Source organism: Rothia amarae (assembly GCF_014705945.2).
Classification (GTDB): domain Bacteria; phylum Actinomycetota; class Actinomycetes; order Actinomycetales; family Micrococcaceae; genus Rothia; species Rothia amarae.
The window spans coordinates 976,277-1,437,649 of the sequence record NZ_CP061538.1; the positions used below are offsets into that span (position 1 = coordinate 976,277).

Consider the following 461,373-nt stretch of genomic DNA (forward strand, 5'->3'; position numbering starts at 1 on the left):
ATGGATACAACCGGCGCCCAATTTAATGATGTCCTTAAAGAAGCTCAGCGGCTTGGATATGCCGAAGCAGATCCGACCGCCGATATTGAGGGGTATGATGCGGCGTCCAAAGCTGCCATAGTTGCTTCTTTGGCATTCCATTCGGAATTTACGATTGATGACGTTCACTGCGAAGGTATTACCTCCATTACTGCCCACGACGTGCAGGCGGCTAAAGATGACGGATTCGTCATCAAGCTTCTCGCCATTTGCGAGCTGGATGGTGACGGCGTCAATATCCGGGTCAATCCCACTTTGGTTCCTCAGGAACATCCCTTGGCATCGGTACATGATGCCTATAACGCTGTTTTTGTGGAAGCAGAGAATGCCGGCGAATTGATGTTCTACGGTCCAGGAGCAGGCGGTGCTCCGACAGCCTCTGCCGTGATGGGCGATTTCGTTTCATTGGCCCGCCGCATGGTTTTGGGCGGTGCGGGTGTCCCTGAATCCAACCATGCTGCTTTGCAGTCGACACCGATGGCGGCAGTGGTCTCTCGCTATTCAGTCGGACTTATCGTCGAAGATAAGTTAGGTGTGCTTGCCAATATCGCTCGGATTTTTGCTGAACACGGTGTTTCTATTCAAACGATGCGCCAGACCAAGTTTGAAAAAGATGGTCAGTTCTCTGCAGCTTTGCGCATCGTGACGCATCAGGCAGCTGATTCAAATTTGAGAAAGACGATGGCTGTCGTGGATTCTTTGGACGCCGTGCGCTCGATTGCTTCGGTCATTCGAGTTGAGGGTAAATAATCCCCTTACCTGTTCAAAATTATCCCTTCATGACGACGAAAGGTTGTTCCTTGCTGACTGCCGATTCCATCCCGGTGGGTACCACCGTTCGCGTTAAAGTACCCGCATCGAGCGCTAACCTGGGTCCCGGTTATGACTCAATGGGGCTGAGCTTAGCTTTCTACGATGAAATTGAGGTCACACGCATCGCGCGGGGGCTAGAATTTGAACTTTCAGGGCAGGGGAGTGAAGAAATAGCCCGCGATGCCAATCATCTGGTGATTCGTGCGATGAACCGCTGCTTTCAATACGCCGGGCTGCAAGACTTTCCGGGTATCCGGTTGAAAGCGCACAACCAGATTCCTCATTCGCGAGGGATGGGCTCTTCGGCTTCTGCCATTGTGGCAGGAGTCGTCGCAGCCAACGAACTTCTCCCGAAGACGGCGCGGTTGAGCTTTGCTGAGATACTGCAAATTTGCTCGGATATGGAAGGTCACCCAGATAACGTAGCGCCGTCTTTGCTCGGTCACCTCACGGTTTCCTGGGGGACCACCTCTGCATGGGAAACCCTGCCCATTGCTGTAAACCCCCGCATTCTGCCCGTCGTAGCAATTCCTGACTATGAGGTGCCCACCAAGCAGGCGAGGGCATTACTGCCAGAGAACGTGCCGCACGCTGATGCTGCCCGAAATTCCGCTCGTTCGGCATTGCTTACTCAAGCGCTTTCCCAAGCCCCAGAACATTTGCTGGCTGCTACTGAAGACTACCTACACCAGTCTTACCGAGTTAACGCAATGGCGCCTTCAGCCGTCTTGGTGAGAACCCTGAGAGAACGCGGATACCCTGCAGTAATTTCAGGGGCAGGGCCGACCGTCATCATTTTTGCCCGAGGTGAGGAAGAACGCACAGAAATAATAAGCGCTATCGATGCCGCTCAAAATGACCCACAGGTAGACTCATTTGCCGGCGAAAAGCTTTCCTGGCGCGTACTACCCGTGAACATCGATACAGAAGGTGTTATAGTTTTACGTGTTGACTCAGCAAATTAATTTTTGCAGAGCGTAACTCACAGAGTTCAAATTACCGCTTCCAGGTAGTGTGAATCGTGATGATTTAATTTTTTTTATTTGAGGTTCTCTTAAGTACCTCTCATGAAATCACGTAATGCGTTCTAGAGCGGGCATAGCCGTGCAGACTCTTCGCATTACTTCAAGTAGCTATTCGTATGTTTGAGGCATTAGCCTCAGATACCCATGCGGATGCCTGCACCGTGTGCCAGCTGATCTGATGCTGAGCACGGCACGTATCTGATGTGCCAAACCGAAAGATTTTTCGAACTTTTCGAGGGGAAGGGACCTTCGTGGCAGAATCCACCGACCGCACTGCGGCTCCGGAAGAAACCAAATCACCATCATTGAGCAGCCTCAAACTTGCTCAGCTACAGTCTTTAGCATCCCAGCTTGGCATTACTGGCGCTCGCCGTATGCGTAAATCCGACCTGGTAGACGCTATTACTAACCATCAGCGCGGAGCTTCAGCAGAACGCGTAGAACAGCAGAATGCTCAAGAAGCTTCATCTTCTGATTCTGAAAATGCGCAGAGCGCTGAGAAGCCGAAGCGTAAACGTGCACCCCGCAAAAAAGCGGAGAGCATTGAGCAGGTAGAGACCGCCTCAGAGCAGAACACTCACAGTGCTCAGACGGAAAACGCTTCGCGAACTGAAGAAGAGTCTAAGAAGGCTCCGGCGCGTCGTAATCGCCGTGCAACTTCAGCCGGTGTTCAGAATACTGAGCATAAAGCCGATGAAAACGAATCGGTAGATGCCTCTTCTGAGCAGGGCGAAGGTTCGGAAGACAACTCTGAACGCACTAACCGTCGTTCACGAACCCGCTCTGATCGTCGTCGTCGCAATTCTTCTTCTGAGAAGCAGAACGACGAAAACAACTCAGCAGATTCTTCAGCGCAGTCTGAATCGACTCCTGTTCAGCAGAACAACCAGCAGTCGGACTCCGAGAAGAACGATGAGTCCGATTCTGAGCGGTCAAACTCCCGCAAGCGCACTCGCACCAAGCGTAACGGTGAGAAAAACGATCGCGGCGACCGCAATGAACGCAACGATCGTTCTGAGCGCAATGAGCGAAACGATCGCTCCGATCGCAACAACCGTTCAAACGACCGCGAAAACTTTGGCAACGGTCCTGACGACGACAGCCGCAACAACCGCAAACGTAACCGCCGCGACCGCCAAAACGAGCGTCGTAACCGCAACCGCCGTAATACTAATGAGTACGATGAGCCTGAGATCACCGAAGACGACGTCCTCGTACCTGTAGCCGGGATCCTTGATGTTCTGGATAACTATGCGTTCGTCCGTACGTCCGGTTACCTACCCGGTGCATCCGATGTGTACGTTTCCCTCAACCAGGTGAAGCGTTACGGTTTGCGCAAGGGCGACGCCGTAGTGGGCGCAATCCGCGCACCGCGTGAAAACGATAACAAGAACAACCAGCGCCAGAAATTCAATGCGCTAGTTCAGCTGACTTCTATCAATGGTCTTGCGCCTGAAGAGTCAAAGAACCGCCGTGATTTCTCCAAGCTGACTCCTCTGTATCCCCAGGAACGCTTGCGACTGGAAACAGAGCCGAAGAAGATGGGCACCCGCGTGGTCGACCTCATCGCTCCCATCGGTAAGGGTCAGCGCGGTCTGATTGTCTCGCCTCCTAAAGCTGGTAAGACTTTGATGCTGCAGTCGATTGCAAATGCGATTACCACCAACAATCCTGAGGTTCACCTCATGATGGTCTTAGTCGACGAGCGTCCTGAAGAAGTGACCGATATGCAGCGTACCGTCAAGGGCGAAGTTATTGCTTCGACCTTCGATCGCCCTGCAGACGATCACACGACTGTTGCTGAACTTGCCATCGAGCGTGCTAAGCGCCTCGTAGAGCAGGGGTTGGACGTCGTCGTATTGTTGGATTCGATGACTCGTTTGGGTCGTGCCTACAACCTGAGTGCTCCTGCTTCAGGTCGTATCCTCTCCGGCGGTGTCGATTCTGCTGCGCTGTACCCACCGAAGAAATTTTTTGGTGCTGCCCGCAACATTGAAGAAGGTGGCTCGCTGACCATTCTGGCGACTGCTCTGGTAGAAACCGGATCCAAGATGGATGAGGTTATCTTCGAAGAATTCAAGGGAACCGGCAACATGGAGTTGCGTCTGTCCCGTCAGCTGGCGGACAAGCGTATTTTCCCCGCCGTTGATGTCAATTCATCCGGCACCCGCCGTGAAGAAAACCTGCTGTCCTCTGAGGAAATCAAGATTATGTGGCGTTTGCGCCGCGTACTTGCAGGGCTGGATCAGGAGCAGGCTTTGGGCGTTCTGACCTCCAAACTGCGTGAGACTCAGTCCAATGTAGAGTTCTTGCTGACCGTTCAGAAGTCCGGTTTGGGAACCTCCTCTAACGACTAACACTTAAAAAGTGCACTGTCTGCTCTATTTCGATGCTGGGCAGTGCACTTTCGCACCCGCGCGGTTCAGCCGCGTTTTTGATGTGATGACATTCGGGAACTAAGTCCCGTTGATCTAAAAGAAGGCATATTTTGTACGAAATTCAGTCTTTGCTTGATGAGCATGCTGATTTGCAGAAGCAGTTGGCTGACCCCGCTGTGCACGCAGACCAGGGTAAGGCTCGTAAACTAGGGCGTCGCTATTCGGAGCTGAACGGCATCGTTGAAGCCTACAAGCGCGTAGGTGCGCTCACCGATGACTTGGAAGCAGCTCGTGAGATGGCTTTAGAAGACCCCGAGTTTGCTGCAGAAGTTCCCGAGCTGGAAAAGCAGTTGACCGAGGCTAACGAGCGTTTACGTCACCTGCTTATTCCCCGCGATCCTGATGACGGTCGTAACGTCATTCTTGAGGTCAAGGGTGGTGAAGGCGGCGACGAAGCAAGCCTTTTCGCAGCTGATCTATTGCGTATGTATACTCGCTACGCAGAGTCTAAGGGCTGGAAGACAGAAATGATTTCTTCCAATATGACTGACGTGGGCGGCTATAAAGACGTTCAGGTTGCTATCAAGACCTCTTCTACCGATCCTGCAGATGGCGTGTGGGCGCATTTCAAGTATGAAGGTGGCGTTCACCGCGTACAGCGTGTGCCGGCTACAGAATCTCAAGGGCGTATCCACACTTCCGCCGCTGGTGTTTTGGTCTTTCCCGAGGTCGATGAGCCTGAGGAAATTGAGATTTCCCAGAATGACTTGAAGATTGACGTGTACCGCTCATCTGGTCCCGGTGGTCAGTCCGTGAATACCACTGACTCCGCTGTGCGTATTACTCACTTGCCGACCGGTATTGTGGTTGCTATGCAGAACGAAAAGTCTCAGATTCAGAACCGTGAAGCCGCTATGCGCGTGTTGCGGGCTCGTCTGTTGGCGTGGCAGCAGGAACAGATTGACGCGGAAAACGCTGAAAAGCGCCATTCTCAGGTGAAAACGATGGATCGCTCCGAGCGTATCCGTACTTATAACTTCCCGGAAAACCGAATTGCCGACCACCGTACCGGTTACAAGGCTTACAATCTGGATGCGGTTCTCAACGGTGACCTTGAGGCAGTCATCCAGTCTGCTATTGATGTGGATGAGAAACACCGTCTTGAGCAGCTGGGACAGGAAGAAAACTAAGTCTTGGCAGAATCATTTGAGCAGTTGCCCGGCGAAGAACTTAAAGAAGTTCTTCGCCGGGCTTCGGCGTATCTTGCAGAAGCCGGGGTAGAGAATCCTAGGGTCGACGCCGAGCTTTTGGCGGCATACTGCATGAGTAAGGCGAGCGGGGAAAGTATTTCACGGGGTCGGGTACAGAGTCTGGAGCTCATTGGAGCACCTGCACCCGAAGGGTTTACCGACCTTATTGCTGAGAGGGCTCAAAGAATTCCTCTTCAGCATTTGACCGGCGTCGCGTATTTCAGGCAACTAGAGCTGGCTGTGGGGCCGGGAGTTTTTATCCCTCGCCCTGAGACAGAAGAGCTGGTAAGCCGGGTTCTGACAGAAGTGGATTCCCAGCAGACATCACCGCTGAAAATTGTAGATTTGTGTACCGGTTCGGGGGCGATCGCCGCCAGCATCGACGTCGAGCGCCCGGGGCATTCCGTTTTTGCGGTGGAACTGAGTGAGCTTGCGATAGCGTGGACCACCCGCAATATTGTGGGCACCGCGGTGAAACTCATCCATGAAGATGCAACTCGTGCTCTAGCAGGACACGAATCCACCTTCGATATTGTTGCTTCGAACCCGCCCTACATTCCGAACGGTGCTGTTCCTCAAGATACCGAGGTACGCGAGTACGATCCACAGATGGCTCTGTACGGTGGTAGCGAAGATGGGCTCAAGATTCCTCGCACTATTTGCCAGCGAGCAGCTGAGCTCCTCAAACCCGGAGGTTTTCTTATCATGGAGCATGCAGAGACCCAACGTGATGGCATGCGAACCATCTTGGCAGAGTCTGGGTTTGAAAGAATTGAATCTATCGATGATTTAACCGGCAGGCCCCGCCACACCGCAGGGTATCTTGGTTAAGTCTTCCGACTCTTTTCGATATCACAGAACCACTTATCTATTGTGTCCGCTCTGAACGTGAGAGAATGGCAGCGTGAAAGCAACCGTATATTCAACAGAAACTACCGAAGCTCGCAATGAAGCTATCGAGGCTGCTCGAGTAGCTTTACGCGAGAACAAAGCCATTGTGCTACCCACTGATACCGTGTACGGTATCGCGGCTGATGCGTTCTCGCATGCCGGCGTCAGTACGCTGCTGGCAGCGAAGGGTCGGTCACGCACTATGCCGCCTCCGGTTTTGATTTTTGATGAAGCTGTTCTGCCCGGTCTTGCCGATGAAGTTTCTGACGATGCCACTGCGCTTGCTCGTAAATTCTGGCCGGGTGCTTTGACTCTCATTCTTTATTCACAGCCATCTTTGAGCTGGGATTTGGGAGAGACCCAGGGAACAGTAGCGTTGCGTGTGCCTAACGATTCTTTGACAATCCAGCTTCTGAGGGAAATTGGGCCGTTAGCGGTTTCTTCTGCCAATAAGACCGGGCAACAGGCTGCAACCACCGCTGAGGCAGCCGCTGAACAATTGGGCGAAGACGTCGAAGTTATTATTGATGGCGGACGCCGCCCCATTGGAGCCCATGAAGATGCCCTTCCTGCAGAAGCGCTTCCTTCCACTATCGTTGACTGCACTGCAGACCGACTCGTAGTGGTTCGTGAAGGTGCTATTAGCATGGAAGAGCTACGGCAGGTTGTGCCCTCTATCATTACTAAAGAAGAGCTAGAAGCCGAGAATCGACAGTCCACTGCTGAGCGCGCGGAAGAGCGCCGGGCAGCTAGTTCATTGGTTGAAGAAGCAGAGAGTCCTACAGCTTCTGCCCCAGTGGGATTGGGCGATGGGCCGCGTGCTTCTGCCCCTGCAGCCGGATCTTTCAATGCCCATCTTGTTGAAGGTGGGCAGGGTACTGCACGCGTAGATCAAATGCGCACCAAGGAAAGTATTCGCCAGGAAATCGCACGAAGGGAAGCAGCCGTTAAACCACTTTCTCAAAGTGATGCCCGCAAACTTCTCTTTGATGATGCTGATTCCCATAAATCTAACGAGTAGCCTAAGGCCCCACAAATATATCGGGTGCATCTGAACTGATGCACCCGATATATTTATGTTCTATTTGTCTTTTTTGAATTTTCGATCATATTTTTTGCCTAACCCTAAATGGGCTGATCGTAGGACTTCTTGTACACGGTGTTGGGGGAGCAGACCATTCTCTCGTGCCCAGGAATCGTCGACGTCCTGACCAAACCACATGACCTCTGCCCTGCGTACTGAGCCCTGCAATCTATCATTCAAAAGTCCGGATAGAGCATACCCGGCTTTCACTGCCACGGTGCAGAGTGGGGCAGGGATGTGGAGGGGGCGACGCCGTCCGGCGTCAACAATGACAGATTCACAGGTGGTTCCTTCCCACGGCTGAACCACAATCCTCGGCAACTCGCCGGAAAACTGACCGAGCATCGAAACGAATTCTGCCAGAGCGTAGGAGGACGAAACAGGGGATTTATGACTGCCGGATCCGGCTACTGAAGCCAAAGGAGATGAAGAAAATTTAGCAAAAGATTCGGTGGTGCGCCGTCCCGCCCCTTGCACGCTGGTTGCACGAACGACGCACGTCTCTAACGCGTGGTGAGCCGAAACTGAAGCGGGAGAAAACGAGGGGGCAGCGGGGAACGAGGAATTGGCAGAGCCTGGAGCTACGCCGGCGGCGGCTTTTTCTTCTACGTAATCTGCGATGCGTAAGAGAACATCTTCACCCAGTGCCTTGGAATAAGAATATGCAGAAAATGGCTCGGTGCGTGGAGAATCATCGAGAACGGGGCGGGGCCCCTGAACAGCGGCAGAGGAAAGATGAATGAGTCTTTTCACTCCGGTACGCTGAGCAGCAATAGCAATGACGGCGGGAAGCAATGCGTTTGCACCCAGCAAGGGAGCTATGTCCTGCTGGTTCGGAGCTGCCAAACCGGAAGCATTTATGACTACTTCGGCACCTGCAAAAGAATCCGCAAGAGAATCGATAATGTCTTCGAGCTTGCGAGCATCGCGAATAATTTGATTTGCATCACGTTGGCTGGTTGCCAGGCGAGGGGCCTCGATGGGATCTGCTTCGATACCATCAATTTTAAGACGGGTCAGAATCGAAGACCCAACAAATCCGCTTGCACCGATTACTTTCCATGCAGATACCGACATATCGATCCTTTCAAAGGGAAGAAGAGTTTATATAAACTTTCATGACTAACTTTCGCACATATCTGCAGAGAATTTGTACTAAACACAGCAGACTTTTAGCGAGTGAACAGGCAATCAGAGTGAACACAGAGCACCGATTCAGTAAACTAAATGAGTTGAACTATCGTAGGTTCTTTGAACTCAAATATTTTTTCTGATGTATTTGCTGCGATAGTTTGAGTTTCTCCCGCATCTGCCCCGGATGCAGGCTACCGAAAGGAATCGGTCTCCTCGTTATGACTTCACCTAAGATACAGAGCGAAATGGCTCATGAAGCGAGCCCTCGGGTTGTTGCGGTAGTGGTGACGTATAACCGGCAGGAATTGTTACCGGTGACCTTGAAAGGTATTGCATCTGGAGATCAACTACCTGCCGCAGTAGTAATTATCAATAATGCTTCAACCGACGGTACCGCAGAATATCTAGAGAACTTGGAATATTCGTTACCTGTCGACATCGTCAATCTTTCCAAAAATCTTGGGGGAGCTGGCGGGTTCACGGTTGGTATTGATCGTGCTTTGGTGCGGCATAAAGCTGATTTGATCTGGGTCATGGACGACGACACAGAACCCACCGAGAGTACTCTGAGTGAAGCTGTCAAAGCCTGGTCTAACTACCGAGGGGCACATGGGGAGCATCCCGCATTTGTAGCATCAAAGGTAGAGTGGACAGATGGCCGCGATCATCCGATGAATACGATGCGTACTAAATTCGGTGCTTCAGCTGCTGAATTTTCCCGGGCAAGAGTCGTGGGCGCACGCCCAATTCGATCGGCATCTTTCGTGTCAGTGATGATGGATGCGACAGTCATGCGCCGCGAAGGCTTACCTATCGCAGATTTCTTCATTTGGAATGATGACTTCGAATATACGACACGGTTAGCGCATGGCAGAGATGCTATCGCGACTTCTCAATCTGTGGTTATCCACCACACCAAGAGCGCGGGCAATACTGATTTCAATCCGGGACCGCGATTCTATAATGATGTACGCAATAAGTTGTGGCTTTTTTGTCGACGACGTACCCTCACTCCGCTGGAAAAATTTCTGTATGGGGGTTCTACCCTTCGTCTGTGGATTACTACGGTGTTGCGTACCGATGATAAGAAGACCTATCTGACTTACCTTGCTCGGGGTATCAAAGATGCGCTGGTTCCTTTCCGGTCTAACGATGAAGTGTTGCGGGGGATCTATGAATTGGAGTTTCCACGCTTCGCTCAGCAATGGAGGGAACAAAACAGCCAGCAAGAGGAAAATCCTCCGTTTTCCGTGCTGATGAGCACTTATGCCCAGGACAATCCCCTGTATTTGGACCAAGCGATTGCCTCAAATCTTCGAGATCAGACAGTGCGGCCACATCAGTTTGTTGTGGTAGCCGATGGTCCGTTAACTCCTGAGCTCAACGCCATTCTTGAAAAATGGGAATCTCTTGCTGTCTCGGAGAAACTCACAGATTTCACTATCGTCCGCCAACCTGAAAACAGTGGTTTAGCCTCAGCGCTCAATCTTGGACTGCAGGCTTGTAAGTTTGAACTTGTGGCTCGAGCAGATTCCGACGATATATCCCTCCCCGAGCGTTTTGAGGAACAGCTTGAGGCGATGGCAGGAACCAATCTTGCCGTCCTGGGAAGTGCTCTGTATGAAGTAGATGCCTCAGGACAAAAAGAGCTGGCTGTGCGGAAAGCAACCTGTACGTCTTTGGAAATAGCCCGTGTGCTTCCTCAACGAAATCCAATCTTTCATCCGACTGTGATGTTCAGGAAGTCAGCAGTGCTATCGGTAGGTAGCTATGAAGAAGTACCTGGTGCAGAAGATTACTGGCTATGGGCAAGGCTAAACCAAGCAGGGTATGGTTTGAAGAACCTACCCCAACCATTGGTGAAGTACCGCACTGAAGTGGGTGCATATACAAAGCGCGGGGGAGTGCAGGCACTTAAACAGGATATTCAGGTGCAAAAACGACTCTATCGTGGTCATGTTGTTTCCGCACCGCGCGTCGCACAAAATCTCTTGGTACGTTCGGCATATCGGTTTATCCCACTGAGCTTGAGGCAGAAATTGTTCCGTCGATTCTTCACCGAATCCTCAGTGGCTTCCAACCCTGAGCAACCTCAAAGTAAGGAGAAATAGTCTATGGCTTCTCCTACGACTCAATCTATTCCAGTCGTCGAACAGCCTAATACGGATCGTAAACCCTGGTGGCGGTTTGTGCAGATGTTCTTGGACGCACTGGCTTGGCTGATTGCTCTTCCTATTGGTTTCTTTTTGCGCTATGGCGATGCTGATCTCATCAATCCCTCTGGGCTGGTGATAGTAGCTGCTCTGGCCGTACTTATTCAGCTGGGTTTGGGATATGCGCTGGGGCTCTACCGCAACCGTTTCTCCTACGGTAGTTTTTCGGAGGCAATGCTGCTCTACCCAGTAGTGGTAGTGGACATAATCGTCATTCAGATTGTGCTTCTGCTTTTTGCCTGGCATATTGATGTACCTCGGTCAGTGGTCATTATTGCTTTCCCTTTTGCCATCATGGCGATGATGATTATGCGTTATGCCAAGCGCATTGTTGAAGACATTATGAATCGTCCAGATTCGGAAAAAAGTGAACCGGTTATCGTCTATGGCGGCGGCTTTGTAGGGCGGTCGTTGGTCGCTTCTCTCATGTCGGATCCTGAAAGCCAGTACATGCCGGTTGGGATTGTGGACGACGATCCTGCGCTGCGTAACGCTCGTATTCATTCGGTGAATGTTATTGGACGGGGAACCGACCTTCCCACGCTAGTCAAACGCTATGGCGTCAGCAAAGTTTTCTATGCGATGAGTGACCCCCACGAAAAATCTTTTGAGCGTCTTGCTTTGAAGATGCGGGAACTCGACGTGCAGGTACACAAAATCACCGGCATGATATCTGAACTCACTGCAGGATCTGACGGCGAGCCTGAAGATGCAAACCGCATGATTATCGAAGGTGTCCGCGGCAAAATTGATTACGACATCAACGACGAGGATATTAGCTCCTACATCACGGGGAAAAGGGTGCTTGTCACAGGAGCCGGTGGCTCAATTGGATCAGAATTGTGCCGGCAAATTATCAAGTACAATCCCGAAGAACTGATGTTGCTCGATCATGATGAAACTTTGCTGATGGAAAGCAAATATTCTTTGCTGGGTAGTACTGCCCTGGATGATAATTGCATCATCTTGGCAGACATTCGTGATGCAGAGGCTATCGACGCGGTATTTGAAGAGCGGAGACCTCACGTAGTTTTCCATGCCGCAGCACTTAAACATGTATCTGCACTTGAGGCTTACCCCAAGGAAGCCTGGAAAACTAATACTTTGGGTACGAAAAATGTGCTTGAAGCTGCAGCTTCAGTTGAAGTTGAAGTATTTGTGAATGTTTCAACCGATAAAGCCGCCGATCCTACGACAGCTCTAGGGCAGTCAAAGCGTACTGCAGAAAAGCTCACCAGCTGGTTCGGGCAACAGACCGGACGACGGTATGTGTCGGTTCGCTTCGGCAATGTGTTTGGGTCGCGAGGTTCAGTCAAGCCCATCTTTACTCAGCAGATTAAAGACGGCGGACCCATTACTGTGACCCACCGAGATGCGACTCGATTCTTTATGCTTATCCCCGATGCTTGCATGCTCGTCATGCTCGCAGGATCCATTGGGAATTCTGGGGATGTCATGGTGCTCGATATGGGCAAGCCCGTACGCATCTACGACGTGGCGGAAAACCTTCGCCGCCTTTACGAGCGGTACGACGTCGATATTGAAATTACTCAGATGCGCCCGGGTGAAAAGCTTGAAGAAGTTCTCTTTGGCAAAGACGAAAAGATGGAACAGAGCGAGAAAAATCCTTATATTTCTCACGCGCAAACGCCGCCACTTTCGCCGGAAGAACTGGATTATTCTACGTGGCACACCAACTATCTAGCATCGCGCGGTTATCAGCGAGATGAGCATCGGGGGCAACAATAGTGCCGGGATTATCCATACAAGCACCCGTGATGGTGGTTCCTGCCCTGGTCGCTCTAGTGTTGGGCCTGTTGTTACCGTTTTTTGTTAAACCTCTCTTGCACCGCTGGAATCTAGTGGATATTCCAACTGCGCGTTCTTCTCACGTCGAACCGGTTTTCCGAGGCATGGGTCTGGCAACTGCCGTGGCCGCTATGGCGGGTTTTCTAGTAGCACTTGTTTCCGGGCTCATTCCCAGCGATCGATCCGTAGCATTAGCCGTTTTATTCGGCATGGTGACCTCGGGTTTCCTAGGCTGGATGGAGGATTTTCGCGGGGTTTCCATTCGCGTACGCTTCCTGGTGCAATTGCTCATTGGGCTCGTAGTCAGTGTTGCTATCACTTTTGCCCTCCATACCTCCATTTGGTGGATACCTCTGGGGGTTTTTGCGGTCGCCGCGTATATCAACGTGGTGAACTTTATGGACGGGGTTAACGGAATCTCTGGTCTACATGGATTGGTTGTTGGCGGATTTTATTCCTATGCAGGCTGGATTAGCGGATTGCCCTGGCTCGTTGCTGCGGGAGCCGCTGTAGCTTTCGCATATGTGGCTTTTCTGCCTTGGAATATTCGAACCGGGAAAAACGTCTTTTTGGGGGACGCCGGTAGTTACTTCCTGGGAGGTGCTATTGCCTCCATGGCAGTGGGTGCTTTCCTCTCTGGGGTCTATGTTGAATATATTCTTTCGCCGGTCATGATTTATTTGGCAGATACTGGCTTCACACTTTTGCGCAGAATGGCACGGGGGGAGCAGTGGTATAAACCGCATCGCACCCACGTCTACCAGCGGCTGACCGACGTCGGTCTAAGCCATGTGGGGTCTTCTGTGGTGGTCGCGTGCTTCACTGTTCTGATTTCTCTCATTGCTGTCGTGGCACTGCCTTATGAAACCCAGGACGCTCTCGGAGCAGGGCTCCTGGTCCTAGCTTTGGTTGCTCTCTATCTGAGCCTTCCTGCTCTTATTCGACGCTTTTCGAAGAAAAATTCATGAGCGCACATAGCACACCAACTCAGTGGAAAAATATTCTCCGATTTGTCACAAAACTATGTATTCCGCTAGTTCTGGCAGGTACTATGGTTGGTGCAATCATCGATGGCTGGGCAGGTATGCTAGGTCTGCTATCGGGGTTCGCACTAGTCTATCTTTGGTTCGCCATCGATATCCTGGTAGCTCAGCGTGCTGAAAAGAAAGCACTTTCTGAAGTTGCTAGAGCACTGATGGCTACCTACATCATCAAAGTTCTTATTGGTTTTGGTCTGTTGCTTCTGGTTCCTCTTCCGCGGTTAATCCTGAACGGATGGTTTTTGACAGGGGCGATTCTTACGGTTCTACTCTGGCTTGGGGGGAGCATGCGGATCATCATGAAAATGAGAATTTTGTACTTCGATGCTCATGACTAAATACAAATTTCAGGGGATTCAGTGAACCAAAGCCAAAAGAAATGGTGGGACGGCGACAAAGAGCTCCGTAGTGCCGGTGAACTGGTTTCTGGTGGAGGAATTTCTGGCGCTTTCATGACCTTACTCTATGTCGTAATCGGCATAGCGTTCTGGAGTTTGGTAGGCTATGGGCTGGACCTTCTTTTTGGCACGCGATGGATAGTTTGGCTTGGAGCGTTGATAGGAGCCGCAGGCGGTTTCTACCTGGTTTACTACCACATGCAACATCGCAAAACTTCTTAAATTTTTCATCGAATCACACACAACTTAACTTGATGAAGACAGCTGCAAACAGCGGTTGGCACACAAAGCAAGAAAGGACTTGCCTTGATTGAAAACGGGCTCGTAACAGCCGCCGGATATGTTCCTCCATCGGTGGAGGAAATGCATCTTCCGGATCTTTTCACCGTCGGTTCATTCGGCTTTGGCAAGCAGATGCTTCTTGTTCTGCTGTCCGTCGTTATCGTTGCGGGTTATTTCCTCTGGGCAGGTCGCAAGCGTGCGATGGTTCCCGGTAAGAATCAGTTTGTTGCCGAAATGGGTTACGGCTTTGTCCGTAACTCCTTAGGTAAAGAACTTATTGGGGCTCACCACTTCAAGCCATTCGTTCCTTTGCTTTTCACCGCTTTCTTCTTCATTCTGGTGAACAATCTTTACGGTTCAATTCCCTTCTTCCAGCTTCCCACTCTTAGCCACGCTGGTTCTGCCTATGTTCTCGCAGCTGTTGGTTACTTTGTATGGGTCGGGGTAGGCATTAAGCGAAAGGGATTGGGTGGCTTCTTCCGCGATCTCACCATGCCTCCTGGCGTCCCTCCCGTTCTATACATCATTTTGATTCCCATCGAGTTCCTTTCGAACCTCATCATCCGCCCCGTTACTCACGCTCTGCGTTTGTTCGCAACCATGTTCGGTGGTCACCTTGCGATGATGGTGGCAGCATCTCTCACCCAGTTCCTCATCATTGAGGTAGGGGGTATCGCTGCGGTTGGTTCGGTAGCTTCGATTGCTCTGGGTATCTTCCTCTACTTCCTCGAATTCCTCATCCAGTGCATCCAGGCATACATCTTTGCGTTGCTACTGGCTGTGTACATCCAGGGATCGGTCTCCGAAGGCCACTAAAAGTTTTCTCGAGTGAATCCACACTCGATGAATTAAAACGACCCGCACCCGCGGGTAGTATTTGCATAAATCAAAACTCTGCTCATTACACACATCCTATTTTGTGAGCACTGTTGAAAGGAAACAACATGGAACTTACCGGCTCCTTGAACGCAATTGGTTACGGCCTCGCTTCTATTGGTGGCGGTATCGGCGTGGGTCTGATCTTCGCTGCATACATGACTTCTGTTGCTCGCCAGCCTGAATCCCAGCGCACCCTGCAGCCTATGCTGTTCATGGGCTTCGCAGTGGTTGAAGCTTTGGCAATTCTTGGTCTGGTTCTGGCCTTCATCGTCTAATCGACGAGAGTCCTAACTGACCAATCTATAGAACAGGAATTTTCCCTATGTCATATTTGATGGCTGCCGAGGGTGCAACAAACCCTCTTATCCCAAATGTTTGGGAAATGGTCATTACGCTCATTGGGTTCCTGATCCTCTTCTTCATCGTTGCCAAATACGTTTTCCCGATGTTCGAAAAGATCTATCAGGATCGTAAGGAAGCGATTGAGGGCGGTCTTGCAAAGGCTGAAAAAGCTCAGGCTGAAGCCGCAGCAGCACGCGAAGAGTACAACCAGCAGCTCGAAAGCGCTCGTCTGGAAGCTCAGAAAATTCGTGAAGAAGCACGCGCCGAAGGTGATGCAATTATTGCTGAATCCAAGGAACGCGCCACTGTTGAAGCGCAGCGCATTACCGAAAATGCACACAAATCAATCGAGGCAGAACGCGCAGCAGCTACCGTTTCACTCCGTTCGGAAGTTGGAACTTTGGCAACTGCACTGGCTGGAAAGATTGTGGGCGAATCCCTTAATGATGATGAGCGATCGGCTCGTGTGGTAGATCGTTTTCTTGCTGACCTAGAAACCGAAAAGCAGAATGCAGGTGCTACTCGGTAATGGCAGGAGTATCTACTGAATCATTGAAGAAAGTTGAACAGGTACTAGCCGCCAATATTGGTGCAAACCCTGATCATCTCGCTCAAGAACTATTTGCTGTAGTCGATGTTCTGGATGAAAACGGTGGTTTGCGCCGTGGACTAACAGACCCTTCCCGTTCGGCAGACAGTCGCGCAAGCATTTGCTCCACCATTTTCGGTGGCAAGATTTCAGAATCGGCAATCAAGGTAGTACAGGCAGCAGCTTCGGCACGCTGGTCTAACGAACGCGATCTTGCAGATTCTCTTGAACAAGCAGCAGTTGAAGCTTCAGCTTATTCAGCAGAAGCGAACAACGGCGTTCAGGGTCTTGAAAACGTTATCAACGAATTGTTGACCTTTATCAATTCTGTGGACGATTTAGCAGAAGCGCAGACCGCACTGACTGAAGAACGTGCATCTAACGACGCTAAACAGAAGCTGGCTTTGGTCCTGGGCGGTAACCCCCAATCTGCTGAGGGTAAGTTGCTCATTGAACGCGTCGCAAAGGCGCCTCGCGGGGCAACACCTGCGCGATTGGCCGAGAAGTTTGTCGATATTATCGTCAAACAACAGAACCGTTCCATTGCACGTGTTTCAACAGCACGACCCTTGTCAGAAGCCCAGATCGAGAAACTTCGTTCTGGTCTTTCCAAGGCTTATGGCAAAGAACTGAAGCTAGATATTTCTGTTGACCCATCGCTTATTGGTGGGCTGCGAGTGCAGGTAGGAGACGACATGATGGACGGCACCGTTCAGACTCGACTTTCCGATCTCAATCGAGCACTCACCCAGCGATAGTCAACACACTGATTTAGCAGATACACGTGTACGGCCCCGTTCCCGTACACAGCAAATTGTGGACGGGAACGTAACTGTATAAAGCAAGTTTTCGATTTTCACCTCTCGAAGCAGAGTTGGAAATCATGTATAAGGAGAGCAGGGACACAGATGGCCGATTTGACCATCAATGCCGATGAAGTCCGTAATGCGCTAAATGAATTCGCGGCGTCTTACGAACCCGGCAATGTAGAACGAGTAGAGGTGGGTCGCGTATCGTCAGCATCTGACGGTATTGCCCGCGTCGAGGGTCTTCCTTCTGCAATGGCTAACGAGTTGCTCCGTTTTGAAGACGGCACTCTTGGTCTTGCACTAAACCTCGACACCCGCGAAATTGGTGTTATCGTCTTGGGCGACTTCACCGGTATTGAAGAAGGCCAGGAAGTCCACCGCACTGGTGAAGTGCTTTCTGTACCCGTTGGTGAAGGCTACCTCGGTCGCGTCGTTGATCCACTGGGTCAGCCTATCGACGACCTAGGCGAAATCCAGAGCGAAAGCCGCCGTGCGTTGGAGCTTCAGGCACCGGGCGTTACCATGCGTAAGTCCGTACACGAGCCCCTTCAGACCGGTATGAAGGCAATTGACGCGATGATCCCGATTGGTCGTGGTCAGCGTCAGCTCATTATTGGTGACCGCCAGACCGGTAAGACCGCTATTGCAGTGGACACTATCATCAACCAGAAGGCTAACTGGGCAACTGGTGATCCATCCAAGCAGGTTCGTTGCATCTACGTTGCTGTGGGGCAGAAGGCTTCCACTATCGCAGCTGTTCGCCAGACTCTTGAAACTCACGGCGCTCTTGAATACACCACCATCGTTGCAGCTCCTGCATCTGATGCAGCAGGCTTCAAGTACCTTGCTCCCTACACCGGTTCTGCCATTGGCCAGCACTGGATGTACGGCGGCAAGCACGTACTGATTATCTTTGATGATCTGTCCAAGCAAGCTGAAGCTTACCGCTCCGTTTCACTTCTTCTTCGCCGTCCTCCAGGACGCGAAGCATACCCCGGCGACGTCTTCTACCTACACTCTCGTTTGCTCGAGCGTTGTGCAAAGCTCTCTGATGAGCTGGGCGCAGGATCAATGACCGGCTTCCCGATTATTGAAACCAAGGCTAACGACGTTTCCGCCTTTATTCCGACCAACGTTATTTCCATTACCGACGGTCAGATCTTCCTCCAGTCCGATTTGTTCAACGCCAACCAGCGTCCCGCTGTTGACGTAGGTATCTCGGTTTCCCGCGTCGGTGGCGCAGCACAGACTAAGGCAATGAAGAAGGTTTCAGGTACCCTGAAACTCGATTTGGCTCAGTACCGTGCGATGGAAGCATTCGCAATGTTCGCTTCTGACTTGGACGACGCTTCCAAGCAGCAGCTCACCCGCGGTGCTCGCCTGACCGAACTTTTGCGCCAGCCCCAGTACTCGCCTTACTCCGTTGAGGATCAGGTGGCTTCCATCTGGGCAGGTACTAACGGCTACCTGGACGACATTGAGGTTTCAGATGTTCTTCGCTTCGAGAAGGAATACATCAACTACCTCCGTCGTCACGGGAACGCGTTGAAGAACATTGCTGAAACCGGAAAGCTCGAAGACGACACCGTCGCCGAGCTGAAGGCAAGCGTTGAAGCTGTCAAGCGTGATTTCCGTTCACAGGGCTCAAGCCACCTTGTAGAAGCTGGCCATGAAGAGCACAAGCCTGTTTCTGACTCGGAAGTCTCTCAGGAAACCATCGGTTAGCGATTACTCCGCAGTAGCGTTGTCTTCTCCAGTGAAGGAGAAGACAACGCCCACTGAGGAAGAAAGGAAGCTCTATGGGAGCCCAGATTAGGGTTTACCGCCAAAAGATTGCTTCGACGTCGTCCATGAAGAAAATCTTCAAGGCGATGGAGATGATCGCGACCTCTCGTATTAACAAGGCACGCCAGAGCGCGGATGCGGCTAGCCCCTATGCTGCTGCTTTGACTAAGGCTGTTACTGCTATTGCTGCCCAGGGTTCTATCAAGCACCCCTTGATTAGCGATAAAAATGCTCAGCACCGCCGCTCTGCAGTTCTGGTCTTGACCAGCGATCGCGGTCTCGCAGGCTCTTACTCTTCTTCAGTCCTGAAAAAGACTGAAGGTCTGATTGAGAAGCTTCGTAGCGAAGGGCGCGAAGTACAGCTGTTCCTCGTAGGACGTAAAGCGAAGTCTTACTTCGAATTCCGTGAGCGCGACTATGAGCGCTCATGGGAAGGAAATACCGATAGCCCCAACGTAGAGATGGCTGTTGAAATGCGTGAAGCTCTGCTTGACGCTTTCGCTCGCCCTTACGAAGAGGGCGGCGTGGATGACCTTCATATCGTCTACACAGAGTTCATCTCGATGGTGACTCAGGAAACCAAGATTCTGCGTATGTTGCCTTTGGCAGTTGCAGATACCAAGCGTATCGGTGACGAAATTGTGCCCGGCGAAGAGATTGAGGATGCTCTGGTAGATCAGAACGCAGCTTTCAACTTTGAACCGAGCCCGCAGGAAGTTCTTGATGAGCTGTTGCCCCGTTACATTGCCTCACGACTTTACGCTTGCTTGCTCGAAGCAGCAGCAAGTGAGCTGGCATCTCGCCAGCGCGCTATGAAGTCTGCCGGCGATAACGCGGACGAACTGGTGAAGAAATACACCCGACTTATGAACAACGCACGTCAGGCAGAAATCACCAACGAGATTTCCGAGATCGTGGGCGGCGCAGACGCCCTCGCCGCCTCCTAATATCGAAGATACTTATTCAACTTTCTCTATACAGGTAAGTGAGAACAATGACCTCCACTCTGAATGAATCGGCAACCACGCCGACTCAGGGCGCTACTGGCCGCATCGCGCGCGTCATCGGCCCTGTGGTCGACGTTGAGTTCCCTGCCGGTCAGGTACCGGACATTTACAACGCTCTTACCGCTGAAATTACTATCGGCGGCGAAACCCAGAGCATCACCTTTGAAACTGCACAGCACCTCGGCGACTCACTCGTGCGCGCAATCTCCCTCAAGGCTACCGACGGACTTGTCCGCGGTCAGTCTGTTCAGGACACCGGCGCTCCGATTTCTGTTCCCGTGGGCGACGGCGTCAAGGGTCACATCTTCAACGTTTTGGGCGATGCTCTTGACGTTGACAACTCAGAAATTCATGCCGACGAGCGCTGGGGAATTCACCGTAAGGCTCCCAGCTTTGCACAGCTCGAAGGCTCCACCGAAATGCTGGAAACTGGCATCAAGTCAATCGACCTTCTGACCCCCTACATCAAGGGCGGTAAAATTGGTCTGTTCGGTGGCGCTGGCGTGGGCAAGACCGTTCTGATTCAGGAAATGATTACCCGTGTTGCTCGTAACTTCGGTGGTACCTCGGTATTCGCTGGTGTTGGTGAGCGTACCCGTGAAGGTAACGACCTCTGGGTTGAAATGGAAGAAGCAGGTGTTCTCAAAGACACCGCACTCGTTTTCGGTCAGATGGATGAGCCCCCAGGAACTCGTCTGCGCGTAGCTTTGACCGGTCTGACCATGGCGGAATACTTCCGCGATGTAAAGAACCAGGACGTTTTGTTGTTCATTGACAACATCTTCCGCTTCACTCAGGCTGGTTCAGAAGTTTCTACCCTTCTCGGTCGTATGCCTTCAGCTGTGGGTTACCAGCCCAACTTGGCTGATGAAATGGGCCTTTTGCAGGAGCGCATTACTTCAACCCGTGGTCACTCCATTACCTCTATGCAGGCAATTTACGTTCCAGCGGATGACTATACCGACCCCGCTCCGGCAACTACCTTCGCTCACCTCGATGCAACCACCGAGTTGAACCGTGCGATTGCAGCTCGTGGTCTGTACCCCGCAATCGATCCGCTGACTTCCACTTCACGTATTTTGGATCCTCAGTACATCGGTCAGGAACACTACGACACCGCAATCCAGGTGAAGGCAATTCTTCAGGAAAACAAGGAACTCCAGGACATCATCGCGATCCTTGGTGTGGACGAACTTTCCGAAGAACAGAAGGTCGTTGTTTCTCGTGCACGTCGCATCGAGCAGTTCCTCTCCCAGAACACCTACACTGCTAAGCAGTTCACCGGTGTTGAGGGTTCAACTGTTCCCATTAAGGACACCATTGAATCATTCCAGATGATTTGCCGCGGCGATGTAGACCACATTCCCGAGCAGGCGTTCTACAACATTGGTGGCATGGACGACGTCATGCGTCAGTACGAAGAACTCAAGGCACAGACTGGAGCCAAGTAATCATGGCACTCAACGTCGAAGTAGTCTCTCGTGAGAAAAAAGTGTGGACGGGAGAAGCGAAGTACGTTCGTGCTCGTACTCTTGACGGTGATATCGGAATTATGCCCGGGCATATTCCGACCATGGCTTTGCTTGCTGAAGACGGCGAACTCATCATTGAACCGGTTTCCGGTGAAAAGATTGTGACTCGTCTTCATGAAGGCTTCTTGACCGTGTCTAACAACAAGGTCATTATCGCTGCAAAGCACGCTAATATCTAGCGCGAGTCCACCAGCAAAAGAACCCCTCCTAACAGGAGGGGTTCTTTTTTATGTGGTGTCTATGGATGAAGATTACATATGCGCATCAACGACGATGGCGGAAGTTTTAGAAGAGCCTAGAATCGACGTCGTCGACTCCGCGCATGGCATCGTAATCTAAGCTGACGCACCGGATACCACGGTCTTCTGCGAGTACCCGTGCCTGAGGCTTGATTTTCTGAGCGGCGAAAATACCTTTGACGGGGGAGAGCAGGGGATCTCGATTGAGCAATTCAAGATAGCGGGTCAACTGCTCGACACCGTCGATGTCGCCCACGCGCTTGAGTTCCACAGCTATAGCTGCACCCTGAGAATCCCGCGCGAGAATATCGACTGGCCCAATAGCAGTTGGATATTCGCGGCGTACAAGCCGGTACCCACTACCTAAGACTTCGATTTGTTCAGCGAGTAGGCGTTGCAAATCGGCTTCAACACCGTCCTTGATTAAACCGGGATCAACACCTAAATCATGAGAGAGCTCTCCCACCACGCCATAGACGCGAATCAGCAGATAATCATCGGATTTAGCTGCCTGAACGCGCCAGAGCTCCTGGATATCAGGGTCATCTTCCAAATCAAAAGTAGTTGATCTCGCTAGTTCTTCTCGGTCAGCAACGTGCATAGTTGCAGGAGGACTCATCCAGTTCAACGGTTTATAAGAGCCACCGTCTGAGTGAATCAGAACGGAACCATCATTTTTTACCATGAGCAAGCGGGTAGCTCGGGGGAGGTGGGCTTTGAGCCGACCTACATAATCTACGGAACATTCAGCTATTACAAGACGCACTCCATAACTCTAACAGCTCAGCAGAGTTGGAAGCAGCCCGAATGAAGCTCATCAACTATGCCACAATATGTACTATGCCTAAACGTTCAGGATCCCGCGGTCGTTCTTCAAATTCTGGTCAGAAGCCCTCTAAATGGCAGAAAACCATGCCGCAGGGCAGAGATATTTCTAGAATTCTGGACCCCGCACCCTATGTAGAACACAGTTTCGATGGCGACTGGTTTATTCAGTTTATGCCGGCGGTCAACGCGCTCAAAACCTATATCTGCCCTGAGTGCGGGCGGAAGATACCTCCACGTACCGCGCACCTCGTCATTTGGCGCGAAGACCACATGTTTGGCAAAGATCGAGCTATTGAGGAGCGGCGTCACTGGCATAGCAAATGCTGGCAGACACGCAGCAAATGGTAGGTGCCTGCGCTGGGTTCTAATGTTCGTCCTGCCGGGGTACAAGAACTTCTTTGACCAAGATGAGCAAAGAAGCAGCCACAGGGATAGCGATGAGCGCACCAAGCACACCCCACAGTGCGCCCCCGGCAGCAACTGCGATGATGGCAATACCACCGGGTACAGCCACCGCCTTTGACATAATGCGGGGCGAGATGAAGTAAGCCTCCACCTGAAGATAAATAAAGTAAGGAATCGCAAAAGCAAGCGCGGTTTGCCAGCTATCCAACAGACATACCAGCGAGACCAGTACCCCAGCGGAGACGCCACCGATGAGCGGAATGAAAGCCAGTATGACCACAAAGAGCGTGAGAAGCTGGGGGAACGGTGCGCCGATGATGAGCATGACGATAAAGGCGAACGTACCGTTGAGCAGCGCGACAATAGCCTGACCAGCCACGTAGTGCCCGACAGCGCCGGTAATACTTTCTGTCAAGGCGCTGACACGGGTGCGTCGTGAAGCGGGGGTGAGCCGCACGAACCATGCTTTCATCAGAGGCAAAGAGGAGAGGAAGTAGAGGGAAAGAATCAGCACGATAATGGTGCCGGTGATGATGTTCGCAAGCATTGAGCCTGCGTCGACGAGATTATTCAGAAAACTGCCTACCGCATTTGAATCGGCAGTAAACTCTCCGGTTGCCTGCGTCACTGCCTCATCGACTATGTGGCGTACCCCCCACTGGCGATCAATCGAAGAGAAAAAATCTGAATTCAGAAATTGATCGAACTCATGGGGAAAGTCGCTAATAAACTGCACAGTTTGGTTGGCGATTTTAGGAACAACCCAAGAAACTAAGCCCACGACGGCCAGGGCAAATATCGAAACGACGAGAGCAACACCGGCAATGCGAGGTAAGCCCATTTTTTCCAGACGTCGCACCGCCGGATCAAGACCCAGAGCAATGAAAAGTGCGCCAACAATCCATCCGGAGAGAGCCCCCACATTGGTCAGAATATACCAACCCAGCAGAGCAAGACCCACACCGACCGTCAGCATAAAACCTGCAAGAACCGGGTTGCTGAGAGAATAATGTTGAACCGGCTGAGCAGAGAGACGAGCTTCGTGCTCGGCAGAGTTGCCAGAGAAAGCAAAGTCAGATTCTGCACGTACCGAAGAGTTGGTCGGTGGATCAAACCGCGGCCTAGGCTGGGCACCGGGAATCTGCGGTAGCTTTTGATATTTCTTACGCTGCGCTGCCGCAAGGTGTCTCAGATGGCTCATAAAATTTGAAGCATCAGTTTTTAGCTGGGGCATGGGGCTCATCTCATCGAAAAATATTAGTCTGACATCTACTGTAGCTTTTGAGATTCAGCCCATCGCAAGAATTGATTCTTTTAGCCCATAAAAGAGGGCGGATTTGGCAGGATAACTGAAGAAAGCTCATTCTAAGAGCTCAGATAAGATAGATGAGTTCGTGAGAACTGTAAGGAGAATATGATGTCTGAATCACCGCACGAAGCTAACCAAAATATTGACCTCCCCGCCTCTGTACGAAACGCCCCGGATCTCTCAGAATTTTCAACCGCACCAGCAGTTGGAGAAACATCTCAATCTGCAGGCGATGAACCTACCTGGCGATTTGAAGTTGAATCCGGTGAGGATTTTCAAAAATTTGTCCAGCTATCATCGCAGGGCGCAGTAGTCTTCGCGATGTATGCCGAGCATTCTCCGGCGTCGTTAGAGACCGTAGAAAACATGGAAAAGTTGGTGAACTCGGCGCAGGGCAATTTGTTGCTTGCAACCGTTGATATCACCAAGCAACCGGAAATCGGTCAAGCATTTCAGATTCAGGGCGTGCCCGCTGCTGTCGCTGTCATTGCCGGGCAGCCTGCCCCGATGTTTAACTCGCAAGTCACCCTAGAACAACTCACCGACGTCATGCAGCAGCTCTTGCAGATTGCCGCACAACAACAGCTTCCCGGCGGATTTGAACCCAACGTTTCCCAAGAGCAAGAAAAACCGCTTCCTCCCTTGCACCAAGAAGCAGTAGAGGCGATTGACCGGGGAGATTTTTCTGCGGCTGAAACCGCCTACCAAAAAGCTCTCAACGAAAATCCCGGCGATACGGATGCAAAGATTGGGCTAGCACAGGTGGGGTTGCTGTCACGTGTTGCCCACCTTAACCTTCAGGAGGAACGCGAGCGCGCCGCTGAAAACCCCCAGGATGTTCAAGCATCCCTCAACGTTGCTGACCTTGATGTAGCGGGTGGGCATGTGGAGGACGCCTTTAGCCGATTGATTACTTTGTTCAAGGCAGTGGACGCCGAACAGAAGAACGTGGTGCGCGAACGTCTGTTAGAACTGTTTGAAGTAGTGGGCTCTCATGATCCTCGCGTGACTAAGGCGCGCGCCGATTTGATGATGGCTCTGTTCTAAGAAGTACTCCTAGGGGAGGATGCAGTATTCTGCTCAAACTTATACGGTAGAAATATGAGTGAGAACACGCATCTTCCCCGACCATCCATCAGCATGGATGATTCCACTGAACAATCTCTATCCACACCAGTTTCAACCGCTGAGGCGGTGGCTGCTGAAGTTCCTGCAGAAGCCTTACACCGACCCGCACTTGAAATTCAGAATCTGGTGAAGGCTTTCAAAGACAAGATAGCCGTAGACGGTATTAACCTCACTATTCCGAGGGGTTCTTTCTTTGGTCTGGTAGGGCGCAATGGTGCCGGTAAGACGACGTCGTTGTCGATGGCTACTGGCATGCTTCGCCCTACCGCAGGGACGGTGCTCATCGATGGCATCAATGTGTGGGAGAACCCTCAGAGCGCTAAGAGCAAAATTGGTGTATTACCTGATGGCGTATTTCTTTTTGACAAGCTCACGGGGGAGCAGCTGATTACCTATGCTGGGTTGTTGCACGGACTGGATCGGGCGACTGTAGCTCAGCGCACCGCCGATTTGCTGGCTGCTCTTGATTTGACGGAGGCTGCAGGACGGCGCGTCCGCGACTATTCGGCGGGGATGACTAAAAAGGTGGCTTTGGCTGCCGCTATGATTCATGCCCCATCCTTGTTGGTTCTCGATGAACCGTTCGAGGCGGTGGATCCGGTTTCTGCCTCGAATATCCAGGATATTCTCAGAGCCTACGTACAGGGTGGAGGCACCGTCATATTGTCCTCCCACGTCATGGATCTGGTGCAAAGACTCTGCGACCATGTGGCAATTATGAGCGATGGTCACATTTTGGCTGCTGGGACAACCGACGAAGTACGCGGTGACTCATCTTTGGAAGACCGGTTCGTCGAACTGGTAGGTGGTCGAAAAATTTCGGAGGGTATTTCATGGTTAAAGTCCTCTTAAATCTGAAATGGCGGTATTTTCTCGCTTCCTTTAAAGGGAATGCCTGGGTGATTGTCGGGACTATTTTCGGTTCTTTGTATCTGCTGGGTGCTCTCGTGGGATGGGGAGTTTTTGCCGCGACCCAAGGGGCACAGGAAGGTATTGACCCGCAAACAGCTATGTTGCTCGTGGGAGCAGGAGTTCTGCTGGCACTGCTATGGTGGATTCTTCCGATTTTTGCTTCGGGTACCGATGCCACCTTAGATCCCGACCATCTTGCGCCATATCCGCTGAAAACTAAAGATATTCAGCTGGGGCAGTTGCTGGGCGGCTTGATTGGTCTACCCGGTCTTGCGACGGTGCTTTTTAGTGCTGTGACTGCTCTCTTACTCTGGCGGCACCCGGTGTCGCTTGTTGTCTATGTGCTGATGATTCCTCTCGGACTGGCGCTTGTCCTGACTATTTCGCGTATTATTAGCCTTCTCGCCATAGAAATCAGCTCCATTCCAGGGGTAAAACAAGGGCTGATTATCGTAGGGTTCCTACTGATGATGGGCGCTGGTCCCCTGGTCGCTGGGTTAGCTCTGGGGCTAGGCGAAGCCTGGGATGCGCTCCCTTCAGCTATGAAAGTGCTGTCCTGGACCCCACTGGGCGCGCCTTTTGCCGTAGCTAGCGCGGTCTATATGGGGCACTGGGGTAAAGCCCTGCTTTTCCTGGTTCTGAGCCTGATATACCTTGCTCTGTCCTGGGTTATCTGGGCGAAACTTCTTAACCGTGCGATGAGCCGCATCGGCGAAATCGGTGGAACCACGGCATCGAAACAAGTTGAGGCCGGAAACACCGGCATCTTCAAACATTTCCCTGCCAGCACCCGAGGAGCTCTTGCCGCTCGAACCGTGCATATGTTGGTAAAGGATCCGCGCTGTAACCTCAATATCATTATGATTCCAGCGTTCTATGTACTTTTTACTCTCTTTGGACGAGTCTCCATAGGAGAGGAATCAACGGGCAATCCAGTCTTACTCGCGATGGCTGCGGTATTTGTCCCTGCCCTGGCGGGTTACGTGTATTCCTACCTCATTTCTTACGAGAACTCGGCATTTTCCATGAACGTGCTAGCTCCTGTAAGCGGTAAGGACGATCGTTGGGGAAGAGCATGGGGCTTGCTGGTGCTGATGGGGCCGTTAATTATTTTCGGTTCCCTTTTCCTGAGCTGGCGGCTTGATAATTTTGCCTCACTTCCGGCAATTCTGGGGTTGGGCGTAGGGCAACTCTTATGCGGTGTCGGGCTGTCTGCCTTTGTCGATATGCTCATCTCAGTTCCCGTACCTCCACCTGGCGGAAGTCCTTTCAAGACCCCCAAACAATCGGATGGCTTTTCTAAAGGTCTGATTCGAGGGTTGATCATGCTGGTGCTCATGGCATTTGCAATTCCCGGCGGAATCCTCTGGATTGTTTATTCTTCAACCTCCAGCCCGTTGTGGATGTGGTTGAGCGGTGCGGTTTCTCTGCTGATTGGCGCCATCGTTTTCTTTATCGGTCTAACCGTGGGAGCTGCACGGTATGACGCTCACTCCGCCGAGACCCTCCAACGCGTGAGCCAATTTCGCTAAGTGAACGTTGTGCCGCGCAGATATTGACCGGCAAGATACAATAGCACCAAAACAAACTGAAACCCGTGCGGAAAGAGTTTGCACGGATGACCAGGAGGTCAGCACATGTCATCCATTCCCGGAGTTGAAGATCCGTTCGCTCACGAAACTCAAGGGGGCACCGCCCTCCTTGAACGCGAGGAAACTCAGAACGTGGAACCTGGCGACCACGAACGGTTTAGCCACTACGTTCGCAAAGAAAAAATCATGGAATCCGCGCTGACAGGAAACCCAGTGCGTGCGCTCTGCGGCAAAGTATGGACTCCCGGCCGCGATCCCGAGAAGTTCCCCGTGTGCCCGCAGTGCAAGGAAGTTTACGACGGGCTCCGCCCGGGCAAAGACAACGAGGACGATCAATAAACCCTCAGCAGAAACCACCCGAGAATGATGTTATTAATCTTTCATTCTAGGGTGGTTTTTCGTGTATTTGCGCCAGTCGACCGTAACGCCTGTGATGTTTCCGACCTCTGAGCAAAGGAGAAAGTATTAGAATCATCTCTGGTGCGTGGGCAGGAAACGAGTGGCTCACTAGCAAAATCAGAAGGTAGACGACTAAAGGGGAAATGAATGAGTGATTCCGAGCAGCCATCGCTTTTTGACGCAGCGCCAGCGCCCTCTCCCGACCTTTCTCCTGCCTTCCCCAACCGTGCAGCCTGGGGCACAGCAACCAAACTCCGTGCCTGGCAGGCAGAGGCAATGCACCTCTATTTCACCCAGCGCCCGCGGGACTTTATGGCTGTAGCTACCCCCGGCGCAGGTAAAACCACCTTTGCCCTTACCATAGCTAAAGAACTTTTTGACCGGGGAGAAGTAAACCGTCTGACGGTTGTCGCCCCTACTGACCACCTGAAGAAGCAGTGGGCAGACGCCGCCGCGCGCGTCGGGCTTTCGATTGACCCTAACTTCAAGAATGCTGACGGTACCCACGGTCGCGAATATCAGGGTGTTGCCCTTACCTACGCCCAGGTAGCGAATAAGCCCATGTTGCACCGTGCTCGCACCGAGAACGCGCGCACCCTGGTGATTATGGACGAAATTCACCACGCTGGTGATGCCCTGTCTTGGGGTGATGGTCTCCGTGAGGCATTTGAACCAGCCCATAAACGTCTGTCTCTGACCGGAACACCGTTTCGTTCAGATGATTCACCGATCCCCTTTGTGACCTATGAGGAGGGTAAAGACGGTATTCGCCGTTCAAAGTCTGACTACTCCTATGGATATGGTCCGGCGCTTAAAGACCATGTGGTGCGCCCGGTTATTTTTATGGCGTACTCCGGGCAGATGCGCTGGCGCACCTCTGCCGGTGAAGAAATGGCGGCAAACCTAGGGGAGGGTTTTACCAAGGACATCACTGCCCAGGCGTGGCGAACTGCTCTTGATCCCAACGGCGAGTGGATTCCCACGGTTCTTTCGGCAGCCGATAAGAGACTCACCGAAGTGCGCCGTACAGTGCCCGACGCCGGTGCGTTGGTCATTGCCACCGACCACCAGGATGCACGTGCCTATGCGGCTCAGCTCGAAAAAATCACGGGGGAAAAACCCACCGTGGTGCTCTCCGATGACAAAACCGCCTCCCGCAAAATTGATGCTTTCTCCGAAGGGGAGCAGCGCTGGATGGTAGCGGTTCGTATGGTGTCTGAAGGCGTGGACGTGCCCCGTCTTGCTGTGGGCGTGTACGCAACATCTACTTCCACACCCCTATTTTTTGCCCAGGCAGTCGGTCGCTTCGTGCGTGCCCGTAAACGAGGAGAAACCGCCTCTGTATTCTTGCCCTCGGTACCGCAGCTCATGCTCCTGGCAAATGAGATGGAAGCCGAACGCGACCATGCCCTCGACCGCAAAGCACCTGGTGATGACATTCCTCAGGATCCCCTTAACGAGGGCCTGGACGATCACCTCATTGAAGAAGCAAACCGTGAGGACCGCGCCTCTGAGGAGCTGACTAAGGGCAAATTTGAGGCGATTGGTTCCCAGGCGTCCTTCCACGGTGTTCTCTTTGATGGCTCAGAATTCGGTGCCGGCGCAGTAGGCATTGGCTCGGAGGAAGAACAAGATTTTTTGGGCATCCCCGGTTTGCTTGATGCCGATCAAGTAGGTACACTATTGCGCGCTCATCAGCAAGAACATGCCTCTCGGCGTCCTACCGGTTCCACCCCTCAAGTTGTCGACCACCGCCAACTCAAAGATCTGCGCAATAAATTAGCCAAAAATGTGTCTGCCTACGCGGTGCGCTCGGGCAAACCTCACGGTTCCATCCATAACGAATTGCGGCGAGTATGCGGCGGACCGCCGGTGGCGCAAGCCTCCGCTGAGCAAATTCAAGCCCGACTGGATAAACTCGCGGACTGGTTCGTCGGTCGTAAATAAAAAGAAAGAGGGCGGAAGCTACCGTAGCTTCCGCCCTCACCTGCATTCCCGCGTTATCTGACGACGGTGACGCCGCCGTCCTCCAGTTCCTCCAGAGCGTCTTCGAATCCCTCATCGGAAACAGGCGCGGTGAGCTCTGCCAATACCTGGGTTTCATACCCGGCATCTACAGCATCTAGAGCGGTCGCTTTGACACAGAAATCTGTAGCGATTCCCACGACATCGACTTCGGTGATACTCCGCTCCTGCAACCAATCGTCCAAAGACAGCTTGGGGGTATTGTCTTCAGGATTTTCATGGGCATCGCGCTCGCCGGTCATGACAGTATCCTCCGGCGCCAAAATACCTTCAAAGCCTGAATAAGCGGCCTCGAATTCACCCTTACGGAAGAAAGCCTCGATGTAGTCGGTATCGAGATTCGGGTGAGTTTCCGCCCCGTTCGTCTCTGCTTTGCAGTGTACCGGCCAGGAATTTTTATAGTCAGGGGTTTCTGAGAAGTGAGAACCGGGATCTTTATGCCAATCCTGGGTTGCAACAATTGCATCGTAATCAGTGTGGTGCACTTCTACATACTCACTAATTGCTGCGGCGACGTCGGCACCGTTTTCCGTTGCCAGGCTACCGCCGGGGCAAAAGTCGTTTTGAACATCGACAATAATCAAAGCTTTAGACATGGTTTTCCTCTACTTTACAGAGAATCGAATTAGATGAATTGGGAGGGGATGACAGGCTCGCCTTCAGACAGTCGAGACGCCGCTCGGGGGAGTTCAGCAATCGAACGAGCGTGACGCTCGGCAGCGCGCCGCACACCTTCAGCCCCGGTGAACCCTTCGAGAATTTTTCCGTCTTTGACGAAATCGACCATCAAGTCGCGATCGTTTGAATCGGAAGGCGCTTTCGCGTCAACCCCAATAACCTCAGCGGTTGCTCTACCCTGTTCATTGATTTTGCGCACCGCATACTTACGACCGCCATAGGACACTTTACCCGTGGATGCTTTTGCCACAGGTTCCATGACACCCTCATCGTTTTCGCGGGCTACTACTTTGTAGACCATGGACGACGTCGGGGCGCCCGAACCGGTCACCAATTTGGTACCCACACCGTAGGAGTTAACGGGAGCTGCGGCGAGCGAAGCGATAGCATATTCGTCCAGGTCAGAGGTCACAGTAATCTTGGTTTTGGTGTTTCCCAGCTCATCGAGAAGCCGGCGAACCCAGGTAGCCTGAGCAACCAAGTCTCCGGAATCCAAGCGGACGCCCCCTAGCTCGGGACCAGCCAACTCCACCGCGAGGCGCACTGCTTTTTCGACGTCGTAGGTATCCACTAACAAAGTAGTATCCACGCCCAAAGAATCGAGCTGCGCCTGGAAAGCATCGCGCTCAGTATCGTGCAGGAGGGTAAAAGCGTGGGCAGAGGTTCCAATAGTATTCAAACCGTAGCGGCGACCAGCTTCTAGGTTAGAGGTGCCGGTAAAGCCACAAATGATTGCTGCACGTGCTGCCGCTACAGCAGCTTCCTCGTGGGCGCGGCGGCTACCCATCTCTAAACAGGGGCGATTGCCCGCCGCTAGAGACATGCGCGAAGCGGCAGAAGCTACAGCGGAATCGTAATTCAAGATAGAAAGAATGAAAGTTTCAAGTACGCACGCTTCGGCAAAGGTGCTCTCCACCTGCAAGACGGGGGAGTGCGGGAAATAAACTTCACCCTCGGCATACCCAAAAATGTTGCCGCTGAACGAGAAATTACTCAGATATTCCAGAGTCTCATCGTTCACCACGTGAGTGTTCGCTAAGAAATCTAGTTCTTCTTTTTCGAACTTAAAATTCTTGAGTCCTTCCAGAAACCTGCCGGTTCCGGCTAACACTCCGTACCGGCGTCCGGCAGGGAGCCGACGCGTAAATACTTCAAAGAAGCTATGGCGGTGAGCGGCACCAGACTTCAAAGCGGCCTGGAGCATGGTGAGCTCATAATGATCAGTCAATAATGCTGTTGAGTTAGACACAGGCTATATTTTACGGGTAAAACGCTTAGAGGAATATGTTCAGTGCTTCGTGTGTTGAGAACAGCAGAATAAACTAAACCCTGGCTCAACCGGCAGATGAACAAATAGTGAAAAATAGCTGAGTAAATTCAAGGCAGATTTAGGATAGGCTGAGGGAAAGAGACAGGGTGTGGTCAAAGATGACCCGCTGAACCAAAGGCTCACGCAAGGGAAAATAAGGAGATTGTTACATGTCAGCTGCACCCCAGGAAGCTCTTGAAGCGGCATTCGCTCAAGAGACAGAATTTGAGGTTGCACCGGGCGTGCCCTGGCAAGTCATTGTTTGGAACGATCCCGTAAATCTGATGAGCTACGTAACCTATGTATTTCGCTCCTATTTTGGATTCAGCAAAGACCAAGCACACCGCCTCATGATGCAGGTTCACGAGCAAGGAAAAACCGTCGTTTTCACCGGTTCCCGCGAAGAAGCTGAAAAACACACACAAGCAATGCACGGCTGGGGACTCTGGGCAACTTTTGAAAGGGTGAGCGAATAAATGGCGCAAGGATTCAAGAGCGGCCGCAAAGGGCTGACTGCCCGCTTTAATGCAGAAGAAGCATCTCTGCTCCAAAAGCTGTTTACCGATGTCGCCACCACCCTCGAACCCGATACTGACGAAGGACAAGACCCGCTAGCGGCGTTGGTAGGTATTTCAGAAAACGTTTCAGCACCCACTGACCCGGCGCTCGCACGAATGCTCCCGGTAGCGAGCGACGACCCAGAAGTTGCCGACGAATACCGTCGTTATACAGAGATTTCACTGCGCCAGGAAAAAATTGGCTACTTGCAACTAGCCGCGATGGATTTAGAAAAACTCGATGTCGTTCTCGACGCCGAGCATGCCCGCGCATGGGCAGCTGCACTCAATGATGTTCGGCTGACGCTCGCAGCCCGCCTCAACATCCAGAACGAAAACGATGCTCAGCTCATTGCAGAAAAAACCGACTGGAATGCTGTTGAAGACATCGAAGACTATATGTCGCTAATTTATAACTTTGTCTCTTGGCTTCTCGATACCCTCATGGAAGCCATGTTGGATTCACTGAACTAAATGAATAACACCGTGATATTCGCCCTGAAACATGGGCAAGTAATGCAAATTCCACTGTCTTAGAAATTCTCGCTGTATTCTCAGAGATAGCATGTCATACGAAGAAACCGCCACAGTAATGACCCCTTGGGGCTCTCACATTTCCGCGCAGCCTACACCTGCAGCGCCCATCGGCGTTTTTGACTCGGGTGTAGGAGGATTGACCGTAGCTCGCGCAGTGATGGATCAGCTGCCGCACGAAAACATTATTTATGTAGGTGACACTGCCCACGGCCCTTACGGGCCTCTCCCGATAGCTTCGGTGCGCGCTAACGCTCTGCGCATTATGGACGAATTGGTAGATGCCGGAGTGAAAATGCTGGTGATTGCCTGCAATACTGCCTCGGCTGCTGTACTTCGAGACGCCCGAGAACGATACACTCGTGTTTATGGGATTCCCGTCGTCGAGGTAATTCAACCTGCTGCACGCCGGGCAGTATCTGCTACGCGCAATGGAAAAATCGGTGTGATTGCTACCGAAGCAACGGTGACATCACGAGCCTATGAAGACACCTTTACCGTCAGCGGTTATGATATTTTTTCAGTGGCGTGCCCACGCTTTGTGGAATTCGTAGAACGGGGTATTACCTCCGGCCCAGAGCTTCTAGCCACCGCTGAAGAATATCTGCGTCCCCTCAAAGAGGCTGGAGTAGACACACTGGTGCTCGGGTGTACTCACTACCCGCTTCTCACCGGCGTTATTTCATACATTATGGGTGAATCGGTCACGCTTGTTTCTTCGTCGGAAGAATCTGCAAAAGACGTTTACCGTGCGCTCGTTGCCCATAACATGGAACGCACCGATAACACCCCCACCCATTACGATTTTCTTGCCACCGGGGAAACAGAATCGTTCGAGAAATTAGCACGCCGCTTCTTAGGACCCGAAGTGGCTACCGTGCGTCAAACCGATTCAGTGGCCCAGCAATTCCCCACCGGTTCTTTGGCGACCCTCACCCCAGAGATGTTGAGCAACGCCCAAAAAACCATCGCGCCCGAACTATTTGGCGCACCTGACAATGCCTTGGAACAGGACAAAACATGAGATTGACGGTTATCGGATGCTCGGGTTCTTTTCCCAGCTCTATTTCCCCGGCGTCTTGCTATATGATTGCCGCCACGGACGAGTTTGGTCGAACGTGGCGAGTACTAGTTGATATGGGCAATGGTGCCCTCGGCGTACTGCAACGGCATGTTGATCTTTCAGAGATTGATGCCATCTTGATTTCCCATCTTCACCCCGATCACTGCATTGATTTATCTGGTGTACACGTGGCAGTGAAGTGGGATCCACGTGGATGGCCCAAAGGCCCTATCCCGTTGTATGGTCCCACGGATATTCACCAGTACCTTCTTAACACTCATGGGCTGACGATGGAAACCGGTATGCACACCGAGTTTGATTTCCATTCCTGGACCCCCCAGCAAGCCATCAAGATTGGCCCTTTTACGGTAACCCCTTATGAGGTACAGCATCCTGTTAAAGAGCCCTATGCTCTGCGGATTGAATGCGATTCGGAAGAAGGTCACACCGTTCTGACGTATTCGGGCGACACGGATTCCTGCCAGGGGCTGGTGGATGCTGCACGAAACGCAGACCTCTTTCTTTGCGAAGCCGCTTATCAGGAAGGTCGAGATGATCACCTGCGTGGCATCCACCTCAGCGGTAAACGTGCAGGTCTTGCTGCCCAAGAGGCGAACGTCCGCAACCTGTTGCTGACTCACTTACCCATCTGGAATGACCCTGCAGAAATTCTTGCAGAAGCCCAAGAAATGTTCGACGGCGGCATTGGGGTAGCAGAAACCAGCGCCACCTATCAGGTACATCCTCGCCCCGATGACTCGCCGACACAGACCACAACCCTGCAAGTCATCAACAAAACACTTCCCTAAACTTTTCCCGCTTCAATCATTCACAGGAGAATAACCTACTATGGCTCAAGAAAACACCACCGTTCAGCGAGCAGACGGACGCGCCACCAATGAACTGCGCCCCATCACCATTACCCGCGGCTGGTCAAAGAACGCCGAGGGGTCGGCGCTCATTGAATTCGGAAACACCCGAGTATTGTGCACCGCTTCCTTCACCGAAGGAGTGCCACGCTGGCTCAAAGGCGAAGGCAAAGGTTGGGTCACCGCTGAATACGCGATGCTTCCTCGGGCAACGAACACCCGCTCCTCCCGAGAATCTGTCAAAGGAAAGATTGGTGGGCGCACTCACGAAATTTCTCGCCTCATCGGCCGCTCGTTGCGCGCCGTCATCGATACCAAAGCGCTTGGTGAGAACACGGTTGTGTTGGATTGCGACGTTCTGCAAGCAGATGGAGGAACGCGCACTGCATCCATCACCGGTGCTTATGTAGCGCTTTCGGAAGCAATTCAGTGGGCTAAGAGTCAGGGTATTCTTCGTGCCAAAGCTCAGCCTCTGACCGGCTCAGTTTCCGCCATCTCAGTGGGGATTATCGACGGCGTGCCCATGCTTGATTTGCCCTACGTTGAAGATGTTCGTGCTGAGACCGACATGAACGTGGTGGTGACAGGCGACGGCAAATTCGTGGAGGTGCAGGGAACTGCTGAAGGTGCTCCCTTCGACCGCGATGAGCTTAACGCGCTCCTCGATCTTGCGCTTGAAGGCACCGCTGAACTCGCTGCCATCCAGCGCCAGGTTCTGGGGGAGTCCTAATGCCTGCCAAAGTTGTTCTTGCCTCGCATAACCAGGGTAAGCTGCGCGAGCTCCGTGACATTTTACGCGGACAAATTCCAGGTCTGAACGTAGATACTGACGTGGTCGATGCCACTGCGGTCAACGCCCCCGACGTAGTGGAGGACGGCGTTACCTTTGCCGAAAACTCCTTCAAAAAGGCGAGGGCAGTATCTGCTGCTACCGGGTTGATTGCTATTGCCGATGATTCTGGGCTTGCAGTTGATGTGCTCGGAGGAGCTCCGGGGATTTTCTCCGCTCGCTGGGCTGGGAACCACGGTGATGATGCGGCAAATATTAATTTGCTCCTGGCACAGCTTTCAGACATTGACGACAGCCACCGCCGGGCAAAATTCTGCTGCGCAGCAACAATGGTGACCCCAGACGGAACCGAAGCTGTGGAATACGGGGAGTTGCCCGGCCGACTCTTGCGCCAGCCCGCCGGCAAAGGCGGCTTCGGTTATGACCCCATTTTGGCTCCATCGGAGCTCACGGAGGAGTATGCTGGAAAATCATGTGCTGAAATACCGGCAGAAGTGAAGAATTCTATGAGCCACCGCGCTCGTGCGTTCACCGCTTTAATCCCGCATCTTCGCCAGGCACTTGAATCGTAAACCGCAAGGTGGCGCCTGACCGGTGCTGCCTGTGGGACTTTCCACAACGTCGTGAGAGTTCTTATTATTTGGGGTTGAGAAAACCATGCATCGAGCTCACCTAGACCAAGCCAATTTTGCGCCTGTGGTGGATGCCGTTATGCGTCAAGCGGGTCTCAACGTTGCCCGCGACCGATGGGACGTGCGCCGAGGAGGGTCAGCCCACTTCGTCATTAACATGGAGGGGCGACTGAGCGTCCGCGTTGCTAAGACTCCTGACTCTGGGGCTAAAGTGGCCAGGCGTACGGAAACACTTCGTCGATTACCCACAGGTCTTTCTTTTGCTGTGCCTCGTCCGATTACTCGAACCATTACGCGCAATGGAATGACGGCGGTGGGGCTGCACTGGATCAAGGGTGAACCAAAGAATCCGGGCCCGGCTTCGCCAAAAGCTCTATCGCATATGCTTCGAGATTTACACTCGATTGATTACACCGGTATGGAGCCTTACCTGGATCAGCCGCATTGTCACTGGGGCGGTCAGGATTGGGTCGGGACACTCCAAGATGAGGTGGTTCCTCAGCTGTTGCGGAGCAACCGCCCATACGCTCACAAGATTATTGAGAACGTTTTAGAGCTGGAGCCAATGAAACCTCGGCTGATTCACAATGATTTAGCCGGTCACAATATCCTGTGGAACGGTGACCGGTTGGTGGGCTTGATTGATTGGGATCACGCATGCATAGCTGATCCCGCTTATGACTGGGCTTCGCTGGGAAACTGGTATGGCTGGGATTCGCTCAAGAAATCATTGAGTTCTGTTGAGCTAGAGAGAGCCAAAACTATCTCGCGCAAATTAGCCTTAGAAGCTGTCGCTTATTCTATGCATAATGGCATGGGCGGGGCGATTGTGCGGTTGGCTGTGGAACGAGCCGATAACTGGCTGATGGATCACCGCGAAGAAATCTAAGCTGCTAAGGAACTGGCTCCCACTTGAGTGAAGAAATTCTCCAGTACACTGTGAATTGCTGGATGGTTGGGCTCTACCTGTTCTGAAGCTGAGAAGGCTTGATGTGGGCGGGCGATGCTGGCGAAGAAAGTCGCCAGCAGACGAGCGCGCACAGTACCAGTGGGAATAGCTTGAGTGGATTGCTTCGAATCCGGTATTTCAGAGGTACTCAACATAGAAAAAGCCAGGATGATGGATTCCTTCAGTATCGCACCGGCAGTATTGACTGGGGCTGAGCTATCTTGAATCCGAACCTCCGAGGGAGAATTGAGAGCATCTCGCAGAATCTTCTCAATCTCTTCTCCACGGCCAGGGAGCTGGGGAAGCGGCAACCGGACGAACCAATCCGCGGCTGCCTCCAACGCCTGGCTTAGAAGTCCATCTTCGGAGCGCTGCTGACCATCAGTGACGCCCGCCAGGAGCGAGCGCACCAGAAGAGCGACTGCAACTGCACTGAATATTTCTTGCTCATGACCGTGGGTCAAGGCCGCTGCGCGAGCGGTCAATACCGCTACGGTGGTGGGATCCTCCACCGGTAGAAAGCCCATCATGGCTGAGCGAACGAGCGATCCGCCGTCCTGTGCCTCAGCATTGATGTTCTTCTCCAGGAGCTGCATGTCGTTCTGGTTCAGTGCTTTCATGATGGTCGCATCGATGTGGCCGCTACAGCTGTGCGGAGTCAGGGAGTCGATTGCCCGATCTAAGGCAAAAGGTGCGCCGTCGGGGGAGATACTGTGAACCGTGCGAATCATGCGCAAAAGCGCAAGCCAGATACACGCGGTTTCATCGGCGGCTACACCCTCGTTGTTCCATTCTAAGACTTCGTTGAGCCCATCTAGCTGATACAGCGCAAACCAGGTTTCATCGGAGGGGATTTTGCTCTGATGCAGCGCCGCATCCGCGCTCGCTAGTGCATCAAGCGACGCCGAGCAAGCCTGGGCGAAAGCGGGGTGGGTGATTTGAGGTGCGGGCTGAAAAGTCGAAGTCATGCACCTATCTTATCTTTTTGGCATAGATTAGAACTATGCGTATTTTGCACACCTCTGATTGGCACCTGGGCAGATCTTTTCATGGGCTGTCTCTGCATGACATCAGCGAGAAGTTCTTGATGGAGTTAGTAGAAACCGTGAAAGAGAAAAATATCGATGCGGTCTTGGTGAGCGGTGATGTTTATGATCAGGCGCAACCGCGTACCGAAACCATTGAATTGCTTTCCGCAACCCTTGAAGAATTGAGCGAGCTGGGGTGCGCGGTGGTGCTCAGTAGCGGCAACCATGATTCGGCTGCGCGGCTAGGCTTTGCCTCTAAACTCCTGGCGCGGCAGCGGGTATTTTTTCAAACAGAGGTGGAGCAAAGTAACGAGCCCGTGCTTCTCGAAAAAGGCGGGGTAAGCGTTGCAATTTTTGCCGCTCCCTATCTTGAACCGCGGTCAATGGGCAGACGGCTTGGCGTCGCCCCTACTCACCGCGATGTCCTAGAACATACCTTCAACGCTGCCCGGCAGCGCAAGGAAGAGTTGCCGCAGGATACCGTTAGCATCGCTATGGCTCATTGCTTTGCCAGCGGATCTCAACCGACCGAATCGGAACGAAATATCGCCGTCGGAGGTATTGAGACCGTAGATTTTCAGGTGTTCAGGGATTTTGACTACGTTGCTCTAGGCCATATTCATGGTAAGCAAAAGCTAACCGATACTATCCGTTACTCCGGCTCACCTTTGGCTTTCTCTTTCTCTGAGGAAAACCACCGCAAGGGCGCTTGGCTACTCGATATTGAGACCGAGGGCATCGTAGAGATTTCTGAAGTTATCTGGAAAAACAAGCTTTCTCTGAAAACGCTGCGGGGTACGTTGGCTGAGCTATGCACGGAGAAGACCTACACCCCCTTTGAGCAATCCATTTGTCGGATTTATATCACTGACGACGTGCGACCTTTAGGTGCTCTCGAAAAACTTCGGGAACGGTTTGAGACGGTAGCGGAACTATATTTTGATCCGGCGCATCCAGCACAGAGAGATACCCGCGCCTATGCGCAGCGAGTTTCGCAGACCATGAATATCGAAGAAGTCTGTACTGACTTTTTCGGACACGTTCGCGGTAGCGAACTCACACCCGATGAAGTGTCCTATGTGCACGACGTGTGCACGGCTGTAGAAGCAGAGGAAGTTTCCGCATGAGAATCCACCACCTGAGGTTGACCGCTTATGGTCCCTTTCCCCATACCGTCGATATTGATTTCGAAGAACTCAATCAGGCTGGAATTTTCTTGCTTAATGGCCCTACCGGTTCGGGAAAATCCTCCATTTTGGATGCCATTTGTTTCGCTCTTTATGGCACTACTTCGCTAGCTCGCCCAGAGCTCAAGAGCCACTTTGCTGCAGATGGTGTGGAACCGCGCGTCGAACTTGAATGCACCATCGGTTCAGCTCACCTGCGTATTGAGCGCTCGCCCAAGTGGGAGCGCCCCAAAAAGCGGGGTACAGGAACGCTTACCCAACAGGCCAAAGTGCTTGTGGAGCGTGAAAACCCCGAGCAGCCCGGGCAGTGGGAAACAAAGGCAGAGCGAAACGATGAGGCAGGGAAATACATCACTGAACTCATCGGGTTGAATCGTGAGCAATTTACTCAGGTTATGCTGTTACCCCAAGGCGAATTTGCCCGGTTCCTGACCAGTAAATCGGCTGATCGAGAAGAACTACTCAAACGGTTGTTCCCCACTGCTACCTTTGAGCGGGTACAGCAGGAACTTATTCGGCGAGCAAAAGAGAGCGGGTTGAAGGCGGAGAGGGCTCTGCACGATGTAGAGAAAATTGCTGATCGCTCGGAGCAAACCTTAGAAAGCTCTGCCTTAGATGATGTGAAAGAGCGGTTCGAAAGCCAACTGGCGCCGGTAGCGCAGGAACAAGACAAAGCGCGTTTGACAGACTTGCTGTTGGAGGAAATTTCCACAGAGTACTCTGACCAGGGGCAGAACCCGACGTTGGGGGAGGAGCTGGCTGCATCTGAACACCGAATTGAACAGGCGCTAGATGTGGTGCGCACGGCCCATGGGCTCTCTATAGAAAAGGTGAACACACTTCGCACTGAAGTGCAACGACTCAACGAATCCAAGAGACAGTGGGAAATTTTCGAAGAACTCAGCGCTTCACTCAAACGTCTCAAGAGCCAGGAGGAAGGTTTCAAGCAGAAGCGCCATAAGGTGAAACGCGCGCACGCTGCAGTGCAGATTTTGCCGCTCTTTGATGCAGCAAACCAAGCAGAGAAGAAGAGAATTCAGGCGGAAAATCATTTCGCACAAGCTCAAGCACCCCTTCTCCACGAAATGCAGCTTAACCCCTGGCTCAAAACGCTTCCCGCGCAGTCAACAGGAGAAAAGCTGCACTCGGTAGCAAATGAGGTTTTCACTCCGGATACTTCTGCCGAACTCGAAACGCTCTATGACGATATCAAACAGCGAGCGGGGTTCACCGAACAGCTGATAGAACGGGAAAAGAAGCTTCAACAGGGTGAAGAGCAAGTTCTTCAACTGCAAGCGCGCCGGAACGACCATGAAAAGCAAGTTCAAGTATTAGAGCAACAAGCAGAACAATCAGCGCAAAAACTTGCCACGTTCGAAAAAGAGCAAGAGAGTCTCCATCGGGCAGAAATTGAACTCGCCGAATTCACCGGAGCCTTCGACCGCACTCAAAAAGTAGTAGAACTTTCACGGCAGCTAGACGAGCATCTCAAAAAGCTAGAGCGCAAAGTTGTACAAGCCCAAGTCGCCGAACAAAACAGGCAAAAGCTGGCGCACCACGCGGAAGCGCTTCAAAATCTTCGCTACGCACAAGCAGCTCAATCCTTAGCAAACCAACTCGAAGACAACCAACCATGCCCCGTCTGTGGTTCTTGCCAGCACCCACGTCCTGCTGCAGGAGAGGTCACACAAGAACTGGTCGAAGAATCAGAGGTCAAGAATGCCCGAGTCGCGCGAAATGCTGCAGAAGTAGAAGCCCAAGAAACCCAAACTCAACTCACCGCCGCCCGGGCCACAGCAGAAAATCTCCAAGAGGTGGGTGCTATCGACGTCGAACAAGCCCTCGACAACTTCAATAAGGCACAAGCACGTTTAGAAGAACTAAAGCACCGTGTCCACCGTGCTACCGAACTCAAAAACGCAGCAACAAAGCTGAAGGACCAACAAGAGTCCACCGCCCAACAGATGCGACAGAAGACACTTGAAATTTCCCGTCTCGAATCAGAAATAAAGGTACTCCAAGAACAACATCAGTTAGAACGAACCCACCTTGAAACTCATCGCACCGAATTATCTTGGGCAAACACTCTGCGCAGCCTTCAACGGCTACTGCCTCTGCTCAAAAACTTCCAAAAAACAGGAAATGACTATGTGCACGCTCACCAGGTAGAAGTCGATCAACAAACGCTTTCCCAGGCAAAATTACAGGACTCAATCTTCACAGGGGAGTCAGAAATCCGGGAAAGCGCCCTGTCCGCGGCAACTCTGACCCAGCTCGAAGAAGAAATCACCACCTATAGCAACACACTCAGTGGTATCCAAGCACGACTAGATACCCCAGCACAACAAGACATCAAAGAAAACAAAGAAATGGGGATGCAGCCCCCCACCGCTGAAGAATGCGAGCTCCTCACCGAACAACTCGAAAAAACCCAGCACATCGGCGAACAATTCATCCGCTGGGAAACGCAACTCGCCAGTGCCCACCATAGTTTTCAGCAACTGCGGGCAGAACATACGCGTATCACGGCCCGCAACGAAAAGCTCATTGAGACCGCTCAGATGCACCGCCGTCTTGCCGATATTGCAGCAGGCAATACAACCGATAACCGTCTTGCTATGTCTCTCACCACCTTTGTGCTGGCAGCGCAACTGGAGGAGGTAGCGCTCGCAGCCACCTTGCATCTGGAAAGCATGACGCATGGCCGCTTCAAGCTGCGCCACACCGATGCCAAAACAGGGCGGGGCAAATCTGGTCTAGAAATCGCCGTTTTCGATAGCTGGCTTGCGAGAGAACGCACTCCCGCTACCCTCTCCGGTGGCGAGACTTTCATGGCCTCATTGGCGCTCGCACTGGGGCTGGCGGACGTCGTCCAACAGCGCAACGGCGGTATCGAAATTGATACGCTATTTGTAGACGAAGGATTCGGTACGCTCGATGAATCCACACTGGAAGAAGTGATGGGTACACTCGATAATTTGCGAGAAGGTGGCCGCGTGATTGGTCTCATTTCGCACGTGGCTGAGATGAAGAATCGAATTCCCTTGCATATTACGCTCAGTACCTCACCGGAAGGATCAACCCTTGAAACACCTCGCCCGTGAGATGACCTCAGATACTCGGCCTGCAGAATCCCCAGCTAATTCCGGCAGAAAAAGACGACGCAGTGAGAAGATTTGGCAAAAGACTCGGGCTATGCGGGAGCAACTGAGGGAGAGCTACCGCCCCGTTGATCGTCAACTTTTGGTCTTTTCTATTTTGATGCGTCTGCCGTCTTTCATGATTGCTCTGTCGGTGCTCCTGGTGATGGCACATCAAACGGGAGAAGTTTCACTGGGTGCCTATGCTGCAGGTCTGGTGGCGCTGAGCTCCGCAGCAACGCAACGAACCTACCGCAATCTCTCTCGCAGGGTCGGGTACCGCCGAGTTCTGATGGTTGCAGCAACACTAAATATTCCAGCCGTGGCTTTCTTGATGATTCAGACCGGCAGGTTTACGACGTCAGGTGCTGGTGGATCAATTATTTTGTTGCTTCTGGCTGCCCTTCTTGCTGGTCTCACGACCGCCCCTCTAGGTTCGATTATGCGTTTGTTTTGGGGTGGTCAGTATAAGGAAGTCAAGTATCGCAACAACCTCATTTATGCTTCAGCGTTTGAATCAATCCTTGACGTGATAGCCCTACCGGTCGCTGCTGCGATTGTGGGTTTGGTGTCCATTTTAGGTGGCGTTCAATCCTCCCTGTTCGCCGTCATCGTCATCAACGTGGTGGGCATGATGTTCGTGTTATGGAAGCCATCAGCGCTGAACCCCCAATCATTAGGTTCTGAAACTTCCGAACCGCGCGTGGAAGATTTAGGAAAAGACAGCCAGCAACTGGGCTGGTTGCCGATGTTGGGGGCAACTTTTCTAGGTATCGCCATCGGGGCAACGCAGTCCGCATTAGTGATTCGGGCAGTACAAACTGAAACCCTAGAAACCGTAGGTATCTATCTGGGGATTATGGGAGTTGCAGGGGCTGTGACCTGCCTTTTCCTGGTGGGAAACCTTCAACGGTTTGCCACATGGGAAGGCTGGTTACTGATTTCCGGCTTATTGGTGATGGCAACTCTGACACTCTCGTTACCGCGTGCGGTTTTCTGGACGATTTTCGTGCTCATCTTCTTTGGCTGCGCTATCGGTGCTGCCCTGATGTGTATGGACACGATTATTACCAGGCTCTCTGCCCGGGGAAACATCGTCTTGGCCCATTCCAGCACTCAATCCACATACATCGGTGGACTAGCTCTGGGGTACGTATGGGCAGTGCCGATGAGCAATATGACAGGTCAATCGGCGTCTCTACTGGTTCCACTTGTTGCTGCCACTCTGTTCTTTTGCACCGGGCAACTCTTTGGCTTCCAATGGAGGCGGCGTTATGAAGAGAGACTGCATCTTCTCCAGCTGGAGAGGCCTAAGAATAAATAAGAATAAGCAAGGAGCTCAGCACCATCGTGCTGAGCTCCTTGCTTATTCTCAAAGAAAACGCTGACGGTTAGTGACCGCGCTTGGTCCATTCTTCGACATCGCCGGCTTCTAGCCCGATTCCTGTTTCCTCACCATGACCGGTGAGAACCGCAGTGGAATCAGGCAACACCAGCAATTTTCCCGTAATCGAATTGAGGATAGTGGGGAAATCACTGAACGAGCGACCGGTTGCTCCGGGACCGCCCTGGAACAGCGTGTCTCCGCTGAAGACGACACCGTCAGAGTTCTCCCAGCTCAAATCTGGCGCGTAAAAACATACCGAGCCAGGGGAGTGACCGGGTGTCTCAAGCACTCGAAGTTCAGTATCACCAATGCTCAGAAGAGTTCCTTCGGCGAGATCTTCGTCAAAATCCCAGCTGGGGTACACCATTTCCCAGAGTTGCCGATCTGCTGAATTGAGGTAGACCGGTGCTTCAAAACGGTCTGCGGCTTCTTTGGCTGAACCAATGTGGTCATCATGGGCGTGGGTAAGCAGAATCTTTTCAACGTTTCGACCGTCCACTGCTTTCGAAATTTTATCGACGTCGTGAGCGGGATCTATGATAATCACCGATTTCTCGTTGCCTATAATCCAGACGTTATTTTCAACGTCCCAGGTTCCGCCATCGAGTGAAAAGGTTCCCGTCGTTACAACTTTTTCAATTTTTTCACTCATTGTTGTCTCCTAAAGTTCCACAACCGAACGAAGCACCTTGCCGGTCTTCATGGTCTCAAAGGCATCATTGACATCCTCGAGAGAAATTCGCTCGGTCACGAACTGATCGAGGGGCAAACGACCTAGTTGGTACTGGTCGACGAACATGGGGAAATCACGCGAAGGCAGAGTATCCCCATACCATGCTGATTTGATGGATCCCCCACGGCCGAAGACGTCGTCGAGGGGAATATCCCAGGAGGTACCGGGGGAGGGAACGCCCACCAGTACGACTCGTCCGGCGAGGTCACGGGCATAGAACGCCTGCTGGAAGGTCTCTTTGATGCCGACGGCGTCAATGACCAAGTCAGCGCCATAGCCATCGGTCAGTTCACGAATTTTCTCTACCGGATCGGTTGAGGTTGAGTTGATGGTATGGGTGGCGCCGAGATCCTTGGCGCGGGTGAGCTTAGTGTCGTCCACATCCACAGCGATGATGGTGGTAGCGCCCCCTAGTTTGGCACCGGCAATAGCTGCAACACCGACGCCGCCACAACCAATTACAGCAACCGATTCACCGCGTTTGAGCTCGCCGGTGTTGAGTACCGCCCCCACACCGGCGGTAATACCGCAACCTAGAAGACCAATTGCCGCATAATCTTTTTCGTCAATATCGGCATCAATCTTGGTGCACTGTCCACCAGCAACCAGGGTTTTCTCCGCAAAGGACCCAATTCCTAGAGCTGCTTCTAGTTCAGTGCCATCTTCAAGAGTCATTTTTTGAGTAGCATTATGGGTATTGAAGCAGTACTGCAACTGCCCTTTCTTACAGGCGCGGCATTCGCCGCATACCGCACGCCAGTTGAGGATGACGAGGTCACCGGGTTCTACGTGGGTGACACCTTCGCCCACTGACTCTACAACAGCGGTTGATTCATGGCCCAGCAGGTAGGGGAAGTTGTCTCCTACGCCGCCTTCGATGTAGTGGTGGTCCGTTTGGCAGACGCCGCAGGATTTGACCTGAACGAGTACTTCACCGGGGCCGGGATCTGGAACATTGATTGTGGTAACGGTGGCAGGTTCATTCTTTGCCATAACGACTACTGCTTTAACCTGATGCATTAATCATCCTTTCATGGAGCAAACATAAAAATTGTTTTTCAATCGTATCTAATCCTCAGCATTCTGATAAGTTCAGTTCACGCGAAGAGGAATGATTTACGGCTCAAATTCTTGAATCCACTGCATCACGGCTTTCTTGAATATGCCGCTGGTGAGCGCATTAATGTGATCCCGTCCGGAGAGAATTTCTCTGCGGTGGGGGACATCAGTTATCTCTAGTGCCTCATACAGCCAATCTCCGTTTCCAGAGACTGTATCTGCTGTGCCACCCACAACAAGGGTCGGGACTTTGGGGTGATGCTGGGCAGGGTCAAATTCGCCTTCGTGGGGTGCTGAGACGAACTGCAATAGCCCCTCGGTGGTGATGGGCGATTGGTCAATGAGTTGGCGAAAAACGGTGTCAATCGCTTCATGCTGACGTCCGCTGAGGTAATTCTTTAAGTCCTCGATATGGTTTTTTTGGGGGAACCCAGCCACGGTGACAGTTCTGACGTTCTCGGGGTGATTAATGGCAAATTCCCAAGCGATACGAGCCCCTGCTGAGAACCCCACCACATGCAGGGGATGCCCGACTTGTTGACTCAACCGAAAAAGAGCACCTTCAACTGCGGCTGTATACGTTTTACCTTTGGCGGGGAGCGCAGACTTTTCGAAGCCCTGCGCGGTGCTGGCTGACCGCGCGTCGTCCCGCAAAAAGTCCTGCCCATGGTACGGCAAACCCACGGTGATGCAGTGCAAACCCTGAGCTTGTAACTTGCGAATCCAACCGGTCTTGATCCAGACCTGCTCGGCGGTTGCGGCAAATCCGTGAATCAGGACGACAATCGGAGCGCCCTGCTGGGGCGAAGGATAGCTGGTGTACTCCACAGGAGGAAACGTAGTCATGTTCCCAACTCTAATAGAAAAGGTGGGCTCCCCGGCTAGGGGGAACCCACCTCATCTGGTTAAAGACCTGATAGAAAAGAACTGTTTACTTTTCAGAATCTTCTAAATCTTTTGCCTTTTGCTCAAAGTCAACACCGTTATTCTTCAAGCGGATGGCGCGTGCTTCTTCAACCAGCTTGTCCTGCTTTTCGATGTTCTTCAAAGCCATGGTGTCTGAGCGAGGCTCTAAGGTAAGAGTTTCTTCAGCACGGATACCTGCGCGAAGTTCACGGATACGCTCAATTTCGGCATCAATCTGTGCACCGAAGAGCAAGACATTGTTCATAATCCAGAGGAAGAGTAACAGAACGATGACGCCGCCGATCATTCCGTAGGTGGCATTGTATTTGCCAAAGTTGGTCACGTAGAAAGTGAAGCCAACTCCTGCAATACCCATGGTAATCAAAGCAATAAGTGCGCCGGGGGAGAGCCAGTGGAACTTAGGCTGCTTGATATTAGGAGTGCCGTAGTAGAGCAACGCGATGAGCGCTACCGCGATGACGAAGATAACGGGCCAGCGAACCCACAGCCATACCGCTGTAAAGCCCGAAAGATCGACGCCGGGAATGATGTTGTTGAGGAAATCAAGGGCTGATCCGCTGAGTAGCAGAACAAGCATCATCAGAACAACCAGCAGAACTAACCCTGCGGTGATCAGTAAATTCCAAGGGCGAAGTACCCAAATGGGGCGTCCTTCGGTGACTCGGTAGATCTTATTCATCGCACGACCAAAGGCACCCACGTAACCTGACGCGGTCCAGAGGGCACCCACGATACCGATAATTAGAGCAAGCCCTGCACCGCTACTGGAGGAGAGGTTTCGAATAGGTTCTTCCACCAGAGGCATGATGTCCTTGGGTGCAAAATCGCCGAGGAACTTAAGAATTGCGTTAGCGGTGGCGTCGCCCTGCCCAAACACACCTAAGGTTGAAACAATAGCCAGCAGCGCAGGGAAAATGGAGAGCACTGCAAAGTAGGTGAGGGCTGCAGCTAGGTCGGTGGAGCCGTCCGCCAAGAACTTATTAAAAGATCGTTTAAAAATGTAGCCCCAGTTTGAAGCTGAGACGCTGGAGAGCTTGTCTGATTTGCTCTGGGTAGATTCGTGATCCGTTTGAGCTCTCTTGACAGTTTGCTCATCAAGGGTTGCCATAAAATCCTCTTCATTAAGTACAGGAGCTGGTGAGTACTAAGTTAGCTTACCCTATGTATTCACCGTGAATTCTGAAGCGCGGGTAGAAGAATATCAATGATTTTATTTGGGAAAGAACAGGTCCGAAACGCTTCAGTGTTTCGGACCTGTCATGATGGGCTCTCAATGGAGTAGGTTCTCCAGCGCTTAGTTGTTGATTCCAAGTACACGAGCAGTGTGGCTCATGATTTCATCGGCAAGCTGGGGGTTATCGTTGAGCTTGGTTCCGAAGGCAGGGACCAATTCTTTAATACGGGGTTCCCAGGTGCTAAAGCGATCAGGGAAGCATTGCTGTACCAAGCGGAGCATGATGGGAACAGCAGTTGAAGCACCGGGGGAAGCACCCAAGAGAGCTGCAATAGAACCATCCGCAGAAGAGATGAGCTCAGTGCCGAACTGGAGCACACCGCCCTTTTGGGCGTCTTTCTTCATGACCTGCACGCGCTGACCGGCGGTGATGAGCTCCCAATCTCCGCCCACTGCCTCGGGGTAATATTCGCGCAGAGAACGCACCCGTGACTCTTGATTCTTCAACAACTCACCGATGAGGTACTTGGTGAGGTCCATGTTGTCCAAGCCAGCCTTCATCATGGGGTAGAGGTTGTCCAGGCGTAGCGAGCGGGGTAGGTCAAGCAAGGAACCCTGCTTGAGGAAGTTCGTTTTGAAACCGGCGTAGGGGCCGAACAATAGGGAGCGCTTGCCGTTAACGTAGCGGGTGTCGAGGTGCGGTACGGACATGGGAGGTGCGCCCACAGATGCCTGACCGTAGACCTTGGCGTTGTGCAGATCTGCCGTTGCTTCGTTGGTGTTGCGTAGGAAAAGACCGGATACAGGGAACCCGCCAAATCCTTTTCCCTCTTTGATGCCTGACTTCTGAAGTAGATGGAGAGCGCCACCACCGGCACCGAGGAAGAGGAACTTCGCACGAATCTTGGAAGAATCACCTTTACGCAAACGGTTCTGTACGTTGATAGTCCAGGACTTATCGCTTTCCTGGGTGACGTTGGTGACTTCCTGACCGTAGCGCACCTCGATGCCCTGCGATACAAGGTAGTTCACGAGATTCTGGGTAAGTGCACCGAAATCCACGTCGGTACCCTCGGGCGACCAGCTGGCAGCTACAGGAACTGAAGGGTCGCGACCTTCCATCGTCAGTGGAGCCCACTGGCGAATTTGCTCAGGGTCGGTGGAAAACTGCATACGCTCAAATAACTTTTCTGCTTTAAACGCTTCATTGCGTGCAGCGAGGTACTTTGAGTGCGCATCGCCAAATACTAAGGACATATGCGGAACGGGGTTAATCCACTGTGCGTCTTTGAGTTTTTTCTCTTCAACCAAAGTTGCCCAAAATTGGCGGGATACCTGGAACTGCTCGTTAATGCCCAAGGCTTTGGATGTGCTGACAGTGCCATCTGTTGCGGCAGGAGCATAGTTCAGCTCGCACAGAGCGGAGTGTCCGGTACCGGCGTTGTTCCAGGGATTAGACGATTCCTGGGCGACCTGATCGAGGCGTTCCAGGAGCACAATATTCCAGGAAGGTTCTAGTTCTTTGAGCAACACACCCAGTGTCGCGCTCATGATGCCGCCACCTACAAGGACGACGTCGGTGGTTTCGTAGTTAGCCACGCTAAACTCCCATAATTTCGTCTGCGGCGCCATCAGGCACCGATGTTGCGTGATTCAGCACGCCTTTATTTTTAGACTAACTCGTTCTGTGGCGTGGAGGAAATAACAGGCAGACTTATGAAGCTCGATTTTTGGATATCGCTTAGGGTTTGACGTTTGCTAAGGCAAATTCTGAGACCGCGGTAGCACTCAGCGGGTAGTAGTTAACGCGCTGGCCCAAAGCTACTGCGGATACGGGATAGCACAGCGGAAAAGCGGGCATGAGCTGGGCAACCTTCAGATTGATGGCTGTGTAAGCTTCTTTCCGTTCCTGGTCATCAATCAACTGGTCAGCGTTGCGAATCGCTTCGAGTATTTCGCGGTAGCTCACTACCAGCTCTTCCCGGTCTTTTTCTGCTGCTGAGGGTGTGGGTACAGGCAAGGGGCTAGCTTCAACATCGACATCGGGTGCCACTGCTTTAGTCTTCTCTGCCTGAGAAATAATTTCCGACGTCGGAGCCAGTACGCGCGAGAGGAAGGCATTGGGGTCGCGGTAGGAGCCAACAAACCCAGTCAGTGCTAAACCTCGTGTTTCGCTGGGTTTGCTGATGATATCGAGATACCCATCGGTCCACGACACCGGTTTAGGCGTAATATTGATGCCTGCTTTGACAAGGTCAGCTGAGATGGATGCAAAAATAACTTCGGGTGAAATCATCCACGGCAGAGAAACATCGGTGGGGTAGTAGAACTCAATGGCCTCGCCCTTGTAGCCTGCCTCTTTCAGGCGGTCTGCAGTGATATCGGTTTTATGCGTGTAATACGCCGAGGTGTCTTCGTTCTTCATCATGAACAAGGACGGCAGAAAATCTACTGCAACGTTTGTACCCTGGGGGAAATACTTCTTGACCAAGAAATTTCGGTCGACGGCGTGAGCGATGGCTGAGCGCATTTCCCGGCTAGAGAGAATCTTGTTTTGCAGGTTAAAGCTGATGTAGCAGATGGAGTAGGGGTCTCTTGGCTGGGTGAGTTTGCCGTGGCGGGCTAGTTCTACGTAGTTATCTCCACCTACCAGGTCGTAGCCGTCTACTTCGTCGTTCAGCATTGCCACAAAACGTTTTTCCGCATCGGGGATGGCGGTGAAGATAATACGTTCTACGGTGGGTTTGTCGCCCCTAAATCCGGTGTAGTAGTCGAGCTGGGCGGCGCGGCCATCCCACGAGGTCATGGTATAAGCGCCGGTGCCCACAGGAAATTTTTTGAGCGAGAGATTTTTGGTGAGGGCAGATGGCGCGCAGATGCCGAATGCTGGCTGAGTGAGTGCACGGAGGAAAGAAGCCGATGGGCGGGAGAGAGTGAAGATTACTTTCCCCTCGTGTTCCTGGCAATCGGTGACTAGCGGTGTTTTGCCATCCTTGGAATTGAGAGAGCTCAGTATTTGCAGATATTCGATGTGGGAGTTTGATGCGGTGTCCTGGGAGACAGAGACCCATCGCTGGTAATTTTTGACGACTGCAGCGGCATTGAAATCTGTGCCGTCCTGAAACTTCACTCCAGAGACCAGCGTGAAAGTGTAGGTGCGGTAATCGTCTGAAACAGACCAGTCAGAGGCAAGTGAAGCTTCGGGTTCACCGGTGTTGATGTTCGCACGCACGAGCGGTTCTAAAATTTGCGCGGAAATTCGCGCTGTTTCTAAGGTGCCCGAGGTTCCGACGTCCAGACTGGATGTTTCTGCGGCATTAGCAAAACGGAAGGTTACCGGATGGGCAGATGTAGGGCTATCGGCGGAGGAATTTTCGGAGGAGCAGGCGCTCAAACTGATTCCTGCGGTGAGGAGACCGCTTAGCTGCAACATACGACGCCGCGTAAAATGCTGACCCAATTTTTTCACCTTTCAGGCATGATCGGCTTGGTGCACTGTTCCACCGATGATGAGAGCGGAAAAATCTGCATACTTCATTGTATATAAAGCAAAAGAGCCCATCCGCTCTGGATGGGCTCTTCAAAACTTGGTGCGCAAGGAGGGACTTGAACCCTCACGCCGTAAGGCACAGGAACCTAAATCCTGCGTGTCTGCCAATTTCACCACTCGCGCATTTCTTCGGGCGAAACCGAAGTACCTAAGAGATACTACAGCATAGCTAGAGACTCTTCAAACCCGAAGACGAGATAGTTTGCACATGGTCGAAGAACTGAATCTAGCGTGGATCAATTGCTAAATCTTTGCGCAGCTTAGATACATGACCTTTGGCGCGCACATTGTACTGAGCTAGTTCTATATCACTGTTTTCATCGATGACGAATGTGGATCGGATAAGCCCCACATAAGTCTTACCGTAGTTCTTTTTCTCGCCCCACGCGCCGTATGCTTCGGCAACGCTGTGATCTTCATCGGAAAGTAGCGGGAAATTGAGGTCATTCTCTGTTCGAAATTTTTCCAGGGCTGCGGGGGCATCTGGTGATATGCCTAAAATTTGATAGCCGTGGGATGCTAACGAGGCAATATTATCTCGGAAATCACAGGCTTGAGTGGTGCAGCCGGGAGTGGAAGCTTTGGGGTAAAAATAAAGAATTACCTTCTGTCCCTTGAACTGACTGAGGGTATGAAGTTTGTTTTCGGCATCATAGAGGGAAAAATCGGGGGCGGGAGTGCCTGGGGTTAGGTGCGTCATTAACATTTCTCCATCGAGAACAGGTTGCATATCGAGACTTATTTTATCGATTGATTTCTCGCGCGCCCATATATTTTTTCTCCAGAGCCCCTCTGATTGTCGTGAAAAACATAAATTTTGAATAAAAAAGCTCCGCTTGCTTACTATTTTTAGTTGTGTGTCCTTATAATGTTGCCATGCCTGATATTGGTAATTGGTCAATAAATCGTTTGTTATCTACTGCAGCACGAATGCTGGAGCATAGCTGGAATAACCAGCTGAAAGAACTCGGTCTCACACATGCGGGTGTCACCGCTTTGGGAGTTATTTCCAAGGCAGGGACCATTTCGCAGGTGAATGTGGCGTCTATTGTGGGCGTTCAAGCACAGACAATGGGCAAAACTCTTGCCCGGTTGGAATCTTACGGTCACATTTATCGAACCCGCAATACCGTAGATCGACGGAGTTATCTCTTGGGGATTACTCCCCAAGGTAAGGAGGTCTTGGAGCGAGCGGAGAATATCGACACCACGCTGGCGGGGACGGCAGGGCTTGCCGACCCTAAGTTTCGCGAGATGTTGCTCAATATTGTGCACGAGCTGTCGAGGCAGGAAGGCGCGAATGCCATTTTGCGAGACGAGCGCAATACTGCTTTAAAGTCAACCGGTCTTGATTCTGAGGGATCTGAAGTCCAGATGGAACCTAAGGATGGTCCCATCACTGCAGTTCTTGATGTGATTACCCCAGAGATGCTAGCGTCGGCTCGGGCAAGCAACTTTGAAGAATAAACCCGGAAACCTGTGGCCTTGGCAACATAGAATGATTCTGAGTTGCCAAGACTAAAATACCTGTGTAGAGTATCTATTCGTTGCAAGACAACAGGCAAGCGCCTCTAGCTCAATTGGCAGAGCAATTGACTCTTAATCAATGGGTTCTCGGTTCAAGTCCGAGGGGGCGCACCACATAAAAAACCGGTTCGAAAGAACCGGTTTTTTTGTATTTTCTACTCTTTGATGAAGTTAATTCATGTGATGCATCTTGCATGAATTCAATTTGCGCTGTAGCGCATGTTCTCTGTATAGTTTTTATTCGTTGCAAGGCAACAGGTAAGCGCCTCTAGCTCAATTGGCAGAGCAATTGACTCTTAATCAATGGGTTCTCGGTTCAAGTCCGAGGGGGCGCACCACATAAAAAAGACCGGTTCGAAAGAACCGGTCTTTTTTATGCAAATTTTCTTTACCCTATGACCGCATTAGTCTTCAAACGGTTCTAGCCATGAAGTTTCGAGAAATTTGAAGAAATCTTCAAGATCTAGGCGCTGGTCGAGGATGCCCGAACCCGCCGGCGTCGTAACCTCCATTTTTTCTTGAAAGCGAAGAAAGAACGATGTGCCGTTGGTCGATTCCAAACCTAAGCTGCGGGGCCCAACTGCATAGGCTCGCAACGCATTGGTGTTATCAATCGACGTGGGGGAGCCTGCGGCAGAGACGGCTGGAAGTTCAACCGGGGCAACAATAACTTCTTGGGGAAGTTCCCGGTAGCCAATGAGGAAATGGTTTTGCTCGGGCTTCTGCCCGGCGGCGATATCTGGATTTCGATAGATAGCCGACCCTGTGGCAAAGACGAGGTTGTAGGCGCCGTAATTGATAATTTGGGTGTCAAAAACGGGGTGGAGGGACTTCCCGACCTCTTCGCTAGTGAGTAATGGCTCGTTCATGGGTGCCAGTCTACCTTTTGGAATAAGAAGCCCAACGACTATTACGCCGCGAGAACATATGACGTCACCTCGTCCTCATATCCTGGCTGCAAAATAAAGTTTGCGCAGATCAGAGCAATGACTTTCTGAAAAATGAACATCGGGTGTACTACACCTGGTCAATCTTGAACTGTGAGACACCTTTGACACTTGTGGCGTGCCCCACCAGTATTAAAACTATGAAAATGCTAGTTGCTACTCACCAAATCATTAACCTTCTAGTGATTGCCTAGGGGCGCCTAGAGGTCATTTTTGATGCCAACTTGCGCACCCCTTCGCTCCCCAGAGTAAAGGGGTTTTTTATTATCTAAATAACCGAAGACCCGAGAAACAGTAGAAGAAAACCAAACCTTTGCTATGGGTTCAACGCTCATGGCCAACCCCAGAGGAACGTGTATGACCACGGGAAACTCCACTTCTCCCCACGAATCAAGTTCGTCGCAGCCTAGCAACCAGCAGGAAACCATTACAGCAGGTTCAGCAGAACCCATCCGAATGACAGGTTCGCAGGCGATTGTGCGCTCGCTGGAGCTGTTGGGCGTCACCGATATTTTTGGTCTACCGGGCGGGGCGATTCTTCCTACCTATGATCCACTGTTTGATTCGGAAAAATTGAACCATATTCTCGTACGCCATGAGCAAGGAGCGGGTCACGCCGCCCAGGGATACGCTATTGCAACGGGCAACGTCGGCGTTTGCATAGCGACATCGGGTCCCGGTGCTACAAACCTGTTGACTCCCTTGGCAGATGCCAACATGGACTCTGTTCCGATGGTTGCGATTACGGGACAGGTTGCATCTTCAGTCATCGGTACCGATGCTTTCCAGGAAGCTGACATTGTGGGTATGACTATGCCCATCACCAAACATTCTTTTATGGTGCGCGATGCACAAGAAATCCCACGTTGCATAGCAACTGCCTTCCATATTGCGCGCACCGGACGCCCCGGTCCCGTCTTGGTCGATATCACCAAGGATGCGCAGCAGGGCATGATGGATTTCACCTGGCCGCCGAAGACTGAAGTACGAGGGTATAAGCCCGTTACCCAGGGACATATCAAGCAGATTCGTGAGGCCGCACGTCTGATTGCAGAAGCGCAACGTCCGGTTTTCTACGTGGGCGGCGGTCTGACTAAGGCAAATGCTTCTGAAGAATTGATGAGCTTGGCAGAAACGATTAAGGCTCCAGTCGTTACTACCTTGACGGCCCGAGGTGCTTTCCCCGACTCCCACGAACAAAATCTTGGCATGCCAGGCATGCACGGCACCGTACCTGCAGTAACAGCCCTACAGAAATCAGATTTGCTGATTACTCTGGGAGCCCGATTTGATGACCGTGTGACCGGCGTCCTAGATTCGTTTGCGCCCGGCGCCAAGGTCATCCACATCGATATTGACCCTGCGGAAATATCCAAGAACCGCTATGCGGACGTGCCCATCGTGGGGGACTTGAAAAACGTCCTGCCAGATTTGGCTGAAATCCTAGCCAAAGATTACAGCAACTCCTTACCCGATCTTTCCGGTTGGTGGACCTATCTCAATAAGATTCGAACGGACTACCCACTGGGCTATGTGAAAACCGAAGATGGGCTGGGTTCACCGCAATACGTTCTGGAAAGAATCTCTGCGTTAACCGGACCGGATGCCATTTATGTCTCCGGCGTGGGGCAGCACCAAATGTGGAGCGCGCACTTCATCAAACATGAGAAGCCCCGCCACTTCATCAACTCCGCAGGCCTTGGAACCATGGGGTATTCGGTACCTGCAGCAATGGGAGCCCAGGTAGGAGAACCAGAAAAAGTTGTATGGGCAATTGACGGTGATGGCTGCTTCCAGATGACCAACCAGGAGCTAGCAACCTGCGTACAAAACAACATCCCCATCAAGGTAGCGATTATCAATAACTCCTCGCTTGGAATGGTGCGCCAGTGGCAAAACCTGTTTTATGACGGACGGTACTCCAACACCCACCTGAAAACCGGGCACGGGACCGAACGAATCCCTGATTTCGTCAAACTTGCCGAAGCTTATGGCTGCGCGGCGTTACGTTGCGAATCGGACGACGACGTCGATGACACCATCCGCCAGGCGCTTGAGATCAATGACCGCCCGGTGGTTGTGGACTTCACCGTAAGCCCCGATGCGATGGTATGGCCAATGGTTCCCGCCGGTGTTTCAAACGACCTTATTCAAATTGCCAAGAACACCTCACCCGATTTTGGAGACGCCGCATAATGAACCGACACACTCTTTCAGTTCTGGTAGAAGATAAACCAGGTGTTCTCGCCCGCGTATCTGGTTTGTTCGCACGGCGTATGTTCAACATCGATTCGTTGGCGGTAGGTCCCACTGAAATTTCGGGTATCTCGCGCATCACCATCGTGTTGGACGCCGAGAAGCAGGTTCTTGAGCAGGTCACCAAACAGCTCAACAAGCTAATTCATGTGCTCAAAATAGTCGAACTCCCGGCAGAGACATCAGTTCAACGTGATCACATCATGATTAAGGTGCGAGCCGACGCTCAGGCGCGTTTGCAGGTGACTCAAGCGGCTGATTTGTTCCGCGCGTCCATCGTTGATGTTTCCCCCGAATCGGTGGTGATTGAAGCAACCGGTTCGGCAGAGAAGCTTGGTGCTCTGCTCGATGTACTGGCGCCCTTTGGCATCCGCGAAATTGTGCGTGCGGGAACCCTTGGGCTGTCCCGCGGCCCGCGGTCGATGAGCGAAAAGGCAACCCGCCACTAAAAAGTTTTGAGTGGGTAGAATACTTCACTCGATAAGATCTTCACCTTAAACAGAGGTGAACCGCTTTTCCACAAAAGAAGGAGTAACTGCATCATGGCAGCAACTATTTATTACAACGACGACGCCGATTTGGGCTTGCTCTCCGATCAGACAGTTGCAATCATCGGCTACGGCTCTCAGGGCCACGCCCACGCACTGAACTTGCGCGATTCTGGTATTGATGTTGTTGTAGGTCTCTCTGAAGGCTCAAAGTCCCGTGAAAAGGCCGAAGCCCAGGGTCTGCGCGTTGCAAGTGTTGCTGAAGCAGCTGAAGAAGCAGACATCATCATGATTCTGACACCTGACCAGGTTCAGGCAGAAGTCTTCAAGAATGAGATTGAGCCCCACCTGACCGAAGGTAACGCTCTGTTCTTCGCCCACGGTTTCAATATTCGTTTTGGTTACATCACAGCTCCTTCCGGCGTTGACGTAGCTATGGTTGCCCCCAAGGGCCCCGGCCATACCGTACGCCGTGAATTTGAAGCAGGACGCGGCGTGCCCGCCCTCGTTGCTGTTGAAGTAGACGCTTCGGGCAACGCCAAGAACCGTGCGCTCGCCTACGCAAAGGGCTTGGGCGCTACCCGCGCTGGCGTCATCGAAACCACCTTCACTGAGGAAACCGAATCGGATCTCTTCGGTGAGCAGGCTGTGCTATGCGGGGGTACCTCCCAACTGGTTCAGTACGGCTTTGAAACTCTTACTGAAGCGGGCTACCAGCCTGAAATCGCTTACTTTGAAGTTCTGCACGAGCTGAAGTTAATTGTTGATTTGATGATTGAAGGCGGCATTGCCAAGCAGCGCTGGTCTATTTCAGATACAGCAGAGTTCGGCGACTATGTATCCGGTCCCCGCGTGATTTCCCCAGAGGTCAAGGAGAACATGAAGGCTGTTCTCTCTGATATTCAGGATGGCACTTTTGCTAAGCGATTTATGGAAGATCAGGCTGCAGGTGGCACCGAATTCAAGAAATTGCGTGCCAAGGGCGAAGCTCATCCAATTGAAAAGACCGGTCGTGAACTGCGCAAGCTCTTCTCCTGGAACAAAGCTGAAGATGATTACACCGAAGGCAATGTTGCTCGCTAAATGTGCGTGCGCATAACTGCCGCTCAGCGGTGAGAAAACCGCCTTCGCGCGCATAGCCGAGGGCGGTTTTCATCCTCGCATCCTATTTCAAGACCCCCACCATCTAAGGAAACGTGTCACCGTGACGAACAAGCCTGTAGTACTCATCGCAGAAGAACTCTCACCCGCCACCGTCGAAGCTTTGGGGTCTGATTTCGAGATTAGACACTGCGACGGCGCCAACCGCTCCGAACTACTTTCCGCTTTGGCTGAGGCGGACGCCGTCATGATTCGTTCTGCCACCCAGCTCAATGGAGAAGCCATTGCCGCAGGCACTCGCCTGAAAGTCATTGCTCGCGCTGGGGTAGGGCTAGATAATGTTGATATTAAAGCTGCCACTGCAGCCGGCGTCATGGTGGTCAACGCTCCCACCTCAAACGTTATTTCGGCCGCTGAACTCACGGTAGCCCATATTTTGGGAATCGCTCGCAATGTAGCTCCTGCAGATGCCTCTATGAAACAGGGAGAGTGGAAGCGTTCAAGCTTTACCGGGGTGGAGCTCTATGAAAAGAAAATCGGCATTATCGGCTTGGGCAGAATCGGTGGATTGGTTGCCGAACGCCTCAAAGCCTTTGGCACAGAAATCATTGCTTATGATCCCTTTGTGACTTCCTCTCGTGCGGCATCCTTAGGAGCGAAACTAGTCGAGCTCGATGAGCTGATTTCTGAAGCAGATTTCATAACCATCCACATGCCGCGTACCCCTGAGACCGTGGGGATGATTAACGCCAAATCGTTCAAGAAGATGAAGAACAGTGCCTTTGTAGTGAACGTGGCGCGCGGTGGGTTGATTGATGAAGCTGATTTGGACGCGGCGCTACGCAGCGGCGAGATCGCAGGGGCGGCAATCGACGTCTTCGTCAAAGAGCCAGCAGAGAACGTGCCCTTTATCGAATTACCCAACGTGATCACCACCCCCCATCTGGGTGCATCCACAGCTGAGGCACAGGAAAAGGCCGGTATTTCGGTAGCCAAATCGGTGCGTTTGGCGTTGAGCGGGGATCTGGTTCCCGATGCCGTGAACGTCGCGGGCGGTGCTATCGATAAGGACGTACGACCTGGCGTTCCGTTAGCAGAAAATCTCGGTCGTATTCTGACCGCAATGACTCAGGGCGAGGCCATGACCCGCATCGAAGTCAAAGTGGTCGGTGAGATAGCTGATAAGGATATTTGGGCACTCAAACTTTCTGCGCTCAAAGGTGTGTTCACCGATATTGTTTCCGATAAGGTTTCCTACGTGAACGCTCCGGTTTTGGCTGAGCAGCGGGGCATCGACGTCGATTTGGCGACCAGCAGCGAAACGGAATATTTCCGTAACGAGACGATTCTTTCAGCCACGCTCAATAGCGGCAACACGATTTCAGTTGCGGGCACTGTAACCGGCCCCAAGCATATCCAAAAAATTACGAATGTGACTGGGTACGACCTCGAAATCCCCATCACGGACCATCTGCTGATTCTTGAGTACAAAGACAAACCCGGCATGATTGCGGCAATGTCCACGGTACTGGGAACCTCCTCCATCAACATTGCTGGAATGCAGGTATCCCGCCGGGACGATAAGAGCGCAGCCGTCGCCGTCTACGCCCTCGATTCGGCACCGAATGCCGAAGTGGTCGAATCGGTCAAACAAATTGTTGCAGCCGATCGCGCAGCCAGCGTGGATCTCTCTGAATAAACCAATCTGATCCCTCAGCTGAAATCCAGCATCGTCCCTGGCAAAATTCCCCAAAATCCCGCTACCGCGCTAAGGTTATACGTATGACATCAACCCCGTTTTACATCACTACTGCTATCGCGTACCCCAACGGCGACCCCCATATCGGTCACGCCTATGAACACATCGCAACCGATGTTATGGCGCGTTTCAAACGACTAGACGGCTATGACGTACGTTTTATGACCGGTACTGATGAACACGGGCAGAAAATGCAGACCACAGCAGAAAAGCTGGGCATGACGGCGAAGGAACTGGCAGATAAGAACGCTGCCCGATTTCGTGCCATGGACGATGCGCTGGATATCTCTTACGACCGCTACATTCGCACGACCGATGAAGATCATTACGCGGCTTCGCAGGCTATCTGGAAGCGCATGGAAGCTAACGGCGATATCTACCTCGATAAGTACGCCGGTTGGTACTCAGTGCGCGATGAAGCCTACTACGCAGAAGACGAGACCGAAGTTCGAGACGGTCAACGCTTTGCGATTTCCACCGGTACTGAAGTGACCTGGACCGAAGAAGAATCCTACTTCTTCCGCCTCTCTAAATACCAGGATCGCCTGCTTGCCCTCTACGAGCAGGAAGGCTTCCTCTTCCCCGAATCCCGCCGCAACGAAATCGCCTCTTTTGTGCGCGGGGGACTTAACGACCTCTCGATTTCTCGCACCACCTTTGACTGGGGTGTTCCCGTTCCCGGCAATGAGAAGCACGTGATGTACGTGTGGGTGGATGCCCTCACCAACTACATCACCGGTCTAGGTTTCCCCGACACCGACAGCGAGCTGTTCCAGAAGTACTGGCCCGTAGATGTACACATGATCGGTAAAGATATTTCTCGATTCCATGCTATCTACTGGCCCGCTTTCCTCTGGTCAGCAGGTTTGGAATTACCTCAGCGAATCTTTGCCCACGGTTTCCTCCTGGTCGACGGCGAAAAGATGTCCAAGTCGGTAGGCAACGTTGTCGACCCCGAAGATTTGGTGAGCTCCTTCGGACTGGATCCGCTACGTTTCTTCTTGCTTCGTGAAGTCTCTTTCGGGCAGGACGGCTCTTACTCCGCCGAAGGCATCAAAAACCGCATCAATTCAGATTTGGCGAACGACTTGGGCAACCTGGCGCAGCGCTCGCTATCTATGATTGCCAAGAATTGCGGGGGAGTAGTGCCCGAGCACGGCGAATTCACCGCTGAAGATCAAAAGATGCTTGACGACGCCGCAGCTCTGCTGGAACCCGTCCGCGTAGATTTCGATCAGCAAGCATTCCATAAAGCATTAGAGCGCATTTGGCATGTGATTGCAGATTGCAACCGCTACTTCACTGCCCAGGAACCGTGGAAGCTGAAAAAGACTGATGAAGAGCGAATGAAGACCGTTCTCTTTGTGACTGCTGAGACTATCCGTCAGGTGGCGCTGCTGGTTCAGCCGGTGATGCCTTCTTCAATGGGTAAGATGCTCGATTTGCTTGCTGTTGCAGACGATGACCGTCAGTTCTCATCCATGGATAAGACACTGACTCCCGGCACTGAATTACCGCAGCCGACGCCCGTATTCCCTCGCTATGAAGAGCCAAAAACGGATTCCTAAAATGTGTAAGGTATAGCCCGGTGGCTTTTCGCTTTGAACAGGCTACAAAGAAGTGCTCCCTCGACAGAGGGAGCACTTCTTTGTATTAAACGCCGCGGTATTCTTAAACGAACCAGCTTAGTTCGTTAATTTTTGCTTCTAACATGCGGGAGAGCGCTAAATATCCCCAGCCGTTGAGGTGGATGCCGTCTGATGCGTACAGTGTGCGTGGAATCTTGCCATTTTTAGCGTCTTCGGCATCGGTCTTTTTATCCCACACACCGGAACCGGATAAATCGCCATACCTCAGCCAGGTCTGCTGAGTATTTTCAATAATCCACTTCTCAGGATCAATGAATTTATCCCCAAAAGTTTTGGCAGCCCAGGCGTTATAGGAGATGACCTGCTTCGCTCGATTGGAATCAGATGCGTCGTCTTTATATCTAAAGTGGCCCATGACCAGTGATTTCTTCGGAGCCATGTCAAAACACTGTTGCGTGTTCTTACGAATGAGATCCTGCAAATTCAGATTATTTCGACCAATTTGAATAACGTGGTGGGAGGATTTGCTCACCAGATATTGTTGGGAAACAAAATCGGCGGCGCCCGTTTCATGCGGGGCATAGCGTGCTTTGCCCTCTTGGGAGCGTGTGAAAGTGTAGTATCCCTCTGAATTCCCCAGGGAGCTAATCACACCGGGAATATCCTGGATAAAACCGGGAAAATAGGTGGCGTTATTCCACGCAATTTTGGGGTTGGTGAGTTTCACCGTGATGGGTTCAGACGAGGCAGGAATAAGGTTCTTGGAAAACCCCAGAACCGTCTCATACCCTGCTACACCTCGACGCGCGGCGATATTGGTGGAGGATTCTCCACCGCGACCGAATTTGAGGACGGGTACCCCCAGATAGGCATTGAGGCGAACATCTAGGCGTGCATCCAAACCAGAGGGAACGTTTTCAGTCACCCGTGCGTCGTCAAAGGAAGAACTGCCCCAAAGCGCCAAGGAAGGTCCGGTAACTTCTGGGTAAGAAAAGTCTGCGGGGAATAGGGAAGCTGATTCTGCTTGGGCAGAGGTAACAGCTATGGCGCTGAGCCCTGCCGCCGCCGATCCAACTGCCGCCATGCGCATGAGGGAACGACGAGACGTACCGGTGAGAGGGTGTGGTTCTGGCATTCTCATCTTTCACGGTATGGGTTTGTCCACAGTTATGTAGATTATTTTCCTCCCACTATAGTTGAGACAAACCCTTCAGAGAACCACCGGAGCGTTAGTGTGAACCACACCCACCTTAGATCCCTATGTTTGGGGAGCAGTCTCTTGCTGTTATTGGGGGTGACAGCGTGCGCCCCCGCAGAAAATTTCGATAATCTTGAGCCCGAAAAAGCGTCCTCAAAACATCTTGACCAGCTTCAATCGTGGGCTCTACCCTCAACCGAAGCTGAGGACGCTCGTCGTGCCTTTGTGAGCCGCTGTGTGAGCGCACGAGGCGGCAAATATAGCGAAGCGCAGAAGGACTATTCGCTTCAAACATCGTTGCGCAACGGGGTAGATACAGACCAGCTCAAAGAACATGGTTATCTTCCTGCTCCCACCAAGGAGAAAAAGACCCCTACCTATGATGCTCGCGGTCTCAAAGCGTACACGGGGAATCCTGCCCACGGTACAAAATCTGTGCATTTTATGGAACTTGAGTCGGGTGAAATAGCAGTCGATGGTTGCTTTGCTGAAAGCCTGCAATATATCTACGGTTCGGTGGAAGACGGACTCAAAGTGGCAGTGTTAGCACCCCAAATACTGCAGTCGGTGGGTGAAAATGTTCGAGAAGACCCGGCATACAAAGAGGTAGAGAATTCTTGGGGCACCTGCATGAAAGACCACCTAGATACCGACTTCACCACTTTCGAATCGGCGTCTGATTACGCGCTTACCCTTCCGCAATCGCAAAGAGTAAAGGTTGCTCAAACCGACGCTGAATGCCGCGAATCTAATAATGTTGATTCACGCGTGCATGATATTGAAAACACCTATTTCGAGGCTGTTTATCAAAGAGTCAAGCGTTTTGCAGATGACTTTGAGAAGATTCAACAGCGATCTCAAGAAAACGTGGTGAAAGATCGCGAAAATCCACAAAAATCATCCCCTGTGGAACAAGCTCAGCCGACAGATGCCACATCGACTTCTTAGGTGCTGGCAGAGGGATAAAGCCCACATGGTGGGCGCAGATGCCCCTTCACCCCGACACAGGATAACCTAGGACTATGCAATACATCTCCACGCGCGATTCCTCGCAAACTCCGTTTTCTTTCTGCGATATTCTTCTTGCTGGTCTAGCTGCGGACGGCGGACTTTACCTGCCCGTTGAATACCCGGTGCTCAATGATGCACAACTGACGAAGTGGCGTTCTGTTCTGGAGCAGGAGGGCTATCACGCTCTTGCCGCTGAGGTATTGGAATTGTTCGTGGATGATATTCCCAAGAACGATCTCAAGGGTATTTGTGCGCGAGCCTATAACACGCCCAAATTTGCGCATGAAGATATTGTTCCGGTGAGCCAGTTGGAAGAGGGTATCTTTATTGCTCATCTTTCGGAAGGCCCCACCGCTGCGTTCAAAGATATGGCGATGCAGCTTTTGGGCGAGCTTTTTGAATATGAGCTTGAACGCCGCCAAGACACGCTGACCATTGTGGGCGCGACATCGGGTGATACGGGATCCTCTGCCGAATACGCGATGCGCGGTCGCGACGGAATTCGGGTGTTTATGCTGACTCCAAAAGACCGCATGACTCCTTTCCAGCAAGCTCAGATGTTTGGTCTGGACGATCCCAACATTTTCAATATTGCGCTCGATGGTATGTTCGATGATTGCCAGGACGTCGTCAAAGCGATTTCAGCAGATGCAGACTTCAAACGGGAGCACCGCATTGGTGCCGTTAACTCCATCAACTGGGCGAGACTGATGGCGCAGGTGGTCTACTACATTTCAACTTGGATTCGTACGACTGACTCGAACGATGAAAAAGTATCTTTCTGCGTTCCGACCGGCAATTTTGGCGATATCTGTGCAGGACATATTGCCCGGCAAATGGGTCTCCCGATTGACCGGCTGATTGTGGCAACCAATGAGAATGACGTGTTGGACGAATTCTTCAAGACGGGCGATTACCGAGTACGTAGCTCGGCGGATACCTTCGTGACGTCCAGCCCGTCGATGGATATTTCCCGCGCGTCCAACTTTGAACGCTTTGTTTTCGATGCACTGGGTCGCGACGCCGACCGCGTAAGCGAACTCTTTGGAGAGAAAGTCAAAACCGGTGGCTTTGACCTATCAGCGGACGACGTTTTCCCCACTCTGGCAGATCGCTACGGTTTCATGTCTGGAAAGTCGACTCACGCGGATCGCGTTCAGACAATTCGCGATTGCTCAGAAAAGAACGGGGTGCTGATTGACCCTCATACTGCTGATGGCGTGAAGGTAGCCCGCGATGTGCGTCACCAGGTGGATACGCCCATAGTGTGTTTGGAAACCGCTCTGCCGGTGAAATTCGCTGAGACCATCAACGAAGCTATCGGGAAAGACCCCGAGATTCCCTCTCGTTTTGCAGAGATTATGGATGCCGACCGTTTTGTGGTCGATATGCCCAATGATGCCGAAGCGGTAAAGAAATACATCGCTGAAAACGCAACCGTATAAACAATCAAGAGCCGGCCCCACGCAAGTGTGAGGACCGGCTCTTTGGTGTTTAGCGGGTATGCTGTAGGGCTTCTATGGGTGAAATTTTTGCGGCTTGTTGTGCGGGCGTAAGGGCTGCCAACCAGCTCAGCAAAATTGCAGTACATATCATTGCAAGAATCTCTATCCAGGGGAAAGAATACTTCACCGCTAAATCTTCAACCGCTAAGATTTGCAATCCCATCGCACAGATAGAGACCCCCACCAGCGATCCAAGTACTGCCGCAACAAGAGAAATCATCAGGATTTCTGTTGAGATGAGTTGTTGAAGTCTTTGACTGGGCATTCCAATGGTTCGGAACAGAGCGTTATCTTGGGATCTTTGAATGGTGCTGAGAGTGGTTGAGTTTGCTACTCCTGCGCAGGAGATAAGAATGGTTGCAGCGAGCAAGATAAAGCATGCCATCAAGACTTTATTGAGGTTTTCTTCCATAGAATTCCTTTCAAGTGCACCACCGCTGAGGGCTTGAAAAGGAATCCCCAACGTCTGGGCGATGACATTCATATCTTCCTGAATCGCAGAGAAACCTGCACCGGGTGTTGTCTTGAAGAAAACCGTAGGATAAACATTATTCTTTGAAAATAATTCTTGTGTGGGCTGACCTAGCTCCTGCTGGGTTTTCGAAGAAATGAGTGGAAATGGGATGTTTGCAGAGGTAAACCTCACTGTGAAATTTGCATTCGATTCTGTTCCTTGCACCGAGATCTTTTCGCCATCGTGAACGTTATTTGCCTCAGCAAAATCCTTATTAATGACGATTGTATGAGTGTCTTGAAGTAACTCACTGACAACCGGTACGGTTTGTTGCAATTGAGTCCAGTCAGCCGCGTACGCCACTGGTAAGAAACCAGGTTGAGCTGGGGAATCTAATAGTAATGTACCTGCGGGGCTAACGACCTGGGCTGATTCAACCGTGGGAAGATTCTCTAACTGAATCACCTTTTGGGAAAGGTTTTGTACTTCCTTGCTGACTGAAGAGTAGGTGAGTGAGGGGGTTGTTCTATCTGGGCTCATGGTGGCTGTTAGCGAAACAGGTGACCATTCATCCAGCGCAGTGAAAATTGTAGTTTTCATGGAGGAATACCCCATCAGCACCGCTCCTATCAGCACTGTGGATAAAAATATCATGCGCCCGGTAGCTGCAGTGCGTGTTGCCGAATGCACGGCGTTCTGAGAAGCCAAAGCACGATTTGAAAAGGGAGATGCTCCCCACCGGAAAATCTGAATAATCCAGCGAAGGATGAGGGGGAAGAGCAACACCCATCCCAGCATCAGGGAAAAACAACCTGCGAGAATCAATAGTGTTTGGTCGCTGATATTTCCACCTACAAATACCCCGGTTCCTAATATGCTGAGTAGTAATCCCAAGAGTGCCACGCGAGGCGAGATAGCTCGTTCAGAACCGCGAGCACTCACAGAAGTAAACATCGCCAAGGGAGAGATCTTGAAGACTTTCCAGGTGGGCAGCAAATTTGCTAGAAGTGTCATCGAAACCCCTACCAAAAACCCGATGAGTCCAGCACTGGTGGAGAAATCAATGGTGAAATCTTGAAAAACCTTGCTGAGGCAAAATGCTAAAACATAGGCCAGTGAAACCCCTACTGCTGAGAACACTGCACCTAATATCAGACTTTCGAGCATAAGAAGCCAAAATACAGTGATGCTGGATGCCCCCAACGTACGGAGTAGAGCTAGCTGAGGAACTCGTTGAGCTACCAAAGCATGAAAAGTATTGGCAATTACAAAGGCAGACATCAATAAAGCTAATCCACCAAAGACGAGCAACACATACAGTTGGACGTTGACGCCCTGGCTCTGGTTGCGTACTGCTTGTTGGATTTGAGCCTCAACTGATGAAAGTACCGGACGTTGCTTAGACTCAATATTTGCCCATAAGGAGTTAAGTACTTCGGCAGATTTATCGTGTGGATCCTGTAGCTCAAGAAGAACCTGACGCGCTCCAGAGACATTTCTTGACCCAGCGCTATCAAGGGCCAAATCATCTAGATTCTTTTGGAGAGCTGAACCGCCTTCGAATACTGACCGAGCTGCAGAGGAATTAGGTTGCTTTACCTGAAAGATACCCACGATTGTTCGTTCGGAATCTTTCACTTCCCCTGTTTCAGAATTGAGCGCAAGGTCAGTCATTGGAAAATGATTGCCTACCATCAGCCCGTATTCTTCAGCGGTTTGGGAGGAAACCAAAACCTCATTGGAAGCAGTAGGCGCACGTCCATCAATAGACCAGGGAAATATTGAGGAATCTTCAGGAAAATTGGAACGCGTCATGATTGCAGTCTTATTTTCTACCAGTTGCAGGCTTTCTTCTCGTTTATAGAGAGGCCAACTTGATTTCACCACTGGTGAATCAGCAATATCTCGGAGTACTTGCTCCGACAGAAAATCCTCGCCTTTATCAGTGTCCCCATAAAAACTTCCCGGCGCTTGAGCTACATAATCGGAATTTTTATAGAGAGAAGTTGCATCTTCTTCAAGAGCTGCAGTTGTAGATTGATTGACAATAAAAATCCCCGTCAGAAAAAGAACAGCCAGAGTAATGCCTAACGCGGTCAAAGATAGTTTCGAGCGCTCGCTGACGAGCTGCGATACAGCTACGGTTCTCAATGAAGTAACTTGTGATTTCACTGTTCTTCTCCCAACTCGGTAAGAGCGTCCAGCACGGATTCTCGGGTGGGATTATCAACCTGGTTGACCAGCGCGCCGTCCTTCATCAGCACTACACAATCTGCGTAGGAGGCAGCTTGAGGGTCATGGGTCACCATAAGAATGGTTTGCCCATATTTCTGACTAGCCTCTCGGAGAAGTTCAAGAACTTCTCGGCTTGAATGAGTATCAAGATTTCCTGTGGGTTCGTCTGCAAAGACAACGGCAGGGCGGGTAAGTAGTGCTCTGCAGATAGCAACGCGCTGCTGTTGCCCACCTGATAATTCTGCAGGTTTATGGGCGAGTCGCTCACTGAGCCCCAGCGAACGAATGAGTTGATTCTTCCAGAGAGTGTCAACGCTTTGTCCAGATAATCCTGCTGGCAACTCGATATTCTGCTCAGCGGTCAGAGTGGGAATGAGATTGAATGCCTGAAAAATGAAGCCAATCTTTTCGCTACGAAACCGGGACAGTTCCGCATCTTTCTTACCGTACAGTTCGTTGCCATCAATCATTATTGATGTTTTGGTATCTTCATCAGCAGTATCAAGGGTGGAAAGCACATGAAGGAGGGTAGATTTACCTGAACCAGAAGCTCCCATGATGGCGGTAAATTGCCCTTGTGGGAAGGCAACATCGAGATTGTTGAGAACCCGAACGTTATTTCCGCTAGCTCCATAGGTTTTACTGAGATTCTTTGCCACCACGGAATATTCAACGGACTGAGGAATTGAACTAGGGGGACGAGAGGAGAAGTCTGAAGATGAGTGAGCTGTCATACTTTTAATAATGAACTAGCTGGTCAGGGAACACATCGCACTCTAGTCTGAAGCTTAAGGTTTAAATATTTTTTGAAAGTCATTCTCTAGTATGATGACGGCCTCTCTCTGGCTAGTTTTTCATCAGCCCAGCTTCATACGCCATAACCACAGCTTGTACTCTGTCCCGAGCTCCCAGCTTGGCAAGGATATGTGAAACATGTGTTTTAACGGTTGCTTCACTCAGAAACAGAAATTCACAGAGCTCCTTATTTGTCATGCCCCGTGCCATGAGTAGCAGAAGCTCATGTTCTCGACCGGTGAGTGAAGCAATACGCTCCAAATGAGGGGTCGTGGTGCTATCTGACGGCTTGGTTATTAGGGGTACCATTTTCTCCATGAGCCGTTTGGTTGCGGATGGGGCAATGACGCCGTCGCCCCGGTGAACTGTGCGTATAGCGGTGAGTAGTTCTTCCGGTGGAGCATCCTTGAGGAGAAAACCACTTGCTCCCAGACGGATCGCCTCAAAGACATAGTCGTCTATATCAAAAGTAGTCAGCATAATAATTCTGGCGCGGGTTGAGCTCCGGAGAATATGCGCGGTAGCTTCCAGCCCATTCATCTGGGGCATTCGAACGTCCATCATTACAATGTGGGGCTCACGATTCTCCTGCTGTAATTGGAGAAACTGAGAAAGGGCATCCTCGCCGTCGGAAGCTTCAGCTACAACGTGGAAATCCGGTTGAGAATTAATGAGCATGCTAAGCCCATTTCGTACCAAGAACTGGTCATCAACGAGCATAATTTTCAAGGAATCATTCATGGGTGAACCTCTTTGCCTTTAATAAAATCAGTTTCTTCATTACCGAATGAGAGTTGGAATAGTTGCCTCCAAGACGAATCCGCCGTCTGCGAGCTCACCGTAATGCAGGGTGCCCTGATACAAATTGATTCTCTCTCGCATGCCCAAGAGACCCCGGCGGGATCCTGGTAGCGATTCATCGGTTTGGGCTGGAGGTGAATTTTTAATACGTATTGTCAACGACTCATGGTAAGCGGAGAGCGTCACCTCAACTTTGTCTGCTGATGCCGCATGTTTTCTGATATTCGTCAATGATTCTTGAACCACTCGGTAGGCAACCAATTCGGCTCCTGAGGGGAGAAGGTCAGCAATTTCTGATTCACTGATGGTATCGCTAAATGCCACGTTGAATCCGGCAGCTCGCATCTGTTCTATTAATTGGGGAATATTTCTCAGGGCTGGCAATGGCTCCAATCTCGTTCCCTCAGTGGTTCTCAGAACTCCAAGAAGTTGACGCATTTGCCCCAATGATTCTCGAGCCGTGGAAGAAATCGTTTCAAGGGCGCGGATCTCTACGGATTCGGTCGGCGGATAGGATGAAATCTTCTGAGTTTCTTCTGAGTTGGAAGAAGTCGTGGATTCAGCCTGAGCTGCGTATCGTGCTCCATCTGCCTGGGTAATAATGCTCGATAACGAGTGCGCTACGATATCGTGCATTTCGCGTGCGATGCGAGCACGTTCGTCTTGCGCTGCCAACTGTCTTTCTTGTTCTCGCTCGTACTCCAGCTGTCTGGTTCTTTCTTCTAGCTGCAGTTGCCGTATTTCGCTCAGTCGCAAAGTATTTCCTACCAGCCAGGGTATGAGTACTAATGCCAGACAAACAAAAGTTCCTACTGCGGTAAAGAGAATGTGCTCTAGCGGCGTCCATCCATAGCCGTTGACGAGTTTCAAGAGGGTTAGACCGCCCAGGAATGAAGCAAGAATTGCTCCCGCTAAAATAAGACGGCGTTGCTTGAGTCGACCATGTCTGGCGAAATGGTAGACCATGACGGGCGCTGGCCACCAGGTCGTAAAAACGGGATAGGCGAGAAACATCGAGAATGCCATGGAAAACACCACTGCTATGAGCGCGAGTTTAGCCCTGCTGTACCGGAAATATAAGGCAGTAGTTGCAACGAAAAATAGGGCAACGCCCCACACCGTTTGGTTGGTAGAAGCGACGATGGCAAATGCCGGGGGCATGGTAAGACACTGCATGACAGCGATGAACACTGCATTCAGGGCAGTACGATGGCGGTAGAAAAAATCAGAGCGAAGGGCAGGACTCGACACCTCTCTAGTCTAGGAAAACGCTTAAGGTGAAAAGACGGGACACTACGCCAAATACAAAAAGTTCATACTCGGGTATGAATATTCATATGGTGAGACGCCTCTGCTCGGAAGTGTCAACGCTAATCGACCGCGTATTAATGTGGAAACATGACTGACTCTCGAACACTCAATCTTGCGATTATTCCCGGTGATGGTATTGGTCCCGAAGTTGTGGCTGAAGCCGTCAAGGTGCTGGACGCCGTCGCCTCTCGGCAGGGATTCAGCATCCAGAAAAAACACTATGCCTTGGGGGCAGAACACTGGCTGGAAACGGGGGAGACCCTCAGCGACGAAGTGCTCAATCAACTGAAAGACCACGATGCAATCCTCTTTGGTGCGGTAGGAGCTGACCCTCGCTCATCCACCATTCCTTCTGGTTTGATTGAGCGTGAAATTTTGCTGAAGCTTCGTTTTGCTTTCGATCACTTCATCAATCTACGCCCCTCCCGGCTTTTCCCCGGCGCTGTTTCTCCTCTAAGCAACCCCGGTGATATCGATTTCGTGGTCGTCCGTGAAGGCACTGAAGGCCCCTATGCAGGTAACGGGGGAGCGCTGCGCCAGGGCACGGAAGCAGAAATCGCCACCGAAGTTTCGGTCAACACCGCTTATGGCGTGGAGCGTCTCATCCGCTACGCCTTCGAACTGGCGAATTCGCGGGCGCGAAAGAAGCTCACCCTGATTCATAAGACCAATGTGTTGACCAATTCAGGTCAGCTTTATACCCGCATCTTCGATCGGGTGGCCGCAGAGTATCCCGAGGTCAGCACCGATTATTGCCATATTGATGCGGCGACCATCTACCTGACTACCGAGCCTTCCCGCTTTGACGTTATCGTGACCGATAATCTGTTTGGGGACATCCTGACCGATCAGGCAGGTGCTGTCACCGGAGGAATAGGTCTCGCTGCCTGCGGCAATATCAATGCCAGCCGCCAATTTCCCTCCATGTTTGAGCCGGTTCACGGGTCAGCACCCGATATCGCGGGTCAAGAGAAAGCGAACCCCATTGCCTCCATCCTTGCCTCTGCCATGTTGTTGCGCCATGTTGGTGAAGAAGAGAGCGCGCAGATAATTGAAGCTGCCGTGGAAAAAGATCTGAAAGAAAACGCTACTCACGAGCGAACCACCGGCGATATCGGCTCAAGCATCGTTACATTGGTAGAGAACGCCTAAGAGGAGATTGAATATGACTCACGAATTTACTATCACCAAAAATCCCAATCCGGCATCAGAAGAGAAGCTGGCAGAAGTTTTTGCGAATCCAGGTTTCGGCAACCACTTTACTGACCACATGATTACTATCGAGTGGAATGGCAATTATGAGGACGGCGGCGAATGGTCGAACGCTCAGGTAGTGCCCTATGGACCGCTTTCGCTGGATCCAGCTGCCGCAGTTTTCCATTACGGCCAGGAAATTTTTGAGGGTATCAAAGCGTACCGTCACAGCGACGGGAGCGTCTATACCTTCCGTGCCGAGGAGAACGCACGACGTCTAAACCAGTCCGCTCGTCGTCTGGCTCTGCCTGAACTACCTGAAGAACTCTTTGTGGAGGCACTCAAACAGCTGGTATCTATTGACGAGCGTTGGGTTCCTAACGGGGAGGGCGAGGCACTCTACCTTCGCCCCTTTATGATCGCTACCGAAGCGTACCTGGGTGTGCGCCCGGCGCATCAGGTAAAGTTCCTCGTTATTGCTTCACCTGCGGGTAACTATTTTGGTTCCCCCGAGCCAGTTGATATTTGGCTCTCCACCAAGTATGCGCGTGCTGGCGTGGGCGGAACCGGTTTCGCAAAGTGCGGTGGTAACTATGCCGCTGCGATGATGGGTCAAATTGAAGCTGAAGAACACGGTTGCAAGCAAGTAATCTTCAAAGATCCCAACCGCGACGACGCCATTGAGGAGCTGGGCGGAATGAACGTTTTCTTTGTCTTCGGCAAAGAAAACAAGATTGTGACTCCTGAGCTCACCGGTACGATTCTCAGCGGCATCACCCGTAAGTCTCTGTTGCAGCTGGCTAAGGATCGCGGGCTCACCGTGGAGGAGCGTAAATTTACGCTGGCGGAGTGGAAGGACGCCGCAGCATCCGGTGATCTGACCGAAGTTGCCGCGTGCGGTACTGCCGCAGTGGTGGCGCCTTTTGGCACTTTGAAGGCTGAAGATTTCGAGATTCCCGCTGTGTCCGAGGGCTTCGGTGAGATTTCTAAATCTCTCCGTGACGAGTTGGTGGGAATCCAGACCGGTGCGGTGGAAGATCCGCACGGATGGCTGACTAAGCTGGTCTAATTTTTCTCGAAAACGGGGGAGGGGCGCGTGTGCCTTCTTCCCCGTTTTTTGCACTGTGGCATCATGGGAGGAAAAACCAGCGTGTGAATTTGCATCGATTCGGGGAGCTGTTGAGCATTCCACGGTGCACCCTCACGCTTCACGCGGTAGCCTAGTGGTATGCGAATTGCTCGATTTACTGTAGAAGATCAACTTCATTTTGGCCTGGTTGAAGGCGGGGACGGCGAAGAGACGCTGACCGTTCTTGCTGGGGACCCTTTTTATATGGGGGTTCAACAGACTGAAAAAACATATAAGTTGGACGAAGTCCGTTTGCTTTCACCGATTATTCCTCGCTCCAAGGTGATTGGTGTAGCCCGCAACTGGAACGATCACGCTTCTGAGCTGGGCAATGAGGCCCCGACTAGCCCGCAGTACTTTATCAAGCCCAACACCTCGGTGGTTGGTCCCGGCGATCCGATTAGCTTGCCTGAATGGTCCGAGGAAGTTTCCTTCGAGGGCGAGCTCGCGGTAGTGATTGGTCGGATTGCTAAGTCTGTGCCTGTTGAGCGCGTGGATGAAATCATCTTCGGCTACACGGTGGCCAACGATTTGACTGCCCGCGACGCGCAGAGAACCGACTTGCAGTGGACTCGCGCCAAGGGCTTTGACGGTGCGTGCCCGCTGGGTCCGTGGATTCAGACTGAACTGGATACCGATGATTTGGAAATCAAAACCTGGGTGGACGGTGACCTCAAGCAAGATGGCACTACCTCAGACATGATTTTCTCTGTAGCTGAGCTGGTAGCGGCAATCTCCGAAGGCTTCACCCTGCTGCCCGGCGACGTCATTCTGACCGGCACTCCCGCAGGCGTTGGGCTGCTCAAACCCGGTAACGAGGTGGAGATTGAGGTCGAGGGAATCGGCGCTCTGGTCAACACCATTCGCGGCTAAGTCCGCCCCTTCAAATTTTTATTCAACCTAAAGAAAGAGTCGTGATTTTTCGGTATGACCGATAAGACTGTAGAGCTCACTGATCCGAGCCAGACCCGCGTTCGTTTCTGCCCCTCACCGACCGGTACCCCTCACGTGGGTATGGTGCGTACCGCCCTGTTTAACTGGGCTTACGCTCGTCACACCGGTGGCAAACTGATTTTCCGTATCGAGGATACCGACGCTGCTCGTGACTCCGAAGAGTCCTTCCAGCAGGTTTTGGATTCTTTGCATTGGTTGGGCATTGAGTGGGACGAAGGCGTGGGCGTTGGTGGCCCTCATGAGCCTTACCGCCAGTCGCAGCGCGGCGATAAATACCAGGACGTTATCGAAAAGCTGGTTGCCGGCGGCTATGTGTATGAAGATTTCTCTACCCCCGCTGAGGTGGAGGAGCGTCATAAGGCTAAGGGCGAGGACCCCAAGCTGGGTTATGACAACTTCGACCGCGATCTCACTGAGGAGCAGAAAGAAGCGTTCCGCGCTGAGGGGCGTGAGCCTGTTCTTCGTTTGCGTATGCCTGATGAAGACATCACTTTTACCGACCTGGTACGTGGGGAAATCACGTTCAAGGCTGGTAGTGTTCCTGACTTCGTCGTCGTTCGTGCCAACGGTAAGCCGCTGTACACGCTGGTTAACCCTGTAGACGATGCTCTCATGGGCATTACCCATGTTTTGCGCGGTGAGGACTTGCTGTCTTCAACTCCTCGCCAAATCGCGCTGTACCGAGCCCTGGTTGAGGTGGGCGTGGCTGAGTTTATTCCACAGTTCGGCCACCTGCCGTACGTGATGGGCCAGGGTAATAAGAAGCTTTCGAAGCGTGACCCTGAGTCGAATCTCTTTCTGCTTCAAGAAGCTGGGTTCATCAAGGAAGGTTTGCTCAACTATCTTTCCTTGCTCGGTTGGTCGCTGTCCCATGACCAGGATATTTTCTCCATTGATGATTTGGTGGAGCACTTTGATGTCAAGGACGTTCTGGCGAACCCTGCGCGTTTTGACGTGAAGAAGGCTGAGGCTATCAACGGCACTCATATCCGTATGTTGGAGGCTGAGGATTTCCGCAACCGCCTGGTTCACTATTTGAAGGCTGCTGAGCTGGTTTCTGCTGAGTCATTTGACGAGTTGACCGCGCGTGAGCAGGAGATTCTGACCGAAGCTGCCCCCTTGGTGCAAGAACGTATGCAGTTGCTGGGCGAAGCCCCGGGACTATTGGGATTCTTGTTCAAGGAAGATTCAGAGATCGTCATTGCCGACGACGCGCGGAAGCAGCTCAAGGAGTCTGCCCCGCAGGTTCTGCAGGCAGCTCTTGATGTTCTTGAGCCCTTGGATGATTTCACCGCTGAGCTGATTCAGAATGCGCTTCGCGAGGCAATCGTTGAGGGTCTTGAAATCAAGCCCCGCCTGGCGTTTGGTCCGATTCGTACGGCGATGTCCGGTGCTAAGGTGAGCCCGCCGCTCTTTGAGTCCATGGAGATTCTGGGCAAGGAGTCTTCACTCAACCGGTTGAAGAGCCTTCTGGCTGATTTACAGAGCTAATCGGTAGGGGAGAGGCGCGCCGCTTGCATGAAGAGCCGGTGCGCCTTTCCGCTCTCTTTTACCCACTGTGATGCACCTCTACCTCTTTCGATTTGCACACTACTCAATCCTCGTATAGAGTTATTACTCGTTGCACAGGTCAAAGAAGAAAAATCTGAAGCCTAAACAACACATTGGGATATGGTGTAATTGGCAACACTACGGTTTCTGGTACCGTCATTCTAGGTTCGAGTCCTGGTATCCCAGCGAACATCTTTTGAAGATGTTTATGGCCCCATCGTATAGCGGCCTAGTACTCCGCCCTCTCACGGCGGCAACACCGGTTCAAATCCGGTTGGGGTCACAGGCTAAAATCCCTCGCAGAAATGCGGGGGATTTTTTTGTTTAATGACGTTGGATGAAAACATCAAATACTTGAGTTTAAACCCCGTAACTTTGGTGGGTGGAGATTCTGGCGACACGCCGACACTACCTGTGATAAGTCTTGCGCTGCGCTCCACTATGGAAAACTGAAAGAAAAGTGATTCATTTTACAGTTGATGAGAAATGGCGATGGACGTGAAATTGAGTTTGCGGGTGGAAGGCAATTCGAGGCCGAATACTTTCACCGCCGTGTTCCGCAAATGAGTACCTATTGCGGGGAAAAAGAAGATGGTACAGAGCTGTGCAACAAAGATTTGCGCCTTGAAGCAGAGCATCGCTTCACAAAGGAACATTATCTCAAGAAGAGTAGTGAGATGCGGGCGTATTGGGAGCCTCAGGGGTTCAAACCTTTTGTGGTGGGTGCAGATGCCCAATCCAAGAAAATTGCTTATAAGACTGACGGCGGTGCTCTGATTCAGTTTGATGCTGGTGAGAATGGGCTGATGATTTTTGCGGATTCTGTTTGTGTGTTGCCCGGTGAGCCTGATCTGTTGACATCTTAAATTGCACTTATATGAAAGGTCTGATTATGCGGAAATTAGTAATTGGGTGGTTAGTCCTGGGCACGATGGTTTGTTCTGGGTGCTCTATGCAGTTCGAGGATGGTCCGGGGAGTTCTGTGTCGGAGTCTGGTTCGAAGGTTGAAGCTGTGCAGGATGATTTTCGGGTAGCGGTGCAAGAGACGGTGAAAGCTACTGGTTTAGCAGACAATCAGTTCAAGTATCAAAGTGGGCAGGTCTATAACGCTTCGGAGTTAGAGGGGGATTTAGAAGGGTTCTTGGGTGCATGTGGTGATAACGGGGCCGGATATAAATACGATTATTCCGCTCCGATAGAAGGAGACAAAAAGTATTCAGCTGATGAGTGGGAGCCTCAGTCTGAGAAGATTCGAGCTAAATGGGAATCTTTGGGTTGGGAAGTGAAGAATGTTGCTCCGGGAACGAAGGACGCTCCGGAGATTACGATTGGGGCTTCGACTCCTGCTGGAGTGACGGTTCTGTATACGGTAAGCGATGGCGGAGTAGATTATATTCGGGTATCTTCACCGTGTTCTGCTGAGATCCCTGCGCCGTCGTCCTCTGCTTCAGCCTCATAGTCATTCGTTTTTCTGGGTTTTCGGGGAAGGTTTTTTGATGTTCATCTCTTCTGGGTTCCGTCGTTTGTTGAGTGTCCGCTTGGCTGTGGTTATGGCGGTGTTGGTGCTGTCAGGATGTGGTTCTGGTGAGCCGAGCGCTAATGAGGTTTTTAAGAATTATTATTCTGCGTTGACGGGTACGATGTCTGCTAGCGTGCATCGGGACGATTTTCAGTGGAAAAATGGCACCGAACCGTTTCCATATCTAGATAAAGCCAAATGGACTGATATGAAGAATAATTTACGTTCTTGCGATAATGAGGACGTCGCACGGCTGAATGGTATGTATGACACCTATAAGCTGAACTTGGGATACAAGAATCCTCAGGAAGCAACCGATAAAGTTGCAGCGTATTGGAAGTCTCAGGGCTGGGAAGTAAAAGATATTACTAGTGAGAAAGAGCCTGATATGCGTCAAATTCTTACGGTGACTGATACCGATGTCAATTTGTTGTATACCGCAAGTTCTCGTGGTGAGGATATTGAGGCTACTTCTCAGTGTATTTCTGAGTTCTATCACGAGGATTCTCCTGCGGAGGATCCGAAAATTTATTCAGCTCAAAAATAGTTCCGATGTTTCATTCCTTCTTTTTGATGTTTTTCTCGGTGCTCCATCGTTTTTTCAATATCTCTATGGCATTAGCAATGGGTATGCTCGTGCTTACAGGATGCGGTTCTGTGGATCAGAAGAATGAGGCTGTTGAGCCTGGTGCTAATGAGATTTTTAAAGAGATGTACTCTGCGGTGACTGTTGCTACTAGTGCTAATGGGAATGACAAATAGCTAATGAATCATAAGATTTAGGGCGACAAATACCGGTCCCAATGTACTGCTCGCGAGCAAATCTTGGATGCGAAATTATTCTGGTTCCTTTAAGTAGTGCTTTTGTTCCTGCAAGCATTCTTAGATGAGAGCTTCAAAAATAAAGCCCAGGATGTAGATGATAAAGGGCAGAAAAAATACCAGATCAAGGAAGATGACCACTATCGCCATGTCACCTCCTAAGCGGTTATATACCGTCGTCGACTTCCGTTCAGCTCTACTGAGTTTATAAGCCTTAAAAGCCAAGAATAAACTTGTTACCCATAAGAGAGGAGCAGCAACCCCAAAGAGAGTTATCAGTAAAATAGAAAAACTCGCAGTACTATTTGAAGCAAAACCCCCTATGAACAGTACTGGAGTAGCAATTATCATAATGAGAGCAATTGCTGGGCCACATAACGCTGCTTTGTTAGCCAAATCCTTAGACGGGGCATTCTCAATCATTTTATCTTCCATAGTTAGATGATAAACACAGCCCACTCATAAAACCGGTGTTCAAAAACACAAGCCCCCACCTTGTTCGGGCATATAAACCTGGGGTAAGCTATATCTCGTTGTCTTCGCGGCAATAGTGACGGCCCCATCGTATAGCGGCCTAGTACTCCGCCCTCTCACGGCGGCAACACCGGTTCAAATCCGGTTGGGGTCACAACCCAAAAATGCTCTTCACAATGAAGAGCATTTTTTGTTTAAAAATAGATTGCGCCGCAGGGATAAAACCCATAGATATGCAAGAATACAGACTGTGGACGAACAAACAACACCTCTGGCACCCCAACCCATCGAAATTGACGCTGAACTGCGCACCGTGCAAACAGCTCGCTCAACCATCAACGCGGTTACTCTCCCTCTAGAAACAGCAGAGGTCGAAGAGTCACGGATCACGGTTGCTCGCACGCTCACGCAGCTCGATGACTACGTGCTACCCCGCCTTGCCTCGCTCGACGCGCCGCTCACCGTCGTCGTCGGCGGCTCCACCGGCGCCGGTAAATCAACCCTGGTCAACACCTTATTGGGGGAGCCCATTACCCGCTCGGGCGCGATTCGCCCCACCACCCGGCAGCCCGTACTTTTGCACCGCCCAGAAGACATTGATGCGTTATCACCTGCGCGCATTCTGCCTCACTTAGAACGCATCAAGCACGAAGGTAAAGGTCCGCTCGTCGGTGCCGAATATGGCTCAACCGACCAACTCATTACAGTAGCTACTGACTCCATTCCCGCAGGCATTGCACTTATTGATGCCCCAGACGTCGACTCGGTCAGCGAAGATAACCGCCGCCTCGCCAAACAACTGCTCGAAGCCGCTGATCTCTGGCTCTTCGTCACCACCGCAAACCGCTATGCCGATGCCGTGCCGTGGGAACTCCTGCACCAAGCTGCCCGACGCGACATCACAGTAGCCGTGGTTCTCAACCGTGTACCAGAGGGCTCAGAAGACGAAATCGAAGGCGATTTACGCCGTATGCTCCACGAGGCAGGAATTGACCCCGCCATGCTACTCACCGTCACCGAACAAGAGACCGACGAGCGCGGAATGCTGCCCTCGGTTGCTCTTGTCCCCCTCGTTTTTTGGCTCAGAGAACTGGGTGCTAACACCGACGAACGCTCGCGCATCGCCCGCCAAACACTAGAAGGTTCAATTCGTTCCGTTGCAGACAGAATTGAGCAAATCTCACGGGCACAAGAAACCCAGTATGCGACCTTCGACCGGTTGGCATCGGCAGTTGATAGTTCCTACAACCGCGCTGCCCACAACATCATCGACTCTACCCAAGACGGCTCCTTGCTTCGCGGCGAAGTTCTCTCCCGCTGGCAGGATTTCGTGGGAACTGGCGAATTTTTCCGCTCCATTGAAACGGGCATTGGCCGCCTTCGCGACCGTGTAGCCGGTTTCTTCAAGGGGCAACCATCGCAGGCAGTCGAAGTCGAACAGGCGCTGGAAGTCGGTTTACACTCGGTCATCGTTGAAGAAGCCGCTAAAGCTGCTGAAAGCACTCAGCGCCAGTGGCTCGACGAACGAGCCGGGCGCACCCTGCTAGCTGGCTTTGATGCCGGTCGTCTCGATGAAGATTTCCCCGCCCGTGTTGCCGAAGGTATCCGTGCCTGGCAAGAAGACGTAATGGATATGATTCGTGAAGAAGGCGCCGATAAGCGCCAGCGCGCTCGTTTCATGTCGCTGGGCGTGAACGCCGCCGCCGTCATCTTGATGGTCGCAGTGTTCTCCATGACAGGCGGTCTCACCGGACTAGAAGTTGGCATTGCCGGTGGTTCCGGAGTAGTAGGCACCAAACTCCTCGAAGCGGTCTTTGGTGAAGACGCCGTTCGCCGCATGGCTCTCGGTGCACGAACCAACCTAGAAACCCGCATCAAAGAAATGCTAGAAGACCACTCCGCCCTGTTCTACGAGCGTCTGGACGCGATTGATAAAGGCCCTGCACCCGAACTCATTGCCCGCAATGCCCACGAAGTTTCCGCAATCGCCAGCGCCCTCAAAGGAGGTCACCAGTAATGTCACCAGCTCACCGAAACGCTGAACAGTCGCTGACCCACCTGGCGCAGCGCGTTGACTCCCTCAATACTGCAGTAGAGCTAGGGGAAGGGCGTGTAGATGCTGACTCCATGGACCACGTGCAGAAAATTCTAGAGCGCACCTCCCGCCGGCGGGAACTCTCCGCCGAGCACACCGTCATTGGCTTCTTTGGCGCAACAGGTTCAGGAAAGTCCTCACTGTTCAACGCGGTCATAGGGCAAAAAGTTGCCCAAAGTGCCGCCCGCCGTCCTACCACCTCCAAAGCGCAAGCTGCGGTCTGGGGCAGAGAAGGCAGCGAAGAACTCCTTGACTGGCTCGATGTTGAAAATCGCGTCTATTTTGACGACGACGGCGAAAACGCAGCGCAGTCGCTCAACCGCGCAGAAGTTCCGCAAACCGACGGCATGTGGAACCGCATGAAGAAAATGATGGGGCGCGCCAACCTCCAGACCCATAGCGGCGGATTGATTCTGCTGGACCTCCCTGATTTTGACTCCATCGAAAAATCAAACCGCGCCATCGTCGAGCGGATGGCTGGGTACGTTGACGTTTTGGTGTGGGTATTTGATCCGCAGAAATACGCCGACGCCGTGATTCACGACGAGTTCATCACCCCCTTGGCAGAGCATGGAGCTGTGACCATGGCGGTGCTTAACCAGGCAGACCGCATTCGCGAGAGCGAAATGCCTGGCGTTCTTGATTCACTGCAGCGACTCTTGGCCGAAGACGGACTCAGCGATAACCTGCTGGCACCGCCGGTAGCTGTCTCCGCTAAAACGGGGGACGGTATCGACAGGCTTCGCGCCGTTCTGGGCAAAGTAGCGGTTGAAAAATCCGCAGCTTTGGTGCGAATTGAAGCTGACCTCGATTCGGCAGTAGCTACCCTCAATGAATTCGATGGCAACGGAATCCCCGATGGAATTACCGGAACCGGCATACGGGAACTAGAACACGGACTCTATCAAGCGTCCAACGCGCCCGCTGTGGTCAGTGCCGCTGCGGCGTCCTACCAACTCCATGCTGTATCAAATACCGGTTGGATTGCTACCCGCTGGCTCCTGAAATTCAGAAAAGACCCGCTGAAGAGACTTAACCTGCACCGGGAAAACCAGGAAACATCTATTTCTCGTTCGTCTTTGCCACCGCTGAGCGCCGGACAGAAGTCGCAGATTAGCTCATCCATTCGACGTTTTTCGCGCGACTGCGCCGAAGGCGTGGGGGAGCCGTGGAGTCATTCCATTCGCGATGCCGCCCGCTCACAGGAGCAGAATCTTCTCACTGCCCTAGAACGAGCAGTGGGCAGAGTGGACTATCAGGGGCAGAAAAAACAGTGGTGGTGGATTCTGCTCAACATCATCCAGTGGATTGGAATCATCGGTGCTTTAGCAGGGCTTCTGTGGCTCACCGCTATGGCCGCCGCTGGTTACTTCCAACTGCAGTTGCCGCCCCCGCCGGTTATCGAGGGAACAATCTTCCCCCTCCCCACCTTGCTGGTGATAACAGGGCTTCTGCTCGGTATTGTCACCGCCGTCATCGGCAGAGTGATTGCCGCCGCAGGTAAGAGAATGTATGCCCGTAAGATTGAGCGCCAGATACGATCCAATATCGAGGAAGTCTCCGAGCATTATGTGGTGGAGCCGGTTCGGAGTGAACTTGACCGCCACCAAGCATTTGGCGAAGCCCTAGCAAACGCTCGGTAGCTTGACCCCGAAGAGGACATAGGAGTACAACCTTGGAGCACACAGATCCCCCCATCCGGGTGCGCAATTACAGGGAATCAGATGAGACAGCATGGGTTCGAACGCGCGTCTTAGCATTTCTGGATACCAGCTACCGCGATGACGTGCAGATGTACCGTGAGCGCTATGAGAATCCCTCGGTACGTTTAGTGGCCGAAGATACCTCAAGCCGCCAGCTTGTGGGACTGATGGATATTGAATATGAAAACAAACCGGGGGAGGTCTGCAATTTTACCGGTGAACGCGGCGGAATCATCTGGCACCTGGCAGTTCTTCCCGAATACCGCAACGTAGGCATTGCCCAGAAACTCTGGGAAGAGGCGCTCGTTCAGCTTGAAGGTGCAGGTATTCACCGGCTCCAGGTGTGGACCCAGGACGATGAACCCGCCAACCACTGGTATGTTGCGCGGGGCTTTGAGCTCAAGCACTCCTACCTCAACGTGTTTGCCCGTGGGTTTATCGATAAGGGCCCCCTGAACGAGTTATTGGTGGGCGCCGATAAGACCTGGGAATTTGGGCACATCCGCAATCTGAATTTTGAGGCAGATAGCAGCCAGCGGGAGCGTTTAGAAGCCTTGAGCTACCGAATTCACGAGGTGCGCGGTTATGAGCTTGATTTGAAGAAAGTCTTACCTAGCTCGTAGTGCGTCGGTGAGCTGGTGCGCTGCTTTGCACACCACTTCTGCATGAAGTCTGCCCGGCTGGCGGGTAAGGCGTTCAATGGGGCCGGAAATTGAAACCGCCGCAATGACCTTGCCGGATGCGTTGCGCACCGGAGCTGATACGGACGCCGTGCCCCGCTCGCGTTCGCCCACCGACTGGGCCCATCCTCGACGTCGAACCGCCGCCAACATGGTTGCTGAGAAGCGAGAATTACGCAGACCTTCAACCAAGCGTGCTTGATCTTCCCACGCAGTCAAAACCTGGGCAGCAGAACCAGCTCGCATAGACAGCTGAGTGCCCACAGGAATCGTGTCCCGCAATCCAATGGGGCGTTCTGCTGAGGCAATGCAGACGCGCCAATCGCCCTGACGGCGATACACCTGGGCGGATTCGCCGGTGATATTACGCAATTGGTTGAGAACAGGGCCCGAAGCTGAAATGAGTCGGTCTTCACCGGCTGCAGATGCCAGCTCGGACATACGCGGCCCCAGCATAAAACGCCCCTGAATATCTCGGGCCACTAGGCGGTGGTGCGCTAGTGCTACGGCGAGACGGTGGGCAGTGGGGCGAGCAAGACCAGTAGCTTCAACGAGCTGAGAGAGTGAAGCGGGGCCAGCTTCTAGGCAGTCCAAAATGTAGGCAGCTTTGTCGAGAACTCCGACTCCCGAGGAAGTTCTTTGCGGGGTGCTGGATTCTTCGCTCACTGAATTCCTTTCAAAATATGCACATATTCGCGTAGAGGGATGGGTTTCTACGCTACTGACATATATATTTATGCAAAATCTAGTAAAAGTATGCCATTCTCAATATTTGATATGCAAGCTCATTTAATGGAAACTTTGTAAAATCCTAGCCATACTGGTGGGAGATCAATTTTCATACGGAGGAATAAATGGCTGAAGGAATCGCTTCGAAACCCCGAACCCTGGCAGAAAAAGTCTGGGATGCCCACACCGTCGTCAAAGGTGACGGCGGTAAGCCAGATCTTCTCTACATCGACCTTCACCTGGTTCACGAAGTCACCTCACCCCAAGCCTTCGAGGGTCTGCGGTTAGAAAACCGCCCGCTGCGTCGTCTTGATTTGACCATTGCCACCGAAGACCACAACACCCCCACCGAGGATATTTTCAGCACCATCGCGGATATTACCTCGCGTACTCAGATTGAAACCCTGCGAAAAAATGCAGCAGAATTTGGGGTAAGAATCCACTCGTTGGGCGACATGGAACAGGGAATTGTGCACGTGATGGGGCCACAACTGGGGCTGACCATGCCGGGCATGACGGTCGTTTGCGGGGACTCCCACACCTCCACCCACGGAGCTTTCGGAGCCTTGGCATTTGGCATCGGCACATCTGAAGTTGAGCACGTGATGGCAACACAGACCCTGCCGCTGGCTCCCTTCAAAACCATGGCAATCACCGTTGATGGCACACTCAAACCCGGTGTCACCGCAAAAGACATCATCTTGGCGGTCATCGCAGAAATCGGCACCGGCGGTGGGCAGGGCTATGTCTTGGAGTACCGTGGCTCCGCTATCCGTTCGCTGTCCATGGAAGGTCGGATGACCATCTGCAATATGTCCATCGAAGCGGGCGCTCGCGCCGGTATGGTCGCTCCCGATGAAACTACTTTCGAGTACGTCAAAGGCCGCGAACACGCACCCACCTGTGAATTGTGGGATCAGGCGGTGGAGTACTGGAAAACCCTGCCCACCGACGAGGGCGCCCAGTTCGACCGCGAAATATTCATTGATGCCAACGAACTCGAACCGTTCGTCACCTGGGGCACGAACCCCGGCCAGGGTATTCCTCTTTCGCAGGCAGTGCCCTTCCCCGAAGATTTTCAAAGCGAAAGCGACACCGCAGCAGCGCAGAAAGCACTGGATTACATGGGGCTCACTGCAGGAACCCCTATGAAAGATATCCCCGTGGACGTGGTCTTTTTAGGGTCCTGCACTAACTCGCGCATCGAAGATCTACGTGCGGCCGCTGACATCGTCAAAGACCACAAAGTTGCAGAAAATGTACGCATGATGGTGGTTCCTGGATCGCAGAAAGTGCGAGCTCAGGCAGAAGCCGAAGGTCTAGATCAAATTTTCAAAGACTTTGGTGCCGACTGGCGCTTTGCCGGGTGCTCAATGTGCCTGGGGATGAATCCTGACCAACTTGCGCCGGGGGAGCGTTGCGCATCTACATCGAATCGCAACTTTGAAGGTCGCCAGGGTAAAGGTGGACGAACGCATCTGGTCTCGCCCCTCGTCGCAGCGGCAACCGCAATTCGTGGCACGCTGAGCTCCCCGTCCGATCTTGAACCTGCTACCGCCTAAGGAAATCTTTTATGGAACCAATTAAAAAGCACACAGGTATTGGCGTGCCCCTGCGCGCCTCAAACGTTGATACAGACCAAATCATTCCTGCGGTGTACCTCAAGCGAGTCACCAAAACGGGTTTTGACGACGCCCTTTTTGCTAACTGGCGGAAGGACGAAAAATTTATCCTCAACCGCGAGCCGTATTCCCAAGGCACCGTGCTGGTTGCAGGGCCTGATTTTGGTACCGGATCATCTCGTGAACACGCAGTATGGGCGCTCAAAGATTATGGTTTCCGCGTGGTAATTTCTGACCGGTTTGCCGATATTTTCCGTGGAAATTCAGGCAAACAGGGGTTAGTTGCCGCTCAGGTGACACAAGATAATGTGGAATTGCTCTGGAAAATCCTGGAAAACGAACCGGGGACTGAAGTGACCGTCGATTTAGAAAATAAAACCGTGCTGTGCGGTTCGGTAGAAGTGCCGTTTGAGATTGACGATTACGTACGCTGGCGACTCATGGAAGGGCTGGACGATATTGGGCTCACCCTTCAGCAGGAAGGAAAAATTTCCGAGTTTGAAAAGAGCCGCCCCGCCTGGTTGCCCAAGACGCAATAAAGAAACATTGCCCAGTGCCATCGCCTGAGCCGTCACATGTGTTTTCCACCTCGAGGTGCTGTTCCCAACAGTAAGTGGACAGACTTTTTTGATACGGGCGGTGTACTCTTATCCTTATTATTTGCTTTATTGTTAGTAGATAATTGTTTGTTAGAAACTGCGGTGTATAAACAATCTGCAGATATAACACCTAGAGAACCCCTTGCTCGTACGTTTCTGCAGTGAAACTGCGTGCTGAGACAACATGATTGGAAACATATGACCAGCGCACTACGAATCGAAGGTGGCAACCCGCTCACCGGTGAAGTTAAAGTTCGCGGAGCCAAAAACCTTGTTCCCAAGGCGATGGTTGCTGCGCTACTGGGCTCTACCCCTTCTACGTTGCGCAATGTTCCCGAGATTAAAGACGTTCAGGTAGTCACCTCTTTGGTGGAGCTTCACGGCGTAGCGGTTCACAATGATCCCAAAACCGGTGAACTCACCATGGACCCCACCAATGTTTCTTTGGCTAACCACGCTGATATTGACGCTCACGCTGGCGATTCACGTATCCCTATTTTGCTCTGCGGTCCTCTTTTGCACACTTTGGGCGAAGCGTTTATTCCTGACTTGGGTGGCTGCCGTATTGGTGATCGTCCGATTAACTACCACCTGCGTGTTCTTGAAGAATTCGGCGCCAAGGTAGAGAAGCTTCCCACCGGTATCTCCATGCGAGCTCCTTCAGACGGTTTGAAGGGTGCAAAGATTCACCTGGAATACCCCTCGGTTGGCGCAACTGAGCAGGTACTTCTGGCTGCAACTCGTGCAGAAGGTAAGACTGAACTGACCGGTGCAGCTATCGAACCTGAAATCATGGACTTGATTGCTATCTTGCAAAAGATGGGCGCAATCATCACTGTGGAAACCGATCGTCAGATTATCATTGAGGGCGTGGATGAGCTCAAGGGCTATACCCACACCGCTCTTCCTGACCGCAACGAATCTGCTTCTTGGGGTTCTGCGGCTCTTGCGACCGGCGGCGATATCTTTGTTCGCGGCGCAGATCAGAAGGACATGAGCACCTTCCTCAACGTCTTTCGCAAGATGGGCGGCGGCCTCGATATTCAAGACGACGGCATCCGCTTCTACCACCCCGGAACCGACCTGAACCCCTTGTTCGTTGAAACGAACGTACACCCCGGCTTTATGACTGACTGGCAGCAGCCACTGGTTGTTGCTATGACGCAGGCACAGGGCGTATCAGTAGTTCACGAAACCGTGTACGAAAACCGCTTTGGTTTTACCGATGCTTTGGTTCGCATGGGTGCTACCGTGCAGATTCACAAAGACTGCTTGGGTCCCACCGTGTGCCGTTTCGGTCATCAGAACTTCAAGCACTCCGCCATCATTACCGGCAAGACTCCTTTGCACGGTGCAGACATCAACGTACCTGACCTACGTGGTGGCTTCTCCCACATCATTGCCGCTTTGACCGCTGAAGGCACTTCGAATGTCACTGGCGTATCTGTGATTTCCCGCGGCTATGAGCACTTTGTGGACAAGCTGCAGGGCTTGGGAGCTCAGTTCGAGGTTTTGAGCTAATGAAAGGCTCGGCTACCTCCCAGCAGCCATTGCCAGAGCTCAAGCCCACGGCATTCGGTGATTCGATGTACCGGGTCTTGGGAACCGCCGCGCGCGGTGTATATCGCTCGCTTCTTTCCCTCCAGCTAGAGGGCAAAGAAAAGCTACCTCGAGACCGCGGGTACATCGTGATTTCTAATCACCTCACCGAGCTCGATCCGGTAACCGTGGCCTACCCGGTCTTCGTGACAGGTACTTTACCCCGGTTCCTTGCCAAAGAATCTCTCTTCCGGGCACCTGGCCTTGGATGGATTTTGCGGACACTCGCTCATATCCCCGTAGCACGCGGCTCGGTCGATGCCCGCAAGTCCCTTGAGACCGCACAGAACGTGGTGGACGGTGGGGGAGCGGTCATTATTTATCCAGAGGGCACTTTATCGAAGGACCCCGATGGATGGCCGATGGCTGGACGGACGGGCGCCGCGCGTCTTGCCCTGGCTACAGGTGCACCGGTCATTCCTATTGCTCACTGGGGGGACCAAGATTTCCTCCCCCCGCATAGCAAGCCCAGCATTTTGCCCCGCAAAAAGGTGCGCGTGAAAGTGGGGACTCCGCTGGATTTCTCGCACATTGTGCAGTCTGAACCAGGCAAAAAGTACACGCGCTCAGAGCTCGTGGAACTCACTGACTTTATGTTGGACGCCGTCACCGAACTCCTCGAAGATATTCGAGGTGAAAAAGCCCCAGAGGGTAGATTTAATCCTGCCACTGGTCAGCGAGAAATAAGGGGTTAGTAGTGACTGCATCGGTACAAAAAGTAGCGGTTCTTGGAGCCGGTAGCTGGGGAACCGCATTCGCCAAAATTGTAGCGGATACGGCCGCTGAACAGCAGACTTCAGTTGAAACGGTACTGTGGGGGCGAAACCCTCAATCGATGCAACAGTGTCAACAAACTCGGGTGAACGAGAAGTATTTTCCCGGCATAGTGCTGCCCGAAAAGCTTCAGTTCACCGCAGACCTGCAAGAAGCTCTCTCAGGCGCCGATATTGTGGTCTTAGCTATCCCTGCTCAGTCTTTGCGAGCTCAGCTTGAAGTGGCAATTCCGCTGAGTGAGCCGCACGCCGTCTTCGTTTCTTTGGCGAAGGGGCTGGAACAGGGCACGCGTTTGCGCATGTCGGAAGTCATTGCAGATGTGCTGTCAAAAGTACATCCGCAGCTGAGTGAGTCCGAGACACAGTCGCGCATTGCGGTCTTATCCGGGCCCAATCTCGCGAAAGAAATCGTGGCAGAGCAACCGACCGCATCGGTGATTGCCGCGCATACTGATGAAATCGCCCAAGCGATTGCCAAGGTGTGCGCAAGCTCTTATTTCCGCCCTTACACCGGTACAGATATTGTGGGGGTTGAAATTGGCGGGCTGGTCAAAAACGTTATTGCTCTTTGTGTAGGAATGTGCGATGGGCTGGGCTACGGTGATAACTCCAAAGCTTCGGTTATGACCCGCGGATTGGCAGAAATTACCCGTCTTGCACTGGCTCTAGGTGGAGAACCCGCCACCATGAGCGGTCTGGCAGGCATGGGCGATTTGGTTGCAACCTGCTCTTCTCCGCTGTCTCGCAATCACACTGCCGGTCGCCACCTAGCTGCAGGAGTTTCATCCCGCGAGCTGGGCACTGTCATGACGCAGACTGCCGAATCAGTGAAGACCGCGCCCGTCGTCGTCGAACTAGCATCCCAACACGGTATTGAAATGCCCATCTGCGAGGCAGTGACCGCCGTCCTTGCTGACCAACTCAACATCAAAGATTTAGCCCCGCAGCTTCTAGGCAGAAGTCTGAAGAACGAAAACAGCACTCGTTCGCTCTAAACAACCTAAGAATTGAGAAAATACAAGAGATGTCACACCCCACTTCAGATGCTCACTCCAAAAAGGCAACTGTTGCCCTACTCGCTGGGGGACGTTCCTCAGAGCATCCCATTTCTCTGATTACTGCATGCGGTGTACTTGGTTCTATCGACACCGATAAGTTCAACGTGGTGATGATTGGTATTACCGAGGACGGTCGCTGGTATCTCACCAATCTCGAAGAACTGTCGGCATTGACCGCGCAGGGTCCTTCAGCTCGCTTTACCGCCGGCAATCAGCAGGTCTTCTTGCCCTTAGGTGGCGGCGATTCGCGCCTTCGCCTGGTGGATGAAAACAACGAGATGCAGTACAGCGAACCCATCGACGTCGTATTCCCACTTTTGCACGGACCCTTTGGAGAAGACGGCACTGTGCAAGGTCTGCTGGAAATGGCAGATTTGAAGTATGTGGGCTGTGGCGTGGCAGCTTCTGCCATCGGCATGGATAAGCATTTCATGAAGGTAGCTTTTGAATCAGCAGGGCTAGAAGTTGGTCCCTACGAAGTGGTGTCCAAACGGCAGTGGGATAAAGATCCGCAGACAGTCAAAGAACGCATTGCAAATCTGGGCTTCCCCCTGTTCGTCAAGCCTGCGCGCGCTGGTTCTTCCTTCGGCATTACTAAAGTTGATGCAGCAGAGGAATTGGACGCCGCCATTGAAGAAGCTCACAGATTTGACCCCAAACTGGTCATCGAAGCTGGTATTGAAGGCCGCGAAATCGAATGCGCAGTGCTGGATACTTCTGCCGGGGGCGTACCGAGAGCTTCCTATCCTGGCGAAATCGTGATTACCGATCAGGATCACGGTTTCTACGACTTCGACGCCAAGTATGTTTCGAAGAATTCAGCACGGACGCAATGCCCGGCAGATTTGCCAGAGGACGTACAAAAAACCATTCGCGAACTAGCCGTAGAAGCTTTCCTCGCGCTCGATGGTGAAGGGCTTTCTCGGGCAGATTTCTTCTATACTCCCGATGGAAAAATTATCATCAATGAAGTCAATACCATGCCCGGGTTCACCCCCATCAGCATGTATAAGACCATGTGGGAGAACTCAGGTATTGATTATCCCTCTCTTATTGAAGAACTCATTCAGCTAGCTCTGGAACGCCCGCTGGGTCTGCGCTAATCCCTATAAAATTTGCCCCGCACTGTATCAGCGCGGGGCAAATTTTTTACAGTGGCTTTAGCCGGCTGATTTAAGTTCTCTCAAGTGCTGCTTACTAGCCTTGGGTACTGAGCGAATCATCGATGTTGCTACATTTTTCGGTCTGTTTTAGCTGGGCTACGGGTGAACCTAGCTCTACGAGCAAGGTAGAACTGCTGACTTTATCGGCGTCGAAAGTGACCTGTACATTAGGGGAGCGGCCGAAAGTGGTGGCTGTCCAGGTGCCGGTCGCGGTCTGGGTGGAAGAAGTGGAGCCGTCCTTTTCTTCGGACGGCTTGATAATCCAATCCACGCCATTGACCGAAGCACACGGATCAGATACAGGACCGGGAACCTCCACTCCGCATTTGAGAATAATCGACGCGGGATCTCCCCAGGCAGTAGTAGCCTGAGCGGTCGTTTCCCTCTGCGCCAATCCGCCCAGCTCTTCCGGCATGGCAACTAAGGCTTTGGCGCACTCGGGATTAGTGGCATCCGGTGCGGGCTCTAAATGGACCGGCCCTGCCCCGCACGCCGTCATCAGCAAGCTCAGCGGAAGCAAGAAAGCCAGCGCCGCGCGTCTTACTATTTGGGGTGACGTTGAAGAAAACACCATTCCATCCTACCCAAGGCGGGGGCGGGAGAGTGTGGCAGGTTCATCATTTTCTTCGCTCACACTCACTGCTAGGCTGAGGGAGATAGAAAATGCAGAAGGGGGCAAGCATGAGAGAACGCTCATGGCAGGGTGGACTGAAAACCGCAGGTGCAGTAGGTCTGCTCACAGGCGTATCCATTATTTCAGTCACAGTTGCCCAGGCTGAATCACCTGTTGCCCCCGCTACTTCAGCCGCCGCGCCCACTGCCCTCACCACCGGTGCGAGCGCAGAACCAGCCCCCCCTGGCATGGAGGTGGCTCAGAGCTCACCCGCTGCAGTTCCTGCAGAACCTACTGCTCCAACAACGAGCCCTACTCCTGAGTCCACAGACCAGCCAATGAGCGCACCGAGTCTTACCGCTCAGCCGACGGATGCCCCGACGACAGAGCTTATTGAGGCACCTCCAGCAGAGCCAACTGCTACCCCTTCGGCGGAACCAACAACTCAGCCGACTGCTGAGCCAACGAACGAACCTACCACTGAACCCACGGTAGAACCGACAACCCCACCAACAGTTGCCCCTCCTGTTGAGCCAACTACCGAGCCAACTGTTGAGCCGACTGCCGTACCTACCGCGCAGCCCTCCGTTGCCCCGGTTCCGCTTCCCACCGAGGCTCCAACTCTTCCGCCCACTGCAGCGCCTAGCCTTGCTCCGACGTCGATACCGACGGTGGCGCCCTCTAACGCTCCCGTGCCTACGAATGTTCCTGAACCTTCGGTAGCACCCTCTGCTGCCCCCGCCCAAAGCGGTCAGCCGCAGGTGCCGGTTCCGCCAGCGGTTCCGGGCACTCCTTCACCCGTGGTGCCCACAACTCGGACTACTGTCCCGGTGCCTCAGGCTGCTCCGAGCCCTCAGGCGCCCTCTCAATCTTCTGCCGTTCCAACCCCGAGCCCTCAGGCGCCCAGTACCTTGGAACAGTGGGCTCAGAATCGTTCTCAGCCAGCGCCGCAGCCCCTCCCACAGCGATCCAAGTTAGAAAATATTGCTGGAATTGCCCGGGATCCGCAAAACAATACTGCCTTGCGTGATAGCGACCAGGCACATTCGCCCCAGGGCGCAGCCGCTTGGGTAGAGAATTTCTTCAAGTCTGATAATCACACAGGCTCCTCAGGAGACGGCACTACTGCCGGGGTCACAGGAGCTTCTGATCAGGAACAGTCTTCATCGTCAGTGCTCACCAACGAGGCTCTAACCCGTGGGCAGGCAATTATCAAGGGGTATGGTTCAGCTTTGCTCTTTTCTCTAGTGGGACTCGGTACGATTTTTTATGTCACCCGCGAATTCTCGCGCTCTACTCGTGGTGACCGCTAAAAGCTATGAAATCTTCAGCGCACAGTGCAGCAACATTCGCATCCCCGGTAGGGAAGTTTTCAGAATCGGAGATTTTGCAGGCTTTTGTGCCGTTGCTCGAAGAACACAATCGATGGGCGGGGGCTCAACCAGGAAATCTTGTCGAAATGACGGTGGGGCCCGGCGACGATTGCTCGGTACTTTCCATGCCGGCTTCCCAGTTGGTATTCACTACCGATACGCAGACCGAGGGGCAGGATTTCAGAAGGCAGTGGAATTCCGGGGATACCACCACTGGCTATGATGTTGGCTGGAAAGCAGCCACCCAGAACCTTGCCGATGTGGTGTCCATGGGTGCAGAACCGATCACTTTGCTGGTTTCGCTTTCCACTCCGCCGGATATTCCTTTGCAATGGCTCAAAGATTTTGCCAGGGGGCTCACTGACTCGTGTCGGAAGAATGGTGCTGAACGCTGCTCTATTTCCGGTGGAGACTTAGGTGCGAGTACTGAGATTTCTGTGACGGTGACGGCGGTGGGTCGGTGTGCAGGTGCGCCACTTCTCCGTTCGGGCGCTCAGGTTGGCGACGTCGTCGCTATCGCTGGTGAGCTAGGCACGGCAGCCGCTGGCTTTGCGGTGATGGAGTACTCTCAAGGATTCAGCATCGATGATTTAGAGAATCGCCCCGGGCATATTTTGCGAGCGGTTCAAGCACAACAACGACCGCAGACGCCGATGAGAAATGCGCTTCAGGCGGTCGGGGTAGCCCACGCCATGATGGACATTTCAGATGGTCCAGTGCGAGATGCTCAGCGTATCGCCCAAGCGTCCAAGGTTTCCATCCATCTTGAAACTGAACTGTTCAGAGCGGATATTGCCCAGCTTGAACCCGTGGCGGACTGGCTCACTGCCCGTTCTCAGACCCAAGAATTTTCCCTTTCAACTGCCACCCGCTGGGTTCTCTCCGGCGGCGAAAACCACGGCATGTTAGCGTGTTTTCCTGCAGATACTCCATTGCCGAAAGGGTTTCGGGCAGTAGGAAGATGCGAGAGGACCCACCCCGATAGCGTTTTCGTTGATGGCAAAGTGCCCAGCGATAAAGGGTGGGATCACTTTCTCGCAGAGTAAAATTTTCATCAAAGGTATTTCGGACAGACTCGTGCGCTGAGAGCCGCGCGATTCGATGAAAGAAGAGGCAAAGCCATGAAGCAGTGGACTATGCAAGAACTGTGGAAACCTTGGATGAGCCTGTCCATTGAATCGCTGGCTCTTCAGGAGCAGACGCTGAATTCGATGAATGTTTTTCCCGTAGCTGATGCCGATACGGGATCGAATATGCTGGCCACGCTATGCGGTACTTTAGCCCCGTCGGCGTTGGAGGGCGCTCGCTGTGCCCTTGATTCTTCTCGAGGGAATTCGGGAACGCTTTTGTCTGTGTGGCTAAAGACTCTCGTGGAATCACTCGGTGAAACCGGTATACTCACTCCAGAGGCTCTGCACTATGCTTTGTTCCGGGCGTGGGAGGTTGCTCAAACTGCGGTGAGTGCTCCCGCAGAAGGAACTATGCTCACCGTCATGCACACTCTCGCTCAGGCTCCGGTTCGAGGGGAACTAGAAGAACATTTTCCTTTCTTGATATCTGAAGCTGCAGAGGCTGCGTTTGCTACGCAAAAGCTACAGCAACAAGCGCGTGAGGCGCACACCTTTGACGCCGGCGCTGTGGGTCTCGCGCTGGTGGTGAAGGCATGGGGCCAAGCAATGGGGCTGGAATTACCGCAGAATAAAACGATGGGCTCTATTCTTACACCGGGACCCGCTGCTGATGCGGGGCAAACACGCCCGGCGTCGTCCGGCGATGCAGGGGTACAGACATCTTCTACGAGTGTTGAAATCGTATGTACGGTACAGCTCTCCCCGTTGGATATGGCACATTTGCGCAGTAGTTTAGATGCCCTGGGCGATTCAGTAGTGATAGCACCGGTGGATCAGGGGAGCGGAACCACGCCCTCATGGCGGGTTCACGTGCATGTACCTCAGCAAGATAAAGCGCTACAGGCGATTCGTGCACTCGCCGAACCTGAGAACCTTCAGGTGACCTCGCTGGAGGCACACTAGTGGAAAGTGCTTCAGCTGACGGCGCTCTCTTTGACGAGAAAGCACTGAAGAACCCCCAGCCTAAACCTAAGGCTAAGACTACGGTGAAGAAATCCTCTCAGGCTTCCCCTCGAAAGAAACGCGTAAGCACTGCTCCTCAACCGCCGATTTCGCCTGAGAAAGCCAAAGCGCAAAAGAAATACGCGCAAGAAAACCGTCTAGAAAACGAAAAACTTGCAGACTATCTGGGTGCGGCGCAGGCAAAATCGCTCAAATCCAGCATCGGCGTGGAGACCGTGGGTGATTTTCTTGAGTTCTACCCCCGCAAATACTTACCGCGGGGGGAATTGAGTTCTTTTGCGGATCTGCAAGAAGGTAGCGATGCCACTCTGATAGCCAAGGTTCTCAAAGTGACAACTCGGTCGATGAAAGCTCGCCGTGGTTCTATCACCGAAATTTTGATAACGGATCAGCTCGGCGAGCAACCCGATCCATCATTTGGTGCAGAGACCGGACGGACGCCGGTACAGCCTGCCCGTGCAGATTACCGTTTTGCTTCGGGCGGTAGTGGTGCTCCCAATGTAGCTAATCCGCGAATTCATGGTTCGGCATCTGGCTACTCCGATGGATATGGCACACCCCTGCCCCCTGAATATGATATGGGTAGTGTTTTTGGGGAATATGCACCTGATTCTTATGCCATGGTGGGCAGCACCTCGACCATGACTCTCTCCTTTTTCAACGCATGGACCGCCGCCCGGGAAATTTCTGCAGGCGATCACGTGATGTTCTCTGGCAAAGTCGGTTCCTACCGGGGCGAGCTGACACTAACTAACCCCCACTACGCCGTCCTCGCTGAAAACCAAGACCACGGCGGTGACATCGAGGCGATAGAACGGGCGAAAACACGGGCCAACGCGCCGATTCCTGTCTACAAAGCAACCTCGAAACTTCCCACTGACCGAATCGCTCTGGCCATGGAACAACTCCTTGACCGCGCACCTCTCAAAGATTTAGAAGATCCCATCCCGCCCGCTATCAGGCGGCAGCGAAAAATACCCAGTCTTGCCTGGACCTACCGAGGGATTCATACTCCCGATAGCGAGGAAACCTGGCGAGCAGCCCAACATTTCTTACGGTACCGCGAGGCATTCGTCCTTCAATCAGCTCTGGCACGTATCCGCGCTGCCCGCGCCGCACACATCACCGTGGCACGTCCTTTTATTCCCGGCGGCTTTGCCGACCGACTTCTTGAGCTTCTGCCCTATGAGCTGACCGAAGGACAGCGGAAAGTAGGAGAAGACATTTCCCGAGACTTGGCGTCACAAGTTCCCATGAACCGGCTACTTCAGGGCGATGTCGGCTCAGGCAAGACCGTGGTGGCATTACGTGCCATGTTACAAGTTGCAGATAACGGTGCCCAGGCAGCTATGCTCGCGCCCACCGAGGTGCTCGCCGAACAGCATTATCGTTCCGTTGTGGATATTCTGGGAGACCTCGCGCAAACAGATTCAGCCTTGGAAACCCCCGTTAGCGCTCCTACCCAGCGTTTGATTAGGGTAGTGCTTTTGAAAGCGTCCATGCCCACTCGCCAGAAGAAACAAACCCTTCTCGAAATTGCCGCAGGAACAGCAGACATCGTGATCGGCACCCACGCTCTGCTGGCCGACGCCGTTTCTTTCGCTGACTTGGGCATGGTCGTCGTCGATGAACAGCACCGCTTCGGAGTCGAACAACGCGATGCCCTGCGTGGGGCACAGGGAGAACTACCTCACCGCTTGGTAATGACAGCAACCCCGATTCCCCGTACCGTTGCCATGACCGTTTTCGGGGACCTCGATACCTCTGTTCTCGACCAGCTACCAGCCGGGCGTCAAAAAATTCAGACAGTCGTCGTTTCGCTTACCGAGCACCCCACTTGGGAAAAAAGAATGTGGGAAAGAGCCCGCGAAGAAGTCGACGCCGGCCACCAGGTCTACGTGGTGGTTCCCAAAATTGGGGCGGGGGAGAACATCTCCACCGTGGAAGAGGGCGAACTACTCTTTGGATCGACCCAGGCGCAAGAATCCAGCGCTCGCGGAGGAGAGCTCAACTCGGTGGCATCAATGATTGAGGAACTAGCCGAAAAACCGGTTTTGAAAGGCATCAGAATCGCCGCCCTGCACGGCAAAATGGAGACGGCCGAAAAAGCCGCAACCATGCAAGAATTCAGCGATGGGGAAATAGATCTTTTGGTCTGCACCACGGTGATTGAAGTGGGTGTCAACGTTCCCAACGCTACCTTGATGATTATTATGGACGCCGATCGATTTGGTATCTCGGGATTACACCAGCTGCGCGGTCGCATCGGGCGTGGACAGTTGCCCGGAATCTGCCTGTTGGTGACTTCCCAGGATTCAGAGGGAGTCTCCCGCCAGCGGTTGGACGCAGTTGCTTCCACCACCGACGGTTTCGAACTATCTCGGATTGACTTGGAACAACGCCGTGAAGGCGACATCTTGGGTGCGGCACAATCGGGTAACAAATCTACGCTCAAATTATTGCGTGCGCTGACCGATGCCAAACTGATTGAAAAAGCGAGAGAAGATGCTTTTGGGATTGTTGAAAAAGATCCCACTTTAGCCCAGCACCCTGATTTAGCGCGCACGATAGACCGGGCACTCGATGCTGACCGCGAAGCTTTCCTCGGCAGAGGCTAAGCTAGAGTGATTAGCAAACTGCCTCTGACTGAAAGGTGCCCCCTCGTGAGCCGAATTATTGCCGGAGTTGCCGGCGGTCTGCGTTTGGAAAACGTACCTGGCAGCAATACTCGACCAACCACTGACCGTGTGAAAGAGGCTCTCTTTTCTCGTCTGGAAACCTACGATATTTTGAACGGTTCACGGGTGCTTGATCTCTTTGCAGGTTCAGGGGCATTGGGCTGCGAGTCCATGAGCCGCGGGGCAGCTCACGTCGATTTCTGCGAAACGTATGCCAAAGCGCAGAGCGTGGTGGAGAAGAACGTCGCTGCCGTCGTGAAAGCAAATCCTGCCTCAACAAGCCGGGTACATCGCATGAGCGCCCGTGCTTTTCTCGCTAATTATTCGTCGGCACCGTGGGACCTAGTTTTTATTGATCCGCCTTATTCTTTAGAAAACGACGAACTCGAAGAACTGTTGGAGGCCTTGGGAAATCACCTAGCAGACGGCGCTGTGGCAGTTGTCGAGCGTTCATCCCGCACAGCCGAACCGCAGTGGCCCGACACGATGGAGAAATTCGCCGATCGAAAATATGGCGAAACGGTGCTCTATTTTGCAGAGCCTTCAGCGTAAACCCCAGCTCTGGAACCGTTCCACCGCTTCCTGAAGAATCTCGGGTTTCTTGCAAAAAGCAAAGCGAATCCAATTCTGCATATGGGGTGCAAACTCTGCGGTCACAAAAGCGCTCATCGGAACGATCGTGACGCCTGCTTGTTCGGGTAGAATCCGCGCTAATTCTTCGGCGTCCTGAAGTCCCTTGTCTGCAATTAGCTCACCGGCATCCGCCGCGATAAAGAACGTACCAGCCGGTTGCATCAACTTCAGTCCTACTCCCTGCAGTCCGTCCAGCAAAATGTCCCGTTGGGCGGCATACTGCCTTACCAGCGAAGCGTAAAAGGAGCCGGGAAGATTGAGTCCTGCAGCAGCTCCTACTTGTAAGGGCGCGGCAGCACTGTGCGAATAATAGCCCTTGACCAGTTTGATGGGCGCTATTAGATCCGCCGAACCGACCACCCAGCCCACACGCCAGCCCGTCAGCGAATGAGTTTTAGAAATTGCCGAGACAAAAAGCGTCCGTTCGGATGCCCCGGGGAGCGCAAATAACGGTTCAAACGAATCCTCAAAGACGAGATGCTCATAGACAGCATCTTGAATCATGACCGCATCAAACTGGCAGGCAAGCTCAACGATTCGCTTCTTCACCTCAGACGAGAAGACGGCGCCGGTGGGGTTATGCGGGTCATTCACAATAACCAGGGCGGTGCGCTCGCTGAATGCTGTTTCTAGTTGCTCTACGTTTGGTTCAAAGGTAGGAGGCATCAACGGAACGGTCTTGAGGTTACCCCCTGCCAGCGCAACTGCAGCGGGATAAATATCGTAGTAGGGCTCAAAGATAATGACTTCGTCGCCGGGATTGATGAGCGCGGCGATAGATGCAGAAAGAGCCTCTGAGGCTCCTGCGGTAACCAATACCTGCGTTTCAGAATCAACGTGCTGATGGTAGAACCGGCGCTGGTGCTCAGCAATGGCTGCTCGTAATTGGGGGTGTCCCGAGATAGGGGCATACTGATTGAAGCCCGCATGCATCGCCGAAATAGCGGCATCGAAAAGCTCAGAGGGACCGTCTGTATCGGGGAACCCTTGCCCCAGGTTGATGGCTTCATGCTGATTGTTGAGCAGACTCATTTCCTCAAAAATGGTGGAAGAAAAGCCCTGCTTAGTCAGCAAACCGGTAGCCTGCCCTACTCGCTGATAGGGCAAGAGCGGCGGGGGAAACGGCTGATTCATGGCCCATCCTTAGAAATTGTAAGCTAACTCTCTTTTCACTAGCCTACAATTTTTGGTGATCCCTCTGCATATATTTCACTGTTACCCTAAATGTATGCAACTTGTAGTGTGCCCTGGCTCTTACGATCCCATCCACAATGGACACGTCGATATCATCACTCGCGCCGCCAAAATTTACGGTAGCGTGATTGTGGCGATTGCTCATAATTCAGCCAAAAAATATACATTTTCGCTGGAAGAACGGCTTGCGATGGCAAGTGAGACATTTGGGCAGCTCGACGGCGTCTCCGTGGAGGTAATGCCTAATGTGTTGCTCGCTGATTTCGTAAAATCCAAGGGCGCTGCGTTGATGGTCAAAGGGGTGCGCAATCCATTGGACTGGCAGTACGAGGCGCAGATGGCGACGATGAATCGTCACCTCAACGGCGTCGAAACGTCGTTTCTTACCTCCGATCCAAAGTATTCGCAGCTTTCTTCCACTTTGATTCGTGATGTCACGAGCTATGGGGGAGACGTCAGTACGTTTGTGCCTCGCGCCGTGCAGAAAAGGCTCGAAGCGCGCTAATTTCTGAGGCTAATCCCACAAAAATTGCGCTTGAACCGATTCCTCCCTCGTGGAATAGTTGCTTAGTAACCAAACTGCAACTAAAATTGTTAGTTGGTCAAAACTTTTCATAAGGGAGTTCGTCATTACACGAAAAGATTCATCACCCCTGAAGATTTCAGTGAGAGATCTGAGTCATCGACCGGGGAGTATGGAAACCCTGGATGAAGTAGTACCGGCGCCAAAAGATTTTGGCAACGCTCTGATTGGAGCGGAGGAGGGTTCGGATATCGAACTTAACCTTCGGCTTGAATCCGTTGTAGATGGTATTCTGGTTTCCGGCACTGCAGCCGTTGAAGTTAACGGTGAATGTAGCTTGTGTCTTGATCCGGTTGCAGAAACCGTTTCAGCAGATATCCAAGAGCTCTTCGTTTTTCAAAAGGCTCCTCAGGGAGGTCCGAATGACGAAGAAGACGAGCAGTATGCCGTTGAAGGCGATGTTATCGACCTTGAACCGGTTCTGCGGGACGCAGTGATTTTGAAGCTGCCGTTCCAGCCCCTTTGTAAGGACTCTTGCCAAGGATTGTGTTCTGAATGCGGAATACGACTGGAAGAAGATCCGGGGCATCACCACGAGGTGCTTGATCCCCGTTGGAAGGCTTTAGAAGGTCTGCTCAACGAGGAGAAATAAACTTAATAATCGTAATTTCTAGAGAAGAGAGATAGCTGTGGCTGTTCCCAAGCGGAAAATGTCCCGTGCTAACACCCGCGCACGCCGTTCCCAGTGGAAGGCGTCCGTACCTCAGCTGGTTAAGACCGTTGAAAACGGTCGCGTAACCTACTCGCTGCCTCACCAGGCAAAGCTGGTTACTGACTCTGCAGGCAACGACTTGTTCTACGAGTACAAGGGCCGCAAGGTAGCTGACGCATAATAGTTAGCATGAAAAACTCTGATTCATCAGATTTGTTGAAACGTCTCGGTGTCGATCTCGACACCGAGACGTTTCAGCATGCGCTGACCCACAGTTCCTATTCATTTGAGCACCCCGGCGCTCCCAATAACGAACGCCTGGAATTCCTTGGAGATTCTGTGCTTTCGCTGGCGATTGCCGAAGAAGTGTACCGACTTTTTCCTGAGCTGCCTGAAGGCGAATTGGTCAAGAAACACCATGTGGTTGTTTCGTCGTGGGCGCTGGCTAAGATTGCTCGTTCACTCGACGTCGGCCCTCATATTCGGTTGGGCAAAGGCGAGAGAAAAACAGGTGGGCAAGATAAAGATTCCATTTTGGCGGACACTATGGAAGCAATTTTTGGTGCCTGCTATCTTCAATGCGGCCGGGAAACTGCCCGCGATTTAGTACTCCGCCTGGTGGCGCCCCTGCTGTGTGATGAAGAAATTCTTGACGCTGGCCGCGACTGGAAAACCGAGTTACAGGAAATTGTTCAGAACCGAAAATTGGGTAGCCTGGTGTACACCATTGAGCGCAGTGGCGCTGAACACTCACCAATTTATACCGCTACTGCCGTGATTGATGGAGAGCGATTTGAACAGAGCACCGGTTCTGCCTCCAACAAGAAAGAGGCAGAACGGCAGGCTGCTCGGGCAACCTGCAAAGTTCTTGTCTAACGAATCTTAAACTCAGAGAACTTGAGCCAGCACCAAAGAGGTGACTGGCTTTAGTTTTATCATTATGTAGCTACAACTCCAAGGAGAATCATGCCTGAACTGCCCGAAGTCGAAGTGGTAAGGCGCGGACTCGCCCATCATTGTATAGGTTCCCGTATAGCAGATGTACGGGTGTTAGACGCGCGGTCTCTCCGCCGATTTGCGCCCGGAGTTTCAGAGTTTATACGACAACTAGAGGGACTGATGATTGTCGATTGTGCCCGGCGTGGCAAGTACATGTGGTTGGTTTTGGCCGATGAGATGGGCAATTTGCTCGATGATGCACTGGTAATTCATTTGGGTATGAGTGGACAGGTGTTGCTCAAGGACGCCGCGATGCCCGTTGAAAAACACCTGAAAATCGTCATGGAACTATACCGAGAAGACCAGAAGCCGCTACAACTGCGGTTTGTTGATCAGCGTATTTTTGGGGGAATGTTCCTTGACCAGCTGGTTCCAACGCTGGGCGAGGGTGGAGAGCCCGTGCCGGCGGCGTCGTCCTCTAAACTTAGTCTCTCGCTCATTCCTCGAAGCGTGGCGCATATTGCCAGGGATCCGTTGGATTCGCTGTTCGACATCAAGTTATTGCGTAAGAAGCTACTCAAGACAAGTTCAGGTATCAAACGACTGTTACTAGATCAGTCCGTTATTTCGGGAGTGGGAAATATCTATGCCGATGAGGCGCTGTGGCGAGCGAAGCTTCACTATGCGAAACCCGCCCGCTCGTTAAGCTTGACCCAGACTAAAGAACTGGTCAACGCCGCCCAAGACGTCATGCACACTGCATTGGATGCTGGCGGAACGAGTTTTGATGCGTTGTATGTGAACGTCAACGGCGAATCGGGGTACTTTGACCGTTCCCTCAACGCCTACGGGCAAGCGGGTAAGCCGTGTTCGCGTTGCCTGGATAACGGTAAGTCGTCCCTGATTGTCCGTGAACCCTTTATGAACCGTAGTTCCTATCGCTGTCCGGTCTGCCAAAAAACACCCAAGTTTTCGCACCGGTAAAGTCTTAGATTGAAGCACTCTAGCAAGAGAAGAGAAGATTTTTTAATTCTCGAGCCACACTAGTTCTGCGCCAGTGTGTCCAGCAATAAAAGTGAAAATAAGCGTGGCAACACTACAGATAATGAAGGCTAAGCAAATCCATAGCAGCGGTTGCAACTGCAAAGAGAGGCAACAAGAAGTTTGACCATCTTCTGATAGCGGGAGAGATAACTACTGCTAGGCAAAAGAGCGCGAATACGCAGAGGAAAGTGACGCCGAAATAAACGAATAAAGGATGCAGGGGTATATCGCATGACATTGATACGCATTTCTCACGATGAAGAGTTGAATCGTAGTAGCTACAGAAAGCGTACTCACGCGCTCTCCCTCTGTCATCGAAGTGCAACATAAGAGCAGGGCAAGCCTAGGCTAACCGTGCTGGGCAGAGAGCCTTTACTCACTTCACACAAAAGCCCTGGAAGAACCTCTCGATTCTTCCAGGGCTTTGAAATATCTCAACCGAACATTACTTATTCTTAGTCAGGTACACCTGAACTACGGACGGGCGAGGCTGAGCTACGGTACCGTGCGCCTTAGCCACTGCCGAGGGGCGCGAACCAACGCTGGAGTTAGCGTAGTCGGGAAAGTACGAGCGAGGCTCTTCGAAGCTACCGTCTTCACCTGGGTGCTGTACCGCTACATAAACCATATTTTCCTGATCGTGAATCACAGGACCACAGGTTTCAGCGTCTTGGGGAACCGCAAGGAACTGCTCCACATGCCCTCGTTCTGCTCCTTCAAGACCCACACGGAACAGGCCATCGTTGAACTGGATGGTGCCGGGCTGACCATCGGTGGAGATCCATAGATTACCCTGAGAATCGAAAGCCACGTTATCGGGGCAGGAAATAGGCGAAACCTCGGTGGGATCGAAACCTGCGAAGTAGGTTGCCTCATTCACTGCAGGGTCGCCGCAGACGAGCAGAAGATCCCAGGTGAAGGTCTTGGAACTGACGCGGTTGCGGTCCTCGGTAATTTCGATGATGTGACCGTCACGGTTGTTGTTGCGAGGGTTGGGCTCGGTAGCAGATTCTAGCTGCTTGCCGTCCTTGACAGTACCGCGGTCGGTGTTATTAGTGAGAGCCGCGTAAATCTTACCGGTGAAGGGTGAGGGCTCGACGTCCTCGGGGCGGTCCATCTTGGTGGGGTTCATCTTATCCGCTGCAATACGGGTGTATACCAAAACTTCGTCAATGCTCATACCGGGCACAAGGGACTTGTTGCCGTCGGTGAGCTGAATCCACTGACCGGTACCATCAAAAGCGCCATCGGAAGGCAACTTGCCGGAACCATCGATTTCGGCAGCGGGGGAATCCCCGGTGAAGCGTGCAACGTAGAGAGAACCATTCTCCAACAGACGCATGTTGTGCTTGCGGTTGCCCTCGATGTAGCGGTCACGAGCTACGAACTTGTACATGTATTCAAAACGAGTGTCATCGCCCATGTATGCGGCTACTTCGCCGGTCTTGGGATCAACATGGATGTTCGCGCCCTCGTGCTTGAAACGGCCCAAAGCGGTGTGCTTACGTGGGGGAGCGGTAGGATCTTCGGGATCCAGCTCGACGATGTAACCGAAACGGTTGGATTCGTTTTCATAACCGGGGTTGTTAGCGTTCCAGCGAGGCTCGACGTCCTCCCAGCCGTGTACTGAAGGCTTGTTCTTGATGGTGTAGCGCTTGAACTCTGCGGTATCTTTGCCCACAAAGTAGGAGTCAAAGTTTTCCTCACCGGAAAGAACGGTGCCCCAGGGGGTCAACCCGCCGGAGCAGTTGTTGTTGGTACCTAAGACGACGGAGCCGGTGGGATCTGCTGCAGTCTTGAGCAACTTGGAACCGCGTGCGGGACCGGTAATGGAGAAGGGTGTTGAAGTGGTAATACGGCGGTTACGCTTGCCACCGACGATGTACTCCCACGGGGAACCTACAGCCTTACGCTTGAGTTCAACGACACTCAAGCCCTGAGCCGCCATGGCAACGCGGCGGAGTTCGCCCTTGTCTGCAGCCCAGTCCTTTTCAGAGAACATAAGGTTCTCATTGACGTATTCGTGGTTGCACACCAGAACGCCACGCTTGGGGTTATTGGGGTTGGGGATAATAGTGAGGTAATCGTTGTTGTAACCGAACTGAAGCGCCTGTGCTTCAGCAGTCTGATGATCGATATCGAACTGGGGAGAGTTCTTGAAGAGGGGGTCACCCCAGCGAATGATGGGTGCCCACTCAAATCCTTCGGGCACGGTGAGGTCATCGACGTCGGCAGGAACCGGCGCAATGGGGTTAAAAGAGAATGAGCTCTGTGCTTTCTTAGCGTGTCCGAGAGCCTTACCCTGAGCCTGAATGGGTAGAGCTTGTGCGGAGGGAGCATTCGAAGCTGCCGCACCAACGACGACGGCTGCTCCAGCCAAACCGAGAGCCGAGCGTCGGGAAATCGCAGCTTCAACAATATCTTTGAAGTAGTGGTTATCTGAGCAGTTTGCGTCTGGTTCGAGGCAGGCGTTATTGCACTTGAGTGCACAGGTAACTGCCGAACGCTTACCCTTGACGTGGCTCCACATGGGGAGGTAGCGGCGGGTAGGTGTAGTCAGAGGAGTCTTTTCAGTCATGAGAGCATCCTTTTCGCAAAGAAGTTGAGGTGGGAATTCCTGTGTGGGACCCACAAGAATGGGCTTCTATTAACCTCTCAGAAACAAGTAAAAGGAACAGCTGAGAAGGGTAAACAGAAGTTTACTTTTGCACAAAAAGAATCTAAGTTCTGAATAAACAACTACCCGCCGGTAGGTTACAAACCGCTAAATGGGGGACGGCTAGGATTTGTACCGATTACCGTAATATTCTCCGAGCCGGGCATAACCTTCCTCAATGGAAACAGCCGGTGACCAGTCTAAAAGCTCACGAGTTTGTTTTTGATCGAACCAGTGAGAGGTAGAGAGTTGCTCTGCGAGAAACTTCGTCATCGGCGGTTCATCTTTCCCGGGGCGCACAGACCATACCTTTTCGATAACGGCGCCGGCAGCACGGGCTACAGAGGCAGGTACCGAACGCGAGGGCGCAGGAATACCGACTGCTTCACACATGCCACCGAGTAACTCAGCGACCTCCCGCGGTTGACCGTTCGTGACGACCAAGGGGGTTCCATGAATGTTTTCCAGGCGCTGATAACCTGCCACAATGGCATCGACCGCATTATCGATATAGGTGGTATCAATGAGGGCGGTACCGTTATTGAGTAACGGCAAAGTACCCCGCGCCGAACGGTCCAATACTCGTTCAACCAACTGTGTATCACCGGGACCCCACACAATATGGGGGCGAAGAACGCCGACCCAAAAGTCATCACTATCTGATTCCAATGCGAGGTTCTCCGCCAGAGCTTTGGACCGTGCATAGTGTCCGCGTGCCAATTCGGGCGTAGCGGGGCCATTACCCTCGCCCATAAAAGCTGTACCCGTATGAGCTACCGAAGGAGAAGAAATGAACAAGAAACGAGAAATACCCGCCTCTTTTGCCATTTCTAGAACCACCCGTGTACCGCGCACATTGGTTTCAACGAATTCATCCCACTGCCCGGCAAAGGATACCTTTGCCGCCAAATGAATGACGCCGTGAGCGCCTTCGAGCCCCTCTTGTACCGCCTTCATATCGGTGACGGCGCCGCGAACCTGCCGGAAACGCTCGCGCACTGATTCTGGTAGCAGCTCGCCCACGCCGGAATCGGAACGCTGAAAAACAGTGACGTCAAAACCTTGGCGCAATAGTTCTAGGGAGACTTCCCGCCCCAACATGCCAGAGGCGCCTGTCACAAAAACACGTTCATCTCGGCGAGGGGCGAAGTCTTCTTCGGCCACAGGGCGCTGGGAAAAAGCACCGGTAACTTCAATTACTTCAACGGCTGAGGTCATTTTTTCAACTTTGCTTTCTGACCGCTGAGCAGCTTTTGCGCCCAACGAGCCAACAGAGGTCGATCAATTTTAGAGTTATGGCGAATGTCGGTGGGGTGCTCTCGCACCTGCAAAACAGCGGAAACTTCGATTCCCGTATCTTGCAGAACGCGCTGACGTACCTGAGCTGTGAGCGCTGAGTTTGCCCGTCCGTCCTGAGGCGCGCGGGGGTCAGTCTCGACAATCACCACCGGGGTAGCAGAGCCAGCAGGGCCAACCGCAACTGCTGCCGCGCGTCGAACAACCGGCACTTCCTCAGCAGCTTGTTCCATGGCAACCGGGGTCAGTACTCCCTGCGAGGTATTGAGCACATGAGCCAGGCGACCCTCTACCCAGAGGCGACCGGCTTCGTCAAAGTGCCCAACGTCGCCGGTATGGTGCCATCCGGGTGTAGCGGTTGAGAGCCGTTCGGTCACCCACAACGTGTCATAGCGGTCTTTAACATGCGGTGCGCTCACCACAATTTCACCGGTAATGCCGGGTTCTGTGGTGGTTTCTTCCAGTGGTTCCCCCTCATTATCTAAGGGAGCAATCTGAATTTCTGCACCGTGAACAGCTCGACCGACGCAGACGCCGTCGCGAGCACCGGTGAGACCGCGTTCGGTGCCGTCGGCTAGAGCAGATTTGATTTCTTCAAAAGAGATATCGGTGATGGGAAGCGCCTCTGTCATGCCGTAAGGCGTGTGGATTGAAGCCTGAGGAACGATGGACTGTACCGCTTCAAGGAGCGGAACCGCCAGGGGAGCGCCGGCAGAGAGCAAAAGATCCACTGATTTCAGTGCATTTCGCTGATCCTCACTGAGATTGTTGGCGGTTCTCACTACGTTCATCAGCGCTGCTGGGGATGCGAATATAGTGGTGGCGTCGATGGCTGCAGCAGCTGCCGATAGTGCAGACGCCGTCAGGGTCTTGGGGCGGGTTACATCCATGGTGGGAGTTACCGACGTCGCACCCAAAGCAGGGCCCAACAACGCAAACGGAGCGAACCCTGCGACCAAACCGGTACCTGCAGAAAGCCCGTAGGTGTGGCGAATGGCATCGCGCATTCCAGAAATTTGACGTTGGGTGTACACCACTCCCTTAGCGGGCCCGGTGGAGCCGGAGGTGTAGAGAACCGCAGCGTCGTCTTCGGGGGATACGCTATAGGAGGTGTTCTCAGATATATCGGAAAAATCTGCCACGGACGCGATGACGCCGAGTCCCTTTCTGGCAACTGCCGGCAGGGGATCTGCAGCAATTTTCTGCCCGGGCCATCCCATCGCGCGCGCAGCAACGAGTGCAGGGCGAATACCCACCAGGAAGTCAGGGCGTGCACCCTTGAGAGCTCGCGTAAGACCCTTGGCACCCAAACCGGTATCAGCTACTACAATAACCGCACCAATTTTGAGGCAGGCATAAATCAAAGTGGTGAGTTTCGCACCGGGGGGAACCATGAGATTGACTCGGTCGCCAGCTCGAACGCCGGTGGCTTCTAAACCATTTGCTACACGGTTAATATCCTGTGCCAGTTCAGCCCAGCTCAAGGTTGAAGCGATTTGAGTTTCATTGCGGGAATCCATATCCACTACAGCCAGCGAAGAATCTGAGGCGCGTTGTAACACCTCCGAAATCATGGGCTCAAAGTCAGTGTGGAGTTGTTGTTCTTCTCGCGCTAGTTGATGCGCTTGGCGTCCGGTGTGGTTCCACAAGAACTGTTCTTCTAACCAGTGGAACAAAGGCGTGGCGATGTCTTCATCTTCTGCTACCAAGTGGGATGCATTCTCATACCGGTGAACATCTGCCTGAGGCATACGTTCTTGTAAATCTGCCATATAACGCCGCTGGAAAACGGGATCCTTGGTGCCCCACTGGAAGAACGCCGGCACATGCAAATCTCGAATTCCTTCAGCGATTCGCACCATGTCGGTGTAGGAAGCGGTTGCTTCGCCGGCGGGGATATCAGCTACAAAGTTACGGATACCCGCGCGTAGTTCTGCGGTGCGGTAGGGAGCCGCATACGTCTTATAGACGACAGAATCTAACCCACCGTTTTGCGCCAGGTGGAGTGTGACATCCAAAAATGCGGTGGACTTTTGCGTACCCCACCCATGAATTGCAGGATTCAGGGCAAGCTGAAGAGCCGCAGGAATTTTTTCTATCTGGTCATGGAAGACGGCGGTGTTAGTCAACGCGACCGCTTCGACCACATCCCGGTGCTCCAGCGCCCATCCTAAAGAAATAAGGCCACCCCAATCGTGGGCTAGGATGACCACCGGTAAATCGGTGTTATCCAGCCCGACATGCTGGGTGAAATCTCCTAAATCACGCACGCGATCAGCCAATCGACGAACAGTCCCCGTACGTTCTGAAAAACCCATGTCCAGCTGGTCTACTGCAATAACTCGCCAAGGGTTCTCAGCATTGATACCTGCGGCAAGCACCGAACGCCATAAATAGGACCAGGTGGGATTACCGTGCACAGCCAGGATGATGCCTACAGGTTCTAAGCCTTCTTCGCGGAGCACCTGCTGATTATCCAGGTAGTGCCAGGTACGTGTGTGCCCGGCGTCGACGCCGGCGCTAGAAATAACCTGAGCCATGCACGACCAGCGCGGATCAACTCCGGGCCAATTCTGGGGATCTGGGGTGAGCTGTTCAAGCATATGGTTTCTCCTTAGGGGCCTGGCCATCAAGACCGAAAGTTCACATCTAAAGTATTCAAGCAAAAAGTATTTAAAGAAGTCAGCCCATCTGCGGCGCTAACCGGAGATGGGCAGAAAAGTGTTTACCAGATGATTTCCATAAGCGCCGTATTCAAGCCTGAACCCACACCCATGCAGAGAATACGATCGCCCTTGGAATATTCCACGGCTTCTTTCGCCAAAGTCATCGGAAGAGCTGCCGCCGCTACATTGCCCCAGTAAGGAAAGGTCATCGGAATCTTCTTCTCATCAATTCCGACTGCCTCAATAATGGCATTGGTGTGGGAATTTGAAATCTGATGGGTGACGTAGGAATCCATGGAATTCCAATCCCAGCCCTGCTCGTGGGCTTCTTCCCACGCCTCGGCTACCAAGGTTAGTCCGTGCTTGAGCAAGCCTGCGGCGTCGGTATTCATACCCTGATCTGCCTCGCCACCAATGCACAAGTATCGGTGTTCAGTGCCCGCGCGAGAAACCGATCCTAGAATCTTATGCCCCTCAGGATGGCGATCAGAACGCCCCAACACAGCAGCAGCTGCACCAGAACCTAACGTCAAAGTAGCGAACTGGGCGAGGACTTCATCGCGAGTGGTGGTGGGCTGATCCAAGATACGCAGTGCTGTTCGGTGCCAGGGGGAAGGATCCTCACCAGCAACGATCAACGCATAGTCAATAGCGCCGGCATCAATCATCGACGACGCCACGGTCATAGCATTTACAAAGCCCAGGCATGCATTGGTGATATCAAATTCAAGGACGTGGCGCGGCAAATCCAACCGGTCGTGGATGCCCACAGCCACAGCAGGCTCAAAATTATCGCGTGTTACCGACGCATTAATCATCAGACCAATCTGATCTTTAGAAACCCCGGCAGCGGCAATCGCTTTCTCAGCAGCCGCCACAGCGCCGTCCTCGAAAGTCATAGAATCTCCCCATGAACGGCGCTCGGAAATTCCCGCCAATCGTTCCAGCAGACCCTTAGGCATTCTCAGCCGCTTATAGGTGCTCGCCAGCTTCTCATCAAAGTAAGAAGACGTCACGGTGTCAGGCGGCAACTCCAACTCAATCGAAAGAAGCGAAGCGTTGGAGTGGCGAATATCAGAATTAGCAGTCAAGGAAGTCTAGCTTTCGGTAGGAATCGTGAGCTCACTGAAGAGAATTGCGCGGGCGTCAGAACTCTCCTGAATGAAATAAGTCTAATTACTTATAATAATCCTCTCTGCTGAATCTTGGATGATTTCACTTTTGGGGCAATCTCACATGCAAAAGATGGCATAAAATGTAGAGCTCTGCGCCGAATAGTTAAGAGAGCGCAAGAATTGAACCGTGCGGAAGGACTTTTGTGCATATCAAATCGCTGACTCTTCGAGGGTTCAAATCATTCGCCTCTGCCACTGAATGTTCTTTCTCACCCGCCATCAACGTGATAGTTGGCCCAAATGGGTCGGGTAAATCAAACATTGTGGACGCGCTCGCCTGGGTCATGGGCCAACAAGGGGCGAAGTCTTTACGCGGTGAAAAAATGCAGGACGTCGTATTTGCAGGAACCAGCACCCATGCTGCACTGGGTCGGGCGAAAGTTACGCTGACCCTTGATAATTCCGAGGGTTTATTGGGGATTCCCTCCGAAGAAGTCACGATTGAACGCACCATGTTTCGCAGCGGGGGATCGGAGTACGCCCTCAACGGACAAGCGGTTCGGCTCAGTGACATTCAAGATTTACTGGCAGATGCTGGGGTAGCCCAAGAGGATCATGCTCTGGTGAGGCAGGGACGAGTCGATGAAATCTTGACTGCCAATGCTGAACAGCGCCGCGACATCTTGGAAGAGGCATTCGGTATTCACCGTTTTCGCCAACGCGCTTCGAAAAGTGAGCGCAAACTTGAATCGATGAAGCAGAATCTGCACCGGTTGGAGGATCTCAACGCGGAGCTTACCTCCCAGCTAGAACCGTTGCGTTTACAGGCCGAGTCGGCTCGAGCCGCCGGCAGCATCCAACAGCAGATTCACCAGGTGTCGGGGCAGCTCTTCCGGAGAGAAACAAAACAGATGGCTGAACAGATTCGCCACATTCAGCTACGAGTAGACCAAGCCCAAAAACAAAAAGCCGATGCCGAGAAGCACCAGTTAGCAATCCAGCAGCGCCTCGACCAGCTCATCAACCAGGATCAATCCGTCAGAGAAGAGCAGGAGCAACTACAGCAACGCGAATACCGTATCCATACCGTGCTGGCGTCGGTTCAAGCATCGCTGACCCTCATTGAGGAAAAACAGCGAGCACTCAAAACAGAAACTCCTGTGCGAGTGGAAGAAGTCCAGGATGTCATTCAGCAGATAGCTGGGGAAACAGAAGTCATATCTAGCTGGAAAGAAAAAATTTCTAGCTTAACAGAGCACCAGAAAAACCTCATGACCCGGCGGTCACAACTGGCTGAGCAGCTTCAGCAGATTCGCTCGGAGCAACAACGCCAGCAAGAAATCAGCGAATTGGCGCGTGAGCAGCGTTCGACACTACTCAGCCAACTTGCTGCCCAGCGCGCCCGTGTGGAAAAGATCGAATCAGATCTCGAAAATTTTGTACAAGAAGAGCAGGAGGCTCACGAGTACCTGCAAGGAATTCAAGAACGCCTTTCACAGCTGGAGAGCGATCTGACTGAGCAGAGCGCACAACGAGATGAATTACAATCTCTTCTGACCAAAAAACAAAAGAAACGACGCTCGCTAGCCCAGGAGATTGAGAATGCCACCCAGACTCTGCACGATGTAGAGAGCCGGGCGGCTGCCCTGTGCTCCCAACGAGCTATTTTCGAAGAAGCATTAGCTCATCTCGATAGCTCAACCGACGAAGCTGGCAGCCACCAGAGTTCTTCTCCACAATATCTTGCAGATTCTTTGACCGTAGAGAAAGACTGGCAGCTTGCTGTTTCCGCAGCTCTGCACAATATAACCAGCGCAAAAGTACTCGATCACTCAGCGGATCTTGAAGTTGCCACCGAAGAGCACTCTCGACCACGCCCCCAGGTATTCCCACCCGTGAACACCTCGGAAAAGAACTTAGCCAGCACCTCGGCTCTACCTCACGGGGCGGTTCGAGCTGAGAGCGTTATCAAGACCGCCACGGACATCACACAAACCATCGTGCAGCAGGCACTGCGCGACGTCGTCCTACTTGAAAAATTAGATAACACTCAGGAACTCCTCGCCCAGTACCCCACGCTCACTTTCTATGACCGGGCAGGAAACGCACTCAATTCCTATGGATATGTGCCCCATCAAGCGTCTCTTTCCAATCCCCTTGAGCTCACCGCAAAAATAGAGGCTCTCACCGCTCAGATCGAACAAACGCGGGAAGAAAATACCAGCGCCACCCGCACCTTGAAAACGCTCAGTGCAACCCTGGAAGAGAATAGACAAAGCGAGAAAGAGCTAGCACGAGAAATTGGTGTACTGAGCGCTCAAAGCGCCGATATCGAATCGCAAAAAATTGCCGCTCTTACTACTGCGGAGGTAGCACAAAAGAACACAGTGCGGCGCCGCACTCAGATGGCTCAAGCCCGACAGCAACGGGATAAGCTACGGGAACTCTGGAAGGCCACCGAAGATGCTCTCGACAGGGCAGAAAATCAACCGAACGAAAAGAGCGATCTTTCAGAGCAGGCGAGTGAACTCGAGAAGGATCTCCAAGAAATAGCCATTGAACTCTCCGTGGCAGATACAGAACTTCACCATGCCCAAGAACGGCGTGAACTTGCCGAGGGGAAACACACTCAGCTCCAAGCGCACCTCCAGTCCTTAGAGAAAGCTCAGCAACGTGCGCAACAGCTGCACGACGTGGCAACTCGCCACAGCAAAAAACTCAGCCTTCTCACAACCCAGTTTTCCATGCTCGCCAGAACGCTAGAAAATGAACTGGCAACTGCTCAGCCCCGCAGGCAGGAACTGGAACAGAAACGTGAATCCTTGCGTATCGAGCGGGGCAACCTGTCCGAAAACCTTGGCCACAAACAGAAAGCCCTACTGGAAGTTCAGACAGAGGTAGACCGTGCCACCCGGGACCTTCTCAAAGCAGAGCTAACCCAGCAAAATCTGCAAGAAAAAATTGAACAGGAATTGAAAATAGATTCCTCACTTCTGAGCGAAAAATTCGACATATCAGAAAAATCTAAAGAAGAACTGTTGCAGAGCCGCTCTCGCTTGCTAACTCAGCAAGAAAAATTAGGAGTAGTAAACCCCCTGGCAGTAGAAGAATTTGATGCCCTCCAAGAACGCCAAACCTATCTGGAGCAGCAAATCCAAGATCTCAAGAAGTCTCGAGCCGATATGCGCTCGCTCCTCAAAGACCTTAACAACCACATCAAAGAGCAGTTCCTCGAATCCTTTGAACTAGCATCCGAACAGTTTGCAGAAATTTTTGCCGAGCTCTTTGATGGGGGAGAGGGCGCCCTCGTTCTCACCAATCCTCAGGATGTTCTCTCCAGCGGTATTGAGATCCAAGCTCGACCCGCCGATAAAAAGATCAAGCGACTATCTCTTCTCTCTGGTGGTGAACGAACCCTGGCTTCGCTGGCATTTCTCGCAGCGCTCTTTGCCGTGCGTCCGGCACCGTTCTATGTGCTGGACGAGGTAGAAGCCGCCCTGGACGACCGCAATCTCACCCGGGTCCACCGTCTCTTTGAGCGGTTGGCTCAACAGAGTCAGCTAATTATTGTGACCCACAAACCTCGTACGGTGGAACTGGGAGACTCGCTGGTTGGGATTTCGATGCAAGACGGCGTCAGCCTGGTGCTCTCTCAAGATGCCGAACAGATCCGCGCCCTGATCTAATCTGAGGCCGGATTTTTGAGTGAACGCCTGACTTGGTTTTACTTGCCGCTGTAGCTCTTATCTGCCCACTGCGCGGGGAAACGGGGCCGATGACCTGGGCGCCATGCAAGAGAGCACAGAATGAGCAGAGCACCGGATATACCAAAAGCTGCCCCGTATCCCCACTGGTCTACTACAAAGCCCGCCAAAAGAGGACCCACAATCTGACCTAAATCAGAGAGCATCTGGAAAGTAGACAGCACGGTACCGCCGGAGCGGTTGCTTCCAATAACATCAGCAACTGATGCCTGCAAAGAAGGTCCCAATAATCCGGTACCAATTCCTGTGAGTACAGAGAAAACGCAGAAAATAACCGGAGTAGTGGAAAAACCTACGGCAATGGTGGATGCCCCGCTGAGGAGGAGACCTACAAAAATGAGGGTGCGGCGTCCACTCTTGTCTGAGAGCGAGCCAGAAATATTTTGTGTCACCGCATTGCCCGCTGCATAGAGGGCGAGGGCAACACCGGCAAGTACTGTTCCTCCAGCTTCGGCATCGTAGAGCTCACCGGAGTGGTACTGCGCAAGAAGAGCTACCGCTGCCAGCGGCATGAGTGAAATGCGGATGCCCAGCGCTGCCCAGCCCATGGCAAAGTTGGTGACCAAAGCACCGCGGTAATTTTCAAAGCCTAACGCCTGCTTAAAAGTAAGCGCAGGTTGCATCGTCTGAGCGCCAGCGTTTTTGTCTTCTACCTCTTTGAGATAAACAAATACCACGGTTGCGGCAATAAAAAGCATCACGGCATAGATGGTAAAAGGCAGGCGCATTCCTAAGCCTGCCATGGTTGCGCCCATTACCGGACCCAAGATATTACCCAGAAGAAATGACGTCGCGTAGTACCCCGAAATACGGCCGCGCAGAGATTGAGGTGCGTAGCGAACGATTAGACCCATAGCGGAGACTGTAAACATCACCGACCCCACACCGCCTAAAGCGCGGAAGAGAAGGAGTGAGTAGAAATCCCAGGAGAAGGCAACGCCGAGTGAGGAGAGAGCAACTATTAACAGACCCGCAATATAGGTGGGTCGTTCGCCGAGGAGCGTAATGATTTTTCCCGACGCCGGTGCGAAAGCCAATCGCATCACAGCGAACATGCTCACGACCAGTGCGGCGGCCATTGCACCAACGTTGAAACTGGCTGCAAATCGGGGTAATACCGGTGCAATCAGACCAAAGCCAAGGGCGATTGCAAAGGCTGCCACAATCAGAACCTTGAGCTGAGGTGGAATCTTCTGTGGCGGCGCAACACTGCCCGTTACATTAGAATCTTTAGTTGAGCTTGAGGCTTGAATATATTGATCAGCATTCTTCGCGGTAGGTACTACCAGAGGAATTTCGCCGGTGTGTGGTGGAATTGGGGAATCTTTCTCAGCCATAATCGCCCATTCTAGACTCATTCTGCAGCCTGGGGTGGTTAAACCTTGGGGATGAAAGAAGTGGTATGAGAAGCTAGAGGGGTGAATGATACCCTGACTCTAATTTTGTACATCGTACTGGGTGTGCTCATTCTTGGCGGTGTTCTTGCGGTTCTTCTGAGGGGACCGAAAGCGCCTAAGGACGGGTACCCCTCCACCCGAGACGCTGATGACGTCAGATCCGGTGAGGACGAAGCGGTTACCACCGTTGAGCGTCCCCCCTCCGCCGCAGGGCGTTTGGTACGCCTGCGTGAGCGTCTTTCTCGCTCCAACAATCTCTTGGGTAAGGGTCTCTTGGCTCTTCTCTCTCGCGATAAGCTCGATCAAGATGTGTGGGATGAAGTCGAAGAAACCCTCCTCATGGCAGATCTTGGCTCTGGTCCTTCCGAACGCCTCGTTGAAGCTCTTCAGCGTCGTGTTCGTGTAGAGGGTACCGAGAACCCCGCGCACGTCAAGCAGATGCTCCACGAGGAACTCCTTGCGATTGTTGGCCCCGACACTGACCGATCCTTGCACCTCGAGGGCGAGAACGGAAACCCCGGTGTAGTGCTGGTAGTTGGTGTAAACGGCGTCGGCAAAACTACCACCGTGGGTAAGCTTGCCCGCGTTATGGTTGCCGAAGATAAGAAACTACTCCTTGGAGCTGCCGATACCTTCCGCGCAGCTGCTGCCGATCAGCTTCAGACCTGGGGCGATCGAGTAGGCGTGCAGACGGTGCGGTCGGAGAAAGACGGCGCAGACCCCGCATCGGTCGCTTTTGAAGCGATTAAGGAAGGCAAAGCACAGGCCGTCGATACCGTGATGATTGATACTGCAGGTCGCCTGCAGAATAAGGCTGGTCTGATGGATCAGCTCGGCAAGATTAAGCGCGTAGTTGAAAAAGAAGCGCCGGTGACCGAGGTTCTGCTGGTGATTGATGCAACGACCGGTCAGAACGGCATGATTCAGGCGAAGGTTTTCTCTGAAGTTGTCAACATCACCGGCATTGTGCTCACTAAGCTGGACGGTTCAGCTAAGGGCGGCATCGTCGTCGCTATCCAGGAAGAACTGGGCGTGCCCGTCAAACTGGTTGGGCTGGGCGAAGGTCCAGATGATTTGGCGCCGTTTGATGCCAAGGGATTCGTGGACGCTATCCTCGACTAACCGAGATAGCTTTAAGTGCAAGGGCGAGACTTCAACAAAGGTCTCGCCCTCTTGCCGTTTTAGAGCACCCGTAGAATAGATGTTATGAAACTTATTTCCTGGAATATTGACTCATTGAATGCGGCGCTCACTAGCGACTCTGCTCGTGCGTTGCTCTCCCGCGACGTCCTTGCCACGCTTTCTGAACATGCCCCCGACGTCTTGGCATTGCAGGAGACAAAGCTGCCTCTCGCCGGCCCCAGTAAGAAACACCTTGAAGTTCTTCACGGTTATTTTCCTGGCTATCAGGTGCAGTGGGTAACCTCCGAAGAACCGGCACGCAAGGGTTATGCAGGCACGATGTTCCTCATCAAAGAGGGTCTGAACCCACAAGTGACCTTCCCTAAGATTGAAGGGCCGGGCACTATGGATTCAGAAGGGCGCATGATTACCCTCGAATTCGAGCACTGCTTTGTCACTCAGGTTTATACCCCCAACGCATCCGATGGGCTCAAACGCCTAGCCGATCGTCAGGTATGGGACAGAAATTATGCAGATTATTTGGCAAAGCTTGATGAAATTAAACCTGTTCTGGCCACCGGCGATTTTAATGTGGCCCACACTGAGATTGATTTGGCGAATCCCACATCTAATCTTCGTTCCCCCGGCTTTACCCAGGAAGAGCGCGATGGATTTACTCATCTTCTCTCGCGGGGATTTACCGACACTTTCCGCCACCTTCATGGCAACGTGACGGGGGCTTATACCTGGTGGGCTCAGCGTTCCAGGACTTCAAAAATCAATAACAGCGGCTGGCGCATTGACTATTGGCTGGTCTCTGACCGGGTAGCGGATCAGGTGACTATCTCAGACATGATTAATTCCGGCCCCCGACAAGATCACACTCCGATCTTGCTTGAAATCGACCTCTAAGCCCAGGGCACATAGCTCCTTCAAGAGCGAACACAGCACCTGAGCATGGTAGATGCGATATTCTTAGATGCTGATGTAGAAATTATGGGTCATACCCATCCTCCAAGATGAAAGTGGTTCACGGCTCGTGTTCAATTCACTCTCCGATCGCCTGACTAATACCTTCAAAAACCTTCGCGGTAAAGGTCGTCTCACTGAGGCTGATATCGACGCTACGGTTCGCGAGATTCGTCGTGCGCTTCTGGACGCCGACGTCGCTGTTCCGGTGGTGCGTGAATTCGCAGCTGCCGTGAAAGAAAGGGCGTTGGGGCAGGAAGTTTCTGAGGCTCTGAACCCGAGCCAGCAAATCGTCAAGATTGTCAATGAAGAGCTCAAGGGTATTTTGGGTGGCGAGACTCGCCGTATCAGGATGTCTAAGACCGGTCCAACCATTATTATGTTGGCTGGTTTGCAGGGTGCCGGTAAGACTACCTTGGCGGGCAAGCTTTCTTACTGGCTGAAGAGCCAGGGGCATACTCCTTTGCTGGTGGCGTCGGACCTGCAGCGCCCTAACGCTGTGAACCAGCTCAAGGTTGTGGGTGAGCGTGCGGGTGTACGCGTTTTTGCACCGCATCCCGGTGTGACTTCTGAGTTTGATACTCCTACAGGCAACCCCGTTCAGGTAGCTCAAGACGGTGTCAATGAGGCACGTGCTAAGTTGCACGACGTGGTCATTGTCGATACCGCTGGTCGTTTGGGCGTGGACGCTGAGCTTATGCAGCAGGCGCGTGATATCCGCGATGCTATCGAACCGAACGAAGTTCTCTTCGTGATTGATGCCATGATTGGTCAGGATGCTGTTAACACCGCCCTGGCATTCAACGAGGGTGTAGATTTCACCGGCGTCGTGCTTTCAAAGCTCGACGGCGACGCCCGAGGTGGCGCGGCGCTTTCTGTTGCTTCGGTGACAGGCAAGCCTATTATGTTTGCATCCACCGGTGAAGGTGTGAAGGACTTTGAACAGTTCCACCCTGACCGTATGGCTTCGCGCATCCTGGATATGGGCGATGTTCTGACTCTTATTGAGCAGGCAGAAGCTAGCTGGGATAAGACTGAAGCTGATCGCATGGCGAAGAAGTTCATGGATCAGGAAGAATTCACTTTTGATGACTTCCTTGCCCAGATGCAGCAGATTCGCAAAATGGGTTCAATGAAGAAGCTGCTGATGATGATGCCTGGAGCGGCTCAGATTCGCCAGCAACTTGACAACTTTGACGATAAAGAAATCGATCGCGTAGAAGCGATTGTGCGTTCGATGACGCCGCATGAGCGCGTTGCTCCTAAGATTATCAATGGTTCTCGCCGTGCCCGTATTGCCAAAGGCTCGGGCGTTACGGTTTCTGAAGTTAATCAGCTGATGGAACGTTTTGCGCAAGCACAGAAGATGATGAAGAAGCTGGCTGCGGGCAACATGGCAGGTATGCCCGGTGGCATGCAGATGCCCGGTATGGCTGCAGCAGGTGGGGCTAAGAAGAAGAACAAGGGTAAGAACAATAATAAGAAAGCTCGTTCAGGCAATCCTGCTAAGCGAGCTCAGCAGGAGAAGGCTGCTAGCCAAAAGCAGGCTACTACTGGTTCAGCATTTGGTCAGCAGTCCCAGCAAGATTTCAATATGGATGATTTGAACTTGCCTAAGGGCTTTGAAAAATTCCTGGGTGGAGACAAGTAAGAAGTTTTCTCTCAATAGGTGCTCTGCGATATTTATTTTCGCAGAGCACTTTTTGTAGAGGCAAAATAATTGCGCTGAGAGAGTGCAAAGGCAAACTTCAGCTGTGCCTCTGGAAAAAATTGGTTATTCTATTTCTGCTGGAATCAATCAACATTCACCATCTAAACGGGTACTTTGAAGGGCAGGCGACACCATGGCAGATACCTATCTTTCGCACGATGAACTGGTGAAGTTTATTGCAACCCTTCCCACCCGCCGTCTAGCAGCTGGTGCTCTCATCCGCGACGAACAGAATCGTCTTTTGGCGGTAGAACCTAATTATCGTGATGGATGGGCGCTTCCAGGAGGCACTGTAGAAGCAGGCGAAGCTCCTCAGCAGGGGTGTTTCCGCGAAGTACAAGAAGAAGTAGGACTGGATCTTGCCCTCGGTCGTGTTCTTCTCATTTTCCATGGGCTATCCCGCGGGGTGTGGGGAGATTCAACGTACTACATCTATGATGGTGGGCAAATACCCTCCGATGCGGTCATTACCCTTCAGGAGGATGAACTCTTAAGCTACCGCTGGCTTGAACCTGCAGCATTTGAAAACCACTTCGGTGAAAGCTTTGCTGCTCGTTTGAAAGCTTGCTATCGCGCTTTGGAAACAGGAGAGACCGTAGAGCTTTCTTCTCACGATTCATAAGTGACGTGCTGGGTAGCTGAGGGCACGGTTCCCTCGGCTGAATCCCATACTTTCTATTTTTACTTTTTAGTATCCTTGAGGACTTTTATTGAGAATGTCAGATAATTCTTCACTCCACGAAAATCCTAGCGACGAACAGCTGATAACTTCCTGGGCTAGAATTTCGCTGGATTTCGGTGCAACCGGCATCGAAGTAGCAGAGGCGGATGAGGCTGATACGCATGAGCCTACGGCTCAATTGCGCCAGGAAATCCAAGACATGATTGGTGTCATTCGTCAGGCTGCTCAGGCGAATTCTTCTGAGAAATCGACGGATGCTGTTATGCCCAGCGATGAAGAGCTCACTGAAGAGATTTTTCAAAAGATGCTGGCTGATGCGGAAAATAATCTTGATATTCCCGATGCTGAAAAATCTACTGGAGGCGAAGAGGGCGAAAAGCAGCTTGAAGTATCAGAAGATTTAGTGTCGGTGACTGATGAGCCTAGCAAGCAGGACGACGCTTCGGCTGAGCTCTTGGACCCGGAGATTGAGCGGGAAATCCTTGAAGCGACATCTGATGATGTAGTGAAGGCTTTGCTTCTTGCTTCTGTGGATCGCCCGGAGATTTTGGTCTATGAAGCCGATGAAAAGCATGTTGATGTTTTTGTGCTCACCGTTGAGGTTGAAGATGATGAATTTGTTACCGCTCAACTGGGTGAAGATGGTGTGCTTAGACCGGGAACTAACTTTGAAGAATTCGCTGCCGAGCTGATGGAAGAATTGCCGACGCGCGGAGGGTTATGTGCCACTCAGGATTCCTACTCCTATTCGGTGCCCGTGACAACTTTGGGGGAGGAACTCACTTTAGATGCTGATTCTGAAGTAGCTGCGCTCATAGAGCTAGAGATGCCGGATGTACCGGCGTTAGTTGCTCAATCTCTGATCGTTGGTCCGGTTGACGTTGTACCTGCAGATAATGGCTGGTCATTGATTTCCTGTGACCCAGTTTCTATGCTGCATATCCTGCAAAATTTGGGAAAGCCCGCGATTGTGGCTGAATCCACTGAGCATTCCCAGCATTTAGCTTTTGTGGTGCCCGGGGATAATGGACGGAACGAAGAGCCCACGGGCGACTGGTCTGAATGGATGAACACGGTGGTAGGAACACCCGTTTCCCACGACGTCGATGCCGGAGCAGTCATTAATTTGGTGTGGGGACCGGCTAAGAAGCAGACTCGGTATCTTCCTCGGGAATCATTTGCTTTAGATACGCTGTGGTTGTTGCCCGGTATTTTGCCAGAGCCTCTGAATTTTGTGCAGATGAACGATGAGATTGAAAATCTCACGTGGTTCTATGGGCTCGATGAGACCGCGTCCAAGCGTTTGCGTAACTATGTGGAGAGCTCTGATTCGGAGCTGGGCATGGAATCTGTCCTTCAGCTTTTGGGCTTACCGCTGGAGCTATCCAAAGTAGCTCAGGGCAGAGTTGATATGGAAAGTATCCCTGGGCACCGCTCATTGGCACCGCATATGTCGGTGGCTAAAGTAGTGAGTGAATCCGTCTCTGCTTTTCCTAATGGGACGGACGCCGTCTCTCAGATGCAACGCGTCTTGCGCGGTCGTCCCTGGATTTTTACCGCCGATGGCGTCGCTCAGTTGGGTGCATCAGGATTGTTGGCGTTAGCGGCAACCCGCAAGCTGTCCAGAGGCGAATCGGCACGTGTTCAAGCGGCTTTGGCAATCCTTTTGGCAGGCTCCGGTGTTTCTGAAATTGCTATTGGGCGGGTCTACTCCAAACTAAAAACTTCAGATAACCGTGCATTGGGGGTCGAGAAAAAAGTTGTTTCTGATGTTCCCTCACTGGTTGAAGAGTTAGATACCGAATCTGAAAAATCTCCTCAAGGCGGGAAATCGAAGATTGCCAGGAACCTACGGAACCTGCGTCATAAAACAAAAGAACAGACTCGGCAGCAGCTTAGAAAATTCTTTGGTGAGGGTAAATAAACTTCACTTCATATTATTCGGTGATGCGCAACACTTTTGAGGTATGCCGTATCTCATAGAACTTGGTGCGGGTTTCGGCATCTTGAATGTACCGGTCATTATTATTCTTAGAGTTAACTTTGAGATTTCGCCCCTGGGGCGCCCTATCTCACACACAGTTTTCTTGAAAGGATGAAGCCTCATGGCTTTGAATGATTCGGTTCAGGGGGCGGTCAATAAGAAGGTCGAACTCCTCACAAAAGATTTTGGGCGCTTCGCTGTGCGCGGCACCCTTGCCGGTGTTTACTTGACGCTCGCCACAGGTTTTGCTGGTGTCGCAGGCCAGGCTGTTGAAGCTCATGCTAAGGGTATGGGTTCACTTGTTTTTGCTTTTACCTTTGGGATTGGTCTGTTTGCGATTGTTATTCTGAACTCTGAATTGGCAACGGGCAATATGATGTTTGGCTCCTACGGTGCTACCACTGGTCAAATTAGGTGGGGAAAGGCTCTCTGGCTCGTCGTCATCACCACTTTGCTGAACCTGGTGGGTTGCGTGCTGGTGGCGTTGTTGCTGAGCCAGTCTGCCAAATTTGCCACCATGGATAACACCCATTTCATTTCTGTATTGACCGAGGCTAAACTCCACAAATCTGCTTGGGGTGCTTTCATTGAAGGCATCGGCGCTAACTTTGTGGTCAATATGGCACTTGTTGGGGCGATGTTTGCTCAGGAATTCATTTCAAAGTTCGTAACCGTGATTTCTATTCTCGCGGTTTTCGTGGGACTGGGTCTGGAACACGTTATCGCTAATTTTTCCCTGATGACCATTGCAATGTTCTCTTCCGATCCTCTGCCTGCATCCATGAGCTTTTCTGCTGTGGCCCTGAACTGGGTCATGGTATGGCTAGGGAACTTCGTTGGTGGTGGTTTGCTGATGGGTGCAACTTATGCGTGGCTGAATAAGACTAGGTACGTTTACAAGGACTAAAAACCTAGAAATAGGCGTAAAACACACTTCGATTCCGGCTTAACATCTGGATTAAGAGGCTAACCTCTGGCATACTTTTTCAGGTACTCGATGAGTGCGGTCCCTCTCACCCGCACTTCATGGTGTTCATAGAGATTTGAGGACGGCTGGCCCCACCAGCGCAGAATCAATATCTCGCAGAATTATAGAAACAGGAGAGTCCACAAAAGTGGCTGTTAAAATTCGTCTAAAGCGTATGGGCAAAATCCGCGATCCTCGCTACCGCGTAGTAGTAATGGATTCACGCAAGAAGCGTGACGGTCGTGCGATTGAAGAAATCGGCATCTACCAGCCGACTGAACAGCCTTCACTCGTTCAGATTGATTCAGAGCGTGCACAGTACTGGCTGTCAGTAGGCGCTCAGCCTTCTGATCAGGTTCGCGCGTTGCTGAAGCTGACCGGCGATTGGGCAAAGTTCAAGGGCGAAAAGTCAGAATCCACTCTGAAGCCTGTTGAAGCTAAGCCCGAATTCGTAACCCCTGATAAGGGTTCGGTTATTCTTCCTGAAGCTATCACCCCTAAGGGTGAAGAGAAGACAGAAGAACCAGCAGAAGCTGAGGCTCCCAAAGCAGCTGAAGAAGCTGCAGAGGAAGCAGCTGAATAATCATGTTGGCTGATGCACTCGAGCACCTCGTTCGAGGAATTGTCAATCATCCTGATGACGTTGAGGTTCGTTCGCGAGCTGGACGCCGGGGCGAGACTTTAGAGGTACGGGTCAATCCCGAAGATCTCGGTCGAGTTATCGGGCGCCAGGGAAGAACTGCCAACAGTGTTCGTACGGTGATTGACGCTATCAACGACGGAGAACATACACGTATTGACGTGGTTGATACCGATCGCAAACGCTAAATGATTTTTGGTCTACGCTGAAATCATTGAGCCCCGCATCTTGTATACAAGATGCGGGGCTCGTTTCATTGAGGCCCTGTGCGATGAAGCTGTAAACTTAACCCTACGATGAGCGCAATTCGCGCTCGTGTTTGCCCATTCAAGGAGATTTCTGTGCAGGTATTGGTAGCTAGAATCGGTAAGCCCCACGGCATTAGGGGTGAGGTTACCCTCCAGATCTTTACCGACGCTCCCGATATCCGCTTTGCACAGGGGGAGAGACTGAGCATTGAAGAATTTTCTCCCTCTGCTCCTATAGCGCGTCTGGCGCCGGCAGGAGAGCTCACTGTGGCTCATTCTCGCTGGAACAAGAAAATTCTGGTGGTGAAGTTTGAAGAAATTACCACACGTAATGATGCCGAACTTTTCCGAGATTGGCGTTTGACCTTTAACTCTGAAGAAGCCGCTGAGGATGAAGGTATTTATGAGCACGACGTCCTGGATTTGCCGGTTTACCTCCTCAGCGATGTGCCAGTAGGGGAGCTGCCTTCGGCAGATCCTGTAGCCACAGTTATCGGGTTGCAGACACTTCCTACGCAAGATTTGCTCATTGTGAAGCTCGCCAACGGCTCTGAAGCCATGATTCCTTTTGTGGAAGAAATTGTTCCGGAGATTGACCTGGATGAAAGTTTTATTTTGATTGATCCTCCCGCTGGTTTGTTGGAATTGGGGCAGGACGACTCTGCTGCAGAAGGCGGGGCGTAATTGCGTTTAGACGTTATTACTATTTTTCCCGAGTACTTAGCCCCCCTTGAGCTTTCCTTACTGGGCAAAGCGCGTACAGAGGGACTAGTAGACCTACAGGTTCATAATCTGCGGGATTTTACCTCAGACCGTCATAAAACCGTGGATGATACTCCCTACGGCGGAGGCGCAGGAATGGTGATGAAACCTGAGCCATGGGGTAGTGCTCTGGATCAGGTTTTGGAGGATTCGCCTTTTTTAACTTCCTCTGCAGGAGAAAATGAGAAACCACTTTTGATTATTCCCTCCCCAGCGGGGCGGGTCTTTAATCAGGCCATGGCCTATGAGCTCTCTACTGAGCAACATATTGTGTTCGCCCCTGCACGCTATGAAGGTATCGACGAGCGGGTCTACGAATGGGCTGAAGATTCATTCCGTGTTATGCCTGTCTCCCTGGGAGATTATGTGCTCTACGGGGGAGAAGTAGCGGTCATGGCAATGATTGAAGCAATCTGCCGTCTGATTCCGGGGGCAATGGGGAACCCTGAGTCGCTCAGCGAAGAATCCCATACGGGCGGTCTCTTGGAATACCCTGTCTACACGAAACCCGCTGTCTGGAGAGATCGAGCGGTACCCGGCGTCCTGCTATCAGGCAATCACGGCGCAATCGCCAGATGGCGGCGAGATGAGCAGATAAAGCGAACCTTCGAACGACGTTTCGATATGCTCAGCGACTACCCAGAGGAGCACTGGGACAAAAAAGATCGCGCTTTGCTCAACCAACTCCGGGCACAAAGAAACCGTTTGAAGAAAGATAAGGCACAAAGGGATGGGTCATAAGACCCATAAGCGTTAACTCTCACACCGCAAAATGCTTCTGAGATGTGGTGAAGTCAACCTTAAAGTGTCATAATTATTCTTTGTGTCCACAGTGGGTACGCCCCTGCCGCAGGGGGATGAGCGACCTCAACATTGTGAACCTTAGCTAGGTACCATTATCTAGCTATGTAAAACCTTTCTTCGTGGCAGCAACAGTCTGGACTTTCAGACACTGTGCGCGAAAGTAAAAACGAGAGTATTAGACCTGCGGCTGGTACCTCAGGAGAAATCAATGCAGACTCTTGACTTCATTGACAATAAGTCACTCCGTTCAGATATTCCTGAATTCGGTCCTGGCGACACCCTCAACGTTCACGTCAACATTGTCGAAGGCAACCGTTCACGTGTCCAGGTCTTCAAAGGCTTCGTTGTAGGTCGTCAGGGTGCAGGCGTTCGCGAAACCTTCACCATTCGTAAGGTTTCTTTCGGCGTTGGCGTAGAGCGTACCTTCCCGGTTCACTCTCCTGTCATCGACAAGATTGAACTTCTGACCCGCGGTGACGTTCGTCGTGCAAAGTTGTACTACATGCGTGACCGTCACGGTAAGGCTGCTCGTATCCGCGAAAAGCGCGATAACGTTAAGTAAGTCTGAGACTTATATGGAACAGACCGTAAGGTCGAACTCCACAGACAGGCGTCTCTCCCGAGTTCGGGGGTGGCGCCTGTTTGCTGTGGCATTCTTTATAGCAGCTGTCATCCTAGTGGTAGTACGTCACTTCTTTTTTGATATCTTCTTTATTCCTTCAGAATCTATGGAACCCACATTAGAATCCGGAGACCGGATTGTGGTGGAGAAATCTTATGACGATATCGCGCGGGGAGACATCGTGGTCTTCGACGGCACCGGATCTTTTGACCCTTATCAAAGTGCATCCCCTTGGGCGACCGACCCCGTCAGGACGGCGGGGCAATGGCTTGGAATCGTGGGCTCAGACACGATTTATGTTAAACGGGTGATAGGTGTTGGAGGAGATAAGGTCAGCTGTTGCGGCCCTGCAGGAAAAATTTCTGTGAATGGCCAAGAAATCGACGAACCCTACCTTGCTACAGGCATGAAGGCATCCGAACAAAAATTCACTGTTCAGGTTCCAGAGGGTCGCCTCTGGGTGATGGGGGATAACCGGAATAACTCCCGTGATTCCCGTGCATTACTTGGATCTGCTGGGGGCGGTATGATTCGGCAGGAGAAAGTTTTGGGTGAGTCTCGGTGGATTATCTGGCCATTTTCTCGCTGGCAAACGATAGAGCATGATTCAGGTAGCTCCTAGCTTTTGTGCAGACACACAGTGTTCTTGCGATCCGAGAACCGCAGGTCATAACCTTATTCCCAGTACACTGTCATACGTTCCCCACATTTGAAAGAGGTATTTTGCGTGACTGATGAAATCAATAACGAGCGCCTGAACGAAAGCTCGAACCACGACGTCGAAACATCAGATCAGGTAGCTGCCATGCGTCATCGCGCGGTTCCTGCGAAAGAAGAGAATTCATCCGGTCTTGGTGGACAGATTAAAGAGTTTTTCATGGTCCTCCTCTACGCACTTCTTATCGCGTTTATTCTGAAGACCTTTGTACTGAGAGGCTTTTATATCCCCTCTGGTTCCATGGAAAATACTCTCCAAGTCAATGACCGGGTTTTCGTCAATGTTGCGGGTTCGATGTTTGGCGAAGCCGAACGTGGCGACATCATTGTTTTTAAAGACGCGCACGGTTGGGTTGATCAAAGCGCTCCAGTTGCTACAAACCCCATTCGAACTGCTCTTTCATTTGTGGGTATCCTTCCAGATACATCCAATAATTACTTGGTCAAGCGTGTCATCGGCGTAGGTGGAGACCACGTTGTATGCTGCTCGGCTGACGGCAAAATTACGGTTAACGGTGAAGAAATCACCGAGCCCTACTTGTATCCCGGTGCGAATCCCTCGGATATTCCTTTTGACGTGATTGTTCCTGAGAACAATTACTTTGTATTGGGCGATCATCGCAATAACTCTGCAGATTCCCGCTATCACATTGAAGATGGAACCGAATTCATCAGTGATGGTGATGTTGAAGGCGAAGTGTTCGTTGTAGCCTGGCCCTTGAGCCACTTCACGTTCATCGGCGGAGCCTCGGACGTCTTTACTAACGTGCCGGAGAATACCAACGAGTAAGAAAGTTGTGAAGAACATTAAGACAGCTACATTGGACACCGAAAGAGAATATTTCTCTTCCGGTGTCCAACTTATTGCAGGCATGGATGAAGTCGGGCGTGGCTCGCTTTCCGGACCGGTGAGCGTGGGAGTATCGTTGGTCTCCGCTTCCGATGAACTCCAAATAGACGGTCTCATCGATTCCAAAGCACTTACTGAGAAAAAACGCACGGAGATGGTTCCTCTCATCAATAAGTGGATTCCTACGGCAGTGGGTCATACTCAGCCAGAGGAGATTGATGCTTTGGGCATGACGCGCTCCTTACGTCTGGCGGGTCAACGTGCTTTAGCTCAGGTCGTGAGCCCTGAAATCAAGCCCGATTTGGTTCTTTTAGATGGCAAGCACGATTGGCTCACTGCATCTGAGCCTGATTTATTGATTTCTTTGGACCCAGCTGAAGAACTCTATCAGCGGTTGACCCAGGAAGCCTGGGGGAGTTCTTCCTCCCTTGTACAGCCGTGGGAGGGCCTCGTCGTCACCATCATCAAAGGTGACTATAAATGCGCGTCCATTGCTGCAGCTTCTGTGGTTGCCAAAGTTGAGCGGGATGCGCTCATGAATCAACTAGCGCAGCGCTTTCCTGCTTATGGTTGGCACAAAAATAAAGGGTATGGATCTGCGAGTCACCGGCAGGCACTTGCCGAGATAGGTCCTTCCACCCAGCATCGCTTGAGCTGGAATCTAGGCGTGAGCGCAGAGCAAGTCAAAACAACCTATATAGAAAGGGCGGTGAAAAATAATGAGCGGTGAGGATCTAGAGAGTTTTGAATCTGATGCGCAAATGGCTCTGTACGAAGAATATAAAAACGTATTTGGGTTATTCACCTATGTGGTGGAAACAGACAAACGTTTTTACCTGTGTAATTCAGTAGATGTACAACCCCGTGCGGATAACGGAACGCTCTTTTTCGAAGTAGCGATGGCAGATGTATGGGTGTGGGATATTTTCCGACCTTCACGCTTTATGAAGAATGTGAAAATCTTTTCCGTCAAAGATATCAACGTGGAAGAACGCTCTACCGAGGGTGAATTGATTATCCCTGAGATGCCTGATTTTGATGAATAAGGGCTCGTTCTCAGCCCTACCTGTGGAATATCGCCCTGTGGATTTTGGATAAAGAGGGTAGTTATCCACAATCTACGATTCGGTGAAATCCGTTTTGCTTCTCCATGGTGCAGAGTAAACAACAACAAATGTTGTTCATTGAAAGGCACCACATGAAAACGCATCTTGAAGTAGGGCAGTGGGGTGAAGATATTGCTGTAGCTATATTGCAGTTATCGGCGTATCAGCTGCTCACGAGAAACTGGAGACCGCGCCTCGAACGGGGAGATAAACGTGTCAGAGGCGAAATAGATGCTGTTATGCTCGACCCCGAAGGCGATCTCGTCTTTGTAGAGGTAAAGACGCGATCAACGCTCAATTTTGGTTCTCCTTTCGATGCGATTCAGCAGGAAAAAGTCCAGCGCATCAAAAGACTTGCCTATGCATGGTGCTCTGAAAACCCTGACTATCGGGCTAGGTCTTTACGTATGGATGCCGTCTCTATTTGCGGAACCCCTACAAATTTCACCTATGAGCACCTCAAGGCTGTGAACTAGATGGGTTTTGCTCGCACATATTCGGTGGCTTTGGTCGGTATCCAAGGGCATATTGTAGAAGTTGAAGCCGATATAACTGCTGCACTTCCCGGCTTTGTATTGCTGGGACTACCGGATGCTTCCTTATCGGAGGCCAAGGATCGGGTGAAGTCGGCTGCTAAGAACGCAGGTATTCCTTTGCCCCAGCGTAAAATCACGATAAATTTGACTCCACCCACTCTTGCCAAAAGAGGCTCTGGCTTCGATCTTGCGCTGGTGATGGCGGCTTTACAAGCGGCAGGTGAACTCAAGATTCCCGAAAAAATAATCTATTTGGGTGAACTAGGGTTAGATGGATCTCTACGAAGGATTCCCGGAATTCTGCCAGCTGTCCAAGCCGCGGTGGACACTGGTTTTGAATATTTCGTCGTTCCAAAAGAAAACCTTGAAGAGGCAATACTGGTCCCCGGTGCGCAGGTGCGCGGATTTTCATCGTTGGCAGAGCTACTAGTTGCCAGCGGAATTGACGAAAAAAATATTAAGTATCCACCGGTAAGAAAAGAGTTCGCAGGGAGCTCAGAAGAACAAAAATCGAAACGATTTTTGGATATGGCAGAAGTCAGCGGTCAAAGTGAGGGGCGATTTGCCTTAGAGATTGCTGCCGCCGGTGCACACCATCTACTCTTCAAAGGACCTCCTGGATCGGGTAAAACAATGTTGGCCGAAAGGCTGCCAGGCATTCTACCGCCGTTAGATGACTCCTCTGCAATGGACGTCACCGCCATCCATTCTCTGTGCGGAACAGGCACACCTCGACATGAACTCATCAGAGAACCTCCTTTTGAAGCTCCCCATCATTCTGCCTCGGCACCAGCCATTTTGGGAGGTGGAAGCGGCATACCTAAACCGGGAGCCATCTCCAAAGCGCATCGAGGTGTTCTATTTCTCGACGAAGCACCTGAATTCAAACGCACTGTGCTCGATTCTTTGAGGCAACCACTAGAATCTGGGCAAATAACGCTGGATCGCTCCATAGCTTCGGCTGTATACCCTGCCCGTTTCCAGCTTGTCCTCGCAGCTAATCCTTGCCCGTGCGGAATGAACACAGGCCGAGGTCTGGAATGTACTTGTTCTTCCAAAGAGCGCAGAAACTATTTTGGACGGCTCTCCGGTCCACTGCTCGACCGTGTTGATCTGCACATCACCGTCCCACGGGTGCAATCTCACGAGTTAGCTCTCACAGAGCACAATGAATCGAGCGAATCCATTCGGACACGAGTTATTCAAGCCAGAGCAGCTCAACGAGAAAGACTCGCACCGTATGGTCTTTCTACCAACGCAGAAACCAATGGCAGGCTGCTGCGAGGAGACCTCAAGCTAGATGCCGCCCTACTTTCGCCCCTGCTACGTGCCATGGACAGAGGAACAATTACTGCTCGCGGCTTTGACCGAGTGCTACGTACAGCTTGGACTATCGCAGATTTGGAGGGAAAATCCTCTCCTGCAGCCGAGCACCTGGATCTTGCCATGTATTTTCGTAATCTCCACAGCACCTCTCCTTCATAGACCATTTAAGCTCAAGAGAAAACCATGATGACACCTGAACACAGCGCGCGGGCAGAGATTGTTCGTATCGCTGAACCTGAAGATCCCTATATTAACCTCTGCATTGAGATGTTAGGACCGCTCCTCACCGCTGATCTCTTAACTCAGCGGCAAGAATTCACTCCTGGTATTTGGGAGCAGAGAACAGAGACTGATGCCATGCGGAGCATTCCAGTCTCAGATCTCCAAAAGGTTCATGAGGCATTGGGGAACCGTATCGAAAGATGGTCTTTACGTTCAGGAAAAGTGAACACTGACCAAGAATTTCGCATGGCCGGGACTTTAGATTCCTGGTTCTGCATACCCGAAGATTCTGATTGGCCACGTGCCTTGGATGACCTTGGCGAGAAAAAGCCCTATGGTATTTGGGGCAGGGGAGACCGGAGCAAACTGAACCATCTGACTCTTCCGAGTTCAGTGGCGGTGGTAGGTTCGCGCGACATCACCAGTTATGGCACCTCCGCCACTGCCCATATTGTCGGTGACCTTGTTGAACGAGAGTACTGTATTGTTTCCGGTGGCGCTTTTGGCATCGATGCCGTTGCTCATCGAACTGCTTTGTCTGTTACGTCGGGCAAATTACCTTCTGTTGCATTGATGGCATGTGGTGTAGACCGACCTTACCCTAAGCAAAACGAAAATCTTCTTCGAGAACTCATCAATGAAGGTCTATTGCTTAGCGAAGTCGCGCTGGGAAATTCCCCCACTCGCTGGCGATTTCTCCAGCGCAATCGATTAATAGCTGCCTTATCCGGCTACTCACTCATCGTTGAAGCCCGATGGCGTTCGGGGGCACTCAACACGGCGAATCATGCTCTCTCTTTGGGTCGGGAAGTAGGTATAGTTCCGGGGCATATCTTTAGCCCAAATTCTGAAGGATGCCATCGGTTAGCTAAAAAAGAACTGGCCCATGTCGTCACGGATGCGCAGGACATAGTCAGTATGATGCAGACAAAATTTACTCCCGAAGAAGAGACATTAGACATTCCGCTGGAGACCGGAAGGGGAGAGCTTCCCAAGCTATCCGAAGTTCAAAGTAGGGTGTGGGATGCTCTCCCGCTACGGCGTCCTGCCCCGCTGGAAAATATTGCGCTAATGAGTGGGCTGGATATTCGAACAACTATGCTTACCCTCTCCCAGCTGGCCGCCAAAGGAGTAGCTCTCAACCAGAATCAAGGCTGGTCAAAGTCACAGTGATACAGTGTGAGAAGAAGGGGGGGCGAGCCATGAAACAGCCAAGTCAGCATCAGACTTTATCTCCTACGCTGCCGCTAGGCGCTCAAGCACTTGACCAAGATCGAGTATTTGTCCGAGCGCTCGAGAATTTTGTGCGTTACCTCAAATATGAAAAGTTTAGGTCACCTCACACCATCGCAGCGTATCAGCAGGACATCACCGCATTCATGGCTTTTGCACTGCGCCAAGGGGCTCGAGAGCTTGAAGAAATCGATATCACCATGGTTCGTTCATGGTTAGCATCTCAACATGCTCACAACGCATCCCGAAATTCGCTGGCGCGCCACAGCTCAAGCCTTCGGGTTTTCTTTGCATGGGCAGAAGAAGATGGATTAATCACCGCAAACCCTACTCTCATATTGGCAAACCCTAAGCGCGAGAAACACCTGCCAGAAGTACTTAACGAACAGCAAATACAGCAACTCATTGACCAAGTCTCCCAACAGATAGCACATGATCCAAATGACGCGAAAAACTTGCGCTTACTCGCCGTTATCGAGATTCTATATTCCAGTGGTATCCGTATTTCTGAGCTGACTCAATTAGATTTATCTTCTATCAACCGATCTGAAAACACATTCAGAGTTATCGGTAAGGGTAACAAAGAACGCGTGGTCCCGCTGGGCAAACCAGCTCTGAGAGCACTGTCCCAGTGGGTCACCCGAGGCCGCCCACAATGGTTCAAGAACAACCCCCAGGGAAGAGTAGAGCCTGCACTCTTTATAGGTCCAAGAGGACGACGAGCGAACTCCCGGCAGATTCGTGAAGACCTGACTCGGGCACTGCATTCCATCGAAAATACAGAAGCATCAGGGGCTCACGTTTTCCGCCACAGCGCAGCTACCCACTTGGTAGACGGTGGAGCCGATATTCGAACAGTACAGGAGTTGCTGGGGCATTCTTCACTTGCAACTACGCAAATCTATACTCATGTTTCAGTGGAGCGTTTAACGAATACTTATAACAAAGCCCATCCCCGGGCATAAAAATATCCTCCCGATACTCACTTGTTGCGGGAGGATATTTTACACAAAGGGACCGTTTCTAACTTTCGTAAGAACGGAACGCCACTACAGCGTTGTGCCCACCAAAGCCAAAGGAATTGGACATAGCAACAATCTCGCCTGAAGGTAATTCACGAGCATCAGTTACGACGTCTAAATCAATTTGTTCATCTTGCTGATCCAAATTGATGGTGCAAGGAGCTTTACGCTCTTCAATCGCTTTAACGGTCAAGATTGCTTCGAGAGCGCCAGCGCCACCCAAGAGATGACCCGTCATAGATTTGGTGGCAGAAACCGCGATGTTCTTAGTGTGCTCACCGAACGTCTGATGAAGAGCCAGCGATTCCGGAATATCACCGACAGGGGTTGAAGTCGCGTGTGCATTGACATGAACCACAGTAGTGGGATCTATGTCGCCGTCCTCAAGCGCCTCTTTGAGAGCGCGTGTTGCCCCCAGCGCCTGGGGATCTGGCGCAGTGATGTGGTAACTATCGGCGGAAACTCCGGTGCCTGCAAGCTCTGCATAAATTTTCGCGCCGCGTGCCTTAGCATGCTCTTCAGACTCAAGAATTAACGCCGCTGCACCCTCACCCATTACGAAACCGTCTCGATTCACATCGTAGGGTCGGGACGCCGCCTGAGGGTCATCATTGCGAGAGGACAGTGCCTGCATCTTAGCAAACGCAGCAAGCGGCATCGGGTGAATAGCGGCTTCTGCACCGCCTGCTATCACAATGTCTGCTTTTCCCGAGCGAATTAGCTCTAAGCCGAGGTCCAAAGCCTCAGTTGAAGATGCGCAGGCAGATACAACGGTCTGAGCAGCAGCTCGGGCGTTCAGAGCCATCGAAACCGCTGCCGCACAGCTATTGGGCATCAACATGGGAACGGTCATGGGTAAAACGCGGCGAGGACCTTTTTCTCGCAACGTATCCCATGCATCAAGGAGAGTCCACACTCCGCCAATACCGGTACCGAAAGAAACTGCTGTACGCAAGGGATCTACTCCCTCGGACTCTTCAGCATTTTCTCCGGAGAAGCCGGCATCTGCCCAAGCTTCGCGCGCTGCAACAAGAGCTAGCTGACCAGACGGATCCTGACGCTTAGCTTCAACCTTGCTCAGGCGTCCTGATTCTAGAGGATCCTGGGCTACTCGACCAGCAATATAAACGGGGAGCTGATATTCCTCAACCCAGGAATCTTCGAGTTTTTTGATTCCTGACACACCCTTGAGCGCGTTGGCCCAGGTAGTAGGAACATCGCCGCCGATGGGAGTGGTCGCGCCCAGCCCGGTCACCACAACTTTATGAGACATCTTTAAGCTTTCTGAATGGGTGGCAAGAATGAATAAAGGGAGGGCGCGGACAAGAGAAACTTGCCGCGCCCTGGCACCATGAAATTAGCTAGCGTTTTCGATGAAGTTTACTGCATCGCCAACAGTCTTCAGGTTCTTGACCTCTTCGTCGGGGATAGTAACGCCGAACTTCTCTTCTGCGTTAACAACGATGGTCATCATGGAAATGGAATCGATGTCGAGGTCTTCGGTGAATGACTTGTCTAGCTGAACGTCAGCGGTTTCTACACCGGTTTCTTCGTTCACGATTTCTGCAAGACCTTCGAGGATTTCTTCTTTGTTAGCCACGTTGGCTCCTTTTCTTGTGTCCGCGATGCACAGTGCAACGCTTATCTAGATTTTCCCCGGTTGCGGGGAGCACCTGGTACAACGATAAAACGCTACAACAAGCACTTCACTGTCGATTTTATCCCGCTTTGACCTACAGAAAAATTCTTCAGCGAGTGTTTGTTGAAATTCTAGGGGTAAATCACCAAATATTTAGGGGAGAACGACGACCTGAGCGGCGAAGGCAAGACCGGCTCCGAACCCTATCTGTAGGGCGAACCTCCCAGAGAGGTCGGGGTTCTCTTGCAGGAGGCGGTGTGCAGCCAAGGGCACTGATGCTGCAGAGGTATTACCTGCATCGACAATATCGCGACCGACTTTGACAGTATCGGGAAGTTTAAGGGTCTTCACCATCTGGTCGATAATACGCTCATTCGCCTGGTGGGGAATGAGGGCACCGAGTTCATCGGCGGTAATACCTGCTTCTTCAAGGGCTTTTTGAGCAACCTTGGACATTTCCCAGACGGCCCAGCGGAAGACTGAAGGGCCTTCTTGACGAAGGGTGGGCCAAATCTTTTCGCCTTCTTGAACAGGGTTCTCAACGAAATCGCGGTTACGGATTTCAAGCATCGAATGAGTCATGCCAACGGTATCCCATCGGGAGCCGTCGGATCCCCATACCGTCGGAGCAATTCCGGGTTCTGCGGAAGCGCCAACAACTGCCGCACCTGCGCCGTCGCCTAGGAGAAATGAGATAGTGCGTTCGGTGTTATCAATAAAATCAGAGAGCTTTTCTACGCCCACCACGAGCACATTGCGTGCAACTCCAGAACGGACGAGAGCATCTGCTTGAGCAATGCCGTAGCAGAAACCAGCGCACGCGGCAGAAATATCGTAGGCAGCGCAGCGGGATCCGATGGAATCGGCAACAATGGTTGCCAAAGAGGGAGTGGCATAGGGGTGCGAAATAGTAGAGATGATGACGGTATCAATGTCTTCACCGGTAACGTGAGAGGCTTTGAGCGCATCCTGGGCTGCTTCAATCGCCATATCCGCTACAGAAATATTTTCGCTAGCCCGCTGACGGGTAACAATGCCGGTGCGCTGGCGAATCCACTCATCTGAGGAATTGATGGGACCTGCGATGTCATCATTGGTAACGGACAAATCAGGTCGAGAAGCGCCATATCCTAGGATACGGGAATACTGTTGTGGAGCAGATTGCTTGAGAGTGGTCATGAATATCCTTGAGTGAGTCTTAAATCTTTAGGAAGCGCTATAAGCGGCGGTAGCAGTCATAAGATCTTCAGGAACGTTAAGAGCAATACCTTCAGTGCCCTTGAGACCTCGTTTTGCCAGTCCAATCAAAGTTCCTGCTGGTGCCAGCTCAATGATCTTTTCGACGTCGAGAGAGCTGAGGGTTTGCATGCACAAATCCCACCGAACGGGGCGGGTTATCTGCGCTACCAGTGATTCGATGACTGCGGAACCCAATGAGATTTCTGAACCATCAAAATTGGTCAGAAGCTTTGATTGCGGATCTGAGGGGTTGAGTGTAGCGGCAAACTCTTTCAGGGGTCGCACTGCAGAGCTCATGAAGTCAGTGTGAAATGCACCGGCAACTTTCAGCGGAATGATGCGAGTTTTAGCAGGGGGATTCTCTGCAAACTGCTTGAGCGAGTCGAGAGAACCAGCGGCAACAATTTGTCCACCACCGTTGGAGTTCGCTGCGGTCAAACCTGCATCGGAGATAGCTGCGCGGACGTCGTCTTCTACGCCACCAAGGACAGCACTCATACCTGAGGATGCCGCGGAGGCTGCTTCAGCCATGCCCTTGGCTCGAACGCGAATAAATTTCATAGCATCTTCTTCGCTCAAGACGCCGGTGAGGGCGGCAGCGGTAATCTCGCCCACCGAATGTCCGGCAAAGACGGTCCTCTTCGCATCAAAAGAGTCAGAACGCTTCAGCGCTGCTCCCGCCACTATTCCCGCAGCAACAATGAGGGGCTGCGCAATAGCAGTATCCTTGATGGTGTCTTCATCAGCTTCGGTGCCGAAATGAATCAAATCTAAATCTGCTGCTGATGAGAGGGTCTGAAGATGCTCTTTGATACCTTCAACTTCCAACCAAGGCTTCAGAAAACCTGGTTTCTGCGAACCTTGTCCCGGGCAAACTACTGCAATCATGGGGTTCCCTTCACTGGAAATATCGAAGATAAGAATGCTCTTTTCTAAAATCTTACCCAATCAAAAGCAGGTGAACTGTCGAATAAGTAGTTTCAACCGTGAGAAACCGCTCGTTTGTACTTCGAATTCCCAGCAATTTACACCGGTGGTTCAAAGACAAGGTAAGCCATCAATATTGGGATGTTTGTTTTCAGCGGCGTAAGAACAAAGAAAGAGGGGGGGCAACGATTCTTCCAAAGAATCGTTGCCCCCTGTTGAAAAACCTAAAGTTTATTCTTCGCCGTTGGGCTCAACTGCTGGCTTGTTTTCGCTCAGCTTGTACTTATCCCATGCCTGAGCAGGAACATTGGAGTCGACTTCTCCACGCTTTGCAAGCATCTGCAATGCGCGAACCGCAATCGATTCTGCATCGATATTGAAGAAACGACGTGCACCTGCGCGAGTATCAGCAAAGCCGAAGCCGTCGGCACCGAGCGTTGCAAATTCGTTGGGAACGTACTGACGAATACCATCCATTAGAGCAGAATCGTAGTCGGACACAGCAACGATCGGGCCGGTTGCACCTTCGAGCTGCTGTGCTACGAAGGGCTGGCGTGAATCTTTGCCACCGTTGAGGAAGGATTCGCGTTCAGCTGCAATGCCATCGCGGCGAAGATTGGTCCATGAGGTCACGGACCAAACATCAGCAGATACGCCCCAGTCCTTCTCAAGAAGCTCAGAAGCCTTAACCGCCCAGTTTACACCGATACCCGATGCAAGTAGCTGGGTGCGGGGACCGTCTGCCTGCGATTCCTTGATGCGGTGGATACCGCGAATGATGCCATCAATATCTACATCTTCAGGCTCTGCAGGCTGAAGAATGGGCTCGTTGTACACCGTGAGGTAGTACATGACGTTGTGGTCCTCGTCCTTCTGACCGTACATCTGCTCGATACCGCGCTCCACAATGTGGGCGATTTCGTAGCCGTATGCAGGGTCATACTGAAGAACTGCAGGGTTCTGTGCCGCCAGGATGGGGGAGTGACCATCCATGTGCTGGAAGCCTTCACCGGTAAGGGTGGTGCGACCTGCAGTGCCACCCACGATGAAGCCTCGAACCATCTGGTCAGCTGCTGCCCAGAAAGCATCACCGGTGCGCTGGAATCCGAACATCGAGTAGTAGATGTAGATGGGGAGCATCGGCTCACCCTGAGTGTCGTACGATGAGCCCGCTGCGGTCATTGCCGCAACGCCACCGGCCTCATTAATACCCACGTGCTGAATCTGACCTGCAGGGGATTCCTTGTAAGCCAGCATCAACTCACGGTCCACGGCCAAGTAATTTTGACCCAGTGGGTTGTAAATCTTGGCGGTGGGGAAGAGTGAATCCATACCGAAAGTACGTGCTTCATCAGGAACGATAGGCACAATGCGCTTACCGAATTCCTTCTCACGCATGAGGTCTTTCATCAAGCGTACAAAAGCCATGGTGGTAGCAGCCATCTGCTTACCGGAGCCCTTCTTCGCACCCTTGTATGCCTTCTCGCCGGGCAGCTCAATTTCTTTTTGAACCTGACGGCGCTGGGGCAAGAAACCACCGAGCTGTTCGCGACGTTCCATCATGTACTTGATTTCAGGAGCGTCCATACCAGGGTGGTAGTACGGAGGATTGTAGAGATCCTTTTCTAGCTCTTCATCAGAGAAAGGAATTCGCAAGTGATCACGGAAAGCCTTGAGGTCTTCCATGGTCAGCTTCTTCATCTGGTGAGTAGCATTACGACCCTCGAAGTGGGTTCCCAGACCGTAGCCCTTAATGCCCTGCGCAAGAATAACGGTGGGCTGACCCTTGGTTTCCAAGGCAGCTTTGTACGCTGCATAAACCTTGTGGTAGTCGTGCGCACCGCGCTTGAGAGCCCAGATTTCGTCGTCAGTCATGTCTGCAACGAGTTCTTTGGTCTCTGGTGACTTACCGAAGAAGTGCTCACGGATGAAGCCGCCGTCTTCTGCCTTGTAAGTCTGGTAGTCACCGTCCAGGGTTTCGTTCATGATACGAACGAGTTCACCGGACTTGTCTTTCTCAAGCAGGGTGTCCCACTCGCGACCCCAAATCACCTTGATAACGTTCCAACCAGCGCCGCGGAAGAATGCTTCAAGTTCCTGAATAATCTTGCCGTTGCCGCGAACAGGACCATCGAGGCGCTGCAAGTTGCAGTTGACGACGAAAGTCAGGTTATCGAGCTTGTTGTTGGCTGCAACCTGCAGTGCACCGCGTGACTCTACCTCGTCGAGCTCGCCGTCACCCAAGAATGCCCAGACATGCTGCTGGGAAGTATCTTTGATACCGCGATCTTGGATATAGCGGTTGAATTGAGCCTGCCAAATTGCGTTGATAGGTCCGATACCGAGTGAAACGGTGGGGAACTGCCAGAATTCAGGCATGCAACGGGGGTGGGGGTAGGACGGTATGCCGTCTTCACCCTTGGTCTTTTCCTGGCGGAAACCATCGAGCTGATCTTCAGTCAGGCGACCTTCGAGGTAAGCACGTGCATAGTTACCGGGGGAGGAGTGTCCCTGCCAGAAAATCTGGTCGCCGCCACCAGGGTGCTCGGGGCCGCGGAAGAAGTTGTTCAAGCCTACTTCGTACAGAGTTGCAATACCTGCGTAGGAGGAAATGTGTCCGCCCACGCCAATAGTTGCTTTCTGGGCACGCTGCACCATCACAGCGGCGTTCCAACGGAGGTAAGCACGGTAGCGACGTTCCATTTTTTCGTCGCCAGGATACTCAGGTTCCTGGTCAACGGGAATAGTGTTGACGTAGTCGGTAGTGGTGACCATGGGCACCTGTACGCTACGGCTTCGCGCACGCTGAAGGAGGGAACGAACGATGAACTGTGCGCGTTCGGTTCCGTGAGCGTCTACGAGCTCATCGAAGGACTGAATCCATTCATTTGTCTCTTCAATATCGGCGTCCGTGAAGTCATTGGTCAATGCACTGAGGACGTGATCATTTGTTTCGGAGGGTCCCACTAGCCAACCTCTCTTGTAGATAAATCTGGTTTAAGCGGGGTGTCTGAAATAGACACCAAAATGCCATCCATGCGTCATCCCATAAATTGGATTAAACGCTTTCTCTATATGTTGTCACAATCTGAACCCAAAAAAGAATGAAGTAAGCCTCAAGAGTAAGCAAAGTCGGGTTCTTTAAGTCACACTCCGATGCAATGGTTGCTATTTCTGGTATCAGAAACGCAGTTTGGCGCTTGTAGGCGTGTGAAACGCCGATATCTTCCAGACTGTGAACGCTTGTCTGTACACTGAAACCTAAGATGCAAAGCAAATTTGCACAGAACGCAGTAAATCTACTCCAGGAGGAATTCAGTGAGCGAGACCAAGACCGTTGCTGAAAAAGCAGCAGTCCAATTTGGTTTCAAGGATGGGGATCTCATCCAAGAATTTGGATATGACGAAGATGTTGATTTTGATCTTCGCGATGCTTTGATGGACCACGTTGATTCCGATCTTTTGGACGAAGAAGACCAAGAGGTCGTAGATGGTGTGTTGCTTTGGTGGCGCGCTGAGGATGGCGATCTGGTCGATGAGCTGGTGGATGTCCTTGCAACCCTGGGTGAAGGTGGAGCTATTTGGTTGATGACGCCTAAAGCTGGTCGCGATGGGCATGTGTCGCCGTTGGATATTGAAGAAGCTGCTCCTGAAGCTGGTTTGCATGTGACGTCATCGGAGGAAGCAAGTCCTGAATGGGCTGCTACTCGATTGGTGATGAAGCAGGTTCGATGAATTGTGCCCCGCAGAAGATTTTCTGCGGGGGTTTTCATTTTTCTAAACTTAATTTTTTCGCGGATTCTCAGGGTTTTTGCGCAAAATTTGGCAGAAATTAACCTACTTGTGATGCAGGTCATGGGATTTTGGTTTGCACGGTTCAAAAAGTGTGTGTAAAGTATTTTCTTGTCGCCGCGAGATACGGAAACGGAAATCGCAAGGCAATGGGTCTTTAGCTCAGCTGGTAGAGCGCCACGTTTACACCGTGGATGTCATCGGTTCGATCCCGGTAGGACCCACCACGATAAGAAAGGCTTCACGAAAGTGAAGCCTTTCTTTGTATATCACCACTTTCTTCTGGGACGCGCATGAATAAGTTTAAGCCTCGCAATCTGACAGCTGTTGGGCTGAGCCTGACTTGGTTTCTCATCTCCCTCTTTTTTATCCTTCAGGGTAATTTCCTAGGCATCTGGATTCCTTTTGCGTCCGTGTCGTTGGTAATTGGAATTGCTGCAGTATGGGTTTTGGTGAACGATCAGGCTGAATGAGTCCAGCTATTCAATCAACGTGAAAAGCTGTTCAACGTCAGTGAAAAAAGGTCAGAGGGCATCACACCCGCGGTTCTAACACGTAAAGTTGAAGTATGACTGAAAAAAATACTTCGAAAAAGGCTCAAATTGGTGTAACCGGTCTTGCGGTGATGGGCGCAAACCTCGCGCGCAATCTAGCTCGTCATGGATACACTGTGGCGCTTCACAACCGTTCCGTTGAGAAAACTGACGCCCTGTTGGAGGCTCATGGCTCTGAGGGCGAGTTTATTCGTACTGAGACTCTTCAAGAACTCGTTGATTCACTGGAATCTCCCCGTCGTATTCTGATCATGGTCAAAGCAGGTGCTCCTGTGGACGCTGTCATCGATCAACTTGCCCCTCTCCTTGATAAAGACGACATTATTATTGACGGTGGTAACTCCCATTTCCCCGACACTATCCGCAGGGAACACGACCTGTCACAGATGGGCTTGCACTTTGTGGGAATCGGCGTCTCCGGTGGCGAAGAAGGAGCCCTGAACGGACCTTCGATTATGCCCGGTGGCTCAGAAAAGTCCTACGAATCCCTAGGCCCTCTTCTGGAAGATATTGCCGCTAAAGCTCCCGATGGTAAGCCCTGCTGTGCATGGATTTCGACCGATGGCGCCGGTCACTTTGTGAAGATGGTGCACAACGGTATTGAGTATGCTGATATGCAGGTTATTGGTGAAGCCTATGATTTGCTTCGTTCTGTTGCTGGTATCGAACCGGCTGATCAGGCTGAAATCTTTAAGAAGTGGAATACCACTGAACTCAATTCTTACTTGATTGAAATTACCTCTGAAGTTCTGTCTCAGGTAGATGCTAAAACCGGTAAGCCGTTGATCGACGTCATCGTTGATGAAGCGGGTCAGAAGGGAACTGGCCGGTGGACCGTCCAGGCAGCCCTCGATTTGGGTTCTCCCGTAACGGGCATCGCCGAGTCGGTATTTGCTCGTGCTCTCTCGTCTTCCAACCCCGCAGCGCGTCAGCAGGCACAGAAAGAGCTACCAGCCGGCGTTTTAGAGTCTTCTCAGCTTGCAGAGGAGGAAGAGTTCATTGAGGACGTCCGCAAGGCTCTATTTGCCTCTAAGCTGGTTTCATATGCGCAGGGTCTTGACCAGTTGGTTGCCGCAGGCAAAGAATACGGATGGGAGCTGAAGCTGGACGAAATTGCGGGTCTGTGGCGTGCCGGTTGCATCATCCGTGCTGAACTACTGGGCGAAATCATGGATGCCTATCAGGGGGACACTCAGCCGGTGAATATGCTGCTGGCTCCTGGCTTCAAGAAGCTTATGGAAGATCTGCTCCCTTCATGGCGCCGCGTCATTGTCAAAGCAACTGAAATGGGAATTCCCGTACCGGTCTTCGCTTCTTCTCTCTCCTACTACGATGGTCTGCGCCGTGATCGTCTGCCCGCCGCATTGATTCAGGGACAGCGAGACTTCTTTGGCGCTCATACCTATGCTCGCGTTGATAGCGAAGGCATGTGGCACACCGAATGGAGCGGTAATCGATTAGAGATTGATGCTGCAAGTTCACATACCCACTAAATTCTGGTGTATGTCAAAAGGGATTCTTCCTCGCAAGAGGAAGAATCCCTTTTTTGTAGCCATGTTTTTAGATCCACATGGCAGGATCCACGTATTCAACAGGGTCAACCAGAGGTTTCTTCTTTTCAGGAGTACGTGGCCGTGATTTTGCAGGGATGCCGGTAATGATGGAGTCGGCAGGATGATCATGCACGACGACGGCGTTGCCACCAATAGCTGATCCAGCACCGATTACTACGGGACCGAGAACTTTTGCTCCGGCGCCTATGGTCACCTGATCTTCAATGGTGGGGTGGCGCTTGGTTTTTTCTAACGAACGCCCGCCTAAAGTGACCTGGTGGTAGAGCATAACGTCATCACCAATCTCTGCCGTCTCACCAATCACAATGCCCATACCGTGGTCTATGAAAAAACGCCGACCTATGGTGGCGCCCGGATGAATTTCAACACCGGTCAGAAAACGGGAAAACTGTGAGAGTGTACGAGCAGCTAACTTGGTGGAGTCATTCTGCCAGAGCCTATGGGAAATCCGATGGATCCAGATGGCGTGCATTCCCGAATAATTGAGAAGAATTTCCATTGTGCTACGGGCAGCAGGATCGTGGGCGCGAACTGTTGCAAGGTCTTCAGAAAAACGATCAAAAAAGCTCATGTACTAACTTTCCTCAAAATGTGCAGGCATATCAGCGTACAACTTCAGCCTGTCGTAACTTCTTCGCTGAAAGCACCTTGGCTCTTAGTATCTGATACTACAAGGTGGCGAACAACTTGAGCTGTTCGCCACCTTGGGAAAATAGAGATTCTGGTGCTTAGCCGCGAATATCCTCGTACAGAAGAGTAGAGATGTAACGTTCGCCGAAATCGGGAACTATTGCCACAATGAGCTTATCTTTATTTTCTGATTTCTTGGCTTCTTCGAGCGCAGCCCATACCGCGGCACCGGAGGAAATACCGCCCAAAATGCCCTCTTCAGTTCCGAGCGCACGTGCAGTTTTGACTGAATCTTCAGCCGATACAGGAGTTACCGCATCGTAAATCTCGCGATCAAGTGTATCGGGCACAAAGTTAGCACCCAGACCCTGAATCTTGTGAGGACCAGCTGAACCACCGGAAAGCAAGGGGGAGTCAGAAGGTTCTACAGCAACAATCTTGATGTCGCTCTTCTTCTCCTTGAGGTACTTACCAGCACCTGAGACGGTACCACCCGTACCCACGCCCGCTACAAAAATATCGATTTCGCCATCGGTAGCTTCCCAAATTTCTGGGCCGGTGGTGGTGTAGTGAATTTCTGGGTTAGCCTCATTTGAGAACTGCGAAGCCAGGATTGCATTTTCTGAGTTCTCTACAATCTCGCGAGCCTTTTCCACGGCCCCGCGCATTCCATCGGCACCTGGAGTCAGAACAATCTCTGCGCCAAACGCGCGGAGCATCACCCGGCGCTCGTTGGACATGGTTTCAGGCATAGTCAGAATAACTTTGTATCCACGCGCTGCGCCAACCATCGCTAGGGCAATACCGGTATTACCAGAGGTGCCTTCGACGATAGTGCCGCCGGGCTTGAGGTCACCGGACTTTTCTGCGGCATCGATGATGGCGCGACCGATACGATCCTTTACCGAATTAGCAGGATTATAAAACTCTAGTTTGACGGCTACATTGCCGGGCAAATCAGCGTCAAGACGGTTCAGACGCACCATGGGGGTACCGCCAATAATTTCCGTGACGTTGTTGTACATCTTAGACATAGCTTTTCCTTTCGGAAGAAAATATTTTGCTTCCCTCACTACTTTACGGAGATTAAGAAGGAAGCAGTAATATTTGAGAAATGTTTTGTAATGTTTAGGGTTGTATCACAAGAGGTATTCAGCGTATTGCTGGCGTACTTTAGAAACCTTAGGGTTGACGATGGCCATGCAATACCCAGCGTAAGGATTCTTCTGGTAGAAATTCTGGTGGAGTTCTTCAGCTTCCCAGAAGGTCCCCAGCGGCTCAATCACGGTAACTACCGGTCGTTCCCACACCTGCTCGGCACGTTTCTTTGCCTCTTCGAAAAGTTGTTTTTGTTCTTCATTTTCATAGAAAAGTGCTGAACGGTATTGGGAGCCGACGTCGGCGCCTTGGCGATCCCAGCTGGTGGGATCGTGCGAAGTGAAGAAGATATCCAACATGACGTCTGCGGGTATCACCGTTTCATCGAAGGTCACTTTGTCTACTTCTACATGGCCTGTTTGACCAGAACAGACGCTATAGTAGTCCGGGTTATCGGTGGCGCCGCCTGTATATCCCACCACATTTGATTGAACGCCTCGGATATTTCGATAGACCGCATCAATGCACCAAAAACATCCTGCGCCCACTACAAAACTTTGCATTGGATTGATATTTCCCTTCAATCATTCACTGAAATTTGTTGATTTATACATTTCAACGAATACCCTGAGGTGGAAATTCCTCGTGATCTCAATTAATTTTCTGGGACAATACCTTGTATGAATACTCAGAATGTACCTTCATTAGAAAAAGTTTTAGAAGTCTTTCACGAGATGTTTCCCCTTTCGATTGCAGAGAGCTGGGATGCCAGCGGCCAGGTGACAGGGCGCCCATCCGACCCAGTCCGTACCGTGGGCTTTGCGGTTGATGCCACGGTAGCCACAGCCCATGAGGCCGTATCGCGCAATGCCCAATTGCTGATTACTCACCATCCACTTTTGCTTAAGGGAACATCATTCTTGCCGGCGAGTGACTATAAGGGCGAGGTGGTGCATACTCTGATTGAGAACCACTGCGGATTACTTGGTGCTCATACAAACGTGGATTCTGCTCCTCTGGGAACCAACGATGCGTTCATGAAGAATCTGGGGATTGCTGCAACAGAAATTCTAGATTCCCCTGAGACTGTGGAAATTGAGGGAAAACAGGTTGAAGTTGGAATCGGGCGAGTAGGTTCACTTCCTGCCCCCCTTACTCTGAAGGAACTCGCAAAGAAAATTGCGGATTTTCTGCCGGCAACAGCCGCTGGTCTGCGGGTAGCCGGAACCCCTCAGACCAAAATCCAAAAAATTGCCCTGTGTACCGGCGCGGGAGACTCCCTCTTTGACGCCGTACGAGCCCATCAAGCAGATGTATATATTACAGCTGACCTGCGCCATCATCCTGCCTCTGAAGCTCGTGAAACTGCCTTGATTTCTGGCTTAGGCACACCCTGTTTGATTGATTGTTCGCATTTTGCCAGCGAGTGGTTATGGATGACGGACGCGGCAGAAGCCCTGAAACAGCGATTAGTAAAACAGGGATTCGAAATTGAAACCTACGTATCTGAACTCAATACTGACCCGTGGGATTTCGTTGTTTCCACCAGCGTCGTAGATGGATCGGCAAGCACTGCTCTCTTGAAGTAAGAGAGTATTGGTCTAATATTTCAGGCTACCGGGGGAGCGGGCACCACCAGCGTGAGGATCCCCGCTTGCTTCGGTGTTGCGGGGGTAATCTCAACGGTCCAGTGAGAGTTAAGCTTTTCTGAAAGTTTTTCTATGGAATCGCAGGATAGAAGTTTTTCCATTATGAGATAGCGAGCCAGTAGCCCTCGATAGTGTTTAGCGAAGTGGGATACTACTTTTCTGCTGCCGTCTTTTTGCACTTGCTCGACACGGACTAAATAGGTCTGCGCCTGAGGTGGTTTCCAGGCATTGGAATACGCCGCTGATCGGCAGTCGATGATGAGGTGGCCCTGGGCGTAGTCTGCTAGGAGGGATGAAAGTTCCCCTCGCCAAAATGTTGCGAGATTACCGCATTCTCCTAATCGAATGCCCATCGATAGCCGGTAAGCGGGAATTCTGTCGGTGAGTTTCAGAGCACCCCACAGGGCAGAAATAACTAAGATGGACGAATCTGCTCTTTGTTTTTGAGCTGCGGTGAACGATGAATAGTCTAAAGCTTCATACAAGACGCCCGTATAAACTTCAGCAGCGGCAGCGGCTGGCTCCGCAAGAATCCTCTGATTACAAATAATCTCTGAGCTAAGTGTCTTGCCTACCTTGAGGAGCTGGGGAGCATCGTGGTGACTGCTAACCGTCATGAGCTCTTTCGCTACCAACTCTCTCGCTTCGGTCAACTCAGAAAAGCTGAGATTTGCGAAGTCCACCGGCTCGCCCTTTGACGCTGGAGCTTTGCCTTCTGATGGGGGTAACAAAATAAGCATGACTTCAAGTGTAGTAAAGTTTAGAGACGGACGGGACGCTCGGGCAATCGCGCGGTGAGATGTAATGTCCACCTCGAGGAAAGTCCGGGCTCCACAGCACAGGATGGTCGATAACGTCGACTCAGGGTAACCTGCAGGCTAGTGCCACAGAAAAAAGACCGCCTTTTACGAGGTAAGGGTGAAAAGGTGAGGTAAGAGCTCACCAGTATCTCAGGTGACTGAGATAGCTTGGTAAACCCCATTCGGAGCAAGGTCAAACAGAGCATGAAGTAGGCTGTGCGTCGAAATGCTCGGGTAGGCTGCTTGAGCTCTACGGCAACGTAGGGCCTAGATGGATGATTGCCACTTGTTGTACAAGTACAAAACCCGGCTCATAGAGCGTCCCGTCCCTTTTTCTGCCTGATATCTTCTTCCTTAGTGGCCAAAGGGGTCTGGGTCTACTCCTGGCGTCCATTGGTGTCCCTCATGGGTCCAATCTTCTCGCTTTGCCACTTTCTTAGCTTTTGCCCCCCACTTTTTGTTGAGGCGATTTATATAGAGTTTGCCATCAAGGTGATCAGCTTCGTGTTGCATGACGCGCGCAAACCAGCCGGTTGCCTCAAACTGTAGAGGCTTACCTTCGGCGTCCCATCCCGAAACTTTGACCCACTCAGCTCGTTTGAGAGGAAAGCTATAGCCGGGGAATGAGAGGCAGCCCTCATCTTCGGTTTCAGGCTCTGGGTCCTGCGTAGAGATTTTGCCCAGGGTGAGGAGGGGGTTGATGACTACGCCAACGGGCGGTACGCCGTCCTCATTCTCAAAGGAGTAGGTAAACAGACGCAGCCCCACTCCGATCTGGGGAGCGGCAAGTCCTACACCGTGGGAGGCTTCCTGGGTCTCATACATATCTTCAATGAGAGTCTTTAACTCAGCATCAAACTGTGTGACGGGCTGAGCAGGTCGATGAAGTACGGGGTTTCCGTGGATAACGATTGGCCGGATAGTCATTTCAACTCCTGAAAACTTCTGGTTCAGAGCGTGTATAGAGGGTATAGATAAAGCAAAAAAAGGGTCGTTATGGAAACCATAACGACCCTTTATTCTTGGGGTGATCGACGGGGGTTGAACCCGCGACCTCCTGGACCACAACCAGGCGCTCTGCCGACTGAGCTACGACCACCATGTGCTTCTACATTCAATGAATTTCTTCATCCGTGCTTGGCAACAGAGAATACTCTACTGGAATTCGCTCAAAAACCAAAATTGAACAGAGCACTTTCGCGGTGATGGTTATCACTCTGCGGTGAAAGGTTCTTAGCTTAGCTCCTGCCTGCTGTTCTGCACCTTTTGTGCGATTGCAGAGGCTGCCTTGGAATCAGGCCCTGGTGCCGGCACAAAAACGGCTTCGCGATAGTAACGAAGTTCATCAATCGAATCCCGAATATCTCCAAGGGCGCGATGGTTTCCAGTCTTGGCCGGGGCATTGTAGTGAGCTTTGGGGAACCAACGGCGGGAAAGTTCCTTAATGGTTGAAACATCAATGACGCGGTAGTGAAGGTAATCAATCAGTTCAGGCATATCCCGGCTGAGGAAAGTCTTGTCTGTGCCGATTGAATTTCCCGCAAGTTGTGCCTTGCGCGGCTCGGGTACAAACTCCTGAATATAGTCGAGCACCTGACGCTCGGCGTCTCCCATTGAGATTCCCTGTTCTAGTTCATCGAGTAGACCAGATGTCTTATGCATGTTCGTTACAAAATCATCCATGTTCTCCAGCGCAGCAGGATCAGGCTTGATAATGACATCTACACCTTGACCCAATATGTTGAGTTCTGCATCGGTCACAAGTGCTGCGACTTCAATCAGAGCATCGTTCTCCAAAGAGAGCCCTGTCATCTCGCAGTCAATCCATACAATTCGTTCATTAGAAATAGACACCCTTCTAACTTACTCCCCAGGCGAGCTCTACTCAGCATTTTCGCTCTGCAACAGAATACTTGGTGATATTTCACAGAAGTAGTGTCTACCAGGTGGTCAGTAGGGGTGTTCGGGTTCGGTAATATCAGGAGAGTTCAGTAAATCCCGTGATGCAGGAGCCCAATGTCTGCAAATAAGGTTCAGCGACCCGCTAGTAAGCGAGTAGGCAAGCGATCTAAATATATTTATGGCAACCCATTACGTACCATAGTGCTCGGTACCTTGGGATCGCTATTGATGATGGTGGGCTCATTTGGCGTGGGATGGCTTGCGGATGCTTCCCCTCTGCAACGAATCCCCTTTGTAATCTCCTTGCGTTACAACATTTCGGGGATTATTCTCTGCATTATTTTGCTTGCAGTAGGTGGCATGATTATGTGCCGTGAATGGCTCCGGCTGTCCCAAAAACTCATCGTATGGAGGGGAAATGCCAAACGGTATACCTGGTTGGCTATCGTGTGCTGGACTACCCCTCAACTTATCGCATTCCCGCTCTTTTCCCGAGATATATTTTCTTATTTTGCTCAGGGGCGAGTGATGCTCAGTGGGCAGAACCCCTATGAAGTGGGCGTCTCCTCTATCAACAATTTCTTCCAGTATGGAGCAGATCCTTTATGGGCGCAGTCGCCTCCGCCTTACGGCCCCATCTTTCTCTGGATTGAACAAGGGGTTGCATGGCTGGCGGGAACAAACGTCGATTTAGGTATCTATCTCTTCCGCGGAGTTGCAGTTTTTGGTGTAGCTCTCATTGCCTACTTTGTGCCTAAGATTGCTGCTTTGCACAATATTAACGGCGTCCGAGCGCTCTGGTTGGTCGTCGCTAACCCTCTCTTCATCGCTCAGTTTGTAACCGCAGGGCACAATGACGCTTTGATGACCGGATTTGCCGTAGCGGGAACGTATTTTGCTGCCGCTCATCGTAACTGGAAGGGTGGAATTCTCGGAATCACACTGGTTACCCTAGCGATTGCTGTCAAGCCTATAGCTCTGGTGATCTTGCCCTTCATTGGTTTACTGTGGGCAGGGCGAGGAGCATCATGGCCCCGAAAGTTTATGTTCTGGGCTTTGACATTGGCCGTATCTCTGGCGGAATTGGGCATAATGGGACTCATCAACGGTTTTGGGTTCGGCTGGGTCGGTGCGCTTTCCACGACTAGCGGTCAGCTGATTTGGTATGCACCGGTTGGTTTTATTGCCTGGATGGCGGGCATGATTTTTACCCCGCTCTTGGGCGGAGAAACCGCCGAAACTATTCGCGATGCCATTGGTTCCATGGGGAAGCTCATCGGTATGTTGGGCGCCGTCCTAGTGATGTTTGTGGGGCAAGACTCCAAACTGGTTCGACGAATTGGTATATCGCTGGGATGCATCGTCATCTTTGCACCCATGATCCAGTCCTGGTACCTGCTCTGGATTATTCCATTCCTTGCCGCATCCGGCATTAGAACTGATTGGCAATTAGACTTCTACTTCATTACCACATTGTTCTTCATGATTTACGCAGTCAGCGACCAGCTCGATGTTTCCCCCTACATTCAGGACTTCGACATGAATATGGGGCGTCTCATAGCCGTCGTCATATCACTGGCCTATGCGAGTTATCTGGTGTTCATTGACCCTGCAACGCGGAGAGTCCTTCGCCGAGGAAAACGTTCCTCCATCTACCAGGTCATCATCTAATGAGCGTTCTTTGCTCTGCCCTTGAGAAATGAGTAATATGGGGAAGGTTCACTCTGTGAACTGTCGCCTCAGTAGCTCAGTGGATAGAGCAGGAGCCTTCTAATCTCTTGGTCGGGGGTTCGACTCCCTCCTGGGGCACAACCGAATAACCCGTCTGGCGAGAAGTAACGCTAGTCAGACGGGTTATTTTTTTATTGCTGTACCAAAGGGCGATTTATGGGACGCACCGAATCTGATATGTCCTATCCTCTGCGCATGCTATTTCTGCTACGAACGCAGGTAGTGGATGCCGTCGTCCTGCGCAGAATTCTTGAATTTAAGGATATTATCTGGATCCAGCAACGATACCTGTAAACCCTCTTCCTGTAGCCGATGCAAACCATCGAGTAGCATATGCCGGCCCACCCGGTTAGCTTCACTGACCCGCGTCAAATCTATGACGACGTCGGTACAGTTGTATTCCAATTCTTCAAGCTGAGAAAGTATTTCTTCGGCGTTGGAGAACTCCAAGCGTCCCTGAAGCTCAATAATTAGTTCATCGCCCACCTGCCGGACGGCACGAACAGCATGGTAACTGTATGCCTCAGTGTCCATGATGTGCAGACCCATGCGATCAGAAAGCTCTTTGAATACGCGAATTCCTCGAACGCTATTACCCTTGGCATCCAGGCTGGGAGAGAAGACTCCGAGACCCAACTGACCGGGCAGGACACCTAGAATACCGCCTGAAACTCCAGATTTCGCAGGAATGCCGACATCCGCAAACCAGGTTCCCGAGGCATCGTACATTCCTGCAGAGACCATCACTGAAAGTACTTGGCGGGCTACCAAAGGTTCAATAACCTGTTCACCGGTATGCGGCTGGATACCCCCATTGGATAGCGTGGCGCCCATGACAGAAAGATCGCGAATATTGACTTTGACGGCGCACTGGGCGATATAGCCTTCCACCACCCCGTGAGCTGGCCCATCAAAGACGCTCAAGCCCTTCAGCATGTGCCCCATGGCAAAATTGCGCTCTGCGGTTTCGAGCTCTGAAGTGAAGACATCCTGATCAATCGTCAACTCTCGGCCAGCCAAGCGGGAGAAAAATTCGCGAAGATACTCAATGCGTTCCTGGCTCGGGGTATCCTTCTCTAACAACAATCCGTGAACGGCAATCGCCCCCACATTAATCATGGGGTTATCGGGTCGATTGCTATCTTCTTCAATTGAGAGCTCGTTGAAGGCTTCGCCCGAGGGTTCCACTCCAACTCGTTCGCTCATATACTCTTTGCCGTGCATATCTAAAGCTGCTGCATATGCAAAAGGTTTGGACATAGATTGGAGGGTGAACTCAATGTTGTCATCCCCCACGGAGTAGGTACGTCCCTCAACAGTCGTCATGGCAATCCCAAAACGATGAGGATTAGCGCGAGCCAATTCGGGGATGTAGGAGGCGCGTTCGCCACCGTCATGATTGCGGTTACGCTCGAGAAGTTCGTTGAGGTAGTCAGTTACGGGGCTCTTCATTCCTCCACAGTAGCGAAGCAGGGGAGAAGGCGCCAAATACTTTCATCACCGTCCCTACTCGTTTAAGAGGAGAAACGTTGAGGTCGCAAGCTAGTTTTCTTCAATGACTCGAATGAGACCGAGTGCTTGAGCAACTGAACAAAGCACTGTCGGCCCCCAAAATTTTATTCCGAGCCCTGTCAATTCTTTAGCTAATTCTATGGATTCTTCACAATATTGTGGCAAGGATTCGTAATCTGAGACGGTGGGATAGTTCTCAAACGTATCCATAAAAATTTGTGCCAGATTAATTTCATGCTTAACAATTATCTGCGCATTATCTCTGCACGCCCTGAATTTTTGTAGGTTTCTAATGACGGCGGGATCCATGCAGATTTTTATCAAATCTTCATCGGTGAGATTCGCAAGAGCGTCTAAGTCAAAGTTGCACAGCGCAGTAGCGATTGCTGACCGATGCTTAAGGACGGTTTCAAAGCCTAACCCCACTTGAAAAGTGAGAAGGCACAGTTGTTCAAAAATTTCTTCTTGAACGAGGGACACCTGCGACCATTCTTTACGGTAATACGTTTCGGTTAGTTCTCCGCGAACCCACCGGGGACGAGCCAGCGAAGGTGCATATTTATGAGTTTGTTGCAGGTGGATTTCAATCATGGCACCACGATAAGCCGGGAAAGGCATCGGGAGCGAGGAAAAATTCTAGCTGTGGATAACTCGCTTGTGGAAAGTCACAGACTTTTCCACAAAACCAAAAATTCAGATAAATAAGGGAAGTTATCCACAGGTTTACGACTCCTCACCCGGCACGATAACCCGCGATGAGCTCCAATGAGAGAACAAATTTTATTTTCACACTCAGGAGTAAACCATGACAGATATGATCACCATCCGCGGATTCGTAGCCACTACCCCTACGCTTAACAAACTGCCCTCAGGGCTTCCTGTTGCAAACTTTCGAGTTGCGTCAACTCCTCGATGGTACGACGCGCAGCAGCAGGTGTGGCGCGAAGGTACCACGAATTGGTACACCATCAACTCCTACCGGGCGCTCGCCCAGCACGCCAATCGAAGTATTTTCGTCGGGCAGCCAGTGATTGTCACCGGCAGACTTAACGTCAAGCAGTGGAGCAACGACGACGGACGCAAGGGCACCACGGTTGAAATCGATGCATCAGCGATTGGCCATGACTTGAATCTAGGAACATCTTCTTTCAATCGTGCCATTCAGCCTGATACACAGGGTGAAACTCAAAAGAGCTCTATCCCGGATACTTCAGAAAATGGGCAGCACAATGGTATCTCTTCAGAATCTGAAACTTTCCACCCATCAGAAAATGCTGGAGACAACGCACCAGATACACATGGTTTGGTAGAAGGAAATACCACAAATAACGAAGCAGTAACTGCCATGGTGTAATAACCCTTCACCCCCGTGGACCCACCTCGCTCGATGAGGCGGGTCCGCACTGCACAGCCAATCTCTCTTCTCACTGCATCTATTTTTGTTCTCAAGAGGAGAGCAAACTACACGGGCGTGGAATATTTGACGGAACACGGTAGCCTTATAAATATGGCTGAATTTATTTATACGATGAGCAAAGCCCGCAAAACTGTGGGCGATAAAGTCATCCTCAATGACGTATCCATGTCATTCTTCCCCGGTGCCAAGATCGGTATGGTTGGCCCTAACGGTGCTGGTAAGTCAACCATCCTTAAAATCATGGCTGGACTTGACACTCCATCAAACGGTGAAGCGCGGCTATCACCCGGTTACAGCGTGGGAATCCTCCTTCAGGAGCCCCCGCTGAACGAAGAAAAAACTGTATTGGGCAACGTCGAAGAAGGCGTAGGCGAAATCAAGGGCAAACTTGATCGATACAACGAAATCTCTGAAGAGATGGCGAACCCCGAAGCTGACTTCGACGCGCTCATGGAAGAAATGGGAAAACTTCAAGAGGCTATCGACGCCGCCAATGCATGGGATCTCGATTCTCAGCTTGAGCAGGCAATGGAAGCACTTCGTTGCCCTCCTGCCGATAGCCCCGTTTCAAACCTCTCCGGTGGCGAGCGCCGTCGTGTGGCACTGTGCAAGCTCTTGCTGGAGAAACCCGACCTTCTTCTGCTCGATGAGCCCACCAACCACCTCGACGCTGAATCCGTTCTGTGGCTTGAGCAGCACCTGAAGTCCTACGAGGGCGCAGTTATTGCTGTAACCCACGACCGTTACTTCTTGGATCACGTCGCTGAATGGATTGCTGAAGTTGACCGCGGCAACCTCTACCCCTATGAAGGTAACTACTCCACCTACTTGGAGAAGAAGCGCGCCCGTCTTGAGGTTCAGGGTAAGAAGGACGCCAAGCTCGCTAAACGCCTTTCCGACGAACTCGATTGGGTTCGTTCGAATTCCAAGGGCCGTCAGACGAAGTCCAAGGCTCGTCTGGCACGCTACGAAGAGATGGCAGCAGAGGCTGAGAAGACTCGCAAGCTGGACTTCGAGGAAATTCAGATTCCTCCAGGACCTCGCTTGGGTAACGTCGTCATTGAAGCTGAGAACTTGCAGAAAGGCTTCGACGGTCGTTCCCTCATCAACGGTCTGTCCTTCTCGCTGCCTCGAAACGGCATCGTAGGTGTTATTGGTCCTAACGGTGTCGGTAAATCGACCCTTTTCAAGACCATCGTGGGCATGGAAGAACTCGACGGCGGCGAACTCAAAATCGGCGATACCGTCAAGATTTCCTACGTGGATCAGAACCGAGCAAACATCGATTCTGAAAAGACCCTCTGGGAAGTAGTTTCTGACGGACTCGATTACATCCAGGTCGGGCAGGTAGAAATGCCCTCTCGAGCTTACGTCTCCGCCTTCGGCTTCAAAGGTCCAGATCAGCAGAAGAAGGCAGGAGTGCTCTCCGGTGGTGAGCGTAACCGCCTCAACCTAGCTCTCACTCTGAAACAGGGCGGCAACTTGTTGCTCTTGGACGAACCGACCAACGACCTCGACGTCGAAACCCTCGCATCGCTTGAAAACGCACTCCTGGAATTCCCCGGTTGTGCAGTCGTCGTATCACACGACCGCTGGTTCCTCGACCGAGTCGCCACCCATATCCTTGCGTGGGAAGGTACCGAAGAAAACCCCGATAACTGGTACTGGTACGAAGGTAACTTCGAATCCTACGAGGAAAACAAGGTAGAGCGATTGGGCCCTGAGGCAGCCAAGCCCAAGCGCGTGGTTCACCGCAAGCTCACCCGCTAATCGATTCTGAAACCACACCAAAAGCCCCATTGTTCACGCAGATCAATGGGGCTTTTGGGCATTCATTTAAGACCCGGGAAAACTTGACTAATCCTGGTAGGGAGCCGTAATATTCTCCCGGTATTCAGGCAAGCGAAGCATCGTTTCCTGCGCAACAGTAGCCACATGCACTCCTTCTGCCGTAAAAATCTTGCCTGTCGCTAACGAACGTGCATCCTGAGCACTGGGTGAATCCAGCACATACAGCAACCATTCATCAGCACGCGCCGGGCGGTGAAACCACACCGCGTGATCGAGGGAAGCAACCTTCATACCTTGCTCCAGCCAGTACTTGCCGTGCGCTCGCAGGCCAGGTTCAACAGGCACGTAATCTGAGGCGTAGGCGATTGCAGCTTGGTGGATGATGGGGTCATCACCTAGTGGAGCGAAAGCTTTGAACCAGATGGCTGTACTGGGTTTGCGCTCGGGATCTGCCGCGAGCCACAGCGGTGGCTCCACATGTCGGATGTCAAAGGGGCGTTCAAAGGCGATTGCCTGGGCAATGGGCAAAGGAACATGCCCGACGAGTTCAGCCACCGTGGGCAAAGATTCTGGATCGGGGATATTTTCAGGAGCGGGGGAGCTGTGCTCGGCACCTTGAGTATCAGTTTGATAGGAGGCAATGGCAGAAAAGATTTCTTCAGACGCCTGCGAGGCTTGAATGCGTCGGGTAGAAAATGATCTTCCGTCGTTAAGTTTCTTGACGTTAAAGGACAGTGGCTGGTCAACGTCTCCTGGCCGCACAAAGTATGCATGAATCGAGTGCATGGTGCGGTCTGCGGCAACTGACTGGGCCCCAGCAACAATTGCTTGGGCAAGGACCTGACCACCATAAATACGGCTGGATTCCCTGTTAAGCGTCATCGCTTCAAAGCTTTCGAAGCCGTCTTTAGATTCCTTTGGATTGAGTTGCAACATGCGGAGGAGGTCATCAACTGCCGGTACTCCAGCGGTCTTTTCTTCAATACGTTCTGTGCTATCGGACATGTTCTTACCTTTCTCACAACGCGGTAATCTATTGAATGTACTTACCTTCTAATCTGCAGTAGAAAGGCAACCGTGGCAGAAAATTCATCTCAGAGCGGATTCCCTGACTCCCTACATCTAGGCGATGCCAGGACAGCAAAAGACCTAGCAACTTTTATTACCCGGATAAGATCCGTAGATTCTCAAGCTGCTGTACGGCTGACCGCTTCCGGCTCAGTTCTTGCCGCATTTGTAAGTACGCTATACCCCCAAACACTTTTAGATACCACCCCCACAGTGTTGGGAATGCGCGCCATGAGGCTTCAAACTCCTGCCCATGTGGACGTCGTCGTCGAAAGTTCTGTACTTCTGGATAGATTGGCTCGCATTGTCGAAGAAAATTATTTCCTCAAAATCCCTCCTGTAATTGTTTCTGCGCCGTGGAGCGGGACCACACCGCCCTTACAGGGGTGGGAAGAAAAAGGGGTCATTGACGCAGACGACCTTTTCACCGCCGCCAGTGAGGGCATGAAAGCCGTTGACGGAGCTCTTCCTCAAAATCCCGGACATGCAGTACTCGATACTGTTCGTTCGCGCATCTGGACTTCATCTCTAGAGCTAAAAGCAGAAAGCAACACGGTGTTGCTGCAAGAGGTTGAACTCCCCAGCGCGGTGGCTTTTACCGCCGTCGTGATGGGCTTTCTACCCCCAGTATTTGAAGGTACGTTACGCGTTTTTTGCAGTGGTGAGTGGGTAAGAATAACCGCGCCTGGGGGATATATTCTTTCAAAGCGGGGTAAATAGATTTACTCGGGATGATTGTGTGGGTGCTCTGCCGAGTACGCGCGGTTTTGCATTGCGTGCGCCGATCGTTCGAGGTAATCCCACAGCTCTGCCTCGTGCAACGGGGATAGATTCAACGTATCAACCGCCTCACGCATATAGCCCAGCCAGATATCCCGCTCTTTAGGACCAATTGCAAAAGGCATGTGTCGCATACGGAGCCTAGGGTGACCTCTTTCAATTTGGTATGTTTTCGGTCCACCCCAATATTGTTCGAGGAACATCCGCAAGCGGCGCTCTGCCGGTTCTAAATCTTCTTCGGGATACATTGCCTTGAATTCAGGGTCAGCGGCAACGCGCAGATAAAATTCCCGGCATAATTTCTCAAAGACGGGGGCGCCGCCTACTTGGGCGTAAAAACTGTGAGGGTTGATATTTTCACTCATGCAACCAGTGTAGGCGCTCTGAAAAAACTGCCCAATGACATTGATAAGAGACCGGGCATCGCTTCTTCGCAAAGAAACGATGTCCGGTTATTTTTGAATACATTCTAGATATCAGCTGTCTGAACCCTCAAGGCACGTTCTGCGCCATCTCGGGCTTCTGAAATCTGACGGGCTAATGAACCCGCATCTTCAGGCAAGGATGCCAGGAAGTTTTCGGTTTTCTCCAGTAACTCAGCAGAGTAATTGCGGGGATAAAGCCCCACGATGACCTGCTGGGAAATTTCATGACTGCGGTCGCGCCAGACCTTTTCCACAGAATCGAAATACCGATCTATGTAAGCATCGGTAAGCTCATTCTTATTTCCACTAAAGAAACCTGCAATTGCCGAGCGCTGAATAATGTTAGAAAGCTTATTGCTCTCTACGACGTCGTTCCATACGTTTTCTTTTGCTTGGGCGGTAGGGATTGAAGCCTTGGCAGTTGCAGCAGCCTGCTGGCCGTTCGAAGTATTGTCTTTCTCCAGCTCGGCGTCGATATCCTGCTCAGTACGCCGTCCGCCAGCTGCAAGAGAGGTAACGAGAGTCCAGCGCAAATCGGTATCGATCTCAAGACCCTCTAAAACGGTTTCTCCGGTGAGCAAAGATTCCACCACATCTAGCTGTTCTTCGGTTTCCGCTAGGCGAGCGAAGGTGCGCACAAATTGTAGCTGGTTATCGGAGTCAGCTTTGGCCGCCTGTGTGATTTCCCAGAGTCGGTTGGCTGCCTCAATACGGGTTTTCTCAGCGGAGGCACGGGCAACGTAAGAACGTAAAGTCAGTTCCAGGTTAGCGAGTTGAACTCGAACAGCAGTGGAGTTCGTTTCTTCACCGATGTTGTTCAGCACCAAGTCGACGAAAGAGCGGGCCGGCATCTCTGCATCGCGGGTGGTATCCCAGAGCGAACCCCATACCACTCCTCGTGCTACTGGAGAATCGATCGCACCTAGATGCGATATAGCTGTTTCTCGGGATTTCTCATCCAAACGAATCTTGGCGTAGGCGAGATCTTCATCGTTAACCAGAATGAGATCAGGACGGCTCTTACCAGCTGCTTCTGTAACTTCGGTGCTTTCGCCGTCGATATCCAGCTCGAAGCGGTCGGTGCGAGTCAAAGTGCCATCTGTGAGATTATAGAAACCCACTACCAAGCGATGCGGTCGAAGCGTTTCATACCCATCGGCAAAACTCTGGCGGATCCTTAGCGAGGAAATTTTGTCCTCAGCTTCTTCGACCTCAGTGCTGAGAGTGTTGACGCCGGCTGTTTCTAGCCATTTCTTGGACCAGGTCTTGATATCTCGGCCGGATGTTGCCTCAAGCTCCACTAAGAGGTCGTCCAGAACGGTGTTTTTAAAGGCGTGTTTGGTGAAATATTCACTGAGTGCTGCCATGAAAATTTCTTGTCCGACCCAGGCCACCATTTGGCGAAGCACAGAAGCACCCTTGGCATATGTAATGCCATCAAAGTTGACCTGGACATCGTTCAAATCGCGGATTGGTGCGACGATGGGGTGGGTTGAAGAGAGCTGATCTTGGCGGTAAGCCCATGTCTTTTCAGATGCCGAGAACGTTGCCCATGCTTGAGAGGCAAAACGAGTGTTTTCTGCAGTGGCAAGCGTAGACATGAATTCTGCGAAAGATTCATTGAGCCACAAATCATTCCACCACTTCATGGTGACTAAATCGCCAAACCACATATGGGCCAGCTCGTGCAGAACGGTTACAGCGCGGCGCTCAATGAGAGCTTCTGTGGTTTTAGAGCGGAAAATATAATGTTCGAGGAAGGTCACAGCACCGGCATTTTCCATGGCGCCGGCATTAAATTCGGGAACGAAAAGTTGGTCGTATTTCTCAAAGGGATAAGGGGTTTTGAACTGTTCTTCATAGAACTCGAACCCCTGACGTGTAATGGTAAAGATTTCTTCAGAATCTAGATATTCCATGAGAGATTTGCGAGCGAAAATACCTAACGCGATGTCGCGTCCCTCTGAATTCGTCAGAGATGAGGTGACTTTTTCATATGGCCCCGCAATGAGAGCTGTGATGTAAGAGGAAATGCGGGGAGTTGGCTTGAACTTCCAGGTCTTTGAACCTTCAAGGGAATCTTGTGAAACTTCTGGTTGATTTGAGATTACTTCCCAATGGGCGGGTGCCTTGACGGTGAATTCGAATTCTGCCTTGAGGTCTGGTTGTTCGAAAACAGGGAATACGCGGCGAGAATCGGGAACCTCAAACTGTGAGTATAGGTAAACTTCGCTATCTACCGGATCAACGAATCGGTGCAAACCTTCGCCGGTATTGGTATAGAGAAAATCGGCGTCGATTTTTAGCACGTTTTTCTTGGCAAGAGCGGGTAGTTGAATCCGTACGCCGTCGGCATGGGAAGTATCCACGGACTCGCCGTTGAGTTCAATTGATCGCACTGAATCGGTAATTGCATCGATGAATGTGCTCTGACCTTCCACCGCATCAAAAGTGATGACAGCTTGAACGGGAAAGACTTTTTCATCCGCAGTGAGATCAACGGTCATTGCGTAAGAATCAACGCGTGTAATGATGGATGCGCGTTCTTCAGCTTCAGCGCGCGTAAGGTTCATGCCGGGCATAAGGCACCTTTCTTCTTGAATCCTTGAAAGAGTGATTCACAACTTTAGAAGCACCCTAGGGCTCACATAGAATGTGAATAGCCCTTTCGAGCTTACTCTTGATAGTAGTGGGCTAACTCATATATTGAGAACTTTTGTCTGATTCATAACCCTTTTGTAGTAGCTAGTCATTCACTGAAGCCAAGAGTGGCAGAAAAGAGAACTAAGGTGCGAGTACACATTGCAACTGATCATGCCGGACTTGAAATGAGCCGGTACTTCATCGATGAACTCACCAAACTAGGCTATGAGATGGTAGATCATGGTCCTGCTGAATACGATGCTCTTGATGATTATCCCAGCTTTTGCATCAATGCAGCGCTGGCGGTTAAACACGATCGGGAGTCCGGTCTCGACTCGTTGGGCATTGTGCTCGGAGGATCAGGTAACGGTGAGCAGATGGCGGCGAACAAAGTTGAGGGAATCCGCGCGGCTCTGGCATGGAACCACGACACCGCAGCACTAGCGCGTGAACATAACAACGCTCAGGTTGTCGCTATTGGCGGACGCCAACATTCTCTTGAAGAGGCCCTGGAGATTATCAAGATTTTCCTTTCCACCCCATGGGCGGATGTCGAGCGTCATCAGCGACGCATCTCTCAGATAGAAGAATTTGAAAAAACGGGAGATATCTCGGGAAAAAATATTGAAAATTTTTCAGGACAGTAATGCCTGAAGGACATTCTATTCACCGACTTGCCCGACAATTCAATGATGTTTTTGCCGGGCAAGTTCTGCAACTTTCCAGCCCGCAAGGTCGGTTCGTAGATGGCGCTCAACTTCTCGACGGTCATCGTTTAGAAGAGGCTTTTGCCCACGGAAAGCACCTTTTTCTCCGATTTGATAATGATCTTTACCTCAACGTACATCTGGGTATTTACGGTGCCTGGAATTTTGGAGGGGATCAACAGTTCCGTGGAGCTTCATCCATCGGAGCGCCTCGAAAGGTAGGGGAATTTGAGCTTACAGAGGGCGCTGAGGTGGGGGAGTACAGCAGTCCACCACCACCCAAGCCGACTGTGCGCGTCCGTATCGTTTCTGCCCATGGATGGGCGGATTTAATTGGACCGACCGTGTGCCGCACGCTAACTGCTGATGAGAAGGAGATGGTGCGCGCTCAATTAGGGGCAGATCCGCTCGATGGTGATGCGAATCCCCATCAGTTCTTCTCTGCACTTTCAAAAACTGCCCGACCCATCGGCGTCGTCCTCATGGATCAAAAAATAATTTCTGGAATCGGAAATATCTTTCGCGCTGAGGTCTTGTACCGACAGCAGATTGACCCTTTTCGCCCGGCAAAATCGTTGAGTGTGGAAGAACGGCACGCTGTATGGGAAGATGCTCAAAAACTATTGCAAGTCGGTGTAGAGCTGGGGCGGATTGTTACCACTGAAGAGGATTACCGTCCGGGTATACCCTTGGCAGAAGCGTGGCCAGAACATGCCAACTATGTCTATCAGAGGCAAGGACAAGTATGCTTTCGTTGCGGAGAAATAATCCGGGTTCAGCAAGTTGCGGCGCGGAACCTTTTTTGGTGTCCTGGCTGCCAGAACTAAGCCATATTGGACGCAATCTTCTCAAATAAAACAACAAAATTCAGCACCTGTGGTTTTTCGATTTGACAAGGTACCGGAAAATTGTGTTTACTGTATAAGTCCCATCCGGACAGATGGGGATGTAGCTTAATGGTAAAGCCTCAGTCTTCCAAACTGATTACGCGGGTTCGATTCCCGTCATCCCCTCTCAATAAAAGCTTCACCCGCGGGGAGTCGTAGGTCAGGCATTTTTATTGCCCACTCCATGAGGAATAATGAAGCGTGTTTCTGCAAGAAGCCACGCCGAATATTTTCTGATGGATCTAAAAGTGGGAAAATCCAAGAAATACCGCTAAACTTTTTAGTGCTTGCGGCATTTTGCGGGGTGTGGCGTAGCTTGGCTAACGCGCCTGCTTTGGGAGCAGGAGATCGCAGGTTCGAATCCTGTCACCCCGACATGAGTTAACAGAACCCGCCGCATATCACGGCGGGTTTTTGTTATTTCATAAGCCTAAAGATATTGAAATGCACACTCAACCGAGTTTGCGTCACCGACTATATATCAGGAGACCCACGGACGTGAAAACTGCCGTCGAGAAGCTTAATCCGACCCTCGCAAAGATTGAGGTCGAGATTCCTTTCGCAGAATTCAAGACCTACCTTGATCGCACCTACAAGTCCCTAGCTGAGCAGATCCAGGTTCCTGGCTTCCGTAAGGGTAAGACCCCTCGTGCACTCATTGAACAGCGCGCAGGCTTTGATTTCATCGTTGAGAACGCACTGAATGAAGGACTCAACGAGTTCTACCAGCAGGCTCTTGCTGAAAATGATTTGACTCCTCTTGCACAGCCCGAGCTGGATATTATCTCCAAGCCCGAAGAAGATGCTCGTGAGAACGATGTCAAGCTCACTATTGAAGTTACTGTACGCCCCGAGGTTGAGGTACCTAACTACGAAGGCATCAAGGTTGAGGTAGCAGCAACTGAAGTTTCGGCTGAAGACGAGCAGAAGCAACTGGATGCACTGCGTTCACGTTTTGCTACTTTGAAGACCGTAGATCGTCCTGCAGCTAATGATGACTTTGTCACCATTAACCTCAACGCTTCTATCGATGGCGAAGAAGTTGACGCAGCGAACGACCTTTCTTACCAGGTTGGCGCAGGCACCATGCTTGAGGGTCTTGACGAGGCGCTCACCGGTCTTTCTGCCGGTGAAGATGCTACTTTCGAAACCAAGCTTGCAGGCGGCGAGCACTCCGGTGAAGAAGCAACTGTAAAGGTTGCACTCACCGCAGTTAAGGAACGCGAACTTCCTGAAGCTGACGACGATTTTGCTCAGCTTGCCTCAGAGTTCGACACCATTGATGAACTCAAGGAAGACCTGAAGAAGCAGGCTGCTGATTCCAAGGTTGCAGAGCAAGGCGCAGAAGCACGCGATAAGGTTCTTGCAAAGCTCGTTGAGATGGCTGACATCGAAGTACCTGAGAAGGTTATCGAAGAGCAGATTAACCAGCACTTCAACAATCCCAGCGCTGAAGAAGGTCACGATACCGAAGAGCACCGCGCAGAAGTTCGTGAAAATGCTGAAACCGCATTCAAGAACGAGATGATTCTTGATGCGATTGCTGAGAAGGAAGAAATTGGTGTTGAGCAGGCTGAGCTCATCGACTACATCATCACCATGTCTTCTCAGTACGGTATGGATCCCAACCAGTTCGCACAGATGCTGGATGGCTCCGGTCAGGCTGGTTTGATGGTGGGCGAAGTACGCCGTTCCAAGGCTCTTGCAGCTGTCATCGAAAAGGCAGAGGTCAAGGATTCCGAGGGAAACATCGTGGACCTTTCAAAGTACCTGGGTGGAAACGAAGAAGCTGAAGAAGAATCAGCTGAGTAGTATCTAGCTCGAATACATCAAGGGAGGCTCCGAATGGAGTCTCCCTTTTTTGTACCCAATAAATGGTAAAATAAATAAGAAATATAAGTATGTTCTAATTGAAGTTAGGTAAGGCTTAGTTTAGTGTGGGGAGCGACAAGTTTTTGTCCACATAAAACATACACACCAAAACTCAAAGGAATTTTCATGCGCAAGCCCACCCTAGCGATTACTTCTTTGGCCGCGACTGCCCTCCTTGCACTCACGGCATGCGGTGGAAGTACAGCTTCTGAAACACAATCTGCAAGCGACTCCTCAGCAACGTCGTCCTCCGCTCAGTCAGAGCGCACTATCTCAGTTGAAGATAACTTTGGCACGCATGAACTTTCCTTACCGGTTGAAAACGTTGCTGTAACTGATAACCGTTCATTTGAACTCCTCCAGAATTGGGGAATCGAACCTGTTGCCGCACCGAAGTCTCTTATCCCTGCGACTCTTTCAGAGATGAAAAATAATGAGAACATCGTTGATATCGGCACTCACCGCGAACCTGACCTCGAGGCGCTTGCAGCAGCTGAGCCCAAACTCATTATTAATGGGCAGCGTTTCTCCCAATACTATGAAGACATCAAAGAACTGAACCCCGAAGCGACCCTCCTCGAATTTGAGCCGCGTGAGGGAGAACCTCTTGACCAAGAACTCAAGCGACAAACGAAGGCTTTGGGAGAAGTTTTTAACAAAGAAAAAGATGCCGAAAAACTTATTGCTGATTTCGATCAGGCGCTAGAGCGTGCAAAGAAGGCCTACAACCCTGAGCAGAAAGTCATGGCAATCAACGTTTCTGGCAGCGAAATTGGTTATGTTGCACCGGGCAAAGGACGTTTCTTTGGTCCCCTCTATGATTTAGTGGGCATGACGCCGGCTATGGAAGTTGAGAACACCTCGGATAATCACAAGGGCGATGACATCAGCGTTGAAGCTATTGCTCAATCCAACCCTGACGTGATGCTTGTTCTCGATCGTGACGCGGCAATTTCTTCCGGAGAATCAGCAAAACCTGCTCAAGAAGTTATTGAGGGAAGCGATGCGCTAGCCAATGTCAAGGCTGTAAAAGACAAGAAAGTTATTCTTGCGCCTTCTGATACCTACACCAACGAAAATATTATTACCTATACAGAGATGCTGAACCAGATGGCTGATACCTTTGAGCAATCAAAATAACGAAAATATTTAGTGTCCATTATTTCCTATTGCTCACAGGTCGCTCTACCGGGAGCGGCCTGTGGAGGTAAAGTTTGAATTCAACTGTAGCACTCACACCCAAGCCACGCACCAGCCGAGCGCCACTCTATACAGCAAAATTAGGGCTCGGCTGCTTGCTGGTTCTAATTCTGCTGGCGCTCTCCCTCCTCACCGGTGCCTTCGATATTTTTTCAGGGGAAGAGGGCAGAGAAATGTTTGCAATCAGCCGAGTCCCTCGAACCATTGCGCTAGTGCTTGCAGGAGCCGCGATGTCCATGTCCGGATTGGTCATGCAGCTGATTACTCAAAATCGCTTTGTGGAGCCTTCTACTACTGGTACAACTGAGTGGGCAGGTCTGGGATTGCTGACTGTCCTGTTTTTTTATCCTTCGGCGTCCATCTTGTTCAAGATGTCCGCTGCCGTGGCATTTGCTTTTATCGGTGCGATGATTTTCTTTCTCTTCTTGCGCCGAATTTCGCTCAAATCGTCCCTTATCGTCCCCATCGTAGGAATTATGTTGGGTGCAGTAGTGAGCTCTGTATCCACTTTCTTTGCTTTGCAGACAGATATGCTTCAGTCGCTGTCTGTCTGGTTCGCAGGATCATTTACCTCTATCTATCAGGGGCAATATGAAATCCTCTGGATTGTTCTGGGCGTTGTGATTGCCGTATTTATTTTGGCCGATCGTCTAACACTAGCGGGTCTGGGTGAAGAATTTTCTACCAACGTGGGGGTGAATTACCGACGAATGGTACTGATTGCAACTGCCCTCATAGCGATTGCCACCGGTGTAGTGACCGTGGTGGTGGGATCCCTTCCTTTTCTGGGATTGATTGTGCCGAATATCGTGAGCATGTTCCGCGGGGATGATCTGCGGAGTAATCTCCCATGGGTGTGCCTGGGCGGAATCGCTGTGGTAACACTGTGTGATATTCTCGCCCGCATTATCATTGCCCCCTTCGAAATGCCTGTTTCTGTGATTTTAGGTGTTTTGGGAGCTACCGTCTTTGTAGGGCTGGTTGTGAAAGGTGGAGCAAATGCGCGATGAGAGGACGGACGCTGGGCAAGTGCTGTTGATGCATGACTCCGTAGCATCAAAGTCACAGAGCAAGACTCGAATGAGCGGATCATTTCGCACGTCATCTGACCGTACGAAGTATTGGATTTTGATGGGGGTTCTCTTAGCAGGTAGTTTGCTGGCTACCTTCGGTTTACTTGCTTACGACAATCCCATGCCTTTTGGCACACGTCGTTTTTGGATTATTGCTCAGCGACGGGCCGATGCCGTTACCGCCATGGGAATTGTGGCATTATGCCAGGCTGTTTCAACTATTGCTTTTCAGACGGTGGCGAACAATAAAATCATTACCCCGGGAATCATGGGGTTTCAATCGCTCTATGCAGCCATTCATACGTCCACCATCTTTTTCTTTGGTGCCACAGGGCTCCTCAACGCACGCACCTTTGAAATGTTTCTCTTTCAGGTACTTGTCATGGTGGGATTCAGTTTTTTGCTTTATGGCTGGTTACTGCGGGGAAAGAATGCCAATATGCACTCCATGCTCCTGGTGGGAATTATTCTAGGCGGAGGACTGGGGTCGCTCTCTACTTTTATGCAGCGCATGCTGACCCCCAGCGAGTTCGATATTTTGACAGCGCGTCTTTTCGGCTCGGTCAATAATGCTGAAGCAGAATACTATCCGGTTGCGGTACCGCTGGCCGTGGGCTCTGCGCTAATTCTTTTCTTCCTTTCGAAGAAGCTGAATGTCATTTCACTGGGCAGGGAAACTGCAGAGAACTTGGGCGTAACTTTTTCTCGCGTCGCCCTTACCGTGCTGGTGCTGGTTGCCGTGCTTTCAGCAGTATCGACGGCGCTGGTGGGTCCCATGATTTTTTTGGGTTTCTTGGTGGCTATGTTGACCTATCAGAGCGCGCCTACTTACGACCATAAGTACCTTTTTCCGCTGGCAAGTTTGCTAGCCTACTTGGTGCTTACCCTCTCGTATTTTCTGATGAATCATATTTTTTCTGCCCAGGGTGTAGTCAGTATAATCATTGAATTTGTGGGGGCAGTGGTCTTCTTAACAATTATTTTGCGAAAGGGAGCATTGTGATAACTCTGAAGGATGTCAACAAAAACTACTCCTCGGAGGTGTCCATTGGTCCTGTAGATTTAGAAATTCCGCGCGGTGGGATTACAGCTTTAGTAGGACCAAATGGCGCTGGTAAATCGACGCTGCTCACTATGATGGGGCGGCTACTGGGGATTGATCAGGGTGCCATCGAAATCGCAGGAATGGATATTACGACAACGAAGTCAAAAGACCTTGCCAAGATTGTTTCGATTCTTAAGCAAGAAAATCATTTTATGACCAAGCTGACGGTGCGGCAGCTGGTGGGGTTTGGTAGGTTCCCGCATTCGAAAGGTCGGTTAACCGCTGAAGATGAGGAAATCATTTCCCGGTATATAGATTTTTTGCACCTAGCAGAACTTGAATCTCGCTATCTTGATGAACTCTCTGGCGGGCAACGTCAACGGGCTTACGTTGCTATGGTGCTTGCCCAGGAAACAGAGTATGTGTTGTTGGATGAACCTCTGAATAACCTTGATATTTCGCACTCTGTTCATATGATGCAACATCTCAAGGACGCCGCAGAACAGTTCAACCGTACGATCATTGTGGTGTTGCACGATATCAATTACGCTGCCCGCTACGCCCGGTACATGTGTGCTATGAAGAATGGAAAAGTCATTCATATGGGCCGCACCGAAGAGCTGATGAACAATCAGATTTTGACTGATATTTTTGAAACACCTATCGAAGTCATTTCAACGCCTCAGGGTCTTCTTGCGTGCTATCACTAAAAGTGCGTGCTTCTGCAAGCCAGGGCATCGGAATAGTTAAGCTCTAGGCCGGTTGCGTGTGCCAACAGCGAACTGTTTTCCTATGGCAAGCAGGTTTCGATAATCTTCTATTAACCAAAATTTTCAATGCCTCGTTGTAATAACGAGGCGTTAGAGAAAAGGAAGAAGTATTAATGACTAACATTTTGCCTTTGCCGCAGTTCTCCGCAGGCTCAGAACCCACCATGGAAACACCTATGGGCGGTCAGGACGACTACGTCTTCAACCGTTTGCTCAAAGAGCGCATCATTTGGTTGGGTTCGGAAGTACGTGATTCAAATGCTAACCGCATCTGCTCACAGATGCTTCTTCTTTCTGCTGAGGATCCAGAAGCTGATATCTACCTCTACATCAACTCACCCGGTGGTTCAGTCACTGCAGGTATGGCAATTTACGACACCATGCAGTTGATTCCTAATGACGTCGTAACCGTCGTTACCGGTATGGCAGCATCCATGGGGCAGTTCCTGCTGACCGCAGGCACCAAGGGCAAGCGCTTTGCAACTCCCAACGCACGAATTCTCATGCACCAGCCTTCCGGTGGTATCGGTGGTACCGCATCTGATATCCGCACCCAGGCTGAGCTGATTCTTGATATGAAGAAGCGTCTTTCGCAGATTACTGCTGATCGCACCGGTCAGAGCTTGGAAACAATCCTCAAAGATAACGATCGCGATAACTGGTTTACCGCTGAAGAAGGATTGGAATACGGATTCTTCGATCACATCGCAACCAGCGCCGGTTCAAAGTTTTCGGACAATAAGTAATCGCGGATCCACGTTTTTAGGAGATATAACTTATGAATTTCAATCCCTCAATGATGGCTCCTGCAGGTATGCCAGATAGCCGTTATGTTTTGCCCAGCTTTGAAGAGCGCACCCCTTACGGCTACAAACGCCAAGATCCTTACGCCAAGTTGTTTGAGGATCGCATTATTTTCTTGGGTACTCAGGTAGATGACGCCTCTGCAGACGACATTATGGCGCAGTTGCTCGTTCTTGAATCCCAGGATCCTGATCGTGATATTACGCTGTACATCAATTCACCCGGTGGTTCATTCACCGCGATGACAGCAATCTACGACACGATGCAGTACATCCGCCCTGAAATTCAGACGGTCTGTTTGGGGCAGGCGGCGTCTGCTGCAGCTACCCTGTTGGCAGCAGGAACTCCCGGTAAACGATTGGCTCTTCCAAACGCCCGCGTCCTCATTCACCAGCCTGCGCTCGGTGGTCAGCAGGGTGGACAGGCATCCGACATCGAAATCCACGCTAATGAAGTGATGCGCATGCGTGATTGGACGGCGCAGACTCTTGCTCTGCATTCGGGTAAAACCGCTGAGGAAGTTGACCGCGACATCGAGCGTGACAAGATTATGACCGCTCAGCAGGCTTTAGAATACGGTCTGGTGGATCAGGTTCTTGAATCACGCAAGGCTGTGAAGCCAAAGTTTAACCAGGCAGAAGATTTTAGCTAATCACTGCTGGTTAGAAATAGGGGGTGCTACTGGTCAAACGAACAGTAGCGCCCCTATTTTATTTCGCCGATATTGAAGGCGCTTAACACGCAGCATCGGAAACGTCATCTTGTCATTTTGAGATAAAGTGCGAGATATGTAAAAGACGAGTTTGGCTTGGCTCAAATTACAGGTAGCCTTGGATTAGATTCGGTCGTATTGAAAGGACAAACAGCATGGCGAGAATGAGCGAAGCTGCTGAACTTCTCAAATGCTCTTTCTGTGGGAAGAATCAGAAACAGGTTCGCAAGCTCATTGCCGGTCCAAATATCTATATTTGTGATGAGTGTATTGAACTCTGCAACGAAATCCTGGATGAAGAACTAGCCGACGTTAAAGATCTTTCGAGCACGCTCGAACTACCTACCCCTCGCGAGGTTTTTGCGCATCTCGAAGAGTACGTCATTGGGCAAGAACAAGCTAAACGTGCGCTCTCTGTAGCTGTTTATAATCACTATAAGCGAATTCGTGCAGCAGAGTCGGCTGTCAGCGATGCTCAAACACTTTTGGCAACCGAGGGCGAAGACGTTGAAATTGCCAAATCGAATATTCTTCTGGTGGGCCCCACCGGTTCTGGTAAAACTTACCTGGCCCAAACCCTAGCTAAAAAGTTGAATGTGCCTTTCGCCGTCGCTGATGCTACCTCTTTGACCGAAGCAGGTTATGTGGGGGAGGACGTGGAGAATATCCTCTTGAAGCTTATTCAAGCTGCAGATGGAGATATCGAAAAAGCGCAGCGTGGCATCATCTATATTGACGAAATTGATAAGATTTCCCGCAAAGCTGATAACCCCTCTATTACGCGAGATGTATCAGGGGAGGGCGTTCAACAGGCTCTCTTAAAAATTCTTGAAGGAACAGAAGCCTCAGTTCCACCGCAGGGCGGCCGCAAGCATCCGCAGCAGGACTTCATCAAAATTGATACAACGAACGTGCTTTTCATCGTTGCCGGAGCCTTCGCTGGTTTAGAAGAAATCGTGGGGAACCGGGTGGGGCAAAAAGGGATTGGTTTCGGTGCGCCCATTCAGATTGCTGATGAGAGCGACGACTTCATGCTCAAAGTCATGCCTGAAGATCTTTTGAAATTTGGTTTGATTCCCGAATTTATTGGGCGTTTACCTGTTTTGGCTGCTTTAGGAAAGCTGCGCCAGGAAGAACTTACCCGTATTTTGACCGAGCCGAAAAATGCTTTGGTGAAGCAGTACCGCCGTATGTTTGCTCTCGATAATGTTGATTTAATTTTTGAAGATCAGGCGATTGAGGCAATTGCACGGCTGGCTATTGAGCGTGAAACGGGGGCGCGAGGTTTGCGTTCAATCATGGAGGATTTGCTTCAACCGGTCATGTTCGATGTACCCTCACGGTCAGATATTTCTGCCGTTATCATTGACGCCGATGTAGTGGCGGGGAATAAAACACCCGAACTGGTGTTCTTCCCTGAAGAGACAAAAAAATCTGCCTAAAGCTTGAGCTTCTGCTCATCTAAGGTGCTATGAATTCTATCGATGGAGGAAAGAATGTCTGAAACTTCAAAAATTGATTTTTGGTTTGATCCTATCTGCCCCTGGTGCTGGATGACCTCACGCTGGATTAAAGACGTTGAAAAAGTTCGCGACGTTGAGGTTCAGTGGCATCCATTTTCTCTCGCGGTACTCAATGAAGGTCGCGATTTGCCCGAAAGCTACCAGAAGCATATGGATGAGGCATGGGGCCCTGTTCGCGTAGCTACTGCTGTTTCTGAACGCTATGGTCAGTCTGAGGTAGATGCGCTTTACACTGCCTTGGGCGAAGAGATTCACCACCGCAAGAATAATGACAACAAGTATTCTGACGCTATTGAAAAAGCACTAGCGGCAACTGGACTTCCTGCAGAGCTTGCTGAATTCGCTACTTCTGGTGAATCAGATGAGCGGATGCGAACTTCAACTAAGGAAGGTCTAGAAGCAGCCGGTGGTGACGATATCGGCGTCCCACTCATGTCCATCAACGGCGTCACCTTCTTCGGTCCGGTCATGAGCCCTGCTCCTACCGGTGAAGAAGCAGGTAAGGTGTTTGACGGCGCTCTCGCTTTGGCATCCTACCCTGGCTTCTTTGAGTTGAAGCGCCCTCGCAATGTAGGCCCAATCTTTAACACTGAACAGTAACAACTGTAGAGACAATTCTGGGCGGTCAGCTTAGCTGACCGCCCAGAATTATCTTTATTTGAGATCCGATTTGGAGAGCCATGGCGTTTTGAGCGTCTTGGCTTTTTCTGTATAACGGCGTGCTTGGTCTGAGGTGTAGGCGAGCATCGCAAAGACCAAGATAGTCATTTGACCCAGAATAGTGATGAGCTCAAGGTGCTTGCCCCAGACGTAGGTTCGAAAGAGCAAAACGAGAAAAGCAAAGGCCAACAAGTCGAGGGTGAAGAGACGAGCTCGGGAGGACCCTTTGAGCAAACGCCAAGCAAGAAACCATAGCATAGCAACGAAGAGAACGACGCCGTAGGGGAGAAAGCTCTCAAAGGTTTCGATAAACTTCTCGCCGCCTAGATAATCAACAATCTGCTGCAGTGTAGGTTCTGAAGAGACCATCTCTTGAATATCTAAGGGATTGCGTAGCCGGTAGAGGAGTTGCACACCTTGGACAAGCCCCCACAGCGCGACCATCACTGAACCTACCAAGAGGTTCATGGGAAGTTTACGGGCGATGTCACTGGCAGAGTGAAGATTGATGCGGTCATCACGCACCGACCTATGTTTAGGTTGGTTGTGAAGCTGCACAATGGGTAAGTTACCGTCGGTGACGATATTGTCGCCCCCGCCATTCCGCGAGTGATAACCGGTTGAAAAATCTTCAATCACCTGAACGTCAGTTCCAGGAGCTACATACTGGATGGTGTCCAAAATATAGTCGCGCTCGTAGTCCGTCTCGGCGTCGATACGGTGCGTGATTTGAAGAGTGAAGAAAGAAAATCCGACACCGGTGTCGTAGGTGGCGGCGGCAATCCAATCAACTTTTTGCCCACCGGGAAGAACCCACCCTTCCGGTGATTTCCAAAATCGTACGTGATGGCGTTTGAGCGGATTTCCATCTACTTCCAACTGATATGCAAAGGCTTGGATATTTCCAAAGAGTTGCAAAGGAGAAATAGGAGCTTCGGGATAGGACTTTCTGGTGAGGGTCGACTTAACGATGCCCCAGGATGACTTCAGCGTAATATCGTCGGCACGGGACCAACCTGCTTGGGTCATGACCTCATGAATTTGTTCAGCTGTTCCTCGGAAGCCAAGGTTGATGGGATCGCCCAACAGGCCGTCGTTGGTTCGGGTTCGCCCAATAAAGTATTCAGGCACATAAATGCGTGTAAAAATGGCGTGCAGACGGGGGAGCGTGAGATAGGCAGTAAAGGCCCAGAAGAGAAAGAGTAAAGCTAAATTCAGCCAGGAGTTTTGCAACCCTTGCTGAAAAATAAGGAGGGTCAGCACCGAGGCGGCGAGCCCTGCAAAGACAAAGAAGATACTGTCCGTGGCACCTGCAGTGAAACGGGTTTTGGGTATGAGGTGGTATTTGCGTCGCTTTTTGCGGGCAGTTTCCCCACGGTAGACCGGCACCTCAGGCGTGTTCATCTATATCCTCACTTAATACACAAATGGGTCGCCCGTAGAGATGACGGGCGACCCACGCTGTGACTAGCGCAAATGTTTATTCTGCATCTTCAGCAACTAGTACAACATCTGAAACAGCAAGTTCGCCATCTCCAACCTGGAGGTTGAGCTCGCGAACATTACCCGCTGCCTTCAAATCATTAATACCTGCTTTAATGCGCTGAATTGATTCAGCATCAGCGGTGATGGTAGCAACTTCAACTTCGGTGCGTTGCTTGACCTTTGCCTCTGATTTTGACTTGCGCAATCCACCGAGTGCAATGCCGATAGTGGGTAGCACGGCGGCGTCGGCATCGTCGGCAATTGCCTTGTATCCTTCGTGAGTGGGCCATGCAGCGCGGTGAACCGAACCTTCGCGCCACCAGCTCCAGACCTCGTCGGTGGCGAAGGGGAGGATTGGTGCAAAGAGGCGAAGTAACGCATCCAAAGTAGTAGCCAGGGCTGCCAGAACGGATGCCTGTTCATCATCTCCGCGAGCGCCGTAGGCACGATCCTTGATGAGCTCAACGAAATCATCGGTGAATGACCAGAAGAAGCTTTCGCACATCTGAAGTGCACGAGCGTATTCGTACTTCTCAAAACTAGCGGTGGCTTCTTCCACCACTACTGCCAGCTTGGCGAGTAGTGAACGATCCAAATCGTTGATGACGACGGCTGCCTGCTCCGCTGTGGTAAGAACCGATGCTTCAGTTGCTCCCAAATTGAGTACGAATTTGGATGCGTTGAGTAGCTTAATGGCGAGGCGTCGGCCAATTTTCATCTGCCCTTCGTCGTAGGCTGTATCGGCACCCAGGCGGGCTGAAGCTGCCCAGTAGCGAACCGCATCTGATCCGTACTTTTCTAGGACTTCGTTGGGGACGACGACGTTGCCCTTGGACTTTGACATCTTCTTGCGGTCAGGATCGAGAATCCAGCCTGAAAGTGCAGTGTGCTTCCAGGGTACGGAATTCTCCAGGGAATTCGATCGGACCACGGTGGAGAAGAGCCAGGTGCGGATGATGTCGTGGCCCTGGGGTCGCAAATCCATGGGGTAGGTGACCTTGTGCAGGTCTTCATCTACTGCCCAACCAGTTGCAATTTGAGGGGTCAGTGAAGAGGTACCCCAGGTATCTAGGACATCCGGATCTGCTTGGAAACCGCCGGGTACTCCGCGCTGTTCTTCGGTGAAGCCCGGTGCGGGTTCTGCAGCGGGATCTACGGGAAGTGAATCTTCGGCAGGGACAATGGGCTCATCATAAAGGGGCTCTCCCGCTTCATCGAGTTTGTACCAGATGGGGAAGGGCACGCCGAAGAAGCGCTGGCGCGAAATGAGCCAGTCACCGTTGAGGCCTTCTACCCAGTTCTCGTAGCGGCTTCGCATAAAGGACGGGTGCCACTCGATATCGCGACCACGGCTGATCAAATCTTCGCGGCGGCTGGCGTCGCGTCCACCGTTGCGAATGTACCACTGGCGTGAAGCTACGATTTCCAGGGGCTTATCGCCCTTTTCATAGAACTTGACGGGGTGGGTAATCTTCTTGGGCTCACCCTCCATCTCGCCTTCTTCGACCAGCATCTCAACTACTGCTTTTTGGGCAGAAAAGACTGTGGCGCCAGCGATTTTTTCGAATCGTTCCTGGCCTTCTGCTGTGGTAATCCACTCGGGCATATCACGGGCGAATCGTCCGTCGCGACCGATGAGGGCACGGGTAGGCAGCTGGAGCTCGCGCCACCAGGTGACGTCGGTGGTATCGCCAAAGGTACATACCATGGCGATACCGGCACCCTTATCTGGCTGGGCTAGGGGGTGAGCCTTAACTTCAACTTCAACGCCAAACAGAGGTGAGGTAACGGTGGTGCCGAACAGTGGCTGGTAGCGCTCGTCATCAGGGTGAGCAACCAGCGCAACACAGGAGGGAAGAAGCTCGGGGCGTGTGGTCTCGATCCAGACTTTTTCTCCGTCAGGGCGGTGGAAAGAGATGCGGTGGTAGGCGCCTTCACGTTCTTTATCTTCTAACTCAGCCTGAGCGACCGCGGTGCGGAAGGTGACATCCCACATGGTGGGTGCTTCTGCCATGTATGCATCGCCAGATTTGAGGTCATTGAGGAAAGCAAGCTGAGAGACTTTGCGCGAATGAGCGTCAATGGTGCGGTAGGAATGAGACCAGTCCACCGAAAGCCCCAACGTGGTGAAAAGCTGTTCGAAAACCTTTTCGTCTTCTGTTGCCAGTGTCTCGCACAGCTCGATGAAATTACCGCGCGAAATACGGGGCCAGTCACGCTGATTCTTTGCAGGCTTCTCGGGTGCCTGGAAGTCAGGATCATAGGGGATAGCGGGGTCACACAGTACGCCGTAGTAGTTCTGAACACGGCGTTCGGTGGGCAGGCCATTGTCGTCCCAACCCAGCGGGTAGAACACGTTCTTGCCGGTCATGCGCTGGTAGCGGGCAATGACGTCGGTCTGCGTGTAGGAGAACATATGACCCACGTGAAGGGAGCCAGATGCTGTGGGAGGAGGAGTATCGATAGAGTACACGTTCTCACGAGTTGTTTCGCGGTCAAACGCGTACGTTTGTGCGGATTCCCAGCGAGCAGAAAGTTTTTCTTCGAGTCCTTCTAGCGCGGGACGATCGGGAACGGTAATTGTGATGGGCGAGTCTGAGCCCTGATTTATTTCAGCCATACGGCTTATTCTCTCATGTATCAGTGAGAGGTGCTCCTCCTGACTGTTTTGCTTTCCTCACCTTTGCTTCCAGGAGGAGGGAATATCTATGCGAGGTTCATATTGCTTAACATTTTTCGTATTCTTCAGCATGAGCAGCGATTTGAAGAAACCTGTACAGATATCCGGGTACGGTTGGGGGATGAATCACTCCCATAGATTGCATAATCCTTTTGAATCAGATGCACAACGGGGCAAAATTGCTGTGGTATCTGGTGCTTCATCAGGAATCGGACGTGCAACGGCTCAGCAGATGCGAGCTACCGGATGGACCGTTTATGCGGTAGCGCGTCGTGCAGCGCGTTTGCACCAGCTGGCGGAAGAGACAGGTGTTATTCCTGTCGTCCTAGATATCACCGATGAATCTGCGGTAGCTCAGACTGCTTTGAGAATTATCGAAGAGAATAGCGGATCGATTGACGCGCTGGTCAACATTTCCGGGGGAGCAGTGGGCGCCGACTCTATTGCGGATGCAGATGGATCAGGATGGCGCTCTATGTTTGAGCTGAATGTACTGGGCACACTCAACATGATTCGGGCATTCCTTCCGGCTCTTCGAGCCTCTGGCGAAGGAACCATTCTCAATCTCACCTCTACCGCTGCAGAACACGGCTATGAAGGTGGCGGCGGATACAACGCCTCAAAATTTGGTGAACGGGGTATGACAGAAGCGCTTCGTCTCGAAGAAGCCGAGCACAATATCCGTGTGATTGAGGTAGCTCCTGGCATGGTTCACACCGAGGAATTTTCGCTCAATAGACTAGGGTCACCCAAGGCAGCTGAGAAAGTTTATGAAGGTGTCGAAAAGCCCCTCACCGCAGAAGACGTGGCACAAACCGTGACGTTTGCCGTCAATGTACCCCACCATATTAATCTCGATCGGATTGTGATGCGCCCGGTAGCTCAAGCTTCTCAATTCAAGGTGATTAGAAAGTAGATTCCATGCCGATTAATATTGTTGCAACTGCCCACGGAACCAATAGCCCGGACGGGCGCTCAACTATCGAATCGATTATCGAGAATTTGCGCTCGCTCCTTTCCCAACGGCTAGGGCCTGTTTATCACGTCTATGAAGCCTATGTTGATGTTCAATTTCCTACTCTCGATGAAGTTTTAGAGGGTTTACACTCTGAAGACCAGACCATCATTCTTCCTCTCTTACTTTCAACGGGGTATCATACCCAAGTTGATATGCGAGATGCAGCAAAAGAATCAGGGATTTCTGATATTGCGATAGCCGCGCCGCTGGGTCCTTCACCCCTCATGGCGCAATTGATGCATCACCGTTTGATTGAAAAAGGATGGCGACCGGGTGACACCGTCGTCATGGCCGGTGCTGGTTCATCTCGTACCGATGGTCAAGAAGCTGTCGCCCGCCAATGTGCCATGTTATCCAACGTGCTGGCACAGGAAGTTACCTTCGGTTTCATAGCTGATATTTCTCCCACCATCGAAGAGACAGTTACTGAAGCCCAGGGAAACGGGCCGATATTTGTTGCAAACTATTTGCTGGGGAGAGGTTTCTTCGATCAAAAACTGAAAAAACTCGGACACCAGCGAGGGGCTCACATTGCAGAACCATTGGTGGTACCAGGCGATCAACAATCGGTTGATGTTATCTGTCAGTGTGCTTTAGATTCTCTGGGTCAGCTGGAGTAGAGCCGACTCCCTTTCAATAAAATAATTGTTCAAAAGCCTTCACTTGTGATGAGTGAAGGCTTTTTAGTGGGCAAAGAATTCGCTAAAAATAGCGGGAGAAATCAAGCTGTAGATCTGAAAATGACAAAAGAAGACTAAAAATGACCTCCCGTTAATCAGCGTTTCTCCTTATGAATGATGGGTTGTTATCTAAAAACTTACTCCCTATGATTTCCCTATAAGTGGCACGCTTTCATACAGTAGAAAGGAAGAAGCGATGTCCAATAACTCCCACCTTTTCAAGAGCTACGGGGTCAAACCCGCAGCTCATTCTTTCACTGACCCACAAATAAGCCCTCCGGGAACCACCGAACCTGCACCACTTGATGCAAAAATTCAAGAACGCAACCAAGAACTCGTGAACGAATACGCTGATGCACTCTATGATGCAAGCGCTCAAGAAATCCTTGAATGGGCTCACGATAACGCACCTGGCAAACTCGCCGTCACTCTTTCCATGGAGAACACGGTACTTGCAGAACTAGCCTCCAAATACCTGCCCGATTCAGACTTTCTTTTCCTTGATACGGGCTACCACTTTCCCGAAACAATCGATGTAGCCGACCAAGTAGATCAGCGTTACCCTCAACCACTCATCAGAGCCAAACCCCTCCTGGGCGTTCCCCAACAAGATGACCGCTACGGAATGAGCCTCTATTCCAAAGATCCCGCAGCATGTTGCCGTATGCGCAAAGTGGAACCCCTCGCTACCTACATGCAACCCTATTCAGGATGGATTACAGGGCTTCGACGAGCAGACTCCCCAGTGAGAGCAAACACCCCTGCTTTAGATATCGATCAGAATGGTCGACTGAAAATTTCACCACTGGTTACCTGGTCACTCGAAGAAACCCAGGAATATATCACTGATCACGATTTGATTATTCACCCCCTAACACTCGCCGGATACCCCTCCATCGGATGCGCTCCCTGTACCGCACCCGTAGCTGAAGGAGAAGACCCCCGCAGCGGGCGCTGGGCACAATTTACAAAAACGGAATGCGGACTACACACATGAGAGAAACAGCCACAACGCTTTCACCCCACCTCAAAGACCTAGAAAACGAATCCCTACAGATTCTTCGCGAAGCCGCAGGGCAATTCGACAAAATCGCGCTCCTTTTCTCCGGAGGAAAAGATTCTGTGGTCGTCTTTGAACTCGCCCGCCGAGCATTTGCGCCAGCGCAAGTGCCCTTCGAACTGCTCCATGTTGATACAGGACATAACTTCTCTGAAGTCATCAAGTTCCGCGATGATTTAGTGGAACGCACCGGCGCACGACTGCGCGTAGCAAAAGTGCAGGACTGGATTGATAGGGGAGAACTCAAAGAACGCCCCGATGGCACCAGAAACCCCCTTCAAACCGTTCCGCTGGTGGAGACTATCGAAGAGCAGGGATACGACGCAGTTCTAGGCGGCGCACGTCGAGATGAAGAGCGAGCCCGCGCAAAAGAACGCATCTTCTCCGTACGAGATAACTTTGGCGGGTGGGACCCTCGTCGCCAGCGCCCTGAAATCTGGAACCTTTACAACGGCGGTCACCTACCCGGAGAGAACATCCGCGTATTCCCCATTTCAAACTGGACAGAAACAGATATCTGGGAGTATATCGGCGCTCGCGGAATTGAGTTGCCTCCCATCTACTTTGCACATGAGCGTGAAGTCTTTGAGCGAGATGGCATGTATCTCACCGCAGGGGACTGGGGCGGGCCTAAAAAGGGAGAAACCCTTGAGACTAAGAAGGTCCGTTACCGCACGGTGGGAGATATGTCCTGCACCGGAGCTGTGCTTTCTGAAGCGTCCACTATTGACGATATCCTCACCGAGATCTCAACCTCTACCTTAACCGAACGAGGCGCTACTCGCGCCGATGACCGCCTGGGCGAATCTTCGATGGAGGATCGCAAGAAGGAAGGGTATTTCTAAAATGACCGTTACATCAACCGAACCCAGCTCAGAGATTCTTCAGCAGCGCCAAACCTTACATCTGTGCACCGCAGGTAGCGTTGACGACGGTAAATCGACTTTTGTGGGTCGACTCTTGCATGACACCAAGAGCATCTTGGCTGACCAGCTCTCGGCGGTGGAACGTACATCTCGAGAGCGGGGGTTAGAGCATCCTGATCTTTCGCTACTGGTAGATGGGCTTCGAGCAGAGCGGGAGCAGGGCATCACGATTGACGTTGCCTACCGTTACTTCTCTACCGCACGTCGAACATTTATTTTGGCGGATACTCCCGGCCATGTGCAGTACACCAGAAATACGGTGACTGGTGTGTCCACCTCGGAGGTTGTGGTTCTACTCAGTGATGCTCGCCATGGCATTGTTAGTCAAACCAAACGGCACCTGGCGGTAGCGGCTCTTTTGGGAATCAAACACGTGGTGTTAGCTGTCAACAAAATTGACCTGGTAGATTATTCTGCCTCTATTTTCGAGACTATTCGAGACGAATTCGTTGAACTGGCGCGTAGCAAGGGAATTACAGATGTTCAAGTTATCCCCATCAGTGCGTTATTAGGCGATAACGTCGTCAACCCATCGGAGCATACTCCCTGGTATGACGGTCCCACTGTACTGGGATACCTCGAAGAGGTGGAAGTCCATACCCAGAATACGAACTCTGAAAACAGCACTGGTTTCCGCTTTCCCATCCAATATGTGATTCGAGAGGGCTCCCAAGATTATCGAGGATACGCCGGACGTATTACCTCCGGTGAAATTGCCGTTGGTGATTCGGTGGACTTGGGTCAAGAACGCTCGGCAACGGTCACCCATATTGATTCTAGCGACGGTGCTCTGAATATCGCTGGAGTCGATGAATCAGTGGTCCTACGCCTTTCTGCCGAGAATGATTTAGCTCGTGGAGACCTCATCGCTGCAAGCGACCGTCCGGAAGATACCACCATTTTTGAGGCAACCATCGTTGGGCTTTCCGAGCAGTCTCTTCGCGCCAAGTCAAAGCTCAAAATCCGTTACGGAACCTCCCTGCTCCAAGCGCGCTTGGTGGGGATTACCTCGGTTCTCGACATCGATACCTCAACGGAGCACGAAGCGCAAACTGTTGAGCTCAACGATATTGCGACCGTCAAAATTCAACTCGCACAACCACTACCTATAGATCTTTACAACGCCCAGGGTAGAGTCGGTTCATTTTTGCTGATAGATCCATCCGATGGAAACACATTAGCCGCCGGTATGGTCTCGGACCTCAATCCATCATAAAAATCTGGGAACCTGAAAAATTTCTGGTTCGCATAGCCCGCAGCCGCGGAAAAAGGATTAATAAAGATGCGTTCACTACTCCTTATAGCTTTAGGTGGTGCAATAGCCCAGCTCGTTGATGGAAGCCTGGGAATGGGGTTTGGAGTCACCTCCACAACCTTGCTGATGTCTTTGGCAGCAATGGCACCTGCCAGCGCCTCCGCAGTTGTACACGTAGCGGAATTGGGAACGACTGCCGCATCAGGATTGAGCCATTGGAAATTTGGCAATGTGGATTGGAAAGTAGCGCTGCGTCTTGGAATCCCCGGTGCAATGGGAGCATTTTCCGGAGCGACGATACTGAGCAATATCAGTTTGCACGCTGCCAAACCCGTGACCTCCTGCTTGCTTCTTGCAATTGGCGCCTACCTAGTTTTTCGTTTTTCTCGCGGCAGACAAGCAGCTGCGGGGCACGAGGCACCTGCCTCCCACCGATCCCTTCTGGCATTAGGACTCTTTGGGGGTTTTGTGGATGCCACCGGTGGCGGGGGATGGGGACCTGTGACAAGTTCTACACTCATGAGCATCGGGCGGACGGCTCCCCGCCGCATTGTAGGAACCGTCAACACGGCGGAGTTCTTGGTCACGCTCGCAGCTTCCGCTGGATTTGCTTTGAGCTTATGGTCTGAACTGACCACGCACTTGATTGCAGTTTTGGGGCTTCTCGCCGGTGGTGTAGTAGCAGCTCCTTTTGCGGCGTGGTTGGTGAGCAAGATTAACCCTTCGGCGCTGGGCGGATTCGTAGGAACAACCCTGGTGTTGTTGAACCTTCCTCAACTCCTTAGCTTGATTCCCGCCCTGGATGCGTGGAATCTAGCGATTTACCTTCTGGTGGGACTTATTGGTCTTGTGATGAGTATTCTCGGGGTCAAGCGTTCACGCCACACCCAGACTGAAGCTCTAAAACTGAGCGAAAGAATCCCCGCAGAGCCAGCTCTCAGCGCACCTGCCTTGAATAACTCTACGTTTTAAACTTCTAAAGGAAACCAAGATGGCAAAATCACTGACCCAGCAAGATAAAGCTGCCGCAACCAAAAAACCTACACCACGTTCGGCAAAACCGAATGGTCAATGGAAAATCGATGGCACGGAACCGCTCAATGATAATGAGCGATTTAAACTCGAAGACAACGGTCTCAACGTTCGCGAGCGCATTGAAAATGAATACTCCAAAGAGGGCTTTGACTCGATTCCCGCTGACGACTTGCGCGGACGTATGCGCTGGTGGGGAATGTACACCCAGCGTAAGCAAGGCATTGACGGCGGTCGTACCGCTAAGCTCTCTCCTGAAGAGCTCGAAGATCACTATTTCATGTTGCGTGTACGCATTGATGGCGGGCAGCTTACCACCGAGCAAGCGCGTGTGATTGGGGAAATTTCCCAGGAATTCGCTCGCGATACAGCCGATATTACAGATCGCCAAAATATTCAGTTGCACTGGATACAAATTGAAGATGCTCCAGAAATTTGGCGACGATTAGAAGCCGTGGGGCTTTCAACTACCGAGGCTTGTGGAGATGTACCGCGTGTTATTTTGGGATCTCCCGTAGCTGGAGTAGACGCCGATGAACTCATTGACCCTACGGTTTACATTGAGGAAATCAAGGAAAAGTTCATAGGAGATCCTGACCTTTCTAACCTGCCTCGAAAATTCAAGACAGCCATCACTGGAAATCCAAGCCACGACGTCGTCCATGAAATTAACGACATCTCGTTGGTTGCTGTGAACCACCCCGAGTTAGGTGTGGGATTTAGCTTCTGGGTGGGAGGGGGTCTGTCGACCAATCCTAAATTGGCAGAAAATGTCGGGGTGTTCGTCAAACCTGAGCAAGTAACCGATGTGTGGCTGGGTACTATCAAAATTTTCCGCGATTACGGCTACCGTCGATTGAGAAACCGTGCTCGTATGAAATTCCTCATCAACGACTGGGGTGTAGAGAAGTTTCGCGAGGTTCTTGAAAACGAATACCTGGGTTACTCCTTGGCAGATGGCATTGAGATGCCTGCTCCGACAAAGAGCGGGGACCATGTGGGTGTGTTTGCTCAAAAAGATGGAAGGAATTTTGTGGGCTTGAACCCCACAGTTGGTCGTATTTCTGGCACCACGTTGGTAAAACTTGCTGAGCTAGCTGAGGCCGCTGGTTCGAAGCGGGTGCGCACCACTCCCTACCAAAAGATTTTGGTGTTGGACGTTCCCGATCAAGAAATCGATGCTCTCCTGGAGGGAATTGAAGAGCTCGGGCTTACCGCCAACCCTTCAATTTTCCGCCGCAATACCATTGCGTGCACGGGTATTGAATACTGCAAGTTAGCGATTGTTGATACAAAGAAAACGGCGATTGATGCAATAGACCAGTTGGAAAAACGCCTGGAAGACGTCAAAGAAGAATTGCCTCAACAGTTCAACGTTTTCATTAACGGTTGCCCCAATGCTTGCGCGCGTACTCAGACTGCAGATATTGGGTTGAAGGGTCAAATCATTACCACTGATGAAGGAGAACAAGTTCCTGGGTTCCAGGTCCATTTAGGGGGAACGCTGGCTGATTATCTCAACGCTGGATCCGGCAACGTGGGTAAAACCGTCCGGGGACTAAAGGTTGCATCTGCTGACCTAGTGGATTATTTGGAGAGAGTATTGCGTAAGTACCTGGATACCCGCTCCACTGAGGAAGAGACTTTCGCGGTCTGGGCACAGAGTGCGGACGAAGAGCTTCTGGTCTAAGAACTCCTGCTCTCAGAGTAGCCGTGGTGTTCTGCGCGGCAAATATAAAAGGTGGAGCCTTCACTCTCAATGAGTGAAGGCTCCACCTTTTAGACTTTAATGGGTTTCAAATGCCTTTCCCATCAGTTCTTCCCTGTTTTCACCCACCGCGGCACAGACATTGCCGATGGTTGTAACAGCTGGAGGTTTAAGCTGGTCATAATTCTCCAAGCAAGTACCTACAGTGGAGAAGTACTCCCGTTGATGGGCGCGGAAACCATCTTGGACGGTCACCATCGGCATATCTGGGCGGACGCCGCGTTCCAGCAAGCCTGCGATGGTGTGGGGGAGAGTTTTCACTCCCATGAGGATGGAAACCGTACCGCCGTCCTTCAGTAACCCGGAGAGCTGATCGAGCTCAGAATCGGTGAGCTTTTGATGGGCTGAGACTACCGTAAACATATGGGAGACCCCGCGAAGGGTCAACGGAACGCCTGCCATGGCGGGAAGAGATATAGAGGAAGTTACGCCCGAGAAGACTTTCACCGGGATGCCTTCTTTTTCGCAGACATAAAGTTCCTCAGCCCCGCGTCCGAAAACATAGGGGTCTCCACCTTTGAGGCGAGCTACTTTCTTACCCTGCAGTGCGTAACGCACCATCAGCTGATCAATTTCTCGCTGGGGGACCCGATGCTTTCCGGGAATTTTACCCACATCAATGATTTCGGCATGAGGAGCCCATCGAGGTAAATCCTGGTAGGGTGCTAAATGATCGAGAAGAACTACATCTGCCTGACTGAGTACTTCCAGAGCATGGCGAGTCATCAAACCAGGATCCCCAGGGCCGGCTCCAATGAGGAACACTTCGCCCTGCGATTCGGCAGGAACCTCGGTATCAACGATGGAGGGCGCACCAATACCTGAAGAAAGTACAGCAGCTCTCCACTTTTGTGCCTCTCTCTCATCAGAAACACAAAGCACTACTAAACCCACCGGAGTCCCCGGCGCACGCATATCCTCGACGCGGTTGAAGCGTAGTACCTCCGTTGCCTGGGCAAACTTCAAAGCCACCCTTTCAGTGCGTGTAGCCTCACCGCACAGCAGCACAGAACAATTCTCAATATCTAAATCAACAAACACAAATATCCCTTAGAAACGGCTAGGTAGGTTCATCTTCTCCAAAAGACTAAACCTACCTAGCTTTTCAATTCTCAGACGACGAAGTAAAAACTACTTCTGCCCTAGCTGGGCTGACCGACGGGAATCTTTGCACCCGAAACCAGAACCGGGCCATCGCCACGTTCATGTGCAGCTATTTCTTCCGGCGTAGCCGGGCGAATCTGCTCGCGTTCCAGCACATACATGCGTGAACCTTCGTCCTGAGCATCAGGTTCATTCACAAAGGCACGGAATCGCTTGAGACGCTCGGGATCTTTCAACGTAGCAACCCATTCGTCTTCATAAGATTCAACATGGCGTTCCGCTTCTGCTTCTAGCTCAGCGCAAATACCCAAAGAATCCTCGATAATGACAGCTTTCAGATGCTCAATCGCATCACCAAACTGCTCATCCAAATCCTCAGCCCAGCGCGCTGTACGTTGTAGCCGGTCAGCGGTGCGGATGTAATACATCAGGTAACGGTCTACGTACTTGATAAGGGTCTCTTTATCAAGGTCTGTTGCAAAGAGTCGACCGTGCGCCGGGTTTGCACCACCGTTGCCGGCAAAGTACAGATTCCAACCCTTGGCGGTAGCAATCACACCGACGTCCTTATTCTGAGCCTCAGCGCACTCGCGGTTACAACCCACAACACCCATCTTGAACTTATGGGGGGAGCGCAAACCACGGTAACGGTTCTCCAGCTCAATAGCGAAAGTCGTAGAATCTTGCATACCAAAACGGCACCAGGAAGAGCCAATGCAAGATTTCACATTGCGCAAAGATTTACCGTATGCCTGACCAGACTCAAAGCCTGCGTCAACAAACTTCTGCCAAATCTCTGGCAGCTGCTCCAAACGAGCACCATAGAGACCAATACGCTGTGCACCATTGACCTTGGTGTACAAACCGTATTCCTTGGCGACATCAGCAATCACACCGAGCTTCTCGGGAGTGATTTCGCCACCGGGAATACGAGGAATGACGCCGTAGGTGCCATCTTTCTGCATATTCGCCAGATTACGGTCGTTGGTTTCCTGCAAAGTACCACGGCCACCGTCAAGCACGTAAGAGTTCTTCGTTGAAGCGAGAATAGAGGCAACAGTGGGCTTGCAGATAGCACAACCGTCTTCCCCGTGACCAAAACGCTTCAACACCGAGGGGAAATCATTGTAGTCAGTTGCCTTGACCGCTGCGAATAACTCAGCACGGGAGAAATCAAAGTGCTCACACAGCGCCTTGCTTACGGTCTTGCCCATAGCTTTCATCTGCTTGGCAAGGGTCTTCTGAATCACGGGAACGCACGAACCGCACTGAGTACCCGCAGTAGTTGCTTTCTTAATAGAGGGAACATCTTGATTACCATCCACAATGGACTGGCGAACTTCACCAAAAGTGATGTTGTTGCAGGAGCACAGCACCGCATCATCTGGCATATCAGTATCCGGAGCGCCCTCGCCACCCGCAGCAGATAGGAATGCAGCCGCTTCCGCAGGTAGCTCACGACCCACCAAAGGCTTCAGATTATCGAAAGGCGTAGCATCGCCCACGAACACACCACCGAGCAGAGTCTTCGCATCAGAAGATGTCACAATCTTCTGATAAATCTTCTGCGCCGGATCAATATACATAATCTCCAGCGCACCCTCGCTTGTAGCACGGCGATCGCCAAAACCGCCGACCTCAAGACCGGAGAACTTCAACTTGGTGGCAATATCAAACTCTTCAACGTGAGCATCATGGCCCGTCAAATTCTTAGCCACCGCATCTGCCATTAAATTGGCAGGAGCTACAAGACCCCAGGTGCGTCCCAGAACACAGGCTACTTCACCAATAGCCCAGATATTCTCATCTTCTGACTGGCAGCGATCGTTGACAACTACACCGCCGCGCTCGCCGACGGTCAGCCCAGCTTCGCGAGCTAGCTGGTCGTTGGCGCGGATACCGGCAGCCATGCATACCAAATCTGCATCCAGGTTGTGAACATCGGCTTCATCGCCCATGCCGTCTGCTACTGATACAGAAGTAACTTCGCCCTGGGCGTTCTTATTGATGGTTGAGATGAAAGCACCGGTTTCGATGTTGATACCGGCCTCTCGAATCAGAGAATTTACAAGGTGTCCGCCGCCCTGATCTACTTCAATGGAGAGAAGCCAAGAGGCGACATCCAAAATGGTGGGTTCTGCACCCAAGTCACGCAAACCTTCGGCAGCTTCGAGTCCTAGCAAACCGCCGCCGACGACGATAGCGCGAGGAGCTCTGCCGAGCTTCTCTTTGAGACGGGCTACTTCGCTGACCATGGTTTGAACGTCTTCAATGGTGCGGAAGACATGGGCGGAGTCGGAACCGGGAATAGGGATTTTAACCGCACGGGAGCCGGTGGCGAGAACAAGTTCATCGTAAGGGTAGCTCTCGCCGTTATCTGCGGAGACCATGTGGTTCTTGCGGTCTATGGCAGTAGCTGAGACACCTAACTGAAGGTTAACTCTTGAATCTTCCCAGATTTCAGGATTAGCGAGGGTGAGATCTTTTTCTGGATCTTTGAAGAGTTGCTCCAGCGCTACGCGGTCGTAGGGTACGTGGGCTTCAGCGGAGAGGACGGTAACACGATCCTCATTTTGAGATTCTTTGAGGTAAGCGCGAACAAATCGCCAGGCAGCAGGACCACCGCCGATCACTAGAATGTTTCTCAATCCGTGTGCGTGCTTATCAGTCATCTTCATACCGTTCGTCGAATTTGCGGACAGGGTGGGATACCGCGAAATAATTTGAATCAATAATGCTAATATAGCATCTGAAATACATCAGTCGGATTAATTTTTAATGCCCAAACTAATAGATTCCTAAAAATAAGGTAAAGGTATGAGCGACCAAAAATGGCAAAAGGTGTGCAAGCTGAATGATTTGGAAGAGCATTGGGGTGAGGTTGCCCTGATTAAGAACCACCAGTACGCGATTTTTCGATTGAATAATGACCGAGTGTTTGCCTCTGATCATGCAGATCCCAATAGTGGCGCCCTGGTAATTGCTCGTGGAATCACTGGTCAAAAGGGGGATATCCCTACCATTGCTTCCCCTCTGTATAAAGAAGAATATGATTTGCGTACCGGAGAAAGCCTGAATTCTGACTTCACCTTGCCGGTTTACGAGACCCGCATAGAAGATGGAGAAGTATTTCTGCGTATTGCATAATTCTTCAACTACCATCAGAGAGACGTTATGGTACGACCATAGACGTGGGCTGTGTAGTTTTTTCCCTTTTTGGTTTTAACTAAATTAGCGCGTCCCGTATCATATTCTTTTTCTCTGTGTTAAAAGTAAAGGTAAATTTATAATTAACATTTACCGCATTGGAGATTGTATGCTACCCCTTATGCTGAACGTCTACGGCAAGCCGGTGCTCGTCGTAGGCGGGGGATCTGTAGCTCGACGTCGGGTGGAAAAAGTAGTGCAAAGCGGCGGTGTCGTCTGCCTCGTTGCCCCTACGATTACGAGTGGTCTCCACGAATTGGTGGAACATGCCTCGGTAAAATGGCACCAACGTATCTTTCAACCCTCAGACGTGGAAGGTATGTGGTTATGCTTCGCCCACACTGATTCTCAACAGGTGAACCAGAATATTGCGAAGCTTTGTTCTCAGAAACAGATTTTTTGCCTACAGGGTGGAGCGCCAGATCAATCAGACTTCTGGATGATGGCACACCAAACTTCAGAATCAGGCATCACTGTTGCGGTTTCCTCGCAAAAGAATCCTCGGCGCTCACTCAACGTGGTGAAACGCTTGGTGGAGTTGGTCAACAAACAGAAACTCTAAAAACCGCCACGAATATCGAAAATTGTAATTCCCGTGAGACTGTTCGCGCTCCCGAGAGGTCTACCTCGATATTTTGGGTAGAAGCCTGACACCCAACACAACATATAGGGGTGCATCCGGTGATTTGCTCCCAGCAGGCACTCACCCCGCAGGGCTCCTCCATAAAATGCGTTAGACAGCGACGGCGAAACTGCCTAGACTTGAATCAGTTGCATTGACCCGGCCATCACCGGCGAGCAATCCGGAAGAACGAACCGTACCTGCAATACCTCATCAATTCGTTGCGACGAGGGGTGGAGCGGAATAGATACAGTTTTAGTAGAACCGGACGGGTAAGCCCGTAACAGCAGTCATGAAGCGACTGATAACGCTTGACTGTGTCATTTCCCCCGAGAAACCCCGTTTCCCGGGGGAGTGGCACGGGTAGCGCTCAGTAAGCAAGGTGGTACCGCGCCGCCGCACCGTTCTGCACCGGCAGCAATGTGTGCTGTAGCGTCCTTGCAAGTCCTATTTTTCAATGGATTACTACAAAGGGCGCGTCGCAATGAATAATCCTCTTTATCCCAAGGCAACTGCCGGCACTGAAAACACAGTTGCAGCATCACCTTCCTTCCCCCAGCTTGAAGAAGCTGTTCTCGACTACTGGAAAAAAGATAACACTTTCCAAGCATCCATCGATCAGCGATCAGCTGAAGACAACGAATTCGTTTTCTACGACGGCCCTCCCTTCGCCAACGGACTACCCCACTACGGGCACCTGCTCACCGGCTACGTCAAAGACCTCGTAGCCCGCTACCAAACGCAACGCGGACACCGCGTCGAACGTCGCTTCGGCTGGGATACCCACGGACTGCCCGCAGAGCTCGAAGCTATGAAGCAGCTAGGAATGACCGACAAACAAGAAATTCTTGAGATGGGCATCGATAACTTCAATGATGCAGCCCGCTCCTCCGTACTCAAATACACCAAAGAGTGGCAAGAATACGTTACCCGCCAAGCTCGCTGGGTCGACTTCGAAAACGATTACAAGACGCTCAACGTCGAGTACATGGAATCGGTCATATGGGCCTTCAAACAGCTTCACGAAAAAGGTCTCACCTACCAGGGATTCCGCGTCCTTCCCTACTGCTGGAAAGACGAAACACCCCTTTCCAACCACGAGTTACGCATGGACGACGATGTCTACAAAGACCGACAGGATCCATCAGTAACCGTCACCTTCACCATCACCTCGGACACCTCGCTGGTAAAGAACACCGGTGTCGTGGCAGAGCTCACCGGCGTTGAAGCCCTTGCATGGACCACCACCCCCTGGACACTGCCTACTAACCAGGCGCTCGCAGTCGGTCCTGATATCGATTATGTTGTGGTAGCCGGCGTAGGAGATTTCCAGGGGCGGAAGTTCCTGATCGCCTCTGAATTGTTGGGTGCTTATGCCAAGGATCTTGGATTTGAAGACGCCGCGGAGGCTACTGCTGCGGTCGTCAAGACTTACAAAGGTTCTGACTTGGCAGGGGTCCGTTACGAACCTCTGTGGGATTATTTCACCGACGCCGAGAAATTTGGTACGGAAAAGGCTTGGCAGATTCTTGTTGCCGATTATGTATCCACCACCGACGGCACCGGTTTGGTGCACCAAGCACCGGCCTATGGTGAGGAAGACCAGAAAGTCTGTGAAGAAAACGGTATTCCCGTTATTCTATCCATCGATGAAGGCGCTAAATTCCTCGACCTCTTCAGCGATGAATCACTAGCTGACGGTGCGCCCCTGCGAGAAATTGCAGGTGCGCAGATCTTCGAGGCTAACCGCACCATCATTAATCTGCTGAAATCTGAGGGACATCTGATTCGGGAGAAATCCTATGTTCACTCCTACCCGCATTGCTGGCGTTGCCGCACCCCGCTGGTCTACCGCGCGATTACGTCGTGGTACGTTAAGGTAACCAACTTCAAAGATCGCATGGGCGAACTCAACGAAGAAATTAATTGGATTCCTGAAAACGTAAAGCACGGTCAGTTCGGCAAATGGGTAGCTAATGCCCGCGACTGGTCTATTTCCCGTAACCGTTTCTGGGGTTCACCCATTCCTGTATGGGTTTCCGATGATCCTAACTATCCACGTATGGACGTCTACGGTTCGCTAGAAGAACTCAAGGCTGACTTCGGCCGCTACCCCGTCAATAAAGACGGCGAGCCTGATCTGCACCGACCGTACATCGACGAGCTCACCCGGCCAAACCCTGACGATCCCACAGGCAAGTCCATCATGCGCCGCGTGGAAGATATCTTGGACGTATGGTTCGACTCTGGCTCTATGCCTTACGCGCAGGTTCACTACCCCTTTGAAAACAAGGAATGGTTCGAGAACCATAATCCCGCAGATTTTATTGTGGAGTACATCGGTCAGACGCGCGGGTGGTTCTACACTATGCACATTTTGGCAACTGCGCTTTTTGACCGCCCGGCGTTTACTAACGTTATTTCTCATGGCATTGTGCTGGGTTCAGACGGGCAGAAGATGTCCAAGTCACTTCGGAACTACCCGGATGTGTCAGAGGTCCTAAATCGCGATGGATCAGATGCCATGCGCTGGTTCCTTATGTCTAGCCCGATTCTGCGCGGCGGTAATCTTATCGTGACAGAACAGGGTATCCGTGAAGGCGTGCGCCAAGTGATGCTTCCGCTGTGGAACGTTTACCATTTCTTTGCGCTCTATACTAACGCTGCTAACAACGGTGCAGGTTATGAAGCGCAGCTCCGCTATGAGTCCGAACATGTGATGGATCGATTCATTTTGGGTAAGACCCGCGAATTGGTGGAAAACGCTACCGTTCACATGGACAAATACGATGTTTGGGGCACAACGGAAGATCTCCGCAAATTCACAGACGCGCTGACCAACTGGTATGTGCGTCGTTCGCGCGAGCGCTTCTTTGATGAAGACACCGAAGCATTTGATGTTCTCTTCACGGCGTTGTCCACTGCGGTGAAAGTTGTTGCTCCGCTGCTGCCTTTGATGAGCGAGGAAATCTACCGCGGCCTTACCGGTGAGCGTTCAGTACACCTGAGCGATTGGCCAAAGCCTGAGGAATTTGCTGACGAAAGCGATCTGTTGCAGTTGATGGAAGCTACGCGTTCTATCTGCTCTGCCGGTTCTGCTTTGCGTAAGGCGAATAATTTGCGCGTACGCCAGCCTCTGCAGTCGATGACTGTTGCGGTTGCTGGAGGAAAGCAACTGGCAGGGATCTTTGAGCAGATTATTTCAGATGAGCTCAACTTGAAGTCAGTAGAGTTGCTAGATGCTTCTGAAGTTGAACCTGCCGATTTCGGTATTTCTCAGCAGCTGAAGGTTAATGCGCGTGCTGCTGGTCCTCGTTTGGGTAAGCAAGTTCAGGTTGCTATCAAGGCATCGAAGTCAGGCGATTGGACCATCCAGGACGACGGCACCGTCGTCGTCGGGTTAAAGGCGGTTGAGGGTGGTTTGGCCCTTGAATCTAGCGAATATGAACTCGATACCGTGGTGGCTGAATCGGAAGATTCTGCTGAACGTGCTGTGTCTGTTCTGCCCGGTGGTGGTTTCCTCGTGCTCAATACTAAGCTTACCGATGATTTGCTGGCTGAAGGTATTGCTCGCGATACTATCCGTTCGGTTCAGCAGGCTCGCAAGGAAGCTGATTTAAACGTTTCAGACCGTATTAAGCTCACACTTTCGGCACCTGCAAACGTCATTGAATCTGTGCAGGCACACGAAGAACTCGTGGCTGGCGAAACCTTGGCTGTCTCGGTGAACTACCGTGAAGCTCAGGAGCAGTTGGTTGAGGTAGAGAAGGCATAATTTGTCCGAGAACATGAACGAAGATTCCTTGTTCAACGAACTCGCCGCCGAAAGCAGTAGCCCGGCTGCTGCTTTCGGCGTGGAGTCCGTCTATCAGGATTTGCTTTCGCGCGCTCCTGAGAACAAGATGGCACCGCGTCTCGATGCTATGCAGCGGGCTATGGAAATTCTGGGGTCTCCTCAAGATGCCGCGCCGGTTATTCATATCACTGGGACCAATGGTAAGACGTCGACGGCCCGCATGATTGAGCGCATACTTATGGCTCATGATTTGCGCACCGGTCGCTACACCAGCCCCCATCTCACGAAAGTAACTGAACGCATCAGTATTGCGGGTGAGCCCGTGGCTGATGAGACATTTGTACGGATTTGGGAAGAGATTCAGCCTTATATCGAGATAGTGGATCAGGAGCTTATCGCAGCAGATAAACCCCGTATCACCTACTTTGAGGCATTAACTGTCCTGGCGTTTGCGATTTTCGCAGATGAGCCGGTTGACGTGATAATCCTTGAAGTCGGTATCGGCGGGTCATGGGATGCGACGAATGTGGCAACCGCCCAGGTCTCTGTCGTTACTCCGATTGGGTTGGATCATACCGACATGCTGGGGGAAACCTTGGCGGAAATTGCCGGGGAGAAACAGGGCATCATCAAAGATAATGGTTTCTTGGTGTCTGCGGTTCAGGATCCCGAAGCCGCTCAAGTTTTGTTGGATTCTGCCCGGGAGCATCAGGCGGAATTCCGGTTTGAGGGCGTTGAATTTGGAGTGTCTTCCCGGTTGCCCGGCGTCGGCGGGCAGATGATTTCTGTGCGCGGTCTAGCTGATACTTATGAGGATTTGCCAGTTCCACTTTTTGGCGCTCACCAGGCTGAAAATGCTGCGGTGGCTATTGCAGCTGTTGAGGCTTTCTTAGGCGGGGGAGAGAAGCCCCTGAACGTTGAGCTTATTCGTGCAGGCTGGGAGGATTTAACTTCGCCGGGGCGTCTAGAGATTATCCGTAGCGCACCTACCGTTTTACTGGATGCCGCCCATAACCCACACGGTATCAAAGCTGCAGCACAGGCGTTTAAAGAATCCTTCGCGGTAGATAAACTCAACCTAGTGGTTGGAATTTTGGGGGAGAAGGACGCCGTGGGCATCTTCGAAACCATCCGTGAAGAGTACTTGGATTCCACCGATTTTGAGTTATCTTTATATCTCACAGCTTCGGATTCTCCACGCGCCATCCCCGTAGAGCAATTGGAAAACATGGCTCTTGATGCGGGGTTCGATGAAGACCAACTGAGTACTTTTGAGCACTTGCACGACGCAGTAGCTCAGGCAATTACCGATGCTGGAACGGGAGAGGAGTTCAGCTCTGCTGTGCTCATTACCGGCTCCATCACGGTAATTGGTGAAGCACGTTTGATGATGGGACTCTAAGAACATGATGGCTCGAATGACTAAAAGACAGCGAGAGTGGCGCCCGGGGCAAACTAAGAAACCGGCACAGGTTAAAAAGATGTTCGCATCTACAGTGCTCACTTTGGAAGCTTTGGTTGCATTTTTTGCCACCCTTGCCACGTTTGGGCACCATTTTAATGATGGTTCGCTCATCAAAATTTCTATTTGGGTAGTGGGGCTACTCCTTGCTGCCGCTTTCATTGCTACCCCTGCTTTTTTGAGCAAATCATGGGGATATACTCTCGGATGGGTATTGCAGGTTTGCTTGATATTGACTGGTTTTGCATTGATACCAATGTTCTTTATTGGGGCTTGTTTTGCTGCTACCTACTGGTATGCGGTGCACACCGGCGAAAAACTCGATTATGAAAACGTCCAGCGTGCGAGAGCACAGCGTGAGTGGGAGCGGAAGAATCTGAGTAACTAGAATCCATTAGATCTTCGAGTTTCAGCTCAGTCGAAGAAGTCTCCGCAGACCATGAGTTGCGGAGACTTCTTCGTAATGTCTCGATGTCTTTGCTTTTAGAACATTCCGCTAGGACTTCTCGCTCATCGATGCGAAAGCCTCTTCATGTGCTTTTTCAATTTCTTGAGGATTCGCCGTTGACAGTAAATATTTATACCTGTTCAGGGCTGTGTTGCTGTTGTTTTCAGGGGTCACTTTCTGGGTCATTGTCGTTTTCCTTTCGCTCCTGTTTTCAAGGGTATGAGGTAGGGCTGTGATGGATATTGTTCCTACCTATGGCGAACCTGTGAGCAGAAAAGTAAAGGAATGAGCAATCTCCCAGAAGTTCCATGCATGCAACCAGGGCTGATATTGTGAGGTAGAACAATAGTTTCGCGAATTTTAAGGAGTACTCATGACTGAGCGCAGTCTAATTTTGGTCAAGCCCGACGGCGTCGAGCGCGGTCTCACCGGTGAGGTTTTGGCCCGCATCGAGCGGAAGGGATACCAGCTGGTGGAGCTCAAAAAGCTTCAGGCAACCGAAGAAATCCTCCAAGAACACTACGCCGAACACCAGGGCAAGCCCTTCTTTCAGCCCCTCGTGGATTTCATGCTCTCAGGTCCTGTAGTGGCAGCAATATTTGAAGGCGATCGTGTGGTTGAAGGTATTCGCAGCATCATGGGGCCATCCGAGCCGACTGTGGCTCCAGCCGGAACTATCCGCGGTGATTTGGGGCGCTCCTGGGGTGCAGGTGTCCAGAAGAATCTGGTGCACGGATCAGACTCAGCAGAATCTGCAGAACGAGAAATCGCTATCTGGTTCAAATAAGTCATAAAAATGGCCCGGTCAGTTTCAACTAACCGGGCCATTTGCTGTTTAGAAAGAATTTATTATCTGATCAAAGAAATGAATGATGATGATTCCGAAGAGGAGCACAAAAATCAAAATAACCACGAACCAGGACCACCCGGCTACTGCGCGGCGAATATGCTCTGGGGCAGGAATAACACCCGTTTGAATATTATGAGCTGTCGTCTTGGTCATCAAAATGGTCTGCATAATCCAGACAATCATGCAGAACAGGCACAGTGCGCCGATCACGAAAGTAGTGTTGAACCAGAGATAGAGAATGAAGCAAAACGCCAGTACATGCCCCACATTCATGCACAGCCAGTACCAGCGAGAAAACCGTGCCCCAGCAAGCATTGCGGTGGCGATTGTAATGGTAATTGCATACCCTACTAGCCCAATGTAGGGGTTAGGAAACCCAAATGCCTCTGCAAAAGGTGTGCGCATGACGGTGCCGCAGTTGAGAATAGCATTCATATCACACACTGATACGTGGGATGCATCTTTGGCAATTTGCAAGTGCTCATACACCAACATAGCTGAAGACGCGAAAGCGAGAATGCCTGTCAACAAAGATAGAATCGCGTATCTTGTGTCTGCTTTCATCGCTTCGTGGGTCGAGTACTCATGGATAGCGGACGCCTCGGAAATATGTGGCACTTTAACCTCTCAAGTGAACGTGGACTCTCCCCATCTTACTGATGTGTACTTCGAGATTGAAGGTCTTAGACTCGTCAGGCATCGCAAAGAATGCTGAATATCTGATTCGATGTGCGCACTTTCTGTGAGAGAATTGGGACGGTGGCCTTTTGACCCGCACTCAAAAGTAGCCATCCAACAGGTTTTTTCGATGCACCGCTGCCCCAGGTGGCAAGGTTTAGATTGAAATAAGTTCGACAAAGTTCGACTCGAAAAAATAGTTGGCCCGATTCACTGAGAAATACGACTTTAGTAATGGTCAGTCTCAGGTAGATCGCATAAGAGCTGGAGAGCAATCGGGTAGTTATAAGCTTTTGGGCGCAATGCGCCCCTGAACGCCGTAGGGGCGATATGCGGACGCTCCCTAGGGCAGGAGATAATACAGATGAGCGAGGACGTTCAGAACGTAAACTCTGCTGACGAATCCACTTCACCTGAAGTGGTTTCAATTCAGAATACCCCCCAGGAGAATCCTGATACCTCAGCAGAACGCCAGAATAATCAAGATAACCAGCAGAATGTTGAGACGCCAGAAAGTGCCGAAGACGCTGCGGAATCATCCAATACTTCTGCTGAGCAGCAGCCCAGCGAAGAAAACACCTCTTCCGAGCAAATTCAGGAGACTTCCTCGAATGCTGAAGAAACTGAAGAAGAAAAAGCAGAGAGCAAATCCCAACGGGAGAAGCTAGCTGCCGAGCTACAAAACCTCACTAAAGCAGCTGCCGCGAATAGTCTCCTATTTTTCGCGCCCAATCTCGATGAGATTGCAGAACAGGCAAAAGCAGAACGCGAAGCCCGCCGCGAAGCTCTTGAGGCTGAACGTCGCCAGCGCCGTCTAGCTGAAATTACTCACGACGAAGAAGAAGTGATTTCCCGCCGACGTCGCCGCCGCCGCCGCGGAGAAGTTGATATCGAAATTGACGGCGGAACCGATGGCGACCCCGAAAATACCGTCACCAAGGTGCGTGCGCCGCGACTGTCCGACTCCCACAGCACCAACCGCGTCACCGGTGTGCGCGGCTCAACCCGTCTCGAAGCGAAAAAAATCCGCCGCCGCGAATCCCGCCATTCGGGCCGTCGCCAGCGAGGAATTTCCGAAGCAGAGTTCCTTGCCCGCCGCGAATCAGTAGACCGGCAAATGGTAGTCCGCCAAAAAGATGACCGCATCCAAATCGGTGTCCTCGAAGATGGCGTACTCGCCGAGCACTTTGTCTCAAAAACCCAGCAGGACTCCCTGATTGGCAACGTGTACCTCGGAAAGGTGCAGAACGTTTTGCCTTCAATGGAAGCAGCATTCGTGGATATCGGACGCGGACGCAACGCCGTCCTCTATGCCGGTGAAGTGAACTGGGACGTTTCAGGTCTCGACGGCTCACCCCGCAAAATCGAAAACGCCCTAAAATCTGGGGATTCTGTCCTGGTGCAGGTCACCAAAGATCCCGTGGGTCATAAGGGCGCTCGACTGACTAGCCAGGTATCTTTGCCCGGTCGTTTCTTGGTGTACGTGCCCGGTGGCTCAATGACCGGTATTTCACGTAAATTGCCTGATACCGAGCGCACACGCTTGAAAAAGATTCTCAAGAATAAGTTGCCTGACGGTGCAGGCGTTATTGTCCGTACCGCAGCAGAGGGCGCTTCTGAGGAAGAACTGAGCCACGATATTAACCGCTTGCGCGTACAGTGGGAAGAGATTCTAAACCGCGCCTCCGCGCCGAAGACTCTTGCTCCCGAAATGCTGTACCAGGAGCCTGACCTCACCATCAAGACTGTGCGTGATGTTTTCAATGAAGACTTCACCGCCATGATGGTTCAGGGCGACGTCGCTTGGGATTCTATTGAAGCCTATGTCACCTACATGGCTCCGGACTTGGTGGATCGCTTGCAAAAGTGGGACAAGGACGAAGATCTTTTCGATCATTACCGCATTGAAGAACAGCTCTTCAAGGCTCTCGATCGAAAGGTTTACTTGCCTTCAGGCGGTTCGCTGGTCATTGATCGTACTGAAGCTATGACCGTGGTTGATGTAAACACCGGTAAGTTCACAGGCTCCGGTGGCAACTTGGAAGAGACCGTTACCAAGAACAACCTTGAAGCCGCAGAAGAGATTGTGCGCCAACTTCGGTTACGCGATATCGGTGGCATTATCGTTATTGACTTTATTGATATGGTTCTCGAATCAAATCGTGATTTGGTTCTGCGCCGTCTGGTGGAATGCCTGGGTCGAGACCGTACCAAGCATCAGGTTGCTGAAGTTACCTCGCTTGGTCTTGTTCAGATGACGCGTAAGCGCATGGGAACCGGACTTTTGGAAGTTTTCTCAGAGCCGTGCGAGGAGTGTGCGGGGCGTGGCGTCATCGTTCACGACCAGCCTCTGAAGGGTCGTTCGGGAGGCGCTTCGGATTACATCCATCGCCATGATCGGGATGACCGTCGTAAGGCACGTAAGTCTCAGCGTAATCGCGATACTCGCCACAACGATCATCAGGTGTCTTCGCATGAAGACGACAATCGTCAAAGCGAAGCACGTCGTGCAGCCCTTGCTAATATTGCTGCGGCAAGTACTCATGAGCCCGAGAAATCTGAGGCGGATGACTCCCGAGAGTCTAAGAATGCTCGCAGGCGTAAGCGTCGCAAGCAGAATCGCCGGGAGCAAACTCCCCAGGATCAGCAGAGCTCAAACGAGCAGTTCACCGGTACACCGGATTTGACGGTTACTATTGGCGGTGAAGTCATAGAGCTTCCCCAACGTGAGGAATCGAAAGAGACTGAAGACACTACTGCCGAGCAGGGGTCTTTGACTCTTGAGTCGCTCACAGAAGCATTTGACCAGAAAGAGAAGAAGGGGCGCTCTCGCAAGCGTCGTTCTGATTCTTCTGCGCAATCACAGAGTGCTAAGTCCGCAGAAGAATCTGATGTTTCTGACTCATCATCTTCTTCTGCTGACATTGATTCCCGCTTCACTCAGAACTCCAACCGCTTCGAAGCAATTCGCGCTGGTGAGGCACGGGCTCGTGCATCGCAGAAAGCAGGTCGCGACGTCGTTCGCTCGGAGAATGAGAACGGATACACCGAATCATCTACACAGCGTACAGAACGTTCACGTTCCTCTCGCGATACCGCAGAAAAACCATCGAGGAATTCTCGTGGGCGCCGCGCTAACTCTCAATCTCAGGGTGAGAATGCCCGACATAACGAGCGTCAGGCACAGAAAAAACCTCGCGTCAGCGGGGTAGCGCAGCCCGGTAGTGTGAACGGAACATCCGAGCCTTCGGTTGTTGAAACTGTAGCTCAGCAACCAGCTGAGCCCGTACAGAAAACACCTGCAAAGAAGCGCCGTTCGCGACGCGCGGTCAGCACGGGCATTGACGGTAGCGTGCAGTCCCAGGATATTCAGAAGGCAGAAGCTACAGGAACAGTTGTTTCGACTTCTATGTCTGTGGCGTCTTCAACTGAAAATGCCTCTGCGCCGGTCATGTTGGGCGTGGGCGTGTCAGCCGAAGAAATTAAGCGCGAAGGAAAGTAAGACTTTCTATGAGCAGGTAAATGCAAGAGCCTGGGGGGACCGCTATAAACGGCGGTACCCCAGGCTCTTGCTATGAGTGTTTCAACACAATGCGTCTTGTGGGCTTACTAAGAGACGAGAATTCATATATTAATGGGTAGATAAACTTGCGTTCGTTTCTACTCTTTCAGAGAACTTTGTTGTCTGATGAGGGGTGCAGAGCGTTTGCTGACATGCTTAGGGCGTGTCACTTGCCCTCTGTAGCAGAGTGTCGTAGGCTTATATGTCGGTGCTGTTTGATTTGTTTTACACGTTTCAAGTCAGACTTAAGCATCCACCGGTGAGCAATCACTGGAAAACTCGATGAGCGCGCATCCTTATATAAATGCTCTGAATCCAGCGAGAAATCTTCTCAGGGTTCAGTAAGCGATACACGTTTTTGGTACTAGGATCAGCGCTCTGTCGAAATATTGTTCAAACTAAAGACGTCGAGAGAAGTGAGTTCCCAAGTGGCATACGCGATTGTACGCGCTGGCGGCCGCCAGGAAAAGGTTTCCGTAGGAGACCTCGTTACCCTTGACCGCGTCGCTGGCGAGCCCGGTAGCACTCTAGAGCTGCCTGTACTGCTGCTGGTTGATGGGGACAAGGTCACTGCAGATGCAAAGACCCTGGCTTCTGCCAAGGTAACTGCTGAAAAGATTGAAGACCTTCGCGGTCCTAAAATCGTTATTCAGAAGTACAAGAACAAGACCGGTTACAAGAAGCGTCAGGGCTTCCGCGCAGAACTTACCACCGTCAAGATCACTGCGATCAACGCGTAAGTTCGGCAAGCTCCGGATCTTCAAACAATCTTTACCTAAGGTAGGCACAGATGGCACATAAGAAGGGCGCAAGCTCCACCCGCAACGGCCGTGACTCTAACCCCCAGTACCTCGGTGTTAAGCGCTTTGGCGGTCAGACCGTCAACGCAGGCGAAATCATCGTCCGCCAGCGCGGCACCCATTTCCACCCCGGCAACAATGTAGGCCGTGGCGGAGACGACACCCTGTTTGCACTTGCATCAGGTCAGGTCGAGTTCGGTACCCGTAAGGGCCGCAAGGTCGTTAACATTCTTGCAGCAGCTGAGTAATTAGCTCTTTAGAATGCACGGAGAGGGCAAGCACCGATGGTGCTTGCCCTCTCTGCATCTGTTCAAGATGCGTATAGTTCAGTCCCGTTAGATATGGGACAATGAGTAAAAGTTTTTATAGTCAATACAAGGAGAATCTTTCGTGGCAGAATTTGTAGACCGCGTCGTCCTGCATGTATCCGGTGGACACGGTGGGACCGGCTGTGTGTCGGTTCGCCGCGAGAAGTTCAAGCCTCTTGGCGGCCCTAACGGTGGAAACGGTGGAAATGGCGGCGACGTCATTTTGCGAGTCGATGGTCAGTCGACCACACTGCTGGAATACCATCACACCCCCCATCAGCATGCACCCAATGGTGATATTGGCCGTGGCGACCTGCACCATGGATTCAACGGTGAATCTTTGATTTTGTCGGTTCCGCAGGGAACCGTGGTCAAAGATAAAGAAGGCAATGTTCTTGCCGACCTTATTCGGGTAGGCGATGAGTTCGTGGCCGCTCAGGGTGGTCAGGGGGGCCTGGGTAATGCGGCGTTGGCTTCTGCTAAGCGCAAGGCTCCCGGTTTTGCTCTGTTGGGTATTCCCGGCGATGAACGAGATATCGTTCTTGAACTTAAGTCAATTGCTGATATCGCTCTGGTGGGTTACCCCAGTGCTGGTAAGTCTTCCTTGATTGCTGCTATTTCCGCTGCACGTCCTAAGATTGCAGACTATCCTTTCACCACCTTGGTGCCTAACCTCGGTGTGGTTCAGGCAGGGGATACCCGCTATACCGTAGCGGATGTTCCCGGTTTGATTGAGGGTGCTTCCGACGGTAAGGGGCTCGGGCATCGCTTCTTGCGTCATGTGGAGCGCTCTTCTGCGCTAGTCCATGTGATTGACTGTGCAACTCTGGAGCCTAATCGCGATCCGATTTCTGATTTCGAGGTTATCCGTGGGGAGCTAGAAAATTACGAGGTGGATCCCACTGCCGGAGTGACCATCCCGTTGAACGAGCGTCCTCAGTTGATTGTCTTGAATAAGATTGACGTACCCGATGCTCGCGAGTTGGCGGAGTTTGTGCGCGGTGACTTTGAGGCCAAGGGTTTCAAGGTTTTTGAGATTTCTACTGCCTCTCATGAAGGCTTGCGAGCGCTGACTTTCGCGATGGCAGAAATTGTTGAGGCGGATCGAAAGGCTCGGAAGAAGGCTGAATCGAAACCCGTTGAAGATAACACTGTGGTTCGCCCCAAGGGATTCCGCTCGAAGAAGCAGAAGGAATTCTTTATTCGCCGTGAAGAGCGTAATCTGGAGCCTTTGTTCCGCGTAATTGGTGAGAAGCCCGAAAAGTGGATTATGCAGACCGATTTTAATAACGATGAAGCGGTCGGCTATCTGGCGGATCGTTTTGCAAAGCTTGGTATTGAAGACGAACTGTATAAGCAGGGTGCGCGTGCTGGTGACGCCGTGGTGATTGGTGAAGCGAATGACGCCGTCGTCTTCGATTGGGAGCCTACGATGGTAGGTGGCGCCGAGATGTTGGCTTCTCCTCGCGGTACTGATGTGCGTTTGGAAGAAGTTATTCGTCCCAGCCGTTCGGAACGTAAGGCTCAGTACCACGATCGTATGGATGCTAAGGCTGAGGCTCGTGCTGAGCTTGAAGCTGAGCGTCAGGCAGGTGTGTGGACTGAATCTGTGGATGAAAAGGCGAAAGCTAAGAATTCCTCGAAGAACGAGCAAAACTCCTAATGATTAGAGATGAGTCCTAGATCTCTTTTAGACTTAACACCGTACCCGTGTCTCGGGTACGGTGTTTTGTTTTGTTGGTCGATGAAATGAGTCTTCATGAACTCCGCTTCGCAAGAATCTTTGGTTGCTAGTGCTCAGTCTCGGGCTAAGCATCGGATGAGTCCTATTTCCGAGCGCTTTGAGTTGCCTAAGGCACACCGGGTTGTGGTTAAGGTGGGTTCTTCATCGCTGACTTCCATTGAGAATTCTTTAGATGAGTTGGCTATCGCCACCATTATTGATGTTTTGGCGAAGGCTCTGCGGATGAATCCTCAGATGCAGATTATTTTGGTGTCCTCGGGGGCGATTGCTGCGGGTTTGGCGCCTTTGGGGCTTTCTCGCCGACCAAAGGATCTAGCGACTCAGCAGGCTGCGGCGTCGGTGGGGCAATCACTTCTGATGGCGCGGTATACGGAGACTTTTAGTCGCTATGGTGTGCGGGTTTCTCAGGTATTGCTGACCGCCGACGATTTGATGGCGCGGGATCGGTATCGGAATGCCCACCGGCAGTTAGAGCGCCTGTTGGAACTGGGGGTAATGCCCATTATTAATGAGAATGATGCCGTTGCGACTGCTGAAGTTAAATTTGGGGATAATGATCGCATCGCTGCGCTGGTGGCTCATACGGTGAAAGCAGATGCTCTGATTCTGCTCTCTGACGTGGATGCTTTGTATACGAAGCATCCTGCGCAGGGTGGTGAGCGCATTGTCCAGGTGCGAGGAGCAGAAGATTTAGAGGGTGTTTCAATTGGTTCAGTAGGGTCTGCAGGAGTGGGTTCTGGTGGAATGGTGACGAAGGTTCAGGCGGCTCATCTTGCTGCAGCTTCGGGTATTCCCGCTTTGGTAACTAGCGCGGCTCAGGCGCGGGCGGCTCTTGCAGGGGAGGACGTGGGAACATGGTTTTTTGCTACCGGTGTGCGGCGTTCTGTTCACGAATTGTGGTTGGAGCATCTTGCGGATATTCGCGGAGGTATTGTTCTCGATGAGGGAGCGGTAGCGGCGGTGCGCCGTCGCCGTTCCCTCTTAGCAGCGGGGATTGTGAGCGTAGAAGGCAACTTTGATGGCGCCGACCCGGTGGCACTTTGCGATAGTGGGGGAGCGGTGATTGCTCATGGGCTGTGTTCTTATAGTGCTACTGAAACTGCGGCAATAGCTGGTCTGCACTCGGCAGAAATCCGAGAAAAGCTGGGGGAGAGCTTCGACGCTATTGCGGTGCATGCCGATAATATTGCTGTCGTGGGGCAATACTGATTCTTTAGGATAAGAAACGCCCCATTCTGCGCGGTATCTGTTTAGGATAGAAGCATGACTGAGAGTTCATTGACCGTTTCCGATTCTGTCATGCGCGAAGTTCGCGATATGGCGTACGACGCGCGGATAAGCTCGCGTGCTTTAGCTCGGGCAGATACTGCGTGGAAGAACAGGGGACTACAAGCGATTGCTGAGGACTTAGTAGAGCAGTCTTCGGTAATTCTGGCGCGAAATGCTGATGACGTACATCGTGAGCGCGCCAACGGCATGAGCGAGGCGATGCTCGACCGCTTATCGCTTAACCCTCAGCGTATTCAAGAGTTGGCAGATTCATTGCATGCGCTCGTGGGGCTTGCAGACCCGGTGGGGCAGGTCATTCGAGGGGCAACCCTCGATAATGGTTTGCGCATGGTGCAGACACGGGTGCCTCTGGGGGTAGTCGGGGCTATTTATGAGGCCCGACCAAACGTGACGGTCGATATCGCAGGTCTAGCGATTAAATCAGGAAATGCTGTGATGTTGCGAGGGGGCTCTGCGGCGGCGAAGACTAATCAGACCATTAGCCGTATCATTCGTGCCGCTCTCGATCGGTGTGGTCTTCCGATGGATTGTGTTCAGTCAGTTGATGAATTCGGCAGAGAGGGCGCCAACGCACTGATGCTTGCCACCGGAGCTATTGATGTTCTGATTCCCCGGGGCGGTCACAATCTTATCCAAAGCGTAGTGAAGAACGCGCGCGTCCCCGTGATTGAGACTGGGGAGGGCAACTGCCATATTTTCGTGGATATTTCTGCATCGGAGAAAATGGCCAAGGATATCTTGGTAAACGCAAAGACCCAGCGCCCCGGTACCTGCAATACGGTGGAGACCCTTCTGCTAGCAGAGGGCTCCAATGCCGCTCCTGCAGTTCTCAAAGCACTTGCTCAGGCAGGGGTGACCTTGCACGTAGATGAGCGAACCTCCGCGCGTTTGCCTGCGGGGATTGAATATGTTCAAGCTACCGAAGAAGACTTCCATACTGAGTATGGTTCTCTTGACCTCGCGGTGGCTACGGTTGATGACGTCGATGCTGCTATCTCGCATATTCGCCGATATTCGACCGGCCACTCTGAAGCGATTGTTACGAACTCACTTGATCATGCGGAGAAATTCATTCAAGAAGTGGATTCGGCTGCCGTTTACGTCAATGCTTCTACTCGATTTACTGATGGTGGGCAATTTGGTTTGGGTGCAGAAGTAGGAATATCGACCCAAAAACTGCACGCCCGTGGGCCCATGGGATTAGAACAGCTCACCACCAGTAAGTGGATTGTGCGCGGTGACGGTCAAACCCGCCGCTAAAAGCACGACGTTTTTAGCCACTATACCCAGTTCACAATGCGAATAATCGATTAAAAGCCGGTAGCATGGTGACTAAACATCTGCATTTGCTCTCACACACACGAGCTTTTCGGAAAGGAATTTCATGAACGAGATTTTTCTAGCAGCAGCGGAAGCTGAAGCTGAGCACGGCGAACAGCTGATGCTCTTGGGGCTTCCCACCTACTGGTTCGGTATCATTGCCGCTATCATTTTTATTGCGCTTTTCCTCGTCACTATCTCTTTCAGCGGTCGAAGCATTGTACGCCCCGACCATGCTGGCAACATCATCGGCCACGATGAAGAACAGGCGATGGCAGACTACAAGGCAAAGCACCGCCACTAATTTTTTCGTGAAAGTCGGCGCATCCATACCAGGGGTGCGCCGACTTTCGTACTGTCCAGGAGTTTTATGAGCGTCCTACCTCATTTCCCCCAAGAATTTACGAATATACCTCCGCGCGTAGAAGGCCGCACCCGTTTAGGGGTCATGGGTGGAACTTTTGACCCCATCCATCACGGTCACCTCGTAGCGGCAAGTGAAGTAGCAGCCCTTCTTGATTTAGACGAGGTAGTTTTCGTACCCACCGGTCAGCCCTGGCAAAAGGCAAATAAAAGGCAGGTATCAGATGCCGAGCACCGCTATCTGATGACCGTCATCGCCACCGCGTCCAATCCCCGTTTTACAGTCAGCCGGGTTGATATTGATCGTGAAGGTCCCACCTATACCATCGACACGCTCAACGATTTGCGTGCGCTCCGACCTCAGAGTGACCTCTTCTTCATAACTGGCGCCGATGCCATGAATCAGCTCATGACCTGGAAAGACTCCGATAAACTGTGGAACCTTGCCTACTTTGTAGGCGTGACACGCCCAGGACACAAACTCGAAGTCCCGGATGTAGGACCAGAGCATTTCGCACTCATGGAAGTACCCGCTATGGCAATCTCTTCCACCGACATCAGAGAGCGCTCTGCTAACCACATGCCCGTCTGGTACTTAGTGCCAGATGGGGTGGTTCAATATATCAATAAGTACGACCTTTACCATGCAACTGCATACACAGCAGAAGACCTCCCACACTATTCGGATGGCCTCCCGCACGGTGCCCATGAGCTGCGAAGCGGCGAATAAAACCCCTGTGGGATAAAATCCCTCAAGCTCAACCCCCTTAGGCGTTGCTAGTATGGGTTTAGAGCAGACTCAGTTCTTCTGAAGCGAGGAAATCTTGACTGAAAATAAAGACGAGGCAGTAGGAAACGACGCCGAGAATAACAGTTACCTTTTTGAACCGTTCATCACCGCGGACGGTCTAGAGGTACCCCCTCCGACTCGTCCGATGGGTCCGCGTCGTCTTGCTCGATACAGAGACGACGTTGCCTCCTACCTGCGCGCCAAAAGAGACGGCAGGCCTCTGCCCGAGGAGCCCATAGCTTTTATGCCGAACTCCGCTGAGGATCAAGGAGTCACCGAAGAAACCCTGGAAGTACAGCGCAAATTTGCTGCACTCTCCGCTATGGGGGACATTAAAGGTCCCGATGCCGCTAATGACATTACTGCCGGCGGTAAGGATCAGCGTGAAGACGCCGCAGTAGTGGACGCCACGCCGGTACCACAGATGAACGAAACAACTTCATCACCCCTTGATCTGGCCGCCGTCGATCACGATGCGACAACCGACATCACCTATGGCGGTGACGTCATCGTAGATGAAGACGAAGATGCAACTGACGAATACGATGCGCTCGCCGGTGAAGACTCAGCAACTGCCCCTGAGCAAGATTTCTCTGAAAATCAGGCAGAGGCATCTGGGCGGGCACCTGCTGATTACGCTACAGAGCACATCGAAGTCCGCTTGCCTCTACCCGTCCCGGCGCTCCAGGCGCAGGGACTAGATTTGAGTACCCTGGATAGATCGGACGATGACGAAGTCGAGGCATGGGAACCCCTTCACCCGAATAACTCATCTGAGGCACCTAAACAGGATTCGGCGATGGATTCTGCTTACTCAGATATGTCCGTTCATTCTGTTGATGAGTCTGCTCCGCACTTGACACCGTGGATCACTTCAGAGCAGCCCGTCGTCTCTCAAGAAGAGTCTGCGGATGAGACTCAGAATACTGAAGATACTTCCGAACCTGAAGAAGTACCCCCCGCAGATGAGGCACCTTCACGGGATGTGCTGGCTACCCCTGATGATTCAACGGCGCCCGTAGAGGAAAATCGGAAATCTTCTGCAAAAACAGGTTTGCTGTTATTCCTGCTCATGCTTGTGGTCTTGATCGCTGTGACCCTTTTCTTTGTACTATAAGATTGATATTTTCTCCTTTACCGACCGCGGTAAATCGAGTGTCGAAAGGACACCATGACTGCATCAGCCGAATCTATTAAGGCTCTAAAAATTGCTGCTCAGGCAGCCGAAGAAATGCAGGGAACTAATTTGTTCGCTGTTGATACCTCAGAAGCTATGGGGCTTATCGATGGCTTCTTGGTCGTCTCCGCTCATAACGAGCGCTTGGTCAATGCGATTGTGGACGAAGTTGAAGACAAACTCCGTGAAGAGATGAGCTGGAAACCCGCCCGCCGTGAAGGACGTGCCGGCGGTCGTTGGGTACTGCTGGACTTCGAGGATATCGTTGTACACGTTCAGCATGAAGAAGACCGTGCATTCTATGCGTTGGATCGCCTGTGGTCGGAAGCACCCCGTATTGAACTGGGTGTGGAAGGCGAAACTGAATTTACCGAAAAGGTAGACCAGGAAGCTGACCAGCGCATCATCACTGCTGAAGACGAAGTAAAAATCGAAGACTAATTCTTCAAGTTGCACAGGTGGAGCACACTTGTGTACACTGGTTGAGTGCTTACGGGCATTCAACTAAATACGGGGATATGGCGCAGCTGGTAGCGCACTTGCATGGCATGCAAGGGGTCAGGGGTTCGAGTCCCCTTATCTCCACACTGACAAGACCCGAATCTTTCCATCATTGATGGTGAGGTTCGGGTCTTGTGGTATTTCCTCGCAAATGAAGGCTTGCATAGCGGTCTGCGACATCATCTGGGCAGGGCGCAAGGAACCAGCGGTGCATCTGTAGATAGAGAGCAGGTTGTTCGTTCCACTCGTGAGTCTTGCAACGACGTGCGCGAGGAAGAGATAGAGGAAACTGCTGAAAACCTCACTGGCAGGTTCTGAACCCGCCCAACTTAATCTTCGATGCGGCTGAAGTACTAGAGAGTAGAGAGCGATGATCTGATTGTTGCTTTTTGTGTCGGGCGTTTCTGCAGGTCATATCCCTCTTCAAAAAATGCGTTTTATGTGCGCCAGTGAGTCCCTAGGATGGATGAGAAGTTCCCCCCCAACTTCCTCCCAAGAATTAAATCCCCCGAAAGAAGTCAGATTCTCCTATGACCCCCGAAGAATTTCAGAATCATCTGCTAGAGCAGAACATCCATCAAAAGCTCAATAAATCGCCCCAGTATGCGGCTCGAAAACTCACTCAGCTGCTTTTAGAGGATCGTCCTCTCACCATCGAGCGCACTGAAGTGGCTTACACACTGTGTGAGGGTGATGCGATTGGTGCCATGATGTTCGGTCCACAAAAAGTCTGCTTGTATTTACTCCGCCGAGATCTAGTTTTTTGCTTGATGGATTACCGAGAAATTGTCTCGACGCAGATTAAGACGACGTTTTGGAGCCGTCATAGATATCTTGAAGTGATGTTGAGCGATGGGCGGACCTTACAGATTCCTTCCTTGTACATGCAGGGAACGATTGAACCGGTGCAATATGAACTCAACCGGCGCGTGATGGGCGCGAAAGCATTTAGAAAAGTTCCTGCTTTCTTCTAGAAAACAACAGGGAGTATGCTGGGTCACTCTACAGTTATTCAGAGGTAAATATATTTTTTGAAGAAAGTATTACCCATGAAAATCGAGATGTGGTCGGACATCATTTGCCCTTTCTGTACCATCGGGAAACGGCATCTAGAACTTGCCCTCGAACAGTTTGAGCATGCCGAGGACGCCGCCATCATCTGGCGCTCCTTCGAGCTAGAGCCCAACGCACCTGATGAAGTCGAAGGAAATGTAGCAGAAGGCGTCGCACAGAAATACGGCATGTCATTGGAACAGTCTATCGAGAGCCAAAAAGATGTAGCTCGCCGCGCACAAGCACCGGAGATGATTCTCGGTGCGCTGCGTTAAGTATGGGTAGAACTACACCCGCAACAGACACCGCAATTTATCGCCCTGGACGGCACTGGGAACGCACCTACTTGCGGACCCGCCGGCTGCTAACACCACCCAGAGATTAGGCCTCAATAACCTAAACTTCACACTCGGTTATCTCCGCTCCAAACCTACCGGCAGACATTACAGCTGAGTATCGTAAAGAGTGGGAGGGAAAATTACACCTCCCACTCCAAACCTCTTGAACTCAGGTGAAAATGATGAAGGCAGCACGTTTTTACGATCGCGGAGATATCCGAATCGAAGATATCCCTGAACCCACCCCAGACACCGGAGAAGTACTCATCAAAGTAGCCTGGTGCGGAATCTGCGGAACAGACCTCCACGAATACCTAGATGGCCCCATCTTCTGCCCCACCCATGACACACCGCACCCTATTTCCGGTGAAACCGCCCCAGTGACCATGGGACACGAATTTTCAGGAGTCATCGAAGCACTAGGTGGGGGAATAGATGACCTGGAAGTCGGCGACCACGTTGTCGTCGAACCCTACATCATTGACAACAGCATCGATACCGGCGAAACCTCAAAGACCTATCATCTCTCTCCACACATGAACTTCATAGGTTTAGCAGGACGCGGCGGGGGACTCTCCGAAAAAGTCGCCGTCAAACGACGCTGGGTCCACAAAATCTCACCCACCATCCCCCTCGATCAAGCAGCTCTCATCGAACCCCTCAGCGTGGGATACCACGCAGTAGAACGAGCAGGAGACATCCGCCCCGGTGACGTCGCCCTCGTAGGCGGCGCCGGCCCCATCGGACTACTCACCGCCGCAGTCCTCAAAGCCAAAGGCGCCACCGTCGTCATCTCTGAGCTTTCAACTCTACGACGACAAAAAGCCCAAGAAACCGGGGTAGCAGATTACACCTTCTCACCCCAGGAAACCGACATCGTAGAAGAAATTTCGAAGCTCACCGACGGACGGGGAGCTGACATCGCCTTCGAATGCACCTCCGTCAACGCAGTACTCGACACACTCTTTGACGCCATCAAACCTACCGGCGTCATCGTCGTCGTCTCCATCTGGGGCAAACCAGCACAACTCGACATGCAAAAACTAGTCCTCAAAGAAGTCGACCTCCGCGGCACCATCGCCTACGTCAACAGCCACCCCCAAACCATCAAACTCGTAGAATCCGGAAAAATCGACCTCGCCCCCTTCATCACCGGAAAAATCATGGTCGATGAGCTCATAGACAAAGGCTTCGACACCCTCATCCACCGCAACGAAACAGCAGTAAAAATCCTTGCCACCACAGACCCCGCCCTACTCCACCGCCCATAACACCCCACACAACAAACTGAGGGAGTCTCACCCCAACCGAGACTCCCTCACCCCACCCTAAAAAAACAAAAACTTTAACCACTAACTACACCAAACCCATGTAATAGATTTATGAAATCCCTGGGAACAAGCTATATTTTTGGTATGGGTAATAAAAAAGTTTTGGCTACACTAGCAATCGGAGCCACCGTTGTGCTCAGCGGCTGCGCACAAACCATCGTCCCAGGACTGGGACTCGAAAAAGCATCAGGTTTTGAAGACAACCGAGACTCACTGGTCATCGAAGCGGCGGTAAAAGACGCCAAAACCGGTGAACTCAAGCCCGGTAACATCACCGTAACCCAAGACCAAATGGACTTCGACGGCAACCGCAAAGACTTCGGCCCCGAAGAATCCTACTTCAAAGTCGTCACCGACGAAGGCGAATCAGTCTCCGGCCACCTCATCCGAGTCGTCGTCCAAGCAAACGACCCCGAAGCAGAAGTACACTGCGCCATCAAAGACATCACCAAAAAAGAACCAACTCACGCCACAGAATCCGAAGGCGAAGGCTCAGCAACCTGCCAAATCGACGTCAGCTAACCCTTAAACACCACCAAGACAGCGGATTTTTTCACACCCGAAAAAATCCGCTTTCTTTATGCGCTCCACCAACCCAAAACATATGGAAAACTAGAGGACATGAGTACCACAACGACCAACACAGCAACCGTTGAAATCGAAAAACACCACACCCAACCCACCAACCTGCTCTACCGCATCTCCGATCACCTGCACCAGGCTCGCGAAAACCGCGCTCGCCATCATGAAGAAGAGCCGGTGATTGTACCCTCGGTGGGTTACGGTTCTGCCAAAGACGGCTGGGTACGAGTCATTGCCCGTGCACTGTATAAGACAGAGCTTTTCGAAAAAGTCTTTAACTCACTGGATAGTTACCAGACCTCACACGAAACAATTCGTGGATGGCGTTCATTCACCGCCATCGCTATATCCTATGCACCCATCACCATTACAGTGGACGGACAACAGTTTAAAGTAAACACGGACCGCGGCGGCGTCCTGGACGTCAAGATTGCAATTGACCTAGAACCCGGTATTCATGAGGTACTGCTACACACCCCAGGAAGCACCATTGCCCGAACGACCGTATACATCGTTCCCCCCGAACAAAAAATTGGCGTAGTTTCAGATATCGACGACACCGTAATGGTGACCGCCCTCCCACGCCCAGTTCTTGCAGCGTGGAACTCCTTTGTACTCAACGAACACGCACGTACACCGACCCCCGGAATGTCCGTGCTGATGGACCGCATCCACCGTGAATACCCCGACGCCCCCTTCATGTACCTCTCCACAGGAGCATGGAACATCGCCCCAACCCTTCACCGCTTCCTAACCCGTAACGCCTACCCTAAAGGCACCTTCCTCCTCACCGATTGGGGCCCGACCACAGACCGCTGGTTCCGTTCAGGATCCGCCCATAAAGTAAACTCTTTGCGCCGACTAGCAGAAGAATTCCCCGAGATGCAGTGGATCCTCATCGGCGACGACGGACAGCGAGACCCCGACGTCTACCGTGGCTTTGCCGTACGCTACCCCCAAAACGTCGCAGCCATCCTCATTCGCAACCTGACGCTGGGAGAAAGCGTCCTCGCATCGGGCCGAGTATGGAGCGATAACCAGTCCAAAGAAATCTCCCGCGGACGACTGTGGCTAGAAGCAAACGACGGTGCCAGCTTTATCAAGAAACTCAAAGGTCTTGGTTTGCTCAAGAGCACCAAGGGCGAACACAACAAGTACTAACCCAAAATAGTACGAATGGCGGTTCACGAATCTCAAGCCGATTCGAGAACCGCCAAAACTCTTTAAGTACCCAAAATATTCCCCGTGTGCAACCCCTGAAGCCGACACCCCCGAAAAAAATTAAGGCAAAAATTTTGACTCAACAGGGGAGCGGTTTCAAGTTAAATGCGTGGTTGAAGCGAATTCCGCGAGAACACGCGGCAGTGTTCCAAACACTACCCAGAAAGGGCCCACAGATGTGAGCAAGAGCCCCACCAAGCGATAGCCCAAGCAACAATGTGGATAACCCAACCAGAAACCCGCAAACAAGCCTGAGTAGCTGTGGATTAAAAAATATTCCCACAATTTATAGTCAGAAACCACACTATATTGGGGTATGTATTTCCAGCTAACACTAGATATAGTATTAACCGTTATGAGGAGCCCCTAGAGAATCCCCTATAAAAACCGGCCACAACCCGGTTCCAAACGCTCATTCTCGTTCCTCTCCCCACCATTCACCGCAGATCTCGGACGCCCCACAACGCGCCCTCAAGGAGCTAAACAATGTCAGTTACGGTCTATACCAAACCCGCATGCGTTCAATGCAACATGACCTACCGCGCACTGGATAAAAACGGCATTGATTACACCACCGTTGATGTAACCGAAGACGCCGCAGCGCTCGCTCGCATTAAGGAGCTCGGCTACATGCAGGCGCCGGTAGTTATCGCTGGAGATGAACACTGGTCAGGTTTCCAGCCCGACCGCATCAACGCTTTGGCATCCTAGCTCCACCCGCTGCCGTGTCATCGTCGTCCTTGAAGGATTAAGAAAGAGCACGGTAGCTTAGCTAGCCGCTCACGAGGCAGCACCCGTGTTTCTTCCCAGGAGATGACGAACATGGAATCCCAAGTACTTCAGGCGCAGCCAGAAAATGAACAAACTGGCGAACCCTGCATCGTGTACTTTTCATCGGTTTCAGAAAACACCCACAAGTTCATAGTAAAAACAGGTATAGACAGTATCCGTTTGCCCCTCAAAACCTCCGGTGAAACACCGTTGGTTCACCACCCCTATGTGCTCTGCGTACCCAGTTACGGTAGACCTGGGGGAGCCGGATCCGTACCTCCTCAAGCAGTAAAATTTCTCAACCAGCCCGGCAACCGGAAACTCCTCCGAGGAGTTATCGGCGCCGGTAATACAAATTTTGGATCGCTCTTTTGCATTGCAGCTGACAAAATAGCCGCAAAGTGCGACGTCCCGGTGCTCTACAAGTTCGAACTCATGGGCACCACCGAAGATGTAGAAAACGTACAAGAAGGATTGAAAGCATTTTGGAGAAGCAACTCTCTGTACCCCGCCACACTATAGAACCCGGCCACGACGATCCCTCAACCCCCGAAAAATTTCGCGGTATGGGTTACCACGAGCTCAATGCTCTATTGAACCTCTACGATGAGCAAGGCAATATTCAATTCGACGCCGACCGTCAGGCAGCACGCCAGTACTTCCTGCAGCACATCAACAACAACACCGTTTTCTTCCACGATCTCGAAGAAAAACTGGAATACCTCGTACAGCACCAGTACTACGAGCAGGAAGTCTTTGATCAGTACAGCCTGGACTTTGTCAAAGAACTTTCTAAGTTCGCATATTCTTTCAAATTTCGTTTTCCCACCTTTCTCGGAGCTTTCAAGTTCTACACTTCCTACGCGCTGAAGACCTTCGATGGCCAGCGCTACCTCGAACGCTTCGAAGACCGCGTGGTCATGGTTGCGCTACTTCTTGCAGAAGGCAATGAAGAGCTCGCCAAGGAAATCGTAAAAGAAGTTATTTCTGGACGATTCCAGCCAGCAACCCCCACCTTCCTCAACGCTGGTAAAAAGCAACGTGGTGAACTTGTCTCCTGCTTCCTGCTCCGCATCGAAGACAATATGGAGTCCATCGGTCGCTCCATTAACTCGGCATTGCAGCTTTCCAAGCGTGGTGGCGGTGTGGCTTTCGCGCTGACCAACCTGCGTGAAGCTGGAGCTCCCATTAAGAAAATTGAAAACCAGTCTTCGGGCGTTATTCCTGTGATGAAGCTTTTGGAAGACTCCTTCTCTTACGCTAACCAGCTCGGTGCCCGCCAGGGTGCAGGTGCCGTATATCTGCATGCGCACCACCCCGATATCTACTCCTTCTTGGATACCAAGCGCGAAAATGCTGATGAGAAGATTCGCATTAAGACTCTTTCTCTTGGCGTTGTGATTCCCGATATCACTTTCGAGCTGGCAAAGCGTAACGAGGACATGTACCTCTTCTCGCCCTACGATGTCGAACGAATCTACGGTGTGCCTTTTTCAGACATTAATGTCTCTGAAAAGTACTACGAAATGGTAGACGACGCGCGCATCAAGAAGACCAAGATTAATGCTCGCGAATTCTTCACCACTCTGGCTGAAATTCAGTTCGAATCCGGTTATCCCTATGTCATGTTTGAAGACACCGTGAACAAGGCGAACCCCATCGAGGGCAAGGTTATTATGTCTAACCTGTGTTCTGAGATTCTCCAGGTGTCAGAGCCTTCGAAGTACCACCCTGATTTGGGTTATGAGACCATCGGTAAGGATATTTCGTGCAACTTGGGCTCGCTGAATATCGCACTGACCATGGACGGCGGCGATATTGGAAAGACTGTGAATGCGGCTATTCGTTCGTTGACTTCGGTATCTGATCAGTCCGATATCCGCTCGGTACCCTCTATCGAGCGCGGTAACAGCATGTCCCATGCGGTCGGTTTGGGCCAGATGAACCTCCACGGCTTTTTGGCGCGTGAACTTATCTACTACGGTTCCGAAGAAGCGTTGGATTTCACCAATATTTATTTCTACACGGTGACTTACCATGCGATTCAGGCTTCGATGGAGATTGCTCGCGAACGCGGGGAGACCTTTGCAGGGTTTGAGAATTCAGATTATGCAAATGGAGCCTACTTTACTAAGTACATTGAAAAGGAATGGAAGCCTGAGACTGCTCGCACCGCTGAGCTCTTTGAGGGGCACCATATTCCGACTCAAGAAGACTGGAAGAAGCTGGCAGCGGATGTCGCTGAACATGGTATGTACAACCAGAACCTGCAGGCTGTGCCCCCCACCGGTTCTATTTCTTACATCAATGGTTCAACCTCGTCGATTCACCCCATCGCGTCGAAGATTGAAATTCGTAAAGAAGGGAAACTGGGGCGCGTGTACTACCCGGCACCGTTTATGAACAATGAGAACCTGGATTACTACCAGGATGCCTACGAGATCGGGTACGAAAAGATTATTGATACCTATGCTGTGGCAACCCAGCACGTTGATCAGGGTCTGTCTTTGACTCTGTTCTTCAAGGACACTGCGACTACTCGTGACGTGAATAAAGCGCAGATTTACGCATGGCGCAAGGGTATTAAGACCATTTACTACTCGCGTATTCGCCAGTTGGCGCTAGAGGGTACTGAAGTTGAAGGTTGCGTATCCTGCATGCTGTAGGTTTATGCTAAATGTCCCGTCTGCTGTGTTGAGCAGGCGGGACTTTTCTTTAGCGTAAATGATTACTAGCAGTATTATGTATATAACTGATAAGTTAAACTGATTATTTTTGGATGGCGCTATGAGAAAATTTTTAGAAGATGATGCGCGCAACCTCCATTACGTGGTGTTCAGAATGCATCGACGTCTGCGCAACGAATCCCTGCACGAATCCCCGCTAACTGTTTCAGAAGAAACTGTGCTCTTGGCTCTGTCTGCACAGCCGAATCAGACGGGGGCGGAGCTGGCGCGATTTCAACGTATTACTCCACAGTCAACACATATGTTGGTTAAGAACCTAACTCGAAGGGGTTATATTTCTTCTCACAAGACCAGCCTCGATCGACGTCGCAAAGAGCTAGTTCTCACCGAACTGGGGGAGCGGCTCATCTCTGCCATTGAGCTCAAAAGACTCAAATGGATTCAAGAGAAAGTCGATGCTGAGCTAACCGCGGAGGAAGCTAACACTGTGCTTAAAGCGTTACCTCTGCTACGTCGCCTGGTTGATAGACCCCTCGAAAGTGCAGAGAAGAAACTTCTCCGCGAGCACTAGAGAATATTCTCACTTTCAATTTCAAGAGCTGTCTCGCATTGATCGAACGTGCGAGAATAGATAAAACCGATTATCACTTTTTCAAGGAGTTTCCCGCTGTTATGAGCGAAAAAGTCGAACTAGTTCACCACGTCGAAGCCATCAACTGGAACCGCATTGAGGACGAAAAAGACCTCGAGGTGTGGGATCGTTTGACCTCGAACTTCTGGCTGCCCGAGAAGGTGCCGCTGTCCAACGACGTCCAGTCGTGGAAGACTCTGACCGACGAAGAAAAGCAGCTCACCATGCGCGTCTTCACCGGTTTGACCCTGCTGGATACCATCCAGGGTACTGTGGGTGCGGTTTCGCTGCTGCCAGATGCTATTACAGCTCATGAAGAAGCGGTTTACACCAACATTGCGTTTATGGAGTCGGTGCACGCGAAGTCTTATTCTTCGATTTTCTCCACCCTGTGCTCGACCAAGGAAATCGACGAGGTTTTCCGCTGGTCCACCGAGAACGAGCATCTGCAGAAAAAGGCTAACATCGTCATGGATTACTACCAAGGTGATGATCCGCTCAAGAAAAAGGTAGCTTCAACTCTGCTGGAATCCTTCTTGTTCTACTCTGGCTTCTATCTGCCGATGTACTGGTCTTCACACGCCAAGCTGACTAACACTGCTGATTTGATTCGCTTGATTATTCGCGATGAAGCTGTACACGGCTACTACATCGGTTACAAATATCAGCGTGCTTTGGAGAAGGAAAGCCCTGAGCGCCAGCAGGAACTGAAGGACTACACCTTCGACTTACTGTACGAGCTATACGAAAACGAAGTTCAGTACACCCACTCGCTGTATGACGGCGTGGGATTGTCTGAAGATGTGAAGAAATTCTTGCACTACAACGCCAACAAGGCGCTGATGAATCTGGGTTATGAAGCGATGTTCCCTGCATCGGTAACCAACGTGTCACCTGCGATTCTTTCAGCGCTTTCCCCGAATGCCGATGAGAACCACGACTTCTTCTCCGGTTCAGGTTCATCCTACGTGATGGGTAAAGCTGTCAATACTGAAGACGAGGACTGGGACTTCTAAGCTCCTCATTCTTTAAAAGATGCCGCCGCAATCGTAAAATTGCGGCGGCATCTTTTCATATCTCCGATTAGTTTTTTCGGATTGTAGTTTTGTGGAGATATTGCCGAGCAATATCAAGGTATTGCTGACGACGCGCGGGCCGGCATCCGTCCCAGAGTACCCAGCGGATGAATTCGAAGGTGAACTTTTCGGGGCATCCGTCTGCCATCTCGGGTCTGGAGGTGCCGAGATGCTGAGCAGTTCTGCGCAAAACTCGGAAAAGTCGAATCCAGCGATTGGCCATCAGAATATAAATTTGGTCGGCTTCATCCATCCGGCGTTCAAAGTGTAGATAGGAATAGGAACCTTCAATGACCCAATCTTGATGGGTATCCATGAACTCGCCGAGAAGGGCGCGCTCTTCCTGGGGATCTCGTTCGACCCAGCCGGGTAAGAAATGTAGAGAATCGAGATGAACCACAGGCAACTGATGCTCGGCACCGAGCTGTTGAGCTAGTGTTGATTTCCCGCTACCAGAGAATCCAAGAATTGCGATTTTCATGAATGTTAGCCTACTCTGGCGAGAGATGAACGGACAAAACATGAGTGAAAGTTGGCGAGGATGGGGCGAATCGAATCCTATGCTGCGATAAAAACAATTGTGCAGCAGCAGCTTGAAGCAGATCACTGCTTGGCAGCGGGCAATTTAGCTCAAGCTCAAGCTGACAACGAGCTTCTTGTTAGTGCGCCTCGCCAAGAAATTGCGGACATGGAACCCCACCGCCGTCGGTTTGAAGATCATTTCGAGTTGCGTCTTTCCAACTATCGTGGGACGACGTTACTTTGTGCTGAGCACGAGCGAGTTCGGCAAGAAATCACTCAGCTTTTGACGGGTGACGGCGGTCAATGGATGGGAGATTATGCGAAGCTTCGCAAGATAAACGACTTCTTGACTCCTTTCGCATTGCAGAATACGGGAACCGCGCTGTACTTTACGCCCTCTCGACAGCTCGTGGAGTTCCCTCTTGACCTCCACGTACCCCAGAATTATGAGGTTAGAGAGCTCACACCCAAGCAATGGCAGATTTTCGCAGATGATGCACGATTCTCTAATGCCTTAGGATTCAACGACCTACGCCCTGATACCGCTGTTTTGGTTGCTCTCTTCCAGGGAGAAACAGTGGGAATGGCAGGTGCCAGCGAGGACTCTGACCTTATGTGGCAAATTGGTATTGACGTTGTACCTGAACACAGGCATAGCGGAGTGGGAACCCTGCTTGTTCAAAAATTGGCACGAATATCTCTGAACCGTGGCTTCGTTCCGTTCTACGGAACTTCGCCCTCACATATTGTTTCGCAGAATCTTGCTCTTCGGGCGGGATTTGAACCGGCATGGTGGGAGTTTGTGTCCAGTTCATTGTTGGACGTTCCTGTAGGGTCTCAACCTTCCAAGGTTCAGTACACCAACTAATGGGTATGCTCCTAATTAATCTTTGAGATAATCAATGCATGCAGATTATCCGAGATACTAACCCGCCCGGTTCGCACCTTTATTCTTTTGCCGAATCGGTTGATTTTCTGCGTGCTGTGGGGCGAGGGGGGCAGCCCTCAACCTTGCGAATGTATCAACCTGCCCCCAACGTCGCCTTTGGACGACGCGATGAACTTAACCCTCGATTTTCGACGGCACAGCAAGCGTGTAAAGATTATGGTTTCATACCTCAGGTGAGACCCGTGGGTGGGCATGCGGCGGCATATCACAGCGGATGTCTGATTATCGATCATTTTCAGGCAGATGCGGACGCCGTCAGCGGGAACATGAAACGGTTCACCGAATTCGGGCAAATGTTTACCGATTCGCTAAGAACTCTGGATGTACAAGCTCAGATGGGTGAGATCGAGGGGGAGTACTGCCCCGGTGAGCACTCGGTTCATATTCTCCTCCCCGACGGAACATCTACAAAGATTATCGGCACTGCCCAGCGTGTGGTGTCGGGCGCTTGGTGGTTTAGTACCGGCATCGTTGTAACGAATAGTGAGCCTCTACGGGATGTCACCACCGCCGTCTATCGGGACCTTGGATTACCGTTCAAACCATCCACCGTTGGAGCACTGACCGATGCCAACCCCCTGATTGCTATCGAGGACGTCGAAGACGCAGTCCTTGAATCACTCAACCAGCGAGGATACTGCTAATGTGCGGACGCTACGTACTTGAATTCGACCATGACCTTTATGTGGGCGGTCGCAAAGTAGGAACTGATATTTACAATTTCAACGTTGCCCCTACCACTACAGTGCCCATCTTGATTGACCGCATCAATCCAGAGAGCATAGACCAAGAATCAGGAACCTTAGATTCTGGCTCAGACACCTCAAACATCAACCGCGAATTACATGCTGCCCGATGGGGGCTCCTTCCCAGTTGGGCTAAGGACGCTAGTTTCTCTTCACGAGCTTTCAACGCACGAAGCGAAACTGTATTCGAAAAACCCACCTTTCGAAATGCTGCGGTTAACGGTCACTGCGCCATACCGGTTACCGGTTACTATGAGTGGAAAACTCAAGAGACCGCCGCAGGTAAAAAGCAGAAGAGCCCCTATTTCATTCACCGCAACGATGGCAAGCCCATTTACTTTGCCGGACTCTATGAATGGTGGAAAATTACCAAAGCGGAATCAGAGAACCCCCGCTCACCCTATACTGGTCAAGAGGGGCAGTGGCTGCTGAGTTGCTCTATTATCACCATGGACTCACCCGATGAATTCGCGATTGCTGAGCTCTCTGCGGAAGGCCTTGATGATGCTCCAGCCATGCAACTAAGCCAGCTTCACGACAGACTTCCTGTACCCCTGCATTTCGATGGTTCAGAGAACGACGCGCTCACGCAGTGGCTTCGGAGCGGAAGGATAGCAGGGGAAATGAACATTCCCTCTGCTGGAATGCTCACGGTGAGCGCACGTGAATCCCTGCACGACATTATGACGAATGCCTATCGGCAGACAACCCAATGGACCATGCATCCGGTGAGCAATGCCGTCGGGAATGTGCGCAACAACGGCCCCGAACTCATTGAACCGGTCGAAGATTTACTGAGCGGAATGCACTAGGTCTTGACCGCTCATTTGGGTAGAAAGAACCCCGGCTCCTGAGAAGATAACCGGGGTTCTGAGGCTCTATGGCTCGTCGGGTTTTAGTAAAGATCCTCATCAGCTGGCTGCCAACGATGAAAATCCAAGGTCAGGTATAGGGCAAGTGCTGGCGCGTTAGTCTCAGGTATACGAACGGTCACTTCTTCGAAACCGTTGTTCTTCATCGACGTCATTGCTTCACGAATAAGTTTTTCAGCAATACCCTGACGCCGACGAGACGCCGCAGTGACCAACTCAAAAATGGTGGGGACATCCGAGGGCTCGACGTCATCCTTACGGTTCTTCAGGCACAGCGCGGCGGCAATAACGCGTCCATTTTCATCAACCACTACAGGGGAAGCCTCGGCAAAAAAGTCGCCCTTCTCACCGGCGAAAACAGCTTCTAGCTCTTTTTGTGCATCAGCTTGTGTGGGGTAGAGGCGGCTCTCGTAGGAGGTAAAGAGCAGACGAGCCAACGCTTCACAATCGGTGGATTCTGCAGAGCGGGTGCTCAGCGCCGAATCGGGCGTGAACGTATCAGTGTGAGAAACGAGAGTAATCATGCGTTCCATCATTGCCTCCTGAGTTTCAAGTTAGGGTGGTGAAATATCTTAAGAGTAACTGCATTTCAGCCATAGCCAACAAATATTTCGGAAAATTCTTGGTAGCCAAACGATAAATATTTACCTCATCAAGATACTCTGACTAGGGTAAAAGCTCTATTTCAACGTGTTTATGAAGCGAGGGAAGAAATATGAAGTGGGCGCAAATCAGACCGGAGCATGGGACTACTACGGCTGTCTGCCTGCTGGATGAGCGCGTCTTTGCATTTAACCGCACGCTCGATGACATGGTGGCGGAGGGGGAGCTAAATGTGATTCACAGCCTTGGTGATGTTGAGAACGCAGGCGGAAAGGAGTTGCACGCTGATTGGAACGAGCTTCCTTTCACGCGACTGTTGACCCGGCCCGGCAAAATTCTCTGTGTGGGACTGAATTTTACCGACCACGCAGAAGAAGTTGGGGCACCTCTTCCTGAATATCCCACCATTTTTACCAAGTACTCCAACGCGCTCATAGGGCCCGGAGAGGATATTCAATTACCTGCTGAATCCAACAAAATCGACTGGGAAGTAGAGCTCTGCGCAGTAATCGGCGCATCCACTCGACGGGTTAGCCCGGAGGACGCTCGCGCATCCATCCTGGGATATACGATACTCAACGATATTTCGGTGCGCGACTGGCAAGGTAGAACCAGCGAATGGTTTCAGGGAAAAAACTGGGATAGAAGCACACCGTTTGGGCCAGCTATCGTCACGGCAGACTCGTTAGATCCCGCTGAAGGGCTTTCCATGCAGTGCAGCGTAGACGGAGTGCTCAGGCAAAACGGCACTACTGCCAACATGATTTTCAGTGCCGAAGAAGTCATATCCTATATCTCTACTTTTATGACGCTTGAACCCGGTGATCTGGTCGCTCTCGGCACACCGGCAGGAGTGGGGCTTTCGCTACGTCCTAGGCAGTGGCTGTCAGATGGACAAACGGTAACGTGCACTATCGAAGGGATTGGCACTCTCGCCAACACATGTAGGGCAGAGAGCTAAACTCTTTGGAGCGAACTACTTCTTGGATGTAGGGCAACCGTACGCCGATGGGTTTTTAACACACGAATCTTCAACGTTTCCCGAAGTTACCCGCCAAATCTGCACGGTCTGTGGCGCCGACGTCCTATCCGACGTACCTGCAATCACCTGCCACGGACCGCCCGGCACACGAAATTCACCGCGGAACGTTGTGGTGACTGTATAGGTGTAATCGCCAGGAGTTGAATATTGGTGGCTGGTTGGTGTCTTCACATCCCACTGCTCGGCTACGGAATGGCCGGGATTGGTCGTAGTCACCACGGTGCCGTCGCCGTAGTTGAAAGTATATGAGACAGGAATCGCTTTGATTTCTACTTGTTCGCCCATCACGTTTTGGGTGAAAGTCTGCTCACCCGACTGCGCGAAAATGTTGGTGTTGTAGTTCTTCAACGAGTGCGGTGCGTTATCCATGATCAAGGACGCCGGTTTGATGGGCTGGTTCTCAAAATCTTCGGCAGAAACCGAAATCACGATGGGTTCTACTTCGATTTTCTCACCCGTTACCTCATCGACTACCACCACGGGTTCACCTGCCGGGGCATTTGCGGGTATACACGCGAGGTTGCCTACCGCGTCCGTTTCAAATGAACCCGTACCCTCGGTTTCGCCCACCGGCAGAGGAATCGCGGTCATCCGACCGGCAGCGCCTTTGCCGCTGTTCGTCATGCACCCCTGACCTGCAAGGGTTCCACCCCGACGACCAGAACCATTCGACTGAGCATCATCGGAAGCGATGCGCGGGACGGTGGAGTCGGAGGTGTTGCGGCCAGGTTGAAGGCTTATTTTCTTGATAGCGTTACCCAATGAACTTCCGTCATACACCAAGTTTGTGGATTTTGTAGAGGTTTTCTTAAATCCGCTCTCGATTCTTCTCCAATTGTCGGAAGAATCAGAGCCTGAAATGCCAATTCCGTTGGTTGTGATATTCGCACTAGTTGGGCTATCTGCTGCGTATCCTGGCGTCATGCCACAAAGCACAAATAACTCTAGAAGGAGTATGAGGGAAGTGGACCTCTTGCATACCACTCTCATTGGTCGCCAACAATTTTTTGGTCGATAACGAACCACTCACCGGAATCGGAAAACTGTACTTTCAACTCATAGCCTGTTCCGTTATCTTCAGAAAGTTTATACGCCTTATAGCGAGGTTCGCCTTCCCCCTTATCGACAATGAGCGCATCACCAGTTTCATAATTCATGGGTACAGCGTAAAACCCATCTCCAAGGCTCACTGCTCCCGATGTACCCGCAGCTGGTTTAACGAGACCTCCAGCTATCCAACCTCCATCACGATATACTCCATCCCATACCGCAAAATTATCTACATATGTTTGAAAAGAACTTGCGGTGTGCTTACGAACTTCGGTTGTATCTCCAGTTTGAATTGCATAATTATTTAGGTCATTCCAGTAGTAAATGAACTTCTCCATCGCCTCTGGCGTCTCAACGTCCATACCCTCTGGTTTTACGGGTTTAGGAACATTTTGGGCCGGACCGTGCTCGTCGGCTGGCTTATATTTTCCGTTCGTTGCATTTGATGAAGATTTCTCTGAGCTTGAAGCGGTTGCAGATTGATCTGGGTGTGCAGAAGAGTTCTGGGACGAAGAAGGACTCGTGCTGGCGGAAGTTGAACTGGAAGATGCTGTTGCATTTGCGTCAGACGACTCGCTATTTGAGCCACACCCCACGAAGAGGAGAGACGCGAGCAGCGCCGTGCTCGTCGTCGTCAGAAATTTAGAGGTGGGGAGTGAACGAGACATCGAAATGCCTTTCAAGTAGAGCCAAACAGTATGTGTAGTTGCTCCACAGACTAGCCAATAACAAGCAAACCGAGAATCGAACAAAATCACCGATTCAGGGCTACTAGGCAATATAACGGAATGTGAAGCGCCTCTCACACAAATGGGTACAGGAAAAACTTCAAAAACTTTTGCACCTGTGGATAACTCAAACGAAGACAACACCTTGAGCCTGCAGATAAACTAAGAAAGATTCGTACCCTCGTACCGTGCGAATAAACCGACAGCGTGCCCTTCGTACGGGTGCGCACCACTACAAAAGGAGACAGATGTCTGTCGAAAATATTTCCGTAAGCGTATCCGGCGAAAACAAGAACGTTGAAGCTGGCACCACTGCAGCGGACCTTTTTGCGGAAGACCGCGAAATCGTCGTCGCTCGAGTAAACGACGTGCTGGTGGATCTATCCCACACCCTTGCGGACGGCGATACCGTAGTTCCGGTATCTATCCATGAAGAAGACGGACTCAACGTGTTGCGCCACTCAGCTGCTCACGTGATGGCGCAGGCTGTGCAGGAATACCGCAAAGACTCCAAGCTCGGCATCGGTCCTTACATCACTGACGGTTTCTACTTTGACTTCGACGTCGAAGAACCCTTCACCCCCGAGGACCTCAAAAAACTTGAGAAGTCCATGATGAAAATTATCAAGTCGGGTCAGAAATTCCAGCGTCGCGTAGTTTCCCATGAAGAAGCTGTAGCTGAAATGGCAGATGAGCCTTACAAGCTAGAACTTCTCAACCTGCAGCAGGGCCCGGGTTCTGGTGCTGAAGCCGCAGAAGGTGCGTCGCAGGAAGTCGGCGGCGGCGAAATCACCATCTATGACAACGTGAATCCTAAGACCGGCGAAATTATCTGGAAAGATCTTTGCCGCGGACCTCACCTACCCAGCACCAAAATGATTGCAAACGGCTACGCTCTGATGCGTGCCGGCGGTGCATACTGGCGCGGTTCAGAAAAGAACCCCATGCTGCAGCGCATTTACGGTACCGCTTGGCCCACCAAGGATGAATTGGTTGCCTACAAGGAGCGCATTGCTGAGGCAGAGCGTCGCGACCACCGCCGTCTGGGCGAAGAGCTCGATTTGTTCTCGTTCCCCAAGACCATTGGCCCCGGTCTTCCCGTCATTCACCCCAAGGGCGGCGTTATTCTGCGCGAAATGGAAGATTATGTGCGCGCACGCCACATTGAAGAGGGCTTTGAATATGTGAAGACCCCTCATATTTCCAAGGAAGATCTGTTCTACACTTCAGGACACTTGCCCTACTATGCTGACGGCATGTTCCCACCCATGGATCCCGATAACGGCGCTGCACTTTACCGTTTGAAGGCTATGAATTGCCCCATGCATAATGAGATTTTCCGGTCACGCGGGCGTTCATACCGCGAGTTGCCCCTGCGTCTGTTCGAATTTGGCACCGTGTACCGCGACGAAAAGTCAGGCGTACTGCAGGGTTTGACCCGCGTTCGGATGATTACTCAGGACGATTCGCACAGCTATGTCACCAAAGAACAGGCGCCGGACGAAATTCGCCACCTGCTGAAGTTCATGCTGTCCCTTCTGGAAGATTTCGGTATGACCGACTTCTACCTAGAGCTTTCGACCCGCGATACCGAGGGCGATAAGAAAGATAAGTTCATCGGTACCGATGAGCAGTGGGACGAGGCAACCAAGGTGCTTGAGGAGGTCGCGAAGTCGACCGGTCTTGAACTCGTGGCTGACCCCGGGGGAGCAGCTTTCTACGGTCCTAAGATTTCGGTTCAGGCAAAGGACGCGATTGGCCGTACCTGGCAGATGTCCACTGTGCAGTATGACTTCAACCAGCCTAAACGTTTCGGTTTGGAGTACCAGGCTTCGGACGGTTCCCGTCAGGAACCCGTGATGATTCACTCGGCTAAGTTCGGTTCGTTTGAACGATTCATGGGCGTGCTGACCGAACACTATGCGGGTGCGTTCCCAGCTTGGTTGGCTCCGGTTCAGGTGATTGGTGTTCCCGTGGCTGAGGCGTTCAACGATTACATGGCTGAGGTTGCGCAGAAACTGCGTGCTGAGGGCATTCGCGTTGAGGTCGACTACGGTACTGACCGCTTCCCCAAAAAGATTCGTAATGCTTCGAAGGAGAAGGCACCCTTCATTCTCATTGCCGGGGGAGAGGACGCCGAAAACGGCGCGGTTTCATTCCGCTTCCGTGATGGCTCCCAGGAAAACGGCGTGAAGATTGACGACGCCGTCGCACGCATCGTGGAACACGTGCGTGGGCGTGTGAATAGCGATCCAGCTACTTAAAATTTATTTATATTTGATTTTTCCTGAAAATTGTCTTAGTCAATGGTAAAATTGGCGTGATGATAACCATATGATTATCATCACGCCAATTTTTTATTTATGGAGGAATTATGTCTCAATCAAATTTTTGGAATTATTTTAATAGTCGAGATGAATTATTGAAAAATAAAAATAAACACATCCGATGGAATGCTCTTGGGCTAATAGCTGCAGAAATGCGCTCTGATGTTGATGATATATTGCAGTTCGCAAATGAGTATCTCACGGACCATAGTAACGACCATAAATGTGATTTAGTATTTTTCGATAATGACTACAATAAATTAGTTATAGTTCAAAGCTATTATTCACCTAATGGTAATGCTAACGATGAAGCAAATTCTAATAAAGCTTCCGATATGGTAGTTGCATCGAGCTGGTTGCTTGATGGAAACTTGCAAACAACTACTGATAAATTGGAAAATCTTGCTAAAGAAGCCCGAGAAAAAATCCGTAACGGTGAAATTCAAGAAATAGAGCTATGGTATGTTCATAATTTTAAAGCATCTGTAAATGTGCAACATTTTCTAGACGAAGCAAAACGCAACACTGACTCTCTACTTCGTGAAGTATATTCTAAATCCGACATTAATGTACGTGCAATTGAAATTGATCGAAGTCAGTTAGAAAAAGACTACGAACGCTTACAGTCTTCAATTCTTGTTTCGGATGAAAATGAATTTATGATTGCGGGAGGATTTGAATTAATAAATGATAGTAAGTGGAAATCCTTTATTACTGCCGTTAGTCTTGAAGAATTAAAAGCATTTTGGCAAAAATATAAATTAGATTTATTGGCTCCAAATATTAGAAATTTTTTAGGTATTAGGAAAAGTCAAAATAATATTAACTTTGGCATACAAAGAACATTGGAGCAACAACCAGAAAACTTTGCTATATATAACAATGGGATTACTGTTTTAGTAAATGACTATGAAGTTAATGAAGACAATAAGAAAATACTTATACGTGGTGCTGGTATTGTAAATGGTGGTCAGACAACGGGTTCCATCGGGTCATATGAGGATAACTTTACGGTTGACGGTAATGTCATCGTAAGATTTATCAAAAGTACGGATAATAATATATTGGATAATATTATTAAATACAACAACACTCAGAATGTTGTTAAGCCTGCTGATTTTAGAAGTAACGATGAAATACAAAAGAATTTGAGAAAACAATTCGAAGAAACTTACTCGGAGGAAAATATAATTTATAACGGCGCTCGGCGAGGTGATGCGATTCGAAGAAATAGAGAAATTGTGGAAAAAACCCTGGATGATAAACTCGTTGCTCAATCTCTCGTAAGTTTTCATGGAGATCCAAATCTGGCCTATAATCGTTATAAATTTATATGGGAAAATGAAGAAAATTATCGACGGTATTTTAAAGAAATCACAGCAAGACATATTCTCTTTACATGCGGTTTATTGAAATCAATTGAAGAAACAAAAAATGCATTGTCAAACAAGGGGGTAGAGGGGCGGACCGAGCAAGAAGAAAAAGCTTATGGATTTCTTGTCAACAGAGGTTCACAAGTTTTACTTGCAACAGCAATATCTAACAGCTTAGAATCAATACTTGGTTCAAAGATTCACGACAAAAAAGCTTTGCATTTTGATATTAACATTTGCAAAACAATTAGTGATTCGGTAGATTTATGGACTCCAATTGTTCAAAATAGTATGAATTTTTATGATTTACTTCTTATTGACAAGGCAGTTAGAATATCAAGTCGTGAAAATGTAAAAATCGCTCTTGAAAACTTTGATAGAAGTTACTCTACTTTGGTTGGTTTACGTAGAGATGATATGGTTGGAGACGACTTTATTAAAGCTGTTAAAGTGAATTAATAATGTGTTCACCCTCGATAATGGTTCGAACTATTATCGAGGGTTGCTCGGCATGTTTTAACTCTGAGTAAAAAGTTTATTTTAATTTAAAATTATTAAAAAATGCTATATATTTCATAAATGTCGATACCTTTGATACATTTGATTTTATTTTGTAATAATTTACGGATTTCAAATTAAATTCTCATGGATTTATCTGGATAAAAAGTTTACAAAATTATTTCGACTATTTTCGATTTAAATTGTATTAGTTGAATCTTGTTTATTAATTTATTCAGTGAGGCTTATTCAAAAGTAGGCACAAAATCCACACTCATCAACAAAAACAACGGTCTCACTAGTGGGACAATGAGAGTTAAATCTTCAACCAAATAACCTCAGCCGACTGGAAGAGCCTCAGCACCTCCCCCCCCCCCCGCCCCCCCCCCAAGCCTTGTAAATCTTGAAAGACGCCTACGGATTTATAGGTTGTGAATAGGTTCATTCACTCTCGCCGTGCGGTGGTGGGGGAGGGGGGATTGCTCAGGTGAAAACTTGGCGGGTGTTGTATGCGGGGATTCGACAGCCGGTTGCCTAGTAAGGGCAGGAGTTTTCTGCGGTGAGGGAGTTGCTGTTTTATCTAGCTGGAGGAACTTTTGAATAAGCCTCAGTAATATGTACTGTAAGTATTCCAAATTAATATGAAATTATTAATTTTCTAACTCGCTGGAGAGGGAGTTCGTCATAACTAAACATAAATATCCTCAGCTTGGAATCGAACGATTCAATTTCCACTCTACTGAGTCTTATTTCACTCTTTAACCAAGCCACGTAGAATATTTCTATGGAAACTCCCGAATACACCACCGATGACTTTGAACTTCCCGGCGTCCCCGATGCCTTTCAGCGACTGTGGACGCCGCATCGTCGCGCCTACACCAGCGGTGGGCAAAAGGACTATGACGAAAACAGCTGCCCTTTCTGCACAGCACCTTCGCGCTCAGACGAAGAATCACTCATCGTTCATCGTGGGGAACACGCCTTCGCTTTGCTGAACCTGTATCCCTACAACCCTGGCCACCTATTGGTAGTCCCATACCGCCATATTCCTAACTATGACGACGCAACCGTTGAAGAAGCCAACGAAATCGCTGCCATCACGCAGACCGCGATGGGAGTTCTCCGCACAACAAGCCGGGCGGCAGGGTTCAATATCGGTATGAATCAGGGAAAAATTGGGGGAGCGGGCATCGCCGACCACCTACACCAGCACATTGTGCCGAGATGGTCAGGCGATACGAACTTCCTCCCGATTGTGGCAGGCACCAAGACCGTAACCCAGACTCTCAGCGAGATTCGCGCAATGCTGGCAGATGCATGGCCAGCCGCATAAGACTAGAAAAGCGAACTTTGCACATCTGGTTGCGCTGAAACGTCCCAGTGGGGGAGCATAACGCGGTTCGTCAGATCCGCCAGATTGAGCAGGAACTTCACTTCGGGGTCACCAAAATGCGCCACGAGGAACTTGCCGGTGGCCCCCACCACGTGGAAACCATTTGCAGCATTCCACAGAGACGGGTACGCGGGGAGTGATTGCGCTGAATCGGAAAGAATTGACTCATACGCTGGCTCCATCGCAGGGGAGGGGACCCAGGGTTCGTCAATCATTTGCTCTTCGTCGATGACGGCGTCAAAGGCATCCAGCGATGCTTCCATCAGCGCCCAGTTTGCCAGCGAGACAGCTTTCTTGTGCTCTGCTTGAATGTCGGCCGTCGAACGCGGGTTAGTCCACGCCTTGTACTTAGTGGAAACCAGTTTGCCTTGAACGAGTCCTGCCTCCTTGGACACCAAATCTTCCCATGCGCGCACCTGTGCGCCGTCCTTGGCGTGTGCAACATAGGTCGCCAGTGCAACGGCTTGTTCATCTAGCCGGCGGGGCTTTGAAAAGAGCGAAGAAGTACCCACTTTCGACGTACCGTCGGGGAAGGTTGCGATATAGAGCCAGTGCTCCAAGTCTGCATATGCCTGTGCTGCTGGAGCCAACCGTGCGCCGCGGTGGATGCCGTGCATAGCTGAGAACTCATCGCGAGCCTCGCACTGTGCACATTGTTTGCCTTTTTCGATGAGTGCGTGTTCGGGACAAGGCACGGTTTCGAAACCTGTTTCTTTCTCCATTGCCCGTGCATATCCTGAGCAATATTTTGAGGTAGGAAGCCCCTCTGTTTCCAGAGCTTCGGCACGGGTGTCAATGCCGATAAAAGCACCCGGCTCCAAACGAGTGCGCTTCAATTTACCCAGCGGCACACCATCAACTACCGGTTCGATGACGGCGGTGGGCACACGGTCGACCCATTTGAGGTCGCGGAAGATAATGGGGTGCTGGTGGTTCTCGGGATAAAGCAGGTTAGACATGATGATTAGCTTATCGGAGTAGAAGAAGACGTGCATAAAGACCTCGTTTTCTTTCCAAGCGGGCGTAGAGCGCGCAGGGATGGGAAGCTGACTGGAAGCTGACAGCGTGCCTGTCGTTGAATGCGACTTGCGAGTTTTGCGAGCGAAGCGAGCAATGTTTGAGCTGGAGCATTGTGACGACAGGCGCGCAGCTATCCCATAACGTGCCTCTTGTCCCACGTCGTCTTTTAACCCGCTAAAATGAAACGCATGTCCAGACCTGTTACACGACTCATTGGCCAGGGCGTTCGTTACGCCACTAAATTGCGCGGCGGAGGTTCAGCTTTCCCCGGCCTGGTGATGGAGAAACTTCACCCAGATTTCGTTGCTGAAGAATTAGCTAAGCTCCCTCGTGGGGTGGTGGTTGTTTCCGGAACGAATGGTAAGACCACCACAACCAAGATGGTCGTGCAGCTTTTGGAATCGCAGGGGCTAAAGGTTTTCACCAACCGCACGGGTTCTAACTTTGTGCGCGGTGTTGCCGCTGCTTTGCTAGGCGAGATGAACTTGGCGGGCAAGCTGGATGCGGACATCGCCGTCCTTGAGCTGGATGAGGCGCATGCGGTTCATTTTGTGAAGCGTGTGAAGCCTCAGCGTGCTTTGCTGCTGAATGTTTTGCGTGATCAGCTTGATCGCTTTGGTGAGATTGATACTACGCGCCGCATGTTGGCACACGTTGCAGGGGCAACCACCGGTACCGTAATTCTTAACCGCGAGGACCCTCGCATTCGCTCTCTGGCGGAGAACGCTCCTGAGGGAACTGCCGTCAAATACTTTGGTCTCTCCGAAAAGTTGCGCAAGATGTTCCCTTCGGATGATGACATGCGCGCTGCTGAATCGCCCGTGAATACGGCACAGCTCGCCCCTGAGCTACCCGCAGCAGATGTACTTCTTAAAGATTTCGCGGGCACTTCAGCTACTTTCCAGCTGGGCTCGGAAGAGCTTAATGGCACCATTAACCTCTACGGTGTGTACAACATCTTCAATGCCGCTGCTGCAATGGCGCTAACTTTGGACGTCATGGGCGACGACGCCGACCGTAGCGCCCTCATGGCAGAGCTTGCGAACATCACTCCGGCTTTTGGTCGCGGTGAAGCTCTCACGGTGAATGGCCAGACCCTTCAGCTTCTTTTGGTGAAGAACCCTTCGGGTTTCCGCCTCTCCTTGGCGTCAGCAGATGCTCGTGATTACGCCACCATGATTACCATCAATGATGCTTATGCAGACGGCCGCGACGTCAGCTGGCTCTGGGACGTTGACTTCCACTCGTTGCAAACCGGGGGAGTGAATATGGTATCGGGCGTGCGTGCCTATGACATGGCCCTCCGTCTGGAACACGAAGACGTGTCCGTAGCCGCTGTTGATGAAGACCTCGATTCAGCACTTGACCAATTCATCAAGAACTCCCAGGGCAAGCCAATGCGCATTTTCTGCACCTACACTGCCATGCTCGCCATCCGCAAGAACCTCTCCAAAATTACAGACGTGGAGGAAATCTCCTAATGACTTCCAATTCAGGCAAGAGCCTCAAAATCGTACAGCTTTACCCCCGAGATATGAATATTTACGGAGACTGGGGCAATACTCTTTCCTTGTCCCGCCGAGCTAAAGCCCACGGTTTTGACGTTGAGATTGTGGATTACAACCCTGAAGATTCTTTCCCCACCGATGCCGACATTATTGTGGGTGGCGGTGGTCAGGACTCTGGGCAGAGCGTGATTGGTGATGACCTTCAAAGTATTGCTGCCACTCTGCGCGAGATGGCAGAGAAAGGTACTCCCATGCTCGTCATCTGCGGTCTGTATCAGTTGTTCGGAAACGAATTCCGAACCATCGGCGGTCAGGTGCTACCCGGCATCGGTATTTTTGATGCAGTCACTGTGGGCGGCGAAGAACGTCTCATTGGCAATATCGTTGAAGAATCTTCTGAATTCGGCACCATTATTGGCTATGAAAACCACTCAGGTTTGACAACCCTCAGCGGTACTACCGAACCGTTGGCTAAAGTGACTAAGGGTGAGGGCAACAACAAGGACGACGAATTTGAGGGCGCGCGCGTCCACAACGTTGTAGGTACCTACCTTCACGGCTCTCTTTTACCCAAGAATCCTGCCATCTCAGATTTCTTGATTCAGAAGGCGGCTGAAAATAAATACGGTGAATTCACTCCCGCCACAATTAACGATGAACTGGTAGAAAAAGCCCGCGCGTCCGCATCCCAGCGTCCCCGTTAAGGCTTCGCTCGTCCTACGGTCACCGAGCTAACAACTCAAAAAATCAGCTGAGCACTGTACGAAGTATTACAATGGAAGCCGACTTACCAGTAAAAATTTGCGCTGATGCGCCCCGATACGAAAGGCAGGCCCCATGTCAGGTCACTCCAAATGGGCAACAACCAAACACAAGAAAGCTGCTATTGACGCTAAGCGCGCAAAGGCATTCGCTAAATACATCAAGGCTATCGAAGTAGCAGCTCGCATGGGCGGCGCGGATACCTCGGGTAACCCGGCACTCGATTTGGCTGTTTCTAAGGCGAAGAAGAACTCTGTTCCTAACGACAACATCGATCGTGCGATTAAGCGCGGCGCCGGTCTCACGGGTGAATCCATTGAGTACACCGAGATTATGTATGAAGCTCGTGGTCCGCAGGGAACCGCGCTGTACATCGAATGTTTGACCGACAACCGCAACCGCGCCGCAGCTGAAGTTCGTACCGCAGTTACGCGTAACGGTGGCACGATGGCAGATGCGGGTTCTGTTGCATTCATGTTCGAACGCAAGGGCGTTGCTGAAGTAACCAAGACTGACGGCTTGACTGAAGACGACGTCCTCATGGCTGTCCTTGATGCCGGCGCTGATGAAGTTATCGACGACGGCGACGTCTTCACCGTTGTATCTGAAGCAACCGACCTTCCCGAGATTCGTAAGGCTCTTGCTGAAGCTGACTTGGATTACAACAACGATGACCCCGTATTCCGCCCCACTATGAACGTGGAATTGGACGCCGAAGGCGCACGGAAGTTCCTCAAGCTTGCAGATGCAATTGAAGAATTGGACGACGTTCAGAACGTCTACTCCAACGCGGATATCAACGAATCCGTCATGGCAGAACTCGAAGAAGACTAGGACTAGTACATAGTGCCTTCTTCAAGCACAAAGCGCCCGGAACTTTCCTCTATTGCGAGAGTTCCGGGCGCTGCCCGTATTCTAGGCGTTGACCCCGGTCTGACTCGCTGTGGTTTTGGACTGATCGATATGTTGCCTAATCGCAAGGCAAGCTTTGTGAACGTTGGCGTTGCCGGCACTATCGCGGCGGAAACCCTGGATCAGCGTATCCTCACCATCTTTCAGGTTGCTCAGGAGTGGTTGGATACCTATCAGCCGGATGCCTTAGCTATTGAACGAATCTTTGCCCAGGAGCAGGTTAATACGGTCATCGGCACCGCTCACGCGTCGGGCGTCGTTATTGCAGCTGCAGCCAGCCGCGGTATCCCCGTATATTTTCATACTCCCTCAGAGGTAAAAGCAGCGGTGACTGGCTCTGGTCGAGCGGATAAGGCATCGGTGGGGCGAATGGTCACGCGCATCTTAGGGTTGGATGTTATGCCCAAACCTGCAGATGCCGCCGATGCTCTCGCCATTGCGATTTGCCACGGCTGGCGTGGAGGAACTACCGGTGGGGCAATTGATACCAGCGCGGGCGTCCAGACACACCAAGGTTCGCGACCTGCCGCACAACAACGGTCTACCGTTATGACTCCTGCTCAGCGGGCTTGGGCGGAAGCTGCGGCTAAAACTGCTCGGAAAAATCCTCGAAAGTGGAATTAGTACATATATTCGAATAGGATAAGAGCATGATTAGCTCCCTCACTGGTAAGGTCACGCATGTTGGCCTGGATAACCTCATCATTGATGTCAACGGTTTCGGTATGTTCGTCAATGTCCCCCCGCAGACAGCTAGTTCATTACGGACGGGGGAGCAGACCACCATTCTTACCACCATGATTGTGCGCGAAGACTCTATGACACTGTACGGGTTTTCTGAGCCGGCAGAGAGAGAAGTCTTTGACCTGATGTTGACCGTTTCAGGGATCGGCCCTCGCATTGCGCTTGCAGTGGTAGCGGCGTTGACTCCTGCAGAAGTATCTAAGGCAGTGGCAACTGGGGACGACAAGGCATTTACCAAAGTTTCGGGTATTGGCCCTAAGGGTGCCCGCAGAGTCGTGCTAGAACTTGCCGGCAAGCTTATTCTCACTGACCAAGATTCAGACCAGTTGCCTCTTTCCCACGATGTTGCGTGGAAGCCACAGGTTCTTGATGCTTTGATGGGACTAGGCTGGACTGAGCGCGACGCCGTGGCTGCAGTTGATTCGTTCGTTGAAGCGAATCCGCAGTCCGAAACCATAGGCGTTGCACAAGCGCTGAAATCGGTTCTGGCAACCCTAGGTTCGCAGCACTCCAACACTCGCCACTAATCTTCATCTGAGGAATTTTTTCGTTCTATGACTTCGCAACCCTATGACTTCAATCAAGCGCCCGGTCAAGTTCCTGGTCAACGCTTGGTCGCTATGGAAGAAGAGCCAGAGGAAAAGATGATTGAGGCGGCTCTACGCCCTAAATCTCTTGATGATTTTGTGGGGCAGCAGAGGGTACGTCGTCAGCTCTCTCTGTTACTAGAGGCTTCTAAACTTCGCGGACGTAGCGCTGACCATGTGCTTTTATCTGGTCCTCCCGGCTTGGGCAAAACCACTCTTTCGATGATTATTGCCGCTGAGATGGATGCGCCCCTGCGTATCACCTCCGGCCCTGCGATTCAACACTCAGGTGATTTAGCAGCAATTCTTTCTTCACTCACCCCCGGTGAAGTTCTTTTCCTCGATGAAATTCACCGTATGTCACGCCCTGCAGAAGAAATGCTGTATATGGCGATGGAAGATTTTCGCGTAGATATCGTGGTCGGTAAGGGCGCTGGCGCTACCTCTATTCCGTTGGAATTACCTCCCTTTACCTTGGTAGGAGCGACGACGCGCGCCGGTTTGCTACCGGGACCTCTGCGCGATCGTTTTGGATTTACCGGGCATTTAGAGTTTTACTCTTCAGTAGAACTTGAAAGTGTACTGCGGCGGTCAGCAGGTCTGATGGAGATGAATATTTCCTCGGAAGGCTATTCGGAAATTGCCGGTCGATCCCGAGGAACGCCACGTATTGCTAACCGTTTGCTGCGTCGAGTACGCGACTGGGCGTTGGTTCACGGGGTTGATCGTATTGAAGCTAGAGAAGCTGCAGCGGCATTGGATATGTATGAGGTGGATGCACGAGGGCTCGATCGTTTGGACCGTGCCGTGCTTGAGGCGCTCATACATAAATTCGGCGGAGGACCCGTTGGGCTTTCAACCTTAGCTATAGCTGTAGGTGAAGAAGTAGAAACAGTGGAAACTGTGGCGGAACCTTATCTCGTACGCGAAGGGCTCATGGGTAGGACGCCACGAGGGCGAGTCGCCCTGCCCGCCGCTTGGGAACACCTGGGGCTTGAAGCTCCTGAGTTTCCCACCCTCTAGTTGCGAAAGCGCTTAAACTAACTCACCCAAAGCCAGGGATAATTCAGAATTCTCCACTACGATAGAGCCTGAAAGTATTGTCAATGCCTAGGGATATATGCTGAACTCCATCGAAAATCTGCACGCTTCATCAGTTCTCAACGCCGCTGAAGGCGGTGGAGCTGGCGGAAATAGCCTCTTCATGATTCTGCTCATGGGCATATTCGTGGTGATGCTGTTCATTCTGCCCGCGCGTCGTCAGCGAAAAGTTCAGCAGGAACTCAAACAGCGTCAAGATCAGCTGGTACCTGGTACCCGCGTGATGACTAACTTTGGGCTGTTCGGCTCTGTCGTTGAAGTAAATCGCGATGAAAACTATGTTCTCTTGAACATTGCCGCAGACACCGTGGTGAAAGTTCACCTTTCTACTGTCACCACCTTGGTCGATGAAGAAAAACAGAACGAAAGTTCTACGGGAACCTCATCAGTTATAGAGCAAGAAACTGCGGTAGAGCGCGAAGGCGGAGCCTCCTCTATTGAATTTCCGCAAGAGCGCGACAATCGTCATTAGTAAATAAATTTTTCCAAGCAGGTGTGTCCCACGCGGTGCACCTGCTTTTGTTGAAGTAAAGGGGCAGTATGGCTAAACGAAGCCCGCTGGCTAAGTCGAGAGCTGCGTTAGTTTCTATGGCAGCTCTTATTATTGTGCTCTGTGCCGGTGTTTTTGGTTCTACCTTCTCTGGCGGATCTTGGGGGACTAAGCTCGCGCTTGATCTGTCCGGTGGCACACAAATGGTTCTCTCGCCGCAGGTTGTTGGCTCAGAGTCAGATACCGTCAACAGCGATCAGCTCAACCAGGCGGTTGAAATTATTCGCCAACGTGTTGACGGCGCAGGCGTTTCGGAAGCGGAAGTTTCCACGCAGTCGAATAAGAACGTTGTGGTTTCTGTTCCCGGTAATCTCGATGCTAAAACTCGCGAGCTTATTCAGGCGTCTGCTCAGATGGATTTCCGCCCGGTGCTAGTATCGGCTGCTCCTGGAAAAGTTGCTGATGATCAGAAAACGCCTGAAAAGGAATTGCCTAAGGGCGATAAAAAGCCTGAAAATGCGTCTGACCAGAACTGGATTACTGCAGATTTGTGGCGCCAGTTTGAAAATACTGACTGTGCTGCCGCAAGTTCAGATAAAGCAGAAAACCAAGATCCCAAAAAGGCAATCGTTGCCTGTTCTGAAGACGGCTCAGAAAAGTTTATTCTCGGTCCCGTTGAGGTAAAGGGCACTGATATTCAGGATGCTTCACACTCACAGGTCTCCAACAGCAGTGGTGTATCTACTGGTCAATGGGGCGTTAATATTCAGTTCAATGAAGTTGCAAAGAAGAAGTTTGAGGAAGTTACTACACGCCTCTATTCCTTCTACGGAGCCAACCAGCAAGATGCCCGTGCGCGGTTCGCCATTATGCTCGATGGCAAGGTGCTGTCTTCTCCCGTGGCTCAGGCAGTGATTACAGACGGTAAGCCTCAAATCACCGGTAATTTTACTGAAGAAAGCGCAAGTGCGTTGGCTGAGCAGCTCAAGTACGGTGCTTTGCCCATTAACTTCACTATTCAGTCTGAACAGCAGATTTCAGCTACATTGGGTGCTGATCAGCTGAAGATGGGTCTTATCGCTGGCTTAATCGGCTTGGTTTTGGTATTTATCTATTCGCTGTTCCAGTATCGGTTGCTGGGATTTGTAACTATCGCTTCGCTAGTTGTTGCAGGGTTGATTTCGTATCTGGCGATTGTTTTGCTGGGTTGGTCTATTAACTACAGGCTTTCATTGGCAGGAATCGCCGGTCTTATTGTTGCAGTGGGCCAAACGGCTGACTCCTTCATCGTTTACTTTGAACGTATTCGAGATGAGATCCGTGAAGGTCGTACCATCCCTGCGGCGGTTGATCATGGCTGGGTCAGTGCTCGCAAGACTATTTTGGCGTCCAAGGCAGTAAACCTATTGGCTGCTGTTGTGCTGTATGTGGTTTCTGTCGGATCAGTGCGTGGATTCGCATTTACCCTCGGTTTGACAGCAATTGCCGACCTCATCGTCGTCTTCCTCTTTACACATCCCATGCTGAGCCTGCTGGCGCGTACCCGTTACTTCGGCGAAGGACGCCGCCACTCGGGTTTGTCTCCTGAATCGTTGGGTGCTGTTCCGTTGTATCGCGGTGCCGGTCGTATTCGTAAACCTGAAGACTCGGATGGATTGACCATTGCTGAACGACGGCGAGCTGCAAGAGCGCAGACACAGCAAGCATCCAGTGCAGGGTCGGTTCCCACTGAATCAACTGGCACAAAAGAAGCGGGGGAGTAATCGTGGCTAATGCACTTTCAACATTTGGTAATGATCTGCATTCAGGGAAGCGTTCCTACCCCTTCGTAGGTAAGCGAAACGTGTGGTTGCTTCTCGCAACGCTTTTGGTGGTTCTCTCTATCCTTGTGCCAGTGGCGAAGGGTGGATTTAACCTGGGTATTGATTTCCGTGGTGGGTCTGAATTTACGGTCTCCTCCGTTGAGAATGAAGACCCTTCGGTGGGTGAGAAAATTATTGCTGAGAAAGCTCCTGAAGCCCACGACGTTCGGGTCACCAATATTGCACCCAATACTATGCGTGCACAGATGAGTACTCTCACCGATAGTCAGACTCTTGATGTTAAGAAGTCTTTGCAGGACGCTTACGGTGTATCTGATCAGGACGTCACGTCGTCGTTCGTTGGCCCTACCTGGGGTGCGGACGTTACTCGCCAGGCTTTTGTCGGTCTGATTGCATTCGTGATTCTTGCGTTGATTGGTATGGCGCTCTATTTCAGAACATGGAAGATGTCGCTGTCAGCTATCGCTGGTTTGCTCTTTACTGTGGTTATCACCGTTGGTATTTATGCACTCGTGGATTTTGAGATTACACCCAGCGCGATTATCGGCTTTCTTACGATTTTGAGCTATTCGCTGTATGATTCGGTGGTAGTTTTCGATAAAATCCGTGAAAATACCGAGGGCTATTCAGAGCAGAAAAAGCGAACCTTTGGCGAACAAATCAATCTGGCGGTAAACCAGACTTTGGTGCGTTCTATTAATACGTCGGTTGTAGGTGTTCTACCCGTGGGTGCTATTTTGTTCATCGGAGCGTTCATCCTGGGTGCAGGTACGTTACGGGATCTATCCCTTGCGCTTTTCGTCGGCATTATCGTAGGTACTATCGGTACGATTCTTGTTTCCGCCCCTATGTACGCGGCATTGCGCTTGAGCGAAAAGAAAATCAAAAAACATGATCAGTACATTGAAGATATTCGTTCTGGTCGGGTTAAAGAAGAAGATGAAGGAGATCATTCCTCCGACAGCGATGGCGGTTCGGTAAGGATTGAAGTCAATCCCGTCAATTTGGGGTAATAAGACTTCTTCCTTCTCAATAGCACTTTCATGCGGTGGTCATATTTATATGGCCACCGCATGTGTGTTAGAAAGAACAGCGGAGCGGAGGTATGATTAACGCCATTAAGAGTGGGAAGGACTCGTCGATGTCGGATTCACAGCACCCCGTCGAGAAGATGGTCGATCAGAAACTATCCGAGAGCATCGGAAAGAAATCTCCCCGCGGATCACACCGGGTGATGTCTGCTGGGGAGAGGATTCCAACCCGCCATGTTTTTGGCAGAAGAATCCCCAATCAGCAGGATCAGTTGCGCCATTATTCTCCCGTTCTAGCTCCTGTTATCAGAACAGTGAAGAAGTATCATCCAGAAGAAAATCTGGAGATTCTTCAAAAGGCATTCACCGTTGCGAATAAGTACCATCAGGGTCAAAAGCGTAAGAGCGGTGACCCATACATTACCCACCCTGTAGCTGTTACAACTATTTTGGCGGAGATTGGTGCGACGGGGCCTGTGCTGGTTGCTGGCTTGTTGCACGATACGGTGGAGGACACGGATTACACCCATGAGCAGCTCACCGCCGATTTTGGCGAAGAAGTAGCCTATCTAGTCGACGGCGTCACTAAGCTTGACAAGGTAGCCTACGGCGATACAGCACCTATTGAAACCATTCGCAAGCTTGTTCTTTCCATGAGCAAAGACATTCGTGTTTTGCTCATCAAACTTGCCGATCGCCTTCACAACGCCCGTACCTGGCGGTTTGTGCCTGCCCAGTCAGCAGCAAAAAAGGCTGAGGAAACGCTTAAGATTTATGCGCCTTTGGCACACCGGCTGGGACTAAACACCATCAAATGGGAGCTCGAAGACCTTTCGTTTGCTGCGATGTCCCCGGATATCTACCGCGAAATCGTTCGCATGGTGGGGGAGCGAACCCCCAAACTGGAAAAGTACCTCGAGGAAGCCAAAACTACTATTGAAGAACGACTCTCCCGGGTTCACATCGATGCCACGGTGACTGGGCGACCCAAGCACTATTATTCGATTCACCAAAAAATGAAGTCAAAGAATAAAAGCTTTGACGAAATTAATGACATTTTGGCAGTACGTATTTTGGTGGAAGATGAAGACACCTGTTACGCGGTGCTCGGTCATGTTATGTCGCTCTGGCACTCTGTGGCGGGCAGGTTCAAGGACTACATCAAATCTCCAAAAAATAATCACTATCAGTCACTACATTTGACGGTGAATGGTCCTGGAAACCTTCCGCTCGAGATTCAAATCCGCACTTATAAGATGCATGAAGAAGCAGAGTACGGTGTAGCGGCCCACTGGCGCTATAAAGCTACTTCCCGCGGTGAAACCGTAACCAACGGGATCTCTACTAAGGATCCAAAGACGCATAATGCCGCTTTGAACGTTGGAATTCTGCAGAATATTGCAGAGATTTCGAACTCTAACCCTGAGTCTGAAAAATTCTATGAACTTTTAGCAGACACGTTGGAGACCGATGAAATTGTTGTGCTCACACCTCACGGTGAACCTATCACTCTAGCTACGGATTCCACCCCCGTTGACTTCGCCTATGCAATTCATTCCGAGGTAGGAGAGAAAACCATTGGCGCGAAGGTCAATGGACGCTTGGTGCCGCTCCATTCACGGCTGAATTCAGGCGACATGGTTGAGATTCTCACTACCCGCGATGAAAATCAAGGGCCAAGTGAGGATTGGCTTAAGTTCGTACGCACTTCTAAAGCAAGAACCAAGATTCGTCAGTACTTCGCTAAAGGTCGCCGCCTAGAAGCAATTGATAAGGGGCGAGAAACCCTGACTAAGGCTATGCGCCACCATGAGCTTCCGTTAACTAAGATGATAACTCCTCAAATGTTGATGGAAGTCGCCCACGAGTTTAACAAGAATGACGGCGCCTCCCTGTACCATGCCCTAGGTGAGAACGAGATTAAGACGCAGGACGTCATCGACGTCTTCGTCAAAATCTACTATGGGGAAACAGATGACAGTGAGATCGAAGCTTCAGAGTTCGATGAGGACATGTTCTCCTCGCATCAGCAGTCACCGGATAACGGCATTATCGTTCCAGGCGCTGACGGTGTGCTTACTAAAATTGCAAAGTGCTGTAACCCCGTACCACCAGATGACATCATTGGAATCGTGACTAAAGCTCACGGTATTTCGGTGCATCGTACAGACTGCCCCAACATGAAAAATGTTGACTCTGAACCGCGAGCCACTGAAGTGGAATGGGCGCAGAACTCGTCTGCGCTCTACCGAGTGATTATCCAGGTTGAAGGTATTGACCGGAAATCACTACTCATGGATCTGGTGCGTGTGATCGCTGAAAATCAAACAAACATTGTGGACGCGCGAGTCCTCACTAACGCCGATCGATTTGCTATCAATCGCTTTACTCTGGAACTTCGCGATCGTCACATGCTGGAGCATTTGCTCAACGTCATGCAGAACGTCGAAGGGGTTTATAAGGTATACCGGATGACGGGCGCTAAGCCTGTTCGCGAGAAAACTAATTGATATTAGAGCTCTCTGGATCTTGCTTTATCTGAGGCTGGCTCAGCTGTGTTGAACTGATTTTGTTTATCTTCAAAATCTTGAAGCCATTGCTGAGCCCTTTCTCTATTTCTGATGTATTTCGTTTCTTTCAGGACATAGAGCAGGGTGGATGTACGGCACCCATTGTGTGCACCGTCCGTAAGGATATCTTCGAGAAGCTTTTCCTCTGAACATTCTAGTGAGACTTCTCCAACTGTTAGCAGATCAAGGGCAATCTTCCGGGGTGTTGCTATATAGAGCTTATCTAGCTGTACATAGTCAAATGGAGTGAAATGTACCTGGCGAAATCTCATATGTTCTCGACCAGGTGTAGTGCGATTGATACGGCAGCTTCTCTCAAAGTCGACGTAAAGCAGAGGCGGGCGTTGATGCAGATAACCCCAAATCCAAGCTGCAGTTAGCCGTGAGATTCTCTGATTCCGCTTCGCTAAAACGGGTTCGGCGCTTTGAATTGCTTGAGCTTTCAAGAGGGGAGTGAGAGTAATGTGGGGCAGTGTATACATGTTCTTATAAATATGCTGCAGCTGATGATCTTTAATCAGCCGTTCTTGCTCACCTGTGGAGCGAGCTATTTGTTGAATATCAATGAGCTTTTCTTGAGCTTGCTGAATCACCACGTCACTAAAATTCCCCTCGGAGAATTTTGCCTGCTCAGGAGGGAGCAAATGCATACGCATGAGCTGCTCATTTCGGGAATTTGCCCGCGCCATTAAAGGGTAAGGAAGATTTTGCAGAATTGAAACAGAGTTGGTCATATCATCATTCTGCGCTGATTCGGTGTCTTGATAGACAAAGATGCGGTCACCCTGTGGATAACCGCATCTTTATGTCTTTCGCAGTTCAATTAGTCAAAGTATGACCTGTGAAGCTGTGGAAAGCTTATTTACGAGCCCAAGTTAGCTGAGGATGCCTTCAAGGTTTCTAGCCACTGACGACGAGCATCCAGTGCGTCCTGTGCCTTTTTGATGCGGCGAGCATCCCCGCTAGCTTCTGCCTTCTGCAAATCTTTTTCAAGACCGGCGATAGCGTCTTCTAGCTGGGTGAGCATTGAGTTCGCGCGTGCTTTCTTTTCAGGATCAGACTTGCTCCACTTGGCACTTTCTGCCTGGTGGATTTCGTCCTGTACCTTCTTCAGCTCGCCTTCAACACGACGCAGTGCGTTACGGGGAACTCGTCCGGCAGCATCCCAACGGTCCAATATGTCGTCAAGCTTAGTCTTCGCCTGCTTCAGATTGGTTACAGGCAAGAGAGCACGTGCTTCTTCCAGCAGAGCTTCTTTTACCGTGAGGTTCTGCTCGTATTCCTTATCCAATTCAGCATTGGCTGCGTTACGCGCGTCAAAGAACTTATCCTGTGCGGCGCGGAAGCGTGCCCAGAGGGAGTCATCTTCTTTGCGGGACGCACGGGGCGATTCCTTCCACTTGTCCATCAAGCTGCGGTACTTGGCTGAGGTGTCTGCCCAGTCAGTGGAAGTTGCAAGGCTTTCAGCTTCAGCAATAAGTGCTTCTTTGATGCGCTTTGCTTTAGCGTTTGCCTCATCCAACGAAGAGAAGTGGGCGCGGCGATGCTTGTCGAAGGTGGTGCGAGCTGCACGGAAACGTTTCCACAGCTCGTCTTCTACAGACTTTGGCAGGTGATGCTTACGCTGGGTCTCTTTCCACGCGTCAAAAAGTTCGTTCATGCGCGAGTGAGAGTTTTTCCAGTGGGTTGTAGCGGTATCTTGGGCCGCAATTGCTTCAGCTTCGGAGACAATTTCCTCGCGAGCTTTCAATGCAGTTTCCTGAGCCTGAGCTTTATGAGCTTTCTCAGCTTCTTCAAGCTCTGCAATTTTTGCGGTCAGTGCAATCAAACGCTCCTGCAGGTTTGCGTAGTCACCGACCATATTGCGGTTTGCTACCTGTGCGCCAAGCTGTTCTACAGACTTTTGTAGGTCAGCGGCAGGTGCGCCGCGTTCAACTCGTGCTTCAAGTAGTTCAACCTGTGATTCAACATTTTTAAACTTGCGAGCAAAATAGCTCAAAGCCTCTTCTTCGGTCGCTTCAGGAAGCTGACCTACGGCGTATTCTTCGCCTTCTACAATCACAAAAACGTGGCCGTCTTCTGTGACGCGTCCAAACTGACGTGCTTTTTCAAGATTAACCTGTGAGGTGTCGTCGGATTTCAAAGTCACCGCTAAAACTCTTTCACTTCGGGGCGCTGGAGCGCATTAAACAAAGAAAATCGCAAATAAAGTATGATTCACTGCGTATCAGTGAATGCGAAACTTACTTTTGCGTATCTCAAATACTACCGGTCGCTATCGAATGTGAGCAATAGATTCGGTTGGATAAAACTTGATATGCAAAAGACCCGAGAGCAAGAGGTTCGCAGCCAACTCGTTCTCGGGTCTTTATCTGAGAGATACTAGGGGATTTTCTCTCAGTGGGGGACAAAAGTCCTATAACTTTTCCAGTTATGAAAACTGGAAATCAACAACACATTTTCATTGTCCCCTATTAAGTGGTTTGACGCAAACCGAGATTCTCTCAGGGGGAAAGATAAAAATTGGATACCTCGCCATCTGGAGAAAAGCACGGGCTCTCACACTACAGCCCAGCCTGTCCGGTATCCGCCGTACGTTATTCTTATAGGGAATATAATCAAAATCTGCCAATCTACGGTTTTACATCAAGGAGTGAATATGGCTCGCAAAGCTTCACTATCAGGTTTCCCCGAACTACTTCCTGAGGAACGCTTGGTAGAGAATCATGTACTTGATACTTTGCGCGAGACCTTTGAACTTCACGGTTTTTCAAATATTGAAACCCGATCGGTAGAAACCAAAGAGCAGCTCTTGCGCAAGGGCGAGATTGATAAAGAAGTTTACGGAATTTCCCGTTTGCTTGATGAAAACTCGACGACTAAATCAGAGAAGGAGCAGCTGGCCCTCCACTTTGATCTCACCGTACCTTTTGCCCGCTATGTCGTCGAAAATGCGGGATATCTGAACTTTCCCTTTATGCGTTATCAAATGCAGAAAGTCTGGCGTGGAGAACGCCCGCAGGATGGTCGTTTCCGCGAATTCACCCAGGCAGATGTAGATGTTGTGGGGGACGGCGCTCTGCCCTTCCGCTACGACGTCGAACTGGCACTGGTTGTCATTGAATCCTTGCGAAAGCTTGAAATCGGAGATTTCAAGCTTCGTGTTAATAACCGCAAACTCTCCGAAGGTTTTTATCGTGGAATTGGATTGGACGATACCGCCGGCGTTTTGCGTTCCATTGATAAGCTCGAAAAAATTGGTCCCGACGCCGTTGCACAACTGCTGAAAGACGAATTGGGCGCCAGCGACGAGCAGGCGCAAGCGGCGCTGAATTTGGCTCAGATTTGTACTGAAGACACCAGTTTTGTCAATGAAGTAAAAAAGTTGGGCGTTGAACACGCGCTGCTTGAAGAAGGACTCCGCGAGCTTGAAGAGGTTGTAGGTCAGGCAGCGAAACGAGCTCCCGGCAATATTGTTGCAGATCTTTCTATCGCTCGCGGTTTGGATTACTACACAGGAACGGTCTATGAAACTGTATTGGTGGGACACGAGAAACTAGGGTCTATCTGCTCAGGCGGGCGTTATGAGTCTCTCGCATCAAATGGTAAGCGGAATTTCCCCGGCGTCGGTCTTTCAATCGGCGTTACTCGCCTGGTATCTCGAATCATTAGCCAAAAAATGGCTGAACCAACCCGTAAGGTGCCTTCCGCTGTTTTGATTGCTCTCACTAGCGATCAGACATGGTCAGACGCTCAGGACGTCGCTGATTCCCTGCGTCAGCGCGGGATTGCCTGTGAAGTCTCTGCTACTGCTGCAAAATTTGGTAAACAGATTAAATTCGCTGAAAAGCGCGGCATCCCATTCGTCTGGTTCGTTAGCACAAAAGAAGACGGATCCCTTAAACACGAGGTCAAAGATATTCGCTCCGGCGAGCAGATTGAAGCCGACCCCCAGCATTGGGCACCTTCAACAGAAGACCTTCACGTGCGCATTGAGGCAGCGCAATAACCAACTGCCTCTCAAGATTTTCGGTAGAATTACCACAAGATTTGAAAAGCTCCACCCAGTTGGAGTATTTGGAAAGGAAAAGAGTGCTACGCACACACACCCTTGGCGAATTAACCGCTAAGAACATTGGAGAAACAGTTACGCTGACCGGTTGGGTGGCACGACGCCGCGACCACGGCGGTGTTGCATTCGTCGATCTTCGTGATCGCGAAGGTGTTACCCAATGTGTTTTCCATAATGAAGAGGACTTCGATCACCTCCGCAATGAGTATGTGCTCAAGGTTACCGGCGTTGTTACCGAGCGCCCGGAAGGTAACGAAAACTCCAACCTCACCACCGGCGAGATTGAAGTTGAGGTCAACGAGGTTGAGGTGCTGAACACTGCAGCTCCCCTTCCCTTCCAAATTGATGAACATGTTGAAGTGGGGGAAGAAGCGCGTTTGCGATACCGCTACCTTGATTTGCGCCGCCCCGAGCCAGCTCGTTTGATGCGTTTGCGTTCAGAAGCTAACCGAGTTGCTCGCAACGTTTTGGCTGAGGACAAGTTCACCGAAGTCGAAACCCCCACCTTAACTCGCTCAACCCCCGAGGGCGCACGCGACTTCCTTGTTCCTGCTCGTTTGACTCCCGGCTCTTGGTACGCGCTTCCTCAGTCGCCTCAGCTTTTCAAGCAGTTGCTACAGGTAGGTGGCATAGAAAAGTATTACCAGATTGCTCGTTGCTACCGCGACGAAGATTTCCGCGCTGACCGTCAGCCTGAATTCACCCAGCTCGATATTGAAGCCTCATTCGTGGATCAGGAAGACATCATCGACCTCGGTGAGCGAATCGTTGAAGCTGTGTGGGGTTTGATCGATGTAAAGGTTCCTCGCCCTATTGAACGAATCACCTACAAGGACGCAATGGAGAAGTATGGCTCTGATAAGCCTGATCTTCGTTTTGGACTTGAACTCACCGAACTGACTGAATACTTCGAAAACACCACCTTCCGTGTGTTCAAAGCTCCCTATGTTGGTGCTGTTGTAATGCCCGGTGGCGCTTCTCAGGCACGTCGCACACTGGATGCATGGCAGGAGTGGGCAAAGCAGCGCGGCGCTAAGGGTCTTGCCTACGTTTTGGTTCAGGAAGACGGCGAGCTGACCGGTCCTGTAGCTAAGAACATCACTGAAGAAGAGCGCCAGGGTCTTGCAGCAGCAACGGGAGCTCAGCCAGGCGACTGCATTTTCTTTGCCGCAGGTGAGGCAAAGGCATCACGAGCTATCTTGGGTGCAGCACGAGTAGAGATTGGTCACCGTACCGGTCTCATTAAGGACGGCGACTGGTCATTCGTATGGGTTGTAGATGCACCCATGTTCGAATCGGCTGCGGACGCCACCGCTTCAGGCGACGTGGCGTTGGGCCACTCAGCATGGACCGCAGTACACCACGCTTTCACTTCACCAAAGCCTGAATTCCTTGAAACATTTGATGAGAAACCTGGCGAAGCCCTGGCATACGCTTACGACATCGTTTGTAACGGCAACGAAATTGGCGGCGGCTCTATCCGTATTCACCGCAAAGACGTTCAGGAACGCGTTTTCAAGGTGATGGGTATCGGTGAAGATGAAGCACGAGAGAAGTTCGGGTTCTTGCTAGACGCATTCTCATTCGGTGCGCCTCCCATGGGCGGCATCGCTTTTGGCTGGGATCGCGTGCTTCAGCTCATTGGCGGTACCGACTCCATCCGCGACGTCATTGCATTCCCCAAGACTGGCAACGGCTATGATCCGCTCACCGCGGCTCCTGCGCCCATTACTCAGCAGCAGCGTAAAGAAGCTGGAGTTGATTTCAAGCCAAAGAAAGACGAGAAGAAGTAGAACCAGATTTCTTTTCTAAGTTTTTTTCATCAGTAAGAATCGGGGGCGTGCCTCTGGTCCGCTTCTGGAGGTCGCATACGACCGCCAGAAAAAGGCTAGACGGAGCCCCCGATTTTTCTTGTTTCGATAATCCTTGAAACAAATTTCACAAAGTTAGTCCGCATAGGCTGAAGAATTAAGGAGAAAAGTAATGCGTGTCATTCTACAACGAGTCAGTGAAGCCTCGGTTAAGGTGGACGAGGAGACAGTGGGCTCTATCACCGAACCCGGTATTCTCGCTCTCGTAGGGATTACTCACGAAGACGACGAAGCAACTGTGGAGAAACTCGCCCAGAAGACCTGGCAATTGCGAATCTTGGAAGACGAAAAAAGCTGCTCTGATGTGAACGCACCGATTTTAGCCGTTTCTCAATTTACTTTGTATGGAGATCCCAAAAAGGGACGCCGTCCGTCGTGGTCCAAAGCGGCTCCAGGAAATATCTCAGAGCCTCTATACAACCATTACGTTGAGCATCTACGTTCCTTAGGGGCAAAGGTTGAGACGGGGGTTTTCGGGGCGGATATGAAGGTCTCGTTGGTCAATGATGGTCCTTTTACGCTGATTCTTGATAGCGAACACCTCTAAAAAAATCTGGTCTGCCCCATTAGAGTAAAAGTGTGAGTCAACCTTTATTTGATATGCCTGAACCAGAATCAGATGACGCTGAGCAGTTTGATGCCCGGAGTCGCCGTGGTCCGCTTGCCGTCCGTATGCGTCCGCGAAATCTGGATGAAGTGGTAGGGCAGAAGCACTTGCTCCATGCAGGGTCCCCACTGCGGGTCTTGGCTGGCGAATCTTCTGGTCCCGCTGGTCCGCAGTCAGTCATTCTCTGGGGTCCGCCCGGTACGGGGAAAACGACACTTGCACACGTCATCGCGCGGGGGAGCACTCGAAAATTTGTGGAACTTTCTGCAATTACTGCGGGTGTCAAAGACGTTCGTGCGGTCATGGAACAGGCACTCACTGACCGTGATTTACACGGAACCACGACAGTTCTATTTCTGGACGAAATCCACCGATTCACCAAGGCTCAACAGGATGCCCTCCTACCTGGAGTAGAAAACCGCTGGGTCTTACTTGTAGCCGCGACTACGGAAAATCCGTCGTTTTCGGTGATTTCTCCGCTTCTCTCTCGTTCCATCTTGCTCACATTACGGGGGTTAGAAGAAAGCGATATTGAGGAATTGTTGCAACGCGCGATGGAAGATTCACGAGGGTTCGGGGGCAAAATTGAGCTCAGCGACGAGGCGAAAGATCACATCGTCAAACTTTCTGCCGGCGATGCCCGTAAAGCGCTGACCAGCTTGGAAGCGGCAGTTGCTGTCGCTCACGGTGAGAACAGTGAGGATGTTCAGGCTGTAGTAAGTCTGAAACACGCCGAAGAAGCGCTGAACCAGGCATCCGTAAGGTATGACCGCAACGGGGATCAGCATTATGACGTAGTGAGCGCCTTCATCAAGTCGATTAGAGGGTCAGATGTTGATGCAGCGCTACACTATCTGGCGCGGATGATTTCAGCGGGAGAAGATCCACGGTTTATTGCTCGACGTCTGGTGGTCCATGCCAGCGAAGACATTGGGATGGCAGATCCTTCTGCACTCACCGTGGCGGTCAGCGCGGCGCAGGCGGTTCAGCTCATTGGTATGCCCGAAGCACGTATTAACCTTGCTCAGGCTACGATACATTTAGCGACCGCACCCAAATCTAACGGTGTAATTGCAGCGATTGATCAGGCGATGGCGGATGTCAAACAGGGCAATGCCGGGGTGGTTCCAGTTCATCTCCGGGACGCTCACTATGGGGGAGCAAGCCAGATGGGGCATGGAAAAGGTTACATCTACCCTCACGATGTTCCTTATTCTGTTGCGCAACAACAGTACCTTCCAGATGCTCTCGAAGGACGCCGCTACTACAGACCGACAGAAAACGGCCATGAACGATCTATAGGTGCTCGGCTAAAAAATATCTATTCTTTGCTCAAAGGGAAGTAAATCCGTGAGTCATGCCACCTGAACAAACTAGAAATTAATCTAGCTAAGTGTTGTTCTGCTCTGTAAAGTAGAACTTTGGCTGGCAAGCAATCAAAAACGCAAGAGAATTCTTGATCACTGGGTTGTTGTAGTGAGGAGTGCGGCTGCTCCGAACTCTCCGCTGCACGAAATGTGTGCAGATTCTGGAGGCCAAGCCAATACAGAATAAATGGTGTTGGGGGAGTAAGTCTCCTAATACCAACCGCTATGAAAGGTAAATTGTGGCTAATCATAACCGCACCCGCCGTACCGTGCGTCAGTCCCGTGCCCTGGGCATTGCACTGACCCCTAAGGCAGAAAAGTACTTCGAGCGCCGTCCTTACGGCCCCGGCCAGCACGGTCGTGCCCGCAAGAAGCAGGACTCGAACTACGCCGTACAGCTTCGTGAGAAGCAGCGTTTGCGCGCGCAGTACAACATCCGCGAAGCTCAGATGCGTCGTGTCTACCTCGAAGCTAAGCGCATTGAGGGTCAGACCGGTAAGAACATGATCGAGATTCTCGAGACTCGTCTTGACGCTCTTGTACTTCGTGCAGGTTTTGCTCGCACCATCGCTCAGGCTCGTCAGGCCGTTGTGCACCGTCACATCATGGTTGACGGCGTTCGTGTTGACCGTCCTTCCTTCAAGGTTAAGCCCGGTCAGCTCATTCATGTACACCCCAAGTCTGAAAAGATGACCCCCTTCCAGGTTGCAGCAACCGGTGAGCACCAGGCAGTATTGCCCGACACCCCTGCATACTTGAACGTGGAAATCGAAAAGCTTCACGCAAAGCTGGAACGTGCACCTAAGCGCGAGGAAATCCCCGTGACCTGCGAAGAGCAGCTCGTAGTTGAATACTACTCACGCCTGGCATAATCCAAGCCTCGAAAGGCCCGCATTCATTCGTGAATGGCGGGCCTTTTGTTTATCGAGTGGATAGTCGACAGTTCCTCTCTACGTGAGAGAAAGCGCATTTCGTGCGCGAAAGGTGCGTTGTTGCAACGTGGTGTCGTAGTATTGTTATCAAATCGTGTCATTTTGTCCTAGCGGCAACCGGTCTGAAGAAGGAGCCTATGAGCGGAGCAGATATCGCAGGTCTGATTGCAGCTCTTGTTTTTGCGATACTAGTGGCATTGCTGGCAAAGCCTATCCTTAAACTGACCGCAGTATTTGAGGAGCTAATCATTACAATTCGCTCGCTCAATGGCGAAGCTACTCCTTTGATCGGAGAACTCACTAAAACCGTCCAGACAACCAATTCGCAGCTTGAAAAGGTTGATGATATTACCAATAACGTTTCTGACGCTTCAGCGAATGTTTCGGCACTTTCATCGCTGGTCACCTCTACGGTAGGACAACCCCTCATTAAGGTTGCTTCTTTTTCTTATGGTTTGAAGAAAGCAATGCGTGGAGACGACGGGACTGAGCAAGCCCAGAACCCGCATACCTCAGGTGGTACTGACCAATGAGTTTTCTCAAAAATTTGTCCCTGATTGTGGGTGGAGCTGTAGCTGGCTTTGCGGTATCCAAGGTGGCTTCCACACCATTTTCTGCTGAAAATAACTCCGCACTTCTGCGAAAGAACCCCGGCACATTAGCGCAAACCACTAATTTGGAGGGAACCTTGTCACGATTCTTCGATTCACCACTGGGTCAACGCCTTCAGCCATATGCGCTGAAATCTATGGATTTTGCCGGCAAGGTAAAGCGAGGCATGGACGAGCGAGAAGCGCAGCTCAAGAATCAGTTCGCTGAACAAAAGTCTGATTCCCGACCAGGAGCGGTCGACGAATGGCAGCTTCCGTATACTCCCCAGAACTTGCAAGATTACTCGCACCCTTCTCGCGATGTCATCGACGGAGACACGCAGGTAGCACAGCAGAGTTCACTGGGCGCTGACAGCGATTCAGCCAGCGCCACCCGCGCACGAATAGCCCGCGACGAGACTCTGGGCAAAGACTTTTTTGCATAGTCCTTCGACTAATAGACTTTCAATAAACTTTTCGAAATTTTTCACAACGTAAGGAAAACCGACATGCTTTCACAGGAAATCACGAAGCGCTGGATTGATTTCTTTGAGGAACGCGGTTGCACCCCGGTGCCTTCAGCATCCCTCATTTCTCATGAACCTGGTGCGATGTTCACCATTGCAGGTATGGTTCCCTTTATTCCTTACTTCTTGGGTCGAGAAACTCCTCCTTTTAGCCGTGCAGCTTCAGTTCAGAAGTGCATCCGTACGTTGGATATTGACGAAGTCGGTAAGACAGCTCGTCACGGAACCTTCTTCCAGATGGCTGGAAATTTCTCCTTCGGCGATTACTTTAAAGAAACCGCTATTCCTTGGGCATATGAACTACTCACTTCTCCCCAAGAATCCGGTGGTTTCGGGCTTGATCCAGAGCGGCTCTGGGTCACCATCTACGAGGGTGATGAAGAAGCATTCGAGATTTGGACCAAAAAGGTTGGCTTCCCTGAATCTCGTATCCAGCGGATGGGTATGGCCGAGAACTACTGGTCAACAGGTCAGCCCGGCCCTGCTGGGCCAGACTCCGAAATTTTCTACGACCGCGGCCCCGCCTACGGTAAAGAGGGCGGCCCCGCAGCTGACGATGATCGCTATATCGAAATCTGGAACCTCGTCTTCATGCAGTACCAGCGTGGCGAAGGTACCGGTAAAGATTCATTCGAGATTCTAGGAGAGTTGCCTTCTAAGAATATTGATACTGGTTTGGGCGTTGAGCGTCTGGCTATGTTGCTTCAGGGCGTAGAGAACTTCTACGAAACCGATCAGGTTCGTCCTGTTCTAGATGCGGCATCAGAGCTTGCAGGCAAGAAATACCATGGGTCCGAGTCAGCTCAGGATGAAGGTTACGAAAATGATGTGCGGATGCGTGTGGTCGCCGATCATATTCGTTCCTCATTGATGCTGATTTCAGATGGTGTTATTCCTTCCAACGAAGGTCGCGGTTACATCCTACGTCGCTTGATGCGCCGTGCAATCCGTGCTATGCGTCTTCTGGGCGTATCTGAGCCGTGCCTTCCCGTTTTGCTCCCCGCGTCGCGCGATGCAATGAAGGGTGCCTACCCAGAGGTTGCAGAAGATTTCGAGCGTATCTCACGCATTGCATATGCTGAAGAAAAAGCTTTCTTGCGAACCATCGAATCCGGCACCGAGCGTCTTGAAGAAGCTGTTAAGCACGCCAAATCAACGGGCAAGTCCCTCGTTTCAGGTGAAGAAGCGTTTGCTCTGCATGATACTTACGGATTCCCCATTGACCTCACACTTGAAATGGCTGAAGAAGCTGGCGTGAAGGTTGATGAGACTTCATTCCGTGCGTTGATGGAAGAACAGCGCCATCGCGCTCAGGCCGATGCTAAGGCTAAGAAGGGCGCATTCGAGGATCTTTCCGCTCTTCGCCAGCTAGCTAACGAGCGTGGATCGGTCTTCACTGGTTACACAGAGCTCAAAACTGAGACTATTTTGCGTGCAATTTTGAAGGATGGCGTGAGTGTTCCCGCTGCTTCAGCGGGCGAGAAAATTGAAGTTGTATTGGACGAAACTCCGTTCTACGCAGAATCTGGCGGCCAGGCGGCGGACACAGGCGTCATTTCAGGTAACGGTTTCACCATTGATATTTCAGATGTGCAGCAGCCAGTGAAGGGTCTGTCTGTCCACCGCGGTGTAGTACGTGAAGGTGAAGTAGCCACCGGTAGCTCTGTAGTGGCGCACGTGGACGAACAACGTCGCCGTGACGGTGAAAAGGCTCACTCAGGTACTCACATTATTCACGCAGCCTTGCACCAGGTATTGGGCAATGAAGCCACCCAGCGCGGCTCTTTCAATAAAGAAGGTTACCTCCGCTTTGACTTTGCTTGGAATGAAGGGTTGAGCGATTCAGTTCAACGCGAGGTGGAAGAAGTAGCAAATACTGCTATCCGCGACAATTTCTCTACAATCACCCGTGAGATGCCTCTTGACGAAGCGAAAAAGCTAGGTGCTATGAGTCTCTTTGGTGAGAAATATGGTGATGTTGTGCGCGTAGTTGAAATGGGCGGTGACTTTTCCCGAGAACTTTGCGGTGGTACCCACGTCAACTCCTCCGCAGAAATTGGTTCTTTGACCCTGCTCACTGAACAGTCTGTAGGTTCTGGTAACCGTCGTGTGGAGGCTCTTGTTGGGCTGGACTCTTTCAACCATCTGGCGGCTGAGCGAACCTTGGTAAACCAGCTCACTGGAATGTTGAAGGTTCAGTCATCAGCCGATTTGCCTGAAAAACTGAATCAGACTCTGAATAAACTGAAAACTGCGGAAAAAGAGCTGGAGAAACTCCGTAAGGAAAAGCTTCAGAGCGAAGCCGGCAAGTTGGTGGAAAAGGCTGAGTCCATTGGGTCTGTGCGCGCACTGCTTCACAATGCAGGTGAGCTGTCTGCGAATGAGGTTCGTGGTCTAGCGCTTGACCTTCGCAACCGCCTGGGTGAAGACCCCGCAGTGGTTGCTGTTATTGGCATCAATAACAATCGCCCCGTCATCCTTGTTGCTACGAACGAGGGCGCTCGTGAAGCCGGAGTGAAAGCAGGTGCGCTAGTACGCGTAGCTGCGGGAGTTCTTGGCGGCGGAGGCGGCGGTAAAGACGACGTTGCCCAAGGCGGCGGTCAAGATGCGTCCAAGATTGACGACGCTTTTGTAGCCATCCGCTCAGCAATAGCCGATACGAAATAAAAACTGTGGCTTTTACTCGAGGTGTACGTTTGGGGGTCGATGTGGGAAATGCCCGCGTCGGCGTCGCAAAGTGCGACCCTGATGGAATTCTCGCCACCCCGCTGAAGACTCTCCGACGCGATGCTAAAAAGAATTCGGATCGTAAAGTTCTTCGTACTCTGATAAGAGTTAACGAAGTAACGGAAGTATTCGTCGGTTTACCCCGCACTATGCGTGGTGGCGAGAGCCCTTCCACCGAAATGGCAAAAACCTACGCGCAAGCCTTGGTACACGAGCTATATGAGGAGGGAATCACTATCCCTGTGTGGTTAGTAGATGAGCGTCTTACCACGGTAAGTGCCCACCGTTCGCTGCACGAAGCAGGGGTCAGCACCCGAGATTTCAAAACTATGGTAGATCAGGTTGCAGCAATCAATATTTTGCAATTTGCAGTTGATTCGCTAAAAGCTGGTCAAAATGTAGCTGGGTATAAGGTTGAGATTGACCCGAGTTTAGCTATACAAGACGCCGATTCAGCACATGTAACTGCTGGCGACGAACAGGATACGGAGAACCCGAGTTGAGCGATTCATCAAAGCGCCGCCCGCAGGAACCCGAGAACCTTAGAATGCTTCTCAATTCGAATGACGAAGACCAGCGCGAGGGTATTCTAGGGCTCTCTGTTGAGCACGATGAATACACCCAAGAGGAGCGTCGTCGCCTTAAAGCGCGCCGTCGAAATACTCTTATTACCGCAATTTTGGTTTTTTCTGTTGCACTGGTGATGATTGTGGCAATCCTTGCTCCTCAGCAGGGGTGGTTCAAACGCAAGGACTATCGCGGTGACGGCAACGGAACCACTGTTAGCTATGTTGTGCCCGACGGCGCAACGAACGTTCAGATTGCCACGGATCTAGAGGCAGACGGCGTGATTGCTGATGCGGGTCGATTCCTCGAAGAATACAATCAGATGGGCAAAGAACAGTTTATTCAGCCCGGTGAGTACCAGCTCGAAAAGGAAATGAGCTCAGAAGCTGCCTTGCATTCGTTGCTGAATCTGGATCAGGCAAATAAGAACTATGTTGCTATCAACCAGACCTGGCGTTCGAGCGAAACTTATGAGGCAATATCAAAGGCTACTGGTATTTCGGTTCAAGAGTTTAAAGATTTAGATCAGCATCCTGAAAAATTTGGGATTCCATCTAAGTTCCCGTCTCTTGAGGGCTGGTTGCACCCTGGAGAGTACTACTTTGAAAAGGATGCCTCCGCAGAGCAAATTATTCAGACGTTAGTAGATAAGACGAATGACGTTCTTAAAGAAGAAGGCGTGGAGGGCGATGATCGTATTTTCCATGTTCTGACTGTTGCATCAATCCTCGAATTCGAAGGTCTGGAGAAAGACTATCCGGCGATTGCTGGTGCCATCGAGAACCGTATGAATAATCCCGAGGGTGAAACCAGCGGTTATATTCAGTCCGATGCCACCGTTGCTTATGGCTTGGGTAAGAAGACCTTCCAGATCTCAACGGAGCAGAAGAACGATGCATCTAATAAGTACAACACCTTCTACTACAAGGGACTGCCTGTAGGCCCCATCGGTTCACCTGCGAATGCTGCTATCAAGGCTGCATCGAATCCAGAAAAGAATGATTACTACTTCTGGGTGACCGTCAATACGGTGACCGGTGAAACCAAGTTTGCTAAAACCTACGCAGAACACCTCCAAAATGTGGATGAGTATGAGAAATGGTGTTCTCACAATGAAGGTAAGTGTGCCTAGGGGAAACGAAAACATCATTCGGGGGAGAGCGTTTGTGTTGGGTCAACCGATCCAACACTCGCTCTCACCCTTATTGCATCAGGCAGCGTACAGTTTCTTGGATGTACCTATTGACTATGCGCGCTGGGAAACCGCCGAATCTGATATAGCACATCGCTTCGGCACAGTCCCAGCACAGTTAAATATCCGCGGTTACTCCGTTACCATGCCACTGAAAAAAGCAGTTTTTAACTATGTAGACAGGGTAGGAGATTTTGCTCAGGCAATTGGTGCAATCAACACGGTGTATTGGCGTGAAGAAAAGGGACAACCTATTTCATATGGTCATAACACCGATGTCGCGGGAATCCTTAATGCTTTAGATTGGGCAGGAGCACAAAGGTCCTCGCAGGTTCCTCGAGCTATTTTGGGGGGCGGAAATACCGCGGCATCAGCATTAGCCGCGTTGAGGGTGCTAGGTTCCCGGCAAGTAGATATGTATGTGCGGAATCAGGTGAAGGCTCAGTCCTTAATACCTATTGCTGATTCACTCGACATTAAATTAGATGTTTTCCCTCTGGAATACTTCCCTTGTCTGGCCTCCCAATATGCTACCGTCATTTCTACTCTGCCTGCTGGTGCAGCAGATTCGTGGGTGCCTCAATTAACGAATGTGCTTGAAGGTGATTTGTTAGATGTGTCGTATGATCCCTGGCCATCTGCACTCGCTCTTCAATGGAATGAGTTAGGGGGCTCAGTTGTATCAGGCAAAGATATGCTTCTCTATCAAGCAATTGATCAGATTAAGTTATTCATTGGTGGTACCCCCTCTCAGAAGCTTCCCCATGAACTAGAAATGATGAACGCAATGTGCGACTCAATTTCGATTCCACCCAGAGATCGGTTGAGAACCTGGGCTATTGATCCTGAGGCTTCAATATCTAGCCTCTAACTCCTCATGGATTGAACCTAAAGTTTGGTTTCTAGAGGATTCTTTGTAGGCTATTTAAAACAGTAGTGCGCTATGCACCCATTTGACGAGAAGGAATCCCACTTATGTTGCGTTGGCTGACATCTGGCGAATCCCACGGTGAGGCTTTGGTTGGCATCATCGAAGGTGTACCTGCCGGTGTTGAACTTACTTCTCAGATGGTTCGAGATGCTCTTGCTCGACGACGCCTGGGCTACGGTCGTGGGGCGCGCATGAAGTTTGAAGAGGATAAAGTTCGCATCTTGGGTGGAGTGCGTCATGGTAAAACTATGGGTGGTCCAATCGCCATAGAAATCGCGAATACCGAATGGCCCAAATGGGTGGACGTCATGAGCGCCGACCCGGTAGACCAGGAAAAACTAGAGGGCCGTGCCCGCAACGCTGCTTTGACCCGTCCTCGACCGGGACATGCAGATTTTGCTGGTATGCAAAAATACGGATTTGATGAGGCACGACCTGTTTTAGAACGGGCTTCGGCACGTGAAACTGCTACTCGCGTAGCTTTGGGTGTTGTCGCGGCACAGGTACTGAGAGAACTCGGTATCTCAACTGTCAGCCACACCACTGCGATTGCTGACGTCGAAGCGCCATCTGATGCTCCTCGCCCCCTGCCGTCTGATGTTGATTACTTAGATCAAGATCCTTTGCGTTGCTTTGATGTAACAACTTCAGAGCGGATGGTTGAAACTATTGATAAGGCGCACAAGGATGGCGAAACCCTTGGTGGTGTCGTTGAGGTTCTTGCATACGGATTGCCTCCTGGGCTGGGGTCATATGTCCATTGGGATCGTAGACTAGATGCCCGTCTAGCGGCTTCCCTGATGGGTATCCAAGCTATTAAGGGCGTCGAAGTAGGGGACGGCTTCCTCACTGCTCGTCGTCCGGGTACGGGTGCTCACGATGAAATAAGTGTTGGTCCCGACGGCGTCAAAAGAGATTCTAATCGTGCAGGTGGTATTGAAGGGGGCATGTCTATCGGCGATCTTCTCCGTGTTCGCGCAGCCATGAAGCCTATCGCTACCGTTCCCAAGGCTCTAAAAACTATCGATACCAACACTGGTGAACCTGCACGTGCCCACCATCAACGATCCGATGTTTGTGCAGTACCAGCTGCAGGGGTAGTTGCTGAAGCTATGGTTTGTCTTGTTTTGGCTGAGGCCGCTCTGGAAAAGTTTGGGGGAGATTCCATTGCTGAAACGCGACGGAATATGGATACCTACCTTCAAGCAATTCCTCAAGAACTTGCGTGGGAATCCAATGTGACTGGTTGGGATCGTTAAAACATGGAGCCCGAGATTCCCCGCGGGCAGGCTAATTTATCTTCACGAGACTTGCCTGATCCCCAGAAGGTAAGAGAAGTCCAAGAGGATTATCTAGAAAAGAAACGCCCTCTTATTATCATTGGTCCCATGGCGGCAGGTAAGTCGTATATTGGTACGCATTTTGCCCGCTTTTACGGGTTTTCCTTTGTGGACGCTGACCACCTGATTGTTGAAAAATACGGTCCTATTTCTGAAATTTTTGAGGAAAGAGGAGAAGAGTTTTTTCGGAAGGTAGAAGCCGAAGTTATCTCTGAAGTATTGACCTCGCCTCATTTTAGAAACTGTGTTTTTTCATTAGGAGGAGGCGCTCCTATGTCCGATGCAGTAGCACGTCTACTTCGCGGTGAACAGGTTGTTTATATTCAGGTAGATGCTGAAACTGTTCGTCCACGTATTGAACACAATAAGAATAGACCGCTGCTTCAACCCCATCCGGTTCAGAAGTGGTCAGAGATTTTTGAGCAACGCGCCCACCGTTATGAAGAGCTTGCAAGCTATATTCTGGATGCTCGGGGTGGGCGACCCATAACTGAGATGGCTGCGGAACTTTATGAGTTTTTGCAGAAAGAACGTTCTGAGGAAGATATCAATGAGTGAAAATTCTGCACCCACCACCATCCATGTTTCTGGTAAACAGCCATCGGAACATTACGACGTTCTCGTGGGTGATAATTTGTTGCCACAGTTACCGAGCATTCTGGGGCATCGGGTAAAAAAGATTTTGGTGATTCATCCCAGGGCTTTACGGTCTACCGGCGAACTCGTGATGGAAGATTTACGTTCTGCAGGATATGAGTCTTTTAGTGCTGAAATCCCCGACGCTGAAGAAGGTAAGCATCTTCAGGTGGCAGGTTTTTGCTGGCAGGTGCTCGGTCAGAACGATTTCACCAGAACAGACGCGGTTATTTCTGTAGGAGGTGGCGCCGTCAGCGACTTGGCAGGATTCGTAGCGTCCACGTGGATGCGAGGTGTGAAGGTTATTCATATCCCGACAACTTTGCTGGGGATGGTGGATGCTGCGGTCGGGGGAAAGACCGCTATAAATACGGCGGAGGGCAAAAACCTTGTCGGCACTTTCTATCCTCCGCTTGCTGTCCTCTGCGAACTGGGAACTTTACGAACATTGCCGGAAAATGAGTTGCTCACGGGTATGGCTGAGGTCATCAAATGTGGGTTTATCGCGGATTCTAAGATTCTTGATCTCATTGAAAATAACCCAGAAAAAGTTCGCGACTCACAATCTGAGGTAGTGCGCGAACTCATTGAGCGCTCTATTCGAGTTAAGGCTGAGGTAGTTTCAGAGGATTTGAAGGAAACCGGTCGCCGGGAGTTCCTCAATTACGGGCATACCCTCGGTCACGCCATCGAACATGCTGAACGCTACCAGTGGCGTCATGGAGCTGCAGTAGCAGTAGGTATGGTTTTTGCCGCCGAGCTCAGTCTGGCTGCGGGATATTTGAACGAGAAAACTGTAGACCGCACCCGAGAGATTTGCGCTTCATTAGGATTACCCACTACCTACCGCGCAGATAAATGGGCGCAACTTTTGGAGACCATGCGTCGAGATAAAAAAACAAGAGGCAACCTGTTGCGATTTGTTGTCTTAGAAGAAATTGGGAAACCGCGTATCTATGAAGTGCCCGATGAATCTATTCTCTTTGCTACCTTCCAAGAAATTTCAGAATAACTTGTGAATCACAGACCACAGATTATCGCTGTACTATAAAACATATTTTCTGCCTTGAGCCGGCTATTCGCGTTACAATGGCAAAGAATCTTTTGATACTTGAAAATTCCAAACATAGGAGAGTCGGTTGGCTACTACCAACGATATTAAAAACGGAACCGTCTTGAAGATTGACGGTAATCTCTGGTCAATCATCGAATTCCAGCATGTGAAGCCCGGTAAAGGTGGCGCCTTCGTTCGCACTAAGATGCGCAACGTTACCTCCGGCAAAGTAGTTGATAAGACTTTCAACGCTGGTGCAAAGATTGAGACCGCAACCGTTGATCGCTCTGACTACCAGTACCTTTACCAGGATGGCGACGACTATGTCTTCATGGACAACAAGACCTACGATCAGATTAATGTTCCCAGCACTGTTGTAGGCGATGCTGCTAACTACATGCTCGAATCACAGATGGCAACTATTGCATTGCACGAAGGATTGCCCCTCTACATTGAGCTTCCTGCTTCTGTTGTTTTGGAAATTACTTACACCGAGCCGGGACTACAGGGCGACCGCTCAACCGGTGGCACCAAGCCTGCGACTGTTGAAACCGGCGCTCAGATTCAGGTTCCTTTGTTCCTGGAAACTGGCACCAAAGTCAAAGTAGATACTCGCACCGGTGAATATCTCGGTCGCGTCAACGACTAATTAGGATACTGTGAACTCACGGACAAAAGCACGCCTTCGGGCACTTGAAGTATTGTTCGAAGCCGAACAAAGAAACGACGACATCATGGATGTACTCGTTCGCCGTCGTATGTACACCTCGGCTCAAATCTCAGCCTATTCAGAACAGATGGTGCGCGGTGTACGTGACCATGATGAAGAAATTCGCGAATATATTGAAACCTATTCGCAGGGTTGGACGATGGATCGTATGCCTAGCGTAGACCGGGTAGCTCTCCGTTTGGGAACATGGGAATTATTGTTTAACGACGATGTTCCCGATCCTGTTGCTATTTCAGAAGCAACAGGTTTAGTCAGAACTCTTTCAACAGATGATTCACCCAAGTTCGTTAATGGTTTGCTGGATCGCTTGCGCCAGGTTAAATCAACTTTGCTTGCATAGAAAAAATGGAGTAACGCATCATAGCGTTACTCCATTTTTGTCATGAGCAGGGACGCCATGTCGCACGTCGGTGGTTTCATCAGGGGTGTGGCATGGTAAATTATTGAATTGATCAAGCAACCTTTAAATCCGTCCTGTGAGGCGGGGAAGGAGGCCGGCATATGAGTAATACAGAGCAGAAGGCTCGCATCATACTCAATGAAGCCGACATCAACCGTGCGCTGACACGCATTGCCCATGAAATTCTTGAGGCAAATAAAGGCAGCGAAGACATTATTCTGATGGGTATTCTCCGCAAGGGGTACCCGCTAGCTCAGCGTTTGGCTGAAAAAATAGCCCAGGCAGATTCTTCTTTTTCTGCTTCCCAATGCCTGGGGCAGTTAGATATCACGATGTATAGAGACGACCTGCTGAAGATTCCCGGCCGTTCTCCTGAGCCCACTCAGCTTCCTGCTGTTGGAATCGATGGTAAGAAAATTGTGCTGGTGGACGACGTCTTGTATTCCGGTCGTACAATACGAGCAGCTCTAGATGCATTGAAAGACTATGGACGCCCCGATATTGTGCGTCTTGCTGTGTTAGTAGATCGTGGCCATCGTGAATTACCAATTCGAGCAGACTTCGTCGGTAAGAACCTCCCCACATCTTCAGATGAAAAAGTAAAGGTTTATCTTGGCGATACCCCCAACGCTGAAGACCGAGTTGAAATTATGCACGCTGAGAAGGCGGGGGAGTAGACCATGAAACATCTTTTAGACACCCGAGATCTTTCTCTAGAGGATGCTCTCAATATTCTTGATACTGCCGATTACATGCGGGAAGTTGGCACGAGGACCGTCAAAAAACTTCCAGCTTTGCAAGGTCGGACCGTCGTTAATCTCTTCTTTGAGGACTCAACTCGAACTCGTCTTTCCTTTGAAACGGCTGAGAAGCGTCTTTCGGCAGACATTATTAATTTTGCTGCTAAAGGGTCTTCGGTCTCTAAAGGTGAATCCCTAAAGGACACTGCGCAGACTCTAGCAGCTATCAACGCTGATGCGGTGGTAGTGCGCCATAGTGCGTCAGGAGCTCCGCAGCGTTTAGCTGAAGCAGGATGGATTGACGTTCCAATTCTTAACGCTGGCGACGGAACTCATGCTCACCCCACGCAGGCGCTCTTGGACGCAATGACTTTGCGTCAATTCAGAGAATCGGTCACTGGCATTCCGACAAGAGGATCGACGCTGGAGGGCATGCGGGTAGCAATCGTGGGAGATATTCTGCATTCGCGCGTTGCACGCTCAAACATGTGGTTGCTGCATACCTTGGGCGCTGAAGTAGTTTTCGTGGCCCCTCCAACTTTGCTACCTATCGGAGTTGAAGACTGGCCTTGCGAGGTCTTCTATAGTTTCGATGAAGCAATGGAAACAGATCTGGACGCAGTCATGTTGCTCCGCATCCAGATGGAACGCATGAATGCGGCATTCTTCCCGAGCGTTGAAGAATATTCACGTTTGTGGGGTCTTACCCCTGAACGATTCAAAACGCTGGATAAATCGAAGCAAGAGACCGCAATTTTGCATCCTGGTCCCATGAACCGTGGATTAGAAATTTCTTCGATTGCTGCTGATTCCCAGCAATCTTGGGTTCTCCGGCAGGTTAACAACGGTGTATCCGTACGAATGGCTGCCCTTTATCTCTTGATGACCGGCGGTTCTTCCGCAGATTTTCAAACCCACTAAATGCTGAAAGAGCTAATGATGACTTCAAAATACCTCATCAAAAACGTTTCAATTCTCGGTGAAAATACCTCCGATATCTTCATTGAAGACGGAAAAATCGCACGCATCGGATCCTCGTTGGAAGCACAGGATGCAACCGTCGTGGACGGCGAAGGGCTCATAGCACTTCCCGGACTAGTGGATTTACATACACATCTTCGTGAGCCTGGGCAAGAAGATGCAGAGACAGTCGAATCCGGTACACAAGCAGCGGCTTTGGGCGGTTATACCGCTGTTTTTGCTATGGCTAATTCGAAACCAGTTGCTGATACCGCAGGCGTGGTAGAGCAGGTCTTTGAGTTGGGCAAAGATTCCGGTTGGGTAAAAGTGCAGCCCATTGGCGCTGTAACCCAAGGTCTCAAGGGCGAGAAACTCTCTGAGATGGGTGCCATGGCAGAATCACGCGCTCAGGTTCGGGTCTTCTCCGATGACGGCATGTGTGTGTGGGATCCAGCCCTGATGCGTCGGGCTCTTGAATACGTGAAGACCTTCAACGGCGTGATTGCCCAGCATGCACAGGAACCTCGCCTCACTGAAAATGCTCAAATGAATGAAGGAAAAGTTTCTGCAGAACTTGGCTTAGCTGGCTGGCCTGCCGTCGCCGAAGAATCCATCATCGCACGCGACGTCCTACTCGCAGAACACGTGAATTCCCGCCTCCATATTTGCCACCTTTCAACAAAGGGCTCGGTAGAAATTGTACGTTGGGCCAAGGAACGGGGAATCAACGTCACCGCAGAAGTTACCCCGCACCATCTCCTGCTAACTGATGAACTGGTGCGTACATATGATCCGGTCTATAAGGTAAATCCTCCTCTTCGCACAGAGGAAGATGTAATGGCTCTGCGCCGGGCAGTAGCTGAGGGCATCATCGATATCATTGGCACGGATCATGCCCCGCATCCACTTGAGGCTAAGGACTGCGAATGGGCATGCGCAGCCAACGGCATGACAGGGCTCGAGCAGGCACTTTCAATCGTGCAAAAAACTCTGGTAGATACAGGGCTCATTTCATGGTCTCGAGTTGCAGAAATTATGAGTTCTAAACCAGCCGAAATCGGTTTAGCTTCCGATCAAGGGCGTCCACTTGCAGAAGGTGAACCTGCAAACATTGTGCTGATAGATCCTCATGCAGAGCGGATTATCAATCCTCAGGAACAGGCAACTAAGGGTAAAAATAATCCCTACCGGAGTATGCATGTTCCCGGTGCCGTCCGGGCAACCTTCTTTGAAGGACACCCCACAGTTCTTGACGGTGCACTAGCAACCCCGCATACCCAGCGATAGGACACAGAGTTTGGGAAGCAAACTAATACCAACCCTCATCTGCATCGCCATCATTTTCTTGGTGATTGCGCTCATGAAACGGGGATGGAGCAACCGCCAGAAAAGTCAGAAAAGCTGGGGGAAACTCTCAGAAGTTCCTCTGCAGTACGATGAGAAAAATCCTCTCGCAGTGTTTCCTGGAACCTATGTGTGTACAACTCTAGAAGGCGATTGGCTAGAACGTGTTTCTGTTGAAAGTCTCGGCGTGAAATCAGCCGGTCAACTCTTCATTTTTGATGACGGTCTCATTATTTCTCGTGATGGAGCCCAAGACATTTATCTCTCTGCCTCAGAGATTCAAGGTGTCCGAACGGAATCCGGTGTTAACGGAAAATTCGTGGAAAAAGACGGGCTCCTAGTCGTGAGCTGGTTATTTGGGAACCACCCGGTGGACTCGGCGTTTCGCACTCAATTCTCAGAAGACAAAAAAACAGCTCAGCGCATGATTCTTGATCTTGCTCCTGATGCGTTTACCGCACTTCCCCAATCTTAGACAGAACAGCTATTGCTGCTGACTTTCAGTTAGGACATTATGATGACCAACAAAACCGCTCAGCGTAACGACGCCGTCTTGGTACTTGAAGATGGCACAGCCTTTCGTGGCCGTTCCTACGGTGCTCAGGGGACTACCCTTGGTGAAGCCGTATTTTCAACGGGCATGACCGGCTACCAAGAAACATTGACGGACCCTTCGTATGCTGGGCAAATCATCGTGCAAACGGCCCCTCACATTGGTAACACTGGCGTGAACGCTGAAGATGCAGAATCTCGCAAAATTTGGGCAGCTGGTTATGTGGTGCGGGACGCCGCACGTCGTCCTTCAAACTGGCGCTCCGAACTTTCTCTCGACGACCATCTAGTAGAGCAGGGCGTTGTTGGCATCCGGGGGATTGATACACGCGCATTGACCCGCCATTTGCGTGATGTTGGTTCCCTGCGTGCAGGTATCTTCGGTGGGGAAGAGGCTAATCGCCCCATAGCTGATCTGGTAGAAAAGGTTAAGGCTTCTGAGCCCATGGCCGGGCGCAAGCTAGCGGAATCGGTTTCTATTTCACAGACCGAAGTTGTTGAACCAGCGGATTGGGGCTGGGATAAGCCTGTTGTAGCAGAACTTGCAGCTCTTGATTTGGGCATCAAAGCAATGACTCTCAAGCGATTTGCTGAACGTGGCGTGCGCGTCCATGTTTTGCCAGCTACCAGCACTATCGAAGATATTCGGGCGATTAATCCTGATGGTTTCTTCATCTCAAATGGTCCTGGTGATCCGGCTACCGCAGATGAGCAAGTAGAACTCCTTCAGGATGTTCTCAGAGAAAAACTGCCATTCTTCGGTATTTGCTTTGGCAACCAGATTCTTGGCAGAGCCTTAGGATTCGGTACATATAAGCTCAAATTTGGTCACCGTGGAATCAACCAACCGGTGATGGACCGCACCACCAATAAGGTAGAAATTACCGCTCAGAATCACGGCTTCGCAGTGGATGCTCCTTTGGATGGTCCTACAGAGGCTCCCCAGAATGAATTTGGCCGGGTGGAAGTTTCCCACATCGGGCTCAACGACAACGTGGTGGAAGGACTCCGTTGCCTCGACATTCCTGCATTTTCCGTTCAGTACCACCCAGAAGCTGCAGCGGGACCGCACGATGCGGCCTACCTTTTTGACCGCTTTGTAGACCTCATGCTCGAGCACAAGAACTAAGACGAACGAAGGAAATAATAGATTATGCCACGCAGAAAAGATCTCAATTCCGTTCTGGTAATTGGTTCCGGCCCGATTGTTATTGGACAGGCAGCAGAGTTTGATTACTCTGGTACGCAGGCACTACGCGTGTTGAAAGAAGAAGGCGTGCGCGTCATTCTCGTCAACTCGAATCCCGCGACCATCATGACTGACCCCGAGTTCGCCGATGCAACCTACATCGAACCCATCATTCCCGAGGTTATCGAGAAGATCATCGCCGAGGAAAAGCCCGACGCTATCCTGCCAACCCTCGGCGGCCAGACTGCATTGAACGCAGCCATCGAACTTGATGCCGCAGGTGTGCTGGAAAAGTACAACGTAGAGCTTATCGGAGCAAACATTGAGGCTATCAACCTCGGCGAAAACCGCGAAGCCTTCAAAGGCGTAGTAGAACGTGCCGGCGGCGAATCCGCGCGATCTGAAATTGTGCACTCGATGGAAGAGGCGTTGAAGGCTGCTGAAATCCTCGGATACCCCATGGTTGTTCGCCCATCCTTTACCATGGGTGGTCTCGGCTCAGGTCTTGCCTACAACGAAGAAGACCTTTACCGCATTGCCGGCGCGGGTATCCAGTACAGCCCCACCAGCGAGGTTCTGCTTGAGGAATCCATCCTCGGATGGAAAGAATACGAACTGGAAATGATGCGCGATAAGAACGACAACGTGGTAGTTGTCTGCTCTATCGAGAACTTCGACCCTGTGGGCGTGCATACAGGCGATTCCATCACCGTAGCACCTGCACTCACTCTGACCGATCGCGAATATCAGAAGCTACGCGATATTTCTATCAACGTTATTCGTGAAGTCGGCGTGGACACTGGTGGATGCAACATCCAGTTCGCGGTTGACCCACAGACCGGGCGCATCATTGTTATTGAAATGAACCCTCGTGTATCTCGCTCGTCCGCGCTAGCATCGAAAGCCACTGGTTTCCCGATTGCAAAAATCGCTACCAAGCTGTCTTTGGGTTACACTCTGGATGAAATTCCCAACGATATCACCCAGAAGACACCGGCGTCCTTCGAGCCAACCCTCGACTACGTCGTCGTGAAGGTTCCCCGCTTCGCTTTCGAGAAATTCCCCGCGGCTGACTCTACGTTGACTACCACTATGAAGTCTGTAGGCGAAGCGATGGCAATGGGCCGTAACTTCACTGAGGCACTTCAAAAAGCAATGCGATCGCTGGAGCAGAAGGGATCATCTTTCTCTTTCAAGAAGGAGAATCTTTCAGCGGATCAGATCAATGAGTTGCTCGAAGCGATGAAAGTCCCTACCACCGAGCGTATTCACCAGGTACAGCGCGCGTTGCTGGCGGGAGCGACTCTCGAACAAATTCATGAAGCAACAAAGATTGATCCCTGGTTTATCGATCAGCTACAGCTTCTGAACGAAGTCGCTGAAGAAATCACTCAGGGCTCTCTCGACGAAAGTTCGCTACATCTGGCTAAGCGCCACGGGTTCTCTGATGCACAAATCGGCGAGATTTGCGGACACAGCGAAGAAGTAGTCCGCGGTATTCGTCATGCACTTAATATCCGCCCAGTCTTCAAGACTGTGGATACCTGTGCAGCAGAATTCGAAGCTTTCACGCCCTATCACTACTCTTCATATGACTTAGAAGATGAAGTCGCAGAACACGAAAAGCCTTCAATCATGATTCTGGGTTCCGGTCCGAACCGCATCGGCCAGGGTATTGAATTTGATTATTCCTGTGTGCATGCCTCCATGGTGCTGCGCCAGGCAGGCTATGAAACTGTCATGGTTAACTGCAATCCCGAAACAGTTTCGACCGACTACGACATTTCAACTCGCCTGTACTTTGAGCCGCTCACCCTTGAGGATGTTCTGGAAATTGTAGAAGCTGAACGTCGAACCGGCGGTCTCCTGGGTGTCTTCGTACAGCTAGGTGGTCAGACTCCGTTGAAGCTTGCCCAGGCTTTGAAGGACGCAGGAATTCCGATTCTCGGCACCACCCCTGAAGCTATTGATCTTGCCGAAGATCGCGGTGAATTCTCCCGTGTTCTGGAAAATGCAAATCTTCTCTCGCCCAAGAACGGGACTGCCTATACTTTCGAGAACGCGAAGCGTATTGCGGATGAAATTGGCTACCCCGTACTAGTTCGCCCGTCCTATGTGTTGGGCGGTCGCGGAATGGAAATTGTGTATGAGGAAGAACAGCTCGCACGCTATTTAGAAAATGCAACCGAGGTTTCTCCCTCGCAACCTGCGCTCATCGATAAGTTCCTTGAGGACGCCATCGAAATTGACGTAGACGCACTCTACGACGGCGAAGAGATGTACCTTGGCGGCGTCATGGAGCACATCGAAGAAGCTGGCATTCACTCAGGCGACTCTGCATGTACACTGCCACCGATTACATTGGCTCCCGACGTCATCGATCGAGTCAAGGATGCTACATTCAAAATTGCTCAAGGTGTTGGCGTCAAGGGTCTCATCAATATCCAGTTTGCTCTTCAGTCGGATATTCTCTACGTAATTGAGGCGAATCCCCGTGCATCACGCACCGTTCCTTTTGTTTCGAAGGCAACGGGCGTACAAATGGCTAAGGCGGCCGCTCTCATCGGAACGGGTAAGACTATTACTGATCTGAAAAAAGAAGGCATTCTGCCCACGGCAATGGACGGCGCTTCGTTGCCTGCAGAGACCGCCATCGCGGTCAAAGAAGCTGTTCTGCCCTTCAGCCGTTTCCGCACTCCAGAAGGCATCGTTGTGGATTCCCTGCTGAGCCCAGAGATGCGTTCGACGGGCGAAGTTATGGGCTTGCACCGCAACTTCGACGCTGCTTTTGCTAAAGCGGAGGCAGCCATTGGAGCGCCCCTTCCCACCGAAGGTAAAGTATTTGTTTCGGTTGCCAACAAGGATAAGCGCAGTTCTATTATTTACGTGCGCATGCTAGAGAATCTTGGGTTTGAAATTGTTTCTACCGGGGGGACTGCCGATGTGCTGCGTCGTAATGGCATTTCTTCCACTGTTGTTCCTAAGATCCAAGAAACCCAGAACGGTGAGAAATCTATTGTAGACATGATTAATGCCGGAGAAATCGCGTTGATTCTCAATTCGCCTAGCGGAGGCGGACAGGCGCGAGGAGATGGCTATGAGATTCGAGCAGCAGCCACTTCCTTGGGTGTCCCGATTGTAACCACCGTGTCCGAATTTGGCGCAGCGGTACAGGGTATACAGGCAATGCGTGAGCCGAGCTGGGAAGTCATGAGCCTCCAGCAACATGAATCTTCCTTACTCGACGCTCAGAAGGCACGTGGCTAATTATGAACACGAATCTAGGTTTTGGGGATCGGCTAGCTCAGGCAATGAAGTCATCGGGGCAGTTATGCGTGGGCATCGATCCCCACCCTGGATTGTTGCAGCAGTGGGGGCTGGAAGATACCCCTGCAGCTCTGGCAACTTTCTCGGAAAAGATCTTGGACGCCGCTCGGGGACGGGTCGCTGCAGTCAAGCCTCAGGTAGCGCTTTTTGAACGACATGGTTCAGAGGGTTTTAAAGTCTTGGAAGAGGTGCTGGCTGAAGCGCGACAACTGAATATCTTGATGATTGCCGATGCAAAGAGGGGAGATATCGGATCTACCATGTCTGCCTATGCAGATACCTGGCTGGGGGAGAGAAGCCCTCTTTCCACTGATTCAGTGACTCTCAGCCCTTATTTGGGTTTCGAGTCTCTTCGCCCTGCATTAGACCTAGCGCAGCAGCATGATAAAGGTACTTTTGTATTAGCTCTGACTTCTAATCCCGAGGGTAAAACCATTCAGCATGTAGGGCAGACTAATTCAGTCGCCAAACAAATCATCGAAGCCGCTACGGAAGAAAACTCACGGCAAGGATTCGAAACAATGGGCTCTTGCGGATTGGTTGTAGGCGCCACGGTGGGGGAAGCCCTGCGTGAGCTGGAGATTGATTTATCTCAATTCAACGGACCTATTTTGGCACCTGGCTATGGTGCTCAAGGAGCAAGTGCGGCGTCGCTATTCGCTACTTTTCACGGTAGTGAGAGCCAGATTTTGGTCAATTCAAGCCGTGGAATCCTACGACACGGTCCATGTGTTGAAGCTCTCATTGATTCGATCGAATTAGCAAATTCGGACTTATTGAAATCTAATAGCTGACACTTCAATATGGCGTCGTCGTTTATTTGATTGAATTCTGAATTGGTTAGTACAAACAAAATAGTTACTCACAAGTAATACAAAAAACTATGTCCCCCTAAGTGTTAGATTAAAGCTAACCGATAGGCAATGTGGAACGTTCCTAAGGGTACGTTCCACATTTGTTTTCGGAAAGGTTCGCACCTATTAATCACTTCGCTTATACCTACAAAGGGGAATAAAAATGGCACTTCGCCCACTCACCGAAGAAGAACGCGCAGCAGCTCGCGAAAAAGCAAAAGTTGCACGCACTATCCGCGCAGAAGTAAAAGATTCCATCAAGAATCGTAAAATCACCATCTCTGAAGTTCTTGAGCGTTCCGATTCTGATGAAGCAGTGAGTAGACTCAAAGTAACCGATTTGCTGATGGCTCTGCCCAGCATCGGGGAAGTTCGCGCAGAGGCAATTCTGCGGGAGTTGAATATTGCAACATCGCGCCGCCTGCGTGGACTAGGTGTTCACCAGCGCCGCGCACTCATTGATTATCTAGAACGGTAGGCGATATACGTGACTGAAATAAAGAATCAATTGACGGTGCTGGCAGGCCCCACGGCAGTCGGCAAGGGAACCGTCTCTCAATATATTCGGGAGCATTATCCCGAAGTTTGGTTCTCAGTTTCAGCCACCACACGCGATCCGCGACCGGGGGAAGAAGAAGGCGTTCACTATTACTTTGTATCGGATGAGGAATTCGATTCGATGGTGGAGAATCGCCAAATGCTTGAATGGGCTCAGGTTCATAACAGCTATCGATACGGCACGATGCGGTCTATGGTCAACAGGGCATTGGAAGCGAACCGTCCAGTGTTGTTGGAAATTGACTTGCAAGGTGCCCGGCAAATTCGCAATAACATGCCTGAAGCAAACCTCATTTTCCTTGCTCCTCCTAGTTGGAATGAACTCGTGAATCGCCTCGTGGGAAGAGGTACCGAATCAGCCCAAGAACAAGAGGCACGTTTAGAAACTGCCAAAATTGAATTGGCTGCGGAACCTGAATTTGACCACACCGTGATTAACGACGACGTCGCAACAGCGGCTGAGCAAATTATTCAGCTCATGGGTATATCTCGGTCCTAAAACAAAAACCTGTGCTTCTCCCCACCTGGAGAGCACAGGTTTTTTAATGCAAAAACAGCTAGTGTTCGATATACTTGTCCTTTGTCTTGTGCATGCTTAAATCAGAGTATGCAGTGATCAATTTTTATTGGAGTATTCGTGGCAAACGCACACAATGAAGAAGGAATCATCAATCCCAGCGCGGATGCCCTCATCGAGAAGGCGGAGTCCAAGTATGGTTTGGTGATTTTTGGCGCTCGTCGTGCCCGCCAGATTAATGCTTACTACTCACAGCTACATGACAACCTATTTGATCATGTTGGTCCGTTGGTGGATAGCGAGCCCAATGAGAAGTCGCTTTCCGTTGCTATGCGTGAAATCAACGAAGGTCTCATTCAGAACCACCATGTTGTTGATGGAAAGTTCGACGAAAACGGCGACTTGATTCATGATGCTGAACCTTCGGCTTTCCTTGCCGGTGATTTCTATCTTGAAGAATTTGGTTCGGCTGCTGAGGTTGAGTACGTAGATCCTTCAGCAGAGGCTTCAGAGTAAGCGTACCGTCTCAGATAAGATGCGTATTGTAGTTGGTATTGGAGGGGGCATCGCGGCTTATAAAGCCACGATGCTCCTTCGCTTATTCTCTAAAGCTGGTCATGAAGTAATCGCCATGCCCACTGAAGCGGCTCTTCAGTTCATTGGTAAGCCCACGCTGGAAGCTCTGAGTTCGAATCCTGTCTCCACCTCAGTTTTTGAGCGGGTGGAGGATGTAAACCATGTCCGTCAAGCTGATGAAGCTGATGCAGTGGTTATCGCTCCTGCAACCGCTGATTTAATGTCTCGATTAGCGCAGGGTCGTGCAGACGATTTACTGACTGCTACGGTTTTGACAACTCATGCTCCCGTCATCTTGGCCCCTGCTATGCATACGCAGATGTGGGAGCATCCAGCCACGCAAGAAAATGTGCAGAGACTACGCTCTTTTGGTTATGAAATTATCCCACCTGCGCATGGACGCTTAACCGGCCCTGATTCGGGCGTGGGGAGGATGCCTGAACCTGAAGACATTTTCTCCGCCGCATTGGAAGTAATCGAACAACGTGGGGAACTCTCTTCCCTGACAGATCCCAATTCCTTAGCGTTAGATGGTAAGCGTGTTGTTATTACAGCAGGCGGTACCCGCGAGCCGCTTGATCCGGTAAGGTTCTTGGGTAATAAGTCATCGGGAAAGCAGGGGATAGCCCTTGCCCAAGTGGCTCAACGAATGGGTGCAGAGGTTAAACTCATCTGTGCACATGTTGATATTGATATTCCAGAAGATATTTCTACGGTCAGAGTATCTACTGGATTGGAACTCAAAAATCAGGTTGAGAATTTATCCCGAGATGCCGACATTCTTATCATGGCAGCAGCAGTAGCTGATTTCAGACCGGTTGCTTATGAAGAATTTAAGATAAAGAAAAACGCCGATACCAATGATGCTCCAACCATCGAGCTGGTTCGCAACCCTGATATTCTGCGTGAGATAGTGGTGCGACGTCAGCAGGAGAAACAGCAACAACCAGCCGTCATCGTTGGGTTCGCCGCAGAAACAGGATCTGCGGAGAAGAGTTATCTGTCTCTCGGACGAGAAAAGCTTGTGCGTAAAGGCTGTGATTTTCTCGCCGTCAACGACGTCAGCAACAATGCGGGGTTCGGCACTGATAGTAATGCGTTGACTATCCTGAGTAAATTTAATAATCAAGAGATTCATTGTGAGGGAACTAAGGAAGAAGTTTCTTCAGAACTGTTGCTGGCGGTGGCCCAGCATCTCAGTGAACCTTTGACCAGTTCTTCCCAGCGAGTTAGCGAGTAGAGTAGATACGTGACTTCTTCTAATACCTCTCATTTAAGATTGTTTACCAGTGAATCGGTAACAGAGGGACACCCCGATAAAATCTGTGACCAGATTTCGGACTCTATTCTGGACGCACTCCTAGAAAAAGATCCTCATTCCAATGTTGCCGTGGAAACAATGGTTACCACCGGTCAAGTCCATGTGGCTGGCGAAGTAACGACTAACGCTTATGTAGAGATTCCTTCTATTGTGCGTCAAACAATCTTAGATATTGGCTATAATTCCTCCACCCATGGTTTTGACGGGGAGTTCTGTGGCGTCTCCGTCTCTATCGGCGAGCAGTCTCCTGATATCAACGCAGGCGTATACAATTCTTTGGAAATTCGACAGGGATCCGATGACGAACTGGATAAGCAGGGCGCAGGAGATCAGGGCATCATGTTCGGCTACGCGTCGAATGAGACAGATGTTCTCATGCCAGCTCCTATCTGGCTAGCACATCGTCTCTCTGAACGCCTGACCTCCGTTCGCAAGGATGGTTCGCTAGAAGGCCTACGACCAGACGGCAAGACTCAGGTTACCTTGGGATATGACGGCGACCGCCCCGTTTCAGTTGACACTGTAGTGGTATCCACTCAGCATGTCCGCGATTACGATTTGAGGGATCTTGAAACCGATATCAGAAATTATGTTATTTCTCCGGTTCTTGAGGGATTAGACCTTGATACCTCTCACACCAAATACATCATTAACCCCGCAGGTCAGTTTGTTCAGGGAGGACCTGTGGGTGACGCCGGTTTGACCGGTCGTAAGATTATTGTCGATACCTACGGCGGTTTCTCCCGCCACGGCGGTGGCGCGTTTTCTGGTAAGGACCCTTCTAAGGTTGACCGATCCGCTGCTTATGCAATGCGCTGGGTGGCAAAGAACGTCGTGGCAGCTGGATTGGCTGATCGTGCAGAAGTTCAGGTTGCATATGCTATCGGGCAGGCATCACCCGTTGGGTTGTATGTCGAAACATTCGGCACGGAAAAAGTTGCTCCGGAAAAAATTGAGAACGCTATCCGAGAAGTCTTTGACTTGCGCCCCCTGGCAATTATTCGAGATCTAGATTTGCGACGCCCCATTTACGCACAAACCGCGGCAAACGGTCACTTTGGGCGTGAAAATGCGAACTTTACCTGGGAGCGGACAGACCGAAAAGATGATTTACTCTCCGTTGTTAATGGCTAAAATAGGTCTATGACTCACAGCGAAAACCCTGAATCCCTTCAAACTGATTTATTTGAGGGGATTCAGGGGTTGGAGCCCGCTTCGAGCTTTGGTGGTCGTCCAGTTGCACCTGAGCTACCCGTGGCGCAGGTCTTGCTAGAAACAGATGTTCCGCATCTAGATAGATATTTCGATTACCTAGTGCCCCTAGAACTAGATGAGAGTGCTCAAATCGGTGTGCGGGTTCGCGTTCATCTAGGAGAACAAAAGCTCACTGGATATATTCGCCGGAGAATTCAGCACACAAAATTTATGGGTAGGCTGAAATTCATTGACGACGTCGTTTCCCCTATTTCTGTAGTCACTGAGGATATCTTTGATTTAGCGGAGCGACTGGCAGAACGCTATGCCAATGTGATGTCGAACGTTCTTCGATTGGCGGTTCCGCCACGTATCGCGAGCGTGGAGAAAACTTTGGAGAAAGTCGAGTCGCTCCCTGAGGTTGCTCCGCCAGCAGACCCAGAAAATTATTCCCACTATACGGGTGGACCCGAATTCATTGAAGATTTGGGGGAGGGCGCACCCACACGGGCTGTTTTGACCGTCTTGCCTGCGGACGATGAAGGCTCCTGGGAAGATTTGTTTGCAATTGCGATTCAACAGACTGCACACCAAGGCAAATCTGTTGTTGCAGTAGTTCCCAATATCAAAGACTTAGACCGACTTTATACTGCTGTGAGTCAGCGGATAGATCAATCACTGATAGCGCGGCTTACCTCAGCTGATAAGCCGACGGACCGCTACCGGGCATATCTGAACGTCAAATGGGGAAATACACCAGTTGTGTTAGGGACTCGATCTGCCGCCTATGCCCCCGTAGATAATTTGGGATTGGTGATGCTGTGGGACGACGGTGACTCCAACCTCATCGAGCAAAGAGCCCCTTACTGCCATGCCCGCGATGTTTTACTGATCAGAGCTACGGAGCACCGGGCGGCAGCTCTGTTTGCTGGCTTTAGCATGAGTAGCGAAACTGCGCGTCTGGTCAGAAGCCGATGGGCAAGTTTTCTGGCAGCACCGCGTGAGGTGGTACGCGAGCACACCCCGCGCGTCGTCGATACTGGCTCCGATTATCAGCTAGCGCGGGATCCCTTGGCGGCAACCGCGCGAATTCCTCACTTGGCTTTTGAGACAGCGCGAGCTGGGCTCATTCGGGGACCGGTATTGATTCAGGTCTCCCGCAGCGGATATTTACCGGCGTTATCCTGCCAGAGATGCCGCATGGCGGCCCGCTGTAGTGAGTGTCATGGGCCATTGATTATCCATAGTCAGGGTCAAGTTCCAGCCTGCGGATGGTGCGGACGCTTAGCCAGCCATTGGCAATGCGGGGAGTGTGGATTTGATCAATTTCGACACAATGTGGCAGGGGCAATCAGAACTGCTGAAGAACTAGGACGGGCCTTTCCCAATGTTCCCGTTATTTCTTCAAGCGGGGAAAACGTTGTGGCAAAAATTGGGGATTATCCTGCGTTAGTTGTTGCGACTCCTGGTGCTGAGCCAGTTTCACCGCGAGGATATGCTGCCACCATTCTGCTCGATGCTGATTCGATGCTACAAAGAGATTCCCTTCGCGCCCCTGAGGTTGCTTTGCGTAAGTGGCTCAATGCGGCCGCGTTGACCCGTTCCTTTGCTGAGGGGGGTCAGGTTGTCATAACTGCTAGCCATTCGCCTGCGGTTGAGGCATTGAAACGGTGGGATCCAGCTCGATTTGCGCTCTGGGAATTAGATGAGCGAGCAGAACTGAAGCTTCCCCCTGCTGTACGAACCGCCACCATTACAGGTACTGAAAAGGGCATCATTCACTTCTTAGAAACTCTTAATATGCCAGCCGGTGTTACCCAGCGCGGTCCTATCGAAGTAGATGATTTTTCAGATGAGGACCGTTTTCAGACTCTTTTATTTTTCAGCTACGCCCAGGGCGATACAGTAACGGGCGCGTTGCGGGCCCACCGGGCGTCAAATGCCGCACTAAAGATGGAGCCGGTCAACATCAAATGCGATGGTCTAGATATTTTGTAAACCATCGTGTTAGAGGTTTTTGAGGTGACCCAATAACTTTAGCGCCGATTCTTCCCAGCTGTATTGAGCGGCGTCGAGTCGTCCTAACTTTTGGATGCTGGCGTAGGTATCGGGGTTTTCAAGCTCTCTGATTTTTTTGACGAGACCGTAAGGGTTATCTGTGTCGAATCGAAGGCTGTGAGGCGCGATTTCCTGGAATATTTCTATGTCGCTGATGACGACGGGGCACCCCGCCGATTGAGCTTCGACGACGGGCAACCCGTAGCCCTCTGCCTTGGATGCAGTCAAGAGTGCAAAACTATCGTGAAGAAGTTGGCGATATTCAGCATCAGTTACACCGTGGTGGAAGTGGGTGTTTGGTGCGGTGAGCGGTTCTAGTTCTGTTTGTCGGGCGGCAGGAATTTTTGAGAGGAGATGGAGTTCGTACTCCGGTAATTCATGCATGGCTTGTAGAAGGGTTTCTACATTTTTGTAGGGCATGAAAGAACCCATATAGATGAGTTTCTTAGTTCGTTGACTCTGGGGTAAGGGTGTTCCTGTTTCTACTTGTTGTGGAGCATTAGGGATGATCCAGAGAGGACGGCGGGTAAGCCGGTGGGTACGAATCAGTGCTGCGGTGGTGTGGGAAACCGTGGTGACAGCGTCGGCGCCGTTGAGAAGAAAACGCTGGGGAGAATAAGTTTGATGGAAGAGGCGCCAGCCCCATTGCACGGGTAAGGGAAGAAAGCTGGGTGGTTGGGGATAAGAGTAGTAAATCAGGTCGTGGAGGGTGAGGACTAACTTGAATTTTCTACCCCAGCTACCCATGGTTTGCATGGGGGAAAACACTATATCGGGGCGATATCGGTTGAGAATCAGCGCGCTGAAGGGTTCGAGTACACCTGTGGGAGAGTGCAATCTGAGATGGGGGAAAGGGGGGAGCATCTGCAGTTGACCGTCTTCACTCACCGCCATGACGATGTCGATATCATGGGTAAGGGGGTGATCTTTTTGCTTGAGGTCATATAGGGCTTGGAGGAGGGAAGCAGTATAGCGGCTGATGCCGTCGTGAAATCCAACGCGAACGTAGCGTGCGTCTATGAGTAATCGCATGAGTTTCCTTCAAAAAAATCTGAGATCAGGTGGGCCGCGCGTCGGGGGGTTTCGTAGTGGATGAGGTGCCCTACCCGCGGGATGATTTTCAGGGTGCAGTGGGGGATGCTCTGAGCCATAGAATGCTGGGTCTCTAGAGTGCCCAAATCGTCTTTTTCTGCCACAATCATGAGAGTTGGGATAAGAATTGAAGGGGCATAGCGGGCAGCTGTTTCACTCACTGAAGTTCGATAGGCTTCGAGCAGAGCCCGGCGTGATGTGAAGTTTCCAAAGTAGGCATGATGCTGACCATCAATATACCGTTGGAGTTTCTTATCCTTGTTTTTGGCCATGAATTTGCTTGAAAGCATAGTTACAATGGACGACCTCAGAAGGCTGAACCCTAACGGGGCCGGAAGTTTTTCTCCAGCTGAATAGTAAAGATCAGCTAAACGAGACAACACCTTTTGGTTGCCCTCCAGAGCAGGCTGGCTAATGGGATTAATCAGAGCAAGACGACGGATCCGTTCGGGTCTATTAGCGGCAAAGTAGCTACATACTATGGACCCAAAACTATGGCCTACCAGATAAATAGTTTCTTGCTTCACCACATGGTGCAGAAATTCATCTAACCAAGCAGCATAGGTTGAGAGATGATGTTGGATCCCGGGGAGAGCATCGCTTTTTCCAAACCCAGGCAAATCAGGAACAATTACTCTAAACTGCGCGAGATAGTGGGTAATCAGTTCTAACCCGTGGTGGTCGCCGCGAAAACCGTGCACTAAAACGAGGGGAGTGCCGTCAAGTTTTCCATACTCCCAGTAGCGTGTGCGAGCGCCTAGGATGCACGTAACGTGCTCTGTACCTGCAGATACATTTTGCGGGATAGGTTCAAAAATTTCGCCTTGTTCACTCATCTAGCGTGCTCGCATCTCACGTATGTGGGTAGAAGTTTGTTTAATAGCACTTTACCCTGCCATCTTTGGTGCCTGCTCGTCTTTGGGTTTCAAGCTAGAATGTGTAGGAATGTACACGTTCGCGGTTGCACCGGGAACGTGTACCGCGTTATCACCCATCGAATTGAAGGAATTACCGCTGTGTCAGCTGAGGTAGAACCTGCAGAATCTCAAGAAAAGTCCTACGACTTCCAGGAAATTGAGGCTAAGTGGCAGCCTTATTGGGAGGAGACAGGAGTCTTTTCACCCACTAACGATCCCGCTAAGGAGCGCCGTTACGTTCTGGATATGTTCCCCTATCCTTCTGGGGATTTGCATATGGGACACGCGGAGGCATTTGCGATTGGGGACGTGAATGCGCGTTATTGGAAGCAGCAGGGCTTTGATGTTCTGCATCCTATCGGCTGGGATTCTTTTGGTTTGCCTGCAGAAAATGCGGCGATTAAGAATAATACTCATCCGAAAGAGTGGACCTATAAGAATATTGAGACTCAGGCTAATTCTTTTAAGCGTTATGGCATTATGGTGGACTGGTCTCGTCGTCTGCATACATCTGATCCTGAATATTATCGTTGGACTCAGTGGCTTTTTGAGCAGTTCTATAAGAGGGGTCTTGCGTACCGCAAGTATTCTCAGGTGAATTGGTGCCCTAAGGATCAGACTGTGCTTGCCAATGAACAGGTGGTCAATGGCGAGTGTGAGCGGTGCGGTACAGCTGTTACTAAGAAGTCCTTGAATCAGTGGTACTTCAAGATTACTGACTACGCTGAAGAGCTGCTTGAAGATATGAAGCAGCTAGAGGGTCAGTGGCCCGATCGTGTTTTGGCTATGCAGAGAAACTGGATTGGACGTTCGGAGGGAGCGGAAGTCCGTTTTGCTATAGAAGCGCAAGGGAGCCAGGACGCAACGGATATTACCGTCTTTACCACTCGACCAGATACCCTTTACGGTGCTACTTTCTTTGTGGTTGCTGCTGACTCAGATTTAGCTTTGGAAATTGTATCTGAGGAGAAGAGGGAAGAGCTTGAGGCCTATCGGGAGTCTATTAAGGCTTTGTCTGATATTGACCGTCAGTCTACTGAGCGCGAGAAGACCGGTGTCTTCACCGGGCGCTATGCCGTGAATCCTTTGACGGGTGAGAAGCTTCCCATTTGGGCATCGGATTATGTTCTGGCAGATTATGGTACAGGCGCAATTATGGCTGTTCCTGCGCATGATCAGCGCGATCTTGATTTCGCGAAGAAGTTCGATATTCCTGTTGTCACTGTTATTGAAACTGGTGAGGAAGACCCAGCTGAAACCGGTATTGCCACCACCGGAGAGGGAACTCTCATCAATTCCGGCGAGCTTTCGGGACTTCCTCAGAAGGAAGCGCTTCAGAAAGCGATTGAGATTATTGAAGCTTCGGGAACCGGTGAAGGTAAAACTATCTACCGTTTGCGTGACTGGTTGCTATCACGTCAGCGTTTTTGGGGCACGCCGATCCCTGTAATTCACTGCGAGGATTGCGGCGAGGTCTTGGTACCTGAAAATCAGCTACCCGTGACGTTGCCCGATAATCTGAAGGGCGAAGACCTGGCTCCTCAGGGACAGTCACCCTTGGCTGCTGACGATGCTTGGAACTCAGTAGATTGTCCTCAGTGCGGCAAACCGGCTAAGCGCGATTCAGACACGATGGATACCTTTGTCGATTCATCCTGGTATTTCCTGCGCTATGTTTCTCCACAGTTTGAGGGCGGTCCTTTTGACCCTGCAGAAATGAAGAAGTGGGGATCGGTCGACATGTATGTCGGCGGCGTCGAGCATGCTATTTTGCATTTGCTTTATGCACGTTTCTTCACCAAGGTAGTGCGTGACTTAGGATTGATTGAGCACGGTGAGCCTTTTAAGAAATTAATGAACCAGGGGCAGGTACTCAACCAGGGTAAGGCGATGTCAAAGTCCTTGGGTAATGGTGTTAATCTTGGCGAACAGCTAGATCAGTTTGGCGTCGATGCAGTGCGTACCACCATGGTGTTTGCTTCTCCGCCGGAGGACGACGTCGACTGGGCAGATGTATCTCCCGGCGGCGCCCAGAAGTTTCTGGCCCGTGCCTGGCGTATTGGTCAAGATGTCACCAGTGAACCTGGCGTCGATTTTGCAACCGGTGATAAGAAGTTGCATCAGCTAGTCCACCGCACGATGCACGACGCCGCAGAACAGGTTGAAAATGGTAAATTCAACGTTCTCGTTGCACGCACCATGGAATTGGTGAACGCTACCCGCAAGGCCATTGATTCTGGTGCTGGTTCGGCAGATCCCGCAGTGCGTGAAGCCGCTGAAGCAATAGCTATTTTACTGTCTCTTTACGCTCCTTATACAGCAGAAGATATCTGGCACATGCTCGGGCATACCCAGCCGGTTCTCGAAGCTGGCTGGCCCGCAATTGATGAAGCTCAACTGATTGATGATACGGTAACCGCTATCGTCCAGATCAAGGGCAAAGTTAAAGATCGCTTGGAAGTCTCGAAGGATATTTCTGAGCAGGATTTGGAAGCCCTTGCTGTGGCGTCTGAAACTATTCAAAAAATTATTGGCGATGCTACGGTGCGCAAGGTGATTGTCCGAGCTCCAAAACTCGTCAATATCGTTATCTAATTAAAGGCGAAGTGGCGGATACGAATGAATATTCGTATCCGCCACTAATCTTCGTATGCAAAAAATTGCGATTGTTACGGACTCTTCTGCTGCCCTTCCTTCTGAAATGATTCTCAAACTTCAGAAGTGTGGAGGTTTTGCAGTGGTGCCGCTTTCGGTAGAGATTGAAGGAAGCAGTCTTGGTCATCTTTCAGAGGATGAAGTAGGTGAACGCATTGCTCTCGCCCATGCGTTAGGTCACACTATTAAGACAGCCAGCCCGTCAATCGGTGCATTTCAAAATACCTACCGAGATTTGCTGAACCAGGGCTTTGAAACGGTTCTCTCGTTACATCTTTCCTCTGAGTTATCTAGTACCTATGATGTAGCTCGGACTGCAGCAAAAGATTTTTCAGCAAAAATCATTGTGGTAGATTCCCAGACAGTAGCGCTAGCCCTGGGGTGGGCAGTACTGAAAATCCATGAGTTGGCGCAAACCCTTGAAAACCCGCGAGAACTGGCAGAAATCGCCCACGAAATCTGTGAGAATATTCAGCTCTTCTTTTATATTCCAACACTCGATGCGTTAAAAAGGGGAGGGCGTGTTAGTCCTGCTTTAGCGCGTGTGGGGCAGCTCCTCCAAATTCGTCCTGTTGCCACGGTCGAAGATGGAAAATTGATATATCTAGAGCGCCCTCGAACAATAGAACGAGCCAAAGACCTCCTTGCTGCTCATTGCAAGAGGGAAAGCGATCGACGCCATGCAGTTGAGTTTTATCCTGAGCATGAACGAACTCCAATTGCTACCGGAGCTATTGTGGGGGCACATTTTTCAGCTAACCGATCCGAGTTAGAAAGCTGGATTGAGGCAAACGAGTTTTCGTCGAATATTCTTATTTCGCCCCTACCTGCGGTACTCTGCGCGCACACAGGGTTAGGAGCCTTAGCGGTGGCTGTCTATTAACAATCTGCAAGAACTGACCAAATGAGGTACGAGAACCTGTGGATTAAGAGAAATCAGCTCGGTTATCCACAGATTGCGACTCAGTAAGAAATGAGCAACTCACTTTTGTTCTAGCGTTCATTGCATGAGTCACCGTAGCGACCCCACCCCAAGAGAGCATCCTGATCGCATTCTTCGCGCCCGCCGTCTTAAACCAGAAAATACCTGGGACAATTCCTTGGACAACTTCTCCGATGATGTCATTGACGAGGGCGAAGATAATGCTTGGGCCGATTCAGACGGACGTGCTGAGAGCCTCTACGAGGAACTAGAGATATTTCCTGAACAAGAAGTTACTTCAGGCTTCGGCAATAGGTATCGTTGGAGCATTCCGTTTAAGACCATCATCGCAGTGCTGGCAGTGGGCGTTGTTGCTCTTTTGGGTTTATTTCTCTGGAACAGTATCTTTTCCCCCGATGATCCTGAAACCGTTCCACTGACTACATCATCCCTTGCACTAGAAGATACAGAGGGAGCATCTCAAAAACCGGTTTCTGAATCCGCCGGAGCTACAGCACATTCCTCCGCTTCGATGTCATCTGTACAGGTTCATGTGGCAGGTGCTGTCAAAAGACCGGGACTGTACACCCTGGAATCAACTATGCGTTGGGGGGATGCCCTTAAAACTGCTGGGGGAGCACTGCCAGAGGCAGATCTTAACCGGATTAATCTAGCTCAACCAGTTCAGGACGGGGTACAAATTCTAGTTCCCCGCCAGGGTGAACAGATAGAGGCAGCACCACAGGCTGCTCAGGCAAGTAAAGAACTAGCGCCATCTCAGCAGGCTTCCTCACCGGGAACAACTCTGATTAATTTGAACACTGCTACCGCAGAAGAACTCGAAAAGCTACCTCGAGTCGGACCCAAGTTGGCTGAAAAAATCATCGAATACCGGGAATCAATAGGATCATTTACATCGGTCGAAGATTTAGATGGCGTTCCTGGTATCGGACCCGCCATGATGGAAAATATTACACCCTTGGTTAGTGTCGGATGAATTCTCCCGCACATATCCGACGGAAGTTTCTAGCGACAATTCAGGGTAAAGACGAGAAGATTCATGAGGCGCAAAAGCCAAAACTCATGGATTTTAGGCTCTTTTTGAGCAGCTTCTTTGTTCTTGTTCTCCTCATCATCTTCATGCTGTGGGGTAGCAAAGCGCTTGTCTCCATACTGCTAGCTACTCTGGCGATAGGGGTTCTCTTTCGAATAGGAAGTTCTTCATTCCAGTCATTGTCCTGGCTCTCCAAAGCCCAGTCGCAGATAGTGGTGTGTCTAGTTTTTGCAAGCTTGGAGGTTCTTTCCTTAGCAGCACAGGGCTATTTCAACGACCAGACGGTCGTGGACCAGTGCTCTCATCATGCAGCTCGCCTTCACGCAGAAGTCCGTTCTTCCCGCCAAACCAGCACGGGGTCATCCCTCACCGAACTGGACGTTGACTTCATCCAGTGCGCAGGACAAAAACATACCTTTGCTCGATCTGTCATAACGTTTCTTCCGGAACCTGTTCAGAAGTCCACAGAGATAGAAGTAGTCGGCATACTCAGTGAGGAGAAGGGAAAGGTTCAGCTAGAAAAGCCCCATATTACGGCTCACCAGCCTCCAGCTACGCCATCGCAGGTTATTCAACTTAAAGACTCTGTACGAAGTGCTACTCTGAGCGCAATTTCAGCAGACCAGACGGCGCTTCTGCTCGGGCTAGCCTATGGCGACGACAGCTCCATGCTTGCGGATACAAAAGGCGACTTTAAGGTGGCAGGTTTGCTTCATTTGACGGCTGTATCGGGTGCAAATATCACGCTCATCTTTATGGTGATTTATAGGTTCGGTCAGCTCTTTTACGTACGGCGGACACCCCTAATTATGCTGGCATGGACAGGTACATTGGCTTATGCCACTCTGGTGGGTTGGGAGGGGTCGGTCATCCGCGCCTGGTGCATGGGCATGGTGGGAGCAATAGCTTTGGTGATGGGGAGCGGAAAATCAGCGTTGCCCGTCTTCTCCACCGCCGTCCTTTTTCTCTTATTGCTTAGACCTGAGCTCAGCCTTAACTTTGGTTTTCTGCTGTCACTTTTTGCCACCGTGGCACTCATTGTCATCGCACCTGCGCTCACGCGCTTGTTGGAGTGCGTACTACCTAAGTTGCTGGCTGAAATCATTGCCGTTCCATGTGCTGCGAGTCTCTGGACGGCTCCACTGATTCTCATCCTCAGCGAGCAGTTCATGCCCTACTCAGTTTTCGCAAATGTTCTGGCTGCTCCTCTGGTGGTACCGCTTACGCTGACTGGATTACTCGCCTTAGTTTGTTTTCTTGTCCATACACCCGCCATCTTCGAGTTGCTCGCGCACCTTTCAACGCTGTTTTCGCAACCCTTACTTAGCCTGGCAGATTTCATTTCACGTTTACCAGGGAGCACTATATCTTGTCCGCTCAGCCCCAGTTCATTGTCGCTGACCTGCCTATCGGTTTTCATCATTTCCGGGATGATCCTTATGCTCGACCAAAAATTAACTCATTATCTGCTCAGTTCAACGGAGGAATTTAGTCGTGTCTAAGCATTCTCTTATCAAGAAGAAAAAATATAAGCGATCCTCAAGAAAACAAATATTTTGTGCATTGTTAGTATGCGTAGCGATCTGTTTCATCATCCTAAAATTCCAGCCTCAAAGCAGGGGGTCTGCACCAGCAGATTGGCAATTCATCAGCTGCGATGTAGGGCAGGGAGATATGTCCCTTCTACGCACGGGAAATAATTCAGCTATTTTAGTCGATGCCGGGCCCGATCCGCAGAAGGCTAAGAGTTGCCTTCGATGGGCGGGCATCAAGACAATAGATGCCGTAATTATTACTCATGCTCATGCAGATCATGATGGCGGGTTACCGGGGATTTGCAACGGGTGTGACATTTGGACCTCTGAGCATTCTGCCAGCGCAATCAGCCATGAGTATTCGGGAGGAAACTATCATGTACTGACGGTAAAATCCTTACTGGAACCGACGCCGACACTCTCTATCAGGATATTAAATGCACCAACGACGAGCGACTTTGTGCCGGGTGATGGCAAATCAGCTCAAGAGAATAATAGCTCGGTGGTTCTTTATCTCGATATAAGAAATACTGAAAATTCGAGTTCATTCCATGTTCTTCTTACCGGCGATATTCAGCAGGAAACAGTGCACAACATTCTGCCGTCACTCTCAAATCTTCCGGTAGACATACTCAAAGTTCCTCATCATGGTTCTAAACACTCAGGAGATGCCCTAGAAAAGAAGTTACGTCCCTCCGTAGGTCTAATTTCAGCGGGATTCAACAATTCCTACGGTCATCCGCATAGAGAAATTATGGATTCGCTCACCGATGCAGGAACCCAAATTTATGAAAGCAGCCAAGCAGGTGATATTGCTTTTGCTCTCTCCAATGAGCAATCCTCGTTGTCTGTAGTTACTCAGAAAACATGAAAGAATGAGTACTAATCTGCGAGAGGAATTCTATGGCACGCGCTACTTCATCAAAATCTACAGCTACCCAAGAATGGCGTTCCGTTAGCCCGGCTCCCGTCGTTTTGCTGTATGGGAATGATGAATACTTCGTATCACGAACCGAAGCAAGATTACGTAGCTCATTCCGTGAACTCACTGTAGATTCTGAGCTCGTCTCACTCAACGCTAAAGACTATTCCAAGGGTGAGCTTGACCTAGTGGCGAGCCCCTCACTCTTTGGAAATTCTAAAATCATCGAAGTAAAAAACCTCGCTTCTATGAATGAAGATTTCTTAGAGGATGCCTTGAAATACTGCGCTAATCCCGAGACCGATAACATGCTAGTCATGCATCATTCGGGTGGTAACAGGGGGAAAAAACTACTGGATACCGTGCGTGCTTCTCGAAAGTTACTTTGGGTCGAAACCAAACCCCTCAAAACGGAGAATGACAAAGTAACGTTTGTTAATTTTGAATTTCGCGAGCACCACAAGAAGATAGAACCTCAAGCGATTCGGTTACTAGTGGCAGCTGCGGGAAACGATACCGCAGAGTTAGCCTCTGCCTGCTTGCAGTTAATTAATGACGGCCCAGAAACCATCACAGAAAACCTGGTAGATATTTACTACGGAGGACGTACCGAGGCATCGGCGTTCAAGGTGAGCGATGCTGCAGTGGCAGGAGATAGTCGACAGGCGCTGAAATTGCTTCGTCATGCGCTCGATACCGGTGTAGAACCAATACCGCTGGTCGGCGCACTGGCCATGAGAATCCGAAATATAGCCCGAGTACATGGAAGCCGTGGAAATGCCGCTGGCCTAGCTTCCGAACTGAAGATGGCGCCGTGGCAAGTAGAACAGGCGCAACGCGACTCGCGGAGGTATTCAGATGTAGACCTCAGCAATATTCTGAGAGTTCTTGCAGACGTCGATTCTCAGCTCAAAGGTGAATCTGCGGACCCCCTGTACTCACTTGAAAAAGCCGTTCTCACCATTGCTAGAGCGCGTTAGACCTAACTTCCTTTGCATCAGACAACAGCAAAGCCCCGGAGTATAAACTCCGGGGCTTTACAGTCACTTCACTAATAGACAGTTGCCAGAGGCAACGATAAATTAGGAAAGCTTGTTTACGCGTGCAGCAAGACCTGACTTCTTGTTAGCAGCATTCTTTTTGTGAAGAACGCCCTTGGAGACGGCCTTGTCCAGTTTGCGGCTTGCAGTACGGAGAGCTGAAACAGCTTCTTCCTTGTTCTGCGCCTCAACAGCAGAATCTACCTTGCGGAGAGAAGTCTTGAGATCAGACTTGATAGCGTTGTTACGCAGGCGAGCCTTCTCGTTGGTGAGGATACGCTTTTTCTGGGACTTAATGTTTGCCACGGTTAAAACTTTCTTTTTGTCTAATTGGTCGGTGAGGGCTAATGCTGACCAATCATCGACTGAGTGGCGTGGGGATGCCTATGGCAATCGGTCAGCAGTGCCCGATGACCATCGGACACACAGCGTTCACTTTATCAGAAAGAACGTTCGGTGTTCAGGGGTTAAGAAGAGATTAATTGTTAGTTTGCTCAAAGGCACGCTGTATGCGGTTAAATGTACCGCCGTCCATAATGGCTCCTTCGCGGCGGACTTCTTCGGGTAGCACGCGAATTACTCGGTCGAGTTTAACTTCCGAAGGACGCCCTTGTTTATCCCATAACCCAACTCCAATATCCAGGTAAGCCGGGTCATGGGTGTTCCTATTGTTGTGGTCTTTGCTAGTGAGCATCAAAGCCAGCAGGTACTGTCCGTCTTTACCGATGAGAATAATCGGGCGGTCTTTTCCCTGGGAATAGTCCTCTTCATAAGGAACCCATGCCCACACGACTTCACCAGGATCAGGTGCGCCGTCGGCATCGGGAGAGTAGGAGAAGTTCACAGGACCTACGTAGTCCCCGGGGTAAGTTCCAGGAACCGAGGTCCGACGAAGGGAGTCGCTTGTACGATGACGCTGGGAGGAAGCTGATCCCGAAGATTGGGGTTGTTTTCCCTGTATCTTTTGATATTCGCTATAGGCGCGCTGTGCTAAGCCTAGGAATCGTCTAATGGTGCCAAAATTTATCTGCATAATCCCAAATCTAGTCTGCTCCCTTGTGAGTTTGGAAGAACTTGAGGGAAAACACCGTGTTTGAGCGAGGAAGTGTACACCGCCAACGAGCATAAAACCCAAAATCGTGGGACACTAGTTAATTGATTCTATGTACCTCGCAGCTTATTGCGCCTGAAAGGAAATTCCTCAGTGTCACCTATGGCTACCCACGCGCCTGAACCGGCCGCAACTAATCCGGAGATTCTCCGCAATTTCTGTATTATTGCGCATATTGACCATGGTAAGTCCACCCTTGCTGACCGTATGCTTCAGGCAACCGGAGTAGTAACTCCACGCGAGATGAAAGCACAGTATCTTGACCGTATGGATATTGAACGCGAACGCGGAATTACCATTAAATCTCAGGCTGTTCGTATGCCCTGGGAAGTAGACGGGCAAGCCTACGCGCTCAACATGATTGATACTCCCGGTCACGTTGACTTCACCTATGAGGTTTCTCGTTCCTTGGCTGCTTGTGAAGGTGCACTCTTACTGGTGGATGCAGCTCAGGGCATCGAGGCGCAAACGCTGGCGAATCTCTACTTGGCGATGGAGAATGAACTCACCATCATTCCGGTGCTTAACAAAATTGATCTTCCCGCTGCGAATCCAGATAAGTATGCCGAGGAATTGGCTAATTTGATTGGCGTGGAACCTGAAGATGTCCTTCGTGTTTCCGGTAAAACGGGTGAGGGCGTAGAAGAACTTCTAGACAGAATCGTGGAGCTCATCCCCGCACCCCAAGGCAAAGCAGACGCACCAGCGAGAGCCATGATTTTTGACTCTGTCTATGACTCCTATCGTGGTGTCGTGACATACGTTCGTGTAGTGGATGGGCAACTTTCTCCCCGTCAAAAAATCAAGATGATGTCCACTAACGCTGAACATGATTTGTTGGAAATCGGCGTGATTTCACCCGAGCCTAAACCCACGAAGGGTCTTGGAGTGGGCGAGGTAGGCTATCTCATCACAGGCGTGAAAGATGTGCGGCAATCACGCGTGGGCGATACCGTTACTTCCTCCCACAAGTCGGCGACCGAGTCCTTGGGTGGATATGAGGATCCTAAGCCCATGGTCTTCTCCGGTCTGTTCCCGATTGATGGATCAGATTACCCCTTACTGCGTGATGCTTTGGATAAGCTCAAACTTAATGACGCCGCGCTCATTTATGAGCCGGAGACATCCGCGGCTCTAGGGTTTGGTTTCCGTTGCGGATTCCTCGGATTGCTCCACCTGGAAATTGTGCGCGAACGCCTCGAACGAGAATTCAACTTGGATTTGATTTCAACTGCACCCAACGTTATCTATGACGTCGTAGATGAGCACGGGGATGCACGACGAGTTACGAACCCCAGCGAATTCCCCGACGGTAAAATCGCTACCATTCGTGAACCGATGGTAGCTTGCACCATTATCGCTCCCGCTGAATTCATTGGGGCAATCATGGAGCTTTGCCAGTCCAAGCGTGGGCAATTGGGCGGCATGGATTACCTCTCTGAAGACCGCGTAGAACTTCGCTATCGACTGCCCTTGGCTGAAATTGTGTTCGACTTCTTTGACCAACTCAAATCTCGCACCAAAGGTTATGCGTCTTTGGACTGGAAGTTTGATGGTGAAGAAGAGGCAGACCTGGTCAAGGTTGATATTCTTTTGCAGGGTGAGAAAGTGGATGCTTTCTCTGCTATTACCCACCGTGAAAAAGCGTATTCATACGGTGTGATGATGACGGGCAAGTTGCGCGAGCTCATTCCTCGCCAGCAGTTCGAAGTGCCGATTCAGGCGGCAATTGGTTCACGCATTATTGCTCGTGAAAATATTCGTGCAATTCGAAAAGATGTGCTGTCGAAATGCTACGGCGGTGATATTTCCCGTAAACGCAAGCTCCTGGAGAAGCAGAAAGCGGGTAAGAAACGCATGAAGATGGTGGGCCGCGTGGAAGTTCCACAGGAAGCCTTCATCGCCGCACTTTCTTCGAGTGATGAGCCTAAGGATAAAGCAAAGAAGTGAGTCCTGCACAGCCGGTAGGTATGCCAGCTCCAGGTGATGGATTGATTGGTTCAGAATCGGTTCAGGCGGGATCTGGCAAACCATTTTCTCTGTATGTTCATGTGCCGTATTGCTCGGTGAGGTGTGGGTATTGCGACTTTAATACTTACGCCCAGGACGATTTCGGTGACGGCGTCAATCTCAATACCTTTGCAGATGAAGCTATTGCTGAACTCGATTTTGCGCATAGTGCTTTACAAAATTCTGGTGCAGAGATTACTCCGTTACATTCGGTGTTCTTTGGCGGCGGCACACCCACTCGGATACCCAGCACTGATTTAGTGCGGATTTTGCACCATGCCGTCTCCCTATTCGGGCTTTCTTCCCATGCGGAAGTGACGACCGAGGCGAATCCAGATTCTGTGGATGAGGAAGACATCCAAATACTTGCTGAGGGTGGATTTACGCGTATCTCCTTCGGTATGCAGTCGGCGGTTCCGCGCGTCCTGAAAATTCTTGATCGCACGCACACACCCGATAATGTTCCCAAAGTTGTGAGGTGGGCACAGCAGGCAGGTTTACAAACCTCCGTCGACTTGATTTATGGGGCTCCGGGGGAGACTTTAGCTGAATGGGAGCAGTCACTTCGAGCCGCGGTTTCATATCACCCAGATCATATCTCTGCCTATTCGCTCATTGTCGAAGAGGGCACCAAGATGTGGGCACGTATTCGGCGCGGTGAGTTAGATATGCCGGATGACGATGCGATGGCAGATATGTATCTGTTAGCAGATCGCATTCTAGGGGAGGCGGGATACCAATGGTACGAAGTGTCTAACTTCTCTACGGATATTTCGACTCGAAGCACCCATAATTTGGCATATTGGCACAACGTCAATTGGTGGGGTATCGGACCGGGAGCCCATTCCCACTGGGGCGGAACTCGTTGGTGGAATGTGAAGCATCCGCTAGCCTACTCGCAGCGAATACGCCAACAGATTTCACCTGCCCAGGCTTGCGAAGTGCTCACCCCCAATCAGCAACATTTCGAAGATGTAATGCTTCGGCTCCGAATTCGAGAAGGAATGACTGTGCGCGAGTTGCAGGGACAGAATCAGATGAGCGAGGATCAGTTACACCAGAAGATTCAGTGGCTAGAGAAGCAGGGTCTGATTGAGGCAGTTGAACCTCTCAATTCCCGTGTGGTGCTGACTCTTAAAGGTCGGTTACTGGGGGATGCCGTCACCCGTGAGCTCCTTCCCGAATAAACAGTGATATTGCACCTTAAGAAAATTAAGGGACGACGCCTGCATCGGCGTCGTCCCTTAATGCATTGAAAATTTTAGCGGCGGCTGAGAAGCCGGTCAAAGAGCATGGTGTTTGCACGGTATTGGTAAGGATTTCCCTTATTGACCTTGATACCGGCAATTAAAGACATCAGCGCCAGATAGCTCCAGAGTAGCGCTGCAATCAGCCCAAAAATCCATCCCACCGGCGGCAGAGGTGTGAGGAGCATAGAAACAACAATGATGATGGTAGGTAACAACGTAAAGTTGAAAGCCTCGCGGGATTCTTGCTCAGTGAAAGCTCCACGATCACGGTAGAGGTAATAAACGATGCCCGAAGGTATGCAGCCGATGACTCCACCGAAGTGTGCAAGGGTCGCAATATTGCGGTCCTCATGAACCGTAAGCTTATTGGGTGTAGACGAGCTTCCTTCAAATGTGGCTTTTGCGGTTGACGTGGATTTCAATAATTTCTCAATCTTATCTAAGCACCGGGTTCTCACCGGACGACGTATCTGGCTTTCCCTTATTCTAAGGTAAAACTTTGAGTAAAAGGGAAGAGTAATGGAAATGCCCTTAAACTGCTAGGAGAGTTTAGACACAAGCTATCTTTGGGGTTGCTCGGTCAGAAAATCAATTAATGATTCGACAGGTCCTAGAATTTCAGGCTCAAGGTCAGAGTAACTATTTACCCTGCTGAGAAGCTTTTTCCACCCATGAGCAATGTCTGCTTGATCTTCATGGGGCCATCCAAACCGTTTGAGGATTCCAACCTTCCATTCTTCCGTCCGGGGAACAACTGGCCACTGCTTGATGCCCAGCGTGGAGGGTTTTACTGACTGCCACACATCAATGTAAGGATGTCCCACAATCTTGATATTGCCGCTGGCACCTTTAACGCGCATTGTGTCTTGAGAGATTCGGCTTTCCTTGCTTCCAGGCACCAGATGATCTACTAAAATACCTAGTTTGCGGTGCGCTGAAGGTTGGAAAGCTACCACCTTTTCCGCTAAATCGTCTATGCCGTGCAGGGGCTCAACAACAATACCTTCGACGCGCAGATCATGACCCCAAATTTTTTCAATAAGTTCGGCATCATGGATACCTTCCACCCATAGCCTGGAAGCCCGCGCCACCTGTGCTGGTGCGTCCTCCACCGCGAGAGAGCCAGAACGGCTCACCATTCGAGCCGCTTTTTGAGGTGCGCGTTTCGGCGCGATGACTTTAACCGGTTCACCTTCGAGTAGGAAACCAAAGCCCAGGGGGAAGGATTTGACTCTGCCTCGTGCGTCTTCCAGTCCCACGACCCTCATCCCACCGATTGTTTCAAGGGAAACGACGACGCCTACCCAGCCGCTCTGAACGTCTTCAAGGAGTAACCCCGGCATGACGGGTACCTCCCGCAGATGCTGTTTTTGAAATTGCTGGTTCATGGCAGAAAGATCTTGCGCTCCCCATTCATATCTATTGGGCATCGGTGCTCCTTTGCTTTGAGCGTACGAAGAGAGGTAGAGAAACCATAGGTATTAGAGTTGAACTAGCATTTCTTGCATTACAGTGCCAACTTTAAGATTTCGATATGGAGAAAAGAATTGTCATTGACACGTCAACATCAAATTCTTCAAGCCATTATCGAAGACTATGTCAGTTTACGTGAGCCTGTAGGTTCAAAAGCGCTGGTGGAGCGACATCAGCTAGGTGTTTCCAGCGCTACGGTGCGTAATGAAATGATGGCGCTAGAGGAGCAAGGGCTTATTCAAGCGCCCCATTCAAGTGCAGGACGTATTCCAACGGCAAAAGGTTATCGTTTTTTTGTTGACGAAATAGCCAAACCTAGGCCGCTAAAGCCCGCTGAAAAGAATGCGATTCATCGCTTTCTCGACTCATCAGATAGTTTGGATCAAGTCTATGAGCAAACAGTGCGGCTGCTATCTCAGCTCACCCATCAGGTGGCTGTATTGCAATTGCCCGTTGCTACTGGTGATTCGGTGCAGCATGTAGAAATTATTGAAACATCAGAGCTGACCGTGGCTGTTATCTTGATTGATAATTCAGGGCAGGTTCATCAAAAAATAATGGGACTTAAGCAACCCTTAGCATCAGCGGAGGATGCCCAGCAGAAAATACACTCTTTGGTGAAAAGCAAAAGCTTCTTTGAAGCACATCAAGCTATCGTAGCGCACAATGAATTACTGTCGAATATGAGCTTGCGAAGTATTCTTGCTGGTATAGACGATTTGTTACTCGCTCAACAAAATTCTCGGCTTCTCATCTCTGGCACCTCTTATCTTGCCAATGCTACCCACGATTTTTCTCAAAGTATTGCACCGATTCTTGAGGCACTGGAAGAACAGGTAACTATGCTTCAATTGCTGAATGCGATGGTGGCTGAAGAGGAAGTAACCGTTCGAATCGGAGCCGAGACACAAAGTCAGCCTTTGAGCGAGGCTTCTATTGTTGCTTCAGCTTATGGACCAGAAATCACTAGGAACCTTGGAGTGATTGGGCCAACCCGGATGGATTATTCATCGACGATGGCAACGGTTCGGGGAGTCGCTCAATATCTCTCAAGAATTTTGGGAACATGAGTTTCACTCACTAAACTTTTATCAGAATTTTGACGCCGATTAGAAAGTAGTAACTCTTTGAGCAACCACTATGAAACCCTGGGCGTGGCAAGGGACGCAAGCCCGGAGGAAATCAAGAAAGCTTATCGCAAGATGGCGCGCAAGCTCCATCCCGATATCAACCCTTCTCCTGAAGCCGCAGAGGAATTCAAGCGTGTGTCGCACGCGCACGATGTTCTATCTGACCCTGAAAAACGCCGTATCTATGACCAGACAGGTAACGAAAATGGTCAGGCTCAGGGTGGTTTTGGTGGTGGCGGCTTCGGAGGGTTCGGAGGTTTCTCAGATATTTTCGAAACTTTCTTCAGCCAGCAGCCGCAAGGACCTGCATCCAGAACTCGCCAGGGGCAGGATGCACTCATCAACGTGCGCATTGATTTGAAGGATGCAGTTTTTGGTACCAACAAACCAATTACTGTTGACACCGCCGTAGTATGTGATGTTTGTGGGGGAGACGGTTGCGAACCCGGCACTCACCCTGAAACCTGTGAGACCTGTAAGGGGCAGGGTTATATGCAGCGTCAGGTTCAGTCCATCTTGGGAACTGTCGTGCAGCCGGTAGAGTGCCCCTCCTGTAAGGGGTTTGGCACCGTCATTAAGCATCCGTGCCAGGAATGCTACGGTGAGGGGCGTGTCCGCGAGCGCAAGCCTCTGACCGTTAAGATTCCTGCAGGTGTCAATAGTGGCGCTCGTATTCGTCTTTCCGGTGAAGGTGAGGCCGGCACCGCCGGCGGTCCTAACGGGGATTTGTATGTCGAACTCCGCATTAATCCGGATCCGACTTTCATGCGCGAGGGCGACGATCTTCACGCTCGGGTAGGTATTTCGATGGCGGCAGCCGCGCTGGGTACCACGATTTCTTTGGATACTTTTGACGGTGTGCAGAAGCTTGATATCAAAGCCGGTGCGCAATCGGGCGATGTGCTGACCCTTAAGGAACTCGGAGTGCAGCATCTTCGCAAGAATGGTCGGGGAGATTTGCATGTGCATATTGAGGTTCGCACTCCTACCGACCTCAGCCGTGAGGAAAAGGCATTGCTAGAGAAGTTCGCGGAGCTACGCCAGGAGGATTTGCAACAGAGCGAGACGATTTCTGAGAAGCAAGGATTCTTCTCTCGTATCAAAGATCGTTTCGATAAGTAGGGTGATTTTATAATGTCTGCACCTATTTTCTATCTTGTGGAGGGGGAGCTAGACGACGTCGCCGTGGGTGATGTAGTTGATGTGCAGGGGACCGAAGGTCACCATGCGCGAAATGTTAAACGTCTTCAGCTGACTGAAAAGATTGATCTCTCTGATGGAGAAGGTAAGCGGCTGCGCGGGGAAGTGGTTGAACTTCTTGACGATGGTCTAAGGGTTAAGGTTCGCCAAATTCAGTCTGCCCATGCAGGTACTGAGTTTATTGTGGTGCAGGCATTAGCTAAGAATGATCGTGACATTCTGGGGATTGAGACTGCTACTGAACTTGGAGTTTCAGGTGTCATCCCGTGGTTTGCTGATCGTTCGATTGTGCGGTGGAAAAAGGAACGATTGCCTAAGCACCATGCCAAGTGGAAAAATACTGTGGTTGCGGCCGCAAAGCAGTCGAGAAGTGCTCTTATTCCCACGGTTTTTGATCTTCACTCTTCAGCAGATTTAGCTGAGGTTTTTGAAGAGGACAGCGCAGTTGGTGCCACCGTTTTGATTTTGCATGAATCTGCCGAGCAGAAATTGAGTGAGCTTCTGAAAGCTCAGAAATCTGAGCTGACTGGACCGGTCTATATAGTGGTTGGTCCAGAAGGAGGAATTTCGCCTCGTGAGGTAGAGCTGTTTACTTCGGTTGGAGCGCATACGGTGCTTCTGGGGAATGAAGTATTGCGTTCTTCTACAGCTGGGTCTTCAGCCCTTGTCGTCCTCAAAACGTTACTTGGGCAGTGGTAGAAAATTCACTCCAAGGTTCTGTTTTATTAGGACACCACCAGATAATCTGAACATAACAAACTTCAAGGAGCTCTGATTAGGCCTTAGGCCGTGTATGAACAGCCAGAATTCGGGCGCAACTCGTCCGTTGTCCGTAGCAAGAACTTTCACTTTTTCCTCGCGTGAGCAAATGGTGACAGTATTAGGTCCATCCGATTCCAGTATTTCGCTTATTGAGTCGAATTTTCCCTCGGTGACTGTTCGTCCTCGCGATGTAGAAGTGGTGGTGACTGGTCCATCTGAGCCGGTAGGGGCGACTATTCGCTTACTGAGCGAGCTGGCGCGGTTGGCATCTCAGGGTGTTCCCCTCGGTCAAGAGACTGTTTCGCGTGTTATAACGATGCTCAATTCTGAATTGGCGCAGCCTGCGGCAGCGATGAGCCAGAATATTTTGAGCTCTCGGGGAAAGAGCATTCGTCCTAAAACTATTAACCAGAAAAACTATGTCGATAGTATCGATGACCACACGGTAGTTTTTGGCATTGGACCAGCAGGTACCGGTAAAACATACCTTGCAATGGCCAAAGCAGTGCATGCTCTTCAAGCGAAGGAAGTTAACCGAATTATCCTGACCCGTCCTGCTGTTGAGGCGGGGGAGCGTTTAGGATTTCTTCCTGGATCTCTGAACGAAAAAATCGATCCATATTTGCGGCCGCTGTATGATGCCCTTCACGACATGATGGATCCTGAATCAATTCCTAAGTTGATGGAAGCTGGAACCATTGAAGTTGCACCGCTTGCATATATGCGCGGACGTACTCTCAACGATGCTTTTATCATTTTGGACGAAGCGCAGAACACCACGGTGGAGCAGATGAAGATGTTCCTTACTCGATTGGGGTTCGGTGCAAAAATGGTGATTACCGGTGACGTTACTCAGATTGACCTCCCCAATGGTCAGGCATCGGGGTTGAAGCAGGTTCGAAATATCCTGCAGGATGTCGAAGATATATCTTTCTGTCTTCTCGAAGCTACCGACGTCGTCCGGCATTCTTTGGTCTCCGATATCGTGTCCGCATACGACCGGTGGGACGAGGACAAGACGGCGATGGAACGCAAACGTAATCGTAAAGTCAAACGGCAAACGATAGAAGCGGCAGCGGAAAAACTTCTGGAGAAATCAGGGATTGATGTGGGGGATCAAAGCTAATGGCTGTTGATTTTGAGATTGAAGAAGTCTCAGAGGGTGAATCTCCCGCCGTCCAGAAAGCATTTGCTGCATTTGATCCAGCTGTGATTGAAGACCTAGTAGATGCCGCTTTCAGATATATGAAGGTAAGTAGCTCGACCGAGCTGTCGATTGCGGTGGTCGGTGTTGAGGAGATGGAACGTATTCACCTGGAATGGATGAATCTTCCAGGGCCTACCGACGTCATGTCATTCCCCATGGATGAGCTTGAACCAGGAACGGAGGAAGAACCCACAGAGGGCGTGCTGGGGGATATTATTCTGTGTCCGGCAGTTGCAGCAGCACAAGCTGAAAATGCTGGTCATAGCACTCTCGATGAATACTGCCTTTTAACAGTGCACGGAATCTTGCACTGCCTGGGATTCGATCATGCTACAGCAGAAGAAGAAGCTGAAATGTTCGGGATTCAGCGCACTATTTTAGAGCAGTTCTTGGGGCGGGCTGCTCCTGTTGAGACGAGGTTCTAACGCCTATGGTTATTGTCAGTCTTATTTTTGCAACCCTGCTCTTACTCGTAGTGGGTTACATTCTTGCTGCCACCGAATCAGCTTTCACCTATATTCCGCATAGTGAGTTGAATAATTTGGTGGAGAGCGGTAAACGCTCTCGGTTGAACATTATTATCGCGAATATTGATCAGTACATGTTCTCGCTTCGATTGTGGAGCGCGTTCGTAGATACCTTGGCGATTCTTGGTTTCTACTCGCTGATGCTAGTCATCTCGTCTTCGACAGTGGTGGCAATTCTAATCACTGCAGTGGTAATGACGTGTATTAGTTATGTATTTTTCGCTTATTACCCCCGGCGCTCGGGTCGAGCACGACCCCTGCATTTTGTTAAAAATTATGCTTCTCTGACTTATTTCCTTACTAAGATTCTGGGTCCTTTGCCTCAGGCAGTCGTCAAGCCTAAGGATGAGTCAGGGCAGGAGGCGAATTCTTCGGCTGGATACTTCACCGAAGAAGAAATTTTGGAGTTCGTTGATCGGGCGAGTTCACAAGATGTCATTGAGGACGACGAAGCTCAGATGGTGCAGTCTATCTTCGAGCTGGGCGACACCCGGATTAAATCCGTAATGGTTCCCCGCACAGATATGGTGACCATTGATGCTGACGAGACGGTTGATAACGCCGTCAATCTTTTCCTGCGCTCGGGGTATTCACGCATTCCTGTCTTGGGCGATGATTTCGATGACATTCGAGGCGTCCTTTACTTCAAAGACTTAATGCAAAATGTTGTAGATTCAGGAATGATTCAAAGCGAATTGAATCTAGAAACGTTAATCCGCCCCGGTCGCTTTGAACCTGAATCTAAGAAAGTTCTGGATTTATTGCGAGAAATGCAGCGGGAATCAACCCATGTTGCCATGGTGATTGATGAGTACGGAGGGACCGCCGGTCTGGTGACTCTGGAGGATCTCATTGAAGAATTGGTCGGGGATATCGCCGATGAGTACGACAATGAGAAGCCAGAAATCAAGGTACAGGACGACGGCACCTTCAAAATCAGTTCCCGTTTGAGCGTTGAGGAATTAGGCGAGTTCTTTGGCGAAGATTTAGAAGAAGAGGATGTAGATACTGTAGGTGGTCTTATGTCTAAGCACCTGGGTCGAGTGCCTATTGTGGGTAGCGAAATTTCGGTATCAGGTATCCATATTCGGGCTATCGGAACTAGCGGACGCCGTAATCAGATTGCAACGCTCTTAGTCTGGACCGATGAGAAAGAACATACAGGTAGCGTCGCGGTTGATTCTGAGTAAATCTTCAAAATCTACTGAATAGTGAATACGGGCACGTCGACAAGCGACGTGCCCGTCTTTTTTACCCTGTAAAGTGGTGTAAACATTCTCAGGAGGAGTTTAAGTGGATTTATTTGATTTTCCCGACGACTATTCAGCGGGCTTCGCTGTCCTGGTAGGTCGCCCCAATGCCGGCAAATCGACCCTTACCAACGCTCTCGTCGGTCAGAAAATTGCGATCACTTCAAATCGTCCGCAGACTACGCGTCACACGATTCGCGGTATCGTCCATCGTGAAAAATTCCAGTTGGTGCTGGTGGATACTCCGGGGTTGCACCGTCCGCGTACTCTGTTGGGTGAACGACTCAACGATATGGTGGCAGAAACGCTTTCAGAGGTCGACGTCGTAGGTTTTTGTATCCCTGCAAATGAGAAGATTGGCCCAGGTGACCGATACATCGCCCAGCAAATTGCTGCTTCAGGAAACCGTCCTGTGGTTGCTATTGTGACCAAAGCGGATACTGTTTCTCAGCAGGAACTAGCCGAGCAGCTCATCGCTGTACATCAGCTAGGTGAAGAAGTAATGAGCGCTGAACGCGCAGCACGCACCGAACGTAAGCAACGCCAAAATACTTCTTCAAAAAAGAAAAACCAGGATAAGGCATTTCAAAAGGGTACTGGCCCTGCAGCGCAGCGCAAAAAGCAGTCTGCAACTCAAGCTCCGGCAGCTAATGACGGACGCGGTGGCTGGGCAGATATTATTCCAGTTTCTGCCGTCAAAGACTTCCAGGTGGAGGAAGTAAGCAATCTGTTGGCAACCTTCCTCCCGGATTCCCCTCCTCTCTACCCAGAGGGCGAACTCACCGATGAGCCCGAGGTAACTCTGGTGGCCGAACTTGTGCGCGAAGCAGCTCTCGAAGGGGTCAGAGACGAACTGCCTCACTCGGTTGCTGTCACCGTTGAAGAAATGAATCTGCGCGAGGGCCGCTCTGAAGATAACCCCTTGCTAGATATTCACGTTAATTTGTTTGTGGAAAGATCTTCACAAAAGGCAATCATTATCGGTAAAAATGGTTCTCGCTTGCGCGAAATCGGTTCTCAGTCCCGCAAAAATATCGAGGCTCTACTGGGTACAAAGGTCTATCTAGATATCCATGTGAAAGTGGCTAAAGACTGGCAACGTGACCCGCGTGCACTTGGTCGTTTAGGATTTTAAATTCGATCTTTGAGTTACCCCTTCCGTTTATCATCCCCCGTACCGCCAGCAGATGAAAGAGAGTAATCAGTGGCAGAATCTGTGAATCCTGACTCCTCGACGTCTCGTCTAAGAAGCTTTGGACGCCACATGCGCCAGCACCCCGTGCGTTCCAAGAAGTACAAATGGATAGCGCTCTCTTGCGTGGGACTACTCCTTTTGATGGTTGGTATTGCCGGGGTTTCTTTCGTTCGTCTGCGGACCAATGTTCAAACAGATACACTCAATCTTGGAAGCGCTCAAAACGCTAATTTAGAAGACGGTCCCTTGGATATTTTGGTGGTCGGTTCCGATACACGTTCAGGTTCCAACTCGAATTATGGGGATGAGAACGATGCCGCCTCTGGGGCACGAGCTGATGTCATCATGCTGGTACAAATCAGTCAAGATCATCAGAACGTTTCGGTATTGTCCTTCCCCCGCGACCTCATTGTAGATATTCCCGCTTGTAAGGCTCAGGACGGAACCGAATACGCCGAGGCGAAAGATACTCAGATTAATGAGTCGTTGTCCCATGGCGGCCCTGGTTGCACTGTTGCCACGATTAGTTCAATTACCGGCGTCAATATTGATCACTTTATGCTGGTTGATTTTAACGCCGTAAAAGCGCTATCGAATGTTATCGGTGGCGTAGATGTGTGTGTTACTCAAGCAATTGACGATTCATACTCCGGTCTCAATATACCCGCAGGCAATTCTTCGGTGCAGGGCGAACAGGCTCTGGCGTTTCTCCGGTCCCGGCATGGGTTTGGCGATGGTAGCGATACCAGCCGCATCGCAGCCCAGCAAAGTTTCTTAGCTTCTATGTTCAGAAAGGTCAAAGCGGAGGGAACTCTTTCTAACCCATCACAACTAATGAACATCGCAGAAGCTGTCACTCAGAATGTAACCGTCGACCAGGGTCTCACTAATCCTGCCACGCTGGTTGATTTGGGCACCATGGTCTCCGATATCGATCTTAGCCAGATTGTTTTCGCTACAGTTCCGCATGAACCGTACACATACAACGAGAACAAATTGCAGATTTCCGATTCTGCGCAGGCGATCTTTGAGAAGTTACGGCAGGATCAGTCATTGCGAGTAGAGGCAGAGCCATCAACCAGTGCTTCGCCTGCGGCATCGGCTTCAGAAACTGCTCAAGAACTTCTTCTTTCTGCTCCCGTAGAGGTACTTAATGGTTCTGGATCTATTCAACAGGGTAAGCATGTAGCTTCTTTGCTTGAACAGGAAAAGTTCACCAACGTTACTGCGCAGAATGATACGAGCAGTTATGCCAGCTCCGCCGTCATCTATCCCGAAGGATACGAACAAGAGGCGAAGAAAATAGCAGACAAGTTGGGCATCACTGAGGCCCGCGTTTCAACCAGTTATGCAGCCATTACCGTGCTCGTAGGTGAAGACTTCAAGGACGGCGATGCAGTAGCTCAGAAGGAAAGCAAAATTGCCGGTGAAGCACAGGGGCAGACAGCTGACCAGGTGAAATGTCAGCAATCATTTCAATATTAAGCTAGATCAAGGGTTGATTCCATATGGTGGAATCAACCCTTGAGTATTAGCTGGGTCATATGGGACACGTGATATTTTCACTAAATGATTGTGTTTAAAGGCTGCACTGATTCAAACGCCTAGTTTGACTCCATTTTCTCCTTTTCAAGAAGCAATCATGTTTTCTCTAGAGCAAGGGTAAATATCGTGAAAAATTTGCAGAAACCATCTTCAATGCCGGTTCACAAATACCGTCCGTATTCAGAGCAAATTGATATTCAGCTCGAGAACCGTACATGGCCCAACAAGACCATCACGAAAGCTCCACGATGGTGCGCGGTAGATCTTCGCGACGGAAACCAGGCTCTCATTGATCCCATGGATTCTGAACGAAAACTCGCTATGTTCAAGCTTCTGGTCGAAATGGGTTACAAGGAAATTGAAGTGGGATTCCCTTCGGCGTCCGCTACTGATTTCAATTTTGTACGCACACTGATTGAAGAGAACCATATTCCTGACGATGTCACCATCCAAGTTTTGGTTCAGTGCCGTGAGCACCTCATTGAAAAAACCTTTGAATCTATCCAGGGTGCAAAGAATGCGATTGTGCATTTCTATAATTCAACCTCTGTATTACAGCGAGAGGTCGTCTTCAATAAGGATGAAGACGGGATTTTGGATATCGCGCTCACCGGAGCACGGCTTTGCAAGAAATATGAGGAACAGCTGGCGGGGGATGCGAACATCACCTATGAGTATTCCCCTGAGTCATACACCGGAACCGAGCTGGAGTTCGCCGTCCGGGTCTGTAACGCCGTCACAGACGAACTGGAAATTGGTCCAGGTCGGGAAGTTATTATTAACCTCCCCGCCACTGTCGAGATGGCGACTCCTAATGTCTATGCCGATTCCATAGAATGGATGAACCGGCACCTGACCAATCGTGAGCACATCATTCTTTCACTGCACCCTCATAATGACCGCGGCACCGGCGTCGCAGCGGCTGAATTGGGTTATCTTGCGGGCGCAGACAGGATTGAAGGTTGTCTCTTTGGCAATGGTGAGCGCACGGGGAATGTCGATTTGGTGACGCTGGGACTAAATATGCTGACTCAGGGTGTTGACCCGGAAATTAACTTCTCTGATATTGATGAGATTCGTCGAACGGTTGAGTATTGTAATCAGCTACCTGTTCACGAGCGTTCACCCTATGGTGGCGACTTAGTTTTTACAGCTTTTTCTGGTTCCCATCAGGACGCTATCAAAAAGGGTTTCGACTCTATGGAACGTCGTGCGCGAGAAGCCGGTAAGAGTATTGACGATTTAGAGTGGGGCGTACCCTATTTGCCGTTGGATCCTCGCGACGTGGGGCGCAATTACGAAGCTGTCATTAGGGTTAACTCGCAGTCCGGCAAGGGCGGAGTTTCCTATCTTTTGAAGAAAGATTATGGTCTGGATTTGCCTCGACGCGCGCAGATTGAGTTCTCTGGAGCTATTCAGGCGCGCACAGATGCCCAGGGCGGAGAAGTAACCAGTGAGAATTTATGGAAAGTCTTTGCTGATGAATATCTTCCTGCGGAGGATCCTGAGCATCGCTGGGGTAGGTTCCGTTTGGAATCTATCAATGTGGATTCGCAAGAGGGCGGGGCAACCAAGCTTAAGGTTCTCTTAAATGTGGATGGCCGTCGTTTCGAGAAGACGGCAACGGGGTCTGGCCCTATTGATGCCATGCAGTCGGTATTCCACTCTGAAGGTATCGATATTCGTTTGCTCGATTATTCAGAGCATACGCTTTCTTCTAATTCCAATGCCCGAGCTGCAAGCTATATTGAAGCAGCAGTGGGTAGCAGAGTGTTGTGGGGGATTGGTATTGATTCCTCCACAACCTGGGCATCTTTGAAGGCTTTGACGTCTGCGGTCAACAGAGCGCTTCGAGATAGCAAGTAACTTGTTAGTGGGGGCAAGGATAGGGTTTCCTTGCCCCGTAGTTTTCTCCACTTTTTGAATATGTGATGATATAAGAGTGAGTTCATCAGCTAGTTCTAAAACAATTTTTGATCAAGCCATAGTCTTACGCGGTCAAAAATTGGGGGATGCAGACAAGATTGTTATCTTGCTGACGAGAAACCACGGGATTGTTCATGCCGTTGCTAAAGGTGCTCGCAAAACTACCTCAAAATTTGGGGGACGTTTAGAACCTTTTATGCTGGTGGATGTTTCTCTTACGGCGGGTAAAGACCTTTATACGCTGACGCAGGTTCAAACGGTGCGGGCTTATACTTCACCTATCATGAGTGATTACTCAGCTTACCTTGCAGGATTAGCACTTATTGAGTTAACAGAAAGCTTAGGAAAATTTGAAGAGGGGGAAAGTTCAAACCAGCTGTTCGTGATGCTTGCTGGGGCTTTGTCTTCGCTCTCTAGTCAGCGTCTGAGACCCTTAGATATTGTGAATGCTTATTTTCTACGCGCCATCTCTTTAGCAGGTTGGGGAATGAACCCTACTGTCTGTTCCCACTGTGGGTCCTCAGAGAATCTTCGCTGGTTTTCGGCAGAAGCCGGATTGCTATGCGAAAATTGTGGAAGGTTAGAAGTGCTCAATGTTAGCAAACCGGTCAGCGAAGAAACCTTGCATTATTTATCTGATGTGTTCTTGGGCCGGTGGGAGAGCGTTACAGCTATCTCATCCCAGCATTCTGCAAAAATAGCATATGGATTAATCTCTACCTTCGTGCATTGGCAGTTGGAGAAACCCCTCAAATCATTGGCTTTGATAGAAAAGGAATTTTGATGCATGTTGCTCCTGATCCGCATCCTAGCGGAGCAAGGCCCCCTGCTATTCCTGCCCAGTTTGTACCCCGGCATGTCGCTGTAGTGATGGATGGGAATGGGCGATGGGCTAATGAACGCGGGCTACCTCGTAACGAGGGGCATAAAGCGGGGGAGAAGTCCCTTGTCGATGTCGTCGCTGGTGCCATCGAGATGGGCATTCCCTATGTTTCTGCCTACGCTTTTTCCACGGAAAATTGGAAGCGTAGCATGGATGAAGTCAGTTTCATTATGCGTTTTACCACCGAGGTTCTCACGCGTCAGCTGGAAACATTACAGGCATGGGGGGTGCGTGTGCTCTGGGCAGGGCGAAAGCCTAAGCTCTGGAACTCTGTGATTAAGCAGCTGCAGTACTGCGAAGAACAGACAAAGAACAATACGGTGTGTACCCTCGTCATGTGCGTCAACTACGGTGGGCGCGCGGAAATTGCAGACGCCACAGCCCGTATCGCGGCTGAAGTTGCAGCTGGAAAACTGAAACCGTCCTCTATCTCCGAAAAAACTATCGAAAAATACCTGTACAACCCCGAGGTTCCCGACGTCGATCTTTTCCTTCGTTCCTCGGGGGAGTTGCGAACATCTAATTTCTTACTCTGGGAAAGCGCTTATGCGGAGCTAGTTTTCCTTGATGTTTTGTGGCCTGACGTCGACCGTCGAACTCTATGGGACGCCGTTGAAGTGTACGCCCGTCGAGATAGACGGTATGGCGGTGCCGTCGATAAGATTTCTTCCCATTCATCACACCAACAGTAGAGAGCTTTCCATGAAAATCTATCCCATACTTTTCAAGCTTGTTTTTAAACCGATGGATGCAGAGCTAGCGCACAAGATTGGGCTTAAGGGTATTCAACTCTTGCGTGCTAGCAAACTGACTCCCGTTGCACGCAAATTTCTATTACCCGATGCTCTGCTACGCACCGAAGCTATGGGGCTAACTTTTCCCTCGCCTTTTGGAATCGCAGCAGGTTTTGATAAAGAGGGATCGTGCATCAATGCCCTGGGAGATTTGGGCTTTGGACATGTGGAAATCGGTACTGTGACTGCGCAAGGGCAACCCGGTAACCCTAAGCCCCGTCTCTTTCGTTTGGTTGAAGACCTCGCAGTCATTAACCGCATGGGATTTAATAACGAGGGAGCCGCAAAGGTTGGGCCTCGTCTTGCCGCCGCTCGCGCAGATTTTGAAACTGAGTTCAGTTTCTCGTCTTCAGCTCGCCCAATCATCGGCGTCAATATTGGAAAAACAAAAGTGGTCGAGTTAGAGGATGCCGCTGAAGATTATCGAATTTCTACTATGACCTTGGCTCCGCAAGCAGATTACATGGTTGTCAATGTGAGCTCTCCTAATACTCCCGGTCTTCGGTCGCTTCAATCAGTGGAGACTCTTCGCCCTTTGTTGCAGACTGTACAGGAAGCAGCGGTCTTGGCTGAGCCAAATCGGCATGTACCGCTTTTGGTGAAGATTGCTCCCGACCTTGCGGACGATGAAATCCTTGAAATTGCAGATTTGGCAGTTGAATTAGGACTTGATGGAATCATCGCTACCAACACTACTATTGCGCGTGACGGCTTGGGTCTACAGTCTGATGCTCAAAAGGTGAGCGAAATCGGTGCTGGAGGACTTTCGGGTGCGCCCTTAAAGAATCGCTCGCTTGAAGTATTGCGGCTCTTAAAAGAACACGTGGGAGAGAAACTCACTCTTGTTTCCGTGGGTGGGGTGACTACTGCCGGCGATGTAAAAGAACGTCTCGATGCTGGGGCAACTCTTGTTCAGGGGTATACAGCTTTCCTGTATGAAGGACCACTATGGGCAGCACGAATCAATCGGGAGCTGAAAAAGCTTCTTAAATAGAAAAATGGTGGAGTGTTCTAGAACACTCCACCATTTTTATTGGACTTTAGCTGGGGTATTGACCGCGCTTCACCTGAGGCTTAGGAAGTCGAATTCGACGAATCATCATGGCACGGTTAATGGCGTACATTGTAGAGCCTGGTTCGACTTGTCCAAACTTAGCCAGAAGCTTCTTTTTCAGACCTCGCCACATGAACCATAGATCCAAAGCAAGGAGAGCGATGAAAATCCACATGAGGGTTACAGTGACCAACTGAATGGACTGGATGAAGATGCCCGCCACAAAAATTAGAAGAAGAGCGATAATCATGAAATCGCCGACGTTAAACCGGGCGTCGACGTAATCGCGAATATATCTGCGCTGAGGTCCCTTGTCCTTAAGCGGTAAATGCTTTTCATCGCCAGTTTGCATGGCAATATTTTCTTTCATTCGCTGCTCGCGCAATGCAGCCCGGTTGGCTTCTTTGGCTGCTTTTCGGTCAGCAGGTACCAGGGGCTGACGCCGCGCCTGTTGTTGTTGCTTGCGCGAAGGCGTGGGTTTCCCCTTAGGAGCGGTGTAATTCGGAGCATGGTGTTCTTCCTGAGGTTCAGGAGTTACAGTAGCTTCATTCACCACAGAATCTGCTCGCACAGAACCTGATGTACTTCGAGAATCTTTTTTACGTCCAATCACCTGTTAAGAATATCGAACAAAAGGTGGTTCTACTCAATCCATCGTAAGGTTATGTATATGAATACTGATACTCCAGAATATTTCTCGCATTTTGAAGCGCTTGACCATGCTGTAAACGCAAAGTTTGATTCCGCCGTGGAACAGCTAACTGAGCTGGTAGCTATTCCGTCCATTGCATGGGAAGCTTTCGATTTATCGCAGGTTCACAAGAGTGCAGAAAAAGTAGCTTCATTAGCTCAGCACGTGGGTTTTGACTCGGTTGAAATCTTGACTGCTTCCTACGGGGAAAATCAAGATAAACAGGGTATGCCAGCAGTCGTTGCTCGCAAAGAAGCTGAAGCGGGTTACCCCACTATTTTGCTGTATGCGCATCACGATGTGCAGCCAGTGGGAGATTTAGCTGAGTGGAATACTGAACCCTTCACTGCCACAGTGCAGGGGGACAGGCTCTTTGGTCGCGGCGCAGCAGATGACAAAGCTGGTGTTTTAGCTCATCTCACGGCATTTTCGGTAGTAAAAGATGTGTTGGGTGAGGATTTCAAGGCTGGCGTTACTCTTTTTATTGAAGGCGAGGAAGAAGCAGGATCGCCGAGTTTTGGGCAATTCCTTAAAACTTACAAAGAGAAACTTAAAGCAGATGCAATTGTCGTAGCCGATTCGTCCAACTGGAAAGCAGGAGTACCTGCGCTCACAACCGGTCTGAGAGGATTAGCCAGCGGAGTTGTGAATGTACGCGTGGGAGATCATGCGGTGCACTCCGGCATGTTTGGCGGACCTATGATTGATGCACCCACAGCCTTAGTACGACTTCTTGCTTCGCTTCATAACGATAAAGGTGCAGTAGCAGTTAAGGGTTTAATACATGCACCTGAACCTGAGGTTGAATATGAGGAAGCAGATTTCCGAGCTGATTCCGGAATGCTAGATAATGTACAACTGGCGGGGGAGGGAAGCATCTCTTCTCGCCTTTGGGCACAACCGGCCATCAGCATTATCGGCATGGACATCACCCCCATAGCCGAATCTTCTAACACTATTTCAGTCCAGAATAGCGCCAAGCTCAGTGTGCGTTTGGCTCCTGGGCAAAATCCTCAGCAGGCCCATCAAGCTATCGAGGCACACCTTCACAGGCACTCTCCATGGGGAGTTGAAGTAAGTTACACTGCCGAAGACACCGGCCAACCATTCTCCGCAGATACTTCAGAGAGCAGTATACAAATTGCTCTTTCTGCCATGGAAAAGGCGTGGGGAATTGCTCCGGTGCAAACAGGTTTAGGTGGGTCTATTCCATTTATTGCAGACCTCAAGGAAGAGTTCCCCGATGCTCATATTCTCATTACAGGCATTGAAGATCCAGATACGAGGGCTCACAGCGCTAACGAATCCCTCTACATCCCCGATTTCAAGCGAGCAATCCTTGCAGAAGCTCTCATGGTTACCAAATTCTGCGAAAAGAAATAGTATGGGGAATAAAGCTTCGGTATAGAGCGGTTAACTTAACTAGAGAAAAATTCTCTGGAACCATTTTCTCAAGATTTTAAGGACAAAAAGATGACTGAAACAGCGACTGAAACCTCAACCCACGGCGTTCAACTCACAGACACTGCAGCTCAGAAGGTTCGTGCACTTTTAGAGCAGGAGGGGCGCACCGATTTGCGCCTGCGCGTTGCAGTACAGCCCGGCGGTTGCTCTGGCTTGATTTATCAGCTGTACTTTGATGAGCGCAAGCTCGACGGCGATGCAGTCCGCGATTTCGACGGAGTTGAAGTCATTGTTGATCGCATGAGCGTTCCCTACCTAGATGGTTCAACTATCGATTTCGAAGACACCATTGAAAAGCAGGGCTTCTCCATTGATAACCCCAATGCACAGGGGTCATGTGCTTGTGGCGATTCATTCCACTAAACAAAATCTATAACTACATTTGGGGCGTTCCATCCTTCTCGATGGAACGTCCCATTTTTCTCAATATTTTGCGAAATAGTTAAGAAATAGCCGTAACTTCACTGACATAGTGTCAGCAGAATGCACTTTCAAGAGGTAAGCTCATATAGAAAGATTTATGTCGCATTCTGTCCACACACTGAATCGACCTAACACGCACACCGCTAAAGGAAGGGCCGTCTGTGAGTTCGCAGCATCGAACCGGCAGCCGCAAGCTGAAGGGTCTGGCACTGGCCGGAGTGGCTTCAGTTTCAGCACTGTTGATGACCGGTTGTTCGGAAGAAGCCAAACTGGGCTGGTTGCCTACAAAGCGTGGAATTACTGACAACGCTGACACCATCATGGATCTTTGGATTGGTTCATGGGTAGCAGCGCTGGTTGTTGGATTGATTACCTGGGGTCTTATGCTCTGGTGCATCATTGCCTACCGCCGTCGTAAGAACGATGTTGGTTATCCTCGTCAGCTGAGCTATCACGCTCCTCTGGAAATCTTCTACACCATCATCCCCATCATCGCTATTGTTAGCCTTTTCAGCTTCTCTGACCGTGCTGAGCGCGAAATCACCGCTCCTAAGTCTGAGACTGCTGACGTAAGCATTGAAGTTTATGGCAAGCAGTGGGCATGGGACTTCAACTACCTCGACAAGAATGTTTATTCTTCCGGTGTTCAAGCACAGCTTGACGGTCAAGAAGGTCATGAAGAAACCCTTCCTACTCTTTACCTACCCGTAGACTCCACCGTTGATTTGCAGCTGAAATCACGCGATGTTATTCACTCTTTCTGGGTTCCTGCTTTCCTTGAGAAGCGCGATACTATTCCCGGTCAGACTAACCACATGTACTTCAAGACCGGTTCTGAAACCGGTACCTATACAGGTAAATGTGCAGAGCTTTGCGGTGAGTACCACTCAGAAATGCTTTTCAACGTTAAGGTTGTGACTCAGGAAGAGTACGACGCTTACACTCAGAAGCTTGCGGATGAAGGTAACGACGGCCGTCTCGGCGACGAATTCAACCGTAACCCTAACCAAAACGAATCACAGTAGGAGGTGACCCGTGACTACTCTCGAGTATTCAGCAGACTCAGCAACTCAGGTTGCTCCTCGGGTTGTGCCTAAGTCAAAAGGACGCATCGTCGTCAATTGGCTAACCACTACCGATCACAAAACAATCGGGTATATGTACCTGATTTCTTGCTTTATTTTCTTCTGCATCGCGGGCATTATGGCTTTGCTCATGCGCATGGAGCTCTTTGAGCCCGGTATGCAGGTGCTACAGACTAAGGAACAGTTCAACCAGCTTTTCACCATGCACGGCACTTTGATGTTGCTTATGTTTGGTACCCCTGCATTTACTGGTTTTGCTAACGTTTTGATTCCCCTTCAGATTGGCGCTCCTGACGTTGCGTTCCCTCGTTTGAACGCTTTGGCTTTCTGGTTCTTCCTCTTTGGTTCCCTGGTTGCCCTTGCAGGCTTCTTGACCCCTCAGGGTGCTGCATCCTTCGGTTGGTTTGCTTATGCCCCATTGAATAGCACTACCTATTCACCTAGCGTAGGTGGAGATCTCTGGGTCTTCGGTCTAGCTTTGCAGGGCTTCGGTACCATCATGGGTGGCGTAAACTTCATTACCACCATCTTGTGCATGCGTGCTCCCGGTATGACTATGTGGCGTATGCCCATCTTTACCTGGACGACCTTGATTACCGCCATCCTCATCATCATGATCTTCCCTCCCTTGGCTTCAGCACTGTTTGCTTTGGGTATGGATCGTCGTTTGGGCGGACACATCTTTGATCCTGAAAATGGCGGCGCTATTCTCTGGCAGCACCTTTTCTGGTTCTTCGGTCACCCTGAGGTTTACGTTCTAGCACTGCCTTTCTTCGGTGTTGTTTCGGAAATCATTCCTGTGTTCTCACGTAAGCCGATTTTCGGTTACAAGGGTTTGGTTTTCGCTACCATCGCTATTGCGGCACTTTCCGTAACAGTGTGGGCACACCACATGTATGTAACCGGCGCAGTTATGTTGCCCTTCTTCTCGTTCATGACCATGTTGATTGGCATTCCTACGGGTATGAAGTTCTTCAACTGGATTGGTACCATGTGGCAGGGTTCGCTTACCTTCGAAACACCTTTGATTTGGGTTATGGGATTCCTCGTCACCTTCCTCTTTGGTGGCTTGACTGGTGTTATCTTGGCAACCCCTCCGCTTGACTTCCACCTATCTGACTCATACTTCGTGGTAGCTCACTTCCACTACGTCATTTTCGGTACCGTAGTCTTCTCCATGTTCGCTGGCTTCTACTTCTGGTGGCCCAAGTGGACTGGCAAGATGCTCAACGAACGTCTAGGTAAGATTCACTTCTGGTTGCTGTTCTTCGGCTTCCACATGACCTTCCTGATTCAGCACTGGTTGGGTGTTGATGGTATGCCCCGTCGTTACGCTGACTACATGCCAGAAGACGGTTTCACCTGGATGAACCAGCTCTCAACCGTAGGCTCAATGCTTCTCGCAATCTCGATGATCCCATTCTTGTGGAACGTCTACGTGACTGCTCGTTACGGCAAGAAGGTTGAGGTTGACGATCCTTGGGGCTTCGGCGGTTCACTTGAATGGGCAACTTCTTGCCCTCCTCCGCGTCACAACTTCACCGTTCTACCGCGTATCCGTTCCGAGCGTCCTGCACTGGATCTACATCATCCCGAACTGTCCACCAACTACAATGTTGCAGCAGCAGCTCGCCAGGTATCTGAGCACGCGCAGACCGCTGTTGGCTCAGTAAAGCGATAGGGAGTAGCTACTATGAAAATTCTTGGACAGCTTTTTCTTGGCTTGGGTATCTTCCTCGTACCGGTTGGAATTGTGTATGGTTTAATGACGCAATTTACAGACTGGGCTGGATTCCCCGCAATCTTAGCTACCGCCGTGATGTGTTTCTTCTTGGCATTCTTTTTGATGTTTACCGATAAGAAGCACCCTCACCAGCCGAACGAAAATCTTGAAGGCGAAATTGCCGATACCACCGGTGACTACGGTTTCTATTCACCGTGGTCTTGGTGGCCGCTGATGATTGGTCTCGTTTGCGCAATCCTGGTAACTGGTTTGGCAATGTGGCAAGTATGGGTAATTACCCTTGCTATTCCTCTAGCAATTCTTGCTTGCGTTGGCTGGGTATATGAATACAACCGTGGCGATCACGCTCACTAACATATAACCGCCGAGAAAGGGCAGTAGATTCATTTGAATCTACTGCCCTTTTTATATGCGTATTTCAATAACTTCTTGACAGCTTCGTGTTCGATTCTCTTTAGCCTTAACTGACTTAGGAGACTCCTAAGAACACCCATCCCGGAACAACTCGAGTAAAAACATTCATTCGCCGACGAGTCAAAACAAACTAACTGCGCGGTACGAGCATCAAAAGCTAGATGCGAATCCTCTTTAAAATTCTTCCCTACTACTTTATTTAGAATCCTTGAACTGGCGGGCACTCACATACCCGTCATAAGACGAATCCCCCTCGATAAAAGATTCCCTTTAGCCAAGGAAAGAACCTTAACTCCCAAATCGCTATGTTGCATAAGAATAGCCTCATGCTGAGCTGCCCATGCTGAAATACTTCTTGAAGCGCTAAAGACCAGTTCAAGGTGCATGGGAATTTACGGGAAGTAATCATCTAAGCAGTCCGGGCATCTGCTTAGGCTCCGCCAGGGCGAAAATCATCGACTCTGCTACCCAGAGTCAGATTTACGGTTACGCCTGCTTCTTCAAGCCTTTGAATTTCGCAGGTTGCGCTTCTGAAGCAACCAATAGAGTTTCTAATCTCACAGTTCGGCTTTCTTTGGCTTTGATTCGAGAACAGTCCACTGCTTGTCGATAGAAGCTTCTGGATAGTTACTGCCTGTTACGGTGCTAAGAAAGCATATAGGACCAACTCAGGAGTCTTTCCTGAATAGGGAGATGGTAACACCTAAAAGCTGTTGACGTTCCCTCCTGAGGCCAGTTATGAGTTTGACTCAGATATATGATTCACTGTCAACCACGATGTGAAACGTGGACAGGAGCAAACTTATCTATACTTCAAAGTTTGGTGAGAGGGTTCAAGGTATAGACGATAACCAGGCGTGACGGTCAATTTCGCCCCCTCGGCAGCAGCGATGAAGAGGAATTTGGTTCAAGGAAACTAGATTCGCTGGGAAGCCATCTCCGCAAGCGTATATGGCGTTTTAAGACAATGTAATTCTAGAAATGATATGAGAATTAGTTAGCTTCTCATCGCCCCGCAGAGCTGCGTTTATACGGCTTGAAAGCTATTTTCACGTGAACCGTCTTTGCACATAGCCAGATGGTTAACAACCTAACTCGATTTTTAAGGGCACACCGTTTCAAGAAGCTAGACATACTAAAAGCCCCTCTCCAAGAGGAGAGGGGCTTTTTGAAGATCTATTTAGTGAATTTCCTTGGTATCAGAAGCTGCTACAGATCCATGGTTTTCATCATGGGCTTGATGCGCTGCTTCAAGTTCCGCAGGAGTTACAGAAACTACTCGATCCTGGAACCAAATCTTCGAAAGACCCGCACGAGTCTTTTCGGCGAAGGAAATCTTACCCTTCTTATTTGGCTGAGCCGCCAGGGGAGCAGGTGATTCAAAGTTCACTAGCTTGTATCGACGGTACTCATCTAGAGGCTTGTGAACCTCGATGAATTCACCGTGAGGAAGCTGAACAACCTGACCGGATTCAATACCGTGGAGCACAAGCTCGCGGTCCTTACGCTGCAAAGCAAGGCATACGCGCTGAGTGACAAAGAAACCGACCAAAGGACCAAGAATCAGCGAAGCACGAAGCCAGTAAGCGACGTCGTTCAGTGATAGATGGAAGTGAGTTGCAATGAGGTCAGAGCTAGCCGCTACCATCAATGTGCCGTAAGCAATGATTCCCGCTACACCTACACCAGTGCGGTAGGGAGCATTGCGAGGACGATCAAGGATGTGATGTTCGCGGTTGTCTTTGGTAACCCAACGCTCAAGCCAAGGCCAGATGAACATTGCCATGATGATGAGTCCCGCAGGAATCAACGGTCCTAGAACACTGAACACCCAGGTACCGCCTAGAACGTTGAATTCCCAGTGCCAAGGCCATGCGCCAGGCATCAAACGCAATGCACCATCGCCAAATCCGACGTACCAGTCAGGCTGGGTACCAGCCTGAACGGGGGAGGGATCATAAGGGCCATAATTCCAGATTGCGTTAATGGTGAAGGTCGAAGCCAAGAAGGCGATGATACCGAAAACGATAAAGAAGAAACCGCCAGCTTTAGCTGCATACACAGGACCAACAGGGAAACCAACCACATTACCCTCAGTGCGACCAGGTCCGGGGTACTGAGTGTGCTTGTGAACAACGACCATGAACAAGTGGATTGCAACACAAAGAAGAATCAGTGCAGGAACAATCATGATATGCATGGAGTACAAACGACCGATGAGCTGCTCACCGGGGAATTCTCCACCGAAGAAGAAGAGAGAAAGGTAAGTTCCTACCAACGGTAGAGCCTTCATGATTCCGTCAACAATGCGCAGACCGTTACCGGACAGGACGTCGTCGGGGAGGGAGTAACCGGTGAAGCCAGCAGCAATACCCAAGATAAATAATACGCAACCTACTACCCAGTTAAGTTCACGGGGGCGACGGAATGCGCCAGTGAAGAACACACGGAGCATGTGGATGGTCAATGCCAACATGAACATAAGAGCTGCCCAGTGATGAATCTGACGAAGAAGTAGACCACCGCGGACATCAAACGAAATGTGTAGCGTTGATGCATAAGCCACAGACATCTCGGTGCCCTTCATAGGCACATAAGAACCATCATATGCAACGGGTGCCATCGAAGGGTTGAACCACAGCGTAAGGAAGGTACCCGAAAGAATCAGGATAACCAAGCTGTAAAGAGCTACTTCACCGAACATGAAAGTCCAGTGGTCGGGGAAAATCTTTCGACCGAATTCCTTGATGATTCCAGACAAACCTACACGGCTATCAACAAAGTTTGCGATACGCCCGGTTGATGTCTTTGCCTGGTAATCAGTTTCAACAGTTGTGTGTGACATTATTTTGTCTCACCTGCCATCTCTTTTACGTGTTTGCCACGTTCCCAGTAAGCAGGGCCAACAGGTTCGTGGAAGTCGCTCTGAGCTACCAGGTAGCCTTCTGAGTCAACAGCGATGGGAAGCTGAGGCAGAGCGTGACCAGCAGGTCCGAAAACTACCTTGCATTCATCAGCCGCGTCAAAGGTTGACTGGTGGCAAGGGCAGAGCAAATGGTGGGTTCGCTGCTCATACAGAGCAATGGGGCAACCAACGTGGGTGCAAACTTTGGAGTAAGCAATAATGCCGTCAACGTTCCAGTCTTCACGACCGGCTGATACCTTGAGGTCACTGGGATCTAAACGCATCAAGAGAACAACAGCTTTAGCCTTTTCGTTCAGGTAACCCTGATCGTGGCTGAGCGATGAAAGGTTCTCAGGAAGTACGTGGTAAGCGGAACCTAAAGTAACGTCTGAAGCCTTGATAGGAGTACCAGAAGGGTCACGCACCAGGCGTACTCCCTTGTCCCACATCGTGTGCTTCAATACTGAAGGATCAGCAGGACCCAAGTCGCGCAAGAAGGTGACAAAAGTCAGAGGAGCGAGGATAACTGAACCAATCAAGGTATTGCGCAAGAGCGGACGGCGCTTAATGCCGGACTCTGCAATAATAGTTTCAACAATCTCCTGTGCTTCTGCACGATCTGCTTCAGCAGAAACCGCGTGACGGTATTCAACCATCTCGTGATCAGGCATGAGGGTACGAGCCCAATGCACAACGCCGATGCCGATGCCGAACATCGAGAATGCAATTCCCAAACCAAGTAGAAGGTTTTGCAAACGAAGCGCGTTCGTGGGCTCGGGATTCATTACATCGTAATATTCGCCCCCAATTTTAATACCGAAATAAGCTACCCAGAACAAAATCGCGCCAAGAATGGAAATCACAAACAGGAGTGAAACCTGTCGCTCTGCGGACTTTGCCTTATGGGGATCCACGTCAGTAAGGCGTGGTGCATGAGGAGGTAGCCCCGGGTTGGGGAATGTCTCCTTGCCTTCCTCATGAGAGGTAACTACGACTGAGGATGTCTTCCTAGCGTCGTCACTATGGTTGCCCATGTGTTGCCTCAAATCTTCCTAATACGAAAACTAATGTGTGTGGTGTGCTTAAGCTGAGCGTGAAGTCAGCCAGACAGTGAAAATCAAGATAATTCCCAAGCCTAAAGTCCAAATCAACAGACCTTCGGCAACAGGACCAAGTGACCCGAGGGCAAAACCACCGGGGGAGTTGTTTACTTCCTGAGACTTCAGGTAAGTGATAACATCTCGTTTCTCTTCAGGGGTAATGTTCGCATCGTTGAACACTGGCATATTCTGAGGGCCAGTTTCCATTGCCTCGTAGATGTGCTTCTCAGATACGCCCATCAAAGTTGGTGCGAACTTACCGCGAGTCAGTGCACCGCCAACACCCGCTGCGTTATGGCACATAGCGCAGTTAGCCAAAAAGATCTTGGCACCGTTAGCTGCATCGCCTTTGGAAACGTCAAGGTACTCATCTTCAGGAACGGACGGTCCCGCGCCGAGAGATGAAACATAAGCAGCCAGCTGATCGGTCTGCTCTTCATTAAACTGACCCGGCTTAAGCTGAGCCTGGGTACCCTGCATCTGCATAGGCATACGACCGGTGCCGACCTGGAAGTCAACTGCGGCAGCTCCTACGCCAACAAGCGAGGGACCATCAGCGGTGCCCTCAGCGTTGGTGCCGTGACAGGTCGCGCAGTTTGAGATAAAGAGTTTCTCTCCTTCTTGGGCCTGCGTAGCTGTGTAGGTGGTGCTAGTTTCAGCTTTAGCCTCATTCGTAGCTGTGGCAACTGCATAGAGGCCACCGGTGAGGAGTAAAGCTAGAGCAAGCAACACGATGGCTGCAAGAGGATGACGCCTCTTCTGAGAAAGTGCCTTCACGTCGTTTGATCCTTAGTGTGTGTGCTGGTTGAACTATTGATGTGGCGATTTGTTTCTATTTACTTCAAGAAGTAAACGACGGCGAAAAGAACAATCCAGACGACGTCAACAAAGTGCCAATAGTATGAAACAACGATTGCTGAAGTTGCTTCATAATGACCGAATCGCTTTGCAGCGTATGCGCGGCCAATGATGAATAGGAATGCAATCAAGCCACCGGTCACGTGAATAGCGTGGAAACCAGTGGTGATGTAGAAAGCTGATCCGTAAGCAGAGTGAGCGATTGTTACGCCTTCTGCGACGAGGTTTGCGTACTCATAAACCTGCATAGACACAAAGAATGCGCCCATGAGGAAGGTCAGCAGGAACCACTCGACCATGCCCCACTCTTTAACGTTAAAGAGGGAGCCAGTGCGACGTGGCTTTAGCTGCTCTGCTTTGAATACACCAAACTGACAGGTCACCGAACTCAACACCAAAACGATGGTGTTGACGGTGGCCAACGGAACAGCTAGATGTTCGGTATTTTCTGCCCAAATATCGGGTCGTGATGCCCGAAGGGTGAAATACATGGCGAATAGTCCGGCAAAGAACATCAACTCTGATGCCAACCAAACAACGGTGCCGACGGCGACAGCGTTGGGTCGGTTCAAAGTCGTGTGGGCCGACTTACTTGGGGTATGGGTTGCAGTTGTCACATAGACATTATGTCTGTAAAACTTCGAAGAAACCAATATATGAGCTCCTTTCTTCCCATGCGTGTTGAAAATCTCTAGGGAATACAAGGGAAGGCCACCAGAAAATTTTTGAAAATTTCGCACATGTTACAAAACTGACCTGCGGCATAATTCCTGAAGTTCACAGCTTGAAATATTTAAAGCACCTGGCGATTCTGCCCGCTATGCTGAACCCATGAGCATATCTGAGATATCGAACCCAGCTATTTCCTGGAAAGCCATTCTGAATAAATTGACTCTTCGCCATGATCTTTCCGAGCAAGAAATAGGGTGGGCAATGGATGAGATAATGAATGGAGTAGTCTCGGAGGCTATCATTGGCGCCTTCCTAATTGCACTTCATGTCAAGGGGGAGTCTCCTGAAGAACTGAGTGCGCTAGCTCAGGGGATGCTAGATAAAGCGGAAAAGATCGAAATTAGCTCTAACGCAGTAGATATTGTGGGCACCGGGGGAGACCAGCATAATACGGTCAATATTTCCACTATGGCATCAATGGTGATTGTGGGCGCCGGGGTTCCCGTCATTAAACACGGTAACCGCGCATCGTCGTCCTCTTCCGGCTCCGCAGACGTGCTGGAGAAGTTAGGCATCAATCTCAATATGCCGATTTCTGACATCATTCAGTGTTTAGAAACAGTAGGAATTGCTTTTCTGTTCGCCCAGGTATTTCACCCCTCCATGAAACATGTGGCTCCCACCAGAAAACAGTTGGGGGTTCCTACTGCCTTCAACTATTTGGGTCCTATGACGAATCCTGCGCAGGTGCGTTCTTCTGCAATTGGGGTAGCTGACGAAGCGATGGCTCGCAAAATTGCTGATGTCTTTGCCTCGCGTAACGATCATGCCCTGATTTTTAGAGGTGGAGACGGCTTGGATGAACTGACTATCACCTGTAATTCCCAGCTTTGGGAAGTATACGAGGGCGCCGTAACTGCGCACGTTATCGACCCCCGTGAATTTGGATTCAATCTAGGCACGTTAGAAGATTTACGCGGTGGTACGGCTTCCGAAAACGCAGAAGTATTTGAACGAATCATGGCGGGGGAGAGTGGGCATATACGGAACGCTGTTCTCCTCAACGCTGCAGCAGGGATTGTAGCTTTCGAACCCGTCGGTGAGGGGCAGAGCTTCAACGAACGTTTTGTTGCAGCCCTGGATAGAGCGATAGCATCGCTGGACAATGGCAGAGCTCGGAAGGTGTTGGAGAACTGGAGAGAGTTTTCACAAACTACAGCAAACTAAAACTTAAAGTTTAGCTTGAAAGAAATAGGTGTTTCTTGAGTAGAAGAAACGCCTATTTTCTTCAATTTGTTGAGCGAAGATGTTAACCATCAACTCTTTGACGTCGTCGGTCAATAAGCAGCCATAGTGCTCGCCATCCCACAAGAAAGACTCCTAGGACACCCAAGGTGACGATAAAGAAACTGAGAGCGCTGGTGCCTCCGAAGAACAGTCTTAAGAGGTGACCTAACGCAGCAGTTCCGAGCCAAACACTCAATCCCGCAGGAAGAATATTAAATGGCATATTTCGAACCATAGGCAAGATCCACACAATGCATAGTCCAAGAAGGAATGGAACTGCCGTCAAGAAAGTTCCTGCTAATCCTTCTGCATGCGACGAACGCCCAATGCCCACAAAAATTAAGACCAAAAGTGCATCCACTGCGAATGCCAACCATTTATTTTTCATGTTTACCTCCGCAATAAGTGTGCCTGATACAGGGATACAAAGGAAACAGGGGAGATGAATTTACTATTACTTTACATAATGTAGATTATCGGCGTTTTAGATTGTTGAGCAACCATAAGGTAGAACATGATTTTTGCACCATTTTTACTACCGTCGCACTGTCGTCACCGCAAAACCCCAACCAACCCATATAATTATCCTTTGGTCTAGAGTTGGGTGCGGAATATTATTTAGCTCTTGTCCGTTACATCTAACAATGCCCTGGATTTTGGAGGAAAGTTTATGAGCGATCGTAGCCTAAGAGGTATGCGCCTAGGTTCGCAATCAATGGAAACCGAAGCAGGTGTCGAACCAGCACCCCGTCAGCGAGTTGAATACCGCACTGAAGACGGCGAAAAGGTATTTGTAACATTTGCCCAAGAAGCAGAGATTCCCCATACGTGGACAGCAAAATCCGGCAAAGTGGCTACCTTAGTCAATGGTGAAGGTGAACCGGTAGATTCGCATGAAAAGCCGATTCGTACTCACTGGGACATGCTCCTCGAACGCCGTTCCATGGAAGAACTTGAAGAAACCCTTCAACAGCGTCTTGATGTTTACCGCGAACGTCACGCCTTGTAAGCAGACAGTTAATCGGAAGATGGGGGTGAGAACTTAGGTTCTCACCCCCATCTGTATATTAATCGGGCTTATCGCTGTGTTAGCTTCTTCATAAATTCGCCCACCTTTTTACCGCGGGACTTGATTCCCCAGCTCGAAACCTTAGCCATCGAGTCAAAAATGATGTTGCCGTCCATTTTTGAATCCCCAATTTCGCGTTCAATAAACGTAATGGGTACTTCGACAATCTTGAAACCAGCTTGTTCTGATCTCCATGCAAGGTCTACCTGAAATACGTATCCCTTCGAATCTATGCCTTCTAGGTTCAATCTCTCCAAAGTGTCACGGCGGAAGGCGCGGAAACCAGCCGTTATATCATTAATTTTGGTACCCAAAATCAGCTTAGTGTAGAGGTTGGCACCGCGGGAAAGGATTTGACGGTGAACGGGCCAATTTTTTGTCTTTCCGCCGGTGATGTAGCGTGAACCGATAGCTAGATCGGCGCCGTCTTCAACTGCCTTTACCAACAAAGGAAGCTGCTCGGGCTGGTGGGATCCATCGGCATCCATCTCTACCAAGACGTCATATCCCTCAGCAAGACCCCAATCGAACCCAGCAAGGTAAGCACCGCCCAATCCATCTTTGACGATACGGTGAAGTACATGGATGTTTGAATCCTTGCTCGATAGCTGATCTGCGATTTCTCCGGTGCCGTCGGGGCTGTTGTCATCAACAACCAAAATGTGCCCCTCAGGCATAGCTGTGCGGAGGCGCTCCACTACAACAGGTAGGTTCTCTTTTTCGTTGTAGGTGGGAATCACCGTTAAGACCCGCATAAATATCTCCTCGTTGCCACTGTTACCTGCGGCGATGAATAAAAACTAGAATCTCAGTATAGCTTTTCTATAGTGCAGCTGACCAAACCGGTCGAGAACATGAAGCTGTTATACATCTTGAAATTGACCAGCAATCAGCAAATCAACTAACGCTGGCAGATTATCTTTTTCAAGTACCGGCAACAGCGGAATTCTTGCACGTGGATCCGTACTCCAGGCAGCGACCCTGTCGTCTGCTGTTTGAACCATCAGTTCCGTAACTTTCCAACGAGCGACATCTGCCATTGATTGTGGGCCGAGTTGACCAAAAGTAGGATTGGACTCCCCTACTGCTCTATAGACACCGCGCGTCATAGCATTGAACGTAGCTCGCGCAGATAGTTGATCTTCAGGGCGAGTGCGAACAACATGCGTGAGGGCGAGCTCCCATCCTAAAACTCTTGATTCCTGGTTGACGTCGGAACCTAAAAAGACCAACGCTCCAGCAGCCACAGCTTGACGAATAGATGAGTCGTTTTCCGCGATCTGGGATGAGAATCCCAGTGCTACACCTAAATCTCGAGCAACACATATATTTTCACTGGTGATAGAAGAGATACCGTCTAAACGCGGAGCGAGTCGAAATCTGTCTAATTCATTAAAAGCAGAGAGGGCAGATAAGAATTTCTCTATATCGACTTCATCCCGTGGAACAAATGAAACTCTTAGGCGGTGGTCTAGTGCTTTCTGAAGAAAAGAAGTGAGATCAACCGATGCTTCCCGAATTTGGACACCGTGAATACCTGCAACAAGCTGCTCTATATCTTCTTTGCCACTGATAATCGCATAAACGAAGGTGTGTAAAGGCGAGGCGGAGATATTAATAGATTCACAAGCAGATTGAGGAAGGAAGAGCGACGTCGAAGCGTAGCCTGCATGGATTAACCGCTCCGATAAAATCGCAAGTTCATCTTGAGACTGAACCGTTGCGCCGCCGTGAAAGAACGCAGGTGTCAGCAAATCTCCTACAAGCTCTACCTTATGCATAGAGTTATCGTAAATAGAGTCAGCGCCGGCGTCTGAACCAACCCAATCGACGGCAGTTTCAGTCAAGACCATCGCAGTTGCATAAGGATCGACCGGACTGTACACCGATCCATCGCAGAACACTAAAGTTTTAGTTGACATTTATTTCCTTAAATTTGTGTTGCTACTACACCACGGCGGAGCAACATAATGGCACGTTCACACTGGGCTTTTAGCTCAATATCGTTCTGAGCAACATGTGAAATCTGATCCAGCACGTCAATCACCTGTTTAATCCAACGCACGAAGTCACCCGCAGCAAGGTCAGTATTCTGAATTGCTTGGGCCAAGGAATCTCCGCGAGCCCATTTATAGGTGGGCCAAACCATACCTAAATCGGGGGCAGATGTTTCCGGTAGGTTGAACCGTTCTTCTCGTTCGGTCAATTTACTCCACAGGGTTACCAAAGTAACGATCGGCTGTTCTATTGAGGAATGGGGATATTTGCGGAGCATACCCATTTCCTCGCGTTTGGCTTCAAAAACCAGCGCTGAAACCACAGCGGCAGTGGCATCCGGATCCAAATTCTTCAAAAACTTTTCTTCAAGTGCAAGAGAAAGTAACAAGTCTTTCTCACCATAGACACGCCGTAGGCTCTGACCCCGCTGGGTTAAATGAGCTTCTCCCCCGCTATCCCGCTCAACATAATTAAATGATTCAAGGAGTCTAATGATTCTCTTAAAAATTTGAGAAATAGTGTTGGTTCGGCGACTGATTTGTAGACGAAGCCCATGGGTATCTCGTTCCAGCTTCCACCACCGTTCAGCCCAACGAGCATGGTTCTCCCGATCTGAACAACCATGGCAGGGGTGCGCTTTCAATTGCTTGCGCAACTTAGTAACTTCTTGCTCCTGGTGGCTATCCTTGCGATCAAACCACGATCTCTCTGAAACCTTTCGCGGGGGACGATTTTCATAAAGCGCCTCGCGCAAACGAGATGCCATGTCCCGACGTTCTTTAGGCGTCTTCCCTTGGAATTTCTTCGGGACCTTGATTTTAGAAACGGGAACTATTGGCCCTTCTAAATCATCTGCGGAGAGACGGCGCAGATGCGCATCATCAGTCAAAATGGCAGGTCGCGGATCGTGCCCTGCCTCAGCCCTAGTCAGGATAACTGCAAAGCCTCGGTTACGTCCACGCGGAATCTCAATCACATCACCAGGCAGCAAGTCATGGATTGAAGCCATAGCCTGAGAATGCTCAAGACGTTTGCGTCCTTTCTCAGATTTCTTCTCCGCCTCATTGAGTTGCTTACGTAACTGAGCGTATTCCTTGAAGTCGCCCAGATGGCAATGCATAGACTTTTCGTAACCTTCAAGCGCTCGCTCATTCTTACGAACACGCTGGGCTATTCCCACGACAGATTTATCCGCCTGGAACTGGGCAAACGATGACTCCAGAATTTTCTGCGCTGGCCCCTCCCCAAATTGAGCGAGAAGATTGGCGCTCATATTATAGGTGGGCCGGAATGATGAATTGAGAGGATAGGTACGCTTAGACGCCAATCCTGCTACCTGCTGGGGTTCCAGACCCGGCTTCCATAGCACGACTGCGTGACCTTCGACGTCGATGCCGCGACGACCGGCACGACCAGTAAGCTGGGTGTACTCCCCCGGTGTGATGTCTACATGTGTCTCGCCATTGAACTTAGTGAGCTTTTCTAGCACCACTGAGCGTGCGGGCATATTAATACCAAGGGCTAATGTCTCCGTAGCGAATACAACCTTGATGAGTCCTTCTGCAAACAGAGCCTCTACAATTTCTTTGAATACCGGCAGTAACCCCGCGTGATGAGCGGCTATACCGCGGGTGAGCCCCTCTCTCCACTCGTAGAAACCAAGTACATTGAGGTCCTTGATATCCAAAGCAGCTGTAGCTTCTGCAACGTAAGCTCGGATAAGCGCAGCCTCTTGGTCGGTCGTCAAACGAACATCAGCATCTATACATTGGGAGACGGCAGCATCGCAGCCAGCGCGAGAGAAGATAAAGCAGATTGCAGGGAGCAAGGCATCCTGGTCAAGAGCCTCAATCATGTCTGGTCGAGACGCGCGGAAAGGACGAAGATGTTGCTCAGAACCACTACGGTTAAAACCGGAACTGTGGCGATTGCGGGAGCGGGAATTTCGATGGGCTGCTCGAGAGAACTTTTCGGCGTTCTGACGCGGTCCCCGCCCGCGATATCCTCGAAGTCGCAATAACTCAGGATTGACGTCAGGAACTTCGTCTTTGTTCTTGTCGAGTAGTTCAGCAGTTTCTTCAACAGTTGTATCATCCAAGAACAGATCGACCAGGCGATTCCCGACCATGACATGCTGCCACAACGGAACGGGGCGATGCTCGGACACAATAATATCTGTAGTTCCGCGAACGGTATCCAGCCACGCACCGAATTCTTCAGCGTTAGAGATAGTAGCTGAGAGCGAGATAAGTGAGATGTGCTCAGGAAGGTGAATAATAATTTCTTCCCATACCGCTCCACGAGCTCGATCAGCCAAATAGTGAACCTCGTCCATCACCACATAACCCAGATTAACGAGGGTGGAAGACTCTGCGTAAATCATGTTGCGCAAAACCTCGGTGGTCATTACTACGACATCGGCTTCAGAGTTGATAGATGTATCACCGGTCAACAACCCCACAGCCTCTTCCCCATAAATCTGCACCAAGTCGTGATACTTCTGGTTACTCAATGCCTTGATCGGGGTGGTGTAGAAAGCCTTCTTGCCTTGAGACAGGGCCAGATAGATGGCGAACTCCCCCACGATAGTCTTACCGGCACCCGTGGGTGCTGCCACCAGTACCGCGCGTCCAGACTCGACCGATTCACATGCTCTTACCTGAAAATCATCCAGAGGGAAATCAAGCGTATTTTGAAAGGAGCCGAAAACGGTTTTTTGCTTTTTGGCGCGTTCTTTAGCTGCGAAGAAGTTATCTGCAAGAGAAGACATATACCCATACTATGACGAAAGAAGACCCCCGATGAAACCATCGGGGGTCTTGCACAGTGGTTGAGGCTAAGAGCTCAATCGAGAGGATTCTACAGAACCACTATTCTCCTCAATTCGTCCCAGCTTTTCTAATTCTTCAGCGGAAGTTGCACGGTCAATTTCTGTTTCAGAAAGTCCCTTTGCGAGCTTAGCGCGCTTTCTTTCCACTCGTTTATCATGCAACAAGCAGATAACAATTGCGATAAAGAAGAAAAATAGCAGGGGTGCTGCAAGATAGAACATCGTCATAATATCAGTACCTGGCGCAGTCATTGCAGCAATGGTTGCAACAAAAACCACGACCCAGCGCCACTGCTTCAGGATTGTCCGCCCCGGAAGTATACCCATGAAGTTCAAGCCCACAAGAATTACCGGAATCACGAAAGCCAGAGCAAACGAGACCATAAATTTGACGACGAATGAAATGTAGATTTCAGCAGAAATGATGTTGGACGTGCCGTCGGGGTTGAATGCAGTCAGTGCAAAGACCGCGGCGGGTAGACAAATCCAAGCGGTCAAAAGACCGATAAGGAACATAGGTACCGCTGAAAAGATAAACCCCAGTGCGTAGCGTTTCTCTTTCTTATACAGCGCTGGAGTAATAAACGCCCAGAGCTGGTATAGCCATACTGGAGCCGCCAGAACCAGTCCGATGTAGAGAGATACAGTTACCATCAAACTAAACGATGACTGTACGGTGGAGTAATTCAGCAGGGCTTCTCGACCTTGTTCCGCATTGATTTCATCGAGCGGGGCTTTGATAGCTGTGATGAATGGCTGATAGAGAAAGAAACCACCCACAGCGCCGAGCACTGTAGCAACAGCTGCTTTAATGATCCTATTTTTGAATTCGCGAAGATGCTCCATCAAGGCCATATTTGCCTGAGGATTATTCTTGCGGCTCGTTGCCTTTGCCATCATTTACCTTAGAACCGAAAACTTCATGTGCTCGAATTCAACCCGTGTTCTGAGAAGAGAACACGGGTTGAATCGTCAGAAGAGAAAATTAGATATTTCGAGGAGTTTCGTCAGCTACATCTGCACGTGTAGATCCAACGTTCTTGTTATCAACAACTTCGCCGGTGACGACGTCGTCCTGTGCTGAAGAGCGGGGCGCAGAATCATTTTTGTTGTCTTTCTTCATGCCATCTACCTCAGACTTGAAGATGCGCATGGACTGACCGAGGCTACGCGCCATACCGGGAAGCTTGGGTGCACCAAAAAGAAGAATGATGATGATCAAAAGTACGATCAGCATGACTGGATTATCAAAAAGTCTACCCATGAGTAGCACCCTTTCTTGAGTATTTTTGAAGGTCACTCACATTCTGTGGCTGACCAAGTGTTTCTCGTTTATTGATTCTACGCGAGATTCGTCGCTGGGCTCGTTCATTTTTGCGCTCTTCGTACTCGGTATATGTTTCTTTCACCGAACGAAAAATAGCTGGTTCTGTTTCTTCCCTCAAATGATGCGCCTGATAATGAGACGATTCATGAGCAACTTCAGATGCAATTTCACTAAACTTCATGAATTCTTCCATTGCTCGAAGTACTGTAGAGACAAGTCTTACCAGTAACCATCCCAAAACTGTGAGAGCTACTAAAACTAAAAGAGTCCATAGAATTGTCCAAAACCACCAAGGCATGAGCACAATTATAGACATCCTCTGCCCCTCATCCTTTCTGAGGAAGCTGAAAATTTATTGTATGTTTAGCCCTCAATAGACTGAGAGAGTTCTTTGACCTGATTTTTGAGGTAATTACGGAGCCCAGTTGGTTCCAGGACTTCGACACTTCCTTGAGATTTCAGCACCAAATCCCAAATCCAAGCAGCTTCACCGTAGGCAATTTTGATGGTCTGAGAATCTTCATGAGCTACCTCTACAGTCGATTGATCAATCAGCGTCTTTAACTCAGGAGTCAATTCCTCCGCTATCTTGCACGTTGCAATGTTGCCCTGCTGTTTCAAAGTTTCAATCCACTACTGGGGGTTAGGTTGAAGAGGCGTTGAATCTGCTGGGGGCGATGGACAGCTCACCCTGTGAATATCGCTGAGGCGATCTACTCTGAAAACACGCGGGGCCTGACGTTGAAAACAAAACCCCGAAAGATACGTAAATTCATGTTGTTGGAAGAGTTCATAAGGCTGAATTGTTCTCTTCTCTATCCGATTCCCCGCCCGATAGGTAGCCTCGATACACTGCCTCTCGCACAGGGCACGCTTCACCTCGGAGATATTGCCTTCTGGCGGGAAATAACTCAATGAAGTATCCATCTGGGCTGCGCTATCGGTGATATCCCTCCAAAACTCACGGGTTGATTGAAACACCGATGCTTCAGACGAAGTAGATTCTAAGAATTTGAGGACCAGTAGAACCAGAGCTTCTTCTTCCGGGGAAAAATTTATCTGATGTAATGCTTCCCCTACGCCCCTCACATACACACGATTCTTCTCAACCTCAATATCAAAAAGTGATCCGTCCAAATTGACCCAGAGAGTAGAGAGTCTTTTCTTGACCGTAGCAGGACTCACTCCTGTTCTGCGACTGAGCTCAGCGCACGTAATCCCCGGATTCTCCATGGCTAAATGAATAAGAGATATTAATTCCGCAACCAAAATATCGGTACTGGCGCGCAAACGGGCCTTAGGAGGTTCTCTAAAAGTCAAACTTCCTACAGGGGGTTCCACGTCATAAGTACTCACCAGTCGTTTCAGAATAGATTTCTGTTCATCGTGTGCTACTTTTTGCTGGCGTGGGGAAAGCCTAAACTCATTAGACTCAACTTTGTCGATACCAGACAAAAATATGAGTTTCTGTTTGAAAGAGAGATAAAGAGCATCGTCTAAAGAATAGGCGGGAACCACCCGAAGTTCGAACGTCTCAGATAAAGACCTCGCCACTAAACCAAGTGGTGCAACATCAGAAATCTTTTCTAAGGCTTCATCCATTGAAAAAGAATCCTGAGAAATATCTAATCCATCAACCCGCTCAAGATCTGACATCCGATCTAAACGGAATATCCGCGACTTTCCATCGATGCTCTGAGCACCAGCAACATACCAACGACCAAAACGATTGCCTATCCCTTGCACATACATTTCACGCAGTGACTCGTCACCGTTCGGCCCCTGATAGAGAAACTGTAAACTCTGCTTTCGCGCCAAAGCACTCAACACTATTAACAAAGAATCCGGTGCTGAAAGCAACGAAGGCTGGGAACCAAAATAGGCCTCCGCACTCTTACGTGACCACCCCAATTTTGACAGGACAGAATCTCCCAGCTTGTGAAAAGACCCGTTCCGCGCCACCAGCATCGCCCAAGCAATCATCAACACCGCTGAATCATTTGCCCGCATACGAGTGAGCCGATCTCTCACTTCGCTGGCATCCCGCTGTTTCAGCACGTAACGAAAGCTCACGCCGTCGTCATTGACAGAAGAATCAAGCAACCCAAGCCCGCGCAAAGTAGCTTTGTCTCGTTCAAACATCCGTTCAAAGGCTAAAACACTGGGAGCCTCCCGATATTCCTTCAAACTCCAACGGATATCATCGCGGCTCAGCCCCTTCGAACTCTTTGCCAACACATCAAAGAGTTGAAGTACCCGCTCCACTGCCTGTTTACTCATAAATACAAAGTAGCCCCCGAGGATCTGAACTGGCCCCCGAAAGTTGGACTGGTTTTATTCTAGGCGGTTAGAGGCTTTAGGGTCTGGTTCCGGTATTGCATCGGAGTCAGGCCCTTGAGTCGTTTTTGGATGCGTTCATGGTTGTACCAACGGATGTAGTCATCAATTGCGTGGTAGAACGTCTCCAGACTGGTGAATGATTCCCCGTGGTACATCTCTGATTTGAGGTGTCCGAAGAAGTTTTCCATTACCGCATTGTCGTAACAGTTTCCTTTCCTTGACATCGATTGTGTGCCACCGATAGCTGTGATGAGTGTGCGCCAGCTGGAATGTTGATATTGGAATCCTTGGTCGGTATGTACAAGCAAACCTTTATCTGGTGATTCTTGCGCGATGGCATCGCGTAAAGATTGCGACGTAAACGCCGTATTCGGTGAGGTTGAAATGCTGTACGACACGATCGACCGATCGCATAAGTCCATGATCGGCGACAGGTAGACCTTGGTGCCAGCAACGCGAAACTCCGTGACGTCACTTGCCCACACCGTATTTGGCTCATCAGGTGTGAAACATCGATTCAACACATTGCTTGCGATGTGACTTACCGTGCCTTTGTACGAGTTGTACTTCTTTTTCGCCCTGATCTTGGATTTAAGCCCTAGTTGATCCATGAGCTTGTAGACCAGCTTATGGTTGACCACCCATCCTTCCCGGCGTAGCTGAGCATGCACCCGCCGGTAACCATAACGACGGTTCATACGCTCAAAGACATCGACGATTGCCTGCTTGAGCTGGGCATGTTTATCAGCCATGGTGAGGCGTTGTTGGTGATAGAAAAATGTTGACCGGGCAAGACCTGCCGCAACCAGTAGGTCCTCCAGGCGGTGGGCTGACTTGAGGATGACGATAGCTTCTACTTTCAGCCTCGTCGCTGGTTCCTCAAGTCCCGCAATTTTTTTAAGTACGCATTTTCTGCCCGTAGTTTCTCCACCTCTCGGCGGAGCCGATCTTCCTCGGTCAACGGTGTCGAGCGGGCGCTGCCTTTCGGTCGTCCCTTCGGTTTCGGCTGCAACGCTTCATCGCCACCCGCACGCCAAGCCCTCACCCAATTAGCGACAAGTTGATCCGATGACAAACCAAACTCCCGAGCCAGTTCCATCTTGGACTGGCCGGCAATGAACCGATCGACGACTTCCTTCTTCACCTCGAAGGAAAAGTGCTGCTTAGTTGGTCTCTCCACAAGACATAGTCTGCCATGCAGCTTGAAACGACGCTCAAATCTCTTTACAGAATAGAGGCCAACTCCTAACCGATGAGCCGCTGCCGCATAGCCCAGCCCTTGCTCAAACAAATCAACGAGCTGCTCGCGCTGAGATTCACTCAAAGAACTTCGTGCTCTCAAAAAAATACTCCCCACTAGTTAGAAACTGATTTCTCAGTCCAACTAATGGGGAGCAGTTCAATCCTCGGGGGCTACTATTCATCGCGCTAGGCGAATTACTTTTTTACATCTAGAAGGTCGACAACGAAGATAAGAGCTTCATTAGGCGCAATTGCTGCACCGGCGCCGCGCTCGCCATAGGCCATCTCAGAAGGGATTTCCAGACGACGGCGGCCGCCTACTTTCATTCCCAACAGACCCTGATCCCAGCCCTGGATAACCTGACCGATACCTACGCGGAATGCCAAGGGCTCTCCGCGGTTCCAGGAGGAATCAAATTCTTCACCGGTGGAAAATGCCACGCCCACGTAGTGGCAAGAAATCTGATCGCCAGCAGCTACGGCTTCGCCAGATCCTTCGATTTCATCAATAATCTTGAGGTCTTCAGGTACTCCACCCTCAGGGAAATCAATTTCAGGCTTTGTACGATCTAACTTACGCTGACCAAAGGACATAGTTTTCTTCTTTCTGTTTAGAGGTGGGAAGTATTATTTACCGGACTCGGTTGAAGTAGGCTGAGCCGAAGTGGTGGGCTCTGCCGATTCAGCAGCTGGTGAGGCGCTAGGGCTGGCAGACGCCGAACCGGAAGCACTGGCAGAGGGAGACTGCATGCTTGCGGCAGCCTGAGGATTATCGCTAGCCCCCAAAATATCAACAACGAAGACAAGTGGACCGCTGGGAGCGTTCTCGCCGGCGTCCTTACCGTAGGCCAAATCTTCAGGAATGATGAGTAGAACGCGTGAACCAACCGTCTTGCCCTCTAGACCCTGAGTCCAACCCTTGATGACGCCCTGCAGATTGAGCTCGGCGGGGGTTCCATCAAAGTTACCGTCGAACGCTTTGCCGTCTTCCCAGCGCACGCCCTGGTACTTGACGTACAAGGTATCGGAAGCTTTAACTTTCTCACCCTTGCCCTTAATCATGTCCTGGGAAACAAGTTCCTTTGGAGCATCTCCGCGATCAGCCTTCAGCTTCAACTCTGCCTTGCCGTCGTCGCCTACCTTGAAAGATTCTAGAGCCGAATTGAGATCCTTTTGAGGAGTTTCATCACCGGTTGCATTTTCTAGCAGCTTGCTCTTGATGGTATAGACCTCAACGTTTGCAGGGGTGTCTTCAGCTGCCTCAGAAGCGCTGGGGCTACCGCTGGCATCCGCACTGGGAACCATGTTGGAGGTATAAGAGAAGCTGGTACCCACCTTCGATGAAGTCAAAACATCGTACAGCTCGGGAGCAGTTTTTTTCAGATCCTCACCCACAGGAATCAAGATGGGTGACTGAGCGTAGGTACTACCTACCTTTGAGCCGTCGTCACCCTTGAATACAGTTGCCTCGATGAGAAGGTTGTCGCCATCCTTAATCTCTTCGCCATCGCCCTCTTCAATCACGTGGGTTGACGTTTCATCTGTAGTGAAGGGGGTCTGGAATGAAACCGAGGGCTCAGCGGTCGCATCATTGAGAGAATATTGGACATCGTCCAATGACGAGCTGGATCCGGAGCATGCAGCTAGCGCTAGCGTAAGTACAGCTCCGGTTGCTACTACAAAAATTTTCTTCTGCAAATCGAACTTCTTTCTCATGATTACGGTTCTGAATCTAATGTGCAATGGTAACGCAAGATGCGGAGGAAAACCCTCAACTTTAGATGAAAGGCGGCATCCATTCCTGCGTTTTTTGAGCTCCCAGCAGATCAATTAACTGCTTGACCGTCGAGTCCTCGGTAGCGAACGGATCCTTACATACTGCGTTCAATTGAGGTTTGTTGTTGAGCCTTAAATGTACCCAGTCAACGGTGGTGGGTTCTCCTGCCCTATGTGCGGCCTGAATAAAACTACCTCGAATTTTCGCTCTAGTTTCAGGTGGTTGCAACGTAGCTTTTTCAACAGCACCGGGGTCAATCACACGACGGGCACGCCCTGCTTTTTGTAGCACGTTAAAGACGCCGCGGTCAGGGTCGATGCTGTGATAAGCCAAATCTAGTTGCTGGATTCGAGAATCCGCATAATCTTTAGCACCACGCGCTATATAAGAATCTAAAAGTTTTTTCTTGATAGCCCAGTCAATTTCGGTATCGATACCCGAAATGTCCTGTGTTTCCACCGCAATCAAAGCTCTGTTCCATAAATCCAAAATATAAGGAACATCTGCATGGTGTGCACCTGCATCAGCTATATACTTCTGAGCTGCTCGCAAATAGTTGCGTTGCAACTCCAGAGCATTCTTGTAGGAGCCATCTGCCAACTCAAATCGTGTAGTGCCTGTGAGATCGTGCGACACCGTGCGCAGGGCATTCGCTGTGTCCTTTATTTCGAAGTTTTCCAGTGGAAAATGATCTTCCAGCATGCGAAGGATAATGTCTGTTGCGCCAATTTTTAGGAGGGTGGTTGTCTCAGACATATTGGAATCACCGTTGATGACGTGCATCCGGCGATATTGGTTGGGGTCGGCGTGTGGCTCATCGCGGGTATTGATAAGTGGACGAGATCGAGTAGTTGCAGTAGAGGCGTCCTCCCAGATGTAATCCGCCCTTTGGGAAAATGAGAAACTTGGCGTACCGTGTTTTTTATCCTGCCCGGTGAGAGGTCTCCATGCTTCGGGGCCGTGCGGATGCGTTTTACCTGCTCCCACCATGATCTGGCGAGTCATCAAAAAAGGGATGAGGGAACGGACGAGCTTTGAAAATTCCACTCGCCGTTCAAGCATGTAATTCTCGTGGGATCCGAATGAGTTCCCCGCTGAATCAACATTATTTTTAAACAGGTAGAAAGTTCCCTCTTTGCCCTCCGCTTCGATGCTGTCTTGGGCTTGGTTCAGTAAATCCGCAAAAAGTAGCTCCCCCGCCTTATCTTGGGCAATGAGATCACGTAATGTTGCCGATTCAGCGGTGGCGTATTCGGGATGAGACCCGACATCCAGGTACAGGCGGGAACCGTTGGGGAGAAAAACGTTTGTTGAACGCCATGACTCCACCACGGGCTTGAATAAGATACGAGCTGCTTCTTCAGGACCAATCGGACCTAATGAAGAGGGTACGTAGGTAATACCAAATTCAGTTTCAATACCAAAAATTCTCTTTTTCACAGCTCATAATCTCTTTCGGTTGCCTGGGAACTAGGGAGCAGTTTATTGACCGCCTTTTTGCACAAAACCCTTCACGAAATCTTCTGCATTCTCTTCAAGCAAGCCATCGATTTCTGCGAGTAAATCATCTGTTTCACCCAATAGTTCTTGATTGACCTCAGAATTTTGTTGAGCAATCGAAATCTCGTCCTGGTCCGTAGCGTTTTGCTGCTGGTGCTGTTGCTGAATTTGTTCGCGCTTCATAATTATTTCTCCTTCTGTACGTTGTTAAGGGACTCAATGACCTCAACCGCCGTGGGACTGTTGAGGACTTGCTGCGTCTGCTCGGCAGTAAACGCCGACGGATTATCCATGGTGAGACGGTGAACTTCCGTCTGCAATTGGTTACGCGCTACAACGGTATCCCAATTCACGCTGATTAGCTCCTCGGGCCAGCGCTTGATGAACTCACCGCGCAAATAGGCGCGAGTATTCTCCGGTGCATGACGCGCGGCGTCGGCTATTTCTTCAGGGGAGAAGAGAATCTGCATCCTGCCTAGTTCAACCAGTTTAAAGTACAGGCCTTTTTGAGGTCTGATGTCTGAATATTGGATGTCCAAAGCCGCAAGCTTAGGGTTGTCCCATCCGATGCCCTGGGCCACGTACTGACGCATCAAAGAATATTTAGCCACCCAGTCCAGACGATTGGCGAGGGAGAAGAGGTTGGTTTCCAAGGCATCGAGGACTTCATTCCACAGCGAGATAACCTGATCGGTTTCTTCATCGACACCCGAGAAATATTCTTCTGCCGCCTCCAAGTACTCTCTCTGAATCTGAAGAGCGGTTACCTCTCCCCCGCTGCTGAGAGCTATTTTTTCGGACAGAGTTAAATCGTGGCTCACCGTATGCATGGCATGAACAGGATCAGCCAACACAATATGAGGTGCCACCCCCTTCTCGATGAGGGCAAGAACCAAAGACGTAGTACCGAATTTGAGAAGATTCGAAACATGGGAAAGGTTGGCATCCCCGGTAATCACGTGTAGACGGCGGAATCGCTCAGAATCTGCATGGGGCTCATCTCGGGTATTGATAAGAGGACGACGGATGGTAGTCTCCAGCCCCACTTCGCGCTCAAAGAAGTCGGCGCGCTGAGAAATTTGGAACCCAGCAGTTTCGCCCTTCGTGCCGATACCTACGCGGCCTGCTCCGGTCATAATGATGCGAGTGGCAAAAAAGGGAAGAAGTCCCTGGATGACGTCGTCGAAATCAGTGTCCCTGCTCATTTGGTAGTTCTCGTGGCTACCGTACGACTGCCCCTTGGAGTCCGTGTTGTTTTTGTAAAGGTTGATAGTCTCTAGCACCGGCGAGTCTGCCGAACGTTGGACTACCTGAGCAGCAATCCAATCACCGGCGGCGTCCCATTTAACGGCGTCCATCGGTGAGGCGACCTCAGGTGAAGAATACTCGGGGTGAGCGTGGTCTACGTAGAGTCGAGCTCCGTTGGGCAGGATGGAGTTCATAGTGACCGCATCCCAATTCAACCGTTCCGCATACAACCCTGAATCCTGCAGTGCCTCAGCAGCGATTTGCTCACTGGTGAGAACATTAGCCTGGTGGGTGAGCTGAGTCACATGAGCATCTTTTTCAGGGATCTCAGTGCCTCGTGAATCGCTCAGCGGAGACTCCGAGGAATATCCCCATTCAGCGGTTGAATGTGCCTGCAATTCTGCGTGAAACAGCGAATCATAGGTGCTCACTACCTGAGCTGAAAGTACAGTAGGATTCGCCGAAAGGTTGCCGGGCGCTAGTACGCCAAACTCAGTCTCTGCTCCCATAATGCGACGAACGCTCATTATGCACGTCCCCTTTCACCGGAGAATTTGTTGGAAACCGGCAAAATATTGGCTATGGGCTGACGGATATTTTTGCTTGCCAGGACGTCCTCCACTTCAGCCATCTGAGGTACCTCAACTTGGTCTTCAAACTCGGCTCGGACTGCTTCCTGCAAGTGCTCAAAACGGATACCTGGTTCCCCGATATCCAGCTGATCTTTGATGGCAAATTTTTTGGCGGCATCCACGATATTACGAATCACCGCACCAGAGAGAAAATCTCCCCGATAAAGCAACTGGAAAGTGCCGTGGGAGAATTCCACCTGCACATAGCGGTTTTCGTCAGTGGTAGCAAAGAGTGCCTCAGTGATTTCATGATTCATTGCTGCAACAGCTGCCTGAGACGAGCCAAAGCGGTCAATCACGGACGAATGTAGAGGCAAAGACTCGTTGAGATACAAGCCAAATATCTCTTCGGTCCCCAGCCGATCTGGTCGATTGACCCGAATCTTGATGTCCAAACGTCCCGGTCTTAAGACAGCGGGATCAATCATATCTTCCCGGTTCGTTGCACCAATGACGATGACATTATCAAGTGCTTCCACACCATCGATTTCTGATAGCAACTGCGGCACGATGGTGGTCTCCACGTCGGAGCTTCGTCCGCTACCGCGCGTGCGGAAAAGAGATTCCATCTCATCGAAGAAAACCACCACGGGGTTTCCTTCTTCAGCCTTTTGACGCGCAGCGGTAAAGATATCGCGGATCTGCCGTTCCGTCTCCCCCACGTACTTGTCCAATAGCTCGGGACCCTTAATATTCAAAAAGTATCCCGTGCGCTTCTGCCCCGGATGCAAGGCCTCTATACGAGCCGCCAGTGAGTTCGCCACAGCTTTAGCAATGAGAGTCTTACCGTTGCCGGGAGGGCCGTACAACAAAATACCCTTGGGCGGGGTGAGATTGTAGACGCGAAAAATCTCAGGGTGCAAAAATGGCAGCTCAACGGCGTCTTGAATCTGGCCAATTTGAGTACTCAGTCCACCGATATTGGCATAACTGATGTCGGGAACTTTTTCCAGTACCAGCTCTTGGGCATCGTTCGTTGGTACAAGACCGGTAATCATCCCAATCCTTGAATCATAGGTAACGGTGTCACCCAGGGTAAGCGATGAAGCGTTCAGATTCTCTGAAATACGCACCACGCTTTTTACCTGATTAGGCATATCAACCACAGCGCGGGAATCATCCAAAATTTCTCGGATAGTCACAACCTCACCCAAGGATTCAAAGCCTAAGCTCAAAACGGCTTGAGTCTGATCATTCAGCAGAACGGTCATACCCGGTTTCACCTGCCCAATTTTCAACAGCGGTGAGCAGGTAATGCGCACGCGCCGACCGGAGAGCATAACATCGAGGTATTCTTCCAACTCGGCAGGAGTCTTTCCCTCCGCCAAGTCGTCATAGGTCATACCCCCGGTATGTACGTCAAGGACTGTCGCAGTGTTGAGCGGAGGAGTAACTTCCTGGGAAAGAGCTAGTCTGAGATTCTCAATTTCAGCTTTAGTCTTTTCTAACGCAGTCACCAGTTTCTGATTGCGCTCGCTAGCTACACGCAATTGACGGTCAAGATTTCTCCGACCCTCATTTGCGACATTCAGCTGGCGCAAAATACGTTCAAAATCCTGCGCAGAAACATTCTTCTCAGCTTGCTCTGACATGCTCTCCTCCTCGTTCTTCATGTTCTTCGCGGGTAGAGCCTATTCGCTCTCGTGGGCTGCCTCTGTTGAAATAGCTGATTTCTCCGCAAGGTTTAGCGCATCTTTGGCTGCTCGGCGTAGTTTGCGATCAGACACATTGCGCTCGCCCAGAGCCGCGGGCGACCAGGCATTCATGTCTTCTTGAGAAAATTCGGTTTTCGACGCGCGGCGCTTGGGAGCCAGGCGGACGGCACCGTCAGCCAGTCTTCGAGCAGTAATCAGAAATCCAGTGTGGGCAACCATGCGGTGGTCTGGGCGTACAGCAAGACCTTCCACATGCCATCCACGAACCATCGTTTCGTGGGATTCTGGCTCGGTAAAACGTCCGTCAGCGCGTAAAGCTTCAGCGGTACGGGAAAGCTGGGTCACGGTGGCTACATAACAGATGATCACGCCACCGGGGGCAAGTGCTGTTGCCACGGCGTCGATGCACTCCCAGGGGGCGAGCATATCTAAGACGGCGCGATCCACAGAGGCAGGTTCTTCGACCTCGCCCAGGGTTTCTGCAAGATCGCCCAAAGTGATTTCCCATGCGGGGTGCGGTCCGCCAAACATGGTTTCTACATTTCCTCGCGCAATTTCTGCAAACTCTTCACGTCGTTCGAAGGAACGCAGATGCCCGAAATCACCGATAGCTCGCAATAGCGAAATTGAGAGCGCGCCCGAACCGACGCCGGCCTCGATGACACGCGCGCCTGGGAAAATATCCGCCATGGTTACAATCTGACCGGCGTCTTTGGGATAAACAACGGCTGCGCCACGAGGCATCGACAGAACAAAGTCCCGGTAAAGAGGGCGCATTGTCTGAATTTTCAGACCTTCTGAATTCTCGATGACCGTGCCTTCAGGGGCACCAATCAATTCATCATGTTTGAAGTATCCCCGATGGGAATGGTACTCCCCGCCAGCAGCCAGCGTGATTGTTGAAATTTTGCCACGTTCGTCGGTGAGCTGCACTCGCTCCCCTATACGGAAAGGTCCCCGACGATTGATGCTGCCGGTGGGTGTGTAATTCTGCATCGGTGAAAAGTTCTCCTGAAAAGAGCTATAAGTAAGAGTTACTGTCTATTCTTGCAGAAAAGAAGCCTGACACACCGGCTATCTTCTGGAGTGAGCTTGACCTAACACTGTTAGTTTCCTGCGGGATATGTACGGCGCAAATATGAAGATTCTTCATAGAGAGCCTGCGCTATGGTGCGGTGAATCAGCAAACCAACAATTCTGTGACGATCTACTACGGGATAGGCCAGAGGAACTTCCCCGCGGATGTAATAGTCTTGCTGAGCTGAGAAAACAGCTCCATTGAAGTAATCCAGAGTATCTAGCCTTGTCCCGCTGAGGGGAATTCCTACCCCCAGAGGTACCGCTAGCTGTGCAATAGGTTCGTTGAGCTGCCCCGACGAAATAGCCGACCGTAGGGCCTCGGCAGGAACCCACGATGACGAATGTTCGGGAGAACCTACCAGCAGGGAGGAGTGCCCGTCCCACCCAGATGCGACATCCACAATTTGCTCATTTTCTTGAACAAACACTGCCGATTGGCAAATATTTTCTACCCGCAACCGGTCTGACGACGAACTCTGGTTTCCAACCGAGGTAAGGGCAGGAAAACCGGCTGACCAGAGGTAGCTACACACCATCACTAAGATGGCTAGATTTACCATGCTTGATGTCAATCCGAAGTAAATGAATGCAGCGATGAAGATAGGGATAATCATCAGCGTGACCCATGCCGTGTACTTCACGCCCTGAGAACGCAGTCTCGTGAAGTGGGTAATCAACGCTTCCAATGCATGTCCGCCGTCGAGCGGATAGGCAGGAACAAGATTGAAAAGAGAGATAAAGAAGTTTGCTTGTGCTGCCAGCAGGAAACCCAGTCCCCAGGCGGAAGGCCCTAACAAGCCCGCGATCAGCCACAACAAACCTGCAAAAAGCAGGTTTACCAGCGGGCCTGCCATAGAAACTAAGAATGAAGAAACTGCTGTTCCAGGTGTCAATTTGGTGACACCGCCCCACAGGGTCAGCGAAATATAGAGAACTTTTTGACCCCGAGCAAGCCCCACCACAGCGTGCGCTACCTCGTGAATCAATACTCCTAGCGCCACCAGGATAGCCAGCACGGAGGAGATGATAAAGGGGCGGAGACCGCTGGAGGAAGAAAGACTCTGCAAGAAGAGCCCGTATCCAAGGCTCACCACCAGCATCAGCACAAACCACGAAGGCTTTAGATAAACAGGTACCCCACGCACCTTCATAATTTTTAGACCCAGGCTTTTTTCCATATCTCCCTTTTCTATTTCCTCTCAGATTACAGGTTTTGTTCTCCCCAACATGCTCTGAGGGGCTGTGGAATTCAAAAATCACCACTAGAATGGTCTGGTGTCTTTTGCTAATCATTTTCCAGAAAACCTTTTTTCCCAGTCCTCCTCTGATGATTCGGGGTACACCACGGTAATGCTGTGCGCATTTGAAGGTTGGAATGACGCCGGCTCGGCAGCAACAGAAACCCTGACCTACCTGGAAAGAATATATTCTGCACAGGAACTTTCTGGTTTTGAAAGCGAAGATTTCTATGACTTCACCACTAACCGTCCCCTCCTCATTTCGCAGGACGACGGAACCGGTCAAATCACCTGGCCGTCAATTTCTATGCATCGTTGGACGGACGAGAGTCGCCGCATACATTTCATCACAGTGACAGGTCCTGAACCACAGCTCAAATGGCATACATTTGTGGCTGCCTTAATGGGCGCAGCGCGCGAGTTTGGCGTCGACCACATCGTCTTGCTGGGCGCTTTGCTAGCCGAAGTGCCCCACACTCAAGTATTTCCGGTCAACGTCACTAGCTATTCCCCGACACTGCGAGAGAACGATAGGGTTCATCAGCAGTCCTACACCGGCCCCACGGGCATCATTGGTGTACTGGCTCATACTGCTCGTCAATATGGAATCTCAGATCTTTCGCTCTGGGTTTCGATTCCTCACTATGCTGGGCACCCACCGCACCCCAAAGCCACATTGGAACTGCTTCGCGGCATAGAATCACTCTTTTCACTAGCAATTCCCCTGCGCACCATTGAAGAAGAAACACTTGCGTGGGAACGCGGTGCAGCAGAACTCATGGAAGAAGAACCCGAACTCGCCGCTTACGTCAAGCAGCTTGAATCCGATCAAGAAAATTCATCTCTGGAAAATATGTCGGGTGAAGATATAGCGGCCGAATTCGAGCGCTTTCTTAAAAGACGAGACGGTTAATGCTTTAGCCGTAATCGCAAAGGAGGGGAACCGATTTTTCGGTCCCCCTCCTTTGATAAACAGTTCATGCTAAAGGATAACGCCCAAGCGCGCGTTCAACAGGTCAGTGATGAGTTTCGCACCGCCACCGCGACCATTCTTGAGGGTGGACAGAGCCCAATCATCAAGCGCTGAGAGAGCATCCAGGGTATTCAAATCATCGGCCAGGAACTTTCGTACGGTTTTGAGCGTAGCTTCCGCAGCTTCATCCGTTTCGGCTGACGCTAAACCGATAGCCTGCCGATATACTTCCAAGCGAGTCTTGGCTTTTTCTAGAATATCGTCGGTCCAGAACCAGTCATCACGGTAGTGATTCGCCAGAATTGCAAGCCGGATAGCACTGGGGTCAACACCCTGCGCACGCAGCTTGGACACCAACACAAGGTTGCCCAAAGACTTACTCATCTTTTCGCCGTCGAGCCCTACCATGCCGGCATGTGCATAATGGCGCGCCATGGGTTTACCTGTGAGAGCATAGGCGTGTCCCGCTCCCATGTCGTGGTGAGGGAACTGAAGATCCGAACCACCCGCTTGAACTGAAAAGGGCGCCGGCAAATACTTTTGCGCAATCGTGGTGCACTCAATATGCCAGCCGGGGCGCCCCTTGCCGAGCGAACGCCCGTCCCATGAGGGCTCACCATCGCGCTCAACCCGCCATAGAAGCGGATCAAAGGGGTCGCGCTTACCTGGACGTTGGGGGTCTCCACCGCGTTCTGCAAAGATGGGGTACATGGCGTCCCGGTCTAGATTACAAATCTGACCCAAGACCCAGTGCTCAGGATCCTCTGCATTGATTTCAGCCGCGCGGTTGACGTCGAAGTAGACATCACCGGCAGGTTGCTGAACGCCGTCCTTTTCAAACCCTTCAACACGGTAGGCAATTCCTCGTTCAAGCAGAGTCTCGACAGCTTCTACGACCAAGGGAATAGTCTCCACCGCGCCCATGTAATGATCGGGGGCAATAACGTTGAGAGCCTCCATATCAGCACGGAAAAGGTCAGTCTGTTCCTCGGCCAAGTCTCGCCAATCAACACCGGTAGCCTCTGCGCGCTCCAGCAAAGGGTCGTCAACGTCAGTCACATTCTGCACATAGACGACGTCGCTGCCTGCGTCTTTCCAGGCGCGGTTGAGCATATCGAATGCTACGTAAGTGGAAGCATGCCCCATATGAGTAGCGTCATAAGGGGTAATTCCGCAAACATAGAGGCTTGCGGTGTCCTCCGCTTCAAGCTCAACAATCTTCTGAGCTGCCGAATCATATAACTTAGGCTGGGGAGCTTTGCCAGGGAGCTGAGGTACTTCAGCAGACTTCCACGCGCGCATCAAAATCCTTTCGAAAAACTATTTACAGGTAAAACAATACTCGCTCCCCTCTAATGAGAAGAGCGAGTATGGGAAGTTTTAGCTATTAGGTGCAAGGATGCCGAAGCCCAACAGCACATAGAGCAAGATGCCCAATGCAATGCGGTACCAAACAAAGATTGAGTAGCTATTGTTTGATACGAACTTCAGGAACCATCCAATAATGAAGTAACCGACCACGAACGCGACCAAGGTAGCAACCAGAGTTGAACCAAGACCATAATATCCAGTGAATCCTTCAGACAGGCTATCTGCAAACTTGTAAAGACCAGAAGCGAACACAGCGGGCAATGCCAGCAAGAAAGAATAACGAGCAGCTGCTTCACGGGTATAGCCCATCAGCAAGCCCGCGGTAATGGTACCGCCGGAGCGAGATACGCCGGGGATCAGCGCGAGAGCCTGTGCAAATCCGTAGATAATACCGTGTTTTACGGTCAAATCCTGAAGTTCACGCTGTTCCTTACCAATGCGGTCTGCAATAGCCAGGAAAATACCGAAAACAATCAGCATAGTTGCCACAATCCACATAGAGCGGAAAGTAGTATCGATTGCATTTTCCAATAGTAGACCCAAAATACCGATGGGCAAGGAACCGATAATAATGAACCAGCCCATCCGTGCGTCGGGGTCTTTTTTATCAACCCGCCCGGTGAGCGAACCAAACCAGTTCTTAAGAATCCGAACGATATCGCGCCAGAAAAATACCAAAACTGCAGTTTCCGTACCCAGCTGAGTAATCGCAGTAAATGCTGCGCCAGGGTCGGCGGTATCGGGTAAGAACTGACTTACGATTCGAATATGTCCTGAGGACGAAATCGGTAAGAACTCGGTGAGGCCTTGCACCAGGCCCAAAATAATTGCTTGTATCCATTCCACCCACGAAACTTTACCGGTTAAAGCAACAACACAGTGATTGATTTACACCACTGTGTTGCATCTCTAGGAATTTTAGAGGATAGAATACCTCTCAGCAGCTTACTGTTCTAAGTTGTCGTCTTCCTCAAACTCGATGTCGTCCTCTTCATCGAAGTCATCCTCAAAGTCCTCGTCTTCTTCATCCAAGAAAACTTCAAGCGGGGTTACTTCTTCATAATCGTCGAAGAGGGTCTCTTCATATCTCTCGAAGGCGTTAGCGACTGCTACATAAGCATTATCAATAGCGGGATCGTGTTCACCCCGACGGTTGACGATAGCGGTAAGATGCTCTTCAAGAGCATTGGTTAATGCTGCTAGCGCAGCTCGAGATTCGTTACTCATACCTTAGACGTTATCGCGGATTTCGCATCAGCAAAAGTATTTGGGAGGAAAATTTGCGAGAACAAGAGGTGGGCTTCGCAAATGTTCGTATTGCAGGTAAAGATCAGAGGTTTGAATACCTTACTATCACTGTAGAACCGCATGAGAGCGTGAAAGAAGCACGTGCTCGTGTGATGGAACATTCAGAGTATGGGCGCTGGGAACTTGCGCGTTCAGTCATTCTTTATGGTGGACGACGTCGCTTCTGGTTGCGCCGTCGGGTCATCCGCGTGCACAAGACAGTCTCATTTATTTAGGTGATAGATATCTAATCTCATATGCAAAACGGTGGCGAAGAAATATCTTCACCACCGTTTATATTTTCTTTGCCTCTTGCTTATTGAGCTTGAGTGTAGTTACTCAATCGTGAGTATTGGTTAGAAACCAATTTGCTTCAACGAGTTATTGATAGCTGCAGCTGATTTCTGCAGTTTTTCGATTTCCTCGTCGCCCAGTGGGATCTCAAGAACCTGTTCGACTCCCCCATAAGAAACGATGGAGGGCAAGGAAAGAGCTGCATCGCCCTCAATGCCATAGCGACCATTGATTTGAGTTGAGACAGGTAGCACTGCGCGCTGACCTTTAAGAATTGCTTCTGCAATTCGAGCTGCAGAAATACCAATTGCGTAATTTGTAGATCCCTTGCCCTCAATGATGCGGTAGGCTGCCTGCATAGCTTCGAGTGCAAGTTCTTCCTTGACCTCAGGGGTGAAAATGATTTCACCGCCCTTGGTCCACTCATCGATGGGGACCATACCAATGTTGGCGGCTGTCCATACGGGGAACTCAGAATCGCCATGTTCACCGATAATGTTTGCGTGAACTGAACGCATGGAAACATCTGCGCGATCGGCGATGAGCCAGCGTAGGCGGGAAGAGTCAAGAACAGTACCTGATGCAAAGCAACGCTCAGTGGGAAGTCCTGTAATTTTTTGGGCTACTACCGCCAGAACATCACAGGGGTTAGTAACAATCATCAAAGTGGCATTGGGAGCCACTTCCATGATGGGAGGGAGCATTGATTCAAAGATTCGGACGTTCGCTGCGGCCAGCTCAAGACGGGGCTGACCAGGTTGCTGGCGAGCACCTGCGGTAACGATAATCAAATCGCAATCGCGCAAAAGCTCTACGTCCGATCCACCAATGACGGTGGCTTCATGGGCGAACATCGAACCGTGTGAAATATCCAGAGCTTCAGCGATAGCTCGCTCAGTAGCGATATCGTAGATGACGATTTCATCTGCAGTTCCACGAAGCATTGCTGCATACGCAGTTGCAGAACCAACGCCGCCTGCACCTAGAATGCCGAGCTTCCTGCCGTTTTTCGGAGCGGTTGTCATTTCAACGCCTTCCTCGAGGGGTAACTAACGGGTTAAACCCATTAAACACCTTCTAGAGAAGGAATTTGGGATTTCATGTTGTTATCTGTGCGCTTCGGTGCGGTTGAACAACTATTCACGCAGGTCATTCCGTTGGAAAATCCCGGAAAACCACATAAAGCCAAATTGACACTTTGTTTTACATCACATTATAAATGTTTCTAAATGTTAATTATTCCGCCATATAAAGCTCATCACACTTTTTAAACGGACGGCAGCTTCATGTCTTTAGCATGAAATAGGTTAGCTACATAAATCCGTTGAAATGTAGCTTTAGTGTAGATTGACTCTAATTACTTCCGTAGCTGAGTTCATTATTTTTCTAGAGAGCAAGGGGGAAATTTCTATCTGTACACTCAGGTTTGACGATATTTTTCCTCTCAGACCAAAACCTCTTGAAAAGGAATCTCACACATGTGGCAGCAGGTCTATGATCCTCTGGGCTCTCCCTATCTTTCCGCACTGGTCGCGGCTATTCCGATTATTATTTTCCTCTTGGGGCTGACCGTCCTCAAATGGTCCGGCCTCAACGCAGCAATAGTTTCTCTCATAACAACTGTTGTTCTAGCCGTCTTTGTGTTCCACATGCCTCTTGCGGCGTCTCTTTCCGCCTCGGGGTACGGCGTTCTAAACGGCCTGTGGCCCATCGGCTGGATTGTTTTGATGGCTGTGTGGCTTTACAGAATCACTGTTCGAGCCGGGAATTTTACCGTAATTAAGGGATCGATCTCCGCTATCTCCGCAGATCAACGACTTCAGGTTTTGCTCATTGCTTTTTGCTTCGGCGGCTTCCTTGAAGGCGCTGCTGGATTCGGTATTCCGATTGCTATCTGTGCCGCACTACTCGTCACCTTGGGTTTCAACCCGATTAAAGCGTCCCTCTACTCTTTGATTGCCAACGTAGCGTCCGGTGCTTACGGTGCAATCGGTATCCCTGTAATAGTTGGCGCTAAACAAGGTGGCGTAGACCCTTCAGCTCTTAACGCGGAAATGGTGCCGGTCTTGCAAATTATCAGCGTCTTTATTCCGCTGCTCATTGTTCTTGTACAAGACGGCTTACGAGGAGTTCGCCAGGTTGGCTGGGTAGCGCTCGTCATAGGTATCGTCGTTTCTGGTCTGCAAGCTCTTATTCTCACTACAGTCGGTCCTGAACTCGTCGATATTGTTCCTCCGCTGGTTGGGTTAGTAATTCTTGCTCTTATCTGCATGAAATGGCAACCTTCCTATATCTACCGCGAGGAAAATGCACCTGCTTTGGAACACGAATCAAACACTTCGTTCAAGGCTAGTGAAATCCTCAAGGCATGGAGCCCCTTCTTAATTCTCTCTGGATTCATTCTTTTGTGGTCCGTTCCTGCAGTGAAAGCTCTATGGGGCGAAAAAGGTCTATTGGCATGGAGCAATATCAAGATTCAGATGCCAGCATTGCACCAGAAAATTGAGCAGGTTGCCCCCATTGTTCAGACTCCGAAACCAATGACAGCCGTTTACACCTGGTCCATTATCGGCGCTTCAGGTACAGCTATTTTGCTTGCTGTTTTACTCACTGTCGTTGTTTCTAACATTTCATGGAAAGAAGCTGGTGAAGAATTCAAGGGCGCTATCTTGCAGCTGTGGAAGCCTGTAGTCATGATTTGCTTGGTGATGGCAGTTGCTAACGTTATGAACTTTGGCGGCATGAGCTCATCCATTGCGTTGGCGGTGGCAAAGACTGGATTCATATTCCCCTTCCTCTCCCCCGTCATCGGCTGGATTGGCGTGTTTGTAACCGGTTCGGTAGTCAATAACAACACCCTCTTCGCTGCTCTACAGGCAACGACGGCACAGCAGATTGGTGCAAGCCCGAACCTCCTTGTTGCTGCCAATACCGCTGGTGGTGTCGTGGCGAAGATGGTTTCGCCCCAGTCGATTGCAATCGCTGCGGCATCGGTTAACATGGCGGGAGAGGAGGCAAAGATTACAAATGCGGCCATCAAATACAGCTTGGCACTGTTGGCCATCATGTGCATCTGGGTTTTTGCTCTCTCCTTCATCTTCTAAGAGATATTAAATTCAAAATAAAGTGTGAGCCCCGTAATTGAAAGTACGGGGCTCCTCTTATCACCAGAAGATATCAACAAAAAAGAGCCCCACATTCTGTGGAGCTCTTTTTTATATATACTTTGTGCGCGGAGGGGGACTTGAACCCCCACCCTCGATATATGAGGACTAGCACCTCAAGCTAGCGCGTCTGCCTATTCCGCCACCCGCGCAGGTGATGTTTTAGATAAGTTTTTTCAAACCTCTCTTGGCAACAGGTAATAATTTACACGGGTATCTGAAGGGACGCAAATCGAGGCGACCTCTTTTGGAGTGTTTCGCACCACAACTTCATGTAAGGTCGCCTTCAGAAAGAAGCCCCACCTATTTATAGTCCAGATGTATCTGTTGCTACATTATTTCTGTGAACAATGAAAATCTTACTCAGCAAGAAGCCAGTGAGCGAGCAAACCTCCTCACCGTCGATACCTACGATGTGCACGTCGACCTTACCTACGCGTCCGATACGACGTTCGACTCCTACCCCACGGTTACCACCGTGAAATTCGCGGCCCAGGAAGGTGGGTCAACGTTCATCGACTACATCCACCACTCTGTCGATTCAGTAAAACTCAATGGTCGGCATCTCAACGTCAACGACGTCGTTGAAGGCTCACGCATCATCCTCAAGAATTTGGCTAAAGAAAATATATTAACCATTCACGGCAGATCTTATTTTTCTCGTTCTGGCGAGGGAATGCACCGGTTTATCGACCCCAGCGACCAGCGCACCTATCTCTATACCCAGTACGAACCAGCCGATGCTCGACGCGTCTTTCCGAACTTTGAACAGCCAGACCTCAAAGCAGTTTTCAATTTCCGCATTACCGCCCCTAAAAATTGGGTGGTCAGCTCCAACGCCGAGTTAGAACGCACCGTTGAGGATCCTTCTGATAGCTCGATTACAAAACGAGTCTTCAAGTCAACAGAGCGAATCTCGACGTATATCACCACTATTTTGGCGGGTGAATACTTTGTAGCAACGGACCGATACGAGCCTCAATCCGCAATCAATTCGGGGGCGATGCCACTAGTGGCGTACTGCCGCCAATCCCTTAAAGAGCACTTTGACTCTGACGACATTTTCAGCGTTACCAAAGCAGGTCTCGACTTCTTCCAGGACCTCTTTGATTATCCCTACCCTTACCCCAAATACGAGCAAGCATTTGTGCCGGAATATAACTTGGGCGCAATGGAAAACCCCGGCATGGTTACATTTACCGAGAACTATCTGTTTGAATCCGGGGCGACTGAAGCCCAGCTAGAGGCGCGTGCGAACGTCATTTGCCACGAAATGAGCCATATGTGGTTTGGTGACCTCGTCACGATGAAATGGTGGAATGATCTTTGGCTGAAAGAGTCGTTTGCCGAGTTCATGGGAACTCTGGGATCAAAACAAGCAGGGCAGTTCGACGAGGCATGGGTAACCTTCGCCAACAGTCGTAAGGCATGGGCTTATACTCAAGACCAGATGCCGACCACCCACCCCATCGTGGCTGAAATTCCCCATCTTGAAGCTGCAAAACAGAATTTTGACGGTATTACCTACGCCAAGGGTTCATCAGCTCTCAAACAGCTTGTTGCCTACGTAGGTTTTGAAACTTTCATCCAAGCCGCCCGTCTTTATTTCAAACGCTTTGCCGGTGGCAACACCACTCTGAATGATTTCCTCACCGTGCTCGATGAAGTTTCTGAACGAGACGTCATTACCTGGGCATCAGCCTGGTTGCAGACCAAAGGTCTATCGAAGCTCTACGCGCATCGACGATACGACAAAGCAGGAAACCTCCTCAAACTTGAGGTGGAGCAGCAACTACCTGCAGCCGTGTCCCCTAGCATAGGACGCCCCCACCAGCTCAATATTGGCACCTTCAAGCTCCAGGACTCCAAGCTAGAACTCACTGACACCATACCGCTGGAAATCCCTGCTGGCGACCATTCGCTCGTGACTGTACCGCTCTCGGAGAGCCAGAAACTTTCTGTTACTGAAGCCGATGCCATTTTGCTCAACACAGAAGATCTCACCTACGCAAAAGTAGTTGTCAGCCCAGAGAATGGGCGGGCAACCGCCCTCCAATATGTCTCGACTGTCTCAGATTCTCTGTCCCGTGGGCTCATCTGGGGTAGCCTCTGGAACCAGGTGCGCGATGCCGAACTAGAAGTTCACGAGTTCCTCGTCGCCGTCGAGAATAGCTTGGCTCAAGAAAAATCAGCCACCCTGCTGACCAGCATTACCTCCCAGGCGCAAACAGCAATTGCACACTACGTCCCCGCTGAACAACGTTTACCCCTGTGGGATTCGCTCCTAGCAGCTCTCAAGAAGGCAAGTGCCTCTGCGGAACCAGGAAGCGACCAGCAGCTCATTCTAATCCGCGCCATTCTTTCGGTAGCAGCCCATACTCCTGAGGGGAAAGAGGTTGCCGAACTATTCGCCCCGGGTGCAGTTGTTGGCTCCACAGCAGAAACCGATAGATTCCCAGGCATGCATCTGAATCCCACCCTTGGATGGTCTGCACTCAAGGCACTTGCATGCCTTAACGAAACCACCGAAGATATCCTGCAGCAAGCTCAAGCCCACACAGCCAGCGCCCTCGGAGACCGAGGATACGCGGAGGCTAGTGCTTCCCTTCCCCAGCGGGAGAACAAAGTGAATGCGTTTCATCGCGTCCTTACTGACTCAGAGCTGTCTAACGATATTCTCACCGCTACAGCACGTGGTTTCCAACACGGCTCTTCCACTTTGAGGGAAGGACTAGACCTGCAATATTTCGATGCCCTACTGAATACCTGGCAGGAAAAATCCATTGGAATGGCATCGCGTGTGATCCTAGGCCTTTACCCCCAGGTAAACATTGCCGACGGAAAGGGGGACAATAATCCTGTCGTAAGGCAGACCAAAGAATGGCTCGATAAACATCCTCAAGCACCTTCTGCCCTCCGCCGTCTGCTGCTCGAACTCCTCGATGACGCACAGCGAGCCCTGCGTGGTCAGCATTTCAACCAGGGGTAGAGCATTATTTGATTCATATTCCTTACTTACTCTGAGAGCTCTCTGAGAAAAAGTAAAGATAAGAGCCGGTTTGACATGATAAGCACTGTCAAACCGGCTTTTTCGTGAGAAGCTATAACTTGAGAAAATGCGATAAAAAGAAGGAGCACGCCTTGACCGATTACTCACTCGGAGATCGCGGAACCCTCAGGGTTATTACCGATGATTACTACGATGCCGAGATTCTTCAGGTCTTTGAGGAGCTCCAAATTGATCGAGAAAAGGTGTGGAACGGTGAAGCACGACTTATTCCTGAACCTAATAATCCCTATGAACCCAATAGCATTGCCGTCTATATAGACGACATCAAAATAGGACGTCTCTCCCCTGCCGATTCTGCCGAGTACTGGAAACCCATTACTCGAGTCGTGGCATCAGGTTACGACGCTATCGCGCACCTGCAGCTTTCTGCCGTCCTGCGACGACGCGACGGAGAAAGCTTCATTGAGAGCGAGGGGCTACTATCTCTCAGCCCTGCCCATTCCCTCTTTCCCTTGAATCAGGCACCCACGCAGGCTACTTTGCTCCCGCAAGGTCCATCTATGAAGGTCCTGGATGAGAAGGATTACGCGGAGTACCTTCACAGCATTTTGCCGCCCAGCGGCGAAGGCCGGGTTATCCTCTCTCTAGAAGTCAACGCACTTCGTCAGCCTGATGGCAGTTTTATTGACTCTGTCGAAGTCTTCCACGATCGCAAGAAAGTGGGCAGGCTAAGCACCCAGATGTCTGAGCAACTTGCCCCTGTCATTCGTTATGCGTTTGAGCGCAACAAGCTCACCAGTGCGTGGGGAACTATCCGAGGCAATGCCTTTGAACTTTCGCTGACCGTTCAAGCGGTTAGAGCCTCAGAACTTCCTGCCGAATGGTTCGAAGAATTGCCCAACAATGTTCCTGAGCTTCTGCCTGAAACCGAAAATTTTAAGGTTCCGGAGTCATACGAACCAACAGAGGGTGAACTAAATCGCCAGAATCTATCAAAGAAAAAACGCGGTTTGGTGGGATCGTTCTCAGTAGGAGGAGGCACAGCCTCTGATAGCCCCGGTTCAGTGGAGGTGAAGAGCGGTGCTGGTGTAGAAAACCCCAATCGTCGTATTGCCTTGCTCCTGGGCATTGTAGGGGCGCTCATCCTGATCGGCGGTGTGTTCGTGGTCTTCGCAGAACCGATGTTGGGCATCTTGGCAATAGTGCTAGGAGCTTCCATTGTTTTCCTCGGTCTTTTCATGGGACGACCCCCTATGGAAGCTACCTCTGACCAGTAACTGTCAGATATCCCATACAGGAAAGGGGCTGTTCACCTCAGTGAACAGCCCCTTTCCTGTGTGAGCACTCAGAAATTCTGAGCTACTTCATCGTTAGTCTTCCCCGTAACGAGAAATGTAATCGCTCATCGTACCGTTGGTAAGAGATTGGCTGAGATCAGAGGTAGCTGCTTGGTCTAGCACCACGATGGACTGACCATCTGCTGACCAGCCTGTGCCAGCGTTGGGAAGAGTCATCATATGAAGATTTACTCCTCCGCTGCCAATATAGGGAGCCGCAATCTTGGCGATTTCACCGGCCGATAAACCGGAATCGACCGTGACATAGGGAGAAATAGTTTCAACCATTGACTTGAACTGAGTTGCATTTTCGAAGGCGCCCTTGCTCTTGATGGTATCAAGCAACCCATTCATATAGATTCGCTGGTTACGGACGCGCTGGTAATCGCCGTCGCTAAACTGATAGCGCTGACGAACGAATTGAAGAGCCTGATCGCCGTTCAAGTGCATAGGACCCTGGGTAAAGGTGTAGTCATCGGTTTGGAAGTTCAACGGAACCTGCACGGTCACGCCACCCAGCTCATCTGTGAGACCCTTAAATCCGGCGAAATCAATTTCGGCGATATGATCGATTCGAGTACCCAAGAGCTGTTCAATGGTGGCTACCTGAAGGTCAAGACCGCCGTAGTTGAGTCCGGCATTAATCTTTGCAGAACCGTACCCAGGAATATTCACCCAGGTATCGCGCATAATCGAAATGAGATATGCATCTGAGCCGTCTTTGGGTACGTGCAATAGCATGATGGTATCGGCGCGCTGTCCGCTCACAGTAGCTGCCTCGGCAGAACCGGCACGCGAGTCGCTGCCTAGCAACAGAATATCGGTAGCACCCGTTTCTGCAGGACGCGCGGTCACTTTGCCGTTTTCAACGCTGTCCGCAATGCCATTACCGTTTTTGTCGTTCTCGGTAGCGTTGTTTTTTCCGGCGTCGTTTGTAACGGTGGCGTCTTTAGAAAGAGCCTCTTTATCTGCCTGAACCTTTTTGGTGAATTCATCCACTTTCGCTACATTCCCGTCATCAGCCGGGAACTCGCTACCAGAGAATTTCTCTGTGCCATTGTTCCAAGCAGCTCCGATGGATGCGATATAGGCGCATCCACCAATACCTAGAAGCAACACAATCGCCAGGATGATGCCAGCTATAAGTTTCCCCCGTTTTTTGCGGGGTGCGGTTGCCTCTGAACCGGTATGAGACATAGTGAATTCCCTTGTACTTTAAGCCAATGAAGCGGACTGGGGCACGACGCCCTTTGTCCCCTATTGTAGTGGCTCAGATATAAAACACCCCACAACCTGTGATGTTTCACGAGTGTGGGGTGTAGCTCTAACCCAAGGTTAGAAAGAAACTTAAGCGGACTTACCGAAGTTCTTGAAACGAGCGTTGAAGCGCTCCACGCGACCAGCAGAGTCCATGATGCGCTGCTTACCGGTGTAGAACGGGTGTGACTCGGAGGAAATTTCAACCTCAACGAGGGGGTACTCGTTGCCGTCTTCCCAAGTCTCAGTCTTATTTGAGGTCATGGTGGACTTGGTGAGGATGGTCTTGCCTGATGCAAGGTCGCGGAATAGTACCGCGTGGTAATCAGGATGGATTTCTGACTTCATAGTAATACCTTCTTCTATCCCTGGATTTTGCCAGGAACTTTTGAAACGGGTTGAGATGTTATCTCATTGAATGTGCCGGTTAAACTAACCAGCTCTCTACAATAACACCGCTCGTACTCCCCCAGCACGATTTGACCGTGAATATCACCAAAATTATGCTGACTCAGGCCGAGTCTCCCAGAAAGCTACCGCCGAAGCAGCGGCAACGTTCAGCGAATCAACACCGTTGGACATAGGAATCATGACGGTGTGGGAAGTTTTCTGCAAAGTACGTGGGTGCAGACCGTGCCCCTCAGTACCCAAGACCAACGCAAGACGCTCGGGGTGCCGTCGGGCTAAGTCCGTCAGAGTTAGCGAATCTTCTTCCAGAGCTAATGCGGCGGTCGTAAACCCTTGCTCGTGGAGAATATCCAATGCGTCCGGCCACTGCCCCATTCGTGCCCAAGGCACTTGAAAGACAGTACCCATCGAAACTCGAATAGAACGACGATACAAAGGATCAGCGCAGCGCGGGGTCACCAAAACTGCATCAACGTTCAATGCTGCTGCCGAGCGAAAAATAGCCCCCACATTGGTGTGATCCACAATATCTTCCAAGATAGCTACACGCCGCGCGTTCTGCACCAAACCCTTGACCGAGACCGGTTCCGGGCGAATCATCGCTGCCAGCGCCCCTCGATGAAGGTGAAAACCGGTAACCCGCTCCAATTCATCTTCGGAACCCACATAAGCGGGAGTGTTCGGGTGAGCGTACAAAACATCCGAAAGGTCATCTGCCCATTTCTCGCTCATGAGAAAGGCATGGGGTGTGTGACCAGTATCTAGCGCCCGTCGAATAACTTTGGAAGATTCGGCGATGTAAATACCCCATTGGGGTTCGCGCAAGGACCGGAGTTTGACGTCGGTAAGCTGCTGAAAATACCGGGCGGTTTCTTCAGGCATCTCATCAAGGGGCATGACAGAAGGAATGTTCTGAATACGCTGTGAGCGCTCCACAAGATCTTCTGCAGAGAGTTGTTTTTTAGACACGAGTGCTGATTTTCAGAATCTTATTGAGCGTTGCGGGCGAAGGCCGTGAAGCGACCATGAGGAGTTGAGGAGAGGTCGAAAGCCATACCGTACGTTTTTTCCAAGTTCTCTGCAGTGATGGTTTCTGCGATAGGGCCGGAAGCCACTACTTCGCCGTTGCGCAATAGCAGCGCGTGGGTGAATCCCGGAGGAATTTCTTCGAGGTGGTGGGAAATAAGGACGGTCGCAGGTGCCGTGGGATCTTGTGCAAGGTCGGTGAGACGGGTAACCAGGTCTTCGCGACCAGCGATGTCCATACCTGCTGCGGGCTCGTCCAACAAGAGGAGTTCAGGGTCGGTCATCAGAGCGCGAGCGATGAGAGTGCGCTTTTTCTCGCCGTCGGAGAGGCTACCGAAAGTACGCTGGGCAAGATCTTGGATGCCCCAGGCAACTAGCAGTTCGTTGGCGCGCTCAGTATCAAAGCCGTCATATTCTTCATTCCAACGACCGGAAATTCCGTAGGCTGCAGTAACAATGACATCCTGAACCTTCTCGTGCTCAGGGATGGTGTGGGCAATAGCAGCGGAAGTTAGACCGATACGGGGGCGGAGTTCAAAGACGTCTACTGCACCCAGAATTTCGTCCAGGATATCTACGGTGCCGCGTGTGGGGTGCAAACGAGCGCCCGCGATGGAGAGGAGGGTTGATTTTCCGGCGCCGTTGGGGCCGAGGATGACCCACCGTTCGCCGTCGTTGACGGTCCAATTGATGTTATGGATGAGGTTTTGTGCGCCGCGGGTAACGGTGACTTGGCTAAATTCTAGTACTGAGGTCATGTATCTAACTTTAGCGGTGTGAAGGTGCGGGTGGAAAATGCGGTGGGTGTGTTGTGAGGTGGTTGTCAGTAGACTGTGGCTATGACAAAGAAATTTAGCTTGGTTGGCGTTTCCAATGGTTCGATTCATGCAGTTGTTGATGAAGAGCTTTTGTATGTTGCATTGAGTAGTATTGATGGTCTTGAGGTTGAGGCGGGGATGGAGTTGGTTGTTCCTGAATCTGCTGTGGAGGGCGAATTTGAGAGCGCCGGGTATTCGGCGTATGTGGCTTCTGCGTCTTACAGCGGTTCGGTGGAGAGCTTGCGGGATCATTTGCGTTCTTTGCCGGTGACGGAGACTGCTGGGCTTGATTTTGCTGTTGTTCCTGAAGCGATTACTTCGGGTGAGAAGTTATTGGTGTTGTTAGATGTTGATTCAACGTTGGTGTCTCAGGAAGTTATTGATCAGTTAGCAGCTGGGGCCGGTCGGGGTGATGCGGTGGCGGCTATTACTGATGCTGCGATGCGTGGTGAGATTGATTTTGAGAGGTCGTTGCGGGATCGTGTGGCAGTTTTGGAGGGTCAGCCTGAGTCGTTACTTTCTGAAGTGGCTGATTCGTTGACGTTTACTGCTGGTGCTTTTGCGCTGGTGCGTGCTTTGCATGATCGGGGGCATGTGGTGGGTGCTGTTTCTGGTGGGTTTATTGAGATTTTGCGTCCGTTGGCTGAGCGGATTGATTTGGATTTTGCGCGGGCGAATCGGTTGGAAATTTCTGATGGTGTGCTGACTGGAAAGTTGGCTGGTGAGGTTATTGATGCCGGTGCTAAACGTGCTGCTTTGAAGGAGTGGGCGAAGGAGGCCGGTGTTTCAAAGCAGCATGTGGTGGCGGTTGGTGACGGTGCCAACGATGAACTGATGCTGGACGAGGCTGCATTTGGTATTGCGTTTAATGCTAAGCCGGCTCTTCGAGAGGTCGCTGATGCGCAGGTTAATGTGTATCGGCTGGACGCGGTTCGTCATTTTTTGGGGCTGTAGCGTCAGTAGAGGCTCGCTGGGTTTTCACTCCTGCGTTAAACGCAAAGGGGCTGTTCACACGGTGGTGTGGACAGCCCCTTTTGTCTGCGGTGATTTGTTTATTTGATGAAGCCGGTTCCGCCGCCGACGAGTTCGGTGTGGCCGGTTTCGACATCGGCGGTTACCATCTTTGCGACTTCGTGAGCGAATTCGTTGACGGTGTAGAGTTTGCCCGCTTCTTCGCGGCGTGCTTCAAGAGCGCCGGGGTGGAGGCGGTTGAGGAGCGAGGCGGTAACGGTGCCTTCAATCATGTCTGCTGAGATAACGACCAGAGAGATGCCTTTTTCTTGCAGAGCCGGGATTTCTTCGAGGAGCGCATCTTCACCAGCGCGCTTAGAAAGCGCGACGGGGGTGTATTCCTCCATGGTTTCCACTTCGCGGATGAAGTGTGCTTGATGGCTAGTGACGAAAACGATGCGAGCCCCCTCTGGCATGTGTTCTGCAGTCAGGCGTGCTAAGCGTAACTGGGAGTCACGGTTGAGAATCATCGCGTAGTCTTCGACCATTCCTTTTTCCATGCCGCCTGAGGCGTTGAGGATGAGGTAGTCGACTCCCCCGAATTCTTGGACGGCAGTGTCTACGAGGTTACGGGCGTCGCCTTCATTGGTGATATCTGCACCGACGGCAATTGCTTTGCCGCCCTTTTCTTCGATTGCTGCAACAATTTTTTCTGCACGGGGTGCTTTGGAACGGTAGTTAATGACGATGTTTGCACCCTGTTCAGCAAGAATCTGTGCGGTGTCTGCGCCTACGCCACGAGATGAGCCGGTAATGATGATTGTTTTGCCGTGTAGTTCTGACATGTCTTTCCTTTGCATTGAGATGGGGATTGTTGGGGGCTGTATTAGTGGCCCATGCCGAGGCCGCCGTCGACGGGGATGACAGCGCCGGAGATATACGCTGCTTGGTCACTGGCGAGCCATGTGACGACGTTGGCGATTTCTTCGGGTTCTGCGAATCTACCGGCGGGGATGGATTCTTTGTACTTTGCCTGGGTTTCTTCGGGCAGTACTGCGGTCATTTCGGTGTTGATGAAACCGGGGGCTACCACGTTGGCGGTGATGTTGCGAGCGCCGAGTTCGCGGGTGATGGAGCGTGCCATGCCGACGAGTGCTGCTTTGGAGGAGGAGTAGTTGACTTGGCCAGGGCCGCCGTAGAGTCCGACGACGGAGGAGATGAGGATGATGCGGCCTCGTTTAAGTTTGAGCATTCCTTTGGTGGCGCGTTGGATGACGCGGAAGGCTCCTGTGAGATTGGTGTCGATGACGTCGGTGAAGTCTGTTTCTTTCATGCGCATGAGGAGCATGTCTTTGGTGATGCCTGCGTTGGCTACGAGTATTTCGACGGGGCCGAATTTTGCTTCGATTTCTTTGTAGGCGGCGTCGATGGATGCGGAATCGCGGACGTCTGCTTTGACGGCGAAGAAGTCGGTGGGGGCTTCGCCTGAGCGGTAGGTGATGCAGACGTTGTGTCCGGCTTCTTTGAAGGCGGTGGCGATGGCGTGTCCGATGCCGCGGTTTCCGCCGGTGACGAGGACGGTTTGGGGTGTGTTTTCTGGCATGGGGTTCCTTCCGGTGTTTTTGGGTTCTTCAGTTATCTTACTGGTGGTGGGGTGGTGGTTTGTTTTCTGTGAGGTGTTTAGTTGTGGATTTGCAGTTTAGTTTTAGACTGGTGGGGGTGTTGAGTTACACCGGTGAGTCTGAGGAGCGGCTCGTTTTCGATGGGGTGGAGGTTGCGTGGTGTCGAAGATTTGGACTGAGGAGGATTTGCGCCAGTATGGTTTGGCGTCGGATCCTGAGGTGCATTCGATTACTAGTGCGCAGGGGCGTCATTCTGAGAGTGTGGATGCGCGTTTTCGTTCGTATGCGTTGAAGATGTTTTTGCGTGTGGTGTGTATTGTTGCTGCGTTGTTTACTGATGGTTGGGTGATGTGGGCGTGTATTGTTGCCGCTGGTGTGTTGCCGTGGGTGGCTGTTGTTTTTGCTAATGGTGAGGATCGGGCGCGTTCTGAGGATTTTTCGGCGTTTTTGTCGGTGGATCAGCAGCTTGCTTTGGGTCAGGTGAAGGGGGCTGGGTCTGCTGAGGGTGAGCGGGGTTTCTCGGGGGCGCCTGAGCCGTCTGTCTCCGGTGAGGACGGGGTTGTGGGTGAGCAAGATATTGTTGAGGTGATTGATGGTGAAGTGGTAGAGGATTCTGGGCGTTGATGAGTTGTGTGTGCAGAGAGGGTGTGTGGAAGTGGATCTTTTAGGTTCTTTGGGTGCCTCTGGTATGGGGCGAGAGTCTGGCGATGTCGAAGAGGTGTTGGTGTGCTCTCGTAAGGGATGTACTGAGGTAGCGCAGTGGAAGGTGTTGTGGAATAACCCGAATATTCATACGCCTCTGCGGCGCAAGGTGTGGCTGGCGTGTGATGAGCATCGGGAGTTTTTGGAGTCTTTTCTTTCCTCGCGTGGGTTTTGGAAGGCGACGGAGGAGATTTCTTCTGCTGAGTAGGTTGGTGCGGGCAGGAAGTGTTCAGGCTGCCTGTGTAGGATAACTAATTTGTACAATGGCTAGAGTGTGAGCTAGTTGATTTTGATCCAGTTTCGAGGCGTGTGAGTGTACCGATTTCTTTTGACCGCCAAGTGGATTGCCGGTTTTATCATTTGCGTTTTGGCGTCCTTGCTGTGCCTTTATTTAGGTACGTGGCAGTGGGACCGTAAAGAGGCGCTCGATCATAAGAATTCGTTGATTACTACGAATTATCATGCTGCGCCTCTTTCGCTGGATCAGCGTCCTGATTTGTTCTCTGATTTTGATCCGGATACTCAATGGACGCCGGTGGCGATGGAAGGGCATTATCTAAGGGATCATCAGTTGTTGGTGCGTAATCGCCCCTATGAGGGTCTCAACGGTTACGACGTCGTTGTCCCTTTTGAATCCAATAATGGGGCAGTGGTTTTGATTGATCGTGGTTGGATTCCCGCCGATGAACTTGATGCTTCTCAGCCGGGTGTTGATATTCCTGCGCCACCTGCCGGTGAGGTGAAGGTTGAAGCGCGTATTCACCCGGGTGAGGGATCCAATGGTAAGGGTGCTCCCGAGGGGCAGGTTGCCTCATTGAATCTTCCTGAAATCAAGGATGAAACCGGAGTTGATATAGGCACCGGTGCTTACGGTCTTTTGGCTGAGGAAGATCCTGCTCCTGCGGTAGCGCCGGCAAAGGCAGTTGAGCCTGAACTGGATACCGGCCCCAATCTTTCGTACTCGGTGCAGTGGGCTGTTTTTGCGTTGATGTGCTACTTTGCCTATTTCTGGCTAGCGCGGCAGAAGGTGCGCAACGATGAGTTGGATGCGCAGGTCGTTGCTGAGCTAGAGGCGTATTACGCTCGTTTCTACGATGAAGAGGGTAACTATATTGGTGAGGAGGACGAGGCGGTTGTGCAGCGCAAGATGGAGATGGTCGACGATATGCCCTCGCATATGAAATCGATTGTGCGTCCTCGTTATTCAAAGAAGCGCGCTCGTCCTTCCGATGAGGAAGAGGAAGACGCGATTGTAGATCGCATGCCCTAGGAACCTGATTCGAATATATATTCGATATATGTTAAATTTGGGCTTTACCCCAGTTCCCCAAGGAGCCTAGATTTACATGATGGGTTATTCCCATTCGGTGAGCGCTGCCGCAGCCTGGTTGGCACTTGTTGAAACCGATATCATCCCCGTTCAATCACCCCAGATTTTGCTGGTCACTGCGTTGACGTGCGCTGGGGCGGGCATGCTTCCAGATATCGACCACAAAAACGGCACTATTGCACATTCCATACCGCCAGTGTCCTCAATTGTCTCAGCGGTGGTAAGTTCTCTCAGCGGTGGGCATCGCAAAGGAACCCATTCCCTAGTGGGGCTCATCTTTTTCTGGGCAGTTGCTATTTTGGCTGAGCGCCTCACTTACCAGGGCATCCCCTGGGCTTCTTTGCTCATTACCGCTTACATGGGCGGGCTAGCTCTGCGCACCTTTGGTGCGCCCGGAGGCTGGCTCGGAGCTATTGGGCTAGGCTTTCTAGCCTGGCACACTGATTCGTTGGCTATGACTCCCCTAGCCATCGGCGTCGGCGCTACCGTACACGTCATCGGCGATTTTCTCACGACGCGCGGCGTCAATCCCGCCTGGCCATTGACCTTGAAGGCACCCACTTCGAGTAGGTTCTGGAAAAAATCAGGCTACTTTGCCCTGCCGCTCCTTGGTGATGCCGGCTCCAAGCGCGAAATGGTTCTCACTAGCGCGCTCTCGCTCTACATTCTCTGGTTCGCCCTAGCCTTGGGCGGGATAGTCGACTATCCCGCCGCCAGCTGGGAGCACCTGCTTACGCCAGCGAAATAAGGTCCTGATATTCCTTGGTCCACAAATCTTCAATGGCATCAGGAAGCATGAGGACGCGTTCAGGATCAAGCGCCTCCACCGCGCCTTCATCGTGGGACACCATCACGATGGCACCCTCATACTGCTGCAGAGCATTGAGAATTTCTTCACGGGAGGCAGGATCCAAGTTGTTGGTCGGCTCATCCAGAAGCAAGACGTTCGCCTGCGAAGCCACCAGCGTAGCCAGCGACAACCGGGTCTTCTCGCCGCCAGAGAGTACAGCCGCAGGCTTCTCCACATCATCTCCGGAGAACAGGAACGAACCCAAAATAGTCCGCACCCGAGTGGCATCCAAATCTGGTGCTGCGGTGCGCATATTTTCAAGCACCGACCGCTCACCGTCGAGAATCTCGTGTTCCTGAGCGAAATAACCCACTTTAGCACCATGACCGAAAATAACCTCGCCGGTATCGGGCTGAGTCACCCCGGCAAGCATCCGCAAAAGAGTCGTCTTACCCGCACCGTTCAGACCCAAAATCACCACGCGCGAACCACGGTCAATCACCAGGTCAACATTGGTGAAAATCTCCAGTGAGCCATACGACTTAGACAGACCCTCAGCAGAAAGCGGCGTCTTACCGCACGGAGCAGGCTCGGGGAAACGAATAGCCGCCACCTTATCCTTGACCTGTTCAGCTTCAAGCCCGCGCATTAACCGCTCAGCACGCTTAATCATCTGCTGTGCCGCTACCGCCTTCGTAGCCTTCGCACGCATCTTCTCCGCCTGCGCCATCAAAGCGCCAGCCTTCTTCTCAGCATTAGCGCGCTCGCGTTTACGGCGGGCGTCGTCCTGCTCACGCTGCATCAGATAGTTCTTCCAGCTCATGTTATAGACATCGATGACGCACCGGTTAGCGTCTAGATAGAGCACTTTATTGACTACCAGCTCCATCAGCTCAACGTCGTGGCTGATGACCAGCAGACCACCCTGGAAGTTCTTCAAGAATTCGCGCAACCACACCACCGAATCATGATCCAAGTGGTTGGTGGGCTCATCCAAGAGCATGGTATCGGCATCGGAAAACAGAATACGAGCCAACTCCACACGACGGCGCTGACCACCAGAGAGCGTAGAAAGCGGCTGCTCTAACAGACGCTCAGGCAGAGCAAGGTTGTGGGTAATCGTTGCAGCCTCTGACTCCGCCGCATACCCACCGCCGGCAATAAATTCAGCTTCCAAGCGGTCATAACGGCGCATAGCTTTAGCCTGAACAGCGCTATCTTCACTGGCCATCTGCTCCTGCGTCTCACGCATCTTCCGCGCCACACCATCAAGACCCCGCGCCGAAAAAATGCGGTCCTTCGCCAGCTGGGACATATCGTCCACCTTAGGATCCTGGGGAAGGTAGCCCACCTTACCGTTTCTGGTGACTTGTCCATCAGCAGGAAGAGTTTGCCCTGCAAGTACCTTGGTCATAGTGGTCTTACCCGCACCATTGCGACCGACCAACCCAATCTTGTCTCCCTTGTCAATGCGGAAATTGACCTCATCCATGAGCAAACGTGCTCCGGCGCGAAGTTCAAGATTGGTTACAGTAATCAAGGAATGCCTTTCGGTTTCAAAATGCTAGGGGCGCAAAATCCCAGTCTAATGCCCCAAAGTACGCCCCGGTATCCCAACAGAACAATTCATGTCTAAACTCATAGAGGATTCCACACCTCACCCCTGTCTAACTTTTTTGAACAGTGTTCAAAAATCGGTTATATTCAAACTTATGTCGCATTCAACTCATACCTCGTCTACAGCCACCGCACCGCATAACACCGGTCGCGACGTCGCGCTGATTGCCGTCTTCGCAGCTTTCATTGCCGTCTGCGCGCTCCTTCCAGCCTTCCCCGTTGGCCCCGCCGGTGTTCCCATCACCTTTCAGACCTTAGGTATCTACCTCACTGCGCTGGTTCTAGGCGGCAAACGAGGGTTTCTAGCTGTACTGCTTTATGTGATCGTTGGCCTACTTGGGCTACCGGTATTTGCCGGTGGATCCGGCGGTATTGCAGCCTTGGCAGGACCTTCAGCAGGGTATCTCCTCGCCTTTGCTCCCGCCGCCGCACTTACAGGAGCTCTCGCATACAGCACGCTGAGCACAAGACCCGGCAAATCCCCTATACTCCGTTTAACCGGAGCCGTACTAGCAGGCTTCGTGCTGATGACGGCGGCAGGTATCGCTGGCATGGTCATCAACGCAGGTATTTCCTGGCCCGCTGCGTTCACCGCAGCACTTCTTTACGTTCCTGGGGATCTCATCAAATGCGCCGTAGCCATCGCCGTTGCCTTGCCCGTACACCGAGCATTCCCCACGCTTTCCCGCCGCTAAACTCATCGGTATGCCTTTTTTTAATCGCCGCACCTTAAGCACCAACACCACCTCTAGGCCCGTAGTCTTTTCGCCGGCTGCGGGCCTAGAACTTCAGAACGTCAGCGTTACTGGAGAAACCCCCGAAGGCACATCTACGATTCTGCACGAAATCACAGTGAGTCTTCGGCAACCCAAAACCGCTGTACTGGGTCTCAATGGCAGCGGAAAATCAACCTTCCTGAAACTCTTCAACGGACTTACTCATTGCTCAGCTGGCACGGTGAATGTTCACGGGGTCAACGTCCAAGAGCACACGCCTGATGTGCGTCGAACCGCCGGACTGCTGTTCTCTGACCCCCAGGCACAACTGATTATGCCCACCCCCACCGAGGATGTTGAGCTTTCCCTCCAGCGCCTCAACCTAAATTCGGCCCGCCGCAGGCAACGCGCTCTTGAATTGCTCACCCAGAGGGGATTAGAGCATCGAGCGCACCACAGTATCTATCAGCTCTCTGGCGGAGAGCGCCAACTCGTTGCTCTGACTGCTGTTCTTGCGGTGGAGCCGACGGTGTTGTTATTGGATGAACCTACGACCTTACTTGATTTACGCAATGCCTTGCGCCTGATGGAGCTTCTTGAACAGCTTCCCCAGCAGATGGTGATTTCTACCCATGATTTAGAGTTAGCTGCTCGGTGTGATGAGGCGATTATTATTCATGAGGGGAAGCTGATTGACCAGGGGCCGGCACCCGACATCATAGATATTTATCGGGATTATTGTGCTCAAGGTTTTCCCGCAGAGGACGAGCGGCGAGGTGGGCATGAATAATCTTATGGGGGCATACTCTCCAAAATCCTCACCGATTCACCGGGCGCCTCTGTGGAGTAAGTGGCTAGTTATTTTTGGAATTACCTTGGCCTGCGCCATGACGCACACGTGGTGGGTGCCTGCGCTCGCGTTGATGTTGGTGCTGGTATTGGCGCTGATGGCTCGGTTGAGCTTGCATGAGCTCGGGGCTGCGCTATGGAGCGTGAAATGGTTGTTACTGGCGATGAGTCTCTACTACCTTTTTTTTGACAAACTGGCGCTGGGTGCAGATGTACTACTCACCTTACTCACCCTGATTTTTGCGACCAAGGTACTGCTGTTCACTACCCCGATGACTTCGCTGATCGATGGTTTTGTGCGCGGGTGCAAGCCCTTGCGCGGGCTGGGGGTATCGCCTGAACTCGTGGGTTTAGCCATAGCGTTGATGCTGAGATCTATCCCTGTGATTATGGATCGCTGGGTAATTCTACAAACAGCTGTGAAGGCGCGGGGAATTAAACTGTCTGCGGCGCATCTTTTCACCCCTCTAGTCATGACGACTGTTGCTTATGCTCACGAAACAGGTGATGCAATAGTAGCCAGAGGGCTTGATTCGCCCAAAAATAAGCAGGTTTAGTTGTATGCTTTTGCCATGGCTTTCAAAGAAAATTCACGGCTGGATACCAGCCGGGTCACCCGCTCAGGTGGGGGTCGCGGTGTTGCAGTCGGAGGCGGCATCGGCGGCGCGCTCCTTCTGCTTGTTGTAGGTGTCTTCTTCGGTCAAGATGGCGTTAACGTCCTGAACAGCGTTACTGGGGCGGCGAACGGTTTCTCTTACGACAATGTTCAAGGCACTGAGGCAGATGAGCAATTTAAGCAGGATTGTCAAACAGGTGCCGATGCTAATAGCAATTCTGATTGCAATATGGTGGCAACGGCTTACAGCTTGGATAATTTCTGGTCTACTTATTTGCCCGAAAACAAGAATGTTGATTATGTTCAACCGGGTTTGAACCTGTTTTCCCAACAAATCGATACGGGCTGTGGCAAAGCAACCAGTGCTGTTGGGCCTTTCTACTGCCCTGTAGATCAGGTTGCTTACGTGGACACCACTTTCTTCAATGACATGAAGACGCAACTGGGCGCTGAAGGCGGCCAGTCGGCTGAGCAGTACGTTCTGGCTCACGAATTCGGTCACCACATCCAGAATCAGCTAGGCGATTTGGAATATTCACAGCGAGACCCTCAAGGTAAGAACTCCGGTGCGGTGCGGGTGGAATTGCAGGCAGATTGCTACGCAGGCCTGTGGGCTCGTCATGCCTCCGATGACACCACCAGTGACGTACAGGTTAAACCCTTTACTCAGGACGAAGTCGATCGCATTGTCAATGCCACCGAAGTCATTGGCGATGATCATATTCAGATGACCTCTCGCGGCACTACGGATTCTTCAACCTACACACACGGCACCAGTGCCCAGCGTACTGCGTGGTTTATGTCTGGCTACAATAGCGGTGATATCAATAAGTGCAATACTTTTGAGTCTCGCGACCTCAATAATCCAGCAGCATAAAATAACAGATAACTTATAGAAAAGTCCCTCTCCCACCGCAGTGGGAGAGGGACTTCCAGTATCTTCTGATGACCCTAGATGTTGAATCCGAGGGCGCGCATCATGTCCCGTCCATCGTCGGTAATACGCTCAGGACCCCACGGGGGCATCCACACCCAGTTCACATGCCAATCATCGACCAGTAGCTCAAGATTTTGCTTGACCTGCTCCTCGATGACGTCCTGCAACGGGCAGGCAGCGGTGGTGAGAGTCATATCGAGGATAAGAGCACCCTCGTCGCTCCAACGCATGCCGTACAGCAAACCCAGGTCTACTATGTTCACACCGAGTTCAGGGTCGATGACGTTTTTCAAAACGTCTTCGAGCTCTTCTTTCGATGGGTGCGCAGCAGTGGTTGCTTCACTCATCTGTACTCCTTTGGTAGCGATGAAAGCTTACTTTCCGATGTAGGAAACGTAGCCCTCTTCTTCAAGGCGGTCAGCCAGCTCGGGGCCGCCTTGATCGACCATATGCCCGTCTACGAAAACGTGCACGAATTCAGGCTTGATGTAACGCAAGATACGGGTGTAGTGAGTAATGAGCAGAACACCCATGTCATTGTTCTGGTGAGCGCGGTTGACGCCTTCGGAAACAATCTTCAAAGCGTCGACGTCAAGACCGGAGTCGGTCTCATCGAGGATACCGAACTTAGGCTTGAGCAGTTCTAGCTGAAGGATTTCGTGGCGCTTCTTCTCGCCACCGGAGAAACCTTCGTTGACGTTACGAGCAATGAAGTCGGGGTCGATCTTCAGCTCACCCATAGCTTCTTTGACGTCCTTGGTCCAGGTACGCAACGACGGTGCTTCGCCGTCGATGGCGGTCTTTGCGGAGCGCAGGAAGTTGGACATGGTGACGCCGGGGATTTCTACGGGGTACTGCATTGCCAGAAACAAGCCGGCACGAGCACGCTCGTCCACAGACATCTCGGTGACGTCTTCGCCATCCAGCAGGATTTCACCGGAATCAACGCGGTACTTGGGGTGACCGGCAATGGTAGAAGCCAAAGTGGACTTACCGGAACCGTTAGGGCCCATAATTGCGTGGATTTCACCGGAGTTAATGGTGAGGTTTACGCCCTTGAGGATGGGCTTGGAGTTCTCGTCGTCCAAAATGACGGAGACGTGAAGATCCTTGATTTCTAGAGTTGACATGTTTCTCCTAAAAATTTGTGGAGCGCGCCTGCGCTAGTTATTGCTGAGAGCCAGTTCTTCTTCAAGTGCATCCATGAGCTTTTCTTCGAGCTCAGGAATGTGAATCTGCTGGATGATTTCATTGAGGAATCCGCGCACTACCAGGCGGCGTGCTTCTGCCTCGGGGATACCGCGTGCCTGCAGGTACCAGAGGTGTTCATCATCTAGCTGGCCGGTGGTCGAAGCGTGACCTGCACCGTCAATGAGACCGGTTTCAATCTCAAGGTTAGGTACAGAGTCAGCCCGAGGGCCATCCTCAAGTATCAAGTTACGGTTGAGCTCGTAGGTGTCAGTGCCTTCGGCATCCTTACCAATCAGAACGTCACCCACCCATACCGAGTGTGCGTTGCGCCCCTGCAGAGCACCCTTGTAGGTAACGCGGGACTTGCAGTTAGGCACAGAATGATCCACGAACAAACGAGACTCAATATGCTGACCGGCATCCACGAAGTAAAGACCGTACATTTCGGTTTCTGCACCGGGAGCGCTGAACTTGGTGGAAGGAGTAACTCGTACCAGATTGCCGCCCAACGAGATGTTGATGTGCTTGAAACGAGCGTCGCGACCCAACTTGGCGTACTGGGCAGAAGCGTGGATGGCGTCATCGTTCCACTCCTGAACCGAAACCACGGTCAAAGATGATGAATCCCCCACCTTGAATTCAACGTTCTGGGAAACCACGGCGGAACCGGCATGACGCAAAGCCACCACTGCCTTAGAGAAGGGCTTGGTTTCCACCACAATATGCTGAGCGGTAGGTTCCATCGAAGTACCTTGAATCTGCAACGCAATGTGCTGATCCAGCTCATCTTCCTGACCCACCGTAATCACGGTAGCTTCGCTGAAACTTGACCAAGCATTTGCAGCTACACGGTCTTCGGGAATACCCGCAGAACCAATACGCGAATCATCACGATTGACCGTTTCTACGGAGACCGAATCGGGCGCTGAAACTGAAATATCAACGCCCTGACCTGTCAGCGCATCGGTGTGCAAACCACCCAAACGCTTCAGAGGAGTGAAACGCCAGTCCTCTTCACGCCCGGTCAGTTCAGCAAAGTCCTCCACCTTATAAGAGGTAGGACGACCAGCACGGGAAGTATCTACAGTCTTCTTTTCAACACGAATCGTGTCGTCTTGAACCTGCTCAGTAGCTAGCTTCTCGCCTTCGTCGGTCATACCTGGAATCGCAGGAGAGTTATGGCTTTTATTTTCAATGTTTGACATATTTAGCCCACAGATCCTTCCATCTGAAGTTCAATCAGACGATTCAATTCAAGTGCGTATTCCATCGGAAGTTCACGCGCAATAGGTTCAACGAAGCCGCGAACAATCATTGCCATCGCTTCTTCTTCAGTCAGACCGCGCTGCATGAGGTAGAAGAGCTGCTCTTCAGATACGCGAGAGACGGTTGCCTCGTGCCCCATGGTGACGTCGTCCTCGCGAACATCCACATAGGGGTAGGTATCCGAGCGGGAAACGGTATCTACCAAGAGAGCGTCACAGACCACCGAAGACTTCGAGTGGTGAGCGCCTTCTCGAACCTGCACGAGCCCGCGGTATGCCGCGCGTCCGCCGTTACGAGCAATTGACTTGGAGACAATCGAAGAAGACGTATGAGGTGCAATATGAACCATCTTCGAACCGGTATCCTGATGCTGGCCTTCACCGGCGAAGGCAATGGAGAGAGTCTCGCCCTTAGCGTGCTCGCCTACCATGTACACAGCAGGGTACTTCTGGGTCACCTTAGAACCGATATTGCCGTCGACCCATTCCATGGTGCCGCCCTCTTCGCAGAGAGTACGCTTGGTCACCAGGTTGTACACGTTGTTCGACCAGTTCTGAATAGTGGTGTAGCGAACGCGGGCGTTCTTCTTCACCACGATTTCAACCACTGCCGAGTGCAGAGAATCGGACTTGTAAATAGGTGCGGTGCAACCTTCGATGTAATGAACGTAGGAACCTTCATCAGCAATAATCAAAGTGCGCTCGAACTGACCCATGTTCTCCGTATTGATACGGAAGTAAGCCTGCAAGGGAATATCAACGTGGACGCCCTTGGGTACATAGATAAATGAGCCACCAGACCATACGGCGGTGTTCAACGCTGCAAACTTGTTATCACCGGTAGGAATAACGGTGCCAAAGTATTCGCGGAAAATCTCTTCATGCTCTTTGAGCGCAGTATCGGTATCAACGAAGATTACACCCTGCTGCTCAAGGTCTTCACGAATCTGGTGGTACACGACCTCAGATTCATACTGCGCTGCAACGCCAGCAACCAAGCGCTCGCGCTCAGCCTCGGGTATACCCAGTTTTTCGTAGGTATTGCGAATATCTTCGGGAAGATCTTCCCAAGTCTTTGCCTGGCCCTCGGTGGAGCGCACAAAGTACTTGATGTTATCGAAATCAATTTCCGAAAGATCCGTACCCCAGGTGGGCATGGGCTTTCGATCGAAGAACTTCAGAGCCTTCAGACGCATATTCAGCATCCACTCGGGCTCGTTCTTCTTCGAGGAGATATCACGAACAACGTCCTCATTCAAACCGCGTTTTGCGGTCTGACCTGCAATATCAGAGTCGGCCCAACCGTACTCGTAGGTACCAATGCCCTCGAGCTCGGGGTTAGCCTCCAGAATCTCTGAAATGACGGTGTTGTTGGCATTGCGCTCAACTTGCTCAGTCATTTTGGCCTTTCTTTGTGGGGTTCTTTAGCGGCATGCGCCGCAAAGTCTTTTCTACTGTGGCTCGGTCACATTCAACCGCTCCAGTGGAATATGGGTGGTGCACACGTGCGCACCATCTGCCATAGTGGAGAGCCGTCGAACGTCGACACCGAGAAGATCCGCAATTATTTTGGTTTCTTCGTCACAGAAAATATGAAAATCTTCAGCCAAATCACGCACGGGGCAGTGCCCCTGGCATAGCTGAATACTCGCTAGAAGATGATGGGGTAGTTTTCGCCCGGCTGGCGGGTCCATTACTTGAGCCGATGCAACAAAACCATCTTGCGACATCGCCAAAGCGAGTGCATTTGCCCGCGCCATGATGTCGTTGCCGGCCGCTTCAACTAAAGGTCGGTAGCGGTCTTCCATCTCTGCCGAACGCGCTGCAACGAAAGCCTGCAAAGCCTGTTTGCCAACCTTCTCCTCAAGCAGGTGCAGAGCGTCTTTTGCTATTCCCAGATAATCATTTCCAATCTGTGAATGCCCCTGAGGGGCTATGACGTAACGACGCGCGGGTCGTCCGGCACCTGCTCCGTGCTGTTTAAGAGGTGCGACAATAATGAGCCCGTCGTGTTCGAGGACATCGAGATGTCGGCGCACCGCGGCGGGGGTGAGGTTGAGTTCTTCACCGAGACTGGCCGCAGAAACAGGGCCCTGAGTGAGTACTCCGGTCAGAACACGGTCGCGTGTTCTTTCCTCTGTTTCTGTATTGCGCGCACCAGTAGGCTTCTTTGCGGAGTCTTGATTCACGGAATACACAAATAAAGTATGACCTAATTCGTAGGTTCAAATCTAGTAAGGCAAACCTTTCTTTGCTCTCAGCGCACACTCGATTCACCTACTACTTCATCCCCTAGCTAAGGTACACCCTGGGATTGCTCTGATAGTTTGACCAAATACACCTGGCGGAGATGAGACTTTATTCGCCACAGCGTAAGCTAGAGTAGTGCAAAACCTGAACTCCTCACACCCGCATTTTCAGCTGGGCAACACCTCTGCCCTCGCTGCAGTTCAGATAGATTCTCTGGTTAAAGAATTTAAGCCAACGCGTGATTTTGCGCAGAAAAATCCAGAGAAAATCAACGAACGCGGCACCGTCAGCGCTATCGATGGACTCTCGCTTACCGCCCACCGCGGGGAAGTCTGTGTGCTATTGGGGGCAAATGGTGCGGGGAAAACAACCACGCTTGCATGCGCCCAGGGGCTTCAAAAACCCACCTCAGGCACGGTTCAATTGCTCGGTGAAAACCCGTGGGGAGCTTCTCCAGAATTACGCGCTCGCGTGGGAATTATGTTGCAAGACGGCGGCTTACCTCAGGCAATGCGACCCATCCCCTTACTGAAGCACATTTCTTCCATGTACCAGAATCCCCTGAAAGTGGATGAAATTGCAGAGCGGTTGGGTATCCATTCCTTTAACGGGACCACTATCCGCAGGCTCTCCGGCGGCCAAAAACAACGTGTTGCGCTCGCCGCAGCTCTGATGGGCAGACCCGAAGTACTTTTCCTTGACGAGCCCTCCGCCGGACTTGATCCCCAATCCCGCAATGTCGTCTTCGAAATTATCCGCGAACAAAAAGAAAAAGGTGTGGGCATTATTCTCACCACCCACCTTCTTGACGATGCCCAGCGGCTTGCTGATGATGTGTATATCGTCGATGCCGGTACTGTAGTTCGGCATGGAAGCGTCCAGGAACTTCTGGCGGGAGAAGACAGCAACCATAAAAGACTCACTTTCACTCTGGCGGACAAGCTCAATACTCAACGCCTCACAGACCGTTTGGGCTCTGATGTCACGTTGATTCACCTCTCCGACCACCACTATGCGTTGGAGGGGCAGCTCTCCCCCGGTGTCATTGCTCAACTCGGCGCTGAACTAGAGCAGCAGAACCTTATGCCGGTTTCGCTCGAACTTTCCCAGCGCACCCTGGAAGACGTATTTTTAGAAATCTCAGGACGTGATATTCAATGAGCCAGCAAGTAGTCTCCTCTGCTGCGAGCTTTCCGCAACGCATCCTGGCGCAGGGAAAATATGAAACGCTCGCAATGCTCAAAAATGGCGAGCAACTTCTGCTCAACATAGCATTCCCTTTATTTGCGTTGGTGGGTCTACGGTATACCGGGTTTCTCGATTCTTACGCCCAGCAGTTAGGTGTAACCCGTCTAGATATTGCGGTACCAGGGGTGTTAGCGCTGTGTGTCATTTCCACGGCGCTCTCTGGTCAGGGAATTGCAACTGGGTTTGACCGCCGCTATGGTGTTCTCCGTTTTCTATCCACTACCCCTTTGGGCAAAACCGGTTTGATGATGGGTAAAATTTTGGCGGTTCTCACCGTCATTGTTGTGCAGTATCTCGTTGTGCTGCTGGTGGCGGTTCTCTTAGGCTTCCGCCCGCATCTCATCCCCATTTTGCTCTCTATTCCTACTCTGCTCTGTGGGGCAGCGGCTTTCACCGCGCTGGGGATGCTCATTGCGGGTACCGTGCGTGCGGAAGCTACCTTGGCAATTGTGAACATGGCGTGGGCAATCCTAGCCATTGGAGGCGGAACGCTCATTCCTACCCATCACTTCCCCGGAATTCTCGGGTGGATTGTCAATATCCTTCCATCGGGAGCGCTCGGAGCATCTCTTCGTGGAGAATATTTGCACCAGGAGTTTCTTTTCCTGCCCCACCTCATCATGCTGGTATGGGCAATACTTTGCGGCTCCTTTGCCGCCAAATTTTTCAAATGGTCAGCGTAAATAGCGTTAGTTAGGTTCTTATGTCTGTCAACACCGCGCCTCAAAAGCGCGATAGGCTCGTTTCCCTTCGCGAGAAACTACTCCCTACCGAATACACCCCCTGGATCAAAACGATGGCGTACGCGGTAGTCCTCGCCAATATCTTCCTGATTGTTTCTGGCGGAATCGTCCGACTCACCGGGTCAGGTTTGGGCTGTGATACGTGGCCCCGCTGTACTACCGAAGGCTCCTGGACGACGACGCCTGAGATGGGCATCCACGGCATTGTTGAGTTTGGTAACCGCATGCTCACTTTCGTGTTGATGGCGGTCACCGTTCTTGTTTTTCTCTCTATCGTGCGCATCGTCCTACCTCATGCGCGGGGGTTCAAAGACGTCTTCCCTCTTCTGTTTACTGGACTTCGCTCTGCACAGAACCGCTACTCAGATATTTTCAATCTTTCTTTGCTACTGCTCTGGGGCATTCCCTTGCAGGCAATTGTGGGCGGCATCTCGGTGTGGCTCAAACTGAACCCCTGGATGATTACAGCGCATTTCTACCTCACCGGCATCATGATTGGCATTGCCGCTATCTACCTCAACCGTGTTCTGCGCTATTTTGAGAAAACTTCTTCTGCCTCTGAACGAGTGTTGGAGGAAACCCTCCCTGCTCAGTCCAAGGAAATGCGGATTTTGGGTTGGATCGGGTTGGCATTGGTTGCTTACCTTGTCTTCATGGGCACCGTTGTAACGGGCACCGGTCCTCACGCAGGTGATCCCCAGGCGCACCGTCACGCTTTTAATCCTGTCATCGTGACACGCATGCACTCACTGGGGGTATGGGCTTACTGCGCCACCGTCATTTTTGTATTGCTTCTTCAACGGAAGAACAACTGGCCTGTCTCCCTCAAGAAGGGAATCACGCTGGTCTTGCTGGTCTTGGTTTACCAGGCGGTAGTAGGTTATACCCAATACTTCAACGGACTTCCTATCTGGTTAGTAGAACTGCACCTGCTCGGTTCAGGACTTTTCATCTGGGCTGCAGTATCGCTCATTGAAAAGCAGTTGGTCATCGGCTCTGCATCAGAGCGGCAAAAAACAGCTCGCCGGATTTATCAAGCACCCGTCATTTCCCGCTAAACACAATGGAAGAAGGGCCCGAGAACATAAGTGTTCTCGGGCCCTTTTTTATTCTTTCTAGTGCGTGAGTCAATCCTTTTGGAAATGTCTCGCAAGCAAGTCAGTATTAGAGACTCAGCACTGCATCCCCTACGAAAGGATCGATTGCCAGGGCGATGAACAGCACGGTGAGGTAGGTGATAGATCCGTGGAAGACGGTCATTGCGGTGCGGCTGGTAGCGCGTTCTTCTAAAGCCAAATGATGCAACTTATGGCAGTGAAAAAGGAACCAAACGCCTGCGGCGATAGCGGTAATGGTGTAAACCCAACCAGCACCGCCCAAGGGGATAAGAAGCAAAGAGCAAACAATCATTGCCCATGCGTAAAGCACTACCTGAACGGATACGCTCTTAGCGCTAGCAATCGCACCGAGCATAGGGATTCCAGCGCGCTGATAGTCTTCGGCATACTTCATAGAGAGGGGCCAGTAATGCGGTGGCGTCCATAAGAAAATTACCAGGAACAGCACAACAGCTGCCCAGGTAATGCGGTTTTCAACTGCAGCCCAGGCGATAAAGACGGGCATACAACCGGCGAGTCCACCCCAGACGATATTTTGAGTAGTTCTACGCTTGAGTATTAGCGAGTAGAAGACCACGTAGAGCAAAATCGCCACCACGCCTAAGGCACTTGCCAAAGGATTGACCAGGAAGAAGAGATATACGATGGAGATAACCGCGAGAATCCACGCGAAGACAAGTGCTTCTTTATCTGTCAACTCACCGGTGACCAGAGGTCGCTTTTCGGTACGTTTCATCTTACGGTCAGCTTCACGGTCGATATAGCAGTTAAAGGCACCGGATGCACCGGCAGCCATAGCCCCACCAATCATGGTGTTCAGAATGAGCCACAGATTGGGCATACCGCCGGCGGCAAACATCATGGTTGGAGCGGTGGTGACCAACAATAGTTCAATCACCTGAGGCTTGGTCAAGTGCAGGTACGCCTTTGCTTTACGAACAAAACCGATTTTTTGTTCTCCAGGTGTACCGCTATCTCGTGGAGCAGTAGAAATGCTCGGAGTGCTATCGACCTTCACCAAAATTTGGCTCCCTACCCAAGAATGCGTGCAATAATCTGCCCCTTTGCGGCGTCTGCAAGTATTTTGAGCACGGCAAAGTAACAGATAGTCAAATATAAACTATACCTCACCCCGAATGCTCTCAAAAGGTTCCCCTAAAACGCACGGGTGTTCAGCTTTTTGAGCGAGCCTGAATTTATGAAGTGCTTTCTACTATTCTGGAAGTAATCGCTCTAGCTCCCCTTGTGGCGGGCTAGATGGGTAGATAAAGATTTACATAGTAGGGAAAATACGGTGGGAATCCTCCACCACAGAAAGGACTTCCTGTGCCTGATCTCAACAATAAGCTTGTGTGGAATGAAAAAGACCAGCGAGCAGTGGATACCGTACGTGTCCTTGCTGCAGATGCCGTCGAAAAAGTTGGCTCCGGTCACCCCGGTACCGCAATGAGCTTGGCTCCCGTCGCACACCTGCTATTCCAGAAGGTGATGCGTCACGATCCTAGCGACGACAAGTGGATGGGACGAGATCGTTTCATCCTCTCCCCCGGTCACACATCGCTCACCCTCTACCTTCAGCTGTTCCTCAATGGCTACGGTCTTGAGATGGATGATTTGAAGGCGCTCCGCACCTGGGGTTCGTTGACTCCCGGTCACCCCGAATACAAGCACACCAAGGGTGTGGAAATCACCACCGGCCCCCTCGGCCAGGGTCTAGCTTCTGCCGTAGGTTTTGCATACGCTCAACGCCGCATGCGCGGGCTTTTTGATCCCGAGGCGCCTGCTGGTGAATCACCTTTCGACCACACCATCTTCACTATTGCCTCTGAAGGCGATATTCAAGAAGGTGTAACTTCTGAGGCAAGCTCACTCGCTGGTCACCAGGAACTGGGGAACCTCGTCGTCATCTTCGACCGCAACCACATTTCCATTGAAGACGACACTGACGTCGCTTTCACCGAAGACGTTTTGAAACGCTATGAAGCATATGGCTGGGATACCACCCGTATTGACTGGACTGAAACCGGCGAATACAAAGAAGACGTTCAGGCTCTCTACGACGCCATCGTGGCTGCCAAGAAGGTTACCGATAAGCCTTCAATCATTGAGTTGCGCACCGTCATCGGCTGGCCCTCCCCCAATAAAAAGAACACCGGCGGCGTTCACGGTGCAAAGTTGGGCACAGAAGAAGTCATTGCTACCAAGGAATACCTGGGCTTCAACCCCGATGAGCATTTCTTCATTGATGATGAAATCCTCAACTACACGCGCGAAGTTAAGGAGCGCAATGCAGCAGAACGTGCTGAGTGGGAGAAGTCTTTTGAGGCTTGGAAATCTGAGCACCCCCAGGAAGCAAAGCTGTATGCTCGCCTAGAAGCAGGAAAGCTTCCGGAAAACCTGAACGAATCCCTGCCAGTATTTGAAGCTGGTTCTTCCATCGCTACCCGTGCAGCATCAGGCAAGGTTATCAATGCTCTGGCTCCAGTCATGCCCGAGCTTTGGGGTGGCTCTGCTGACTTGGCAAGCTCCAATAACACCACCATCGACACTGATAAATCGTTCAACCCCGAACACCGTAGCACCGCCAGCTGGAGCGCAAGCCCCTACGGGCGAGTACTGCACTTCGGTATTCGCGAGCACGCTGCGGCAGCTATTACCAACGGTATTGTTCTAGCGTCTCCCACCCGCCCCTTCAACGGTACCTTCTTCGTCTTTACCGACTACCAGCGCGCAGCAGTTCGCCTGGCTGCAGTGATGGGCATTCCCAACATCTTTGTATGGACGCACGACTCGATTGGTTTGGGTGAAGATGGCCCCACCCACCAGCCGGTAGAGCACCTCACTGCAATGCGTGCAATCCCCGGTCTCGACGTCGTTCGTCCTGCAGATGGTAACGAAACCGCCGTTGCCTGGCGCAAGATTCTGGAAATCAAGGATCATCCGGCCGGGTTGGTTCTTTCCCGCCAGAACCTCACCAACGTTGCTCGCGAAGATTTGCACCCCGATGCAGAGGGCGAAAAGTTTGCTTCTGCTGAAGGAGCAGCTCGCGGTGGCTACGTACTAGCAGATACCGAAGGCACCCCCGATGTCATTCTGATTGCTAGCGGTTCCGAAGTTGAAATTGCTTTGGATGCGCGCCAGAAGCTGGCTGAGAAGAACGTGGCTGCCCGGGTAGTTTCCATGCCATCACGTGAATGGTTCGCTGCTGAATCCGAAGAATACCGTGCATCGGTTATTCCTACCGAGGTGAAGGCGCGAGTCACCGTTGAAGCCGGTCTTGCCATGAGCTGGTATGACTTGCTCGGCGATGCCGGACGCGCAGTTTCTCTGGAACACTTTGGTGCTTCCGCCGCAGGTGAGAAGCTGTACGAAGAATTCGGTATTACCTCTGAAGCAGTTGTAAAGGCTGCCGAAGAATCCATCGCGGCTACTCAGAAATAGTTCACAGAGGGTGCTTTTCTCACCGAGAGAGCACCCTCCATTTTCTTCAAGATTCTGGACGAAAGGTTTTAACAATGACTACTTCAACTCAAAAAATTTCCGACGCCGGAGTTTCCCTCTGGTTCGATGACCTCTCCCGCGAACGCATTACCACTGGTAACTTGCAGGAGCTGATTGATACCAAGAACGTTGTGGGAATTACCACTAACCCCACCATCTTTGCCGGCGCGCTCTCTAACGGTGAGTCCTACGCTGAGCAGGTTAAAGAACTGGCGGCTGCTGATACTTCCCTGGAAGACGCAGTTTTCACCATCATGGCGGACGACGTACAGAAGGCATGCGATGTCTTCGCACCCATCTACAACTCCACCCAGGGTCGTGATGGTCGGGTGTCCCTAGAAGTTGATCCCGGTTTGGCTCGCGATAGCGATGGCACTGCTGAGATGGCAAAGTCTCTGGCGGAAAAGGTCAACCGTGAGAACCTGATGATTAAGATTCCCGCCACAGAGCAGGGTCTGGAGCCTATCGCTAAAACGTTGGCTGAGGGTATCTCGGTGAACGTCACCCTTATCTTCTCTCTCGAGCGCTACCGCGCCGTCATGAATGCATACATGATCGGTCTGGAAAAGGCATTGGAGAACGGTAAGAACCTTTCAAAGATTCATTCGGTAGCTTCCTTCTTTATCTCCCGCGTTGATTCTGAGATCGATGCTCAGCTCGATGCCATTGGTACCGAAGAAGCGAAAGCTCTCAAGGGTAAAGCAGGTTTGGCGAACGCTCGCCTGGCATACCAAGCATTTGAAGAGACCTTCTCTTCCGAGCGCTGGGAACGTCTGGCAGCCGCAGGCGCCAACGTGCAGCGTCCGCTGTGGGCATCTACCGGCACCAAGGACCCTGCATATCCTGCAGATCTCTACGTCAGCCAGTTGGTTGCACCCAACACCGTCAACACCGTTCCTGCGAAGACCCTTGACTACTTCGCTGAACACGGTGAAGTCGTAGGAGATACCATCTCAGGTACGTACGACGAGTCCAATAAGGTACTCAACGACATCGAAGCTCAGGGTGTTTCCTACAACGATGTTGTCAAAAAGCTTGAAGACGAAGGTATCGAAAAGTTTGACGCTTCCTGGGCTGAACTTCTTGAAACCGTCAAGAAAGCTTTGGTCTCTGCATAATATGGGTCACCTATTCAAGAGTTAAGCTGAGAAAAATTTACGGTCTTAGCGATTGAGTGAAATAATGAGGGCGGTGCCCGCAATGTGCGGGCACCGCCACAATATTAGGTAAAAGTTAAGGACAGAACTCTGTGTCTATGACTCATGTATCAAACCCTCTGAGAGATCCCAGGGATCGCAGGCTCACCCGTGTTGCTGGGCCCAGTAGCCTGGTATTTTTTGGAGTAACCGGTGATCTCGCGCGGAAGAAACTGCTTCCGGCAGTATATGACATGGTGAACCGTGGACTTTTGCCTCCTAGCTTTGGACTGGTTGGATTCGGACGACGTGAATGGTCCCACGACCAATTCAAGGATTTTGTGCGTGAATCAGTGGAAGCTCATTCGCGCACCACGTTCCGTGAAGACGTATGGAATCAGTTCGCCACCGGAATACGTTTTGTTCAAGGTGCCTTTGACGATGATGATTCATTTATCCGGCTGAATGAAACTCTTGAAGAACTCAAGGAATCCCGGGGCACTCAAGGTAATCACGCGTTTTATCTCTCAATTCCGCCCAAGGATTTTGAGAGCGTTCTGCAGATGCTGGCTAAACATGAATTAGCGCAGCAGAAAGACGGCAAGGGCTGGCGTCGTGTCATTATCGAGAAGCCCTTTGGCCACGATCTAGAGTCTGCACGCGACCTCAACAAAATTGTTGAGGATGTTTTCCCTTCGGATGCTATTTTCCGCATCGACCATTATCTGGGTAAAGAGACTGTTCAAAATATTTTGGCCATGCGTTTTGCCAATCAAATCTTTGAGCCTCTATGGAATTCAAACCATATCGATCATGTGCAGATTACGATGGCTGAGCCTTTCGGTATTGGCTCGCGTGCTGGTTATTACGATGGAGTAGGTGCAGCCCGCGATGTCATCCAGAACCACCTTCTGCAACTCTTAGCACTGACTGCTATGGAAGAACCTATTTCTTTCAAGGCTCATCATTTGAGAACCGAGAAAGAAAAAGTACTTGAAGCGGTCACGCTCCCTGAGAATCTGTCGAACTCCTTTGCGATTGGGCAGTACACCTCTGGTTACCAGGGTGGTGAAGTGGTCAATGGTTTCTTTGATGAAAAAGATATTCCTTCTACCTCCCGCACTGAAACGTTTGCCGCGATCAAGGTCAATATCAATACGCGCCGTTGGAACGGCGTTCCCTTTTACCTGCGCACCGGAAAGCGGTTAGGGCGTCGCGTTACTGAAATCGCACTGGTCTTGAAAAAATCGCCCAATCTGCTATTCAACAATTCTAATGACGCCGGTCAGAACGCTATCGTGATTCGAGTTCAGCCAGATGAGGGTCTAAATATTCGTTTCTCATCCAAGGTTCCCGGAACCCAGATGGCGATTCGTGATGTGAACATGGACTTCGTCTATGGTCATAGCTTCACCGAAGAGCTCCCTGAAGCATACGAACGGTTGATTTTGGACGTTCTCCTGGGCGAACCGCCGCTTTTCCCCCGCCAGGAGGAAGTGGAACTTTCCTGGAAAATTCTTGATCCTTTTGAGAAATATTGGGCTCAGCACAATATCAAGCCCGATGAGTATGCCCCGGGCTCGTGGGGACCTGAATCCGCAAATACCCTATTAGCTCGCGATAATCGCGTTTGGAGACGCCCGTGATCAGCATCCTTGAAAACACAGATACCATCAAAATTGAAAAAGAAATTTCTCGGTTGCGGGATGAAACGGGAAATACGATTTCCGGTCGTGTTCTGACGCTGGTTATGCTTGCCGAATCGGGGCATTCTCGGCTGGCGATGGAAGCTGCGCAGGCGGCATCGCACGAACATCCCTGCCGGATTATTATCCATATTGCAAAAGATCGCGATGCCGAAAACCGGTTGGATGCGCAGATTGAAGTAGGTGGTGAAGCGGGTGCTTCTGAGCTCATTGTTCTGCGCGGTTGGGGTCGGGCAGCGGAACCTACCGAATCTTTGATTTCTGGTCTGTTGTTGCCCGATTCGCCCATTGTGGCGTGGTGGCCCCACTCGGTTCCTGAAGCTCCTGCTGAAACTTCCATTGGTCGAATTGCCCAGCGTCGTATTACTGATTCTGCTCGTGCTTATGATCCAATGACCGTTTTGAGCCAGCTCTCCAAAACCTATCAAGACGGCGATACTGACCTTGCGTGGATTAGGTTGACACTGTGGCGTATACAATTAGCGGCTATACTCGACCAAATCCCCTACTCTCCCACTCAGAAAGTTACCGTTTCTGGGTCTTCTAAATCTCCATCGGTGGTCTTGCTCGGCGCGTGGCTTGGTTACAAGCTTGAAGCAGAGGTTCACCTTTCCACGACCAATCTTGAACGCGGTTTGTACAGGGTGGAGCTCGAACGTGAAGACGGCAAGATTGTCATCGACCGCCCCGATTGGAATATCGCAAAGCTTTCCTATCCCGGTGCTCCCGACCAGCAGATAGCGCTACCGGTTCGTACTCTTGCCGAATGTTTGGCAGAGGAACTGCGGCGTCTGGATCCCGATGAAGTCTACGGTGAAGTGCTAACCAAGGCGCTTCACTCTGGGAACATCGTCGTTGATTTGAACAATAACGAGGACGTCACTGAAGGCGTCAACTGTACGGAGGTTTTCGATGCCTAAACCACGCTTTATTTCTTTTCCTGACCAAAAAACTTTGGCAGATGAACTTGCCGCTCATTTTCTCAGCGCCCTACAGCAGGACCTCTCAGATAATGAGCTAGTACATGTTTCTCTCACCGGGGGAACTATGGGTTCCAAGATCCTGGAAACAGCGGGTGAATTGCGTGCACTCAAAGATATCGATTGGTCCCGCGTACACTTCTGGTGGTCCGACGAGCGGTTTGTACCCACCGGTCACGAAGACCGAAATTCCCAGCAGGCTGCTGATGCGCTCCTCGCATCACTGGATATTCCCGCGGAAAATCTGCATGTGATAGGCGCATCTGACCAGTTCGACACTGCAGAAAAAGCTGCAGAAGCTTACCGGCAGGAACTGAAGAAATTTGCTCCTACGGGCGCAGAATACCCTACGTTTGGTCTTTCTTTGTTGGGTATGGGCCCTGACGGACACATCGCATCGCTCTTTCCCCATCGCCCAGAGATTCATGAAGAAAAGGCAATCACCCTAGCGGTTCATGATTCACCCAAACCCCCACCCCATCGAGTAACGCTGACTCGACCCGTTATCTGCAATTCCCAGCAGATTTGGTTCATGGTATCGGGAGAAGACAAGAACGCCCCATTGACGCGTGTCATGCAAGCTTCATCAGTCAAGGACGAAGAGCTCTCAGCAGATATCCTCACCGAAACTCCCGCCGCCGGAGCTAGAGGACTTGAGAAAACAATTATTTGGGCGGATGCTGCAGCACAGGGCAATCTAAAGTTCTCAGCAGAAGCTAGATAAAGACCTGAGGTTGCAGTCAAAAGTGGCTCCCACCGTTTGGTGGGAGCCACTTTTTATTAAAACTAAGAGATATTAAACCAATGCCGTCTCAAACCGAAGCATAAGACCGTAAGCAATAATCGAAATAACCCAAATCAGGATTACCGTTACCGTCAACCGAACCAGGTTCTTTGAGGCGGATCCTGAAGAGTTCAAGGAAGTGGTCATGCCGCCACCGAACATATCTGAAAGACCGCCACCCTTACCGCGGTTGAGTAGAACCAAAAGAACGGTAATAACGCTCGAAATAGCGATAATCACCATCAGAGTGACTTTGAGAATCTCCACGAGAGCCTTTCACAAGTAGTAAACGATTGCCCGCTCCTACTCTTAAGTAGTCAGGGCAGATAAAACTATACGCCAGATTGAAAGCAAATGCAGTCGATGGGCACTATTGAAACTCAAACAATACCTGCAGAAGAGGTCGGTGAACAAGCCAGAGCGTTATTCACCGACCCTTATATTAAGCGACTTTACTTATGCGTCGAAACGCGCAATGTTAGCGAATTCAGAAGCGTCCAAAGAAGCTCCGCCAACGAGTACGCCGTCGACGTCGTTCTCGCCCATAATTTCAGGAGCGGATGCAGCCTTAACCGAACCACCGTAGAGAATGCGAACCTTTTCGGCTACATCAGCTGAGTAAAGCTTTTCAATTTCAGCACGGATAGCTGCAGACATTTCCTGAGCATCTGCTGAAGTTGCTACTTTGCCGGTACCAATCGCCCAAACAGGCTCGTAAGCTACCACGAGAGTCTCAGCCTGCTCGGCTGAAAGACCATCCAAAGAACCGCGAAGCTGCTCAAGAGTGAACTCTACGTGCTTGTTCTCTTCACGGGTTTCCAGACCTTCGCCCACGCACAAAACAGGAACGAGGTCATTGCGGTAAGCTGCCTGTACCTTCGCTGCACATACAGCATCGGACTCACCATGAATGGTCCGGCGCTCAGAGTGACCTACCAAAACGTACTTGGCACCCAATTTGTTCAGGAATTCACCGGAGATATCGCCGGTGTAAGCACCGGAGTCCTGATCGGAGAGATCCTGTCCGCCGTAAGCAAGTTTGAGCTTATCGCCCTCGACGAGAGTCTGTACCGAGCGAATGTCAGTAAAAGGAGGGAAGACCACAACTTCTGCCTTGTCAAAGTCAAAGTTGGTGTCGTCCAAAGTCCAAGCCAGTTTCTGTACCAAGGTCACTGCCTGAGCGTGATCAAGGTTCATCTTCCAGTTGCCAGCAATAAAGGGAGTACGTGACATGTTGTTTTCCTTATCTCGGCTCTCGCCGTAGTGTTCTTTACTCCATTGTATAAAAACTGCTAAGCCTTCATAGTGATATGGCGGGTCGCCCTCCAGGGCAACCCGCCATATTCAAGAGCTTTAGGCTCCTAATGCGTCCAAACCAGGAAGGGTCTTACCCTCAATGTATTCGAGGGAAGCACCGCCGCCGGTTGAGATATGACCAAACTGATCGTCGGTGTAACCAAGCTTGCGAACAGCGGCTGCTGAATCGCCTCCACCAATGATGGAGAAAGCATCTGAATGCACGATAGCTTCAGCGACTGCCTTGGTACCGTGAGCAGTGTTTTCAAACTCCGCTACGCCTACAGGACCATTCCAGAAGATAGTCTTTGCAGACTTAATTTTCTCTGCAAAGAGCTTACGAGTCTCAGGACCAATATCCAGGCCGTCAGCGTCTGCGCCCAGCTCTCCACCTTCCATATCGTCAATGGGACGGGTTTCGAACTTGGCATCATTGGAGAAGTCATCGCCGCAAACAACATCAACTGCAGTCACCAGTTCGGTGCCCTTTGATTGCGCTTCTTCAATGTAACGCTTCACAGTAGAAATCTGATCCGATTCAAGAATCGACTTACCTACCTTGTAACCCTGCGCAGCAGCGAAGGTGTAACCCATACCGCCGCCAATCAGGATGGTGTCAGCTTTACCAATCAAGTTGTCGATGACCGCAAGCTTATCCGACACCTTAGCGCCACCCATGATTACCACGAACGGACGCTCAGGATTGTTCAGTGTCTTCGCCAAGACATCAACTTCGGTCTTGACCAGGTCGCCCAGGTAAGACGGCAAACGCTTGGCGACATCGTACACCGATGCGTGTTTGCGGTGCACAGCACCAAAAGCATCATCAACATAAGCACCGTTTTCACCGGTGAGCTTTACTAACTCATCTGCGAATTCTCCGCGCTCAGCGTCGTCCTTAGAAGTTTCGCGCGCATCGAAACGAACGTTCTCTAGCACGAGAACTTCGCCGTCCTGCAATGATTCAGCCTTGGACTGAGCGTCCTGACCTACTACATCTTCAGCAATGATGACGCTGAAATCAGCAAGTTCTGACAGGCGGGTAGCCGCAGGAGCAATGCTGAACTGAGGATCAACCTTGCCCTTGGGGCGACCGAGGTGAGCCATAACGATCACCTTAGCGCCAGCCTGAGCGAGCTTAGTAAGAACCGGAAGTGATGCCTTGACGCGGCCATCATCGGTAACGGTGGTGCCATCCAGAGGCACGTTCAAGTCCGAGCGGACCAGAACGTGACGACCAGATACACCCTCAGCAAGAAGATCTTCAACAGATTTTGCCATGGTGTTCAACTCCAATATTGATGAGCTATGAGTGCTTACAGAACAACTCTAAGAGATTAGAGTGCTGAAACAACCTTGTTGGTGAACATTACAAGACGTGAAGTGTAGCCATATTCGTTGTCGTACCAAGCGATAACCTTGACCTGGTTACCAATAACCTTGGTCAGAGGAGCGTCGAATACGGTGGAGATAGCTTCACCTTCGATGTCCTTAGACACGATGGGGTCTTCGTTGTACTTGATGATTCCCTTGAAGTCACCTTCAGCGGCTTCCTTCATTGCAGCGTTGATTTCCTCAGCGGTGACATCCTTCTCGGTCTCGAAAGTGAGGTCGGTGATGGATCCGGTGGGGGTGGGAACGCGAACAGCGAAGCCGTCTAGCTTACCCTTGAGTTCAGGAAGAACCAAGCCAACAGCAGCTGCTGCGCCGGTTGAGGTGGGAACCATGTTAAGAGCTGCTGCGCGTGCGCGGCGAAGATCTGAGTGAGGAGCATCCTGCAAACGCTGATCAGCGGTGTAAGCGTGGATGGTGGTCATGAGCCCCTTCTTGATACCGAACTTGTCGTTCAGAACCTTTGCCATGGGAGCCAGGCAGTTGGTAGTGCAAGAAGCGTTAGAAACGATGTGCATTGACTCTGAATCGTAGTCAGAATCGTTGACGCCCATGACGAAGGTGCCGTCAATGTTCTTGCCGGGTGCAGAAAGGATAACCTTCTTAGCGCCAGCTTCGATGTGAGCCTTTGCCTTCTCACCATCGGTGAAGAAACCGGTGGATTCGAGAACGATGTCAACCCCAAGGTCCTTCCAGGGTAGGTCAGCGGGGTTACGCTCAGCCAGAACCTTGATTTCCTTGCCGTCTACGGAGATACCGTTTTCAGTAACCTCTACTTCACCGTTAAAGCGACCCATGATGGAGTCATACTTCAGCAGGTGAGCAAGAGTCTTAACATCGGTGAGGTCGTTGATAGCAACAATCTCAAAACCTTCGCCGTGTTCCTTTGCTGCGCGAAGGAAGTTACGACCGATGCGTCCAAAACCATTAATAGCTACGCGAGTAGTCACTGTTATCAATCTCCTTAGTATCAGTGAACTGTTATAAGAGAAACGAAGAAATGCTCCTTCAGGAGAATGTTCTCCTCTTCTCTTTCATCCATAATTTTACACTGTTTATGTGAGTTTGGGTGTGAATTTGTGTTTTTTATTGGTAAATACATATTCAAAATGCCTAAAAAGTCCTTAATTGTTGATAAATCACGTTGTTTTGAGTTGTTTTGCGGGGTTGCATGTGCACAATCTGCGTTTGCCCCTTAAAAGCAATAAGGGATGAGCTTTTTTGCTCATCCCTTATTTGAAGGCAATCTTATAGGTAAAAATCCGACCCGTTAGATGTACCGGGTAAACCGTTTTCTTGCGCTCGTTTGTCCGCCATAGCCAAAAGTCTGCGAATCCGCCCAGCAATAGCGTCCTTCGTCATCGGCGGATCAGCCAAACGACCCAACTCATCCAGCGAGGCCTGTTTATGTGCAACCCTCAGTTGTCCAGCATACCGAAGATGCTCAGGTACCCGATCTCCCAAAATTTCAAGTGCTCTTTCGACTCGCGCGCCCGCAGCCACTGCCGCCTGCGCAGACCGGCGCAGGTTGGCATCATCAAAATTTGCGAGGCGGTTCGCAGTCGCTCTCACTTCTTTACGAGCACGCTTCTCCTGCCAATTATTCAGAGTTTCGGTAGCGCCCATTCGTTCCAGAAGTGCGCTAATGGTTTCGCCATCTCGTACAACCACTCGGTCTACGCCGCGCACTTCGCGCGCCTTTGCGATGACATCCAGACGTCGAGCCGCACCCACCAAGGCAAGAGCAGCTTCTGAACCGGGGCACGTAAATTCAAGCGCAGAAGAACGCCCCGGTTCGGTGAGCGAACCGTGCGCTAAGAATGCACCGCGCATGACCGCCTCCGAATCAGCTACCGAACCATTGACCACTGCAGGAGGTAGTCCCCGAACCGGGCGACCCCGTCCGTCCAACAGTCCTGTCTGCCGAGCTAATGCCTCTCCCCCATTATTAACCCGCAAAATATAGCGACCACCGCGGCGCAGACCGCCGCCAGAGACAGAAGTTATCTCGGATTCATGTCCATACAATTCAGCGATGTTGTATTGCAGGCGTAGAGCGGTGGCTTCTATATCCACCTCAGATTCGATTACAATACGACCCGATACCAAGTGCAGACCACTGGTAAAACGCAGAATCGTGGAAACCTCCGCTTTGCGAACCGACGATTTCGTCGTCTCAAAGCGAGCCAATTCTTCTTTAACCGAAGCCGTCAGGGCCATACGGAAGTGCCTCCAATTACCAAGCCGTGCCGAAAGTACACAGCATTTTTGTTGCTATAGCGAGTGTACAGGGAGTTGACTAGGTGCGTTATTTAAATATGCCGTCTAAATAGATCTTGGTACGCCGCTCCCAATCTCAGCGCATCATGAACATTCCGATCCTGAGAGCTTCTCACGGAAACCCACGAAACTTCTGCGCCCATTTGAGCTGCGATTTCTTCAAGCTCGGTGGGCTCGCCCATGCCATCGCTGTCGGCAATGACCGCGTTAAGCCTAAATTCAGGAGCGTAGTTTCGCAAAATTTGTAGATGCTCAGCAGCAGAAAGACCCATTGTTTCTTTGTCTTCCAACTCCAGATTCATGACCAAACAGATTTGGGCAGAAGTCTTTAGCAGAGCCTCCCGGATACCGGGCAACAACAAATGAGGTAAAACCGAGGTATACCACGAGCCTGGTCCCAAAATCACCCAATCGGCATCCAGAATGGACTGAACTGCTTCCGGGCATGCTTCCGCGTCCGCAGGAGTAAGGGTCACATGAGAAACTTCCGTTGCTTGAGCAACATTCACCTGCCCGACAATATGTTCAAGTGTCTCAACGCCTTGAGCATTGAGCGTACGACTCTGCGCCTCAATGACCAACGGGGTGCAAGACATGGGGAGCACTCGACCGCGCGCATGCAAAAGAGCCCCCGCCCAATCAAGACCAGCCACGGTGTTTCCCAGCAATTGCCACAGAGTCACAATCAAGAGATTCCCCAGGGCATGTTGATTCAGAGCGCCTTCGGCATCTGGGGCATCTGAAGTAAACCGGTGCTGCATGACATCTCGCCATGTTCTGCCCCAATTAGAATCGTCGCACAAAGCAGAGAGCGCCATGCGCAAATCTCCCGGAGGAACCACCCCGAATTCTTGGCGGAGCCGACCAGATGAGCCGCCGTCGTCCGCAACCGTAACCACTGCCGTCAAATCTGTAGTGACGTGTTTCAGAGCGGACAAAGAACCATACAGCCCATGCCCACCGCCCAAAGCACAGACGCGCGGTGTGAGATGCGCTGGAACTTCAAATTCAGGGGTGCGCACGATGTCACCGGGTTCAGGACTTGAAGGAGAAATATTCATACTCTTTCCTTATTCCCTACCGATATCACGGTGCTGAATGTTCACGTGGATCTCGGGATTTTCGCTCAGACGCCGAGCGAGCTCTTCGGTCACAGCCACCGAACGATGTTTACCACCGGTGCACCCAATAGCAATAGTTGCATAGTGCTTACCCTCATGCCGGTACCCAGTGATAACGGGCCTGAGAGCCTGCAAATAGTTCTCCACAAACTCCAAAGTACCCGGATTCTGGAAGACGAAATCCCGTACACCGGCATCCTTGCCAGTCAGAGCACGGAGTTCGGGAACCCAGTGAGGATTAGGGATAAAACGCATATCTACCATCATGTTGGCATCCGAAGGTGCGCCATATTTGAATCCAAAACTCATGAGCGTGAGGTTGAGGAGCTTGGGGCCCTTTTGCGAGTACATTTCCCGGATAGTTTTGGCCAATTGATGCACGTTCATATCCGAAGTATCAATCACCGAGTCAGCTGCTTCTTTAAGCTCTGAAAACAGTTTGCGCTCACGCACAATACCATCCAAAACGCGACCCTCGCCCTGCAGAGGATGCGGACGGCGCTGTGCTTCATAACGGGCGATAATATCTTTATCTTTTGCATCCATGAAAAGCATGGAGAACTCAACATCAGATTTACGCAAAGTATCAATTGCCGCGGGCAAGTCATTGAACAGGGCGCGGGACCGAATATCAATACCAACAGCCAGCTTGGGCATAGAATCCGGTGCACAAGTAACCAGATCCGCTAAAGCCTCAAGCATCTGAGGTGGAATGTTATCGACGACGTACCACCCCTCATCTTCTAAGGTGTTCGCGGCGGTACTACGCCCCGCCCCCGAAATACCGGTAATCACCAATATTTCAGGTCGCTTGCGAAAATCGGTCTGCAGGCTTTGCTCCTCAGGCATCGTGAAATACTCCCTCCCCTTTAAAAACTCAACTAATTCTAGGGTAGTCTGCAATAATTTTTTGCGCCATTAAAATACCCAGGAAGCGAAAAACGCTGTTACCTACGATTCCAGTAATTCACCGGTGACAGGGTTGAAACCACCTTCGGGTATTTCACTTGTCTCACCCGTCCCATCCAGCTCAAGCGTTCCAGCAGTAGGATCCGTTTGCGCGTCAAAGTGCTCCAAAATCTTATCTGCCATGGAAGGCCCAACTCCCTTCACTTCTTGAAGCTGCTCGGAAGTTGCTTGCGCAAGCTGTTTGAGCGAACCAAAGTGTTTAATGAGCGCTTCCCGTTTGGCAGGCCCAAGTCCATCGACGCCGTCTAGCGCAGACTTAACCATCGCCTTACCACGCTTAGTGCGATGGAAGGTAATTGCAAAGCGGTGCGCCTCATCACGGATTCGCTGAATTAAGAAGAGGGCATCTGATGAACGCGGCATAATCACCGGGAAGTCATCATCTGCTAGCCATAATTCTTCCAGCCGCTTAGCAATACCGGCCACATGAACATCATGAATTCCTAAATCGTCAAGGGCTTGTTGCGCTGCATTCACCTGGGGCTTACCGCCATCAACCACCACCAAATTCGGTGGATATGCGAACTTTTGCGGTTCTTTTTCTACTGCTTGTTCACCAGAAATCTCCCCCGAATGTGCAGGGTGCCCCGCCCTATTTTTTTGATCTTGTAAGAAGCGTCTGAAACGGCGATGAATAACGTCGTACATGCTGGCGGTATCGTCCCGAGCTGCTTCACCGGTAATCGAGAACTTTCGATAGTCGCTCTTCTTAGGCAGCCCGTCCTCAAAAACAACCATCGAAGCAACCACGTTGGTACCTTGCACATGGGAGATGTCGTAGCACTCAATGCGTAATAACGGCTCTTCTATTTCTAGTGCCTCTTGCAATTCCACCAAAGAGGCAGAGCGCGTGGTCAAATCCCCCGCGCGCCGGGACTTGTGAAGCGTAAGGGACTGCTTGGCGTTTTCTTCCACAGTCTTCATCAACTCATGCTTTTCTCCGCGCTGGGACACCACAATTTCGCATTTCGCCCCGCGGACGCCGGACAGCCATTCTTCCAACTTTTCTTGATTTGAGGGAAGAGTAGGAACGATGATTTGCTTAGGAATATCGTGCTGGTTTTGTTCAATTTCACGGGCGGTACTTCCGGCACTGGCTTGAGCAGCCGTTTCGCCGTAGACCTCCATAATCAACCGTTCTACCATGGCGGCGTCGTCGGTTCCCTCAGATTTTTCTACAATCCAGCCACGTTGCCCGCGAATTCGCCCCTCACGCACAAAGAAAACCTGAATGGCGATTTCTAAATCGTCCTCAGCGAACCCAAACAAGTCGGCGTTGACTGCATCCGAGAGAACTACCGCGTTACGCTCAAATGCTTTGGTGAGCGCTGCAATGTCATCCCGTAAAATGGCTGCTTTTTCAAAATCAAAGTCTGCGGCAGCTGCCTTCATCTGTTCGTTGAGTTCGGCGATAAATTTTTCTGCGCCACCCCCCATGAACCGACATAAATTCTCAGCCAGCTCTCTGTGGTCTTCGGTCGAAATGTTGCCGACGCACGGTGCTGAGCACTTATCGATGTAGCCCAGCAAGCAGGGTCGCCCAGATTTCTCTGCCCGATTAAAGACCCCTGTCGAGCATGTGCGTACCGGGAAAACGCGCAAAAGGGCATCCAGTGTCTCGCGGATAGCCCATGCCTGTGAGTAGGGGCCAAAGTAACGGACACCCTTCTTTTTCTCACCACGCATCACCTGGGCACGGGGATAACGGTCCTTGAGGGTGACTGCAAGGTAGGGATATGACTTATCGTCGCGAAAGGCGATATTGAATCGTGGCTTATATTCCTTGATCCAGGTGTATTCGAGCTGTAAAGATTCCAGCTCGCTGGAGACCACTGTCCATTCCACCGAGGCGCCGGTGTGCACCATTGCGTAGGTCTTGGGAGAAAGAGCATGGACATTCTGAAAATATGAGTTCAGCCTGTTACGCAGGTTCTTAGCTTTACCCACATAAATAACCCTGCCAAATTCGTCACGGAATCGGTAGACGCCAGGAACAGTAGGAATTTCCCCCGGGGCAGGACGGTAAGTTTCAGGTTTAGCCAAGAAAAGTGCTCTTTCTTCTCAGATGCTTCAGTTATTATGAATCTCCGCCATCGCGTGCTGCTGATGGTGAGATGTTGTATTCATTTTTTTGTGCTTGACCCGACAGATGCGCAATGGCAGTCATAATCTGATCGGTGGTTTCACGGCGCTGTTTGCCGGTCATTTTCGCACCGGTTTTTTCAAAGTACATTGGCTCACCCACCCGCACCGTAAAACGATGGGGGTACACCATGTTGGAACCCTGCTTTTGCAGCTTTTCGGTGCCGATGAGACCGATAGGCACGACGGGCGCGCCGGTCATATGAGCCAACCATGCCACCCCAATCTTGCCCTTGTAGAGGTATCCATCCAACGACCGAGTACCCTCAGGATAAATGCCAAAGACTCTATCTTCGTTGAGCACTTCCACTGCCTGGTCTAATGCTTTGACGGACTCTGAGCGATCTGAACGATTCACCGGGATGATGTCGATCGCCTCAAAGATTTTCTTCATGGCTTTGCCTTTAAAGCCGGGGGAATTAACGTATTCGGCCTTCGCGAAAAAAGCCACGCGGCGAGGCATCAAAGCAGAGATAATGACCGAGTCTAAGAAAGCCAAGTGATTTGAGGCAACGATGACCGGACCTTCTACCGGAAAGTGTTCAAGTCCAGTTACCCTCGCTCGGCATATCCCTTTGGAGACAGCGGTGATAGCTTGTTGAATCAACTTGTAGGTCTGCACGAAGAATTCCTTGGATTGTATTAGTTCTGCGCTAGCCGGAAACGCTGGGTGAACAAATGTCCTGGATGAACGTAAGGAGTAAAGTTCTCAGCTCTTGTACGTCAGCGGCCACAGGACACTTGAACTGCTCTAGTTCACCTTCGCTAGCATAACCCCAATTCACCCCAATAAAAGGAATACTTGCTGAAACGGCTGCTTCAGCGTCAAACGCTCTATCACCAACCATAACTGACGACGAAACATCTGCCTTTGAAGTCGCCATCGAGAGTGCGCGGCGAAGTATCCCAGGCTTGTCGCGGGGTAAATGGCTATTGATTTGCCCAAAATCATCGGCAGAACCTGACACGACGTCAAAGAGATGTTCCAGTCCGTAACTTTTCAGTACATCAATCACTAAATGCTCAGGTTTCTGGCTCGCTATTCCCTGCAATGCGCCTAGCTCTTGCAACTCGGTGTGCAGCTCCAGCATTCCAGGGTAGAGCTGAGCATTCTTATAATGCCGTGGATAAGTAACCATCTTAAATTCACCGAGAATTTCGTAATGGTACTCCACCGGAATATCTGTGTACAATGCCAGGGAATCCAAGATCTGTGGCCCTATGAAACGCCGCAGCACAGGAGCTTCTGGAACTGCAAAACCCCTGTTTTGAAAAGCCTCTTCCAGCGCAGGCAATATCCCTAGACTCGCATCGAGAATAGTTCCATCTAAATCCCACAAAATAAGAGGTCTATTTTCCAGCATGCGCGTGTTCTGCGAAGATTTCCTTCAAGAAGTAACCGGTGTGGGATTCTTCGACTTTTGCAAGTTCCTCAGGTGTCCCCTCAGCAATCACCTGACCGCCACCGTCGCCGCCCTCAGGCCCCATGTCGATGAGCCAGTCTGCACTCTTGATGACATCCAAATTGTGCTCGATAGTGATAACTGTATTGCCCTTTTCCACCAGACCTTGAAGAACCTTCAGCAGTTTGCGGATATCTTCGAAATGCAAACCGGTCGTCGGCTCATCCAGCACATAAATAGAGCGTCCATTGGAGCGTTTCTGCAGCTCAGACGCCAGTTTTACACGCTGGGCTTCGCCGCCTGAGAGCGTTGTACCCGGCTGCCCCAAACGGATATAACCCAGCCCCACGTCCACCAGCGTATTAAGGTGGCGGGCAATCGGTGAGAAAGCGGCAAAGAATTCTGCAGCCTCCTCCACCGGCATCTGAAGTACCTCAGCAATATTCTTACCCTTGTACTTAACCTCAAGGGTTTCGCGATTATAGCGCGCCCCATGGCACACTTCGCAAGGCACGAAGACGTCAGGGAGGAAGTTCATCTCAATCTTCAACGTGCCATCACCGTGGCATGCCTCGCAACGCCCACCCTTGACATTAAAGCTGAAACGACCCGGCTGATAGCCGCGTATCTTCGCCTCGTTAGTCTCGGCAAAGAGTTTGCGGATATGGTCGAAAACACCGGTATAGGTCGCTGGGTTTGACCGCGGAGTGCGACCAATTGGTGACTGATCAACATGGATAATCTTATCCAGCTGATCAACTCCTTCGACGGACTTATGACGGCCGGGCACCTTTTTAGCGCCGTTGAGCTTGCTCGCCAGCGCCGTATAAAGAATTTCGTTGACGAGCGTCGATTTGCCGGAACCAGAAACACCGGTAACAGCAGTCAGCACGCCCAGCGGGAATTTTACACTGATATTTTGCAGATTGTTCTCGCGAGCACCGACCACCTTAATCATGCGCTTCTTATCGACGGGTCTGCGCTTTTCAGGGACTTCGATAGATTTCTTGCCAGAAACATAGGCGCCTGTGAGCGAATCCTTATTCTTCAAGAGCTCCTGGTAGGTTCCCGAGTGCACGATTTCCCCGCCGTGCTCCCCCGCGCCGGGTCCCACATCCACGATCCAATCGGACTCCTTCATAGTGTCTTCATCGTGTTCGACCACGATGAGGGTATTGCCCATGTTGCGCAGTTTGACGAGAGTTTCAATCAGACGGCGGTTATCGCGCTGGTGGAGACCGATGGAAGGCTCATCTAATACGTAGAGAACACCGGTCAGTCCGGAACCAATCTGTGTTGCCAGGCGGATGCGCTGCGCCTCACCACCTGAGAGTGTGGCTGCGGGGCGGGAAAGTGTGAGGTAGTCTAGTCCGACGTCGAGCAGGAACTGCAGACGGGCATCAATTTCGCGCAGTACGAGTTCAGCGATCTTTGCTTCACGATCGTTGAGTTCGAGTTTGCGCATGAAGGTGAGGGACTCGCGCATGGGCATACCTGTAACGTCTGCAATCGATTTTCCACCCACTAGCACAGCCAAAATGGTGGGGTTGAGACGAGCGCCGTTGCAGGCTTCACAGGCGACATTGCGCATGTACTGCTCGTAACGGTCCTTCGACCAGTCAGACTCGGTTTCCTCGTGTTTGCGCTTGATGTAGGCGTAGACGCCTTCAAAGCCCGAAGTGTAGCGGCGTTCGCGGCCGAAACGGTTCTTGTAAGAAACCGTCACTTTGAAGTCTTTGCCGTTGAGTACGGCTTTCTTCGCTCTCGCGGGGAGGTCTTTCCACGGGGTGTTGAGGTCAAACCCTACCTCTTTACCCAAGCCTTTAAGCAGGCGTAGCCAGTATTCGGTAGTGGCTTTACCCTGCGACCAGGGAGCGATAGCGCCTTCACCCAGTGTCAAATCTGCGTTAGGAATAACGAGTTCTTCATCGACCTGCAACTTGGAGCCTATGCCGTCACACGCCGAACAGGCGCCAAAAGGTGAGTTGAAAGAGAAAGCTCGCGGCTCAATCTCATCAATCTGCAACGGGTGGTTATTGGGGCAGGAAAGATTTTCGCTGAACGTCCGAACGCGTTCGGGTGAATCTGCAGGTTCATCCACTAAATCCACCATGACGCGACCGTCTGCAAGTTTCAGAGCGGTTTCGATGGAGTCGGTGAGGCGCTGATGTACAGATTCTTTGATGACCAGGCGATCTACTACCACCTCGATGGTGTGCTTATACTGCTTTTCAAGCCTAGGCGGTTCGGAGAGCTGAATGGTTTCGCCATCTACGCGCGCACGCGAATATCCCTGTAACGCAAGATCTTTAAACAGATCAACGAATTCGCCCTTACGCGCGGATACAACGGGAGCGAGCACCTGCAGTTTGGTGCGCTCAGGCAAACTCATGAGCTGATCGACAATCTGCTGGGGAGTTTGCTGCGTAATTTCCTCACCGCATTCAGGGCAGTGCGGGCGACCAATGCGCGACCATAGCAGGCGCATGTAGTCGTAAATCTCGGTAATAGTACCCACGGTAGAACGAGGGTTCTTAGAGGTGGACTTCTGATCGATGGAAACAGCCGGGGATAGACCTTCGATGAAGTCGACGTCGGGCTTATCTACCTGCCCCAAAAACATGCGGGCATAGGATGAGAGCGACTCAACGTATCGACGCTGTCCTTCAGCAAAAATGGTGTCAAAAGCCAAAGATGATTTGCCTGAACCCGAAAGTCCGGTGAAAACCACCATAGCGTTACGAGGAATTGTGAGGTCCACATTCTTCAAATTATTCTCGCGAGCGCCTTGTACGTGAATGTGGGTGAGGTCCTGTACGCCGGTTTGAGCAGGAGCTTTAGCCATCATGGTCCTTTGACTGTGGGGAATCAGTGTCTTGAGCAAACAGCTCACTTCGAAGATATATTCTAGTACGAAATAGTGGCTCAGTTGAGTTGGTTTTTTCGGCTGTTGGCTTATTTGTTCTCTCAGCTCGTCGGCAGTACTAGTGTGCTCTGGAGTTTGTTCATCTGCACAATTATCATTGAGCTATGAATACTCCCGCAGGAAACCTGATTGTTGACCATCCCCGCTATACGATTCGTTCCATTTCTGTGTCTGATATGGATAATAATGTTTATCTTTTGACCTCTAAGCAGAGTGGCGAGCAAGTTTTGATTGACGCCGCAGATCAGTTTGAGCAGATTAAGGAGTTTGTTCGAGCTGCGGCAGAAGAAGATGCTCCTAATACACATTCCAAATCGTTGAAAGATGTTTTGACAACCCACGGGCATTGGGATCATATTCGTGCGCTCAAAGATGTTTCTTCTCATTACTCGGCGACTACTGTGGCGGGTCAGATGGACGCCGGAGCTATTGCTGAGCAGGAGAAAGTTGAGGTGGAGCGTACCCTACTCGGAGATGAAGAGCTGACCTATGATTCCTGGATTCTTCAGACCATCCATTTGACTGGACATACTCCGGGTTCTATTGCCTTTGTTTTGGATGATGAAGACGAAGCTTACCCCACCGTTATTTTCACCGGTGATTCGTTGTTTCCTGGCGGCGTCGGCAAGACTAACTCCCCCGAAGATTTTCAGAACCTGCTTCACGATGTAAAAACCAAGATCTTCGACCGTTTCGATGATTCGACAGTTGTGCTCCCGGGGCATGGTAATGCCACTACGTTGGGTGTTGACCGCGGAAACCTTGAAGAATGGGAAGAACGCGGCTGGTAAAACGCTTTAGTTCTTCACAGATAAACGGAGAAAATAAGGGCTTCCGCTCAAATGAGCGGGAGCCCTTATTTCTATCTTTGCGAACCTATTTCAGTTGCGTAAAAGGCTTAGGAGAGACCGTACATGTTGCCGTTCTCGTCGAAGCCCATCTGACCTGCTGCAGGGGTCTTTGCCAAACCGGGCATGGTACGCATGGTGCCGCAGATGGCGTAAACGTATCCTGCGCCAGCAGCCAAACGTACTTCACGAACAGGAAGAGTCCAGCCGGTGGGTGCACCCTTGAGTGAAGGATCGGATGAGATGGAAAGGTGGGTCTTTGCAATAACTACGGGGAGATCGCCAAAGCCGAGCTCTTCGAAGCGCTTGAGCTGCTTCTTCGCTGCGGGAGCAACCTCGATGCCGTCAGCACCGTAAACCTTGGTTGCAACCTTCTCAATCTTGGTTTCCAGTGAGTCAGAGTCTTCGTAGGTGTAGACCAAGTCGCTCTTGTCGTCACATGCTTCGACAACAGCTTCAGCAAGCTCGGTGACACCTGCGCCACCTTCTGCAACACCGCGGTGGATAGCGACGCGAGCGCCAGCTTCCTCTGCGATTTCGCGGATGGCGTCGTGTTCTGAGTCGAAGTCGGTGGGGAATGCGTTGATAGCAACAACCGGCTGAACACCGAAGCTACGAACGATTTCGATGTGCTTCTGGAGGTTAGCTGCGCCTGCCTTAACGTCTGAAGGTGATTCCTTGAGCATGTCTTCTGGAAGGGGCTTGCCGGGGGTGATTTTGTAGAGGCCGGAGTGAGACTTCAGCGCACGTACGGTGACAACCAGAACTGCAGCGTTAGGCTTCAGACCGGACTTGCGGCACTTGACGTTGAAGAAGCGCTCTGCGCCCATGTCTGCGCCGAAGCCTGCTTCGGTAATCACATAGTCGGAGTGTTCCAAACCAACGTAGTCAGCTACAACCGAGGAGTTACCGGTTGCGATGTTGCCGAAGGGGCCAGCGTGAATCAGGGCAGGGGTGTGCTCAAGGGTCTGGAGCAGGTTGGGGTTGATGGCGTCCTGAAGCAGGATTGCCATTGCGCCGTCTGCGCCAAGGTCCTTAGCGGTTACGGGGTCGCCGTTCATGTTGTAGCCGATGACGATGCGTGCCAGGCGGTTGCGCAGGTCTTCGAAGCTGGAGGACAGTGAAACGATGACCATGACCTCGGATGCTGGGGTGATGTCGAAACCGGTTTCGCGGGGTACGCCATCCATGCGTTCGCCCAAACCTACGATGATGTTACGCAGGGAGCGGTCGTTCATATCCATGACGCGGCGCCATGAAATGTTGCGGGTATCGATGTTTAGTTCGTTACCGTGGTGCAGGTGGTTATCAATCAGCGCTGCAAGGAGGTTGTGTGCACTGGTGATGGCGTGGAAGTCGCCGGTGAGGTGAAGGTTGAGCTTCTCCATGGGAACAATCTGGGAGTAGCCGCCGCCTGCTGCGCCACCCTTCACACCGAATACGGGCCCCAAAGCGGGTTCGCGTAGGGTCAAGGTAGCGTTCTTGCCAATCTTGTGCATACCCTGTGCGAGAGAAACAGAGGTAGCGGTCTTGCCCTCGCCCAAAGGAGTGGGAGTTACCGCGGTAACTACGATGTACTTTGCGCCCTTTTTCTTGGCGTTTTCAGCGTTGGTAGTTTCATCCAGCAAAACCTTGGCTACGTATTTGCCATAAGGCTCTAGGCGATCTTCGCTAATGCCGGTCTTTTCTGCAATCTCAACGATCGGATCCATCTCTGCTTTCTGAGCGATTTCCAGATCGGAGGGGAATGGCTTACTCAAAGTAACTCCTTTGTTCATTTAGTAATTCCTCTTCTCATGGTAGTGGTCTCTGTCTCTTTTATCGAACCTGGAGAAACATTGTGAAGGTGACTTTTTGATGAATGAGTCGTAGGAGTTACCTCGGGCACCAGTATTAGATATTGTGCAGAACCCATTGATTCAGCGCTAATGCCCTTGAGAATCGAATACCGGGCAGAGTACTCAGGGTGTTCTGATTGGGTGGGAATTGCGCTGCCCATGTATAGAATCCTGCTGCGTACACTATGTTTGCTTCGAGGTAGTTCGCCGGCGCCTGTTGCAGTGTATGTGAGAGCTTCACCATGTTCTTTATTTTTCGGTGAGGATTTTGCGTCAGTACATCGACGACGAGCGCCGCTGAGTCGGCTGCGGGATGCCCGATGCATGTCCAGGGCCAGTCCACGATAATTGCTTGATTTTCAGGGGTCAGCAAAATATTGTCTGCCCGGATATCTGTGTGGTTGTAAGAGTTTCCTTCTAAATACGGGCGCAAATATCTATCCACGTAGACTGCATAATCTGCTGCTCGGCAATTGAGCTCTGGAATCAGAGCTAAGAATTCGGGGTAGGCAGGGTGATTTTCAAGATGAGCATAGTTTTGCGCAGAAAATTTCTGGTGAGCTAACGTATCCCAAGCATCAATTTCATGAGCAACAGATTCGGCTGTCGTTTCAAGTTGAAGGGCAGGTGAGACATCTAGTTCGGCTATCTCATCGAGGGCAGAAAAGATTGCGGCTATCTCAGAGGTCTCCCCTGTGAGGCGAGGGTGCCGACCCTCAATATCTTCAATAAGTACAGCTACCCACTGATCACAATTCAGGTGGGCAATATAACCGGCAACAGGTACAGACTCGGGAAGCGACTGAAGCACCGCCGCTTCTTCGGCATGAAGTTTAGCGGTAAATTCCTGCTCCTTGCTATTGACTGCCTTGAGAAACGCCCGCCGCCCGTCAGAAAAAAGCAGACGATCGGCGGTCCCTAGACTGAATCCTCCGGATTGAGAAGCTGAGGAAATGACGGATGCGCCCATCACATCGTGTACCCAATCCTGCACATGCTGGGGCAGGTCATCCCAAGTGAGACGCTGTGTATTGCTTCCTTTCATTGTGCCTCCCCTGTAGGCTGAACTTTCTTTTCATCGCGCACAATACGTCCGTCGTCGAGGTAGACAAATCGATCTGCCAACGAAGCGATGCGCGAATCATGACTAATGATGATGACGGTCCGTCCGGCGAGAATTCCACGGATAGAATCCTGAGCATCCGCCAACTCTAGTTGGGTGGTGGATTCATCAAGAATCACGATGTGCGGGTTCGCTACCACAATGCGTGCCAAGGATAGCTGCTGGATCTGGTCACGGCTCAACTCGGAATTTCCAATACCTACCACCGTATTCAAACTCTGCTCAAGGTCACGCCACCACGTGGCTCCGACTTCATCCAATGCCTGTTTCATCTGCTCCTGAGTAGCCTGTGGATTAGCCACAGACATATTCTCAGCTAAAGTGCCCAAGAAAAGATGCGCTTCTTGAGTGCAAATGAGTAATTGAGGACGCCCGGACGCATCCGGAGCAGTGGGAAAATCTCCTAACCCAACTCTTTGCCCCATTACAGATACGCTCCCGTCAGTTACCGTCAACGAACCTGAAATCAGACGAGCCAGAGTGGTTTTACCCGATCCCGAGCGTCCAATGAAAGCTACCGATTGACCTCGTGGAATCTCAAGGTTTATCTGGTGCATCACCGGGGATCCCGGGCGATACCCAAATTCAAGATTTTCAATCTTCACAGCGGCTGGGATTTGATCACACGGCGTTTTTTTAGACTGCCCGGATTCTCCCGCCCTTACCTTTTTGAGATTTCGCTGTTGCCGGTGCTGTTCTGCAAGGTCGATGACGCCGGAGATTCGGCCCATAGTAACCGTCATTTCGCGAACGATACTCAGCCAATAACCAAAAATATCGGCATTTACTCTCATGGTGAAGACCAACACCGCCGCCGTAGAAACCATCCCCCAGGTTGCCCATCCGCGATGTACACAGTAAGAACCCCAGATGAGTGAAAGCATCAGGGGTGTGTAGGCGATGAAGGAATCTACAGCCCAAAAGTTCGAGCGCAGGCGAATGAGCCCGTCTTGAACCTCGTACTGCTCATGAATCTTTCGATTCATGGTGTTCTGCCGGGCATTAACGATGCCCAATTCTGCTGAGGTGCGAGCACCTCGAACGTTTTCAGTCACCGTAGTGGTCAGCGATGATACTTTCTCGGCGCGAACGGTGACGATTGCTGCAATGCGCGGAAGAAAATAAGAGAAGGAGAATACTTGGGCGATTATCATCGGTACGGTTATGAGCCCAAGCATCGGCGAGAGGACAAAAACTGAGGCGCAGATGACCAAGATGGATACGGTGACCGCCACAAGTTCTGGAATCGCCTGAGTGATGACGCGACGCACAGAGTCTAAATCATCGGTGATTCGAGAGACTAGGTCTCCACCCCCGGCGTCCTCAATCGTTTGGGCATCGAGGTTGAGGGAAGACTCGATGAGATCAATGCCAAGATCTTGATTAATGCGGGTCCCAACGATTTCGCTCTGATAAACCCACCAGCGAGCCGACACCGTAGAGAGCACCACAGCACCAAAAATCAAGGCAAGCGGCGTCCATGGGAAAGAATGCAGATTATTGGCTATAGCGTCGTCGATGAGATGCCCAATTTGCCAGGGGGTGACCAGGGCAAGTACGGAGTTCAGTACAAAAAGTGCTGCGATAAGCGCGACGCGCCCAGGAGATTTGCGCATGGATTTCCAGAGCATTCCCCAGGTGATCTTTGCCGGAGCAATAGGTAAGAGGTTAGCCATGTTCTACTCCCCCTGCCTCTGGTTTGCGCGGGCTATTCGTCGATCTACTTCCATCGTGGTGGAGATGATATAGACCTCTCGAAGGTGTTCTAACACGCCGGGATTCCCAGCGTATTTCTCCAACTGATTGAAAATGAATTGCTGGCTCGGCTCATCTACAGAGTTAACCGGCTCGGTGAGAACGAGAACGGGTTTTTTCTGCGCGTAGGCGCGAGCAAGTGCCAGGCGCTGCCGTTGACCGCCGGAGAGGTTTGTACCTTCTGCGCTGATTTCAGCTAACCAATAGTCAGTAGGGTTTTCGCCACCGAGGCGGTGCGCTATTTCCAAAGAGTCGGTGAGTTTCAAGTATTCTTCGCGTTCATCGATGGTCAACGCAGGTGGGCCCGACGTCAGATGGTCTTCGAGTGTGCCGGCAAATATCATGGGATTGGGCTCGGAGAGTAAAATTTCCTCGCGGTTGTCGCTGTTTACACGCAAGTATTCCACCAGCGTTTCGGCATATTCCTGCGCTGTAAGACCCACCGAACGGGGGTTAATGTAGACCACCCGTCGCGTTTCTGCGTTCAATCTCAACTGAGCGAAGGACGCTGGTAGGGGCTGAGAACTGCCAGCATGTTCGTGAGATTGAGAGGCCAACGATGCCGTCGGTTCGGAGCGCTTTTCTAACCCGACAATGCGGCGGTGGGCTACTTTTGCGTCGCGGTAAATCAGCAGAAACATTTCAACTGCCCAAATGGGACCCACCATCATCGCAAGAACACCTGAAACGGTCACCAGATGACTAGGATCAATACTGGTTATCCATGCGCCATTCAGGGTGTGTCCCCGGAGGGCGAGAGCAATGGTGACCGTGGTGGTACAGCCAATGAGGAATACTCGGGCAGCCCCTTGCCAGGAATGGACTCTCTCATAGGCGAGCTGTGCTTTTCGTACGTCAAGTGCCGAGGTGCGATAGCGTCCCAGCATGGTTTGTCCAGCGCCCAACCCGACGATGGTACGAATAGAGGTAGCTATATCGCTGGCCTTTGAGGTGCTGATTCCGATTTTATCGCGGAAAATCTCAGCACGTTGCTCGAGAATTTTGGAGATGCGGGTCAGCAGTACAATCGTCAGAATCATTCCGCCTAAACCAGAGACCGCGAGTAAGGGGCTGAGTAGCCAGAGTTGGATGGTTCCAAAAAATGCGATAGCGAAGGATGAGAATGCCTGATTCAGCGGTTGCAATGTGTTTGCAACATTTCTGGTGTCTTTGTTGATGACCGCCACGATGGCGCCGGGGTCACCCGCTTGAGAAGAACGTGGAACGAGGGAACCTGCGTACAGTTTCCAATCGCGTTCGAGCATGACGATGGTGCGAAAGCAGGTGCCCCATCCTATCTTTTCGTTCAAGGAGAGAAAGAGCACCAGCAAACATAACCCGGTGATATCAATCCAGGCTTGCTGCACATCACCTATGGTGAAAAGTTCGATGATGCGAGCGACCAGCGCTGGCATAAACACTAAGGCTGTGCCAGATATGGTCTCTGTGATAAAGGGCAAGATAAAGCGCCACTTGGGGTAGCGAAATCCGGGTGGAATGAGACTAAAACGGGGGTTATCTTCTGCGTTTTGAAGAGAGTTCTGCTCTGAAATTTTTTTTGAAGGCACGACTTTATTCCTTGGGTGAAAACGAAAAGATGATGATTTATGCGGAATAAAGATCGTTGTTCATCGTGAACGTCCTTTTGGAAAGGGAATACAGACAGTTATGATAAGCATCACTTTACCCCAAAATTCTTGGCTGAGAGATAAAGGCGCCCTGAAACTTCTCAACATTTCTTCCCGGCTCGATAAACTAGTGCCATCATGAAAAAAATTCTCGAGTACCTTGACCCCAAACTGGCAGAGTCCTCCCACCACTACTTCCGCGGCGATTTCGCGTCGAATCCGCTCTCCAGCGATGAAATCTACGAAGCATTTCTTGAGTGGATTTCTGCCCGCGGAATGGAGTTATACCCTGCCCAGGATGAGGCGGTTCTTGAAATTGCGGGCGGTTCCAACGTCATTCTGGCAACTCCCACGGGCTCTGGAAAATCTACGGTTGCCATGGCTGCACATTTTGCCGGTCTTGCAACAGGGCAACGTTCTTATTACACCGCGCCCATCAAGGCTTTGGTGAGCGAAAAGTTTTTTGACCTCGTTGAGATTTTTGGTGCCGAGAACGTCGGTATGGTCACCGGCGATTCATCCATTAATTCAAATGCGCCGATTATTTGTTGCACCGCAGAAATTCTTGCCAACATTGTGCTTCGTGAAGGGCCGGGTGCAGATTTATGCCAGGTCATCATGGACGAGTTTCACTTCTATTCAGATCCTCAACGTGGATGGGCTTGGCAGACTCCCCTACTCGACCTACCCCAGGCACAGTTCCTGCTAATGAGCGCCACTTTGGGGGATACCACTCGCTTCGAAAAGGACCTCACTGAGTTGACGGGACGTCCCACTGCGCTCGTCACCTCAAAGACCAGGCCTATCCCCCTGCATTTCTACTACTCCACAGAACCTGTCCAAGAGGCAGTATCTGAACTTGTTTCTACCGGTCAGACACCGGTATATATCGTTCACTTCTCGCAGCTACAAGCCATTGATACTGCAAGTGCGCTGATGAGTGTTTCAATCGCGTCCAAATCGGATAAAGAGCGTATCAATGAACTGCTGGAAAATTTCCGCTTTTCTGCTGGATTTGGCAAAACCTTGCAACGTCTGGTCAAGAACGGAATCGGTGTGCACCACGCAGGCATGTTGCCAAAGTATCGCCGCCTGGTAGAACAGCTTGCACAAGCAGGACTGCTGAAGGTTATTTGCGGTACCGACACCTTGGGCGTAGGCATCAACGTACCCATCCGTACCGTCCTGATTACCGCGCTCTCCAAATACGATGGACAGCGTACCCGCCGTCTTAAAGCCCGCGAATTCCATCAGATCGCAGGACGCGCGGGCCGCGCCGGATTCGATACGGCCGGTACCGTCGTGGTTCAGGCACCTGAACACGACATTGAAAATGAGCGCCTCGAAGCAAAAGCCCGTGAAAAATTCGCAGGTGATGAAAAGAAAATGAACCAGTCACTACGCGGCAAGAAGAAAAAGCCACCGCAGGGATTCGTCGCCTGGTCGAAGAAGACTTTCGAACAGCTGGTAGAGGCTGAGCCAGAAGCACTGACCGGCTCTTTTGATATCACCCACTCCATGTTGCTGAATATTCTGCAGCGCGAAGAAGACCCGTTTAGGGTAGTCCGCCATTTGCTCACTGCCAATCATGAGCCGCCCGTCAAGCAACGCCAGCTCATGCGTAAGGCACTCGGAATTTACCGAGAACTCCTTGCAGGAGGTGTGGTTGAACGTCTCGATGAACCCGATGAATTTGGGCGCAACGTACGTCTGACCGTGCAACTGCAAGAGAACTTCGCTCTCAATCAGCCGCTCTCCCCCTTCGCGTTGGCATCTCTCTCCCTACTGGATAAAGAATCTGAGACATACGCTCTCGACGCTGTGTCCATCATCGAAGCGACCCTGGAGAATCCCCGCCAGGTGCTCAATATGCAAGAGAAGAAAGCGAAGTCTGAAGCTCTTGCCGAAATGAAGGCAGAGGGCATGGACTACAACGAGCGCATGCGCGAACTCGACGAGGTCACCTATGCTAAACCGCTTCAAGAAACTCTCGAAGCTGCTTTCGAGACCTATCGTTCGAGTGCGCCGTGGATGAGCGAATTCGAAGTAGCACCCAAATCAGTAGTGCGCGATATGTACGAGCGGGCCATGGATTTTGGCTCCTACGTGCAGTATTACTCGTTGGACCGCTCCGAAGGCATTTTGCTGCGCTACCTCTCCGACGCCTATAAGGCGCTGCGGCAGACGGTACCGCTTTCAGCTTTGACCGAAGAACTCACCGACATCATAGAGTGGTTAGGCGAAATTATTCGCCAGACCGACTCCTCCTTGGTGGATGAATGGGAACGTCTGGCAGCGGGTGAAGACCCTCTGAAGGTACGTGAGGAAGAAGAAACCATCGGCGAAGAAACAGCGCCGGTTGTCACCGGTAATCCCCGCGCTTTCAAAGTCATGATCCGCAATGCTCTCTTCCGCCGCGTCGAACTATTCGCCGACGAAAAAGACCGAATCTTGGGAGAAATGGACGGCGAATCCGGCTGGGACGCAGACCGCTGGGCTGATGCTCTCGATGAGTATTTCGACGAATACGACGACATTTTCACCGACGCCGCAGCCCGATCGCCGCACCTGGTTGCCATCGATGAAAACGTTAAAGAACATCCCGGCATGTGGAAGGTGACCCAATCTTTCTCTGATCCCGAGGATAACCACGACTTCGGTATCCGAGCAAATGTTGATTTGAAGGCTTCCGACAAGGCGGGTCTGCCCGTCCTTCGCATCACTCACGTAGGAGCACTCTAAATGGTTTTAGCTCTATCCCCTCAACTTCCGGTTCCCTCTCATCAAGTGGGAGCAACCGTCGCCGTCGGAGATTTTGCGCTCACCGACCATTACTTTTCGGTACCGGTAACCCACGGGTTGGTGTACTCGCTGGGGCGTGAAGCGGCAGAAAACCATCCGCTGGCTCAACGAACTCTCACAGTGTTTGCCCGTGAAGTAGTCAATACGTCATCTGAGCTGACCATCAGCCCCGAAAACCGCCCCTTCATGGTCTATTTGCAAGGTGGACCGGGCGGCAAAAGCCCCCGACCCACCATAGACTCCGGATGGGTCCACGAACTCTCTAAAACCCACCGCATCGTGCTTCTCGATCAGCGTGGCACCGGACTTTCCACGCCGCTTTCAGCCCCTTCCATCCTTGCCCAAGGCTCCGTGAGAGAGCAGGAACAGTACCTCGAACTCTTCCGCGCCGATTCGATCATCGCCGACGCCGAAGTCATCCGCTCATATCTTCTAGCTGAAAGAAAAGATCAGCGATGGTCCACCATGGGCCAAAGCTTCGGCGGCTTCCTCACGCTCTCCTATCTCTCATTCGCGCCCGAATCCCTCAGAGATTCCCGCATGACAGCAGGCCTAGCCCCCATCCGTGCACATATCGACGACGTCTACCGGCATACCCTTGAGCGCGTCAAAGAACGCAACGAAGAATTCTACGGCTGGTACCCCCAAGACCGCGTTCTCGCAGCTCGAATTGCCGAATTTATTCGCGAGAAGAAGCCAACCCTTCCCACCGGTGAAACACTCACCGACCATCGCTTCCAGATGCTCGGCGCATACCTCGGTGGAAACGCACGAGTACGCGAACTGCACTACATCCTCGAAACCGCTTTCGCAGAATCGAACAATTACCTCTCGGCGCAATTCCTCAGCTCCGTCAGCGAAATTGTATCCTTCGCTTCCGCCCCGCTTTACGGACTCCTCCACGAATCGATTTACGCCGACGGTTCCGCTCAGGGAGCTTCCCCCTCCCCCGCACCCACCAATTGGTCGGCAGCGCGCATGGCGAATGCCCGAGATGATTTCTCACCCGAAGCTGAAACGCTCTTATTTACCGGCGAGCACATCTTCCCCTGGTACTTCGAAGAAGACCCCGCCCTTGCACCGCTCCACGACGTCGCCCACGCGCTCGCTGAAAAAGACGACTGGGGCAAGCTATACGACCACGAACAGTTTGCCCAAAATACCGTACCGTTGGTTGCTGCTGTCTATCGCCCCGATATCTATGTGGACTATGAACACTCCATGAAAACAGCACAGGCAGTAGCGAATACTCGCGTCTGGTCATCGGACACCCACCACCACGATGGGCTCAGCGCTGACGGCACGGCGATTCTTACGCATCTGAAGAATCTGCTGGCTGATAACCGGTAGACTGGGTCGCATTCGCATTTTTATTTAGAGGGGGAATTCGCGTGGTTACACGTGCACAATTTCTAGGCGGTACAGCACTGGGAGTGCTTGCCGCATCCATGACAGCAACCAGCGCTTCGGCAGACAGCTCTGACCGTATGCTCATCGCCACCGACGAAGGGATCAATCCCGGGGACGACGCTGTCAACAACAAAATCAACAAACTCATAGATCGCCTAGCGGGCGACGGCGGCGGGGCAATCATCTTTCCTCCGGGAATTTACAACGTTGATTCTGACGGCATTCAGCTCAAAAACCAGGTCAGCATCATGGGCTTGGGGGAAGCAACCCAATTTCGCCCCGTAGGCGAGTGGAAGGAACTTGCCGGCGTCTTTCGCATTGGATCGCATAGCTCCCCCTCTTCTGATCCTGTGTACCGCACCGGAATTCACAATCTCTCCATCAAAACCGGCGAAGATTCAATGGCTCATACCGATGCCATCCCTAACACCGTGGGTATTCTCTTTAACACTTCAAACGGCGATAAGCCGGCGGATCCAGATGCGGCGCACCGCATTTCAGGTATTACACTATGGGATTTGGATATGGGGATTATCCTCAAAGGAAAAGATGACCAGGGTTGCACGGTCAGCGACATCCGCGGACGCCGTTTTCTACGTACAGCGCTACAGGTGGGTGAAATTGGGGCCGAAGGCGGAGCGGACAATCAGTTCTCCATGATTGATTTTTCCTCTGCAAATTTGTCACGCCTCGATTGCGCCACCATCGAAATTTATACGTCCAATTGTTCATTTTCCCAGGTCAAAAGCTGGTATTCAAAACGTACGATGAGCTTTGATGAGGCAGTCAAAGCCGGTTCCGGTTACTACGTTAAGGGAACCCGTAACACGTTCAGCCAGTGCGATGCCCAGGACAATGGTGGTCACGGTTTCGTGCTCGAATACCCCAACAACACTCTGATGAACTGCGTTTCAGATTCCAACGGTTATGCCGAAAACGTTTCGGGCAAGGCTAATCCCTCAGAAGCACACGGTTTCCATATCCTTTCCGGTGCGCATGGGACTCAGCTCATTGGATGTCAGTCCTTCAACCGGACAAAGGATAAGCCTGGCCAAAAGATTGGTTTCTGGATTGATAATTCTAATACGCAGGTAACTCTTATTGGTTCTGCTGCCGACAATACAGAAGCCGCTGCGCAAACAGGTTCATTGAATCAATCGCAGAAGACAGTGCTCAATACAGACGATAAGAAGTAACATTTCATCTAGCAAGAAGCCCTCAACACCGATTCGGTGTTGAGGGCTTCTTGGTATCTAACTTATTTCAAGCGATGAATGATTACTGTTGCATGTATGCTTCGTGTTCACCGCGAGCACGGGAAACTAAGTCTTGGAATTCTCGTTCTGAGTCAATCAGTTCGTCGCGGTATTTCTGAGGTACGTTACGAGACTTTGCGGTGGCGTCGTCCAGCTTTTTCTGTAGCTCGTTGCGTTCCTCAGTGGATGCGTTATCGGGAAGTTCCAGGTACTGCTCGGATAGGCGCTGTACCTTTTGGATGGCAGCGAGTGCTTTGCCCTTGGGGCTCAGAAGCGATGCCAGAACGGTGATGGTCAAGATACCGATAATGACCGTGAGAGAAAGACCGATACTAACTTCCACTACGTGAACTGGCTGACCGTCGTTGATGAAGGACAGGGTGTTCTCGTGCAGGGCGTGGAGGAGCAACTTGACACCGATGAAGGCGAGGATTGCAGAGAGACCCCAGGAGAGGTAAATCAGACGATCGAGCATTCCATCAATGAGGAAGTATAGCTGGCGCAGACCCATGAGGGAGAATGCGGTAGCGGTGAAGACGATGTAGGATTCCTGGGTTAGACCGAAAATCGCGGGAATGGAGTCAAGTGCGAACAGAATATCTGTACCGCCGATAGCCACCATCACCAGCAGCATGGGGGTCATAACCTTTTTGCCGTTTTCTACGGTGAAGAGCTTATCGCCATCGTAGTAATCGGTGGTGTGGAAAATCTTTTTCGCCAGACGAATGATGAAGTTGTTGGCTTCATCTTCCTCATCTTTATCGGTTACTTCGCCCTTGATAAGGTTGCCTGCGGTCCAGAGCAGAATAATACCGAAAAGGTAGAAGACCCAGCTCCAGCGCTCAATAGCCGCGGCACCTACCAGAATGAAGGCGGTGCGGGCGATCAAAGCAAAGACGATGCCAAAAAGCAGTACCTTCTGCTGATCTTCACGCGGAACCTTGAAAGAGCCCATAATGATCAAGAAAACGAAGAGGTTATCAACACTCAATGCTTTCTCGGTAATGTAGCCGCCGTAGTATTCTGCGCCGAACTGCGGGCCGTCCCAGATGAGGATGACCAGGCCGAAGAGTAGAGCGATACCTACGTAAAATGCTGACCAAACAGCGGCTTCTCTAATAGTAGGTTCGTGCGGTTTGCGCACGTGAAAGAAAAAGTCATAGGCCAAAAGAGCCAAAATGACGGCGATTGTTACCGCCCATTGCAACCCAGAAATATGCATGGGAGCCTTTCTTGTGGTGAGGATATGCCAGAAACCACAAGTCTCTCCCACCACCAATAGACGGTGGTTTTCTACTCCGGTTGAACATCTTTGGTCAACGTGCTGACGAAATAGAAATTAGCGGGATACTCCCTTGCTCGTGCTAGAAGTTTACCCTAGATAAGCGCACGTAGCTTAAGTTATTCCACGTGAGGTTAAGCAAATCCCCGTGTGCTGGCTATTCTGCCACCACACGGGGATTAATTCACAAGCAACTTAACTGTTTATTTACCTTGCGCCGTTTCTTCGTCCTGGGAAGCCACGGTAAAGCGTTCACGCATATGTTTGGGTGCTACAGCTTCATCAATTAGTGCAACTGCAAAATCTTCTGCCGAAACAAAACCACCGGCAGGGGTATCTTTGCTTTCAAAATACAGACCGGTGCGAACGCCGGGAGCAATGACGAACGCAGGAGCGAGCATAGTCCACTTGAGCATGGAGGCATTCTCACGGTAATCATCGAGGATTCCTCCAAATTTCTTGGCTTCGGAGCGGTATTCCTCGGGAAAATCAGGGGTGTTGTAGAAACGCTCACCTTCAGGATTCTCTAACGCACCGGCTCCGCCGACCACGATGAGGCGGCCGCTGGGCGCTGCGGCAATGAGCTGAGAGTGCAGGTTTTTCATGCTTTCATCGGACTGGTCTCGACCAGCGGTGGCGATAATAGTGGCATCGTGGCTGTTGATGACCTGGACCAATTCGGTGGTGTTGGTTGCGTCCAGAGAGTACCCGGTTGCTCCGTGGACGTCGTTGCCCTTGCGCGAGTAGGCATCTACTTCATGCGAGCGCCCTACTGCTTCTGCTATCGCCCGTGAACCTACCATTCCATTGGCACCAATAACTGCTATTTTCATTGCCGTATCCTTTCGTTTATTTTCCAACAGTCTTATTCTGTGTTGACCTTTTCAAAACCGATGTGCCTGTGAAAATATTCCCGAACGGTCTAAACGTTCGGGAATATTTCATAGTGAGACGGCTGAAGAATAATCTTTACAGAGTCCTGAATTCTATAGCTTAGGCGTGCCCCGCGTTCTTCATTTGCCGCAGTTCTTTCTTCAAGTCGGCAATTTCGTCGCGGAGACGACCAGCCAATTCGAACTTAAGCTCTTCTGCGGCTTTCATCATCTGCGCCGTCATATCTTCAATCAGATCTATGAGGTCCTCTGCCGGTGCCGCGGCCAAACCATCTGAACGCACCCGCGCTTCAGCACGAGCCAGAACTTCTGCGGCTTCACCGGACGCCTGGGCGTTTTTCGCCGAGCCCTTTTTCTGGGAGACCGGTGCCAGCTTACCGTTTGCTGCTTTACGCTGCGCAAGTAGTTCAGCAGTATCTTCGACCTCGCGGTTGAGCTGGTCGGTGATGTCAGCAATTTTTTTACGCAGAGGGGTCGGGTCAATGCCGTGCTCTTTGTTGTAAGCGGTTTGAATTTCCCGGCGGCGGGTGGTCTCATCAATCGCCGTACGCATAGAATCGGTGATCTTATCCGCGTACATGTGCACCTGCCCCGAAACGTTACGCGCGGCACGCCCAATGGTCTGGATAAGTGAAGTAGTAGAGCGCAGGAAGCCTTCTTTGTCGGCGTCCAAAATGGCAACCAAGGACACCTCAGGCAGGTCCAAACCTTCGCGAAGCAGATTAATACCCACCAAAACATCGTAGGATCCCATGCGCAATTCTCTCAGTAGTTCAATACGCTTGAGGGTGTCGACGTCCGAGTGCAGGTACTGCACGCGCACCCCGTGCTGGGAGAGATATTCGGTCAGGTCCTCTGCCATTCGTTTAGTCAAAGTGGTCACGAGAACACGCTCGTCCCGATCCACTCGAAGCCGGATTTCCTCCAGCAAATCATCAATCTGCCCCTTGGTCGGTTTGACCACGATTTCAGGGTCCACCAAGCCGGTGGGTCGGATAATCTGCTCCACTACCCCGTCCGCCTGGGACAGCTCGTATTTACCAGGGGTTGCCGACATATAAACGGTTTGTCCGATTCGATCCAGAAACTCGTTCCATTTGAGCGGTCGATTATCCATCGCCGACGGCAGGCGGAATCCGAATTCGACCAGTGTACGCTTGCGGCTCATATCGCCTTCGTACATTGCTCCAATCTGAGGAATGGTCACATGTGACTCGTCTACTACGAGCAAGAAGTCATCGGGGAAATAATCCAACAGACAGTGCGGAGCGGAACCGGGTGCGCGCCCGTCAATATGGCGGGAATAGTTTTCGATGCCATTGCAGAAACCCATCTGCTCCATCATCTCAAGGTCATACTGAGTACGCATGCGCAAACGTTGCGCCTCAAGCAGCTTGTTCTGCCCTTCTAGTTCGTTGAGGCGGTTGCCGAGTTCGTCTTCGATGGAGTGAAGAGCACGAGCCATTCGTTCGGCACCGGCAACATAGTGAGAAGCGGGGAAAACGTACATCTCTTTTTCCTCGCGGATGATATTGCCCGTCAAAGGATGCAGGGTATAAATCGCTTCAATTTCATCGCCAAAGAATTCAATCCGAATAGCGTTTTCTTCGTACATGGGGATAATTTCTACGGTGTCCCCACGCACGCGGAAGGTTCCGCGGTGAAAATCCATATCGTTGCGCACATACTGCATATTGACGAAGCGGCGCAGTAGTTCATCGCGGTCGAGCTCTTGTCCTACTTTCACCGTGACCATCTGTTCAACATATTCTTCGGGCGTACCCAAACCGTAGATGCAGGAAACGGTAGATACCACGACGACGTCGCGGCGCGTCAGCAAGGCATTGGTGGCTGAGTGACGTAGACGCTCCACTTCTTCATTAATGGAAGAGTCTTTTTCGATAAAAGTATCGGTCTGGGGAACGTAGGCCTCTGGCTGGTAGTAGTCGTAGTAGGAAACGAAATATTCAACAGCGTTGTTGGGTAACAGTTCGCGCAACTCGTTGGCAAGCTGGGCAGCCAGGGTTTTGTTCTGCACCATGATTAGTGTCGGCCTTTGCACCGATTCGATGAGCCAGGCAGCTGTTGCTGACTTACCTGTGCCGGTGGCACCCATAAGAACGACGTCTTTTTCTCCGGCGTTGACACGTTCTGTCAGCTCGGCGATGGCTTTTGGCTGGTCGCCTGCGGGTTTGTATTCTGAAATGACTTCGAAGGGCGCAACTACACGCTCAATTTTCTGCGCAAGACTCATAGATACAAGAGTACAACTGTGGAGATAGTTGAACTAGAACATACCTACGAATTATTCTCTGCGCCAATTTCAGTTGGTCAGTCAGTTTTTATTGGGTGAGTCAATGGTTCGATTCTAGAAAGTATGTGGGTATTTCACTTCTTTCTTATTGTGAATTTATCAAAATAAGGTAGAGTTTGAAGAACAAGTTGTCAGAAAAACGAACTCTACTGACCCAATCGGGAAGGATTATCATGGTTGAGAACCCCCTGAAAAAAATCAAAGAAACGGTAACAGGTGGCTCCCCCGTCAATCACCGCGGCGATTTTACCACCACTACCACCGGGACTCCCGTGGCAGATGACGCTCACTCACTCACCGTGAGCAACGATGGTCCCATCGTCCTACACGACGTCTACACCGTAGAAAAGCTGGCTCAGTTCAACCGCGAACGCGTTCCCGAACGTAACCCCCACGCCAAAGGCGCCGGAGCTTACGGCGTTCTGGAAGTCACCGAGGACGTTTCTGCTTACACCAAGGCAGCCCTCTTCCAGCCCGGCGAAAAAACTGACATGCTGATTCGTTTCTCCACCGTGGCAGGCGAGCAAGGCTCACCCGATACTTGGCGAGATCCCCGTGGCTTCTCCATGAAGTTCTACACCACCGAGGGAAACTACGACCTCGTGGGCAACAACACCCCTATCTTCTTCATCCGCGACGGCATCAAGTTCCCTGACTTCATACACTCGCAAAAGCGCCACCCTCAAACCGGTTTGCGCGATCACGACATGCAGTGGGATTTTTGGAGCCTCTCCCCCGAGTCCGCCCACCAGGTTACCTGGCTCATGGGTGACCGCGGTCTGCCCAAGACGTGGCGTCATATGGATGGCTTTGGATCCCACACCTTCCAGTGGATTAACGCTGAAGGTGAGCGCTTCTGGGTCAAGTACCACTTCAAGACCGACCAGGGCATCGATTTCTTGACTGAAGAAGAAGGCGCCAAGATGGCAGGTGAAAACCCAGACTTCCACCGTGAAGACCTCTATAACGCCATCGAAGAAGGCAACTATCCTTCGTGGACTCTCTACGTTCAGGTCATGCCTTACGAAGATGCAAAGACCTACCGCTTTAATCCTTTCGACGTCACCAAGACCATTTCGCAGAAGGATTACCCGCTCATCAAGGTCGGTAAGCTCACTTTGAATCGCAACCCGCAGAACTTCTTCGCTGAAATCGAGCAGGCTGCCTTCTCGCCGGCGAACATGGTTCCTGGTATTGCCGTTTCACCTGACAAGATGTTGCTCGCGCGTATCTTCTCCTACCCAGATGCCCAGCGCTACCGCATTGGTACCAACTATGCTCAGTTGCCGGTCAACCAGCCCAAGAATGCGCAGAACAACAGCTACTCGGTAGAGGGCTCTATGCGTTATCAGTACACCCCCGCCGATGCCCCGAACTATGCGCCCAACAGCGTTGGAGGTCCGGTAGCTGATTCAGATCGTGCTTTCGAATCTCGCGGCTGGGAGTCAGACGGTGAGATGGTACGCGCCGCAGCAACTTTGCACTCAGAAGACGACGACTTCGGCCAGGCACGCACCCTCTATGCTGAGGTTATGGACGCCGCAGCTCGGGAACGTTTGGTCTCGAACATTGCCGGGCACCTGGGCGTGGTGAAATCCGATGAGATTCGCGAACGCGGTATGAAGTACTGGGATAACGTTCATCCAGAACTTGGTGCACGCGTACGCGAGGCTATTGCTCAGCAGCGAGCATAAGCTAGCCACGAGATAGCTTTTTTCTGAAGCTATTTTCAACGATGAAGGGGTCGGGGAGAAATCTCCCCGACCCCTTCATCGTTTATGATTACACACCTTTATTCTGCCGATGTGCTGGAACTCTTTTCAGTCTTCGAATCAGCTTTAACCGCCCTTATCTGTCCCGTATTAGGCACACGAGCTTCAAATTCTGGCTCCGTTCCTTCTTCAAACTCGGGCCTTATAACCACTTCCTGAACGGAGCTGAAGTCCTCGCGCGCACGTCGGCGATATTCTTCAGCGGGGATAACCTGCTTCCACTGGCGAGTTCTCATAGGAGCTACTTCCCCAGCATCTTCACGCAATGCGCGAATAACCATCCACATTTGCAAGAACCCCAGAATAAAGACGGGGAAACCCACCACGATAATGACATGTTGCAGAATATCTAGACCGGAGTCTCCTGTTGTCACGAGAATAACCGCGCACACTACTCCGATGCAGAGCGCCCAAAAGACCCTTTGACGTTTAGGAGCTTTATCTTCATGACCGTTAGCGATTGCGTCCATAGTCAGCGCTGCTGAGTCGATGGAGGTAATGAAGAAGATAGTGATGACTAAAACGGTGAAAGGCGCAACGAATTCAAACAGAGGGAAATGCCCCAGGAACTCGAAAAGAGCTGCCGGAATGTCACCTTTATCCACTACATTTTCAATCAGCTGACCATTCTGGTTGCGCTCAATATCAAAAGCGTTCATCCCGAAAATACCAATCCAAAACATCACAAAAATGGAAGGTACGGCCAGCACGCCAATCACAAACTCTCGAATGGTGCGCCCTTGAGAAATACGGGCAATAAACAGTCCCACGAAAGGAGCCCACGACACCGTCCAAGCCCAGTAAAAGACAGTCCACGAGCCTATCCATCCGGTGTCTGCAAAGGCATCGTTGAAAAACATCATTTCGGGTAGACGCATCAAGAAATACCCGGCAGACTCAATGGTTCCCATCAAGACAGTACGGGTAGCGCCGGCCATCAGGATGAAAAGCAGGAGTGCTACCGCCATCAAGATGTTGAAGTAGGACAGCCGTTTCACGCCTTTGTCCATACCAGCTACCACTGATGTGATGCCTGCAGCAGTCACTAAAGCAATAATTCCAGCTTGGATCCATCCGACATAAGGAACACCGTAGAGAATCTGCAAGCCCGAATTGATTTGGAGGGCTCCAAGACCTACAGATACAGCCAGCCCAAATACGGTAGAGATAATGGCCAACGCATCTATCATCTTGCCGAGCGGACCGTGAATACCTTCACCGAGAATCGGCTGAAAAATTGACGAAACACGCGGGGGTAGTTTGCGCTTATACGTAAAATATCCAAAGGCAAGCCCAGGGACGGTTAAAATGACCCACATAAACAGCCCGATATGAAAGTTAGAAATTGCCAGCGCATCGCGGGCTGCCCTATCGGACTGAGGTTCGACACCGTCATAGGGCGGGTTAGCGAAGTGAGAAATAGGTTCTGCGGCTCCCCAAAAGAGAAGCACTGCGCCAACTCCAGCAGCGAACAGCATTCCAAACCATGCCACGCCTGAATACTGCGGAACCGAATCGTCTGGCCCTAGTTTAACGCGTCCAAATCGGCTTGCTGCTAGATACACCAGGAAGATGAAGAATAAAGCATTGCCCAGGACGTAAAACCACCCAAAATAGGTGATAATCCATTGAGCCATGGCACCAAAGACGCCTTCCATTTGTGTGGGAAAGGCGATAAAGCTGAGGGTAAAAAGTGCTATAAACCCTGCAGTCGTAAAGAAAATAGGGGGATTCGTACGCAATCCCAATCTGTCATGGAGTTTTAGCAACACGGGTTTCCCGGTGGAGGTTGTGGTCTTACAACGGCACTATGATCCACCCCGTTGTAAATCGTCCAAAAGAAACGACTTAATGATGGTATTGATTTTAGAGTTCAGAATCCATTTATGAAGCAGGCTGAATGATTTCTTGCCAGACCCGTTCCACCTGGTGCTGTGTGTCTTCTCGGCTGCCGGAGTTGTCGATAATCCAACGGGCTATCTGGGCTCTTTCCTCATCGCTGGCCTGCGCCTTGATACGTGCCAGGGCATCTTCTTTCAGAATCCCACGTTGGGTGGTAAGGCGTTCCAAACGCACCATCTCATTTGCACACACTACAATGACGCCGTCGAAGCGGTCGGCTTGCCCTGTTTCAGTAAGTAGTGGGATGTCTTCGATAATGGTTGCGTTCTCCCCCTGCTGTGCGACGGCTTCCTCCCTCAGTAATTGAGAGCGCTCACGTACTGCAGGGTGAACAATCGCGTTCAGCTTTTCCCGTTCTGCGGGGTTCGCGAAGATGAGGGAAGCTAGGTGGGGGCGGTTGAGTTGCCCGTTATCCAACAGTATTTCCTCACCGAATGCGGCAACTACCCGTTGTAACGTTTCTTCACCTGGTTCCATAAGTTCGCGTGAAATGGCATCGGCGTCAATAATAAAGGCACCTTTGTCTGAAAACATGGCGGCAACAGTCGATTTGCCTGAACCGATTCCCCCGGTGAGTCCATAATGCGGCAATGTGCTGACCTTTCAACTTACTTATCTTTTTCAACCCCACACTATCGCGCCTTTTCCCACAGGACACTTCAACAAGCTTCTTCCCCATAGAATAAGGAGATGAATACCGACCATGAAACTCGTGCCACCTCATACGCCGTTCTTACTCAATGGGAGCCTGTTCAATCGCTTTTGGAAATTAAGAGGAGTGAGTTTATCGCCTTTGCCCAGCGTGTAGAATCCGAGGCTGATGCGAGGGCATTCATAGAGTCTTTGCGCAAGCAGTATCACGATGCCCGCCACGTATGTTCGGCATTCGTCATTGGTGCAGACCGAGATATTCAAAGATCTTCGGACGATGGAGAACCTGCCGGAACTGCTGGTATCCCTATGTTGCAAGCTGTACTGGCAAGGAGAACTGACCCCGATTCGGAAGCTAGCAGTACAAATCTCTCTGATATTTGCGTGGTAGTTGTTCGCTATTTTGGCGGAATCAAACTCGGTGCTGGCGGTTTGGTGCGGGCATATACAGACGCCGTGGTTCAGGTACTTGATGAAGCAACTACGACTCAGCGACGACGCCTACGGGCGGGCGAAGTGAAACTACCCCATGCAGAAGCAGGAAAGTTTGAAAACGAGGTGAGGTCTCTAGGGTTTACTATTATCTCAGTCGACTACTTCGCCTCGCACGCTGTGGTTACTCTCGGTGTATTTGATTCTCCCGCCACCCGCAATGAAGCTAAGACTAAAGTAGCCGAACTGACCATGGGTAAGGGAGAAATTTCATGGGGAGAGACGTCGTGGGTTGATGAGGTAATGAATTAGCGACGCAGGCGTATTAGGTCCCAGCTCAAACATCGCGTGTTTCGCTAGGCGAAACTCGCACGACTCTCCTGCTCTGTTAATCTTTACCGGCAAATAAAAGAAGCCCGCCCCAATAATCTTGAACTGCTCCCCATTAGTTGGACTGAGAAATCAGTTTCTAACTAGTGGGGAGTATTTTTTTGAGAGCACGAAGTTCTTTGAGTGAATCTCAGCGCGAGCAGCTCGTTGATTTGTTTGAGCAAGGGCTGGGCTATGCGGCAGCGGCTCATCGGTTAGGAGTTGGCCTCTATTCTGTAAAGAGATTTGAGCGTCGTTTCAAGCTGCATGGCAGACTATGTCTTGTGGAGAGACCAACTAAGCAGCACTTTTCCTTCGAGGTGAAGAAGGAAGTCGTCGATCGGTTCATTGCCGGCCAGTCCAAGATGGAACTGGCTCGGGAGTTTGGTTTGTCATCGGATCAACTTGTCGCTAATTGGGTGAGGGCTTGGCGTGCGGGTGGCGATGAAGCGTTGCAGCCGAAACCGAAGGGACGACCGAAAGGCAGCGCCCGCTCGACACCGTTGACCGAGGAAGATCGGCTCCGCCGAGAGGTGGAGAAACTACGGGCAGAAAATGCGTACTTAAAAAAATTGCGGGACTTGAGGAACCAGCGACGAGGCTGAAAGTAGAAGCTATCGTCATCCTCAAGTCAGCCCACCGCCTGGAGGACCTACTGGTTGCGGCAGGTCTTGCCCGGTCAACATTTTTCTATCACCAACAACGCCTCACCATGGCTGATAAACATGCCCAGCTCAAGCAGGCAATCGTCGATGTCTTTGAGCGTATGAACCGTCGTTATGGTTACCGGCGGGTGCATGCTCAGCTACGCCGGGAAGGATGGGTGGTCAACCATAAGCTGGTCTACAAGCTCATGGATCAACTAGGGCTTAAATCCAAGATCAGGGCGAAAAAGAAGTACAACTCGTACAAAGGCACGGTAAGTCACATCGCAAGCAATGTGTTGAATCGATGTTTCACACCTGATGAGCCAAATACGGTGTGGGCAAGTGACGTCACGGAGTTTCGCGTTGCTGGCACCAAGGTCTACCTGTCGCCGATCATGGACTTATGCGATCGGTCGATCGTGTCGTACAGCATTTCAACCTCACCGAATACGGCGTTTACGTCGCAATCTTTACGCGATGCCATCGCGCAAGAATCACCAGATAAAGGTTTGCTTGTACATACCGACCAAGGATTCCAATATCAACATTCCAGCTGGCGCACACTCATCACAGCTATCGGTGGCACACAATCGATGTCAAGGAAAGGAAACTGTTACGACAATGCGGTAATGGAAAACTTCTTCGGACACCTCAAATCAGAGATGTACCACGGGGAATCATTCACCAGTCTGGAGACGTTCTACCACGCAATTGATGACTACATCCGTTGGTACAACCATGAACGCATCCAAAAACGACTCAAGGGCCTGACTCCGATGCAATACCGGAACCAGACCCTAAAGCCTCTAACCGCCTAGAATAAAACCAGTCCAACTTTCGGGGGCCAGTTCATCTGGGGCGGGCTCTTCTAAGCTACTTCGGCGTTTACCTCTTAGTTGCCGGTGAGCTTCTTGCGATGGAGCTGAATTTCCGCGAAGCGAATCAGAAATTCGGCGGAATCAGCTTCGCAAGAAACTAATCGGTAAACCTCTTAGTTGCCGGTGAGCTTCTTGCGATGGAGCTGAATTTCCGCGAAGCGAATCAGAAATTCGGCGGAATCAGCTTCGCAAGAAACTAATCGGTAAACCTCTTAGTTGCCGGTGAGCTTCTTGCGATGGAGCTGAATTTCCGCGAAGCGAATCAGAAATTCGGCGGAATCAGCTTCGCAAGAAACTAATCGGTAAACCTCTTAGTTGCCGGTGAGCTTCTTGCGAAGCTCAGCGAGTGCCTCGTCTGATGCCAAGGTGCCGGACTCGGTACCCTTGTCATCGGATGAGTAAGAGGTAGGAGCTGCGGGAGCTGAGTTGGAGGAGGAAGATGAGGATGAAGAGGTAGTAGCCGCAGTAGCTGCTGCTTCTGCATCTGCCTCCATCGCCTTAGCAACCTGAACCTTGTGTGCTTCCCAGCGAGCCTGAGCGTCTGCGTACTGCTGTTCCCAAGTTGCACGCTGAGTTTCGTAGCCTTCGAGCCATTCGTTGGTCTCGGGGTCGAAGCCCTCGGGGTACTTGTAGTTGCCCTCTTCGTCGTACTCTGCAGCCATGCCGTAGAGTGCGGGGTCGAACTCGGTGCCCTCAGGGTCAACGCCTTCGTTAGCCTGCTTGAGTGAGAGGGAGATACGACGACGATCGAGATCGATGTCGATAACCTTCACGAACAATTCGTCTCCAACGGAAACTACCTGCTCAGCAAGATCTACGTGGCGAACAGCAAGCTCAGAGATATGGACAAGACCTTCGATACCGTCTTCAACGCGAACGAATGCGCCGAAGGGAACGAGCTTGGTGACCTTACCGGGTACAACCTGACCCAGCGCGTGAGTGCGAGCAAATGCCTGCCAAGGATCTTCCTGAGTTGCCTTGAGTGAAAGTGAAACGCGTTCACGATCAAGATCAACTTCGAGAACCTCAACGGTTACCTCGGTGCCAACTTCAACAACCTCTGAGGGGTGATCAATGTGCTTCCAGGAGAGCTCGGAAACGTGAACGAGACCGTCTACGCCGCCAAGGTCCACGAATGCACCGAAGTTGACGATGGAGGAAACGACACCGGTGCGAACCTGACCCTTTTCGAGCTGGTTGAGGAAGGTTGAGCGAACCTCAGACTGGGTCTGCTCAAGCCATGCACGGCGCGAAAGAACAACGTTGTTACGGTTCTTGTCGAGCTCGATAATCTTAGCTTCAATTTCCTGACCGATGTAGGGAGCGAGGTCGCGTACACGGCGCATTTCGACGAGGGATGCAGGCAAGAAGCCACGAAGACCGATGTCCAGGATAAGGCCGCCCTTGACAACCTCGATGACGGTGCCGGTAACAACGCCGTCATTTTCCTTAATCTGCTCGATGTCGCCCCAGGCACGCTCGTATTGTGCGCGCTTCTTGGAGAGAATCAGACGACCTTCTTTGTCTTCCTTGGTCAGGACGAGGGCCTCAACTTCGTCACCAACGGAGACGACTTCGCCGGGATCAATGTCGTGCTTGATGGAAAGTTCACGAGAAGGAATAACGCCTTCGGTCTTGTAACCGATATCGAGGAGAACCTCGTCGCGGTCAACCTTGACAACTTCACCTGAGACGAGATCGCCGTCGTTGAAGTACTTGATGGTTTCGTCAACGGCCTTGAGGAAGTCTTCTTCAGTTCCGATGTCGTTGATTGCAACCTGAGGAGTGTTGGTGCTCATGTAGTAAAGGGCTCCATTATGGATAGATTTGGTAGGTCGATACAGCCGTAGTTCCCCCGCAAGCTTCTAGTTCCCAATTGAGAGTATCTACCTGCGGTATCGCAACGAGTGGTTCCGCTCTGTACCGAGCGTTTATTCGGACAATGTGCGCGCATAGTACACGCACTTATTAAATATTAGGGAGGACTCCCCCGAAGGTCAACGATTGGCGCGGTTAAATCACCGGTTATTTTCGGTAATTTACCCCTTATGTAGAGGCAATCACGCGTTCGGGTGTGTCGTATCACCAGTAAGATACCGAGAGCCGCTTCTTCTGACCTTATTGTGCGAACATAGCCGACCAAGAGCCCAGCGGCTGTTTGAGCACAATTTCCTGGTGCTGTTCTACCTCGTACACGCTCAATCCGCGTGCCTGATAATTCGCGAGAGCGTGCGGACCATCGAGATTACAGGTATGCACCCACACCCGATGAACCTCCGGCAAATGATGTCTATTGGGAATATCCCACGCCCGTTGAATGACGGTCTGCAAGAAAAGACGACCCAAGCCTTTGCCATGTGCCCAGTCCATCAGCCCAAAATAGAGAATTTCGACGTCCGCGGTGGGAGCTATGGAGGACGCCATGAGCTCGGCACTGAGTTGGCAGTACCCTGCAGGAGTGCCATCGAGCGTCAGAATCCAAACTTCGCTACCTTCTGCATCAAGTTCTTCCTGCCACTGCTCACGCGACCACCCTAACCGTTCATACCAGCGATATGGACCACCAACTACTGCGTAGAACCAGCGGACCAGCTCAGGGGTAACATGTTGCGCACGTTCAATACGAACCCCCTGGGGAAGCTCTGCAGGCTGCTCAGCCAGGGCAGAATCCAGCATTTGTAAGGACGTAATAGTGACATCCTGAGGATACGCTTCCACGCCCCAATCTGCCTGATCTTCAATTTTTTCTTGCGGAAAGTCGTTCACTTAATGCCCCGCTTTATACCAAGAGATTCCGCTACCCACCTGCACGTCCATGGGTACATTGAGGCTGACTGCACTACTCATTTCTTCTTGTAATAGTTGGGTTGCAGCCTCTTCCTCGCCCGGCGCAACTTCCAGAATGAGTTCGTCGTGAATCTGCAAAAGCATGCGCGTTTTGAGCTGCTCTTTTTCCAAACGATTCTGCACATTAATCATGGCAATCTTCATAATATCTGCGGCTGTACCTTGAATGGGAGCGTTCAAAGCTGCACGCTCGGCGGCCTCGCGGCGCTGGCGGTTAGAGCTATTCAAGTCGCTCAGGGTACGGCGTCGCCCAAACATCGTTTCGGTATAGCCATCTTTGTGGGCTTGCTGAACGGTGCCCCGCAAGAAACGCCCGACATCACCAAATCGCTTGAAATAGTTAACGGTAAGTAGGGCAGCTTCATCCACAGGTATACCCAACTGTTTGGACAGTCCGAAACGGGAGAGCCCGTATGCGAGTCCATAGGACATCGCTTTTACTTTGGCGCGCATCTCTGAAGTCACGTCCTCGGGAGCCACTCCGAAGACTTCTGAACCGACGAAGCGGTGCAAGTCTTCGCCCTCCTTATACGCCTGAATCAGCTTTTCATCATCCGCCAGATGCACCATAATCCGCATTTCAATCTGCGAATAATCGGCGGTCAGCAAGGTGGTGAAATCGGTGCCGTCAATCGTGCGAGGATCCACGATGAACGCCTCGCGAATCTTTCGACCCTCAGCAGTACGAATCGGGATGTTCTGCAGGTTGGGATCGGTCGAGGAAAGACGCCCCGTTGCAGCAACATTTTGCTGGAAAGTGGTGTGAATGCGCCCGTCCCCCGCTGTAGCCTTTTGCAAGCCCTCGACAGTCTGTTTGAGTTTCGTGAAGTCACGGTAGGTCTGAAGTGCCACCAAGAACTGCGCGCCCTTAGACTCTGGGCTAATTTTTGCGAGTAAGTCAGCCATTGAATCGGCGTCGGTAGAATATCCAGATTTCAGTTTGCGAGTAGTAGGCAGTTCAAGTTCTTCAAAGAGGACGCTTTGAAGCTGCTTGGGCGATCCTAGGTTCACCTCATGGTTAATGAGGCTGTATGCCTCTTCGGTAGCCTGTTTGATGAAGCTTTGGTAATACTCCTTGAGATCCCCCAGCACCTGGGAATCTACCGCGATACCTGCAATTTCCATTTCAGCAAGCACAGTAGCCAGAGGTAGTTCGATTTCTTCATACAGTTTAAGTTGATTTTGCTGGCGCAAATCCATATCCAGGGCAAGCGTTAGTTCTTGAAGATAGCGGGCGGTCAACGCTGCATATTCAATGTCCACACTGGGCTCTTCAGCAAACAGGTCCCCTTGCACATTTTCTTCTTGCGCCTCGGGCTCGGGAAAATCTGTGTGCAGATACTGAGTACAGAGATCTTGCATCATGGCTAAAAAGCTACGACGACGTGCGGTAGGAATATGCCCGCAGACATAGGAACTCAGCATCGGGTCTTCCACTGCGCCCGTGAGCTGAAAACCACGAGCTTTCAGAGACTTAAACTGCTGCTTGAGGTCATAGACGATTTTCGGTGCGTTTTCATCGCTTAGCCAATCAGAAAAAGCTTTCTCTAGCTCGGGACTTGCTGAGGTGAAATCAATCCATGCAGCCTGAGTACCGCCCAGCAACACTGCTCCCTGAAGGTTTTCTTCATGCGCATAACCGGCTTCCGGTGCATCTGGCTGCGCTTGCGGGAGCAACACCAGCGCGTTTGCCAGCCGCTGGGAAACTTCGACGGGACGGTTCGTTGCCGAGATTGATTCCTGGGCGTTTTGCACGAACCCAGAAAAACCTTCAGCAGTTTCGACCGTAGTCACCGCATCCACAGTAATATCTACCTGCATTGCGGCTGCTTGCGCCATCGAAGAGAAAAGTTCGGCGGTTCGCTTGCGAATCGTGGAAAATTCCAGTTCGTCAAAGAGCGCGTCTAACTCTGCCGGGTCTGCAGGACCATAGTGTGCGGCGTCGTCCAGAGTAATTGGCATCTCCAAATCATCCACCAGCCTATTGAGGCGGCGGTTACGCAGAACGTCTTCTACATGTTCCCGCAGGGCTTCACCCTTTTTGCCTTTGATTTTATCCTGGTTCTGAATGATGCCGTTGAGATCGCCAAATTCGTTAATCCATTTAGCGGCGAAACCTGGTCCAACACCGGGAACACCAGGAAGGTTATCTGCCTGTTCGCCGGTGAGCGCAGCCAGGTCGGGGTAAAGGTGAGGAGGTACTTTGTATTTTTCTTCTACTGCCGCGGCATCCATTCGACGAATTCCCTTGGAGGGGCCGGTGGTGACAGGGTAAAGAATAGTGACGTCGTCGTTAATGAGCTGGAAAGCATCACGGTCGCCAGAGACTATGCCCACGGTAAATCCTTGGGCCACTGCCGCTTTTGCAAAAGTTGCCACAATGTCATCGGCTTCATAGCGTTCAACCGTCACCGACGGAATCTGCAGAGCTTCCAAAACCTTTTGGATGAGTTCAATCTGGCCAAAAAATTCCTCGGGAGTTTCCGAGCGACCACCCTTGTATTCGCCATATTCTTCGGTGCGGAATGTACCGCCAGCTAGGTCAAATGCAGTAATAATGTGAGTTGGTTGCTCAGACTTGATGAGGCTCAATAAAGTGGAGAGGAACCCGTGGACGGCGTTAGTGTGCTGCCCGTAGCTGGTCACGAAGACCTCCGCAGGAGCGCCGTAGAAGGAACGGAAAGCTAGCGAATGCCCGTCAATGAGGAGAAGCTTTTTCTTATCGTTTACTGCATGAGTTGTAGTCACGGTGTCCATCCTAATAGCTTCCAGTATTTGCTTCTACGGTGAAAAGTTCAGGTTACTAGGATACTCTCATAGGCGAATCTTCTAGAGAAAGGCATCCGATGACTCCCAATTCTGAGCATTCCAGTGAACCACTCGACCCTCAATTTCAACGGGACCTAGAAAAGAGCGGCATTCCTCAAGAAAAGTGGCACAGGTTCTCCCAGCATGGACTGGGAACACTGATTCCTAAAATGGGCATCTTTTTCGAAGAATTAACTGCAGAATATACTGTGGCAACTATGCCAGTGGCAGAAAATACTCAACCCGGCGGCCTATTGCACGGTGGAGCCAGCGCGGCCCTCCTCGAGACGCTCGGCTCTTTCGCAGCCAACGAAGCTACGCCCGAAGGATACGTGGCGGTTGGTACAGAACTCAATATTTCCCATGTTCGCTCGGCAACTTCGGGTTTGGTTCGGGGAACCTGCATCGCCCTAAAAATCGGTCGGAGGCAGTGCGTGCACCGCATTGATATCACCGATGAGCACGGAAAGCTCATCAGTACCGGGCGCATGACAAACAGCATCATCCCCCGCAGATAACAGACTCTTTAGTTAGCGAAAGTACTTTATATGCGTCAAAAAATCGGCACAGTCTTTCTTCTGCTTACCATACTTTGCCTGGTGACAGCTATCAATATAGGTAGTTGGTGGTGGTTGGGCGTTTTTCTCTGCACTTTAGTGACTCTGTGGGGTATAGGCTTTACATCATCAGATTCTGAAGAAAAATCACAGCGGTAACGCCTATAAAATCAGCGACGTCCCGCTTAATAGAGGGACGTCGCTGATATGAGGTTCTTTCACCTTTAACAAACGGTTAGGAAACTTGATTGACGATGGTTTCCGCTACTTCTTTCATCGACAGTCTGCGATCCATAGAAGTTTTCTGTATCCAGCGGAAAGCTTCAGGCTCGCTCAATCCCATCTTTGAAATCAGCAAAGACTTCGCGCGATCGACTAATTTGCGGGTTTCGAATTGGTCCTTGATATTTGTCACTTCGTTCTGCAAGGCAACAATTTGTTCGTACCTGCTGATGGCAACTTCAATCGCAGGAATCAAATCATGGGGGCCAAAAGGCTTGACGACGTACGCCATTGCCCCAGCTTCTGTAGCTCGATCGACTAGTTCTTTTTGGCTAAATGCCGTCAGCAAAACTACCGGTGCCAATTGTTTCTTGGAAATTTCCTCGGCTGCTGTAATGCCGTCCATAATCGGCATTTTCACATCCATCAACACCAGATGGGGGCGATGCAGTTCAGCTAGTTCAACAGCTTTTTGACCGTTGTCCGTCTCTGCAACGACGTCAAAGCCTTGGTCACGCAAGATTTCAACAATATCCATACGGATGAGGGCTTCATCTTCTGCAACGACGACGGTGCGGGCAGGCTCCTGTTCTTCGCTGACTGAATCAGCTGGCGTCTGCTCTGACATGCTTTACTCCTTTAATCTTATTCTTATATTTAAGTTTCTCACGTTTGAGGCTGTGGTAGCGAAGCTAGGAGGTAAATTCTGGTGCGAAATCGGTGGAGGTGGGCAATGGAATATGAGCCGATTTTATTTTTTAGAAAAATCAATGTACAGTAATAAAGCACTCACCGATTGGTGGATGTCTCTGAGACAGAGGCCCAAGTGGCGGAATTGGCAGACGCGCCGCACTCAAAATGCGGTTCTTAGGAGTGTGGGTTCGAGTCCCACCTTGGGCACAATATAGCCCCTGACTAGGCGAAACAAACCTAGTCGGGGGCATTTTTTATGCCCCGATAAACATTGCTGCACGTAGTTCCGCAGGTAGTTAACAAAAAAGAAGCCCCCCACCACCCGTAAGGGCAATGAGGGGCAAACAATTTTTTAGGCAGGAACCGAACCGCCACCAGGAGTAATCGAAGGATCCTCCTCACTGAGAGGAGTCTCCTCCCCTTTGTTTTGGGTATAAAAAAGTCCCAGGGGAAGGCACTCCCCCCTGAGACGCTGGCTTATATATAGTTATGAGAATGACTGCACTTGAAATACTCACCATTGTTGGAATTGTTGCCTCAGTAATGGCAGCAGGATTCGCTCTTTTTCAGATTCTTCTTACTCGAGAAAAATCTGATGTTGAATGGGAAGACTATAAAGAATCAGACGGTATTTTCCGCGTCCGAAATATCGGTACTAGCACCGCGTATAAAGTGCAGTTATCTGCTTGGACTAGTGAAGAAATTGCAGAGACCGTTGAGGAGAAAAAAGTTGAACCAAACGGTTATGTAACTTTTGTTTTGCCTGAACGAGAATCTAAAGGCCCCGCTCCGGTTAATATCCCCAGAGTTTCTCTACCTCGTGTTTCTGATATACCACCTAGTGAACGGTCAGATACTGATAATCCGATACTCCGGAATATGCGTAAAGACCTCGATTCGCAGTGGGCTATGAAAAAGCAGATGCAGGATGCAGACGACGCAATGTTTCTTCATGCCAAGAAGCAAGCTGAATCTCAGCAGGTTATCTATAAAGTAATCTGGTGCAGTAGGCGCGGCGTGTGGAGTACTTATTCATCGACGACTGGATAAGTATTTGACAGTTTCATTGAGGTTGAGGATGAAAGAATTTATTTCCTGAAATGTTTCTATGTCATTCTCGTTTTTTGTTTTGAGAGCTTGGACTGCTAAATCTGTTTTCCGGTTTATCGTGTAAATGGATATTCCAAACCCGGCGCCTATGCCGATTAGTATTAGATTTTTTAGAATCTTACTTTCCTTTCGTGGTTGGTTTTTGTGGCCTCTCGCCCCTTTCTTTTTGGGGTGGGAAGCTTTTTTGTTTAAGCCGTGTGTTCTCTATGTGGTTTTCAATCAGCGACTAGCGAGCTCTCACCTCGTTTTTTGAAACCGCACCTAGCGTTTGCGGTCGGCACCCTTTAGACCCTGCGCTCGGGTTCCCCATTTAGGGAAGTTTGGGTAAAAAAATTAGGCGGCTTTATTCTGAATTTCAGAAATATGCTCTTCGGTAAACCAGGTAATTGAGGTTCCGAAGAATTCAGTTACCCGCACCAATTCGGTGGCAGATAATGAGCGCCATCCCTTAGTGATTTCACTAATGGTGTTTTTGCCAAAGCCTAGATTGATTGCAAGTTCAGCCTGCGTGAATCCTTGCTTGGCGAGTGCTATGCGGATGTTTTCTCCGATAGTCGCATTTAGGTTTTTCATGTCACCTCCTTGAGGTACGTCAACTACACTAATTCACCAAATAGGGAATTATCAAACAAAAAAGGGAAAAAGTTTTGAAACTGGGGTAAAGTTCCTTATATGCCACGTAAAGGAACCGGAAAAGCAAACAGATTCAGTGAACTACTGAATGAAGAAATCAAAGTCCTTATGACCCGTCAATCACAGACTCTCGTAAGCATGGAAGAACAGACAGGCATCAGTCGAAACCGCCTCAGTAAATCCGTATACAACTCAGAATCTCCACTAAACACTAATGAATTAGATCAACTATGTAAGGCGCTAGGGGCCAAGCCTTCCGAAGTTGTACGTCGAGCAGAGAGAGCTCTCCAGTACGAAAGTTTCGCCCTTGCCGCTTACCGATCAGATGAACCGAAAGGCGCAGACGAAATCTTTGAATAACTACGAGCCCTTCCAACACGCCGAATCCCTCAACATCGACGTCCATTGGGAGGAACTCCCCCACAACATCCACGGACTATGGACCGGAACAGCAATCATCATCGACCCCGATGAATACCAATGCGTACTGAAGGCATACCCTAACAACCTCCCCTACATCGCTAATGAACTAGGGGTCACCCAACGAATCCTTCACGTATTCGCGCAACACCACTCACGAGAAAGTAAAAAAATGCCAACACCAACCACTAACGCAATCCTCGCCTGGACTCTCATCTCAGAAATCCAGCACCCCGCTGACCTCCCCCAAATCCTCACCACCAACGAACACCCCATCGTCTCCTTTAAAACCTTCAGAGATTCAGCAACGTTCACCAACAAACGACTCATTGTCCGTGATGCTCAAGGACTCACAGGGAAGAAAGTTGAAATGTACTCCTTGCCCTACTCCTCTATTCACATGTGGTCATCCGAGAACTCTGCATCATCTCTCGACCGAGACGAAGAACTAGAGCTCTGGACAAAAATGGGGCACATTAAAATAAGAATCCGCAAAGGACTCGATGTCCGAAAGATTGACCGACTCATCAGCGAAAACGTCCTTAAATAAAAAAGACCCCGCTCCACCAGCATTGGTGGGGCGGGGATAGTAAAAAACTTACTGGGCAAGAGCCCAACGAAGCGTACCCAAAGCACCTTTGCGCTTGAGCGTATTTCTAAAAGTAGGGTTCTGCTCTTCTTGGCGAAGTCGAGCGTTATCAGCTGCCATCTGGCGACGCTGCTCCGCAACGAGCTTCCTCGCGCGCTCCTCACTCAAAGGACGAGGGGCAGGCAAACCCTTAAATTGTGATGATTTTGTTGTCATGGGGCATGTCTCCTTTCACAGGAATCCCATCCTAGCGAGCTAGAAAGTTCTTCCTGTAACCCTCACTATACAGTCCCAAAATGAAATTCAAAGGAAATTTTTTACTGTGAATCTTCGGTGGCAGGCTGATCTTCGATGACCTGCATGTTTTCCAGAGTCTGGCGCACCTCAAGAACCAGTTCGTGTTCCTCGTTGGAGAGATGTTTAGGTTTGTTGTTGGCAAAATGCTGGATTACTGCTTGCGCGAAAGCAACCTCAAACTGATTTTCGTTGTCGGCTGCCCTCTCAACTGCCCATTGCAAATGGTCACGAAAATTACTACTAGCGGCTTCCTTCTCACGCGAGCGGTTAGTGATGTGCATGGCCGTAATAGTTCCAGCAGCAGCGAACAATGCTACCCAACCAGAGGTGTTACGTGACACATCACCTATGACGGACCACTGATGAGAATCAAAGGGAGCGATCAAAACTATAAGGAGTATTGCTATTACAAGCAGAATAAATACAAGAAGCACTAACGCCACAAAATATAGTACTGAAACGATTTTGACCCAAAGTGGAGTAACAGAATTATTTGAATTATTAGCCATGCATAGTTTTCTTTCTCATTAGCAACCCTCGTAAGGATATCAGTACCATGTCCACTCGCAGAGCTGACGGTGAGGGCACCAAACCCTACAAACGCAAAGACGGCCGCTGGCAAATCACCGCCTCAACCACAGCCACCACCACCGGACGCCCCGTCCGCAAATCATTCACAGGCAAAACCGCAGCCGAAGCACGCGCTAAACACCGAGCCTGGAAAAAGAACCTCGACAACGGGCTACTCGAAAACCCAGAAAAAACAACCCTAGCCACCTGGATAAACTACTGGCTAGAAACCATCGCCAAAAACGAAGTCTTCGACCGCTCCAGGCGCGACTACAAACAACAACTCGGATGCTGGGTGCTCACCCAGCCCGTAGCCGGCCAAGAGCTTCACAAAGTCACAGCCCTACATATCGAACGCGTCCTGCAAAACATGCGCGAAGCTGGCAGGAGCGAATCCACCGTCCTCAAGGTCTACCGTGTCCTCTCCAAATGCCTCAAAGACGCCGTACACCGCGACCTCATACCCCGCAACCCTATCGAGCGCATCAAACCACCACGCCCGGCAGCCTTCGAACCCACCGTCATGACCCCAGCCCAAGCCAAGGCGCTCATATCCACGCTCCGCTTCAACGACCAGTGGGGACCATCCTTTACCGTAGCCCTCGCTCTCGGCCTACGCCAAGGCGAAAGGCTCGGGCTGTGCTGGGACGACGTCAACCTAGACGAAGGGTTACTGTATGTGCGTCGCTCCCTCGCGCTCGTACCTGGTGGAGGGTTCACTATGAAAAGCCCTAAGACCGCCTCGGGGGTGCGTACTATTGCTCTACCGGCCGAGCTTATTCGCGTTTTTCGGCATCATCGGGTGCTGCAAGCAAAGTGGAGGCTCGAGCAGGGGCCAGCCTGGGTAGGGGCGTATGACGTTGAGGGGAAGTCGTGGGACCTGGTCTTTGCTACACAGCAGGGTAAACAGATCATGCCAGCCTACGACCGGAAACACTGGAAGCAGATAACTGGGGAGATGGGTTTGGATATGCGTGTCCATGACGCCAGGCATACTGCGGCGACCACTCTCCTCGCGCTCGGGGTGAACCCGAGGGTGACTATGCAGATGATGGGCTGGTCGTCGGCGACCATGCTTAACCGGTATCAACATGTTCTGGAGGAGATGGAGCGGGACGTTGCGGTACAGGTGAACGCTGCTTTATTCGGTTAGTTTTGCACGTAGTTCCGCACGTAGTTGAAAAAAACGTAATGCCACCACCCGCCACGAAAACTGGTGTAAAAACCCCGGAATCGCGCGAAAAGTCATGACCGGTCACGACCCGCCACAAAACCCCGGAAAACTCAAAATACGGTTCTTAGGAGTGTGGGTTCGAGTCCCACCTTGGGCACCATTCAACGCTTAGCTTGAGCGTTACAAACCCTCTCTTGTTGACAAGAGAGGGTTTTTTGTTGACAAGGTATTCCTCACATGCCAATTTCAAATTCCACTGTCCCCTTGGCGATACGCTAATCCGTGACCTCAAAATCTAGATGTTATATGTTGAAATATCCCAGATATTTTTCAAGAATTGGTTGTATCCTTAGAGCCCCGATACATAATCTACGAACGAACGCACATGAAACTCAAAATTCTTCCGTTGCTCATAGCTTCCTCCACGCTGTTGTTGAGTTCCTGCGCCGATTCCGCGCCCAAAGATGCCAAAACCCAAGCTGTCGACGAAGCCAGCGCCATCTTTGAGCAACAGATTGTGGATCCCATGAACAAGGCGCTGTACAACGATTTCACCAACGAGCAGCTGGATCAGCTGATCACCAAAGACAATATAGATACAGCATTCGCCAGTTTCATTTATGGGTTCATGGAGATTGGAAAAGCAGCGGCTGACGACGGGCAAAAACCTTTAGGATTGATGAAAGGAACTGTTTACAAAGACAGCCGAAGCCAAAATGCTCCCGAATTCTACAAAGGTGACGACAATACGGACGCCTTCAAAATGTACGCATGTGTTGATATTTCCGAGATGAAATACGGGGATCAATCATTTTTGGACTACACCGGAAAAGCCCAAGAAGGATATACCGCCTACGATTTTTACGTCATTGATGTCACCAGAAATAACAAAGGCGAATACAAACTCACCTATGCCAATGCTGAAGACGAGGGCATGGTCGATCATTGTTAGTGATTCTCTCAGACACCACCAGGTAAAAAGGACTCGCTCCCCCAACGGGAACGAGTCCTTTTTATTTCTGATTCACAATCAAAAAAGATTAGCCGTGAATGTTCTGGTCATCCAACCAGGGTCCTAGCTTCTCACGCTCTTCAGGGAGCACCGCACCGGCGTCGTCCATATCTCCAACGCGGTGAACCTTCAATAGGTTGGTTGAACCGGCTACTCCGGGAGGTGAACCTGCAGCCATTACAATCAACTTACCGGGCTCGGATAACTTATTAGCCAACAGGTAGCGATCAACCAAAGCGGTCATCTCATCCGTATTCCCTACGCTACTTGCCTGAACGGTTTGTACGCCCCACAGCAAAGCAAGGAATGCGCGAACCTTGGGATCCGGGGTGAACGCAATGACCGGTTTTGCGGGACGCAAACGAGCCAGACGTCGAGCGGTATCACCTGACTGTGTAAAGGTGGTAATGAAATCGGTATCGAGCTGATCTGCAACGTTTACAGCCGCGCGGGTGATTGCGCCACCGCGAGTCTTCGGAGCAGTTCCCAACGGGGGTACACGGTACAGACCGCGCTCTTCGGTAGCCGCAATAATGCGCCCCATCGTCTGAATGGTGATAATGGGGTACTTACCCACTGAAGTCTCGCCAGAAAGCATCACAGCATCTGCGCCATCGAGGATGGCGTTTGCGCAGTCAGATGCCTCAGCGCGAGTAGGTGTGGGGTTATTTATCATAGTTTCCAGAACCTGGGTAGCCACAATCACGGGCTTAGCCCAACGGCGAGCAAGTTCAATGGCGCGTTTCTGCACCAGAGGAACTTCTTCCAGAGGATATTCAACACCGAGATCGCCACGAGCAACCATGATGCCGTCGAATTTATCCACAATATCCTGCAAGTTTTCAACTGCCTGGGGCTTCTCGATCTTTGCAATGACGGGAAGCTTGACGCCTTCTTCTTCCATGATTTCGTGAACGCGAATGATGTCGTTCCCAGAACGCACGAAAGAGAGCGCAATAATGTCTACGCCAAGCTTCAGAGCGAAGCGAAGATCAATTTCGTCTTTAGGAGTAAGCGCAGGGATAGAAACTGCAACACCCGGTAGGTTAATACCCTTGTTGTTGGAAACAGGACCGCCAACGACGACGCGGGTAGTGACGGTGCGCTCGTCTACTTCTACAGCCTGCAGGCGGATTTTGCCGTCATCAATGAGCAGAGTATCGCCGGGCCTCACGTCGCCGGGCAACCCCTTGTAGGTAGTTCCACAAATCTCTTTGTTACCTGCAACATCATCAATGGTGATTTTGAAGGTGTCGCCGGGCTCAAGAACTTCCGCACCGTTTTCAAAGGTTTCCAGACGAATCTTAGGCCCCTGCAAGTCAGCAAGAATTGCGACGTTGCGGCCGAGCTTCTGGCTCTGCTCGCGCAGGTTAGTGTAGGACTCCGTATGAACATCGTGCGTGCCGTGGCTCATGTTCAAACGAGCTACGTTCATGCCAGCTTCAATCGCTGCTGCAAGTTTTTCGGGGGAAGATATTGCCGGACCAATAGTACATACAATTTTTGCGCGTCTCATGTGTTAAACCTTAGTCAGTTCAGTAGTCGTAACAATAGGGGCATGGGGAAGGTGAGCATATGTGCAATCTGAACTTTCCGTGGGAAACTTCCCAATAGTTCACACATTCTCACTTCAAAACCCAACTCAACATTCCCTATTATACGTGGTGTTCTGTGGGATTGTTCAAGAAAATCACCATCCAGTCCGTCAATTCCTCCATCTAACCCACAAAAACTCACATTAGCTCCGTGATGGTTTCTTCCCCGCCGTTTCTGTTCTATCCTGGCAGGTAAACAAACATTTTTAGTCAGAAAAATATGACTAAAACTTTGCAAGCAAGGACATAACTGTGACATCAAAAAACGTAGTAATTCTCTACGGTTCAAACTACGGATTCACCGAACGCTACTCTCGGTGGATTGCAGAAGATTTGCGGGAACTGGAGACCCAACCCACCGTGATTCTCTCCCCCATTGCCGAGGCTACCGATGAGCTCATTGAATCCGCCGACGTCCTCATCGTAGGCGCAAGCTACCTGGGTGGCTTCCTCACCGGCGCGCCCACTCTGCGCAAACGTCGCGAAGCAATGGCTAAAGTTCCGCACCGGGTTTTCTTCACCGTGTGCTTCAACGGGCTTGCAGTATATCCCCGCGAATATCTCGATAACCGTGTGCTCAAGAGCTACAAAGAAGAGATTGCCGGCGGTCGTCCCATGTTCCACTTCCGTGGTGGTCTAGACCTTTCCCAGATGACACGAACCCACAAGACGGTTCTAGCTGGCGTGCGTACCGCATACAAGCTCAAGCCCCACGCCAACGAATATGACAAGCAGATGGTGGAATCATTCGACAACGGCGGCGGTGATTACACCAACCGTGAAGATACTAAGCCGCTGGTAGCCACCGTGGCGGAGATGCTCCAAAAATAAGAGGATTTTCTACTCTTAACAAAGTGCTCCTCCTACTCAACGAGTAGGAGGAGCACTTTCTTATTGGACTGCTTGAGCGGACAGGACTCTTACTTTTTGCCTGCTACATTGTGCTCATAGCGGTAAATAAAAGCAGCCATTGCATCACGCTTGATGGGATCAGCAGGGCGGTAGGTGCCGTCGTCCCAACCTGTAGAAATACCCTTAGAATGCATCCAGGAGATTTCTTTATAGAATGCTCCACCGGGCTGAACATCAGAGAATTCAGCGCTACGAGGTGCTACATAGTGAGGGGAACCTGCTACGCGATAGAAGAATGCTGCCATCGCTGCACGTTCTACAGGAGCTTCGGGGCGGAAAGTACCGTCTGCCCAGCCGGTAGTAATCCCCTGCTCTGCCATCCATGAAATTTCCTTATAGAAGGGATGTGTGGTGGAAACATCAGAGAACTTGGACTGAGCTGGCGCGTTGTACTCAGGTTCACCCGCCATGCGGTAGAAAAAAGCAGCCATTGCCCCGCGGGAGATGTTGTCATGCGGGCGGAAGGTGCCGTCATCCCACCCCTGAGTAATACCGGACTGAGCCAGCCACATGATTTCAGAATAGAAGGGTGAGTTTCCCGGGACGTCGGTAAACGAAATGGGAGCATCCGCGCGCAAGTTGAAACCCACGACCTTTGGATCGTGATCGGAGGAACGGTAGGCGTTGGGCTGGTAGAAGTTTGTAGCGTTGTAGTTATAGCGGCTGTATTCAAAAGCAATGGATTCTACGGAGTTGATGTTCCAAACATCTGCCCCGGTCACCTGTTTGAACATAGAGGGAGAAGCCAACACGTGGTCCAGGCTGCCCTGGCGTCCGCTATAAACATAAGAGTAACCGGCGTCGAATTGATCACCAATGTTGATGTATCCAGCATCTGCCAGAATCTTCATAGGATCTTCTTTTGAGTAAGAGTTGAAGTCACCGAGCAGAACAACGTTGTCTGTTTTATTTTCTTTTTTCTCCTGGTCCGCAAAAGCTACCAGAGCTTGTGCCTGCTTCTTGCGATCGGCGTTGGAGGCGCCTTGACCATCGCCCTGATCGGCATTTACGCCAGAACCTGAGCCCTTAGACTTGAAATGGTTGACGATGGCTACGAATTCATCGCCTTTAACCTTTGATCCAACAGGTTCGAAGGTTTGCGCTAGCGGTTTACGGGCATTATTGAATGCATCCGAATCAAGCAAGATTTCAGAATCACCTTGAGGTTGAACCTGGTCATCTTGATAGATGAAAGCGGTGCGAATGACATCTTCTTGACCAGGGAGCGCCTCCGGTGAAGGAACTGCCTTCCACCGCTCAAATCCGGCATCATCATTCAGCGCTGCCACCAAGGTGTTCAATGCTTCGTCGCGGTTCTTGCCGAATGCCGCTGAGTTCTCGATTTCTTCTAGGGAGAGAATAGAGGTGTTCATGGTGTTGATGGCGGCGACGATTTTGTCTTGTTGGCGCTTGAGGTTTTCATCGTTGGCAGCACCGCGCGCATCACAGCCGCTATTGACCGTAATGGGGTTCTTGGCGCGGTCAGTGTAGAACGTGCAACCGGTGAGTTCATCGCCGGTGGTGGAGAAATAGTTGAGCACGTTGAAGCTGGCGATAGTGTAATCCCCACCCACCTTTTCAGGGGCTGCAGTGCGGGTGTTGGTGAACGTTGCGGGAATTGTGGCGGGATTGCTGGCACCGGTGATGGGCTCGGTAGGGTTCAAGCGCCACTCATCGAAGCTATACAGCAACACCGTGGGTTGAGTGAACGTGACAGCCGAACCAACGCGCACGGGGTTCTGCTCAGAAAGATAAGGTAGCGGGATGTCTTTGCCACCTCGGGTGTAATCAACAGTAGCGCCGTCGTCCACAATGAAATCTTTTTCGGCGTTAGCCGCCTCGTATGCTTTGGCGGCTTCACCTGGAGCAACGACGTCGGTGGCAGTGCGCAACGGTGTGGTGCCGCTGGTCAGCTTGATTTCGCCGTAGCGGTTAGTGTTGAAGTTATCGGTCACCGTAATATTACCGGTGGGCTGGAGCAACATGCTCTCCAGTTCTTCGCGCCCTGCCGAGGTGTCAGGGAAAGCACCCTTATAGGGCTGAACTGGGATGATACGGGTGGGAACCTGGCGTATTTTGCCTTGGGCAACAGTCATCTGGGTTAGACCGTGGTATTCGGAAATGGTGCCGGTAACTTCTACGTAGTCTCCGATATGTACCGATCCGACGGTGTCCGGTGAATAGATGAAGAGACCATCTGAGATACCCGGAGTAGGGTCGTTCTCTCCCCCGGTTCCAGCGGTTTGAATGGTGTAACCGCGCAGCCCGCCCTCAGCGTAGACTGCGGTGACTTGACCGCTGGTGGTCACTGTTTTATTGACCAATGGAGAGGTATCTGAGGTGCCCTGGATGTCCGCAATGCTGGTTATTTCAGCGGCTGATGCAGCGGTGGTGGACGACGCCGCAATCGGAACGGCGACGACGAATGCGGCGGTGGCGACCGAAAGCGATGCCGCCAGCTTTCGGGAAGTTGAAGCTGAGCTCACGAGAGAATCCTTAGCTAAAATATACGTGGTGTGGATTGAGCCAGTGTGAAGAGGCTCTCTCAAAAGTTTAAATTCAGCTTGATGTTTTCCGGCAGATTCAACGATGAATGTTGGGTTAAGAATCGATGGCGGTTCTAGTCTTTAGCATTCTTTTCGCTCCCATTACTACCCCTGTGGTATGAATTTTAGCCGCTGACAGTTAGTTGTCGCAGCTAGAAATTTTCTCGGAATTTTTCTCTTGCCTGCGTAATGAGAAATAGATATAAATTGCCAAAGATGCCCAAAAAGGGCGAAAAAGCGGGTAAGTCCCTTAGAAACTTACCCGCTTTTCAACCACTTAGAAATAACTAAACCCGCACAGATACCTGCTGTTCGCCGTCTAGCTGAACCTTCCGGCGTCCCCGAGCACCTGCAATCAGAAACCCGACTAGACCCAGCAGAATCAGGAACCCTGAAGTCCAAATGTGGATGCGCAGTCCCCACAGCATTTCTGAGTGGTCAATGCGCAAAAAGACCTCAATCATGAACCTGCCGATTCCATACCACAGCACGTAAAGCCAAAAAGTCTGCCCCAGCTTCAGAGCAGCTTTTCGCCCCAGCACTATCAGCAAGATAGCACCCAGCAGATTCCATACCGACTCATAGAGAAAAGTAGGGTGAAAGAGAGTTTCTGCAGGATACTGCGAGGGAAAATTCGCCGACCTCGGATCGATTTCTAGTCCCCAGGGCAGCGTGGTTGGTTTACCGAAAAGTTCCTGGTTGAACCAGTTGCCCCAACGACCGAATGCCTGTGCAAGCAAGATACCCGGCGCGGCGGCGTCGGCAAATTTGGCCAACGAAACCCCGTAGCGTTTGCAGGCAATCCAAGCACCCAAAGCACCGACTGAGATGGCGCCCATAATGCCGATGCCACCCTCCCAGATTTTTGCCCAGCCCCAGGGGTCAACCCCGGGACCAAAGTAGCTTTGGGGGTCAGTAATAAGCACGTGATAGGCGCGCGCACCTACTATGCCAAAAGGGATAGCCCACAGAGCAATATCCCACATGTTATCGGAGTTCTCCCCCTTGCGCGTCCACCGCACGCTCGTGAGCCAAAGGCACACGGCAATACCCGTCAAGATACACAGTGCATAAATGTGTACGGTGAACGGTCCCACGGGGAACGAACTAACAGAGGGTGAAGGAATAGAGGCAAGAATCAGTGAATCAGAGGAACTATGGAGCATTACTGACGCCCCGCTAGTTCGCGCGCGAGCTGACCCACTGCCTCGGGCCCGCCGGACTGCAATGCCTTGACCAAGGCAGTACCCACAATCACACCGTCGGCATAGGCACCGATTTCTTCTACATGCTCGCGCTTAGAAACACCCAAGCCAACGCACACATTAGGAGCGCCAGCCGAGCGGAGATTCTCCACCAGGGAGTGCGCGGCGTTATTGACCGACGAGCGAGCGCCCGTCACGCCCATCACCGACACTGCATAGACGAAGCCGGAGGATGCCTCAGAAATCATGTGCAAACGTTCCGTTGAGCTGGAAATAGCCGCCAGGAAGATACGGTCAAGACCGTATTTTTCCGATACTTCAAACCACTCTGATGCCTCGTTGGGAACCAAATCCGGGGTAATGAGACCAGAGCCACCAGCTTCAGAAAATTCGCGGGCAAATTCATCGACGCCAAAACGCAGAATGGGGTTCCAGTAGGTCATGACGGTAACAACGGCATCGCACGCTGCGGTAATCTCTCGTGTGGCGCGGAAGGTATCGGTAAGGCGGAAGCCGTTCTCGATGGCTTCTTCTGTTGCCTTCTGAATGACGGGACCATCCATTACAGGGTCAGAATAAGGAATGCCCAGTTCAATGATGTCTGCACCGTTTTTGCCCAGTTCAATAGCAGCAGCAATCGATTCTTCCACGCTGGGATAACCCACGGGCAAATACCCGACCAAAGCGGGGCGCCCCTCAGCCTTGCACTGAGCGATTTTTGCCGCCAGCTTTGAGTCGGTGTTGGGTGCGGGGAACGATTTATTCAGCACAGAATACTTAGCTGCGCCAGAAATTGCATCCTGATAAGTCATTACTTCTGCTCGCTTTTCTGCGCTTTGCGCTCGTTAGTTGCCTCAGTGTTACCGGTGGTCAAAGATGAGCTAGGGATTGCCTTGCCCAACTTGAACCATTCCAGAGCCGTTCCCATGTCTTTATCGCCACGGCCAGAGAGGCAGACGATCATGATTTTCTCGCGAGCGCCCTCGGGGTCTTCTTTCGCCCATTCGTTGGCAACGCGCAGAGCACCTGCCAGCGCGTGGGCAGATTCGATGGCGGGAATAATGCCTTCGGTCTGGCAGAGCAGGCGGAGGGCGTCCATGGCTTCGGCGTCGGTAACCGGCTGGTAGCTGACGCGTCCGATGTCGTTCAGGTAGGAGTGCTCGGGACCAACGCCGGGGTAATCCAAACCTGCGGAAATGGAGTGAGATTCGATGATTTGACCGTCTTCATTTTGCATCAGGTAGGTTACTGCGCCGTGCAGGACACCGGGGCGGCCCAGGTTGATGGTTGCGGCGTGGCGAGGAGTATCGATACCGTCTCCGCCTGCTTCGAAGCCAAAGATTTGGACGTCGCGGTCGTCGAGGAAAGCATGGAACATGCCGATGGCGTTGGAGCCGCCACCGACACAGGCTGCGATGCCGTCGGGTAGTTTGCCGGTGAGTTCTTGGATTTGCTCGCGGGCTTCGGTACCAATGGCGTCATGGAAGAAGCGCACCATGGCGGGGAAAGGATGCGCCCCGGCAGCAGTTCCTAGCAGGTAGTGAGTGTTTTCCACGTTGGCTACCCAGTCACGCAAAGCTTCGTTAATGGCGTCTTTGAGGGTACGAGATCCGGTTTGAACCGCAATCACGGTTGCCCCCAGAAGCTGCATACGCGCAACGTTCAGAGCCTGACGTTCGGTGTCTTCCTCCCCCATGTACACCACGCATTCCATGCCAAAGAGCGCTGCGGCGGTTGCGGTTGCCACACCGTGCTGGCCGGCACCGGTTTCAGCAATCAAGCGGGTCTTGCCCATGCGCTTTGCCAAAAGCGCCTGACCAATCACGTTGTTAATCTTGTGCGAGCCGGTGTGGTTGAGGTCCTCACGTTTGAGGAAGAAACGGACTCCCCCGGCATGTTCTGAGAATCGAGGTGCCTCGGTTAGCAAAGAAGGACGGTTGGAATATTCGCGGGAGAGGCGCTGAAATTCTTCCATGAACTCAGTGTCTTCCTTCGCTTTGTTGAAGGTTTCCTCTAGTTCTTCCATCGCTGCCATCAATGATTCGGGCATCCACTGACCACCGTACTTGCCGAAGTAAGGGCCAGGCGCGTTCTTCAGCGAATCGGATTCTTGGGGGTTCAAAAAGGCATCTGCCAGTTGTTCGGACATCTCTTATTCCTTTGCCTTAGTTCTTTAGATGGTTCAAAAATTCGTGACGGGCGCGTTGACCTGTCTCGCGGAATAGCTGGACTGTTTCGGTAGGTTCGCCAGATTGCACCAAAGCTTCACCGACCAAAATAGCTTGGGCGCCGTGGGAGGCGTAGTCGGCTACCTCCTGTGCAGAGAGCACTCCTGATTCGGCGATGGTGACGGCATCTTCAGGCAGGAGATGGGCAAGCTTTTCAAAGTTCGAATTATCGACCTCTAGGGTTTTCAGGTTACGCACGTTGACTCCCACGATGCGAGCACCTACCGCTTTTGCCCGTTCGATTTCCTCCGGGGTATGGGTTTCTACCAGGGCGCTCATGCCCAATTCGTGGGTGAGGTCAAGAAAACGCTGGAGGGTCTCATCATCGAGCGCCGCCACAATCAGCAGAACCAAATCGGCGCCATATGCCCGCGCCTCATAAATTTGGTACTCATCCACGGTGAAATCTTTGCGCAGTACGGGGATGGAAACTCGTTCGCGAACTGCTTTGAGATCAGCTAGCGACCCCTTGAATCGACGTTGTTCAGTCAGCACGGAGATTGCTGCAGCTCCACCCGCTTCGTAGGCGGCAGCAAGATCGGCAGGGTCAGGAATATCAGAAAGCGCACCTTTAGAAGGCGATGATCGCTTGACTTCTGAAATCACCTCAAGGGTATCTTCCGAAGCCCCGCGCAGAGCCGCCAGCGCATCAAGTGCCGCAGGAGCGTGCGCAGCTTTTTCCTTCATTTCTTCCAGCGGTACCTGAGCTTTACGCTCGTCCATATCTTGACGAACACCCACAATAATGTCGTCTAAAACTGTTGTCATCTTGCTACCAACTCCTTATCACCTATTAAAAAAGCGCCCCGCTACGATGCGAGGCGCCCACCATCAATTCACCCGGATGGTTTAGTGATGCTTGTATTTGGTCTTCGAACCGCCCTGGCCGTAACCAGCTGCGCGAAGTACGATGCCAACGATAACGCCAACAACCATCACTACTGCACCTGCAATAACAACTGGCCAATGGAAAGTATCAAAACCGACAGCTGCAATGATAGCGCCAATAACGGTAATAGAAACAAGGGCCCATGCCGCTACGGTGTTACCGTGGTTAGGGTAGGGAACCTCGGGAGTGAGCGTCAGCTGCTTCTCTGCCATGTTTTCTCCTTGAACGTATGTGACCCGCGAAACGTGTGAAAGTATTCTGCGGAGAGTTCTTCTTAATGATTCTAGGTGAAAATTTAGAACTCGTGTTCATTGAGTCCATATGTTGCCCCATTTGATGCAACTTTTCACTGTGTAAGGGTTCTTATACGCGAGCTGTGGGATCTTCTCCTGCGGAGAACGAATCCCAGGTGTCGATTTCGTCGAGGTCTTCATGTTCGGTGCGGACAGCACGCTCGTATTTACGACGCACGGGCCAGGATCGGGACACATAGGCTGTCCACAGGGCGTTGATGAAAAGGACTACCGCCATACAAAGTGCAAGCCAGGGCCAGAACGTCACCGTGAAGTCGCTGCTGGAATCTGCCATACCGGTAGCGTTGCCCACCTCTGTGAGGGTTGCTGAGCCAGGATCCTGCGCTACCGAGAAAATGGATAGAATCATACCCAATCCAGCCAGCGCCATAATGGCACTGATTGCCCACCGTAGCTTGGGCCCTGCAATCCGGATAGCAACTGAGGCAGCTAGCGATACCAAGGCTAACGAACTTACCGCCGGGGCGGCGTCAGATCCAGCAACTTCAATAGTGGGTGAGCTCAGAGTATTCTTTACGTGAACGATGACCCAGGTGGGCAACGTGGTCCCAAAAGCAATGGCGGCAGCACCCAGGGAAATCAGCATCACTGTTCCAGGGCGTGTCATAGATGAAGACAATTAGCTCTCCTTCGAAAGGCGGTTGAGAGAGGTATCTAGGGGTTCTAGCCCCGAAGCGGTGAGCACTGCTCGCAGAGGTGCAGCCGATTTATTGACGGTTTCCAGTGCTTCTGAAGCAGGGTCAGAATCCATCACGATACCAGCGCCCGCTTGTACATACGCTTTATTTCCTTTGAGGAGCGCGGTGCGTATAGCAATGGCCATATCCATGTTTCCCGCAAAATCAAAATAGCCGCACACTCCCCCGTAAATACCGCGTGCTACTGGCTCATATTCGTCCAGAAGTTGCATGGCACGAGGCTTAGGAGCCCCCGAAAGCGTACCAGCGGGGAAAGCCACCCTTAGCACATCATAGGCAGACATCCCCTCACGCAGGGAAGCGGTGACGGTCGAAGAGATATGCATGATGTGGCTAAAACGTTCAATCTCCATGAACTGCGAAACGCTCACCGTACCGGGTACAGCAATACGGGAAATATCGTTACGCGCCAAATCGATGAGCATCAGGTGCTCAGAACGTTCTTTTTCATCTGCCAGCAATTCCTCAGCCAGTGCCCGGTCGTGGACGTCGTCGACCCCTCGCGGGCGCGAACCAGCAATGGGGTGAGTAGTTGCTACACCGTCTTTGAGCGTCACTAACGCTTCAGGAGACGACCCCACAATATGGAAGGGCTCTCCCTGATGGTCCTCTAAATTGAACAGATACATATAAGGTGAGGGGTTGCTTTGGCGCAGAATGCGATAAACATCCAACGCTTTCGCTTTGTTCTCAGCCTCAAAACGACGGGACACCACAATTTGGAAGACATCGCCATCAAGAATATTTTTCTTCGATTTATCTATAGCGGCTAAAAAGCCTTGCTCGTCCCAGCTATGAATAACCTCAGTCCGGGTTTTCTCTTCTACAGACTCTGTGCCGTGCAAAGTCGAAACGGTAGTAGTTGCCAGAGGACTCGCTAGTTTCTCCAGCATCGCTTCGATACGCTCGACGGCGTCTGCGTAAGCTTCATCAACGTTGGAATCGGTGCCGTTGAAATTCACCGCGTTGGCAACTAAAGTCACGGTGCCATCGGTGTTGTCGTGAATCGCCATATCGCTCACGAGATTGAGCGCAAACTCAGGCAGGTTAACATCGTCCTGGGGCCTGTGAGGTAGTTTCTCCCAGTGGCGGGCAACATCCCAGCCCATATAACCGACTAAACCGCTAGTCAGCGGCGGTAAGCCCTCAAATTTTTCCGTATGCAAGATTTCCAATGTCTTGCGAATGGCTTCCACAGGATCACCATCTACCGGTGCCCCTGCAGGAGTTTCTCCTTGCCAGAGCACTTCACCCTCGCGAGTCGTTAGAGTAGCCCGGGAGCTAGCCCCAATGAAAGAATACCGGGACCACCTGGCATCCTCCGCCGCAGATTCCAGCAAAAAAGTACCGGCAGGTGCCCACCCCTCTCGCTCAACGAGCGCCCGATAAATCCCAATAGGAGTGAGCGAATCCGCCAAAATGGTGGTGTGTACGGGAATAACCCTGCGGGTCCGCGCAAGTTCGCGAAATTCTTCGAGATCAAGCGAAATGTTGCCTAAATCCTGCACAGTGAAAAGTCCTTAGAAAAACGTGCTTTGCATGCCATCTTAGTCGATAGGTCAAAATACCTCGGCGGCAAAGGAATCCCGTGATTTTACTCTGAAGGTTCGACCGGGCGGTTGCCGACGGCGGCGGGCAGCTCTCCCCCTGCTTCAAAACAGGTCCTGGAACCGGTATGGCAGGCGGCTCCTACCTGATCGACCTGAATAAGCAGGGCGTCGCCGTCGCAATCTAGCTGTACCTTCTTCACAAGCTGAAAATGCCCTGAAGTATCGCCCTTACACCAAAATTCCTGCCGCGAACGAGACCAAAAAGTAACCCGCCCTTCAGCCAACGTCCGCCGCAATGCTTCGTCGTTCATCCACCCCAGCATAAGAACTTCTGCGGTGTCATGCTGCTGAATAATTGCAGCAAACAATCCGTTCTCATCCCGTTTGAGCCGAGCGGCAATGTGAGGGTCGAGATCTCTAGATTCAGAAAGTTTTTCGCTCATTTTCATCCTTCAGATGTTCAGGCGGGCGGGAAACAGTGAAAGAATCATTATATGACTCAGCAAACACTAACCCCAGCCCAAATCATCCGCGAAGAACGCACCGCCTTGGTTCAGACACTACGCCAAGCACAGCCGACCGACCCCACCCTGTGTGAAGGCTGGCAGTGCCGCCACCTGCTGGCACACCTCGTGCTGCGCGAAACCGAATTCCTAACCGCCGCAGGAATCGTGGTGCCGTTCCTCAGTGAGCGCACTACCAAGGTGACCAACTATCGCGCAGAAAGCCTGATTGAGCGAGAAGCCTACGATCGTGCACTCGACCGCTTTGAAAATCTCGACGGCTACCTCAAAATGCGCAAACTCGCCACCAAGGTAGACCGCAAACTCAACCTCATCGAATACTTTGTGCATATCGAAGACGTACGCCGTGCGCGTCCTGAGTGGAAAGCCCGCGTATTGAACCACGAAACTCAGCAGGCTATCTGGGAGGATGTGCGCTCGCGCGCCAAGATGATGGCGGCAAAGAACTTCCCACACGGTCTGATTGTGGAAGCCCCCGGCTTTGTCGATGGATACTTTACAGTGATTGAGCCGAAGGAAAACATCCCTGCAACAATTCTCACCGGTGAGCCGGGTGAATTGGCGTTGTACCTCTTCGGACGTGAAGACCACGCAAAGGTAGAACTTTCCTAACTCACATATTGAGGCAGTTTGTACCAGATGATGTGCACTGTACCGGGGAAAATTCTGGTACGGTGCACGCCATCTGGTACAAACGGTTCAAGCACTAGTCAGCAACTTTGAGTTCTGTAAAAATCGCCCGATGGTCTCCATTGTCTAAGACAATAGTTTCAAATCGTTCTACAGAAATTCCTGAGCTCACCAGAATATGATCGATGGGTGCTGATGCTGCCGACGGCCACGACGTCGGCCAAGTGCCCCGCTCCTGCCGGGCAAGCTGTGCGGCGTCATGAAGGTTTTCCAGGTCAGCCATTTCCCCGTGTCTCATCGTGGCGTTGAAGTCTCCTACCACGATGGTGGACTGGGTATCATTTATCTGCCGGTCGAACTCGCCCACGAGCCCTAAATCATTACGCCAATTACTCATCAGCGCAGGTAAAGGCGGCGCGGTATGCACGCCCAGAATGGTCAGTGGATTCGCTGTTTTAGACTCTAGACGAACGCTACCAAAGGACAGTGAAATACCGGGCTTTTGCTCGAAATTCCCTGCGGATGAACGCACAAAAATTGTAGTGGGGGCTACCGCCTCAGAATACAATCCACCAAAATCTTGAGTCCGCGGTTCAAACAGGGTTCCAGTAAGGCCAGCTCCTTGGGTCGCAGTGGAGACGGTGGAAACGCCACCTTCTGGAAAAACATAGACATCTGCGTGAAAGGCATCATCAAGGTGGCGAAGGTTCTCGGCATTGACGGTGTCCTGGCTATTAAACGAAACAATTTTAAGTGTTCTAGTCGATACCATATCGGCGGCAGCAACCTGCCCGCTCGTCCCTTGAGGAAATGCCACCAGATAGACACCCAACCCCGCCCACACCAGCAAAAAGATAAAACCCCACGTCAGTTTTTTAGAATTGTCTTCTGGACGCCGGATACATATTTGCGCCAAAACTATGCAAGCCACCATGACCAAAAGTACAAGACCTGCGATGCGACTGAAAGCCAGTACTTGGGCAAACCCAAGCCGGACACTCATCCACCGCGAGAACCCAAGCGCCGGGCACAGCACAACCACCGCTACTGCCGCTGTAATCAACCAGAGTAAAACCCTAATAAGGGTTTTCCGCTGCCGGGAGCGGTGCTTCTTAACGAACCTCGAACCCAGCTGCACGGATGGCATCTTTCACCTCAGCAATGGACACTTCCCCGAAGTGGAAGATAGACGCCGCCAGCACCGCATCAGCTCCTGCCTCAATAGCAGCAGGAAAATGCTCAGGTGCACCTGCCCCGCCGGAAGCAATCAGCGGTAGAGACGCCGCGGCGCGGACAGCGCGAATCATCTCCACATCAAAACCGGCTTTGGTGCCATCAGCGTCGATAGAATTCAGCAATATCTCGCCCACCCCGCGTTTCTGCGCTTCTTCCACCCATTCAACGGCATCTAATCCTGCAGAATTTCTTCCACCATGGGTAGTAACTTCAAAGCCTGAAGGCATCTGTGCATTACGCCGAGCATCCACCGATAGCACCAAAACCTGTGAACCGAAACGCTCCACGATTTCGTTGATCACATCGGGCCGGGCGATAGCAGCTGTGTTGATAGATGCTTTGTCGGCACCGGTGCGAAGTAGCTGAGCGACATCGTCAGCTGTTCGCACTCCACCACCGACGGTCAGCGGAATAAAGACCGTTTCGGCAGTTTGAGCTACTACATCAAAAGTAGTTTCACGGTCAGTGCTAGAAGCAGTGACGTCGAGAAAGGTCAGCTCATCTGCCCCCGCCTCGTTGTATTTCTTCCCCAGTTCTACCGGGTCCCCGGCATCACGCAATCCCTCGAAATTTACACCTTTGACTACTCGTCCGTTATCGACGTCCAAACAGGGAATAACACGAATTGCAACACCCATGATGACTCCTAAAGTCGAGCAGCTTGAATGGGCGAGACCAAGATAGCGCGAGCGCCAATCTCGTAGAGCTCATCCATAATTTTGTTGACGGCAGTTCGCGGAACCATGGAGCGAACAGCCACCCAGCCGTCGCGTTCCAGCGGCGAAATGGTAGGCGCTTCGAGCCCAGGAGTAATGGCGGTAGCGCGGGGCAGTAAAGCCTGGTCGATGTCGTAGTCCATCAGGACATACTGGCGGGCAATCAAAACGCCACGCAGGCGGCGTGCCAACTTATCTAATCCGCTCCTATCTTCAACACCAGCGCGTTTGATGAGCAAAGCCTCGCTCTTCATCAGAGCTTCCCCAAAGGGTTCTAGCCCCGCAGCACGCATAGTATTGCCGGTTTCTACGACGTCGGCGATGGCGTCGGCTACTCCCAGTCGGATGGAGGATTCGATGGCGCCATCCAAACGAGTCACTGCGGCATCAATGTTATTTTCCTGCAGATAACGACGCACCAGCTTGGAATAAGAGGTTGCAATCCGTTTGCCGTTGAGCTGCTCGATTGAAGTGAATTTACCTTTTGGACCAGCGAAGTGAAAAGTTGAACGCGCAAAATCTAACCCCATCACCTCTTGGGCAGGTGCTTCAGAATCCTGCAATAAATCGCGACCGGTGATGCCGACGTCGAGCGTTCCTTTACCCACATACACTGCGATATCGCGGGGGCGAAGGTAGAAGAACTCGACGTCGTTCTCGGCATCGGCAATAACCAACTCGCGCGAATCACGGCGCTGAAGATAGCCAGATTCTTTGAGCATTTGAGTGGCAGCTTCAGAGAGGGCGCCTTTATTGGGTACAGCTACACGCAACATGATGAAATCCTAGAATTTAGAGGTACTTATAGATATCTTCGGGAGTCAGTCCCTTGGCGATCATCATGACCTGCAAATGATAAATCAGTTGCGAGGCTTCCTCTGCGAATTCGGCGTCGGATTGAAATTCTGCAGCCATCCATACTTCTGCAGCTTCTTCTACAATCTTCTTGCCAATCCCGTGCACGCCGGAATCCAGTTCGGCAACGGTACCTGAACCTTCGGGGCGTTCTGAGGCTTTATCGGTGAGCTCTGCAAAAAGCGAATCAAATGTTTTCACTCTTCTACTGTATGTGATGAAGAGCTCTCGGTTAAAGGAAACCCCGCATTTTTCTCAGATGCAAAACACGGGAATTTTTCTTATTTATGAATAGAACGGCTAAACGGTCTGCTAAAGACGGGCAAAATAACGTCTTGGGCATTTCGTTCTTCCACCATGATTTTGTTGAACACTTTTCCCGGGTATCTGTGGGTAAATTGCCGTTTACGAATAGCCCACATGGATTCAGAGACAATCATCTGACCTGTAGTTCCGCCCACTGAGAGACAGTAGAAAAGGACCAGTGCTTCTTTAAGGATGCTGAAAGAATCCGGCTCGTTGTACAGCGAGCCCAGCATGCCCTGGTAAAGCATCATCCCCGGAATCAGCGGCAGAAGAGCCAGCATCATAATGGCGTTGGAAGTGAGATGGATTTGTTTGGAGATAAGTACTCCTACTGCCCCCACACAAATTGATGCCACGGTGGTAGCGGTGAAAGGGCTAAAGGGCAAAACATTGCCAATGACGAAGTGCAACAGCGTGGCACCCAATCCTAAACCGCCCAGTATGAGCAGGCGCAAATTCCTCCCACCGCTTGCCAAAGAAAAGCCAGCGGTGACCAGCGCCGCGCCCACCATTTGCTTCAGCAGCGGGGTGGTCTCTGAACTGAGTGGTTGCAAGTAAGTGAAATCTTCGTTCAAGAAATGATTCATCAATCCCATGCATACAGCCACACCGGAGACCAGGCCGGCTGTGGACATAGTTGCCTCAACCATACGTCCAGTAGCTGAAAGGTACCAGCCCATCATGGCATCCTGAGTTGCTCCGTAGACAGCAATTCCAGCAAGCTGCCCCGCAAGAGCTGAAACGATGCAAACAGCCACAGAATCAGCTGAAGTAATAAGGCAATAGATAGTTGCAATAAAAACAGCGATAAAACCGGCCAACGCATACCTAAAAATCCCAGGTACGCGAGATCGATCCAACGTGTTGAAGCTGATGGATACAAAGAGGGCAGTAATAGCAGCGCCCACCATGGTCAAAGTCTGTGCATTCAGAAGCAGGCTAAAGCCTCCGCCCAAAATTCCAAACCCCAGAGTAACCGCTAGGTTGGAAGGCTCAGACTGACGGTCGATTCTGCGCTCCAGCTCCTGATGGGCCTCTTCAAGAGTCAGCCGCTTGAGCAAGTAATCAGCGACTATTTCTTCTGTGGTGCTTCGCCATCCGATATTAAGAACGCCTGGGGCTATTTCGTGCATATCGGTATAAGGTATGCCGTCGATTCCATCTGTGTCACTGACCGAAAGCTGCCCCAGAGTCACGCTCACCGTAACGTTCTGTTTGCCTTCAGCTTGGGCAATGGCAAGAAGAGTTCTCGTGGTGGACGCCGAGCTCGCACCACTGCGAATCAAGGAGTCCCCCACGAGAATCATAAAGTCGTAGATTCGGTGTTGGGTGGTCATTGAATTGACCATACTAGGCAACTCGTTGTTAACAATCTTTATCGACCCGTACTTTGAGCGAACTTTTCAGCCCACATGAACCGCCGTCCGCAATTAGGATAGGTTTTTCAAAAGTAAGGCAGTCTCTAGAGCAGCTGCGGTTGCTTCATATCCCTTATCTTCTGAGGAGCCTTCCAGTCCGGCGCGCTCTAGCGCTTGTTGTTCATTGTCGCATGTCAGCACTCCAAAGCCCACAGGAGTTTTGGAGTTGACTGATACCTGAGTGAGGCCTTGTGTTGCTGATTGGCATACATAATCAAAGTGCGGAGTTCCGCCGCGAATTACCACGCCTAGAGCCACAACGGCGTCGTGTGATTCTGCTAGCTGAGCTGCTGCCACTGAGAGTTCGAAAGTGCCTGGGACCCGTACCAGCGTAGGGTTCTTGATACCGGCATCGGCAGTTGCGCGCTGTCCACCGGCAACTAAACCATCCATCACGGTGGTATGCCAAGACGCCGCAATAATGGCAACTTTTAAATCTTTCATGGTTTCTGGATTCAAGGTGGTGGGTGCTGCGCCTGCGCCGCTCATGGTGTGTCCTTCTGATGGTGGGATGGAGTGAGCAAATGGTTCATCCGCTCACGTTTAGTTTCTAAGTAGGTATGGTTTTCGGGGCGGGGTTCAATTTCATCAGAGATCAAACCGCTGATTCTGATTCCCAATTCTAAAAGTGCTTGTTTCTTAGCGGGATTATTGCTGATGAGCTGAATAGTGTCCAGTCCCAACGCTCGGAGAATCACGGCAGTCTGCCGGTAGTCTCGTTGGTCTGCTGCGAGTCCTTGGGCAAGGTTGGCATCGACGGTATCAAGACCCTCACTCTGCAGACTATAGGCGCGGAGCTTATTTACTAGACCTATCCCTCGTCCTTCATGTTGCCGGACGTAAATCAGGTAACCGCCTCGTTCTTGAATGATGCGAAGACCCTGAGCTAGCTGCGCACCGCAGTCGCAGCGAAAAGACCCGAAGATATCACCGGTGGCACATTCTGAATGAATACGAACGGCGGGACCGAATAATCGCGCATCGTTTTTATCTCCAGAAACAGTTCTAGGGTTTCCCTCCGCATCAACTGCTTGGAGGGAAAGATGCTCGCTGCCGTCGGCAAACTGCCATGCCATCATCTTAAAGTGACCGTGCGCTGTAGGAACGCAGACTGCGGGGCTCTGCGCTATCAGGCGGGGCTTAACTACAGGAGTCAGCTCTTTCGAATCCGGCTGCTCAATCTTTCGCGTTTGTTGGTATTCGTTCATCGATTCCCCTGAACATACTGCGCTAAATCTTCAATCGAAATCATAGGCAGGTTATGTTCGGTGGCGAAAGTTCGCAGAGCATCAAATCGCATCATCGACCCATCGTCATGAACTAATTCGGCGATGACGCCTACACCCGATAGCCCTGCTAGGGTACACAGTTCCACTGCAGCTTCAGTGTGTCCGGGGCGTTCGTTGACGCCGCCGTCCACAGCACGTAAGGGGAAGATATGCCCGGGGCGGGTCAATGACGCCGCTCCAGACTGTGCATCAGCTAAGATACGCGCGGTCAGTGCCCGGTCGGCAGCAGAAATCCCGGTGGAAATTCCATCTGCCGCATCACAGGAAACGGTGTATGCGGTTCCCTTGGGGTCCTGATTGTGGGCAAGCATTGGAGGAAGATTCAGCTTATCGGCGCGCGCACCGGGCAATGGCGTGCAAATTACCCCGGACGTATAGCGGATGGTGAATCCCATGAGCTCGGAAGTAGCATGTTCTGCGGCGAAGATAATATCGCCTTCGTTCTCGCGGTTCTCATCGTCCACTACAACCACAGCGCGACCGTTGGCAATCGCGTCCACCGCTTCGTTCACCGTATTGAGATGGATACGATTCTGGTACTGCTCGGCAAGTTCAGGTTGAACGGTGATTCCGGCGGTAAAAGTAGAGAATTCCAGGAGGCGCTGAACGTATTTGGCGAGCGCATCGGTTTCAAGGTTGACCGTGTCACCTACCTGGATTTCCCCTAAAACAGTAGCTTCGAGGGTAGCTGGAATGAGGCCGACTTCAAACCAACTATGATCGGCGGAGGCTGGGGAAACGGCGGTGACAGTCAACGAAGTGCCGTTGACAGCAATAGAACCTTTTTCGGTCAGGTGAGCAGCTAAGCGGGTAGGAATATCAAAGCGAATCGTTCGCCAGCTTTCATGCTCGGTGACGGCAGCCACGGTGCCTACCCCGTCCACATGTCCCTGCACTACGTGGCCATCAAACCTGCCGCCCGCTGGCATGCAGCGTTCCAAATTTACGCGAGTACCAGGTTGCATCTTCCCTAAGTTGGTGCGTGCGAGCGTTTCACCCATCACGTCAGCGACGAAGATGCCCGGCTGCACGTTCTCCGTGCGTGTAGCGGTGAGGCACACTCCGTTGACTGCCAGCGATCCACCGTGTTCCAGATCGTCGACAATCTCACCTGCTTGAATAGTAATCACCGCAGATTCTTGGTCCCCGACAGAGTTCACAGCGGGTTCGATTTTTTCTACTGAGCCAACGGCTCCGATGATACCTGTAAACATAGTTTTCTCTTCTTTCAAATACTTAGTGAGCACCCGGCGCTAGATGCACTCGGAGGTCATCCCCCAAGCGAGTGAGCGCCGGAGTCATACCTAAATCATCCAGTTCCCAGCGGCGCACCTGCGCCAGAGTCTCAATGCCCAAATCGGGAATGGCGCTCTTGCCTGTACCTAGAATTTTGGGGGCTTGATACCAAAAGATTTCGTCCACCGCATCAGCGTCTAAAAAGGCCGAAATAATGGTGGGTCCACCTTCAATCAACAGGTGCTTGACGCCGCGTCGTTGCAGTTCGGCCAGCACGACGCGCGGGTTCCGAGTCGCTATATGCAGAAAGTTTTCTGGTTGCCCATCGGCGGTCTTATCATCCAGCTTCCGCTCCCCCATCACCACGCGCAGTGGCTGATGGGGCAGGTTGTTCCCTTGTGCATCTCTGGCGGTCAGACGGGGCTGGTCATCAAAGAACGTCTGAGTTCCCACCACGATGGCATCAACACGAGCACGAATTGAATGGCCGTCTAATCGCGCCTCAGCCCCCGTAATCCATTGGCTGCTGCCATCTGCTGCCGCAATATAGCCGTCAAGAGTTGAAGCGATTTTGGCGCTTACCCAGGGGCGAGCGGAGGATGTCGTGTCAAACCATCGGCGGTTTAGTTTCTGCGCTGCTGTACTCAGCAACCCCGATTCAACGTTCACTCCACGGGATGCAAGATACTGTGCCCCGCCTGAGGCTTGGCTGGTTCTGTCTGCTTCTGAAAACGTCACCGATGCAATACCAGCATCTGCAATAGCGTGGGAGCAGGGACCGGTTCTACCGGTGTGGTTGCAAGGTTCTAGTGTCACAAACATGTGCGCACCGGTCACGTCGATTCCCCGGTCACGGGCGTTAGCCAGGGCATCGGCTTCTGCATGTGCGGTGCCTGCTCCGCGGTGCCATCCTGCGGTGAGGAACCGCCCCTCGGCGTCGCATATAACAGCGCCCACTAGTGGGTTTGCCCCGCGCACCCCCTGGGATGCCGCTTCTAAAGCCAGGCTCATAGCTGAGTTTTCACTCAAATAAGTTCCGTGCTTGGGTAAATGCAAGAGCTTAGCGTTCATGGGATGCTTCTACGGTATTGACAGTGGGGTCAGGAAAATTAGTCTCTACTTCAACGCGCGCCATTTCTCGGTTTCGAGTACGCCACCACACGAAGAAGCCGGTCAACGTAAAGATTCCGTAGAACACGTACATCAGCGCGGTCGCATAGTAACCGGCAGACCATAGCAAAGGTACACCCACCAAATCTACGGCTACCCAAATGAGCCAGAATTCGACCCAGCCTCGCGCCATGCCGTAGGTCGCCAGCAATGACCCCATGAAAATCCATGCGTCTGACCACACGGGCTCGTAAGAACCGAGTGCTCGGAAAACAGGTGTCAAAAGACCGGTGCCCGCTATCATTGCTAAGATGAGAAACAGACGTTCTTTGCCGCTAGCCCAGTGGGGAACGACGGCAGAGCCGCCTTGATTCTTTGAAGCCTTCCACCGGTACCAGCCCCAGATTGAAACGGCAATAAACATGATTTGCCTGCCCGCTTGACCGAGCATATTGATGGCGTGGGGGGACCCAAAAACAGAGCCCAAAAAGACGGTGAAAAGAAGCGCATTCCCGGCGATTCCTACTGGCCACGCCCACACTTTACGTCTCATACCACCTAGCGCGCTGGCTAGACCGAATACATTTCCGAGGACTTCGCGCACCAACAGTGATTGATCGCCAATCTGCCACTGAGCGTCGAAGAGCCACCGCAGAAATTCCATTGTTTCCCTTTCGCGGAGGCTCCGGGGAGAACAAAGCGTTTTCATGCGTGGACGCCCGTAGGAGCCCAAATCGGCACTCAAAGAACTCCTCCGGCTGGTGCCGGGGCGGGTTCTTAGAACGTTTTGTTCGTGCTACCTTCCATCCAGACTGTACTGTCGGTCTAGGAATTTCACCTAGCAGGCTCACGCTTGCGCGTAAGTTAGCGGACTATCACCGCCGGTTCGGAATTTCACCGGGTCCCGGAGCACGATTTTTAGTTGTGCTTTGATTATGGCACAGAGATTTATTTGCCCCAAGTAGGTGTACTCTTGGCAGGACTTGTCAGGGGCGCTCATCTGGGAAAGGCGTTCCGGGCAGGTGACTTCCGACAGATTCCTCCGAGGAGGACGGCGCGGCCAAACGGTTGGCTCGTTCCTGGGCTAATTTGACCGCTCGGTAGTTCACCTTGGCTCGCAATGCATCTCTTCGGAAACCGTTTTGCTGGAATGTATCGAGGGCTGCTTTGGCGTGCAAAACAGCCGAATCAAGGGCGTCGGCTTCAAATTCCACCGCTGCTAAGCCCTCTAAACACGAACCGATTTCCCAGGGGCTGTTCATTGCTTGGAACGCTTCAAGAGCTTCGGCGTAGAGCAGACGCGCGGCGTCCATATTTTTTTCGACTTTTTCCAGGTAGGCAAGCTGCATGAGCCCCGTTGCACGAGAATGTTCTGAAGCTCCCGATTCAACTTTGCTGAAATTATCCAGTGCCTGTAAAAAGAGGGTGCGGGCAGATCCAAATTGGTTGTCTCTTGCATTGAGGTTAGCGGCCAAAAGTGCGTTATCGCCAGCTCTCTCCCAATTTTTGAGAGAAATAAAGTCCTCTGCTGCCTGAGCGAATGACTGCCTTGCTTGCTCGGCGCGGTCACAGGACATATAGAGCGACCCAAGGTTCTGACGTTGTTCAGCAACCTGCTCAGCATGCCCCAGTCGGATGAAAGCATCCAAGGCTTCTTCGGCAAAAGGCATCGCAAACTCGTGCATGCCGTTATTACCATAGGCTGCAGCTATAGCTGAGGCCGCCATGGCTTCGCCCTCTGATTCTAGGACGGCGCGGAATTGTTTGAGGGAAGATTCGAAGACTGCGATAGCACCGGGGAAATCTTGCAGTTCAAAGAGCCGCCGTCCCTTCTCGAAAGACTCCCATGCATGCCCCAGCGGCGTATGGGCGGCACGTTTGATGGGGCGCTGGTGCACGGTGTTGCCTTTCTTCATGAGGAGAAATTTTTTATCTTAGTTAAGTCAGAGCATTCGCGGAACGATTGGTTGCTCGATCAAACTTTATCCTGGGCAGAACTAGGAGTGGGGGTGCTCTGCAGCCTGGCGCAATGCCGCAATAGCGGCTGAGGGATCCTCAGCACCATAGACCGAAGAACCAGCCACGAAAACGTTTGCACCCGCCTCAGCAGCGCGAACAATAGTTTCTTCGGTGATTCCGCCGTCCACCTGAATGGCAAGTGGGGTGGGCGAATCCTTCAGTGCTACGGCAGCACGGCGGATTTTAGGCAGGGTAACGTCAAGGAACTTCTGGCCGCCAAAACCGGGTTCAACGGTCATAATCAGCAGCATGTCGAGCTCACTCAGTATATCCAAATACGGTTCGACGGGCGTGGCGGGGCGAAGCGCCATCCCCGCCTTAGCTCCTGCCTCGCGCAAAGTACGGGCTAGCTTGATGGGAGCAATCGCAGCCTCCGCATGGAAAGTCACCGACTCGCATCCAATTTCTGCGTACTGTGGTGCCCAGCGGTCGACGTCCTCAATCATCAAATGAACGTCAAAAGGAACAGGTGAGACCTCGCGTAGTCGCTTAACCACCGGCGGACCCCAGGTGAGGTTGGGAACAAAGTGGTTGTCCATCACGTCAATATGAGCGGCATCAGCGGTGCTAATCGCCTCTAATTCAGCCTGCAGGTTAGCAAAATCAGCACTTAAAATAGAGGGGTTGATATGGCAACTCATGGTCATTCCGCCTTCACACTTCAGTGGGTCAGTAGCTACTATTCCACTCTATTGCAAAAGCCTCCCAGCATAAACTGAGAGGCTTGAGTATATATGGATTTATTTCTTCTGGAACAGTGCAAAGAACATAGCATCCGTACCGTGAATATGCGGCCACAGCTGGGCTGTAGTCTGCGATGGATGCCTCTCATCGAGCACATGCGCTGGGTCTAGCTCCCCTGCCAGTACAGAATTACCTGCAGAATCTTTCAACGCCGCGTTGCGCAGTGCTGCTGCCGAATCAAGAAGTTCAACCTCACCGGATTTGAGAATATCCAGCACAATGTTCTGGGTCTCTGCCATGTGGGGTGAGCAAGTAACATACGCAATCAAACCCCCGGGGCGAGTCTGCGCTGCCGCAGCATCAAAAAGCTCTTTTTGCAAGGTGAGCAACTCGGCGATATCGCGCGGAGTTTTACGCCACCGTGCCTCGGGACGACGCCGCAACGCGCCCAGACCTGAACAGGGTACATCTACCATGACGCGGTCAAAGAGCTGACCGGGGTGCATGCCCGATGGCAACAACGACTGTTTTTCTACCGTACTAGAAATCTTCCGACCATCGCCGGTCACAACCTTATAGCTACCCTGGGTCAACGGCTTGAGGGAGGATTCAACCAGCTTTGCCCTGTGTTTTGCTGACTCATTAGCGAGCAATTGAGCACCACGGTCAGCGCCGAGCGCACCCAACAGTGCTGCTTTACCACCGGGTCCTGCACACAGATCAAGCCATGCACGGTCAGTGCCCTCCAAAGGCGCATCCGCTAGTGCACGCGCGACCAACTGAGATCCGGCATCCTGGGCACGCACTGTTCCCTCACGCACAGATTCTAGGCGACCCAAATCACCCGATGAGTACAACGCAGAGCCTTGCACCAAGGTACCCTCTTCAGCGCCTTTATCAAGTGCCTCATCCAAAGAACCTAAACCAGGTAAAGCCACCAAGTTCACCACAGGAGCGGCATTATCGGCGTCCAATAGAGCACCGATTTCTTCAGGGTTACGACCATGAGCCGCCAGCGCCTGCCGGAAGGCGCGAACTACCCAGGCAGGGTGGGACTTGGACAGCGCTAAACGAGTGTATTCGTCCTTGGCATCCGCCTGAATGATGTCCTGCCATTCTTCGGGAGATCGCTCAGAGACTCGACGCAACACTGCGTTGATAAACCCTGCCGGGCCAGAACCAATCTCCGCGCGTGCCAGCGCCACAGTGGAGTTCAACGCCGCGTGGGAGGGAACGCGCATCGAGAGAATCTGATGAGCACCCATGCGCAGCGCCGTCATAATCTGCTTGCCGGTCTTCTCTAGAGGGCGGTCTACGCAGTGCGCCAAAATCGCATCATAGGTGCCCTGGTGGCGTAACGTACCGTAGCAAAGTTCGGTAGCGAATCCGGCGTCGCGGTGGTCTAGATGATTTGCCCGAATAGTCTTGGGGAGCACTAGGTTGGCGTAGGAATCGTCCATGACCACAGCGTTAATCACCTGATATGCAGTCAAACGGGCGGGATCGCTAGAACGACGGCGAGCCGAAGGTGCCGACTCGGAGAACTCACGGGAGAACTGCGCCTTACGGTTGCGTTCTCGACCCTTATCGTTCCGTCGAGTTTCTCCGCCGCCACCGCGTTTGGTACGTCCCGCGCCGGCTGGATTGAAGCTATCGTTGCGGTCATCGCGACGGTTAGCTCCGCTTCGCCCCTGCCCCGCACGGTTGTGTCCTGCGGCTCCGCCCGATTGACCGTCTGAACGACGCCCGCCGAAGTTTGATTGGCTCATGACAACACTACTTTCTGCTCTGCTACTGCAGATCCTAGACCTCGTGCCCAGTCAGCTGCGTTCATCATTTTTTTACCTGCAGGTTGCACCTTGATGAGTTCCACCGTGCCATCGCTTACGGTCACCACAGGCTTCTTATTCACCAGGTGCACGGTTCCCACAGGACCGGCAGGTGTGGCATCGGAGAGAGCGAGCTCCCCCACTTTGAAGCGGGCATCGTTGAAAGTACACCAGGCGCCAGGTTCGGGGGTCACTCCCCTATAGCGCGCTAAAATGTCGGCTTTCGGCAGATTCCAATCCAGGCGTCCATCGTCCAATGACAGCTTGGTAGCATGGGTAGGGTCGCCGCTCTGCGGTATCCCTTCACTTCCTGCCTCAATATCGGCAAAGGCCTCGTTCAAGAGCGAGCCACCGCTGCGGGCAAGACGCAGCAGAATCTCACCTGCGGTGTCAGTAGGACCAACACCGGTTGATTCTTCGCGAAAAACGGGACCAGTATCGAGTCCGCGCTCAATCCGAAAAACATTCGAAAAAATTTCGCTCTCCCCCGCCATCAGAGCACGCTGCACCGGTGCCGCACCGCGCCATTGAGGCAACGATGAGAAATGCAGGTTAATCCAGCCGTGAGGCAATAAATCCAAAGCCGACGGCGGCAAAATAGCACCAAACGCCACTACAGCAGCAATATCTGCCTGAAGTTTCTTAACTTCTTCAGCAACCTCTTTCGACCACTGATTAGCCTTAATAACTGGCAGCTCAAGCTCTTCGCCGCGCTGCGCTACAGCTGAGGGAGTAAGAACGCGTTTGCGACCCTGAGGAGCATCCTCACGAGTCAGAACACCCACCACTTCATGGTCGGTTTCCATCAGAGCGTTGAGAGTTTCAACGGCAAGATCAGGAGTGCCTGCAAATAGAACCTTAAATGCCATCAGCGTTTTCCCCCTCCAAATGCAGACCCAGAAGGCACAACGCCCGCCCCAAATGCAGAAGAAACTGCACTCGCGCGCTCGCTGTGCACAGCCGCAGACACATTTTCAAAATCTGCCTTGCGGATAGCACGCATAGCTTCTTTACGTTCTTCGCCCACCAAACGGTCGATAAAGAGGGTGCCGTATAGATGATCCGTCTCATGCTGGAGCATACGGGCAAAAAGACCCTCACCTTCAAGCACAAGGGGCTTGTTGTCGGCGTCTACCCCGGTGACTCTCGCCCAATTTTTTCGTGGGGTATCGGAGGAAATACCGGGAACCGAGAGGCAACCTTCGCCGCCTTCTTGGTCTTCATCGCCGGTCTCCAGTACAGGGTTAATGATGTAGCCTTCTCGACCGTCAATATTTCCGAATGTAAAAATTTTCTTATTGATTCCGATTTGCGGTCCCGCCAGTCCCACGCCATTGACCTCATACATGGTCTCTAGCATGTCGACAATCAACTTCTTTAAATCGTCGTCAAAAACAGTGATTTCTTCACACTCACTGCGCAGAACGGGATCGCCCACGGTCCGTACGGTCAAAATCGCCATGAATCTTCTTTCGTGCAGGGAAAACATTTGGAGGTTTTTCTCTTACCAGTGTAGAGAAATTAGGCTTTCTTTTCGTCTAAAGACGGCTCGGCCTCATTGAGAGGAGGAGGGATCACCGGCATCAGCACTTCACACTCTTCTTCAGCCAAAGTCTTGTTATAGTCCCACACCCGCTTGAGAGCACAGAACTTATACCAGTTATTTTCCAGAACTCTCGGGTTAGCTTGTTGCGCCACGACCTCGGTCTCGCCGAGGGCAACACCCATCAGAATAGGAGCTTGTCCGTGTTTCCAGTCTTCCCATTGCCCGGCCTCTGCATCGACCAAAGATTTCTCAGCCTTCAACCCGGCAACAAGCTGCATCACTACTTTGTGATCTAGCGACTTTACTCGTCCTTTGCGATCTGTTCCTTTAGTTTTGTAATCAATAATGCAGGTGTGTCCGGCAATGTCCGCAACCAAATCAAGCGTTCCTGCATAACCCACAGTGTCGTTCCAGATGGTCACTTCGGTGGCTAGTGGAGTGGGTCGAAACTGATCCCACCATTCGTCAAAGCGGTCTGCGTAGGCTTGTTCGCCAAGGCTCACCAGAATTTCACGCATTTCGTCAGCTTCATGGGGTTCACCCATTGCCCGCAACGCAACATTTTCTGCGTAGTTATGAACGCGGTCGCCACGCGCAGCGGCGTCGTCCCTAAATCGTTCACTGGCATTGGCTGCATCCCGGATGATCGCAAATTTTAGACCGGGAGAGGACGACGCCCGATAGGACCGGTGATCCTCTAGAGCCGCTTTAGCAGCCATGTATCCGTGCCAGCCGCCCAGATCCATAGCCTGCTGGCTGATTACCGTGGTAATAGAAGGAACTTCCAGCTCTCCCCCCACAATGCGTGCGTACATTCGACCGAAGCCGGTGTTTGAGGCTAGCCGTGGTGATGTCATATTGCACCTTCACTTCTGCTCGCACGTGCGGGCGGGGTTAGAAATCTACGTGTCTGAAGAGTTCTGCTCCAGTATTCTGGGATAAAAATAAAGGGCTTCCGATGGTTCGGAAGCCCTTCTTTGGAGCGGTTGACGAGACTCGAACTCGCGACATCCACCTTGGCAAGGTGGTGCTCTACCAACTGAGCTACAACCGCGCAACGAAGAAATACTATACACAGCTTTTTAAAACCCTGCAAATTGAAAAGGATGATTCTAAGGGGATCTCGCTGCGATATGCAACACACTGATAAGTTCACCTCGCAGGGTGCGCAGGATTGGGCAGTCACTTTTAGAACTCTTAGTGTTAAACACAAAACCCAGCTGAAAAATTCAGCTGGGCTTAGTTTGTGCGCGATACTGGGATCGAACCAGTGACCTCTTCCGTGTCAGGGAAGCGCGCTACCGCTGCGCCAATCGCGCATAAACAATATGAAAATATTGTCTGCGAGGTGAGGACGGGATTTGAACCCGCGTACACGGCTTTGCAGGCCGCTGCCTAACCACTCGACCACCTCACCGTGCCTTGCATGAAGCCAGGGCCTGTGCTTCTTACTAGAAACAGCATGCGAGCGGTTGACGAGACTCGAACTCGCGACATCCACCTTGGCAAGGTGGTGCTCTACCAACTGAGCTACAACCGCATATGTCACCTTTTCAGGATGGTCACTTGGAGAATTTCTTCAACTCGTTGACCTGACAGGTAAATACTTTACACAGTTTATCCGCCGCTGCCAAATCGACACAACGCCTCTCAAAAATCCGGAGAAACTCACGGATTTCCACCGTATTGAAGGGCACCAACACCCCTGCGAGCCCCCAATATTTTATATGGAGTATCTCACAGAGATGCTCTTTTTATTTACGCGCGTTCACCCGTTGCAGCTTCTCGGGCTAGTGCGGTGAGCCGTGATACCGCACGGAAATACTTCTTTTGATACCCCCCGGCCATCATCTCTTCGGTAAAGACCTGGTCAAACGGAACGCCTGAGGAAACGATAGGAAGATCACGGTCATAGAGCCGGTCAGCAAGGACAACAAAGCGGAGGGCAATATCCTGTCGGGTAATAGGCTCAACGTTCTTCCAGCAAATACCGTCCAAGTCAGCAACGAGCTGGCGGTAGCGAGAGGGGTGAACCTGGGAAAGGTGTTCCACGACGTTGGCAAAATTATCTACTGCAATGCGGGAGTTAGCGGGAAATTTTTCTTCTACAGTTGCTTCCTCGGTGCCTGGGACAACCGGGTTGGGAGCTTTTTCTAGACCGCGGTGACGGTAGTCTTCACCGTCAACGCGCAATACATCGAATTGATCCGCTAATACCTGAATTTCTCGCTTGAAATCCTGGGCGGCAAAACGTCCCTCCCCCAGTGCGCCGGGCAAGGTGTTTGAGGTTGCCACCAAGCGCACTCCTGCGTCGGAAAGCTCTCGCATTAGGCGGGACATCAAAACGGTGTCGCCGGGATCGTCGAGTTCAAATTCATCAATACAGACCAGCTTGTATTTGCTCAGTGCATCAACCGTATTGCGGAATCCCATGGCGCCTACCAGATTGGTGTATTCCACAAAGGTACCGAAGGCTTTGGGGCCATCCGCAGCATGCCATAGGGACGCCAGAAGGTGAGTTTTACCGACGCCGAACCCACCGTCCAAATACACACCCTGCGCAGCCGCTGGATTTTTGCTTCCGCCACCAAAAAGTTTGGAGAAGAAGCCGCCCGAACCCTGTGGGCTCTGCCCCATGCTTGCCGCAAACTTTTTCAAAGCCTCAACGGCAGCGGACTGAGAAGGTTGCTGTGGATCTGGTCGATAGGTCTCAAACGACACCTCACCAAATCGTTCAGAGGGGCGGAACCCTGCGAGCAATTCTTCAGGTGAAACCTGCGGACGTCGTTCGGTGAGATGTTCAAAAGTAACCACGAGTGTGCTTTCTAGCCGGTACAAATTTCACACGTGCTATTCATCAGCAGTGTGACTGTCTTGATATCTCAGTCTAGTGAACACCGCGAGTGTTTCCTCTATTTCGGGCTAGAGGTTGCCTTAGCCTTTACATTTTTCTTGTTGCTCTCCTCTCGGTACATTAGAAGCAGAAACCTTTGATGAGGAGAGCACCATGGCTAAGAAAAAGAAAAAAGGCGCCGCCGCAACTGCGGCACTGCAAGTACTGGAAGAAGCAGGCGTTACCTATGAGGTGCGCGAATATTCACATCAAGACGGCGAAAAGGCCTTTGGAATAGAAGCCGCCGCTGCCCTGGGCCGCTCGGAAGATCAAGTTTTCAAAACCCTTATGATTCACCATGAAAAAGAGTATGCGGTGTGTGTAGTCCCGGTAGCAGGCAAACTCAGCCTCAAAGCTGCAGCGGCTGCTCTGGGGTGGAAGTCAGCCACCATGGCAGAGCCTTCAGTCGCAGAGAAACGGAGCGGTTATGTAGTGGGAGGGATTTCTCCTCTAGGTCAAAAAACACCTCACGTTACTGTGCTCGATGAAACTGCCCAGCTCTTTCCCACTATTTTGGTTTCCGGGGGCAAGAGAGGACTAGACATCGAGTTAACTCCCGATGATTTGCTCGCTCTTGCCCAAGGAAAGTATGCGGATATAGCCGCTTAGCTGAGATGCGCAGGTAACCAGGAGGTAACTGCATCAAACCAGCGGCGAGGATCAACATTCCACTCGCGCGTATGGGTTGCTCCTTCGAAGGGGACAAAATCTACCAGAGGTGAACGCTCCGCCAGCTTCTGCGAGCTATAAGCGGGCACAAACGCGTCATCCATTGAATGCAGAATCAATGTGGGTACGGTGATGTCCCCCGCATGTTTGGTCCATGAGAGAGTATCCATTTCGATGGGCTCTTGCAGACCGGTAAAGATGTTGAGGGCAGGTTGCGAAATCATCGAGACTCCCAGTGCACCAAGGCGGAGCGGAATTTTATTGATTCGCGTATGATACTGCATCAAATCAAGCCAATCCGCTGCCGGTCCATCTAGAACCATCGCTCGGATAAGACGGCGATTGCGGGCGCGCCTCATGGTCTGGAGGCAAATCGCACCGCCCATTGACCAACCAAAGAGAACTACATCCTGCGCACCGTGTTCCCGCGCGTAGTCGATGGCTATATCTACATCTGCCCATTCGGTAAAACCTAGACCGTAGCGGTTATCTACCGACGGCGGTGCCTCACGATCATTGCGATACGACATGTGCAGCGACGTCATGCCAAGCGCCTGTGTTGTTTCCAATGCCCGTAAGGTTTCTGCGCGGGTGGCACCCATCCCATGCACCATGATTGCCCAAGTTCTTGAACCTGTTTGTACTGTCGGAGATACATCTGGCGAGAATTCGGACTCTGGAAGCCGTGCATCGGGATGGACTAACCAGGCAGGGGCCGAGCCCACCGCCAGTTCCAGTGAAATATCTTCACAGCTATACCCTGCCGCCTCGGGGGTACGCGAAACAACACCGGAAAGTCGACCTCTCTGCGCCGTCGCCAGATCACCGGAAACTACATTGATAATCTTGCGCGTGACCGTCTGTTCTTGGGGGGAATAGGCAGTAATTTCACCCACTACAGCGAATCCTTGACCACCGTTAAAAAATAGACCGTACTCGCCGGGAGCAAGAGTTGCTTCGGTTGCTGGCAAACGCACGCTTGAGGGCTGCTGGTGGCTCGTCAACTCGATGGAGTCATAACCCACCGAGATAAGGCGCAAATCTTCCACCGGCCGTTTGGGAGGAACCACCACCTTGCGAGCAAAATAGGTTGAGACAGCCGCTGCGCTCAGCAGACCGACTGTTGCAGATCCGGCTCCGACTGCGGCTCCGATAGTTGCTGGGGTCCAGGGTGAATTCAGGATGCGGTCTTTTGTCTG

General features: G+C 51.2%; 410 protein-coding genes, 18 tRNA genes, 1 other RNA gene, 2 pseudogenes and 1 riboswitch (2 of these 432 only partly in view). Of the genes and pseudogenes, 266 read left to right on the forward strand and 165 right to left on the reverse strand.

The genetic code is table 11. The features are described 5' to 3' along the window. The 6 genes from IDM48_RS04730 to IDM48_RS04755 all read left to right on the forward strand — a co-directional run. A protein-coding gene (locus tag IDM48_RS04730; RefSeq protein ID WP_190618309.1) for a homoserine dehydrogenase crosses the window boundary here: on the forward strand, positions 1 to 789 show its 3' portion. 507 nt of this gene lie to the left of the window's left edge; the window shows 789 of its 1,296 coding nt (coding positions 508–1,296); the start codon falls outside the window, past its left edge; the stop codon is at positions 787 to 789. A gap of 29 nt (positions 790 to 818) precedes the next feature. Then, positions 819 to 1,817, forward strand: a complete 999-nt coding sequence (gene thrB / locus IDM48_RS04735; RefSeq protein ID WP_190618311.1) for a homoserine kinase — start codon at positions 819 to 821, stop codon at positions 1,815 to 1,817. A gap of 311 nt (positions 1,818 to 2,128) precedes the next feature. Further along, positions 2,129 to 4,234 carry a transcription termination factor Rho gene (gene rho / locus IDM48_RS04740; RefSeq protein WP_190618313.1) on the forward strand — a complete coding sequence of 702 codons (2,106 nt, stop codon included), beginning with the start codon at positions 2,129 to 2,131 and terminating at the stop codon, positions 4,232 to 4,234. A gap of 131 nt (positions 4,235 to 4,365) precedes the next feature. Next, positions 4,366 to 5,445 (forward strand): peptide chain release factor 1, encoded by a 1,080-nt coding sequence (gene prfA / locus IDM48_RS04745; RefSeq protein ID WP_377148698.1) that lies wholly within the window; start codon positions 4,366 to 4,368, stop codon positions 5,443 to 5,445. Positions 5,446 to 5,448: 3 nt separating this feature from the next. Next, complete coding sequence (prmC, locus tag IDM48_RS04750; RefSeq protein ID WP_190618315.1) at positions 5,449 to 6,336, forward strand: peptide chain release factor N(5)-glutamine methyltransferase; 888 nt, start codon at positions 5,449 to 5,451, stop codon at positions 6,334 to 6,336. Between the two features lie 73 nt (positions 6,337 to 6,409). Beyond that, positions 6,410 to 7,417 carry an L-threonylcarbamoyladenylate synthase gene (locus IDM48_RS04755; RefSeq protein ID WP_190618317.1) on the forward strand — a complete coding sequence of 336 codons (1,008 nt, stop codon included), beginning with the start codon at positions 6,410 to 6,412 and terminating at the stop codon, positions 7,415 to 7,417. A gap of 60 nt (positions 7,418 to 7,477) precedes the next feature. On the opposite strand, the gene IDM48_RS04760 is transcribed toward IDM48_RS04755, so the two are convergent. After that, positions 7,478 to 8,557 carry an NAD-dependent epimerase/dehydratase family protein gene (locus tag IDM48_RS04760; RefSeq protein ID WP_190618319.1) on the reverse strand — a complete coding sequence of 360 codons (1,080 nt, stop codon included), beginning with the start codon at positions 8,555 to 8,557 and terminating at the stop codon, positions 7,478 to 7,480. Between the two features lie 275 nt (positions 8,558 to 8,832). Between IDM48_RS04760 and IDM48_RS04765 the strand changes: the two genes are divergently transcribed. The 13 genes from IDM48_RS04765 (at position 8,833) to IDM48_RS04825 (ending at position 21,478) form a co-directional block, all read left to right on the forward strand. Further along, complete coding sequence (locus IDM48_RS04765; RefSeq protein WP_190618321.1) at positions 8,833 to 10,725, forward strand: glycosyltransferase; 1,893 nt, start codon at positions 8,833 to 8,835, stop codon at positions 10,723 to 10,725. A gap of 3 nt (positions 10,726 to 10,728) precedes the next feature. Further along, the gene (locus IDM48_RS04770; RefSeq protein ID WP_068170365.1) at positions 10,729 to 12,576 is read left to right on the forward strand and encodes a nucleoside-diphosphate sugar epimerase/dehydratase; all 1,848 of its coding nucleotides are present in this window, start codon (positions 10,729 to 10,731) and stop codon (positions 12,574 to 12,576) included. Positions 12,577 to 12,689: 113 nt separating this feature from the next. Then, complete coding sequence (locus tag IDM48_RS04775) at positions 12,690 to 13,604, forward strand: MraY family glycosyltransferase (RefSeq protein ID WP_238398050.1); 915 nt, start codon at positions 12,690 to 12,692, stop codon at positions 13,602 to 13,604. After that, positions 13,601 to 14,014 (forward strand): hypothetical protein, encoded by a 414-nt coding sequence (locus IDM48_RS04780; RefSeq protein ID WP_145173312.1) that lies wholly within the window; start codon positions 13,601 to 13,603, stop codon positions 14,012 to 14,014. Before IDM48_RS04775 ends, IDM48_RS04780 begins: the two co-directional genes overlap by 4 nt. 21 nt (positions 14,015 to 14,035) lie before the next feature. After that, positions 14,036 to 14,296 carry an AtpZ/AtpI family protein gene (locus tag IDM48_RS04785; RefSeq protein ID WP_190618323.1) on the forward strand — a complete coding sequence of 87 codons (261 nt, stop codon included), beginning with the start codon at positions 14,036 to 14,038 and terminating at the stop codon, positions 14,294 to 14,296. Between the two features lie 84 nt (positions 14,297 to 14,380). After that, positions 14,381 to 15,172 (forward strand): F0F1 ATP synthase subunit A, encoded by a 792-nt coding sequence (gene atpB, locus IDM48_RS04790; protein ID WP_068170356.1) that lies wholly within the window; start codon positions 14,381 to 14,383, stop codon positions 15,170 to 15,172. Positions 15,173 to 15,300: 128 nt separating this feature from the next. Beyond that, positions 15,301 to 15,510, forward strand: a complete 210-nt coding sequence (gene atpE, locus IDM48_RS04795) for an ATP synthase F0 subunit C (protein ID WP_186303135.1) — start codon at positions 15,301 to 15,303, stop codon at positions 15,508 to 15,510. Positions 15,511 to 15,557: 47 nt separating this feature from the next. Then, positions 15,558 to 16,106 (forward strand): F0F1 ATP synthase subunit B, encoded by a 549-nt coding sequence (locus tag IDM48_RS04800; protein ID WP_145173309.1) that lies wholly within the window; start codon positions 15,558 to 15,560, stop codon positions 16,104 to 16,106. Beyond that, a complete protein-coding gene (locus tag IDM48_RS04805; protein WP_145173306.1) occupies positions 16,106 to 16,924 on the forward strand; it encodes a F0F1 ATP synthase subunit delta in 819 nt (272 codons plus the stop codon). Before IDM48_RS04800 ends, IDM48_RS04805 begins: the two co-directional genes overlap by 1 nt. 150 nt (positions 16,925 to 17,074) lie before the next feature. Further along, positions 17,075 to 18,700 carry a F0F1 ATP synthase subunit alpha gene (gene atpA / locus IDM48_RS04810; protein WP_145173303.1) on the forward strand — a complete coding sequence of 542 codons (1,626 nt, stop codon included), beginning with the start codon at positions 17,075 to 17,077 and terminating at the stop codon, positions 18,698 to 18,700. A gap of 74 nt (positions 18,701 to 18,774) precedes the next feature. Then, complete coding sequence (locus IDM48_RS04815) at positions 18,775 to 19,707, forward strand: F0F1 ATP synthase subunit gamma (RefSeq protein ID WP_068170347.1); 933 nt, start codon at positions 18,775 to 18,777, stop codon at positions 19,705 to 19,707. A 47-nt stretch (positions 19,708 to 19,754) separates the two neighbouring features. Continuing rightward, positions 19,755 to 21,218, forward strand: coding sequence for a F0F1 ATP synthase subunit beta (gene atpD, locus IDM48_RS04820; protein ID WP_145173300.1), 1,464 nt, complete (start codon positions 19,755 to 19,757; stop codon positions 21,216 to 21,218). Between the two features lie 2 nt (positions 21,219 to 21,220). Beyond that, positions 21,221 to 21,478: a F0F1 ATP synthase subunit epsilon gene (locus tag IDM48_RS04825; protein ID WP_145173297.1), complete on the forward strand. Its 258-nt coding sequence runs from the start codon at positions 21,221 to 21,223 to the stop codon at positions 21,476 to 21,478. A 106-nt stretch (positions 21,479 to 21,584) separates the two neighbouring features. Here the strand turns inward: IDM48_RS04825 and nucS are convergent, their stop codons facing one another. Continuing rightward, the gene (nucS, locus tag IDM48_RS04830; protein ID WP_190618325.1) at positions 21,585 to 22,304 is read right to left on the reverse strand and encodes an endonuclease NucS; all 720 of its coding nucleotides are present in this window, start codon (positions 22,302 to 22,304) and stop codon (positions 21,585 to 21,587) included. 74 nt (positions 22,305 to 22,378) lie between these two features. Here nucS and IDM48_RS04835 point away from each other — a divergent pair, with 74 nt between their 5' ends. Next, positions 22,379 to 22,714, forward strand: coding sequence for an ATP/GTP-binding protein (locus IDM48_RS04835; RefSeq protein ID WP_190618327.1), 336 nt, complete (start codon positions 22,379 to 22,381; stop codon positions 22,712 to 22,714). Positions 22,715 to 22,730: 16 nt separating this feature from the next. Here IDM48_RS04835 and IDM48_RS04840 read toward each other — a convergent pair whose 3' ends face one another. Further along, complete coding sequence (locus tag IDM48_RS04840) at positions 22,731 to 24,005, reverse strand: AI-2E family transporter (RefSeq protein WP_238398051.1); 1,275 nt, start codon at positions 24,003 to 24,005, stop codon at positions 22,731 to 22,733. Between the two features lie 180 nt (positions 24,006 to 24,185). Here IDM48_RS04840 and IDM48_RS04845 point away from each other — a divergent pair, with 180 nt between their 5' ends. From IDM48_RS04845 to IDM48_RS04865, 5 genes are all read left to right on the forward strand, one after another. After that, complete coding sequence (locus IDM48_RS04845; RefSeq protein ID WP_190618329.1) at positions 24,186 to 25,127, forward strand: tetratricopeptide repeat protein; 942 nt, start codon at positions 24,186 to 24,188, stop codon at positions 25,125 to 25,127. Positions 25,128 to 25,220: 93 nt separating this feature from the next. After that, positions 25,221 to 26,060, forward strand: coding sequence for an ABC transporter ATP-binding protein (locus tag IDM48_RS04850; RefSeq protein ID WP_190618650.1), 840 nt, complete (start codon positions 25,221 to 25,223; stop codon positions 26,058 to 26,060). Between the two features lie 47 nt (positions 26,061 to 26,107). Then, positions 26,108 to 27,652 carry a hypothetical protein gene (locus IDM48_RS04855; protein ID WP_190618332.1) on the forward strand — a complete coding sequence of 515 codons (1,545 nt, stop codon included), beginning with the start codon at positions 26,108 to 26,110 and terminating at the stop codon, positions 27,650 to 27,652. Positions 27,653 to 27,757: 105 nt separating this feature from the next. Further along, positions 27,758 to 28,051, forward strand: a complete 294-nt coding sequence (locus IDM48_RS04860; RefSeq protein WP_068170328.1) for a DUF3039 domain-containing protein — start codon at positions 27,758 to 27,760, stop codon at positions 28,049 to 28,051. Positions 28,052 to 28,258: 207 nt separating this feature from the next. Continuing rightward, positions 28,259 to 30,058 carry a DEAD/DEAH box helicase gene (locus tag IDM48_RS04865; protein WP_151144483.1) on the forward strand — a complete coding sequence of 600 codons (1,800 nt, stop codon included), beginning with the start codon at positions 28,259 to 28,261 and terminating at the stop codon, positions 30,056 to 30,058. Positions 30,059 to 30,111: 53 nt separating this feature from the next. Here IDM48_RS04865 and IDM48_RS04870 read toward each other — a convergent pair whose 3' ends face one another. Together IDM48_RS04870 and IDM48_RS04875 are read right to left on the reverse strand one after the other, a co-directional pair. Further along, the gene (locus IDM48_RS04870; RefSeq protein ID WP_190618334.1) at positions 30,112 to 30,732 is read right to left on the reverse strand and encodes an isochorismatase family protein; all 621 of its coding nucleotides are present in this window, start codon (positions 30,730 to 30,732) and stop codon (positions 30,112 to 30,114) included. 29 nt (positions 30,733 to 30,761) lie between these two features. Then, positions 30,762 to 32,018: a nicotinate phosphoribosyltransferase gene (locus IDM48_RS04875; RefSeq protein WP_151145059.1), complete on the reverse strand. Its 1,257-nt coding sequence runs from the start codon at positions 32,016 to 32,018 to the stop codon at positions 30,762 to 30,764. Between the two features lie 275 nt (positions 32,019 to 32,293). Between IDM48_RS04875 and clpS the strand changes: the two genes are divergently transcribed. From clpS to IDM48_RS04910, 7 genes are all read left to right on the forward strand, one after another. Next, on the forward strand, positions 32,294 to 32,599 hold the full coding sequence (gene clpS, locus IDM48_RS04880; RefSeq protein ID WP_190618336.1) for an ATP-dependent Clp protease adapter ClpS: 306 nt from the start codon (positions 32,294 to 32,296) through the stop codon (positions 32,597 to 32,599). After that, positions 32,600 to 33,154 (forward strand): DUF2017 domain-containing protein, encoded by a 555-nt coding sequence (locus IDM48_RS04885; protein ID WP_151144487.1) that lies wholly within the window; start codon positions 32,600 to 32,602, stop codon positions 33,152 to 33,154. It abuts the gene before it with no gap. Between the two features lie 118 nt (positions 33,155 to 33,272). After that, positions 33,273 to 34,238 carry a glutamate racemase gene (murI, locus tag IDM48_RS04890; protein ID WP_186303149.1) on the forward strand — a complete coding sequence of 322 codons (966 nt, stop codon included), beginning with the start codon at positions 33,273 to 33,275 and terminating at the stop codon, positions 34,236 to 34,238. After that, complete coding sequence (locus tag IDM48_RS04895) at positions 34,235 to 35,086, forward strand: MBL fold metallo-hydrolase (RefSeq protein ID WP_151144489.1); 852 nt, start codon at positions 34,235 to 34,237, stop codon at positions 35,084 to 35,086. The genes murI and IDM48_RS04895 overlap by 4 nt, the downstream gene beginning before the upstream one ends. A 40-nt stretch (positions 35,087 to 35,126) precedes the next feature. Next, a complete protein-coding gene (gene rph, locus IDM48_RS04900) occupies positions 35,127 to 35,876 on the forward strand; it encodes a ribonuclease PH (RefSeq protein WP_190618337.1) in 750 nt (249 codons plus the stop codon). After that, positions 35,876 to 36,508, forward strand: a complete 633-nt coding sequence (locus tag IDM48_RS04905) for a non-canonical purine NTP pyrophosphatase (RefSeq protein WP_190618339.1) — start codon at positions 35,876 to 35,878, stop codon at positions 36,506 to 36,508. Before rph ends, IDM48_RS04905 begins: the two co-directional genes overlap by 1 nt. Before the next feature lie 85 nt (positions 36,509 to 36,593). Next, the gene (locus IDM48_RS04910; protein WP_190618342.1) at positions 36,594 to 37,457 is read left to right on the forward strand and encodes a phosphotransferase; all 864 of its coding nucleotides are present in this window, start codon (positions 36,594 to 36,596) and stop codon (positions 37,455 to 37,457) included. On the opposite strand, the gene IDM48_RS04915 is transcribed toward IDM48_RS04910, so the two are convergent. Next, positions 37,454 to 38,485, reverse strand: a complete 1,032-nt coding sequence (locus IDM48_RS04915) for an ADP-ribosylglycohydrolase family protein (RefSeq protein ID WP_190618344.1) — start codon at positions 38,483 to 38,485, stop codon at positions 37,454 to 37,456. The two genes, IDM48_RS04910 and IDM48_RS04915, sit on opposite strands and share 4 nt — an antisense overlap. A gap of 35 nt (positions 38,486 to 38,520) precedes the next feature. Here IDM48_RS04915 and IDM48_RS04920 point away from each other — a divergent pair, with 35 nt between their 5' ends. From IDM48_RS04920 to IDM48_RS04930, 3 genes are read left to right on the forward strand one after another with little or no spacing between them, the layout of a single operon-like run. Then, positions 38,521 to 39,672, forward strand: a complete 1,152-nt coding sequence (locus IDM48_RS04920; RefSeq protein ID WP_145173262.1) for a metallophosphoesterase family protein — start codon at positions 38,521 to 38,523, stop codon at positions 39,670 to 39,672. Beyond that, a complete protein-coding gene (locus tag IDM48_RS04925) occupies positions 39,669 to 42,836 on the forward strand; it encodes an SbcC/MukB-like Walker B domain-containing protein (RefSeq protein ID WP_190618346.1) in 3,168 nt (1,055 codons plus the stop codon). Before IDM48_RS04920 ends, IDM48_RS04925 begins: the two co-directional genes overlap by 4 nt. Beyond that, on the forward strand, positions 42,817 to 44,196 hold the full coding sequence (locus IDM48_RS04930; protein ID WP_190618349.1) for an MFS transporter: 1,380 nt from the start codon (positions 42,817 to 42,819) through the stop codon (positions 44,194 to 44,196). Before IDM48_RS04925 ends, IDM48_RS04930 begins: the two co-directional genes overlap by 20 nt. Before the next feature lie 67 nt (positions 44,197 to 44,263). Here the strand turns inward: IDM48_RS04930 and IDM48_RS04935 are convergent, their stop codons facing one another. The 8 genes from IDM48_RS04935 to bcp all read right to left on the reverse strand — a co-directional run bounded on the left by IDM48_RS04935 (position 44,264) and on the right by bcp (position 52,408). Further along, on the reverse strand, positions 44,264 to 44,911 hold the full coding sequence (locus IDM48_RS04935) for an MBL fold metallo-hydrolase (RefSeq protein ID WP_190618351.1): 648 nt from the start codon (positions 44,909 to 44,911) through the stop codon (positions 44,264 to 44,266). 9 nt (positions 44,912 to 44,920) lie between these two features. Beyond that, entirely contained in the window at positions 44,921 to 46,012 is a 1,092-nt protein-coding gene (locus tag IDM48_RS04940; protein ID WP_190618353.1) for an S-(hydroxymethyl)mycothiol dehydrogenase, read from the reverse strand. 96 nt (positions 46,013 to 46,108) lie between these two features. After that, on the reverse strand, positions 46,109 to 46,897 hold the full coding sequence (locus IDM48_RS04945) for an alpha/beta fold hydrolase (protein ID WP_190618355.1): 789 nt from the start codon (positions 46,895 to 46,897) through the stop codon (positions 46,109 to 46,111). An 85-nt stretch (positions 46,898 to 46,982) separates the two neighbouring features. After that, the gene (locus IDM48_RS04950) at positions 46,983 to 48,086 is read right to left on the reverse strand and encodes a YihY/virulence factor BrkB family protein (RefSeq protein WP_190618357.1); all 1,104 of its coding nucleotides are present in this window, start codon (positions 48,084 to 48,086) and stop codon (positions 46,983 to 46,985) included. Positions 48,087 to 48,272: 186 nt separating this feature from the next. Next, positions 48,273 to 49,703 (reverse strand): malate:quinone oxidoreductase, encoded by a 1,431-nt coding sequence (locus IDM48_RS04955; RefSeq protein ID WP_238398072.1) that lies wholly within the window; start codon positions 49,701 to 49,703, stop codon positions 48,273 to 48,275. Between the two features lie 190 nt (positions 49,704 to 49,893). Further along, entirely contained in the window at positions 49,894 to 51,612 is a 1,719-nt protein-coding gene (locus tag IDM48_RS04960; protein ID WP_190618359.1) for an ABC transporter substrate-binding protein, read from the reverse strand. Positions 51,613 to 51,740: 128 nt separating this feature from the next. Then, positions 51,741 to 51,825, reverse strand: a tRNA-Leu gene (locus IDM48_RS04965). Between the two features lie 103 nt (positions 51,826 to 51,928). Further along, positions 51,929 to 52,408, reverse strand: a complete 480-nt coding sequence (gene bcp, locus IDM48_RS04970) for a thioredoxin-dependent thiol peroxidase (protein ID WP_068170401.1) — start codon at positions 52,406 to 52,408, stop codon at positions 51,929 to 51,931. Between the two features lie 170 nt (positions 52,409 to 52,578). Here bcp and IDM48_RS04975 point away from each other — a divergent pair, with 170 nt between their 5' ends. The 3 genes from IDM48_RS04975 (at position 52,579) to IDM48_RS04985 (ending at position 53,567) form a co-directional block, all read left to right on the forward strand. Next, a complete protein-coding gene (locus IDM48_RS04975; protein ID WP_190618361.1) occupies positions 52,579 to 53,169 on the forward strand; it encodes a MarR family winged helix-turn-helix transcriptional regulator in 591 nt (196 codons plus the stop codon). A gap of 98 nt (positions 53,170 to 53,267) precedes the next feature. Then, positions 53,268 to 53,343 (forward strand) — tRNA-Lys (locus tag IDM48_RS04980). 148 nt (positions 53,344 to 53,491) lie between these two features. Continuing rightward, positions 53,492 to 53,567 (forward strand) — tRNA-Lys (locus IDM48_RS04985). A 66-nt stretch (positions 53,568 to 53,633) separates the two neighbouring features. Here IDM48_RS04985 and IDM48_RS04990 read toward each other — a convergent pair. Further along, positions 53,634 to 54,098: a hypothetical protein gene (locus IDM48_RS04990; protein ID WP_190618363.1), complete on the reverse strand. Its 465-nt coding sequence runs from the start codon at positions 54,096 to 54,098 to the stop codon at positions 53,634 to 53,636. A 435-nt stretch (positions 54,099 to 54,533) separates the two neighbouring features. Here IDM48_RS04990 and IDM48_RS04995 point away from each other — a divergent pair, with 435 nt between their 5' ends. The 5 genes from IDM48_RS04995 to metG all read left to right on the forward strand — a co-directional run bounded on the left by IDM48_RS04995 (position 54,534) and on the right by metG (position 61,348). After that, positions 54,534 to 56,372, forward strand: a complete 1,839-nt coding sequence (locus tag IDM48_RS04995; RefSeq protein ID WP_190618365.1) for an acetolactate synthase large subunit — start codon at positions 54,534 to 54,536, stop codon at positions 56,370 to 56,372. Further along, a complete protein-coding gene (gene ilvN, locus IDM48_RS05000) occupies positions 56,372 to 56,881 on the forward strand; it encodes an acetolactate synthase small subunit (protein WP_068170274.1) in 510 nt (169 codons plus the stop codon). The genes IDM48_RS04995 and ilvN overlap by 1 nt, the downstream gene beginning before the upstream one ends. Before the next feature lie 93 nt (positions 56,882 to 56,974). Further along, on the forward strand, positions 56,975 to 58,003 hold the full coding sequence (gene ilvC / locus IDM48_RS05005; protein ID WP_068170273.1) for a ketol-acid reductoisomerase: 1,029 nt from the start codon (positions 56,975 to 56,977) through the stop codon (positions 58,001 to 58,003). Positions 58,004 to 58,124: 121 nt separating this feature from the next. Beyond that, positions 58,125 to 59,720 (forward strand): phosphoglycerate dehydrogenase, encoded by a 1,596-nt coding sequence (gene serA / locus IDM48_RS05010; protein ID WP_190618367.1) that lies wholly within the window; start codon positions 58,125 to 58,127, stop codon positions 59,718 to 59,720. Positions 59,721 to 59,803: 83 nt separating this feature from the next. Continuing rightward, complete coding sequence (metG, locus tag IDM48_RS05015; protein ID WP_190618369.1) at positions 59,804 to 61,348, forward strand: methionine--tRNA ligase; 1,545 nt, start codon at positions 59,804 to 59,806, stop codon at positions 61,346 to 61,348. Between the two features lie 103 nt (positions 61,349 to 61,451). Here metG and IDM48_RS05020 read toward each other — a convergent pair whose 3' ends face one another. After that, the gene (locus IDM48_RS05020; protein WP_190618372.1) at positions 61,452 to 62,504 is read right to left on the reverse strand and encodes a hypothetical protein; all 1,053 of its coding nucleotides are present in this window, start codon (positions 62,502 to 62,504) and stop codon (positions 61,452 to 61,454) included. Positions 62,505 to 62,648: 144 nt separating this feature from the next. Here IDM48_RS05020 and IDM48_RS05025 point away from each other — a divergent pair, with 144 nt between their 5' ends. Both IDM48_RS05025 and thrC read left to right on the forward strand, forming a co-directional pair. Continuing rightward, positions 62,649 to 63,515, forward strand: a complete 867-nt coding sequence (locus IDM48_RS05025) for a hypothetical protein (protein ID WP_190618374.1) — start codon at positions 62,649 to 62,651, stop codon at positions 63,513 to 63,515. Between the two features lie 74 nt (positions 63,516 to 63,589). Next, positions 63,590 to 65,023 carry a threonine synthase gene (thrC, locus tag IDM48_RS05030; RefSeq protein ID WP_190618376.1) on the forward strand — a complete coding sequence of 478 codons (1,434 nt, stop codon included), beginning with the start codon at positions 63,590 to 63,592 and terminating at the stop codon, positions 65,021 to 65,023. A gap of 49 nt (positions 65,024 to 65,072) precedes the next feature. Here the strand turns inward: thrC and IDM48_RS05035 are convergent, their stop codons facing one another. The 4 genes from IDM48_RS05035 to IDM48_RS05050 form a co-directional block, all read right to left on the reverse strand. After that, positions 65,073 to 67,709, reverse strand: coding sequence for an FtsX-like permease family protein (locus IDM48_RS05035; RefSeq protein WP_190618378.1), 2,637 nt, complete (start codon positions 67,707 to 67,709; stop codon positions 65,073 to 65,075). Further along, positions 67,706 to 68,506 carry an ABC transporter ATP-binding protein gene (locus IDM48_RS05040; RefSeq protein ID WP_068170259.1) on the reverse strand — a complete coding sequence of 267 codons (801 nt, stop codon included), beginning with the start codon at positions 68,504 to 68,506 and terminating at the stop codon, positions 67,706 to 67,708. The genes IDM48_RS05035 and IDM48_RS05040 overlap by 4 nt, the downstream gene beginning before the upstream one ends. 112 nt (positions 68,507 to 68,618) lie before the next feature. Beyond that, positions 68,619 to 69,308 (reverse strand): response regulator, encoded by a 690-nt coding sequence (locus IDM48_RS05045; RefSeq protein WP_068170258.1) that lies wholly within the window; start codon positions 69,306 to 69,308, stop codon positions 68,619 to 68,621. Positions 69,309 to 69,347: 39 nt separating this feature from the next. Beyond that, entirely contained in the window at positions 69,348 to 70,619 is a 1,272-nt protein-coding gene (locus IDM48_RS05050) for a sensor histidine kinase (protein WP_083147204.1), read from the reverse strand. A gap of 147 nt (positions 70,620 to 70,766) precedes the next feature. Between IDM48_RS05050 and IDM48_RS05055 the strand changes: the two genes are divergently transcribed. From IDM48_RS05055 to IDM48_RS05100, 10 genes are all read left to right on the forward strand, one after another. Next, positions 70,767 to 71,831 (forward strand): 3-isopropylmalate dehydrogenase, encoded by a 1,065-nt coding sequence (locus tag IDM48_RS05055; RefSeq protein ID WP_190618381.1) that lies wholly within the window; start codon positions 70,767 to 70,769, stop codon positions 71,829 to 71,831. Positions 71,832 to 71,844: 13 nt separating this feature from the next. After that, positions 71,845 to 72,942: a branched-chain amino acid aminotransferase gene (locus IDM48_RS05060; protein WP_190618383.1), complete on the forward strand. Its 1,098-nt coding sequence runs from the start codon at positions 71,845 to 71,847 to the stop codon at positions 72,940 to 72,942. 159 nt (positions 72,943 to 73,101) lie between these two features. Continuing rightward, a complete protein-coding gene (locus tag IDM48_RS05065; protein WP_151144526.1) occupies positions 73,102 to 73,875 on the forward strand; it encodes a fumarylacetoacetate hydrolase family protein in 774 nt (257 codons plus the stop codon). Positions 73,876 to 73,929: 54 nt separating this feature from the next. After that, entirely contained in the window at positions 73,930 to 75,447 is a 1,518-nt protein-coding gene (gene gltX, locus IDM48_RS05070; RefSeq protein WP_190618385.1) for a glutamate--tRNA ligase, read from the forward strand. Positions 75,448 to 75,621: 174 nt separating this feature from the next. Next, positions 75,622 to 75,693, forward strand: a tRNA-Gln gene (locus IDM48_RS05075). Between the two features lie 24 nt (positions 75,694 to 75,717). Then, positions 75,718 to 75,790, forward strand: a tRNA-Glu gene (locus IDM48_RS05080). Positions 75,791 to 75,983: 193 nt separating this feature from the next. Then, positions 75,984 to 76,373 carry a hypothetical protein gene (locus IDM48_RS05085; RefSeq protein WP_190618388.1) on the forward strand — a complete coding sequence of 130 codons (390 nt, stop codon included), beginning with the start codon at positions 75,984 to 75,986 and terminating at the stop codon, positions 76,371 to 76,373. Positions 76,374 to 76,489: 116 nt separating this feature from the next. After that, a complete protein-coding gene (locus tag IDM48_RS05090) occupies positions 76,490 to 76,966 on the forward strand; it encodes a hypothetical protein (protein WP_190618390.1) in 477 nt (158 codons plus the stop codon). A 37-nt stretch (positions 76,967 to 77,003) separates the two neighbouring features. After that, positions 77,004 to 77,573: a hypothetical protein gene (locus IDM48_RS05095; protein WP_190618393.1), complete on the forward strand. Its 570-nt coding sequence runs from the start codon at positions 77,004 to 77,006 to the stop codon at positions 77,571 to 77,573. A 38-nt stretch (positions 77,574 to 77,611) separates the two neighbouring features. Continuing rightward, complete coding sequence (locus tag IDM48_RS05100; RefSeq protein WP_190618395.1) at positions 77,612 to 77,788, forward strand: hypothetical protein; 177 nt, start codon at positions 77,612 to 77,614, stop codon at positions 77,786 to 77,788. Positions 77,789 to 77,908: 120 nt separating this feature from the next. Here IDM48_RS05100 and IDM48_RS05105 read toward each other — a convergent pair whose 3' ends face one another. Beyond that, positions 77,909 to 78,271, reverse strand: coding sequence for a hypothetical protein (locus IDM48_RS05105; protein WP_068170230.1), 363 nt, complete (start codon positions 78,269 to 78,271; stop codon positions 77,909 to 77,911). 132 nt (positions 78,272 to 78,403) lie between these two features. Between IDM48_RS05105 and IDM48_RS05110 the strand changes: the two genes are divergently transcribed. The 4 genes from IDM48_RS05110 to IDM48_RS05125 all read left to right on the forward strand — a co-directional run bounded on the left by IDM48_RS05110 (position 78,404) and on the right by IDM48_RS05125 (position 82,743). Next, positions 78,404 to 78,476: transfer RNA gene (locus tag IDM48_RS05110), tRNA-Glu, on the forward strand. A 96-nt stretch (positions 78,477 to 78,572) separates the two neighbouring features. Further along, entirely contained in the window at positions 78,573 to 80,339 is a 1,767-nt protein-coding gene (locus IDM48_RS05115; RefSeq protein ID WP_238398054.1) for a dynamin family protein, read from the forward strand. Further along, complete coding sequence (locus tag IDM48_RS05120) at positions 80,339 to 82,060, forward strand: dynamin family protein (protein ID WP_190618397.1); 1,722 nt, start codon at positions 80,339 to 80,341, stop codon at positions 82,058 to 82,060. The genes IDM48_RS05115 and IDM48_RS05120 overlap by 1 nt, the downstream gene beginning before the upstream one ends. A 32-nt stretch (positions 82,061 to 82,092) precedes the next feature. Beyond that, the gene (locus IDM48_RS05125; RefSeq protein WP_190618399.1) at positions 82,093 to 82,743 is read left to right on the forward strand and encodes a GNAT family N-acetyltransferase; all 651 of its coding nucleotides are present in this window, start codon (positions 82,093 to 82,095) and stop codon (positions 82,741 to 82,743) included. Here IDM48_RS05125 and IDM48_RS05130 read toward each other — a convergent pair. Next, positions 82,729 to 83,466 carry an IclR family transcriptional regulator gene (locus tag IDM48_RS05130; RefSeq protein ID WP_190618401.1) on the reverse strand — a complete coding sequence of 246 codons (738 nt, stop codon included), beginning with the start codon at positions 83,464 to 83,466 and terminating at the stop codon, positions 82,729 to 82,731. The two genes, IDM48_RS05125 and IDM48_RS05130, sit on opposite strands and share 15 nt — an antisense overlap. Positions 83,467 to 83,654: 188 nt before the next feature. Here IDM48_RS05130 and leuC point away from each other — a divergent pair, with 188 nt between their 5' ends. From leuC to IDM48_RS05160, 6 genes are all read left to right on the forward strand, one after another. Then, on the forward strand, positions 83,655 to 85,091 hold the full coding sequence (gene leuC, locus IDM48_RS05135) for a 3-isopropylmalate dehydratase large subunit (RefSeq protein WP_190618402.1): 1,437 nt from the start codon (positions 83,655 to 83,657) through the stop codon (positions 85,089 to 85,091). Between the two features lie 11 nt (positions 85,092 to 85,102). Beyond that, positions 85,103 to 85,690: a 3-isopropylmalate dehydratase small subunit gene (gene leuD / locus IDM48_RS05140; protein ID WP_068170219.1), complete on the forward strand. Its 588-nt coding sequence runs from the start codon at positions 85,103 to 85,105 to the stop codon at positions 85,688 to 85,690. A gap of 258 nt (positions 85,691 to 85,948) precedes the next feature. Further along, on the forward strand, positions 85,949 to 87,271 hold the full coding sequence (gene murA / locus IDM48_RS05145; RefSeq protein ID WP_151144567.1) for a UDP-N-acetylglucosamine 1-carboxyvinyltransferase: 1,323 nt from the start codon (positions 85,949 to 85,951) through the stop codon (positions 87,269 to 87,271). Then, the gene (locus IDM48_RS05150; protein ID WP_068170214.1) at positions 87,271 to 88,044 is read left to right on the forward strand and encodes a lysophospholipid acyltransferase family protein; all 774 of its coding nucleotides are present in this window, start codon (positions 87,271 to 87,273) and stop codon (positions 88,042 to 88,044) included. The genes murA and IDM48_RS05150 overlap by 1 nt, the downstream gene beginning before the upstream one ends. Positions 88,045 to 88,046: 2 nt before the next feature. Then, complete coding sequence (locus tag IDM48_RS05155) at positions 88,047 to 89,117, forward strand: NAD(P)H-dependent glycerol-3-phosphate dehydrogenase (RefSeq protein WP_190618404.1); 1,071 nt, start codon at positions 88,047 to 88,049, stop codon at positions 89,115 to 89,117. Between the two features lie 29 nt (positions 89,118 to 89,146). Then, the gene (locus IDM48_RS05160) at positions 89,147 to 90,283 is read left to right on the forward strand and encodes a D-alanine--D-alanine ligase family protein (protein WP_190618406.1); all 1,137 of its coding nucleotides are present in this window, start codon (positions 89,147 to 89,149) and stop codon (positions 90,281 to 90,283) included. 94 nt (positions 90,284 to 90,377) lie between these two features. On the opposite strand, the gene IDM48_RS05165 is transcribed toward IDM48_RS05160, so the two are convergent. Next, complete coding sequence (locus IDM48_RS05165; protein ID WP_190618408.1) at positions 90,378 to 90,917, reverse strand: DUF3515 domain-containing protein; 540 nt, start codon at positions 90,915 to 90,917, stop codon at positions 90,378 to 90,380. Between the two features lie 107 nt (positions 90,918 to 91,024). Here IDM48_RS05165 and IDM48_RS05170 point away from each other — a divergent pair, with 107 nt between their 5' ends. From IDM48_RS05170 to rsmD, 5 genes are all read left to right on the forward strand, one after another. After that, entirely contained in the window at positions 91,025 to 92,269 is a 1,245-nt protein-coding gene (locus tag IDM48_RS05170; protein WP_190618410.1) for a hypothetical protein, read from the forward strand. A 5-nt stretch (positions 92,270 to 92,274) separates the two neighbouring features. Further along, positions 92,275 to 93,375, forward strand: coding sequence for a thiamine-phosphate kinase (gene thiL, locus IDM48_RS05175; protein ID WP_190618412.1), 1,101 nt, complete (start codon positions 92,275 to 92,277; stop codon positions 93,373 to 93,375). 75 nt (positions 93,376 to 93,450) lie between these two features. Beyond that, entirely contained in the window at positions 93,451 to 94,362 is a 912-nt protein-coding gene (locus IDM48_RS05180; RefSeq protein WP_190618414.1) for a DAK2 domain-containing protein, read from the forward strand. Next, the gene (locus IDM48_RS05185) at positions 94,362 to 97,040 is read left to right on the forward strand and encodes an ATP-dependent DNA helicase RecG (protein WP_190618416.1); all 2,679 of its coding nucleotides are present in this window, start codon (positions 94,362 to 94,364) and stop codon (positions 97,038 to 97,040) included. Before IDM48_RS05180 ends, IDM48_RS05185 begins: the two co-directional genes overlap by 1 nt. Before the next feature lie 45 nt (positions 97,041 to 97,085). Then, a complete protein-coding gene (gene rsmD / locus IDM48_RS05190) occupies positions 97,086 to 97,652 on the forward strand; it encodes a 16S rRNA (guanine(966)-N(2))-methyltransferase RsmD (protein ID WP_068170200.1) in 567 nt (188 codons plus the stop codon). Here rsmD and IDM48_RS05195 read toward each other — a convergent pair. After that, positions 97,644 to 98,867, reverse strand: a complete 1,224-nt coding sequence (locus IDM48_RS05195) for an aminotransferase class I/II-fold pyridoxal phosphate-dependent enzyme (RefSeq protein ID WP_068170198.1) — start codon at positions 98,865 to 98,867, stop codon at positions 97,644 to 97,646. The genes rsmD and IDM48_RS05195 overlap by 9 nt on opposite strands. A 94-nt stretch (positions 98,868 to 98,961) precedes the next feature. Here IDM48_RS05195 and coaD point away from each other — a divergent pair, with 94 nt between their 5' ends. From coaD to mutM, 5 genes are all read left to right on the forward strand, one after another. Beyond that, positions 98,962 to 99,432, forward strand: coding sequence for a pantetheine-phosphate adenylyltransferase (gene coaD, locus IDM48_RS05200; protein ID WP_068170195.1), 471 nt, complete (start codon positions 98,962 to 98,964; stop codon positions 99,430 to 99,432). A gap of 190 nt (positions 99,433 to 99,622) precedes the next feature. Continuing rightward, positions 99,623 to 100,102, forward strand: coding sequence for a YceD family protein (locus tag IDM48_RS05205; protein WP_083147197.1), 480 nt, complete (start codon positions 99,623 to 99,625; stop codon positions 100,100 to 100,102). Positions 100,103 to 100,139: 37 nt separating this feature from the next. Beyond that, positions 100,140 to 100,343, forward strand: a complete 204-nt coding sequence (gene rpmF, locus IDM48_RS05210) for a 50S ribosomal protein L32 (RefSeq protein WP_068170191.1) — start codon at positions 100,140 to 100,142, stop codon at positions 100,341 to 100,343. An 8-nt stretch (positions 100,344 to 100,351) separates the two neighbouring features. Further along, positions 100,352 to 101,038, forward strand: coding sequence for a ribonuclease III (rnc, locus tag IDM48_RS05215; RefSeq protein ID WP_068170188.1), 687 nt, complete (start codon positions 100,352 to 100,354; stop codon positions 101,036 to 101,038). Positions 101,039 to 101,128: 90 nt separating this feature from the next. Continuing rightward, positions 101,129 to 102,085, forward strand: a complete 957-nt coding sequence (gene mutM, locus IDM48_RS05220; RefSeq protein ID WP_068170186.1) for a bifunctional DNA-formamidopyrimidine glycosylase/DNA-(apurinic or apyrimidinic site) lyase — start codon at positions 101,129 to 101,131, stop codon at positions 102,083 to 102,085. A gap of 505 nt (positions 102,086 to 102,590) precedes the next feature. Here mutM and IDM48_RS05225 read toward each other — a convergent pair. The 4 genes from IDM48_RS05225 to IDM48_RS05240 form a co-directional block, all read right to left on the reverse strand. Next, on the reverse strand, positions 102,591 to 104,723 hold the full coding sequence (locus tag IDM48_RS05225; protein ID WP_190618418.1) for a PhoX family protein: 2,133 nt from the start codon (positions 104,721 to 104,723) through the stop codon (positions 102,591 to 102,593). A 201-nt stretch (positions 104,724 to 104,924) separates the two neighbouring features. After that, positions 104,925 to 106,019, reverse strand: coding sequence for an NAD-dependent epimerase/dehydratase family protein (locus IDM48_RS05230; protein ID WP_190618420.1), 1,095 nt, complete (start codon positions 106,017 to 106,019; stop codon positions 104,925 to 104,927). Then, the gene (locus IDM48_RS05235; RefSeq protein WP_238398055.1) at positions 106,016 to 108,700 is read right to left on the reverse strand and encodes an alpha/beta fold hydrolase; all 2,685 of its coding nucleotides are present in this window, start codon (positions 108,698 to 108,700) and stop codon (positions 106,016 to 106,018) included. The genes IDM48_RS05230 and IDM48_RS05235 overlap by 4 nt, the downstream gene beginning before the upstream one ends. Before the next feature lie 122 nt (positions 108,701 to 108,822). Then, positions 108,823 to 109,854 carry a 3-oxoacyl-ACP synthase III gene (locus IDM48_RS05240; RefSeq protein WP_190618422.1) on the reverse strand — a complete coding sequence of 344 codons (1,032 nt, stop codon included), beginning with the start codon at positions 109,852 to 109,854 and terminating at the stop codon, positions 108,823 to 108,825. A gap of 227 nt (positions 109,855 to 110,081) precedes the next feature. Between IDM48_RS05240 and smc the strand changes: the two genes are divergently transcribed. After that, on the forward strand, positions 110,082 to 113,564 hold the full coding sequence (gene smc / locus IDM48_RS05245) for a chromosome segregation protein SMC (RefSeq protein ID WP_190618424.1): 3,483 nt from the start codon (positions 110,082 to 110,084) through the stop codon (positions 113,562 to 113,564). A 38-nt stretch (positions 113,565 to 113,602) separates the two neighbouring features. On the opposite strand, the gene IDM48_RS05250 is transcribed toward smc, so the two are convergent. Beyond that, positions 113,603 to 114,979, reverse strand: coding sequence for an MFS transporter (locus IDM48_RS05250; protein WP_190618425.1), 1,377 nt, complete (start codon positions 114,977 to 114,979; stop codon positions 113,603 to 113,605). Between the two features lie 81 nt (positions 114,980 to 115,060). On the opposite strand from IDM48_RS05250, the gene ftsY reads away from it, so the two are divergent. The 19 genes from ftsY to IDM48_RS05345 all read left to right on the forward strand — a co-directional run bounded on the left by ftsY (position 115,061) and on the right by IDM48_RS05345 (position 132,505). Then, positions 115,061 to 116,161 carry a signal recognition particle-docking protein FtsY gene (gene ftsY / locus IDM48_RS05255; RefSeq protein ID WP_068170173.1) on the forward strand — a complete coding sequence of 367 codons (1,101 nt, stop codon included), beginning with the start codon at positions 115,061 to 115,063 and terminating at the stop codon, positions 116,159 to 116,161. Between the two features lie 84 nt (positions 116,162 to 116,245). Continuing rightward, positions 116,246 to 117,073 (forward strand): exodeoxyribonuclease III, encoded by an 828-nt coding sequence (locus tag IDM48_RS05260; RefSeq protein ID WP_145173171.1) that lies wholly within the window; start codon positions 116,246 to 116,248, stop codon positions 117,071 to 117,073. Between the two features lie 127 nt (positions 117,074 to 117,200). Beyond that, positions 117,201 to 118,781 (forward strand): signal recognition particle protein, encoded by a 1,581-nt coding sequence (gene ffh, locus IDM48_RS05265; RefSeq protein ID WP_190618427.1) that lies wholly within the window; start codon positions 117,201 to 117,203, stop codon positions 118,779 to 118,781. Between the two features lie 193 nt (positions 118,782 to 118,974). Further along, entirely contained in the window at positions 118,975 to 119,463 is a 489-nt protein-coding gene (locus IDM48_RS05270; protein WP_151144604.1) for an NUDIX domain-containing protein, read from the forward strand. 94 nt (positions 119,464 to 119,557) lie between these two features. Beyond that, complete coding sequence (locus IDM48_RS05275) at positions 119,558 to 121,447, forward strand: hypothetical protein (protein ID WP_190618429.1); 1,890 nt, start codon at positions 119,558 to 119,560, stop codon at positions 121,445 to 121,447. A 181-nt stretch (positions 121,448 to 121,628) separates the two neighbouring features. Next, on the forward strand, positions 121,629 to 122,414 hold the full coding sequence (locus tag IDM48_RS05280; protein WP_190618431.1) for a formate/nitrite transporter family protein: 786 nt from the start codon (positions 121,629 to 121,631) through the stop codon (positions 122,412 to 122,414). Positions 122,415 to 122,622: 208 nt separating this feature from the next. Then, positions 122,623 to 123,057 carry a 30S ribosomal protein S16 gene (gene rpsP, locus IDM48_RS05285; protein ID WP_068170157.1) on the forward strand — a complete coding sequence of 145 codons (435 nt, stop codon included), beginning with the start codon at positions 122,623 to 122,625 and terminating at the stop codon, positions 123,055 to 123,057. Between the two features lie 2 nt (positions 123,058 to 123,059). Then, positions 123,060 to 123,302, forward strand: a complete 243-nt coding sequence (locus IDM48_RS05290) for an RNA-binding protein (RefSeq protein WP_068170154.1) — start codon at positions 123,060 to 123,062, stop codon at positions 123,300 to 123,302. 153 nt (positions 123,303 to 123,455) lie between these two features. Next, the gene (rimM, locus tag IDM48_RS05295) at positions 123,456 to 124,046 is read left to right on the forward strand and encodes a ribosome maturation factor RimM (protein ID WP_190618433.1); all 591 of its coding nucleotides are present in this window, start codon (positions 123,456 to 123,458) and stop codon (positions 124,044 to 124,046) included. Further along, positions 124,047 to 124,865: a tRNA (guanosine(37)-N1)-methyltransferase TrmD gene (gene trmD / locus IDM48_RS05300; RefSeq protein WP_151144614.1), complete on the forward strand. Its 819-nt coding sequence runs from the start codon at positions 124,047 to 124,049 to the stop codon at positions 124,863 to 124,865. Between the two features lie 271 nt (positions 124,866 to 125,136). Then, the gene (rplS, locus tag IDM48_RS05305; protein ID WP_068170148.1) at positions 125,137 to 125,490 is read left to right on the forward strand and encodes a 50S ribosomal protein L19; all 354 of its coding nucleotides are present in this window, start codon (positions 125,137 to 125,139) and stop codon (positions 125,488 to 125,490) included. Positions 125,491 to 125,575: 85 nt separating this feature from the next. Continuing rightward, the gene (gene lepB / locus IDM48_RS05310; protein ID WP_233125985.1) at positions 125,576 to 126,172 is read left to right on the forward strand and encodes a signal peptidase I; all 597 of its coding nucleotides are present in this window, start codon (positions 125,576 to 125,578) and stop codon (positions 126,170 to 126,172) included. A gap of 105 nt (positions 126,173 to 126,277) precedes the next feature. After that, entirely contained in the window at positions 126,278 to 127,057 is a 780-nt protein-coding gene (gene lepB / locus IDM48_RS05315; protein ID WP_238398056.1) for a signal peptidase I, read from the forward strand. Positions 127,058 to 127,064: 7 nt separating this feature from the next. After that, positions 127,065 to 127,847, forward strand: a complete 783-nt coding sequence (locus tag IDM48_RS05320; RefSeq protein ID WP_238398057.1) for a ribonuclease HII — start codon at positions 127,065 to 127,067, stop codon at positions 127,845 to 127,847. Further along, a complete protein-coding gene (locus IDM48_RS05325) occupies positions 127,837 to 128,163 on the forward strand; it encodes a DUF2469 family protein (protein WP_190618436.1) in 327 nt (108 codons plus the stop codon). The genes IDM48_RS05320 and IDM48_RS05325 overlap by 11 nt, the downstream gene beginning before the upstream one ends. Before the next feature lie 152 nt (positions 128,164 to 128,315). After that, the gene (locus tag IDM48_RS05330; protein ID WP_145173147.1) at positions 128,316 to 128,699 is read left to right on the forward strand and encodes a YraN family protein; all 384 of its coding nucleotides are present in this window, start codon (positions 128,316 to 128,318) and stop codon (positions 128,697 to 128,699) included. Continuing rightward, positions 128,700 to 130,244 (forward strand): YifB family Mg chelatase-like AAA ATPase, encoded by a 1,545-nt coding sequence (locus IDM48_RS05335; protein WP_190618439.1) that lies wholly within the window; start codon positions 128,700 to 128,702, stop codon positions 130,242 to 130,244. A 24-nt stretch (positions 130,245 to 130,268) separates the two neighbouring features. After that, positions 130,269 to 131,480, forward strand: coding sequence for a DNA-processing protein DprA (gene dprA, locus IDM48_RS05340; protein ID WP_190618441.1), 1,212 nt, complete (start codon positions 130,269 to 130,271; stop codon positions 131,478 to 131,480). A gap of 29 nt (positions 131,481 to 131,509) precedes the next feature. Continuing rightward, positions 131,510 to 132,505, forward strand: a complete 996-nt coding sequence (locus IDM48_RS05345; protein WP_190618443.1) for a tyrosine recombinase XerC — start codon at positions 131,510 to 131,512, stop codon at positions 132,503 to 132,505. Positions 132,506 to 132,563: 58 nt separating this feature from the next. Here the strand turns inward: IDM48_RS05345 and fabF are convergent, their stop codons facing one another. The 5 genes from fabF to aceE all read right to left on the reverse strand — a co-directional run bounded on the left by fabF (position 132,564) and on the right by aceE (position 139,334). Next, positions 132,564 to 133,835 (reverse strand): beta-ketoacyl-ACP synthase II, encoded by a 1,272-nt coding sequence (gene fabF, locus IDM48_RS05350; RefSeq protein WP_068170130.1) that lies wholly within the window; start codon positions 133,833 to 133,835, stop codon positions 132,564 to 132,566. A gap of 84 nt (positions 133,836 to 133,919) precedes the next feature. After that, the gene (locus tag IDM48_RS05355; RefSeq protein ID WP_068170127.1) at positions 133,920 to 134,162 is read right to left on the reverse strand and encodes an acyl carrier protein; all 243 of its coding nucleotides are present in this window, start codon (positions 134,160 to 134,162) and stop codon (positions 133,920 to 133,922) included. Positions 134,163 to 134,354: 192 nt separating this feature from the next. Further along, the gene (locus tag IDM48_RS05360) at positions 134,355 to 135,380 is read right to left on the reverse strand and encodes a beta-ketoacyl-ACP synthase 3 (RefSeq protein WP_190618445.1); all 1,026 of its coding nucleotides are present in this window, start codon (positions 135,378 to 135,380) and stop codon (positions 134,355 to 134,357) included. Positions 135,381 to 135,407: 27 nt separating this feature from the next. After that, entirely contained in the window at positions 135,408 to 136,328 is a 921-nt protein-coding gene (locus tag IDM48_RS05365) for an ACP S-malonyltransferase (protein ID WP_190618447.1), read from the reverse strand. 270 nt (positions 136,329 to 136,598) lie between these two features. Further along, entirely contained in the window at positions 136,599 to 139,334 is a 2,736-nt protein-coding gene (gene aceE / locus IDM48_RS05370; protein WP_190618448.1) for a pyruvate dehydrogenase (acetyl-transferring), homodimeric type, read from the reverse strand. Between the two features lie 351 nt (positions 139,335 to 139,685). On the opposite strand from aceE, the gene IDM48_RS05375 reads away from it, so the two are divergent. From IDM48_RS05375 to gndA, 4 genes are all read left to right on the forward strand, one after another. Next, positions 139,686 to 140,102 carry a DUF3052 domain-containing protein gene (locus IDM48_RS05375; RefSeq protein WP_068170115.1) on the forward strand — a complete coding sequence of 139 codons (417 nt, stop codon included), beginning with the start codon at positions 139,686 to 139,688 and terminating at the stop codon, positions 140,100 to 140,102. Between the two features lie 208 nt (positions 140,103 to 140,310). Further along, positions 140,311 to 140,386: transfer RNA gene (locus IDM48_RS05380), tRNA-Val, on the forward strand. 66 nt (positions 140,387 to 140,452) lie between these two features. Then, entirely contained in the window at positions 140,453 to 140,632 is a 180-nt protein-coding gene (locus IDM48_RS05385; RefSeq protein WP_068170113.1) for a hypothetical protein, read from the forward strand. A 95-nt stretch (positions 140,633 to 140,727) separates the two neighbouring features. Then, a complete protein-coding gene (gene gndA, locus IDM48_RS05390; RefSeq protein WP_190618450.1) occupies positions 140,728 to 142,206 on the forward strand; it encodes an NADP-dependent phosphogluconate dehydrogenase in 1,479 nt (492 codons plus the stop codon). 67 nt (positions 142,207 to 142,273) lie between these two features. Here gndA and epsC read toward each other — a convergent pair whose 3' ends face one another. From epsC to msrA, 3 genes are all read right to left on the reverse strand, one after another. Continuing rightward, positions 142,274 to 142,858: a serine O-acetyltransferase EpsC gene (gene epsC, locus IDM48_RS05395; protein WP_190618454.1), complete on the reverse strand. Its 585-nt coding sequence runs from the start codon at positions 142,856 to 142,858 to the stop codon at positions 142,274 to 142,276. 157 nt (positions 142,859 to 143,015) lie between these two features. Then, entirely contained in the window at positions 143,016 to 143,951 is a 936-nt protein-coding gene (gene cysK, locus IDM48_RS05400; protein WP_068170103.1) for a cysteine synthase A, read from the reverse strand. Between the two features lie 105 nt (positions 143,952 to 144,056). Continuing rightward, positions 144,057 to 144,578 carry a peptide-methionine (S)-S-oxide reductase MsrA gene (msrA, locus tag IDM48_RS05405; RefSeq protein ID WP_145173119.1) on the reverse strand — a complete coding sequence of 174 codons (522 nt, stop codon included), beginning with the start codon at positions 144,576 to 144,578 and terminating at the stop codon, positions 144,057 to 144,059. 117 nt (positions 144,579 to 144,695) lie between these two features. Between msrA and IDM48_RS05410 the strand changes: the two genes are divergently transcribed. After that, the gene (locus IDM48_RS05410) at positions 144,696 to 145,604 is read left to right on the forward strand and encodes a Nif3-like dinuclear metal center hexameric protein (protein ID WP_190618464.1); all 909 of its coding nucleotides are present in this window, start codon (positions 144,696 to 144,698) and stop codon (positions 145,602 to 145,604) included. 20 nt (positions 145,605 to 145,624) lie between these two features. Here the strand turns inward: IDM48_RS05410 and IDM48_RS05415 are convergent, their stop codons facing one another. Beyond that, positions 145,625 to 146,404 (reverse strand): YaaA family protein, encoded by a 780-nt coding sequence (locus IDM48_RS05415; protein ID WP_190618466.1) that lies wholly within the window; start codon positions 146,402 to 146,404, stop codon positions 145,625 to 145,627. A gap of 31 nt (positions 146,405 to 146,435) precedes the next feature. On the opposite strand from IDM48_RS05415, the gene rnpB reads away from it, so the two are divergent. After that, positions 146,436 to 146,794, forward strand: an RNA gene (rnpB, locus tag IDM48_RS05420) — RNase P RNA component class A. A 24-nt stretch (positions 146,795 to 146,818) separates the two neighbouring features. Here the strand turns inward: rnpB and def (IDM48_RS05425) are convergent. The 3 genes from def (IDM48_RS05425) to orn all read right to left on the reverse strand — a co-directional run bounded on the left by def (IDM48_RS05425) (position 146,819) and on the right by orn (position 148,318). Beyond that, complete coding sequence (gene def / locus IDM48_RS05425) at positions 146,819 to 147,391, reverse strand: peptide deformylase (protein WP_190618468.1); 573 nt, start codon at positions 147,389 to 147,391, stop codon at positions 146,819 to 146,821. Positions 147,392 to 147,487: 96 nt separating this feature from the next. After that, positions 147,488 to 147,563 (reverse strand) — tRNA-His (locus IDM48_RS05430). Positions 147,564 to 147,697: 134 nt separating this feature from the next. After that, positions 147,698 to 148,318 carry an oligoribonuclease gene (gene orn, locus IDM48_RS05435; protein ID WP_145173110.1) on the reverse strand — a complete coding sequence of 207 codons (621 nt, stop codon included), beginning with the start codon at positions 148,316 to 148,318 and terminating at the stop codon, positions 147,698 to 147,700. Between the two features lie 162 nt (positions 148,319 to 148,480). Here orn and mptB point away from each other — a divergent pair, with 162 nt between their 5' ends. Both mptB and IDM48_RS05445 read left to right on the forward strand, forming a co-directional pair. Further along, positions 148,481 to 150,037, forward strand: coding sequence for a polyprenol phosphomannose-dependent alpha 1,6 mannosyltransferase MptB (gene mptB / locus IDM48_RS05440; RefSeq protein WP_068170088.1), 1,557 nt, complete (start codon positions 148,481 to 148,483; stop codon positions 150,035 to 150,037). Positions 150,038 to 150,102: 65 nt separating this feature from the next. After that, positions 150,103 to 150,175, forward strand: a tRNA-Arg gene (locus tag IDM48_RS05445). Between the two features lie 129 nt (positions 150,176 to 150,304). Here IDM48_RS05445 and IDM48_RS05450 read toward each other — a convergent pair. Together IDM48_RS05450 and IDM48_RS05455 are read right to left on the reverse strand one after the other, a co-directional pair. Next, complete coding sequence (locus IDM48_RS05450; protein WP_190618470.1) at positions 150,305 to 151,549, reverse strand: glutaminase; 1,245 nt, start codon at positions 151,547 to 151,549, stop codon at positions 150,305 to 150,307. Between the two features lie 90 nt (positions 151,550 to 151,639). Further along, a complete protein-coding gene (locus tag IDM48_RS05455) occupies positions 151,640 to 152,200 on the reverse strand; it encodes a DNA-3-methyladenine glycosylase I (RefSeq protein WP_186303204.1) in 561 nt (186 codons plus the stop codon). 214 nt (positions 152,201 to 152,414) lie between these two features. On the opposite strand from IDM48_RS05455, the gene IDM48_RS05460 reads away from it, so the two are divergent. After that, entirely contained in the window at positions 152,415 to 152,963 is a 549-nt protein-coding gene (locus tag IDM48_RS05460) for a single-stranded DNA-binding protein (protein WP_145176185.1), read from the forward strand. Positions 152,964 to 153,116: 153 nt separating this feature from the next. Next, complete coding sequence (gene ettA / locus IDM48_RS05465; protein ID WP_068170078.1) at positions 153,117 to 154,796, forward strand: energy-dependent translational throttle protein EttA; 1,680 nt, start codon at positions 153,117 to 153,119, stop codon at positions 154,794 to 154,796. An 87-nt stretch (positions 154,797 to 154,883) separates the two neighbouring features. Here the strand turns inward: ettA and IDM48_RS05470 are convergent, their stop codons facing one another. Continuing rightward, a complete protein-coding gene (locus IDM48_RS05470) occupies positions 154,884 to 155,822 on the reverse strand; it encodes an acyl-CoA thioesterase (protein WP_190618472.1) in 939 nt (312 codons plus the stop codon). Positions 155,823 to 155,894: 72 nt separating this feature from the next. Here IDM48_RS05470 and IDM48_RS05475 point away from each other — a divergent pair, with 72 nt between their 5' ends. Then, the gene (locus IDM48_RS05475) at positions 155,895 to 156,605 is read left to right on the forward strand and encodes a DUF8185 domain-containing protein (protein WP_190618474.1); all 711 of its coding nucleotides are present in this window, start codon (positions 155,895 to 155,897) and stop codon (positions 156,603 to 156,605) included. A gap of 2 nt (positions 156,606 to 156,607) precedes the next feature. On the opposite strand, the gene IDM48_RS05480 is transcribed toward IDM48_RS05475, so the two are convergent. After that, positions 156,608 to 157,030, reverse strand: coding sequence for a globin (locus IDM48_RS05480; protein ID WP_190618476.1), 423 nt, complete (start codon positions 157,028 to 157,030; stop codon positions 156,608 to 156,610). Between the two features lie 104 nt (positions 157,031 to 157,134). Then, positions 157,135 to 159,672 carry an aminopeptidase N gene (pepN, locus tag IDM48_RS05485; protein ID WP_190618479.1) on the reverse strand — a complete coding sequence of 846 codons (2,538 nt, stop codon included), beginning with the start codon at positions 159,670 to 159,672 and terminating at the stop codon, positions 157,135 to 157,137. Positions 159,673 to 159,879: 207 nt separating this feature from the next. Between pepN (IDM48_RS05485) and IDM48_RS05490 the strand changes: the two genes are divergently transcribed. The 13 genes from IDM48_RS05490 to IDM48_RS05550 all read left to right on the forward strand — a co-directional run bounded on the left by IDM48_RS05490 (position 159,880) and on the right by IDM48_RS05550 (position 170,926). Then, entirely contained in the window at positions 159,880 to 160,380 is a 501-nt protein-coding gene (locus IDM48_RS05490) for a ribose-5-phosphate isomerase (protein WP_068170062.1), read from the forward strand. Beyond that, complete coding sequence (locus tag IDM48_RS05495) at positions 160,380 to 161,267, forward strand: Fpg/Nei family DNA glycosylase (protein WP_145176173.1); 888 nt, start codon at positions 160,380 to 160,382, stop codon at positions 161,265 to 161,267. Before IDM48_RS05490 ends, IDM48_RS05495 begins: the two co-directional genes overlap by 1 nt. A 115-nt stretch (positions 161,268 to 161,382) precedes the next feature. Further along, a tRNA-Gly gene (locus IDM48_RS05500) sits at positions 161,383 to 161,453 on the forward strand. A gap of 174 nt (positions 161,454 to 161,627) precedes the next feature. Then, positions 161,628 to 161,702 (forward strand) — tRNA-Pro (locus IDM48_RS05505). 123 nt (positions 161,703 to 161,825) lie between these two features. Further along, complete coding sequence (gene tig / locus IDM48_RS05510; protein ID WP_190618480.1) at positions 161,826 to 163,139, forward strand: trigger factor; 1,314 nt, start codon at positions 161,826 to 161,828, stop codon at positions 163,137 to 163,139. 186 nt (positions 163,140 to 163,325) lie between these two features. Continuing rightward, entirely contained in the window at positions 163,326 to 164,339 is a 1,014-nt protein-coding gene (locus IDM48_RS05515; RefSeq protein WP_190618482.1) for a siderophore ABC transporter substrate-binding protein, read from the forward strand. Positions 164,340 to 164,413: 74 nt separating this feature from the next. Next, a complete protein-coding gene (locus tag IDM48_RS05520; protein ID WP_190618485.1) occupies positions 164,414 to 165,409 on the forward strand; it encodes an ABC transporter permease in 996 nt (331 codons plus the stop codon). 70 nt (positions 165,410 to 165,479) lie between these two features. Continuing rightward, a complete protein-coding gene (locus IDM48_RS05525; protein ID WP_238398058.1) occupies positions 165,480 to 166,475 on the forward strand; it encodes an iron chelate uptake ABC transporter family permease subunit in 996 nt (331 codons plus the stop codon). Next, entirely contained in the window at positions 166,472 to 167,227 is a 756-nt protein-coding gene (locus IDM48_RS05530; RefSeq protein WP_068170044.1) for an iron ABC transporter ATP-binding protein, read from the forward strand. Before IDM48_RS05525 ends, IDM48_RS05530 begins: the two co-directional genes overlap by 4 nt. Before the next feature lie 173 nt (positions 167,228 to 167,400). After that, entirely contained in the window at positions 167,401 to 168,033 is a 633-nt protein-coding gene (locus IDM48_RS05535; protein WP_190618487.1) for a ClpP family protease, read from the forward strand. A 32-nt stretch (positions 168,034 to 168,065) separates the two neighbouring features. Further along, positions 168,066 to 168,743, forward strand: coding sequence for an ATP-dependent Clp protease proteolytic subunit (locus IDM48_RS05540; protein ID WP_068170039.1), 678 nt, complete (start codon positions 168,066 to 168,068; stop codon positions 168,741 to 168,743). Between the two features lie 215 nt (positions 168,744 to 168,958). Continuing rightward, complete coding sequence (gene clpX / locus IDM48_RS05545; RefSeq protein ID WP_190618489.1) at positions 168,959 to 170,245, forward strand: ATP-dependent Clp protease ATP-binding subunit ClpX; 1,287 nt, start codon at positions 168,959 to 168,961, stop codon at positions 170,243 to 170,245. Positions 170,246 to 170,299: 54 nt separating this feature from the next. After that, positions 170,300 to 170,926 carry a mycothiol-dependent nitroreductase Rv2466c family protein gene (locus IDM48_RS05550; protein ID WP_145176148.1) on the forward strand — a complete coding sequence of 209 codons (627 nt, stop codon included), beginning with the start codon at positions 170,300 to 170,302 and terminating at the stop codon, positions 170,924 to 170,926. A gap of 54 nt (positions 170,927 to 170,980) precedes the next feature. On the opposite strand, the gene IDM48_RS05555 is transcribed toward IDM48_RS05550, so the two are convergent. Together IDM48_RS05555 and valS are read right to left on the reverse strand one after the other, a co-directional pair. Beyond that, positions 170,981 to 172,390: an LssY C-terminal domain-containing protein gene (locus IDM48_RS05555; RefSeq protein ID WP_151144682.1), complete on the reverse strand. Its 1,410-nt coding sequence runs from the start codon at positions 172,388 to 172,390 to the stop codon at positions 170,981 to 170,983. 76 nt (positions 172,391 to 172,466) lie between these two features. Next, entirely contained in the window at positions 172,467 to 175,091 is a 2,625-nt protein-coding gene (valS, locus tag IDM48_RS05560) for a valine--tRNA ligase (RefSeq protein ID WP_190618491.1), read from the reverse strand. Positions 175,092 to 175,272: 181 nt separating this feature from the next. On the opposite strand from valS, the gene IDM48_RS05565 reads away from it, so the two are divergent. The 7 genes from IDM48_RS05565 (at position 175,273) to IDM48_RS05595 (ending at position 182,812) form a co-directional block, all read left to right on the forward strand. Further along, the gene (locus IDM48_RS05565) at positions 175,273 to 176,067 is read left to right on the forward strand and encodes an SDR family oxidoreductase (protein ID WP_190618493.1); all 795 of its coding nucleotides are present in this window, start codon (positions 175,273 to 175,275) and stop codon (positions 176,065 to 176,067) included. Positions 176,068 to 176,072: 5 nt separating this feature from the next. Further along, positions 176,073 to 176,789 carry a sirohydrochlorin chelatase gene (locus IDM48_RS05570; protein ID WP_068170022.1) on the forward strand — a complete coding sequence of 239 codons (717 nt, stop codon included), beginning with the start codon at positions 176,073 to 176,075 and terminating at the stop codon, positions 176,787 to 176,789. Between the two features lie 256 nt (positions 176,790 to 177,045). Further along, positions 177,046 to 177,846, forward strand: coding sequence for a phosphoadenylyl-sulfate reductase (locus IDM48_RS05575; RefSeq protein WP_190618495.1), 801 nt, complete (start codon positions 177,046 to 177,048; stop codon positions 177,844 to 177,846). Further along, on the forward strand, positions 177,828 to 178,754 hold the full coding sequence (gene cysD, locus IDM48_RS05580; RefSeq protein WP_202939908.1) for a sulfate adenylyltransferase subunit CysD: 927 nt from the start codon (positions 177,828 to 177,830) through the stop codon (positions 178,752 to 178,754). The genes IDM48_RS05575 and cysD overlap by 19 nt, the downstream gene beginning before the upstream one ends. A gap of 1 nt (position 178,755) precedes the next feature. Further along, positions 178,756 to 180,051, forward strand: a complete 1,296-nt coding sequence (locus IDM48_RS05585; protein WP_190618499.1) for a sulfate adenylyltransferase subunit 1 — start codon at positions 178,756 to 178,758, stop codon at positions 180,049 to 180,051. Between the two features lie 66 nt (positions 180,052 to 180,117). Continuing rightward, entirely contained in the window at positions 180,118 to 181,062 is a 945-nt protein-coding gene (locus IDM48_RS05590; protein WP_190618501.1) for a sulfite exporter TauE/SafE family protein, read from the forward strand. A 19-nt stretch (positions 181,063 to 181,081) separates the two neighbouring features. Beyond that, positions 181,082 to 182,812, forward strand: coding sequence for a nitrite/sulfite reductase (locus IDM48_RS05595; protein WP_190618503.1), 1,731 nt, complete (start codon positions 181,082 to 181,084; stop codon positions 182,810 to 182,812). A gap of 96 nt (positions 182,813 to 182,908) precedes the next feature. Here IDM48_RS05595 and cobA read toward each other — a convergent pair whose 3' ends face one another. Both cobA and nirB read right to left on the reverse strand, forming a co-directional pair. Continuing rightward, positions 182,909 to 183,931 carry a uroporphyrinogen-III C-methyltransferase gene (gene cobA / locus IDM48_RS05600; RefSeq protein WP_145176124.1) on the reverse strand — a complete coding sequence of 341 codons (1,023 nt, stop codon included), beginning with the start codon at positions 183,929 to 183,931 and terminating at the stop codon, positions 182,909 to 182,911. Between the two features lie 101 nt (positions 183,932 to 184,032). Next, positions 184,033 to 186,666, reverse strand: coding sequence for a nitrite reductase large subunit NirB (nirB, locus tag IDM48_RS05605; protein WP_190618505.1), 2,634 nt, complete (start codon positions 186,664 to 186,666; stop codon positions 184,033 to 184,035). Positions 186,667 to 186,811: 145 nt separating this feature from the next. Here nirB and nirD point away from each other — a divergent pair, with 145 nt between their 5' ends. The 5 genes from nirD (at position 186,812) to IDM48_RS05630 (ending at position 193,469) form a co-directional block, all read left to right on the forward strand. Then, on the forward strand, positions 186,812 to 187,141 hold the full coding sequence (nirD, locus tag IDM48_RS05610) for a nitrite reductase small subunit NirD (RefSeq protein ID WP_068170006.1): 330 nt from the start codon (positions 186,812 to 186,814) through the stop codon (positions 187,139 to 187,141). A 169-nt stretch (positions 187,142 to 187,310) separates the two neighbouring features. Beyond that, positions 187,311 to 187,763 carry a precorrin-2 dehydrogenase/sirohydrochlorin ferrochelatase family protein gene (locus IDM48_RS05615; RefSeq protein ID WP_190618507.1) on the forward strand — a complete coding sequence of 151 codons (453 nt, stop codon included), beginning with the start codon at positions 187,311 to 187,313 and terminating at the stop codon, positions 187,761 to 187,763. Between the two features lie 544 nt (positions 187,764 to 188,307). Next, a complete protein-coding gene (ileS, locus tag IDM48_RS05620) occupies positions 188,308 to 191,598 on the forward strand; it encodes an isoleucine--tRNA ligase (protein WP_190618508.1) in 3,291 nt (1,096 codons plus the stop codon). 13 nt (positions 191,599 to 191,611) lie between these two features. Beyond that, positions 191,612 to 193,021, forward strand: coding sequence for a bifunctional folylpolyglutamate synthase/dihydrofolate synthase (locus IDM48_RS05625; RefSeq protein WP_190618661.1), 1,410 nt, complete (start codon positions 191,612 to 191,614; stop codon positions 193,019 to 193,021). 16 nt (positions 193,022 to 193,037) lie between these two features. Then, positions 193,038 to 193,469 (forward strand): DUF4233 domain-containing protein, encoded by a 432-nt coding sequence (locus IDM48_RS05630; protein WP_318275174.1) that lies wholly within the window; start codon positions 193,038 to 193,040, stop codon positions 193,467 to 193,469. 108 nt (positions 193,470 to 193,577) lie between these two features. Here the strand turns inward: IDM48_RS05630 and IDM48_RS05635 are convergent, their stop codons facing one another. Then, positions 193,578 to 193,715, reverse strand: coding sequence for a hypothetical protein (locus IDM48_RS05635; RefSeq protein WP_190618510.1), 138 nt, complete (start codon positions 193,713 to 193,715; stop codon positions 193,578 to 193,580). 187 nt (positions 193,716 to 193,902) lie between these two features. Here IDM48_RS05635 and ndk point away from each other — a divergent pair, with 187 nt between their 5' ends. Further along, positions 193,903 to 194,316 carry a nucleoside-diphosphate kinase gene (gene ndk / locus IDM48_RS05640; RefSeq protein WP_145176115.1) on the forward strand — a complete coding sequence of 138 codons (414 nt, stop codon included), beginning with the start codon at positions 193,903 to 193,905 and terminating at the stop codon, positions 194,314 to 194,316. A 48-nt stretch (positions 194,317 to 194,364) separates the two neighbouring features. On the opposite strand, the gene IDM48_RS05645 is transcribed toward ndk, so the two are convergent. Then, a complete protein-coding gene (locus IDM48_RS05645) occupies positions 194,365 to 194,997 on the reverse strand; it encodes a vitamin K epoxide reductase family protein (protein WP_238398059.1) in 633 nt (210 codons plus the stop codon). Between the two features lie 424 nt (positions 194,998 to 195,421). Between IDM48_RS05645 and IDM48_RS05650 the strand changes: the two genes are divergently transcribed. The 22 genes from IDM48_RS05650 to nrdF all read left to right on the forward strand — a co-directional run bounded on the left by IDM48_RS05650 (position 195,422) and on the right by nrdF (position 216,542). Continuing rightward, positions 195,422 to 198,559, forward strand: coding sequence for an Rne/Rng family ribonuclease (locus IDM48_RS05650; protein WP_190618512.1), 3,138 nt, complete (start codon positions 195,422 to 195,424; stop codon positions 198,557 to 198,559). Between the two features lie 488 nt (positions 198,560 to 199,047). Then, positions 199,048 to 199,359: a 50S ribosomal protein L21 gene (gene rplU / locus IDM48_RS05655; RefSeq protein ID WP_068169399.1), complete on the forward strand. Its 312-nt coding sequence runs from the start codon at positions 199,048 to 199,050 to the stop codon at positions 199,357 to 199,359. Positions 199,360 to 199,409: 50 nt separating this feature from the next. After that, positions 199,410 to 199,667, forward strand: a complete 258-nt coding sequence (rpmA, locus tag IDM48_RS05660) for a 50S ribosomal protein L27 (RefSeq protein ID WP_145176109.1) — start codon at positions 199,410 to 199,412, stop codon at positions 199,665 to 199,667. Between the two features lie 142 nt (positions 199,668 to 199,809). After that, positions 199,810 to 201,390, forward strand: a complete 1,581-nt coding sequence (gene obgE, locus IDM48_RS05665) for a GTPase ObgE (protein WP_068169393.1) — start codon at positions 199,810 to 199,812, stop codon at positions 201,388 to 201,390. A 156-nt stretch (positions 201,391 to 201,546) separates the two neighbouring features. After that, entirely contained in the window at positions 201,547 to 202,680 is a 1,134-nt protein-coding gene (gene proB / locus IDM48_RS05670) for a glutamate 5-kinase (protein ID WP_420803881.1), read from the forward strand. A 54-nt stretch (positions 202,681 to 202,734) separates the two neighbouring features. Then, positions 202,735 to 204,021, forward strand: a complete 1,287-nt coding sequence (locus IDM48_RS05675; protein ID WP_190618514.1) for a glutamate-5-semialdehyde dehydrogenase — start codon at positions 202,735 to 202,737, stop codon at positions 204,019 to 204,021. 124 nt (positions 204,022 to 204,145) lie between these two features. Continuing rightward, the gene (locus IDM48_RS05680) at positions 204,146 to 204,385 is read left to right on the forward strand and encodes a hypothetical protein (protein WP_068169387.1); all 240 of its coding nucleotides are present in this window, start codon (positions 204,146 to 204,148) and stop codon (positions 204,383 to 204,385) included. A gap of 66 nt (positions 204,386 to 204,451) precedes the next feature. Beyond that, positions 204,452 to 205,174: a nicotinate-nucleotide adenylyltransferase gene (gene nadD / locus IDM48_RS05685; RefSeq protein WP_190618515.1), complete on the forward strand. Its 723-nt coding sequence runs from the start codon at positions 204,452 to 204,454 to the stop codon at positions 205,172 to 205,174. Between the two features lie 94 nt (positions 205,175 to 205,268). After that, positions 205,269 to 206,351, forward strand: coding sequence for a hypothetical protein (locus IDM48_RS05690; protein WP_190618516.1), 1,083 nt, complete (start codon positions 205,269 to 205,271; stop codon positions 206,349 to 206,351). 54 nt (positions 206,352 to 206,405) lie between these two features. Beyond that, the gene (rsfS, locus tag IDM48_RS05695) at positions 206,406 to 206,852 is read left to right on the forward strand and encodes a ribosome silencing factor (protein ID WP_068169378.1); all 447 of its coding nucleotides are present in this window, start codon (positions 206,406 to 206,408) and stop codon (positions 206,850 to 206,852) included. 71 nt (positions 206,853 to 206,923) lie between these two features. Further along, a tRNA-Ala gene (locus tag IDM48_RS05700) sits at positions 206,924 to 206,996 on the forward strand. A 48-nt stretch (positions 206,997 to 207,044) separates the two neighbouring features. Further along, positions 207,045 to 207,230: a hypothetical protein gene (locus IDM48_RS05705; RefSeq protein WP_190618517.1), complete on the forward strand. Its 186-nt coding sequence runs from the start codon at positions 207,045 to 207,047 to the stop codon at positions 207,228 to 207,230. Positions 207,231 to 207,442: 212 nt separating this feature from the next. Beyond that, positions 207,443 to 207,886 (forward strand): hypothetical protein, encoded by a 444-nt coding sequence (locus IDM48_RS05710; RefSeq protein WP_190618518.1) that lies wholly within the window; start codon positions 207,443 to 207,445, stop codon positions 207,884 to 207,886. 75 nt (positions 207,887 to 207,961) lie between these two features. Beyond that, complete coding sequence (locus IDM48_RS05715) at positions 207,962 to 208,240, forward strand: DsbA family protein (protein ID WP_190618519.1); 279 nt, start codon at positions 207,962 to 207,964, stop codon at positions 208,238 to 208,240. Positions 208,241 to 208,485: 245 nt separating this feature from the next. Beyond that, on the forward strand, positions 208,486 to 209,574 hold the full coding sequence (locus tag IDM48_RS05720; RefSeq protein WP_190618665.1) for a 2,3-butanediol dehydrogenase: 1,089 nt from the start codon (positions 208,486 to 208,488) through the stop codon (positions 209,572 to 209,574). A 162-nt stretch (positions 209,575 to 209,736) separates the two neighbouring features. Continuing rightward, on the forward strand, positions 209,737 to 210,156 hold the full coding sequence (locus IDM48_RS05725) for a hypothetical protein (RefSeq protein ID WP_190618520.1): 420 nt from the start codon (positions 209,737 to 209,739) through the stop codon (positions 210,154 to 210,156). Between the two features lie 99 nt (positions 210,157 to 210,255). After that, positions 210,256 to 211,377 carry an App1 family protein gene (locus IDM48_RS05730; RefSeq protein WP_190618521.1) on the forward strand — a complete coding sequence of 374 codons (1,122 nt, stop codon included), beginning with the start codon at positions 210,256 to 210,258 and terminating at the stop codon, positions 211,375 to 211,377. 546 nt (positions 211,378 to 211,923) lie between these two features. Beyond that, on the forward strand, positions 211,924 to 212,148 hold the full coding sequence (gene nrdH, locus IDM48_RS05735; RefSeq protein ID WP_068168292.1) for a glutaredoxin-like protein NrdH: 225 nt from the start codon (positions 211,924 to 211,926) through the stop codon (positions 212,146 to 212,148). A 111-nt stretch (positions 212,149 to 212,259) separates the two neighbouring features. Then, positions 212,260 to 212,730 carry a class Ib ribonucleoside-diphosphate reductase assembly flavoprotein NrdI gene (nrdI, locus tag IDM48_RS05740; RefSeq protein WP_068168295.1) on the forward strand — a complete coding sequence of 157 codons (471 nt, stop codon included), beginning with the start codon at positions 212,260 to 212,262 and terminating at the stop codon, positions 212,728 to 212,730. Between the two features lie 44 nt (positions 212,731 to 212,774). Continuing rightward, positions 212,775 to 214,874: a class 1b ribonucleoside-diphosphate reductase subunit alpha gene (nrdE, locus tag IDM48_RS05745; RefSeq protein ID WP_068168326.1), complete on the forward strand. Its 2,100-nt coding sequence runs from the start codon at positions 212,775 to 212,777 to the stop codon at positions 214,872 to 214,874. 121 nt (positions 214,875 to 214,995) lie between these two features. After that, the gene (locus IDM48_RS05750) at positions 214,996 to 215,466 is read left to right on the forward strand and encodes a MarR family winged helix-turn-helix transcriptional regulator (protein WP_190618522.1); all 471 of its coding nucleotides are present in this window, start codon (positions 214,996 to 214,998) and stop codon (positions 215,464 to 215,466) included. A gap of 101 nt (positions 215,467 to 215,567) precedes the next feature. Then, positions 215,568 to 216,542, forward strand: coding sequence for a class 1b ribonucleoside-diphosphate reductase subunit beta (gene nrdF, locus IDM48_RS05755; protein WP_190618523.1), 975 nt, complete (start codon positions 215,568 to 215,570; stop codon positions 216,540 to 216,542). Positions 216,543 to 216,609: 67 nt separating this feature from the next. On the opposite strand, the gene IDM48_RS05760 is transcribed toward nrdF, so the two are convergent. Continuing rightward, a complete protein-coding gene (locus tag IDM48_RS05760) occupies positions 216,610 to 217,083 on the reverse strand; it encodes a P-loop NTPase family protein (protein WP_190618526.1) in 474 nt (157 codons plus the stop codon). 60 nt (positions 217,084 to 217,143) lie between these two features. On the opposite strand from IDM48_RS05760, the gene IDM48_RS05765 reads away from it, so the two are divergent. From IDM48_RS05765 to IDM48_RS05775, 3 genes are read left to right on the forward strand one after another with little or no spacing between them, the layout of a single operon-like run. After that, the gene (locus IDM48_RS05765) at positions 217,144 to 217,992 is read left to right on the forward strand and encodes a GNAT family N-acetyltransferase (RefSeq protein WP_238398060.1); all 849 of its coding nucleotides are present in this window, start codon (positions 217,144 to 217,146) and stop codon (positions 217,990 to 217,992) included. A gap of 38 nt (positions 217,993 to 218,030) precedes the next feature. Continuing rightward, a complete protein-coding gene (locus IDM48_RS05770) occupies positions 218,031 to 218,717 on the forward strand; it encodes a lipoate--protein ligase family protein (RefSeq protein ID WP_190618527.1) in 687 nt (228 codons plus the stop codon). Continuing rightward, positions 218,717 to 219,631 (forward strand): SOS response-associated peptidase, encoded by a 915-nt coding sequence (locus IDM48_RS05775; protein WP_190618529.1) that lies wholly within the window; start codon positions 218,717 to 218,719, stop codon positions 219,629 to 219,631. Before IDM48_RS05770 ends, IDM48_RS05775 begins: the two co-directional genes overlap by 1 nt. 83 nt (positions 219,632 to 219,714) lie before the next feature. On the opposite strand, the gene IDM48_RS05780 is transcribed toward IDM48_RS05775, so the two are convergent. Further along, positions 219,715 to 220,227, reverse strand: a complete 513-nt coding sequence (locus IDM48_RS05780) for a GNAT family N-acetyltransferase (RefSeq protein WP_233125930.1) — start codon at positions 220,225 to 220,227, stop codon at positions 219,715 to 219,717. Positions 220,228 to 220,406: 179 nt separating this feature from the next. Here IDM48_RS05780 and IDM48_RS05785 point away from each other — a divergent pair, with 179 nt between their 5' ends. Then, entirely contained in the window at positions 220,407 to 221,255 is an 849-nt protein-coding gene (locus IDM48_RS05785; RefSeq protein WP_190618531.1) for a fumarylacetoacetate hydrolase family protein, read from the forward strand. Positions 221,256 to 221,270: 15 nt separating this feature from the next. Here IDM48_RS05785 and IDM48_RS05790 read toward each other — a convergent pair whose 3' ends face one another. Further along, complete coding sequence (locus IDM48_RS05790) at positions 221,271 to 222,098, reverse strand: hypothetical protein (RefSeq protein ID WP_190618533.1); 828 nt, start codon at positions 222,096 to 222,098, stop codon at positions 221,271 to 221,273. 224 nt (positions 222,099 to 222,322) lie between these two features. Then, a complete protein-coding gene (locus tag IDM48_RS05795) occupies positions 222,323 to 223,054 on the reverse strand; it encodes a DUF6318 family protein (RefSeq protein ID WP_190618535.1) in 732 nt (243 codons plus the stop codon). A gap of 308 nt (positions 223,055 to 223,362) precedes the next feature. Here IDM48_RS05795 and thrS point away from each other — a divergent pair, with 308 nt between their 5' ends. The 3 genes from thrS to IDM48_RS05810 all read left to right on the forward strand — a co-directional run bounded on the left by thrS (position 223,363) and on the right by IDM48_RS05810 (position 228,645). Next, the gene (gene thrS, locus IDM48_RS05800) at positions 223,363 to 225,378 is read left to right on the forward strand and encodes a threonine--tRNA ligase (protein WP_190618536.1); all 2,016 of its coding nucleotides are present in this window, start codon (positions 223,363 to 223,365) and stop codon (positions 225,376 to 225,378) included. A 110-nt stretch (positions 225,379 to 225,488) separates the two neighbouring features. Further along, positions 225,489 to 227,273 (forward strand): AIPR family protein, encoded by a 1,785-nt coding sequence (locus tag IDM48_RS05805; RefSeq protein WP_190618537.1) that lies wholly within the window; start codon positions 225,489 to 225,491, stop codon positions 227,271 to 227,273. Positions 227,274 to 228,096: 823 nt separating this feature from the next. Continuing rightward, complete coding sequence (locus tag IDM48_RS05810) at positions 228,097 to 228,645, forward strand: HIT family protein (protein WP_190616485.1); 549 nt, start codon at positions 228,097 to 228,099, stop codon at positions 228,643 to 228,645. A 2-nt stretch (positions 228,646 to 228,647) separates the two neighbouring features. Here the strand turns inward: IDM48_RS05810 and IDM48_RS05815 are convergent, their stop codons facing one another. Next, complete coding sequence (locus IDM48_RS05815; RefSeq protein WP_190616487.1) at positions 228,648 to 229,883, reverse strand: hypothetical protein; 1,236 nt, start codon at positions 229,881 to 229,883, stop codon at positions 228,648 to 228,650. 21 nt (positions 229,884 to 229,904) lie between these two features. Between IDM48_RS05815 and IDM48_RS05820 the strand changes: the two genes are divergently transcribed. The 10 genes from IDM48_RS05820 (at position 229,905) to IDM48_RS05865 (ending at position 241,193) form a co-directional block, all read left to right on the forward strand. Then, complete coding sequence (locus IDM48_RS05820) at positions 229,905 to 231,206, forward strand: Mur ligase family protein (protein WP_190616488.1); 1,302 nt, start codon at positions 229,905 to 229,907, stop codon at positions 231,204 to 231,206. Beyond that, the gene (locus tag IDM48_RS05825) at positions 231,206 to 231,937 is read left to right on the forward strand and encodes a type 1 glutamine amidotransferase (RefSeq protein WP_190616490.1); all 732 of its coding nucleotides are present in this window, start codon (positions 231,206 to 231,208) and stop codon (positions 231,935 to 231,937) included. The genes IDM48_RS05820 and IDM48_RS05825 overlap by 1 nt, the downstream gene beginning before the upstream one ends. Positions 231,938 to 232,070: 133 nt before the next feature. Then, the gene (locus tag IDM48_RS05830; RefSeq protein WP_068171255.1) at positions 232,071 to 232,829 is read left to right on the forward strand and encodes a YebC/PmpR family DNA-binding transcriptional regulator; all 759 of its coding nucleotides are present in this window, start codon (positions 232,071 to 232,073) and stop codon (positions 232,827 to 232,829) included. 12 nt (positions 232,830 to 232,841) lie between these two features. After that, the gene (gene ruvC, locus IDM48_RS05835) at positions 232,842 to 233,531 is read left to right on the forward strand and encodes a crossover junction endodeoxyribonuclease RuvC (RefSeq protein ID WP_068171252.1); all 690 of its coding nucleotides are present in this window, start codon (positions 232,842 to 232,844) and stop codon (positions 233,529 to 233,531) included. 26 nt (positions 233,532 to 233,557) lie between these two features. Continuing rightward, on the forward strand, positions 233,558 to 234,178 hold the full coding sequence (gene ruvA, locus IDM48_RS05840) for a Holliday junction branch migration protein RuvA (protein WP_190616491.1): 621 nt from the start codon (positions 233,558 to 233,560) through the stop codon (positions 234,176 to 234,178). A 27-nt stretch (positions 234,179 to 234,205) separates the two neighbouring features. Then, positions 234,206 to 235,261 carry a Holliday junction branch migration DNA helicase RuvB gene (ruvB, locus tag IDM48_RS05845; protein ID WP_068171248.1) on the forward strand — a complete coding sequence of 352 codons (1,056 nt, stop codon included), beginning with the start codon at positions 234,206 to 234,208 and terminating at the stop codon, positions 235,259 to 235,261. Between the two features lie 97 nt (positions 235,262 to 235,358). After that, on the forward strand, positions 235,359 to 235,811 hold the full coding sequence (yajC, locus tag IDM48_RS05850) for a preprotein translocase subunit YajC (RefSeq protein ID WP_190616493.1): 453 nt from the start codon (positions 235,359 to 235,361) through the stop codon (positions 235,809 to 235,811). 68 nt (positions 235,812 to 235,879) lie between these two features. Beyond that, the gene (gene secD / locus IDM48_RS05855) at positions 235,880 to 237,592 is read left to right on the forward strand and encodes a protein translocase subunit SecD (protein ID WP_190616495.1); all 1,713 of its coding nucleotides are present in this window, start codon (positions 235,880 to 235,882) and stop codon (positions 237,590 to 237,592) included. 2 nt (positions 237,593 to 237,594) lie between these two features. Continuing rightward, on the forward strand, positions 237,595 to 238,665 hold the full coding sequence (gene secF, locus IDM48_RS05860; protein ID WP_083147253.1) for a protein translocase subunit SecF: 1,071 nt from the start codon (positions 237,595 to 237,597) through the stop codon (positions 238,663 to 238,665). Between the two features lie 128 nt (positions 238,666 to 238,793). Next, positions 238,794 to 241,193, forward strand: a complete 2,400-nt coding sequence (locus tag IDM48_RS05865) for a RelA/SpoT family protein (protein WP_190616496.1) — start codon at positions 238,794 to 238,796, stop codon at positions 241,191 to 241,193. Positions 241,194 to 241,195: 2 nt separating this feature from the next. On the opposite strand, the gene IDM48_RS05870 is transcribed toward IDM48_RS05865, so the two are convergent. Together IDM48_RS05870 and IDM48_RS05875 are read right to left on the reverse strand one after the other, a co-directional pair. Then, complete coding sequence (locus tag IDM48_RS05870; protein ID WP_145176818.1) at positions 241,196 to 241,987, reverse strand: type IV toxin-antitoxin system AbiEi family antitoxin; 792 nt, start codon at positions 241,985 to 241,987, stop codon at positions 241,196 to 241,198. A 128-nt stretch (positions 241,988 to 242,115) separates the two neighbouring features. After that, the gene (locus IDM48_RS05875) at positions 242,116 to 243,402 is read right to left on the reverse strand and encodes a DUF349 domain-containing protein (protein WP_190616498.1); all 1,287 of its coding nucleotides are present in this window, start codon (positions 243,400 to 243,402) and stop codon (positions 242,116 to 242,118) included. Between the two features lie 510 nt (positions 243,403 to 243,912). On the opposite strand from IDM48_RS05875, the gene hisS reads away from it, so the two are divergent. The 29 genes from hisS (at position 243,913) to IDM48_RS06020 (ending at position 275,926) form a co-directional block, all read left to right on the forward strand. After that, positions 243,913 to 245,262, forward strand: coding sequence for a histidine--tRNA ligase (gene hisS / locus IDM48_RS05880; protein WP_190616499.1), 1,350 nt, complete (start codon positions 243,913 to 243,915; stop codon positions 245,260 to 245,262). An 83-nt stretch (positions 245,263 to 245,345) separates the two neighbouring features. Further along, a complete protein-coding gene (gene aspS / locus IDM48_RS05885; protein WP_145176810.1) occupies positions 245,346 to 247,118 on the forward strand; it encodes an aspartate--tRNA ligase in 1,773 nt (590 codons plus the stop codon). A 190-nt stretch (positions 247,119 to 247,308) separates the two neighbouring features. Beyond that, a complete protein-coding gene (gene dtd, locus IDM48_RS05890) occupies positions 247,309 to 247,743 on the forward strand; it encodes a D-aminoacyl-tRNA deacylase (protein ID WP_068171223.1) in 435 nt (144 codons plus the stop codon). Between the two features lie 53 nt (positions 247,744 to 247,796). Then, positions 247,797 to 249,149, forward strand: coding sequence for a replication-associated recombination protein A (locus tag IDM48_RS05895; protein WP_186303229.1), 1,353 nt, complete (start codon positions 247,797 to 247,799; stop codon positions 249,147 to 249,149). A gap of 260 nt (positions 249,150 to 249,409) precedes the next feature. Continuing rightward, on the forward strand, positions 249,410 to 250,042 hold the full coding sequence (gene rpsD / locus IDM48_RS05900; protein ID WP_068171218.1) for a 30S ribosomal protein S4: 633 nt from the start codon (positions 249,410 to 249,412) through the stop codon (positions 250,040 to 250,042). Positions 250,043 to 250,239: 197 nt separating this feature from the next. After that, a complete protein-coding gene (locus tag IDM48_RS05905; RefSeq protein WP_068171215.1) occupies positions 250,240 to 250,635 on the forward strand; it encodes a DUF948 domain-containing protein in 396 nt (131 codons plus the stop codon). Further along, positions 250,632 to 251,138, forward strand: a complete 507-nt coding sequence (locus tag IDM48_RS05910) for a hypothetical protein (RefSeq protein WP_068171214.1) — start codon at positions 250,632 to 250,634, stop codon at positions 251,136 to 251,138. The genes IDM48_RS05905 and IDM48_RS05910 overlap by 4 nt, the downstream gene beginning before the upstream one ends. Before the next feature lie 63 nt (positions 251,139 to 251,201). Beyond that, complete coding sequence (alaS, locus tag IDM48_RS05915; protein ID WP_145176798.1) at positions 251,202 to 253,886, forward strand: alanine--tRNA ligase; 2,685 nt, start codon at positions 251,202 to 251,204, stop codon at positions 253,884 to 253,886. 5 nt (positions 253,887 to 253,891) lie between these two features. Continuing rightward, positions 253,892 to 254,449 carry a Holliday junction resolvase RuvX gene (gene ruvX, locus IDM48_RS05920; protein ID WP_083147252.1) on the forward strand — a complete coding sequence of 186 codons (558 nt, stop codon included), beginning with the start codon at positions 253,892 to 253,894 and terminating at the stop codon, positions 254,447 to 254,449. Continuing rightward, positions 254,446 to 255,645, forward strand: a complete 1,200-nt coding sequence (mltG, locus tag IDM48_RS05925) for an endolytic transglycosylase MltG (protein ID WP_233126017.1) — start codon at positions 254,446 to 254,448, stop codon at positions 255,643 to 255,645. Before ruvX ends, mltG begins: the two co-directional genes overlap by 4 nt. Positions 255,646 to 255,679: 34 nt before the next feature. Further along, a complete protein-coding gene (locus IDM48_RS05930) occupies positions 255,680 to 256,576 on the forward strand; it encodes a shikimate dehydrogenase family protein (protein WP_233126016.1) in 897 nt (298 codons plus the stop codon). Between the two features lie 104 nt (positions 256,577 to 256,680). Beyond that, complete coding sequence (gene aroC / locus IDM48_RS05935) at positions 256,681 to 257,895, forward strand: chorismate synthase (protein WP_145176795.1); 1,215 nt, start codon at positions 256,681 to 256,683, stop codon at positions 257,893 to 257,895. 129 nt (positions 257,896 to 258,024) lie between these two features. After that, positions 258,025 to 258,534 carry a shikimate kinase gene (locus tag IDM48_RS05940; protein WP_068171291.1) on the forward strand — a complete coding sequence of 170 codons (510 nt, stop codon included), beginning with the start codon at positions 258,025 to 258,027 and terminating at the stop codon, positions 258,532 to 258,534. After that, complete coding sequence (gene aroB / locus IDM48_RS05945) at positions 258,527 to 259,624, forward strand: 3-dehydroquinate synthase (protein WP_068171199.1); 1,098 nt, start codon at positions 258,527 to 258,529, stop codon at positions 259,622 to 259,624. The genes IDM48_RS05940 and aroB overlap by 8 nt, the downstream gene beginning before the upstream one ends. A 127-nt stretch (positions 259,625 to 259,751) precedes the next feature. Further along, a complete protein-coding gene (gene efp / locus IDM48_RS05950) occupies positions 259,752 to 260,315 on the forward strand; it encodes an elongation factor P (RefSeq protein ID WP_068171196.1) in 564 nt (187 codons plus the stop codon). A gap of 10 nt (positions 260,316 to 260,325) precedes the next feature. Next, entirely contained in the window at positions 260,326 to 260,736 is a 411-nt protein-coding gene (gene nusB / locus IDM48_RS05955; RefSeq protein WP_190616501.1) for a transcription antitermination factor NusB, read from the forward strand. Between the two features lie 161 nt (positions 260,737 to 260,897). Next, a complete protein-coding gene (pyrR, locus tag IDM48_RS05960) occupies positions 260,898 to 261,473 on the forward strand; it encodes a bifunctional pyr operon transcriptional regulator/uracil phosphoribosyltransferase PyrR (RefSeq protein ID WP_190616503.1) in 576 nt (191 codons plus the stop codon). 3 nt (positions 261,474 to 261,476) lie between these two features. Next, complete coding sequence (locus tag IDM48_RS05965; protein ID WP_190616505.1) at positions 261,477 to 262,457, forward strand: aspartate carbamoyltransferase catalytic subunit; 981 nt, start codon at positions 261,477 to 261,479, stop codon at positions 262,455 to 262,457. A 15-nt stretch (positions 262,458 to 262,472) separates the two neighbouring features. Further along, positions 262,473 to 263,783, forward strand: a complete 1,311-nt coding sequence (locus tag IDM48_RS05970) for a dihydroorotase (RefSeq protein WP_190616507.1) — start codon at positions 262,473 to 262,475, stop codon at positions 263,781 to 263,783. Between the two features lie 10 nt (positions 263,784 to 263,793). After that, complete coding sequence (locus IDM48_RS05975) at positions 263,794 to 264,315, forward strand: PH-like domain-containing protein (RefSeq protein WP_190616509.1); 522 nt, start codon at positions 263,794 to 263,796, stop codon at positions 264,313 to 264,315. 39 nt (positions 264,316 to 264,354) lie between these two features. Then, on the forward strand, positions 264,355 to 265,521 hold the full coding sequence (carA, locus tag IDM48_RS05980; protein ID WP_420803868.1) for a glutamine-hydrolyzing carbamoyl-phosphate synthase small subunit: 1,167 nt from the start codon (positions 264,355 to 264,357) through the stop codon (positions 265,519 to 265,521). A 24-nt stretch (positions 265,522 to 265,545) separates the two neighbouring features. Beyond that, a complete protein-coding gene (gene carB / locus IDM48_RS05985; RefSeq protein WP_068171182.1) occupies positions 265,546 to 268,848 on the forward strand; it encodes a carbamoyl-phosphate synthase large subunit in 3,303 nt (1,100 codons plus the stop codon). 2 nt (positions 268,849 to 268,850) lie between these two features. Continuing rightward, the gene (pyrF, locus tag IDM48_RS05990) at positions 268,851 to 269,702 is read left to right on the forward strand and encodes an orotidine-5'-phosphate decarboxylase (protein ID WP_068171179.1); all 852 of its coding nucleotides are present in this window, start codon (positions 268,851 to 268,853) and stop codon (positions 269,700 to 269,702) included. Between the two features lie 223 nt (positions 269,703 to 269,925). After that, entirely contained in the window at positions 269,926 to 270,240 is a 315-nt protein-coding gene (mihF, locus tag IDM48_RS05995) for an integration host factor, actinobacterial type (protein WP_068171176.1), read from the forward strand. Positions 270,241 to 270,249: 9 nt separating this feature from the next. Further along, positions 270,250 to 270,819: a guanylate kinase gene (gene gmk / locus IDM48_RS06000; RefSeq protein ID WP_233126014.1), complete on the forward strand. Its 570-nt coding sequence runs from the start codon at positions 270,250 to 270,252 to the stop codon at positions 270,817 to 270,819. A 138-nt stretch (positions 270,820 to 270,957) separates the two neighbouring features. Beyond that, positions 270,958 to 271,353, forward strand: a complete 396-nt coding sequence (gene rpoZ / locus IDM48_RS06005; RefSeq protein WP_083147249.1) for a DNA-directed RNA polymerase subunit omega — start codon at positions 270,958 to 270,960, stop codon at positions 271,351 to 271,353. Positions 271,354 to 271,372: 19 nt separating this feature from the next. Further along, positions 271,373 to 272,653 (forward strand): bifunctional phosphopantothenoylcysteine decarboxylase/phosphopantothenate--cysteine ligase CoaBC, encoded by a 1,281-nt coding sequence (gene coaBC / locus IDM48_RS06010; RefSeq protein ID WP_068171173.1) that lies wholly within the window; start codon positions 271,373 to 271,375, stop codon positions 272,651 to 272,653. Positions 272,654 to 272,662: 9 nt separating this feature from the next. Next, the gene (metK, locus tag IDM48_RS06015; protein ID WP_151144837.1) at positions 272,663 to 273,868 is read left to right on the forward strand and encodes a methionine adenosyltransferase; all 1,206 of its coding nucleotides are present in this window, start codon (positions 272,663 to 272,665) and stop codon (positions 273,866 to 273,868) included. A gap of 9 nt (positions 273,869 to 273,877) precedes the next feature. Beyond that, the gene (locus IDM48_RS06020; RefSeq protein WP_190616511.1) at positions 273,878 to 275,926 is read left to right on the forward strand and encodes a primosomal protein N'; all 2,049 of its coding nucleotides are present in this window, start codon (positions 273,878 to 273,880) and stop codon (positions 275,924 to 275,926) included. Positions 275,927 to 275,935: 9 nt separating this feature from the next. On the opposite strand, the gene IDM48_RS06025 is transcribed toward IDM48_RS06020, so the two are convergent. Both IDM48_RS06025 and IDM48_RS06030 read right to left on the reverse strand, forming a co-directional pair. Continuing rightward, entirely contained in the window at positions 275,936 to 277,018 is a 1,083-nt protein-coding gene (locus IDM48_RS06025) for a glycosyltransferase family 4 protein (RefSeq protein WP_190616513.1), read from the reverse strand. Continuing rightward, on the reverse strand, positions 277,003 to 277,914 hold the full coding sequence (locus IDM48_RS06030) for an alpha/beta fold hydrolase (protein ID WP_068171157.1): 912 nt from the start codon (positions 277,912 to 277,914) through the stop codon (positions 277,003 to 277,005). The genes IDM48_RS06025 and IDM48_RS06030 overlap by 16 nt, the downstream gene beginning before the upstream one ends. Before the next feature lie 180 nt (positions 277,915 to 278,094). On the opposite strand from IDM48_RS06030, the gene leuS reads away from it, so the two are divergent. The 6 genes from leuS (at position 278,095) to holA (ending at position 286,063) form a co-directional block, all read left to right on the forward strand. After that, positions 278,095 to 280,590: a leucine--tRNA ligase gene (gene leuS, locus IDM48_RS06035; RefSeq protein WP_238397904.1), complete on the forward strand. Its 2,496-nt coding sequence runs from the start codon at positions 278,095 to 278,097 to the stop codon at positions 280,588 to 280,590. Between the two features lie 55 nt (positions 280,591 to 280,645). Further along, complete coding sequence (locus IDM48_RS06040) at positions 280,646 to 281,533, forward strand: DegV family protein (RefSeq protein WP_068171155.1); 888 nt, start codon at positions 280,646 to 280,648, stop codon at positions 281,531 to 281,533. Between the two features lie 124 nt (positions 281,534 to 281,657). Continuing rightward, positions 281,658 to 282,569 carry a ComEA family DNA-binding protein gene (locus IDM48_RS06045; protein WP_083147248.1) on the forward strand — a complete coding sequence of 304 codons (912 nt, stop codon included), beginning with the start codon at positions 281,658 to 281,660 and terminating at the stop codon, positions 282,567 to 282,569. Next, entirely contained in the window at positions 282,566 to 284,128 is a 1,563-nt protein-coding gene (locus IDM48_RS06050; protein WP_068171153.1) for a ComEC/Rec2 family competence protein, read from the forward strand. Before IDM48_RS06045 ends, IDM48_RS06050 begins: the two co-directional genes overlap by 4 nt. Then, on the forward strand, positions 284,121 to 285,032 hold the full coding sequence (locus tag IDM48_RS06055) for a ComEC/Rec2 family competence protein (protein WP_083147247.1): 912 nt from the start codon (positions 284,121 to 284,123) through the stop codon (positions 285,030 to 285,032). Before IDM48_RS06050 ends, IDM48_RS06055 begins: the two co-directional genes overlap by 8 nt. A gap of 32 nt (positions 285,033 to 285,064) precedes the next feature. Next, positions 285,065 to 286,063: a DNA polymerase III subunit delta gene (gene holA / locus IDM48_RS06060; protein WP_190616517.1), complete on the forward strand. Its 999-nt coding sequence runs from the start codon at positions 285,065 to 285,067 to the stop codon at positions 286,061 to 286,063. A 102-nt stretch (positions 286,064 to 286,165) separates the two neighbouring features. Here holA and rpsT read toward each other — a convergent pair whose 3' ends face one another. Then, positions 286,166 to 286,429 (reverse strand): 30S ribosomal protein S20, encoded by a 264-nt coding sequence (gene rpsT / locus IDM48_RS06065; RefSeq protein WP_068171135.1) that lies wholly within the window; start codon positions 286,427 to 286,429, stop codon positions 286,166 to 286,168. Positions 286,430 to 286,601: 172 nt separating this feature from the next. After that, a complete protein-coding gene (locus tag IDM48_RS06070; RefSeq protein ID WP_068171132.1) occupies positions 286,602 to 287,156 on the reverse strand; it encodes a type II toxin-antitoxin system PemK/MazF family toxin in 555 nt (184 codons plus the stop codon). Positions 287,157 to 287,336: 180 nt separating this feature from the next. Between IDM48_RS06070 and lepA the strand changes: the two genes are divergently transcribed. Further along, positions 287,337 to 289,184 (forward strand): translation elongation factor 4, encoded by a 1,848-nt coding sequence (gene lepA, locus IDM48_RS06075; RefSeq protein ID WP_420803882.1) that lies wholly within the window; start codon positions 287,337 to 287,339, stop codon positions 289,182 to 289,184. Then, on the forward strand, positions 289,181 to 290,431 hold the full coding sequence (gene hemW, locus IDM48_RS06080) for a radical SAM family heme chaperone HemW (RefSeq protein WP_420803869.1): 1,251 nt from the start codon (positions 289,181 to 289,183) through the stop codon (positions 290,429 to 290,431). Before lepA ends, hemW begins: the two co-directional genes overlap by 4 nt. A gap of 74 nt (positions 290,432 to 290,505) precedes the next feature. Here hemW and IDM48_RS06085 read toward each other — a convergent pair whose 3' ends face one another. Together IDM48_RS06085 and IDM48_RS06090 are read right to left on the reverse strand one after the other, a co-directional pair. Beyond that, on the reverse strand, positions 290,506 to 290,916 hold the full coding sequence (locus IDM48_RS06085; RefSeq protein WP_238397905.1) for a DUF4870 domain-containing protein: 411 nt from the start codon (positions 290,914 to 290,916) through the stop codon (positions 290,506 to 290,508). A gap of 138 nt (positions 290,917 to 291,054) precedes the next feature. After that, positions 291,055 to 291,924 carry a DUF3097 family protein gene (locus tag IDM48_RS06090; RefSeq protein ID WP_190616521.1) on the reverse strand — a complete coding sequence of 290 codons (870 nt, stop codon included), beginning with the start codon at positions 291,922 to 291,924 and terminating at the stop codon, positions 291,055 to 291,057. Positions 291,925 to 292,041: 117 nt separating this feature from the next. Here IDM48_RS06090 and hrcA point away from each other — a divergent pair, with 117 nt between their 5' ends. The 12 genes from hrcA to IDM48_RS06150 all read left to right on the forward strand — a co-directional run bounded on the left by hrcA (position 292,042) and on the right by IDM48_RS06150 (position 305,380). After that, the gene (gene hrcA, locus IDM48_RS06095) at positions 292,042 to 293,037 is read left to right on the forward strand and encodes a heat-inducible transcriptional repressor HrcA (protein ID WP_145176763.1); all 996 of its coding nucleotides are present in this window, start codon (positions 292,042 to 292,044) and stop codon (positions 293,035 to 293,037) included. Positions 293,038 to 293,094: 57 nt separating this feature from the next. After that, a complete protein-coding gene (gene dnaJ, locus IDM48_RS06100; protein ID WP_145176760.1) occupies positions 293,095 to 294,219 on the forward strand; it encodes a molecular chaperone DnaJ in 1,125 nt (374 codons plus the stop codon). 12 nt (positions 294,220 to 294,231) lie between these two features. Further along, positions 294,232 to 294,996, forward strand: a complete 765-nt coding sequence (locus IDM48_RS06105) for a 16S rRNA (uracil(1498)-N(3))-methyltransferase (RefSeq protein ID WP_145176757.1) — start codon at positions 294,232 to 294,234, stop codon at positions 294,994 to 294,996. Positions 294,997 to 295,090: 94 nt separating this feature from the next. Beyond that, the gene (locus IDM48_RS06110; protein ID WP_238397907.1) at positions 295,091 to 296,185 is read left to right on the forward strand and encodes a PhoH family protein; all 1,095 of its coding nucleotides are present in this window, start codon (positions 295,091 to 295,093) and stop codon (positions 296,183 to 296,185) included. Continuing rightward, complete coding sequence (ybeY, locus tag IDM48_RS06115) at positions 296,185 to 296,691, forward strand: rRNA maturation RNase YbeY (protein WP_145176754.1); 507 nt, start codon at positions 296,185 to 296,187, stop codon at positions 296,689 to 296,691. Before IDM48_RS06110 ends, ybeY begins: the two co-directional genes overlap by 1 nt. Positions 296,692 to 296,696: 5 nt before the next feature. Further along, on the forward strand, positions 296,697 to 297,983 hold the full coding sequence (locus IDM48_RS06120) for a hemolysin family protein (protein WP_190616523.1): 1,287 nt from the start codon (positions 296,697 to 296,699) through the stop codon (positions 297,981 to 297,983). Positions 297,984 to 298,086: 103 nt separating this feature from the next. Further along, entirely contained in the window at positions 298,087 to 299,178 is a 1,092-nt protein-coding gene (locus tag IDM48_RS06125; protein ID WP_068171106.1) for a GTPase Era, read from the forward strand. Between the two features lie 69 nt (positions 299,179 to 299,247). Further along, positions 299,248 to 300,723, forward strand: a complete 1,476-nt coding sequence (locus tag IDM48_RS06130; RefSeq protein ID WP_238397908.1) for an LCP family protein — start codon at positions 299,248 to 299,250, stop codon at positions 300,721 to 300,723. 186 nt (positions 300,724 to 300,909) lie between these two features. Further along, the gene (leuA, locus tag IDM48_RS06135) at positions 300,910 to 302,649 is read left to right on the forward strand and encodes a 2-isopropylmalate synthase (protein ID WP_190616525.1); all 1,740 of its coding nucleotides are present in this window, start codon (positions 300,910 to 300,912) and stop codon (positions 302,647 to 302,649) included. A 76-nt stretch (positions 302,650 to 302,725) separates the two neighbouring features. Beyond that, on the forward strand, positions 302,726 to 303,493 hold the full coding sequence (recO, locus tag IDM48_RS06140; protein ID WP_186303226.1) for a DNA repair protein RecO: 768 nt from the start codon (positions 302,726 to 302,728) through the stop codon (positions 303,491 to 303,493). Continuing rightward, entirely contained in the window at positions 303,493 to 304,284 is a 792-nt protein-coding gene (locus IDM48_RS06145) for an isoprenyl transferase (RefSeq protein ID WP_145176743.1), read from the forward strand. The genes recO and IDM48_RS06145 overlap by 1 nt, the downstream gene beginning before the upstream one ends. 10 nt (positions 304,285 to 304,294) lie before the next feature. Next, the gene (locus IDM48_RS06150) at positions 304,295 to 305,380 is read left to right on the forward strand and encodes a quinone-dependent dihydroorotate dehydrogenase (RefSeq protein ID WP_190616527.1); all 1,086 of its coding nucleotides are present in this window, start codon (positions 304,295 to 304,297) and stop codon (positions 305,378 to 305,380) included. A gap of 46 nt (positions 305,381 to 305,426) precedes the next feature. Here IDM48_RS06150 and IDM48_RS06155 read toward each other — a convergent pair whose 3' ends face one another. Then, a complete protein-coding gene (locus IDM48_RS06155) occupies positions 305,427 to 306,011 on the reverse strand; it encodes a DUF3043 domain-containing protein (protein ID WP_145176737.1) in 585 nt (194 codons plus the stop codon). A 99-nt stretch (positions 306,012 to 306,110) separates the two neighbouring features. Here IDM48_RS06155 and IDM48_RS06160 point away from each other — a divergent pair, with 99 nt between their 5' ends. The 5 genes from IDM48_RS06160 to IDM48_RS06180 all read left to right on the forward strand — a co-directional run bounded on the left by IDM48_RS06160 (position 306,111) and on the right by IDM48_RS06180 (position 311,201). Continuing rightward, a complete protein-coding gene (locus IDM48_RS06160; RefSeq protein ID WP_190616528.1) occupies positions 306,111 to 307,514 on the forward strand; it encodes a dipeptidase in 1,404 nt (467 codons plus the stop codon). A 90-nt stretch (positions 307,515 to 307,604) separates the two neighbouring features. Further along, positions 307,605 to 307,958, forward strand: coding sequence for a HesB/IscA family protein (locus tag IDM48_RS06165; protein ID WP_145176731.1), 354 nt, complete (start codon positions 307,605 to 307,607; stop codon positions 307,956 to 307,958). A 221-nt stretch (positions 307,959 to 308,179) separates the two neighbouring features. Next, positions 308,180 to 309,043, forward strand: a complete 864-nt coding sequence (gene ctaC / locus IDM48_RS06170; protein WP_190616530.1) for an aa3-type cytochrome oxidase subunit II — start codon at positions 308,180 to 308,182, stop codon at positions 309,041 to 309,043. A gap of 10 nt (positions 309,044 to 309,053) precedes the next feature. After that, positions 309,054 to 310,784 carry an aa3-type cytochrome oxidase subunit I gene (gene ctaD / locus IDM48_RS06175; protein WP_190616532.1) on the forward strand — a complete coding sequence of 577 codons (1,731 nt, stop codon included), beginning with the start codon at positions 309,054 to 309,056 and terminating at the stop codon, positions 310,782 to 310,784. A gap of 12 nt (positions 310,785 to 310,796) precedes the next feature. Then, positions 310,797 to 311,201, forward strand: a complete 405-nt coding sequence (locus IDM48_RS06180; protein ID WP_068171075.1) for a cytochrome c oxidase subunit 4 — start codon at positions 310,797 to 310,799, stop codon at positions 311,199 to 311,201. A 1,240-nt stretch (positions 311,202 to 312,441) separates the two neighbouring features. Here the strand turns inward: IDM48_RS06180 and qcrB are convergent. The 4 genes from qcrB to ctaE are packed head-to-tail and all read right to left on the reverse strand — an operon-like array spanning position 312,442 to position 316,741. Then, on the reverse strand, positions 312,442 to 314,106 hold the full coding sequence (gene qcrB / locus IDM48_RS06185; RefSeq protein WP_145177605.1) for a cytochrome bc1 complex cytochrome b subunit: 1,665 nt from the start codon (positions 314,104 to 314,106) through the stop codon (positions 312,442 to 312,444). Further along, entirely contained in the window at positions 314,106 to 315,200 is a 1,095-nt protein-coding gene (qcrA, locus tag IDM48_RS06190) for a cytochrome bc1 complex Rieske iron-sulfur subunit (protein ID WP_068171066.1), read from the reverse strand. Before qcrA ends, qcrB begins: the two co-directional genes overlap by 1 nt. Before the next feature lie 48 nt (positions 315,201 to 315,248). Next, positions 315,249 to 316,043 carry a cytochrome bc1 complex diheme cytochrome c subunit gene (qcrC, locus tag IDM48_RS06195; protein WP_068171063.1) on the reverse strand — a complete coding sequence of 265 codons (795 nt, stop codon included), beginning with the start codon at positions 316,041 to 316,043 and terminating at the stop codon, positions 315,249 to 315,251. Positions 316,044 to 316,102: 59 nt separating this feature from the next. Further along, the gene (gene ctaE / locus IDM48_RS06200; protein ID WP_145177596.1) at positions 316,103 to 316,741 is read right to left on the reverse strand and encodes an aa3-type cytochrome oxidase subunit III; all 639 of its coding nucleotides are present in this window, start codon (positions 316,739 to 316,741) and stop codon (positions 316,103 to 316,105) included. Between the two features lie 214 nt (positions 316,742 to 316,955). On the opposite strand from ctaE, the gene trpD reads away from it, so the two are divergent. Then, complete coding sequence (gene trpD, locus IDM48_RS06205; RefSeq protein ID WP_238397909.1) at positions 316,956 to 318,023, forward strand: anthranilate phosphoribosyltransferase; 1,068 nt, start codon at positions 316,956 to 316,958, stop codon at positions 318,021 to 318,023. Between the two features lie 82 nt (positions 318,024 to 318,105). Here trpD and IDM48_RS06210 read toward each other — a convergent pair whose 3' ends face one another. Then, entirely contained in the window at positions 318,106 to 318,471 is a 366-nt protein-coding gene (locus tag IDM48_RS06210; protein WP_068171062.1) for a DUF3054 domain-containing protein, read from the reverse strand. Between the two features lie 282 nt (positions 318,472 to 318,753). On the opposite strand from IDM48_RS06210, the gene IDM48_RS06215 reads away from it, so the two are divergent. Beyond that, a complete protein-coding gene (locus IDM48_RS06215) occupies positions 318,754 to 319,092 on the forward strand; it encodes an RNA polymerase-binding protein RbpA (protein WP_068171059.1) in 339 nt (112 codons plus the stop codon). Between the two features lie 68 nt (positions 319,093 to 319,160). Here the strand turns inward: IDM48_RS06215 and IDM48_RS06220 are convergent, their stop codons facing one another. The 17 genes and pseudogenes from IDM48_RS06220 to IDM48_RS06300 form a co-directional block, all read right to left on the reverse strand. Further along, positions 319,161 to 319,907, reverse strand: coding sequence for a polyprenol monophosphomannose synthase (locus tag IDM48_RS06220; RefSeq protein ID WP_190616534.1), 747 nt, complete (start codon positions 319,905 to 319,907; stop codon positions 319,161 to 319,163). Between the two features lie 108 nt (positions 319,908 to 320,015). Continuing rightward, entirely contained in the window at positions 320,016 to 321,074 is a 1,059-nt protein-coding gene (locus IDM48_RS06225; protein ID WP_190616535.1) for a hypothetical protein, read from the reverse strand. Positions 321,075 to 321,082: 8 nt separating this feature from the next. Next, positions 321,083 to 323,920, reverse strand: coding sequence for a DEAD/DEAH box helicase (locus tag IDM48_RS06230; protein ID WP_190616537.1), 2,838 nt, complete (start codon positions 323,918 to 323,920; stop codon positions 321,083 to 321,085). A gap of 66 nt (positions 323,921 to 323,986) precedes the next feature. Continuing rightward, positions 323,987 to 324,877, reverse strand: coding sequence for a twin-arginine translocase subunit TatC (tatC, locus tag IDM48_RS06235; RefSeq protein WP_346843468.1), 891 nt, complete (start codon positions 324,875 to 324,877; stop codon positions 323,987 to 323,989). 88 nt (positions 324,878 to 324,965) lie between these two features. Continuing rightward, positions 324,966 to 325,244, reverse strand: coding sequence for a Sec-independent protein translocase subunit TatA (gene tatA / locus IDM48_RS06240; protein ID WP_068171047.1), 279 nt, complete (start codon positions 325,242 to 325,244; stop codon positions 324,966 to 324,968). After that, positions 325,237 to 325,623 carry a hypothetical protein gene (locus tag IDM48_RS06245; protein WP_141669394.1) on the reverse strand — a complete coding sequence of 129 codons (387 nt, stop codon included), beginning with the start codon at positions 325,621 to 325,623 and terminating at the stop codon, positions 325,237 to 325,239. Before IDM48_RS06245 ends, tatA begins: the two co-directional genes overlap by 8 nt. A 47-nt stretch (positions 325,624 to 325,670) precedes the next feature. Beyond that, positions 325,671 to 325,928, reverse strand: a complete 258-nt coding sequence (locus IDM48_RS06250; RefSeq protein ID WP_190616539.1) for a WCX domain-containing protein — start codon at positions 325,926 to 325,928, stop codon at positions 325,671 to 325,673. Positions 325,929 to 325,940: 12 nt separating this feature from the next. Then, positions 325,941 to 327,587, reverse strand: coding sequence for a helix-turn-helix transcriptional regulator (locus IDM48_RS06255; protein ID WP_190616540.1), 1,647 nt, complete (start codon positions 327,585 to 327,587; stop codon positions 325,941 to 325,943). A gap of 59 nt (positions 327,588 to 327,646) precedes the next feature. After that, positions 327,647 to 328,943 (reverse strand): annotated as a pseudogene (locus IDM48_RS06260) (IS3 family transposase). 141 nt (positions 328,944 to 329,084) lie between these two features. Further along, complete coding sequence (locus IDM48_RS06265; protein WP_068171027.1) at positions 329,085 to 329,483, reverse strand: FKBP-type peptidyl-prolyl cis-trans isomerase; 399 nt, start codon at positions 329,481 to 329,483, stop codon at positions 329,085 to 329,087. A 33-nt stretch (positions 329,484 to 329,516) separates the two neighbouring features. Beyond that, complete coding sequence (locus tag IDM48_RS06270) at positions 329,517 to 330,587, reverse strand: FKBP-type peptidyl-prolyl cis-trans isomerase (RefSeq protein ID WP_238397911.1); 1,071 nt, start codon at positions 330,585 to 330,587, stop codon at positions 329,517 to 329,519. 79 nt (positions 330,588 to 330,666) lie between these two features. After that, positions 330,667 to 332,106 (reverse strand): Pup--protein ligase, encoded by a 1,440-nt coding sequence (gene pafA / locus IDM48_RS06275; RefSeq protein ID WP_190616542.1) that lies wholly within the window; start codon positions 332,104 to 332,106, stop codon positions 330,667 to 330,669. A gap of 42 nt (positions 332,107 to 332,148) precedes the next feature. Beyond that, the gene (locus IDM48_RS06280) at positions 332,149 to 332,349 is read right to left on the reverse strand and encodes a ubiquitin-like protein Pup (RefSeq protein WP_145174666.1); all 201 of its coding nucleotides are present in this window, start codon (positions 332,347 to 332,349) and stop codon (positions 332,149 to 332,151) included. 2 nt (positions 332,350 to 332,351) lie between these two features. Beyond that, entirely contained in the window at positions 332,352 to 333,941 is a 1,590-nt protein-coding gene (gene dop / locus IDM48_RS06285; RefSeq protein WP_068171018.1) for a depupylase/deamidase Dop, read from the reverse strand. Beyond that, complete coding sequence (arc, locus tag IDM48_RS06290) at positions 333,941 to 335,638, reverse strand: proteasome ATPase (protein ID WP_190616544.1); 1,698 nt, start codon at positions 335,636 to 335,638, stop codon at positions 333,941 to 333,943. The genes dop and arc overlap by 1 nt, the downstream gene beginning before the upstream one ends. A 39-nt stretch (positions 335,639 to 335,677) precedes the next feature. Then, positions 335,678 to 336,697: a tRNA (adenine-N1)-methyltransferase gene (locus IDM48_RS06295; protein WP_238397912.1), complete on the reverse strand. Its 1,020-nt coding sequence runs from the start codon at positions 336,695 to 336,697 to the stop codon at positions 335,678 to 335,680. 110 nt (positions 336,698 to 336,807) lie between these two features. Next, positions 336,808 to 337,959, reverse strand: a complete 1,152-nt coding sequence (locus IDM48_RS06300; RefSeq protein WP_145174654.1) for a site-2 protease family protein — start codon at positions 337,957 to 337,959, stop codon at positions 336,808 to 336,810. A 97-nt stretch (positions 337,960 to 338,056) separates the two neighbouring features. Here IDM48_RS06300 and IDM48_RS06305 point away from each other — a divergent pair, with 97 nt between their 5' ends. Beyond that, complete coding sequence (locus tag IDM48_RS06305; protein WP_190616545.1) at positions 338,057 to 338,932, forward strand: PAC2 family protein; 876 nt, start codon at positions 338,057 to 338,059, stop codon at positions 338,930 to 338,932. Between the two features lie 69 nt (positions 338,933 to 339,001). Here IDM48_RS06305 and mshC read toward each other — a convergent pair whose 3' ends face one another. From mshC to IDM48_RS06320, 3 genes are all read right to left on the reverse strand, one after another. Further along, positions 339,002 to 340,294: a cysteine--1-D-myo-inosityl 2-amino-2-deoxy-alpha-D-glucopyranoside ligase gene (mshC, locus tag IDM48_RS06310; protein WP_190616547.1), complete on the reverse strand. Its 1,293-nt coding sequence runs from the start codon at positions 340,292 to 340,294 to the stop codon at positions 339,002 to 339,004. Positions 340,295 to 340,372: 78 nt separating this feature from the next. Beyond that, the gene (locus IDM48_RS06315) at positions 340,373 to 341,209 is read right to left on the reverse strand and encodes an undecaprenyl-diphosphate phosphatase (protein WP_068171001.1); all 837 of its coding nucleotides are present in this window, start codon (positions 341,207 to 341,209) and stop codon (positions 340,373 to 340,375) included. A 99-nt stretch (positions 341,210 to 341,308) separates the two neighbouring features. Beyond that, on the reverse strand, positions 341,309 to 341,590 hold the full coding sequence (locus tag IDM48_RS06320) for a hypothetical protein (RefSeq protein WP_068170997.1): 282 nt from the start codon (positions 341,588 to 341,590) through the stop codon (positions 341,309 to 341,311). 53 nt (positions 341,591 to 341,643) lie between these two features. On the opposite strand from IDM48_RS06320, the gene IDM48_RS06325 reads away from it, so the two are divergent. Continuing rightward, complete coding sequence (locus IDM48_RS06325) at positions 341,644 to 341,886, forward strand: DUF5703 family protein (RefSeq protein ID WP_068170994.1); 243 nt, start codon at positions 341,644 to 341,646, stop codon at positions 341,884 to 341,886. 120 nt (positions 341,887 to 342,006) lie between these two features. On the opposite strand, the gene IDM48_RS06330 is transcribed toward IDM48_RS06325, so the two are convergent. Next, on the reverse strand, positions 342,007 to 342,969 hold the full coding sequence (locus IDM48_RS06330; RefSeq protein WP_068170992.1) for an L-lactate dehydrogenase: 963 nt from the start codon (positions 342,967 to 342,969) through the stop codon (positions 342,007 to 342,009). 453 nt (positions 342,970 to 343,422) lie between these two features. Here IDM48_RS06330 and IDM48_RS06335 point away from each other — a divergent pair, with 453 nt between their 5' ends. Further along, on the forward strand, positions 343,423 to 345,048 hold the full coding sequence (locus tag IDM48_RS06335; RefSeq protein WP_190616548.1) for an L-lactate permease: 1,626 nt from the start codon (positions 343,423 to 343,425) through the stop codon (positions 345,046 to 345,048). Positions 345,049 to 345,173: 125 nt separating this feature from the next. On the opposite strand, the gene IDM48_RS06340 is transcribed toward IDM48_RS06335, so the two are convergent. Beyond that, a tRNA-Leu gene (locus IDM48_RS06340) sits at positions 345,174 to 345,260 on the reverse strand. Between the two features lie 191 nt (positions 345,261 to 345,451). On the opposite strand from IDM48_RS06340, the gene pepN (IDM48_RS06345) reads away from it, so the two are divergent. Together pepN (IDM48_RS06345) and IDM48_RS06350 are read left to right on the forward strand one after the other, a co-directional pair. Continuing rightward, positions 345,452 to 348,097 carry an aminopeptidase N gene (pepN, locus tag IDM48_RS06345; protein ID WP_190616550.1) on the forward strand — a complete coding sequence of 882 codons (2,646 nt, stop codon included), beginning with the start codon at positions 345,452 to 345,454 and terminating at the stop codon, positions 348,095 to 348,097. A 152-nt stretch (positions 348,098 to 348,249) separates the two neighbouring features. Further along, positions 348,250 to 349,395 (forward strand): hypothetical protein, encoded by a 1,146-nt coding sequence (locus tag IDM48_RS06350; RefSeq protein ID WP_190616551.1) that lies wholly within the window; start codon positions 348,250 to 348,252, stop codon positions 349,393 to 349,395. 93 nt (positions 349,396 to 349,488) lie between these two features. Here the strand turns inward: IDM48_RS06350 and IDM48_RS06355 are convergent, their stop codons facing one another. From IDM48_RS06355 to IDM48_RS06370, 4 genes are all read right to left on the reverse strand, one after another. Further along, positions 349,489 to 350,652: an LCP family protein gene (locus tag IDM48_RS06355; protein ID WP_190616553.1), complete on the reverse strand. Its 1,164-nt coding sequence runs from the start codon at positions 350,650 to 350,652 to the stop codon at positions 349,489 to 349,491. 150 nt (positions 350,653 to 350,802) lie between these two features. Beyond that, positions 350,803 to 351,060, reverse strand: a complete 258-nt coding sequence (locus IDM48_RS06360) for a type B 50S ribosomal protein L31 (protein WP_068170978.1) — start codon at positions 351,058 to 351,060, stop codon at positions 350,803 to 350,805. 153 nt (positions 351,061 to 351,213) lie between these two features. Further along, complete coding sequence (locus IDM48_RS06365) at positions 351,214 to 352,017, reverse strand: TrmH family RNA methyltransferase (protein WP_190618681.1); 804 nt, start codon at positions 352,015 to 352,017, stop codon at positions 351,214 to 351,216. Between the two features lie 92 nt (positions 352,018 to 352,109). Beyond that, positions 352,110 to 352,904: an ABC transporter ATP-binding protein gene (locus IDM48_RS06370; RefSeq protein ID WP_190616555.1), complete on the reverse strand. Its 795-nt coding sequence runs from the start codon at positions 352,902 to 352,904 to the stop codon at positions 352,110 to 352,112. 81 nt (positions 352,905 to 352,985) lie between these two features. Between IDM48_RS06370 and serB the strand changes: the two genes are divergently transcribed. Continuing rightward, a complete protein-coding gene (gene serB, locus IDM48_RS06375) occupies positions 352,986 to 353,918 on the forward strand; it encodes a phosphoserine phosphatase SerB (protein WP_190616556.1) in 933 nt (310 codons plus the stop codon). A 98-nt stretch (positions 353,919 to 354,016) separates the two neighbouring features. Here serB and IDM48_RS06380 read toward each other — a convergent pair whose 3' ends face one another. Both IDM48_RS06380 and IDM48_RS06385 read right to left on the reverse strand, forming a co-directional pair. Next, the gene (locus IDM48_RS06380; protein ID WP_190616558.1) at positions 354,017 to 354,760 is read right to left on the reverse strand and encodes an SDR family oxidoreductase; all 744 of its coding nucleotides are present in this window, start codon (positions 354,758 to 354,760) and stop codon (positions 354,017 to 354,019) included. 41 nt (positions 354,761 to 354,801) lie between these two features. After that, a complete protein-coding gene (locus IDM48_RS06385; RefSeq protein WP_145174596.1) occupies positions 354,802 to 355,518 on the reverse strand; it encodes a beta-ketoacyl-ACP reductase in 717 nt (238 codons plus the stop codon). A gap of 175 nt (positions 355,519 to 355,693) precedes the next feature. Here IDM48_RS06385 and IDM48_RS06390 point away from each other — a divergent pair, with 175 nt between their 5' ends. From IDM48_RS06390 to IDM48_RS06405, 4 genes are all read left to right on the forward strand, one after another. Next, on the forward strand, positions 355,694 to 356,161 hold the full coding sequence (locus tag IDM48_RS06390) for a DUF3099 domain-containing protein (RefSeq protein ID WP_145174593.1): 468 nt from the start codon (positions 355,694 to 355,696) through the stop codon (positions 356,159 to 356,161). Positions 356,162 to 356,186: 25 nt separating this feature from the next. Then, positions 356,187 to 356,447, forward strand: a complete 261-nt coding sequence (locus IDM48_RS06395; RefSeq protein WP_318275042.1) for a hypothetical protein — start codon at positions 356,187 to 356,189, stop codon at positions 356,445 to 356,447. Positions 356,448 to 356,552: 105 nt separating this feature from the next. Continuing rightward, positions 356,553 to 357,509 carry an SURF1 family cytochrome oxidase biogenesis protein gene (locus IDM48_RS06400; RefSeq protein WP_238397914.1) on the forward strand — a complete coding sequence of 319 codons (957 nt, stop codon included), beginning with the start codon at positions 356,553 to 356,555 and terminating at the stop codon, positions 357,507 to 357,509. A 76-nt stretch (positions 357,510 to 357,585) separates the two neighbouring features. Continuing rightward, entirely contained in the window at positions 357,586 to 358,317 is a 732-nt protein-coding gene (locus IDM48_RS06405; RefSeq protein WP_190616560.1) for a metal-dependent hydrolase, read from the forward strand. Here IDM48_RS06405 and IDM48_RS06410 read toward each other — a convergent pair. Beyond that, entirely contained in the window at positions 358,301 to 359,899 is a 1,599-nt protein-coding gene (locus tag IDM48_RS06410) for an ABC-F family ATP-binding cassette domain-containing protein (RefSeq protein WP_190616562.1), read from the reverse strand. The genes IDM48_RS06405 and IDM48_RS06410 overlap by 17 nt on opposite strands. A 172-nt stretch (positions 359,900 to 360,071) precedes the next feature. Between IDM48_RS06410 and IDM48_RS06415 the strand changes: the two genes are divergently transcribed. Genes IDM48_RS06415 through ypfJ form a run of 4 tightly spaced genes read left to right on the forward strand, consistent with a single transcriptional unit; the run spans position 360,072 to position 363,034 of the window. Beyond that, positions 360,072 to 360,671, forward strand: a complete 600-nt coding sequence (locus tag IDM48_RS06415) for a biotin transporter BioY (protein WP_145174582.1) — start codon at positions 360,072 to 360,074, stop codon at positions 360,669 to 360,671. A 10-nt stretch (positions 360,672 to 360,681) separates the two neighbouring features. After that, on the forward strand, positions 360,682 to 361,482 hold the full coding sequence (locus IDM48_RS06420) for an energy-coupling factor ABC transporter ATP-binding protein (RefSeq protein WP_190616564.1): 801 nt from the start codon (positions 360,682 to 360,684) through the stop codon (positions 361,480 to 361,482). Further along, a complete protein-coding gene (locus IDM48_RS06425) occupies positions 361,475 to 362,098 on the forward strand; it encodes an energy-coupling factor transporter transmembrane component T family protein (protein WP_190616566.1) in 624 nt (207 codons plus the stop codon). The genes IDM48_RS06420 and IDM48_RS06425 overlap by 8 nt, the downstream gene beginning before the upstream one ends. Before the next feature lie 15 nt (positions 362,099 to 362,113). Beyond that, on the forward strand, positions 362,114 to 363,034 hold the full coding sequence (gene ypfJ / locus IDM48_RS06430) for a KPN_02809 family neutral zinc metallopeptidase (RefSeq protein WP_190616568.1): 921 nt from the start codon (positions 362,114 to 362,116) through the stop codon (positions 363,032 to 363,034). Between the two features lie 74 nt (positions 363,035 to 363,108). Here the strand turns inward: ypfJ and IDM48_RS06435 are convergent, their stop codons facing one another. The 5 genes from IDM48_RS06435 to IDM48_RS06455 are packed head-to-tail and all read right to left on the reverse strand — an operon-like array spanning position 363,109 to position 367,748. After that, positions 363,109 to 363,441: a metal-sulfur cluster assembly factor gene (locus IDM48_RS06435; RefSeq protein WP_190616570.1), complete on the reverse strand. Its 333-nt coding sequence runs from the start codon at positions 363,439 to 363,441 to the stop codon at positions 363,109 to 363,111. 27 nt (positions 363,442 to 363,468) lie between these two features. Further along, a complete protein-coding gene (gene sufC, locus IDM48_RS06440) occupies positions 363,469 to 364,224 on the reverse strand; it encodes a Fe-S cluster assembly ATPase SufC (RefSeq protein WP_068168423.1) in 756 nt (251 codons plus the stop codon). 33 nt (positions 364,225 to 364,257) lie between these two features. After that, positions 364,258 to 365,490: a Fe-S cluster assembly protein SufD gene (gene sufD / locus IDM48_RS06445; protein ID WP_190616572.1), complete on the reverse strand. Its 1,233-nt coding sequence runs from the start codon at positions 365,488 to 365,490 to the stop codon at positions 364,258 to 364,260. A 2-nt stretch (positions 365,491 to 365,492) separates the two neighbouring features. Continuing rightward, positions 365,493 to 366,950, reverse strand: a complete 1,458-nt coding sequence (gene sufB / locus IDM48_RS06450; protein WP_190616574.1) for a Fe-S cluster assembly protein SufB — start codon at positions 366,948 to 366,950, stop codon at positions 365,493 to 365,495. A gap of 51 nt (positions 366,951 to 367,001) precedes the next feature. Beyond that, positions 367,002 to 367,748, reverse strand: a complete 747-nt coding sequence (locus IDM48_RS06455; protein ID WP_145174566.1) for a helix-turn-helix transcriptional regulator — start codon at positions 367,746 to 367,748, stop codon at positions 367,002 to 367,004. A gap of 196 nt (positions 367,749 to 367,944) precedes the next feature. Here IDM48_RS06455 and IDM48_RS06460 point away from each other — a divergent pair, with 196 nt between their 5' ends. Genes IDM48_RS06460 through IDM48_RS06470 form a run of 3 tightly spaced genes read left to right on the forward strand, consistent with a single transcriptional unit; the run spans position 367,945 to position 370,849 of the window. Beyond that, positions 367,945 to 368,961: an ABC transporter ATP-binding protein gene (locus tag IDM48_RS06460; protein WP_190618683.1), complete on the forward strand. Its 1,017-nt coding sequence runs from the start codon at positions 367,945 to 367,947 to the stop codon at positions 368,959 to 368,961. Beyond that, positions 368,958 to 369,731, forward strand: a complete 774-nt coding sequence (locus tag IDM48_RS06465; protein ID WP_190616576.1) for an ABC transporter permease — start codon at positions 368,958 to 368,960, stop codon at positions 369,729 to 369,731. The genes IDM48_RS06460 and IDM48_RS06465 overlap by 4 nt, the downstream gene beginning before the upstream one ends. A gap of 20 nt (positions 369,732 to 369,751) precedes the next feature. Further along, a complete protein-coding gene (locus IDM48_RS06470) occupies positions 369,752 to 370,849 on the forward strand; it encodes a COX15/CtaA family protein (RefSeq protein ID WP_145174557.1) in 1,098 nt (365 codons plus the stop codon). Positions 370,850 to 370,955: 106 nt separating this feature from the next. Here IDM48_RS06470 and IDM48_RS06475 read toward each other — a convergent pair whose 3' ends face one another. Further along, complete coding sequence (locus IDM48_RS06475; RefSeq protein ID WP_420803870.1) at positions 370,956 to 371,927, reverse strand: heme o synthase; 972 nt, start codon at positions 371,925 to 371,927, stop codon at positions 370,956 to 370,958. A gap of 308 nt (positions 371,928 to 372,235) precedes the next feature. Here IDM48_RS06475 and tkt point away from each other — a divergent pair, with 308 nt between their 5' ends. From tkt to pgl, 5 genes are all read left to right on the forward strand, one after another. Further along, positions 372,236 to 374,350: a transketolase gene (gene tkt, locus IDM48_RS06480; RefSeq protein WP_190616578.1), complete on the forward strand. Its 2,115-nt coding sequence runs from the start codon at positions 372,236 to 372,238 to the stop codon at positions 374,348 to 374,350. A 74-nt stretch (positions 374,351 to 374,424) separates the two neighbouring features. Then, a complete protein-coding gene (gene tal / locus IDM48_RS06485; protein WP_068168403.1) occupies positions 374,425 to 375,528 on the forward strand; it encodes a transaldolase in 1,104 nt (367 codons plus the stop codon). Between the two features lie 137 nt (positions 375,529 to 375,665). Beyond that, positions 375,666 to 377,192 carry a glucose-6-phosphate dehydrogenase gene (gene zwf / locus IDM48_RS06490; protein WP_145174554.1) on the forward strand — a complete coding sequence of 509 codons (1,527 nt, stop codon included), beginning with the start codon at positions 375,666 to 375,668 and terminating at the stop codon, positions 377,190 to 377,192. Further along, a complete protein-coding gene (locus tag IDM48_RS06495) occupies positions 377,189 to 378,172 on the forward strand; it encodes a glucose-6-phosphate dehydrogenase assembly protein OpcA (RefSeq protein WP_068168398.1) in 984 nt (327 codons plus the stop codon). The genes zwf and IDM48_RS06495 overlap by 4 nt, the downstream gene beginning before the upstream one ends. Then, positions 378,165 to 378,956: a 6-phosphogluconolactonase gene (gene pgl, locus IDM48_RS06500; RefSeq protein WP_190616580.1), complete on the forward strand. Its 792-nt coding sequence runs from the start codon at positions 378,165 to 378,167 to the stop codon at positions 378,954 to 378,956. Before IDM48_RS06495 ends, pgl begins: the two co-directional genes overlap by 8 nt. A 72-nt stretch (positions 378,957 to 379,028) precedes the next feature. Here the strand turns inward: pgl and secG are convergent, their stop codons facing one another. From secG to uvrA, 11 genes are all read right to left on the reverse strand, one after another. Beyond that, on the reverse strand, positions 379,029 to 379,283 hold the full coding sequence (gene secG, locus IDM48_RS06505) for a preprotein translocase subunit SecG (RefSeq protein WP_068168394.1): 255 nt from the start codon (positions 379,281 to 379,283) through the stop codon (positions 379,029 to 379,031). Positions 379,284 to 379,472: 189 nt separating this feature from the next. Then, the gene (gene tpiA / locus IDM48_RS06510; RefSeq protein ID WP_068168391.1) at positions 379,473 to 380,249 is read right to left on the reverse strand and encodes a triose-phosphate isomerase; all 777 of its coding nucleotides are present in this window, start codon (positions 380,247 to 380,249) and stop codon (positions 379,473 to 379,475) included. Positions 380,250 to 380,369: 120 nt separating this feature from the next. Beyond that, complete coding sequence (locus IDM48_RS06515; protein ID WP_145174545.1) at positions 380,370 to 381,593, reverse strand: phosphoglycerate kinase; 1,224 nt, start codon at positions 381,591 to 381,593, stop codon at positions 380,370 to 380,372. Positions 381,594 to 381,649: 56 nt separating this feature from the next. Beyond that, positions 381,650 to 382,654: a type I glyceraldehyde-3-phosphate dehydrogenase gene (gene gap, locus IDM48_RS06520; RefSeq protein ID WP_068172937.1), complete on the reverse strand. Its 1,005-nt coding sequence runs from the start codon at positions 382,652 to 382,654 to the stop codon at positions 381,650 to 381,652. A 298-nt stretch (positions 382,655 to 382,952) separates the two neighbouring features. Next, a complete protein-coding gene (gene whiA / locus IDM48_RS06525; protein ID WP_068172939.1) occupies positions 382,953 to 383,924 on the reverse strand; it encodes a DNA-binding protein WhiA in 972 nt (323 codons plus the stop codon). Positions 383,925 to 384,016: 92 nt separating this feature from the next. After that, complete coding sequence (locus tag IDM48_RS06530; protein WP_190616581.1) at positions 384,017 to 385,045, reverse strand: gluconeogenesis factor YvcK family protein; 1,029 nt, start codon at positions 385,043 to 385,045, stop codon at positions 384,017 to 384,019. A gap of 9 nt (positions 385,046 to 385,054) precedes the next feature. Then, positions 385,055 to 385,954: an RNase adapter RapZ gene (gene rapZ, locus IDM48_RS06535; protein WP_190616583.1), complete on the reverse strand. Its 900-nt coding sequence runs from the start codon at positions 385,952 to 385,954 to the stop codon at positions 385,055 to 385,057. Positions 385,955 to 386,056: 102 nt separating this feature from the next. Beyond that, the gene (gene uvrC, locus IDM48_RS06540) at positions 386,057 to 388,117 is read right to left on the reverse strand and encodes an excinuclease ABC subunit UvrC (protein ID WP_190616585.1); all 2,061 of its coding nucleotides are present in this window, start codon (positions 388,115 to 388,117) and stop codon (positions 386,057 to 386,059) included. A 34-nt stretch (positions 388,118 to 388,151) separates the two neighbouring features. Next, positions 388,152 to 388,838 (reverse strand): lysophospholipid acyltransferase family protein, encoded by a 687-nt coding sequence (locus IDM48_RS06545; RefSeq protein ID WP_190616587.1) that lies wholly within the window; start codon positions 388,836 to 388,838, stop codon positions 388,152 to 388,154. Positions 388,839 to 388,869: 31 nt separating this feature from the next. Next, positions 388,870 to 389,580 carry an HAD family hydrolase gene (locus IDM48_RS06550; RefSeq protein ID WP_190616589.1) on the reverse strand — a complete coding sequence of 237 codons (711 nt, stop codon included), beginning with the start codon at positions 389,578 to 389,580 and terminating at the stop codon, positions 388,870 to 388,872. Further along, on the reverse strand, positions 389,567 to 392,467 hold the full coding sequence (gene uvrA / locus IDM48_RS06555; protein WP_190616591.1) for an excinuclease ABC subunit UvrA: 2,901 nt from the start codon (positions 392,465 to 392,467) through the stop codon (positions 389,567 to 389,569). Before uvrA ends, IDM48_RS06550 begins: the two co-directional genes overlap by 14 nt. Positions 392,468 to 392,649: 182 nt before the next feature. Between uvrA and IDM48_RS06560 the strand changes: the two genes are divergently transcribed. Beyond that, positions 392,650 to 393,336 carry an MBL fold metallo-hydrolase gene (locus tag IDM48_RS06560; protein ID WP_068172954.1) on the forward strand — a complete coding sequence of 229 codons (687 nt, stop codon included), beginning with the start codon at positions 392,650 to 392,652 and terminating at the stop codon, positions 393,334 to 393,336. A 107-nt stretch (positions 393,337 to 393,443) separates the two neighbouring features. Here IDM48_RS06560 and IDM48_RS06565 read toward each other — a convergent pair whose 3' ends face one another. The 4 genes from IDM48_RS06565 to IDM48_RS06580 form a co-directional block, all read right to left on the reverse strand. Continuing rightward, on the reverse strand, positions 393,444 to 395,171 hold the full coding sequence (locus IDM48_RS06565; RefSeq protein ID WP_068172967.1) for a formate--tetrahydrofolate ligase: 1,728 nt from the start codon (positions 395,169 to 395,171) through the stop codon (positions 393,444 to 393,446). 115 nt (positions 395,172 to 395,286) lie between these two features. After that, a complete protein-coding gene (locus IDM48_RS06570; protein ID WP_190616593.1) occupies positions 395,287 to 396,276 on the reverse strand; it encodes a phosphotransferase in 990 nt (329 codons plus the stop codon). Next, complete coding sequence (locus tag IDM48_RS06575; RefSeq protein WP_190616595.1) at positions 396,273 to 398,030, reverse strand: ABC transporter ATP-binding protein; 1,758 nt, start codon at positions 398,028 to 398,030, stop codon at positions 396,273 to 396,275. Before IDM48_RS06575 ends, IDM48_RS06570 begins: the two co-directional genes overlap by 4 nt. A 3-nt stretch (positions 398,031 to 398,033) precedes the next feature. After that, positions 398,034 to 399,677 (reverse strand): ABC transporter transmembrane domain-containing protein, encoded by a 1,644-nt coding sequence (locus IDM48_RS06580; protein WP_190616597.1) that lies wholly within the window; start codon positions 399,675 to 399,677, stop codon positions 398,034 to 398,036. 198 nt (positions 399,678 to 399,875) lie between these two features. On the opposite strand from IDM48_RS06580, the gene IDM48_RS06585 reads away from it, so the two are divergent. Genes IDM48_RS06585 through IDM48_RS06595 form a run of 3 tightly spaced genes read left to right on the forward strand, consistent with a single transcriptional unit; the run spans position 399,876 to position 405,145 of the window. Continuing rightward, positions 399,876 to 402,479: a DEAD/DEAH box helicase gene (locus IDM48_RS06585; RefSeq protein WP_190616599.1), complete on the forward strand. Its 2,604-nt coding sequence runs from the start codon at positions 399,876 to 399,878 to the stop codon at positions 402,477 to 402,479. After that, positions 402,480 to 403,889: an alpha/beta fold hydrolase gene (locus IDM48_RS06590; RefSeq protein WP_190616601.1), complete on the forward strand. Its 1,410-nt coding sequence runs from the start codon at positions 402,480 to 402,482 to the stop codon at positions 403,887 to 403,889. 41 nt (positions 403,890 to 403,930) lie between these two features. After that, positions 403,931 to 405,145, forward strand: coding sequence for a right-handed parallel beta-helix repeat-containing protein (locus IDM48_RS06595; RefSeq protein WP_190616603.1), 1,215 nt, complete (start codon positions 403,931 to 403,933; stop codon positions 405,143 to 405,145). An 82-nt stretch (positions 405,146 to 405,227) separates the two neighbouring features. Here IDM48_RS06595 and IDM48_RS06600 read toward each other — a convergent pair whose 3' ends face one another. The 3 genes from IDM48_RS06600 to uvrB form a co-directional block, all read right to left on the reverse strand. Further along, positions 405,228 to 406,427 (reverse strand): TerC family protein, encoded by a 1,200-nt coding sequence (locus IDM48_RS06600; protein ID WP_145174507.1) that lies wholly within the window; start codon positions 406,425 to 406,427, stop codon positions 405,228 to 405,230. Positions 406,428 to 406,690: 263 nt separating this feature from the next. Next, positions 406,691 to 407,320 (reverse strand): NAD(P)-dependent oxidoreductase, encoded by a 630-nt coding sequence (locus IDM48_RS06605; RefSeq protein WP_190616605.1) that lies wholly within the window; start codon positions 407,318 to 407,320, stop codon positions 406,691 to 406,693. 160 nt (positions 407,321 to 407,480) lie between these two features. Beyond that, entirely contained in the window at positions 407,481 to 409,634 is a 2,154-nt protein-coding gene (gene uvrB / locus IDM48_RS06610; RefSeq protein ID WP_145174501.1) for an excinuclease ABC subunit UvrB, read from the reverse strand. Between the two features lie 233 nt (positions 409,635 to 409,867). Between uvrB and IDM48_RS06615 the strand changes: the two genes are divergently transcribed. Beyond that, complete coding sequence (locus IDM48_RS06615) at positions 409,868 to 411,388, forward strand: catalase (protein ID WP_190616607.1); 1,521 nt, start codon at positions 409,868 to 409,870, stop codon at positions 411,386 to 411,388. 98 nt (positions 411,389 to 411,486) lie between these two features. Here IDM48_RS06615 and IDM48_RS06620 read toward each other — a convergent pair whose 3' ends face one another. Both IDM48_RS06620 and coaE read right to left on the reverse strand, forming a co-directional pair. Continuing rightward, a complete protein-coding gene (locus IDM48_RS06620; protein ID WP_083147364.1) occupies positions 411,487 to 413,238 on the reverse strand; it encodes a BCCT family transporter in 1,752 nt (583 codons plus the stop codon). Positions 413,239 to 413,350: 112 nt separating this feature from the next. After that, positions 413,351 to 413,959 (reverse strand): dephospho-CoA kinase, encoded by a 609-nt coding sequence (gene coaE / locus IDM48_RS06625; protein ID WP_190616609.1) that lies wholly within the window; start codon positions 413,957 to 413,959, stop codon positions 413,351 to 413,353. A gap of 99 nt (positions 413,960 to 414,058) precedes the next feature. Here coaE and IDM48_RS06630 point away from each other — a divergent pair, with 99 nt between their 5' ends. Together IDM48_RS06630 and IDM48_RS06635 are read left to right on the forward strand one after the other, a co-directional pair. After that, positions 414,059 to 414,763 (forward strand): YigZ family protein, encoded by a 705-nt coding sequence (locus IDM48_RS06630; protein ID WP_190616611.1) that lies wholly within the window; start codon positions 414,059 to 414,061, stop codon positions 414,761 to 414,763. A gap of 225 nt (positions 414,764 to 414,988) precedes the next feature. Next, positions 414,989 to 416,285, forward strand: a pseudogene (locus tag IDM48_RS06635) (IS3 family transposase). Between the two features lie 371 nt (positions 416,286 to 416,656). On the opposite strand, the gene rpsA reads toward IDM48_RS06635, so the two are convergent. The 3 genes from rpsA to polA all read right to left on the reverse strand — a co-directional run bounded on the left by rpsA (position 416,657) and on the right by polA (position 421,949). After that, complete coding sequence (rpsA, locus tag IDM48_RS06640; RefSeq protein WP_068172991.1) at positions 416,657 to 418,144, reverse strand: 30S ribosomal protein S1; 1,488 nt, start codon at positions 418,142 to 418,144, stop codon at positions 416,657 to 416,659. Positions 418,145 to 418,463: 319 nt separating this feature from the next. Beyond that, on the reverse strand, positions 418,464 to 419,111 hold the full coding sequence (locus tag IDM48_RS06645) for a GNAT family N-acetyltransferase (protein ID WP_083147365.1): 648 nt from the start codon (positions 419,109 to 419,111) through the stop codon (positions 418,464 to 418,466). After that, entirely contained in the window at positions 419,112 to 421,949 is a 2,838-nt protein-coding gene (polA, locus tag IDM48_RS06650) for a DNA polymerase I (RefSeq protein WP_190616612.1), read from the reverse strand. It lies immediately after the preceding gene. Between the two features lie 89 nt (positions 421,950 to 422,038). Here polA and IDM48_RS06655 point away from each other — a divergent pair, with 89 nt between their 5' ends. Beyond that, positions 422,039 to 422,518, forward strand: a complete 480-nt coding sequence (locus IDM48_RS06655) for a PaaI family thioesterase (protein ID WP_145174489.1) — start codon at positions 422,039 to 422,041, stop codon at positions 422,516 to 422,518. A gap of 274 nt (positions 422,519 to 422,792) precedes the next feature. On the opposite strand, the gene IDM48_RS06660 is transcribed toward IDM48_RS06655, so the two are convergent. Beyond that, positions 422,793 to 423,407: an ANTAR domain-containing response regulator gene (locus tag IDM48_RS06660; protein ID WP_068172997.1), complete on the reverse strand. Its 615-nt coding sequence runs from the start codon at positions 423,405 to 423,407 to the stop codon at positions 422,793 to 422,795. Positions 423,408 to 423,599: 192 nt separating this feature from the next. On the opposite strand from IDM48_RS06660, the gene IDM48_RS06665 reads away from it, so the two are divergent. Next, a tRNA-Leu gene (locus tag IDM48_RS06665) sits at positions 423,600 to 423,679 on the forward strand. Positions 423,680 to 423,967: 288 nt separating this feature from the next. Beyond that, on the forward strand, positions 423,968 to 424,522 hold the full coding sequence (locus tag IDM48_RS06670) for a hypothetical protein (protein WP_145174486.1): 555 nt from the start codon (positions 423,968 to 423,970) through the stop codon (positions 424,520 to 424,522). A 393-nt stretch (positions 424,523 to 424,915) separates the two neighbouring features. Here the strand turns inward: IDM48_RS06670 and IDM48_RS06675 are convergent, their stop codons facing one another. Further along, positions 424,916 to 425,155 carry a helix-turn-helix domain-containing protein gene (locus IDM48_RS06675; protein WP_068173000.1) on the reverse strand — a complete coding sequence of 80 codons (240 nt, stop codon included), beginning with the start codon at positions 425,153 to 425,155 and terminating at the stop codon, positions 424,916 to 424,918. A gap of 198 nt (positions 425,156 to 425,353) precedes the next feature. Between IDM48_RS06675 and IDM48_RS11865 the strand changes: the two genes are divergently transcribed. Together IDM48_RS11865 and IDM48_RS11765 are read left to right on the forward strand one after the other, a co-directional pair. Then, complete coding sequence (locus tag IDM48_RS11865; RefSeq protein ID WP_420803883.1) at positions 425,354 to 425,575, forward strand: helix-turn-helix domain-containing protein; 222 nt, start codon at positions 425,354 to 425,356, stop codon at positions 425,573 to 425,575. Then, positions 425,523 to 426,185, forward strand: a complete 663-nt coding sequence (locus IDM48_RS11765) for a PH domain-containing protein (protein ID WP_338019213.1) — start codon at positions 425,523 to 425,525, stop codon at positions 426,183 to 426,185. The genes IDM48_RS11865 and IDM48_RS11765 overlap by 53 nt, the downstream gene beginning before the upstream one ends. Before the next feature lie 48 nt (positions 426,186 to 426,233). Here the strand turns inward: IDM48_RS11765 and IDM48_RS06690 are convergent, their stop codons facing one another. Next, entirely contained in the window at positions 426,234 to 426,440 is a 207-nt protein-coding gene (locus IDM48_RS06690; RefSeq protein ID WP_068173004.1) for a hypothetical protein, read from the reverse strand. A 101-nt stretch (positions 426,441 to 426,541) separates the two neighbouring features. Next, entirely contained in the window at positions 426,542 to 426,862 is a 321-nt protein-coding gene (locus IDM48_RS06695) for a hypothetical protein (protein WP_141669448.1), read from the reverse strand. Between the two features lie 215 nt (positions 426,863 to 427,077). Here IDM48_RS06695 and IDM48_RS06700 point away from each other — a divergent pair, with 215 nt between their 5' ends. Continuing rightward, complete coding sequence (locus tag IDM48_RS06700) at positions 427,078 to 428,244, forward strand: tyrosine-type recombinase/integrase (RefSeq protein ID WP_190616614.1); 1,167 nt, start codon at positions 427,078 to 427,080, stop codon at positions 428,242 to 428,244. A 406-nt stretch (positions 428,245 to 428,650) separates the two neighbouring features. Continuing rightward, complete coding sequence (locus IDM48_RS06705; RefSeq protein ID WP_190616616.1) at positions 428,651 to 429,217, forward strand: hypothetical protein; 567 nt, start codon at positions 428,651 to 428,653, stop codon at positions 429,215 to 429,217. Between the two features lie 88 nt (positions 429,218 to 429,305). Here IDM48_RS06705 and pyk read toward each other — a convergent pair whose 3' ends face one another. Further along, positions 429,306 to 430,793 carry a pyruvate kinase gene (gene pyk / locus IDM48_RS06710; protein WP_190616617.1) on the reverse strand — a complete coding sequence of 496 codons (1,488 nt, stop codon included), beginning with the start codon at positions 430,791 to 430,793 and terminating at the stop codon, positions 429,306 to 429,308. Between the two features lie 331 nt (positions 430,794 to 431,124). On the opposite strand from pyk, the gene IDM48_RS06715 reads away from it, so the two are divergent. After that, the gene (locus tag IDM48_RS06715; RefSeq protein ID WP_190616619.1) at positions 431,125 to 431,703 is read left to right on the forward strand and encodes a flavodoxin domain-containing protein; all 579 of its coding nucleotides are present in this window, start codon (positions 431,125 to 431,127) and stop codon (positions 431,701 to 431,703) included. Positions 431,704 to 431,792: 89 nt separating this feature from the next. Here IDM48_RS06715 and IDM48_RS06725 read toward each other — a convergent pair whose 3' ends face one another. The 9 genes from IDM48_RS06725 to hisI form a co-directional block, all read right to left on the reverse strand. Next, positions 431,793 to 434,270, reverse strand: coding sequence for an ExeM/NucH family extracellular endonuclease (locus IDM48_RS06725; RefSeq protein WP_190616621.1), 2,478 nt, complete (start codon positions 434,268 to 434,270; stop codon positions 431,793 to 431,795). A gap of 347 nt (positions 434,271 to 434,617) precedes the next feature. Then, positions 434,618 to 435,496, reverse strand: a complete 879-nt coding sequence (lgt, locus tag IDM48_RS06730) for a prolipoprotein diacylglyceryl transferase (protein WP_190616622.1) — start codon at positions 435,494 to 435,496, stop codon at positions 434,618 to 434,620. Next, positions 435,496 to 436,347 carry a tryptophan synthase subunit alpha gene (trpA, locus tag IDM48_RS06735; RefSeq protein ID WP_145174468.1) on the reverse strand — a complete coding sequence of 284 codons (852 nt, stop codon included), beginning with the start codon at positions 436,345 to 436,347 and terminating at the stop codon, positions 435,496 to 435,498. The genes lgt and trpA overlap by 1 nt, the downstream gene beginning before the upstream one ends. Further along, positions 436,347 to 437,684 carry a tryptophan synthase subunit beta gene (trpB, locus tag IDM48_RS06740; protein WP_068173019.1) on the reverse strand — a complete coding sequence of 446 codons (1,338 nt, stop codon included), beginning with the start codon at positions 437,682 to 437,684 and terminating at the stop codon, positions 436,347 to 436,349. The genes trpA and trpB overlap by 1 nt, the downstream gene beginning before the upstream one ends. Before the next feature lie 16 nt (positions 437,685 to 437,700). Then, on the reverse strand, positions 437,701 to 438,531 hold the full coding sequence (trpC, locus tag IDM48_RS06745; protein ID WP_190616624.1) for an indole-3-glycerol phosphate synthase TrpC: 831 nt from the start codon (positions 438,529 to 438,531) through the stop codon (positions 437,701 to 437,703). Between the two features lie 81 nt (positions 438,532 to 438,612). After that, positions 438,613 to 438,864: an HGxxPAAW family protein gene (locus tag IDM48_RS06750; RefSeq protein WP_068173021.1), complete on the reverse strand. Its 252-nt coding sequence runs from the start codon at positions 438,862 to 438,864 to the stop codon at positions 438,613 to 438,615. A 151-nt stretch (positions 438,865 to 439,015) separates the two neighbouring features. Next, positions 439,016 to 439,585 (reverse strand): Trp biosynthesis-associated membrane protein, encoded by a 570-nt coding sequence (locus IDM48_RS06755; protein WP_083147369.1) that lies wholly within the window; start codon positions 439,583 to 439,585, stop codon positions 439,016 to 439,018. Continuing rightward, positions 439,586 to 441,172, reverse strand: coding sequence for an anthranilate synthase component I (locus tag IDM48_RS06760; protein WP_190616625.1), 1,587 nt, complete (start codon positions 441,170 to 441,172; stop codon positions 439,586 to 439,588). It lies immediately after the preceding gene. 86 nt (positions 441,173 to 441,258) lie between these two features. After that, positions 441,259 to 441,657 carry a phosphoribosyl-AMP cyclohydrolase gene (hisI, locus tag IDM48_RS06765; RefSeq protein WP_190616627.1) on the reverse strand — a complete coding sequence of 133 codons (399 nt, stop codon included), beginning with the start codon at positions 441,655 to 441,657 and terminating at the stop codon, positions 441,259 to 441,261. Positions 441,658 to 441,708: 51 nt separating this feature from the next. Here hisI and IDM48_RS06770 point away from each other — a divergent pair, with 51 nt between their 5' ends. Further along, positions 441,709 to 442,350, forward strand: a complete 642-nt coding sequence (locus IDM48_RS06770) for a TIGR03085 family metal-binding protein (RefSeq protein ID WP_151146668.1) — start codon at positions 441,709 to 441,711, stop codon at positions 442,348 to 442,350. A 94-nt stretch (positions 442,351 to 442,444) separates the two neighbouring features. Here IDM48_RS06770 and IDM48_RS06775 read toward each other — a convergent pair whose 3' ends face one another. The 21 genes from IDM48_RS06775 to zapE all read right to left on the reverse strand — a co-directional run bounded on the left by IDM48_RS06775 (position 442,445) and on the right by zapE (position 459,426). Continuing rightward, positions 442,445 to 443,515 (reverse strand): endonuclease/exonuclease/phosphatase family protein, encoded by a 1,071-nt coding sequence (locus IDM48_RS06775; RefSeq protein ID WP_190616629.1) that lies wholly within the window; start codon positions 443,513 to 443,515, stop codon positions 442,445 to 442,447. Next, a complete protein-coding gene (hisF, locus tag IDM48_RS06780) occupies positions 443,481 to 444,242 on the reverse strand; it encodes an imidazole glycerol phosphate synthase subunit HisF (protein ID WP_068173028.1) in 762 nt (253 codons plus the stop codon). The genes IDM48_RS06775 and hisF overlap by 35 nt, the downstream gene beginning before the upstream one ends. A gap of 8 nt (positions 444,243 to 444,250) precedes the next feature. Then, positions 444,251 to 445,096 carry an ATP phosphoribosyltransferase gene (gene hisG, locus IDM48_RS06785; protein WP_190616631.1) on the reverse strand — a complete coding sequence of 282 codons (846 nt, stop codon included), beginning with the start codon at positions 445,094 to 445,096 and terminating at the stop codon, positions 444,251 to 444,253. Between the two features lie 16 nt (positions 445,097 to 445,112). After that, complete coding sequence (locus IDM48_RS06790) at positions 445,113 to 445,376, reverse strand: phosphoribosyl-ATP diphosphatase (protein ID WP_068173034.1); 264 nt, start codon at positions 445,374 to 445,376, stop codon at positions 445,113 to 445,115. A gap of 80 nt (positions 445,377 to 445,456) precedes the next feature. After that, on the reverse strand, positions 445,457 to 446,818 hold the full coding sequence (locus tag IDM48_RS06795) for a threonine/serine exporter family protein (protein ID WP_190616633.1): 1,362 nt from the start codon (positions 446,816 to 446,818) through the stop codon (positions 445,457 to 445,459). Positions 446,819 to 446,911: 93 nt separating this feature from the next. After that, positions 446,912 to 447,388 (reverse strand): 6,7-dimethyl-8-ribityllumazine synthase, encoded by a 477-nt coding sequence (gene ribH / locus IDM48_RS06800; protein ID WP_068173035.1) that lies wholly within the window; start codon positions 447,386 to 447,388, stop codon positions 446,912 to 446,914. Beyond that, positions 447,385 to 448,107, reverse strand: coding sequence for a GTP cyclohydrolase II (locus IDM48_RS06805; RefSeq protein WP_151146680.1), 723 nt, complete (start codon positions 448,105 to 448,107; stop codon positions 447,385 to 447,387). The genes ribH and IDM48_RS06805 overlap by 4 nt, the downstream gene beginning before the upstream one ends. Then, the gene (ribB, locus tag IDM48_RS06810; RefSeq protein WP_190616635.1) at positions 448,104 to 449,402 is read right to left on the reverse strand and encodes a 3,4-dihydroxy-2-butanone-4-phosphate synthase; all 1,299 of its coding nucleotides are present in this window, start codon (positions 449,400 to 449,402) and stop codon (positions 448,104 to 448,106) included. Before ribB ends, IDM48_RS06805 begins: the two co-directional genes overlap by 4 nt. Positions 449,403 to 449,424: 22 nt before the next feature. Then, the gene (ribD, locus tag IDM48_RS06815) at positions 449,425 to 450,495 is read right to left on the reverse strand and encodes a bifunctional diaminohydroxyphosphoribosylaminopyrimidine deaminase/5-amino-6-(5-phosphoribosylamino)uracil reductase RibD (RefSeq protein ID WP_145174446.1); all 1,071 of its coding nucleotides are present in this window, start codon (positions 450,493 to 450,495) and stop codon (positions 449,425 to 449,427) included. After that, the gene (gene pnuC, locus IDM48_RS06820; protein ID WP_068173040.1) at positions 450,485 to 451,198 is read right to left on the reverse strand and encodes a nicotinamide riboside transporter PnuC; all 714 of its coding nucleotides are present in this window, start codon (positions 451,196 to 451,198) and stop codon (positions 450,485 to 450,487) included. Before pnuC ends, ribD begins: the two co-directional genes overlap by 11 nt. Before the next feature lie 126 nt (positions 451,199 to 451,324). Beyond that, positions 451,325 to 451,450, reverse strand: a riboswitch (FMN riboswitch). 70 nt (positions 451,451 to 451,520) lie between these two features. Continuing rightward, positions 451,521 to 452,450: a hypothetical protein gene (locus tag IDM48_RS06825; protein ID WP_145174440.1), complete on the reverse strand. Its 930-nt coding sequence runs from the start codon at positions 452,448 to 452,450 to the stop codon at positions 451,521 to 451,523. An 81-nt stretch (positions 452,451 to 452,531) separates the two neighbouring features. Next, positions 452,532 to 453,194 carry a ribulose-phosphate 3-epimerase gene (rpe, locus tag IDM48_RS06830; RefSeq protein WP_145174437.1) on the reverse strand — a complete coding sequence of 221 codons (663 nt, stop codon included), beginning with the start codon at positions 453,192 to 453,194 and terminating at the stop codon, positions 452,532 to 452,534. 99 nt (positions 453,195 to 453,293) lie between these two features. Beyond that, entirely contained in the window at positions 453,294 to 455,006 is a 1,713-nt protein-coding gene (locus IDM48_RS06835) for an RsmB/NOP family class I SAM-dependent RNA methyltransferase (protein ID WP_190616637.1), read from the reverse strand. Next, positions 455,003 to 455,935 (reverse strand): methionyl-tRNA formyltransferase, encoded by a 933-nt coding sequence (fmt, locus tag IDM48_RS06840; protein WP_190616639.1) that lies wholly within the window; start codon positions 455,933 to 455,935, stop codon positions 455,003 to 455,005. Before fmt ends, IDM48_RS06835 begins: the two co-directional genes overlap by 4 nt. Continuing rightward, positions 455,935 to 456,528: a peptide deformylase gene (gene def, locus IDM48_RS06845; protein ID WP_190616640.1), complete on the reverse strand. Its 594-nt coding sequence runs from the start codon at positions 456,526 to 456,528 to the stop codon at positions 455,935 to 455,937. The genes fmt and def (IDM48_RS06845) overlap by 1 nt, the downstream gene beginning before the upstream one ends. A 59-nt stretch (positions 456,529 to 456,587) precedes the next feature. Continuing rightward, on the reverse strand, positions 456,588 to 457,469 hold the full coding sequence (locus tag IDM48_RS06850; protein ID WP_190616642.1) for a cytochrome: 882 nt from the start codon (positions 457,467 to 457,469) through the stop codon (positions 456,588 to 456,590). A gap of 121 nt (positions 457,470 to 457,590) precedes the next feature. Continuing rightward, positions 457,591 to 457,666 (reverse strand) — tRNA-Gly (locus tag IDM48_RS06855). Between the two features lie 193 nt (positions 457,667 to 457,859). Next, positions 457,860 to 457,931, reverse strand: a tRNA-Val gene (locus tag IDM48_RS06860). Positions 457,932 to 457,958: 27 nt separating this feature from the next. Beyond that, a tRNA-Cys gene (locus IDM48_RS06865) sits at positions 457,959 to 458,029 on the reverse strand. A gap of 50 nt (positions 458,030 to 458,079) precedes the next feature. Continuing rightward, positions 458,080 to 458,152: transfer RNA gene (locus IDM48_RS06870), tRNA-Gly, on the reverse strand. 218 nt (positions 458,153 to 458,370) lie between these two features. Next, positions 458,371 to 459,426: a cell division protein ZapE gene (gene zapE, locus IDM48_RS06875; RefSeq protein ID WP_238397921.1), complete on the reverse strand. Its 1,056-nt coding sequence runs from the start codon at positions 459,424 to 459,426 to the stop codon at positions 458,371 to 458,373. Positions 459,427 to 459,619: 193 nt separating this feature from the next. On the opposite strand from zapE, the gene ybaK reads away from it, so the two are divergent. Further along, on the forward strand, positions 459,620 to 460,114 hold the full coding sequence (gene ybaK / locus IDM48_RS06880) for a Cys-tRNA(Pro) deacylase (protein WP_190616645.1): 495 nt from the start codon (positions 459,620 to 459,622) through the stop codon (positions 460,112 to 460,114). Here ybaK and IDM48_RS06885 read toward each other — a convergent pair. Continuing rightward, on the reverse strand, positions 460,111 to 461,373 hold the 3' portion of the coding sequence (locus IDM48_RS06885; protein ID WP_202939862.1) for an alpha/beta hydrolase family protein. 24 nt of this gene lie beyond the right edge of the window; only the last 1,263 of its 1,287 coding nucleotides appear in the window; its start codon lies beyond the right edge, outside the window; it ends in the stop codon at positions 460,111 to 460,113. The two genes, ybaK and IDM48_RS06885, sit on opposite strands and share 4 nt — an antisense overlap.

What these genes read in the sequence shown, in the direction of transcription:
- ruvB (WP_068171248.1), top strand. Translation starts at nt 234,206, where the DNA reads ATGACTTCGCAACCCTATGACTTCAATCAAGCGCCCGGTCAAGTTCCT.
- IDM48_RS05260 (WP_145173171.1), top strand. Translation starts at nt 116,246, where the DNA reads ATGAAACTTATTTCCTGGAATATTGACTCATTGAATGCGGCGCTCACT.
- rnc (WP_068170188.1), top strand. Translation starts at nt 100,352, where the DNA reads ATGAAAAACTCTGATTCATCAGATTTGTTGAAACGTCTCGGTGTCGAT.
- IDM48_RS05460 (WP_145176185.1), top strand. Translation starts at nt 152,415, where the DNA reads ATGACAGATATGATCACCATCCGCGGATTCGTAGCCACTACCCCTACG.
- ypfJ (WP_190616568.1), top strand. Translation starts at nt 362,114, where the DNA reads ATGGCTTTCAAAGAAAATTCACGGCTGGATACCAGCCGGGTCACCCGC.
- IDM48_RS05270 (WP_151144604.1), top strand. Translation starts at nt 118,975, where the DNA reads ATGGCAGATACCTATCTTTCGCACGATGAACTGGTGAAGTTTATTGCA.
- IDM48_RS05020 (WP_190618372.1), bottom strand. Translation starts at nt 62,504, where the DNA reads ATGCCAGAACCACACCCTCTCACCGGTACGTCTCGTCGTTCCCTCATG.
- def (WP_190616640.1), bottom strand. Translation starts at nt 456,528, where the DNA reads ATGGCGATTTTGACCGTACGGACCGTGGGCGATCCCGTTCTGCGCAGT.
- IDM48_RS05330 (WP_145173147.1), top strand. Translation starts at nt 128,316, where the DNA reads ATGAAAACGCATCTTGAAGTAGGGCAGTGGGGTGAAGATATTGCTGTA.
- rpsA (WP_068172991.1), bottom strand. Translation starts at nt 418,144, where the DNA reads ATGAGCACCAACACTCCTCAGGTTGCAATCAACGACATCGGAACTGAA.
- IDM48_RS05635 (WP_190618510.1), bottom strand. Translation starts at nt 193,715, where the DNA reads ATGACCCAGAAAGTGACCCCTGAAAACAACAGCAACACAGCCCTGAAC.
- IDM48_RS05595 (WP_190618503.1), top strand. Translation starts at nt 181,082, where the DNA reads ATGGCAAAATCACTGACCCAGCAAGATAAAGCTGCCGCAACCAAAAAA.
- IDM48_RS05455 (WP_186303204.1), bottom strand. Translation starts at nt 152,200, where the DNA reads ATGATTGAAATCCACCTGCAACAAACTCATAAATATGCACCTTCGCTG.
- sufD (WP_190616572.1), bottom strand. Translation starts at nt 365,490, where the DNA reads ATGTCAAACATTGAAAATAAAAGCCATAACTCTCCTGCGATTCCAGGT.
- IDM48_RS05820 (WP_190616488.1), top strand. Translation starts at nt 229,905, where the DNA reads ATGAAACGCATGTCCAGACCTGTTACACGACTCATTGGCCAGGGCGTT.
- IDM48_RS05965 (WP_190616505.1), top strand. Translation starts at nt 261,477, where the DNA reads ATGAAACATCTTTTAGACACCCGAGATCTTTCTCTAGAGGATGCTCTC.
- IDM48_RS04825 (WP_145173297.1), top strand. Translation starts at nt 21,221, where the DNA reads ATGGCACTCAACGTCGAAGTAGTCTCTCGTGAGAAAAAAGTGTGGACG.
- IDM48_RS06160 (WP_190616528.1), top strand. Translation starts at nt 306,111, where the DNA reads ATGAATACTGATACTCCAGAATATTTCTCGCATTTTGAAGCGCTTGAC.
- leuC (WP_190618402.1), top strand. Translation starts at nt 83,655, where the DNA reads ATGGCTGAAGGAATCGCTTCGAAACCCCGAACCCTGGCAGAAAAAGTC.
- IDM48_RS06560 (WP_068172954.1), top strand. Translation starts at nt 392,650, where the DNA reads ATGAATACTCCCGCAGGAAACCTGATTGTTGACCATCCCCGCTATACG.
- IDM48_RS04885 (WP_151144487.1), top strand. Translation starts at nt 32,600, where the DNA reads ATGGCGCAAGGATTCAAGAGCGGCCGCAAAGGGCTGACTGCCCGCTTT.
- IDM48_RS04935 (WP_190618351.1), bottom strand. Translation starts at nt 44,911, where the DNA reads ATGAGTGAAAAAATTGAAAAAGTTGTAACGACGGGAACCTTTTCACTC.
- nrdF (WP_190618523.1), top strand. Translation starts at nt 215,568, where the DNA reads ATGAGCGAAAAAGTCGAACTAGTTCACCACGTCGAAGCCATCAACTGG.
- IDM48_RS05830 (WP_068171255.1), top strand. Translation starts at nt 232,071, where the DNA reads ATGTCAGGTCACTCCAAATGGGCAACAACCAAACACAAGAAAGCTGCT.
- thiL (WP_190618412.1), top strand. Translation starts at nt 92,275, where the DNA reads ATGAAATCTTCAGCGCACAGTGCAGCAACATTCGCATCCCCGGTAGGG.
- secD (WP_190616495.1), top strand. Translation starts at nt 235,880, where the DNA reads ATGGCTAAACGAAGCCCGCTGGCTAAGTCGAGAGCTGCGTTAGTTTCT.
- IDM48_RS06690 (WP_068173004.1), bottom strand. Translation starts at nt 426,440, where the DNA reads ATGACAACAAAATCATCACAATTTAAGGGTTTGCCTGCCCCTCGTCCT.
- trpD (WP_238397909.1), top strand. Translation starts at nt 316,956, where the DNA reads ATGAGCATATCTGAGATATCGAACCCAGCTATTTCCTGGAAAGCCATT.
- IDM48_RS06300 (WP_145174654.1), bottom strand. Translation starts at nt 337,959, where the DNA reads ATGGAAAAAAGCCTGGGTCTAAAAATTATGAAGGTGCGTGGGGTACCT.
- IDM48_RS05290 (WP_068170154.1), top strand. Translation starts at nt 123,060, where the DNA reads ATGTTGGCTGATGCACTCGAGCACCTCGTTCGAGGAATTGTCAATCAT.
- dop (WP_068171018.1), bottom strand. Translation starts at nt 333,941, where the DNA reads ATGAGCGTTCGTCGCATTATGGGAGCAGAGACTGAGTTTGGCGTACTA.
- IDM48_RS06265 (WP_068171027.1), bottom strand. Translation starts at nt 329,483, where the DNA reads ATGTCCTTTGGTCAGCGTAAGTTAGATCGTACAAAGCCTGAAATTGAT.
- holA (WP_190616517.1), top strand. Translation starts at nt 285,065, where the DNA reads ATGGCACGCGCTACTTCATCAAAATCTACAGCTACCCAAGAATGGCGT.
- IDM48_RS06365 (WP_190618681.1), bottom strand. Translation starts at nt 352,017, where the DNA reads ATGCCCCTTGATGAGATGCCTGAAGAAACCGCCCGGTATTTTCAGCAG.
- IDM48_RS06030 (WP_068171157.1), bottom strand. Translation starts at nt 277,914, where the DNA reads ATGAGTGAACAAGGCGAAATTTTTGAACCTATCCCGCAAAATGTATCT.
- ettA (WP_068170078.1), top strand. Translation starts at nt 153,117, where the DNA reads ATGGCTGAATTTATTTATACGATGAGCAAAGCCCGCAAAACTGTGGGC.
- IDM48_RS06355 (WP_190616553.1), bottom strand. Translation starts at nt 350,652, where the DNA reads ATGTCTCATACCGGTTCAGAGGCAACCGCACCCCGCAAAAAACGGGGG.
- IDM48_RS06775 (WP_190616629.1), bottom strand. Translation starts at nt 443,515, where the DNA reads ATGCCATCCGTGCAGCTGGGTTCGAGGTTCGTTAAGAAGCACCGCTCC.
- rpmA (WP_145176109.1), top strand. Translation starts at nt 199,410, where the DNA reads ATGGCACATAAGAAGGGCGCAAGCTCCACCCGCAACGGCCGTGACTCT.
- IDM48_RS04760 (WP_190618319.1), bottom strand. Translation starts at nt 8,557, where the DNA reads ATGTCGGTATCTGCATGGAAAGTAATCGGTGCAAGCGGATTTGTTGGG.
- IDM48_RS05575 (WP_190618495.1), top strand. Translation starts at nt 177,046, where the DNA reads ATGTCCAATAACTCCCACCTTTTCAAGAGCTACGGGGTCAAACCCGCA.
- IDM48_RS06225 (WP_190616535.1), bottom strand. Translation starts at nt 321,074, where the DNA reads ATGTCAACTAAAACTTTAGTGTTCTGCGATGGATCGGTGTACAGTCCG.
- pyrF (WP_068171179.1), top strand. Translation starts at nt 268,851, where the DNA reads ATGAACACGAATCTAGGTTTTGGGGATCGGCTAGCTCAGGCAATGAAG.
- tatC (WP_346843468.1), bottom strand. Translation starts at nt 324,877, where the DNA reads ATGGCAAAGGCAACGAGCCGCAAGAATAATCCTCAGGCAAATATGGCC.
- IDM48_RS06655 (WP_145174489.1), top strand. Translation starts at nt 422,039, where the DNA reads ATGACTCCCAATTCTGAGCATTCCAGTGAACCACTCGACCCTCAATTT.
- IDM48_RS06220 (WP_190616534.1), bottom strand. Translation starts at nt 319,907, where the DNA reads ATGCGGGTCTTAACGGTGATTCCCACCTACAACGAAAAAGAGAACCTA.
- IDM48_RS05895 (WP_186303229.1), top strand. Translation starts at nt 247,797, where the DNA reads ATGCCTGAACCAGAATCAGATGACGCTGAGCAGTTTGATGCCCGGAGT.
- hisS (WP_190616499.1), top strand. Translation starts at nt 243,913, where the DNA reads ATGGCTCGCAAAGCTTCACTATCAGGTTTCCCCGAACTACTTCCTGAG.
- IDM48_RS05325 (WP_190618436.1), top strand. Translation starts at nt 127,837, where the DNA reads ATGAGCGGTGAGGATCTAGAGAGTTTTGAATCTGATGCGCAAATGGCT.
- IDM48_RS06670 (WP_145174486.1), top strand. Translation starts at nt 423,968, where the DNA reads ATGACTGCACTTGAAATACTCACCATTGTTGGAATTGTTGCCTCAGTA.
- IDM48_RS06805 (WP_151146680.1), bottom strand. Translation starts at nt 448,107, where the DNA reads ATGAACGAATACCAACAAACGCGAAAGATTGAGCAGCCGGATTCGAAA.
- IDM48_RS06420 (WP_190616564.1), top strand. Translation starts at nt 360,682, where the DNA reads ATGCCTTTTTTTAATCGCCGCACCTTAAGCACCAACACCACCTCTAGG.
- rpe (WP_145174437.1), bottom strand. Translation starts at nt 453,194, where the DNA reads ATGAGTTGCCATATCAACCCCTCTATTTTAAGTGCTGATTTTGCTAAC.
- IDM48_RS06565 (WP_068172967.1), bottom strand. Translation starts at nt 395,171, where the DNA reads ATGAACAAAGGAGTTACTTTGAGTAAGCCATTCCCCTCCGATCTGGAA.
- trpA (WP_145174468.1), bottom strand. Translation starts at nt 436,347, where the DNA reads ATGACTTATCAGGATGCAATTTCTGGCGCAGCTAAGTATTCTGTGCTG.
- dprA (WP_190618441.1), top strand. Translation starts at nt 130,269, where the DNA reads ATGATGACACCTGAACACAGCGCGCGGGCAGAGATTGTTCGTATCGCT.
- IDM48_RS05250 (WP_190618425.1), bottom strand. Translation starts at nt 114,979, where the DNA reads ATGGCTGAGAAAGATTCCCCAATTCCACCACACACCGGCGAAATTCCT.
- IDM48_RS05905 (WP_068171215.1), top strand. Translation starts at nt 250,240, where the DNA reads ATGAGCGGAGCAGATATCGCAGGTCTGATTGCAGCTCTTGTTTTTGCG.
- IDM48_RS05055 (WP_190618381.1), top strand. Translation starts at nt 70,767, where the DNA reads ATGACTGACTCTCGAACACTCAATCTTGCGATTATTCCCGGTGATGGT.
- IDM48_RS05780 (WP_233125930.1), bottom strand. Translation starts at nt 220,227, where the DNA reads ATGATGGAACGCATGATTACTCTCGTTTCTCACACTGATACGTTCACG.
- IDM48_RS04865 (WP_151144483.1), top strand. Translation starts at nt 28,259, where the DNA reads ATGAGTGATTCCGAGCAGCCATCGCTTTTTGACGCAGCGCCAGCGCCC.
- IDM48_RS06370 (WP_190616555.1), bottom strand. Translation starts at nt 352,904, where the DNA reads ATGACCTCAGTACTAGAATTTAGCCAAGTCACCGTTACCCGCGGCGCA.
- nadD (WP_190618515.1), top strand. Translation starts at nt 204,452, where the DNA reads ATGAGCGTCCTACCTCATTTCCCCCAAGAATTTACGAATATACCTCCG.
- IDM48_RS05680 (WP_068169387.1), top strand. Translation starts at nt 204,146, where the DNA reads ATGAACGAGATTTTTCTAGCAGCAGCGGAAGCTGAAGCTGAGCACGGC.
- gltX (WP_190618385.1), top strand. Translation starts at nt 73,930, where the DNA reads ATGACCGATAAGACTGTAGAGCTCACTGATCCGAGCCAGACCCGCGTT.
- IDM48_RS06705 (WP_190616616.1), top strand. Translation starts at nt 428,651, where the DNA reads ATGAAACTCAAAATTCTTCCGTTGCTCATAGCTTCCTCCACGCTGTTG.
- IDM48_RS05590 (WP_190618501.1), top strand. Translation starts at nt 180,118, where the DNA reads ATGCGTTCACTACTCCTTATAGCTTTAGGTGGTGCAATAGCCCAGCTC.
- IDM48_RS06585 (WP_190616599.1), top strand. Translation starts at nt 399,876, where the DNA reads ATGAAAAAAATTCTCGAGTACCTTGACCCCAAACTGGCAGAGTCCTCC.
- thrC (WP_190618376.1), top strand. Translation starts at nt 63,590, where the DNA reads ATGCAATACATCTCCACGCGCGATTCCTCGCAAACTCCGTTTTCTTTC.
- IDM48_RS05365 (WP_190618447.1), bottom strand. Translation starts at nt 136,328, where the DNA reads ATGATTGCAGTAGTTTGCCCGGGACAAGGTTCGCAGAAACCAGGTTTT.
- IDM48_RS05105 (WP_068170230.1), bottom strand. Translation starts at nt 78,271, where the DNA reads ATGATTGAGAATGCCCCGTCTAAGGATTTGGCTAACAAAGCAGCGTTA.
- IDM48_RS05415 (WP_190618466.1), bottom strand. Translation starts at nt 146,404, where the DNA reads ATGCTTATTTTGTTACCCCCATCAGAAGGCAAAGCTCCAGCGTCAAAG.
- IDM48_RS05335 (WP_190618439.1), top strand. Translation starts at nt 128,700, where the DNA reads ATGGGTTTTGCTCGCACATATTCGGTGGCTTTGGTCGGTATCCAAGGG.
- nrdE (WP_068168326.1), top strand. Translation starts at nt 212,775, where the DNA reads ATGGGTTACCACGAGCTCAATGCTCTATTGAACCTCTACGATGAGCAA.
- IDM48_RS05065 (WP_151144526.1), top strand. Translation starts at nt 73,102, where the DNA reads ATGCGAATTGCTCGATTTACTGTAGAAGATCAACTTCATTTTGGCCTG.
- IDM48_RS05720 (WP_190618665.1), top strand. Translation starts at nt 208,486, where the DNA reads ATGAAGGCAGCACGTTTTTACGATCGCGGAGATATCCGAATCGAAGAT.
- IDM48_RS05910 (WP_068171214.1), top strand. Translation starts at nt 250,632, where the DNA reads ATGAGTTTTCTCAAAAATTTGTCCCTGATTGTGGGTGGAGCTGTAGCT.
- IDM48_RS06360 (WP_068170978.1), bottom strand. Translation starts at nt 351,060, where the DNA reads ATGAAGTCAGAAATCCATCCTGATTACCACGCGGTACTATTCCGCGAC.
- proB (WP_420803881.1), top strand. Translation starts at nt 201,547, where the DNA reads ATGAGTCCTATTTCCGAGCGCTTTGAGTTGCCTAAGGCACACCGGGTT.
- IDM48_RS05805 (WP_190618537.1), top strand. Translation starts at nt 225,489, where the DNA reads ATGTCTCAATCAAATTTTTGGAATTATTTTAATAGTCGAGATGAATTA.
- IDM48_RS05120 (WP_190618397.1), top strand. Translation starts at nt 80,339, where the DNA reads ATGTCACCAGCTCACCGAAACGCTGAACAGTCGCTGACCCACCTGGCG.
- murA (WP_151144567.1), top strand. Translation starts at nt 85,949, where the DNA reads ATGACCAGCGCACTACGAATCGAAGGTGGCAACCCGCTCACCGGTGAA.
- IDM48_RS06020 (WP_190616511.1), top strand. Translation starts at nt 273,878, where the DNA reads ATGACTCACAGCGAAAACCCTGAATCCCTTCAAACTGATTTATTTGAG.
- tpiA (WP_068168391.1), bottom strand. Translation starts at nt 380,249, where the DNA reads ATGTCACGTACTCCCTTTATTGCTGGCAACTGGAAGATGAACCTTGAT.
- tal (WP_068168403.1), top strand. Translation starts at nt 374,425, where the DNA reads ATGACTACTTCAACTCAAAAAATTTCCGACGCCGGAGTTTCCCTCTGG.
- fmt (WP_190616639.1), bottom strand. Translation starts at nt 455,935, where the DNA reads ATGGCATTTAAGGTTCTATTTGCAGGCACTCCTGATCTTGCCGTTGAA.
- valS (WP_190618491.1), bottom strand. Translation starts at nt 175,091, where the DNA reads ATGGCTGAAATAAATCAGGGCTCAGACTCGCCCATCACAATTACCGTT.
- atpD (WP_145173300.1), top strand. Translation starts at nt 19,755, where the DNA reads ATGACCTCCACTCTGAATGAATCGGCAACCACGCCGACTCAGGGCGCT.
- IDM48_RS05650 (WP_190618512.1), top strand. Translation starts at nt 195,422, where the DNA reads ATGAGCGAGGACGTTCAGAACGTAAACTCTGCTGACGAATCCACTTCA.
- IDM48_RS05275 (WP_190618429.1), top strand. Translation starts at nt 119,558, where the DNA reads ATGTCAGATAATTCTTCACTCCACGAAAATCCTAGCGACGAACAGCTG.
- qcrA (WP_068171066.1), bottom strand. Translation starts at nt 315,200, where the DNA reads ATGGGCAACCATAGTGACGACGCTAGGAAGACATCCTCAGTCGTAGTT.
- pnuC (WP_068173040.1), bottom strand. Translation starts at nt 451,198, where the DNA reads ATGGAATTTCTGCGGTGGCTCTTCGACGCTCAGTGGCAGATTGGCGAT.
- IDM48_RS06090 (WP_190616521.1), bottom strand. Translation starts at nt 291,924, where the DNA reads ATGCCCAATAGATATGAATGGGGAGCGCAAGATCTTTCTGCCATGAAC.
- IDM48_RS05565 (WP_190618493.1), top strand. Translation starts at nt 175,273, where the DNA reads ATGAATCACTCCCATAGATTGCATAATCCTTTTGAATCAGATGCACAA.
- trpC (WP_190616624.1), bottom strand. Translation starts at nt 438,531, where the DNA reads ATGACAACAGTTTTAGACGACATTATTGTGGGTGTTCGTCAAGATATG.
- IDM48_RS06385 (WP_145174596.1), bottom strand. Translation starts at nt 355,518, where the DNA reads ATGCCAGAAAACACACCCCAAACCGTCCTCGTCACCGGCGGAAACCGC.
- IDM48_RS06165 (WP_145176731.1), top strand. Translation starts at nt 307,605, where the DNA reads ATGACTGAAACAGCGACTGAAACCTCAACCCACGGCGTTCAACTCACA.
- IDM48_RS04770 (WP_068170365.1), top strand. Translation starts at nt 10,729, where the DNA reads ATGGCTTCTCCTACGACTCAATCTATTCCAGTCGTCGAACAGCCTAAT.
- def (WP_190618468.1), bottom strand. Translation starts at nt 147,391, where the DNA reads ATGACTATCCGGCCAATCGTTATCCACGGAAACCCCGTACTTCATCGA.
- IDM48_RS05165 (WP_190618408.1), bottom strand. Translation starts at nt 90,917, where the DNA reads ATGGTGTTTTCTTCAACGTCACCCCAAATAGTAAGACGCGCGGCGCTG.
- ndk (WP_145176115.1), top strand. Translation starts at nt 193,903, where the DNA reads ATGACTGAGCGCAGTCTAATTTTGGTCAAGCCCGACGGCGTCGAGCGC.
- rapZ (WP_190616583.1), bottom strand. Translation starts at nt 385,954, where the DNA reads ATGCCTGAGGAGCAAAGCCTGCAGACCGATTTTCGCAAGCGACCTGAA.
- ileS (WP_190618508.1), top strand. Translation starts at nt 188,308, where the DNA reads ATGAATAATCCTCTTTATCCCAAGGCAACTGCCGGCACTGAAAACACA.
- cysK (WP_068170103.1), bottom strand. Translation starts at nt 143,951, where the DNA reads ATGTCTAAGATGTACAACAACGTCACGGAAATTATTGGCGGTACCCCC.
- mutM (WP_068170186.1), top strand. Translation starts at nt 101,129, where the DNA reads ATGCCTGAACTGCCCGAAGTCGAAGTGGTAAGGCGCGGACTCGCCCAT.
- IDM48_RS04875 (WP_151145059.1), bottom strand. Translation starts at nt 32,018, where the DNA reads ATGCTCCAGGCCGCTTTGAAGTCTGGTGCCGCTCACCGCCATAGCTTC.
- IDM48_RS06615 (WP_190616607.1), top strand. Translation starts at nt 409,868, where the DNA reads ATGGTTGAGAACCCCCTGAAAAAAATCAAAGAAACGGTAACAGGTGGC.
- tatA (WP_068171047.1), bottom strand. Translation starts at nt 325,244, where the DNA reads ATGGGTAGACTTTTTGATAATCCAGTCATGCTGATCGTACTTTTGATC.
- IDM48_RS04850 (WP_190618650.1), top strand. Translation starts at nt 25,221, where the DNA reads ATGGATGATTCCACTGAACAATCTCTATCCACACCAGTTTCAACCGCT.
- IDM48_RS04895 (WP_151144489.1), top strand. Translation starts at nt 34,235, where the DNA reads ATGAGATTGACGGTTATCGGATGCTCGGGTTCTTTTCCCAGCTCTATT.
- IDM48_RS05225 (WP_190618418.1), bottom strand. Translation starts at nt 104,723, where the DNA reads ATGACTGAAAAGACTCCTCTGACTACACCTACCCGCCGCTACCTCCCC.
- IDM48_RS06435 (WP_190616570.1), bottom strand. Translation starts at nt 363,441, where the DNA reads ATGAGTGAAGCAACCACTGCTGCGCACCCATCGAAAGAAGAGCTCGAA.
- IDM48_RS04845 (WP_190618329.1), top strand. Translation starts at nt 24,186, where the DNA reads ATGATGTCTGAATCACCGCACGAAGCTAACCAAAATATTGACCTCCCC.
- IDM48_RS06210 (WP_068171062.1), bottom strand. Translation starts at nt 318,471, where the DNA reads ATGAAAAATAAATGGTTGGCATTCGCAGTGGATGCACTTTTGGTCTTA.
- polA (WP_190616612.1), bottom strand. Translation starts at nt 421,949, where the DNA reads ATGGACACCGTGACTACAACTCATGCAGTAAACGATAAGAAAAAGCTT.
- IDM48_RS05525 (WP_238398058.1), top strand. Translation starts at nt 165,480, where the DNA reads ATGAGCGGATCATTTCGCACGTCATCTGACCGTACGAAGTATTGGATT.
- clpS (WP_190618336.1), top strand. Translation starts at nt 32,294, where the DNA reads ATGTCAGCTGCACCCCAGGAAGCTCTTGAAGCGGCATTCGCTCAAGAG.
- epsC (WP_190618454.1), bottom strand. Translation starts at nt 142,858, where the DNA reads ATGAGCTTTTTTGATCGTTTTTCTGAAGACCTTGCAACAGTTCGCGCC.
- IDM48_RS06825 (WP_145174440.1), bottom strand. Translation starts at nt 452,450, where the DNA reads ATGAAGAAAGGCAACACCGTGCACCAGCGCCCCATCAAACGTGCCGCC.
- uvrA (WP_190616591.1), bottom strand. Translation starts at nt 392,467, where the DNA reads ATGATGGCTAAAGCTCCTGCTCAAACCGGCGTACAGGACCTCACCCAC.
- leuD (WP_068170219.1), top strand. Translation starts at nt 85,103, where the DNA reads ATGGAACCAATTAAAAAGCACACAGGTATTGGCGTGCCCCTGCGCGCC.
- IDM48_RS05570 (WP_068170022.1), top strand. Translation starts at nt 176,073, where the DNA reads ATGCCGATTAATATTGTTGCAACTGCCCACGGAACCAATAGCCCGGAC.
- rph (WP_190618337.1), top strand. Translation starts at nt 35,127, where the DNA reads ATGGCTCAAGAAAACACCACCGTTCAGCGAGCAGACGGACGCGCCACC.
- IDM48_RS06180 (WP_068171075.1), top strand. Translation starts at nt 310,797, where the DNA reads ATGAAAATTCTTGGACAGCTTTTTCTTGGCTTGGGTATCTTCCTCGTA.
- IDM48_RS05675 (WP_190618514.1), top strand. Translation starts at nt 202,735, where the DNA reads ATGACTGAGAGTTCATTGACCGTTTCCGATTCTGTCATGCGCGAAGTT.
- IDM48_RS04955 (WP_238398072.1), bottom strand. Translation starts at nt 49,703, where the DNA reads ATGAGCGCGACACTGGGTGTGTTGCTCAAAGAACTAGAACCTTCCTGG.
- coaD (WP_068170195.1), top strand. Translation starts at nt 98,962, where the DNA reads ATGCAACTTGTAGTGTGCCCTGGCTCTTACGATCCCATCCACAATGGA.
- nirD (WP_068170006.1), top strand. Translation starts at nt 186,812, where the DNA reads ATGAGCGACCAAAAATGGCAAAAGGTGTGCAAGCTGAATGATTTGGAA.
- IDM48_RS05040 (WP_068170259.1), bottom strand. Translation starts at nt 68,506, where the DNA reads ATGACAGCTCACTCATCTTCAGACTTCTCCTCTCGTCCCCCTAGTTCA.
- IDM48_RS05180 (WP_190618414.1), top strand. Translation starts at nt 93,451, where the DNA reads ATGAAGCAGTGGACTATGCAAGAACTGTGGAAACCTTGGATGAGCCTG.
- ilvN (WP_068170274.1), top strand. Translation starts at nt 56,372, where the DNA reads ATGAACCGACACACTCTTTCAGTTCTGGTAGAAGATAAACCAGGTGTT.
- IDM48_RS04870 (WP_190618334.1), bottom strand. Translation starts at nt 30,732, where the DNA reads ATGTCTAAAGCTTTGATTATTGTCGATGTTCAAAACGACTTTTGCCCC.
- IDM48_RS05515 (WP_190618482.1), top strand. Translation starts at nt 163,326, where the DNA reads ATGCGCAAGCCCACCCTAGCGATTACTTCTTTGGCCGCGACTGCCCTC.
- serB (WP_190616556.1), top strand. Translation starts at nt 352,986, where the DNA reads ATGACAAAGAAATTTAGCTTGGTTGGCGTTTCCAATGGTTCGATTCAT.
- IDM48_RS06750 (WP_068173021.1), bottom strand. Translation starts at nt 438,864, where the DNA reads ATGGCAGAGAAGCAGCTGACGCTCACTCCCGAGGTTCCCTACCCTAAC.
- IDM48_RS06770 (WP_151146668.1), top strand. Translation starts at nt 441,709, where the DNA reads ATGACTCAGCAAACACTAACCCCAGCCCAAATCATCCGCGAAGAACGC.
- IDM48_RS06105 (WP_145176757.1), top strand. Translation starts at nt 294,232, where the DNA reads ATGTCTGCACCTATTTTCTATCTTGTGGAGGGGGAGCTAGACGACGTC.
- hisG (WP_190616631.1), bottom strand. Translation starts at nt 445,096, where the DNA reads ATGTTGCGTGTAGCTGTACCCAATAAAGGCGCCCTCTCTGAAGCTGCC.
- IDM48_RS05770 (WP_190618527.1), top strand. Translation starts at nt 218,031, where the DNA reads ATGCAGATTATCCGAGATACTAACCCGCCCGGTTCGCACCTTTATTCT.
- IDM48_RS05385 (WP_068170113.1), top strand. Translation starts at nt 140,453, where the DNA reads ATGAATAAGTTTAAGCCTCGCAATCTGACAGCTGTTGGGCTGAGCCTG.
- IDM48_RS04945 (WP_190618355.1), bottom strand. Translation starts at nt 46,897, where the DNA reads ATGACTACGTTTCCTCCTGTGGAGTACACCAGCTATCCTTCGCCCCAG.
- aroC (WP_145176795.1), top strand. Translation starts at nt 256,681, where the DNA reads ATGTTGCGTTGGCTGACATCTGGCGAATCCCACGGTGAGGCTTTGGTT.
- IDM48_RS05495 (WP_145176173.1), top strand. Translation starts at nt 160,380, where the DNA reads ATGCCTGAAGGACATTCTATTCACCGACTTGCCCGACAATTCAATGAT.
- IDM48_RS06630 (WP_190616611.1), top strand. Translation starts at nt 414,059, where the DNA reads ATGAATACCGACCATGAAACTCGTGCCACCTCATACGCCGTTCTTACT.
- IDM48_RS05470 (WP_190618472.1), bottom strand. Translation starts at nt 155,822, where the DNA reads ATGTCCGATAGCACAGAACGTATTGAAGAAAAGACCGCTGGAGTACCG.
- IDM48_RS05625 (WP_190618661.1), top strand. Translation starts at nt 191,612, where the DNA reads ATGAACGAAGATTCCTTGTTCAACGAACTCGCCGCCGAAAGCAGTAGC.
- IDM48_RS05970 (WP_190616507.1), top strand. Translation starts at nt 262,473, where the DNA reads ATGATGACTTCAAAATACCTCATCAAAAACGTTTCAATTCTCGGTGAA.
- nirB (WP_190618505.1), bottom strand. Translation starts at nt 186,666, where the DNA reads ATGACTGATAAGCACGCACACGGATTGAGAAACATTCTAGTGATCGGC.
- coaBC (WP_068171173.1), top strand. Translation starts at nt 271,373, where the DNA reads ATGCGTATTGTAGTTGGTATTGGAGGGGGCATCGCGGCTTATAAAGCC.
- mihF (WP_068171176.1), top strand. Translation starts at nt 269,926, where the DNA reads ATGGCACTTCGCCCACTCACCGAAGAAGAACGCGCAGCAGCTCGCGAA.
- zwf (WP_145174554.1), top strand. Translation starts at nt 375,666, where the DNA reads ATGACTCATGTATCAAACCCTCTGAGAGATCCCAGGGATCGCAGGCTC.
- IDM48_RS05540 (WP_068170039.1), top strand. Translation starts at nt 168,066, where the DNA reads ATGAATTTCAATCCCTCAATGATGGCTCCTGCAGGTATGCCAGATAGC.
- rplS (WP_068170148.1), top strand. Translation starts at nt 125,137, where the DNA reads ATGCAGACTCTTGACTTCATTGACAATAAGTCACTCCGTTCAGATATT.
- IDM48_RS06255 (WP_190616540.1), bottom strand. Translation starts at nt 327,587, where the DNA reads ATGAGTAAACAGGCAGTGGAGCGGGTACTTCAACTCTTTGATGTGTTG.
- IDM48_RS06335 (WP_190616548.1), top strand. Translation starts at nt 343,423, where the DNA reads ATGTGGCAGCAGGTCTATGATCCTCTGGGCTCTCCCTATCTTTCCGCA.
- IDM48_RS05450 (WP_190618470.1), bottom strand. Translation starts at nt 151,549, where the DNA reads ATGAAGAGCCCCGTAACTGACTACCTCAACGAACTTCTCGAGCGTAAC.
- hisI (WP_190616627.1), bottom strand. Translation starts at nt 441,657, where the DNA reads ATGAGCGAAAAACTTTCTGAATCTAGAGATCTCGACCCTCACATTGCC.
- rsfS (WP_068169378.1), top strand. Translation starts at nt 206,406, where the DNA reads ATGACTGCATCAGCCGAATCTATTAAGGCTCTAAAAATTGCTGCTCAG.
- pepN (WP_190618479.1), bottom strand. Translation starts at nt 159,672, where the DNA reads ATGCCCGGCATGAACCTTACGCGCGCTGAAGCTGAAGAACGCGCATCC.
- IDM48_RS06380 (WP_190616558.1), bottom strand. Translation starts at nt 354,760, where the DNA reads ATGTCAGAACTACACGGCAAAACAATCATCATTACCGGCTCATCTCGT.
- sufC (WP_068168423.1), bottom strand. Translation starts at nt 364,224, where the DNA reads ATGTCAACTCTAGAAATCAAGGATCTTCACGTCTCCGTCATTTTGGAC.
- IDM48_RS05730 (WP_190618521.1), top strand. Translation starts at nt 210,256, where the DNA reads ATGAGTACCACAACGACCAACACAGCAACCGTTGAAATCGAAAAACAC.
- carA (WP_420803868.1), top strand. Translation starts at nt 264,355, where the DNA reads ATGATGACCAACAAAACCGCTCAGCGTAACGACGCCGTCTTGGTACTT.
- gndA (WP_190618450.1), top strand. Translation starts at nt 140,728, where the DNA reads ATGACTGAAAAAAATACTTCGAAAAAGGCTCAAATTGGTGTAACCGGT.
- IDM48_RS05555 (WP_151144682.1), bottom strand. Translation starts at nt 172,390, where the DNA reads ATGAACACGCCTGAGGTGCCGGTCTACCGTGGGGAAACTGCCCGCAAA.
- IDM48_RS06110 (WP_238397907.1), top strand. Translation starts at nt 295,091, where the DNA reads ATGAACAGCCAGAATTCGGGCGCAACTCGTCCGTTGTCCGTAGCAAGA.
- IDM48_RS06550 (WP_190616589.1), bottom strand. Translation starts at nt 389,580, where the DNA reads ATGCTGGAAAATAGACCTCTTATTTTGTGGGATTTAGATGGAACTATT.
- IDM48_RS06675 (WP_068173000.1), bottom strand. Translation starts at nt 425,155, where the DNA reads ATGAAAAACCTAAATGCGACTATCGGAGAAAACATCCGCATAGCACTC.
- IDM48_RS04815 (WP_068170347.1), top strand. Translation starts at nt 18,775, where the DNA reads ATGGGAGCCCAGATTAGGGTTTACCGCCAAAAGATTGCTTCGACGTCG.
- IDM48_RS05045 (WP_068170258.1), bottom strand. Translation starts at nt 69,308, where the DNA reads ATGAATGATTCCTTGAAAATTATGCTCGTTGATGACCAGTTCTTGGTA.
- IDM48_RS06795 (WP_190616633.1), bottom strand. Translation starts at nt 446,818, where the DNA reads ATGACCACCCAACACCGAATCTACGACTTTATGATTCTCGTGGGGGAC.
- ruvA (WP_190616491.1), top strand. Translation starts at nt 233,558, where the DNA reads ATGATTAGCTCCCTCACTGGTAAGGTCACGCATGTTGGCCTGGATAAC.
- IDM48_RS04765 (WP_190618321.1), top strand. Translation starts at nt 8,833, where the DNA reads ATGACTTCACCTAAGATACAGAGCGAAATGGCTCATGAAGCGAGCCCT.
- IDM48_RS06320 (WP_068170997.1), bottom strand. Translation starts at nt 341,590, where the DNA reads ATGAGTAACGAATCTCGAGCTGCGCTAGCAGCATTAACCAATGCTCTT.
- IDM48_RS06045 (WP_083147248.1), top strand. Translation starts at nt 281,658, where the DNA reads ATGAGTCACCGTAGCGACCCCACCCCAAGAGAGCATCCTGATCGCATT.
- nrdI (WP_068168295.1), top strand. Translation starts at nt 212,260, where the DNA reads ATGGAATCCCAAGTACTTCAGGCGCAGCCAGAAAATGAACAAACTGGC.
- pgl (WP_190616580.1), top strand. Translation starts at nt 378,165, where the DNA reads ATGCCTAAACCACGCTTTATTTCTTTTCCTGACCAAAAAACTTTGGCA.
- ybeY (WP_145176754.1), top strand. Translation starts at nt 296,185, where the DNA reads ATGGCTGTTGATTTTGAGATTGAAGAAGTCTCAGAGGGTGAATCTCCC.
- IDM48_RS05795 (WP_190618535.1), bottom strand. Translation starts at nt 223,054, where the DNA reads ATGTCTCGTTCACTCCCCACCTCTAAATTTCTGACGACGACGAGCACG.
- IDM48_RS06850 (WP_190616642.1), bottom strand. Translation starts at nt 457,469, where the DNA reads ATGACATCACCACGGCTAGCCTCAAACACCGGCTTCGGTCGAATGTAC.
- IDM48_RS06605 (WP_190616605.1), bottom strand. Translation starts at nt 407,320, where the DNA reads ATGAAAATAGCAGTTATTGGTGCCAATGGAATGGTAGGTTCACGGGCG.
- whiA (WP_068172939.1), bottom strand. Translation starts at nt 383,924, where the DNA reads ATGGCCCTGACGGCTTCGGTTAAAGAAGAATTGGCTCGCTTTGAGACG.
- pyrR (WP_190616503.1), top strand. Translation starts at nt 260,898, where the DNA reads ATGAGTAATACAGAGCAGAAGGCTCGCATCATACTCAATGAAGCCGAC.
- IDM48_RS04915 (WP_190618344.1), bottom strand. Translation starts at nt 38,485, where the DNA reads ATGACTTCGACTTTTCAGCCCGCACCTCAAATCACCCACCCCGCTTTC.
- IDM48_RS05095 (WP_190618393.1), top strand. Translation starts at nt 77,004, where the DNA reads ATGTTCATCTCTTCTGGGTTCCGTCGTTTGTTGAGTGTCCGCTTGGCT.
- lepA (WP_420803882.1), top strand. Translation starts at nt 287,337, where the DNA reads ATGGCTACCCACGCGCCTGAACCGGCCGCAACTAATCCGGAGATTCTC.
- IDM48_RS06465 (WP_190616576.1), top strand. Translation starts at nt 368,958, where the DNA reads ATGAGCCAGCAAGTAGTCTCCTCTGCTGCGAGCTTTCCGCAACGCATC.
- IDM48_RS05160 (WP_190618406.1), top strand. Translation starts at nt 89,147, where the DNA reads ATGTCACACCCCACTTCAGATGCTCACTCCAAAAAGGCAACTGTTGCC.
- IDM48_RS06230 (WP_190616537.1), bottom strand. Translation starts at nt 323,920, where the DNA reads ATGTCTTCTCTTGCAGATAACTTCTTCGCAGCTAAAGAACGCGCCAAA.
- IDM48_RS04805 (WP_145173306.1), top strand. Translation starts at nt 16,106, where the DNA reads ATGGCAGGAGTATCTACTGAATCATTGAAGAAAGTTGAACAGGTACTA.
- ribH (WP_068173035.1), bottom strand. Translation starts at nt 447,388, where the DNA reads ATGAGCGGCGCAGGCGCAGCACCCACCACCTTGAATCCAGAAACCATG.
- thrB (WP_190618311.1), top strand. Translation starts at nt 819, where the DNA reads ATGACGACGAAAGGTTGTTCCTTGCTGACTGCCGATTCCATCCCGGTG.
- IDM48_RS06700 (WP_190616614.1), top strand. Translation starts at nt 427,078, where the DNA reads ATGTCCACTCGCAGAGCTGACGGTGAGGGCACCAAACCCTACAAACGC.
- IDM48_RS06660 (WP_068172997.1), bottom strand. Translation starts at nt 423,407, where the DNA reads ATGTCAGAGCAGACGCCAGCTGATTCAGTCAGCGAAGAACAGGAGCCT.
- IDM48_RS05235 (WP_238398055.1), bottom strand. Translation starts at nt 108,700, where the DNA reads ATGCTTGAACAGCTCACCCCAGATCCCCAGAATTGGCCCGGAGTTGAT.
- IDM48_RS06570 (WP_190616593.1), bottom strand. Translation starts at nt 396,276, where the DNA reads ATGAAAGGAAGCAATACACAGCGTCTCACTTGGGATGACCTGCCCCAG.
- pyk (WP_190616617.1), bottom strand. Translation starts at nt 430,793, where the DNA reads ATGAGACGCGCAAAAATTGTATGTACTATTGGTCCGGCAATATCTTCC.
- IDM48_RS05810 (WP_190616485.1), top strand. Translation starts at nt 228,097, where the DNA reads ATGGAAACTCCCGAATACACCACCGATGACTTTGAACTTCCCGGCGTC.
- IDM48_RS05940 (WP_068171291.1), top strand. Translation starts at nt 258,025, where the DNA reads ATGGCGGCAGGTAAGTCGTATATTGGTACGCATTTTGCCCGCTTTTAC.
- IDM48_RS05195 (WP_068170198.1), bottom strand. Translation starts at nt 98,867, where the DNA reads ATGAATCAGCCGTTTCCCCCGCCGCTCTTGCCCTATCAGCGAGTAGGG.
- arc (WP_190616544.1), bottom strand. Translation starts at nt 335,638, where the DNA reads ATGTCAGAGCAAGCTGAGAAGAATGTTTCTGCGCAGGATTTTGAACGT.
- IDM48_RS04995 (WP_190618365.1), top strand. Translation starts at nt 54,534, where the DNA reads ATGACCACGGGAAACTCCACTTCTCCCCACGAATCAAGTTCGTCGCAG.
- IDM48_RS04925 (WP_190618346.1), top strand. Translation starts at nt 39,669, where the DNA reads ATGAGAATCCACCACCTGAGGTTGACCGCTTATGGTCCCTTTCCCCAT.
- IDM48_RS05765 (WP_238398060.1), top strand. Translation starts at nt 217,144, where the DNA reads ATGGGGCGAATCGAATCCTATGCTGCGATAAAAACAATTGTGCAGCAG.
- IDM48_RS06120 (WP_190616523.1), top strand. Translation starts at nt 296,697, where the DNA reads ATGGTTATTGTCAGTCTTATTTTTGCAACCCTGCTCTTACTCGTAGTG.
- IDM48_RS06470 (WP_145174557.1), top strand. Translation starts at nt 369,752, where the DNA reads ATGTCTGTCAACACCGCGCCTCAAAAGCGCGATAGGCTCGTTTCCCTT.
- IDM48_RS06040 (WP_068171155.1), top strand. Translation starts at nt 280,646, where the DNA reads ATGCAAAAAATTGCGATTGTTACGGACTCTTCTGCTGCCCTTCCTTCT.
- IDM48_RS06530 (WP_190616581.1), bottom strand. Translation starts at nt 385,045, where the DNA reads ATGAATATTTCTCCTTCAAGTCCTGAACCCGGTGACATCGTGCGCACC.
- IDM48_RS06070 (WP_068171132.1), bottom strand. Translation starts at nt 287,156, where the DNA reads ATGCAGATAAATTTTGGCACCATTAGACGATTCCTAGGCTTAGCACAG.
- IDM48_RS04975 (WP_190618361.1), top strand. Translation starts at nt 52,579, where the DNA reads ATGCCTGATATTGGTAATTGGTCAATAAATCGTTTGTTATCTACTGCA.
- IDM48_RS05280 (WP_190618431.1), top strand. Translation starts at nt 121,629, where the DNA reads ATGGCTTTGAATGATTCGGTTCAGGGGGCGGTCAATAAGAAGGTCGAA.
- IDM48_RS05630 (WP_318275174.1), top strand. Translation starts at nt 193,038, where the DNA reads ATGACTAAAAGACAGCGAGAGTGGCGCCCGGGGCAAACTAAGAAACCG.
- IDM48_RS05715 (WP_190618519.1), top strand. Translation starts at nt 207,962, where the DNA reads ATGAAAATCGAGATGTGGTCGGACATCATTTGCCCTTTCTGTACCATC.
- IDM48_RS06515 (WP_145174545.1), bottom strand. Translation starts at nt 381,593, where the DNA reads ATGGCAAAATCTGTTGAAGATCTTCTTGCTGAGGGTGTATCTGGTCGT.
- IDM48_RS05170 (WP_190618410.1), top strand. Translation starts at nt 91,025, where the DNA reads ATGAGAGAACGCTCATGGCAGGGTGGACTGAAAACCGCAGGTGCAGTA.
- IDM48_RS06150 (WP_190616527.1), top strand. Translation starts at nt 304,295, where the DNA reads ATGAAAATCTATCCCATACTTTTCAAGCTTGTTTTTAAACCGATGGAT.
- IDM48_RS05060 (WP_190618383.1), top strand. Translation starts at nt 71,845, where the DNA reads ATGACTCACGAATTTACTATCACCAAAAATCCCAATCCGGCATCAGAA.
- carB (WP_068171182.1), top strand. Translation starts at nt 265,546, where the DNA reads ATGCCACGCAGAAAAGATCTCAATTCCGTTCTGGTAATTGGTTCCGGC.
- thrS (WP_190618536.1), top strand. Translation starts at nt 223,363, where the DNA reads ATGTCTGTCGAAAATATTTCCGTAAGCGTATCCGGCGAAAACAAGAAC.
- IDM48_RS06405 (WP_190616560.1), top strand. Translation starts at nt 357,586, where the DNA reads ATGATGGGTTATTCCCATTCGGTGAGCGCTGCCGCAGCCTGGTTGGCA.
- ribD (WP_145174446.1), bottom strand. Translation starts at nt 450,495, where the DNA reads ATGAACGCTAAGCTCTTGCATTTACCCAAGCACGGAACTTATTTGAGT.
- IDM48_RS05785 (WP_190618531.1), top strand. Translation starts at nt 220,407, where the DNA reads ATGAAGTGGGCGCAAATCAGACCGGAGCATGGGACTACTACGGCTGTC.
- IDM48_RS04860 (WP_068170328.1), top strand. Translation starts at nt 27,758, where the DNA reads ATGTCATCCATTCCCGGAGTTGAAGATCCGTTCGCTCACGAAACTCAA.
- atpA (WP_145173303.1), top strand. Translation starts at nt 17,075, where the DNA reads ATGGCCGATTTGACCATCAATGCCGATGAAGTCCGTAATGCGCTAAAT.
- IDM48_RS05230 (WP_190618420.1), bottom strand. Translation starts at nt 106,019, where the DNA reads ATGACCTCAGCCGTTGAAGTAATTGAAGTTACCGGTGCTTTTTCCCAG.
- IDM48_RS04910 (WP_190618342.1), top strand. Translation starts at nt 36,594, where the DNA reads ATGCATCGAGCTCACCTAGACCAAGCCAATTTTGCGCCTGTGGTGGAT.
- IDM48_RS06050 (WP_068171153.1), top strand. Translation starts at nt 282,566, where the DNA reads ATGAATTCTCCCGCACATATCCGACGGAAGTTTCTAGCGACAATTCAG.
- yajC (WP_190616493.1), top strand. Translation starts at nt 235,359, where the DNA reads ATGCTGAACTCCATCGAAAATCTGCACGCTTCATCAGTTCTCAACGCC.
- IDM48_RS05480 (WP_190618476.1), bottom strand. Translation starts at nt 157,030, where the DNA reads ATGAGTGAAAATATCAACCCTCACAGTTTTTACGCCCAAGTAGGCGGC.
- IDM48_RS06835 (WP_190616637.1), bottom strand. Translation starts at nt 455,006, where the DNA reads ATGAGCCAATCAAACTTCGGCGGGCGTCGTTCAGACGGTCAATCGGGC.
- IDM48_RS06425 (WP_190616566.1), top strand. Translation starts at nt 361,475, where the DNA reads ATGAATAATCTTATGGGGGCATACTCTCCAAAATCCTCACCGATTCAC.
- IDM48_RS04940 (WP_190618353.1), bottom strand. Translation starts at nt 46,012, where the DNA reads ATGCATCAGGTTAAAGCAGTAGTCGTTATGGCAAAGAATGAACCTGCC.
- IDM48_RS04780 (WP_145173312.1), top strand. Translation starts at nt 13,601, where the DNA reads ATGAGCGCACATAGCACACCAACTCAGTGGAAAAATATTCTCCGATTT.
- IDM48_RS05710 (WP_190618518.1), top strand. Translation starts at nt 207,443, where the DNA reads ATGACCCCCGAAGAATTTCAGAATCATCTGCTAGAGCAGAACATCCAT.
- ybaK (WP_190616645.1), top strand. Translation starts at nt 459,620, where the DNA reads ATGGCTAAGAAAAAGAAAAAAGGCGCCGCCGCAACTGCGGCACTGCAA.
- alaS (WP_145176798.1), top strand. Translation starts at nt 251,202, where the DNA reads ATGCTTTCACAGGAAATCACGAAGCGCTGGATTGATTTCTTTGAGGAA.
- murI (WP_186303149.1), top strand. Translation starts at nt 33,273, where the DNA reads ATGACCCCTTGGGGCTCTCACATTTCCGCGCAGCCTACACCTGCAGCG.
- IDM48_RS05410 (WP_190618464.1), top strand. Translation starts at nt 144,696, where the DNA reads ATGAATACTCAGAATGTACCTTCATTAGAAAAAGTTTTAGAAGTCTTT.
- uvrB (WP_145174501.1), bottom strand. Translation starts at nt 409,634, where the DNA reads ATGAGTCTTGCGCAGAAAATTGAGCGTGTAGTTGCGCCCTTCGAAGTC.
- bcp (WP_068170401.1), bottom strand. Translation starts at nt 52,408, where the DNA reads ATGTTAATGACGCACCTAACCCCAGGCACTCCCGCCCCCGATTTTTCC.
- IDM48_RS05865 (WP_190616496.1), top strand. Translation starts at nt 238,794, where the DNA reads ATGTCGGATTCACAGCACCCCGTCGAGAAGATGGTCGATCAGAAACTA.
- IDM48_RS05825 (WP_190616490.1), top strand. Translation starts at nt 231,206, where the DNA reads ATGACTTCCAATTCAGGCAAGAGCCTCAAAATCGTACAGCTTTACCCC.
- IDM48_RS05205 (WP_083147197.1), top strand. Translation starts at nt 99,623, where the DNA reads ATGGAAACCCTGGATGAAGTAGTACCGGCGCCAAAAGATTTTGGCAAC.
- hisF (WP_068173028.1), bottom strand. Translation starts at nt 444,242, where the DNA reads ATGGGTGTTGCAATTCGTGTTATTCCCTGTTTGGACGTCGATAACGGA.
- mptB (WP_068170088.1), top strand. Translation starts at nt 148,481, where the DNA reads ATGTCTGCAAATAAGGTTCAGCGACCCGCTAGTAAGCGAGTAGGCAAG.
- trpB (WP_068173019.1), bottom strand. Translation starts at nt 437,684, where the DNA reads ATGTCCGAACAACTGGCAGATGCCTTTTTGAACCCCCAAGAATCCGAT.
- IDM48_RS06025 (WP_190616513.1), bottom strand. Translation starts at nt 277,018, where the DNA reads ATGCGATTACTCATAGACGCACGCTACGTTCGCGTTGGATTTCACGAC.
- IDM48_RS06215 (WP_068171059.1), top strand. Translation starts at nt 318,754, where the DNA reads ATGAGCGATCGTAGCCTAAGAGGTATGCGCCTAGGTTCGCAATCAATG.
- clpX (WP_190618489.1), top strand. Translation starts at nt 168,959, where the DNA reads ATGGCGAGAATGAGCGAAGCTGCTGAACTTCTCAAATGCTCTTTCTGT.
- IDM48_RS04905 (WP_190618339.1), top strand. Translation starts at nt 35,876, where the DNA reads ATGCCTGCCAAAGTTGTTCTTGCCTCGCATAACCAGGGTAAGCTGCGC.
- metG (WP_190618369.1), top strand. Translation starts at nt 59,804, where the DNA reads ATGACATCAACCCCGTTTTACATCACTACTGCTATCGCGTACCCCAAC.
- IDM48_RS05870 (WP_145176818.1), bottom strand. Translation starts at nt 241,987, where the DNA reads ATGACCAACTCTGTTTCAATTCTGCAAAATCTTCCTTACCCTTTAATG.
- IDM48_RS05360 (WP_190618445.1), bottom strand. Translation starts at nt 135,380, where the DNA reads ATGACCACTCTCAAGCAATCTGCTCCACAACAGTATTCCCGTATCCTA.
- cysD (WP_202939908.1), top strand. Translation starts at nt 177,828, where the DNA reads ATGCGGACTACACACATGAGAGAAACAGCCACAACGCTTTCACCCCAC.
- dtd (WP_068171223.1), top strand. Translation starts at nt 247,309, where the DNA reads ATGCGTGTCATTCTACAACGAGTCAGTGAAGCCTCGGTTAAGGTGGAC.
- IDM48_RS06145 (WP_145176743.1), top strand. Translation starts at nt 303,493, where the DNA reads ATGCATGTTGCTCCTGATCCGCATCCTAGCGGAGCAAGGCCCCCTGCT.
- IDM48_RS06415 (WP_145174582.1), top strand. Translation starts at nt 360,072, where the DNA reads ATGTCGCATTCAACTCATACCTCGTCTACAGCCACCGCACCGCATAAC.
- fabF (WP_068170130.1), bottom strand. Translation starts at nt 133,835, where the DNA reads ATGTCTCATAAAGTTGTGGTGACCGGGCTGGGCGCGACCACTCCCATC.
- IDM48_RS04950 (WP_190618357.1), bottom strand. Translation starts at nt 48,086, where the DNA reads ATGGCAACCCTTGATGAGCAAACTGTCAAGAGAGCTCAAACGGATCAC.
- IDM48_RS06245 (WP_141669394.1), bottom strand. Translation starts at nt 325,623, where the DNA reads ATGTCTATAATTGTGCTCATGCCTTGGTGGTTTTGGACAATTCTATGG.
- IDM48_RS06575 (WP_190616595.1), bottom strand. Translation starts at nt 398,030, where the DNA reads ATGGCTAACCTCTTACCTATTGCTCCGGCAAAGATCACCTGGGGAATG.
- aroB (WP_068171199.1), top strand. Translation starts at nt 258,527, where the DNA reads ATGAGTGAAAATTCTGCACCCACCACCATCCATGTTTCTGGTAAACAG.
- IDM48_RS06295 (WP_238397912.1), bottom strand. Translation starts at nt 336,697, where the DNA reads ATGCAGAATTACACACCCACCGGCAGCATCAATCGTCGGGGACCTTTC.
- IDM48_RS04800 (WP_145173309.1), top strand. Translation starts at nt 15,558, where the DNA reads ATGTCATATTTGATGGCTGCCGAGGGTGCAACAAACCCTCTTATCCCA.
- msrA (WP_145173119.1), bottom strand. Translation starts at nt 144,578, where the DNA reads ATGCAAAGTTTTGTAGTGGGCGCAGGATGTTTTTGGTGCATTGATGCG.
- mshC (WP_190616547.1), bottom strand. Translation starts at nt 340,294, where the DNA reads ATGCGCGCGTGGAAGTCTGCTGAAGTACCTCAGCTCCCTGGCAAAGCT.
- nrdH (WP_068168292.1), top strand. Translation starts at nt 211,924, where the DNA reads ATGTCAGTTACGGTCTATACCAAACCCGCATGCGTTCAATGCAACATG.
- atpE (WP_186303135.1), top strand. Translation starts at nt 15,301, where the DNA reads ATGGAACTTACCGGCTCCTTGAACGCAATTGGTTACGGCCTCGCTTCT.
- IDM48_RS05775 (WP_190618529.1), top strand. Translation starts at nt 218,717, where the DNA reads ATGTGCGGACGCTACGTACTTGAATTCGACCATGACCTTTATGTGGGC.
- IDM48_RS04840 (WP_238398051.1), bottom strand. Translation starts at nt 24,005, where the DNA reads ATGCCCCAGCTAAAAACTGATGCTTCAAATTTTATGAGCCATCTGAGA.
- IDM48_RS04990 (WP_190618363.1), bottom strand. Translation starts at nt 54,098, where the DNA reads ATGAACGAGCCATTACTCACTAGCGAAGAGGTCGGGAAGTCCCTCCAC.
- IDM48_RS05150 (WP_068170214.1), top strand. Translation starts at nt 87,271, where the DNA reads ATGAAAGGCTCGGCTACCTCCCAGCAGCCATTGCCAGAGCTCAAGCCC.
- ribB (WP_190616635.1), bottom strand. Translation starts at nt 449,402, where the DNA reads ATGTTTACAGGTATCATCGGAGCCGTTGGCTCAGTAGAAAAAATCGAA.
- IDM48_RS06590 (WP_190616601.1), top strand. Translation starts at nt 402,480, where the DNA reads ATGGTTTTAGCTCTATCCCCTCAACTTCCGGTTCCCTCTCATCAAGTG.
- sufB (WP_190616574.1), bottom strand. Translation starts at nt 366,950, where the DNA reads ATGACTGAGCAAGTTGAGCGCAATGCCAACAACACCGTCATTTCAGAG.
- ilvC (WP_068170273.1), top strand. Translation starts at nt 56,975, where the DNA reads ATGGCAGCAACTATTTATTACAACGACGACGCCGATTTGGGCTTGCTC.
- IDM48_RS05615 (WP_190618507.1), top strand. Translation starts at nt 187,311, where the DNA reads ATGCTACCCCTTATGCTGAACGTCTACGGCAAGCCGGTGCTCGTCGTA.
- lgt (WP_190616622.1), bottom strand. Translation starts at nt 435,496, where the DNA reads ATGCTCCATAGTTCCTCTGATTCACTGATTCTTGCCTCTATTCCTTCA.
- IDM48_RS11865 (WP_420803883.1), top strand. Translation starts at nt 425,354, where the DNA reads ATGGAAGAACAGACAGGCATCAGTCGAAACCGCCTCAGTAAATCCGTA.
- IDM48_RS05585 (WP_190618499.1), top strand. Translation starts at nt 178,756, where the DNA reads ATGACCGTTACATCAACCGAACCCAGCTCAGAGATTCTTCAGCAGCGC.
- qcrB (WP_145177605.1), bottom strand. Translation starts at nt 314,106, where the DNA reads ATGTCACACACAACTGTTGAAACTGATTACCAGGCAAAGACATCAACC.
- IDM48_RS04920 (WP_145173262.1), top strand. Translation starts at nt 38,521, where the DNA reads ATGCGTATTTTGCACACCTCTGATTGGCACCTGGGCAGATCTTTTCAT.
- IDM48_RS06280 (WP_145174666.1), bottom strand. Translation starts at nt 332,349, where the DNA reads ATGAAGCGCGAACAAATTCAGCAACAGCACCAGCAGCAAAACGCTACG.
- IDM48_RS05750 (WP_190618522.1), top strand. Translation starts at nt 214,996, where the DNA reads ATGAGAAAATTTTTAGAAGATGATGCGCGCAACCTCCATTACGTGGTG.
- IDM48_RS05550 (WP_145176148.1), top strand. Translation starts at nt 170,300, where the DNA reads ATGTCTGAAACTTCAAAAATTGATTTTTGGTTTGATCCTATCTGCCCC.
- IDM48_RS04835 (WP_190618327.1), top strand. Translation starts at nt 22,379, where the DNA reads ATGCCTAAACGTTCAGGATCCCGCGGTCGTTCTTCAAATTCTGGTCAG.
- IDM48_RS05760 (WP_190618526.1), bottom strand. Translation starts at nt 217,083, where the DNA reads ATGAAAATCGCAATTCTTGGATTCTCTGGTAGCGGGAAATCAACACTA.
- IDM48_RS05535 (WP_190618487.1), top strand. Translation starts at nt 167,401, where the DNA reads ATGACTAACATTTTGCCTTTGCCGCAGTTCTCCGCAGGCTCAGAACCC.
- IDM48_RS06600 (WP_145174507.1), bottom strand. Translation starts at nt 406,427, where the DNA reads ATGCATATTTCTGGGTTGCAATGGGCGGTAACAATCGCCGTCATTTTG.
- IDM48_RS06330 (WP_068170992.1), bottom strand. Translation starts at nt 342,969, where the DNA reads ATGACAACCGCTCCGAAAAACGGCAGGAAGCTCGGCATTCTAGGTGCA.
- IDM48_RS05345 (WP_190618443.1), top strand. Translation starts at nt 131,510, where the DNA reads ATGAAACAGCCAAGTCAGCATCAGACTTTATCTCCTACGCTGCCGCTA.